The 461,373-nt window shown below is 62.2% G+C and carries 369 protein-coding genes, 1 tRNA gene and 3 pseudogenes (2 of these 373 running past the window's edge); 169 read left to right on the top strand and 204 right to left on the bottom strand.

The window, feature by feature from the left end; genetic code table 11:
* A protein-coding gene (locus tag EK373_RS19575) for a methanol/ethanol family PQQ-dependent dehydrogenase (protein ID WP_129645385.1) crosses the window boundary here: on the bottom strand, positions 1-1,709 show its 5' portion. 118 nt of this gene lie to the left of the window's left edge; 1,709 of the gene's 1,827 nt are visible here — the first part of the coding sequence; the start codon lies at positions 1,707-1,709; the stop codon falls past the left edge of the window.
* Between the two features lie 105 nt (positions 1,710-1,814).
* On the opposite strand from EK373_RS19575, the gene EK373_RS19570 reads away from it, so the two are divergent.
* Complete coding sequence (locus EK373_RS19570; protein ID WP_198683447.1) at positions 1,815-2,204, top strand: hypothetical protein; 390 nt, start codon at positions 1,815-1,817, stop codon at positions 2,202-2,204.
* A 9-nt stretch (positions 2,205-2,213) separates the two neighbouring features.
* On the opposite strand, the gene EK373_RS19565 is transcribed toward EK373_RS19570, so the two are convergent.
* Positions 2,214-3,284, bottom strand: a complete 1,071-nt coding sequence (locus EK373_RS19565; protein ID WP_129645384.1) for a beta-propeller fold lactonase family protein — start codon at positions 3,282-3,284, stop codon at positions 2,214-2,216.
* A 217-nt stretch (positions 3,285-3,501) separates the two neighbouring features.
* On the opposite strand from EK373_RS19565, the gene EK373_RS19560 reads away from it, so the two are divergent.
* The 5 genes from EK373_RS19560 to EK373_RS19540 all read left to right on the top strand — a co-directional run bounded on the left by EK373_RS19560 (position 3,502) and on the right by EK373_RS19540 (position 14,002).
* Entirely contained in the window at positions 3,502-5,487 is a 1,986-nt protein-coding gene (locus EK373_RS19560; RefSeq protein ID WP_129645383.1) for a sigma-54-dependent Fis family transcriptional regulator, read from the top strand.
* 36 nt (positions 5,488-5,523) lie between these two features.
* Positions 5,524-8,016: a TonB-dependent receptor gene (locus EK373_RS19555; RefSeq protein ID WP_129645382.1), complete on the top strand. Its 2,493-nt coding sequence runs from the start codon at positions 5,524-5,526 to the stop codon at positions 8,014-8,016.
* Between the two features lie 225 nt (positions 8,017-8,241).
* Positions 8,242-9,393 carry an efflux RND transporter periplasmic adaptor subunit gene (locus EK373_RS19550; protein WP_129645381.1) on the top strand — a complete coding sequence of 384 codons (1,152 nt, stop codon included), beginning with the start codon at positions 8,242-8,244 and terminating at the stop codon, positions 9,391-9,393.
* A 3-nt stretch (positions 9,394-9,396) separates the two neighbouring features.
* Positions 9,397-12,570, top strand: coding sequence for an efflux RND transporter permease subunit (locus tag EK373_RS19545; RefSeq protein ID WP_129645380.1), 3,174 nt, complete (start codon positions 9,397-9,399; stop codon positions 12,568-12,570).
* Positions 12,563-14,002 (top strand): efflux transporter outer membrane subunit, encoded by a 1,440-nt coding sequence (locus EK373_RS19540; protein WP_129645379.1) that lies wholly within the window; start codon positions 12,563-12,565, stop codon positions 14,000-14,002. Before EK373_RS19545 ends, EK373_RS19540 begins: the two co-directional genes overlap by 8 nt.
* Here the strand turns inward: EK373_RS19540 and pqqE are convergent.
* The 5 genes from pqqE to pqqA are packed head-to-tail and all read right to left on the bottom strand — an operon-like array spanning position 13,999 to position 17,130.
* The gene (gene pqqE / locus EK373_RS19535; protein WP_129645378.1) at positions 13,999-15,126 is read right to left on the bottom strand and encodes a pyrroloquinoline quinone biosynthesis protein PqqE; all 1,128 of its coding nucleotides are present in this window, start codon (positions 15,124-15,126) and stop codon (positions 13,999-14,001) included. The genes EK373_RS19540 and pqqE overlap by 4 nt on opposite strands.
* The gene (gene pqqD, locus EK373_RS19530; protein WP_129645377.1) at positions 15,123-15,395 is read right to left on the bottom strand and encodes a pyrroloquinoline quinone biosynthesis peptide chaperone PqqD; all 273 of its coding nucleotides are present in this window, start codon (positions 15,393-15,395) and stop codon (positions 15,123-15,125) included. Before pqqD ends, pqqE begins: the two co-directional genes overlap by 4 nt.
* Positions 15,392-16,099 carry a pyrroloquinoline-quinone synthase PqqC gene (gene pqqC, locus EK373_RS19525; protein ID WP_129645376.1) on the bottom strand — a complete coding sequence of 236 codons (708 nt, stop codon included), beginning with the start codon at positions 16,097-16,099 and terminating at the stop codon, positions 15,392-15,394. Before pqqC ends, pqqD begins: the two co-directional genes overlap by 4 nt.
* Positions 16,096-17,004: a pyrroloquinoline quinone biosynthesis protein PqqB gene (gene pqqB, locus EK373_RS19520; RefSeq protein ID WP_129645970.1), complete on the bottom strand. Its 909-nt coding sequence runs from the start codon at positions 17,002-17,004 to the stop codon at positions 16,096-16,098. The genes pqqC and pqqB overlap by 4 nt, the downstream gene beginning before the upstream one ends.
* Before the next feature lie 51 nt (positions 17,005-17,055).
* Positions 17,056-17,130, bottom strand: coding sequence for a pyrroloquinoline quinone precursor peptide PqqA (pqqA, locus tag EK373_RS34300; RefSeq protein ID WP_129645968.1), 75 nt, complete (start codon positions 17,128-17,130; stop codon positions 17,056-17,058).
* Between the two features lie 150 nt (positions 17,131-17,280).
* Between pqqA and EK373_RS19510 the strand changes: the two genes are divergently transcribed.
* The 7 genes from EK373_RS19510 (at position 17,281) to EK373_RS19480 (ending at position 23,476) form a co-directional block, all read left to right on the top strand.
* Positions 17,281-18,627 carry a sensor histidine kinase gene (locus EK373_RS19510; RefSeq protein WP_198683446.1) on the top strand — a complete coding sequence of 449 codons (1,347 nt, stop codon included), beginning with the start codon at positions 17,281-17,283 and terminating at the stop codon, positions 18,625-18,627.
* Complete coding sequence (locus EK373_RS19505) at positions 18,624-19,256, top strand: response regulator (RefSeq protein WP_129645374.1); 633 nt, start codon at positions 18,624-18,626, stop codon at positions 19,254-19,256. Before EK373_RS19510 ends, EK373_RS19505 begins: the two co-directional genes overlap by 4 nt.
* Before the next feature lie 31 nt (positions 19,257-19,287).
* Positions 19,288-20,421 (top strand): threonine synthase, encoded by a 1,134-nt coding sequence (locus EK373_RS19500; protein WP_129645373.1) that lies wholly within the window; start codon positions 19,288-19,290, stop codon positions 20,419-20,421.
* Positions 20,422-20,503: 82 nt separating this feature from the next.
* Positions 20,504-21,841: a DUF3300 domain-containing protein gene (locus tag EK373_RS19495; protein ID WP_198683445.1), complete on the top strand. Its 1,338-nt coding sequence runs from the start codon at positions 20,504-20,506 to the stop codon at positions 21,839-21,841.
* Positions 21,838-22,773, top strand: a complete 936-nt coding sequence (locus tag EK373_RS19490) for a DUF2950 domain-containing protein (RefSeq protein WP_129645372.1) — start codon at positions 21,838-21,840, stop codon at positions 22,771-22,773. Before EK373_RS19495 ends, EK373_RS19490 begins: the two co-directional genes overlap by 4 nt.
* 41 nt (positions 22,774-22,814) lie before the next feature.
* Positions 22,815-23,219: a DUF2780 domain-containing protein gene (locus EK373_RS19485; RefSeq protein ID WP_232831189.1), complete on the top strand. Its 405-nt coding sequence runs from the start codon at positions 22,815-22,817 to the stop codon at positions 23,217-23,219.
* On the top strand, positions 23,219-23,476 hold the full coding sequence (locus EK373_RS19480; protein ID WP_129645370.1) for a hypothetical protein: 258 nt from the start codon (positions 23,219-23,221) through the stop codon (positions 23,474-23,476). Before EK373_RS19485 ends, EK373_RS19480 begins: the two co-directional genes overlap by 1 nt.
* A gap of 242 nt (positions 23,477-23,718) precedes the next feature.
* Here the strand turns inward: EK373_RS19480 and EK373_RS19475 are convergent, their stop codons facing one another.
* Positions 23,719-24,306 carry a peroxiredoxin gene (locus EK373_RS19475; RefSeq protein WP_198683444.1) on the bottom strand — a complete coding sequence of 196 codons (588 nt, stop codon included), beginning with the start codon at positions 24,304-24,306 and terminating at the stop codon, positions 23,719-23,721.
* Between the two features lie 134 nt (positions 24,307-24,440).
* On the opposite strand from EK373_RS19475, the gene EK373_RS19470 reads away from it, so the two are divergent.
* The gene (locus tag EK373_RS19470; protein WP_198683443.1) at positions 24,441-24,980 is read left to right on the top strand and encodes a DUF3237 domain-containing protein; all 540 of its coding nucleotides are present in this window, start codon (positions 24,441-24,443) and stop codon (positions 24,978-24,980) included.
* A 3-nt stretch (positions 24,981-24,983) separates the two neighbouring features.
* Here the strand turns inward: EK373_RS19470 and EK373_RS19465 are convergent, their stop codons facing one another.
* Positions 24,984-26,393, bottom strand: coding sequence for an alpha/beta fold hydrolase (locus EK373_RS19465; protein WP_129645369.1), 1,410 nt, complete (start codon positions 26,391-26,393; stop codon positions 24,984-24,986).
* A 99-nt stretch (positions 26,394-26,492) separates the two neighbouring features.
* Here EK373_RS19465 and EK373_RS19460 point away from each other — a divergent pair, with 99 nt between their 5' ends.
* Entirely contained in the window at positions 26,493-27,095 is a 603-nt protein-coding gene (locus EK373_RS19460; protein ID WP_129645368.1) for a type 1 glutamine amidotransferase domain-containing protein, read from the top strand.
* A 105-nt stretch (positions 27,096-27,200) separates the two neighbouring features.
* On the opposite strand, the gene EK373_RS19455 is transcribed toward EK373_RS19460, so the two are convergent.
* The gene (locus tag EK373_RS19455) at positions 27,201-28,166 is read right to left on the bottom strand and encodes a DUF4382 domain-containing protein (protein ID WP_129645367.1); all 966 of its coding nucleotides are present in this window, start codon (positions 28,164-28,166) and stop codon (positions 27,201-27,203) included.
* A 139-nt stretch (positions 28,167-28,305) separates the two neighbouring features.
* Between EK373_RS19455 and EK373_RS19450 the strand changes: the two genes are divergently transcribed.
* The 13 genes from EK373_RS19450 (at position 28,306) to EK373_RS19395 (ending at position 43,796) form a co-directional block, all read left to right on the top strand.
* Positions 28,306-28,887, top strand: a complete 582-nt coding sequence (locus EK373_RS19450; protein ID WP_198683442.1) for an RNA polymerase sigma factor — start codon at positions 28,306-28,308, stop codon at positions 28,885-28,887.
* A gap of 44 nt (positions 28,888-28,931) precedes the next feature.
* The gene (locus EK373_RS19445; RefSeq protein ID WP_129645365.1) at positions 28,932-29,468 is read left to right on the top strand and encodes a hypothetical protein; all 537 of its coding nucleotides are present in this window, start codon (positions 28,932-28,934) and stop codon (positions 29,466-29,468) included.
* On the top strand, positions 29,465-29,917 hold the full coding sequence (locus EK373_RS33405; protein ID WP_198683441.1) for a hypothetical protein: 453 nt from the start codon (positions 29,465-29,467) through the stop codon (positions 29,915-29,917). Before EK373_RS19445 ends, EK373_RS33405 begins: the two co-directional genes overlap by 4 nt.
* A complete protein-coding gene (locus EK373_RS19440; RefSeq protein ID WP_198683440.1) occupies positions 29,853-31,172 on the top strand; it encodes a tetratricopeptide repeat protein in 1,320 nt (439 codons plus the stop codon). Before EK373_RS33405 ends, EK373_RS19440 begins: the two co-directional genes overlap by 65 nt.
* Positions 31,173-31,184: 12 nt before the next feature.
* Positions 31,185-32,957 (top strand): B12-binding domain-containing radical SAM protein, encoded by a 1,773-nt coding sequence (locus EK373_RS19435; RefSeq protein ID WP_129645363.1) that lies wholly within the window; start codon positions 31,185-31,187, stop codon positions 32,955-32,957.
* Positions 32,954-34,396: a glycosyltransferase family 2 protein gene (locus tag EK373_RS19430; RefSeq protein WP_129645362.1), complete on the top strand. Its 1,443-nt coding sequence runs from the start codon at positions 32,954-32,956 to the stop codon at positions 34,394-34,396. Before EK373_RS19435 ends, EK373_RS19430 begins: the two co-directional genes overlap by 4 nt.
* The gene (locus EK373_RS19425) at positions 34,393-35,214 is read left to right on the top strand and encodes a class I SAM-dependent methyltransferase (RefSeq protein ID WP_129645361.1); all 822 of its coding nucleotides are present in this window, start codon (positions 34,393-34,395) and stop codon (positions 35,212-35,214) included. Before EK373_RS19430 ends, EK373_RS19425 begins: the two co-directional genes overlap by 4 nt.
* Entirely contained in the window at positions 35,204-36,460 is a 1,257-nt protein-coding gene (locus tag EK373_RS19420; protein WP_129645360.1) for a right-handed parallel beta-helix repeat-containing protein, read from the top strand. Before EK373_RS19425 ends, EK373_RS19420 begins: the two co-directional genes overlap by 11 nt.
* Positions 36,457-37,869: a nitrogen regulation protein NR(II) gene (locus EK373_RS19415; protein WP_129645359.1), complete on the top strand. Its 1,413-nt coding sequence runs from the start codon at positions 36,457-36,459 to the stop codon at positions 37,867-37,869. Before EK373_RS19420 ends, EK373_RS19415 begins: the two co-directional genes overlap by 4 nt.
* Positions 37,866-38,672, top strand: a complete 807-nt coding sequence (locus tag EK373_RS19410; RefSeq protein ID WP_129645358.1) for a hypothetical protein — start codon at positions 37,866-37,868, stop codon at positions 38,670-38,672. Before EK373_RS19415 ends, EK373_RS19410 begins: the two co-directional genes overlap by 4 nt.
* Positions 38,669-40,768 (top strand): putative bifunctional diguanylate cyclase/phosphodiesterase, encoded by a 2,100-nt coding sequence (locus EK373_RS19405; RefSeq protein ID WP_129645357.1) that lies wholly within the window; start codon positions 38,669-38,671, stop codon positions 40,766-40,768. The genes EK373_RS19410 and EK373_RS19405 overlap by 4 nt, the downstream gene beginning before the upstream one ends.
* A 124-nt stretch (positions 40,769-40,892) precedes the next feature.
* Positions 40,893-42,731: a monovalent cation:proton antiporter-2 (CPA2) family protein gene (locus EK373_RS19400; RefSeq protein ID WP_129645356.1), complete on the top strand. Its 1,839-nt coding sequence runs from the start codon at positions 40,893-40,895 to the stop codon at positions 42,729-42,731.
* Positions 42,732-42,782: 51 nt separating this feature from the next.
* Entirely contained in the window at positions 42,783-43,796 is a 1,014-nt protein-coding gene (locus tag EK373_RS19395; RefSeq protein WP_129645355.1) for a ribonuclease Z, read from the top strand.
* Here the strand turns inward: EK373_RS19395 and cls are convergent.
* Entirely contained in the window at positions 43,793-45,043 is a 1,251-nt protein-coding gene (gene cls / locus EK373_RS19390; protein WP_129645354.1) for a cardiolipin synthase, read from the bottom strand. The genes EK373_RS19395 and cls overlap by 4 nt on opposite strands.
* A gap of 292 nt (positions 45,044-45,335) precedes the next feature.
* On the opposite strand from cls, the gene EK373_RS19385 reads away from it, so the two are divergent.
* On the top strand, positions 45,336-47,846 hold the full coding sequence (locus EK373_RS19385; protein WP_129645353.1) for a PQQ-dependent sugar dehydrogenase: 2,511 nt from the start codon (positions 45,336-45,338) through the stop codon (positions 47,844-47,846).
* A 3-nt stretch (positions 47,847-47,849) separates the two neighbouring features.
* Here the strand turns inward: EK373_RS19385 and EK373_RS19380 are convergent, their stop codons facing one another.
* Positions 47,850-48,458, bottom strand: a complete 609-nt coding sequence (locus tag EK373_RS19380; protein ID WP_129645352.1) for a putative quinol monooxygenase — start codon at positions 48,456-48,458, stop codon at positions 47,850-47,852.
* Positions 48,459-48,504: 46 nt separating this feature from the next.
* A complete protein-coding gene (locus EK373_RS19375) occupies positions 48,505-49,410 on the bottom strand; it encodes a LysR substrate-binding domain-containing protein (protein ID WP_129645351.1) in 906 nt (301 codons plus the stop codon).
* A gap of 135 nt (positions 49,411-49,545) precedes the next feature.
* Here EK373_RS19375 and EK373_RS19370 point away from each other — a divergent pair, with 135 nt between their 5' ends.
* Positions 49,546-50,565 (top strand): zinc-dependent alcohol dehydrogenase family protein, encoded by a 1,020-nt coding sequence (locus tag EK373_RS19370; RefSeq protein ID WP_129645350.1) that lies wholly within the window; start codon positions 49,546-49,548, stop codon positions 50,563-50,565.
* A gap of 59 nt (positions 50,566-50,624) precedes the next feature.
* Here EK373_RS19370 and EK373_RS19365 read toward each other — a convergent pair whose 3' ends face one another.
* Positions 50,625-53,045, bottom strand: a complete 2,421-nt coding sequence (locus tag EK373_RS19365) for a DUF6351 family protein (protein WP_129645349.1) — start codon at positions 53,043-53,045, stop codon at positions 50,625-50,627.
* 234 nt (positions 53,046-53,279) lie between these two features.
* On the opposite strand from EK373_RS19365, the gene EK373_RS19360 reads away from it, so the two are divergent.
* Entirely contained in the window at positions 53,280-55,502 is a 2,223-nt protein-coding gene (locus EK373_RS19360; protein ID WP_129645348.1) for a hypothetical protein, read from the top strand.
* Between the two features lie 139 nt (positions 55,503-55,641).
* Complete coding sequence (locus EK373_RS19355; RefSeq protein WP_157994433.1) at positions 55,642-56,493, top strand: DUF4349 domain-containing protein; 852 nt, start codon at positions 55,642-55,644, stop codon at positions 56,491-56,493.
* A gap of 2 nt (positions 56,494-56,495) precedes the next feature.
* Here the strand turns inward: EK373_RS19355 and EK373_RS19350 are convergent, their stop codons facing one another.
* Positions 56,496-57,089, bottom strand: a complete 594-nt coding sequence (locus EK373_RS19350) for a CGNR zinc finger domain-containing protein (RefSeq protein WP_129645346.1) — start codon at positions 57,087-57,089, stop codon at positions 56,496-56,498.
* Between the two features lie 128 nt (positions 57,090-57,217).
* Here EK373_RS19350 and EK373_RS19345 point away from each other — a divergent pair, with 128 nt between their 5' ends.
* Positions 57,218-58,207, top strand: a complete 990-nt coding sequence (locus EK373_RS19345) for an alpha/beta fold hydrolase (protein ID WP_129645345.1) — start codon at positions 57,218-57,220, stop codon at positions 58,205-58,207.
* Positions 58,208-58,249: 42 nt separating this feature from the next.
* On the opposite strand, the gene EK373_RS19340 is transcribed toward EK373_RS19345, so the two are convergent.
* Complete coding sequence (locus EK373_RS19340; protein ID WP_129645344.1) at positions 58,250-59,071, bottom strand: helix-turn-helix domain-containing protein; 822 nt, start codon at positions 59,069-59,071, stop codon at positions 58,250-58,252.
* Positions 59,072-59,237: 166 nt separating this feature from the next.
* Here EK373_RS19340 and EK373_RS33400 point away from each other — a divergent pair, with 166 nt between their 5' ends.
* The 13 genes from EK373_RS33400 (at position 59,238) to EK373_RS19275 (ending at position 71,065) form a co-directional block, all read left to right on the top strand.
* Complete coding sequence (locus EK373_RS33400) at positions 59,238-59,609, top strand: Flp family type IVb pilin (RefSeq protein ID WP_198683439.1); 372 nt, start codon at positions 59,238-59,240, stop codon at positions 59,607-59,609.
* Positions 59,610-59,674: 65 nt separating this feature from the next.
* Positions 59,675-60,199, top strand: a complete 525-nt coding sequence (locus EK373_RS19330) for an A24 family peptidase (protein WP_157994432.1) — start codon at positions 59,675-59,677, stop codon at positions 60,197-60,199.
* Between the two features lie 27 nt (positions 60,200-60,226).
* Positions 60,227-61,576 (top strand): P-loop NTPase family protein, encoded by a 1,350-nt coding sequence (locus EK373_RS19325; protein WP_129645342.1) that lies wholly within the window; start codon positions 60,227-60,229, stop codon positions 61,574-61,576.
* The gene (cpaB, locus tag EK373_RS19320) at positions 61,573-62,367 is read left to right on the top strand and encodes a Flp pilus assembly protein CpaB (RefSeq protein WP_129645341.1); all 795 of its coding nucleotides are present in this window, start codon (positions 61,573-61,575) and stop codon (positions 62,365-62,367) included. Before EK373_RS19325 ends, cpaB begins: the two co-directional genes overlap by 4 nt.
* Before the next feature lie 80 nt (positions 62,368-62,447).
* Entirely contained in the window at positions 62,448-63,974 is a 1,527-nt protein-coding gene (locus EK373_RS19315; RefSeq protein WP_198683438.1) for a type II and III secretion system protein family protein, read from the top strand.
* Positions 63,975-64,003: 29 nt separating this feature from the next.
* Complete coding sequence (locus EK373_RS19310) at positions 64,004-64,282, top strand: hypothetical protein (RefSeq protein WP_129645339.1); 279 nt, start codon at positions 64,004-64,006, stop codon at positions 64,280-64,282.
* 30 nt (positions 64,283-64,312) lie between these two features.
* Complete coding sequence (locus EK373_RS19305) at positions 64,313-65,596, top strand: TadE/TadG family type IV pilus assembly protein (RefSeq protein WP_129645338.1); 1,284 nt, start codon at positions 64,313-64,315, stop codon at positions 65,594-65,596.
* Between the two features lie 13 nt (positions 65,597-65,609).
* Positions 65,610-66,065, top strand: a complete 456-nt coding sequence (locus EK373_RS19300) for a TadE/TadG family type IV pilus assembly protein (protein ID WP_157994431.1) — start codon at positions 65,610-65,612, stop codon at positions 66,063-66,065.
* Positions 66,066-66,067: 2 nt separating this feature from the next.
* The gene (locus EK373_RS19295; protein WP_129645336.1) at positions 66,068-66,553 is read left to right on the top strand and encodes a TadE/TadG family type IV pilus assembly protein; all 486 of its coding nucleotides are present in this window, start codon (positions 66,068-66,070) and stop codon (positions 66,551-66,553) included.
* Positions 66,550-67,743, top strand: a complete 1,194-nt coding sequence (locus EK373_RS19290) for an AAA family ATPase (protein WP_129645335.1) — start codon at positions 66,550-66,552, stop codon at positions 67,741-67,743. The genes EK373_RS19295 and EK373_RS19290 overlap by 4 nt, the downstream gene beginning before the upstream one ends.
* A gap of 68 nt (positions 67,744-67,811) precedes the next feature.
* Complete coding sequence (locus EK373_RS19285) at positions 67,812-69,113, top strand: CpaF family protein (protein WP_407676207.1); 1,302 nt, start codon at positions 67,812-67,814, stop codon at positions 69,111-69,113.
* 3 nt (positions 69,114-69,116) lie between these two features.
* Complete coding sequence (locus EK373_RS19280) at positions 69,117-70,091, top strand: type II secretion system F family protein (protein WP_129645333.1); 975 nt, start codon at positions 69,117-69,119, stop codon at positions 70,089-70,091.
* 287 nt (positions 70,092-70,378) lie between these two features.
* The gene (locus EK373_RS19275) at positions 70,379-71,065 is read left to right on the top strand and encodes a type II secretion system F family protein (protein ID WP_157994430.1); all 687 of its coding nucleotides are present in this window, start codon (positions 70,379-70,381) and stop codon (positions 71,063-71,065) included.
* Positions 71,066-71,071: 6 nt separating this feature from the next.
* Here the strand turns inward: EK373_RS19275 and EK373_RS19270 are convergent, their stop codons facing one another.
* From EK373_RS19270 to EK373_RS19260, 3 genes are read right to left on the bottom strand one after another with little or no spacing between them, the layout of a single operon-like run.
* Positions 71,072-71,878 (bottom strand): 4'-phosphopantetheinyl transferase family protein, encoded by an 807-nt coding sequence (locus tag EK373_RS19270; protein ID WP_129645331.1) that lies wholly within the window; start codon positions 71,876-71,878, stop codon positions 71,072-71,074.
* A complete protein-coding gene (locus tag EK373_RS19265; RefSeq protein WP_129645330.1) occupies positions 71,875-72,642 on the bottom strand; it encodes a metallophosphoesterase in 768 nt (255 codons plus the stop codon). Before EK373_RS19265 ends, EK373_RS19270 begins: the two co-directional genes overlap by 4 nt.
* A gap of 50 nt (positions 72,643-72,692) precedes the next feature.
* Positions 72,693-73,241: an SRPBCC family protein gene (locus EK373_RS19260; RefSeq protein WP_232831158.1), complete on the bottom strand. Its 549-nt coding sequence runs from the start codon at positions 73,239-73,241 to the stop codon at positions 72,693-72,695.
* A 137-nt stretch (positions 73,242-73,378) separates the two neighbouring features.
* Here EK373_RS19260 and EK373_RS19255 point away from each other — a divergent pair, with 137 nt between their 5' ends.
* Together EK373_RS19255 and EK373_RS19250 are read left to right on the top strand one after the other, a co-directional pair.
* Entirely contained in the window at positions 73,379-75,016 is a 1,638-nt protein-coding gene (locus EK373_RS19255; protein WP_129645329.1) for a catalase, read from the top strand.
* A 153-nt stretch (positions 75,017-75,169) separates the two neighbouring features.
* Positions 75,170-75,919: a FadR/GntR family transcriptional regulator gene (locus EK373_RS19250; protein WP_129645956.1), complete on the top strand. Its 750-nt coding sequence runs from the start codon at positions 75,170-75,172 to the stop codon at positions 75,917-75,919.
* Here the strand turns inward: EK373_RS19250 and EK373_RS19245 are convergent, their stop codons facing one another.
* From EK373_RS19245 to EK373_RS19230, 4 genes are all read right to left on the bottom strand, one after another.
* Positions 75,920-78,664 (bottom strand): TonB-dependent receptor, encoded by a 2,745-nt coding sequence (locus EK373_RS19245; RefSeq protein WP_129645328.1) that lies wholly within the window; start codon positions 78,662-78,664, stop codon positions 75,920-75,922.
* A 189-nt stretch (positions 78,665-78,853) separates the two neighbouring features.
* Positions 78,854-79,996: an endo-1,4-beta-xylanase gene (locus EK373_RS19240; protein WP_129645327.1), complete on the bottom strand. Its 1,143-nt coding sequence runs from the start codon at positions 79,994-79,996 to the stop codon at positions 78,854-78,856.
* 34 nt (positions 79,997-80,030) lie between these two features.
* Complete coding sequence (locus tag EK373_RS19235; protein ID WP_129645326.1) at positions 80,031-81,206, bottom strand: aldose epimerase family protein; 1,176 nt, start codon at positions 81,204-81,206, stop codon at positions 80,031-80,033.
* Between the two features lie 25 nt (positions 81,207-81,231).
* Positions 81,232-83,031 carry an IlvD/Edd family dehydratase gene (locus EK373_RS19230; RefSeq protein ID WP_129645325.1) on the bottom strand — a complete coding sequence of 600 codons (1,800 nt, stop codon included), beginning with the start codon at positions 83,029-83,031 and terminating at the stop codon, positions 81,232-81,234.
* Positions 83,032-83,193: 162 nt separating this feature from the next.
* Between EK373_RS19230 and EK373_RS19225 the strand changes: the two genes are divergently transcribed.
* On the top strand, positions 83,194-84,126 hold the full coding sequence (locus EK373_RS19225) for a Gfo/Idh/MocA family protein (RefSeq protein WP_129645324.1): 933 nt from the start codon (positions 83,194-83,196) through the stop codon (positions 84,124-84,126).
* A gap of 67 nt (positions 84,127-84,193) precedes the next feature.
* Complete coding sequence (locus EK373_RS19220; protein WP_129645323.1) at positions 84,194-85,756, top strand: sodium/sugar symporter; 1,563 nt, start codon at positions 84,194-84,196, stop codon at positions 85,754-85,756.
* Here the strand turns inward: EK373_RS19220 and EK373_RS19215 are convergent.
* Complete coding sequence (locus tag EK373_RS19215) at positions 85,728-86,105, bottom strand: winged helix-turn-helix transcriptional regulator (protein WP_129645322.1); 378 nt, start codon at positions 86,103-86,105, stop codon at positions 85,728-85,730. The genes EK373_RS19220 and EK373_RS19215 overlap by 29 nt on opposite strands.
* A 106-nt stretch (positions 86,106-86,211) precedes the next feature.
* Here EK373_RS19215 and EK373_RS19210 point away from each other — a divergent pair, with 106 nt between their 5' ends.
* Positions 86,212-86,697 (top strand): cytochrome P460 family protein, encoded by a 486-nt coding sequence (locus EK373_RS19210; protein WP_129645321.1) that lies wholly within the window; start codon positions 86,212-86,214, stop codon positions 86,695-86,697.
* 334 nt (positions 86,698-87,031) lie between these two features.
* Here the strand turns inward: EK373_RS19210 and EK373_RS33090 are convergent, their stop codons facing one another.
* Positions 87,032-87,178 (bottom strand): hypothetical protein, encoded by a 147-nt coding sequence (locus EK373_RS33090; RefSeq protein ID WP_157994429.1) that lies wholly within the window; start codon positions 87,176-87,178, stop codon positions 87,032-87,034.
* A gap of 221 nt (positions 87,179-87,399) precedes the next feature.
* On the opposite strand from EK373_RS33090, the gene EK373_RS19205 reads away from it, so the two are divergent.
* The 3 genes from EK373_RS19205 (at position 87,400) to EK373_RS19195 (ending at position 90,182) form a co-directional block, all read left to right on the top strand.
* Positions 87,400-88,509, top strand: a complete 1,110-nt coding sequence (locus EK373_RS19205) for an HPP family protein (protein WP_407676206.1) — start codon at positions 87,400-87,402, stop codon at positions 88,507-88,509.
* A 100-nt stretch (positions 88,510-88,609) separates the two neighbouring features.
* Positions 88,610-89,800, top strand: coding sequence for an amino acid aminotransferase (locus tag EK373_RS19200; protein ID WP_129645320.1), 1,191 nt, complete (start codon positions 88,610-88,612; stop codon positions 89,798-89,800).
* A 1-nt stretch (position 89,801) separates the two neighbouring features.
* Positions 89,802-90,182 (top strand): VOC family protein, encoded by a 381-nt coding sequence (locus EK373_RS19195; RefSeq protein ID WP_129645319.1) that lies wholly within the window; start codon positions 89,802-89,804, stop codon positions 90,180-90,182.
* 3 nt (positions 90,183-90,185) lie between these two features.
* On the opposite strand, the gene EK373_RS19190 is transcribed toward EK373_RS19195, so the two are convergent.
* A complete protein-coding gene (locus EK373_RS19190; protein WP_129645318.1) occupies positions 90,186-90,608 on the bottom strand; it encodes an ExbD/TolR family protein in 423 nt (140 codons plus the stop codon).
* 139 nt (positions 90,609-90,747) lie between these two features.
* Positions 90,748-91,599, bottom strand: a complete 852-nt coding sequence (locus EK373_RS19185; protein ID WP_129645317.1) for a class I SAM-dependent methyltransferase — start codon at positions 91,597-91,599, stop codon at positions 90,748-90,750.
* A gap of 212 nt (positions 91,600-91,811) precedes the next feature.
* Between EK373_RS19185 and EK373_RS19180 the strand changes: the two genes are divergently transcribed.
* Entirely contained in the window at positions 91,812-92,492 is a 681-nt protein-coding gene (locus EK373_RS19180; protein ID WP_129645316.1) for a hypothetical protein, read from the top strand.
* On the opposite strand, the gene bla is transcribed toward EK373_RS19180, so the two are convergent.
* The gene (gene bla / locus EK373_RS19175; RefSeq protein WP_157994428.1) at positions 92,489-93,376 is read right to left on the bottom strand and encodes a subclass B3 metallo-beta-lactamase; all 888 of its coding nucleotides are present in this window, start codon (positions 93,374-93,376) and stop codon (positions 92,489-92,491) included. The two genes, EK373_RS19180 and bla, sit on opposite strands and share 4 nt — an antisense overlap.
* Positions 93,377-93,513: 137 nt before the next feature.
* Here bla and EK373_RS19170 point away from each other — a divergent pair, with 137 nt between their 5' ends.
* The 3 genes and pseudogenes from EK373_RS19170 to EK373_RS19160 all read left to right on the top strand — a co-directional run.
* The gene (locus EK373_RS19170; protein WP_129645314.1) at positions 93,514-94,692 is read left to right on the top strand and encodes an acyltransferase family protein; all 1,179 of its coding nucleotides are present in this window, start codon (positions 93,514-93,516) and stop codon (positions 94,690-94,692) included.
* 177 nt (positions 94,693-94,869) lie between these two features.
* On the top strand, positions 94,870-96,975 hold the full coding sequence (locus EK373_RS19165; protein ID WP_129645313.1) for a TonB-dependent receptor plug domain-containing protein: 2,106 nt from the start codon (positions 94,870-94,872) through the stop codon (positions 96,973-96,975).
* A gap of 36 nt (positions 96,976-97,011) precedes the next feature.
* Positions 97,012-97,122 (top strand): annotated as a pseudogene (locus EK373_RS19160) (SDR family oxidoreductase); the annotation flags it as partial.
* Here the strand turns inward: EK373_RS19160 and EK373_RS19155 are convergent.
* The gene (locus EK373_RS19155) at positions 97,123-97,749 is read right to left on the bottom strand and encodes a glutathione S-transferase family protein (protein WP_129645312.1); all 627 of its coding nucleotides are present in this window, start codon (positions 97,747-97,749) and stop codon (positions 97,123-97,125) included.
* 83 nt (positions 97,750-97,832) lie between these two features.
* On the bottom strand, positions 97,833-98,615 hold the full coding sequence (locus tag EK373_RS19150) for a DUF2182 domain-containing protein (RefSeq protein WP_129645311.1): 783 nt from the start codon (positions 98,613-98,615) through the stop codon (positions 97,833-97,835).
* Between the two features lie 88 nt (positions 98,616-98,703).
* Here EK373_RS19150 and EK373_RS19145 point away from each other — a divergent pair, with 88 nt between their 5' ends.
* The 3 genes from EK373_RS19145 to EK373_RS19135 all read left to right on the top strand — a co-directional run bounded on the left by EK373_RS19145 (position 98,704) and on the right by EK373_RS19135 (position 101,472).
* A complete protein-coding gene (locus EK373_RS19145; protein ID WP_129645310.1) occupies positions 98,704-99,924 on the top strand; it encodes a helix-turn-helix domain-containing protein in 1,221 nt (406 codons plus the stop codon).
* 9 nt (positions 99,925-99,933) lie between these two features.
* Positions 99,934-100,578 (top strand): Vgb family protein, encoded by a 645-nt coding sequence (locus EK373_RS19140; protein ID WP_129645309.1) that lies wholly within the window; start codon positions 99,934-99,936, stop codon positions 100,576-100,578.
* 141 nt (positions 100,579-100,719) lie between these two features.
* Positions 100,720-101,472, top strand: coding sequence for a response regulator (locus EK373_RS19135; RefSeq protein WP_129645308.1), 753 nt, complete (start codon positions 100,720-100,722; stop codon positions 101,470-101,472).
* 32 nt (positions 101,473-101,504) lie between these two features.
* Here EK373_RS19135 and EK373_RS19130 read toward each other — a convergent pair whose 3' ends face one another.
* Positions 101,505-101,897 carry an Hpt domain-containing protein gene (locus tag EK373_RS19130; RefSeq protein ID WP_157994427.1) on the bottom strand — a complete coding sequence of 131 codons (393 nt, stop codon included), beginning with the start codon at positions 101,895-101,897 and terminating at the stop codon, positions 101,505-101,507.
* Between the two features lie 84 nt (positions 101,898-101,981).
* Here EK373_RS19130 and EK373_RS19125 point away from each other — a divergent pair, with 84 nt between their 5' ends.
* The 3 genes from EK373_RS19125 to EK373_RS19115 all read left to right on the top strand — a co-directional run bounded on the left by EK373_RS19125 (position 101,982) and on the right by EK373_RS19115 (position 109,029).
* Complete coding sequence (locus tag EK373_RS19125; RefSeq protein ID WP_157994426.1) at positions 101,982-102,893, top strand: response regulator; 912 nt, start codon at positions 101,982-101,984, stop codon at positions 102,891-102,893.
* A 114-nt stretch (positions 102,894-103,007) separates the two neighbouring features.
* Positions 103,008-104,867, top strand: a complete 1,860-nt coding sequence (locus EK373_RS19120) for a S8 family peptidase (protein ID WP_129645305.1) — start codon at positions 103,008-103,010, stop codon at positions 104,865-104,867.
* A gap of 25 nt (positions 104,868-104,892) precedes the next feature.
* Positions 104,893-109,029, top strand: a complete 4,137-nt coding sequence (locus tag EK373_RS19115) for a hybrid sensor histidine kinase/response regulator (protein WP_129645304.1) — start codon at positions 104,893-104,895, stop codon at positions 109,027-109,029.
* 16 nt (positions 109,030-109,045) lie between these two features.
* Here the strand turns inward: EK373_RS19115 and EK373_RS19110 are convergent, their stop codons facing one another.
* Both EK373_RS19110 and EK373_RS19105 read right to left on the bottom strand, forming a co-directional pair.
* A complete protein-coding gene (locus EK373_RS19110; RefSeq protein WP_129645303.1) occupies positions 109,046-110,707 on the bottom strand; it encodes an alpha/beta-hydrolase family protein in 1,662 nt (553 codons plus the stop codon).
* Between the two features lie 60 nt (positions 110,708-110,767).
* Positions 110,768-111,631 (bottom strand): DMT family transporter, encoded by an 864-nt coding sequence (locus EK373_RS19105; protein WP_129645302.1) that lies wholly within the window; start codon positions 111,629-111,631, stop codon positions 110,768-110,770.
* A gap of 68 nt (positions 111,632-111,699) precedes the next feature.
* On the opposite strand from EK373_RS19105, the gene EK373_RS19100 reads away from it, so the two are divergent.
* Both EK373_RS19100 and EK373_RS19095 read left to right on the top strand, forming a co-directional pair.
* Complete coding sequence (locus EK373_RS19100) at positions 111,700-113,097, top strand: aminotransferase-like domain-containing protein (RefSeq protein WP_129645301.1); 1,398 nt, start codon at positions 111,700-111,702, stop codon at positions 113,095-113,097.
* Between the two features lie 102 nt (positions 113,098-113,199).
* The gene (locus EK373_RS19095) at positions 113,200-115,668 is read left to right on the top strand and encodes a glycoside hydrolase family 95 protein (RefSeq protein WP_129645300.1); all 2,469 of its coding nucleotides are present in this window, start codon (positions 113,200-113,202) and stop codon (positions 115,666-115,668) included.
* Here the strand turns inward: EK373_RS19095 and EK373_RS19090 are convergent.
* Genes EK373_RS19090 through EK373_RS19060 form a run of 7 tightly spaced genes read right to left on the bottom strand, consistent with a single transcriptional unit; the run spans position 115,665 to position 122,827 of the window.
* On the bottom strand, positions 115,665-116,432 hold the full coding sequence (locus EK373_RS19090; RefSeq protein ID WP_129645299.1) for an IclR family transcriptional regulator: 768 nt from the start codon (positions 116,430-116,432) through the stop codon (positions 115,665-115,667). The two genes, EK373_RS19095 and EK373_RS19090, sit on opposite strands and share 4 nt — an antisense overlap.
* Before the next feature lie 34 nt (positions 116,433-116,466).
* Complete coding sequence (gene fucP, locus EK373_RS19085; protein WP_129645298.1) at positions 116,467-117,762, bottom strand: L-fucose:H+ symporter permease; 1,296 nt, start codon at positions 117,760-117,762, stop codon at positions 116,467-116,469.
* A gap of 60 nt (positions 117,763-117,822) precedes the next feature.
* Entirely contained in the window at positions 117,823-118,668 is an 846-nt protein-coding gene (locus EK373_RS19080; RefSeq protein WP_129645297.1) for a fumarylacetoacetate hydrolase family protein, read from the bottom strand.
* A gap of 9 nt (positions 118,669-118,677) precedes the next feature.
* Positions 118,678-119,412: an SDR family oxidoreductase gene (locus EK373_RS19075; protein ID WP_129645296.1), complete on the bottom strand. Its 735-nt coding sequence runs from the start codon at positions 119,410-119,412 to the stop codon at positions 118,678-118,680.
* 14 nt (positions 119,413-119,426) lie between these two features.
* A complete protein-coding gene (locus EK373_RS19070; protein WP_129645295.1) occupies positions 119,427-120,629 on the bottom strand; it encodes a UxaA family hydrolase in 1,203 nt (400 codons plus the stop codon).
* On the bottom strand, positions 120,626-121,765 hold the full coding sequence (locus tag EK373_RS19065) for an amidohydrolase family protein (protein ID WP_129645294.1): 1,140 nt from the start codon (positions 121,763-121,765) through the stop codon (positions 120,626-120,628). The genes EK373_RS19070 and EK373_RS19065 overlap by 4 nt, the downstream gene beginning before the upstream one ends.
* 3 nt (positions 121,766-121,768) lie before the next feature.
* Positions 121,769-122,827 carry an aldo/keto reductase gene (locus EK373_RS19060; RefSeq protein WP_129645293.1) on the bottom strand — a complete coding sequence of 353 codons (1,059 nt, stop codon included), beginning with the start codon at positions 122,825-122,827 and terminating at the stop codon, positions 121,769-121,771.
* Positions 122,828-123,037: 210 nt separating this feature from the next.
* Here EK373_RS19060 and EK373_RS33395 point away from each other — a divergent pair, with 210 nt between their 5' ends.
* The 4 genes from EK373_RS33395 (at position 123,038) to EK373_RS19045 (ending at position 125,697) form a co-directional block, all read left to right on the top strand.
* A complete protein-coding gene (locus EK373_RS33395) occupies positions 123,038-123,265 on the top strand; it encodes a hypothetical protein (protein WP_198683434.1) in 228 nt (75 codons plus the stop codon).
* Positions 123,255-124,037 carry a non-homologous end joining protein Ku gene (gene ku, locus EK373_RS19055; RefSeq protein ID WP_157994425.1) on the top strand — a complete coding sequence of 261 codons (783 nt, stop codon included), beginning with the start codon at positions 123,255-123,257 and terminating at the stop codon, positions 124,035-124,037. The genes EK373_RS33395 and ku (EK373_RS19055) overlap by 11 nt, the downstream gene beginning before the upstream one ends.
* Positions 124,030-125,028 carry a non-homologous end joining protein Ku gene (ku, locus tag EK373_RS19050; RefSeq protein ID WP_129645291.1) on the top strand — a complete coding sequence of 333 codons (999 nt, stop codon included), beginning with the start codon at positions 124,030-124,032 and terminating at the stop codon, positions 125,026-125,028. Before ku (EK373_RS19055) ends, ku (EK373_RS19050) begins: the two co-directional genes overlap by 8 nt.
* 129 nt (positions 125,029-125,157) lie before the next feature.
* A complete protein-coding gene (locus EK373_RS19045) occupies positions 125,158-125,697 on the top strand; it encodes a thioredoxin family protein (protein ID WP_198683433.1) in 540 nt (179 codons plus the stop codon).
* A 45-nt stretch (positions 125,698-125,742) separates the two neighbouring features.
* On the opposite strand, the gene EK373_RS19040 is transcribed toward EK373_RS19045, so the two are convergent.
* The 4 genes from EK373_RS19040 to EK373_RS19025 are packed head-to-tail and all read right to left on the bottom strand — an operon-like array spanning position 125,743 to position 128,445.
* The gene (locus EK373_RS19040) at positions 125,743-126,528 is read right to left on the bottom strand and encodes an HvfC family RiPP maturation protein (protein WP_129645290.1); all 786 of its coding nucleotides are present in this window, start codon (positions 126,526-126,528) and stop codon (positions 125,743-125,745) included.
* The gene (locus EK373_RS19035; RefSeq protein WP_232831156.1) at positions 126,521-127,354 is read right to left on the bottom strand and encodes an HvfB family MNIO-type RiPP peptide maturase; all 834 of its coding nucleotides are present in this window, start codon (positions 127,352-127,354) and stop codon (positions 126,521-126,523) included. The genes EK373_RS19040 and EK373_RS19035 overlap by 8 nt, the downstream gene beginning before the upstream one ends.
* 58 nt (positions 127,355-127,412) lie before the next feature.
* Entirely contained in the window at positions 127,413-127,892 is a 480-nt protein-coding gene (locus EK373_RS19030) for an HvfA family oxazolone/thioamide-modified RiPP metallophore (RefSeq protein WP_129645289.1), read from the bottom strand.
* 4 nt (positions 127,893-127,896) lie between these two features.
* Positions 127,897-128,445 (bottom strand): HvfX family Cu-binding RiPP maturation protein, encoded by a 549-nt coding sequence (locus tag EK373_RS19025; protein WP_232831155.1) that lies wholly within the window; start codon positions 128,443-128,445, stop codon positions 127,897-127,899.
* Between the two features lie 211 nt (positions 128,446-128,656).
* On the opposite strand from EK373_RS19025, the gene EK373_RS19020 reads away from it, so the two are divergent.
* From EK373_RS19020 to EK373_RS19010, 3 genes are all read left to right on the top strand, one after another.
* Positions 128,657-129,397 carry a response regulator gene (locus EK373_RS19020; RefSeq protein ID WP_129645288.1) on the top strand — a complete coding sequence of 247 codons (741 nt, stop codon included), beginning with the start codon at positions 128,657-128,659 and terminating at the stop codon, positions 129,395-129,397.
* A 44-nt stretch (positions 129,398-129,441) separates the two neighbouring features.
* Positions 129,442-130,728, top strand: a complete 1,287-nt coding sequence (locus tag EK373_RS19015) for a sensor histidine kinase (protein WP_198683431.1) — start codon at positions 129,442-129,444, stop codon at positions 130,726-130,728.
* Between the two features lie 67 nt (positions 130,729-130,795).
* Positions 130,796-131,440: a DsbA family oxidoreductase gene (locus EK373_RS19010; protein WP_129645287.1), complete on the top strand. Its 645-nt coding sequence runs from the start codon at positions 130,796-130,798 to the stop codon at positions 131,438-131,440.
* Positions 131,441-131,449: 9 nt separating this feature from the next.
* Here the strand turns inward: EK373_RS19010 and EK373_RS33085 are convergent, their stop codons facing one another.
* Complete coding sequence (locus EK373_RS33085) at positions 131,450-131,590, bottom strand: hypothetical protein (protein ID WP_157994424.1); 141 nt, start codon at positions 131,588-131,590, stop codon at positions 131,450-131,452.
* Positions 131,591-131,714: 124 nt separating this feature from the next.
* A complete protein-coding gene (locus EK373_RS19005; protein WP_129645286.1) occupies positions 131,715-133,349 on the bottom strand; it encodes an ATP-binding protein in 1,635 nt (544 codons plus the stop codon).
* A 384-nt stretch (positions 133,350-133,733) separates the two neighbouring features.
* On the opposite strand from EK373_RS19005, the gene EK373_RS19000 reads away from it, so the two are divergent.
* The 3 genes from EK373_RS19000 to EK373_RS18990 all read left to right on the top strand — a co-directional run bounded on the left by EK373_RS19000 (position 133,734) and on the right by EK373_RS18990 (position 137,923).
* The gene (locus tag EK373_RS19000) at positions 133,734-134,813 is read left to right on the top strand and encodes a sensor histidine kinase (protein WP_198683430.1); all 1,080 of its coding nucleotides are present in this window, start codon (positions 133,734-133,736) and stop codon (positions 134,811-134,813) included.
* A 37-nt stretch (positions 134,814-134,850) separates the two neighbouring features.
* The gene (locus EK373_RS18995) at positions 134,851-137,313 is read left to right on the top strand and encodes a PAS domain S-box protein (protein WP_129645284.1); all 2,463 of its coding nucleotides are present in this window, start codon (positions 134,851-134,853) and stop codon (positions 137,311-137,313) included.
* Between the two features lie 241 nt (positions 137,314-137,554).
* On the top strand, positions 137,555-137,923 hold the full coding sequence (locus EK373_RS18990; protein ID WP_129645283.1) for a response regulator: 369 nt from the start codon (positions 137,555-137,557) through the stop codon (positions 137,921-137,923).
* A gap of 7 nt (positions 137,924-137,930) precedes the next feature.
* Here the strand turns inward: EK373_RS18990 and EK373_RS18985 are convergent, their stop codons facing one another.
* Entirely contained in the window at positions 137,931-138,710 is a 780-nt protein-coding gene (locus EK373_RS18985) for an EAL domain-containing protein (protein ID WP_157994423.1), read from the bottom strand.
* A gap of 122 nt (positions 138,711-138,832) precedes the next feature.
* Here EK373_RS18985 and EK373_RS18980 point away from each other — a divergent pair, with 122 nt between their 5' ends.
* Entirely contained in the window at positions 138,833-139,702 is an 870-nt protein-coding gene (locus EK373_RS18980; protein ID WP_157994422.1) for a sensor histidine kinase, read from the top strand.
* Between the two features lie 8 nt (positions 139,703-139,710).
* Positions 139,711-140,964 carry a mechanosensitive ion channel family protein gene (locus EK373_RS18975; RefSeq protein WP_129645280.1) on the top strand — a complete coding sequence of 418 codons (1,254 nt, stop codon included), beginning with the start codon at positions 139,711-139,713 and terminating at the stop codon, positions 140,962-140,964.
* Here the strand turns inward: EK373_RS18975 and EK373_RS18970 are convergent.
* The 7 genes from EK373_RS18970 to EK373_RS18940 all read right to left on the bottom strand — a co-directional run bounded on the left by EK373_RS18970 (position 140,906) and on the right by EK373_RS18940 (position 149,077).
* Positions 140,906-141,712 (bottom strand): hypothetical protein, encoded by an 807-nt coding sequence (locus EK373_RS18970; RefSeq protein WP_129645279.1) that lies wholly within the window; start codon positions 141,710-141,712, stop codon positions 140,906-140,908. The genes EK373_RS18975 and EK373_RS18970 overlap by 59 nt on opposite strands.
* A 109-nt stretch (positions 141,713-141,821) precedes the next feature.
* Complete coding sequence (locus EK373_RS18965) at positions 141,822-143,966, bottom strand: hypothetical protein (protein WP_129645278.1); 2,145 nt, start codon at positions 143,964-143,966, stop codon at positions 141,822-141,824.
* A 96-nt stretch (positions 143,967-144,062) separates the two neighbouring features.
* A complete protein-coding gene (locus EK373_RS18960; RefSeq protein WP_232831188.1) occupies positions 144,063-144,995 on the bottom strand; it encodes an Lnb N-terminal periplasmic domain-containing protein in 933 nt (310 codons plus the stop codon).
* Between the two features lie 75 nt (positions 144,996-145,070).
* Positions 145,071-145,223, bottom strand: a complete 153-nt coding sequence (locus tag EK373_RS34295) for an SHOCT domain-containing protein (RefSeq protein ID WP_407676205.1) — start codon at positions 145,221-145,223, stop codon at positions 145,071-145,073.
* 136 nt (positions 145,224-145,359) lie between these two features.
* Positions 145,360-146,931, bottom strand: a complete 1,572-nt coding sequence (locus tag EK373_RS18950) for a leucyl aminopeptidase (RefSeq protein ID WP_129645276.1) — start codon at positions 146,929-146,931, stop codon at positions 145,360-145,362.
* Between the two features lie 16 nt (positions 146,932-146,947).
* On the bottom strand, positions 146,948-148,537 hold the full coding sequence (locus EK373_RS18945; RefSeq protein ID WP_129645275.1) for an AbgT family transporter: 1,590 nt from the start codon (positions 148,535-148,537) through the stop codon (positions 146,948-146,950).
* Positions 148,538-148,585: 48 nt separating this feature from the next.
* Entirely contained in the window at positions 148,586-149,077 is a 492-nt protein-coding gene (locus tag EK373_RS18940; RefSeq protein WP_129645274.1) for a DUF1269 domain-containing protein, read from the bottom strand.
* 110 nt (positions 149,078-149,187) lie between these two features.
* Here EK373_RS18940 and EK373_RS18935 point away from each other — a divergent pair, with 110 nt between their 5' ends.
* Both EK373_RS18935 and EK373_RS18930 read left to right on the top strand, forming a co-directional pair.
* A complete protein-coding gene (locus tag EK373_RS18935; protein ID WP_129645273.1) occupies positions 149,188-150,867 on the top strand; it encodes an MFS transporter in 1,680 nt (559 codons plus the stop codon).
* On the top strand, positions 150,864-152,432 hold the full coding sequence (locus EK373_RS18930; protein WP_157994421.1) for an MFS transporter: 1,569 nt from the start codon (positions 150,864-150,866) through the stop codon (positions 152,430-152,432). Before EK373_RS18935 ends, EK373_RS18930 begins: the two co-directional genes overlap by 4 nt.
* 1 nt (position 152,433) lies before the next feature.
* Here the strand turns inward: EK373_RS18930 and EK373_RS18925 are convergent, their stop codons facing one another.
* A complete protein-coding gene (locus EK373_RS18925) occupies positions 152,434-153,570 on the bottom strand; it encodes a baeRF3 domain-containing protein (RefSeq protein ID WP_129645271.1) in 1,137 nt (378 codons plus the stop codon).
* 25 nt (positions 153,571-153,595) lie between these two features.
* Positions 153,596-155,113, bottom strand: coding sequence for an aspartate ammonia-lyase (locus EK373_RS18920; RefSeq protein ID WP_129645270.1), 1,518 nt, complete (start codon positions 155,111-155,113; stop codon positions 153,596-153,598).
* A 113-nt stretch (positions 155,114-155,226) separates the two neighbouring features.
* On the opposite strand from EK373_RS18920, the gene EK373_RS18915 reads away from it, so the two are divergent.
* Complete coding sequence (locus tag EK373_RS18915) at positions 155,227-156,180, top strand: YihY/virulence factor BrkB family protein (protein ID WP_129645269.1); 954 nt, start codon at positions 155,227-155,229, stop codon at positions 156,178-156,180.
* Here the strand turns inward: EK373_RS18915 and EK373_RS18910 are convergent.
* The 6 genes from EK373_RS18910 to EK373_RS18885 all read right to left on the bottom strand — a co-directional run bounded on the left by EK373_RS18910 (position 156,089) and on the right by EK373_RS18885 (position 161,593).
* Positions 156,089-157,075: an asparaginase gene (locus tag EK373_RS18910; protein ID WP_129645268.1), complete on the bottom strand. Its 987-nt coding sequence runs from the start codon at positions 157,073-157,075 to the stop codon at positions 156,089-156,091. The two genes, EK373_RS18915 and EK373_RS18910, sit on opposite strands and share 92 nt — an antisense overlap.
* A 95-nt stretch (positions 157,076-157,170) precedes the next feature.
* The gene (locus EK373_RS18905) at positions 157,171-158,640 is read right to left on the bottom strand and encodes a DcaP family trimeric outer membrane transporter (RefSeq protein ID WP_129645267.1); all 1,470 of its coding nucleotides are present in this window, start codon (positions 158,638-158,640) and stop codon (positions 157,171-157,173) included.
* 87 nt (positions 158,641-158,727) lie between these two features.
* On the bottom strand, positions 158,728-159,447 hold the full coding sequence (locus EK373_RS18900) for a response regulator transcription factor (protein WP_129645266.1): 720 nt from the start codon (positions 159,445-159,447) through the stop codon (positions 158,728-158,730).
* A 260-nt stretch (positions 159,448-159,707) separates the two neighbouring features.
* On the bottom strand, positions 159,708-160,268 hold the full coding sequence (locus tag EK373_RS18895) for a hypothetical protein (protein WP_129645265.1): 561 nt from the start codon (positions 160,266-160,268) through the stop codon (positions 159,708-159,710).
* A 17-nt stretch (positions 160,269-160,285) separates the two neighbouring features.
* Complete coding sequence (locus tag EK373_RS18890) at positions 160,286-160,900, bottom strand: hypothetical protein (RefSeq protein WP_129645264.1); 615 nt, start codon at positions 160,898-160,900, stop codon at positions 160,286-160,288.
* 27 nt (positions 160,901-160,927) lie between these two features.
* Positions 160,928-161,593: a class D sortase gene (locus EK373_RS18885; RefSeq protein ID WP_129645263.1), complete on the bottom strand. Its 666-nt coding sequence runs from the start codon at positions 161,591-161,593 to the stop codon at positions 160,928-160,930.
* Positions 161,594-161,751: 158 nt separating this feature from the next.
* Here EK373_RS18885 and EK373_RS18880 point away from each other — a divergent pair, with 158 nt between their 5' ends.
* A complete protein-coding gene (locus tag EK373_RS18880) occupies positions 161,752-162,627 on the top strand; it encodes a hypothetical protein (protein WP_129645262.1) in 876 nt (291 codons plus the stop codon).
* 89 nt (positions 162,628-162,716) lie between these two features.
* Positions 162,717-163,676: an MBL fold metallo-hydrolase gene (locus tag EK373_RS18875; RefSeq protein ID WP_129645261.1), complete on the top strand. Its 960-nt coding sequence runs from the start codon at positions 162,717-162,719 to the stop codon at positions 163,674-163,676.
* Positions 163,677-163,731: 55 nt separating this feature from the next.
* On the opposite strand, the gene EK373_RS18870 is transcribed toward EK373_RS18875, so the two are convergent.
* The gene (locus tag EK373_RS18870) at positions 163,732-164,379 is read right to left on the bottom strand and encodes a dihydrofolate reductase family protein (protein WP_129645260.1); all 648 of its coding nucleotides are present in this window, start codon (positions 164,377-164,379) and stop codon (positions 163,732-163,734) included.
* Between the two features lie 192 nt (positions 164,380-164,571).
* On the opposite strand from EK373_RS18870, the gene EK373_RS18865 reads away from it, so the two are divergent.
* Positions 164,572-166,509, top strand: a complete 1,938-nt coding sequence (locus EK373_RS18865) for a TonB-dependent receptor plug domain-containing protein (protein ID WP_129645259.1) — start codon at positions 164,572-164,574, stop codon at positions 166,507-166,509.
* Between the two features lie 13 nt (positions 166,510-166,522).
* A complete protein-coding gene (locus tag EK373_RS18860; protein WP_129645258.1) occupies positions 166,523-167,041 on the top strand; it encodes a YfiR family protein in 519 nt (172 codons plus the stop codon).
* 1 nt (position 167,042) lies between these two features.
* On the opposite strand, the gene EK373_RS18855 is transcribed toward EK373_RS18860, so the two are convergent.
* The 3 genes from EK373_RS18855 to EK373_RS18845 are packed head-to-tail and all read right to left on the bottom strand — an operon-like array spanning position 167,043 to position 169,915.
* Positions 167,043-168,209 (bottom strand): type IV pilus twitching motility protein PilT, encoded by a 1,167-nt coding sequence (locus EK373_RS18855; protein ID WP_157994420.1) that lies wholly within the window; start codon positions 168,207-168,209, stop codon positions 167,043-167,045.
* A gap of 7 nt (positions 168,210-168,216) precedes the next feature.
* Complete coding sequence (locus EK373_RS18850) at positions 168,217-168,726, bottom strand: hypothetical protein (protein ID WP_129645256.1); 510 nt, start codon at positions 168,724-168,726, stop codon at positions 168,217-168,219.
* Between the two features lie 7 nt (positions 168,727-168,733).
* A complete protein-coding gene (locus EK373_RS18845) occupies positions 168,734-169,915 on the bottom strand; it encodes a serine hydrolase domain-containing protein (RefSeq protein ID WP_129645255.1) in 1,182 nt (393 codons plus the stop codon).
* Positions 169,916-170,001: 86 nt separating this feature from the next.
* Between EK373_RS18845 and EK373_RS18840 the strand changes: the two genes are divergently transcribed.
* From EK373_RS18840 to EK373_RS18830, 3 genes are all read left to right on the top strand, one after another.
* The gene (locus tag EK373_RS18840) at positions 170,002-170,538 is read left to right on the top strand and encodes a TFIIB-type zinc ribbon-containing protein (protein WP_129645254.1); all 537 of its coding nucleotides are present in this window, start codon (positions 170,002-170,004) and stop codon (positions 170,536-170,538) included.
* A 345-nt stretch (positions 170,539-170,883) separates the two neighbouring features.
* Positions 170,884-172,032, top strand: a complete 1,149-nt coding sequence (locus tag EK373_RS18835) for an aromatic ring-hydroxylating oxygenase subunit alpha (RefSeq protein WP_129645253.1) — start codon at positions 170,884-170,886, stop codon at positions 172,030-172,032.
* Positions 172,016-173,638, top strand: a complete 1,623-nt coding sequence (locus EK373_RS18830; RefSeq protein ID WP_129645252.1) for a phytoene desaturase family protein — start codon at positions 172,016-172,018, stop codon at positions 173,636-173,638. The genes EK373_RS18835 and EK373_RS18830 overlap by 17 nt, the downstream gene beginning before the upstream one ends.
* On the opposite strand, the gene sugE is transcribed toward EK373_RS18830, so the two are convergent.
* From sugE to EK373_RS18815, 3 genes and pseudogenes are all read right to left on the bottom strand, one after another.
* Entirely contained in the window at positions 173,639-173,953 is a 315-nt protein-coding gene (gene sugE, locus EK373_RS18825; RefSeq protein WP_129645251.1) for a quaternary ammonium compound efflux SMR transporter SugE, read from the bottom strand.
* A 103-nt stretch (positions 173,954-174,056) separates the two neighbouring features.
* Positions 174,057-175,163 carry an alanine racemase gene (gene alr, locus EK373_RS18820; protein WP_129645250.1) on the bottom strand — a complete coding sequence of 369 codons (1,107 nt, stop codon included), beginning with the start codon at positions 175,161-175,163 and terminating at the stop codon, positions 174,057-174,059.
* Positions 175,160-176,465: pseudogene (locus EK373_RS18815) on the bottom strand (D-amino acid dehydrogenase). The gene alr and the pseudogene EK373_RS18815 overlap by 4 nt, the downstream one beginning before the upstream one ends.
* Positions 176,466-176,809: 344 nt before the next feature.
* On the opposite strand from EK373_RS18815, the gene EK373_RS18810 reads away from it, so the two are divergent.
* Positions 176,810-177,271, top strand: a complete 462-nt coding sequence (locus EK373_RS18810) for a winged helix-turn-helix transcriptional regulator (protein ID WP_129645249.1) — start codon at positions 176,810-176,812, stop codon at positions 177,269-177,271.
* Here EK373_RS18810 and EK373_RS18805 read toward each other — a convergent pair.
* The gene (locus EK373_RS18805; protein WP_129645248.1) at positions 177,243-178,634 is read right to left on the bottom strand and encodes a metal-dependent hydrolase family protein; all 1,392 of its coding nucleotides are present in this window, start codon (positions 178,632-178,634) and stop codon (positions 177,243-177,245) included. The two genes, EK373_RS18810 and EK373_RS18805, sit on opposite strands and share 29 nt — an antisense overlap.
* Positions 178,631-179,539, bottom strand: coding sequence for an esterase/lipase family protein (locus EK373_RS18800; RefSeq protein WP_129645247.1), 909 nt, complete (start codon positions 179,537-179,539; stop codon positions 178,631-178,633). The genes EK373_RS18805 and EK373_RS18800 overlap by 4 nt, the downstream gene beginning before the upstream one ends.
* A gap of 166 nt (positions 179,540-179,705) precedes the next feature.
* On the opposite strand from EK373_RS18800, the gene EK373_RS18795 reads away from it, so the two are divergent.
* The 8 genes from EK373_RS18795 (at position 179,706) to EK373_RS18760 (ending at position 185,979) form a co-directional block, all read left to right on the top strand.
* Positions 179,706-180,449 (top strand): TonB-dependent receptor, encoded by a 744-nt coding sequence (locus tag EK373_RS18795; protein ID WP_129645246.1) that lies wholly within the window; start codon positions 179,706-179,708, stop codon positions 180,447-180,449.
* A complete protein-coding gene (locus tag EK373_RS18790) occupies positions 180,446-181,042 on the top strand; it encodes a class D sortase (protein WP_129645245.1) in 597 nt (198 codons plus the stop codon). The genes EK373_RS18795 and EK373_RS18790 overlap by 4 nt, the downstream gene beginning before the upstream one ends.
* Positions 181,043-181,120: 78 nt before the next feature.
* Entirely contained in the window at positions 181,121-181,549 is a 429-nt protein-coding gene (locus tag EK373_RS18785; RefSeq protein ID WP_129645244.1) for a hypothetical protein, read from the top strand.
* A gap of 5 nt (positions 181,550-181,554) precedes the next feature.
* Positions 181,555-182,007 carry a YidH family protein gene (locus tag EK373_RS18780; protein WP_198683425.1) on the top strand — a complete coding sequence of 151 codons (453 nt, stop codon included), beginning with the start codon at positions 181,555-181,557 and terminating at the stop codon, positions 182,005-182,007.
* Positions 182,008-182,031: 24 nt separating this feature from the next.
* Positions 182,032-183,588 carry an arylsulfatase gene (locus EK373_RS18775; RefSeq protein WP_129645243.1) on the top strand — a complete coding sequence of 519 codons (1,557 nt, stop codon included), beginning with the start codon at positions 182,032-182,034 and terminating at the stop codon, positions 183,586-183,588.
* Between the two features lie 23 nt (positions 183,589-183,611).
* Positions 183,612-183,980, top strand: a complete 369-nt coding sequence (locus tag EK373_RS18770) for a DUF1622 domain-containing protein (protein ID WP_232831154.1) — start codon at positions 183,612-183,614, stop codon at positions 183,978-183,980.
* 9 nt (positions 183,981-183,989) lie between these two features.
* Positions 183,990-184,982 (top strand): HAD family hydrolase, encoded by a 993-nt coding sequence (locus EK373_RS18765; protein WP_129645242.1) that lies wholly within the window; start codon positions 183,990-183,992, stop codon positions 184,980-184,982.
* 4 nt (positions 184,983-184,986) lie between these two features.
* Positions 184,987-185,979, top strand: a complete 993-nt coding sequence (locus EK373_RS18760) for a formylglycine-generating enzyme family protein (RefSeq protein WP_198683424.1) — start codon at positions 184,987-184,989, stop codon at positions 185,977-185,979.
* Position 185,980: 1 nt separating this feature from the next.
* Here the strand turns inward: EK373_RS18760 and EK373_RS18755 are convergent, their stop codons facing one another.
* Positions 185,981-186,367, bottom strand: a complete 387-nt coding sequence (locus EK373_RS18755) for an RT0821/Lpp0805 family surface protein (RefSeq protein WP_129645241.1) — start codon at positions 186,365-186,367, stop codon at positions 185,981-185,983.
* A 236-nt stretch (positions 186,368-186,603) separates the two neighbouring features.
* Here EK373_RS18755 and EK373_RS18750 point away from each other — a divergent pair, with 236 nt between their 5' ends.
* The 8 genes from EK373_RS18750 (at position 186,604) to EK373_RS18715 (ending at position 194,185) form a co-directional block, all read left to right on the top strand.
* Entirely contained in the window at positions 186,604-187,395 is a 792-nt protein-coding gene (locus tag EK373_RS18750; RefSeq protein WP_129645240.1) for a hypothetical protein, read from the top strand.
* A gap of 65 nt (positions 187,396-187,460) precedes the next feature.
* Positions 187,461-188,405, top strand: a complete 945-nt coding sequence (locus EK373_RS18745) for a sensor histidine kinase (RefSeq protein ID WP_198683423.1) — start codon at positions 187,461-187,463, stop codon at positions 188,403-188,405.
* Between the two features lies 1 nt (position 188,406).
* Positions 188,407-189,069: a response regulator transcription factor gene (locus tag EK373_RS18740; protein WP_129645238.1), complete on the top strand. Its 663-nt coding sequence runs from the start codon at positions 188,407-188,409 to the stop codon at positions 189,067-189,069.
* A 32-nt stretch (positions 189,070-189,101) separates the two neighbouring features.
* Complete coding sequence (locus EK373_RS18735) at positions 189,102-189,473, top strand: response regulator transcription factor (protein WP_129645237.1); 372 nt, start codon at positions 189,102-189,104, stop codon at positions 189,471-189,473.
* A 116-nt stretch (positions 189,474-189,589) separates the two neighbouring features.
* A complete protein-coding gene (locus tag EK373_RS18730; protein WP_129645236.1) occupies positions 189,590-190,009 on the top strand; it encodes a DUF3597 domain-containing protein in 420 nt (139 codons plus the stop codon).
* Positions 190,010-190,121: 112 nt separating this feature from the next.
* Entirely contained in the window at positions 190,122-192,308 is a 2,187-nt protein-coding gene (locus tag EK373_RS18725; protein ID WP_129645235.1) for an FG-GAP repeat protein, read from the top strand.
* A gap of 97 nt (positions 192,309-192,405) precedes the next feature.
* A complete protein-coding gene (locus tag EK373_RS18720; protein ID WP_129645234.1) occupies positions 192,406-193,944 on the top strand; it encodes a M20/M25/M40 family metallo-hydrolase in 1,539 nt (512 codons plus the stop codon).
* A gap of 1 nt (position 193,945) precedes the next feature.
* On the top strand, positions 193,946-194,185 hold the full coding sequence (locus EK373_RS18715; RefSeq protein ID WP_129645233.1) for a putative signal transducing protein: 240 nt from the start codon (positions 193,946-193,948) through the stop codon (positions 194,183-194,185).
* Between the two features lie 4 nt (positions 194,186-194,189).
* On the opposite strand, the gene EK373_RS18710 is transcribed toward EK373_RS18715, so the two are convergent.
* From EK373_RS18710 to EK373_RS18700, 3 genes are read right to left on the bottom strand one after another with little or no spacing between them, the layout of a single operon-like run.
* Entirely contained in the window at positions 194,190-195,098 is a 909-nt protein-coding gene (locus EK373_RS18710; RefSeq protein WP_129645232.1) for an alpha/beta fold hydrolase, read from the bottom strand.
* A gap of 18 nt (positions 195,099-195,116) precedes the next feature.
* Complete coding sequence (locus tag EK373_RS18705; protein WP_129645231.1) at positions 195,117-195,590, bottom strand: SRPBCC family protein; 474 nt, start codon at positions 195,588-195,590, stop codon at positions 195,117-195,119.
* Between the two features lie 57 nt (positions 195,591-195,647).
* Positions 195,648-196,007 carry an ArsR/SmtB family transcription factor gene (locus tag EK373_RS18700; protein WP_129645230.1) on the bottom strand — a complete coding sequence of 120 codons (360 nt, stop codon included), beginning with the start codon at positions 196,005-196,007 and terminating at the stop codon, positions 195,648-195,650.
* Between the two features lie 156 nt (positions 196,008-196,163).
* On the opposite strand from EK373_RS18700, the gene EK373_RS18695 reads away from it, so the two are divergent.
* Entirely contained in the window at positions 196,164-197,132 is a 969-nt protein-coding gene (locus EK373_RS18695; RefSeq protein ID WP_269813693.1) for a DMT family transporter, read from the top strand.
* 2 nt (positions 197,133-197,134) lie between these two features.
* Here the strand turns inward: EK373_RS18695 and gorA are convergent, their stop codons facing one another.
* The 4 genes from gorA to EK373_RS18675 form a co-directional block, all read right to left on the bottom strand.
* A complete protein-coding gene (gorA, locus tag EK373_RS18690) occupies positions 197,135-198,478 on the bottom strand; it encodes a glutathione-disulfide reductase (RefSeq protein ID WP_129645228.1) in 1,344 nt (447 codons plus the stop codon).
* A gap of 5 nt (positions 198,479-198,483) precedes the next feature.
* Positions 198,484-198,750 carry a YheU family protein gene (locus tag EK373_RS18685; protein WP_129645227.1) on the bottom strand — a complete coding sequence of 89 codons (267 nt, stop codon included), beginning with the start codon at positions 198,748-198,750 and terminating at the stop codon, positions 198,484-198,486.
* Positions 198,751-198,769: 19 nt separating this feature from the next.
* Positions 198,770-199,834 carry a DUF1615 domain-containing protein gene (locus tag EK373_RS18680; RefSeq protein WP_232831153.1) on the bottom strand — a complete coding sequence of 355 codons (1,065 nt, stop codon included), beginning with the start codon at positions 199,832-199,834 and terminating at the stop codon, positions 198,770-198,772.
* Between the two features lie 65 nt (positions 199,835-199,899).
* Entirely contained in the window at positions 199,900-200,169 is a 270-nt protein-coding gene (locus EK373_RS18675) for a GIY-YIG nuclease family protein (RefSeq protein WP_129645225.1), read from the bottom strand.
* A 16-nt stretch (positions 200,170-200,185) separates the two neighbouring features.
* On the opposite strand from EK373_RS18675, the gene EK373_RS18670 reads away from it, so the two are divergent.
* Positions 200,186-201,259, top strand: coding sequence for a pyridoxamine 5'-phosphate oxidase family protein (locus EK373_RS18670; protein WP_232831152.1), 1,074 nt, complete (start codon positions 200,186-200,188; stop codon positions 201,257-201,259).
* Here EK373_RS18670 and EK373_RS18665 read toward each other — a convergent pair.
* Entirely contained in the window at positions 201,253-201,597 is a 345-nt protein-coding gene (locus EK373_RS18665) for a hypothetical protein (protein WP_129645224.1), read from the bottom strand. The two genes, EK373_RS18670 and EK373_RS18665, sit on opposite strands and share 7 nt — an antisense overlap.
* 165 nt (positions 201,598-201,762) lie before the next feature.
* Between EK373_RS18665 and EK373_RS18660 the strand changes: the two genes are divergently transcribed.
* On the top strand, positions 201,763-202,407 hold the full coding sequence (locus EK373_RS18660; RefSeq protein ID WP_129645223.1) for a glutathione S-transferase family protein: 645 nt from the start codon (positions 201,763-201,765) through the stop codon (positions 202,405-202,407).
* Positions 202,408-202,649: 242 nt separating this feature from the next.
* Here EK373_RS18660 and EK373_RS18655 read toward each other — a convergent pair whose 3' ends face one another.
* Positions 202,650-204,041, bottom strand: coding sequence for an alpha/beta hydrolase family protein (locus EK373_RS18655; RefSeq protein WP_198683422.1), 1,392 nt, complete (start codon positions 204,039-204,041; stop codon positions 202,650-202,652).
* A 155-nt stretch (positions 204,042-204,196) separates the two neighbouring features.
* Here EK373_RS18655 and EK373_RS18650 point away from each other — a divergent pair, with 155 nt between their 5' ends.
* Positions 204,197-204,808 (top strand): VOC family protein, encoded by a 612-nt coding sequence (locus tag EK373_RS18650; RefSeq protein WP_198683421.1) that lies wholly within the window; start codon positions 204,197-204,199, stop codon positions 204,806-204,808.
* Between the two features lie 67 nt (positions 204,809-204,875).
* A complete protein-coding gene (locus EK373_RS18645) occupies positions 204,876-205,082 on the top strand; it encodes a DUF6494 family protein (protein ID WP_129645222.1) in 207 nt (68 codons plus the stop codon).
* Here EK373_RS18645 and rtcA read toward each other — a convergent pair whose 3' ends face one another.
* From rtcA to EK373_RS18630, 3 genes are all read right to left on the bottom strand, one after another.
* The gene (gene rtcA, locus EK373_RS18640) at positions 205,083-206,093 is read right to left on the bottom strand and encodes an RNA 3'-terminal phosphate cyclase (RefSeq protein WP_129645930.1); all 1,011 of its coding nucleotides are present in this window, start codon (positions 206,091-206,093) and stop codon (positions 205,083-205,085) included.
* A gap of 2 nt (positions 206,094-206,095) precedes the next feature.
* Positions 206,096-207,316, bottom strand: a complete 1,221-nt coding sequence (locus EK373_RS18635) for an RtcB family protein (protein WP_129645221.1) — start codon at positions 207,314-207,316, stop codon at positions 206,096-206,098.
* 373 nt (positions 207,317-207,689) lie between these two features.
* Positions 207,690-209,243, bottom strand: coding sequence for an RNA-binding protein (locus EK373_RS18630; protein ID WP_129645220.1), 1,554 nt, complete (start codon positions 209,241-209,243; stop codon positions 207,690-207,692).
* A gap of 260 nt (positions 209,244-209,503) precedes the next feature.
* On the opposite strand from EK373_RS18630, the gene rtcR reads away from it, so the two are divergent.
* The 3 genes from rtcR to EK373_RS18615 all read left to right on the top strand — a co-directional run bounded on the left by rtcR (position 209,504) and on the right by EK373_RS18615 (position 213,525).
* A complete protein-coding gene (gene rtcR / locus EK373_RS18625; RefSeq protein ID WP_129645219.1) occupies positions 209,504-211,084 on the top strand; it encodes an RNA repair transcriptional activator RtcR in 1,581 nt (526 codons plus the stop codon).
* Between the two features lie 174 nt (positions 211,085-211,258).
* Complete coding sequence (locus EK373_RS34040) at positions 211,259-212,332, top strand: glycoside hydrolase family 11 protein (RefSeq protein WP_129645218.1); 1,074 nt, start codon at positions 211,259-211,261, stop codon at positions 212,330-212,332.
* 50 nt (positions 212,333-212,382) lie between these two features.
* The gene (locus EK373_RS18615; RefSeq protein WP_129645217.1) at positions 212,383-213,525 is read left to right on the top strand and encodes a methyltransferase family protein; all 1,143 of its coding nucleotides are present in this window, start codon (positions 212,383-212,385) and stop codon (positions 213,523-213,525) included.
* Between the two features lie 3 nt (positions 213,526-213,528).
* Here EK373_RS18615 and EK373_RS18610 read toward each other — a convergent pair whose 3' ends face one another.
* A complete protein-coding gene (locus EK373_RS18610) occupies positions 213,529-214,344 on the bottom strand; it encodes an SDR family oxidoreductase (RefSeq protein ID WP_129645216.1) in 816 nt (271 codons plus the stop codon).
* A 201-nt stretch (positions 214,345-214,545) separates the two neighbouring features.
* Between EK373_RS18610 and EK373_RS18605 the strand changes: the two genes are divergently transcribed.
* Positions 214,546-215,058, top strand: coding sequence for a YybH family protein (locus EK373_RS18605; protein WP_129645215.1), 513 nt, complete (start codon positions 214,546-214,548; stop codon positions 215,056-215,058).
* Here the strand turns inward: EK373_RS18605 and EK373_RS18600 are convergent.
* The 3 genes and pseudogenes from EK373_RS18600 to EK373_RS34290 form a co-directional block, all read right to left on the bottom strand.
* Entirely contained in the window at positions 215,051-216,295 is a 1,245-nt protein-coding gene (locus EK373_RS18600; RefSeq protein ID WP_129645214.1) for a DUF763 domain-containing protein, read from the bottom strand. The two genes, EK373_RS18605 and EK373_RS18600, sit on opposite strands and share 8 nt — an antisense overlap.
* Positions 216,296-216,342: 47 nt before the next feature.
* A complete protein-coding gene (locus tag EK373_RS18595) occupies positions 216,343-216,987 on the bottom strand; it encodes a LysR substrate-binding domain-containing protein (protein ID WP_232831150.1) in 645 nt (214 codons plus the stop codon).
* Positions 216,988-217,029: 42 nt separating this feature from the next.
* Positions 217,030-217,224: pseudogene (locus EK373_RS34290) on the bottom strand (LysR family transcriptional regulator); the annotation flags it as partial.
* A 357-nt stretch (positions 217,225-217,581) separates the two neighbouring features.
* On the opposite strand from EK373_RS34290, the gene EK373_RS18590 reads away from it, so the two are divergent.
* Together EK373_RS18590 and EK373_RS18585 are read left to right on the top strand one after the other, a co-directional pair.
* Complete coding sequence (locus EK373_RS18590; RefSeq protein ID WP_157994419.1) at positions 217,582-217,890, top strand: helix-turn-helix transcriptional regulator; 309 nt, start codon at positions 217,582-217,584, stop codon at positions 217,888-217,890.
* 391 nt (positions 217,891-218,281) lie between these two features.
* Positions 218,282-219,280, top strand: coding sequence for a diguanylate cyclase (locus EK373_RS18585; protein ID WP_129645211.1), 999 nt, complete (start codon positions 218,282-218,284; stop codon positions 219,278-219,280).
* Here EK373_RS18585 and EK373_RS18580 read toward each other — a convergent pair.
* From EK373_RS18580 to EK373_RS18560, 5 genes are all read right to left on the bottom strand, one after another.
* The gene (locus EK373_RS18580; protein ID WP_157994418.1) at positions 219,277-219,873 is read right to left on the bottom strand and encodes a YfaZ family outer membrane protein; all 597 of its coding nucleotides are present in this window, start codon (positions 219,871-219,873) and stop codon (positions 219,277-219,279) included. The genes EK373_RS18585 and EK373_RS18580 overlap by 4 nt on opposite strands.
* Positions 219,874-220,118: 245 nt before the next feature.
* A complete protein-coding gene (locus EK373_RS18575; RefSeq protein WP_157994417.1) occupies positions 220,119-220,703 on the bottom strand; it encodes a pyridoxamine 5'-phosphate oxidase family protein in 585 nt (194 codons plus the stop codon).
* Positions 220,704-220,820: 117 nt separating this feature from the next.
* Positions 220,821-221,300, bottom strand: a complete 480-nt coding sequence (locus EK373_RS18570; protein WP_129645208.1) for a GDYXXLXY domain-containing protein — start codon at positions 221,298-221,300, stop codon at positions 220,821-220,823.
* A complete protein-coding gene (locus tag EK373_RS18565) occupies positions 221,297-222,277 on the bottom strand; it encodes a DUF4401 domain-containing protein (RefSeq protein WP_129645207.1) in 981 nt (326 codons plus the stop codon). Before EK373_RS18565 ends, EK373_RS18570 begins: the two co-directional genes overlap by 4 nt.
* Positions 222,274-223,278: a DUF2157 domain-containing protein gene (locus EK373_RS18560; protein WP_129645206.1), complete on the bottom strand. Its 1,005-nt coding sequence runs from the start codon at positions 223,276-223,278 to the stop codon at positions 222,274-222,276. Before EK373_RS18560 ends, EK373_RS18565 begins: the two co-directional genes overlap by 4 nt.
* A gap of 336 nt (positions 223,279-223,614) precedes the next feature.
* Between EK373_RS18560 and EK373_RS18555 the strand changes: the two genes are divergently transcribed.
* Positions 223,615-225,870: a PQQ-dependent sugar dehydrogenase gene (locus EK373_RS18555; protein ID WP_232831149.1), complete on the top strand. Its 2,256-nt coding sequence runs from the start codon at positions 223,615-223,617 to the stop codon at positions 225,868-225,870.
* A 78-nt stretch (positions 225,871-225,948) separates the two neighbouring features.
* On the opposite strand, the gene EK373_RS18550 is transcribed toward EK373_RS18555, so the two are convergent.
* Positions 225,949-227,364 (bottom strand): pectate lyase family protein, encoded by a 1,416-nt coding sequence (locus EK373_RS18550; RefSeq protein ID WP_157994416.1) that lies wholly within the window; start codon positions 227,362-227,364, stop codon positions 225,949-225,951.
* A 383-nt stretch (positions 227,365-227,747) separates the two neighbouring features.
* Between EK373_RS18550 and EK373_RS18545 the strand changes: the two genes are divergently transcribed.
* On the top strand, positions 227,748-228,692 hold the full coding sequence (locus EK373_RS18545; protein ID WP_129645203.1) for a DUF808 domain-containing protein: 945 nt from the start codon (positions 227,748-227,750) through the stop codon (positions 228,690-228,692).
* 103 nt (positions 228,693-228,795) lie between these two features.
* Positions 228,796-229,959: an epoxide hydrolase family protein gene (locus EK373_RS18540; protein ID WP_129645202.1), complete on the top strand. Its 1,164-nt coding sequence runs from the start codon at positions 228,796-228,798 to the stop codon at positions 229,957-229,959.
* Here the strand turns inward: EK373_RS18540 and EK373_RS18535 are convergent.
* Positions 229,956-230,297: a nuclear transport factor 2 family protein gene (locus tag EK373_RS18535; protein WP_407676204.1), complete on the bottom strand. Its 342-nt coding sequence runs from the start codon at positions 230,295-230,297 to the stop codon at positions 229,956-229,958. The genes EK373_RS18540 and EK373_RS18535 overlap by 4 nt on opposite strands.
* 277 nt (positions 230,298-230,574) lie before the next feature.
* Between EK373_RS18535 and EK373_RS18530 the strand changes: the two genes are divergently transcribed.
* Together EK373_RS18530 and EK373_RS18525 are read left to right on the top strand one after the other, a co-directional pair.
* Complete coding sequence (locus tag EK373_RS18530) at positions 230,575-230,757, top strand: hypothetical protein (protein WP_129645200.1); 183 nt, start codon at positions 230,575-230,577, stop codon at positions 230,755-230,757.
* Positions 230,758-230,766: 9 nt separating this feature from the next.
* Positions 230,767-231,615, top strand: a complete 849-nt coding sequence (locus EK373_RS18525; protein WP_129645199.1) for a hypothetical protein — start codon at positions 230,767-230,769, stop codon at positions 231,613-231,615.
* Between the two features lie 525 nt (positions 231,616-232,140).
* On the opposite strand, the gene EK373_RS18520 is transcribed toward EK373_RS18525, so the two are convergent.
* Positions 232,141-232,812, bottom strand: coding sequence for an HD domain-containing protein (locus tag EK373_RS18520; protein WP_129645198.1), 672 nt, complete (start codon positions 232,810-232,812; stop codon positions 232,141-232,143).
* A 190-nt stretch (positions 232,813-233,002) separates the two neighbouring features.
* Between EK373_RS18520 and EK373_RS18515 the strand changes: the two genes are divergently transcribed.
* Positions 233,003-233,350, top strand: a complete 348-nt coding sequence (locus EK373_RS18515; RefSeq protein WP_129645197.1) for a hypothetical protein — start codon at positions 233,003-233,005, stop codon at positions 233,348-233,350.
* Positions 233,351-233,375: 25 nt separating this feature from the next.
* Complete coding sequence (locus EK373_RS18510) at positions 233,376-233,789, top strand: cupin domain-containing protein (RefSeq protein WP_129645196.1); 414 nt, start codon at positions 233,376-233,378, stop codon at positions 233,787-233,789.
* 44 nt (positions 233,790-233,833) lie between these two features.
* Here the strand turns inward: EK373_RS18510 and EK373_RS18505 are convergent, their stop codons facing one another.
* Genes EK373_RS18505 through EK373_RS18495 form a run of 3 tightly spaced genes read right to left on the bottom strand, consistent with a single transcriptional unit; the run spans position 233,834 to position 236,160 of the window.
* Positions 233,834-234,586 (bottom strand): SDR family NAD(P)-dependent oxidoreductase, encoded by a 753-nt coding sequence (locus EK373_RS18505; protein WP_129645195.1) that lies wholly within the window; start codon positions 234,584-234,586, stop codon positions 233,834-233,836.
* Entirely contained in the window at positions 234,583-235,167 is a 585-nt protein-coding gene (locus EK373_RS18500) for a helix-turn-helix domain-containing protein (RefSeq protein WP_198683420.1), read from the bottom strand. The genes EK373_RS18505 and EK373_RS18500 overlap by 4 nt, the downstream gene beginning before the upstream one ends.
* Before the next feature lie 15 nt (positions 235,168-235,182).
* The gene (locus tag EK373_RS18495; protein ID WP_129645194.1) at positions 235,183-236,160 is read right to left on the bottom strand and encodes an alpha/beta fold hydrolase; all 978 of its coding nucleotides are present in this window, start codon (positions 236,158-236,160) and stop codon (positions 235,183-235,185) included.
* A gap of 244 nt (positions 236,161-236,404) precedes the next feature.
* Here EK373_RS18495 and EK373_RS18490 point away from each other — a divergent pair, with 244 nt between their 5' ends.
* From EK373_RS18490 to EK373_RS18475, 4 genes are all read left to right on the top strand, one after another.
* Positions 236,405-237,169, top strand: a complete 765-nt coding sequence (locus tag EK373_RS18490) for an SDR family oxidoreductase (protein ID WP_129645193.1) — start codon at positions 236,405-236,407, stop codon at positions 237,167-237,169.
* Positions 237,170-237,347: 178 nt separating this feature from the next.
* On the top strand, positions 237,348-238,103 hold the full coding sequence (locus tag EK373_RS18485; protein WP_129645192.1) for an SDR family oxidoreductase: 756 nt from the start codon (positions 237,348-237,350) through the stop codon (positions 238,101-238,103).
* 8 nt (positions 238,104-238,111) lie between these two features.
* Positions 238,112-238,750, top strand: coding sequence for a glutathione S-transferase family protein (locus tag EK373_RS18480; protein WP_129645191.1), 639 nt, complete (start codon positions 238,112-238,114; stop codon positions 238,748-238,750).
* Positions 238,751-238,765: 15 nt separating this feature from the next.
* On the top strand, positions 238,766-240,019 hold the full coding sequence (locus EK373_RS18475) for a cytochrome b (protein ID WP_129645190.1): 1,254 nt from the start codon (positions 238,766-238,768) through the stop codon (positions 240,017-240,019).
* Positions 240,020-240,255: 236 nt separating this feature from the next.
* Here EK373_RS18475 and EK373_RS18470 read toward each other — a convergent pair whose 3' ends face one another.
* From EK373_RS18470 to cyoA, 9 genes are all read right to left on the bottom strand, one after another.
* Positions 240,256-241,275 carry a transposase gene (locus tag EK373_RS18470; protein ID WP_129645189.1) on the bottom strand — a complete coding sequence of 340 codons (1,020 nt, stop codon included), beginning with the start codon at positions 241,273-241,275 and terminating at the stop codon, positions 240,256-240,258.
* A gap of 308 nt (positions 241,276-241,583) precedes the next feature.
* Positions 241,584-243,260, bottom strand: a complete 1,677-nt coding sequence (locus EK373_RS18465) for a dipeptidyl-peptidase 3 family protein (protein WP_129645188.1) — start codon at positions 243,258-243,260, stop codon at positions 241,584-241,586.
* A 45-nt stretch (positions 243,261-243,305) separates the two neighbouring features.
* On the bottom strand, positions 243,306-243,848 hold the full coding sequence (locus tag EK373_RS18460) for a response regulator transcription factor (protein WP_129645187.1): 543 nt from the start codon (positions 243,846-243,848) through the stop codon (positions 243,306-243,308).
* The gene (locus EK373_RS18455) at positions 243,841-245,157 is read right to left on the bottom strand and encodes an ATP-binding protein (RefSeq protein WP_232831147.1); all 1,317 of its coding nucleotides are present in this window, start codon (positions 245,155-245,157) and stop codon (positions 243,841-243,843) included. Before EK373_RS18455 ends, EK373_RS18460 begins: the two co-directional genes overlap by 8 nt.
* The gene (locus EK373_RS18450) at positions 245,154-245,858 is read right to left on the bottom strand and encodes an SURF1 family protein (protein ID WP_232831146.1); all 705 of its coding nucleotides are present in this window, start codon (positions 245,856-245,858) and stop codon (positions 245,154-245,156) included. The genes EK373_RS18455 and EK373_RS18450 overlap by 4 nt, the downstream gene beginning before the upstream one ends.
* 56 nt (positions 245,859-245,914) lie before the next feature.
* On the bottom strand, positions 245,915-246,310 hold the full coding sequence (gene cyoD / locus EK373_RS18445) for a cytochrome o ubiquinol oxidase subunit IV (protein ID WP_129645185.1): 396 nt from the start codon (positions 246,308-246,310) through the stop codon (positions 245,915-245,917).
* On the bottom strand, positions 246,307-246,939 hold the full coding sequence (gene cyoC, locus EK373_RS18440) for a cytochrome o ubiquinol oxidase subunit III (protein ID WP_129645184.1): 633 nt from the start codon (positions 246,937-246,939) through the stop codon (positions 246,307-246,309). The genes cyoD and cyoC overlap by 4 nt, the downstream gene beginning before the upstream one ends.
* A 4-nt stretch (positions 246,940-246,943) precedes the next feature.
* A complete protein-coding gene (gene cyoB / locus EK373_RS18435) occupies positions 246,944-248,950 on the bottom strand; it encodes a cytochrome o ubiquinol oxidase subunit I (protein WP_129645924.1) in 2,007 nt (668 codons plus the stop codon).
* A gap of 6 nt (positions 248,951-248,956) precedes the next feature.
* Entirely contained in the window at positions 248,957-250,105 is a 1,149-nt protein-coding gene (gene cyoA / locus EK373_RS18430) for a ubiquinol oxidase subunit II (RefSeq protein WP_129645183.1), read from the bottom strand.
* Positions 250,106-250,242: 137 nt separating this feature from the next.
* On the opposite strand from cyoA, the gene EK373_RS18425 reads away from it, so the two are divergent.
* Together EK373_RS18425 and EK373_RS18420 are read left to right on the top strand one after the other, a co-directional pair.
* The gene (locus EK373_RS18425) at positions 250,243-251,574 is read left to right on the top strand and encodes an MFS transporter (RefSeq protein WP_129645182.1); all 1,332 of its coding nucleotides are present in this window, start codon (positions 250,243-250,245) and stop codon (positions 251,572-251,574) included.
* A gap of 241 nt (positions 251,575-251,815) precedes the next feature.
* Complete coding sequence (locus EK373_RS18420; RefSeq protein WP_129645181.1) at positions 251,816-252,214, top strand: helix-turn-helix domain-containing protein; 399 nt, start codon at positions 251,816-251,818, stop codon at positions 252,212-252,214.
* Here EK373_RS18420 and EK373_RS18415 read toward each other — a convergent pair whose 3' ends face one another.
* Genes EK373_RS18415 through EK373_RS18405 form a run of 3 tightly spaced genes read right to left on the bottom strand, consistent with a single transcriptional unit; the run spans position 252,215 to position 256,361 of the window.
* Positions 252,215-253,627, bottom strand: coding sequence for an efflux transporter outer membrane subunit (locus EK373_RS18415; RefSeq protein ID WP_157994415.1), 1,413 nt, complete (start codon positions 253,625-253,627; stop codon positions 252,215-252,217).
* Positions 253,624-254,790: an HlyD family secretion protein gene (locus tag EK373_RS18410; RefSeq protein ID WP_129645179.1), complete on the bottom strand. Its 1,167-nt coding sequence runs from the start codon at positions 254,788-254,790 to the stop codon at positions 253,624-253,626. Before EK373_RS18410 ends, EK373_RS18415 begins: the two co-directional genes overlap by 4 nt.
* Positions 254,787-256,361, bottom strand: coding sequence for an MFS transporter (locus EK373_RS18405; RefSeq protein WP_129645178.1), 1,575 nt, complete (start codon positions 256,359-256,361; stop codon positions 254,787-254,789). Before EK373_RS18405 ends, EK373_RS18410 begins: the two co-directional genes overlap by 4 nt.
* Positions 256,362-256,551: 190 nt before the next feature.
* On the opposite strand from EK373_RS18405, the gene EK373_RS18400 reads away from it, so the two are divergent.
* The gene (locus tag EK373_RS18400) at positions 256,552-257,208 is read left to right on the top strand and encodes an outer membrane beta-barrel protein (protein ID WP_157994414.1); all 657 of its coding nucleotides are present in this window, start codon (positions 256,552-256,554) and stop codon (positions 257,206-257,208) included.
* A gap of 171 nt (positions 257,209-257,379) precedes the next feature.
* Entirely contained in the window at positions 257,380-257,730 is a 351-nt protein-coding gene (locus EK373_RS18395; protein WP_232831185.1) for a response regulator, read from the top strand.
* A 19-nt stretch (positions 257,731-257,749) separates the two neighbouring features.
* On the opposite strand, the gene EK373_RS18390 is transcribed toward EK373_RS18395, so the two are convergent.
* From EK373_RS18390 to EK373_RS18370, 5 genes are all read right to left on the bottom strand, one after another.
* Positions 257,750-258,316, bottom strand: coding sequence for a DUF4136 domain-containing protein (locus tag EK373_RS18390; RefSeq protein ID WP_157994413.1), 567 nt, complete (start codon positions 258,314-258,316; stop codon positions 257,750-257,752).
* A 54-nt stretch (positions 258,317-258,370) separates the two neighbouring features.
* On the bottom strand, positions 258,371-259,195 hold the full coding sequence (locus EK373_RS18385) for a hypothetical protein (protein WP_129645174.1): 825 nt from the start codon (positions 259,193-259,195) through the stop codon (positions 258,371-258,373).
* Positions 259,196-259,197: 2 nt separating this feature from the next.
* Positions 259,198-260,196: a helix-turn-helix domain-containing protein gene (locus EK373_RS18380; RefSeq protein ID WP_129645173.1), complete on the bottom strand. Its 999-nt coding sequence runs from the start codon at positions 260,194-260,196 to the stop codon at positions 259,198-259,200.
* A 131-nt stretch (positions 260,197-260,327) separates the two neighbouring features.
* Positions 260,328-261,500: a sensor histidine kinase gene (locus EK373_RS18375; protein WP_198683419.1), complete on the bottom strand. Its 1,173-nt coding sequence runs from the start codon at positions 261,498-261,500 to the stop codon at positions 260,328-260,330.
* Positions 261,501-261,762: 262 nt separating this feature from the next.
* The gene (locus tag EK373_RS18370; RefSeq protein ID WP_157994412.1) at positions 261,763-262,380 is read right to left on the bottom strand and encodes a porin family protein; all 618 of its coding nucleotides are present in this window, start codon (positions 262,378-262,380) and stop codon (positions 261,763-261,765) included.
* Positions 262,381-262,573: 193 nt separating this feature from the next.
* Between EK373_RS18370 and EK373_RS18365 the strand changes: the two genes are divergently transcribed.
* Positions 262,574-263,617 carry a DUF481 domain-containing protein gene (locus tag EK373_RS18365; protein WP_129645170.1) on the top strand — a complete coding sequence of 348 codons (1,044 nt, stop codon included), beginning with the start codon at positions 262,574-262,576 and terminating at the stop codon, positions 263,615-263,617.
* Here EK373_RS18365 and EK373_RS18360 read toward each other — a convergent pair.
* The 8 genes from EK373_RS18360 to EK373_RS18325 all read right to left on the bottom strand — a co-directional run bounded on the left by EK373_RS18360 (position 263,611) and on the right by EK373_RS18325 (position 273,763).
* Positions 263,611-265,188, bottom strand: coding sequence for a mechanosensitive ion channel family protein (locus EK373_RS18360; protein WP_129645169.1), 1,578 nt, complete (start codon positions 265,186-265,188; stop codon positions 263,611-263,613). The genes EK373_RS18365 and EK373_RS18360 overlap by 7 nt on opposite strands.
* Complete coding sequence (locus EK373_RS18355) at positions 265,164-266,210, bottom strand: amidohydrolase family protein (RefSeq protein ID WP_129645168.1); 1,047 nt, start codon at positions 266,208-266,210, stop codon at positions 265,164-265,166. Before EK373_RS18355 ends, EK373_RS18360 begins: the two co-directional genes overlap by 25 nt.
* Positions 266,211-266,220: 10 nt before the next feature.
* Positions 266,221-267,573, bottom strand: a complete 1,353-nt coding sequence (locus EK373_RS18350; RefSeq protein WP_129645167.1) for a porin — start codon at positions 267,571-267,573, stop codon at positions 266,221-266,223.
* Between the two features lie 30 nt (positions 267,574-267,603).
* Entirely contained in the window at positions 267,604-268,644 is a 1,041-nt protein-coding gene (gene glsA, locus EK373_RS18345; RefSeq protein ID WP_129645166.1) for a glutaminase A, read from the bottom strand.
* 1 nt (position 268,645) lies between these two features.
* On the bottom strand, positions 268,646-269,842 hold the full coding sequence (locus EK373_RS18340; RefSeq protein ID WP_129645165.1) for a DcaP family trimeric outer membrane transporter: 1,197 nt from the start codon (positions 269,840-269,842) through the stop codon (positions 268,646-268,648).
* Positions 269,843-269,979: 137 nt separating this feature from the next.
* Positions 269,980-271,212 carry an OprO/OprP family phosphate-selective porin gene (locus tag EK373_RS18335; RefSeq protein WP_157994411.1) on the bottom strand — a complete coding sequence of 411 codons (1,233 nt, stop codon included), beginning with the start codon at positions 271,210-271,212 and terminating at the stop codon, positions 269,980-269,982.
* 49 nt (positions 271,213-271,261) lie between these two features.
* Positions 271,262-272,335, bottom strand: coding sequence for a type II asparaginase (locus EK373_RS18330; RefSeq protein WP_129645163.1), 1,074 nt, complete (start codon positions 272,333-272,335; stop codon positions 271,262-271,264).
* A 30-nt stretch (positions 272,336-272,365) separates the two neighbouring features.
* Positions 272,366-273,763, bottom strand: a complete 1,398-nt coding sequence (locus tag EK373_RS18325; RefSeq protein ID WP_129645922.1) for an aspartate ammonia-lyase — start codon at positions 273,761-273,763, stop codon at positions 272,366-272,368.
* Between the two features lie 419 nt (positions 273,764-274,182).
* Between EK373_RS18325 and EK373_RS18320 the strand changes: the two genes are divergently transcribed.
* Together EK373_RS18320 and EK373_RS18315 are read left to right on the top strand one after the other, a co-directional pair.
* Positions 274,183-277,518 (top strand): chemotaxis protein CheB, encoded by a 3,336-nt coding sequence (locus EK373_RS18320; protein ID WP_129645162.1) that lies wholly within the window; start codon positions 274,183-274,185, stop codon positions 277,516-277,518.
* Positions 277,519-277,759: 241 nt separating this feature from the next.
* Positions 277,760-278,503 carry a hypothetical protein gene (locus tag EK373_RS18315; RefSeq protein WP_129645161.1) on the top strand — a complete coding sequence of 248 codons (744 nt, stop codon included), beginning with the start codon at positions 277,760-277,762 and terminating at the stop codon, positions 278,501-278,503.
* 481 nt (positions 278,504-278,984) lie between these two features.
* On the opposite strand, the gene EK373_RS18305 is transcribed toward EK373_RS18315, so the two are convergent.
* The 5 genes from EK373_RS18305 to EK373_RS18285 form a co-directional block, all read right to left on the bottom strand.
* Positions 278,985-279,647 carry a peroxiredoxin gene (locus tag EK373_RS18305; protein WP_129645159.1) on the bottom strand — a complete coding sequence of 221 codons (663 nt, stop codon included), beginning with the start codon at positions 279,645-279,647 and terminating at the stop codon, positions 278,985-278,987.
* A gap of 111 nt (positions 279,648-279,758) precedes the next feature.
* Entirely contained in the window at positions 279,759-280,781 is a 1,023-nt protein-coding gene (locus EK373_RS34035) for a bifunctional nicotinamide-nucleotide adenylyltransferase/Nudix hydroxylase (RefSeq protein WP_129645158.1), read from the bottom strand.
* Positions 280,782-280,800: 19 nt separating this feature from the next.
* On the bottom strand, positions 280,801-282,507 hold the full coding sequence (locus tag EK373_RS18295; protein WP_129645157.1) for an NAD+ synthase: 1,707 nt from the start codon (positions 282,505-282,507) through the stop codon (positions 280,801-280,803).
* Between the two features lie 2 nt (positions 282,508-282,509).
* On the bottom strand, positions 282,510-283,781 hold the full coding sequence (pncB, locus tag EK373_RS18290) for a nicotinate phosphoribosyltransferase (protein ID WP_129645156.1): 1,272 nt from the start codon (positions 283,779-283,781) through the stop codon (positions 282,510-282,512).
* Positions 283,782-283,794: 13 nt separating this feature from the next.
* Positions 283,795-284,604, bottom strand: coding sequence for an isochorismatase family protein (locus tag EK373_RS18285; protein ID WP_129645155.1), 810 nt, complete (start codon positions 284,602-284,604; stop codon positions 283,795-283,797).
* A gap of 132 nt (positions 284,605-284,736) precedes the next feature.
* Between EK373_RS18285 and EK373_RS18280 the strand changes: the two genes are divergently transcribed.
* The 3 genes from EK373_RS18280 (at position 284,737) to EK373_RS18270 (ending at position 288,478) form a co-directional block, all read left to right on the top strand.
* Entirely contained in the window at positions 284,737-285,141 is a 405-nt protein-coding gene (locus tag EK373_RS18280) for a DUF3617 family protein (protein ID WP_129645154.1), read from the top strand.
* Between the two features lie 64 nt (positions 285,142-285,205).
* Positions 285,206-287,020, top strand: a complete 1,815-nt coding sequence (locus tag EK373_RS18275; protein WP_129645153.1) for a glycoside hydrolase family 15 protein — start codon at positions 285,206-285,208, stop codon at positions 287,018-287,020.
* 102 nt (positions 287,021-287,122) lie between these two features.
* Positions 287,123-288,478, top strand: a complete 1,356-nt coding sequence (locus EK373_RS18270) for a hypothetical protein (RefSeq protein WP_198683417.1) — start codon at positions 287,123-287,125, stop codon at positions 288,476-288,478.
* Between the two features lie 79 nt (positions 288,479-288,557).
* Here the strand turns inward: EK373_RS18270 and EK373_RS18265 are convergent, their stop codons facing one another.
* Positions 288,558-289,013 (bottom strand): SRPBCC family protein, encoded by a 456-nt coding sequence (locus EK373_RS18265; RefSeq protein WP_129645152.1) that lies wholly within the window; start codon positions 289,011-289,013, stop codon positions 288,558-288,560.
* Positions 289,014-289,216: 203 nt separating this feature from the next.
* Between EK373_RS18265 and EK373_RS18260 the strand changes: the two genes are divergently transcribed.
* Positions 289,217-290,257, top strand: coding sequence for an alcohol dehydrogenase catalytic domain-containing protein (locus EK373_RS18260; protein WP_129645151.1), 1,041 nt, complete (start codon positions 289,217-289,219; stop codon positions 290,255-290,257).
* Between the two features lie 6 nt (positions 290,258-290,263).
* On the opposite strand, the gene EK373_RS18255 is transcribed toward EK373_RS18260, so the two are convergent.
* The 5 genes from EK373_RS18255 to EK373_RS18235 form a co-directional block, all read right to left on the bottom strand.
* Positions 290,264-292,207 (bottom strand): rhamnogalacturonan lyase, encoded by a 1,944-nt coding sequence (locus EK373_RS18255; RefSeq protein WP_129645150.1) that lies wholly within the window; start codon positions 292,205-292,207, stop codon positions 290,264-290,266.
* A 318-nt stretch (positions 292,208-292,525) separates the two neighbouring features.
* Positions 292,526-294,052 carry a CoA-acylating methylmalonate-semialdehyde dehydrogenase gene (locus tag EK373_RS18250; protein WP_269813692.1) on the bottom strand — a complete coding sequence of 509 codons (1,527 nt, stop codon included), beginning with the start codon at positions 294,050-294,052 and terminating at the stop codon, positions 292,526-292,528.
* 19 nt (positions 294,053-294,071) lie between these two features.
* Positions 294,072-295,367: a metallophosphoesterase gene (locus EK373_RS18245; protein ID WP_157994410.1), complete on the bottom strand. Its 1,296-nt coding sequence runs from the start codon at positions 295,365-295,367 to the stop codon at positions 294,072-294,074.
* Positions 295,364-296,245, bottom strand: a complete 882-nt coding sequence (locus EK373_RS18240) for a PfkB family carbohydrate kinase (protein ID WP_157994409.1) — start codon at positions 296,243-296,245, stop codon at positions 295,364-295,366. Before EK373_RS18240 ends, EK373_RS18245 begins: the two co-directional genes overlap by 4 nt.
* Positions 296,246-296,267: 22 nt before the next feature.
* Positions 296,268-297,665 (bottom strand): MFS transporter, encoded by a 1,398-nt coding sequence (locus EK373_RS18235; RefSeq protein WP_198683416.1) that lies wholly within the window; start codon positions 297,663-297,665, stop codon positions 296,268-296,270.
* A gap of 107 nt (positions 297,666-297,772) precedes the next feature.
* Between EK373_RS18235 and EK373_RS18230 the strand changes: the two genes are divergently transcribed.
* Positions 297,773-299,800: a phytase gene (locus tag EK373_RS18230; RefSeq protein WP_129645147.1), complete on the top strand. Its 2,028-nt coding sequence runs from the start codon at positions 297,773-297,775 to the stop codon at positions 299,798-299,800.
* Between the two features lie 51 nt (positions 299,801-299,851).
* On the opposite strand, the gene EK373_RS18225 is transcribed toward EK373_RS18230, so the two are convergent.
* Entirely contained in the window at positions 299,852-301,186 is a 1,335-nt protein-coding gene (locus EK373_RS18225) for a phytase (RefSeq protein ID WP_198683415.1), read from the bottom strand.
* Between the two features lie 89 nt (positions 301,187-301,275).
* Positions 301,276-303,720 (bottom strand): TonB-dependent receptor plug domain-containing protein, encoded by a 2,445-nt coding sequence (locus EK373_RS18220; RefSeq protein ID WP_198683414.1) that lies wholly within the window; start codon positions 303,718-303,720, stop codon positions 301,276-301,278.
* A gap of 216 nt (positions 303,721-303,936) precedes the next feature.
* On the opposite strand from EK373_RS18220, the gene EK373_RS18215 reads away from it, so the two are divergent.
* Positions 303,937-304,806 carry a MurR/RpiR family transcriptional regulator gene (locus EK373_RS18215; protein ID WP_129645144.1) on the top strand — a complete coding sequence of 290 codons (870 nt, stop codon included), beginning with the start codon at positions 303,937-303,939 and terminating at the stop codon, positions 304,804-304,806.
* Between the two features lie 143 nt (positions 304,807-304,949).
* Positions 304,950-305,939, top strand: a complete 990-nt coding sequence (gene iolG / locus EK373_RS18210; RefSeq protein WP_198683413.1) for an inositol 2-dehydrogenase — start codon at positions 304,950-304,952, stop codon at positions 305,937-305,939.
* A 39-nt stretch (positions 305,940-305,978) separates the two neighbouring features.
* Here the strand turns inward: iolG and iolE are convergent, their stop codons facing one another.
* From iolE to EK373_RS18190, 4 genes are read right to left on the bottom strand one after another with little or no spacing between them, the layout of a single operon-like run.
* Positions 305,979-306,866, bottom strand: coding sequence for a myo-inosose-2 dehydratase (gene iolE / locus EK373_RS18205; RefSeq protein ID WP_129645143.1), 888 nt, complete (start codon positions 306,864-306,866; stop codon positions 305,979-305,981).
* Positions 306,867-306,888: 22 nt separating this feature from the next.
* Entirely contained in the window at positions 306,889-308,727 is a 1,839-nt protein-coding gene (gene iolD / locus EK373_RS18200) for a 3D-(3,5/4)-trihydroxycyclohexane-1,2-dione acylhydrolase (decyclizing) (RefSeq protein WP_129645142.1), read from the bottom strand.
* Complete coding sequence (locus EK373_RS18195) at positions 308,724-310,685, bottom strand: bifunctional 5-dehydro-2-deoxygluconokinase/5-dehydro-2-deoxyphosphogluconate aldolase (protein WP_129645141.1); 1,962 nt, start codon at positions 310,683-310,685, stop codon at positions 308,724-308,726. Before EK373_RS18195 ends, iolD begins: the two co-directional genes overlap by 4 nt.
* Positions 310,678-311,499, bottom strand: coding sequence for a 5-deoxy-glucuronate isomerase (locus EK373_RS18190; protein WP_129645140.1), 822 nt, complete (start codon positions 311,497-311,499; stop codon positions 310,678-310,680). Before EK373_RS18190 ends, EK373_RS18195 begins: the two co-directional genes overlap by 8 nt.
* A gap of 174 nt (positions 311,500-311,673) precedes the next feature.
* Here EK373_RS18190 and EK373_RS18185 point away from each other — a divergent pair, with 174 nt between their 5' ends.
* Positions 311,674-312,597, top strand: a complete 924-nt coding sequence (locus EK373_RS18185) for a M14 family metallopeptidase (RefSeq protein WP_129645912.1) — start codon at positions 311,674-311,676, stop codon at positions 312,595-312,597.
* On the opposite strand, the gene EK373_RS18180 is transcribed toward EK373_RS18185, so the two are convergent.
* Together EK373_RS18180 and EK373_RS18175 are read right to left on the bottom strand one after the other, a co-directional pair.
* Entirely contained in the window at positions 312,594-313,058 is a 465-nt protein-coding gene (locus EK373_RS18180; protein ID WP_129645139.1) for a RidA family protein, read from the bottom strand. The genes EK373_RS18185 and EK373_RS18180 overlap by 4 nt on opposite strands.
* Positions 313,059-313,068: 10 nt before the next feature.
* Complete coding sequence (locus tag EK373_RS18175; protein ID WP_129645138.1) at positions 313,069-313,797, bottom strand: SDR family NAD(P)-dependent oxidoreductase; 729 nt, start codon at positions 313,795-313,797, stop codon at positions 313,069-313,071.
* A gap of 107 nt (positions 313,798-313,904) precedes the next feature.
* Here EK373_RS18175 and EK373_RS18170 point away from each other — a divergent pair, with 107 nt between their 5' ends.
* Positions 313,905-314,804, top strand: a complete 900-nt coding sequence (locus tag EK373_RS18170; RefSeq protein WP_129645137.1) for a LysR family transcriptional regulator — start codon at positions 313,905-313,907, stop codon at positions 314,802-314,804.
* 87 nt (positions 314,805-314,891) lie between these two features.
* Entirely contained in the window at positions 314,892-316,538 is a 1,647-nt protein-coding gene (locus tag EK373_RS18165) for a Na+/H+ antiporter (protein ID WP_129645136.1), read from the top strand.
* A gap of 12 nt (positions 316,539-316,550) precedes the next feature.
* Here the strand turns inward: EK373_RS18165 and EK373_RS18160 are convergent, their stop codons facing one another.
* The 7 genes from EK373_RS18160 to EK373_RS18130 all read right to left on the bottom strand — a co-directional run bounded on the left by EK373_RS18160 (position 316,551) and on the right by EK373_RS18130 (position 323,919).
* Positions 316,551-317,966 carry an efflux transporter outer membrane subunit gene (locus EK373_RS18160; RefSeq protein ID WP_157994408.1) on the bottom strand — a complete coding sequence of 472 codons (1,416 nt, stop codon included), beginning with the start codon at positions 317,964-317,966 and terminating at the stop codon, positions 316,551-316,553.
* Between the two features lie 23 nt (positions 317,967-317,989).
* On the bottom strand, positions 317,990-319,519 hold the full coding sequence (locus EK373_RS18155) for a DHA2 family efflux MFS transporter permease subunit (protein WP_129645134.1): 1,530 nt from the start codon (positions 319,517-319,519) through the stop codon (positions 317,990-317,992).
* A complete protein-coding gene (locus EK373_RS18150) occupies positions 319,516-320,604 on the bottom strand; it encodes an HlyD family secretion protein (RefSeq protein ID WP_198683412.1) in 1,089 nt (362 codons plus the stop codon). Before EK373_RS18150 ends, EK373_RS18155 begins: the two co-directional genes overlap by 4 nt.
* Positions 320,605-320,630: 26 nt before the next feature.
* Positions 320,631-321,068: a MarR family winged helix-turn-helix transcriptional regulator gene (locus tag EK373_RS18145; RefSeq protein WP_129645133.1), complete on the bottom strand. Its 438-nt coding sequence runs from the start codon at positions 321,066-321,068 to the stop codon at positions 320,631-320,633.
* 119 nt (positions 321,069-321,187) lie between these two features.
* Positions 321,188-322,768 (bottom strand): FAD-binding oxidoreductase, encoded by a 1,581-nt coding sequence (locus EK373_RS18140; RefSeq protein ID WP_157994407.1) that lies wholly within the window; start codon positions 322,766-322,768, stop codon positions 321,188-321,190.
* Complete coding sequence (locus EK373_RS18135) at positions 322,768-323,430, bottom strand: hypothetical protein (protein ID WP_129645131.1); 663 nt, start codon at positions 323,428-323,430, stop codon at positions 322,768-322,770. The genes EK373_RS18140 and EK373_RS18135 overlap by 1 nt, the downstream gene beginning before the upstream one ends.
* A gap of 3 nt (positions 323,431-323,433) precedes the next feature.
* On the bottom strand, positions 323,434-323,919 hold the full coding sequence (locus EK373_RS18130; RefSeq protein WP_129645130.1) for a VOC family protein: 486 nt from the start codon (positions 323,917-323,919) through the stop codon (positions 323,434-323,436).
* A 72-nt stretch (positions 323,920-323,991) separates the two neighbouring features.
* Here EK373_RS18130 and EK373_RS18125 point away from each other — a divergent pair, with 72 nt between their 5' ends.
* Positions 323,992-324,897 carry a LysR family transcriptional regulator gene (locus tag EK373_RS18125; RefSeq protein WP_129645129.1) on the top strand — a complete coding sequence of 302 codons (906 nt, stop codon included), beginning with the start codon at positions 323,992-323,994 and terminating at the stop codon, positions 324,895-324,897.
* A 16-nt stretch (positions 324,898-324,913) separates the two neighbouring features.
* Here EK373_RS18125 and EK373_RS18120 read toward each other — a convergent pair whose 3' ends face one another.
* Positions 324,914-326,077 carry a nitrilase-related carbon-nitrogen hydrolase gene (locus EK373_RS18120; RefSeq protein ID WP_129645128.1) on the bottom strand — a complete coding sequence of 388 codons (1,164 nt, stop codon included), beginning with the start codon at positions 326,075-326,077 and terminating at the stop codon, positions 324,914-324,916.
* A 165-nt stretch (positions 326,078-326,242) separates the two neighbouring features.
* Between EK373_RS18120 and EK373_RS18115 the strand changes: the two genes are divergently transcribed.
* From EK373_RS18115 to EK373_RS18095, 5 genes are all read left to right on the top strand, one after another.
* A complete protein-coding gene (locus EK373_RS18115; protein WP_129645127.1) occupies positions 326,243-328,765 on the top strand; it encodes a TonB-dependent receptor in 2,523 nt (840 codons plus the stop codon).
* A gap of 59 nt (positions 328,766-328,824) precedes the next feature.
* Positions 328,825-330,264: an aldehyde dehydrogenase family protein gene (locus EK373_RS18110; RefSeq protein WP_129645126.1), complete on the top strand. Its 1,440-nt coding sequence runs from the start codon at positions 328,825-328,827 to the stop codon at positions 330,262-330,264.
* A gap of 66 nt (positions 330,265-330,330) precedes the next feature.
* Positions 330,331-331,839, top strand: a complete 1,509-nt coding sequence (locus EK373_RS18105; protein WP_129645125.1) for an FAD-dependent oxidoreductase — start codon at positions 330,331-330,333, stop codon at positions 331,837-331,839.
* A gap of 4 nt (positions 331,840-331,843) precedes the next feature.
* Positions 331,844-332,044, top strand: a complete 201-nt coding sequence (locus EK373_RS18100; RefSeq protein ID WP_129645124.1) for a hypothetical protein — start codon at positions 331,844-331,846, stop codon at positions 332,042-332,044.
* A 25-nt stretch (positions 332,045-332,069) separates the two neighbouring features.
* Entirely contained in the window at positions 332,070-332,561 is a 492-nt protein-coding gene (locus EK373_RS18095) for a DUF3598 domain-containing protein (RefSeq protein WP_129645123.1), read from the top strand.
* An 18-nt stretch (positions 332,562-332,579) separates the two neighbouring features.
* Here EK373_RS18095 and EK373_RS18090 read toward each other — a convergent pair whose 3' ends face one another.
* The 3 genes from EK373_RS18090 to EK373_RS18080 all read right to left on the bottom strand — a co-directional run bounded on the left by EK373_RS18090 (position 332,580) and on the right by EK373_RS18080 (position 335,223).
* Positions 332,580-333,314, bottom strand: coding sequence for a hypothetical protein (locus EK373_RS18090; protein ID WP_129645122.1), 735 nt, complete (start codon positions 333,312-333,314; stop codon positions 332,580-332,582).
* Positions 333,315-333,418: 104 nt separating this feature from the next.
* Positions 333,419-334,531, bottom strand: a complete 1,113-nt coding sequence (locus EK373_RS18085; RefSeq protein ID WP_129645121.1) for a TIGR03118 family protein — start codon at positions 334,529-334,531, stop codon at positions 333,419-333,421.
* Between the two features lie 110 nt (positions 334,532-334,641).
* Positions 334,642-335,223 (bottom strand): hypothetical protein, encoded by a 582-nt coding sequence (locus EK373_RS18080; protein WP_129645120.1) that lies wholly within the window; start codon positions 335,221-335,223, stop codon positions 334,642-334,644.
* Between the two features lie 158 nt (positions 335,224-335,381).
* On the opposite strand from EK373_RS18080, the gene EK373_RS18075 reads away from it, so the two are divergent.
* The 4 genes from EK373_RS18075 (at position 335,382) to EK373_RS18060 (ending at position 338,793) form a co-directional block, all read left to right on the top strand.
* A complete protein-coding gene (locus EK373_RS18075) occupies positions 335,382-335,591 on the top strand; it encodes a hypothetical protein (protein ID WP_129645119.1) in 210 nt (69 codons plus the stop codon).
* Between the two features lie 12 nt (positions 335,592-335,603).
* Positions 335,604-336,320 (top strand): 2'-5' RNA ligase family protein, encoded by a 717-nt coding sequence (locus EK373_RS18070; RefSeq protein ID WP_129645118.1) that lies wholly within the window; start codon positions 335,604-335,606, stop codon positions 336,318-336,320.
* Between the two features lie 78 nt (positions 336,321-336,398).
* Positions 336,399-337,733 carry a hypothetical protein gene (locus tag EK373_RS18065; protein ID WP_129645117.1) on the top strand — a complete coding sequence of 445 codons (1,335 nt, stop codon included), beginning with the start codon at positions 336,399-336,401 and terminating at the stop codon, positions 337,731-337,733.
* A gap of 4 nt (positions 337,734-337,737) precedes the next feature.
* Positions 337,738-338,793 carry a hypothetical protein gene (locus EK373_RS18060; protein ID WP_129645116.1) on the top strand — a complete coding sequence of 352 codons (1,056 nt, stop codon included), beginning with the start codon at positions 337,738-337,740 and terminating at the stop codon, positions 338,791-338,793.
* A gap of 121 nt (positions 338,794-338,914) precedes the next feature.
* Here EK373_RS18060 and EK373_RS18055 read toward each other — a convergent pair whose 3' ends face one another.
* The 4 genes from EK373_RS18055 to EK373_RS18040 form a co-directional block, all read right to left on the bottom strand.
* Entirely contained in the window at positions 338,915-339,601 is a 687-nt protein-coding gene (locus EK373_RS18055) for an SH3 domain-containing protein (protein ID WP_129645115.1), read from the bottom strand.
* 184 nt (positions 339,602-339,785) lie between these two features.
* Positions 339,786-340,355: an HdeD family acid-resistance protein gene (locus tag EK373_RS18050; RefSeq protein ID WP_129645114.1), complete on the bottom strand. Its 570-nt coding sequence runs from the start codon at positions 340,353-340,355 to the stop codon at positions 339,786-339,788.
* A 21-nt stretch (positions 340,356-340,376) separates the two neighbouring features.
* Complete coding sequence (locus EK373_RS18045) at positions 340,377-341,318, bottom strand: DUF5996 family protein (RefSeq protein ID WP_129645113.1); 942 nt, start codon at positions 341,316-341,318, stop codon at positions 340,377-340,379.
* 167 nt (positions 341,319-341,485) lie between these two features.
* Positions 341,486-342,544: a 3-deoxy-7-phosphoheptulonate synthase gene (locus EK373_RS18040; protein WP_129645112.1), complete on the bottom strand. Its 1,059-nt coding sequence runs from the start codon at positions 342,542-342,544 to the stop codon at positions 341,486-341,488.
* A gap of 311 nt (positions 342,545-342,855) precedes the next feature.
* Here EK373_RS18040 and EK373_RS18035 point away from each other — a divergent pair, with 311 nt between their 5' ends.
* The gene (locus EK373_RS18035) at positions 342,856-343,479 is read left to right on the top strand and encodes a class I SAM-dependent methyltransferase (protein ID WP_129645908.1); all 624 of its coding nucleotides are present in this window, start codon (positions 342,856-342,858) and stop codon (positions 343,477-343,479) included.
* Positions 343,480-343,482: 3 nt separating this feature from the next.
* Here the strand turns inward: EK373_RS18035 and EK373_RS18030 are convergent, their stop codons facing one another.
* From EK373_RS18030 to EK373_RS18010, 5 genes are all read right to left on the bottom strand, one after another.
* On the bottom strand, positions 343,483-345,126 hold the full coding sequence (locus EK373_RS18030; RefSeq protein WP_129645111.1) for an alkaline phosphatase D family protein: 1,644 nt from the start codon (positions 345,124-345,126) through the stop codon (positions 343,483-343,485).
* Positions 345,123-346,259 carry a hypothetical protein gene (locus EK373_RS18025; RefSeq protein WP_198683410.1) on the bottom strand — a complete coding sequence of 379 codons (1,137 nt, stop codon included), beginning with the start codon at positions 346,257-346,259 and terminating at the stop codon, positions 345,123-345,125. Before EK373_RS18025 ends, EK373_RS18030 begins: the two co-directional genes overlap by 4 nt.
* Positions 346,259-349,510: a TonB-dependent receptor gene (locus tag EK373_RS18020; RefSeq protein WP_129645110.1), complete on the bottom strand. Its 3,252-nt coding sequence runs from the start codon at positions 349,508-349,510 to the stop codon at positions 346,259-346,261. The genes EK373_RS18025 and EK373_RS18020 overlap by 1 nt, the downstream gene beginning before the upstream one ends.
* A gap of 80 nt (positions 349,511-349,590) precedes the next feature.
* Entirely contained in the window at positions 349,591-350,535 is a 945-nt protein-coding gene (locus EK373_RS18015) for a FecR family protein (RefSeq protein ID WP_129645109.1), read from the bottom strand.
* Between the two features lie 28 nt (positions 350,536-350,563).
* The gene (locus tag EK373_RS18010) at positions 350,564-351,217 is read right to left on the bottom strand and encodes an RNA polymerase sigma factor (protein ID WP_129645108.1); all 654 of its coding nucleotides are present in this window, start codon (positions 351,215-351,217) and stop codon (positions 350,564-350,566) included.
* 205 nt (positions 351,218-351,422) lie between these two features.
* Between EK373_RS18010 and EK373_RS18005 the strand changes: the two genes are divergently transcribed.
* Complete coding sequence (locus tag EK373_RS18005) at positions 351,423-353,840, top strand: TonB-dependent receptor (RefSeq protein WP_129645107.1); 2,418 nt, start codon at positions 351,423-351,425, stop codon at positions 353,838-353,840.
* A gap of 105 nt (positions 353,841-353,945) precedes the next feature.
* Positions 353,946-354,512, top strand: coding sequence for a DUF4126 domain-containing protein (locus tag EK373_RS18000; RefSeq protein ID WP_129645106.1), 567 nt, complete (start codon positions 353,946-353,948; stop codon positions 354,510-354,512).
* On the opposite strand, the gene EK373_RS17995 is transcribed toward EK373_RS18000, so the two are convergent.
* The gene (locus EK373_RS17995; RefSeq protein WP_129645105.1) at positions 354,397-355,026 is read right to left on the bottom strand and encodes a lecithin retinol acyltransferase family protein; all 630 of its coding nucleotides are present in this window, start codon (positions 355,024-355,026) and stop codon (positions 354,397-354,399) included. The genes EK373_RS18000 and EK373_RS17995 overlap by 116 nt on opposite strands.
* Positions 355,027-355,117: 91 nt before the next feature.
* Here EK373_RS17995 and EK373_RS17990 point away from each other — a divergent pair, with 91 nt between their 5' ends.
* From EK373_RS17990 to EK373_RS17980, 3 genes are all read left to right on the top strand, one after another.
* A complete protein-coding gene (locus EK373_RS17990) occupies positions 355,118-356,023 on the top strand; it encodes a gliding motility protein GldB-related protein (protein WP_129645104.1) in 906 nt (301 codons plus the stop codon).
* 104 nt (positions 356,024-356,127) lie between these two features.
* Positions 356,128-357,861, top strand: coding sequence for a DUF885 domain-containing protein (locus tag EK373_RS17985; protein ID WP_157994406.1), 1,734 nt, complete (start codon positions 356,128-356,130; stop codon positions 357,859-357,861).
* 52 nt (positions 357,862-357,913) lie between these two features.
* A tRNA-Cys gene (locus EK373_RS17980) sits at positions 357,914-357,987 on the top strand.
* A 90-nt stretch (positions 357,988-358,077) separates the two neighbouring features.
* On the opposite strand, the gene cysS is transcribed toward EK373_RS17980, so the two are convergent.
* The 30 genes from cysS to EK373_RS17835 form a co-directional block, all read right to left on the bottom strand.
* Positions 358,078-359,469 carry a cysteine--tRNA ligase gene (cysS, locus tag EK373_RS17975; protein WP_129645102.1) on the bottom strand — a complete coding sequence of 464 codons (1,392 nt, stop codon included), beginning with the start codon at positions 359,467-359,469 and terminating at the stop codon, positions 358,078-358,080.
* 89 nt (positions 359,470-359,558) lie between these two features.
* Entirely contained in the window at positions 359,559-360,293 is a 735-nt protein-coding gene (locus tag EK373_RS17970) for a LuxR family transcriptional regulator (RefSeq protein ID WP_129645101.1), read from the bottom strand.
* 203 nt (positions 360,294-360,496) lie between these two features.
* A complete protein-coding gene (locus EK373_RS17965; RefSeq protein WP_157994405.1) occupies positions 360,497-360,859 on the bottom strand; it encodes a DUF4902 domain-containing protein in 363 nt (120 codons plus the stop codon).
* Between the two features lie 98 nt (positions 360,860-360,957).
* Positions 360,958-361,587 carry an acyl-homoserine-lactone synthase gene (locus EK373_RS17960; RefSeq protein WP_129645099.1) on the bottom strand — a complete coding sequence of 210 codons (630 nt, stop codon included), beginning with the start codon at positions 361,585-361,587 and terminating at the stop codon, positions 360,958-360,960.
* Between the two features lie 42 nt (positions 361,588-361,629).
* A complete protein-coding gene (locus EK373_RS17955) occupies positions 361,630-362,187 on the bottom strand; it encodes a UpxY family transcription antiterminator (protein WP_157994404.1) in 558 nt (185 codons plus the stop codon).
* An 88-nt stretch (positions 362,188-362,275) separates the two neighbouring features.
* The gene (locus EK373_RS17950) at positions 362,276-363,523 is read right to left on the bottom strand and encodes a beta-ketoacyl synthase N-terminal-like domain-containing protein (protein WP_129645097.1); all 1,248 of its coding nucleotides are present in this window, start codon (positions 363,521-363,523) and stop codon (positions 362,276-362,278) included.
* Positions 363,510-363,749: an acyl carrier protein gene (locus tag EK373_RS17945; protein WP_129645096.1), complete on the bottom strand. Its 240-nt coding sequence runs from the start codon at positions 363,747-363,749 to the stop codon at positions 363,510-363,512. The genes EK373_RS17950 and EK373_RS17945 overlap by 14 nt, the downstream gene beginning before the upstream one ends.
* A gap of 24 nt (positions 363,750-363,773) precedes the next feature.
* Positions 363,774-364,520, bottom strand: coding sequence for a polyketide synthase (locus tag EK373_RS17940; protein ID WP_129645095.1), 747 nt, complete (start codon positions 364,518-364,520; stop codon positions 363,774-363,776).
* 2 nt (positions 364,521-364,522) lie between these two features.
* Entirely contained in the window at positions 364,523-365,317 is a 795-nt protein-coding gene (locus EK373_RS17935; protein WP_129645094.1) for an enoyl-CoA hydratase/isomerase, read from the bottom strand.
* Positions 365,305-366,567 carry a hydroxymethylglutaryl-CoA synthase family protein gene (locus tag EK373_RS17930; protein WP_129645093.1) on the bottom strand — a complete coding sequence of 421 codons (1,263 nt, stop codon included), beginning with the start codon at positions 366,565-366,567 and terminating at the stop codon, positions 365,305-365,307. Before EK373_RS17930 ends, EK373_RS17935 begins: the two co-directional genes overlap by 13 nt.
* Positions 366,568-366,605: 38 nt before the next feature.
* Positions 366,606-367,748, bottom strand: a complete 1,143-nt coding sequence (gene fabD, locus EK373_RS17925; protein WP_129645092.1) for an ACP S-malonyltransferase — start codon at positions 367,746-367,748, stop codon at positions 366,606-366,608.
* 131 nt (positions 367,749-367,879) lie between these two features.
* Positions 367,880-368,890: a hypothetical protein gene (locus tag EK373_RS17920; protein WP_129645091.1), complete on the bottom strand. Its 1,011-nt coding sequence runs from the start codon at positions 368,888-368,890 to the stop codon at positions 367,880-367,882.
* Positions 368,887-370,143: a hypothetical protein gene (locus EK373_RS17915; RefSeq protein ID WP_129645090.1), complete on the bottom strand. Its 1,257-nt coding sequence runs from the start codon at positions 370,141-370,143 to the stop codon at positions 368,887-368,889. Before EK373_RS17915 ends, EK373_RS17920 begins: the two co-directional genes overlap by 4 nt.
* A gap of 10 nt (positions 370,144-370,153) precedes the next feature.
* Entirely contained in the window at positions 370,154-371,125 is a 972-nt protein-coding gene (locus tag EK373_RS17910) for an NAD(P)-dependent alcohol dehydrogenase (protein ID WP_129645089.1), read from the bottom strand.
* A gap of 76 nt (positions 371,126-371,201) precedes the next feature.
* On the bottom strand, positions 371,202-372,548 hold the full coding sequence (locus EK373_RS17905) for a DUF1302 domain-containing protein (protein ID WP_129645088.1): 1,347 nt from the start codon (positions 372,546-372,548) through the stop codon (positions 371,202-371,204).
* 30 nt (positions 372,549-372,578) lie between these two features.
* Positions 372,579-373,466: an outer membrane lipoprotein-sorting protein gene (locus EK373_RS17900; RefSeq protein ID WP_129645087.1), complete on the bottom strand. Its 888-nt coding sequence runs from the start codon at positions 373,464-373,466 to the stop codon at positions 372,579-372,581.
* Between the two features lie 29 nt (positions 373,467-373,495).
* Complete coding sequence (locus EK373_RS17895; protein ID WP_129645086.1) at positions 373,496-376,078, bottom strand: efflux RND transporter permease subunit; 2,583 nt, start codon at positions 376,076-376,078, stop codon at positions 373,496-373,498.
* 60 nt (positions 376,079-376,138) lie between these two features.
* The gene (locus tag EK373_RS17890) at positions 376,139-387,856 is read right to left on the bottom strand and encodes an SDR family NAD(P)-dependent oxidoreductase (protein ID WP_129645085.1); all 11,718 of its coding nucleotides are present in this window, start codon (positions 387,854-387,856) and stop codon (positions 376,139-376,141) included.
* Positions 387,857-387,938: 82 nt separating this feature from the next.
* Positions 387,939-402,707, bottom strand: a complete 14,769-nt coding sequence (locus EK373_RS17885; RefSeq protein ID WP_198683408.1) for an SDR family NAD(P)-dependent oxidoreductase — start codon at positions 402,705-402,707, stop codon at positions 387,939-387,941.
* 20 nt (positions 402,708-402,727) lie between these two features.
* Positions 402,728-417,928: a GNAT family N-acetyltransferase gene (locus tag EK373_RS17880; RefSeq protein ID WP_129645083.1), complete on the bottom strand. Its 15,201-nt coding sequence runs from the start codon at positions 417,926-417,928 to the stop codon at positions 402,728-402,730.
* Between the two features lie 53 nt (positions 417,929-417,981).
* Positions 417,982-418,758 (bottom strand): START domain-containing protein, encoded by a 777-nt coding sequence (locus tag EK373_RS17875; RefSeq protein ID WP_157994403.1) that lies wholly within the window; start codon positions 418,756-418,758, stop codon positions 417,982-417,984.
* A 235-nt stretch (positions 418,759-418,993) separates the two neighbouring features.
* A complete protein-coding gene (locus tag EK373_RS17870) occupies positions 418,994-420,220 on the bottom strand; it encodes a hypothetical protein (protein WP_129645081.1) in 1,227 nt (408 codons plus the stop codon).
* Entirely contained in the window at positions 420,217-432,969 is a 12,753-nt protein-coding gene (locus EK373_RS17865) for an SDR family NAD(P)-dependent oxidoreductase (protein WP_129645080.1), read from the bottom strand. The genes EK373_RS17870 and EK373_RS17865 overlap by 4 nt, the downstream gene beginning before the upstream one ends.
* Positions 432,970-432,990: 21 nt before the next feature.
* Positions 432,991-433,668, bottom strand: a complete 678-nt coding sequence (locus tag EK373_RS17860; protein ID WP_129645079.1) for an SRPBCC family protein — start codon at positions 433,666-433,668, stop codon at positions 432,991-432,993.
* A 12-nt stretch (positions 433,669-433,680) separates the two neighbouring features.
* Complete coding sequence (locus tag EK373_RS17855) at positions 433,681-434,427, bottom strand: SRPBCC family protein (RefSeq protein ID WP_129645078.1); 747 nt, start codon at positions 434,425-434,427, stop codon at positions 433,681-433,683.
* Between the two features lie 48 nt (positions 434,428-434,475).
* Positions 434,476-435,801 carry an FAD-dependent oxidoreductase gene (locus EK373_RS17850; protein ID WP_129645077.1) on the bottom strand — a complete coding sequence of 442 codons (1,326 nt, stop codon included), beginning with the start codon at positions 435,799-435,801 and terminating at the stop codon, positions 434,476-434,478.
* Positions 435,802-435,821: 20 nt separating this feature from the next.
* Positions 435,822-436,775, bottom strand: coding sequence for an NAD-dependent epimerase/dehydratase family protein (locus tag EK373_RS17845; protein ID WP_129645076.1), 954 nt, complete (start codon positions 436,773-436,775; stop codon positions 435,822-435,824).
* Positions 436,765-443,160, bottom strand: coding sequence for a beta-ketoacyl synthase N-terminal-like domain-containing protein (locus EK373_RS17840; protein ID WP_198683407.1), 6,396 nt, complete (start codon positions 443,158-443,160; stop codon positions 436,765-436,767). The genes EK373_RS17845 and EK373_RS17840 overlap by 11 nt, the downstream gene beginning before the upstream one ends.
* A 65-nt stretch (positions 443,161-443,225) precedes the next feature.
* Positions 443,226-443,432: a hypothetical protein gene (locus EK373_RS33390; protein WP_198683406.1), complete on the bottom strand. Its 207-nt coding sequence runs from the start codon at positions 443,430-443,432 to the stop codon at positions 443,226-443,228.
* A 42-nt stretch (positions 443,433-443,474) separates the two neighbouring features.
* Positions 443,475-443,831 carry a hypothetical protein gene (locus EK373_RS17835; protein ID WP_129645074.1) on the bottom strand — a complete coding sequence of 119 codons (357 nt, stop codon included), beginning with the start codon at positions 443,829-443,831 and terminating at the stop codon, positions 443,475-443,477.
* Between the two features lie 198 nt (positions 443,832-444,029).
* Here EK373_RS17835 and EK373_RS17830 point away from each other — a divergent pair, with 198 nt between their 5' ends.
* Positions 444,030-444,965, top strand: a complete 936-nt coding sequence (locus EK373_RS17830) for an acyltransferase domain-containing protein (protein WP_157994402.1) — start codon at positions 444,030-444,032, stop codon at positions 444,963-444,965.
* Here the strand turns inward: EK373_RS17830 and EK373_RS17825 are convergent.
* The 3 genes from EK373_RS17825 to EK373_RS17815 all read right to left on the bottom strand — a co-directional run bounded on the left by EK373_RS17825 (position 444,910) and on the right by EK373_RS17815 (position 447,256).
* Positions 444,910-445,899 (bottom strand): DMT family transporter, encoded by a 990-nt coding sequence (locus EK373_RS17825; RefSeq protein ID WP_129645072.1) that lies wholly within the window; start codon positions 445,897-445,899, stop codon positions 444,910-444,912. The two genes, EK373_RS17830 and EK373_RS17825, sit on opposite strands and share 56 nt — an antisense overlap.
* 69 nt (positions 445,900-445,968) lie before the next feature.
* Entirely contained in the window at positions 445,969-446,712 is a 744-nt protein-coding gene (locus EK373_RS17820; RefSeq protein ID WP_129645071.1) for a helix-turn-helix transcriptional regulator, read from the bottom strand.
* Between the two features lie 10 nt (positions 446,713-446,722).
* Entirely contained in the window at positions 446,723-447,256 is a 534-nt protein-coding gene (locus EK373_RS17815; RefSeq protein WP_129645070.1) for a winged helix-turn-helix transcriptional regulator, read from the bottom strand.
* An 83-nt stretch (positions 447,257-447,339) separates the two neighbouring features.
* On the opposite strand from EK373_RS17815, the gene EK373_RS17810 reads away from it, so the two are divergent.
* Complete coding sequence (locus EK373_RS17810; RefSeq protein ID WP_157994401.1) at positions 447,340-447,729, top strand: YciI family protein; 390 nt, start codon at positions 447,340-447,342, stop codon at positions 447,727-447,729.
* A 16-nt stretch (positions 447,730-447,745) separates the two neighbouring features.
* Here the strand turns inward: EK373_RS17810 and EK373_RS17805 are convergent, their stop codons facing one another.
* Together EK373_RS17805 and EK373_RS17800 are read right to left on the bottom strand one after the other, a co-directional pair.
* Positions 447,746-447,949 carry a hypothetical protein gene (locus EK373_RS17805; RefSeq protein WP_129645068.1) on the bottom strand — a complete coding sequence of 68 codons (204 nt, stop codon included), beginning with the start codon at positions 447,947-447,949 and terminating at the stop codon, positions 447,746-447,748.
* Entirely contained in the window at positions 447,946-449,085 is a 1,140-nt protein-coding gene (locus tag EK373_RS17800) for a PepSY-associated TM helix domain-containing protein (RefSeq protein ID WP_129645904.1), read from the bottom strand. The genes EK373_RS17805 and EK373_RS17800 overlap by 4 nt, the downstream gene beginning before the upstream one ends.
* Positions 449,086-449,252: 167 nt before the next feature.
* On the opposite strand from EK373_RS17800, the gene EK373_RS17795 reads away from it, so the two are divergent.
* Both EK373_RS17795 and EK373_RS17790 read left to right on the top strand, forming a co-directional pair.
* The gene (locus EK373_RS17795; RefSeq protein ID WP_129645067.1) at positions 449,253-449,537 is read left to right on the top strand and encodes a TonB-dependent receptor; all 285 of its coding nucleotides are present in this window, start codon (positions 449,253-449,255) and stop codon (positions 449,535-449,537) included.
* Between the two features lie 269 nt (positions 449,538-449,806).
* Entirely contained in the window at positions 449,807-451,408 is a 1,602-nt protein-coding gene (locus tag EK373_RS17790; RefSeq protein ID WP_129645066.1) for a serine hydrolase domain-containing protein, read from the top strand.
* A 3-nt stretch (positions 451,409-451,411) separates the two neighbouring features.
* Here EK373_RS17790 and EK373_RS17785 read toward each other — a convergent pair whose 3' ends face one another.
* Both EK373_RS17785 and EK373_RS17780 read right to left on the bottom strand, forming a co-directional pair.
* Positions 451,412-452,107: a hypothetical protein gene (locus EK373_RS17785; RefSeq protein WP_129645065.1), complete on the bottom strand. Its 696-nt coding sequence runs from the start codon at positions 452,105-452,107 to the stop codon at positions 451,412-451,414.
* A gap of 89 nt (positions 452,108-452,196) precedes the next feature.
* Complete coding sequence (locus tag EK373_RS17780) at positions 452,197-452,778, bottom strand: outer membrane beta-barrel protein (RefSeq protein WP_157994400.1); 582 nt, start codon at positions 452,776-452,778, stop codon at positions 452,197-452,199.
* A 133-nt stretch (positions 452,779-452,911) separates the two neighbouring features.
* On the opposite strand from EK373_RS17780, the gene EK373_RS17775 reads away from it, so the two are divergent.
* From EK373_RS17775 to ligD, 5 genes are all read left to right on the top strand, one after another.
* Positions 452,912-453,097: a hypothetical protein gene (locus EK373_RS17775; RefSeq protein WP_129645063.1), complete on the top strand. Its 186-nt coding sequence runs from the start codon at positions 452,912-452,914 to the stop codon at positions 453,095-453,097.
* Between the two features lie 175 nt (positions 453,098-453,272).
* The gene (locus tag EK373_RS17770; protein ID WP_129645062.1) at positions 453,273-453,593 is read left to right on the top strand and encodes a 2Fe-2S iron-sulfur cluster-binding protein; all 321 of its coding nucleotides are present in this window, start codon (positions 453,273-453,275) and stop codon (positions 453,591-453,593) included.
* An 8-nt stretch (positions 453,594-453,601) separates the two neighbouring features.
* On the top strand, positions 453,602-454,912 hold the full coding sequence (locus EK373_RS17765) for a cytochrome P450 (RefSeq protein WP_129645061.1): 1,311 nt from the start codon (positions 453,602-453,604) through the stop codon (positions 454,910-454,912).
* Between the two features lie 93 nt (positions 454,913-455,005).
* Entirely contained in the window at positions 455,006-456,079 is a 1,074-nt protein-coding gene (locus EK373_RS17760; protein ID WP_129645060.1) for a PAS domain S-box protein, read from the top strand.
* Positions 456,080-456,097: 18 nt separating this feature from the next.
* Positions 456,098-457,900, top strand: a complete 1,803-nt coding sequence (ligD, locus tag EK373_RS17755) for a DNA ligase D (protein ID WP_129645059.1) — start codon at positions 456,098-456,100, stop codon at positions 457,898-457,900.
* A 29-nt stretch (positions 457,901-457,929) separates the two neighbouring features.
* Here ligD and EK373_RS17750 read toward each other — a convergent pair whose 3' ends face one another.
* From EK373_RS17750 to EK373_RS17740, 3 genes are all read right to left on the bottom strand, one after another.
* Positions 457,930-458,457 carry a peptidase associated/transthyretin-like domain-containing protein gene (locus tag EK373_RS17750; protein WP_129645058.1) on the bottom strand — a complete coding sequence of 176 codons (528 nt, stop codon included), beginning with the start codon at positions 458,455-458,457 and terminating at the stop codon, positions 457,930-457,932.
* 126 nt (positions 458,458-458,583) lie between these two features.
* A complete protein-coding gene (locus tag EK373_RS17745) occupies positions 458,584-460,593 on the bottom strand; it encodes an Ig-like domain-containing protein (RefSeq protein ID WP_129645057.1) in 2,010 nt (669 codons plus the stop codon).
* Between the two features lie 125 nt (positions 460,594-460,718).
* A protein-coding gene (locus EK373_RS17740) for a CerR family C-terminal domain-containing protein (protein ID WP_129645056.1) crosses the window boundary here: on the bottom strand, positions 460,719-461,373 show its 3' portion. 65 nt of this gene lie beyond the right edge of the window; the window shows 655 of its 720 coding nt (coding positions 66-720); its start codon lies beyond the right edge, outside the window; its stop codon occupies positions 460,719-460,721.

Below are 461,373 nucleotides of genomic sequence, written 5' to 3'. Positions count from 1 at the left end.
TCGGTGGATTCGGTCAGGCCCGCGGCCATGCCGATCCCGGCCCAGCCGCCGATGCCGGAATACACGCCGACGTACTGCTTGCCGCCGTACTCATACGTGAACACGTTGCCGATGATTCCGGACGGAGTCTTGAACTTCCAAAGCTCCTTGCCGTCCTTCGGCGAGACCGCCTTGATATAACCTTCCAGCGTGCCGTAGAACACCACGTCGCCGGCGGTCGTCAGCGCGCCCGACCAGACCGAGAAACGTTCCGGCTTCGACCAGACGATCTTGCCTTGGGCCGCATCCCACGCGATGAAGTTGCCCATGCCGCCGTGACTGCCCGGCGTCGGATACATGGTCAACGTCGCGCCCACATACGGCTGCCCTGCGGTGTATTCCACCTGGAAGGGCTCATACGTCATGCACACGTGATTGGTCGGCACCATGATCAGACCGCTCTTGCGATCGTAGCTGGCGGGCTGCTGGTCCTTGGTGCCGAGCGCGGCCGGGCAAATGTCTTTCACATTGACGTCGGGGCCGGTGGTCCCAGGCGAGAATCGCTTGTCGACCACGGGACGGCCGGTCTTCATATCGACCTTGCTCGCCCAGTTCACCGTCGGATCGTATTTTTCTGCAACCAGCAGCTCGCCGGTCTCGCGGTTCAACGTGTAGCCGAAACCGTTGCGATCGAAGTGCACCACCGCCGGCACCGTCTTGCCCTTGATGTTCAGGTCGACCAGCAGGTTCTCGTTGATGCCGTCATAGTCCCATTCGTCGTGCGGCGTCATCTGATAGGCCCACTTCGCCATGCCCGTGTTCAGATCGCGAGCGAACAGCGTCATCGACCATTTGTTGTCGCCGGGACGCTGCGACGGATTCCACGTGCCCGGATTGCCGGTGCCGTAATAGACCAGATTCAACTTCGGATCGTAGGCATACCAGCCCCAGGTGGTGCCGCCGCCCAGCTTCCATTGATCGCCCTTCCACGATTTGATCGAGGAGTCGGCGCCGACCGGAGCCATCTTGCCGTTGGTCCAGGTCATGGTCTTGGCCGGATCGATCAGTACTTCTTTATCCGGGCCGGTGCTCCAGGCTGTCCATTTCTTCTTGCCGGTGGCCAGGTCGTAGGCAATCAAGCGCCCGCGCACACCGAACTCACCGCCGGAAATACCGGTGATCACCGTGTCTTTGAAGACGTGCGGCGCATTGGTGTTGGTCTCGCCGATCTTGGGATCGCCGTTCTTCGCGGTCCACACCACCTTGCCGGAATTTGCATCCAGCGCGACCAGCGTCGTGTCCGCCTGTTGCAACAGGATCTTGCCGTCGCCATACGCCAGGCCGCGGTTGACAGTGTCACAGCACATGACCGGTACAACCGACGCATCCTGCTTGGGCTCATACTTCCATTTGTAGGATTGGTCCTTCAGATTGACCGCGAACACGTTGTTCGGAAACGGCGTGTGGATGTACATCGTGTCGCCGATCACCAGCGGCGAGCCCTCGTGGCCGCGTAGCACGCCGGTGGACATCGTCCAGGCCACTTGCATGCGCCCTACGTTGCTGGCGTTGATCTGCTTCAGTTCACTGTAGCGATGATTCGCATAGTCACCGGCCTGGGCGGCCCAGTTGGATGACTTGCTCATGTGAGTTTCGAGGTCCGCGGCCGAAGCCAAGGTGACGGTGGACGAGGCAGCCACCAGCAGGACCCAGCGATGCTGACGTTTCATGTTCAATCCCCCGAGACTGACCGAAATTTTTTGTTGGCGGCCGTTGGCGCGCCGCATGCACAATCATGACGGACACCAACTTCATTCCACCTCCGCGAGGCGACCATGACGATGCAACGCCTGTGCCAGCAATCCGCTCTCTGGGTCATGGCGATTGTTTTGGTGATATTCGGCAGCCCGGCAAGCGGCGATGAAGATGAAGGGCCGGTGCACAGCTACCCGACGCAGGCGCGCGTCGAGTATGTGAATGAGTGCATCGCGAAACACGACGACAGCCTGGCGAACGTCTATCAGTGCTCGTGCACCATCGATCGCATCGCCGACGTGCTGACCTACGACGAGTTCGTCAACGCGATCACGTTCGCGCGCTACTCCGGCTTGCCGGGCGAAGGCGGCGCCGTGTTCCGGGATTCCGACGAAGCCAAGTCCACCGCCAAACGGTTTCGCGAGCTGGAGAAGCAGGTCCAGCGCGAGTGCGGCTTGCAGGTCAAATGATCTGAGGGATCAAGGCGGCGCGGGGCCGAGCACGATGCCCCAGGGCGAGCTGCCCACGGGAATCCGTTTCACTTCGGTCAGCGTCGTTGTATCGACGACACTCACATCGTTCGACGGTCCATTCGCTGTGTACAAGTGCCGCCCATCGGCCGACAGCGCGATGCCCCACGGACGCTTGCCGACCGGCACTTCCTTGATCAGCTGCACCGCTCGAGGCGCATCCTTGATATCGATGACGGCAACGGTGCCGCCGCGCCCGGTGCTCAAATACAAACGCTTACGGGCAGAATCTTGAACGACCGCCATCGGTCGCGCCGCCTCGCGAAGTTGTAACAGCCGTTGCACGGGCTCGTTGCCGGTCACAGACATGCTATACAAGGAGGCGTCCATTTCGCCCGACACATAAGCGGTGTTGCCATCGGGTGCGAATGCCATGTCTCGCGGCCGCTTACCCACCGGCACCGTCTTGATAACTTTCAGCGTCGCCGTATCGATGACAGAGACCGAGCTGTCCGACTCGTTCGTGACCAGCACCCAGCGGCCATTCGGCGTCATCGCGACGCCTTCCGGCTCCAATCCGACCTTGATGCGCTCGATTACTTTGCCCGCATCCACGTCGACCACCGACAGCAGGCCGACATCTTCATTCGCCACATAGAGCCGCTTGCCATCGTTGCTCATAGCGAACTGCTCGGGGTCGGAACCGGCGGCCAGCACTTTGATTACCTTGCGCGCCGAGGTGTCGACCACCGCGATCCCGTCGGCCTTCAGGTCGCGCTCGAGCTTGGCGCACTCCTCGTCGGGCACCGTAGGCGGACATTTCGGCAAGCCGCTCACGGCCACGAACAATCGCGAGCCATCACGCGATAATTTCAAGCCGCGCGGCCGCTTACCAACATCGATCGTGGCGATCGTGGCGCCGCTCTCGGCGTTCAGCACCGACACCGACTGGCCATCTTCGTTGGAAACATAGGCGCGGGCCGTGGCCGCGTTGCTGGACGCTGCGGCGACCTCGAATATGTATCCGCATACACCGCAAGCTAGCAGTAACAGGAGTGGCCGCCGCGCTACATTCCTCATGACCTCGCCTCCGTTGATTCATTAACATCTGAGTTAGCACGCCGTATGCCAGCGGTATCTATCTTGGTTAAACTTAACACCGCTGGCAGCGACGACACTGCATTGGATGCGGTGGGACGATCAATCCGCGGGCGAGTGTGTCAGGGGCGATACAGACCGTGACACTGTCACGGCACAGTTGACACATCGCCGCATCGGGATGAATCAAGGAGAATTCATGGACGCAACTGCAGTGCATGCGGGGAATGTGCTCGAGTTCGTTCGCGAGCCTCAGTCTGGCCAGACGAGGTCGCAAGCGGTCGGGCCGCCGGTCACCTTGCACCCCGCGATCGCCGGCTCCTGGCGCCGCTGCGCCATCGATTACTCCATCGATCCAGGGCGTCGCACCTACGCGCCCACCGTGATCGACTCGGCGGTGCTGGCCGAACGGCTGGTTCAACACGCCGATCTTCTACAAATCGCTGCTGCCGAAATCGACTGGCTCTACGAACACATCGCCGGCTCGGGATATGCGCTGGTACTCACCGATGCAAGCGGCATCGTGCTGTATGAGAAAACCGACTCTACACTGGTCGATGTATTCCGCTCTGCCGGCCTGATGGTCGGCGCCGACTGGAGCGAGCGCGAAGAAGGCACCAACGGCATCGGCACGTGCATCGCCGAGAACCGGCCGGTGATCGTGTATCGCGAAGAGCACTTCCGCGCCTGTCACATCGGCCTCTCCTGCTCCGGCGCGCCGATCCGCGATGCGTCGGGCAACCTGCTCGCCGTTCTCGATGCTTCCACGCTGAATGCACGCGACACGCGAGCCAGCCTGGCCCACACCATGGCGCTGGTGAGCCTGTCGGCCCAGCTGATCGAGAAATGTCTGTTCCTGCAGCAGTTCCAGGGCGAGACCGTGTTCCGCTTTCACGCCCGCCCCGAATTCGTGAATCTTCAGCACAGCGGCGCCATTGCCGTCGCTCGCGATGGCCGGGTGGTCGCGGTCGACGAAACCGCCCTGTGGCTGCTGCGCGCGAAGAATCGCGACACGCTGGTTGGCCGCGGCATCGACGAGATCTTTCAAGTGAGCCCGTCGGATCTGATCGAGCCGATGAGCCGCACCCAGCTGTCGTTGCGCCCGGTGCGCGACGTGCTGTTCGGCCGTCATTTCTTCTTGAGCCTGGATCAGGATGCGACCACGACGCGCGCCATCAACGTCCCGCCGCCGTCACGCGAGATCCTGCAACTCTCGGGAGCCGTGCCACGCAAGACGACGCTCTCGCTCGAGGACCTCGCGGGCGACGATCCGCAGATGGCGCGCAATATAAGGAGTGCCCGGCGCATCGCCTCCTCGCGCGTGCCCGTCATGATTCAAGGCCCGACCGGCGCCGGCAAAGAGATGTTTGCACGCGCTTTGCATGGTGCCAGTGATCGAGCCGCGCGCTCCTTCGTGGCCCTGAACTGCGCCGCCATTCCCGAGACGCTCATCGAGAGCGAGCTGTTCGGGTATGCGGCCGGCGCGTTCACCGGGGCCCGCAAGGGAGGCATGAAAGGCAAGATCCTGCAGTCGTCCGGAGGCACCTTGTTCCTCGATGAGATCGGCGACATGCAGCTGAGCTTGCAGACCCGCCTGCTGCGCGTCCTGGAAGAACAAGAGGTCATGCCGTTGGGAACGGAGACGCCGATCAAAGTCGACCTGCGCGTGATGTGCGCCTCGCACCAGAACCTGCGAGCCATGATCGCGCGCGGCGCCTTTCGAGAGGATCTTTATTATCGGCTCAACGGCATCACCATCGAATTGCCGTCGCTCGCACAGCGCGCCGACAAGGAACGGCTGATCCGGGAGTTCCTCGCCTCCGAAAGCTGCGACGGCCGGCCGGTCGCGATCGAGGTGGACGCCTTCCAGCGTCTGCTCGATTACGGCTGGCCCGGCAACGTGCGCGAGCTGCGCAATGTGATCCGGACCATCCTGGCGATCTGCGACAGCGACGTGATTCGCATGGTCGACCTGCCCAGCGAAGTGCGACTGTGCCAGAGTCGCTGCGACGATGGCGGCGACGCGCCGCCGTCGATCGAGCGCGAAGAATTGATTCAGTGTATCCGTGAATGCGAAGGCAACATGTCACGCGCAGCCGAAAGACTGGGCGTGAGCCGAAATACTCTGTATCGCCGCTGCAAGCGACTGGATATTCCGTTACAGCACTCGCGCGGCATCATCTGACCCGATAACACCCAAGGATGGGAAGGGAGTCCGGGGATGCGTTTGGCAACGACGACTGCCGCTTGGTCCACGCTCGCCTTGCTGGCCACGACGGCATCCGCAGACGAAATCATCGATACGGTCACCGTCATCGGCGTCACGCCATTGGCAGGCTCGCTGGTCGACCGCAACCGGGTCGCGGCTCCCGTGCAGACCGCGAGCTCGAAGCAAATCGAACGCTCGCACGCCCTGGATCTCACCTCCTACATGAATCGCCATGTCGGCAGCGTGTACGTCAACGACATCCAGAACAACTCGCTCCAGCCCGATGTGAGCTATCGCGGCTACACAGCGTCGCCATTGCTCGGCACACCACAGGGACTCTCCGTCTACCTCGACGGCATGCGGCTCAATCAACCGTTCGGCGACGTGGTGAGCTGGGATCTGCTGCCCAAGGAGGCGCTGGCCAGCATGACGCTGATTCCCGGATCGAATCCGGTGTTCGGCTCCAACACGCTCGGCGGCGCGCTGGCGCTGCAAACGAAGGATGGCTTCAGTTATCCAGGCTACGGCGTCGAGGTGAACTACGGCTCGCACAATCGGCGGCGAGCCGCGGTGAGCGCCGCGTCTTACGCGGAGAACGGCTTGCACTGGTTCGCAACTGGCAACGAGTTGCGCGACGACGGCTGGCGCGATGACTCACCGACCCGAGCACGTCAGTTCTTCGGCAAGCTCGGCTGGCGCAGCGATGCCACGGATGTGTCGATCACCGGCTCGTATGCCGACACCGATCTCACGGGTAACGGCCTGCAGGATGTGCAGCTGCTGAGCCGGGATTACCAGAGCATCTACACCAAGCCCGACCAGACAAAGAATGAATCGTACCTGGTCAACCTGGTCGTCATGCACAAGCTGAGCGACGCCATCGCCCTGTCCGGCAACGCGCACTATCGGAACATCCAGACCCACACCCTCAACGGCGATCTCAACGACGACTCGCTCGGCGAATCGCTGTACCAGCCGGGCGCCGACGAACGCGAAGCGCTCGAGGCAGCGGGCTACACAGGCTTTCCCACGAGCGGCGAAACCCAGGCCAACACGCCCTTCCCGTTCTGGCGCTGTGTCGCCAACGCGCTGACCAACGAAGAGCCCAACGAGAAGTGCAACGGCCTGATCAACCGGACTCACACCAGGCAGCACGATGCCGGCGTCTCGCTGCAAGCAACCTTCACGGCGCCCCTGGCGTCGCTGAACAATCAGCTGATCGTCGGTGTGTCCGGCCTGAAGAGCGACGCGAAGTTCCAGCAGTCCTCGCAGTTCGGTTACGTGCTGCCCGATCGCGGTATCGCAGCAGTCGACGGCCCCGGCGCCTTCGCCGACGGCAGCCAGGAATCCGAAGACGCCTTCGACTCACGAGTCGACCTCGATGGCGACACGACCACGAGCAGCGTCTACTTCACTGACACCGTAGAGCTGTCGCGGGTGATGCAACTCACTTTGTCGGGGCGCTATGACCGCACGACCGTCGACAACGAGGACAACATCACCGCAGCCGGCGATCCGGGCTCGCTGACCGCGAAACATCGATTCAGCCGCTTCAACCCTGCGATTGGCGTGACCTTCAATCCCAGCGAAGGATTGTCAGGCTACATTGGTTACACCGAAGGCAGCCGCGCCCCGTCGTCCATCGAGCTGGGCTGCGCCGATCCCGAGAATCCCTGCCGACTGCCGAATGCGATGGCGGGCGATCCACCGCTCAACCAAGTCGTCACACGCACCATGGAAGTCGGCGCTCGCGGCATGGTGGCCAAGCACCTCGCCTGGAACATCGGCGTGTTCCGGGCTGACAACCGCGATGACATTCTTTTCGTTGCCGACGACACCTCGGGCTTCGGCTACTTCAAGAACTTCGGCAAGACCCGCCGCCAAGGCGTCGAGCTCGGCGCGAGCAGTCAGTTCGGCCCAATGTACATTGGCGCCAACTACACGTATCTGGATGCGACGTATCGAAGCAGCGAAGAACTGCTCGGCGAAGGCAACAGCTCCAACGAGGAAGGCCCGGGTTTCGAAGGCACCATCGACGTCGAATCGGGCGACCGCATTCCGCTCACGCCTCGACACATCCTCAAAGCCTTCGCGGGCTGGGATGTAACGGAACAGGTCTCCCTCAGTCTCGACGTGATCAACATCGGCAGCTCCTATGCGCGAGGCAATGAAAACAACGAGCATGAAGCGCAGGCGCCGTTCTATCTCGGGCCGGGCGAGATCGGCGGTTACACGGTGCTGAATCTGGGGCTGGAATATCGACCGGTGCAAGAGCTGCAGTTGTTTGCACAGGTCAACAACCTGCTCGATCGTGAATACTCCTCGGGGGCGCAGCTGGGATCGACTGGTTTCAACGCCAGCGGTGAATTCGTCGCGCGGCCGTTCGATGGTCCCATCGTCGATGACGAACGTCCGCTGCTCGGCTCGACATTTCTGGCGCCAGGCGCGCCGAGAACTTATTGGTTAGGCGCGAAGTTCTCGTTCAGCGGAGCACCGAAGCGCTGAGAGCTGGCGAAGCATCGTGGCAGTTCGCGACGAAGGATGTACCAACTACGGCTTGCGATATCCAACGGAATCGTGACGCTTGCGTGCGAGACCGCGAGAATTGCGCAGTTGTTACATACTACGTCTCCATATTGCGTTTCCACATTTGCGGCGCTATACGAGAACGTGTCTGTCACGAACAGTCTCGCGGCATGGAGGCCCCTTGTCCCGTGAGTAACAAACTCCATGCTGCAGCTGGCCAGAAGTGGCAGCGCCCTTTGCCTGGTGTTGCTGTGTTCCTGTAGTAGCAAGGCGCCTCCGGCGCCGCCGCCGCCCGAAGTGCGCGTGGTCACGGCGAAAGCGCAACCCATCGAGAACATCACTGAGGTTCCTGGCCGCGTGCAGGCGGTCCGCACATCGCAAGTGCGAGCGCGTGTGGACGGCATCGTCGAGCGCCGCCTCTATGACGAAGGCACCGACGTCAAAGCGGGCCAGACGCTCTTCATCATCGATCCACGCGAGTATCGAGCGAATGTGAGCGCAGTGGCGGCCACACTCACTCGCGCTCAAGCGACGGCTGCAAATGCACGGCAGGACGTCGAACGCTACAAAGGTCTGGTCAAAGAACAGGCGATCAGCCAGCAGGAGTTCGACGCCGCCATGGCGCGTTTGCGCACCGCTGATGCGGACGTGGAGCAAACACAGGCACAGCTGGAGAGTGCAAAACTCAATCTGAGTTATACGAAGGTAACCGCACCGATCGCCGGTCGCGCAGGCCGCGCTCAGGTCACCGAAGGCGCTCTAGTCAGCGCCGCCTCGGCGACCTTGCTCACCACCATCGAGCAGCTCGAGCCGATCTATGTGAATTTCTCGCAGTCGAGCGCTTATCTCATGGCGATACGACGTGAGATGGCGGCCGGCACGCTCAAAGTGCCGGAGCTGGGCAAAGTGGCGGTGACACTGCTGCTGGAAGACGGCAGCACCTATCCGCATTCCGGGCACCTGAACTTTCTCGATCTCTCCATCGATCAAGCGACGGGCACCGCGGCGGTACGTGCTGAGTTTCCGAATCCAGAGCGCATCTTGCTGCCAGGGCAGTTCGTGCGCGCACGCGTCGAAGTGGGCATTCGCCCGCATGGTTTCTGGATTCCACAACGCGCGGTTCAACTCAGCCAGGCCGGCGCAGCCGTTATGACGATCGCTGCAGGTGACACCGCCGCAGTCCGGCCGGTGAAGCTGGGCGACCAGCGCGGCGACCAATGGATCGTGCTCGAAGGGCTCCAGGACGGCGATCGCATCGTCGTGGACGGCATCCAGAAAGTTCAGCCCGGCGCGCACGTGCGTGTGGTCAGCGCCGACGAGCCCGCCGCAGATGCCGCCAAACCTGCGGAGCGATGATCTGTGTCGCCCCGCTTCTTCATCGATCGCCCGATTTTCTCCTGGGTGATCGCACTTGGCATCCTGCTCGCCGGCGCGCTGGCGCTGCGCTCGCTGCCGATCGAACAATATCCTGCGATCGCCCCGCCCTCCCTGACGATCAATGTCACTTATCCTGGCGCCGACGCCGCGACGCTGGAGACCAATGTCACGCAGGTCATCGAGCAGGAGCTGAACGGCGTCGAAGGTTTCTTATATATGTCCGCGACGAGCCGCTCGAATGGCAGCGCTTCGATCACGGTGACCTTCGACTCCGGCACGGACATCGACATCGCTCAGATGGACGTCCAGAACAAGCTGCGCGCGATCGAACAGCGGCTGCCCGAGGAAGTTCGCCGCCAAGGCGTGCTGGTGAACGAAGCGTCGTCGAGCTTTCTGATGATCGTGGCGCTGCAGTCGAAGACCGGCGCGACACCGTCGCTCGAGCTCGGCAACTTCGCAGCGACGCGCGTGATCGACGAGCTGCGCCGAGTGCCTGGCGTCGGCGACATTCGCTCGTTCTCTTCCGAGTATGCGATGCGCGTGTGGCTCGATCCGGATCGCCTCACTACTTATAGTCTGTCGGCCGCCGAAGTGTTGGCGGCAGTCCAGGAGCAAAATACTCAATCGCCCGGCGGCCAGCTCGGCGACCGTCCGCTCGCGAATCACACGGAGCTGAACGCGCCGATCCTCACTCAGAACCGCTTCACCACGCCGGAACAGTTCGCATCGATCATCTTACGTGCGAACCCGGATGGATCCACTGTGCGACTGGGCGACGTGGGACGCGTGGAGCTGGGCGCGCAAAGCTATCTTTCTGATATGGAGCTCAACGGCAAGCCGGCCGCGGGCATGGGCATCCAGCTCTCGACCGGCGCGAACGCGCTCGCCACCGCCGCCGGAGTGAAGGCACGACTGGCGCAACTAGAACGCAACTTCCCCGAGGACATCACCTGGGACGTGCCTTACGACACGACGCCGTTTATCAGCATCTCGATCGATGAAGTAGTGAAAACGCTCGTCGAAGCGATGGTGCTGGTGTTCCTGGTCATGTTTCTGTTCCTGCAGAACTGGCGCGCGACGCTCATTCCCACCATCGTGGTCCCGATCGCATTGGCCGGCGCCTGCCTGGGCCTGTGGGTGCTCGGCTTTTCCATCAACGTGCTGACGTTGTTCGGCATGGTGCTTGCGATCGGCATTCTGGTGGACGATGCCATCGTGGTCGTCGAGAACGTCGAGCGCATCATGACGGAGGAAGGCCTGCCGCCCCGTGAGGCGACGGTCAAGGCGATGACTCAGATTACTTCCGCGATCATCGGCATCACGCTGGTGCTGGTCGCGGTGTTCGTGCCGATGGCGTTCTTTCCGGGCTCGACCGGCGGCATCTACCGGCAGTTCTCACTGACACTCACCTTGTCGATCGCGTTCTCGGCGCTGCTGGCGCTCACGCTGACGCCTGCGCTGTGCGCGACGCTGCTGAAACCCGAGCGGCTCCACAGCAAAGCTGATTCGGAACAAGCCACCGGCCGGTTGAGCCAATGGTCGACGCGCTTCTTCGGTGGCTTCAACGACTGGTTCGGTCGCGTGACTCATCGCTATCAAGGGCTGGTCGGCGGCATTCTCGGCAGGCCGCTGCGTTTTCTCGCGATCTTTCTATTGCTGGTAGGGCTCACTCTGCTGTTGTTCACTCGCCTGCCCGGCAGCTTTCTGCCCGCCGAGGATCAGGGCGCGATCATCACCGTCGTGCAGGCGCCGCCGGGCGCGACGGTCGATCGCACCAACGAAGCCATCGACCAGGTCCAGGGTTTTTATCGAGGCCAACCGCAAACCCGCAGCATCATCTTCATCCGAGGCTTCAGTTTCTTCGGCCAGGGCCAGTCGAACGCCATGGCGTTCGTTTCGCTCACCCCGTGGGATGAGCGTCCGGGCGAGCAGAACAACGCCCTCACCATCGTGGGCAAGGCCAACGCGGCGCTCTCGCAAGTCAAACAAGCGCTGATCTTCACTCTCAATCCGCCGTCGATTCCGTCGCTCGGCGTGGCCGCGGGCTTCACGTTCAAGCTCCAGGACCGCTCCGGACTTGGGCAGGAAGCGCTGCTCAAGGCGCGCAATCAAATACTGATGGCAGCGAATCAGAGTGCGCTGCTCACGGCAGTCAGACCGGAGGGCCAGGCGGACTCGCCGCAGTTGCGAGTGCTCATCGATCGCGTCAAAGCACGTGCGTTGGGATTGTCCATCGCCGACGTGAACGCGACACTTGCCATCTCCTTCGGCAGCGCTTATGCCAACGACTTCAGTCGCGAGGGACGCATCCTGCGCGTGCTGCTGCAAGCCGATGCTCCCTATCGAATGACCCCCGAAGACGTGCTCGCGCTCAGGGTCAGAAACACACAAGGCGAAATGGTGCCGTTCGGCGCGTTCACAACCACCGAATGGACTGCGGGCCCGCCGCAACTGGATCGATATAACGGCTATCCGGCGATGACGATTTCGGGCTCGCCGGCGCCCGGCCGTTCCACTGGCGAGGCGATGAACGAAATGGCGCGGCTCGCCGGGCAGCTGCCGGAGGGTTTCGATTTCGAATGGACCGGCATTTCCTTCGAAGAGCAACAAGCCGGCGGCCAGGTGACCGCCCTGCTCGGCCTGTCTCTGATCGTCGTGTTCCTGTTGCTGGCCGCCTTGTATGAAAGTTGGACGGTGCCGCTCGCGGTGCTGTTGATCGTGCCACTCGGCGTGCTCGGCGCGGTGCTGTTCACGATGCTGCGGGGACTGCCCGCGGATGTTTATTTCAACGTCGGACTGATCGCCATCATCGGTCTGGCCGCGAAGAACGCCATCCTGATCATCGAATTCGCGCTGGAAGAGGAAGCGGCCGGCAAGTCCACTTTCGACGCCACCATGAATGCCGTAAAGCTGCGCCTGCGCCCCATCATCATGACGTCGCTCGCGTTCATCCTCGGCATGGTGCCGTTGGTGCTGTCGGCCGGTGCGGGCGCAGCCAGCCGTATCGCGGTGGGCACCGGCGTCATGGGCGGCATGGTCGCAGCCACTGTGCTGGGCGTTTTCTTCATCCCAGTCCTTTATTTGTCCGTGCGACGTTGGTTGACGCGCCGACCTCCGGCGTCGTCACGGAAAAAGTTGGAGACGGCCCATGACTAGGCTTTCCAACGCCGTTATTACTCCCGTCGCCGTCGCTGGAATGTTCCTCGCTGCGTGCTCGCTCGCACCTCGCCATGTACGGCCCGACTTGCCTACGGCTGAGCGCTACGCGGACAGTTATGTGGACGATCCTGCCGCAGGTACGCGAGCCATTGCGCTTGGATGGCGTGATTTCTTTGCCGATCCCAGGCTGGAAGCGTTGATCGGGACGGCGCTTAAAAACAATCGAGACCTGGTGATCGCGGTCGCGCAGATCGAAGAAGCCCGAGGCCTGTATCGCATTCAGCGATCCGAGCTTCTGCCGACGATTGCGGTCAGCGCCGAGGGCACGCGCAACGGCACTGGCCCGGAGACCGCCGGCGTGGCCGGCGTGGGACCGATTGGCACGAGCGAAACTTTCGAGCGATACTTCCTGGGGGCCGGCGTGGCGTCGTTCGAGCTGGACTTCTGGGGCCGCGTTCGCAATCTGTCACGCGCCGCGCGCGCCGACTATCTCGCCACTGTCGAGGCGGCCCGGGCATTTCAGCTTTCGCTGATCCGGGATGTCGCCTCCGCATACTTCGCGTCGCTGGAAGCGCGCGAGCGGCTGGATCTGGCACAAGCGACCGTCGACAGTCGGCGCGAGGGCCTGCGCATCGCGAAGAAGCGCCTGGACGCCGGCGTCACCTCCGCCCTGGATTTCCGGCAGGCCGAAACACTGCTGACGCAGGCGGAAACCGAGCTCGCGGCGCTACGCTTCTCGAAGGCACAGAACGAGAACCTGCTCGCCACGCTCATCGGCAGTACGGTCGCAGTCGAGTTGCCCGAACCGTTGCCACTGGCTGAGCAGGCACGATTGGAAGCATTGGCCGCAGGCGTCCCATCCGACCTGCTCGCGAGCCGACCCGACATCCTGGCCGCCGAACATCGGCTACGAGGCGCTCGCGCGAACATCGGCGCGGCGCGAGCTGCGTTCTTTCCTTCAATAACACTGACCGGCAGCTACGGCTTTGCGTCGACGCAACTGGATGAACTGGTCGGCAACGATCGGCGCACATGGTCATACGGTCCATCGATCTCGCTGCCGATCTTTGACTTTGGCGCGCGCCGCGGCAACCTGACCGTCGCCGAAGCGCGCGAGAATATCGCGGTTGCCGATTACGAGCGCACCATTCAAACGAGCTTTCAGGAAGTGTCGGATGCGCTGGCCGGTCGCAAATTTCTGGCCGAACAAGTCGGCGCACAGGAACGGGCTACGCGCGCCCAGCGGCAGCTCGCCGAACTCGCGCGTCGCCGCTACAACGAAGGCGTGGTCGCGTATATCGAAGTTCTGGATGCGGAGCGGAATCTCTTCTCGGCGGAGCAGGCGCTCCTGCAAGTACGACGCGCCGAAGTCGCCAATCTCGTGACGTTATATATCGCGCTGGGCGGCGGCCAGATCGAAGCTCGTTAGGAGTACGAGCGCGAGTTCTCCGGCCGCCGAAACACCAATGGTGCCTCCGGCACTCTCGTTTCTTGCGCGCGCTCGACCGCCGAGACGACCACCCGATGATGCGGACTCTTCGAACAGACCGGATCCGCCGCGGCCGCATCGTGCGCGAGCAGATATGCCTGGCAGCGACACCCGCCGAAATCCTTCTCCCGCTCCTCACAACTCGCGCACGGCTCCTTCATCCAGCCCCAACCGCGAAACCGATTGAACGCATCGGAATCGAACCAGATGTCCCTCATGCTTCGCTCTCGGACATTCGGGAAGCTCAACCCCGGCAGCATCCTCGCCGTGTGGCAGGGCATGGCCGTCCCATCCGGCGCAATGGTCGCGAGCGTCGTGCCCCAGCCATTCACGCATTTCTTCGGCCGTTGCTCGTAGTAATCCGGCACTACGAAGAAGATCTTCATCTTGCCTTTCATCCGTTCGCGCCACGCGAGCATGGTCCGCTCTGCGTTCTGCAGCTGTTCTCGCGACGGCAACAGGTGCTCACGATTCAAGTGCGCCCACGAATAATATTGAGTGTTCGCCAGCTCCAGATAATCGGCGCCCATGCGTACGGCCATGTCGATGATGGTATCGAGATGATCGATATTGAGCCGGTGGATAACGCAGTTCACGACCATCGGATAGCCGCGCTCCTTGATCCACTCCGCGCAGCGCTTCTTCAGCTCGAAGGTTCGAGTGTGCGACAGGAAGTCGTTCATCTCCCGCGTCGAGTCCTGAAACGACAGCTGGATGTGATCCAACCCCACCCGCTTCAGCTCGCTCAACCGCTCTCGCGTCAATCCGACGCCCGAGGTGATCAAGTTCGTGTAGTAGCCGAGCCTGTGCGCTTCATCCGCGATCGCCTCGACATCGTCACGCATCAACGGCTCGCCGCCCGAAAGACCCAGCTGCACGGATCCCAGCGCCCGCGCCTCGCGCAGCACTCGAATCCATTCTTCGGTCGTCAGTTCATCCTCGACTTTCGCGAAGTCGATCGGGTTGTAGCAGAACACACATTGCAGCGGGCAACGGTAGGTCAGCTCGAGCAGCAGCCACAACGGCGGCCCGATCGCAGGCGATGTTGTGACTGCCGCGCTCATGACTCCGCCGCACTGAGCCACCCCTGCGCTCTCGCCAGCTGCAGGAAATGTTCGATTTCGCCCTGCAGCCCGTTGCGATTGAACGCCGACTCCAGGTCCGCCACGATCTCGTCGACGCTGCGCATGCCGTCGCAACGGCGCAGGATCTCCGCGGCGCTGGTGTTCAACTTCACCATGCCTTCCGGATAGAGCAGCACATACGCGTTCTGCACGGCTTCCCATTGCAGCCGGATGCCCGGGCGAATGCTGGGGCGGTCCGCTTGGCTCATGACCGGACTCCATAGTGCTGGGCCATGGCATCGTTCATAGCCCACAGGATGTCGAGCTTGAACTTCAACACCTGCAGCGCACGCTGCTGCTGCTCGCGGGTCTTGAAATATGCCAGCGTCACCGCGAGCCCATGGTTCACATCGCGCTGTGCCAGCGAGACGCGGCTGCGAAAGTATTGCAGCCCGTCCTGTTCAATCCACGGATAGTGCTCAGGCCACGACGACAATCGTTGGCGGTGAATGGCCGGTGCAAACAACTCCGTGAGCGATGAGCACACCGCTTCCTGCCACGGCGCCTGACGGGCGAAATTCACATACGCGTCGACGGCGAAGCGCACTCCAGGAATCAAGCGAGTCAGCCCTTCGACTTCGGCTCGCTCCAAGCCAACGGCTTCGGCCAGGCGCAACCAGGCCTCGATGCCGCCCAGATCGTCGCCATGCCCGTCGTGATCCAGAATGCGCTCGACCCAGCGGCGTCGCACTTCCCTATCCGGACAGTTCGCAACAATCGCGGCGTCCTTGCGCGGGATGCTGATCTGATAGTAGAAGCGATTGGCGACCCAGCCCTGGATCTGCTCGCGCGTCGCCTTGCCCGAGTTCAACATCACATTGAACGGGTGATAGATGTGATACGCCCGCCCCTGTTCGCGCAGCTGCTGCTCGAACTGCGTCTTGTCCCAAGGGGCGGCAACCTCGCTGCTCACAGCACGATCTCCATACCGTCGTACGCCACTTCGATACTGTGCGAGCTCAACAGCGCGCGCTCTGGCGAGTCCTCGACCAGAATCGGATTGGTGTTGTTGATGTGAATCAGGACGCGGCGCGTCGTTGCAGGCAACCGATCGAGCCACTTGATCATCCCGCCGGTCTGCGACAGATGCCCCATGTCGGCCGCGTGCTTGTGCGACACGCCCAGCCGAACCAACTCGTCCTCCGTCCAGAATGTGCCGTCCACCAGCACGCAGTGGGAGCTGCACATCAGCTCGAACAACCACGAATCGATCTTGGCGACGCCTGGCGCGTAACACAGCCGCCGCTCGGTGCGCTGATCCTCGACCAGCAAGCCAATGACATCGCCCGGCTGCGGGGTGCGCGACGAATACGGCGGCGGCTTGCCCGGCAATGCGATCGCCTGCCAACGCAAGTCCTCGCTACCTTCGACCGCGAACCATTCGCCCGCCATATCGATGGGCCGCCGATCCACGCCGCAGTAGCGCTGCAAGACCTGCAGGATGGGATTGGCCGTCGTCAGATCGTCGAAGGCGCTATCGGTACACCACAGCGGCCACGGCTTCGTCGCCTCGCGAAGCATCAACAGGCCAGTCGTATGGTCGATCTGCGAGTCGGTCAGGACAATATTGCGGATGCCGGTGTCGCGATAGGCGCGGCCCGGCTGCAATTGAGGATTGGCGTGCAGTTGCGCCAGGATATCCGGCGAAGCATTGACCAGCGTCCACGCGGTTTCATCCGCGCCGCGGATTGCGATGGATGATTGGGTGCGCGGGCGAGCGTTCAGCTCCTCCCGACGCACACCCCCACAATTCGGGCAGTTGCAATTCCATTGAGGAAAGCCACCGCCCGCGGCAGCGCCTAGAATTCGTATGTGCATCGGCAAGGCGAGGCTCCGGGCCGCCCCGGCAGCCCCGCCCTCATTCAACGATCAACGATGCTCGGCATACATGGTGATTTCCATGCCCAGACGCAGATCGATGGCCACAGGGGTTTCCCAAATCATGGTGACTCCTTGTAGGGACTAAAAGAGTCCCAGCCGCACCATGACGCCATCCCGCCCTCCGCCGCCACGCGACAATCATGATTCGCGACTCATGATTTTCATGAGCGCGGCGTCGGCCATAATTTGCCGTCCCGGCCCGAAGGATGGACTTTGAAACTTCGCACCCACGTCAACCTGATCGTCGCCGCCCTGAGCGCGGCCTTCGTCATCCTGGCCGCGTGGCTGCAGTTCGACGGCACCCGCCGGGCCGTCGGCGAGGAGATCGCCGGAGCGAACGTCATTGCCACCCAGCTGCTGACACGGATCCTGGTCACCTACGATCAATCCGACAACGATGCGTTGCTGACCTTCCTGCAGCACCTCGGCCGGGTGCGGGCCCACGAGATCTCGGTGCGCAACGCCCATGGGCAAACGATCTATGCGTCGCCGCCCTCGCCCTACAAGGCCGGACGCGAAGCTCCGGCGTGGTATTCCTCTTTCATTCTGCCGACGACCCCGGTGCACATAGTGCAGCTCGCGAATGGCTCGGAAGTTCGGATCGAGGCGAATGCGACGCGCGCCACGCTCGATGGCTGGGATGATTTCGTCCAATTGCTGATCGTCGGCGGCATCGCCTTCGCGGTGCTCAACGCAGCGGTGTTCTGGCTGGTCGGCCGTGCGGTGGCGCCCTGGGCGGTCATCGTCGAGGGGCTCAGACGCATCGAGCAAGGCGATCTGCAGCATCGGCTGCCCGAGTTGAAAGGCTACGAAGCCAACATGATCGGCTCGACCTTCAACCGCATGGCGGTCTCGCTCGAAGAGAAACAGCTCAGCGACCGCAAGGCCATCGAAGCGGAACAACGACTGCAGCAGCGTCGCGAGCTCGATCAACTCATCGAGCAGCGCCTGGACGAGGAGCGACGTGTGATCGCGCGCGAACTGCACGATGAGTTTGCGCAGTCCGTGACGGCGATCCGCAGCTTCGCCGTCGTGATCGCGAATCAACATCCTCCCGAGTCGCGCACCGCCGAAGTCGCGCGGCTCATCTCGACCGAGGCCGCGCAACTGTACGACGCCATGCACGGCTTGATTCCCCGCCTTGCGCCGCTGAATCTCGATACCTTGGGACTGGCGGAAACGCTCGAGGGCTTCATCAGGCAATGGCAAGGCCGTCATCCGTCGATTCAATTCTCGCTTCACCATGAGCTGCCTACCGAGCTTGGCACCAGCGCCACCATCGCCGTGTACCGCGTGGTGCAGGAGGCTGTGATCAATGCCGTGCGCCATGCCCGTCCGACGCAGGTCGACGTGAGCGTCGTTCATTCCGACTCGCATGTTCGCGTGCACGTGGCCGACAATGGCATTGGCCTGCCCGAGGACTGGTCGCGCCCGGGACATTTCGGACTGCGCGGCTTGCAAGAGCGAATGGCAATGCTCGGTGGCACACTGACTTTGAACGATCATCCGCCGCACGGCGTGGAACTGACGGCAGAGATCCCCCTGGGAGCACACGAATGATCAAGGTGCTGCTCGTAGACGATCACACCGTGGTGCGCACCGGCTTCCGGCTGCTGCTGGAAACCGTCGCAGACGTACGCGTCATCGCCGAAGCAGATAGCGGTGAAGCGGCCTGTGTACGCTTCGATGAAGACAAGCCCGATGTCGTCGTGCTCGATCTGTCCATGCCGGGCATGGGCGGCCTCGAGGCCATCCGCCGGCTGCGTGCCCGCGATAAGGATGTGAAGACGCTCGCGCTGTCCGCCCACGATGACGCCATCCATGCGCGTCGCGCCTTGAAGCAAGGCGCACTCGGATTCTTATCCAAGCGCACCGCGCCCGAGACGCTCATCGAAGCGGTAAGAATGGTCGCGGCCGGTCAACGTTACATCGACCCCAAGCTTGCGCAGGAACTCGCTCTGGCCGAGACGCTCGGCACCACGACCTTGGTCGATGCGTTGTCTGAACGGGAGTTCGAAGTGTTCCTGCGGCTGGCCAACGGCGCCGCGGTTCCGAAGATCGCCGCGGAGCTGAACCTGTCCACCTCCACCGTCGGCACTCATCTCTATAACATCAAACAAAAACTGCACGCCGGCAACCAGGCGGAGCTGACCCTGATCGCGCTCCGTGCCGGGTTGATCGAGCGCTGACATTCTGTTCCTGCGGACGCTAGAATGGGCCATGGCCCGACTCTCGCCGAATCTCGCTGGCATTCACTGCTTCGCCTGCGAGACCGCACACGACCCGCGTCAGCTGCTGACTGTCTGTCGCGAGTGTGGCTTGCCGCTAAGAGTGGATTACAACCTCTCTTCAGTGAAGCTGTCGCTGCGGGATCTGGAATCGCGCGAGCCCAGTCTGTGGCGTTATCGCGAGCTGTTACCGCTGTTGCCCGGCGATGAAGTCTCGCTGATCGAGGGGGTGACACCGCTGCTCCCCGTCGAAGCGAACGTATGGGTCAAGGATGAGTCGCGCAATCCGACCGGCTCATTCAAAGCACGTGGTATGGCGCTGGCCGTTTCGATGGCCAAACATCTCGGGGCGCAAGCGCTGGCGGCACCCTCTGCCGGCAATGCCGCCGGCGCGCTCGCCGCCTACGGCGCACGAGCCGGCCTGCCGGTCACGGTGGCGATGCCTGTCGACACGCCGAAAGCCTTCTTCGACGAATGCGAGCTGTACGGCGCGACCATCCATCGCGTCCAAGGCACGATCGCCGATGCCGGCAAGTTCCTGCGAGAGCACGGCCCGAAAGGCGCCTTCGATGTTTCGACCTTGAAAGAGCCTTATCGAATCGAAGGCAAGAAGACCATGGCATTCGAACTGGTCGAGCAATTCGAGGGCGAGATTCCCGACGTGGTGATCTATCCGACCGGCGGCGGCACCGGCCTGGTCGGCATGTGGAAGGCATTCGACGAAATGGAACGCCTCGGCTGGATTCCCCGCGGTCGTCGGCCGCGATTCGTGTCGGTGCAGTCCGCCGGTTGCGCGCCGGTCGCCAAAGCGTTCCTCGAAGGCAAGGATCGCACCGAGCCCTGGCCCGATCCACACACTCACGCGTATGGCTTGCGCGTGCCGAGCCCGGTCGGCGGATTCATCTGCGTTCGTGTTCTGCGCGAGTCGAACGGCACCGCCGTCATGGTCACCGACGAAGACGCCGATGCAGCGACGCGACAACTCGCAAGCCGCACGGGCATCGACGTTTGTCCCGAAGGCGGCGCGGCATGGTCGGCGTTACAAACATTGCGCGCCTCCGGAGCCATCCGAGATCGAGACCGTGTGGTCGTATTCAACACCGGCACAGGCTTGAAATACCGCTGAGCGCTTCGCTGCGTGAGAGGGAGCGACAGCCATCCCTCGACGCGTACTGATCGAGCTGACCTTGCCGAGCATGATGAGCGGGATGAACCGCTCGTCATCCCTTTGCTCCTGGACCCTCGCGATCCTGCTGCCCCTGACCCAGCCGGTCCACTCGCAAGAGCCTCCGGCCCCACAGCAGCAGCAGCCGGCGACTCCGTCGCCGGAGGATCAAGCCAAGGCCGTGCCCTTCAAGTCCGAGGAACTGGAGCAGATCGTGGCTCCGATCGCGCTCTATCCGGACGCGCTGCTGGCGCAAGTGCTGATGGCGTCGACCTACCCGCTGGAGATCGTGCTTGCGGCGCGCTGGTCCAAGGAACATCCCGATATCAAGGGCGACGCCGTCGCGAAGGCGGTGGAAAACGAGACCTGGGATGCCAGCGTCAAATCCATGGTCGCCTTTCCCGACGTGCTGACCATGATGAACGAGAAGCTCGACTGGACGCAGAAGCTCGGCGACGCCGTGCTCGCGCAACGCAAGGACGTCATGGACGCCGTGCAGCGTCTGCGCGTCAAAGCGAAAGACGCCGGCAACTTGAAGAGCAGCAAGGAACAAACGGTTAAAACCGAAGCCGCGCCGGCGGGCTCCAGCGCTCAACAGGTCATCATCATCGAGTCGCCGAGCCCCGAGGTCGTTTACGTTCCTACCTACAACCCGACAGTTGTTTACGGGGCCTGGCCTTACCCAGCGTATCCACCCTACTACTATTATCCGCCCGGCTACGCAGCCGGCGCCGCCTTCTTCTCTTTCAGTGCGGGCGTGATCGTCGGCGGCGCGCTCTGGGGCGGGTTCAACTGGGGACACAGCGACATCGATATCAACGTCAACCGCTACAACAATTTCAATCGCAACAGCAACCTCAACGTCAACAACAGGACGAATGTCAGCAATCGCTGGGAACACAACTCCGCGCATCGCCAGGGCGTGGGCTATCGCGACTCGGCCACTCAACAAAGGTACGGCCGCGGCAGCAGCCAGGAAGCGTTGCAGGCCCGAGAGAACTATCGCGGCCGCAGTGGCAACGAGTATCGCGATCTCGGCGGCGGCGGCGAATCGCGGGATCTGGCGAATCGCGCCAGCGAAAATCGGGATCTTGGCGCGGGCGCCGAATCTCGCGATCTCGCGAATCGTGGCGATGAATATCGGGATCTTGGCGGTGGCGCCGAATCGCGGGATCTCGGCAATCGGACCAATGAATATCGGGACCTCGGCGGCGGAGGCGAAAACCGCGACCTGGGCAACCGCGATCTCGGCGGGGCCTCGTCCGGACGATCTCCGGACGCCTTTCGCGGCGTCGACAACGGCGCTCGCACCCGAGCACACAGCAGTCGTGGCATGGCCAGCCGGGGCGGCATGTCACGGGGCGGCGGACGACGCAGATGAAACATCAATTCGCCTTGCGCGTCCTCGCAGTTTTATTGCTGTTGATCACAGCTGCTTGCAGCCGCCAGACAACGCAACGAGACTTCGCATCGATCGATGACGCGATCGCGGCGCTAGTCGCCGCGGCCAAGGACGACGATACAGGCGCACTGGTGAAGATCCTCGGTAGCGAAGCCGAGCCGGCCATCGACTCCGGCGACCCGGTACAGGACAAGAATGCTCGCGACCGATTCGTGCGCGCCTACGCAACTCAACATTCATTAGTCCGCTTGACGCCGGACGCGGCCACGCTGCTGGTCGGCACCGACAAGTGGCCATTTCCTTTTCCTCTGATCCAGCGCGATGGCCGCTGGCGTTTCGACAGCGCGGCGGGCGCGGACGAAATCGTCAACCGTCGCATCGGCGCCAACGAGCTCGCCACGATCCAGTCGTGCCTGGCTTTCGTCGACGCCCAACGCGAGTACTACATGCGCAATCCGCAGCGAGCTGCGTTGCTCCAATTCTCACAGAAGCTGGTGAGCAGCAAGGGTCAGAAGGATGGTCTGTACTGGCCCACCAGCGGCGCCGAGCCGCCCAGCCCGCTCGGCGACCAATTCGCACGTGCGCAAGGCGAAGGTTATTTTGACAACGGCGCGTCCAAGAACGAGCCGCTGCACGGGTACATGTATCGGCTGCTCACCGCGCAGGGTCCGCACGCCGAAGGGGGCGCATACAACTATCTCGTCGGTGACAAGATGATCGGCGGCTTTGCGCTGATCGCCGTTCCGGCCGAGTACGGCCGCAGCGGTATCATGACCTTCATGGTCAACCACGATGGCGAAGTGTTCTCGAAAGACCTTGGCCCGGACACGCACACCGTGGCGCGCGACATCCAGTCGTTCGATCCCGACTCGACCTGGAAACGCGAACCCGCCGCCGAGTTGAATCCATGAGGCGCGTTTCATCCAAACACAGCGGCGGAGCCCAGCTTGTGATGCTCCTCGCCTTGCTCGCCAGTTCGATGCCGCACGAGTCAGTGTTCGCGGCCACGCCCGGACAGAATGCCGTTGCTTACCTGCAGAACCAGTTCGGACTCACCGACGTTCAGGCACGGGGCGCCATTGGCGCGCTGTTGGTATTTGCACGAGAACAACTGCCGCAGCCGCAGTTCAATCAGCTGGCCGCTCGCATTCCCAATGCTGACACCATCATGCAGGCGGTAAAACTTCAGGGTGTGGTCACGAAACCGCTCGACGATCTGAGCGATTACCAGGAATCGCTGGCCAGCCTCGGCATCGGACAACCGCTCGCTTCGCAGATCGCACCGGCGGTGGTCCAGTTTCTCGGCGACTCCGGATTCGATGAAGAACAGGCCATTCTGGCGGGGATACTGCGCTGATGGTACGCACAGCACTGCTCGCGGTCTGCGTGATCTTCAGTGCCTGCACGGTCGTGAAGATCGGCAAAGGCGATACCAACACCATTCAACACGACGGCGGCGCCGAGGAAGCCAGCAACCTGGCCAACCGAGCGTGCCGTCGCGCCGGCGGTCAAGCCGCCGAGATCATCTCCACCGTGAACAAGGATCCCTCGCTGCCGCCGGGCACGGGAAAACAAGTGACCACATTTCGTTGCGGTTCGGCGGCCGGACGGTAGCGAGTTATGGATTGGTTATAGCGTCGCCCGTTATGGGGACATGCGGATTCGTTGCTTCTGCGTCGGGCGAGCATGGCCTACCCTGCTCGCCATCATGTCCACAGATCGACCCAGCAACGTAATCGCCCTGGCGCCCTATCGCTTGGCGCGCCTGGCCCGTCAGCAACGGCGAGCGCAGGTGAGGTGGTTTTCGAGCGAAGGCGGCGCGTCGACGCCGACCGCCTCCGCCGCGATTGTTCCGCTCAGCCGCCCTTCAACTTCTGCACGACTTCCAGCGACTTGTTGACGTTCTCGACCGGATTCAGTCCGCCCACGGTGGCGGCAATCTTGCCGTCGGGTGTCACGACGAAAGTTGTGCGCTCGGCGAAGCCATGACCGATGTCCTTGCCGCGAGAGTCTTTCATGCCTTCCTTGCCCTCACGCACCTGTAACTCGTAAGAGCGCGCGATCTTCCCATCCGCATCCGAGGCGGTGGGGAATTTTCCGGCGCAGAACTCCGGGTCTGCGGAAAAATCGTTGAGCCGCTCGATGCTGTCGAGCGAGACGCCGATGATGCTGGCGCCGGCCGCGGCGAACTTCTCCTGGTTGACGGCGAATGTGCGCGCTTGCACGTTGCAGCCGTTGGTATAGGCCGACGGATAGAAATACACCACGACCGGCCCCTTCTTCAGCGCGTCCTTGAGCGAATAGGTAAACGGCTTGCCCTTCATGGACGCCTGCGCCGTGAACTCGGGCGCCGCCGCGCCTTCCTGTAACGCCGCGAGCGCCGGCAGCCCCGTGCCAAATGCCAGCAGACCGGTCAAAAGCAAACCCTTCGAGCTCATGTTCATGACGACTCCATGCAGACAGTGGACGGAAGTGCCGCATCGTAGCCCTCCGCCGGGCAGGCGTCATCTGACACGCCGCGCGCGTGTTGATATCTTCCAAAAATCACCACCGACGCGCATGAGTTGGGTAACAACCGATGACCACCCGCAGAGAGCTGATGGGCGCCGCCGCCCTGCTTGCCGTTCACGGCGACTCACTTGCTGCCACAGCCGCCGCCGGCGAGGTTCGCACCCGGTTCGCTTTCGAAGCCCACGTCACCGTCGACCCGCCTCAAGTCATCGGCCCGAGCGCGCACGGATTGCGGCGGATCGTTCCGATCCGCGGCGGCGAAGTCACCGGCCCACTACTGCAGGGGAAGGTCGTGCCGGGCGGCGCCGACTGGCAGTTCGTCCGCCCCGACGGCGTTCTGCAGATCGAAGCGAAATACACCCTGCAAGCCACCGACGGCACACTGATCATGGTGACCAATCGCGGCTTGCGCCATGGCCCGCCCGATGTGATCGAGAAGCTCGCCCGGGGCGAGGCGGTGGATGCATCGCTGTATTACTTCCGTACTTCAGCCGAGTTCGAAGCGCCGCTCGACAGCAAGCACGCGTGGCTCAATCGCGCGCTTTTCATTGGGGTCGCACAGCGCACGACGGCGGCAGCGATCATCAAGTTTTACGAGCTGCTCTGAAACTCAGGTTTGGAACGGCAGTCGGGGCTCCCGTTTGCAGGCCGATGTGTCGAGCTTCTCGACCGAACCCGCAGCCACGAATTTCTGGTAGATCGTTGCCACGCAATCGAGATATTCGGTGTGGCCGCGATTCGCCAGCACCACTTCCGCCCGCTGCGTGAATCCTTGCTTCGTCCTCTCGGTGAACCACAGCGGACTGGCGGGATCGGTATCGCCCGAGACAAACACGGTCGGCACCGACGTCCGCACCGGACTGCGATAGTCGTGCGGGAGCGAAGCCTTTGGCCACCGCGAACAAGCCGCTTGCTGTTGGCGCACTCTATAGTCACCCAGATAGGTACCCGCGGTGGCGGCCGGAATGTCCGCGCCGTCAATGAAGGTCGTGTCTTCGTTACAGACAATGGAGAAAAACAAGCCGAAGCTGATCGCCGAACCGATGAAGCTTGCATTCGACACGATGTCTTCGACGATCGGCTGGTAGTCGCCAAGAGACGCCTTATGGATGACCTGAGGAATGTGCACGGCTCCTTCCGCCCGATACATCATCGAACGCAGACGCTCGGCTACTCGCCCCCGGTGCAGCCGCACCGGCGTCGCCTGACCCGGCACATTGACCTTCACCTCTTGCGTCTCCAACCGGTGCAACATCTGGCCCAGTTCGTTCCGCACATTCGGGAACGCGGCACGGCACGCCGGCTGAGCCTCGCAATCCTCGAGCACTCGATCCATCGCTGCCTGCGCGCCTTTGGCCATCGGTAGCGGCAAGGGCTCATCGATGGGAACCACGCTGACGAGCATCGCCGTGCGCACACTCGGCCCGTGCATCTTCATGAACACCTGTGCGGCGCGCGTTCCGTATGAGCCCGCAAACAAATTGAGCGGTCCGTAGCCGAGCAACCGGCGAATATGCTCGATATCTCTGCCGAAATGCTCGTAGCTATATTGGGTGAGATCCGCGTCTTTGCTCAGCTCACGGGCGCAGCGCTCGATCGGCGCAACAGGAAAGACGTCTCGCAACAGCACTGCCGGTTCGACGTCCTTATAAATGTCACAACCCAGTCGATGAGACTTGCCCGTGCCGCGCTGGTCGATCAACAGAATGTCGCGCTCCCGGCGCAAGGGCTCGAGCCATTCCACATAGAACGCGGCCTCATTCATGGACTCCTCGCCCGGGCCGCCCATCAGCAGGAGGATGGGATCCGACAGCGCCTTGCCGCCCTTCGCTGGCACCACAGCCACGGCGATGTCGAGCTTGCGGCCGTCGGGCTTTGCTGGATTTTCGGGCACTTGCACGACACCGCATTTTGCCGGCTCCTTCAGTCTCGGCAGCTCGCAGGCGGAAAGCACGTCCGCACGCACGCCGACCGAGCCGCACAGCGCGAATAGGGTGAGCAACCAGAGAGGGTGAGCCATGCGACACCATAGCAATGCCCTGCTGATTTCGACCACAGTTTTATCTCGGAACTCCGCCAGCGCTGCCTCATTAACTTCTACTCGTTAAGGAGGTGCGCCATGCCCGAAATCAGCCAAGCCAAAGTCCTCATCCTTGCCACAAACGGCTTCGAGCAGGATGAATTGTTGGTGCCGCAGCGTAAGTTGCAGGAAGCCGGCGCGCAGGTCGACGTGGTATCGCCCGAGAAAGGCAAGATCCGCGGCTGGAAACTAAAGGATTGGGGCGAAAGCGTCAGCGTCGACAAGTCGCTGGACGACGCGAAGGCCGATGACTACGACGCCATCGTCCTGCCCGGCGGGCAGATCAATCCGGACCTGCTGCGGGTCAATCAGAAGGCGTTGCAATTGATCCGGTCGTTCCTGGACTCAGGCAAGATCGTAGCGGCGATCTGCCACGCGCCATGGTTGCTCGTCGAACTGGATGCAGTGCGCGGCCGGCAAGTGACTTCGTATCACTCGATCAAGACCGATGTGATCAATGCCGGCGGCAAATGGGTCGATCGCGAGGTGGTGACCGATCAAGGCATCATCACCAGCCGCAACCCCGGCGACCTGGAGGCCTTCTCGGCCAAGATCATCGAGGAGATCCAGGAAGGCAGTCACGCCGGCCGGCGTCAGACTGGCCGCGCCGGGAAGAGCCAACCGCGTCCGGGCATCCATTGACGGCCCAAGGAAATTGATGTCGCCGGGGCGATTCCCTCGCCCCGACGACATCGTCCCCACGGCTCGCCCTCTCTACTCGGTTATCGCAAAGCGCACGCGCCGACTTCAGGGAGCTGGCGGCGCGAAGTCCGCGCTTGCGATCAGGTTCGTCTGCACCGTTACGAGCTTTGGCTCGAGGAACGTCAGCACATCGTCTTCGGTCGGGTCATCGTCGCTGCACGTGAACGCCACGGTATACGGACCCGGCGGCAGGAACGCCGCGCGATAGCTATAGCTGGTGCTGCCGTTCTCGATCGCTACACCGGCGACCAGCAGCGGATCGATGTCGCCAGCAGTTGCCGCTTCCTCCAGGTCATCGGGGGTGATGTCGCTGCCGGTGAAGACATAGACGTTCGGCAAGCAATCTTCCGGCACCAGCGCGCCTTCGATCACACCCGCGATGGCGCCGACGTTTGCATCGTCGACCACGCGCAGCGTCGGCCGGAGCAAATAGGCCTGGGTGCAATCCGGCGTCGAGCCTTGCTGGCCCGGGGGAGCATGGACCGACTTGCGCAGATCGAAGTCGATGGTCAACGCAGCACTGCCATCCGCAGGCAATTCGAACCCTCGATTGAGCTTCAAACCGGATTCGGCGCCGCTGGGCACCCGCAGCTCGCACTCCTGACCGCCCGTCAGCACGATGTATGAATCGCGGACGTTGATCTCGTTATCCACGATCAGGCGGATCCATTCGTACCGGCCGGCCGGCAACGTGACGTTATCCAGCAGCAAGGCCGCGCGACCTTCCTGATATTCGAGCAGGTCGAGCTGCCGCGCCGAGGGGGACAGGTTGCGGACGATCTCGGCCGCCTCGCCTTCGCGCTTGAAGGCTACGCCACTGAACTGCACGACGACACTGGCTGCATCGTCGATGGGCGCATCCGTGACGGATACTTTGATGCGGCCCTCGCCCCCCGAATCGCCGCCGCCGCCACAACCGGTCAGGGCGAACAACAGGGTGCTCACCAAGAGTGTCCAGATCAGGCTCGCGATAAACGAACCCGTCATCCGCACTTGATTCTCATCGACCATTCGTACTCGTCTCCCAGGATCGGCGCCGCCCTTTTCCGACGCCCTCCCGCCCTGACACGGATCTCATGCCGAAACGGTTCCGTGACTTTATGAATGGAACCATTCGACAGCCCGCGCCGTGTAAGGCTTAATGGAGGTCATGGTCTTGCAGAAGCGCACCCGCCCGTCGCATGCCAACGCGGCAGCCGAGTTCGACCATCTGCTGCGCGAGCACGTCCCGGCCCTGTATCGCGCCGCCTATCGGTGGACCGGCGCGGTGGATCGCGCCGAAGACCTGGTGCAGGAGCTGCTGACTCGGCTGTATCCCAAACTCGACGAGTTGCGCGGCCTGGATCGCATCCGGTCTTGGGCGCTGCGGGTGATGTATCGGATCTTCGTCGACCAGGTGCGCCGTGAGCGCAGCTCGCCCGTGCAGTTCGGCTCCGATCCGCCCGACGACAACGAAGAGGAAGCGCCGGAGTTGATCGACGGCTCGGCGGGACCCGCCGAGCTGTTTGAACAGGAGCTCACACAGGACCGGGTGCTGGCAGCCTGGGAGCGATTGAGCGAAGAGCATCGCGTGGTGCTGTCGATGCACGATATCGAGGACTACAGCCTGCCGGAACTGGCGCAGATCATGGAGGTGCCGCTGGGCACCCTGAAGTCCCGACTGCACCGGGCGCGGGCGAAGCTGAAGGACTTGCTCGCGACGGAACGAATCTCTCATTTAGATCGTGTATGAAGTGCGCGCCCCGAGGGGCAAACTGAACAGGCTGGTCATGTATCGTGGACAAAGACGCTGAAATTCTGCGCCAAGCGCTCAAGCGCATTCCCGCGCCGGAGCCACGTCCGGAATTCATCGATCGCGCGTTCGCCAAGGCCACCGGGAGCGTCTCGCCGGCCCGCAGCCGCTTGGCGCACCTGGCGAGCCGCTGGGAGACGTGGGTCGGTGCGGCCGCAGGCGCCGCCGTCGCCATCTTGGCGATGTTGATGCTCGTGTCGCCGCTGGCGACGCGCGACCCCGGCATCACGCTGGCCCTCAATGAAATGCGGGATATCGACGTGTTGATCGATTCGGAACGGACGCTGGACGGTGCGACCATTCGCATCGTGGCCACCGGCAGCGTGGTGCTGGACGGCTTCGAGAACGAGCGTCAGATCGATTGGCAGACGCACCTCGCCAAAGGCAGCAACATACTGTCGCTACCCGTGTTGGCCCGTTCGACCGGTGCGGGTCAGCTGGTCGCGGTCATCGAGCACGAGGGCCGCACGCGGCAGGTGACGGTCAACCTCACAGTGCGCGACCGAGAGGCGCGAACATGACGCGCATCACACCTTTGTGCTTGCCTCGCTCGCGCCAGACGTCGATCATTCAGGCACGAGTGAAGCACGTAACGATCATGGCCCTGTGCTTGCTGGCGCACGGCGCTCTGGCGCAACAGCAGTCCGATTCGACGCCTAAACCTGCGCAGGGGCAGGACGATCTCGACGTGACCATGCAGATCATCGTGGATCCTGATGCCAAGCGCCCCGACGAAGTCGTCCGCCGAATACCACTGCCCGAGCGCAAGCCAGCCGACTCGACCAAGCCCACGGCGGAGAGAAAGTCTGACAACGCTGCTGCCGAAGCCAGAGAGACTGCTCGCGAAGCTAAGGACGTGGCTAAACAGGAAGCTGCCGAGCAACGCGAGCAGGCTCGGCGCGCCCGTGCCGAAGAGCGGGAACGCAACGATCCGCCCAAGCATCCTCCGGGCCGCCCGCCTCGCAACTGACTCTGTTCGCCCGCAGCTGTCTGCTGCGCCGGCCATCCTCGCGCTCCTGTTTGTTTCTTCCGGTCCCGCGTTCGCGCACAGCGAAGCGGCCACCCAGCAGTTCCGATCGGGCGCCAGTGCGTTCCAGGCCGGCGACTATCAAGAAGCGCTGAAAGCTTTCGAGTCCGCCCTCTCGCACGGCATGTCGACCCCGGCCCTGCACTTCAACATCGGCGTGGCAGCCTATCGAATCGGCAACTACGCTCGGGCGGAAGCGGCATTCAAGGAAGTGGCAAGCACGACGGCCATGGCGGGCCTGGCCTATTACAACCTCGGTCTGGTCGAACTGAGGCGCAACGATCCCGTTGCGGCCAACCGTTGGTTCTCACGCGTTGAAGGCGTGACCGAAGATGCACGCCTGCGGCAGCTGGCGGCCGCTCAACTTGGCGAGGGGCAGACTCCTGCTCCGGAACACAGATGGGTGGGCTACGCGGGGTTCGGAGTGGGTCACGATGACAATGTCGCGTTGGTCTCGAACTCCGACGTGCTCGGCATCAGCGACAAAGCGGACAACTTCGCCGAAGCGCAGCTCGCATTCAACACGCCGCTCGGCGAATCCTGGCGGCTCGATGCCGGCGCCGTGCTGGTCGACTATCAAGAGCTGAACGACTTCGACCAGGCCGGCCTGCACGGCGGCGCCCGCTATCGCTGGTTGTTCGACGACTGGGTCAGTGACGTCGGCGTTCAGCTGGGCTACACCACGCTCGACGGCGCCGGCTTCGAAAGCCGGCGCGCCCTCTTCATACAAACCGGTCGGGAGCTGCGCTCTGATTTATATGCACGCGGCCGATACCGATTCAGCAATATCGACGGTCTCAACGAGTTCGACGGCCTGACCGGCCGGCGCCACGAGCTCGGTGGGTCCCTCGACTGGACCCGGGCCGATTGGGATTTCAGTTTGGGCTACCGGTTCGAGATCGGCGACTACGACGACGACTCGCTCTCCGCCACTCGTCATGAGCTGAGCGTCGACGCGGAACATAGCTTCGCCAACGATTGGACCTTGCTGGCGGAAGCATCGCGACGGCGCAGCGACTACGATTCCGATGCCAATGGCAATGAACAGCGCACCGAGCTGGCGCTTGGCTTGACCCGGACACTCAGTTCCCGCTGGCAAGTATTCCTGCGTTACGCCTATACCAACAACGACGCCGACGCCGCGACCTACGACTACACCGGCAATCGATTCACCGCCGGCATTGAAGCCACCCTTTAAGTAGTCGCTCGAGTGCGCAGGAAGCGCGCACGAGGAGAATTCCACTACAAAACTTGCGCGACGCGACACATCGCGTCCTCGTTCATCGCGCAGCACAACCAAATAGCACCTACGCGGAACGCACAGGCAGGTTGGCGCGTTCAATCCCGCACAATTTACAAGTCAGAAGTTTCGGGTGCGAACTTGCCCAAATTTCTATTAGTGGGACCTTATGACCCACACTGCGGGGAATACACCTTCCTGGCTCCGCCACTGGGTGTATGGCGATTAGCTGGCGTGCTGGCGGCACACGGCGTCGAAGTAAAAGTATTCGATCCCAACTGCTGCGTTGGGCCGCCCGAGCGCGCGCTCGAAAAAGAAATATTGCGCGATACGTGGGATGTCATCGGCGTCTCCACCACGGGCATGACCTTGAAGTTCGATCTGGAGCTGGCGCATCTCGCCCGCCGCCTCGCGCCCAGCGCGCTGATGGTGGCCGGCGGCATGGAAGCGACCTTCCGGCCCGAGCTGATGTTCGAGCTGGGTCCCTTCGACCGCGTCATTCTCGGCGAAGGCGAACGTCCGCTGGTCGAGCTGGCGACCCGGATCGCTTCGGGACAACCGCGGGTCGGGATCGTCGGCACGGTGGAGCGTCGCGCGGACGGCAGTCTGCTTCGCATGCCGCAGTTGGCGCTGAATCATGACCAGCTGCGCGACGCCATCCTCTCGACGCCTTATGAAAACATGCCGTACGAGGCCTATTGGGACCGCCTCGAAGCCGCCTATCGCGTCGGCAGCTTACCCACCAAGGCGGCGCGCGAAGCGGCGTTGGCAGAGATCCGCTCGGTTCGCTTGATCACGTTGAACTACTGCCCGATGGGCTGCACGTTCTGCTCTTCCACGAATTTCCTGCACGAAGCGCAAGGCAGCGTGGCGTCGATCGCACGACTGGATGCCGACGAGTGCTTGCTGATGATCAAGCGCATCGTCGCGACGCATCCACGCGTGCGCACCATCATCTTTCAAGACGACATCTTCGTGTTCTCGAAAGACAAGCGCGTCGTGCCGTTGTGCGAAGGCATCGTCGCCGCAAAGCAAGCGGGCGAGCTGCCCGAAGATCTGCAGTTCATCAGCACCAATCGCATCGACGCGATGAATGAGGAACGGCTGAACGCCATGCGCAGCGCGGGTTTCCGTGTGCTCGGCTTCGGCATCGAAAACTTCTCGCGCAATGTGCTGGTCGAGTTCAACAAGGGTCAGATCCATCGGCACATCGAGCCGATGTTGAGCGCGACGCTGGAGCTCGGTATCACGCCCTTTCTCGATCTGATCCTCAGCTCGCCACGCGCCTCGCTCGACGACGTGGCGGAAACCTTGCGTGAAGCGTACCGATGGCTGCGACAAGGATGTGAGATTGGCATGTACCCATACGTCATTCCGTTCTCGGGCGCAGCGTTCGCGCGCGATCCCGCACTACTTCCCCATACTGAGTTCGTGCACCGGCATGTCGAAGGCACGAACATCGAGTGGGACCAGGCCGCCAAGATCCTGCCCATCGATCCGACGGTGCGCGCCGTCATTCTCGAGATCGAGCGCAGGTTCGAAATCGCACTGGCGGAGCTGCAAACGCGCGCGACGCACCTTCCTTCGCGGGTGCGCTCGCTGGTCTGGATATTGGTCGGTGTGCCGGTTCTGGCCGAGCACGGCATCGTCGTTGCCCCCGAGCAGGAGGTGCGTGCCGAGCTCGAATCTCGCTTGCCTCAGCCTCGGAGGGCGACGCATACCCGTGCCGTCGCGATGGCGTGAAATTCAATACGCCCTGGAGCCTGCTGGCGCCGCTCGCGGTGTGCGCATTGCTGGCGGGATGGATTGCACTGTCCGCGGCGAATCTGCAGACCGCCAGCTTCTCGTTGCTGGTTTACGGCCTCGCGAATCTGATCGTCTACACCGATGCGCTGGATTTCATCCTGCGCCTGCACGTGCGGCGCCGTCACATCGCCACCGCGCCGACCGAAGAGAATCGTCACCTTTCCATCGATCTGTCGGCCGCGTTCCCGGCCGGCTCGCGGCAGCTCGTGCCGGTGCGGCCTTACGCGATCATCGCGTCCATTCACAATCTGGAGCCGCTGCTCGATGAGTTCATGGATGCCTTCGCCGCTTATCGCGACAAGGTCTGGTTGATCAGCGACGGTTCGACGGATGCGACGGTGCTCCGTCTGCGGCACGCGGGCTGGCGCTGTTTCGACGATGGCGTGAATCGTCACAAGCCGGGCGCGATCAAGCGTCTGCTCGAGCGCGTCCCGCCCCACATCGAAACTCTGCTGGTCGTCGATCCGGACATTCGTATCCGTGACAAGAACGGCGGCAGCAGGATCGACTTCGAGCGCTTCATCCGTGACTTTCAGCAGTCCGGCGCCGCTGCCGTCTGCCCGCGCGTCATGATCGAGCCCGATGGATTCCTCGCCCGCTTCCAGGCATTCGAATATGCATTGGCGTTCCGCATCGGCCGCGAGAGCCTGGCGGACTACAGCATCACCTCCGGCGTTTCCTGCTATCGGCGCGATGCTCTGGAACGCGCGCTTGCAGAGCACACTCATTCGGTCTACGCCGAAGATCTGCAGAACGCGCTGATCCTGCTCAGCCACGGCGAGCGCATCTACTACGACGGGCGGCTGGTCGTCAGCACCGAAGGCCCCGGCAACGTGCGGCGCTGGTTCTCGCAACGGGTCGGCTGGTACTACGGGTTGCTCAAGGTGTACGTCGAGCGCTTCAGCGAAGTCTGGCGCATCGCCAGGCGCACGCCGTTCGCCATGTATCACTTCGTGGTCTACCTGGGCGGCCTGTCGCTGATCGTGCATCCGCTGAAGATCATCAGCGCGGTGCTGCTGGTGCTGAGTTTCATCAGCGGCTTCGACAACTTGTTCCTCGCGAACATCTTCCCGCGCAATGCGCTGATCAATCCGGGCTACTTCATGGCGGCCATCGGCAGCTATCTCGCGCTCGGCGTATTCGCGTTGTTCACCGTGGTGCCGAAGCAGGAGCGCGCTTACATCGCGCCCATCGTGCCGTTGTATCTGTTCTACGCCATTACTCACATCGCACCGATGACGGTCGGCTACGCCAACTGGATCGCAGTGAAGCTGTCGGGCCGCCGCCTCTATCGCGATCACTACGAGCCGCTGCCGAGCGCCAGCACGACGCTGCCGCTGGAGGAGAAAACCAGTCTCATGAGGAAAGCCTCTTGAACGCGCGTGGCGCACCGGCGCCCGAACAATATCTGCCCTCTCACTATTGGGAGGACCGTGCACGCCGGTTCGCGGCGGATGGCTCCGGGCTCGCGGCTGTGTGTTCGTACGGCATGCCGGAGTTCTATAACCGGATGATTCACCGGAATCAGTACCTGGCGCTGCGGCCCTGGCTCAACATCCAACCCGGCACGCGCGTGCTCGATGTCGGCTGTGGCGTGGGACGATGGAGCAGGCTGCTAGCCGGACGCGGCGCCATCGTCACCGGTGCGGACCTGAGTCCGACGATGGTCGCCGAAGCGAGACGCCGCGCCGAGTTGCAGAATGTGTCGACTCGCACGCGCTTCATCGTTCAAGACCTGGCGCTCCTCGATGCAGGCGGAACGTTCGACCTGATTCTGGGCGTCACGGTGCTTCAGCACATTCTGGATCCCGAGTCATTGCGGTCGGCGGTGCAACGGATGACGCAGCATCTTGCGCCCGGCGGACGCATGGTGTTGCTGGAAGCCGCGCCGGTCAATATCGCGAAACATTGTGACACGACGGTGTTTCGCGCCAGGCAGCGAAACGTCTATCTCGATTTGTTTGCCGAGCAGGGATTGGAGCTGCGTGCGCTCGGCGGCGTCGATCCGGCGCCGTTCAAGACATGGCTGCTGCCCCATCTGCGACGGTTGCCACGGCCGCTCGGCATGTCGGCGTTGGCCGCGGTGACACTGGTTTCCACGCCGATCGACGTCCTCTTCGGCCGAGTCGCCGTGCAGCGCTCGTGGCACACAGTGTTTGTTTTGCAGCGTAACGGAGGCGCCCATGCCGCTTAGCCGTCGTTCCGCGGTTTCACTCGTCGTGTTCGTCCTGCTCGGCGTCTTCGTCGGGCTGGGCTATTGGTACGAGTCGCGCAAGGCCACACCCGGACAAGCGGCGAACGCTCAGTCCATCGATGTGACCAGCGCCGAGGATCGCGGACCCGGCTCGCTGCGTGAGGCCATTTTCAAAGCGACGGCCGCCACCACCGAGGTGACCATCTCGCTGCAAGTGCCGAAGATCACGCTCGCCTCTGCCCTGCCGCCACTCGCAAACGCCCGTGGCATCAAAGTCGTTGCTGCTGCCGAGAATGGCACCGAGATCGACGCGAGCGAGCTGCCGGGCGGCGCCGTGCTCGATGTCTCCGGCGCCAACATTGCCATCGAAGGCGTGCGCATCCACAACTGCAAAGAGACCGGCATCGTGCTGCGCGCAGACCGCTTTCGATTGCAGGCGGCTTCAATCGAAAATTGCGACGTGGGCATCGATGTCGCCGAGAACGCCGATCAGGTGATGCTGGAGCGAAACCGCTTCGCCAAGAACCGCGTCGGCGTGCGCTTCGCCGCGTCCAACAAGAATGCGATGGTCGTGAAGAATGAGTTCTCCGAGCATCGCGACGCCGGCATCTGGGCCGTCCGCAGCGAGCCCGACAGCCGCGGCGGAGCGATCAGCATCCGCGACAACCGCTTCAACAAGGAGCGCATCGGCATTCTCACTGCCAATGTCTCCATGATCATGGAGCGCAACGAGCTGCTCGATTCACAGGAAGCTGCGATGCAGTTGATGGGCGCCGGCGCAGTCGTCCGCGGCAATCGCATCAGCCGGGGCGCAGCGATGGGCATCGTGGTCGAGAATGGGCAGGCCGCCGTGATCGAAGACAACGAGTTCGACGGCATCGAAGCCTATGGCGTCATGCTGAAGACCTCGGCCGACACCGTGATCCGCAAGAACCGGATTCACAACAGCGGCTATGGGCTCGCGTTCGTGCTGGGTAACCAGCGCAGTCCCAGCAGCGCCATCGAGAACACCATCATCGAGCCGAAGTTCAACGGCATCGACGTGATCGGCGACTCGCCCATCCTGCGGGGCAATCAAGTCATGCGACCACGCGCGCTGGCACTGAAAATTACCGACTACCAACCCGAGGGCGGCGGCGAGAGGATTCGCTCCGCACCGTTTCTCGAGGGCAACAACTTCAGCATCGGCGCCGCGACCGTCGCGGCCGGCGATGCCACCCCGAAGCCCGGCACCGTGCAGCGATGAACATCGGCGACACGCAGATCATCCCGGCGCCGACGTGGACCGATCCACGCATCCATCTGTTGGATGACACCTGGCTGCTGACGATCTTCGCCATCCTGCTCGGTACGGTCGTGCCCTGGCTGGTCAGCTCGCTGGATATCAACTTTGTCGCCGCCTGCCTCGGGCTGCTCGCGCTGGGCGGCATTCACATTGCATTCACGGTGGTCGGCAAACCGGCCCGCGTCGGCGAGCGTCGCCCCGTGCTCACCCTGTTGCACATCCTGGGCATCGTCGTCGTCGGCTTCATCTGGATGAATGCCGGCGGCCTGCAAAATCCCGCGTTTCTGATCGTGTTCGCGCTGCCAGTGGTCGGTGCGATCTTTCTGTCGCGCTGGCAACCGTATCTGATGGCGGTGCTCGCCATCGTCGTCGCCGGCGTCGTGGCACTCGCACAAGCCCCGGAGCTGCGCTGGTATGTGCCCGGCCTCAACGAGCTTGGCGCATCGCTCGCGGCGATTCTCGGACAGCAAACATCGGCGTCGACATTTCCCGGGTTTTACGCACCCTCGGCCTACTACGCCGTGCTGCTGCAGGTGTTCGCGATCCTGCTGCTCGCGTGCGCAGTGGCGGCCGAATATCTCGGCACCATCTTCGAACGATTGCACTCGCATGTGGATGTCGCCCGCGCCGAAGCCGAGCGCGGCCAGGAATTCTGGACCACCCTGATCGAAGCGATGCCGTTCCCGGCGCTGTTGATCGACAGCGACACGCTACAGGTCGTTTGCGCCAGTACTCGAGCCACCCGTTTCCAGGATCAAGAAAGCGCCAGCGGTCGGCCGCTGTTCGAGGTCATTCGTTTCTCCTATCCGGAGATGGTGCAGGAGGCGATTTCCGGCTCGGGCGGCGTGGTGCCGCTGAGCATGATCAAAGTGGGCGACCGGCTGCGAGCGACGGAAGTTCAGGTGCGGCACCTGACGCAGACCGGGCGGCGGTTCGCACTGGTCGTCATTCACGACAAGACCGAGGAATTCACAGCTCACGCGGCGCTCGATGTCAGCGGCCAGGCCATGCTGGTCATCGACTCGCAGGGCCGGCTGCTCTCGTTCAACAAACCGGCGCAGGCCCTGTTCGCAGCCCTCGACAAGGATAGCGACGCATCGAACATGCTGTCGCTCGGCGGCATGCCGCCGCGCTGGTGGGAACCGGGACTCACGGGCCGTCGCAAGATGCACATCGAGATCGGCCCGCGCGTTTATCAAGTGACCTGCTCCGCTTCGCCGCTGCCCGGCGAGGACGAACGCCTTTACATCGTCGCGTTCCTGCCGATGGGACGCGCCGCTCTCGGCGACCGTAGTGACATCACGGCCGCGCACCTCGCCGACGCTCCAAGGAACTCCCTCTCCAATTCAACGTTGGTGTCGCCCCCATGAGGTTTGCATCCGCCGTCCTGTGCTTGTCCTCGCTCGCGGCGACTGCGTCCGCCGGCGCCGCCGAAGTCGATGCGCGTCCGTTCGACAAACTATCCTTGAGCGGCAGCGCCTCCAGCTTCGTCGACACCGACGATGACGGCGGTGGCGGCTCGCTCAGCTATCTGCACTACTTCACGCCCGACTTCCTCGCCGGCTTCGGTGCCGACCATACCTTCGTCGAGGAAGCCAAGCTGACCTATGGCTCGGTGCGCGCAGCCTGGGGGCGCGGCGAGCCGGCCCGTCGCTTCATTCTCATCGGGGAGTACTACAATGGCGAAGGCGACGACAACGGCCGCAAATTCGATTACCAGGTCGGCGTGTTGGGCATCAGCCAGGCGATCGGCAGCAAATTCTCGGTGCAACTCGAGTCGCGCCAGATCGATATCGACACCACGCACGGCAATCTGCCCAAGCTCGGCCTGACCTACGTGTGGTCGCCGAAGTTCGTGACCAACATTGCCTATGCCCAATCGGTGAGCGGCAATCTGGGCACCGAACTCACCAGCGCCCGCTTCGACTACTACGGCAAGCACGTCAATATGATGCTTGGCGGCTCGACCGGTAAAGCCAATCCGGCGGTGCTGGTGCTGCAACCCGGTGTGGTGCTGCCGCCCAGCTACTCGAATGAATACTTCCTCGGCATTGCCAAGCCCTTCAAGCGTGCCGAGATCCAGTTGCTCGGCGATCTGCTGGAAGTGGCGGGCAGCGAGAAGATCACCGTTACCTTGAGCTTTATCGCGTATCTAGGCTCGCGAGGGCAATGAAACTTTCGCTTCTGAAACGCGGCTCGCAATGGCCCCTCACCTTGTTGGTGCTGGCGGTCGTCGTGCTCGCGGGCGCTCGGCTCATTGCGCTGAGTGTCGGCGAACGCGCCGAGCAGACGCGTGCGACGGCGGGCACGCTTGTTACGACGTACAGCCGAGCGGTCGAGCGCCAGCTGCAAACATTGGCTGCGCGCGAGAGTGGCGCGGAGCTGGATCAATTGCTCTCGAAGCTGCAGCTGAATCGCATCGTCGATCCGGAGTACGACTTCGAGCTGTCGAAAGTGGACACCAGCGGCGGCGCGCCGCGAATCTTCGTGAGCAGCCGGATCGAGCGGCTGGACGATCCCATCATCAGCCGCATCCGCTTGCCGGAAGGTTACGCGCAAGAGCTGGCCGGCGGTTATGTGCAGCTCGCGTTGCGCCCCAAGGCTGGCTGGTATCCCGCACGCGAACTGGCCGCGGCTATCGCGTTGCTGGCGGTCGTCGCCTGGATGCTGGCGTTTGCAACTCACGATCTGGTGCACAGCTTGCACCGGGCGCGGGATGCTCTGTCACTCTCGCGACGCCAGCTGCAATCGACCCAACGCAAGCTGGCGCTCGAAATCGAGCAGCGCGAGAACCTGCAGAAGAGCTTCGAGCATTCGCGCTATCACGACGCGTTCACCGGCCTGCCGAACCGCCGCTACTTCATGGATCAGCTCGATCGCGCCTTGCGGGAGGTCCGCACGCGTCGCCGGCAACGACTCGCGGTGATGCTCATCAACATCGATCGTTTCAAGCTGATCAACGACTCGCTCGGCCACACCGCCGGCGACGAGGTCGTCGTGCAGGCAGCCCGACGATTCCAGAAAGCCGCGGCACAGTTCGAACACGTGCTGGCGCGCTGGAGCGGCGATCAGTTCGCGATGCTGATCTTCGATGTGCCCTCGGCGGACGGCGCGCTCGACATCGCCGGACTGTTACAGAAGACGCTGCAGCAGCCCTTCGAACTGCGCAAGCATCAACTCAACGTGGCAGCTCGAGTCGGCGTCACCTGCATCGACTCGGGTCTGCAACGCGCGGAAGAAGCTGTGCGTGAAGCCGACATCGCTCTATCGGTCGCAAGACGGCACGATACCGCGACCGCGGTTGCATACCAGCCCGCGATGGGTAGCAGCGCTGCGAGCCTGGTGAGCCTGGAAGCCGATTTGCACGTCGCGCTCCAGCGTCGCGAGCTGCACTTGATGTATCAGCCCATTGTCGACCTGCGGAACGATTGCGTCGCCGGCGCCGAGTCGCTGCTCCGCTGGCGGCATCCCATCGAAGGCATGCTGACGCCGGACAAGTTTCTCGCACTCGCCGAAGAAGTCGGCTTGATCGTGCCGATCACGCGCTGGACCATCCTGCAAGTCTGCACGCTCGCCGCCGAATGGCGTCATCGCTTGCCCCGCGATCGCGACTTCTATCTCACAGTAAACGTCTCTGCCGCCGCGCTGCGCGATCCCGAGTTCACTTCCTACGTAGAGCAAGTGCTCAAGGACACTGGTGTCTCGCCCGAATACCTGAAACTGGAACTGACCGAAGGCGGGCTGATGAGCAATCCCGGCGGAGCCCGCGAGATCCTCGAAGGTCTGCACGATCTCGGCATCGAGATGATGCTCGATGACTTCGGCACCGGCTACTCGTCGTTGAGCTACCTGCAGCTGTTCCCCTTCAGCTACGTGAAGATCGACAGGCCGTTCGTCGATCGCGCCGGCTCGGCGCATGCCAATACCGCGATCGCGGCTGCCATCGTGCAAATGACCAGCAGCCTCGGCCTGCGCTCGGTTGCCGAGATCGTCGAGACCGATGACGCTGCGCGCGACCTGCAACGAATGGGATGCGACTACGCCCAGGGCTACTTCTACTGCGGTCCGCTCGAGGCGGAAGAGGCCTTCCAGGTCCTGAAAAATGCCGACCGCTCGCTGCCGACGGCACAAGTGGCGATGAACGCCGACGAGTCGTCCGACAACTCGCCGACCATTTCCGAAGCCGTCGTGCTGTCAGATGAAACGTTGATGCTGCCGGCCGATGAGGTCGCCGAGCAACTCCGGGAAAAGGCATCCCAAGACCGCTGATCGCGCTCGCGCGCGATTCGGGTCATAGACTCCTCCGATACGCAGCCGGCGCGGAACCCTTCATGCTGTTCCGTCCCCGCCTGTCCGCGCCTATCATCCGCCCTTTTCCCCATTCGAGTCGCTCATGGCCCCGGAACACGATTCAAGCATGTTGGTCAACGCCGTCGCGTTGCTGGGCGCCGCGGTCATCGCGGTTCCCTTGTTCAGACGGCTGGGCCTCGGCTCGGTGCTGGGCTACCTCGCCGCCGGCCTGTTGATCGGTCCTTTCGGGCTCGGCCTGTTCTCCGATCCGCACGCCATCCTGCGATTCGCCGAGCTCGGCGTCGTGATGTTCCTTTTCATCATCGGCCTGGAGATGCGGCCTTCGCACCTGTGGCACCTGCGACGGCAGATTTTCGGTCTCGGCGCTCTGCAGATTGCCGCTTGCACGCTCGGGCTCACCGGCGTCGGCATGGCGTTCGGCTTCTCGCCGGTGGTTGCCTTTATCGGCGGCGCCGGCTTCGTGCTCACCTCGACGGCCATCGTCATGCAACTGCTCGCCGAGCGCGGCGACATCGCGCTGCCTCACGGGCAGAAGATGGTGTCGGTGTTGTTGTTCGAAGATCTGTTGATCGTCCCGCTGCTGGCGCTGGTGAGCTTCCTCTCGCCGGCCGCAGCGACCGAATCGGATACGCCGCAGTGGATTTCCATGCTGACCGGCATCGGTTCCCTCGCCGGTCTGATCGCCGCAGGCGTGTGGCTGCTCAATCCGCTCTTCAGCATTCTGGCGCTCGCGCGCACGCGGGAAGTGATGTCGGCAGCAGCCTTGCTCGTCGTGCTCGGTTCGGCGCTGTTGATGGAGATGGGCGGCCTTTCGATGGCAATGGGCGCATTCATCGCCGGCGTGCTGTTGTCCGAATCGACCTTCCGTCATCAACTCGAAGCGGATGTCGAGCCGTTCCGCGGTTTGCTCTTGGGCCTGTTCTTCCTGGCTGTGGGCATGAGCCTCGACTTGAAAGTGGTCGCGGACAATTGGGCGCTGATCGCGGCCGCCGTGCCGGCAATGATGGCCACCAAAGCGCTGTGCATCTATATCGTCGCGCGCGTGACTCGCAGCTCGCATCCAGAAGCTCTGGATCGCGCGGTGCTGATGGCACAAGGCGGTGAGTTCGCGTTTGTCCTGTACGGCGCCGCTGCTGCCGTCGGCATCATCGACGACACCGTCAACGCCAACATGACCGCGATCGTCGTGCTCTCGATGGTGCTGACGCCGCTGATGGTCATCGTGGTCCGGCGTTTCATCGAGCCCGCGAGCCAATCGATGGACGGCATTCCCATCGCGGACGGGCTCGAAGGCAGCGTGCTCATGATCGGCTTCGGCCGCTTCGGCCAGGTTGTCAGTCAAGCGCTGCTCGCGCGGGGCGTCGACGTGAGCATCATCGATGCGGATGTCGAGATGATCCGCGCTGCCCAGCAATTCGGCTTCACTGTGTACTACGGCGATGGCACCCGCCTCGACGTGTTGCGCGCCTCCGGCGCCGGCAAGGCGCGCCAGATCGCCGTCTGCGTCGAGAACCGCAAGACCGCCGATCGCATCGTCGAGCTGGTGCGCTCCGAGTTTCCACAAGCCCAGCTGTTGGTACGCGCCTTCGATCGCGAGCATGCGCGTCAGCTCGTGGGCGCCGGCGTCGACTATCAGATCAGGGAAACATTCGAGTCGGCGCTGCAGGCCGGAGGCGCAGCATTGCGCCTGCTCGAAGTCAGCGACTCGGAGATTGCCGACATTCTCGCCTCGATTCGAGAGCGCGACGCCGAACGTTTCGCCCTCGAGATCGCCGGCGGCGGGTATGAGGCCGGAATCGGCATGTTGCTACGGAATACCGCACAGACGCCCTCGCGCCCCACTCCATTCAGCAAGCCCCGCACCGAAGGCAAGGCGCTCAACGAAGTGCCCGGCGCAAGTCCCAGCGAGAGCCCCACGTAAGCCAGCGAAGCTCGCACAGGAACTTCGCCTGCGGGGCCGCGTTGCGCGAGCATGCGGCCGATCTACCACGCCAGGCTGGTCAACGGGGTCTGGGGCGATCCCGGGGTGTGCATCGACCTGAAGTTTCAGCGTCGCGCGCTGTTGTTCGATATTGGCGATGTGCAGTCGTTGTCGACGCGCGTGCTCCTGCGAGTCAGCGACGTATTCGTAAGCCACACTCACATGGATCACTTCGCCGGCTTCGATCATCTGCTGCGAGTGTGCCTGGGACGCGATACCGGCGTGCGGCTGTACGGCCCCGAGCATTTCATTGCCCAGGTGGAGCACAAGCTCGCGGCGTATACCTGGAATCTGGTGCAGAACTACTCCGTCGACTTCATCATCGAGGTCCATGAAGTGCACGCCGATGGCAGCGTCGCCTGCGCGCGCTTTCGGAGCAGAGACAAGTTCGCTCGGGAGGCGCTGCCCGATCCGGTGAGCGAAGATGGCGTGCTACTGCGGGACGAAGCGTTCCTGGTCCGCACCGTTGCGCTCGAACATCACGACATCCAGTCGCTCGCCTTCTGCTTCGAAGAAGCCACGCACATCAATGTATGGAAGAATCGGCTGGAGAGTCGCGGCCTGCCTACCGGCCCCTGGCTGACCGAGCTGAAGAAGCTGGCGAGAGCTGGCGCGCCGGACCACACTCCAATCAATGTCCGATGGCGTACGCGCGAGGGCTCGCGCGAGAAAACATTCCCGCTCGGCGAATTGAAGCGCGACGTACTGAAATTCGTTCCTGGCCAGAAGGTGTGCTACGTGACCGACACCGGTTGGACGCCGGAGAATCGGGACCGTGTCATTCCGTTCGTCGCCAATGCCGATTTGCTGTTCATTGAAGCGGTATTCCTGGAAGCGGATCGGGAGCTGGCGGCCGGCAAGTCACATCTCACGACCACGCAAGCGGGAACGATCGCGCGACTCGCCTCGGTCAAGGAGGCCCAGCCTTTTCACTTCTCCTCCCGCTACCACGATGACGAGACGACTCAACGCGCGGAGTTCATGCGCGCGTGGCGAGGCCCCTAGATCCAATAGCCGAACAGCTTCACGCCGAACTCCTTGAACCGCTGCCAGAGCGACCGCTTCTGCCAGCGTTCGAGCGTGACCGGTCGCGAGGCGCGCTCGTCCCGCTTGAACACTTCTTCCATGCGCTGGCCGAAGTCGCGATCGATGACGATGGCATTGACTTCGTCGTTGTGCAGGAAGCTGCGCATGTCGAGGTTGGCAGAACCGACGATGGAGACCGAGCCGTCGATCACCACGCTCTTTGCGTGGAGCAGCGCGTCCTTGAGCTCGTAGATTTTCACCCCCGCGTTCAGCAATGGCGTGAACGTCGATTGCGTGGCATTCAGCACGATCCGCGAGTCGGTGAACGCCGGCACGATGAGCCGGACATCGACGCCGCGCCGTGCGGCGTCCACCAGCGCATCCAACAGCTCCGGATTGGGCGCGAAGTAGGCGTGAGTAATCCACAGCCGGCGGCTGGATTGTTTGAACGCCGCCAGATACGTTCCGTACAACGAACGGTCATCCGACTCGCTGTCATTGCCGACGATCGTGATCAACGTGTTCCCGGGGGATGGGACGGCCGGCAGATACCGATCGCCCTGTTTTGCCGGCAGCGGCTCACCCGCTTCGGCCCAGGACTGTAGAAACAGTGTCTGCAGCTGTTTCACCGCCGGGCCTTGAATGCGCATGTGCGTATCGCGCCAGCCATCGTCGATGCCGCGCTTCGGCCCGGGGCGACTAGAGGACGGGCTGGAATACGTGCTGTCGATATTGATGCCGCCGGTGAACCCGACCTTGCCATCGATCACGATGATCTTGCGATGGTCGCGGTTATGAATGTCCCAGATGCGCGGGTTCTTCACAGGATTCATCGGCCGGAACTCGCGCACTTCGATGCCTTGCTGCCGCAGCTGCTCGAAGAAATCTTTCGGCGTGTCCATGCTGCCGATACTGTCGTAGAGCACGCGGACTTCGACGCCTTCCTTGCGCTTTTGCGCCAGCAGCTCGCCGAAGCGCCGGCCGATTTCGTCGGCGCCGAAGATGAACGTCTCGAGATGGATGTGGTGTCGAGCCGCCTTCAGATCCGCTTCGATGGCGGCGTACGTTTGCGGACCGTCGATGAGCGCGCCGACCCGATTGCCGCTGGTCAACGGCATGGACGAGTACTGGCGCACTGCTGCCACCAACTCGCGAACTGCCGCGTCGTCCTGATATTCCTCGAGCGCCGATTTCAGCAGCGGATCGCTCTCGTCCTCGGACAGCACTCGCTGCCTTGCGACGATCGGCGCAGCCTGCTCAGGCGCTTGGACTCGGGGATTCGACGAGCATGCCGAACACAGTGCCAACGAAACAAGCAGCCACCATGCTCGATCTGGTCGCTTCGACGCCGTGGCACCCGCTATCACGCACGTTGCTGACAACACTCCTATGAAACGAATTCTTGTCAGCAAAGTTCCTTGCGCGCCGTGGCTTGTACTGATTGTTGGCGCATGCCTCGCCTCCTAGTTTGCGCATCGAATAACGAGGCGTCGCACGGATGCCGTCAGCGGAGGACACATGGGGATTCAAAGAACGCGTCGCGTGCTTCGGCGCGTGGCTCTCGGCTTCATCGCCAGCCTGTCGCTCACAGCAGTCACTCATGCAGCGACTCTGCCCGCCGGCTTTACCGAAACCCGCGTCGCGAGCGGCATCGCCACTCCGACGTCGATGGCCGTCGCTCCGGACGGCCGCATCTTCGTCACTCAGCAGACCGGCGCGTTGCGAGTCATCCGCGATGGGGTGCTGCTCAGCCAACCGTTCGTCACGTTGAGCACGAACACCTTGGGCGAGCGTGGCTTGCTAGGTGTCGCGCTGGATCCCAACTTCGCAACCACACCGTATGTTTATCTGTACTACACGAGCCCTACGGCGCCACCGCGCGTCAATCGGGTGGTCCGCTTCACTGCTAGCGCCAGCAACCCAGACGTTGCGGATGCGAGTAGCGCACTTCAGTTGATCGAGCTGTCGCCGCTCAGCACGGCATACATCCATAACGGCGGTGCACTGGCTTTCGGCGCGGACGGCAAGTTGTACATCGCCACTGGCGACAACTCGAACTCCGCCAACGCGCAGAGCCTGGAGACCACGCATGGCAAGTTGCTGCGAATCAATCCGGATGGCTCGATTCCCGAAGACAATCCTTTTCTCGGCCAGACGACCGGTGTGAATCAAGCCATCTGGGCGCGCGGCTTGCGCAATCCTTACACGTTCGCAGTCGATCCCTCGAACGGTCGGATTCATGTGAACGATGTCGGCCAGGATGCGTGGGAAGAAGTGAATCACGCCAGCGCCGGCGCGAACTTCGGCTGGCCGCAAACCGAAGGGTTCGCCCCCGGCGGTGTAGCCGGCGTGCGCTATCCCGCTTACGTTTATGCGAATGCAGGCACGAATTGCGCGATCGTCGGCGCTACGTTCTATCGGCCGACCACTTCGACCTTTCCGGCGGGATATGCCGGCCGATATTTCTTCGGCGACTACTGCACCGGCTTCATCCGCACGCTCGCTCCGCCGGGCTACACTGCCGCGACCGCGTTCGCCAGCGACATCGCTGCCCTGGTCGATATCGACACTGGCCCCGACGGCTCGCTCTACTATCTGGCACGGGGCAACGGCGGTGAACTGTATCGAGTGCAGTACGCCGCCAACTCGGCGCCGTCGATCTCCGAACAGCCGGTGAGTGTATCGGTGTCCGCTGGCCAGCCAGCGACGTTTGCGGTTTCCGCTGCTGGCGAGCAGCCGTTGGAATATCAGTGGCTGCGCAATGGCGCACCGATCCCGGGGGCGACTCAATCCTCGTACACGATTCAAACCACGACGGCCGCCGACAACGGCGCGCAGATCTCTGTGACCGTCACCAACCCATTCGGATCGGTCACCAGCAATGCCGCCACGCTCACTGTGCTCTCAAATGGCGTACCGAGCGCCACGATCTCATCGCCGGTGGCGGGCACGTTGTATCGTGGCGGTCAAACATTTGCGTTCTCGGGCTCCGCGACCGATCCGGAAGACGGCGCCCTGCCGGCCTCCGCATTCACCTGGCGCGTGGACTTTCATCACGACGATCACACTCATCCGCACATGCCCGAAACCAGCGGCATCGCGGGCGGATCGTTCACGATTGCCGATCGCGGCGAGACGTCGGCCAACGTTTTCTATCGTCTGATCCTGACGGTGCGCGATTCCGAGGGGCTCAGCAACACGACGTCCGTCGATATCCTTCCGCGCACTTCAGTCGTCACGCTCACCAGCAACATTCCCAATGCGCAGTTGACGCTCGAAGGCGTGCCAGTGACGGCGCCGCACACATTCACCGGCGTCGAAGGCATCATTCGCACGATCGGTGCGATCAGTCCGCAAGTCTCGGCTGGCGTGACTTATCAGTTCGCATCCTGGTCCGACGGTGGCGCGCAGACTCACGAGATCACGACGCCAACCGACGATACGACCTATACCGCGACGCTTCGCAGTGGCGGACAGTCGGCATTGTTCGAGGACACCTTTGAATCGGCGGGTGGTTGGATTCGCACACCCGGTGTGGACACCGCGACGGCTGGTTTGTGGCAACGGGGCAATCCGCAGCCGACCACGCAGAACGGCGTCATCCTGCAGCCGGACAACTGTTCCGGCGGCTCGGCGAATTGCATGATCACCGGGCTCCTGGCGAGCGTGAACGCTGGCGTGTACGACATCGACAACGGCCTGACATCGATGCAATCGCCAGCCATCGCCTTGCCTTCCGGGCGCACGATCACACTGACCTTCAAATATTTCCTGGCCCACATCGACACCGCGACCAGCGCCGATTATTTCCGTGTGCGCGTGGTTGGATCGGACGCAGTGCCGGTGACGGTGTTCACGAAGACGGCTGCGTCGAGCAATGTGGGCGCAGTGTGGCGCTCGCCGTCCGTCAATCTGTCGAGATTCGCGGGCCAGACGATCACGCTGCGCTTCGAAGCCTGCGATAGTCAGAGCAATGGCGGAACCGTCATCGAAGCAGGCTTCGATGATGTGGTGGTTCGCGCGGACTGACCGTCAAACCCCTAGCTTCTCCGCCTGCACGCTCACCAGGTGCAGCTCGGGCACCGAGCCGAGCATCGCCATGGAATGTTTCGCCAGCTCGCGCGGCACGGGACCCATGAGATGTATGAAGCGCGCACCGTTGTCCGGGAACACGTCGAAGATGCCGTACTCGCCCTGTTCGGTGCGGATTGCGAACCACGCCGTCGTGTTCGGCTCTTCCATGACCCGGGGCCGCGCTTCACGCAGGAACTGCTCCACCTCGATTTCGTGACCGGCTTTTGCCTTGAAGGTGACCAGCAAGCCCTTGGTATCGGGCGGCATCGGGTTCACCGGCATTTTGTCCGCCAGCACCTCGACCTTCTGCATCCGGGGCGGGCTGTCGAATAGCTCGTTGCTCTGCTGCAAGGCCGTTGCTACCGGGCCGTGCAGATGTTCTTCCAGTGCGTCGTCATCGAGGAACGTATCGAAGATGCCGTACTCGCCCCGACCGAAGCGCACGGCGAACCAGGATCGAGTGCCGATCTCCTCCTCCACGAGCGGCAACGCCGATTTCAAGAATTGCTCCACTTCGCGTTCCTTGCCGGCTTGAGCATCCAATCGAACGAGCATTCCGGTGGTCATGGGGCACCTCCAGTCGCGCACACTGCGCGCTATGAAAAGTCGGGTCCTACTGGCTCAGCATGTCGGGAATCTCGCTCACCAGCGCGTCCACTGCTACACGCACTTTCATCGGTAGATGCGTCATGCGCGGCCAGAGTGCGTGAATCTCCGTGCCCGGCACGCGGTCGCCACTGACTACCAGCTCCAGTCGCCCGGCTTTCAATTCCGGCGCCATCATCCAGCACGGCAACCAAGCGAGCCCGGCGCCCGCGATGGCCGCGTCCGCGATTGCCTGCAGGTCATCGAAGCCGAGACGCGTTTTCACCTGGGGCAGGACCACGCCGCCGTCCTCGTCATGCACGCGCCAGGCGCTCGCACGACCAGCCGAGAGATAGGCGAGGCGAAGATGACCGTCCAACTTACTCGGACTGGAGGGACGGCCATGACGATCGAGATAAGCCGGCGCGGCGCAAATGCCCATGCGTTGCATTCCCAGTCGACGCGCGACCAATTGCGAGCTGTCAGGCAGCGCCCCGACACGAATGGCGAGATCGAATCCCTCCTCCACCAGGTCGACGACACGATCGTTGAAACTCATCTCGAGCTGCAGTTCCGGATAGCGCTCGCTCAGCGCCAGCAGAATCGGCGCGACACACCGTCGCCCGAACAATACCGGCATCGTCACCCGTAACTTGCCGGCAGGCTCCCTGCGCCCGCTTTCGATACATTCCTCCGCAGCTTCCAGCTCGGCCAGCGCCCGAACGCAGCGCTCGTAGTACGCATGCCCGTTGTCGGTGAGGCTTTGTTTGCGAGTGGTTCGATTGAACAGACGCACCTTCAGACGCTGCTCCAGTTTCGCGATTGTTTTGGCGACTGCCGAGCGTGTGACCGCGAGGCGCTGAGCAGCCACGGCGAAACTGCCCGCTTCCACGACGGCGACGAACACACCCACGCCATTCAAGCGCTCGTTCACGGCTAATCTCCTCGGCGACCCATTGGCGCTACCTAGGCACCAATCTCGGGACCATTTATCCACAATGGGGACAAATCGGCTCCGATATCGTAGCAACTCACGACAGCTACGTCGCTCTCCCGAAGGAAAATCTCCATGAAGGCCTATCGACTGCGCCCCGGCGCCGGCATCTCGAATTTGCGAGTCACGGACATTCCGACGCCCGTGCCCGCTCCGCATGAAGTGCTCATCAAGACCCACGCGGCTTCGCTCAATTACCGGGATCTGATGTTCGCCCGGGGCGACTACATCAACTTGAAGGATGAGCCGCTGGTGCCCCTCGGCGATGGCGCGGGCGAAGTGATCGCAGTCGGCGCTCGCGTCGCGCGCTTCAAGCCGGGGGATCGCGTCATCCACAGTTATTTCTCCGGCTGGATCGACGGCGCGCCGGATCCCGTCAAGACCACCGGCTCGTTCGGAGTTCACATCGACGGTGTGCTCGCAGAATCGTTCATTGCGCACGAAGACACGCTGGTTCGCATTCCTGCGAATCTCAGCTACGCCGAAGCGGCGACGTTGTCGTGCGCTGGAACGACTGCATGGAACGCACTGTTCGTCGACGGCGCACTCAAGCCGGGCTCGACCATTCTGTTACAGGGCACGGGCGGCGTTTCCATCATCGCTCTGCAATTGGCGAAAGCTGCGGGATTGCGCGCCATTATCACTTCGTCGAGCGATGAGAAATTGGAACGCGCTCGCGCCCTGGGCGCCGATGCGACGATCAACTATCGCAAGCAGCCCGAGTGGCAGGAGGAAGCGCGACGTCTCACCGATGGACGCGGCGTCGATCTGACCGTCGAGGTCGGCGGCGCCGGCACACTGACTCGGTCGTTGGCCGCAACCCGCATGGGCGGCACGGTTTCGATCATCGGCGGACTCGCGGGCTTCGGCGGTACTCCGATCGAGCCGGTCGCTCTGCTCAGAAACTATATCCGGCTGAGCGGCTTCATGGTCGGCAGCCGCGTCATGTTGGAAGATCTGCTGCGCTTCATGGAATCCGCGCAGATCCGGCCCGTCATCGATCGTGAGTTCGCCTTCGAAGAGGCGCAGCTCGCGTATGAGCATCTCAAGGCCGGGCGGCACTTCGGCAAGGTCGTGATTCGAGGCGTGAGCTGAGGCTCGCACCGTTGCAGTCAGCTGGCGCCCTACCCGAGGGCGCCAGCGCTCACTTCATCTCAATCCCGCTGCCAAGGCCGCCCCTGGTCCGGCCGGCTGTAGTCGCACACGCCGCCTGGGAAGATCTGCTTCAGCTTGGTCACTTGCTCCGCAGTCGGCGTCCACGGCGCATACACACCTTCTCTCACCGCCTTCTCCACCGGCTTCAGCGCACACTTATAAATGCCGCCTTCGATCGGCGCACCAGCGACGATGCGCGAGGTCGAGTAGATCGGGAACCGTTGCGTGCAGGGGCCCGCGGGTTTGTCGTCGAGGATGCCGTTCCAGGCATCGTCACCCGCATAGATCAACTTGCCTGTCACATCGAAGCAGCTGTCGACCGCGCGAGCCGGCCGATTGCGACGCATGCCCCTGCTCGGATGGTTCCGAATGTTTCGCACCCACTCATCCATCACCGCGATGGCATCCATGGACTGACTGGCCTTCGGCACGCCGGGCATGGTGTCGGTGAACCAGATCACCAGCATGTCGCTGTTGCCCATTCGTTCCAGCACACGCTTACGCACGGCGAAGCTCTGGTGCACGTTGTGCATGTCGAGCTCGCGCTCCATGTACTGACGGTGATCGATGGTCGGCCGATCGAGCTTGCCATGGAACACCATGCCTGACGTGTACGCGCCACGGATCGCTCGCAGATCGCCCTTGGTCCGCGGCGCCGGCTTGGTCGGATCGGTGCTGAGATTCATATTGCGCCGGCTCCAGGGATCGAAGTAGCCCGGCACGGTCAGCGCCTTGTTGATCTCCTCAGGGGTGGTGCCGAGGAACGGGAACCCTTCCTGCACCATCTCGCTCGGCTGCTTCCAGCCGCCGATGTTCCAGTTCAGGTTCAGGAACTCCTCGAAAGTGATCTTGCTCTCCTGCAACGATCGCAGTCCGTACTGCACGCCGACGTTGTCCCAGGTCGGACGCGCCGCGCCGGTCTCGTCGACCCCATAGATGTTTCGCAGATCGTCCCAATGCGTCCAGCGAATCGCCGCGATGTCGGGTTGCGGCTCGTAGTTCTGTTGGTTTGGCGCCTGGCCATACCAGGGATTCATCGCGAGAGGTGACAAACCGCGCCATGCCGGCACACATTCGGTCGTGCCGACCGCGGTGCTGTAGCCGAGCGCAACCTTCAATTGCGCGAGCGGATCGTTCACCTTGTCGAAGCCTTCCTCGGCGTTCATGCCGACCAGCCAGCTGCGATTCTTGGTGACGCGCCACTTGGGATTGGTGCGATCGGTCGCGTCCATATAGTGCTCGAGCAGCTCGCAATCGCCGACATGGATGGTTTGCGTGACCATGTCGGGATACGACTGCACCGGCAGCAGCGCATCGAGCAGGCCGGGCTGATTCTGGCCGAGTATGTATTGTTGAATGGCGCCACCCGAGCCGCCGAGGCCGACGGTGTAGCCCGGCACGCCGTAGCGCTCGATGAAGCGCTCCTTGGTCATCATCATGGTCTCGCCGGCCAGCTGCAGGTTGTAGTGCGTGCCGGTGTTGTTGCCGCTCGAATGGGCGATAGCGTAGCCGAGCTTGAGAATGTCCGGGTTCAGCGAACCGCCGTGTACCGTGCCCTGCGAATGCCCGATGGCCACGCCACCCTGGAACCAATAGAGCAAGCGGCCGTTCCAGCGACTCACGTCGGGCTTGCCCGCCTGCTCTCCGGCCGGCGCCAGCATCGCGAAGCTGTAGAGGAACCGGTTGATCGAGCCGACCTCACGGCGCACGATGAAATCGACGACCCGACCGTCCGGCAATGTCACCTGCGCCAGGTCCGCCGGACGGCTGCCATCGGCCGGCATGACTGCCCACGCGTTGCCGGTCGTGCGATACAGATAAGTGACGAAGGTGTCGATCGAGCAGTCGCGACTGTATCCAATCACGTTGCCTGCACTGTCGAAGACCCGAGTGCCCGGCGGCGTCGCGCTCTCGACGATGGGTTGCCGACCGACCGCGCTCTGCGTCGTTGTACACACGAACGGATGCTGTTGCGGGCCAGAAAACATCGGGCCGGTGATCGGATAATTGGTCAGCTTCAGAACATCCCGGTCCCAGCGCCCCTTGATCAGCGCCTCCAGGCGATTCTCGCCCGGCGCCAGCCCGCTGATTACGGCTTGCACCCGATCCTTGCCGGTGCGCTTGAGTTCGGCCGGCAGCCGGCGGCCGTTCAAATACAGCTCAACCTTGTTCTGCAGACCAGACGGGACGCGCACCTCGATGCGAGCGTCGCCGCCGGAAACATACCGGGCCGGACTCGACAGCACGCGCAACTCGACCGACTTGCCCTTGCCACCCCAACCGTGATCGTCTTTGTCGTGCCCGCCGCCACGATCGTTGTCGTGAGCGTGCGCGAGCGTCGCGCCAATCAACGCAATCGTCGCCACTGCCGGCTTGATACAAGCGCGGACGAATTCCAACCGACGCCAATCCGTCGTCATGAGAGATCCCCCGTCTGATGCTTGGTAAATTTCACGCGCCCGGATCTGCGTCCGGCGTCGCGTGCCGGTAGGAATACGCCCGGGCAATCGAGATTGCAATCACGGCAGGCGTCGTCGTGGATATTTTCGATCGAGGCGGTCGGCGACAAGGAACTTCAGCTCGGCTTCCGACGTGTATTTTTCTAGCCGGAGCTGCAGACGCGCACGGAACTCGCAACGGAAATGGGGGCGTTCATGACTGCTCACTGGGGATACGGCACACAGCGCCGTTGCACTCGAACGTTCCTCGCGCTGCTGTTGATGACGCCACTGGCCGGGATGGCCGGGCCGCTGGTGCTGGAAGAGTCCGCAAGGATTTCCAGCCCGGATCCGAGTTACGACTGGCCAACCGCGGTCGCCATCGACGGCGAGTGGCTGCTGGCCAGTGGCTCCCGATACGACACCGAAGCTCCGTACGTCACCAACGCCACATGGTTATATCAGCGCCAGTTCGATGGCAGCTGGTCGCTGGTGCGGCAACTTCACCAGTTCACTTTCTATGACGATATAAATCAGCCGTCAGTCAAGCTGGCGCTGGAAGGCGATGTCGCCGTGATCGTGAAGGAAAGCGCCAGTTGGATCTTCCAGCGCCAGGGCGCGACCTGGTCAGAGTTCGTCTCCCCCATCCTGACCAACGGCATGGATCTGGCGTTGAATGGCGGCACCATCGTGGTCACCGACGGCTACTGCGACTGGTCGAGCAATGCTTATAACAGGCATCCCGCCAGCGGCGAGTGGCAACTGGTCCGCTCGACTCCGGCGGTACCGCCAGGGCCGGACGACATCTGCGAGAACGAAGACCAGCGTGGCGATGTCGACGTCGCGCCGAACGGCAATACGACGATCGTATCGATCTACACTCCGCAACTCCACCCTCGGATTTTCGAAGGCGAGTTCGGCCACATTCCGTACCAACTCATCATCGAATCCCCCGACCATCCGAACGGTGGCTACGGCGTCCCCGTCGCCATCGACAGCGGCTACTTCCTCGCCAGCGGCGGCGCAGTCCAGGGAGCGCTGGCGTTTCGCCGCGATCCGACGACAGCCATTTATACTTCCACCGATACGCTGCAGAGACCGGATTTTCTAGATATTTACCGGCCGGGCGACATCGAGATGTCGGGGACTCTCGCGATGCTGACGCAGCCGATCGACAGGCTGCACGGACAGTACAGCGGCTCGATCTCGATATTCGAGCGCGATGCCCAGGGAACCTATCGATATGGGGCGAAACTGCTCGCCAGCGATCGCGGCCCGGATCAGTACTTCGGCAATTTTGCCGACCTCAACGGCAGGCAGGTCGCCGTCGGCGTGCTCGCGAACAAGTCAGTCTATGTTTACGATCTGCCGCCGAGCTTCGAGCAGCTGGAAACCTTGCAAGACACCTTCGAAGACGGCAACGCGAGCGACTGGAATCCACTTGCCGGCAGCAGCTTTAACGTAGCCGCCACGGCGACATCTCGCGTCTATCGCCAGACGAGCACGGTCAGCAACGCCGCGGCGCTCTGGAACAACACCGATCGGACCAATCAGTCCATCGAAGCGGACATCAAGCCCACGGCATTCGCCGTCACCACTGGAGACAAATGGTTCGGCCTGGTCACCCGCTACACCGACGCCGCCAACTATTATTACGTCACGATTCGGAACAACAACACACTGCTGTTGCGACGGATGGTCGATGGCGCCTTCACAACGCTGGCATCGGCGGAGTTGACCATCACACTGAATCGAAGCTACCGCGTACGGCTGGAAACCATCGGCACGCGGCTGCGCGTGTTCGTCGACAATCGGCTGCTGGCGGAAGCCAGCGACGACGCCCTGGATCACGGCCGAGCCGGCGTCATGATGTACAAGACTCAAGCCGAATACGACAACGTCGTCTATAGCTCCAATCCACAGGCCACGCTCGCGACCTACCAGTTTGGAAATCCGCGAGACTCCAGTTGGGAATGGGATCAGACCGGCACGTGGAACATTCTGGCCGACACCACCTACACGCAAAGTGACATGACCTCGGGCGCTCGATCCATCACGGGCGTCGCAACCGGCGATCAGATCATCCACTCGCGTATGCGCCGTACCGCCACGGCTGGTGCCAACAACTGGTTCGGGCTCGCAGCTCGATATCAAGATGAAGGCAACTACTATTACGTCACGCTGCGCAATGACAACACCGTGTCGCTGAAGAAACTCGTGGGCGGCAGCATCGTCGAACTGGACAGCGCGCCATTCAGCGTGGGAACGAACAACTGGTATCGCGTGCGCTTCGAAGCAATCGGCACGCAACTGCGCGTCTATATCAATGAAGTACTGCGGCTGGAGGCCGTCGATAACTCGCACGCGACCGGTCGCTATGGCCCGATCATGTACAGGACCACAACGCAGTATGACGATGTTGTCGCTGTGGAGCCCTGATCAACAGTTCATTGACGATTCATTGACGGCACATTGACGTTGCCAACCGCGCCGACGTTGCCACAATCGATCACGACCGCACGCACCGATGTTCCATTATCATCGGCGCGTCAGCGGGATCGACAACGTCGGAGCCAGCATGAGTCACAACAGCGCATTACTCGGCTTTGCATCGTTCATTTTGATTCTCGGCCTGGTCGGCTGCAGTCGGAAAGAGACCGCTGAACTTGCGCCAGTCCAGATGGCGGCCATGACCGTCCCGGCGATGGCGCCGCCGGTCCAAGGCCGGCGCCGGGCCGATACGCTGGCTTATGAGCACGTGCTCTCGATCGAGATGGGACGCGAGCTGCTGCCCACCCGCCTGCGCGAGATCGAAGCGGCGTGCCATGCGGATAGCGCCTCCAACTGCACGGTGCTCGATGTGGCGCTGTCGTCGAATCAAGATCTGCCGAGCGGCAATATTCGAATGCGGCTCGCGCCTGGCGGCGTCGAGCCCATCGTTGCCCTGGCCAGCAAAGATGGCGAAGTAACCTCGCGGACGACCAGCGCCGAAGACCTGGCGGAACCGGTCGCCGACGCCGAACGACAGATTGCACTGCTGACGCTGCACCGGGATCGGCTGACCGAGTTCATGAAGAACAAGGACATCAAGATCGAGCAGCTCATCACGGTGTCGAAGGAACTGGCGAGCGTGCAGTCACAGCTCGACTCAACGAGCACGCAGCGTGCAAACCTGCGTCGTCGCATCGACACCGACCTGCTGACGATCAATCTTTCGTTGCCGCGGCAGGACTACACTTCCGAACAAACGCCAGTGAGAGACGCCCTGCGCTCCTTCGGCAGCGATTTCCGCGAAGCCGTCGGCATGGTGATCCGCTTCTTCGCTGTGCTCGTGCCGTGGCTGGTCGTGATCCTTCCCGGTTTGTTCCTGCTGCGACTGTTCTGGCAGTGGATAGGACGCAGGCTGGCGCGCCGGCAGCAGGCCGTTTAGCACTACTGCTCGCGCTGCCGTTCCCGAAACGCCGCAACTTTCGCGCGGTTGCCGCAGCCGGCAGCACTGCAGAACATGCGTCGATGGGCCTTGGTGCGATCCAGGAACCAAAGCGTGCAACCGTCGCCTGCGCAGGACTTCAGTAGCGTCGGATCCTCCTGTGTTACGAGATCTCCAATGGCCGAAGCGAGCACGGCGAGCAACTCATCGGAAGATTCGATCTGGAACCGAGTGACGCGCTCCAGCCCCTCCTTGGTCCGTGCGACCTCATGTCTGACGCTGAGGCTCTTCAACACGTCGTTGAGATGCTCGATGTCGGCGGCGTAGTCCCTGCCCGGCGCTGACCTCCAGCGTGCGAGCCAGGTACGCGCCCATTCGCGGAGCTTCCTGACTTCCGCAGCCGCTGCATCCAGTCCTTTCGCTCCGAGCTTGCGTGCGAATTGAGCTGCTTGATCGGCCTGCATCACGCCCGCCGCTTGCAGCCATGCCAACAGCTGCTTGCCATCGCCGATGACTTCGACGTGCTCGCCGTGCGGCTCAAAGGCCGTGTTCAGGAAATCTGCAGCCAGATGGCTGCCAATGAATAGCGGCTGCATGGGCACCTCGGAAACGCGAATACATAGTAACCTTTAAAATTGGTATTGACAAGTTACGCATTCGTTTCGTAACTTATTAACCGCGCGCACACAGGTTACACCTCCATTACCTCACCGGAAGATTCGCCATGAGAACCCAGCAAACCCGTTTGTGGCGGCCGATCGCGGCTGCCGTCCTTGCACTTGCCACGGCTGTCCCAGTGTTCGCGGACAGCAACGGCAAAGCATCCCCGAGTGCAGTGTCCGCTCGAGACACTGTCCGCTATCGCACCCACCGCATCGATGGTGTCGAGTTCTTCTATCGAGAAGCCGGCCCTGCGGACGCCCCTACTGTCGTGCTCCTGCACGGCTTTCCGACCTCCTCGAACATGTATCGGAACCTGATCCCGGCGCTCGCGACGAAATATCGCGTCATCGCACCGGACTATCCTGGCTTTGGCCATAGCGCAGCGCCGCCGCGCGAGCAGTTCCAATACACCTTCGCACACCTGGCCGATTTGACCGATCGCCTTCTGACCGAGTTGCGAGCCGACCGATATGCGCTCTATGTGATGGATTACGGCGCACCGGTGGGATATCGCCTGGCCTTGAAACATCCAGAACGAGTGACTGCACTGATCGTGCAGAACGGCAACGCCTACGAGGAAGGACTCAAGGAGTTCTGGAATCCGATCAAAGCTTACTGGGCGAGCGGTTCGACGGCCGATAGAGAGGTGTTGCGTGGAGCAACGACTTTGGCGGCGACGCGCGAACAATATCTGGATGGCGTGAAGGATCCGTCGCGCATCGATCCGACCGCCTGGCTGGTCGATCAGGCGCTGCTGGATCGACCGGGCAACGCGGAGATACAACTCGACCTGTTCTACGACTATCGCACCAACGTCGCGCTGTATCCGAAATTCCACGAGTTCTTCCGCACCCGGCAACCACCGACGCTGATCGTGTGGGGGCGGAACGACAAGATCTTCCCGGCCGAGGGCGCACAAGCGTACTTGCGTGACTTGCCGAAAGCGGAACTGCACCTCCTCGACTCGGGCCACTTCGCGCTCGAGGACAAAGGCACGGAAATCGCCGCGCTGATGTTGAAATTCCTGGATCGAAGCCTGCCGGCGCGCTGATATGAAACATGGCGGGACGCTCACGGACGAGCGTCCTCGCTGTCAACCCGTTGCTTCGGAATCCGCCTCGATCAAAGTGGCAGCGCCGGCGCCCTTGGGCAGGGTCAATAGCGATGCTCGATAGGCACTCGGCGAGCTGCCGGTGCGCTTACGAAACAAGCGGGCGAAGTAAGACGGATCGTTGAACCCGGCCATGGCCGCGACATCGCTCACCGAAACCTGGGCAATACTCAGCAGGCGCTTGGACTGCACCAGGCGGCACTCGCTCAAGTAGTCTCTGAACGTGATGCCGTGGGTCGCCCTGAACACGCGGCTGAACTCGAATGGCGACAGCCCGTATTCCTTCGCCACCTCCTGCTCGCTGATCGGCTGGGCATAGTTCTTTTCGATGTATCCCAACACCCCATCCAGCTTGCCCCGGGAGTGACGGCGGGCGTGATAGCGCGCCTCGTCCGGAATCGCTTCGGCGCCGGTCGCATTCGATCGGGTCGACTGGGTCCGCCGCGCCTCCAGCACGGGCGAAAGGCGTTGTACACAACGCAAAACCTCCCTCGCGCTCAGCGGTTTTAACAAAACATCGAAGATCCGGGCGCGCAGCGCCCACAGCACCACGTCCGCCGACTGTTGGGACATCAACATGATGATGGGCACGGACGGAAACCGGGCCTTGGTGTCGGTCATGAACTTCAGACAGCTCATGTCCGGATGCTCGAAATCGAAACAAATCACATCCGCGTTGGACGCCAGCGACAGCGCAGCCCACAGATGTTGTTGATCGGTGGGCCGTACCTGGCAGTGGCGAGCAAACTCCGCCGCCGATGCCGCACCGTGCGCACCGCAGCACATATCCACCCAGAGCAGCATGACCCGACTCTCCCCAAGCAGCGCCACAGATAACGATGGTCCTGAGACTACGCGCCGAGAAATATTCCTTTAGTGATTTTGGTCACTTTCTTTTTAGCGCCTGTGGCTGGCCACATTTATTCCGCATTGAGGCGCGGTTCGGCAGTGTGGTGAACACGTAGCCAATGTGATTTTCGACACGCGCTGGCCGCACATCAGCAAAAAGGTGCTGGCCCTTCGCAAGAACATCCGCGAAATGCGCCTCGCACTTGCCGGAGAGTCCAGCTCACCGCGGCAGCGGGGAAGAAAGGGCTTTGCACCCGGCCCGATGTTTCGGGTGGTCAATAAATTGAGGAGTCAAGCAATGATTAATCTGAAACAGGCTGTGGCCGAGTTCATCCGCGAGGAAGAAGGTTTGACGGTGGTGGAGTATGCGATCGCCGGCGGGCTGATCGGGCTGGCCGTGATCACGGCGTTCCAGGCCCTGGGCGGTACTGTCGCCTCCATCATCCAGGCTATCAACGACCTGCTTGCCGAAAACATTCCCGCAGGCGAGTAAACGTCCAAAGGGGGAGCACCGCGGACGGGTGCTCCCGCCTCTCCACGATCATGGGACTACCGGAAATGCTCTCGACCGAAGACCAACTCGACGCTGCCCTGATCTTGTTTGTTCTCTCCGTCGCGATCATCGATTGGCGCACTCATCGCATTCCGAACGTCGTTTGCACAGTCGCGGCAGTCATTGGCCTGGGCTGTCAGCTCTGGCTACATGGCGAAGACGGATTGCTGTCGGCCTTGGGGGGCGCAGCAGTCGGCTTTGCCATGCTTCTACCTTTCTATGTGGTGCGAGCGTTCGGTGCCGGCGATGTCAAGGCAATGGCAACGGTCGGCATCTTCCTGGGCATGCGCACGACCATGATAGCAGTCGGTATGACTTTGGTCGCGGGAGCAATCCTGGGTGTAGCAGTGCTGCTGCTCCGGCCCATGCATGCCAATGCCACTCTGCATCGACTAGTTGGGCTGCTCGTCTCTCCCATTGCGAGTATGCGCAGCTCGCGACAGAACATTCCCCCGGCCAGCCAACGATTTCCCTATGGCGTCGCCATCGCCTGCGGCACCACTGCCGCCCTGTTGATCGCGGCCCACTGAGCTGCAGACCAGGACAACTACAAAGTCATGTACAACAAAACGCCGCCCAGTGATGACTTGAGCCGTGACGCAGCGCGCGCCGCGCCGCGGCCCCAGACCCTAGCAGCAACGGGACTGCCTGCGACATTTCTCGGCGATCTGGTGGAGAAACACCTGTTCGAAGGCGGCGTGCTGTCGATGCGCGAGCTCGTGAGCCGCACCGCCCTATCCGGCCGTTTGCTGGAAGAGTTGCTCGGCTTTCTGCGCCAAGAAGGCCGCATCGAAGTTCGAGCTCAGCACGGCGATAACCAGGGATTGGGCTACGCACTCACCGAGCGGGGTCGCGGCTCTGCAATGGCGTCGCTGATGGCCAGCGGGTACGTCGGCCCCACGCCTGTCCCCCTCGACTACTACAACCAAGTCGTTCTCACCCAGTCCGTTCGAGGGCGCAACGTAACGCGCGAACGGATGTTCGCGGCGTTCGAAGACACGGTGCTCGACCCCGCACTCCTGGATCGGCTCGGGCCGGCAATGAATTCTGGCAAGGCGATATTTGTTTATGGCCCGCCTGGCACCGGCAAGACATTCATCACCCAGCGGCTGGCGCGCCTGTTCGATGACACTTGTCTCATACCGCACGCAATTGCGATCGGCGACACCGTAGTGCGCGTTTTCGATCCCAGCGTGCATCGTCAGTGCCAGGAGATCTCGCCGATCGTGATGCTGACACGAGGCCACGATCCTCGTTACGTGCTCTGCCTGCGACCGCTGGTGATCACCGGTGGCGAGCTGACGGCGGACATGCTCGAAGTGCAGTTCGACCCGGCAACTCGCCAATACCGTGCACCGGTGCAAGTGAAGGCGAACGGCGGCATGTTGATTCTCGACGACCTCGGCCGGCAGCGTATCCCGCCCACTACGGTGCTGAACCGTTGGATCTTGCCGATGGAAGAAGGCGTCGATTATCTCAGCATGAACACCGGCCAGCACTTCCGCACGCCATTCGACGTGATTCTGGTTTTCTCCACGAACCTGCAGCCGAGAGAGCTGGTCGATGACGCATTCCTGCGGCGCATCGGCTACAAGATCGGCTTCCAGCCGCTGGATCCGCAGCAGTATCACCTGATCTGGCAGCGGGCCTGCGAAGCACGCAGCGTTCGCTACGACGCCGCGCTCTGCCAGTTCATGATCGATTCTCTGTACACGCCCAACAACACTCCCCTGCTGCCGTGCCATCCGCGCGACTTGATCGGCATGGCGCTCGACCGCTCCATCTATCTCGAGGACCGTGCCGGCCTGAGCACTGGAGCGCTGCAGTGGGCCTGGGACAATTATTTTGTAACCACGCCGGGCTCCGACAATGACGCCGCGGCAGAGCTGCGGAGTACGCAATCATGAAACGTCGAGGTGTAACGATGGTATTGCTGTCGCTGGTGTTCGGAGCCGCGGCGGCGTGGTCGGCGAAAAATTGGGTGGAACAGCGCACTCGCGCTGGCGACGCTGCAGACGCGGGATCCTCGGTCGTTGTCGCAGCGATGGAACTGCCCTACGGCACTGTAATGGAAGGTCGCCACGTGAAAGTCATCACCGTGCCCACTGGCACGTCGCTGGGCAACCACTTCAGCAGCGTCAAGGAGATCGAAGGGCTCATCGCCTCGCAAAAAGTATTCAATGGCGAAGTGCTGCTGAAGGAGCGTTTCACGAAGAGCGGAGCCGGCAGCACGCTGGCCGCACTAATCAAGCCGGAGATGCGCGCCGTTACCGTACGCGTCGATGACGTCGTTGGCGTCGCAGGTTTCCTGTTGCCTGGAAATCGAGTCGATGTGGTCGCCGCACGCCGGAGCCATGACCGCGCCACAACCGAAACCATCCTGATGAACATCAACGTGCTGGCGGTGGACCAAACATCGACTCAGGACAAGAACGAACCAGTCGTGGTCCGCGCGGTCACGCTCGAGATGACACCGCAAGAAGCCGAGGTCCTGGTGCGCGCCCGTGAAGAGGGTCGCATCCAGCTGACCTTGCGCAACCCCACGGATGAATTTCGGCCGCAGCTCGCCGCCACTCCCGAGCCGGTCCCAGCGCCCCCTGTTGCCAAGCCAGTGCGGCGTGCACCGGCACGTCCGGCGGCGCAAAGTGTGACGATCATCCGCGGCACGCTGGTCGACAGCGGTGAAAGCAGCACTTGATGTGCGGCCGCTGAACTCGAAATCAGTTAACTTCAGGACGGATCTTTCTCCATATGCGTCAATCAAGCCCGAGATCGATTGTGTCGGCACTGCTGATCGGATTGACCGCCATGACGGCGTCGGTCGAGGCGCCGGCGCAGGACGCCGCCGATCAGGTCATTCGCGCCACTCGCAGCACAACGTTCTCCGTACCCATATACAAGAGCCGCATCGTCGATCTGCCGGAGGCCGTCAAACGCGTTTCTATCGGCAATCCCGACATCGCCGACGTGCTGCTGCTGGGCGACGACGGTTTGTATGTACTGGGCAAGGATCTCGGCGCCACCAACGTGATGCTGTGGGATCGCGAGGACCGGCTGGTCAGCGCGCTGAATATCACGGTGACTCACGATCTGGACAATCTGAAGAAGCAGATATCGCTCGTCCTGCCCGGAGAGAATGTCGAGCTATGGAGCGCTCAGAGAAACATAGTCATGTCGGGACAGGTCTCGAGCACGGCAAAGATGGATGCGGCTTTGCAGGTCGCCCGCGGATACCTGGAGCAGATGGCCACTGCAAAAGAAAAAATCATGTTCAAGCAGCAGTCGTCCAGCGGCGGTCAAGCCGACAAGAAATCCGGCGAGGTAATCAACCTGATGACCGTCGGCGGTGCACATCAAGTAATGCTGCAAGTGAAGATCGCCGAAGTGAACCGCGAAGCGGTTCGCAATCTGAACGCGCAGTTCAACGCGCTCCAGAACACCGGCAAATGGGTGACCGGCGGCGTTAATGGCGGAGCCACTTTCCCCGATGCGCTATTCCAGCCCGGCAACGTGCGCGTGCCGGTTTTCGGCGACGGCACCAATGCCGGCGGCAACCCGATCGGACCGGTATTCGACGAATTCGCGCCGGACCTGCCGACCATCAACAGCACCGGCTTCTTCGGCAGCTTCCTGAGCAGCGATTTCATCGCGAACGTCGTGCTCGATGCCTATCAGAATCGTGGCCTGGCGAAGATTCTTGCCGAGCCGACGCTGACGACGTTATCGGGACAGGACGCGCAGTTCCTGTCCGGCGGCAGCTTTCCGATTCCGGTCTCGCAGGACAACGGCACGATCGGCATCGAGTTCAAGGACTTCGGCGTGAAGCTGTCCTTCATTCCGCTGATCCTCGATCGCGGCCGCATCAACCTGAAGCTCAACGTCAGCGTCAGCGAGCTGGCCAACAGTAACTCGGTTGCGCTGACACCCATTGGCACTTCCGCCGTTTTCACGATTCCCTCGCTGACCGAGCGTCGTGCCGCTTCAACCGTCGAGTTGAGCGATGGGCAGACCATCGGCATCGCAGGCCTGATGAATGAAAACATGCGTTCGGCGATCAACAAGTTTCCCGGCCTCGGCGACATCCCGATTCTCGGCTACTTGTTTCGCAGCCAGAGCTATCAGAAGGGCGAGACCGAGCTGGTGATCATGGTCACGCCGCGACTGGCCAAGCCGATCAAGCCGTCGCAGATCAAATTGCCGACCGATGCCGTCGGCGATCCGAGCAGCGCCGCGTTCTTCCTCGGCGGCAAGATCGAGGGAGAACCCAAACCAGCGCCGGCGCCCGCCGCCCCGCCGAGCAAGTGACCCGCATCGCCCACCGCCAGGAATGACTCATGAACATCACCAAACCCTCCGCCGTCGCGATCGCCGCGGTCGCAGTCGCTGGTTGCGCCGACACTCCGCTGAGCGATGCCGATTACGGCAGCTCGGTCCAGCAAATGGTCCAGGCGCAAACTTTCGATCCAGTCGCCGCCAGCAATCCAGCGGAGCTTCCGCCTGAAGTGACCGACGGCGCACGCTTGGAAAACGCGCTCGATGTCTATCGCAAGGACGTCGCCAAGGGCAACACCGAAGTGAAACAGCCCATCATCTTCGAGGTCGGCACCAACTGATGTTCGCCAACCCGCGCTGAGGAGCTTGCCATGCCGTTGCACGAATCACCCCATGCTCAACGCGGCGTCGTTGCCGTCCTGATTGCAATTGCAATGAGCGCACTGATCCTGACGGCGGGATTGGCCCTCGACATGGGACATGCGTTTCTCAACAAGACGCGTTTGCAAAACGCAGTGGACGCGGCGGCGCTCGCCGCCGCAAAAACGCTCACCGCCACTGAAGGGAACATCATCGCGGCCGAGGCAGAAGCGTTCGACGCATTCACTCGCAATGCAGAGACCGCAGGCAATCGAGAGCTGGAGATCTCTTATGGCAGCGGCGACGGTGACCTGGACGTCGCCGTGGAATTCTCCGCGACGCTGCCTCCATTCGCTGCTGGTGCGCCGAACGGTCCTTACGTTCGCGTGCGTGCAACCGGCTTTGTTATGCCCGCATGGTTGGTGAGTGTTGGCGGCATTTTCGAGAAAACGGTGTCCGCGACCGCTGTTGCCGGCCCCCGCACACTGAATGCCGGCAGCACCGTTTGTAACCTGGCGCCCATGATGGTGTGCGGTTCTCCCGGTGGACCGGGGATGTGGGGCTACGAGAACAACGAGGCAGTGGTCCTCAAGAATGCGACGCCTGGCGGTCAATCCACAGTCGGGCCCGGCAACTTTCAATTGATTCGGCTCGGCGCACCCGGCGGCAGCGTCGTTCTTCAAAACATGGCGGGCAGCTACAGCGCCTGCCTCGCCGGCGGCACGACGATAGAAACCCAACCCGGTGGCCTGGTCGGCCCGGTGGCGCAAGGCTTGAACACGCGCTTCGGCCGATATCAGGGACCGGTGAACGCGACGGAATATCCTCCCGATGTGATCGTGGAAGGCCAGTCGCCGGAAGTGACCGCGAGGCCCCGCGATGAGCGCGATCTCACCCAGGGTTACGACGTCTATCAGGGCGGCGATCGAATCACGCCCGAGAATATCCGCGATCGGCTGTTCGACTATCGAGACTATGAAGAGCAACTGAATAACGAAGACTACGATTATCCGCCTATCACGGACGGCGGCACCGGCGCGTTCGGACGCCGCGTTCTCGCGGTTCCCGTCGGCGACTGTTCCGGTACCGTCGGAGGCGCTGGATCGGTGCCGTTGCTGGGCTTCGCCTGTTTCTTTCTGCTGCAGCCGGTCCAAATGGGCGGCACGGTTTCGAACGTGTTCGGGCAGTTCGTCGACGACTGCTCCGTCAACGGCACGCCGGGGCCCAATCCGGTCACCAGCTTCGGACCGCAGATCATTCAGCTGTACGACGACCCAGCCAGTAACGATTCATGAAGGCATGACTCACATGCACACTCTCTCTTCAGGAGCGCACGGGCAACGAGGGATCGCAACCGTCGAGTTTGCGATCTGCGCGCCGATTCTGTTCCTGCTGATGTTTGCAACCGCCGAGATTGGCCGCGTGCTGTTTCAATACAACACACTCGTCAAAGCCGTTCGAGATGGCGCGCGCTATGCTGCTGCCGCTGCAACCAACAGTACCCGAGTCGTGAATATAACGAACGAGATGCGCACCGCGACGGTGAATCTGGTAATGACCGGTAACACGGCTGGCACTGGCGGGCCGCTGCTGGAGGGAATGGATCCGGGCGCCGTCATCGTGTCCAACAACGGCAACGGCTTCATATCGGTCGCCGCCACATACGTTTACGAACCGATGCTCGGCGCGACGCTGCCGACGTTCGGCCTTGGGGACGGGATCGATCTCTCCATGACGCTGTCCGCCGCCGTCATCATGAGGTAGTCATGCGCCGTCATCAGCAAGGTGTCACCTGTGTCGAGTTCGCCATCGTCGCCGCCGTGCTGTTCATGGTGATGTTCGGCGTAATCGAGTTCGGCCGGGCGCTGTTCATGGCCAATGCGCTTGCCGAGAGTACGCGCCGTGGCGCCCGAGTGGCTGCGATCTGTCCGGTCGGTGATTCAGGGCCAGCGCGAGTCGCGATCTTCGCCACTGCGAACGGCTCCAGCCTCATCGCTCCGGGCCTGACGACCGACAATGTCGTGGTCTCCTATCTGGATCAGGCAGGCGCCCCGCTAGCGAATCCGGTGGGGAGTTATGCCGCCATCCGCTACGTCCGGGTGCAGATCGTCGACTACTCGGTACAGTTGCTGATTCCATTCGTCATGCCCGAATTTCTGATGCCGGCTTTCACCGCGACGCTGCCCATCGAGAGCCTCGGGTATTCGCCGACGCAACAGGCTTTCCTTCCCTGCACGGTAGTACCCGCATGACGCACCCTCGTCATATCCTGCTCGTCGCGCGCCGCAAGGACATGCTCGATCATCTCGAGCAAATCCTGGCGGCCGCGGATTTCAATCCATCGCGACAGCTAAACAGCAACGGGCACGTCGATCCGTTGCATGGCGTGGATTCGCTGCCGGATGTCGTCATCCTGCATTTAAGCCATTTGTGGCGTGAGGAGTTGGAAGCGATTGCCGCGCGTTCGCCAGACCGCAGGCCCGCGCTTATCGTGGTCGGCGCAGCGAACGAGATGAACGTGATGCGCTTGGCGATGCAGGCCGGCGCTCGCGATCTCATTCCCGACCCCCTCAACCCCGCCGATCTGTTGCAAGCGCTGCAACGCACTCAGGACGAGCGCCGCCGCCCGGCTCCGGTGACCGCTGCGCGGATCTCGGTATTCATGAATGCCAAGGGCGGCTGTGGCGCGACCCTGCTCGCATGCAACGTCGCACACGTGCTCGCCGCGAAATCGAAGCAACGAGTGGCATTGCTCGACCTCGACTTGCAGTTCGGCGCCGCCCCACTCTATCTGGATCTTTATCCCAAACGCGGCATCGCGCAGGCGCTGGACAACCTGAGCCAGCTCGATGAAGTGGCGCTCGACGGCTACTTCGCAAAGCACGCGTCAGGGCTCAACGTTCTGAGCCACGCCGCCGATGAGCCGCTCGCGCCGGGCGCGATCTCAGCCGGCGCGGTCGGTCAACTGCTGGACGTCACGCTGCGCACTCATGAGCACGTGGTGCTTGACATGCCCCGCTGCGTGGATGAGGTCACGACGGCCGTAATGCAGCGAACGAATCAAATCGTCATCGTTCTTCAGCAATCCGTTACCGCTGTGCGCGACGCGACACGACTGATTCAATGGCTGCGCTCGGATGTCGGCGTCGCCAAGGATCAGCTGTGTGTCGTCATTAATCGTCACGACAAGAGCTCGGAGATCGGCGTCGACGACATCCAGAAGGCGCTAGCATGCAACGCGCCCACGCTCGTACCCAACGATTACAAAACCGTTTCTGAATGCATCAATAGCGGCACTGCCCTGCTCGACTACGCCGCATCCGCATCGATCACGCGCGCGGTGATGACTTTGGAGACGCGCCTCGGCGGCACCTCCGTCCAGCGGCGCTCCGGCATTATCGCGCGCACCTTTTCCAGTTTGATTCCCGGGAGATCACGATGAGCGCAGACCTCAGTCTGGCTGCCAGACACTCCATCGCATCGGGCGAGCCCGGCGAGACTGATGACCGCATGCGACCGCTGTCGCCCGCCGAGCGGGAGTGGAAGGAGACCATCTATCAGCGCCTGCTCAAAGTGCTCGATCTGTCGCTGCTGGGCGGCATGGAAGACAAGGACGCGCGCCGGCAGATTCGCGAGGTCTGCGAGAACCTCATCGCCGAAGAGCGCGCACCGCTCAGCATCGCTTCGCGCCAACGCATCGTCCGTCGCATCGAGGATGAAGTGCTCGGGCTCGGTCCGCTCGAGCCGCTGCTCGCCGACAAAACCGTCTCGGACATCCTGGTCAACGGCGCCCGCCAGGTCTATGTCGAGCGACGCGGCAAGCTCGAGCTCACCAACATCATGTTCACGAACGACGCTCACTTGCTGAACATCATCGATCGCATCGTATCGGCGGTCGGCCGCCGCATTGACGAATCGTCGCCGATGGTGGACGCACGACTGAAGGACGGCTCGCGCGTCAACGCAATCATTCCACCCCTGGCCATCGATGGGCCCACGCTCTCGATCCGACGTTTCGCGGTCGAGCTGCTCACCATCGACGATCTGATTCAACTCGGCAGCCTCACGCCGGCGATCGCGCAAGTGATGAATGCGATCGTGAAGACACGCTTGAATGTGGTGGTTTCCGGTGGCACGGGCGCGGGCAAGACCACGTTGCTCAACCTGATGTCCGGTTTCATTCCCGACACCGATCGCATCGTCACGATCGAAGACTCGGCGGAATTACAATTACAACAGCCGCACGTCGTGCGATTGGAAACACGCCCGCCGAACATCGAGGGCCGCGGTGCCGTCACCCAGCGTGACCTGGTACGAAACAGCTTGCGCATGCGACCGGATCGCATCGTGCTGGGCGAAGTTCGTGGCGGCGAAGCGCTGGACATGCTGCAGGCGATGAACACGGGCCACGATGGGTCATTGACGACCATTCACGCCAATACACCGCGCGATGCTCTTGGACGAATTGAGAATATGGTGTCGCTGACTGGCATCAGCTTTCCCACCAAGGCGCTGCGTTCCCAGATCGCATCGGCGATCGACATCGTCATTCAGGTCGAACGCATGGAAGACGGCCGGCGGCGCGTCGTCAGCCTGCAGGAGATCAACGGCATGGAAGGCGACATCATCACCTCGACGGAGCTGTTCGCCTTCGAGCGGCGCGGCGTCGATGCCAAAGGGAACGTGCTCGGCGAGCTCAAGCCGACGGGCATCGTGCCGGCGTTCCTGCGAGAAGTGCACGCCCGTGGCATCGAGCTGCCGATCGACGTGTTCCGGGCCGACGGCGCCGGCGCTCAGTTCACGCGGAGATAAGTCATGTCCAACGGCATATGGCTGTTCGTTTTGCTGGTGTTCTTCACCGTGGTGTTGCTCTTGCAGGGCACGGTGGTTCCGGTCTTCAGCGACTCTCGCAAAATGAGCAAGCGCATCCACGAGCGGCTGCAACGGCTGGCCGATGCTTCGGGAGGACCGGAGTTCACGTCTCTGCTCCGGGAGAAGTATCTGCGCGAGCTGTCGCCCTTCGAACGGATGCTGGAATCCATGCCCGGCATGGAGCGGCTGGCCCGCATTCTGGAGCAGGCCGGGCGCGAGACCAGCGCCTACCGCATAGTTCTGCTCGCGATATGTTTGTGCATCGGCGGCATGCTCGGTGGCTGGGTCCTGTCGCGGTGGTGGCTCGTGGCGCTCTCGAGCGGACTCATCGGGCTGGCCGCTCCCTTCGTCATAGTCCTCCGTCAACGTACACAGCGCTTCGCGCGCTTCGAAGAGCAGATGCCGGATGCGATCGACATGATTCAGCGTGCGCTCAAGGCAGGTCATCCGTTCGGCCACTGCCTGAAACTGGTCGCCGAAGACATGGAAGAGCCCATTTCGCGCGAATTCGAGCTTACCTTCGCCGATCTCAGCTACGGCAACGATCCCCGACGCGCATTATTTGGAATGTTGCAGCGAGTGCCCAGTGTCTCCGTGACTGCATTGATCACGGCCGTAATCGTGCAGCGTGAGTCCGGCGGCAATCTCGCCGAAAATCTCGCGAAGATCAGCGGCGTGATCCGCGGCCGCTTTCGCTTCCAACGGCGTGTCAAGACCCTCTCCGCGGAAGGACGGCTGTCGGGCTGGATCTTGTCGATGACTCCGATCGTCCTGTTCGGGGTCCTCTGGATGTTACATCCCGACTATATCGCCCGACTGATCGACCACCCCAAAGGGCCGACGATGATCTCCTGCGCGGTAGTCATGGGATCGATCGGGATCCTTTGGATTCGGCGCCTGGTCCGTCTCGACATCTAGGAGCTCCTGTGGACGCAGTATTGATTTCCTTGCAGGACTTCCTCGGCGATAACGGCGGGGCCGGGATACTGCTCATAGCGCTAGCCGCCGCTGCCGCATTCGCGCTCACCATGGGGGTTTCCGCGTTCGTCGTGGGACTGCTCGATCCGGTGCGGCGCCGTCTGGGACAGCTGGGCTCAGCGGATGGTGAGCGTCCGTCGGTGGCAACAAGCATGGCTGCGAATATGAGCAGCTTCGCCGCACTGGTTACGCCTCGCTCCGATCGCGAACGCAAACGGGTCGAGCGCTTGCTCGTCCATGCCGGCTATCGCTCGGCAAACGCCCGCACACTGTATTACGGCACGAAAGCGTTGGCGATAACGATTCTGCCCCTGACCGTGCTGCTCGCGTCACCGTTGTTTCCAAAGATCTCCACCAACCAGCTGATGTTGATGGCAGGCGGTGCAGGTTACCTCGGCTGGATCGTTTGCTCTGCGTGGCTCGACCGACAAGTCGCGAAGCGGCAGCGAGCGTTGCGCGCCGGATTCCCAGACGCTCTCGATCTTCTGGTCGTGTGCGTTGAATCCGGCCTGGGCCTGGCGCCCGCCTTGGCACGAGTCGCCGATGAGCTCGCGGTGAGCCATCCTGCGCTCGGAGATGAGCTCGCGCTGGTAAACGCGGAGATGCGCGCCGGCGTCGAGCGCGGCACGGCTCTCAAGAATCTGTCAGAGCGAACCGGATTGGATGATATTCGCGGGATGACTGCATTGCTGGTGCAGACGATGCGCTTTGGCACGAGCATCGCCGATGCCCTGCGTGTTTACTCGGAAGAGTTCCGCGATAAACGTACTCAGGCTGCCGAGGAACAAGCAGCTAAGATCGGCACAAAGATGGTTTTCCCGCTGGTGCTGTTCCTGTTCCCGTCATTTTTCCTAGTTGTTATCGGCCCGGCGGTCATCGGGTTGGTAGAGGTGTTCGGAAAGATCGCGCACTAGCGCTTGTCAGCCGCCCCCTTCCGACCTCTTCAGCACCTCCGCCTCCACCCCCTCCTCCGCCACCAACGGCACAACCTTCCTCAACGCAATCGACGGAGCGCCTTCGCCGCGGCGCTCCGCGCACACCGCCATCAGATATTCGTCCGTCGGCCGGTACTGCCAGAAGCTCCACCGGCTCGCGTCGTCTCCCAACGACGGATCAACCGCCAGATTCACCGCACGCTCGTGCGGATAGTGAAAGCTGAACTGCCCGAGCGGAATCGACAACCCCATGCCGCGCGCCTTGATATAGGACTCCTTGAACGTCCAGTACTCGAAGAAGCGATCCTGTTGTCGCTCCTCCGGCACGGTCGCAAGCTCGTCCACTTCGGACTTGGCGAAAAAGCGATCGGCGATGCCGAGCGAAACCTCGCGAGTTCGCAGGTTCTCCACGTCGATGCCGAGCTCGCGGCCTTGGGTGACGCCCAGGGCAATCAATCCGCGAGTGTGCGAAATGTTGAAGCACAGGCCGCACTCCTCGCGGCTGAGATTCGCGATCTCCGGCCGGCCGTAGCGATTATTCGCGAAGCGCCAATCGGTGGGCTGGACGTGCAGATAGCGCGACAGCACGGTTCGCACCAGCGCGCGAGTCACCAGATAGCGCCGCTGGTCGTCGGGAAAATAGAAACGAAATTCCTTGCCGCGCTCCTCTTCGGTCAGCAGCGCGCGATAGTTCTTGTGAAGCTCAGGATCGGCAATCTCGTGGTAATAGGCCAGCCACACATCGATATGGCGCGGGCTGGCGACCAGGCTGTCACGGCGTAATGGTGTCATAGCTCGTCGATGCAGAGGAGCTCGCGTTTGGCGATGCGCTCCTCGCCAGGATATCCCAGGGCATTGTTGATGTACGTTACACCATCGATGTCGATGCGGCGATTGATATGGCTGTGGCCATACACGTGCATACTCGACCCCAGCTGTCGGATCTGCCGGTCCAGCCGCGAGCTGCCGAGCACGGGATCGAGCAGGCGGTGCCGGCTCGAAACCTGCGCCGGTATCAGGTCGATGCGCGGCAGGAAATGAGAAAACGTGATGACCTTGCCCGCGCCCTGGGTTGAATTTCGCTGGTTCCGATCCATGAAATAGGTGGCCACGTCCTGAGGCTTGAAGTCTGCCGGCCACCGGCAAGCGTGGAAGTCCATCCACAGGTGGTACAACTCGGCGCTGGGCTCACCGAAGGAATAATCGTACCAGCTCAGCATCGGCGCGATCAGCACGTCGCCACGCCGATAAGGCTGCACCGAAGCGCCGCTGCGTTCCGCCAGCGCCACCACGTCGGCGAACTTTTGCAGCGAGGTTTGCTCCGGCGCCTCGCCCAATACCCACACGTCGTGGTTCCCCGGCACGAACAGCACTTTGGCGAAACGGGTCGCGAGCTCGTTCAGGCAACTGCCCAGTTCGACGGGCTTATGAGTTACGTCGCCCGCCAGGATCAGGATGTCGTCGCGATAGTCCGCCCGCGACAGCTGCCGCACCCATTGGAGATTGACGTCGAAGTCGACGTGAATATCCGACACGGCGAAGACTCTGGTTGCCATCGTCGCGAGCATGGGCCACGCGCCCTGCCCTGTCGACAGCTACGTACGACTCATTCGCAAAACTTCGCCAGGTTTGCCAGCGATGACGCCAGACCCGCGGCGTGATCCTCCGGGCTGATGCCCTTGGGCACGTTCTCGCAACGAACCTCCACTCGCGTGCCTTCCGGCGCCGGCATGAAGGTCCATGTGATCTTCATCTCACCCGCGAACGCCGGATCGTCGGAATCGAATGTGACCTGCTGCGCAATCAGCCGGTCGGGCACCAGCTCGACGAACCGACCCTGCACCGAATCGGAGTTCTCCGTCGTCTTGGCTGCAGCTGACGGTTGGTCGTACGTGAGCACCATTCGATAAGTGCCGCCTACGCGGGGCTCGAATCGATCGACGCGGCCGGTCATGCCCTCGGGCGGCAACCAGGCAATGAGCTCACGCGGATCCATGTGCGCACGATAAATTCTTTCCGGCGACGCATGAATGATTCGCGAGGCCGAGTCGACCCGGTTATATGTCTCGAACTCGTGCAGATAGCACGCCGGCGAGCTGTACTCGCGCTGTTCGTCTTCGTCATCCGGCGACGCCGATCGTTTGTCCTGACTCACGTAGTCCCCCGCTAGCGCTTGAGGATACCGCACTGTCGAAGGCTCCGGCCATTACGGATAGGGGCTGAGGAACAGTGCTCTGCAGGCAAGTATTGTCTGCGGTCCGGTTCGCGCACGCCGATCGAAAGGAGCCTCCTATGACCGAGCAGCATCGCACTCTGACCACTCGCCAGGGTCATCCAGTCACCGACAACCAGAGCCTGCGTTCCGTGGGCGAACGCGGACCGGCGACGCTCGAGAATTATCCATTCATCGAGAAGATCACGCACTTCGATCGCGAACGCATCCCCGAGCGCGTCGTACATGCGCGTGGCACCGGCGCTCATGGATATTTCGAGGCGTACGGAAAAATAGGCAAGGATGCGGCGACCAAGTACACGCGTGCGAAGGTGCTGACCCAGGCCGGCGTCAAGACCCCGGTGTTCATTCGCTTCTCTACCGTCATCGGCGGCAAGGAATCCCCGGAGACGGCGCGCGATCCGCGGGGCTTCGCCATCAAGTTCAAGACCGTCGACGGCAATTGGGACCTGGTCGGCAACAACCTGAAGATCTTTTTCATCCGCGACGCCATCAAGTTCCCGGACATGATTCACGCGTTCAAGCCCGACCCGGTGTCGAACCGGCAGGAGCCATGGCGCTTCTACGACTTCGTCTCGTTGCATCCGGAAGCGTTGCACATGGTGACGTGGGTGAAGAGCCCGTGGGGCATTCCCGCGGACTATCGCCACATGGAAGGCTCGAGCGTGAATACATACAAACTGGTCGACGAGCGCGGCCAGGCGGTGCTGTGCAAGTTCTCTTTCGAGCCGAAGCTGGGGGTGAAGAATCTCACCAGCAAACAGGCCGCCGAGATACAGGCGCGCGACGTGGGCCATGCCACGCACGACCTCTATGACGCCATCGAGCGGCGCGACTATCCCGAATGGGAGATGTGCGTGCAGATCATGGCGGATGGCGAACATCCGGAGCTGGACTTCGATCCGCTCGACGACACCAAGCGCTGGCCCGAAGACAAGTTTCCGCTGCTGCCGGTCGGCCGGCTGGTGCTCGACAAGAATCCGGCCAACGTGTTCGCGGAGACCGAGCAGTCCGCGTTCGGCACCGGCGTACTGGTCGACGGCATCGATTTCTCGGACGACAAGATGCTGCAAGGTCGCACCCTTTCGTATTCGGACACGCAGCGCTATCGGGTCGGCCCGAACTACCTGCAACTGCCGGTGAACGCACCGGCGCAGCCGCCGGCAACCAATCAGCGCGACGGGCAGATGGCTTATTTCGTCGATGACGGCGGCGAGAATCCGCACGTCAATTACGAGCCGAGCAACATCGGCGGATTGCGGGAATCGCCACGCTCCGGCCCGGACTATCACCAGTACGTCGAAGGCCATCTGGGCCGCTATCAGACCACCCGCACGTCCGACGATTACAAACAAGCCGGCGAGCGCTATCGCACGTTCGAAGCTTGGGAGCGCGACGATCTGATCGACAATCTGGCGACCGATCTGAAGCAATGCCCGGAGCAGATCCAGCTGCGCATGGTCTGGCACTTCTGGCACTGCGACCCCGATTACGGCACCCGCGTCGCGCAGGGCGCCGGAATCGATCTGGAAAAGGCGAAGGCGCTGCCGCCGCTCGAGGGCAAGCCCGCGCCGGGACAGAATCGCAAGGGTCCGACCTACTCCAATGGCGAGCCCGAAGGCGATGCTCCGGAAGCAAATGTGGCAGCCCGGCAGCGCAAGAGCGGCGGCTCCGGACGAGGCATGCGGCACCGGTAGTCTCGAGAATTGCAGGGAGCCGGGGCTGAGCCGATCGCAAGCTCGGCTCCGGCCGAACGCCGCGCGCGTTTTGACGAGACGTCCTGGCAGGGAGCGCCGCTGAATGGTAATGTCCATTTATATGACGAATAGGACATTCAAGTCATCGCCGTGATCGAGACAACTCCCGCGGAGCTGCGGCTCAACCTTGGCCGGAATCTGACCCATGGCCTGCTCGACGCACTCGGCCGTGCGATCGTCACTGGCCAATACGACAACGGCGCTTTTCCCACCGAGGCGGAGCTGGCCAAACAACACGGCGTCAGCCGTTCGGTGACGCGCGAGGCGGTCAAGATGCTGACCGCCAAGGGCCTGGTCAGCGCCCGGCCGCGCCAGGGAACGATCGTGCAGCCGCGCTCGTCGTGGAATCTGTTCGACACCGACGTGCTGCGCTGGCTATTGAACCGGAAGTTCTCGCTCGATCTACTCAGACAATTCAACCAACTGCGCAGCGCCATCGAGCCCGAAGCGGCGGCGCTCGCAGCGCTGCTCGCCGATGACAACGAGTTGGCTGCGATCAATGCCGGCCTGGAGCGGATGAAGGCGGCGGAAACCGGCGGCGAGCAGATTCTCGAAGCCGACATCGCATTTCACGTAGCGGTGTTGAAGGGTTCGAAGAATCCTTTCTTCGCGCAGTTTCAGGACGTGGTCGCCACGGCCCTGCGCAGCTCGATCCAATTCACGAACCGCCTCAAGGGCCATTCGGCGAGCATTCCGGATCACGCCGCGGTCGCGCACGCGATCGTGAAGCGCCAGCCGGAGAAGGCTCGCGCGGCGATGAAGAAGCTTGTCAGCGATGTGCTCGACCTGATCGATGCGGCCGAGCCGGAGAAATCCGGCAAAGCAGCCGCCAAACGACGCTGATCAGAATCTGGCGCGCAGGCTCACGCCGAACGTACGCTCGTCGTCGCGCACGTCGTGCGGGAACGATTCGTTGCCGAAGTAGCTGTAGTACCTGGCCTGCGTGAGATTCGTGCCGTCGATGCTCACGGTCAGGTAGTCCGTGAAGTCATAACCCAGCGAGAAGTCCAGCCGGCCGTTATCACGCACTCCGTTGAACTGCGCACCAGCGCCGACCGGCGCGAGCAATCCGCCGAGCAATGTCTCCGTGTAGTCCGAACGGTGCGTGTAGATCAGCCGGCCCGTGACGCCCGACTGTTCATACAGCAAGCCCAGGTTGTAGCTGTACTTGGACACGCCCAGCAGTTCCTCCCCTTCCAGCACATCGTCCCTGGTCGTGATCTCGCTATCGGCGAGCGTGAAGTTCGCCATCGCGCCGAAGCCGCTCCAGAAGCCCGGCAGGAAGTCGAAGAACATCTGCCCCGCCAGCTCGATGCCTTGCAACTCGGCGCTGCCGACGTTGCGCGGACGAGTGATGTTGTAAGTGACGCCATCGATCGTCTCGGGGTTGATGGCGTCGACGATGCGATCTTTGATGTCACGGTAGTACAACGCCGCTGACACGTAGTTGCTGCGCGCGAAGTAGTACTCGACCGTGAGATCGTACGCATCCGACATCTGCGACTTCAGGTTCGGGTTGCCGCCGAAACCATTCGGGCGAATGTTGGCGTTGATCGGCACCTCGTACGTCAGGCCCGGATTGAGGTCTTCGAATGCAGGCCGCGCCATCGTGCGCGCCGCCGAGAAACGGAACTGCAGATCTGGCGACAGTCTCAAACGTGCGCTGAAGCTCGGCAGGAAGTCGTCGTCGCTGGTGTCGGTGGTCACGGGCGTCAACACCGCCGCCGGAGCTGGATCCTCCGCCGTCGGCGCCGGCGTGACCGTGCCCGTGCCTGTTATCTCACGATCCGTGCGCACCATGCGGCCGCCCAGCAAGCCATCGAGCTGCCAGCCGTTGCCGAATTCGAACTGATACTTGCCTTGTAAGTAGCCGGCATACGCCTGCTCGTTCGCATCGTAGTTGCGCGTCGGATTCCAATCCGGATCGCCGGCCGGCGCGCCATACAACGCGCGCAGTGTGTCGGTCTGATCGAGCAGGAAATTGCGATTCGGCGTCAGCCAGTGCTGACCGCCGTTGATATAGGAAATGCTCGAGGGCGAGCGCACCAGGAAGTTGCCCGGCAGGTCGACCGAGCTCACCAGCGTGGTGCGATTGCCGCCGGGCGCTTCGGGCCCGCCGGAGAATGCCCGAAACGTCGAATCGCGGTCGGCATAGCGCAATCCGAACTGGATCTGACCGAGCCAGCCATCCAGGTCATAAGCGCCATTGGCCGCGACCGCGAACTGCTTGCCGACCGCGTCATTGAGATCCTGGAACAAGCTGTTGGCGAATCGGAAGTCGTCCGCGACGCCGAGCGGGTTGCCGGCCATGTCGGTCGTGCCGTGCTTGTCGTCGTCGACGGTCACGTCGACCGTGGGCACCTGCTTGCCGATGTCCACGATGATGATGCGGTTCTCGGTGTGCGAGCGCTCGTAGGAAACGTCGCCGTCGAAATGCCACGAGCCGGCGTTCCAGCGCACGCCGGTGGCGATCACATATTGGTCGGTGCCGCTGTCCCTGGCCTGCGTGCTGGTCAAGCCTGGAACGTTGTTGAAGCGCGCCGACTGCCCGACGCAGAGACTCTGCAAGGGATCGGGTGGCACCGGCGGATCGGCTTGGGGATCGCCTTCCGTGCCCTGGAAGCCTGCATCGTTGACACGATAGCTGTCGCAACGCCCCGTAGGCGTCAGGTTCGTGATGTTCTGGGCGGCGAAGATGTCGGAGAAGATGAAATCCGTCTCCCAGCGCGACTCATACTCGGTGTAGATGCCGTCCGCGTAGATCTCCAACTCATCGGAGGGCTGCCACTGGAACGCCGCATTGACCTGCGGACGCTGATAGTCGCCGTACTGATTCAAACCGCCGACGCAGGTCGGCAGGATCGCGCCGGCGCCGCCCGCCGGACCATTGCTGCCCGAGCGCGGATCGCAGTTGAAAGAGATCGGACGATCGAAATCGATATCCGAGTAGGAAACATTCAGCAGCGCACCCATCTCGCCATCGCCGACAGCCCAGCGATTGCTCACCAGACCGCCGATGGTGCCGCTGACCTTGTCGACATTGTCGCCATAGATGCCGCGCGTGTTGACCGCCCCGCTCCAGCCCTGTTCGAAATCGAATGGCTTGTGCAGCCGCAGGTTGATGACACCGGCCACGCCGCCTTCGATCAGACTCGCGTTGCTCGACTTGAATACATCCGCGCCGGCCAGCGCTTCGGCCGGCAGATCCTGAAACGCAAAGGCGCGGCCGACACCGGTGAAGATCTCACGGCCATCGAGCGTGGTCAGAATGTCTGGAATGCCACGAATGATGGGATTCGCGATTTCGTTGTTGTCGTTGACCGTCACTTGCACGCCCGGCACGCGCTGCAGAGCCGCTGCCGTGGTGTTGTCCGGGAACTTGCCGATGTCGTCCGCAACGATCGAGTCCATCACCAGATCGGAGTTTTGTTTGATCTCCGCTGCGGCCTCGAGGCTGGCGCGCAGACCGACGACCACCACTTCCTCGATCTCGCCACCCTGTGCCGGTGTCGACTGGGCATAGGCCGCCGATGTCGTGCTCAGCGCCAGCGCCGTCGACCATCGCAGGATGCCGTCCACCGTGCCCATGACCGCGCCTCCCGAAAACTATTTCGAGAATGCTCGTCTGGTCAGCGGGCGGCGAGACGGGCATGCCCGGACAGGCTTTGACTGCGCCTGACTCGGAAACGTCTCACGTCCGATTCGGCTGAGCAAAACAAGAAAGGGACGAAACCGTCCGTGGCTCGTCCCTTGGGGATATCGGTTATTCGCTATCGATTACCGAGTGCCGGCTGCCTCGCGCGGCGAACTGGTCAGGCGCTTGATCAGCTCCGTTTCAGCTGCTCGATACGGCTTGCCGTCGGCGCGGAACACGTCGTGGAACCAGATGGTCGGCTCTTCCGCCGTGTAGGGCTTCTTCCAGGAATCCCAGGGCATGCGCGTCTGCGTCTTGCCGTCGACCAGGCCCCAGTTGAACATCGCCACGTTGTGACGTTTGCCGAGCGGCAGCGAGTTATCGAACGTCGAGCCGTTGCCGCGCGCCATGTATTCCGTGCACAGCAGAGGACGCCCATAGCCCTGCAACTGCTTCACGCGACGCTCGAAAATTTCCGGCCAGCTGTAATCGTGGAAGGAGATCACATCGGACTGCGTGATCTGAATCTTCTCGATGGCGTTAAGCTTGTCGAGCGACGACCAGTCATCGTGATGCCACACGCCGCTGGTGAGAGGCTGCGTCGGCTTCTGCGAGCGCGCCCACTCGAATACTTGCGGCAGCAGGGTTTCGACATACTTTTGCTTGCCGACGTGCTTCGGATAGTTGCCGCCGCCGTCGTTATCGGGCTCGTTCCAAACGTCCCACGCCAGAATGCGAGCATCCTTCGCGAAGGCTCCTACCACGCCCTGTACGTACTCGCGCAGCTTCGGGTACTGAGAAACATCTTCCAGGCGTGCGCGGCCGGGAGCCTGCACCCAACCCGAGTTGTGCACGCCGGGAATCGGCGGACGCTGCGGACCGAGCTTCACCTCCGGATCCCAGCAGCTGTCGAACAGCACGAACATGGGCTTGATGCCATGCTTGGCGGCGATCGTGAGGAATGCATCGATGCGCTGCTTGAAGCCCTTGGCGTCCTGCTCCCACAACAGATTGTGCAGATAGACGCGCATGGTGTTCATGCCGATGGCCTTCGCCCAACCCAGCTCCTTGTCGATGGTCGCCGTGTCGAAGGTGTCGGCCTGCCACATCTCCAGCTGGTTGATGGCATTGGCTGGAATGTAGTTGGCGCCGACCAGCCAGGGCTGGCGGTTGTACCACTCATGGGCCTGCTGCTCGGTCCAGCGCTCGGCCGCGAAGGCCGGAGCGGCGACCAACAGCGCCAGTTGCATCAAGGCAACGAGCGCGATGGAGACAATTTTGTTCATGCGGTTTCTCCTATGACGGGCGGCGGCGGGCGCTTCAGTGCGCACGCGCTCCGTTGACAAACAAACGATAGACCAGGACGTTCCGATAAGTCGCGCCTGGCTCGAGTCGCGCCGAACCGAGTTTCGGCTGATTGGGCACGTCAGGCGGCAGCTGCGGCTCGAGCACCAGCGCATCGCCCTGGCGATACAGGCGGCCGGACTTGCCGATCACTGTGCCATCCAGGAAGTTGCCCGAGTAGAACTGCAGCGCCGGCTGATTCGACAACAGCTCGAAGCCACGACCGGTGGTGGGTTCCTCCACTCGCGCCACCAGCCGCGGCTCATTGGTCACGTCGCGGGCAATCATGAAGTTGTGATCGTAACCCTTGCCGTAGACGATCTGCGGATCGCGCGCTTCGCGCACGCGTGCGCCGATCGGTTGCGGCTTACGGAAGTCGAACACCGTGTCCGCAACCGGCTGCAATTCGCCGGTCGGAATCAGCTTTTCATTCACCGGCGTGTAGTGTTCCGCAGGAATGGTGAGGATGTGTCCCATCGCTCCGACCGCAGCGCCCTCGCCGGCCAGATTCCAATAAGCATGATTGGTGATGTTCGCAATCGTCGGGCGATCGGTCGTCGCCGTGTACTCGATGCGCAGCTCGTTCGCTTCGTTCAACGAGTAAGTGGCGAAGACGGTCAGCGTGCCCGGGTAGCCTTGATCGCCATCCTTGCTGACATAGCGCATACGAACCGACGCCGTGTCGCCACGCTTCACATCCACGACTTCCCACAGGACTTTGTCGAAGCCGCGCTCGCCACCGTGCAGCGCGTTGCCGTTATCGTTGCGCGGCGTCTGGTACTGCTTGCCGTCCAGCGTGAACTTGCCGTCGGCGAGGCGATTGGCGAAGCGACCCACGGTCGCACCGAAGTAATTGGGCTTGGCCAGATAACCGTCGAGCGAGGAATGGCCCAACGTCACATCGGCGAGCTTGCCGTCACGATCGGGCATCACCAGCGATTGCAGCGCCGCGCCGTAGTTGATGACCCCCGCTCTCACGCCTTTGGCATTCCGCAAGGTGACCACTTCGACCGCTCGACCGTCGGCCAGCTTGCCGAAGGATGCGCGTGCATAGTCGGCCGCCTGCGCGCCCGCACTCACGAGTGACATGGCGCATATCAGGCTTAGCGGCGCGACGCTGACCAGCGTCGCGCTCATCGAACGTTTCGACATCGAATTGCCCCCAACTGACTGGTAACTAGTGGCTGTCGCGCAGATTGTCCACCGTCTGCGCCAGTCGCTGATATTTCACGGCCATTTCCAGCACCGCGCCGGTCTCGAACTGACCCGTCAGCGCGCGATGGATTTCTTGCCACGGCGTTTGTGACTGCGGATACGTCGGCCCCGCAGCCTCGGCTTCTTTACGACGCGCAGTGAGCTCTTGATCTTCGATCAGCACGCGAACTTCACGACGGCGCAGATCGATCCGCACGCGATCGCCAGTGCGGAGCAAGGACAGGCCGCCACCGACCGCCGCCTCGGGCGAAGCATTGAGAATCGAGGGCGAGCCCGACGTTCCGGACTGCCGGCCATCGCCGATGCAAGGCAACGCATCCACGCCGGCGCGAATCAGCGCGGCGGGCGGACGCATGTTCACAACCTCAGCACCGCCCGGATAGCCAATCGGCCCCGTGCCGCGGATCACCAGAATCGAACGATCGTCGATGCCCAGCGCGGGATCGTCGATGCGCGAGTGATAGTCCTCGGGACCGTCGAACACCACGACCTTGCCTTCGAATGCATCCGGATCCTTCGGATCGGACAGATAGCGCGCGCGGAAGTCCGGTGAGATCACGCTGGTCTTCATGATCGCCGAATCGAACAAATTGCCCTTGAGCACGGTCAGTCCAGCGTTCGGCTTCAGCGGCTTCGCGAAAGGTCGAATTACATCCTCGTCGATGCTGCGAGCATTTGCGCAGTTCTCGCCGATGGTCTTGCCGTTCACCGTCAACGCGTCACCGGCGATCAGGCCGGCGCGAATCAACTCGCCAACCACGGCAGGCACGCCACCCGCGCGGTAGAAATCTTCACCGAGATACTCGCCCGCCGGCTGCAGATTCACGAGCAGCGGCACGTCGTGGCCGTGGCGCTCCCAATCTTCCAGCGTCAATTCCACACCGACGTGACGTGCGATGGCGTTCAAGTGAATCGGCGCGTTGGTCGAACCGCCGAGCGCCGAGTTCACGCGAATCGCATTGAGGAATGCGTCGCGAGTGAGAATATCCGAAGGCTTGCGGTCTACGTTGACGAGCTCGACGATGGTCAAGCCAGTCCGGTACGCACACTCCTGGCGGTCGCGATAGGGCGCGGGAATCGCAGCGGATCCGGGCAAAGACATGCCGAGCGCTTCGGTCAGCGAGTTCATGGTCGTCGCCGTGCCCATGGTGTTGCAGAAGCCGGTCGACGGCGCCGCCGACGCCACCAGTCGCACGAAGCCTTGATAATCGATCTCGCCCGCCGCGAGCATGCTGCGCGCCTTCCAGACGATGGTGCCCGAACCGACGCGGCGCCCTTCGTAGAAGCCGTTGAGCATCGGGCCCACGGACAGCGCGATGGCCGGCAGATTCACCGTGGCGGCCGCCATCAACGCCGCGGGCGTCGTCTTGTCGCAGCCGATGGTCAACACCACGCCATCCAGCGGATAACCGAACAGCGTCTCGACCAGGCTCAAGTAAGCCAGATTGCGATCCAGGCCCGCGGTCGGCCGCTTGCCGGTCTCTTGAATGGGGTGCAGCGGAAATTCGAGCGGAATGCCGCCGGCCTCGCGAATGCCGGCCTTGACGCGCTCGGCCAGGACCAGGTGCTGGCGGTTGCAGGGCGTCAGATCGCTGCCGGTCTGTGCGATGCCGATGATGGGCCGGTCGCTCTGCAGCTCTTCGATCGACAGGCCATAATTCAGGTACTTCTCGATATAGAGCGCGGTCATGTCCGGATTCGACGGATTGTCGAACCAGGAACGCGAACGCAGTTTCCGACGGCCTTGCCCATTGTCGATCATTCAAGTCCCCTGCCGCGAGGCGGCCCCGCTGTTGCTATTGGCGGTGTCGCAGTCTATAAAGCCTATATATCATATAAATCAGCTTTGCCGCGACGAAGATAGCCGCAAGCGTTGGCAAATGCCAGCGTCTATCGCCGGCCCGGCTCGACGAGGTTCACGAAGGTGGGATCAGCAGCGATCAAGCTCGCGCTCGTGGGAGTGGGAAAAATAGCTCGCGACCAGCACTTACCCGCGCTGGCGCGCAACCCGGCCTTCGAACTGGTCGCGGCAGTGAACCGGGGTGGGCCCCTCACCCACGTGTCCACCTTTTCTGACGTCGCCGCAATGCTGGCCTCGGGCATCGAGGTCGACGCCGTGTCCTTGTGCACGCCGCCCGCCTGTCGCTATGAGCTCGCGCGCGAGGCGATCGAGGCCGGACTGCACGTAATGCTAGAAAAGCCGCCGGCGGCAAGCGTCGAAGAGGTTCACGATCTCGAGCAACGCGCGCAACGGCGCGGGCTGACGCTCTTTACCACCTGGCATTCACGCGAAGCGGCTGGCGTAGAGCCGGCACGCGAGTGGCTCAGTGAACGAACCATCGAGAGCGTTCGCGTCACCTGGAAGGAAGACATTCGCGTCTGGCATCCCGGACAGCACTGGATCCTGCAGGCCGGCGGCATGGGCGTGTTCGATCCGGGCATCAACGCGCTGTCCATCCTGACGCGCATCCTGCCGGACAAGCTGACGATGCGCTCGGCGACACTGGAATATCCCAGCAACTGGGAATCGCCGATTGCGGCGGAGGTTGCGATGTCGCACGGCTCCGCAGCGCGAGTGCAAGCCTCCTTCGACTTTCTCTATTCGGGCACGCCCTGCTGGGACATCGAAGTGCTCACCGATGAGCAAACGCTGCTGCTCGCCGATGGTGGCAGCCGTTTGTACATCGATGAAATGCCGCACCTGGCAGCCGCCGATCAGGAATATGCGCGACTGTATCGGCGCTTCGCCGAGCTGATCGGGGCCGGCAGCAGCGATGTCGACTCGACACCATTGCAACTCGTCGCGGACGCCTTCAAGCTCGGCCACCGCCAGCAAAGCGCCGCCTTCCATTTCTAAAGCCGCCTTGCTGAACGTCAGCGTCCTCTTGGCTATGAACAGCGACCACGGATAGAGAACAACCAACATGCAGCTAGCCACGCTCGACCTGATCATCATTGTCATCTACGCCATCGGCCTGTTCGCCCTCGCGCAGTGGGTGTCGCGCGAGCGCGGCGGCCAGGAAAAGGATTCGGCTGAATACTTTCTGGCGTCCAAGACCCTGCCCTGGTGGGCCATCGGCGCCTCGCTGATCGCCGCCAACATTTCGGCCGAGCAGATCGTCGGCATGTCGGGCTCGGGCTATGCCATCGGACTTGCGATCGCCTCCTATGAATGGATGGCGGCGCTGACACTGCTGATCGTCGGCAAATGGTTCCTGCCGATTTTCCTGGCGAACAAGATCTACACCATGCCGCAGTTCCTGGAAGAGCGTTACGGAACGCGCATCCGCACCTTGATGGCGGTGTTCTGGCTCGGCCTCTACGTGTTCGTGAATCTCACTTCCATCATCTGGCTGGGCTCGATTGCCGTGGCGAAGGTCACTGGCGCCGATCAGACCTGGGCACTGGTGGGATTAGGTGTGTTCGCGCTCCTGTATCAGCTGCGCGGTGGTTTACGCGCGGTTGCCATGACCGACATCGTGCAGGTGTCCCTGCTGGTGCTCGGCGGACTGATGGTTTCGTACCTGACGCTGAACAAGATCAGTGGCGGCAACGGCGTCGTGGCGGGCTTCGACACCCTGCTCGAACGCGCACCGGGACATTTCCACATGATCCTCGACGCTCTGCACCCCTATTACAAAGATCTGCCCGGCTTGTCGGTGCTGATCGGCGGCATGTGGATCGCGAACCTCAGCTACTGGGGCTTCAATCAATACATCATCCAGCGTGCGCTGGCGGCGAAAAGCTTGGGCGAAGCGCAGAAGGGCGTGATCTTTGCCGCCTTCCTGAAGTTGCTGATGCCGGTGATCATCGTATTGCCGGGCATCGCCGCCGTGATTCTCGCGCCGGATCTGGCGAAGCCCGATGAAGCCTATCCGACCATGATGCGGCTGTTGCCCACGGGCATTGCCGGCTTGGTGTTCGCGGCGCTGATCGCGGCGATCATTGCGTCCACCGCGTCCAAGATCAACTCGATCGCGACCATCTTTACGCTGGACATCTATAACAAGATGGGCCAGCCGAAGCCCGAGAGGCAGCTGGTGCTGGTTGGGCGCATTACCGCCGTCGTTTCGATCCTCCTGGCGATCATGACGGCGCGTCCGCTGCTCGGCAGCTTCGATCAGGCGTTCCAGTACATCCAGGAGTACACCGGCTTCTTCACGCCGGGCATCGTCGTGATCTTCATGCTCGGCTTGTTCTGGAAGCGCGCCACCGAAGCCGGAGCGCTCGCGGCGACGATTGGCTCATTCGCGCTCTCGATTGCAATCAAGGCGCTGTGGCCTGGCCTGCCCTTCCTGGATCGCATGATGGTCGTGTTCCTGCTGGCGCTGGCACTCGCAATCGTGTTCTCGCTGTTGCAACCGGCGGCAGCCTCGAAGAGCCAGGTCAACACTACGGATGTGAGTTACAAGACCTCGGCGAGTTTCAACGTGTGCTCGCTCGGCGTGGTGCTGATCCTCACTGCGCTCTATACGGTGTGGTGGTAAGTCGATTACGTTCGGCATCGAGCGCCGTGATCTGATCGATCACGGCGCCGAATCTCTTGCCGAAGTCCGTCAATCGATACTCGACTCGCGGCGGCACTTCAGCGAACACTTCGCGTTCGATGATTTCATAGCGCAGCAGCTTGCGCAGGCGCTCGTTCAGCACCTTCGCCGTCAATCCTTCCACGCGCCGCTGCATGGCCCCCGGCCGCTTCACGCCGGAGCGCACCAGCGACAGCACGGTCAGCGACCATTTGCAGCCGATGATGTCCTCCACCATGCGCGCCGCGGTCGGCGGCTTCGGTGTTCTCACCGCTAATTTTTTTTCACTGGCCTTTTTCAGCGCTGGCATCGATGTACACCAAAAAGTAACCAAGCCACCGTTTGGAGCCTGCTTCACGGCGGCGTGAGCACATCCTACGCTGCCCCTCACCGACATTGCAGCACCGAGGTGCACCGTGAAGCTCTCCATCGCTCTCGCCATCCCCGCCGCTCTAGTCATCGGCGCAGTCGCGGTCAACGCGGCAACGGACGCTGTGCCTTATCCGCAAGGCTATCGACAGTGGCAGCACATCAAGTCCATGGTCATCCAGACCGGCCATCCGCTGCACGCTTCTTTCGGCGGCATTCATCATCTCTATGCGAATGAGAAGGCGCGGGCGGGATATCGCAGCGGCAAGTTCCCCGACGGCTCGACCATCGTGTTCGATCTGCTCGAAGCCAACGACGCCGATTCGGCAATCACCGAAGGCAAGCGCAAAGTCGTCGGTGTCATGCTCAAGGACACCAGAAAATATGCCGCGACCGGCGGCTGGGGATTCGAAGGATTCGCCGGCGACAGCCCTACCGAGCGCGTGGTCGGCGACAAGGCCGCGACCGCCTGTTTCACCTGCCACATCGCCCGGCAGCAACAGGACTTCGTGTTCAGCAGTTATCGGGAATGACGGTATGCCCAACGCGGCGTGCAGTGGGCTCGCGCGTGTTGTTATACGTTCTCGTGTGCATCTAACGCGGCCATGAATGCGACGATACTTGGCGTGACCGATGAGTGCCTTTCCACCCACGCCGGATCCAGGTATTCAACAACCGTCCTGCCGTCGAGGAGGCTCAGCACGGATGAGCTCTGCGACGCTTGCAGCAGGACATGAGCACGATCCAGGACCTTCCGACCAAGAGCCGCGTCAGGTTCGCCAATGGCCTCGGCACATTCCTTCTGGATAGCGACAATGAGCTTTCCCGCTGCAATCCCGACAGGATTTCGCTTCCGCCGCATCACGCTCAGTTCGCCCCGATAAACTTGACGACCGCACTCACACCGTTCACTTCGATCTGTGCCCGATAGTGCTCGATCAACTCGAGCATCGAAGCGTCAGATGGCGGATGACTCCGATCCTCGGCCGACCCCGCCTCGATCGTGTCGCTCATGTGTCGGCCCTGCTGTCGCCCGGCGGACACGATAGTGCCGCCGCGTTGCCAGCGTCAATCTGGCGGGAATAACGGTATGCCCAGCCGACCCAGTGACAGCCGCCCGGCGCACTCGTATATTGCGCGCCCTTTGTTCCTCCGCCCTGGTGTTTGTGCCGCCTTTCGACCCGCCGCGCACGGTTGCGCCTTCTCGCAGTCCCACCTGGCAAGAAAACGTCTCGATCTGGCTGAAAGGCTTCCTCCCCGCTCCGCTCACTGTCGATACCTCGGAGCAATGGCGCGCCATCGTCGGCGCCATGTTGGGCATCGTGATCACAGCGGTCTTATGTCGGCTCTGCGCCAGCCCGGAGACAGCAATGTGGTTGATCGCGCCGCTCGGTGCGACCGCCGTGTTGGTGTTCGCCGTACCTGCGAGTCCCCTGGCGCAACCTTGGTCAGTGGTCGGCGGCAACACCGTCTCCGCCTTGATGGGTGTCCTGTGCGTCCAGCTGATCGACGACCCCGCTCTTGCTGCGGGCGTCGCGGTGGCAGCGGCGCTGGTGGCGATGTTTGCTCTTCGTTGCCTGCATCCGCCCGGCGGCGCAGCCGCGCTGCTTGCGGTCCTAGCACATGCAAACTCGCTCGACTTCGTACTCTTCCCCGTGCTGACCAACAGCGTTCTGCTGGTCCTCGTCGGCATCGTCTATAACACCGCGACAGGTCGCCGCTATCCGCACGGCCAGGTGATCGAGCGCGCCCACGTGCCGAACAGCCGTTTCAGCTCCGCCGATCTCGACGAGGTGCTGAAACGTTACAACCAGGTGCTCGACGTGAGCCGCGACGAGCTGGAGAACATCCTGCACATGGCCGAGATGAACGCCATGGAACGGCGCATGAGCGAGCTGCGCTGCGAAGACATCATGACGCGCACCGTCTTCACGGTCGAATACGGCACCGACCTGCAAGAAGCCTGGGCGCTCATGCGTCGCCATCGGGTCAAGGCGCTGCCCGTGGTCGATCGGCATCGACGCATCATCGGCATCATTTCGCTCGCCGACTTCATGCGCCACGCCGACGTGGACCGCAGCAATCTGATGCGCGAGCGACTCAATCTGCTGATCAAGCGCAGCGGCAACACTCACGCGACCAAGCCCGAGGCCGTTGGCCAGATCATGTGCCACAAGGTGCGCGTCGTCAGCGCGGACCGATCGGTGGGCGAGCTGATGCCGATCTTCTCCGAGCACGGCCATCATCACATCCCGGTCATCTGCGATGACAACCGACTGGTCGGCATCATCACCCAGTCGGATTTCGTGCGCGCGCTGTATCGATCGGGCGGCGTGCAAGGCTGAACGGGCGGTAGGCGCCTGCCCATGGCCGAGCGGCCCGCATCTCTCTAATATATGGGGTTTCGGCGCACCGCCACGCCTCGCATTTCACGGAGTTGCCCCCTTGTTCGAGAACCTGCAAGCGCTTCCCGAAGACCCCATCCTCGGCCTGATGGCGGCCTTTCGCGCCGACACGGCTGCCACGAAAATCGATCTGGGCGTAGGCGTTTATAAAGACGAGCATGGCAAAACCCCCGTGTTGCGCGCCGTGCGGGCCGCCGAGCAGGCAGTGCTCGCCGACCAACAGACCAAGACATACGTCGGGCCGGCTGGCAACGAGCAGTTCAATGCGCTGATCGCCGAACTGGTTCTCGGCAGCAAACATCCGGCACTGACCAGCGGCCGCGTGCGAGCAGTGCAATCGCCGGGCGGATGTGGAGCCTTGCGTTTGGGCGCAGAACTGCTGACCGTCGGCGGCGCGCGCCCGACGGTTCACGTCAGCGATCCGACCTGGGCCAATCACGTGCCGCTGCTCAGCGGCGCAGGATTGCAGCTCGAGCGCTATCCCTACTTCGAACATCGCACCGGCACGGTGAAATTCGACGCCATGCTCGAGCGTCTGAGCTCGCTGCCCGCGGGCGATGTCGTGTTGTTGCACGGCTGCTGTCACAACCCGACGGGTGCGGATCTATCGATCGCACAGTGGCGCAAGATTGCCGACGTGTTGTTGCAACGTCGGCTCGTGCCGTACGTCGATATCGCATATCAAGGTTTGGGCGAAGGCATCGAAGCGGATGCCGAAGGCGCTCGTCTGATTGCGGCGACGGTGCCCGAAGCGCTCATCGCCGTGTCGTGCTCGAAGAACTTCGGTTTGTATCGTGAACGCGTCGGCGCGCTCATGGTGCTGTCGGAGTCCGGCACGCAGACGAACGCCGCGACCAGTCATCTACGCAAAATCGCTCGCGGCGTTTGGTCGATGCCGCCGGATCACGGCGCAGCCATTGTCGCGCGCATCCTTAGCGACACGAAGCTCAGTGAAGATTGGCGCAACGAAGTCGACGCCATGCGCAACCGGATGCTTTCGCTCCGTAGCGCGCTGTCCGCGGCGCTGGCCAAGACTTGCAGCGCCGAGATGGCTTCTGTGATCGAAAAACAGCGCGGCATGTTCTCGACCATCCCGGTGACGCCGGAGGCGGCCGATACACTGCGCCAGCAGCACCACATCTATATGACGCGCGATGGCCGTATCAACATCGCGGGTGTCAGCATGGAATCGATCGATTACATCGCCAAGGCGATCGGTTCGGTCGCCTGACATGCTTCATCACATCTCGTTCGCCGTCCGCGATCTGCAGCGGGCGGCCTGCTTCTACGATGCGGCGCTCGCGCCGCTGGGCTTCGTGCGCGTCTGGAGCGACGATACGGCGGTGGGCTATGGCTATCCGGGCGGCGACGACAAGCTGGCATTGAAGCTCGTGCCGAAAGGCATCGTCATTCCCGGGCCTGGTTTTCATCTGGCGCTCGCGGCCCAAGCCCGCGATCAAGTCGATCGCTTTCACGCTGCCGCGCTGGAACACGGCGGGCAAGATAACGGGCCGCCGGGACTGCGTCTCGATTACGGCCCGCACTATTACGCCGCGTTCGTGCTCGACCCCGACGGCTATCGGATCGAAGCCGTGATCAATACGCCCGGCTGACGACTACTTCTCAATGAATTGTTCCTGGCCCGCGAAGCCAATGCGCTGCATGCCGCTGCGCTGAGCGCTGCCAAGCACCTGCGCGACGTAATCGTACTTCGCGCGTTTGTCCGGTCGAACGTGCAGCTCGGGCTGATTGGGCCTGGCTGCCTCGGCACGGAAGTACTGCTCCAGTTGCGCGAGGCTTTCGATCACCGCGCCGTTCCAGAGAATGGTGCCGTCGTAATCAATCGTCAGATCGATTTTTTCGGTCGTCGCCGCCTTGCCGTCGGGTTTGACGGGCAGATCCAGTTTGATGTTGTTGGTCACCACCGGCAGCGTGATGATGAACATGATCAGCAGCACCAGCATGACGTCGATCAACGGCGTCGTATTCATATCCACCAACGGCTCGCCACTAGCACTCGCGGAAACGCTCATCGCCATGACGTAACTCCTTTCTGTGAGAGCTATCGACCAGGAACATGATCGCGTAATGGATGGAAACTAACGCGGCCCGCGCACAGCTCAAGCTGGTACAAGCCACTTGAACTTTCCTGCGGGGCGCCGGTCGATATGAATTCGCTCAGTGTTTCCTCGTCGCAGTCACGAGCCAGCACGCCATCCCGAAGTGCGCGGCGCCATTCTTGATATAAGGCTGGAAGGCGGCGTGCACGACTTCTGTTACGCGCGCTCGCGTCGCCTCGTCCACTTCTCTCAACGCAAGCCCCACCGGCCCGAGCCTGGTCACATAGGCGAGCAACTCGCTTTCGGCGATCGTTCCTTCCGCATCCAACGGCTGCACGTCGATGTCGCTCCAGCCGCCGGCTTGCAGGATGCCTCGAACCCGATTGCCATCCGCGAACGCGAACTGCCCAGGAGCATTCGGATCGGGCTTGGGCATGTTTGTCAGCAATGGCTCGGCCGCGCGTTTGGCCGTCGTCATGAACGGATTCTCCGCGGGACTCCGCCACGCAACGAGGGCCAACTTCGCGCCGATGCGCATCGCGCGACGGATATTGTCGAACGCTGCTTCCGGAGCATCGAAGAACATGACCCCGAACCGAGAGATCATCGCATCGAAACTGCCCGGAACGAACGCATGAGTCTGCGCATCCGCCTGTACGAATGTCGCTGTATCGATTCCATCAGCAGCCGCACGCTGCCTCGCGGCCGCTAGCAACGGCCCAGAAATATCCACCCCGACACACCTGCCGCTCGTACCCAATCGTTTCGCCATCGCAAGCGTCGTCGCTCCCGAGCCGCAGCCCACGTCGAGCACACGACCGGCCTGCCCTGGAAATGCCGCTTCGATCAGTGGCGCCTCAAACGGCGACAGCATCCGATCGAGCACCGGCTGCATTTCCACCCAGGTCCGCCCCGACGCGTCGTTCCAGAGCGCCACCTGATCCTGATTGGCAACGAGCGCTTCGCTCATACTGTCCTCTGTTCGGCGCTACTGCGGCGATGCGGCCAATGTACAAGCTCAAGTGGGCTTGAGGTCAAGCGGTATCGATAGCTTTGGCACGCAGCGGGCGTTCGCAGCAACGCTGTGGCTCACCGTAGGTGAACGTGAAATCCCGTAGACCCCGCCGTGGAACTAGCGGCGAGCCGCATCGTTATCGCTGCCGAGGCCACGGGGGTATGAACATGAATTCGTCCAACTGGATTGCGAGAGGCGTTATCGCGCTCGGTATAAGTACAGCACCATTCCTTGCTCATGGGCAGGACAGCTCCGCTGGCCGATGGTCGCTCGGCGTCACCGGCGGCACGCTGGGCGTTGGACCAGAGCTGGCATTTCGTGCCAGCCCATATCTCGGAGCGCGCGCAAACGCAGGTTTCCTGACGATCTCGCGCGACGAGGAAGTAGATGACATCAGCTACGATGGCGATCTGAATCTGAACTCGTTCGGCGTCATGCTGGACTGGTATCCCACCGGCGACGGCCTGCGGATTTCCGTGGGCGCACGGGCGAACAATAACGAGGTCGAGTTGGTGGGAGCGCCGACCACGAATGTCACGATTGGCGGTACGACCTATTCGCCGGCACAGGTAGGCACGCTCGTCGGCACCGTGACGACGGATGACTTCGCTCCGGCGTTGACGATCGGCTATGGCGGTACGCTCGCGAAAGGTTTCACGCTGGGCGCCGAGATAGGTGTGCTTTGGCAGGGGAAACCGACCATCGACAACTTGCGTGCGACCGGGCCGCTCGCCGGCACGAACCAGTTTCAAGCCGACATCGAGCGCGAACAGCAGCGCATCGAGGATGAGGTAAGCGATTACGACCTGTGGCCCATCCTCCAGCTGGCGTTCTTGTATCGGTTTTAGTGCTGAGCGCTTTTCTCGCTGGCCAGCCGCTTGTCGAGCAACTGGCGCGTCGTTGCTACGTAACGCTTGCAGGCCGCTGAATCGATGAGCTTGGCTCGATCGCCGTGGCCGCGCTCATCGATGGCAGCCGATAACCCCGACAGCTCGGGGTGCGCCGTGATCAAGATGTCACAGGGCGCGGCCGAGATCGCCGCCATGCTCGTGCTCAGCTCCTTCGCCGCTGTTGGCCAGCGCGGGTCGCCGCCGTACTTGAACGATTTGTCCGAGACCGCGTTCAAGCTGTCGCTGTAAACCAAATTCAAGCAGCGCTCCGCTTCGCAAGACTGCCAGCGCCAGGATGTGCCACCCGGTGCGTGGCCGGGTGTATGGATCACGCTCAGCTTCAATGTGCCCACTTGCAACGATGGCCTCTGGCCCAAGGCTTCCACATTGCTCACGGCGGGGAATGGGAGCAGATGCTCAACCTGCGGATCGTCGGACTCTACGCGACCACTACGCAGGACCGGTGCAGCTTTGTCGCTCGCGATCACTTTCGCACCCGTCAGTTTCTGCAGCTCGGCAATACCGCCGGCATGATCGTAGTGTGTATGTGAGTTCACGATGACTTTCACATCGGTCAGCTTGAAGCCCAACTGCTCGACATGCTTCGCGATCAACGGCGCCGACTGCGGCAAGGCGCCGTCGATCAACACGTGACCTTGCGGCGATGTGATCAATACCGAGCTCAAGCCGTGGGGCCCCACATAGTAAGTGTTGCCGTAGATCTGAAACGGAACCTGCTCCTTGTTCCAGGCTTCACACCGCGAGCACTCGATCGGGGCAGCATTTACAGAGCCCACCAGCGACAACGACGTAACGGCACTCAAGATCCAGCTGCGCGACATGTAATTTCTCCTTAGTCCGCCAAGCATAGCGTCGCCGCGCGCGCAGATCGTGATCAATTGTGGCAGCAGCGCCAGTGTTCGCAGATCGCGACAACTGCGCATGCAGCCAGCGCGCTGTTAACCTCCCGCCTTTCCCGATGAAAGTCCACCAAGCTCAATACGTCCCCGGACTAGACCTGCTGCGGTTTTTCGCCGCTTGCATCGTCATGGTGTTCCACCTTGCCTTCTGGTCGTGGGCCTTCCCCGCGGGGCAGATCGCGCTCGCCTCGCACGGTGTGGCCGATTTCCAGGATTGGGATACCTTCGCGCCGTTCGGCTGGGCTGGCGTGCAGATCTTTTTCGTGATCTCCGGCTTCGTCATCGTGGTGTCGGCGGAGCGCAGCTCGCCGTATAAATTTTTCGTGAGCCGCTTCACGCGACTGGTGCCCGCCGTGTGGATCTGCGCCACCATCGCTTTGCTGGCCTGGCTGCTGGTCGACTCTGGTATGCGGCCCCTCTCGCTATTTGCGATGTATGTTCGCAGCGTTGCGTTCTTTCCGACCGGTGCGTGGATCGACAGCGTCTACTGGACGCTCGGGGTCGAGATCTGCTTCTACGCGTTGATGTTCGTGTTGCTGACCATCGACCGGCAGCGCTGGATCAAGCCCCTCATGTGCGGCATCGGTCTGATCAGCACGCTGTTCTGGATCGGTTACACCCTTGCCGCTCAGGACAAGGACAGTGCCGTATTCGAGTTGTTCAGCCGCGTGCAATGGTCGAGGCTGGCGCAGTTGCTGCTGATACAGCACGGCGTGTTCTTCGCTTTTGGCGTGCTGCTGTGGTCGCACTTCTTGAAGAAAGCCTCGCGCGCCCACTTCGCCTGGCTCGCACTATTCGCGGTCGGCGGCTGTTTGCAGATCGCGGGCGAAAGCGTGTTGAAGCTGGAGAAGACCGGCATGTCGTTCTCGCCTCTCACGCCGTGTCTCATCTGGCTGAGTGCGATGCTGTTCTTCTGGATCGTGGTCGCCAACAACGCCCGCGTCCAGCAATTGCCCGGCTGGTGTCTGCAGCTGCTGCGACGGCTCGGCTTGATGACCTATCCGCTCTACCTGCTCCATAGTGTGACTGGCGGAGCGTTGTTGGGCGTGTTCGTCGAATGGGGCATTCCGACCGGAATGGCGCTGGCCGGCAGCGTGACCCTCGTGCTGGCGCTGAGCTGGTGGATCTCGAAAGTTCCGGAGCCGGCGCTGCAGAACTCGACGCGAGCGCTGTTCGCAGCACTGCAAGCTCGCTGGCAAGCCACCCACCACGGCGCCGAGGTTCGCGATCCCGGCTGACGCATAAATCGCTAGCGCAGACATCTTCCACTGCTCCACCGTGGGCCGCTTGATCCTTGCAAGCGGCCGGTGCTTTGGCGCGCGAATCACATGATCCTCTCCGCGGCCGCCACCTAAACTTCTTGTTAAGAACCGCGGCCGTCAGAGCCGCGGACACCCACAAAGCAGTGGACTGTCATGCGGGATCGCCAATCTCTCGTTTCGTCCCGTCGCGTCCGCGGCGGATTTGTCGCCTGCATCCCATTTGCAGCGGCCCTTGCCTCCGAGCCCGCCACCACCAGCGAGCCCGACGATCCGCCCATCGGCGGCGCGCCGATCTCGGCGGTGCCGATCGATGCGGGCGCCGGTGTGATTCGCTACGAAGCGAGCTTCTTCACGGAATTCCAGCCGACCACGGCCTTGGACATGGTCAAGCGTCTGCCAGGCTTCGCATTCGATCCGGGAGACACGACGGTGCGAGGCTTCGCCGGCGCACTCGGCAACGTGCTGATCGACGGCCAGCGCCCGGCATCGAAAGCCGTGCTGCTCGAAGACGTGCTTCGACGCATTCCCGTGTCCGGTGTCGCCACGATCGAAGTGATTCGAGGCGGCGCGCCCGGCATCAACATGCAAGGTCAATCGGTCGTCGCGAACGTCGTCCGTCGCAGCGGCAACATGAGCACGCACGCCGGCGAAGTCACTGGATTGTTTGCAACCGAGCACGAGCCTGGCATCGGGCTGCGGCTGGAATCCGCCAGCAACATCGACCGGCTCTCGCTCAACGGCACGCTCAACGTCCGCGACGAGCAACAATACGGCAACTCCGGCAGCGGCGAACTGATCCGGCGCAACGCAGAGCGCGAGCTCATTCTTGCCAGCGACTTCGAAACCGACTGGCGTCAGCGCCAATATCAGGCGAACGGTTCGGCCGAATACCAGGGCGATGCCGGGCTATTGCGCATCAACCTGGGCGGCACCAGCCAGGATACGAAACAGCTCGACATCCTCACGCCGCGCAGCGGCGTCCCGCAGACCTTCGACTCGACCGTTGTCACCGACATCCGGCTGGATCAGGGGGAAGCCGGCGTCGATTACGAACATACGTTCAGCGATGCACTCACCGGCCGCGCGCTGCTGCTGCAGACACTGGAACGAAAAGTCATCGCCGCGGACTCGATCGATGCTTTCAACCTGCAAAGCTCCGAAGACGAAGCGTTTCGCGGCGAGTCCATCCTGCGCAGCTCGGCGACTTATCGCGCCTCCCCGGCCCTGACCGTCGAGAGCGGGCTCGAAGGCGCATACAACTTTCTGGACGTCGACGCTCGCCTCAGCCGCGATGGCACGCCCGTGGAGCTGCCCGCCGACACCGTGAAGATCGAAGAACGTCGTGGCGAGGCATTCGTCGATTTTCGCTGGAAAGTCACGCCGCGCCTGGCGAGCGACATCGGCATGCGTTACGAAGTCTCGACGATCAGCCAGTCCGGCGATCACGACGCCAAGCGCACGCTCAGTTATCCGAAACCGCGCGTCATGGTCAGGTTCGATATGGACAGCGACATCCAGTTGCGAGGTCGCATCGAACGCACGGTCAGCCAGCTCGAGTTCCGCGACTTCGCCTCACAAGCGTCGCTCGATGCGGGCACCATCAACGGCGGCAACGCCGAGCTGCGGCCCGAGAACGCCTGGGAGTTCGAAGGCGCCGTCGAAAAACGCTTCTGGGGCAGCGGCGCGATCGTGCTGAGTTACACCTACTCGAGGGTCAGCGATGTGGTCGATCTGGTGCCGGTGGGCGAATTCGATGCGCCCGGCAACCTCGGCGACGGCACACGCGAAAAGATCGCTCTCGGTTTGTCACTGCCGCTGGACCGGATCGGCCTGTCCGGCACGCAGCTGCGCTTCGACGGCGACTGGAACTGGTCCAAGGTCGACGATCCGGTGACGCACGAGTCACGACGCATCACCAAACATGCGCCGGTGGGCGGCGACGTGCTCATCACCAAGGAGTTTCCGACCCTGAACTCGACGCTGTCGCTCGAAAACTCATACAGTGCGCGCGAGACCTATTTCCGCATTGGCGAGGTGCGCACCGATCATTGGGATCATTTCCTCCGGCTGTATTGGGATTGGACACCCAGGGCCGACACCGTGATCCGCCTGATGTTCAACAACTTCACGGGTCGTCCGAAGAGTCGGTGGCGCACGGTCTATGACGGCACGCGAGCGAGCGGTGAAATCCTTTATCACGAGGATCGTCACATCGACGCCCTCCGGTTCGTGCAGCTGCAAGTCCGCAAGACGTTCTGACGCGCTTCGGCTGTTGAAATAATCCGGCGCCACTGCATGGGCACGCCGCTCGAGCTCGCGAAGGCCGCGGTGTTCCTGGCCTCCGACGAGTCCCGTTTCATGCTCGGCAGTGAACTGCTCGTGGACGGCGGCGTCAGCACGCTGTGATCAAGCTGCCTCCACGGTCTTCAGTGCATCTTTGATTCGCATTGCCGCTTTGGGGCGGTCGTACATGCGCTTCATGTAGCCGAGCAGCGTCGGGCACTCATCGAGCAGCCCGGCTTCGTTGCCCCAATCGAGCGTATAGGCGGCGATGAAGTCGCCGACGCTCACCCGGTCGCCGACCAGAAATGCCCTGCCCTGCATGTGCTGCTCCAGCACCGCGGCCATCTTCCTGAACTCGCCCTTGGCGATCTCGATATCCGTAGCCTGGCGCTGCTCTTCCGGGTACAGGAACGAATTGCGCGCGATCCGCCACAACGGCTGCTCTAGTTCGGTGACGATGAACAGCATCCAACGATTGAGCTGCGCGCGCTGCTTGAGATCAGTTGGCAGCAAGCCCTTCTGCGGATATTTCTCGGCCAGGTAGACCACGATGGCCACCGACTCGGTCACCACGAAATCGCCGTCGACCAGCGTGGGCACTTTGCCGGTGGGATTGAGCGCCAGATATTCCGGCGTCTGGCCCGCGCCTTCGAGCAGTTTGATTTCGACGGCGTCGAACGGCAGGTCCAGCTCCTGCAAGGCCCAGCGGGCTCGAATCGAACGGGTGGGTGCGAACTCGTACAACTTCATGGGCGCCTCTCCTTCCAAGGTAGCTCAAAGACGAACCAGCACCCCCAAAACCGACACGCAACGAACGCTCGACCCGAAAAAAGCTACAGGGCCGCAAGCGTCATCCAGGACCCGAGCCCGATCAACAGAATGCCGATACCCCGAGCGATCCGCTGCCCGGCAGGCGCAAGCCGCTCCAGGGAGATGGCCGCCGCCACAGCCGCCATCGCTCGCAGGTCCATCACCCCCACGACCAGCAGGATCAAGGTCAGACCTGCACAGCAGTGCGCGCAGTGAATGCCCAATCGAAGGCCATGCCGCCAGGCCGTCGCGGCATCCGCTCGCAAGCAACCAGCGCAAGCCAGTGAGTGACGACAGCACGCAAGATGATGGGCCTTCCAGGTCGTGAACTGAAGCGCGCCCGCCAGCAGGACGATCGCACCTGTTGCGACGGGCACGGCGCGGGCGATCGTCGGCGCTTGCATCTCGAGGCTGGCCAGCATCATGCCGACAGGAAAAGCCATCAGTCCGAGCAGCGTCCATACAAAGAAATAACCGGCGCCGACCAGCATCGTCAGTCGCCCCAAGCGCGCCTCGCCGGCCTCACCTACAGCGCGTCGGTAGCGACTCAGCATGGGGACCAACGATGGCAGCATCATCGCAACCATCATCACCATCCACATGCCGGCGAAGCTCGCAGTGGCGCCGATCCAGCTCTGTCCCGGCATTCGCATCCAGGCCATGGACATGGTCCAGCCGCCGGGCATGGGCATTCCGCCCATCGCCGACATCGACGCGCACCAGACGACGGTCACCGTCACACTGGTTGCGAACAGCAGCGCCGAAACAGCATAAAAGGCCGACTCGGCAGTCAGGTCTCGCGTCATGGGTCCGCGCTCCGTTGGTATGCTTTACTGCCAGGCAGCGTAAGCACCCCAAGGCCGCCGTGGGAGTTACAAGTTTGACGGGATTCAGATGGATTCAATGATCACCGCCGCCGCGCGGGCGCTATCGGCGGGCGATCCACTCGGCGCGCTGAAGCGCGTTGCCCTACGCGACGACGCGCCTGCCCTGGCGCTACGAGGCATCGCCATGGCGCAGCTGGGCGATTTCGTCAGAGCGAAAGCGCTCGTTCGAAGCGCCGCGCGTGCGTTCGGTCCGAAAGAAACGATGGCCCGGGCCCGGTGCGTCGTCGCCGAAGCCGAAATTGCACTGGCCTCGCGCGACCTGCACTGGCCACAAAAGGCACTCGATACAGCACGCGTGACGCTCGAAACCCACGGCGACACGACCAACGCCGCACTGGCTCGATATCTCGAAATCCGCCGTCTGCTGTTGATCGGGCGCGTCGATGCGGCCGAACAACTGCTGGCCGAACTCGACTTCGCCTCCATGCCGACGGCGCTGAGAGCCGCTCATGAATTGATCGTTGCAGGCATCGCGATGAGACGCGTTGATTCCAAGACGGCTCGCGCCGCCCTCACTCGTGCTAGACGCGCCGCTCGCGAAGCGAGGATTCCGGCACTGAGCGCCGAGGTCGAGAACGCGTCACACGTATTGAATTCGCCCGCGGCTCGCTTGATCGCTCGCGGCGAAGAACGCCCGCTCGCGCTCGACGAAGTCGAAGCCGTGCTCGCCTCCAAAGCGCTGGTGGTCGACGCGTGCCGTCACGTCATTCGTAACGGACGCTCGTCGGTTTCACTCGCGACACGTCCGGTGCTTTTCACGCTGGCTCGCGCATTGGCCGAGGCCTGGCCGGAAGATGTTGCGCGAGGCACGCTCATCACTCGAGCGTTCCGAGCAAAGCTCGCCGATGAGTCGCATCGTGCCAGGTTGCGTGTCGAGATGGGCCGACTGCGTTCGAAGCTACGAACGTTTGCGAATGTGAGCGCGACGGAACGTGGATTTTCATTGGCGGCACGTAGCGCGCGCGAGGTCGTCGTGCTGGCGCGTCCCGTCGAAGAAGAATATGCGTCGGTGCTCGCGTTACTGTCCGATGGGGAATCGTGGTCCAGCTCGGCGCTGGCTCTGGGCCTCGGCGCCAGTCAACGCACCGTGCAACGCGCGCTCGACTCGCTGGCCGAGACCGGCAAAGTGCAGTCGTTCGGTCGCGGCCGCGCCCGTCGCTGGATGACGCCGCCCGTGCCGGGATTCGCGACGACCTTGTTACTCCCTGCTCCGCTGCCGAGCGACTAGGATGGCCCCATGAAACGCACCAAAGCCAACATCGTTCGTGAATACGGCCCGTTCCCGGGTGTCGAGGGCGTGCACGGCGTCACCTATGACGGCCAGCAGGTCTGGTTCGCCTCCGGCGACAAGTTGAACGCACTCGATCCAGCGAGCGGCAAGACCGTGCGCTCGCTCGAAGTGGCCGCGCATGCCGGCACGGCGTTCGACGGCAAGCACCTGTTCCAGATCGCCGAGAATCGTATTCAGAAAATCGATCCAAAGACCGGCCGAGTGCTCGCCACCATCCCTGCCCCCGGCAATGGCGGCGATTCGGGGCTGGCCTGGGCCGAAGGCACGTTGTGGGTCGGCCACTACCAGGCGCGCAAGATCTATCAGATCGATCCCGACAACGGCGCCGTCCTGCGCACCATCGAGTCGAATCGTTTCGTCACCGGGGTCACCTGGGTCGAAGGCGAGCTGTGGCACGCCACCTGGGAGAACGACGAGAGCGAATTGCGACATCTCGATCCGCACACTGGCCAGGTTCTGGAAAGCGTGGAGATGCCGCCCGGCGCCGGCGTGTCGGGGCTCGAGTCGGATGGCGTGGATGGATTCTTCTGCGGCGGCGGACGCACCGGCAAAGTGAGAGCCGTGCGTCGCCCGAAGCGAGACGCCGCGTGATGTAAAGTTCCAGCTCGCTGCGCGCGTCACGCAGCGAGTATCGTCGTCAATCTGACGCAGACAGAGCGCCGTCGCTCGCCATGGCTCACGCAGAATCCAGCGCAACCCGCCGGATCAAACTGCGGAAGAAGAAACACAGCCATGGTAATGCTCGAGCTGCTTCGTGTTCAGGCGCAGACGCAGGTCCAACTTCTGACCAACTGCGTGATCGCACTAGCACGCGATCCCTTATCTCCCGATCAACTCAACGCCTGCGCCTCCGCCGCGCGCTCCTTCGAGGCGACCGCGCACATGGTCGGACTCGAAGCGGGTGCCGAGTTGGCGCGCTCGATGGAAGAATGTCTGGCCGCGGTCCGCCGCGGTGAAATCGAGTTGCAGCAGCAACTCATCGGCATGATGTTACAAGCCGTCGATCTGCTCGACTCGATGGCGAAGTTGCCGCGGACACCGCCGTTGAAATCGCCCGCCCCGCCAGATCCGGATTTTCAACCCGTCGGGCTCCCCCGCAGCAGCAAGCACAAGCCGGTCGTGCTCGTAGCGGATGACTGCATGGAGATTCGAGAGCTGGAGCGAAAGCTGCTGCGCTTTCGCGGCTACGACGTGGTGACCGCGGCCGATGGCCTGGAAGCCTGGTATGCCGTACTGAGCGGCAACATCGATCTGGTGCTCACCGACATCGACATGCCGCTGCTCGATGGCATTCAGTTGACCCGTCGAATCAGGAAGGAGCCGCGCTTCAAGAACCTGCCGGTGCTGCTCGCGTGCGACAAAGACGATATCCAGCAACGGTGGCGCGGCTTCGACGCAGGCGCGACCTACTACGTCATCAAAGGCACCTTCCACGACACGCTGGTGGAAGCCGTGGCTACGCGCATCGGCCCGACAGAATTTTGACGCGTCGGAGTCTGCGTCAATTTGACGCAGACTCAAGGATCGAATGTGACGCCGGCGGCGAGCAACCGCTGCTCCGCCGCCACACGAAACTTCGCCAGCTCGGCTTCGAGCTCGCGCGCGGCCTGATCAACCTGAACGATGGAACCATGTAAATGTGACTGGAGTTTAGCTGCCAATGCCGAGACACGGTTGGCCCCCAGCATCGCCGCGCTGCCTTTTAACGTATGCATGGTCTCGACGCGCGCGGCACTGTCCTGGCTGGGCAGCTCGCGAATGAAAGTGGCAGCATTATCGAGGAATTTGCGATAGATCGCAGCGACGGCGGCGGGTGCAACCAGGCTGTCGAGCAGGTCTTGAAACGTGCATGGATCGAGCACCGCGGGCGAGTCTGCGCTGTCGGATGGGACGTCTGCGGAATGTGACATATGTAAGTGGTGACAGTCGCGGGTCAGGATAGGGTACATTGCATGCGGCCCACTTGTGGGGCCGTACACGTAACGAGACCACGGATGAAAACGCAGTCTGGCACGGGTACGAACGACGATGCGGCCAAGAGCCGTGTGCTGGTCATAGACAACGATTCCTCGATGGTGCTGTGGGTCCGTTCGGTATTGCAGACCGAGGGCTACGACTGCCGCACGGCTTTCGGCGGCGAGGAAGCGCTCGCCATCCTGCGCACGACGCCGGACATCCTGGTCGCCATCAGCGATATCCACATGCCGGGCATGGACGGCATCAGCTTGCTCAAGAGTCTGGGCTCGCTGGCCGGCGCAGCGTCGATGCCCCGCTTCATCTTTCTCACTGCGTATCCCGAAGTGGATTTCGCGGTCCAGGCGCTGCGACTCGGCGCGGTGGACTTCCTGGTCAAACCAGTTCGTCCTCAAGAACTGTTGAACGCCGTCCGCAGCGCCGTCGAGCACGTGGACCGCAGCCGTGCTGCGATGCAGTTGACGGACCAGGCCGCGCTGCTGGCACAGCAAGCCGAAGCGCTGGCCGCGGCGCTCGGCGCTTGGAAACATCCGCAATCGACAACAGCCACAGCGCAGCCGGCCGCGCTCAATGGCGGCGACCTCACGACACTCGGCCTCGATCGCTTGCGCCGACCGCGCCACGCATTGAACCCGATGGGCGAACTGGACGACGTCGCCTGGGATCTGTTGCTCGAACTACTACGCGCCGACAAGACCGCGCAACGCATCTCCGTCTCGGCGCTGAGCATCTCGGTCGCGCACATCTCGCCGACCACTGCACTGCGCCGCATCCGCGAACTGGTCAAGGCTGGACACATTCTGCGCAACCCAGATCCGTTGGATGCGCGTCGTGACTTCGTGGTGCTCGCGGCCGACTGCCGCGCGGCGTTGGAACATTATTTGGAACAAGTCGCAAAAGAACTCGCAGCCGCGGTTGCCCCGCGTACTTAGCGACTGCGACGTAGACAGCAGATTGTAGTAAGTCTCGCTTGTTGTAGTGGATCGCGTTCGGTAGAAACACGACCGGCGCGTAACTCACTACCGACTGAAGAAACGGAGGACGCGATGGGGAAATTCGTTCGGCGCAAACGCTGGCTGCTGGGAGCCGGCGCGCTCGGTGCTGCTCTGACTTTGTTTGTATTGGCGCCGCGGGAAGAAACATCGGCAACACCGACGCCCGCCCCACCTCGGACATCCGAGACACCCTCCGTCTCACAACCGGCTCCCGTGGTACGCGTCGCGACCGCACCTCAGGAACAGAAAGCTCCTGTTGGCGTTCGCCAGAGTTACATCGTGCAGGCGTCCAGTGCAGAGATCGCGCGAAGCGCAGTGCTGCGCGCGGGCGGCGTAATTACGGGCGATCTCGGCATCATTCGCGCAGTTGGCGCGGAGCTGGATGATCGCGAGCTCGCCTCACTGTGGAGCAAACCTGTCGACGGCTTGCGCGTGTACGATGATGCTTCGGTCACCTCGAGCAGCACCACTTCAGCGCTGCCTGAAACGTATTATCCAACGCAGGTCGGGGCGAGCCCGCTGCACACGGGCGGCATCACGGGCCGTGGTGTCACGGTCGCCGTGCTCGACACGGGCGTGTGGCAAGAGAAAGGTCCACTGCAAGTCTCCTCGTCCGGTCGCAATCCGCGCGTGCTCGCGCAGTACGACGTGCTCCTCGCGCGCCAGGATCCGAACGCCTATCCGCCGCTGTCCCTGGACAAGTACAGCCGCGACATCGACGATCTCAACGGTCACGGCACGCACATCTCATCGATCATCGCCAGCAGCGGCATCGCCTCGACAGGCAAATATCAAGGCGTCGCGCCAGGTGTGAACCTGGTGTCGGTACGCGTCCTCGACAACAACGGCATGGGCCGCTACTTCGATGTCATCTCCGGCATCCAGTGGGCCGTGAACCACCGGCTCGCGTATGGCATCCGTGTGCTCAACCTGTCGTTGAGCGCGCCGGTTCAGTCTCACTATTGGGATGATCCGCTCAACCAAGCCGTGATGGCTGCGTGGGGCTCTGGCATCGTCGTGGTCGTGGCCGCAGGCAACGCCGGGCCGGCGCCGATGACCATCGGCGTTCCGGCCAACAATCCGTATGTCATTTCCGTTGGCGCCGTCACCGATGCTTATCATCCGTACGAGCCGGCCAAGTACAAGCTCGCGACGTTTTCGTCCGCAGGCCCGACCTACGAGGGCTTCGTGAAGCCGGAAGTCGTGGCCATGGGCGGTCACATTCGCGCGTATGCACCCGACGACGGCACACTCGCGCAGATGTTCCCGCAGTGGGTGGACACGCGTTACCCGGACATGACCATGTCGGGAACGTCGCAGGCCGCAGCAGTCACGAGCGGCGTAGTCGCGCTGATGCTGGAGCGGAACCCTTCAATGTCGCCGAATACCGTGAAGTGCCGCCTCATGGATGGCGCGCGTCCCGCGGTGAGATCCGACGGACATCTCGCCTACTCCGTGTTCCAGCAAGGCGCGGGCCTCGTGAATGCGCAGGACGCGCTCTATAGCACGAAGACGAACTGCGCCAACCAGGGTTTGAATGTCGCAGCCGATCTCGCCGGCATCCAACACTACGGCGGACGCGCCAACCAGGATGCCGACGGCAACTTCTACATCATGGAAGTCGAGGAGCCGGTGGGGTTGCTGACGACCTTGTTGAGCCCGCTCGGCAGCCTGCCGCTGCTCGGTCAACTGCTCGTCGGCCTCGCCACGGCGCTCGATGGTCTGTTGTGGGATGGCAGCCCGCCGACCCACGACGACGTGACCTGGAGCGGCGGCTACATCTGGAGCAACGGCTTTACCTGGAGCAACGGCTACGTGTGGAGCAACGGCTATATCTGGAGCAACACCGATACCTCGGGTAGCCCGTCCGCGTCCAGCAGCTCCAGCATCGACCCCGCGCCTCAGGAATAGCAGGCAAAACTCGCAGCAGCTTATCGTGCGTCACCAATGGGGACTTGCTCTGCTCGCCTGCGCGGCGTGGACCGCGCAGGCGACGACTCCGGTGCCCGAAGTGCGCCCCATGTACTTCGAGCACCTCACCATGCGCGACGGCCTGTCGCAAAGCACGGTGATGAGCATCCTGCAAGACTCGCAAGGATTTCTGTGGCTGGCGACCGAGAGCGGTCTGGATCGTTATGACGGCTACTCGATTCGCGAATACCGCCGCGAGCGAGGCAATAAGAACGGACTGGCGAGCGATTACGTTTGGAAAGTTGCCGAGGACGCGCGCGGCGATCTGTGGCTGGCAACCGTCGGCGGCGGCCTCGCCCGCTGGGATCGGCGTAACGATCACTTCCAGCAATTCCGACACGATCCCGAGAATCCTCATTCCCTGGCGAGCGACGCGCTGCGCACACTCCTGATCGACGCCGAGGGTCGAGTCTGGGCCGGCACCGAACGTCACGGTCTGGACGTCCTCGATCCGCAAACCGGTCGCGTGCGCCACTATCTCCATATCGAGGGCAACTCTCGCTCGCTCTCGGCCGATGCCGTGTTCGCGCTCTACACGGATCGCGCGGGCCGGCTGTGGGTGGGCACAGACAAGGGCCTGAGTCGTTACGAGCCCTCCAGCGATGACTTCAATAACGCGATCGCCGAGGCTGGCGCACTCGATGGTGTCAAGGTGCGCGCAATCCTGGAGGATCACACGGGCGCGCTATGGATTGGCACCCTTGATAACGGTTTGTATCGCCTCGATCCGCACACCAAACAAGTGAAGTCGTTTCGAAACGACGACAAGAATCCGCGCTCACTCAGCAACAATCGAGTGCGCGCCATCATGGAAGACGATGCGCGGCGGCTCTGGATTGCGACCTCCGACGGCCTGAACCTGTTCAACCGCACTACCGAAAGCTTCGTGCGTTACGGCCGCGACGCGGACAACTTCCACAGCCTGCGCGATGACGACGTGATGTCGCTCTACCAAGATCGCAGTGGCGTGCTTTGGGTCGGAACGCGAGCGGGCGGCGCGAGTCACTGGAGCCCGCAGAGCTGGGCGCTCGGCCACTATCGCAGCCCGCTGTTCGCCAACACCGGCGTGGTCACGTTCGCTGACGATGGCGAAGACACGGTCTGGGTCGGAACATTGGACGGGCTCGTCGAAATCAACACGCGGGAGCGGCGCGAACGTCGCTTCACGCGCGAGTCTGAAGGACCGCTGCGACTCGCGGACAACGGCGTGACTGCGTTGCTCTACGATCGCGATGGCGCGCTCTGGATCGGCACGATGACAGGCGGCCTCGCGCGCTTGGATCCGCAGCGCCGCGCGCTTCGTTTCTATCGCAACGACGCCGACGATCCCACGACGCTGCCCGCCGACGGCGTCATGTGTTTGTATGAAGATCGCGATGGCGCTATCTGGATCGGATCCTTCGGCGGCGGTATCGCGCGCGTCGACCGAACCACCGGGCAACTCACCCGCTATCCGCACAGCACCGGCGACAACGCGCTCAGCAGTCCGCGCGCGAGCGCGATTGTCGAGGACCGCCAGGGCAATCTCTGGATCGGCACGATTGGGGGCGGTCTGAACCTGCTCGACCGCGGTACCGGCCGCTTCCATACATTCCGCCGCAACGACCGAGATCCGAGCAGTCTGAGCGATGACACGATCTACGCGCTGCACGTGGATCCCAGCGGCGCCGTGTGGGTGGGCACCGCAGGCGGCGGCCTCGATCAAGTCATTGGCAGTTCCGAGCAACCAGACGCCATCCGTTTCAAAAGCGACACGCGCCTGGCGAACATGCCGAGCCAGGTGGTGTACGGCATCGAGTCGGACCATCTAGGCGGCTTATGGCTCAGCACCAACAATGGCCTCGTGCGCCTGGATCCCCGGACCGGCGCGAGCCGACTGCTGCGCGAACCGCACGGCTTACAGGCCGACGAGTTCAACTTCAACGCGCACTATCGTGGCCGGGATGGCACGCTGTATTTCGGCGGCAACGGGGGCTTCAACGCCTTCCACCCCGACGCGTCGTCACCGACCGCACCGCCGCCGCGGCTTGCACTCACAGCAGTCGCAGTTCTCAATGAACATCTCCCTTTTGCAAAGCTGCCCGCGGCAGACCGCCCGCTCGCGCTCAAATACGATGACAAGCTGGTGACATTCGAGTTCGCGGCCTTGGATTTCGTTTCCCCCACGAACAATCGTTACATGTATCGGCTCGAGGGCTTCGATCCGAATTGGGTCGAAGCCGGGCGCTTGCACCGTGCGACCTACACCAACCTGGATGCGGGCGACTACTTGTTTCGCGTCCGTGCGACCAACGCAGACGGTATCTGGAACAGAGAAGACCTGACGATTCCGGTTCACGTCGCTGCAGCGCCCTGGAACACACTGGCGGCGCGACTGAGCTACGTAGCGGTCGCTCTTCTGATCTTTGGTTACTTTTGGTGGCAGCATCGGAAGAAGCGCCAGCGCGAGCTCAACTACAGCCGCGAGCTGGAACAGATGGTGAGCATCCGCACGCACGAGCTCGAGGAGCGCAATCATCAGTTGCAAGAGATGAGTCGCGCGAAGAGCGATTTCGTCGCGCGCATGAATCACGAGCTGCGCACGCCCATGAATGGCGTCCTCGGCATGAGCGAGCTGCTGCTCGACACGCACCTCGACGCGGTTCAGCGACGCTTCGCCGACGGCATTCACCGCTCCGCCGACTCGCTGCTCGCGATCGTGGACGATGTGCTCGACTTCTCGAAGCTCGAAGCCGGACGCCTGCAGCTTGCGCCCGTGGAATGCGATCTCGTCGAACTGGTCGAGCAAACCGCGGAGATGCTCGCGGCACGCGCGTCGGGGAAAAACATCGAGCTGCTCTGTGACTCCCCCGCTCGCCCGGTGCCTCGCGTTCGCGCGGACGTCGTTCGCCTTCGACAGGTGCTTGTCAATCTCGGCGGCAACGCCGTGAAGTTCACCGAACAAGGCGAAGTGACATTGCGCGTGGCGCCGCCTGTGATCGAAGGCGACCAGCTCCGCGTACGGCTCGAAGTCGCTGACACGGGCATCGGCATCGAACCCGTGAATCAATCGCGCATCTTCGAAGAGTTCGTGCAAGAGGACGCGTCGACTACGCGCCGTTACGGCGGCACGGGCCTGGGTCTCGCCATCGCGCGGCAACTCGTCGAACTGATGGGTGGGCAGCTGTCGCTCGTGAGCTCGCCGGGTGTGGGCTCGACCTTCAGCGTCAAATTGTCATTACAGCTCGCGGACCCGACAGCTCATCCGCGCGTCTTGCCTGCCGACCTGCTCGGCCTGCGCATTCTTGTCGCCGACGACAACGCCGCGGTCCGCCGTGTCATCACGCACGCCCTCGATCAATGGGGCGCCCATCCGGTGGATGTGGGCAGCATGGCGGAAGTGCTTCGAGAGCTGCGCGCCACTGCTTACAACGCTGTGATCATCGATCACTCGCTGCTCGATTGCGCGATCGCGAATGAGCTGCAGTCTGTGGTGGCGGAGCGCTCAGTTCGTCCGCGCGTCATCCGCCTTGCGAGCTTCGTCAATCTTGCTCAGAGCGAAGGCGCGGACCAACACTGCTTCGATGGTGAGATCACGAAGCCCGTGCGTCTCTCGCACCTACTTCGAACACTCACTGGCGACACGGCTCACGATGCGTCGATCACGATCACACCGCCCGCGCCGCGATTGATGCTGGCAGCTGGCGCGCGCGTGCTCGTGGTCGAAGATCAATCGCTCAATCGAGATGTCGCCGAAGGCATGCTCAAAGCGCTCGGACTGGAAGTCGATACCGCGCACGATGGCAGTCATGCGCTCGAGATGCTGGCGCGCGCTCACTACGACGTTGTGCTCATGGATTGCCGCATGCCTGTCATGGATGGCTATGCCGCGACCACCGAGTTACGCCGTCGCGAAGGTGACGGTCCGCGCGTGCCGGTGATCGCTCTCACAGCGGATACCACCAATGCCGCTCGCGAAGCATGCCTGGTCGCGGGCATGGACGATTATCTCGGCAAACCATTCAGTCGCGCGACGTTGCGCGCGGCCTTGGTGCGCTGGATTCCGGCGCGGGCTCCGACGCCGCAAACAGAAGTTGCCGAAGTCACGCGGCTTCCGAGCTGATCGACCATTGACTCGGTCACGGCTCTGATTCCTCACCCAGCAGGTCGTCGATGAATTTCTCCAACCGTTCGGTATCGGTGGGTGTCCAGCCTTCGGGAGGGACGACAGCCGCCCAGCCCCGGACGTACTCCGTCGAGTAGTCGTGTCCGAATCCGGCTGGAGGGCCGAGTTGATCGAGCATGTCGCCGACGGCCTGCACCACAGAGACGATCGGGAACCAACGAGTGGCGTCCGGCACTTCGAAGCCTCGGGGCTCGGCCATCCAGGGCGGCGGCCACCACAGCGCGTGGACGCTCCAGAGGACAACGGGATCGGCCGTGTGCTGGAGGTAAACGACCCGCGGCGCAGCCCACTCCGCGTCCACCGCAGGTTGCTGCGGATCTCGATTCAAGAACCGAACGGAGCGGCCGCCATCGAACACCGGCTGCCACAGGGGTGATCCAGGATCCCGCTCGCGAGCGAGCTGCGAACGGATGGGGTTGTTTTGCTGGGCGCCGGCCATGAGGACGCCGTCGGTTCCCGCAACCATGTTGGCCACCGACGACGCTGCAGCCTGTCCCACGAACGGCGCTTCCACCCCCGCAGCGCCAAGACTCTTGCCGAACAGGATGAGCTTCGGTCGACGCTTCCGCGGCAGCTCCAACCACCGCGCGCGCACGGCGGTGAACAGCGCGATGCCCGCCTCGTTTGCCAACCCGGCATCCACGAAGACCGCGAACAGGCTCGGCAGAAAGGAATATTGGACAGCCACGATCGCCGTATCGCCACGGTGCAGAAACTCGAGTGCGGCCGTGGCATTTGGAACCATCCATCCCGTTCCGGTGGGAACCCACACGACGAGCACTTTTCGATCGAAGCCGCCCGCGCGCTCGAGCTCGCGGACCGCCAGCTCTGCCCTGGCAGCCGCGGAGTCCCTCGTGCGCACGCCGACGTAGACCCTCACCGGATCGGCGATCTGTGCGTCGACACCGTGAAATTGGTGAAGCTGCTGCTCAGTTGTTGCCGTCGCCACGAAGTCGCGGCCCATGCGTCCGAGGGTGTCCCATGCGACGAAGGATTTCTTGCTGCCAGACACCGAAGGTGACTCGGGAGCCTCGATGCCCTCCGTTGTTCTCTCGTTCACCGGTGAGTGAATCGCGGTCGCTAGTGCGCGAAGCGGCGCTCCGCGAACCAGCAAGATGCCCAGCGCGACGATGAGCAGCGCCGCCGCCGAAACGGACACAACGACTGGTACGCGGCGGCGGATGAATCGTCCGCCCGCAGCAACTCCATTGGCAATTGATCGCCCGACGAGCACCAACAGCACGCCCGCAAACGGGGAAAGCGCGCCCATGAGCAACGCGTGCCACCAGACGATGGTTGGCATTCCCATGAAGTGACGTTGCTGGTTTTGCCAGCCGAGCCACTGCCCCGCGCCGAGGACGATGCCCACCAGCCAAGCGGAGCTCAGGATGATCCAGCTGTACCGACGAATCACATCGCCGGATGAGCGCGCCGAGCTCTCGATGAGCCAATGCACGCAACGACCCGCCAGCGCACCGATGCCGTAGCCGATGGCAAGACAGATCGCGCCGATCACGACCTGCTTGTGCCACGATCGCGGGATCAATGTGGGCGTGAGTGACTGGAACCAGAACAGAAGCGCGAGCGAGGAGCCGCTTAGCGTTGGTCTGAGCACCTCAAAAGAATGGGGCCTGCCTCACTTCGGACAATGAGACCATGGTCCAGGGCAAATCACTCACGCCGCGCGCCGCGCCCCAGCCACGCAGCCGAGCACACCAACAGCTGTTGCAACCAACGGCCATGCCACTCGTTCCTGCAACAGCACGGCCGACAGTCCCATGCCGATCAGCGGCTGTAACAACTGAAGTTGCCCGACGCGCGACGATCCGCCGATCGCCAAGGCGCGATACCAGAAAAAGAAGCCGATCAGCATCGAGAACAGCGCGATGTAGGCAAGTCCGAGCCACGCGCTGGAATCGACGCTGGGCCAGCCGGCGGGCCAGGTAAAGACAGCGACCGCGAGCATGATCGGCGCAGCGATGACGAGCGCCCAACAGATAACCTGCCAGCCGCCCAGTCGGCGAGAGAGCACCGCGCCTTCTGCATAACCGAGTCCGCACACAACGATCGCGACCAACATCAAACTATCCGCAGTGAGCACACCCTCGGCGCCGCCATTCAACAAGGCGTAAGCCGCGAGCAGGCCGGAGCCCGCAATAGCAAACAACCAGAATGCAGGATGCGGACGCTCTCCTCCTCGCACCATCGCCCAACTCGCCGTGGACAGCGGCAGCAGCCCGGTAAACAACAAGCCTCGCGCGGATGTGATCTCGGTCATCGCGATACCGCTCAGCAGCGGGTATCCAACGACGACCGCCGCCGCGACCACGAATAACGAAGCCAACTCGGAGCGCAGCGGCCGCTCGCTAGAGAACAGTGCAAGCGCGATGACTGCGCCAACCGTCGCAAGCAAAGCTCGCGCGGCGGTCAGAAACACCGGCTCGAATCCCGTGACCGCCGCGCGCGTCGCTGGCAGCGAGCCGCTGAAAATCACCACTCCGATCAGTCCCAACATCAATCCATGGTCGCGATTCTTCATGCGCGGCATCTTGGCCAACTCGCCGGACGATGGCCAAGGACAGTCCAGTACGATATAAGAGAACTGTCATGGTCGAATCAGCCGAACACTTGGAGCCCACCCTGGTCGGCCAGGTCATGCGCCTGATCCAGACGCGCATCGATCGCCGCCAATACACGCCCGGCGCCCGCATCCCTTCGGTGCGCGCCATGGCCGAATCCATGGGAGTTTCGAAGTCCACGGTGGTCGAGGCTTATGGCCGGCTGGCGGCCGAAGGCATCGTGCAGCCGCGCCTCGGCTCTGGCTTCTATGTCGCGGCCCCGCTCGCGCCGCTGAATCTGGCCGAGCTGAGCCCGGACACCGACCCGACCGTCGATCCGCTGTGGATGATGCGCCAGTCGCTGCGTTCCGGCGAAGAAAGTCTGCGCCCCGGCTGCGGCTGGTTGCCGGATAGCTGGATGCCGCACGAGATGATGCGCAAGGCATTGCGTTCCGCTGCCCGCGACGGCTCGGGCCCGACGCTCTTCGAGTACGGCCCGGCGCAAGGCGCCGATACTCTGCGAGGGCTCATCGCGCGGCGGCTCCTGGAACAGGGCGTCGAAGCCATGCCCGATCAGGTCATGATCACCGACTCGTGCAGTCAAGCCATCGATCTGCTGTGCCGGTTCCTGCTGGAGCCTGGCGATACGGTGCTGGTCGATGACCCTTGTTATTTCAATTTCAAAGCATTGCTCCGCGCGCACCGGGCACAGATCGTTGGCGTGCCCTTCACGGACAACGGACCTGATCTATCGGTGTTCGCATCGCTGCTGGAAGCCCACCGACCGCGCATTTATCTCACCAACTCGGGGCTGCAGAACCCGACTGGCGCGAGCTTGACGGCTCCGGTCGCGCATCGCTTGCTGAAACTCTCCGAGCCGTACGGACTCGTCATCGTCGAAGACGACATCTACAGCGATTTCGAGGAACAACCCTCGCCGCGGCTCGCCGCGTTCGATGGCTTGGATCGAGTCGTGCGCGTCAGCAGTTTCTCGAAGACTCTGTCCGCGTCCATGCGCTGCGGCTACATCGCGTGCCGCTCCGATTGGATACGCGGCCTCGCCGATCTGCGCATGGCGACGGGGATGGCGTCGAGCCCGCTCAACGCAGAGCTCGTGACGTCGATGCTGATGGACGGCTCCTATCGACGCCACGTGGAGCGCATTCGCGTGCGACTCGCGCAGCAGCGCCAGAGCGTGAAGACGAAGCTCGCCAAGCTTGGCATCGCCCCGCTCATCGAGCCCGCCGGCGGAATGTTTCTTTGGTGCCGGCTGCCCGAGGGCTGTGACGCAGCGGAAGTCGCCCGCCGCGCGCTTGCCGAGAATGTCGTGCTCGCACCCGGTAATGCTTTCAGTGTCAGCGGCGCAGCCACCGGTTTTATGAGATTCAACGTCGCGCAGATGGAGGTCGACAAGGTCTACGGCGTCCTGCGCCGAGCGATCGGCTGAAATCGGTCATTTTTCATTTGTAAAACAAATTGCATATATTGATCCGGTGTGGTCTGCTTTCGAGTGGGGGCGTCAGTGCATGTCAAAGACCGCGACCGACCGATGACGAAACTTAGCCGACGCACGGTGCTGCAAGCCGCAGCCGCGACCACGTTCTTGACCTCGGGTCTCGCTCGCTCCGCCAGCGGCCCCACGCCGCCGTCCAAGATCGATCACCGGCTCTGGTACACCGGGACCGCGAAGGAGTGGGTCGAAGCATTGCCCGTGGGCAATGGACGCCTTGGGGCGATGGTCTTCGGCGGCACCAGCCAGGAACGCCTGCAACTGAACGAAGACACGCTGTGGGGCGGCGGCCCTTACGATCCAGCGAACCCCGAGGCGCGCGCGGCATTGCCCGAAGTGCGCAAGCTGATCTTCGCCGGCGAGTACGAGAAGGCGACCGAGCTGGTGGACGCCAAAGTCATGGCGAAGCCATTGCGTCAGATGTCCTATCAGAGCATCGGCGATCTGCGGCTGGTTTTCCCAGGCATCGAAGCCGCAACCGACTATCGCCGCGAGCTGGATCTCGATGGCGCGATCTCGACGACTCGATTCACGAGCCATGGCGTCACGCACACGCGAGAGCTGTTCGCGAGCGCACCGGATAACGTGCTGGTGTTTCGGCTGAGCGCGAGCAAACCAAGCAGCATCGACATGGATGTGACTTTTCGTTGGCCGCGACCGTCGCGTCCTGCTGATCCGCCCGGCGACGAGCTGAAACAAGGCAGCTCACAGACCGCAGGCCCGGTCGAGTTCGACGACAGCGTGCCCGCCCCTGCCAATCTGGTGTTGCGCGCACTGCCCGATGGCGACCTGATCATGCAAGGTCGCAACTCAGCACAGCTGGGCGTCGCAGGCGCGTTGACGTATGAAGCGCGTGCGCGGCTGATTGTGGCCGGCGGCAAGAAACAATCGAATGAATCGAGCCTCAGCGTTCGCGGCGCGGACAGTGTGATCGTACTGATCGCGATGGCCACCAGCTATCGCGACTATCAGCATGTCGACGGCGATCCGGCGGCACTCAACAAGGCGGCGCTGGATCGCGCAGCAGGCCGATCCTTCGACGAACTGCTCGGCCGGCATCAAACCGACCACCGCCGTCTGTTCCGTCGCGTCCAGATCGATCTGGGTCGAACGCCCGCCGCCGATCGCCCCACCGACGAGCGAGTGCGCACGTCGATGACCAGCGACGATCCGGCGCTGGCCGCGCTCTACTATCAATACGGTCGTTACTTGTTGATCGCCAGCTCCCGGCCGGGCTCGCAGCCTGCGAACCTGCAGGGCATCTGGAATGACATGTCGAACCCGCCCTGGGGCAGCAAGTACACCATCAATATCAACACCGAGATGAACTACTGGCCCGCCGAGCCCACCGATCTGGGCGAATGTGTCGAGCCTTTGGTCGCAATGCTCAAAGACCTGTCGGTTACCGGCGCGAAGATGGCGAAGACGATGTATGGCGCCCGCGGCTGGGTAACTCATCACAACACCGACCTGTGGCGTGCCACCGGCCCCATCGACGGGGCCCAGTGGGGCATGTGGCCCATGGGCGGGGCCTGGCTGTGTCTGCACCTGTGGGACCGCTACGATTACAGCCGCGATGTTCGCTATCTCGAATCGGTGTACCCGATCCTGAAAGGCGCCAGCGAATTCTTCCTGGACACGCTGGTCGAGCACCCCAACGGCAAATGGCTGGTGACCAATCCATCCATGTCGCCCGAGAACAATCACCGGCCCGAGGTTTCGATCGCCGCCGGCCCCGCGATGGACAACCAGATCCTTCGCGATCTGTTTGCAAACACCGCCCAGGCCGCGGGCATCCTCAACCGCGACAAAGATTTCGTCGCGGCCCTGGAAGCAACTCGCAAGCGCCTGCCGCCCGATCAGATCGGCTCGCAAGGTCAGCTGCAGGAATGGCTGGAAGACTGGGATGCGAACGTGCCGGACATTCATCACCGCCACGTGTCGCATCTGTACGGACTGCACCCGTCGGGTCAGATCAGCGTCGACTACACACCGAAGCTGGCGCGAGCTGCGCGCAAGACGTTGGAGATTCGCGGCGACAACGCTACGGGCTGGGGCATCGGCTGGCGATTGAATCTCTGGGCGCGCCTGCGCGACGGCGAACACGCGCACGGCGTGCTCAAGTTGTTACTTGGACCGGAGCGCACTTATCCCAATCTGTTCGACGCGCACCCGCCGTTCCAGATCGACGGCAACTTCGGCGGCACCAGCGGCATGACCGAGATGTTGTTACAGAGCCTCAAGTCACCGCAGGGCGAAGATGAAATCTGGCTGTTGCCAGCGCTACCTAAAGCGTGGTCCCAAGGTTCCGTCACCGGTCTGCGAGCACGCGGCGGACTGCGAGTTGATTTGAACTGGCGCGCCGGATCGTTGCAGGAATGCCGCTTGACCGCGATTCGAGACGGCCGCTGGATACTTCGGAGCGGCAACTCGTCGCTGCCGGTCGCGATGAAAGCCGGCCGCAGTCAAACCCTGAGACTGAGCGAAGGGACGCTCAGCGCAACCTAGTTGGCGCTGATCTTCCTGGAGATCTCGCCGGCCGCGTGACGAATCGCCGCGATCGTGTCTTTGACCGAAATCGCCATCGGCGTTTCGATGTATGGGCAGGTCAGCGCGGCGGTGGCGCTGCCATCGGCTGCCATCACCGGCGCCGACAGATCGACGATGTGACGAGTCACGTCGCTATCGGCCTTTACATACTTCTGAGTACGAGCGAGCGCGGCCCGCTCTTCGAAGCTCTTCCAAGCCTTTTGTGACACCGAGGCCGCGAGCCGCGTGCGCCACTCCGCCCTGACCTCTTCCGGCTGGAACGCATACAGCACCAGGCCGGAAGTGGAATCGACCAGCGGCCTGCGATAGCCCACCCGCACCGAAAAGCCCTGATTGCCTGGCGCCTCGATGCGAGCCACCACGACCATCTGCTCCTCGCTCACTACCGCCAGATGACAGGCCTGCCCGATCACGCGGCTGAGCTTTCTCATCTCGGGCAGCGCATCTTCGAGCAGACTCTTGGTCGGCGCACGAGCCACGCCGAGCGCAAACAGCTTGTTGGTCAGCTCGAATCCCTCGCCGGACTCGGCCTGAGCGACGTAGCCGCGATGAACCAGGGCATCCACCATCCGGAACAGCTCGCTCACCGAGCGGCCAAGCTCGGTAGCGATTTGTGACATGGTGAGCGGCGTACCGCGGGCAGCCAACAGCTCCAGCACGTCCAGGCCCTTTTCCAGAGCGGGCGCGCTGTACTTGCGTTCTTCGTCTTCGCGGGCAGCCATGACTGGAGATTATAAACAGCCGACCGCGAATCCGTCAGTGGGCCGTTGCCGGCATCGGTTGTAACGCGGGTGCAGGCAGCCGCCCGGCCGACCAGGCGAACCACCCGATGACCACGAAGCACAGCGTCGGCACCAGGATCGCGTAGTTGATGGCGCTCACGTCGGACACCACGCCCATGACGGCGGTGAGCACGGCCCCACCGATGATGGCCATCACCAGGAACGACGAGGCCGTCTTGGTGAGCGGCCCGAGCTCACGCAACGAGTTCGCAAAAATGGTTGGAAACATGATCGACATGAACAGGCTGGTGGCCACCAGCGCATACAGCCCCGACGGTCCGCCGACGAACGCGGCGATCAATGTCAGACAAATGTTGATGGCGGCGAAGCTCGCCATCAGCCGCGTCGGACTGAAACGGCTCATCAGCGCCGTGCCGACGAAGCGTCCGATCATGAAGCACACCAACGACGCGGTCAGATAACTCGCCGCGGTCTTCTCGCCCATACCCGGCACCTCGGCCTGGGCATAGCGAATCATGAAACTCCACACGCCGACCTGCGCGCCCACATAGAAGAACTGCGCAACGACACCGAATATGAAATGCCCGCGACTTGCCAGCGCGGCGATGGAGTGGCGCATCGACAGCTGATTGAGATCTCCCGGCGCGGGCGCCTGTGCCTGTGAAGGAAACTTCGTGATCGCAACCAGCGCCGCCCACGACAGCACGACGGCAGCGACGATCAGATAAGGGGTCTGCACCGATTGCGCCTCGGCGGTCTGGAATGCCGTCAACTGCGCCTGGCTCATCGCGGCGAGCTCCGCTTGCGTCGGCTCCACACCGGACAGAATGAACTCGCGACCGACCAGAACGCCGGTGATCGCACCGAGCGGATTGAATGCCTGCGCCAGATTCAATCGCTGCTCGGCGCGCGCCGGATCGCCCAGCACGGTGATGAGCGGATTCGCCGATGTTTCCAGAAAGGCCAGCCCGGCCGCGATCACGAACAGCGCGGTCAGAAACCAGCCATACTGCAGCAGCTCGGCGGCCGGATAAAACATCAGCGCGCCGATACCGAAGGTCATCAACCCGATCAGCACCGTGACCTTGTAGCCGTACCGCTGGATGACCCAGCCCGCCGGCAGTGCCAGAAAGAAATAGCCCAGATAAAACGCCGACTGCACCAGGCTCGACTGGAAGTCGCTCAGGAAGAACGCCTTGCGCAGATGGGGCATCAGCACATCGTTCAAATTGTTCGCCACGCCCCACAGAAAGAACAGCGTCACGATCAGCACCAGCGGCGCCAGCGCGGTCCCGGACTTGTGATTCATCAACTCCCCCGAATCGATGCTGCATGTGGCCTGTGAACAGGCCCTTGCGCGGCGCTAACCTCAGCCGTAAGCGATCACCCTCTGGCGCTGTTCGCCCAGCCCCTGGATGCCCAGGCGCATCTCATCGCCGACGTTCAGATACACCGGCGGCTTCTGTCCCAGACCCACGCCCGGCGGCGTGCCGGTCGTGACGATGTCGCCGGGCTGCAGGCTCATGAACTGACTCAGATAGCTCACCAGGAACGCTGGCTTGAAAATCATGGTGCGGGTCGAGCCGTCCTGATAGCGGCGGCCGTTGACCTCCAGCCACATCGCCAGGTTGCTCACATCGCCCACTTCATCCGCGGTGACCAGCCAGGGACCGATCGGGCCAAAGCTGTCGCAGCCCTTGCCTTTGTCCCATTGCCCGCCGCGCTCCAGCTGAAACGCGCGCTCGGACACGTCGTTGCAGACGAAGTAGCCCGCGATCGCCGCCGCACCGGCTGCTTCATCGACATAGCGACACTCGGTCCCGATCACGAACGCCAGCTCGACTTCCCAATCCAGCTTGGTGGAGCCGCGCGGCTGGATCACCGCGTCGTTCGGCCCCGACAGCGCGCTCGTCGCCTTCATGAAGATGATCGGCTCGCTCGGAATCGCAGCGCCGGTCTCTGCCGCGTGATCGGCATAGTTGAGCCCGATGCAAAGGAACTTGCCGGGCCGCGCGACGCACGCCCCGAATCGAGGCGTACCTTGCACTAGCGGCAGCGTCTCGACCTTCAGCCCTTGCAACTCGCGCAGCCGCTGCGGCGTCAGCACCGAGCCGTCGATGTCACGAATCACTCCGCTGAGATCGCGGATCCCGCCATCGCGATCCAGAATGCCCGGACGCTCGGCCCCCGCCTCACCATATCGAACTAGTTTCATAGCTTGTGCTCAGTTGGTCCAGCCGCCGTCGATGATGTGACATTGACCGGTCGTAAATGCAGCCTCATCCGACGCCAGGTACAGGGCCAGCGCCGCAACCTCGCTGGCCTCACCCAATCTGCCCATCGGTTGCCGCTGAATGAACGCCGCCCTGGCAGCCTCGTAATCGCCCGTCGCTCGCAACCGCGCTTCCAGCGATGGAGTCGCGACGGTGCCCGGACAGATGGCGTTACAGCGAATCCCCCGCGCGATGAAATCAGCCGCGACCGATTTGGTCAATCCGATAATCGCCGCCTTGGTCGTGCCGTAGATGCAGCGGTTCGGCACGCCCTTGATGGAGCTGGCCACCGACGAGATGTTGACGATGCTGCCGCCACCGCGCTCGATCATGCCCGGCAGGGTGGCGCGAATCATCCGGTACATCGATGTCACGTTGATATCGAACGCTGCCGCCCACTCGTCCTCGGTGCTCTCGAGGATGCTGCCGTTCGTGACGATGCCCGCACAGTTGACCAGCACATCCACGGCGCCGACCTCTTTGCTGACGGCCGCAATGTCGATGGGACTGCGCACATCGAGGAGCCGCGTCCGGCACCCGCTCAGCTGCGCCAAAGCAGTTTCGTTGATGTCGGTGGCGATGACCGACGCGCCCTGCTGCGCAAACATCTCCGCAATCGCGCGCCCGATGCCCTGGCCGGCGGCAGTGATGAGAGCGGTCTTTCCGGTCAGTCGCTGCCCTGACATCGATCCCTCCGCGATCAGGCGCTGCGTGGGAAGCAGCCCGGCCCGCTCGGCTCGAAGGACTTATACGTGAGAATGAACTCGCGATGCCCCATGTCCTCGGACTTGGTGAACTGCCCGCCGGCGACGGCCTTCACGAGTGCGACGATCTCATCGGCGACTTCGTCCAGATCGCCCTCGCCTTCCAGAATGCGACCCGCATTCACATCCATGTCTTCGGTCATGCGACGGTATGTTTCGGGGTTGCCGGTGACCTTGATGACGGGCGCGATCGCCGAACCAACCACTGAGCCGCGGCCGGTCGTGAACAGTGTGAGATGCGCACCGCACGCCATCAGCTCGACGATTTCCGCGTTGTCGGAGATGTTCGGGAAGCCGAACTTCGGCGGCCCATCGGGCACCACGTCGAGCAGATACAATCCTGGCGCTTCGGGCACCTCGGCCGGTTTGATCACACCGACGATGGGCGCGGAGCCGGACTTCACATACGCACCGGCCGATTTCTCTTCCTGCGAACTCAGCCCGCCCTCGGCATTGCCCGGTGCGAAGCTGCCGAAGCCCATGGCTCGATAATACGTTTCGGCCTTGGCGATCGAGGCTACGATGGCTTCGCCGACTTCAGGCGTGGTGGCGCGAACCGCCATTGGCGCTTCGCAACCGATCATCTCGCCGGTTTCCTCGAAGATGCAGGTCGCACCGGCGGCCACCAAGCGATCGAAGGCACGCCCCACTGCGGGATTTGCAGTGATGCCGCTGGTTCCATCCGAGCCGCCGCAGATCGTGCCGACGACGAGCTCGCTCAGCGCCATCGGCACTCGAACGGCCGCCGCCGCTGCCTTCTGCTGCATCGCCTTGACGGCAGCAACGCCGCGATCGATGGCGCTGCGCGTACCGCCCGCCTTCTGGATCACGATCGTTTCCACCGGACGATCGCTGGCAGCGACATACGCAGCCAGCGCCTCGCGATTGAACGACTCACACCCCAGCGACACCAGTAACACGCCCCCCACATTGGGATGTGTCGTGAGCGCCTTCATCATCTGCAGCGCGTATTCGTTGGGATAGCAGCCAGGAAACCCGATGAGGTGCACATCGGGATCATCGCAGCGATCCACGATGCGCCGGGCGACGTGATGCGCACACTCGACCAGATAGGCAACCGCCACCACATTGCGAATGCCCTTTCTGCCGTCCTTGCGCAGGTAACCTTGAAAGCTCATATCGCATCCACCCGCGCAGCGCGGGTGTGCGCGCTGATGTAATCGCTCTTCATGTTGTGCAAATGAATCCACCCGCCAGCCAGCACGGCAGCCTTCATCGAGCCGATCGGCGCACCGTACTTGATGACCTTGTCGCCCTCCGACAGACCGCGCCGAGCCAGCTTGTGACCCAGGTCTGTGTCCTGGAGCACATGGATTACTTCACTCTCGCTGATGTTGAAGCGCTCGCCGGCGCGCACGGCGCGACAGCAGACGAGCACGTTGTCATCGGGGTGCAAGAGAATGGCGGGCGCGGCTGGAGGTGTTTTCATACGGTATATACGAACGGCATTGCCACCTGTCACGGCATTCCGATCTGACACAGAGAGCGAGCTCAGCGCTCGTTGCGTCAGCGCGTGCCACTGGTCATAGCTCGAGGCCAAGGTGAGCACCGGCCAGTCGCTGCCCCAGAGAACCCGGGACGGTCCGAACAGTTGCAGGACGACTTCGGCACAGTCGAGCACTTGCGACGGCTCGACACCTGGCGCCACCTCCGTCAACAAGCCCGAGAGTTTGCAAACGACGTTTGGGTGCGACGCCAGCGCACGCAACGATTCACGCCACGACGGGCTCAGCTCGTTGCCGATAGTGGGCTTCGCCGCGTGATCGATCACGATGGAGAGATCCGGATGCCGTCGCGCGATCTGCTCTATGCGAGCCATGTGAACGGGCTTGATCAGCGCATCGAACACCAGGCCGTGCGAGGCGAGCGCGCTCAGCGCACGACCGCGGCTTGGATGGAGAATCCAGTCGACATCCTCGATGTCCTGGAGCATCGGACGCACGCCGACAAACTTCGCTTGCCGGGCCCGTGCCGCAATTCGTTGCTCGATGTCGGGCGCATCGAAGTCGACCCAACCGACCACGCCCCGCACCCACGGCGTTCGCTCAGCGATCGATAACAAATAATCCGATTCGGCTTCGGTCGGCGCGGCCTGGACGAGCACCGCGCCATGCACGCCGGCCCGAGTCAGCTGCTCGTGCAGTTCCTGCGGGTCGATCCGGCGGTACAACGTCGGCAATGCGGGCGTGAGCCAACCGTAGTCGCCTCTGGCGGGATCCCACAAATGGACGTGGGCGTCGATGATCGAGCTCATGCTTCAGGTTTGCGCGGCCGGCAGCGGCGCGGCCTCATGAATCAGGTTTTGCGAGCGCAGCTCCTGCCAGAACTCGGCCGGAATACGGGTCCGGTAATACGTCATGGTCTGTTCGACCTGCTGCGGACCGCCGAGCCCGGGGATGACGGAGGCGACCTGCGGATGCGCCAGAGGAAATTGCAGGGCGGCGGCGGGCAGCGGTACGTTGAACTCGCGACACACACGCTCCAGGCGCCGCACGCGGAACACGATGTCCGTCGCTGCGACTTCATAGTTGAAACGTGGCGCGACATCGCTGCGGGTTCCCGTGGCGAGAATGCCCGAATTGTAAGGGCCGCCAATGACAACCGAAGTTCCTCGACGCGCGCATTCGGGAAACAGCACATCGAGCGCTTTCTGCTCCAGCAATGTGTAACGGCCGGCGAGCAGAATGACGTCGAGGTCGGTCTCCTCCATCAACTCCAGACAGACCTGAACCTCATTGACACCGATACCGACGGCGTCGAGCTGACCCTCGGCGCGAAGTTTGCCGAGCGCACGCAGCCCGCCGCCGTGAATCAGCTCCTGCAACCGTTCCGGGTGGCGATAGCCGTGCGTCATTCGCCCGATGTCGTGCACATACAGCATGTCGATGCGAGCCACGCCGAGCCGTTGCAAGCTCGACTCCCACGACCTCATCACACCGTCATAGGAGTAATCGAACACCGGCGTGTACGGCATTGCGGAACGGAAACCGAAGCGTTCCGAGTCATCGATGACTTCAGGCGCGGGCTGCAGCAGCCGACCGACCTTGGTCGACACCACGATGCCCTCGCGCCCCTTCAGGCCCTCGCCGACCCGCTGCTCGCACAGGCCAAACCCGTAATAAGGCGCGCAGTCGACGTACCCGATACCTTCGTTGAACGCAGCCTCCAATGTCTCGTGCGCTTCCGCATCGGACATGGGGCGGTACAGATTGCCCAGGGACGCCGCCCCCAAACCCAGCTCGGTCACTTGCAGCCGCGTGCGTCCGACCGCGCGTCGCGGCAGGCAACTCTCGATCACAGCGGGAAAGCCGAGCATGCCTGCATTCTCACATATGATTGTGCTTTTATCTATAGAACTTCGCCCCGGCGCGGCCGCTGGGGCGCCAGGTTCCGATAAGAGCATTGCCGCCGTCGCCGGCGAGAATGTCAGGAATTGCCCGAATTCCCGCGCCGCCCGGCGCTTCGTTGGAACAGGCGCAGCGCTGCTTCGTTTTCTTACAGCACTGTCGATCGGATGAGGAATTTCATGCCCAGAGCCCGAGCCAAGGCGCCGGCCAGCGACGCCGCCCCCTGGTGGTTGATGGACGGCGACGAAGAATGCCCCGGCTGCGGCCAGCTCTATATATATGAGTTGGAGTTTCGGTGCCCGGAGTGTGACACGACGACATGTATCCATTGCCGGCGGCGCCACTCCGATGGCCGCCTGGTGTGCGGCTCCTGCCATGATGTTGGAGGAACGGGCGATGGCGGCTAGAGCGATCTGGAAAGGCGAGCTGCAGCTCGGCAAGCACAACGTCGGCGTGAAGTTCTACTCCGCCATCGAAGACCGCAGCATCCGCTTCCACCTGCTGCACGAGAAGGATAAGGCGCCCGTCGAGCAGCACATCGTCCGCAAGGACACCGGCAAGGATGTGCCGAAGGAAGAGATGCGCAAAGCCTTCGCGGTCGGCCCGAATACTGCCGTGATCTTGCAGCCCGAGGAGCTCGAGGAACTGGTGCCGCCGGAGTCCCGCGAAATCGAGCTGCTGCGATTCGTGCCGGCCAGTGCGGTCGGCGACCAATGGTACGAGCGCCCCTACTATCTCGGCCCCGACGGCCACACTGACGATTATTTCGCGTTCGGCGAGGCGCTGGCCCGCAAAGAAGTGATCGGCATCGCCCGCTGGGTCATGCGCAAGAAACGTTACCTGGGTGCGATCAGCGCCGTCGATGGCTATCTGATCATGACCACGCTGCGGCGTGCGGAACAGGTACTGAGTTTCTCGGGCGTCGAGCCCGCCAGGTCGGCCACGCCGCAAGCGAACGAGCTGAAGCTCGCGGAGCAACTGGTCAAATCCATCGAAGCGGATTTCGATCCGGAGCAATGGCAGAACGAATACCGCGAGCGCTTGTACAAGCTCATCGAGGCCAAGGCCCGCGGCGAGAAAATCAAGCCCGCGCCCGTCAAGAAGAAGCGCGCGGAAGGCAGCCTCGCCGACAGCCTGAAGGCCAGCCTCGCCGCGGCCAAGGAGAAGAAAGTTGCCTAGTCGCAAACGCAAACGCGCGCCTGAACCGCAGCCCGAGGATGAAAGCTCGAGCGCCCGCGTGCGCTCGCTGTGGTCCGGGACGATCACTTTCGGTCTCGTCAGCATCCCGGTGGATCTGTTGACCGCCGTGCGGCCGCGCCAGACGGCGATGAAACTGGTCGATACCGACGGACACGCGCTGGGCCGCCAATATCACTGCTCCAAGGAAGGCAAGAAACTCGATTACGACGATCTGGTGCGCGGTTACGAAACCGACGACGGCAAGATGGTGGTGATCACGGACAAAGAGTTCGAATCGGTGGCGCCGGAGATGTCCGCCGACATCGAGCTGCGCAGCTTCGTGCCGCTCGAACAGGTCCCTGCGCTGTACTTTCAAAAACCCTACTTCCTCGCCCCCGCCGGTAAGTCGGCGAAGGCATACGTGCTGCTCGCTGAAACGATGCAGCGCACCGGTCGTGTTGCCATCGGCAGCTTCGTCATGCGCGGCCATGAGTATCTGGTTGCGATCGTTCCGGACAATGGCGTGCTGCGCCTGGACACGCTGCGCTACGCCGACGAGATCCGCACGCCAGAAACGATCGGCCTGCCGAAACGCTCCAAAGCAAGCGCCGCCAAGGTGACGCAATTCGCCAAGGAGATCGAAGCGCTGACTCACCAGGCGCTGAAGATCGCAGAGCTCGAGGATCAGGATGCCAGAAAGCTGCAGTCGCTGGTGGAGTCCAAGCAGAAAGAGCGCGACGACGTGATTCATCCGAAGGGCGCCGAAGCCGCCGAAGACAGCGAGGGTGAAGGCGCGAAGGTCATCGATCTCATGGAAGTGCTGCGTAAAAGCCTGTCCAACAGCGCGGTCGTGCGCACCGCCGAGGCCAGCGAACCCATCAACCTGGCGGAACGGCGCGCCCAGCGCGAAGCCCGCTCGGCCCCTGCGAAGAAGAAGGCCCCAGCCAAGGCAAAGCGCAAAGCTCCGCGTAAACGCGCCCGGCGCAGCTAGCCGCAGTTTGTGTCGTAATGTATCTACGGCGCGCATCTGCAATTGCGCTTACAAAACCGCGCTTGTCACGAAATGCTTTGGCCATAGCTTGGGAGAACACTGTCGCGGTTCTTCCTGGTGAGGTCGATCATGTTGAAACAAGTTGTGGCCTTGTCCATGTGCCTGCTCTCGGCCGCGTGCACTGCCGGTGACACGTCTGCCGAACCCATTCCGCCGACGAACCACGCAGCGGCGCCGTTGGCTCCGGAGTTCAAAGGCATCAAGCAATGGATCAACAGTGAGCCGCTGACGTTGTCAGAGCTACGCGGCTCGGTGGTGCTCGTCGAGTTCTGGACGCGAGACTGCATCAACTGCATCCACGTCATGCCGCACATCAAGGAGTGGCACGCGCGTTATCGGGATCGAGGCCTGACGGTCGTCGGCGTGCACACACCCGAGTACGAGCACGAGAAAGTCCCCGCGAATGTGCAGCAGACCGTCAAGCGCTTCGGCCTCGAGTACCCGATCGCGCTCGACAACGATTACAGGACCTGGGATGCCTACGGCAACCGCTTCTGGCCGGCGCTGTACCTGATCGATGCTGAAGGCCGCATCGTGTACCGCCACTACGGCGAGGGCAGCTACGCCGAAACGGAAGCTCGGATTCAGCAACTACTAGCCAATCGCTGACTGGCCGCAGGTCGTGCAAGGTCAAGACGCCCGGCAGACGTGACTCTACAGCGGGTGGCGCACACGGACGTGTCCCCTCGACGGACAAGGGCTCGACGCCGGTTGAACGCCTAGCACGATGCCATCGCGGCGCAGCTGCTCGAGCATGTCCCACCCCTGCTCCAGCAGTGCGTCCGTGGGAAGGCCAGCCTCAGCAGCAAGCACAGCCAGATGTTTCCTGCCGGTCCACGGGTTCGATGACAGCGACACCAGCAATCGATAAGTCACCACGGAGAGCTGCAGAAACCGAACGCGATGATCTGCGCTCCGATGCAACAGCAACAAGGTAGGCTGTTCCGGAACCGTCGTCGGCACCGACTCAGGGCCGATGTGAGCGACTGCCCAGCGGTAGGCCAGCGGCATGGCGAGCGGAGATAGCACGGGGACCTCTTCGATGAGATCGCCGTCGGGATCATGGTCCGGCGCACACGCATCGGAAAGATGCAGCTTGGTTTCCATCCATTCGTAATGCGCCAGCTCCGCCAGCCACTCCGGATCGTCACCACGCGTCTGCAGGTAGCTGACGAACTCGCCAGCGATCTGCGTGAACAGCGGCGTCTGCGAACGATAGTCCGCATAGAAGTCACGGACGAGTTTCAGCCAGACCTCGCGCTCCAGCGTCTGACTAATGACTGGAAATCCGTTCGCCAGCTGCGACTGCAGGGAGTTGAAGAACAGGTCGCGATACACCTTCATCCGACGGTCCTCGATCCCCGCCGGCTTGGGATGATGATCGGGATCGCGCAGGTGACGCGCGAAAGCAAACTGCTGCTCTCGAAGCGTATTAGCCATCGTGCGTCAGCGCCCGCTGCAGAGTCTTGATCCGCGCTACTTCCCTCAACAACTCAGGGAGCGGCGGAAAGTTGAAATCGCGCTCGAGCAGCGTCGGGCGCACGCCGAAGCGTTTGTACGCCACCGCCAGCAGCGACCACACCCCTTCTTTCACGGTCGCACCATGCGTATCGACCTTGAGATCGGGCGCCTCGTCGTGGTGACCAGCGACGTGGAACGAGACAACGCGCTCGCGGGGCAACTGGCCGAGAAAGTCACGCGCGCTGTAAGCGTGATTGCAGGCATTGACGAACAAGTTGTTCACGTCGAGCAGCAGATCGCAATCCGCCTCTTCGAGCACGGCCGTGACGAACTCGACCTCGCTCAACGCCCGATACGGCGCGGCGTAATAGGAAATGTTTTCCACCGCGATCCGCCGGCCTAGTACGTCCTGCGCCTGACGAATGCGACCGGCGACGTGCTTGATCGCCTCCTCCGTAAACGGCACTGGCATCAAGTCATACAGATGTCCGTCATCGGAGCAGTAACTCAGGTGCTCGCTATAGAGTGTCACCTTGTGCCGGTCGAGAAATTCACGGGTGCGCGCCAGCAGCTGCATGTCGAGCGGCTCGGGCCCTGCGAGCGACAACGACAATCCATGACAGCTCAAAGGAAACCGGCTCGACAGTTCATCGAGACGCGCACCGAAATGGCCGCCGACACCGATCCAGTTGTCCGGCGCGCACTCCAGAAAATCCACGGCGTCGTCCGGCATCTGTTGCAGCTCAGGCAGCAGACTCCGACGCAGCCCGAGTCCGGCCGAGGTCGGGGTGATGTCCTTGGTCACAAACGCTACTCCGCGACGGGCGCGCCCCGCCATCGCGGGACGCGCCGTCAATCAGCTGTTACTTGCCGAGCACAGCGGCAATGCTGAACTTGTCCGCTGGCATCTCCTTGCCGTTCGCTTCGTAGACCGAGCGCAGGAACTTGTAAGCTTCGGCCTGGCTGATGAAGCCATTCTTGTCGGTGTCGATCTTGACGAACGCCGCCTCGCGCTCAGGCGCCACGGCCAGGAATTCGGCCTTCGATACCTTGCCGTCGTTGTTGGCGTCGGTCCTGGCGAACGACTCGTCGCCGCACTTGCCTTCGCCACATTTGCCCTCGCCGCATTTGCCTTCGGCAGTCTTGGCGGCAGCCTTGGACCCGCCACACTTGCCTTCACCGCACTTGCCTTCGGCAGTCTTGGAGGTCGGAGCGGCAGTCAACAGATAGCCGTGGGCCATCGGCTGAGCAGCGAACGCCGAACTGGCGAGCAGCATGCCGCCGGTGAGCGCGATGCCGACGGCGCCGAGGCCGGCCTTGTTGGACGATGAATTTTTGGACATAGCTTTACTCCGGAAGTAGACGTGGCGTGCCACGCGGGTTGAGAGACCGCCCTGGGGCGGAGGATCGAAGGTGTCGCCAGAGGAGGTGATCCAGGCTCGCGCGGCCGGCGCCCTGCAGAATCAGCGGCAGCAACATCACCAGGTAGATGAGCGGCAGCTTGTAGTTGCCGAAGCCGTGATCGGTAATCGAGTAGCCCTGCCACAACTCGGCCACGGTCGACCATTCCGCCGGCCAGTGCACAGCTGCGATCGCTACGACAGTCAGCACCGACAGCGCCACGGCAAAGAAACGAGTGCCGAGTCCCACCAGCAGCGCGAGGCTGCCGAGCAGCTCGAGCCACGTCGCGAGCGCCCAATTCACGTCCGGGCTCAGCAGCGAGAACGGCGGCGGAAACTTACCGGCCAGCTCGGCGAACCAGTTCTCGCCGTGCAGCTTCTCGAGTCCGGACTCGTAGAACTCCCACGCCAGCAACACGCGCAAGCCCAGGGGACCGAGCCACTCTCCCACCCCGTTCAAACGGTCCATCGGGATGGACGCCCACTTCAAAGACATCGTCGCGGCCTCTTCTGCTGCTGCATTGGACGGCGATTCAACGCGACGCATGTATCCGGATCGTTTCGCCGACCGGCCGGTTGCCGGGCCGTGTGTATCGAACTGTATCCGGGCGAAAAATCCCCGGATTTGCTTACAAAAGCGGCGCGCCCGCCGGCGTGCGGTTGCCGTAAAATCCGTCTCGCCAGTTGCTCTGGCGCGAGGACGACGAGTGGACCCTATCGATCATATTCTGGTCGTCGACGACGACCGCGAGATCCGGGAGATGGTGGCGAAGCACCTGACCAAGAACGGTCTGCGCGCTTCGGTCGCCAACAACGGCCGCGAAATGAAGGCGATGCTGGAGACCAACAGCATCGATCTGATCGTGCTCGACGTGATGATGCCGGGCGACGACGGCCTGGTGTTGTGCCGGCAACTGCGCGAGAGCAAGCACCGTTCGATCCCGGTCGTGATGCTGACGGCGCGCGACGAAGAAACGGATCGGATCGTCGGCCTCGAAATGGGCGCGGACGACTACGTGACCAAGCCCTTCTCCGCGCGCGAGCTGTTGGCCCGGATCAAAGCCGTGCTCCGTCGTACGCGCATGCTGCCGCCGAACCTGCAGATCACCGAGGCGAGTCGATTGATCGCGTTCGGCAACTGGCGTCTCGACACGACTTCCCGCCACTTGCTCGATCGCAACGACACAGTCGTCGCACTCAGCGGCGCCGAGTTTCGATTGCTGCGTGTATTCCTGGATCATCCCCAGCGCGTGCTGAGCCGAGACCAGCTGCTGAATCTCACGCAAGGCCGCGACGCCGAGCACTTCGATCGCTCCATCGACTTGCTGGTGAGTCGTCTGCGTCAGCGGCTTGCAGACCATGCGCGCGAACAAAGTTATATCAAGACTGTGCGCAGCGAGGGCTATGTGTTCTGCATGCCCGTCACGCTGATCGGCGGAGACTCCTGAAGGTGCGCTGGCCCGCGTGGATGTCACGTCTCGTGCCGCGAACCATGGCGGCCCGATTGTATTTGATCCTGTGCACGGGCCTGCTGGTCGCGCACGCGTTGTCCGCCAGCTTGATGCTGTACGAGCGCTATCTGTCCGCCCGCTCCATGCTGTGGAGTAACCTGGAGCACGATGTGAGCACGGCGGTCGCGCTGCTCGATCGCCTGCCCGAACAGCAACGCGCCGACTGGCTGCCCCGCCTGGAACGACGCACGTATCGATACATCCTGGGCCCGGGCGAAGTGAACGAGCAGCCGCTCGACGAGGTCGGCCGCGGGATGACACAAATGATCGTCAGCTCGCTGGGCGACCAGTTTCCGGTGACAGCGAACAGCACCTCGCAAGATCCATATCGGTTTCAGGCGCACACTCGGCTCAGCGATGGCTCGCCCCTGACCATCGAGGTCACGCCTTCGGTGATGCCGATCGCCAAGTGGTTGCCGACGGTGCTGGGCGCACAGGTCGTGCTATTGCTCGCGTGCGCGTGGATCGCGGTACGGCTCGTCACTCGTCCGCTCGCCGATCTGGCCCGCGCGGCCGAATCCATCAGCCCAAGCGGCGGCGGCCAATATCTGAAGGAAGGCGGCCCGACCGAGGTGGCGCACGCGGCTGCTGCGTTCAACGCCATGCAGGACCGAATCGGCAGTTACCTGCGTGAACGCATGCAGATACTCGCTTCCATTTCCCACGATCTGCAGACGCCGATCACTCGCATGTCACTTCGGGCCGAAGCGTTACAGGACTCGAATGAGCGCACCAAGCTGCTGGAGGATTTAGGTGAGATGCAGCACCTGGTGCGCGAAGGTGTCGCTTATGCACGCAGCTCGCATGGTGCGACCGAGTCTCCAGTCAACGTCGATCTGAATGCGTTCCTGGACAGCCTCGTGTACGACTACCAGGACATGGGCAAGCAAGTGACGTTGACTGGCAAGGTCGATCAGCCCGTCAACACGCGCCCGCATGCGCTCCGTCGCGTGATTGGCAACCTGCTCGACAACGCCATCAAATATGCCGGCGCGGGCGAAATTGCAATCCAGCGCACCGACGGTGGCATCGCGATCGGCGTGCTGGATCGTGGGCCGGGCATTCCGGACGATCAGCTCGAAGCCGCGCTCCAACCGTTCTATCGATTGGAGCGCTCACGTAGTCGTGAAACCGGCGGCGCGGGTCTCGGCCTCGCCATCGCCCAGCAGCTCGCGATTGCGATCGGCGCAACGCTAGAACTGAGCAACCGCGACGGCGGCGGACTGCAGGCCGTGCTACTTCTGCCCGCGAAAGCGCCGGCCTTGTAGGTCCTGGCTTGCGACCCCATGGTGAGCTTCACTTGGTAAGATGGCCGTTTCACGGCGAGGCTTGCTCATGACCGCTCCCCTCAAAATCGACTTTGTTTCCGATGTTTCCTGCCCCTGGTGCGTGATCGGCTTGAAGTCGCTCGAGCAGGCGCTCGCACAGCTTGGCCCCGAGGTCAGCGCCGACATTCATTTCCAGCCGTTCGAGCTGAATCCACAGATGGCGCCCGAGGGCGAGGACATCGTCGAGCACATAGGCAAGAAGTACGGCTCGACGCCGGAACAGATGCAGGCCAATCGCGAGGGCATCCGTGCGCGCGGCGCGGAGCTTGGGTTCACATTCAACATGGACAAGCGCGCACGCATCTACAACACGTTCGATGCGCATCGTCTGCTGCACTGGGCAGAGCATGAGGGCCGGCAGCTCGAGCTCAAGCGCGGGCTGTTCGAGGCGTACTTCACCGACGGCCGCAATCCCAGCGATCACGAGGTGCTCATCGAGGTCGCCTCGCGAGCCGGTCTGGATGCGGAGCAGGCAAAAGAGATTCTGGCGTCGGACCGATATGCCGCCGAAGTGCGCGAGCGCGAGCAGTTGTTCGGTCAGCTCGGCATTCGGGCCGTGCCGTCGGTCATCGTCAACGACAAATATCTGATCCAGGGCGGCCAGCCCGTTGCCGTGTTCGAACAGGCGCTGCGCAAAATCGCCGCCGAATAGTTTTTCAGCTCACGCGGCGAGGGCTACACCCTCGTCGGCGGCGAGCATGACGTCGATATCGAGCAGCAGAATCATGCGCTCGCCGAGCGTGGCGAGTGCGGGCACGAAGTTTCGATCGCTGAGCGTAATGCCGGACGGCGTCGCTTGCACGTCGCGCCGGCGCGGCGCTGACTGCCGAGCTCATGCGTAACTTCCCCGGTTATCCCTGTCGACCGTACCCGATCGTCACAACGGCCAGGTACTTGAGCGAGCAGAAGCCGATTCAGGTCCCGCCCTAGCTCCGCGTCGCCACCGGCAAGGTCAGGCGGAAGATAGCGCCCCCGCCAGGACTGCGTTCGGCCCACAGCCGTCCGCCATGGGAAATCACGATCTTCTGCGAGATCGACAGGCCCAGGCCCAGGCCCGAGGGTTTGGTGCTGACGAAAGAATCGAAGACCCGCTCCAGCATCGACTCCTCGATGCCCGGTCCCGAGTCGCGCACCGAGAGCTCGACCCCCAGGGTGGGGTGCATCGACGTGCCGATCCAGAGCCGGCGCTGGCCCGGTGCGACACTCTCCATGGCGTCGCACGCGTTGACGATCAGGTTGAGGATCACCTGTTGAATCTGTACTCGATCGGCCGCGACCCGCGGCAGCTCGTTCCCCAGGCTCTGGATGGCGACGACCTGCCGCCGGTGCAGATCGGCGCGCGACAGCGCCAACGTTTCCATCACCAGCTCGTTCAACGGCTCGGGCCGGCGATCCGTCGGGCTGTACCGAAGCATCGACTGCATGCGCCTGATGACCTGCGCGGCCCGGCGATTGTCCGCGATGATGTCTGCGAGGATCGGCCTGACCTGCTGCACGTCCATCTCGCCGCTGGCGAGCAGCGCCGAAGCAGCCTCCGCATTGGCGAGCATCGACGCCAGCGGCTGCCTGATCTCGTGGGCCACGGCTCCGGAGATCTCGCCCACCGTCGCCACGCGCGACAGATGCGCCAGCTGCTGCTCCCTGCGAGCCGCTTCGGCAAACGTCGCCTTCCGCTCCTGGAGCACCGCCGCCAGCATCAGCAACGGAATACAGATCACATTTAGAAACAACACGGTCGTGAGCGCGTTGCGCACCGGCGAGTGCACGACGAACGGCCCCACCTCGTGCAATACGCCCCAGGTCGCGAACGCCCCGAGCAGCAGCACCGAAGCGCACACGCCCGCAATCTCGTAACGGACCGTCGCCCAAATGAGCAACGGCAACGGTGCATACAACAAGGCCGGCGCGCGCTCGTCATACACGCCGGGCCAGACGAATACATACACGCAAACGACCGCGAGACAAACGCCGATGATGCAAGCTTCGAGCAGCCTGCGCCGATCGAGAGTGGGCCAGCCCCGCTCCGAGCGCAGGGCGAAATGAATGATCAGCGGCACCAGCGTGATAGTGGCAAATGTGTTGGTGCTGGTGCGGGCGACCACGGTCAACCAGAAGTCGTCGGTCAGCCCGAGCGGCACGAAGGCCATCGCCATGGCCACGCTGGTGATCAGCGGCGCAGCGATGCCGCCGATCAGCACCAGGTTCGTCATGGCGCTCAACTGGCCGAGACGCCGCGGCTCCGATTCGAAACGCAACAGGGCCGCGGCGCTGATCGCGGCCTCGGCGCTGTTGACGATGTATTGAATGACGATCTGCGAGGCCGGCGCGTCCGAGACCTGCGCCAGCACGTGACCTGGCAGGATCGCTGCAAGATAGATCCACCAGCGGTTCACGGGCGCCAGCAGCAGCGCCGCAAACAAAATGGCGTTCGGCGCCCACAGCGCCGAAACCGGCGCCGACGGAAACGCCAGCGCCTCGCCCAGGAAGGCAGAGAACAGATAGGCAAGCGCGGTCGCCGCGGGCCCGACGCCGAGTCGGGCCCAGCTCTCTCGATCGATCATCGACGCAAAGCGTCGAACAGGCCCATCCGCCCGGTCATGCACGGTCGCGTCCCTCGCTGCGACATTTCAGCAAAATAGGTGAACCCTGCCGAGTGGAAATATCGCGCGCCCCGATCGGCAATGAAGATATCTGATTGGCTGACCGAAGCTCGATTACATCGTTGCCGGCTGATGCGCACAAGCTCGGCACAATTAGCCCTTGGGCCAAGATGCAGCCTCCGGGGGAAACGATTTAATCGCCCTCCACCCTCGCTGAGCCCTCGGGCTCGTGCAACTTTGCCTCTGGAGGTGCAGATGCAATCGCCACTGGCTCGGACGCCTTTGTCCCTGGTTCGCTGCGAATCCCACCGCGACTCTCTCGCCGATGAAGAGGCAGGTCATCTCATGGCCGACATCCCCTTGTCCCAGGACTCGAGCGTGATCGAGCACGCCTTCGAGAACAGCCACGACTGCATCGCAGTGGTCGATATGCAGGGCATGGTCGTATACATGAACCTGCCGGGCTCGTACCTGATGGGCCTCGAGGGCCGCCCGCCGCAGCAGCGCGTGTCGTGGTCCGAGCTGTGGTCGCCGGACAATCATGATCTGGCCGAATACAGCATCGACGAGGCTCGCTCCGGGCACCAGTGCCGCTTCATGGCGTGCCGGCCTACCGCCAGCGGGCTGCCGAGGTGGTGGGACATCGCCGCCAATCCTATTTTCGACGCGCACGGCGTGCCATCACAAATGTTTTGCGTCTGCCGCGACGTGACCGAGCTCAAGCAGGCCGAGCGCTCGCTGCAGCAGCAGCTCGCGTCCAAGGAATTGTTGCTGGTCGAGGCCAGCCATCGGGTCAAGAATCATTTAGCGGGCATCGCCGGAGCACTGGCGCTGCAGGCCCGTTACAGCGGCGACGAAACGGTTCGCGCCTCGCTGCAACAAGCGCAATCCAGGATCCAGGCTGTGGCTTGCATCCATCGCAGCCTGCAGCAGGGCCGCGCATTCGACCGGCTCGAGCTGTGTCCGGCGCTGGCCGAAATTGCCCGCGAAGCCATTGCGGCTTTGGGCGCAGAAGATCATATTGCTGTCACGATTTCGTGTCCGCAGGGGCTCACCATGGCGACGGACCGCGCCGTGGCTCTGCTGCTGATGACGACCGAGCTGATCACGAACTCGTTGAAACATGCGTATCCAGACAGCAATAAAGGTTCGGTGCGCATCAGTGTCAGCGGCGCGCAGCGCCACTTACTGTTACAAGTCGATGACGACGGCCGGGGCCTGCCGGGCGATTTCGATCCTCGTGTGAGCCACGGTCTGGGAATGAGGATAGTCCAGGGACTGGTCGCGCAGTTGGGCGGCGAGCTGCAAATCGAGGCGCAGTCCCTCGGCGCTCACTTCCGGGTGCGGCTGCCGACAGATACGCCAAAGAATGCCTCGCGCGACCGGCCCAGAAACCTGTCGAGCAACGTGACGCGAATGATCTGATCGTTTTTGTCGACTGCAGTCCGAGGGGAGACGAACGTTGACCAGGAACGGCACGTGGACGATGAGCCTGACCGGGCGCGCGTCCTTCGATTCCGCGGCGTTCCTGGCGCCGCTGAGTGGAGTGCTTTATTACCTGGCCGCCAGCCTCGAGCGCATGCTGCGCGAACCGGACGGCATCCTGGTGTTGTTCCCACAACATGGAGTGCTCGTTGCGCTGTTCATGACGACGCCCCGCGAGCGATGGTGGCTGATCGCCGCCGCAGTCGTGCCCGCTCACCTGATCGCGTATTGGAGCACCGCCCTGCCGTGGTGGCAGCTGGCCTGGCAAGCGCTCTTCAGCTGCCTGATTGCCACCGGTATCGCCGCGACGCTGCGTGTATTGCTTGGGCAACGCAACCCCTTCGACAGCTTGCGGCAGTTCTCGGTCTATATCGTCGCCGCCGTGATCGCCGGGCCGGTGCTGTTGACGATTTTCTCGCCGACCGTCGCTCCGCAGCTGCTGAGCGGCGCGCTGCCTCTGGCAGTCGAGAATTGGCAGGCCGAAGCCATTGCCAGCTCGCTGGCAATGCTGACCTGGGGCTCATGGACGTATCTGGCCCTGCTCCCCCAACCCGGTTGGCTGCAAAGGCGCACTGCCCCGCAGTATGCCGAGGCCGGCGCGATCGCCATTGCGCTGTACGCTTGTTTCCACCTGGCGTTCGTCAGTAACGCCGAGAATCACGCAGCGCTGTATTTGTTTTTCATTCCGTTGCTCTGGCAGTCGGTGCGCTTTGGCGTCCATGCGGCGGCCGCCGCCGTCACGCTCATCGCAACTCTGGCCTCCGCGGCGGATCGCATCCCTCACAGTGTCCGCCTCCAGGACGCCCCGCAGGCCGCTGCCATGGATCTGCAAATATTCCTGGGGGTGTTGGCGCTGACCGCCGTGGTGATCGCGATCGTCGTCGAGGAGCGCCGCCGGGTAGCGCAAGCCATCTCCGAAAGCGATGCACGCTATCGAGCCATCGTCGACAGTCAGACCGACTTCGTCTGCCGCAGCCTGCCCGACACGACGCTCACCTTTGCGAACGCCGCGATCTGTCGTTACTTCGGCATGCCGCGCGAGCAAGTGCTCGGGACCCAGTGGCTGGAATTTGTCCCGGAGGAGACTCGCGCCGAGTTGCGGCAGTTGCTGAGCCGCGCCACGCCGGAGAATCCGACCTTCATGTTGAAACATCCGGTGCAACTTCCCGATGGACGCACCGGCTGGCAGGAGTGGACCAACACCGCCATCTTCGATGCCGAGCAACGCCTGGTCGAGTTTCAGGGCACCGGTCGCGACATCACTGCGCTGGCGCAGGCGGAACAGGCTCTACGAAAAAAAGACGAGCAGCTCTCGCTCATCGCACAAGCCGCGGGCGACTTGATCTACGAATGGGACATCGTGCGCGGCGAACTGTGGTCCAGCTCCGGCGACGAGCGCAGCGAAGGCACGCCGAGCGTGCGGCACCTGAGCATGGACGCGTGGGGTTGCTGCATCCATCCGAACGATCGCGATCGAGTCGCGCGCGACTGCCGCCAGGCGTTGCGAGGCACGGCGGGCACGTGGGAGTCGGAATATCTTTACATCGGGCGTGGTGGCGATCCGCCACGCTGGGTGCGTCACCGTGCCTATATCATTCGCGATGAGAGCGGTGTCGCCGTGCGCATGATTGGCGCGATCACCGATCGCAGCGATCACAAGAATCTCGAAGAAGCCAATCGAACCCTGCAGCGCTTCGCCCGGCTCGCGATGCTGGGCCAGATCACCGCCTCGATTGCCCACGAAATGAATCAGCCGCTCGGCGCAATCCGTTACAACGCCGAAGCCGGCCTGCTGTTTCTGAATCGCGGGCGTTACGACAAGCACGAGTTCCAGGCAATCTTCGACGACATCTGCCGGGACAACCGCCGCGCCACCGATCTCATCGGCCGCCTGCGCGAGTTGCTCCACGATCACGAGTTGCGGCTCGATTCGGTGGACATGAACGAGGTCATCAACGATGTGATCAAGCTGCTGCGGATCGAGATCAGACAGCGTCACGTGCACATAGAAACCGAGTGCAACGAACTGCCCACCGTGCTCGGCGACTACGGGCGCCTGCAACAGGTGCTGCTGAACCTGATCCTGAATGGCATGGATGCCATGGCCGCGCAGCCCGAAGCCTGCCGGCGGATCGCAATCCGCACGGCGCGCATCGGCGCCACGCGCATTCAGGTTCAAGTCATCGACCGCGGCTCGGGCATCGATCCGGCGACGCTGCCGAAAATCTTCGATTCTTTTTTCACCAGCAAAGACCATGGGATGGGGCTGGGTCTGGCCATCGCCCGCTCCATCGTCGAGGCGCACGGCGGGCGGATCTGGGCGAAAAACAACGCCGACGGCACGGGTGCAACGTTGGCATTCGAAATGGACAGCCTCGGAGCCAATGTGATGCTGTCATCGTCTGGAAGTAGCGACAGATACGGCGCGCGGCTGAACTGATCTCACATAATCAGGCTGCATTTCCGATTTTTTGTAGTCCCTGGAACGCTGGTTATTGCGGCAATTCGCGATAACGCGTACACCAGCTTTGGAACACTGCCGCACGACAGGCGTTGTCCCGCGGCCGTGTACCGGGTCTGGCAGCGGCATGTTTGGCTCAATGAATCAGAACTACAGCCCCTTAAGGTGTACCTGAGATGAGTTGGTCCGAGCGCGACAGCGAAGGGTCACGGAACTGCCGATGAACGCAGTCGTCCTGCTGATCGATGACGATCGACGGATTCGCAATAGCCTCGGACGGCTGCTGCGCGTGATGTCGTACGACGTCGTCGAAGCCGCCGATTGGGATGCAGCCCTCGAGCTTGCGGCCGAGCATCGCCCCGACGTGGTGGTTACCGATCTGCACATGCCGGAGCACAGCGGCGTCGATATCGCGCGACTGCTGCGCAGTCATCCCGAGTTCGGCAACACACCCATCATTGCTCTGACCGCCACTCCGCCTCGCGACGACGAAACCATTTCGCTGTTCCACAGCGTTTTGGAGAAACCTTGCGCGGCGGAAGATCTCCAGCGTGCCTTGACCGAAGCATTGCAAACTCACAAGCACTGACACCGCACTAGCGCGCATTGGTCCGTTCTAGAAATCGCATCAGCCCGCGCGCGGTCAGCGACGAAGAGAACAAAAAGCCTTGCGCCATCTGCACACCCGCTCGCGCGAGCGCGTCGGCTTGATAGTGCGACTCCACTCCTTCGGCGATCACCTGCAACTCGGAATGAGTCAACAGCGAGCGCAAACCAGGCAGCCACGCCGGGTCCGGCGCGTGCGCTGCCAGCTGCGCAATCAGCTTGCGATCGATCTTGATCACCTCGAAGCGGCCGCGCGACAGCACGGCAAGATTGGCGCCCGAAAGAAACACATCATCGAGCGCCAGCCGCACGCCGTGCTCGGCCATCTGGTTGAGTGCGTTCAAGCCGAGCTGGTCCGGCACGCCGCGCTCGGTGATCTCCAGCAGGATTTGACTGACGTGGGCACGTAGGCCGGAACGCACGGCGGCATACTCCAGACCACCGCGTCCGAGAATTTCCGGCGGCACATTGATGCTGATGTAGATGTCGGAGTGCTCGGTCAGCCAGTGGTCGAGCTCCTGGGCGATGGTGTCGATCACCCAGTAAGTGAGCCGCCCCGACAGCGGCGTGTTCTCGATCAGGTCGACGAAGCGGCTCGCATGCCACACCGTGCCCGCGCGCAGCCAGCGCACCAGCGCTTCGGCGCCGACGCAGCGCTGCGTCACGAGAGAAACGATGGGTTGATACTCGACGAACAGCTCACCCCGATCCATGGCAGCGCGCACGTCTTCGAGCGTTGGCGTGTCCTCATTCACTGCACGTTCCGTCATTGCGCGAGCCGCGAGCCGAATGTAAGCGCGACACGCAAACGCCGCTATGAGCACAAGGGCCAATGCGGACGGCTTGGATTCCCTGTTACGTAGACTGTCGGCGTCCATGGAGCTGCTTGCAGATGTTCTCCGATGCGGACACCTATTTCGCGATCCTGCTGGCCGTGCAGATCGCCATCCTCGCCGTGCTCGGCGTGCAGAGCTTCATGCGTCATCGGGCACGCTCCAGAGCGCGACAGAACTATACCGACATGACGCACGTGGCCCGGCTCGCCCTGGCTTCTGAAATCACCGCGTCGGTTGCGCACAAAGTCACTCAGCCGCTGAGTTCGATCCTGGCCGATGTAGAAACCGCGCAGTTGCTCCTGAATCGCAAGGAGCCGGACCTCGCCGCTGTGCGCGATCTGCTGGCCGATGTGCGCAAGGAAGATCTGCGCGCCAATCGTTTCGTCGACAGCATGCGGCTGCCGATGCGCAAGCACGAGCTGCAGTTCGAGCGTGTCGATGTGAACGAGCTGATCGCGGAAGTTCTGTCGATGGTGCTGCCCGATGCCCTGCGTCGCAAAGTCGCGATCCAGAGCACGCTCGAGCCGGGGCTGCCGCGCATCCCCGCAGACCGTTTACAGTTGCAGCAAGTGCTGTTGAATCTGGTCGACAATGCGCTCGAGGCGATGGAACACACGCCGGCCCGACAACGCCGACTGCTGGTGTGCACCGAATTGCACGACGACGAGAATGTGAAGGTCGTGGTGCTCGACAGCGGCGCCGGCATCGATCCCACGCAGGCGCCGCGGCTGTTCGACTCGTTCTTCACGACCAAGAGCGATCGCCTGGGCCTGGGCCTGTCGATGGCCCGCGCCATCGTGCACATGCACGGGGGAGAAATCTGGGCCGAACGCCGGCCGTCAGGCGGCGCCGCCTTCATGTTCACTGTGCCGTTGTCGCAAAAGAACGAGCCTGCGCCCGATCGGACGCGCGCGGTCACGAACTGAGCTCGTCAATGTTCGAAGACGCGTTAGCCAGCGTGCGGGAGCATCCGATGGCGTGGCTGGCGCTGCAGCTCCTGCTGCTGATTCTCGCCGTCCTGGTCTCCTACGCAATCACACGCGCGCTACTGGTTCGGATCTTGGGCCGAGCCGCGCGCAGGACCGGTCCGCGCTTCGACGATGCCATCCTCGGCCCGGGCGTGATCCCGAGGCTCGCTCAGGTCGTCCCTGCGCTGGTTGTTTATTATGGCTCCACGCTACTGCCGGCGATTCCTGACGCCGCCCTGCCCGCCCTGCGCCGTTTCGTGAGTGTCTATCTCGTCGTCGCGATCATGACCGCGATCATGAGTCTGCTCACCGCCATCGGCGCGGCCTACGAGCAATACGATCCGGAGCGCGCCCGCATGCATCCGATCAAGAGTTATCTGCAGCTCGGCAAGATTCTCGTGGGCATGGTGGCGGCCATCTTCATCGCCGCCGCGCTGTTCGATCGCGATCCCTTGCTGATCCTCTCGGGCCTGGGCGCGATGACCGCGGTGCTGATGCTCATTTTCAAGGACACCATTCAATCGTTCGTCGCCGGCTTGCAAATCTCCGCAAACGACATGCTGCGGGTCGGCGACTGGATCGAGATGCCGCAGGTCAAGGCCGACGGTCACGCCATCGACCTGTCGTTGCACACGGTGAAGGTGCAGAACATGGACAACTCCATCACCTCCATTCCCACCTGGCGCCTGTTCAGCGAAAGCTTTCGCAACTGGCGCGGCATGTTCGATTCCGGCTCGCGACTCATCCAGCGCGCGCTCCTGCTCGATCAGACATCGATTCATTTTCTCGGCGCCGCGGAATGGGAGGGATTGCAGCGCTTCGCACTCATCGACGACCACCTCGCGAACAAGCGCGCGGAGTTCGTCATGGCCGCCGATCTGGATCCCGTGAACGTGCGCCGTTCCACCAACGCAGGAATATTTCGGGCGTACGTGCGAGCGTATCTAGGCGCGCATCCGCACGTCCGGCACGACATGGACATCCAGGTGCGCCAGCTGCAGCCCACGCCGACGGGCTTGCCGCTGGAGATCTACTGTTACACCGCGACCGACTGGCAACGCTACGAAAGCGTGCAGGCCGAAATCTTCGAGCACTTGCTCTCTATTCTTCCCGAATTCGGCCTGCGCGTGTTTCAACAACCGAGCGGCGTCTCGAAGGCAGCTAGTGAGTCGCGTCTGCCGCGTTCGATCGACGACGTTTTTGCGCATACTCCTCGATGACATCCGCACTGGCGGACTCGGCCCACTCCACGCCCTCTTCCACTTTGTTGCCGGCCCTGCGAGCCGCGTCCGACAACTCTTCGCCCGCCGCCTGGGCAGTGTCCTTCGCTGCACGCAATCCTCCGCGCCCGTCGTGGTCCATGGCGCGCTGGAACTCTTCGGCGACCGCGACGCCAAACTCGCCTAACGCCTTGCGCTCGCGGATGCCCCAGATCAACAGCGCGCCGCCGGCACAGGCGCCCAGTACCCGACCGGTCGTGCCCCAAGCGCTGCGTCCCGCGGCCGAGCGGAATCTGTGACCATTCTCGATCGAGGACTCACCATTGCCGAGATGGTCGCTTAGGTGGTCGGTGATGACGAACACACCGGGTTGACGCCGCACTTCATCTAGCAACCGTTGATGCTCATGAGGCATCAAGCGGCCACGCAGAAAGACATGTCCGTGATCCACGGCTACGTCGATGGATTCCGGATGCGCCACCGACTGCCGGATAGCGCCGCAGACGGTCTTGCTGACTGCTCGGTCCGACTTCTGACGAATCGGCGCCTGTGCTTTGCCTCGCGAAGCAAAGTAACGGTCCGACGCGTCGCGCCGTATGTCTCGCGTCTGCCGATCGATGCTACGCGCCGCGCGCCTGCACTTGTCTTGCAGCAGCACCCGTCGCTCGCGCCCGCTCACCGGATCCAGGAAATACACGGCCGCGGCGGTGAGCGCCACGCCGACGATCGATCGTGCCAGAGAGTTCATGCAAATCTCCTTGAGCTTTTTTGGTAGGACGGCGCCGTCGGACGCCAGAGCCCGTTCGATGCTACGCGGCGCACACGCCGACGAAAGATGGACCAAGGGCTACCAAGAGCTAACGTCGCGTCGTCCTCAGACTGACGACTTCCGCCTTGGCATCCCGGGTACGCGCGAGCGCGACGGGTGCAGGCGACTCGATTCCGTCTTCGAACGGTGAGTAGGCCCACGACGCACATATCATCGCCGCAACTCGCCCGGCCCAGCCGGTGTGCTGCCCGGCGCTCGCAGCGCCTTGCATGTACACGTACTCACAGAACTCGAGCAGCTTCGAGCGGCTGGTCGCCGCAACGCGCGCCGCCACGTGCTGATGAACGATCCATTGACTCAACTCGGCAGGACTCATCATCGCGCCACCGGCGGCCGCACAGCGAACTCGCAGCGACGATCCATACAAGGCCTCGATCTGCGCAAGCGCCCGTATCAGCAGCATGCCCGCGGGCAGCGTCGCCCACGCTGCGTTGACCGACGCGCCGAACATCCGAGCCAGCACGCTACGCAAATGATCGGGCATGCAGATGCGCTCCGCGTGCTCTCGATGAATGGAGCGCATCTGTTCGCAGAACCGCGGCAATCTGGCGAGCGCGCCTGATCGGAACGCCACCGCGCCGTACAACGCCACCAGGCCGAACGAGGACAGCACCTGGAATTGCATGCGGTCGCTGATGATCAGCCGGAAGCCCGGTTCATCGTCCGTTTCCTCGCTGCGCGCATCCAGCAGCGTCGCTTCACAATCCAGCGCCGCTATCGCGGCGACGAACGACACGTAACATTCCATCGCGCGCTGCTCGTATCGAGCATCGTGTATCGCCAGCTCCAAAGCCATCTCGAGCATGCTTTGCGCGCGTATCGCAGCCCATCCGCCGCCTGCGGTCTGCGAGGACAATGCTTCGAAGTTTTCAACCAGGTCGCTGCGGGCATCCTTCGGGCGACGCGGCCGCTGCAACCGGTACATCAATAGCGCGGCCCACGGCTTGAGCGCCTGCCACTCATGATGAATGGGACTGATCTTGCCGGTGCGGTTCTTCAACTCGCCCTTCAGCAGCAGCCGCATCTGGTGGGCGGCGAAATCCGCATCGACGCAAGCCAGCGCCAGGGTGTGCAACAGCCAGGCAGGCGACTCCAGGTGCGGGCACTCTTTCTTGTGAGGCGGCGCCACCAGTCGAGCGACCTTCAAGCGAAACGTGGCCGGCTCGTGCGTCTCGCCCGGAGTAGCCGAGTTTGCGCGCCGGTCGTACAGCCAGCCGGTGACGGCCGACACCCACACCGCTTTGTTCCAAAGCATGTTGCAGAACGCCCGCCGCACGTCGAACGCGCCGGCCGTGCTGTCACAGGCATAGGTGATCACAGAGAAGAACTCGTTCGCATCGTGCCGGTGCTGCTTCAGGCTGGCGAAGAGCTTTTCCAACGACGGCTTGCCGACAGCGGGTAGCGTGGAAGTGAGCAGCATGCGAACGCGTTGTACGGCGCGCGGTGCGAGGATCAGCAGATAGTGAGCCGCCGCCCGCGTGCCGCCGCGACTGAGCTCGGTCGGGGGACCACACCCGGCGAACAAGAACGCACCCGCCAGCTCACAGTGCAGGTAGTAGGCCCCCAGCTCCGGATGGCGCGCGATCAGGCATGGCACATCGGCACGGCTCGCCGCCCGTTCTATGATGACGCGCGGATCCGCCAGAGCGTCCACATCCTGCCGGAACCACAACTGCGGCAGCACCTGTAGGGTCGCGGTTTCGCAGCTGGTGTTCTTGACCTCGATCTGGATCAGGATTTCTTCGGGACCCGTTTTGGCGTACTCGACCAGGACATCGAAGCACGCCGTCTCGCGATGGGCCGCCGGCCGCTCCCTTTCGCGATATCTATAGTGGGCGCGCAGATAGGAATGCGTCGGCAAGTTGTCGGCCTGGGAGCTGCGCCTGGACAGCACCGGCATCGGAACCAAACGTTCCTGCAATGTGACGTCGCCGCCGCGGCGGATCGCCACCCCAAAACACAACCGCATCTGCTCATCGCAGATTCCCACCGGACCGTCGTCACAGCACTCGTACGCCCACGATCGCTGCTGGCCCGAGGCGGTCGCCGGCGCGTCGTTTTCGGAGCGCGCGCGCGCCCCGGGCCGGGCGCTGTCACGCATATAGGGCCCCCACTTGCGCCATGGCACGCCACGTTCGTTAGCCTCACGCAGCCGGCCATGCTCAGCAGTCATAGGTGCTCTCCCCGTGGGTTTGCAGATTTGGCAGCGACTGTGGCCGCGACGCGCGCGCGTCGGCAATTTACCCTTGGTCCAACAAACTCAACAGACTCACGTTCGCTTGCCGAACTGTGCGCGGATGCGTTCTGAAAAGTCCTCGGCTGCGCCGGCCGCCCGCGCGGCTTGATTGATCCGGGCCTGGCGGCGCAGGTCTTCGAAGGGCATCGAGGCGTCGAGCAGCTGGCGCTGATAGAGATAGCTGTCGAACAGGCCGTTGAGATAGTGACGGATGTCGAAGCGGGAACCCGGACGCACGGTATTGGCGTAGCGCACGATATTCAAAGTGCAGTTGTTGCTCAGCAAGTGATAGAACTCGGCTCTCTCCGCCAATTCGTTGATGCGCTCCAGGTAGATGAGAAACAGCTGTCGTGCATTCTCCGGTGTGGTGTCGATTCGATACAGGAATACATCCTCGTCCCGATAGTTGGTGCGCACGCCGACAACGTCCCGCTCCTCGCCCACCACATAGATCAGCTCGAACTGCTTGAACAACGAGCCCACCGGCGCAAACCCCTCGTGCGCCTCGGGGCGCGCCTCGATCGAAATGCTGATCGGCTCGGCGTCCTCGAAAGTGAAGCTCAGGAAGGTGTGGCCGATCGGACCGGGCATCCAATAGGAGATGTAGAAGTCCACGCCGACCAGGTGGGACAGCTGCACCTCACGCTCGCGGTAACGGGGTGTGAAATCATCCACCGAGCGGTAGACGAAGTCGCGCACGCCGACCAGACGCACCCGATCTCCGACAACATAGGCTCGTGGCAAGACCGCCACTTCGGCCCGCCAGTCACGATCCATCTGCGGCCTGATTGCACTCCAGCCGGTCAAGAGCACCAGATACAGCGCAGCAAAAGCCAGCCAGACGCGCCGCGAGCGAGTGAGCCAGAACGCCCAGATTCCCAGCGCCGCGAACACGATCGCCATCGCCAGGCGCACTCCTGCCGAGGGCACCGGCGAGAACCAGATCGCAAGCGCTCCCCATATCACCAAGAGTGCCTGGATCAGGTGACCGGTCGCGTGGGCGAGCCACCGCAGAGCCAATCGCGTCCGGGGCAGCACCGGCTACCCGCCGTCCAGGACCCTTGCCTTGGCCGCGGTGTATTCCTTTTCGGTGAGCGCACCGGATGCTTTCATCTCCGCCAGCTCACGAAGACTGGCAACAAGGTCGCTGCCCTGATGATTAGAGGAAGACGCCGCCGGAGGCGGCGCGCGCATCTCATCTTGCCGTGCAAATTTTTGTTGCTGACGGCGAGCCACGCGACCTGAAGCAGCGGTCGCGGCTCCCCCGATGACGGCCGCACGCGTTGCACTCCGAACCAACCCTCGCCTACGCATTGCTTTGCTCCTCAGTTCATGCGCGCGGGCGCTCTGCACGCTTCAACAGAAATTCGGAGATCAGCGGCACCGGCCGGCCGGTCGCACCTTTACGCTCTCCGTTGACGGAAGCGGTGCCTGCGATGTCGAGGTGCGCCCAGCGATAACCCTTGGTGAATCGGGACAGGAAACATGCGGCGGTCACCGCACCCGCCGGGCGTCCGCCCAGATTGCTCATGTCCGCAAAGTTGCTCTTCAACTGCTCCTGATATTCATCCCACAGGGGCATGCGCCAGGCGCGATCGCCAGTATCGGCGCCACACTGGAGCAGCTCATCCGCGAGCACATCGTCATTGGCAAACAGGCCGCTGGTCTGCGCTCCGAGCGCGATCACGCACGCGCCGGTGAGCGTCGCGATGTCGATGACATAGGCAGGCTGGAAACGTTCGGCGTAAGTGAGCGCGTCGCAAAGAACCAGCCGGCCCTCCGCGTCCGTGTTGAGAATCTCGATAGTCTGGCCCGACATCGATCGGACGACGTCGCCGGGCCGGCTGGCACGACCGCCCGGCATGTTCTCGACCGCGCCGATGATGCCGATGACGTTGATCGGCAGCGCCAGTCGGGCGACCATCTTCAACGCACCGAAGACGCTGGCCGCCCCGCACATGTCGTACTTCATCATGTCCAGATCGTCGCCCGGCTTGAGCGAGACGCCACCGGTATCGAAGGTCACGCCTTTGCCGACCAGTACGATGGGCTGCTCTTCGGCTTCGCTGCCGAAGTACTTCATCACGATAAAGCGGCACGGCTCGGCCGAAGCCTTGCCGACCGACAGCGCGGACTCCATGCCCAGCTTGGCCATGTCCTCGCGCTCGAGCACTTCCACCGGGAAGCCGAATTCCTTACCCAACGCCCGCGCGGCGTCCGCCAGGTAGCCTGGATTACAAACATTGCCCGGCAGGTTACCCAGATCCTTGGTGAGCGCCATGCCTTCGGCGATCGCGCGACCGCTGCGTGCCGCATGCTCGAGCTCGGGAGTAATCGGATCTTCGACGAGCAAACATATCTGCGGTGTCGGGGCGTTCTCCTGCGATACCTTAGCTGCGAACAGCGGCGCCGCGAATCTGTAGTAGCCGTCCGCAAGCGCACGACTTGCCTGCTGCACGCGCCACGCCGTCGAATGTTCCGCGTCCGATACTTCGAGCAACGGGATATCGACGCTGCGAGTCGAGCTCGACGCCACCGCCTGCGCTGCCGAGGCGAGCGCCTTGTGATAGGCCTTGCCGTCGAACTCATCGCGAGGCCCGAGACTGAGCAGCAACACTCGCCGCGCCGTATCTCCGGATGCGTAGTACACCAGCAGCGTCTCGCCGACCTTCTTCGGTAAGTCAGTTTGTTTCGCCAGCTCCCGCAAGCGCCCGTCCAAGGCAGCGTCGAAAGGTTGCGCCGCTCGTGGCAGCGAGCCGTCCGCATAGACACCGAGCACCAACAGATCGGACTTGCCGAGCTGCGATGCGGGCCGCAGGCCGATCTGCACCGGCTCGCGACGTCGCACCAGTTCCACCGGCGTGGCATGCGATGGGCCATTGGACTTTGCAGTAGCGGGCATCGGAAACACCTCTCGATCACAGGCCCCACGGAATCCCGAGCAAGTGCCAGGCCGCGAGCAATACGATCCACAACACGAAGACGATGATCACGTACGGTAGCATCAGCGCGATGACTGTGCCGACGCCGGCTTTCGGATCGTACTTCTGCGCGAACGTCACGATCAGCGCGAAGTAAGCATTGAGGGGCGTGACCGCGTTGAACGGCGCGTCGCCGACGCGATAAGCCGCGAGCACGGCTTCCGGATCGACATTCAGCCGCATCAGCAACGGCACGAATACCGGAGCGAAGATGGCCCACTTGGGAATCGCGCCGGTCATGATCAGATCGAGCACTGCGACCACCAGCACGAAGCCGATCAGCAGCGTCAGCGGACCTAGGCCCGCATCCTCGAGCATGTCGCCGAGATTCACTGCGGCGAGCGTCGCCATGTTGCTGTAGTTGAAGAACGCGAGGAACTGGCTGATGACGAACAGCAGAAACAGCAGACTCGCCAGGCTGCGGATCGCTTTCTCCATCGCAGTGACCACATCGACCGTGCTCTTCAGCGTGCCCGCCCCGCGGCCGTAGGCCCAGCCCGCGGCGAGAAACAGGATCATGATGAACACGATCAAGCCGTTCATGAACGGCGAATCGCCGATCAGATCGCCCGTATCCGGATTCCGCAGCGGCGCGCCGCTGGGCAGACTCAGCGCCATGAACACCGCGAGCACCGCCAGAATGGCGTAGCCGGAAAAGCGCAGGCCGCGCGACTCCTCCGGTGTCATCTTGCTGCGTTCGACGACCGTCTCACCGCTGTTATAAGCGCCGAGCCGCGGCTCGACGATCTTCTCCGTGATCAATGCCACCGCGACGGTCAACAACAACACCGAGGCAGCCGAGAACCAGAAATTGGCGGTGAGATCGATGGACAGCGACGGATTGAGCAGATGAATGGCGTCGTTGGTGATGCCGGTGAGAATGCCGTCCAGTGGCTTGATCAGAATGTTGGCGGTGAAAACGGCGGCGACGCCCGCGAATGACGCGGCGAGGCCAGCGAGGGGATGCCTGCCGAGACTGAGGAACGCCGCCGCCGCCAGAGGGATCAGCACCAGATATCCGGCATCGGCCGCGATGCTGGACAGGATGCCGATGAAGACCAGGATGTATGTCATCGCCGCCGGCGGCGCGACATTCACCAGTTTGTGGATCAATGCTTTGATCAGGCCAGACTCTTCCGCCACACCGACGCCGAGCATCGCGACGATGATCACGCCGACGGCGTTGAAGTTCATGAAGTTCTGAACCACGCCTTCGTACATGAAGCGGAAGCCGTCCGCGGTCAACAGGCTCTGCGCATTGGTCGTGAGCTCTTCGATCTCGCCGGTGTCGGCATCGATGGTCTGATAAGTGGCGCTGGCGCCCAGCAGGTAGAACAGGTGCGACAGCAGGATCACCACACCGATCAGCAGCACGAAGATGACGACCGGATGGGGAACCTTGTTGCCGACCCGCTCGATCACGTCCAGGAATCTTTCGAAGCCGGATTTGCGCGGCTCGGCGCGCGCCGCCTCTGCGTGCGCGGCTCCCACATCGTGGGGACTCAACGTGTGGGAACGCTTTGCCATAGCCACCTCTGCGGCGCCGGGTTCGCGCCGTGCCCGGACCGCAACTGATCAAGCAGCTTCGAGTGCTTCTCGCAATGTCTGCTCGGTGTCCTTATCGAGCGAGGTCTGATACACCTTACCTCTGCCGGCAAATTCCTTCAGGCCTTCCAGCACTTTGTCGACAGTCGCGCGACGCACGAGCACGAACAGCGCCGAGGAGCCTGGGTTGAAGGATGCGGCGATCTCTTTCATCATTTGATTGCTGAGCCCGATGTCGGTGAACTTGCCCGACACCGCGCCGGCAGTCGCACCGACCGCCGCTCCCAGCAAGGGATTCAGAAAGATCATGCCGATGAGCATGCCCCAGAAGCCGCCGCCGATCGCGCCGGCCGCGGTCAGATTGGTGGCCTGATCGAGCTTGGTCTTGCCCGTTTCGGTCTTGGTCACCACCACCGAGTCTTCCAGTTCGATCAGATGCTCTTTCTGCATTTTCAGCAGCGAGGTGCGCATCTCGAACGCCGTGGTCGGATCGTCGAACACAATCGCTACCAGCGTGCTCATCGTGCATCTCCATCGTGAGGAGCTGACGAGGATCGAAGCGCAAGCCCTTACCGTCTATTGGGCCAAGGCCCAACGCAGCGCAGCCGGCAGTGGCAGTATCAAGCCATGGCATGCACGCGTCATCCAGCACCGACGATATCGACTCCATCGCCGAGGGGACGCGCCCCGCCTCGTGGACGCCGATGATCGTGATCGTGCTCGCGCAGATCATGATGATCTTCAACATCTCGACACTGCAGGTGTCGATGGACGCGATCGCCAGCAGTCTGGGCACGGCGGCAACGACGCTCGGCACGGCGATCGTCACCTATGCACTGGTGGTTGCCGCTCTGATATTGCCGGGCGCGCGGATCGCACAGTTGATCGGATCGCGCCGCGTGTTTCGTGCATCGGTCGGGCTGTTCGGCATCGCCATGATCGTCATGGCCGCGAGCCTCGACGTAACGATGATGATCGTCGCGCAAGTCATCGCCGGCATGGCCGCGGCGATGCTCGTGCCCACCCTGGTCGTGCTGGTCGCCGATAACTATCAAGGTCATCAGCAAGCCAAGGCGCTCGGTTGGCTCGGCGGCGCGCCGGCGATGGGCATCGTGCTCGCGTTTCTGCTCGCCGGCACATTGACCAACTGGGTCGGCTGGCGCGCCATGTTCGGATTGCTCGCGGTGCTGGCGCTCGCATTGCTGAAGTTCAGCGACAAACTGAGTGCGGCCCGCAGACCGTCGCACGTCGATATCGATTGGGTCGGCGCGGGATTGGCGGGCGTGGGCGTCGTGCTCATCAGCCTGGGCACCAGCAATCTCGCCGCGTGGGGCACGTTGCTCGCGCGGCCTGATGCACCGTTCGCAGTGTTGGATATATCGCCCGCGCCGCTGATGGTGCTGATCGGCGTCTTCTTCCTGCAGGCATTCATTTCCTGGTCACGACGGCGTCGCAGCCAGGGGGCGGACTCGCTGGTTGCGCTCGAAGTCGTTGCAGGCACGTCCGAGCGCGCCGCGCTGCTGTCGATCTTCATCGTCAGTGCGCTGGCCTCGGCGATTACTTTTTTGATCCCGCTCTACATTCAGGTCGTGCAAGGCCGCGGCAGCTTCGAGACCGCGCTGAGCGTGATTCCATTCTCGTTGGCAAGTTTCATCGCGGCGATCACGGTGATTCGTTTGAAGAGCTATCTCAGTCCCGCGCACATCGGCCGCTATTCGTTTCTATTGGTCACCCTCGGGCTGGCGCTGCTCGGCGCCACCATTCGCAACGACTGGAGCCACTCCATGGTGGTCTTCGGCATGGCCGTGGCAGGCTTCGGCGAAGGCGCTCTGGTGACGCTCCTGTTCAATGTCCTGGTGACGTCGTCGCCGCGAGAGCTGGCGGCCGACGTGGGTTCGGTGCGCGGCATCACCAATAACCTCGCTACTGCTGTCGGCACAGCGCTCGCGACCGCGCTGCTCATCGGCCTCCTGGATCGCAGCGTGCATTTCGAACTGGTGCACAACTCGAGTCTGCCCGATGAAGTCACAGCACAGGTCGATCTGGACAGTATCCGGTTCGTCAGCAACAGCCGTCTGGAGCGAGCGCTCGCGGATACGAGTGCGACACCCGAACAAATCGCCGAGGCCGTGCGGATCAATACCGACGCACGCTTGCTGGCGTTGAAGGCCACCTTCTTCGCACTGGCCGGCTGCGCACTGCTGGCGTTCTTCCCCGCCGGCGCGCTGCCGGGCTACGTTCGCGATCCCGCCAGACACGGCGCCGCCAATCTCAAGGACGAGCCCCACTCCACCGCATCCTCGCCCGCGTGATCAGCAAAGACCGCTTCAACTGGCTGCCATTGATCATCGTCGCCAGCGCCCAGGTGTTGCTGGTCTTCAACATCGCGACCTTGAAGATTTCCATCGAAGGCATCGTCACGGCTTTCGACGCCGGCTCGAGCATGGTGAAAACCGCCATCATCATGTACTCGCTGATGGTCGCGGCCAGCATACTGGGCAGCACGCGCCTGGCCATCATCATCGGCGCCCGTCGCATGTTTCGCGCATCGATCGCTTTGTTCGGCGTAGCCATGGCGACCATGGCCTGGAGCCCCAACGCCACGATGGTGCTGCTGGCCCAGATGATCGCCGGCGCCGCAGCTGCAGTGCTGACGCCCGCATCGGTGCAATTGATCGCAACTCACTACGCGGGCGAGCAGCGAGCCCTGGCGCTCGGCCGGTTGAGCGCGACCCGCAGCCTCAGCCTCGCGCCGGCTTTTCTGATCGCTGGTGCGATCGCGACGTGGCATGACTGGCGAATCACCTTCATATTGCTGTTGCTGCTGGCGGGCGGGGTCTATTTCGGGAGCTTGTATCTGCGTCAACGTCCTGGCCTGCTGCCCAACACGACCATCACCAGCAAGGAAATTGTCGGGCTTGGCGCGGTCGCGCTGGCCATGCTGCTCATCGGCCTGGGCAGCGACAACTTGATCAATTGGGGCGTCGTGCGAGCCACGGCCGGCGCGCCTTTCAGCCCGCTCAACTTGTCGCCCGCGCTGCTGGGCATGCTATTCGGCGTGGTGCTCATCAAGCTGGTGCTGGTGTGGATGGCCAAGCGCCACATCGGCGGCTGCCTGGGCGTGATGCAACTGCTGAACACCCCGGGACAGCGCTCCATGCTGTGGTCCATATTCACCATCGCCGCGGTCAGCTCCGGCGTCACCTTCCTCATTCCTTTGTACATAGAGATCGTGCAAGGACGCAGCAGCCTAGTGACCGCGTACGCGCTTGTGCCCTTCACGGTGGCCAGCTTCATCGGCGCGCTGTCCGTCAGCCGTTTCGGTAGCCCACAGTCGGTGCGCAACATTACTCGCCATGCGTTTCTCGCGGTGGGAACGGGGCTGCTGCTGCTGGGAGCTATCGTTCGAAACGACTGGAGCGACGCGTCGGTCGTGCTCAGCCTGGCGGCGATCGGTCTGGGCGAAGGCACGCTTGCGACGCTGCTATTCAAGAATCTGGCGTCGGTCGCGCCGACGGAAATTTCAGAGGATGTCGAGCCGCTCTGCTCGGCAACCAGTCATTTAGCCGCGGCAGTCGGAGCTGCAATCGCAGGCGCGCTGGTCATTGGCGTGCTCAGCCTCAATGTGAATCAACACCTGGCGCGCGATCCTGCTATCGGCACCGAGCTGCGCGCCCATCTCGATCTGAATCGCGTCGCCTTCATCAGCAACGATCGATTGCAGCAGGTGTTGGAACAGTCCCTGCTCACACCCGAGCACATCGCGAATGCGGTGCAGATCAACACGGATGCGCGGCTGTTCGCGCTGAAGCTCTCGTTCTTCGCGCTCGCCGGGCTCACGTTCGTCGGCTTCCTGCCCGTGGCCCGGTCGCGATAGATTAGAAACGACAGGTCGCGGCGACGCCGGTGTCGGTGGGCATGCGCTCCTTGGGCACGATGACCACCTGCCCCTTCATTCGCAACACCATGCCCGCCAGGTCGCTCAGCACGTCGCCGACCTCCGGATCGGACAACGCGCCCTGCTCGATTTTCCCGGACTGCGGATCGACGCGGCCGGGAATCTGCCGGTCGGCTTCGACCAGCAGGTTCGCCACTCGTCCCGCCGCAGTCGCCGCCGCCACCTCGGATAGATCGTCGAAGCCGAGCTGACGCGTCCGCGCAATTTCAAACTCGCGCACCAGCAACGCCAGCCGCTCGAGATACAAAGGCTCCATCTGCTCCCACGTCAATGCACGCAATTCATCGAGGCCGATCGCACCGGGATCCACATCGACACCCATGCTCAGCAGATGCGGATTGCGGCTCAGGTTGCGAAACGGCGTGTGATATTCCTTCAAAGCCACCAGCATCAACGGCAACCCGGTCGGCTTGGAGTGATTCTCCATGACGCCCCGATCGACGGCGCGGAAGAAGCGGTCCCGGTCGCGATCCACTTCTTCCTTCTTCTGCCCGACGCCGTGATAAATCGGCGTCTGCCCGGCCGCACTGCGCACCGACTGATGTTGCGGAGTCAGGTCGGCGCCGAGCGCTTCGGTGATGGTGCCGGGCGTGTCGATGAGCTCTACCGGATCGACCGCGTCGCGATTACCTTCATACAGTTGCGCCCGGTCGCGCGTCAGGCACAGGATCTGAAAACGATCGGCCGACTGCGAGATGCGCAGCAACGGCTTGAGATAGAAGGTATCGGCGACGATCAGGTTCTCCTGCACCGGTCGTTGCAGCTCGAACACCTCGAACATGTCGGGCGCCGCCAGCATGGCCAGGCCGTCGGTGCGGTGATTCCAGAATTCGCCGTCGTGGCTCAGCGGCTGGAATTTTTCCAGCAACGGCCGCACTTCCTTCTTGTCGTACTTCTGCAGCAGCGAGCTTTCCATCTCGCGCAGCAGATTGCGGAAGCGAATCGGGTCCTGCAGGCTGTCCGGGTGATGCCGGTGGGTGTACTGATAGAGCGAGATGCAGGGCGGGCCATGTTTGTCCAACAACGACAACAGCTGATGAGTGGAGAACTGACGCATGACGCCCCCTCTACAGAATGCGCAACTAATGTCTGATCTGCTCTCTACCGGTGTCCCGAGGGATACCCGCGTCCGCGCTGCTCGACTCGCGCGGACTCCCGGTAAGGCGCTCGGCGGTGAGCAGCGATGCAAGCTCTTCGCGCGACAACAATCCGGACGCAGCCACCACGTCGACGATGTCGCCACCATCCGCCAGCGCCTGCTTCGCGAGCCGCGCCGCCGGTTCATAGCCGATATAAGGAATGAGCGCCGTGATCACGCCGACGAACGAGCGTGAGTGTTGTTCGAGCCGACCCGTGTTCGCTTTCACGCCGATGACGCAGTGCTCACGCAACGTCGTCACCGCCGCCGTCAGATACTTGAGGTTCTCGAACAGCACGTGCGCCATGACCGGCACGAACGCATTGAGCTGCAACTGTCCGGCCTCGGCTGCCATGGTCAGCGTCATATCGCCGCCGGCAATCGCGAACGCAACCTGATTGACCGCTTCGGGGATCACCGGATTCACCTTGCCCGGCATGATGCTCGAACCGGCCTGGCGCGGCGGCAGAGTGATCTCGCCGAATCCCGCCTGCGGGCCGGAGCTGAGCAGCCGCAGGTCATTGCAGATCTTCGACAGCTTCATGGCGCATTTCTTCAACGCACCCGAGAGCTCCAGGAAGCAACCGACATCGGTCGTGGCTTCGACCAGGTCCGGTGAAGTGCGCAGCGCATAGCCGGTGATGTCGGCCAGGTGCTGACGCGCCGCCTCGGCGTACTCCGCGTGGGACGCGATGCCGGTGCCGATCGCAGTCGCGCCCAGGCTGATCTCGCACAGCTTGTTCGTCACGTGTTCGAAGTCGAGGCACTCTTCGGCCAGCGTAATCGCAAACGCCTGGAATTCCTGGCCGAGAGTCATGGGCGCTGCATCCTGCAACTGCGTGCGTCCGACCTTCACGATGCCCGAGAACTCGCCGCCCTTGGAGTGGAACGCCGTTGCCAGCGACACCAGCTCGACTTGCAGACGCTCCAGCGCCAGGCGCAAGCCGATCTTCAAAGCGGTGGGATAAGTGTCGTTGGTGCTCTGGGACCGATTCACGTCGTCGTTGGGATCGATGCGCGCATAGTCGCCCTTCGCGTGGCCCGCCAACTCGAGCGCGCGGTTCGCTATGACTTCGTTGAAGTTCATGTTGGTCGACGTGCCAGCGCCGCCCTGCATGATGTCGACGACGAACTGATCGTGCAGCAACCCGTCGCGAATTTCGACGCAGGCGCGTTCGATGAGCTCGGCCTTCCAGCGCTCCATCACGCCCAGGTCGGCGTTGGCCAGCGCGGCCGCCTGCTTGACGCAGGCATAGCCGTAGATGAAGTCGGAATACACCGAGATCGGACGACCGCTGATTGCGAAATTTTCGAGCGCGCGCGAGACGTTGACACCCCAATAGGCATCCACTGGCACCTCGCGCTCGCCGAGGCTATCCGTTTCCGAGCGTACGCGGCCGCGTCCCGGCGGCCGCGTACAGATGCTCTTGCGAAATGCCTCGTCCGCTTGAGGATCGCTCATGGTTCGCCCTCGGTGGTTGCCTGTCGCGAGGAACCTATCCCAGTCTGCAATGACCACGCGTAGGACCAAGGTCCAACAGTTAGCCATGTGCATCGCGCCGAGAGTCGACGACGGTGAATCCCTGGATATCAGCACACTCCAGCCTGCTGCGCGCAGCTGCAGGCGAGTACGTACGCGACTACGCGCACTACTTTGCAGGCGCGATGGTTTACTACGCGCTGCTCTCGCTGGTGCCCTTGCTGGTCCTGTTCATGGCGGCGATGGGTTGGCTGCTGCGCCTGTCGCCGCTGGCTGTCGATCTCGAGCAACAACTATTGCGCACGGTCGAAGCAACGTTCGGCTCGGACTTGAGCAGCGCGGTCGAGCAGGTGTCTCTGTATCTGCAGCGTGGCTCGATCGTGGCGACGATGATCGGCATCGTCGGCTTGTTGATGACGTCCTCGAAGCTGTTCGCGCACCTGCGCTTGACGTTTCGGGCGCTCTGGAAGCAAGCGCCACCGCTCGCGTCCGGCTCGATACTGAACGCCTTGCGGATGAAACTCACCGAGCGGGCTATCGCCTTCGGCATCATGTTTGGCGGCGGCGCATTGTTGCTCGCGCTGCTCGCAGTCATCGGCGCGTTGCAGTGGCTTGCAGCGTTGCCAGGTGAGCTGTCGCTGCTCGGCGATACGCTGGGTTGGCTGCTGCCCCTGCTCGCCTCGCTGGTCATTGCGCCGCTGATATTTGCGTTGTTGTTGCGGGCATTGCCGCCGGCGCAGGTGCGCTGGAGTGACGTGCGAGTTGCCGCAGTCCTGTTGGGTCTGACGTGGATCTTGGGCGCCGAAGTCTTATCGGTGTACGCCGCCCGTGCAGCGGCGAAATGGAGCGCTTACGGTGCGATCGGCGGCCTTCTGATGGTGATGCTATGGATGCACGCCATGAGCAAGATGCTGTTCTTCGGTGCGGAGCTGAGCAAGGTGACGTATCGCGCGAGAACTAGTACTGAAAGAACGCCTCCTGCACAGCGTTGCGATCCAGTTCGTGCGCCAGGCACAGTTGCAACAATATCCGGCTCTTCTGGGGATTGAGCTGATCGGCCACGACGAAACCCAAGGCATCGTCGTCGAGCTCCACGCCCCGTTCGACGTCGCCACTGCCGACCCGCGTGGCGCGAACCACGATGACGCCCGCCTTCGCTGCATCCGCCAACGCGCTGACCACCGGACCGGGCGCATTGCCATTGCCCACACCCGCGACCACGATGCCGCGCACACCGAGCGATACGCTGGAGAGCACCAGGTCGGGCTGCATGCCCGCGTGCGAGTACAAAATATCCACGCGCGGCAAACGTCGCTGAGCGAAGGCAGAAAAGCTCGACCGGCTCGTGTGCAAACGCTTCGGCTGACGGAAATAGCGAATGCGCCCCAGCCGCGCCGTGCCGAGCAACCCCGGCCCAGGCGAAATGAAAGTCTGCACATCCGTCGTGCTCGACTTCGTCACATCGCGCGCGCTGTGCAGATCATCGTTGATTGCCAGCATCACTCCGCGATTGCGCGCATCGCGATCGGCAGCGACCGAGACCGCGTTATATAAATTCAGCGGCCCGTCGGCGCTCAAGGACGTCGCGGGCCGCATCGAACCGGTGAGCACGACCGGGCGGTCCGATGTCACGGTCAGGTGCAAAAAGTAGCCCGTTTCTTCGGCGGTATCGGTGCCGTGCGTGACCACGACGCCGTCCGCCGCATCGGCATCGAACAGTTTATTGATACGACTCGCCAGGCCCTGCCAGATGACCTCGTCCATGTCCTGGCTGCTCATCTGTGCAAACTGCTCGCCCGTGACTTCGGCGAGCGCTGCGAGCCCCGGCACGCTGTCGATCAATTGTTCGATCATGACCGAGCCGGGACGATAGCTGGAGGAGGTGTCGCTCGAGCCTCGACCCGCAATCGTCCCGCCGGTCGCAAGAATGTGCACTCTCGCCATGCTGTTTCACGATAGTGAATTGACGGAGCACGTTCGCACCGCAGTCGGCGGCTCGCAATTAGCCTCTGGTCCAATCAGTTGCGAATGCGGCTGCGCTACGGCGCCTTCTCTTCGGCCGGACGGTGCTTCACGAAGTTGTACCTTGCAGTGATTCGGAAACGAGGTGCGTCGGCGTTTGCGCCACTCTTGTTCTCCACCCAGCCGTAAACGAACTCAGCACCGACATCCAGGCTGCCGATCGGATTCCAGATCAGGTTGATGCCCGAATAAGTGCTCTTGCGATAGGTATCGGGCGATTGGAAATCGGTGTTGTCGACGCTCACATGGCCGAGCGTCAGGCTCGAACGCATCCCCGAGTTCCAGTAGTGCTGATAACTGCCATACGCCGCCGTGAGCGGCAGAGCTCGCAGAGAAAAATCTGTCTGCGATTCGGGCGCCGCATCCAGTGCCAAGCCCGCGGTGTCGCCCACATAGCGCGCAATTCCTTCGCCGTAAGCAAGCCCCAGGACAATGGAATCGCGGCCGAATACCTCGATCCCTCCCGTCGCATTCACGCCCCATCCAAAGGTCGACCGGCGTGCTCCGTTCGGCAACTGCACGCCCAGGTCTCGAAAGACGCTCGCCAGTTGTAGGTGTCCGAGGTCCCATTCGTTTCGCCAGTGAAGCGTGAGATCCGGAGCAGAAGTGGTCGGCGTGACAGACGCGCCTGCAATTGCGAAGTCGATCGACGAGTCCGGATCCTCGAGCGCAATAGAAGCGCTCGCGCCGCCGCCCAGTCCAAAGCTGTATCTGACCTGCGGCAGACGCACGCTGACTGCCCCATTGACTCCCTGATTGTCCAGCTCGTCCCCGAACGCATCGGGATCCATGAAGTTGGTGAATGTCTGGCCGACCAGGATGTTGTTCAACTGCGCGTAGAAATGACGCAGGCGTGGTGCGGTCGTCCCGTTCGGCCCGAAGAAATCGTATTGAATGAACGTGCGCGCGGACCCGCTCTCGCCTGCCGGGATACGAAAGTCCGCCATGAAGCGGCTGCCGCGAATGCTGCCATTGAAGTTCGAGAAATCGGCGACCGTGGGGATCGGTATCGACGAGGGCACGAATCCGTCGCCCATCGTGGGTGTTCTTGGATCGTAGATCAGATCGGCTCGGGCCGATCCGTCCAGACGCAGCAGCGTGTGAGTGCCTGGCAGAAGGAAGAATCCAGGATACGTGGCATCCATTGGCGCGTTGTACAGGCGCGGCGCGTCCTCCTCATCATGCGCAAAAGTCTCGCGATGTTGAGTAGCCTCACCTATCGACTCTTCCTGTTGCTGCGGAGTCAGCTTTTCCGGTGACGGTGGCTGCGTGCTGACGATGGAGCCGGGCTGCGCCAGCTTCTCTGGGTGGATCGCATCCAGTTCAGCCTGAATTTCCGCTATCTGCGCCTTCAGCTCGTCCATCCTGGCGTTGAGCTTACGTATCGCTTCTTCCTGAGCTGACCCTGTTTGCTGGGCGGACACCTGGCTTGCGCCGCAGATCAGCACGAGCAAGAGCAGATAGATCGTCTTCGGTGTCTTGTGCATATTGCTGCACAGTACGCACGAAGCCGCGGCGGTGAGAAGCGTGACGAGGGGCGCGAATACCGCCCATCTCACGATGGCTCAATGAGCTCACCAGTGCGCTACACCGCCGATCGAGTGGCTGCTGCCGCCGGAGCTGATCGGTGCGCTGTATTTCACGTCCGACGGCAACTCGCTGCTGCGAGCCGGACGGTCGAGCACCACGCCCGACGCCGCGATGAGCTTCACCAGCTGAGCCAGCGAGCGCACGCGCATCTTGTGCATCACTCGCGCGCGATGAACTTTGATGGTCTTGAGCACGGTGCCAAGGTCGCCGGCGATTTGTTTGTTCATTCGACCTTCGACGACATGCGCGAGCACTTCACGTTCGCGTGGCGTGAGTGTCGCGATCCGCTCTTGAACGATCTGACGCAGGCCGGTGGCGCGACGCTGTTCTTCATCCATGCGCAAGGCTTCTTCGACGGCGCCGAGCAGTTCTTCGTTCTCCACCGGCTTGGTGAGAAAGTTCACCGCGCCGGCGCGCATCGCAATCACACTCTCGGCGATGCTGCCATGACCGCTCAAGAAAACGATTGGACGATGACAGTCTGCCTCGACCAGCGTTGACTGCACATCGAGGCCGCTTTGATCGGGCATGGCCAGATCCAGCAGCAGACAGCCGGGCACAGTTGGATCGTGGTGCGCGAGAAATTCCGCTGCGGATCCAAAGGAGCGCGTGACATATCGAGCCGCGCACAACAGACGAGCTAGCGCTCGTCGCACATCGGCATCGTCATCGACGATGAACACGGTAGGTGGTGTCCTGCTCACGAAAACTCCCGCTATGCACCCGACGATACATATTTCGATGTATTTCGCGCGCTCCACGACGTGGCCACATTTGGAGGAAGCGCGGCCCTTGTAACCTGCTTGTCACCTTCATCTCGCGGTGAATCAGTGCAGTCAAGGACTTCCGCGCAGATCATGCGGCAGCGGCTTACGCGAGTAGATCGGGATTTGCCGAATCGAAAGTCATTTTTATCTGGATATATCGGCAAAAGGTCGTCTGCTCGCGTATCCACTGTGCAGCATCACTCCGCTTTGCTCAGAGCGATGGCGGTCGCTTCGGTGTACGTGATGCGCACCTCGTCGCCAGGTTTCAGGTTGTGCACGAACTTGGTGGCTTCCGGATCTTCGACCGCGACGGTGCGCACCACGCCGTCGGAACGTTTGAACGTCACGGTGTCGAACGACTGGTCCACCGATTGAATGACCACATCGGTCGACACAGAAGCACTGACGGACGCGGCGGGCAATTCACCCTCTTTGGCTCGGGTCTTGGAGACGGTGGTGCGCGGTTCGCCGACTGCCGAGCCTTTCGGCACGACTTGCGCCAGCAGCGCCTCACGATAGGTGGCCGACACGGTGTCGCCCGCTTCTATCTGCTCGAAGTTGCGGACCTCGGGTCCCGCGACCACCAGCGTATCGACGCCATCGGCAGTGCGAAGCACCAGCGAGCGGCTGTCGTGATCGACTGACTTCACCGTCGCCGTCGCTTTGGTGACATTCTCCGACGAGACCTTTTTCGGATCCCCTGCCAGACCCACCAGCGGCAGACAGGCCAGGGAAACAACCACAATATTCCGGATCATGATTTCACTCCTCGAGGTTAGAGCTGCTTCGAATGCGTGATGCGCACGCCACGCAGCGCGCGCAGGCCCAGGGCAGCGCAGGCGAACAACAGACCGAAGGCTGCAAACAGGGGCGCAGGCCCGGCGGTGCGCGGCATTTCGGGATCGGCTTCGGCCAGGCGCGTGGGCTCGGCCTCTTCGGCGGCCGCCGCTGCGGCCACCAAGGGCACGATCACCAGCTCCTGCGTGCTATCGGCCGGCTCCAGCGCCATCACCGGGCGGCTGACCTGCACGTAAGCTTTCAGATCCTGGTTCGGCGCCAGATCGGCAACGCGCGTGGGTGTGCCGTTGATGAGCACGCGAAAATCGCGTGGCGGTGTGACGGACTGCGTCGGTCCCATGGAGCCGTCGGCGTGCCTGAAACGCACCCGCATCGTGTTTCCTCGCACGTCGACCAGACGAGCGTTGATCACCGCATAGTCCTGCCCGCCGCGGGATATCACATCCTGGCAAGCCTCCTGCGCCCGCGGGAAGCGTTCCAGGACGTCGTCACTGAACTTCACGGCGGCGCAATCCTTCGGGTTCTGTGCCAGGGTCGCGGTAGCGATGAGTGCGAGAAGCGCGCCGAAGGTCACGCGAGAACGGATACCCATGATTGTCTCCTGCAGGTTCGAGAGGCTTTAGATGGCGGCGGTTTTCTCCCGAAGCGGTGGCGTCACTGACGCGGTGGCCTCGCGAGCGGAATCGAGCTGGCCACGCACCACGAACCGCCGTGGCGCGGGTCCTACGAAGCGGAAGGGATAGCAGGTCACCAACGTGATGGCGGGCTCGTCGGTATGCCGCAGGAGCGCGGCATCGGTGCGATCGACGATGGCGATCGACGTGACGTGATAGACGTAGTGAAAACTCGCGGTCCGCACCTCGATGGCAGCGCCGACCCGGATGTTCTCCAGCGCTCGAAAGATGCCGTCGCGATGCGCCGCCACGCCGAGGTTGCCGCCGTGGCCCGGCACCGACATGCCGGCAATCAGTCCGGCGCCCCGATTGAGATTGAACTCACTGGTATCGGAATAAAGCGGCGTGCGCAGGCCCAGTGACGGAATCTCCAACAGGCCCTGCAGCCCGGAGGCTTCAGCAGCGGATTGAACGATGTCGACTGCAGCCGGCGGATCATTCGATGTTGTTGTCGCGCGAGCCGCGGCGGTGGTCACTCGTGCGAGGTCGGCCTTGCCGTTGATGGCTGCGTCGGTTCGGGCTGCGAGGTACAGAGCAATCGCCACGCACGCCAGGGCCCAGCAGACACGCTCTACCACCCTGGCCACCCCACTCGCGCTCGCTCGAGCCATGATCCCAGCTCTTCTGCTTCTCGGGGGATCAGCGTCGGCTCAGACTGAACGAGGAACAATTAGCCCTAGGGCCAACCCATTACTGCACGCTCGACGCGGCGTCGCCGCGAGCCTAGACTGACAGAAAATCGCATGCGGCTTGCGGCGGAGAGTTGCCCATGACGACCTTGCACCTGTTCACACATCGTGGCGCGTCGGCTGCCTTGAAACTGCTGTCAGCCGCGTCCTTGCTGCTCACCGGCGCGGCGCTCGCGGAGGCGCCGGTCACGGCGGTGTACAAAGTCCAGGAACTCTCGCTGAATTACCGGTTGCCCAGGCAATTCCAGGCCTGCCACGAATTGCAGAACCGAGTAGCCAACATCCTGCTCGCAATCGGCGCCAGGGACGACGTCAAGGTCGACGTGAGGAACTGCGACGCGTACATGGTCGGCGACGACGACATGATGGATCCGATGCCCGGCCGGGCGAGCTCCGATCCCTTCGATCGCGGCGACCCGTTCGATCGGGGCGATCCGTTCGACCGCTCCTCCTCCACCTTCCGCAACCCCGCCAGCGAGCGACGCCAATCGGCGCTGATCCGCATTCGAGTGCAGATGCCGGTCGAGGTCACGCCGGCGGTGATGAAGGAGATCGAGAAGGACAAATCGCGACGCGAGCTGGTGTCGCGCGTGACTCGCAACCCCGGCGCCGCAATGAACGATCCGATCGTGTTCGAGGCGCAGCGCCAGGAAGTGACACTGTCCTCACGCACCGTGCGCTTGCAGCCCGAGGATTGCGATCTGCTCGAACAGATGGGCACGCAACTATTCCGCAAGCTCAATGTGAAAGTGACGCATCGGAGCGCCAGCTGCGGTCCTCGCGACTCCTCGCGCATCCCGCCGCAGATGACCGTCGAGGCACTGTTGCCCACTGGCAAAATCGTGCCGCTGCCCGACCCCGAGAAGCAGCAGCGCAGCGGCGCCGGCCCCGGCCAGGAGCCGGCCGAGAAAGCGGCTGAGTCGGCGGTCGAGCCGCCGCCACAGCAACAGCAATAGCAATAGCGCAGCGATCCAAGGACGCAGTGGGTGAGTGCCGGGTGGCAATGCTACGATGCGTGCCCCCACTCACCCAGCGCCTTACTCGCATGAAAAGAACATCGCTTGCTCTCGCTCTGTGTTTGACGCTCGCTGCCTGCTCGCCGAAGTCCGAGGCTCCCAAGGAGCCGGCGCAGCAAGCCGCAACTCCCGCTTCGACCGCACAGGCGCCCGCCGGCAGCTTCAGCATCGGCGAGCTGTCCGCCATCGCTCTGCGTGACGGCGGATTCGATTTCCCGAATGACAATAAAATCTTCGGCGTCGGCAAGACCCCCGAGGACGTCGCCGCCGCGCTGACTGCAGCCGGCCTGCCCTCCGACAAGCTCAGCGTGTCGATTCAGCCGCTGCTGGTGAAGAGCGCCGATCGCGTGCTGTTGTTCGACACGGGCGCAGGTTCGAACTTCGGCCCGGCCGGCGGTCAGCTCCTGCAGTCGCTCGCCCAGGCCGGCTTCGAGCCTGCCAGCGTCACGGACATTTTCATCTCCCACGCGCACGGCGATCACATCGGCGGCCTGCTGAATGCCGAAGGCGCGCTGGCGTTCCCGAATGCGACCGTTCACATCGGCGCCGCCGATTGGGAATTCTTGAAAGGGCTGAATGCCGAGACGGCCGCAGCCGTCGGCGCACCGAATCATGCCGCGCTGGTCACCGCTCTGACGCCGAAGATGGATGCGTTCGCTCCCGGGGCGGAGCTGATTCCGGGCGTCGTGAAGGCCATGGATTATCACGGCCACACGCCGGGTCACTCGGGTTATCTGATCGGCTCGGGCGCCAACACGCTGCTGTACGTCGGCGATTCCGTGCACCACTACGTCGTCTCGGTGCAGAAGCCGGACTGGCCGGTCGCATTCGATCTCGACGCTCCGACCGGACAAAAGAGCCGCCTCGATGTGCTCAGCAAGAGCGCCGAAAGCGGTCAGCGCATCTACGCCGTGCACTTTCCGTATCCTGGCGTGGGCAAGTTCGAGCGTCGTGGCGACGGCTACGTGTGGACTCCGGAAACGTTATAAGCAACGTGCTGGCTGCGTGCAGACGATCGAACGCTGCACGCAGCCGCTTCTGTCTCTAGATCTTCGTAACGACGACATGTAGTACGGTTTCGGACGCCACCTGTCGAGTGACGCTGTAACCCAGCTTCACCAGATCCAGTCCCATAAGAAGCGGTTCGCCGCGGCCCAACAGTTTGGGCACCACGACCAGGTGCATCTCGTCGATCAGCTGCGCCTGCAAGTACTGCCGGATCGTCGACGCCCCGCCGAGCACCCGGATATCCTTGCCGTTCGCCGCGGCCTGCGCTCGCTCGAGCGCGGCGTGAACACCATCCGTCACGAAATGAAAGGTCGTTCCGCCCTCCATGCTGAGTGGCGCGCGAGGATGATTCGTCAGCACGAATACCGGTGAGCGATACGGCGGATTCGAACCCCACCAACCTTTCCAATCTTCATCCGGCCAGCGGCCGCGAATCGGACCGAACATATTCCGGCCCATGATCCACGCACCGAGGTTGTCGAAACTTCGCACCAGAAAGTCATCGTCGATGCCGGTGCTGCCGCTTTCCTTGCCGAATAACATTTTCTGGAAGGTGCGTGTGCCGAAGGCCCACTCGTGCAGCGACTCCCCGCCAATACCCAACGGCTGTTCCAGGGATTGATCCGGCCCGGCGCCGAAGCCGTCCAACGACACGCAGAAAAAATTGACCCGAACCTTGCCCATCGGCGCCGCTCCTCAACCTGTGCACGCACGCGAGCATACTTAAGACATTCCCTGCCTGAAAAGAACCTACGGGGCGCGAGTTGCGGCAAATATTGCTCGCGCGCGCTCAAGCTTTCGGCGCAGCGCGTCGACACAGCGTCTAACCAGGCGCTGCTGCGCCTGTCTTCCATAACAGCTCATTCATTGGAGCATATGAAGGCTCGGCGACTGCTAGCGCTGCTCATTTCTTCGTTGTTGACCCCCTGCGCGGCGCAGGCCCAAGAGGATCTCACCGATCTGGACCTGGCGACGTTGATGAGCATGGACGTGACCGTGACATCGGCAGCCAAGCGCGCGCAAGCGAGCGCCGACGCCGCCGCGGCGGTGTTCGTGATCACTCGCGACGATATCCGGCGGAGCGGCGCTACCAGCCTGCCCGAAGTGTTGCGTATGGCGCCGGGACTGCAGGTCGCGCGCATCGACGCTCGCAGCTGGGCGATCACAGCGCGTGGCTTCAACAGCCGCTTCGCCAACAAACTCCAGGTGCTGGTCGATGGACGCAGCATCTATACGCCGCTGTTCTCCGGTGTGATGTGGGAAGAGCAGACGGTGCCGCTCTATAACATCCAGCGCATCGAGGTCATGCGCGGTCCCGGCGGCGCCCTGTGGGGCATCAACGCCGTCAACGGCGTGATCAACATCATCACGCGCACCGCCGCGGACTCGGCCGGTTTGCGCGTACAAGCGGGCGGCGGCACTGTGGATAGCGAGTCGGGCGCCATGAGTTATTCGGATCGCATCGACGCGCTCGGCGACTATCGCGTGTACGCCGAGCACGCCCACACCCAGTCCTATTTAAATGGCGGCGAGCCCTGGGTCAGAACTCAAGCGGGCTGGCGACTCGACCGTGCAGCGGCGGGCGGACAGCTGTCCTTCCAGGGCGACGTGCAGCAAGGCGACTTCGGCGATATCGACGGCTACGCCGACTCGAATCTTCCGGGCAGCTCGCGAACCGGCAACGTTACGGTCAACTGGCAACGCGACGTCACCTTGGGCCGCATCGATGCGCACACTTATTACAGCTGGGCCGACCGTGGCATGCCTGGCCGCTGGAGCGAAGCGACCGCAGGCCTCGATCTGCAGTTGAGCGCCAATCGCATCGGCCGGCACCTGCTGACCGGCGGCTTCGGGCTGCGCCAGCTGGAGGAGGAACAACGCGACCCCGCGACGCAAGTGCGCTTCTCGAAAACCAGGTCCACGCAGGATCAATGGAACATCTACGCCCAGGACGAAATCAATTTCTTCGACGACCGCTTACGCGTGATCGCCGGCGCGAAGCTCGAGGATTTCACGTTCACCGGCCTCGCGTTCCAGCCGACACTGCGTGCGCTATGGCGCTTCAGCCCGACCCAAACGATCTGGGGCGCGGTTTCACGCGCGGTGCGCACACCGTCGCGCATAGAGCTGTTCTCGCATGTCAAGGTCGATGTGCCACGAGATGTGCTCGTACGCTTCGTGCTCAGCGGCAACGAACATCTCGACGCAGAGAAGTTGAATGCCTACGAGCTGGGTTGGCGCTGGCGCCCGAACTCCGTTCTAGCGCTCGATGCCTCGCTGTACTACAACGAGTACAAGGATCTGATCAGCGTGATCGACGTCGAGACTGCATTCGTGCCGGGCCCGCCACCGCGGATCGACCGGCTGTTCGCGTACACGAACGCCCACGACACCACAGTGTATGGCGTGGAGACTTCACTGGAATGGGCCGCCGCCGACTGGCTGCGCTGGCAACTCAATGGCAACTGGTATCGGATGACGGAAACGCCGTCCGCTGCCGAGCTGTTGTTGCAAGCCGCGAGCGATCCGTCGAGATCGTTTGGCACCCGAGCACGCATCGATCTGCCGTATCACACGGAGCTCGACGTGTCGTGGCGCTACGTCGGCAGCCTGAGCACCTATGACATCCCGTCATACACGTCCTTCGACCTGCGCGCCGGCTGGCACGTGCGGGAGAATCTCGAGTTGTCGCTCATGGTGAACAACGCATTCGACGACGACCATATCGAATTCTACGACGAGACCGGCGGCGCCATGGGCGCGCGCATCGGCCGGAGTTTCTTCGGTCGCTTCGTGTGGCGCTTGGGCCGCTAAGACCCTGACGACGATGCGATTCCTGCGCTCCGTTACCTTTGTGACGTTGCTGCTGGTGGGCAGCGCGCGTGCAGACGACATTGCCTTCGAGCGAGCGGATCAGCTGCGCGCCGCCTATTTGTTCAACTTTCTGAAGTTCGTCGAACTGCCGCACGCCAGCGCGGCGGCAATCCACGTTTGTTTCATCGGCGCGCGCGGCGTGCAGCACGCACTGACCACATCCACCGTCGATAAGAGAATCGGCATGCGGTCCATCGCCACCGCCGAGCTGCCTGCGAGCGGCAGCTGGTCGGGCTGCGATGTCGTTTATCTGGACGCCGCGCAAGACGTGCGCACCGCCCTCGCCTCCGCCGCTGGCAATGACGCGCTGACCGTGAGCGAGGCCAGCGACTTCACCGAGTGCGGCGGCATCATTCGCTTGTTTACCGAAGACAACCGCCTGCGCTTCGCTATCGACGTCGGCAACGCTCGTCGCGCCGGCTTGAAGATCAGCTCCGACCTGCTCCGCCTGGCATCGCGCGTCGAGCAATAGCTCAACGAATCTTCTTTTCGATCTTGCGCGCCAGCTCGGCAAGATCCGCGCTCTCGTCGATGGAAATATCGATCGGCGCTTCCGTCGCCGGCTTGGATGTTGGACGCCCGACGGCTGGCGGAGGCGGCGCGGCGTGTGCCTGCACTTCCAGCGGCGGGCTCGCACTCTGTCGCGACGGCATCACCCAATCCCGCTTCTGTTCCATCCAGCGGCGATAGCGGTCGAAGCTCCACATGCCGTCCTCGCCGCCCGACTGAATCACCGTGGCCAGCTGACTGAAGGAGCCACTGCGGATCGTGCCTTTGGCGTTGGAGTTGGCCATCAGCACTTCGCAAAGCGGCACCCGCAGCTGGTAATCCTGCAGATACTCCAGGCGTTGGCAAACCACTGCAACCAGACAGTCCGCGACTTGCGCGCGAACGCTGCCCTGAATCTCGGACGCGAATGACATACACAGACGATTCAGCGCTTCGGCGCAGGTCGACGAGTGCATCGTCGCGAGCACCAGGTGACCGGTCTCCGCCGCGTTCAGAGTGAGCCTCATCGCCTCGGGCGTGCGCATCTCGCCGATGACGAGCACATCCGGATTCTCTCGAAGCGCATCGATGATCGCTTGCTCGTAGCTGGGCGAATGCGTCGGCACTTCGCGCTGCCGGATGAACGAGCGATGGTTGGTGTACAGATATTCGATGGGACTTTCGATGGTGATGATGTTCTTGGCGCGAGAGGCATTGATCTCCTCGATCATGGCCGCCAGCGTCGTGGACTTGCCGCAGCCGGTCGGCCCCGAGACAATGACCAGGCCGGTCTGCGCTTCGGTGAGCCTGCTCAGGTCCGGATGCAGATTGCAGCTGTGCAACGTGTTGGTCGACGCCGCAAGCAGCCGCACCGCCAGCGCCGCACCCCGGATGGTCTGAAACAAATTGACCCGACAGCGCGTGCCGGCAACGTTGATCGATAAATCCGCCGAGCCTCGCGCGCGGAAGTGCTCCCACTGTTCGTTGTTGAGCAACTCCCTGCCCATCTCGGCCACTCGCGCCGCCGGCAGCGCTTCACTGACCGTAGACAACTCTCCTCGGACGCGCACCACCACGGGTGTCCCCGCCTGCAAATGCACGTCGCTCGCCCCGAGCGCTCGCGCCTTCAACACCCACTCTGCCAACATCATGGTCGTGTCACTTGCGTTTGTAGGCGCCATCGAACGCCGTCGTCCACCCTCCCTGGCTGTCGGTCGATTGCCAATGCTGTCGGACGGTGCCATCGGCGTTCGGCGTCCAGGTGATCCGATGTTTGGTCACTTCACCCTTGGCGCCGATCGATTGCCCTTCGAGCACCATAGCCTCGCCGCGCAGACCGCCTTCGAGCAGCAACAAGGCCCCGTCGCTATCGACCCAGCTCTGATGCCACACTTTACGCCCGGCATCGTAAACATTCAGGCTTTCGCCGCGATAACCCAGGGGCGTCGAATAGCGTTCGTGCAGTACGCAGCCGCCGTATTCGCTTTTGATGCTATTCGTGCCGGCGAGCTTGCCGTCGGGGCTGTAAACATTCCATTCGCCGAGCCAGAAATCGAACTGCCGATGCTCGGCCGCGGTGCAACTCCCTTCATCCGCTGCGTCCGCAGGCGCGATCGCGATACACGCCGCGATCAGGAAACCTTTGAAGATGCGCCACTGCATCGACATAGACACCTCAATGCTGCTCGATCTCCGCCAAGCCGCTGCCGCCTGGGCTGGTCGGATTGAGCCGCGCCAGGATACGGCGCACCAGCACTTTGTAGTTCGCCTGGCCAGCGTAAGTGTTCGCCAGCAGAATTACACCCGTTTTACGCGTGCCGTCGAACTCGTAGGAAGTCACGAAGCCCTCCGGAAATGCGCCGCCATGACCGATTGCAGCGAGTTTTCCGTCGGGGTCGCGGACGGCGGCGAAGCCGACGCCATCGCCGTATTGCAGATTCGCACTCGACGGCACGAGCATTCGATACGACGCCTGCAGCATCTCGTTGCTGAGTACCTTCTCGTACCCGCCGAGCATCTGAAAGCGCATCAGCTTGGCAAGATCACCCACATCCGTCAGCAGGCCCGCGGCGGGCAATAACAAATCCTTGCTTGGATTGACCCAGGGCATCTGGCCGCGTGAATCGGCCTTGTTCAGAGCATAGCCACGCGCCACATGGGGCTGCATGTCGGCAGGGATCGAGAACCCAGAGCGCCGCATCCCGAGCGGTTCCAATATTTCGGTACGCGCGTAGTCGGCGAACGGCCGCTTCGCCGCGCGACTCAACGCGAGGCCGAGAATGGCATAGCCGGCATTCGAATAACGATTCACCGTGCCGGGCTCGTATTGATATTTAAAAGAGGGAATGACGACGGCAATCGCCTCTTCCCAAGTGGTCGCGGCATTGAACGCCGCCCTCCTGTCCTCCGGAATGGAGATGCCCACTTGCACACCGGCCGTCATGGTCGCGAGCTGCATCAGTGATACCGGCGGCGCCCACGGATACGCGTTCTGCATCTGGCGCATTTCCGGAACGTACTTCTCCGCCGGATCGGCGAGATGAACGCTGCCTCGCTCCACCAACTGCAGCAGCATGATCCCCGTCAGCATCTTCGTCACTGAGGCAATCGGATAGATCGACTCACGTGTCGCCGGGCGCTGCTCCGCCTCGTCGGTAAAGCCGATGCTGTGAGTCCACACCAGCTCGCCCTGCTCGACGACGCCAACCGTCAACCCACCTCGCCCATCCCTGGCGAACTCCTGCTCCAGCAGCTCGCGCACTTCATCGAAGTCGCCTCGTGAAGACTCGGAGCTGTATGCAATCGACGCTGCGAACAACAGCACGATCGCTATGAACCAGGTGGGTCGAGTGTCCATGGAGACCGATAATGAGAGCGGAGTGGTCGATTGTAGCGCCCTGAAGGCCGTATCATCCGCCGCGTCCCTCAGCGAGGAGAAGCTGAATGAAGTGTCCGGTATGCAAGACGCCCGAGCTGCGCCCCACGTTGATCGAAGAGCTGCTGCCAGCGATGGGTTGCGAGCAATGCAAAGGATCGCTGGTTGGATTGCTCTACTACCGGCACTGGGCCGAACATCACAAGCCGCCTTCGGATGCGAACGGCCCGGCGACCGTCTCCGAGTTGCCGGCGGACTCGGTCAACGCCCTGCGCTGCTCGAAATGTGAGCGCATCATGAACAAGTATCGTCTCACCGGGACTGTCGCCAACCGCCTGGATCTCTGCTCGGTTTGCGACGAAGCCTGGCTCGACGGCGGCGAATGGCAGTTGCTGGAACAGCTGCAGCTCAGCGACAAGCTGCCCTCTGTATTCTCGGACGCCTGGCAACGCAAGATTCGCACGGAGAGCAGCGAACGCTTGCGCCAGGAAGTCCTGCGCCGGGACATCGGCGCCGACGATGCGGGCAAGGTCGAAACGATTCGCACGTGGCTCAGCGGACATCCTGCGAAGAGCAGAATCCTCACTTATCTCTATCGCGACTAGTTCGAAACAGCGACTCGGACATCCTGCTGACCGACATGGATGTCGGAAATGCAGGTGTTGCACGGAGCATTCACCTGCCACTCGCGCTGTGGCGCAGAGGGAAAAGGCGCGACTTTTCCCCTGCGCTCGCCGCCCATGGCGGCGGGCACATTGCTCTGCGCAGTCCTGCTTCGAGCAAGCCCAGGGTGTACATCCATGTACACCCGCTCGGCGGAGCGAAGCCGTGCTTCGCTGAAAGGCACCGCCGAGCCCCTGTGCCTGGGGTGGCACTCGCTCTGGGCCGGGCTGGACATCGGCGGCGCTTAAGGCAATGCTGGCGGCATCTTCCGGTCCGAGGATGGCGCTATGACCGCCGCTGCCCGACCCCAGTTCATCGTGCCCACCGAAGCTCCGGCAGTCGGCCTGCCGGCCTGGATTTACAGCGATCCCGACTTCTTCGAACTGGAGAAGCGCACGATCTTTCGCACCAGCTGGCAGCTGGTGTGTCACGGCAGCGATATGCCGAACCCCGGCGACTATCACTGCTTCGACATGCTCGGCGAATCCATCGTCTCCGTGCGCGGCCGCGACGGTGAGATCCGGAGCTTTCACAACGTGTGCCGTCACCGCGCCTCGCGTCTGGTCGACGGTCCGAAAGGCCACTGCGGTGGACGCATCACCTGTCCTTATCACGCCTGGACCTACTCGCTGGACGGCCGGCTGATCGGCGTGCCGCATCGAGAAACATTTCGCGATCTGAAGCCGGAGCTGCACGGGCTCGTGCCGCTCGAACAGGAAATCTTCATGGGCTTCATTTTCGTCCGCCTGGAGCCGGGCCTGCCGAGCGTGCGAGAGATGCTGGCGCCGTACACCCACGAACTGGCGGCGTATCGACTCGAAGAACTGGTGCCTCAAGGACGCGTCACTCTCCGCCCGCGCACCGTCAATTGGAAGAATGTCGCGGACAACTATTCCGACGGCATGCACATCGATGTCGCGCACCCCGGCTTGTCGAGATTGTTCGGCAACAGCTATGGCATCGAGGCTCGGGATTGGGTCGACAAGATGTGGGGCGTCCTGCAGGACAAGCCGAGCAGCAACTGGTCGGAGCGCCGCTATCAACAGCTGCTGCCTGCGGTCGAACACCTGCCGCCCGACCGGCAACGGCTCTGGACCTACTTCAAGCTCTGGCCCAACGTCGCGCTCGACATCTATCCCGATCAGATCGACTTCATGCAATTCATTCCCGTCTCTCCCACAGAGACCATGATTCGCGAGATCGCCTACGTCCATCCTGACAACCGCCGTGAAATGCGCGCCGCGCGTTATTTGAACTGGCGCATCAACAGGCAGGTGAACAAGGAAGACACAACGCTGATCGCGCGCGTTCAATCCGGCATGAGCTCGAGCAGTTACACGGTCGGCCCGCTGAGCGAAAATGAAGTGTGCCTGCGCAGCTTCACGCGTCGGATGCACGAGATGATTCCGGAGAGCCGCAGTGCCCGCAAAGTCTGATGTCCTGATCGTCGGCGGCGGCCACAACGGTCTGGTCTGCGCAGCGTATCTCGCCGCGGCCGGATTGAAGGTCACCGTGCTCGAGCGCCGCCATGTCGTCGGCGGGGCTGCCGTGACCGAAGAATTTCATCCAGGCTTCCGCAATTCGGTCGCCTCCTACACGGTTTCTTTGCTCAACCCGAAGGTCATTCGGGACCTGGACCTGCACACGCACGGCTTGCGTGTGGTCGAGCGCGAAGTCTCGAATTTCCTTCCTACAGAGGATGGCCGCTACCTGGCGACCGGCGGCGATCGAACGCGGCGCGAAGTCGCGAAGTTCTCGCAGAAGGACGCCGAGCGCCTCGATGCCTACGGCGAACGGCTGGACATCATCGCGGATCTGTTACGCGATCTGGTTTTGCAAACACCGCCCAATGTCGTGGATGGTGGCTGGCGCGCGGCGCTGCCCGAGCTCGTGCATGCGGCCGGGCTCGGCAAACGTTTCAGCAAGCTCGACATGACGATGCGACAGGAACTGCTCAGCCTGTTCGTCACTTCAGCCGGCGATTATCTCGACGGCTGGTTCGAAAGCGCGCCGATCAAGGCCGTCTACGGTTTCGACGGCGTCGTGGGCAATTACGCGAGCCCCTACTCGCCTGGCTCGGCCTACGTGCTATTGCACCACGTCTTTGGCGAAGTGAACGGCAAGAAAGGCGCTTGGGGTCATGCCATCGGCGGCATGGGCGCGATCACACAGGCGATGGCGAAATCTGCTGCGAGCCGCGGCGTGGACATTCGAGTCGACGCGGGCGTGCGCGAGATCATCGTGGAGAACGGCAAGGCTATCGGCGCCGTCACCGAATCGGGCGAAACGTTTCACGCTGCCGCCGTCGTCTCGAACTTGAATCCCAAGCTGCTGTACACCCGCTTGATCGATGCAGCTGCACTGCCTGCGCCGTTCCGACAGCGCATCGATCAATGGCGCTGTGGCTCGGGCACTTTTCGCATGAACGTCGCGCTCTCCGAACTGCCTGACTTCACCTGCCTGCCTGGCAAACAGCGCGCTCCTCATCACACGGCGGGCATCATCATCGCGCCGACGCTCGGTTATATGGAACGCGCTTACTTCGACGCGCGCACGCACGGCTGGTCGAAACAGCCCATCGTCGAGATCCTCATTCCGTCGACACTCGATAGCAGCCTCGCGCCTCCTGGCCAGCACGTCGCGAGCATGTTCTGCCAGCACGTCGCGCCGAGCTTGCCGAACGGCGAATCGTGGGACACCCATAGAGAGACGGTCGCAGATCTGATGATCGAGACGGTCAACGCGTTCGCGCCGAACTTCAAAGCATCCGTGCTCGGCCGTCAGATCAACAGCCCGCTGGATCTGGAAAGAACCTTCGGCCTGATCGGCGGCGACATCTTCCACGGCCAACTGAGCCTCGACCAGATGTTCTCCGCCCGCCCCATGCTCGGCCACGGCAACTACCGCGGCCCCCTCGCTGGCTTATATATGTGCGGCTCCGGCACCCACCCCGGCGGCGGCGTCACCGGCGCGCCGGGACACAACGCCGCGCATGAAATCATCAACGACTTCCGTCGCAAGGTGGTGCGGCGGATGACTTGATCACGAGGCCAGTTTCAGCCCCAGGATGCCGGCCACAATGAGGGCGACACAAGCCAGTCGTGCCGGAGTCATCGCTTCGCCGAACAACACGATGCCCAGCAGTACAGTGCCGACGGCGCCAATGCCAGTCCAAACCGCGTAGGCAGTACCGACCGGCAGTGAACGCATCGCCCAGCTCAGCAGTGCGACGCTGACAATCATTGAAACGGCCGTGCCGATGCTCGGCCACAGGCGAGTGAAGCCGTCGGTGTATTTCAAGCCGATGGCCCAGCCGATCTCGAACAGACCCGCGATTAGAAGTAATACCCAAGCCATGGTGCCTCCGGGGTGCGCATTCGCGCTGTTAGAGGGGTCGTCCCCGGAAGGTGAAAGCGCGGTAGGGTCGTCCCTACCGGCATATCGATTAGACCGCCGTTGATCAGCGAGTTCCCGTCATTCGCACGGGCTCGCGACCCTGTCCGGCGTTTTCGTGCACGAGTGGCGCACGCTTCACCGCGCACAGCAATTCGTAAGGACTACGACCGGCGCTCTTCGCGACAGCAGCCACCGGAACTCGCGGACCCCACAACTCGACCGAGCTGCCGACGCCGGCATTCGGCAAGTTCGTGAGATCGACGGTCAACATATCCATCGAGACTCGACCGATCAGCGTCGTCGCCTGCCCATCGACAGCGATCGGTGTGCCCGTCGCAGCGGTCTGCGGATAACCATCGGCATAACCCGCGCATACCAGTCCGACACGCGTGCGCTCCGAAGCAACGAACGTCGCGCCATATCCCAACGACTCGCCCGCCTCGAGCGTACGCACATTGAACACCCGGCTTTCGAACGTCATGACGGGCTGCAACTCGGGCACTTCGCGTCCATGCGTCGTCGCGCCGTACAGCATCAGCCCCGGCCGCGCCCAATCGCTCCGTGCGGACGGCCAAGCCAGCAAACCCGCTGAGTTACACAAGCTCCGCTCGCCTCTCAACGTCGCAGTCGCCGCGCCGAACGCTTCGATCTGTTGAGCCGTCATGGACTCGCTCAACTCATCGGCGCGCGCGAAGTGAGTCATCAACGTGATCGAGCTCACCTTGCCCGTGCTCTGCAATCGCTGGTAGGCGTTGGCGGCATCGGAAGCACGGAATCCCGCGCGGCTCATGCCCGTGTCGATCTTCAACCAGACGTTGAAGCGCGCCCCCGTCCTGCTCTCTTCGATCAGGCGGATCTGCTCCTCCTGGTGCACGACCACCCACAGATCGAGCTCGTTGGCGAGCTTCAGCTCGGATGCGTTGAAACAACCTTCCAGCACGAGGATGGGATTGCGAACACCCCCCTCGCGCAGTACGCATGCCTCATCGAGGAACGCAACGGCGAAGCCATCCGCGAGCGACGCCAGCGAATGGGCCGACGCGAGCGCGCCATGGCCATAAGCGTCGGCCTTGAGCACGGCCAGCGCACGACCGCCGTGCACGCCGCGTGCGTAGAGATAGTTGTTTCGAAGCGCCGCTAGATCGATTCGAACACTGGTCGGACGCGTCACGCCGTCTCCTCGCCAGTGACCAGACGGGGCCGCGGCGCGCTCACCTTCTGATAGCGCGAAACATCCAGGCCGTCGGTGCGAATCTCGGGGCGATAGCCCGTCACGAGATCGGCGATGAGCTGTCCCGAGCCGCACGCCATCGTCCAGCCGAGCGTGCCGTGACCGGTGTTGATGAACAGATTGCGGTACTCGCTCGCACCGACAATCGGCGTGCTATCCGGCGTCATCGGCCGCAGGCCCGTCCAGAACTGACCCTGCTTCAAATCGCCAGCGCCCGCATACAAATCGTTGACGACCAGCTCGAGCGTCTGGCGACGCTGCGGCAGCAACTCATGATCGAAGCCCGACAGCTCGGCCATGCCACCGACGCGAATGCGATCGTCGAAGCGCGTGACCGCAACCTTGTAAGTCTCATCGAGCACCGTCGACACCGGCGCCGACGACTCGTTCACGATGGGCAGCGTCAGCGAATAGCCCTTCACCGGATACACCGGCAGATCGATACCGAGCGGCAATGCCAGTGCGCGCGAGTAGCTGCCGCACGCCAGAACATAAGCATCGGCAGTGATTCGCTCTTCCCCGATGCGAACGCCAGCGATACGTCCACCGCTGGTGTCGATGGCAGTAACGTGCTGACCGAGGCGGAACGTAACGCCCAGCTTCTCCGCGGCATCGGCAAGGCGCTTGGTGAACAGGTTGCAATCGCCCGTTTCGTCATTGGGCAAACGCAGTCCGCCGGTGAGCTTGCCCTTCACGTGCGCGAGCGCAGGCTCAGCGGATGACAGCTGGTGCTCTTCAAGAAGTTCGTAAGGAACATTGCAACGCTCGAGCACGCGAATGTCCTGACGTGCCGACTCGAACTGCTTGCGGGTACGGAACAACTGCAGCGTGCCGCCGGTGCGTTGTTCGTATTGAATGCCGGTCTCGACGCGCAGGGCGCGCAGACAGTCGCGGCTGTATTCGGCGAGGCGGAGCATGCGCTCCTTATTAATTAATGTCGTAACGCTCGGGCGAGCAGTTGACGAGCATCTGCGCCATCCACTTCAGCTGGTGCAGGCTGCCGTCGAGGCTGATCGACAGCGGCGCGTGCTTCTGGAACATCCACTTGAGCGCCTTGAGCGGGATGCCGGGCGCCGCCCACGGCGTGGAATAGCCGGGCGAGACCTGGCCGGCGTTCGCGAAGCTGGTCTCCGCGGCCACCGCAGTCTGCCGATCGATCACTGTAACCTCGGCGCCTCGCCGCGCGAGATACCACGCGCTGGCTACGCCGATGACGCCACCACCCAGAACCACTACTCGCATGAGCACTCCGAAGGGCACTGAAGCGTCAGTAATTCTATGTAGACCCCGGCAGCGACTTCCTTCGAAGTAGCGCGTTTCTCAGCGGTTTCCCCTGCGCCAGCCTGACATAAGCCTCCGAATCCAGTGAAAAACACTGACCTCCACGTAAATGCCAGCCCAGAACACTGGCATCGAGCAAAACCTGAACGTAATCTACGGGTCCTGGACAGCCATCAATTACGGGTCCTGTACGGTGCTGGACAGCCATCGACCGTCCGGTCCACCGCCAGGAATCGATGGGTGTCCAACAACACCCCCTGATTTATGGGTGTCCACAACCACCCTGGATAGCCACCGCCGCCGCCATGCAGCAATTCGACCGTATCGACCGCAAGATCCTGGACATCCTTCAGCGCGATGGACGCATCTCCATCACCGACCTCGCCCAGCAGGTCGGCTTGTCCGCCACCCCCTGCGCCGATCGGGTCCGCCGGCTGGAGCGGACCGGCGTGATCACCGGCTACCACGCCCGCCTCTCGCCCCGGGAGGTCGGACGCAACTTGCTGGTGTTCCTGGAGATCAAGCTGGCGGTGAAATCGGACGAGGTGTTCGAGAAGATCAAGAACGAGCTGCACAACATTCCCGACGTGATGGAATGTCACCTGGTGTCCGGCGACTTCGACTATCTGATCAAAGCCCGCATCCCGGACATGCACAACTATCGCACGCTGCTCGGCGACATCCTGCAACGGCTGCCCTCTTCCGCCCAGTCGCGCAGCTACGTGGTGATGGAGGAAATCAAGGAGACGTTCTACTTGCAGGCGTGAGCGAATTCTTCGCGATCGCTCCGTTCTTGATGATGACGACCAGGTTCTTGGCCGGGTCCGCGATCAGCTCGATGTTCTCCAACGGATTGCCGTCCACCAGCAGCAAGTCCGCATACGCTCCCTCTTCCACCACGCCCAGCTTGCCGGGATACGGATTGCGCTTCCCCGACATCGTCAGCAACTGCGCGTTCGTGCTCGTCGCCATGATCAGCACTTCCGCGGGCGTGTACCAACGAACCATCCGGGTCAGCATCGCGTTCTGACCTTTGGCGAGGATGGGCGAAAACAGAATGTCGCTGCCCCACGCCGTCTTGATCTTGTACTTCTTCGCGAGCGCGTAGGCTCGGTCCGTCCCTGCGGTCACTTCCTTTTTTTTGGCCGCCTCCAGCGAGCCTTCGGGAAACTGATTCGCACCTTCCTCGACGACGAATGGCTGCAGGCTCCACCACACTTGCTTTTCGGCCATGAGCTTCGCGGTGGCTTCGTCGACCAGGTGGCCATGGTCGATGCACTTCACGCCTGCGTCGAGCGCAGCGCGAACTGCACGGGACGTGTAGGCATGAACGGCGACATACGTGCCCCAGTTCTCCGCAGCTTCCACGGCTGCTCGCAACTCGGGCAGCGTGAAAGTCGAAACGTCCAGCGGACTGTGAGGGGACGCGACGCCGCCGCCGGCAGTCAGCTTGATCTGCGATGCGCCTTGCATCAGTTGCTCACGCACCCGAATTCTCACTTCGTCCGGCGTGTCGGCGACTGCGCTAGCGCCAATCTGCTCCATCCGCGTCAATGGCCCACCGATGACGCGCGGGACTTCATACATCATCCTGAAATCACCGTGTCCACTCGTCACCGTGATCATCGCGCCCGAGGGATAAATGCGCGGGCCGGGAACGACACCTTCGTCAGTCGCCTGCTTCAACGAGAACGCCGACCCACCCATGTCGCGAACCGTCGTGAAGCCTCGCATCAGCGTTGCATTCGCCTGGGCCGCGGCAAGCAAGTTGAGATAGCCCACGTCGCTCATGAGCCCCACCAGCGGCGTCGTGGCCAGAAACATCGAGTGCCAATGCGCATCGATCAGGCCCGGCATGAGTACGCGACCGCCGCCATCGATGCGCATCACGCTGCCATCGGCCTCGGATATGGCCGTGCTGGAGATGCTCTTGATCAGCGGCCCGACGATCAACACGTTGGTCGGACTCGATACGCGCGGCGACTTGCCGTCGAACACACGAACGTTCTCCAACAGAATGCTCGAGGAAGCCTCAGCCGCCGCGTTACTTTGCCCCGCATAGGCCAGCAAGCTCAAACATGCGATGGAACACAACAGGCTGCACAGGCAACGTGTGGCGAGCTTCATCATAGTGCGGCCTTTGTGCTTTGTGGGGACACGGTGCGCAACGCTTCATCGAGCACATTCGCGACGCCGCCATTGCGCAAGATCTCCGAATGAGAAACGTCGAAGCCGTAGACGCGATAGGCTTGGTCTTGCGCCGTGCGGAATAGTTGACTGGCGACGCTGGTCACGGCGTCGCCCGACAAACCGAACGACGACCAGCTCTTGCGATAGGAAAACAACAAATAATGACGCGTCGAGGCAGGCAGGTCCCGCGTGGAGCCGACAGCGTCGACGAACAGCGAACTCAGATACGCACTGCCAGAGGCGATATCGCGCCATGAATCGATAACCACCGGCGACCAGCGAACGCCGACTGCCGCACTTGGCACGCCTCCCCAAGGAGCGGACATTGTGATCAACAGAGGAATGTCCACGCCCGCGTGCGAGGACGGATTCAAGACCAGCTCGCGCCCGATCAAACCGCCAATGCTGTGCCCGACGATGACCAGCGACCCGATGTCATAGCGACGGTGCAACTCACCGACGTCCTTGGCAAGATCGCGGCCGATGTTGTCCAGGCTGGCACCCGACGCATAGAAGAACACGCACGGTTGAAAACGATTGTGATCCAGATGTGCGATCAAGAATCTGAAATCGCGCGGCGAGCCGTTGATCCCGTGGATGAACAGCACGACCGTGCGCCCGGCAACGGGCGGCTCCAGACAGAAAATTCCGCCGTGAGCGGAACGGGAGAACTCGGCGGGCGACCACACTCCTTGCCGGATGTGAGCCGATGAGAAGCGCACATCCTCCAGGCCGGCGACAACGACGTGCTCGAGCGCGCCATCGTCGGCCAATGGCGTGAATGAGCATCCTGCCAGCAGCACCGTCAGCAACAACCAGAGCCTGCGGATCGAGAGTAGCGTCACGAAGCTACCTCAGTGCAAATCTCCTGCAGCGCCCAGTCGTAACGCGGGCATGCACCCATGCCCGCGGCGCGGCGTCGAAGGGAAATGGGCCGTGCCCGCGATACCGATTCCTCCATGAACGACGGCACGCACGATGGCCTCTCGTTCTTCACGATTGGCTGCGGCCTTGAGACAAGCTCACATTCGCTTCGGTGTCATTGCCATGGCCGTGCTCGCACTCACGGAATCGGCGCGTGCGGACGATTGGAATACCAGCGGCACGCTGTACCTGCAGTTCGCGAATATGGACGGCCATACCGAGGTGCGCGGGCGGCAAGCCGATGTCGAGGTGAGCTCCAGCGAATTGCTCGATCATCTCGACATGGCGGGCATGATGGTTCTGCGCAGCGAGAAGGAGCGCTATGCGTTGACCATCAACGCCGTATTTACCGGACTCAGCGCCGACGCTGCCGCTGCGAATGGTGCGTTCTACGACCTCGATGTCACGCAGGATATGGTCGAGCTGGCGTGGTCGTGGCGCATGGACGAGCGCTACGAGTTGTATGTCGGCGGGCGGTATCAATCATTGTCGGTGGACCTTTCGGTCAAGTTGCCGACGGGCGCCAGCGATGCAGCAGCCAAGACCAAGCGATTGTTCGATCCCGTGCTGGGCGCGCGCGCTGCGTGGCCACTCGGGCAAGCGTTCACTCTGATAGCACGCGCCGACGTCGGCGGGTTCGGCGTTGGCTCCGACCTCACCTGGAGTGCGCTGGCGGCACTCGACTGGGGCCTCTCTGAAAACTTCGGCCTGGTGCTCGGCTATCGCGCACTGGACACCGACTACAGCGACGGCTCGGGCGAGGATCGATTCAAGTTCGACATGCTGGTTGCCGGCCCGCTGCTCGGCCTGCGCTACAACTTCGGCCCATGAGATCGTTATCCGTCGGAGCCGTGATCGTCGCCTTGCTGCTGAGCGCCGTGGCGCTGAGCGGCGCGACTGCAATCGAACACGCCGATACTGTCGCCGACCACGTCGTCGATATGTCTTCGTGGTCGGCGACTCGCATCGCTGCCTATCGCAACCGGGCCCCACTCAAGCAGAAGCCCGAGGCAATACTCAGGATCCCGAGCATCGGCCTGGTCGTCCCTGTGTTCGCGGGCACGAGCCCGGAGATTCTCGACCAGGCTGCGGGCCGCATCGAACGAACGTCGCCTTTCGGTGCGTCGGGAAACACGGGCATCGCGGCCCATCGCGACGGTTTCTTCCGTGCCCTGCGCAATGTGAAAGTCGGCGATGTCCTGCAGGTAGACCTGCCCGACGCAACTGTGAGCTACCGAATCGTGAGCACGCGCATCGTCGATCCTTCCGAAACCGGCGTGCTGCGTGCGACGACCGAGCCGACCATCACACTCGTCACGTGCTATCCATTCTACTTCGCCGGCTCAGCCCCGCAGCGCTTCATCGTGCGCGCCACACGAGCGCCAAACGCCGAAGATATCCGGCTGAGTCGGGCACACGGCTGACCACCATCTGCGTATGGTCTGACCGTCGAGCGCGGATTCATATGCTCGTTCCAAACTCTCCGTGCGCAATCCCCCACGATGCTCGACCTGTTGCAGGACATGACGACGCGACTCTGGCACGACCTGCTGGCCCGGCCGAGCGGACCGTTCGCATTCCGATTCCTACTGCAGCCGACGATGGCCGCCATCGCGGCGATCCGCGCCGGAATCGTCGATGCACGCACCGGCCGCTCGCCGTACTTCCTCGCGCTGTGGACCGAGCCCGGCGAACGCAAGGCACGCCTGCATGAGGGATTGGCGGCGACCGGCCGGATCTTCCTGCTCGGACTGATCATGGACACCGCCTACCAGTTCGTCGTGCTGAAGAAGTTCTATCCGCTGGAGGCGATCATCGTCTCCGTCGTGCTCGCCGTCCTGCCCTACTTTCTGATCCGTGGACCGGCCGCGAGAATCGCGCGCTGGTGGCAGTCCCGGCACGGAGCCCATCACCGAGCCGTGCATCGATGAAGGCCATGATCTCATCGCAATCGCCATCGGATGAAATCTCCGTCGAGCTGTCCTCCCGCCGGACGGGAATGTCGTTTCATCGCACGCGCCTGAGCGCGGACCGCACGCTCATGTCCATCATCCGCACCTCGCTCTCGTTGCTCAGCTTCGGCTTCACCATCTTCCAGTTCTTCCAGAAGCTCGCCGAGAACAACATCGTGAACACTGCGCACTCGACGCGCGCGTTCGGCATGACGCTGGTGTGGATCGGCATCGGCATGCTGGCGCTCGGCATCCTGTTTCACATCCAGTTCATGCTCGGCCTGCGACACGAGCGCAGTCACATGAAAGAAGAAGGATTGATTCACGCGGAAAGTCATTTCCCGGTGTCCTTGACGCTGCTCACCGCCATCGCGCTGCTGGTCCTCGGGATCGCCGCGATCGTGAGCATGACGTTTCGCGTCGGGCCGTTTGGTTGATGGGATTCGTAACGAGGAGTAGCCATGGCACGTGCAGCGAAGAAATCCGACAAGCCCAATATCCTGGTGATCTGGGGCGATGACATCGGCATCGCCAATCTCAGCTGCTATTCGCACGGGTTGATGGGATATCAGACGCCGAACATCGACCGCGTCGCGCGGGAAGGCATGATGTTCACCGATTCGTATGGCGAGCAGTCCTGCACGGCCGGGCGTTCGTCGTTCATTACCGGACAGAGCGTGTATCGCACGGGGCTGTCGAAAGTGGGCATTCCCGCCTCGCCCATCGGCATGCCCGAGGGCATCGTGACCATCGCGGCGCTGCTGAAGAATCAGGGCTACGCGACCGGCCAGTTCGGCAAGAACCATCTAGGCGACCTGAACCGGCACCTGCCAACCGTACACGGCTTCGACGAGTTCTTCGGCAACTTGTATCACCTCAACGCCGAGGAAGAGCCGGAGATGGACAACTATCCCAACGAAAAGGATTTTCCCAATTTTCGCAAGCAATTCGGGCCGCGCGGCGTGCTCCGCTCGTGGGCCGCCGACAAGGACGACGCGACCGAGCAACCGCGCTGGGGCCGCATCGGCAGGCAGAAGATCGAGGACACCGGGCCGCTGACCAAGAAGCGCATGGAAACCTGCGACGATGAATTCGTCGCCGCCGCGAAGAATTTCATCAAGCGACAGCACGAAGCCGGCACGCCGTTCTTCACGTGGGTGAATACGACCCACATGCATTTCATCACGCACACGAAGAAGGAGAGCCTTGGCCAGGCGGGCCGCTGGCAATCGCCCTACCACGACACCATGATCGATCACGACCGTCATGTCGGCGAGCTGCTCGACCTGCTCGATGAGTTGGGCATCGCCGAGAACACGTTTGTGATGTATTCCACCGACAACGGGCCGCACATGAACTCGTGGCCCGATGGCGCGATGACGCCGTTCCGCAGCGAGAAGAACACCAACTGGGAAGGCGCGTTCCGCGTGCCGATGCTGGTGCGCTGGCCGGGCAAGATCAAGGCAGGCTCGGTGTCCAATGAAATCATCCAGCATCATGATTGGTTGCCGACCTTCCTGGCGATGGCAGGCGAGCCTGACATCGTCGAAGAACTCAAGCGCGGCGGCTACCAAGCCAACGGCCGCGAGTACAAGAATCACATCGACGGCATGAATCTGCTGCCCTATCTCACCGGCGAGCAGCCGAAGAGCCCGCGCAATTTCTTTTTCTATTTCAGCGACGACGGCGACATGCTCGGGCTGCGCTACGACAACTGGAAGATAGTCTTCATGGAGCAGCGCTGCCAGGGCACCTTGCAGGTGTGGGCGGAACCGTTTACCCGGCTGCGCGTGCCGAAGTTCTTCAACCTGAGAACCGATCCGTTCGAACGGGCGGATGTTACGTCCAACTCGTACTATGAGTGGATGATACACAATGCATATTTCATCTATGCCGCGCAGGCCGCGGCAGCGCAGTTCGCCGCGACCTTCAAGGATTTCCCGCCGGCGCAGCGGCCCGGCAGCTTCACCGTCGACCAGGCGCTCGCCAAGATGCATGAAGCGTCGAGCGGCGACTAGCCGCCACGGGAGCGTGCGCCATCGTGAATCAATGGATGCTGGACGCGACCCACTTTGCAGTGGCCGTGATCGATCTCATCGCGGTGCTGATCATTCTCTTCGGCACCGCGGCGGCCTTTATCTCCATGCTTCGTGTCATGCGCACGAAGCCCGAGGGGCACCAGCGCCGACTGGTCTGGATTGCGTACGCTCGCTGGCTGGTCGCCGGCCTCACTTTTCAGCTCGCAGCCGACATCATCGAATCGACCATCGTGGAGAGTTGGGATGCGGTCGGCCGGCTGGCGGCCATCGCCGCGATCCGCACCTTCCTGAATTATTTCCTCGAGCGCGATATCGCCGACGTCCGCGAGCGCGATGCAGCCCGCGCCGAGGCCGCCTCGATTCCACCGTGAGGTAGGCTCGTGCCCCAGCGCTCATGCCGCATCCTGTTGTTCGCCACGCTGCTGGTCGCGACGGCGGTTGCATCTGCGGATCCGTTGGCATCGTGGGCGGACGGCGCCGGCAAAAAAGCCATCGTTGACTTCGTTGCCGGTGTCACCCGAGAAGACAGCGCTGACTACGTCCCGCCCCGCGAGCGCATCGCTGTGTTCGACAACGACGGCACGTTGTGGGCCGAGCAGCCGATCTACTTTCAGTTTGCCTTCGCGATCGATCGTGTGAAGACGCTCGCGTCGGTGCACCCGGAGTGGCGCACGACCGCGCCGTTCAAGGATCTGCTGGCCGGCGACACCAAAGCACTGGCCGCCTCGGGAAAACAAGGGCTACTGCAAGTCATGGCGGCGGCGCATACCGGGATCACCACAGAAGACTTCAGCACCATCGTCGGCTCCTGGCTCGCGACGGCGAAACATCCGCGATTCCAGCGCCAGTACACCGAGCTTGCGTATCAACCCATGCTCGAGTTGCTCGATTACTTGCGCAGCCAGAACTTCAAGACCTTCATCGTCTCGGGCGGCGGCGTGGAATTCATGCGAGTGTTCGCGGAGCAGGTTTATGGCATTCCGCCCGAACAGGTCATCGGCTCCTCGGCCGTCACGAAATTCGTGCCCGTGGGAACCAACGGCAAACCCGCGCTGATCAAGGAGCCGCAGGTCGAGTTCATCGACGACGGACCCGGCAAGCCATCGGGCATCAATCGCTTCATCGGCCGCCGCCCGCTGCTCGCGTTCGGCAATTCGGACGGCGACCTGCAGATGCTGCAGTGGACGGCGGGCGGCGCCGGACCGCGCTTCGTCGCATTGCTTCACCACACCGATGCCGATCGTGAGTATGCATACGACCGGCAATCTCCTGTCGGCAAGCTCGATAAGGCACTCGACGAAGCACGGCGGCAGCAGTGGCTCGTCGTCGATATGAAACGCGACTGGTTACGCATCTTCAGCGCAGGGAAATAACAACATGACTGCGATGACAGCATTGAGAGGCATGGTGTTCGTACGCGGCGGCACCTATCTGATGGGCTCCGACCATCACTATCCGGAAGAAGCGCCCGCGCACCATGTCACCGTCGACAGCTTCTGGATCGATGTGACGCCGGTGACCAATCGGCAGTTTCGCGAATTCGTCGAAACGACCGGCTATGTCACTCAGGCGGAGCTGCCGCCGGATCCCAAAATGTATCCGGGCGCGCTGCCTCACATGTTGAAGCCGGGGTCGCTGGTATTCGCGCCACCGAAGCATCGGGTCGACTTGCGTAACTGGCAAGCGTGGTGGCGATTCAAGTTCGGCGCGAACTGGCGCCGGCCCTACGGTCGCGCCGCCTCGAACCGTCATCTCAGCGATCATCCGGTCGTGCACGTAACCCATCAGGACGCCCTCGCTTACGCGCGATGGCGCGGCAAGGAGTTGCCGACGGAAGCCGAATGGGAGTTTGCCGCCCGCGGCGGCCTGGCTGGCGCCGAGTTCGCCTGGGGCGACGAGCTCACCCCTCGCAATCGTCATCTCGCCAACACCTGGCAAGGCGAGTTTCCCTACCAGAATCTCTCCAGCGACGGGTATCCGCGCACCTCGCCCGTGAAAGCGTTTCCTCCCAATCCCTATGGCATCTACGACATGATCGGCAATGTTTGGGAGTGGACCGATGATTGGTTCGCCGCGAATCATCCGCCGGACGCCGCGAAGCCCTGCTGCATTCCTCACAATCCTCGCGGCGGCGTCGAACGCGGCAGTTACGACCCTTGCCAGCCGCACATCCTGATTCCTCGCAAAGTACTGAAGGGCGGCTCGTTCCTGTGTGCGCCGAATTACTGTCGGCGCTATCGCCCGGCCGCGCGTCACGCCCAGCCGATCGACTCGTCGACCTGTCACATCGGCTTTCGTTGCGTCGTCAGAAAGGTGGCGACAAACACGGCTTCATCGAGTCAGGAGCGGCCAGCCAGCGCGGTCGCGTGAGCTATTGATCGCTGAACTGCTTGCCGGAAGCGATGAACCACTGGCCTTGCTCGTCCTTACAGAACGGGAAAGTAAACAAGCTCTGCGAGGCGTTGAGCTGCATTCGCAGCTGGAGCCTGCGACAGCGCAAGCCGTCAGTCGACCTCATATCTCCCTGCGCGTCGATGCGACCTTTGAATCCGGTCTTCTTGTTCTCCCACTCGCGCACCGCGCGAGGATCGCTGCTCTCGAGCACGTCCATTACGGCTTGGTACTGCAGCTTCTTGTCCTCGTCGCTCAGCTTCAGCAAGGCACTGTTGCCGAGGATATCGGTGGGCAACGCTGCGACGACGCCGGGCAACCCAGCCACAGCGACGATAGCGAGAACGGCGCGCGAGAAAGATCTCATACCGGCCCGACTCTGTTACAGCCGCGTGCTTGAAGTCAGTGCGAGCTGCGGGCGCACTCCGCTCCCTTCGCACCTATTGCTGCCACGTACCAAAACGCGCTCCCATAAAGCTGTCTCGTCCCCCTGGAGGTCGTGGCGCTGACTCCCCGTGCTATAGCGCATCCCTGGCCTCAACGCCGCCGGTCGATACTTCGCCCGAAGCACACCGGCGGCGCGATTTTTTGAAAGGGAACGAAATGAAGGCCGGATCCGCTCCCCTGTGGTTGGTCTGTATCGTCACGCTCACCGCCGCAAGCTCCGCAGTGCTCGCTCAGACCGACGACGAAATGAATGCGGCAAATAATCCGCTGCAGCCCACTCTGGGCATCAACCTCCATAACCTCTACGTCGACAGTTATTACGGACTCAACGATGCCGACAGCAACAGCGGCCTGCTGCGCGGATCCTTGCCACACAAACTTTTCGGCAAGCCGCAGCTGCTGCGTGGGACGTTGCCGATCGTCACCACGCCGGACTTGTCTCCTGCCGGCGAGCAGACCGATGTGGGCGATCTGAATCTGTTCGATCTGCTACTGATGAAGGCCGGCGAGTTCGAGCTGGGCCTGGGCCCGCAACTCACCGCGCCCACCGCCGGCCGCGATGAAACAGGCACCGGCAAGTGGCAAGCGGGCCTCGCCTTCCTGGCAATCAGCCCGCGGCATTGGGGCATCTTCGGCGGCCTGGTGACCTGGCAGCATTCGTTCGCGGGCGACAGCGACCGTCGCACACAAAACAATCTGCAGGCGCAACCGCTGGTGATATTCAATCTTCCCAAGGGCTGGTACCTGCGCAGTACCGCGACCTGGACCTGGGACCTGCACGAGGGCACCTACTACGTTCCCGTCGGCGCCGGTGTCGGCAAAGTCTGGAAGCCCTCCACCACGACCTGGAACGTGTTCGTCGAGCCACAGTGGACGCTCGCGCACGATGGCGACGGCGTGCCCGAATTTCAGATATACGCCGGGCTCAATCTGCAGTTTCCTCTCTAGACACGGGCTGTTGCGCGCGCTGACCGCGGTTGGACCTAGGTCCAACTGTTCCGGCAGGGATGGCCGTGCCAATTTTGATTCAACGCAGCTCCTGGCCACTGGAACGCAAGCCGCTCATGACGGGTGACTTTCTCAACTATGCCTATCTGATCGGCCTCGTCCTCATCGCGCAGCTGGCGTTGGTCGTGATCGTCCTTGCCTACGTCAGACACGGGAACCCTCAGCGGAATTCAAGCCTCGGCGCCGAAGTCACGCACCATGCGCGCCTGGCCCTCGCCGGCGAGTTGACAGCGTCGATCGCGCACGAGATCGCCCAACCGCTCGGCGCGATTCTCAATAACGTCGAAACGGCCGAGCTGATCCTCAAACAGCGTCAGAACGCAGCGGACGCGGAGGCGCTTGCGCCCATTCTCGCCGACATCAAGCGCGACGACATGCGGGCCAACGAAGTGGTCAACCGCTTACGCGCCCTGCTGCGCAAGCGCGAGCTGAAGCTGGAGCCCATGGATATCAACGCGCTGGTCAGCAGCGCCGTGACACTGATTCGCGCCGACGCGGGCCGCCGACACGTCCAGCTGCGAATCGAGCTGGAGCCGGACCTGCCGCCGGTCGCGGTCGATCCGATTCACTTACAACAGGTGGTGTTGAACCTGCTGGTCAATGGCATGGATTCGATGAACGAGACCCCGCCGCCGACACGCTGGCTGTATGTGCGCACGCGACTGCGGGCCGGCTCGGCGGTCGAAATTGCCGTACGAGACAATGGCCACGGCATCGATGCCGCCGACGCCGGCCGATTGTTCGAATCGTTCTTCACCACCAAGGAGGGTGGCATGGGCCTCGGGCTGTCGATCGCGCGCTCGATCGTCCAGGCCCACGGCGGCACGATCTGGGCCGAGCGCAGCCCGGGCGGCGGTTCGATTTTCGCGTTTCGCCTGCCCCTACCCCAACGTCAACGCCAACGCACTCCGCGAATTGGCATCCCTGAGCTGACGAGTCCTGGAGGCTGATATGGAGCTTTACGATCCACTCACCTGCGACCACCGAATTTATATCGTCGACGACGATGACAGTTTCCGCGGCAGCCTGGCGCGCCTGCTCAGCACCGCAGGGATGTTTCCTGTGCCGTGTCGCAGCGTCGGCGACTATCTGCTGGCAGACCATGCCGACTGTCCGAGCTGCATCGTGCTCGACATGTTGATGCCCGGCCCGAGCGGGCTCGAGCTGCTCGCCTCGCTGGCCCATCAGAAAAGCGCTCCGCCGGTGATCTTCGTCACGGCGTTCAACGACATTCCAGCCACGGTGCAGGCGATGAAAGCCGGCGCCATGGACTCGTTGTCGAAACCGCTCGATACCAAGCGTCTCTTGCAGTCCTTGCGTGACGCCATCTCGCGCGACGCCAGAAGACGCGCCGAGCGCCACGAGCTCGAGCAGCTGCAATCCCGATACTCCGAGCTGACGCCATGCGAGCGCGACATCTATATAGGCGTGGTCCACGGCAAGTTGAACAAACAGATGGCGCTGAAGCTCGGCATCTGCGAACGCTCGATCAAGTCGCACCGCTCCAGTGTCATGCGCAAGATGCGAGTCTCGTCGGTCGCCGGACTGGTGAAGACCGCGAAAATGCTGGATGTGCTGAGCGCCGCAAGTGATATGCAAGCCGTCAACCAGTAGCTCCGCGAGCGCGGAGCTATGGGACGCTTCGCATGCAAGTGTGCCGCGCCAACGTCATCATTGTCGAAGACGACATGGGCTTGAACCGTGCCGTCGCGAGACTGTTGAACATTGCAGGCTTCCACTCCAGCAGCTTCGAATCCGCCGAACGCCTGCTCGAGAGCGCCGCCGCGTCGGGCGCCGATTGTTTTGTTTTCGATATCCATCTGCCCGGCATCAGCGGCGTCGAGCTGCTCGACCGGCTGGACGAGGCCGGCATCCATCGGCCCGTCATCTTCATCACCGCACATGACGATGCGCACACACGCGACGCAGCGCGCGGCGGTTCGTCCTATCTCACCAAACCTTTCACCGGACAGGCCTTGATTCAAGCCATCGACGCTGCGCTCACCCCGTCGCCCTGAACGCGATTTTTTCCTACAACCCCGGCGTCGACGCGCGTTGCGACATATCGAGCACGCGTGGAACCTGGTCCTGCACTGGCCGCTTCGTTGTATGTCATCAGCGCGGGAGCATCGTCATGAGCATCTTTTCACGCATCAAAGACGCGATCTTCGGAGCGAGCGCCAAGGCAGCGCCGGCGCCTTCGCCTTCGACGGCCCCCAAGCCGACTGCGACAGCGGCGCCGAAGCCGGCGGCTACTCCAGCGAGCACTCCATCGACACCTCCGCCTGCCGCAACCGCGGTCGACGTGGAAGCGGTGTTGCAACAGATGGCCGCCAATCAGAAGCAGCAGTTGAACTGGCGCACCTCCATCGTCGATCTGATGAAACTGGTCGGTCTCGATTCGAGCCTGGAAAATCGTAAGGAACTGGCTCGCGAGCTGGGCTACAAGGGCGATACCAACGATTCCGCCGCCATGAATATCTGGCTGCACAAGCAAGTCATGAACCAACTGGCCGCGCACGGCGGCAAGGTTCCCGCTGAATTGAAGGACTGAATCGCGCCGCGCTAAAAATATTGCAGCGGCCGCCCGCCCCTCCTGGAACTTGGCAGCGCGGCGTTCGTTCGTGCCTAACGAACGGACAATTACATTTCTCCAGGGGGCGATCATGCGCACAGTGATGTGTTCCGCGGCGTTCCTGCGCCTGCTGGTCGGCGGCGCTCTGGCCTGCTTCTTTACTTCGTCACCGGCAGCACCCGTGGTGCTGCTGGAAACAGCCAAACTGATTCCATCCGACGGCGCGCCCGATGGCGGATTCGGCCGCTCGGTCGCGATCGACGGCAACGTGGCGGTGGTCACGGCGAACAACCAGCAAGCCACGCACGGCGCAGGAGAAGATTTACTCGGCGCGGCCTATGTTTTCGAGCGCCAGTCGTCCGGCGCTTGGATACAAACAGCCAAACTCACCACGGGCGACGATGGCGATCTGTATGGCATAGACGTAGCTGTCGGCGGCAACGTCATTGTTGTGGCCGCCGTGTTCCGCGGTGAAGCGCACGTGTACGAAAAAATCTCCGGCAGCTGGCAGCAGACTGCAGTCTTGGGAAGCACATTGGGCAGTGGCAGCGGTTTTTCCGTCGCCATCGACAACGGCATCATCGCGATCGGAGAAGAAGAACCGCACGGCATGGTCCTCTACCAGCGCCAGGCCACCGGCTGGGTGCGGATCGCAAGCTATGAAAACGGTCTGCCGCTGGGCGACGACGAGTACTATTCGCCGCGTGTAGATATCTCGCCGAACTACGCCATCCACGGCAGCTGGGGTTTCGACTTCGACCCGCCGACGCTGTCCACCGCCTATATCTACAAGCCGGGCCCGGGCGGTAATTGGGCGCAGCCCACTGTCACGGCGCTCACGCAACCCGGCGGCCCCGGCTTTGCGAACGGCTGGTCCCGGCAAGTGACAATCTCCGCCAACACCGCCTTGATCGACGGCTATGTGTTCCGGGCGGACGCCAACGGGCAATGGCGCTTCGAAACCACGGTGCCGGGCGCCTCCGCACTCGATGACGACGAGGTGACCATTCTCGGTTTTGCCGGTGCGTTCCGTTATGCGCAGCTGCATCGACGCACGACTTCCGGCGATGCTTGGCCCGTTCGCGCCGAACTGGCAGCAAGCGACGAGGCTCGCATCACGTCGATGGGCTCCGATGCCGGCCGTGCGCTGCTCGCGTCCTATCGCGGCCCGACACCCGCAGCTTATCTGTACGAGGTGCCGTCGAACCTCAACCGTAACGCTCTCGTCGAAGACACTTTCCAGGACGGTGATGCAGTCGGCTGGGTCACTACGCCAGGCAGCACCTTTGCGGTCGCCACCAGCGGGACTTCGCGCTTCTACAGGCAAACGAACACCACTGGCAACGCGGCGGCGCTGTGGCAAACGACGCCCAACAACGATCAATCCATTCAAGCCGACATCACGCCGCGCGCGTTCAATGGAGCGGATCGATGGTTCGGTCTGGTGACCCGCTACAGCGACGCCAACAACTACTACTATGTCACCGCCCGTTCCGGCGGCGGCATCCATCTGAAACGTATGCTGGGCGGAACGTTCACGACGTTGGGCACCGCGCCCCTGCCCGTCACCATTGGCGCCACGCATCGCATCCGGCTGGAAGCGGTGGGAGATCACATTCGTGTGCTGGTGAATAATCGCCCTGTCATTCGCGTGCGCGACTCGGGCATCGCCGGCGGCGGTCAGCCCGGAATCATGATGTTTCGTACCCAGGCGGATTACGACAACGTCGTGGTCAACGAGAATCCCGGGTTCACGGCGTTTGTCGACGACTTCCAGTCGATCAACTTCGACTGGAACGTCGTCGCGGGCGAGTGGAATCGTGTCGATACCGGCACGACGTGGGTGCGTCGTCAAAGCGATCTCACGGGCGGCGCTCGCCTGTTGACGATCGGCGCAACGTTCGGCGATCAGATGATCGAAGCCGACTTGCGCCCGACGCAGTTCTCGGGCGCGGATCGCTGGTTTGGACTGATGGCACGCTATCGCGACGACGCGAATTATCACTATGTCACGTTGCGCACCAGCGGCTCGCTGCAGATCCGGAAGCTGGTCAACGGCGTGGCCCAGACCCTGATCAGCGTGCCCTTCACGGTGCAAGCGAATGTTTCCTATCGTGTCCGGCTGGAAGTGGTCGGCACCAGCCTGCGCGTCTATGTAAACGGCGCGTTGCGGGCGGAAGCGACCGACGCATCGATCACGCCCGTCGCCGCCACCGCCGGCGTAGCGATGTACAAGACAGCGCTGGACCTCGACAACGTCGTGACCGCCCAACCCTGATCCGCCGACTGCCAACGGCCAACACCTCGCCTGTTGGCCGTCAGCAGTATTCAGGGCAGAATCTCAGCCAGTTCCGGCTACCGGCGAGGAAGGATCAATGACTGAGTTCACCCGCGTTCCCAACGGATTCGATCGTCGCGATTTCCTCGCTGCCGCGCTGGCCGGCGCCGGCGCCATGGCTCTGGGATCGCCCGCGTGGGCATCGTCCCCCAACCGCTATCCCGCGATCCGCAAGGCCGCCGAAGCCGGACGGGAAGGTTCGATCAAGCGCATTCAGGACTGGATCGCGCACCCGTCCATCGCCGCCGAAAACCTCAACATGAAGGAAGGCGCCGAGTACATGGCCAATCTTGCCCGCGAGGCGGGTTTCGATTCGGCCACCATCATGCCGACCGACGGTCATCCCGGTGTGTTCGCGACCATGGACAACGGCGCCAAACGCACGCTCGCGCTGTACTTCATGTACGACGTGAAGCAGTTCGATCCTGCCGAATGGTCATCCCCGCCGCTGGAAGGTCGCATCGTCGATAAGCCCGGCTTCGGTCGCGCCATCGTCGGTCGCGGCGCCGTGAACCAGAAAGGCCCCGAAGCGACCGTGCTCGCCGCGCTGCATGCGTTCCGAGCGGCCAAGGTGAAACTGCCGGTCAATCTGGTGCTGGTCGCCGAGGGCGAGGAAGAGATCGGCTCGCCGAATTTCCATCAGGTCGTGCAGAGTCCCAAAGTGCTCGCCGCGCTCAAGAAGGCCGAAGGCATCTTCATTCCGGCCAGCTGGCAGGACATGAATGGCAACGTCGCGGTCAATCTGGGCTCCAAGGGTGTCGTCGAGCTGGAGCTGATTGCCAGCGGCGAGCAATGGGGCCGCGGCCCGAAGGGCGACATCCATTCCAGCATGAAAGCCATGGTCGACTCGCCGGCCTGGCGCCTGGTGCAGGCGCTGAACACGCTCGTGACCCCGGACGGCAATACGGCGGCGATCGATGGCTGGTTCGAAAACGTCCGCCCGCTCACGCGGCGTGAGAAAGAACTGATCGCGGAGATCGCCCGCAACGGCGATGAGGCGACTCAGAAGAAATTGCTCGGCGTGACGCGATGGATCGACGACCTGCCGTATGCCCAGGCGCTCGAACGGCTCGCCTCGCAACCGACCGTCAACATCGAAGGCCTGGTCTCCGGATACACCGGCCCCGGCGGCAAAACCATTCTGCCCGGACGCGCCGTCGCCAAGCTCGATCTGCGACTGGTGCCCAATCAAACACGCAAAGAAGCGGTCGAGAAGCTGCGCGCGTATCTGGACAAGAAGGGCTTCGAGGACGTCGAATTGAAAGTCACCGGCGGCTACGATCCCACCGAAACCGCCGAGGACAGCCGCATCATTCGCGCCGAGCTCGCGACTTATAAGCGCGCCGGCGTGAAGGCGACGCTCAATCCGCGACTCGCTGGCTCATGGCCGGGCGCTGTATTCACCGCGCCGCCGGTGTCACTGCCTGCAGGCCACTTCGGCCTCGGCCATGGCTCGGGCGCGCACGCTCCGGATGAGTACTACGTCGTCGAGTCGACCAATCCCAAAGTCGCCGGCATCGTCGACGCAGTGATGGGTTATGTCGATATGTTCTATCAGATCGCCGAAGTGAAATAGCGTGATCCGAATCTTCCGCTGCAGCGATTACATCGAAGCCCATCTCGTCGAAGGTCTGCTTCGAGAGCGAGGCATCGAGACATTCCTGCAGGGCGCGATGCTGCAAGGTGGCCTGGGCGAGCTGCCCGCCCTGGGCCACCTTGCCATCATGGTCGACGAAGCCGACGCCAGCGCCGCCCGGCGCATCATCGACGCCTACGAGCGCGGCGAGCTGCAAATCGACGAAGAGCAGGACGGGTAGAATTTCACTTCGCCTTCGCGCGCACCTGAGCGACCACGTCGAGGATCGCAGCGGTCACCAGCTGCGGCTCGTCGGCCTGGATGTTGTGTCCCGCTGTGGTCGCGACGATATGCTTGCTGTTCGTCGATAGTGCGGCCAGGTCGGCATTCAATCTCTGGCCCACTGCTTTGATCAACGGCTCGACATCGTCGGGCGCGTACGGATCGTTCCATGTCGGGCTCGCGCTGAGCACGATCAATGGTCGATCGCCGAATTTGCCAGTCGCACGCACCAGCTCGGCATTCTTTTTCAGATCCACCCATTCGCGCGAACCTGAAAGATCCGGCCCTTCTCGCCATCCCTTGAGCAAAGCGTAGTTCTTGTCGTCGGGCGATGGCGCCTGCAGCACCTTGGCGACCTCCGGATACATATCGGGATGGGATGAATCGACCAGCACCACGCCGGCGACCGTATTCGGATAGAGATGCGTGAACATCCGCGCGTTCATGCCGCCGTACGACTGGCCCGCGATAACATACGGCGGCTCGATATCAGCCTTCTCGAGCAACTCATGCAGATCCTTCGCCGCGTCGAGACTCGTGCGCGGCAAAGTCGCTTTGTCACTGCGCCCCAAGCCCGCCCGATCGTAAGCGCAGACACGCGTCGTCTTCGCAATGTCGCGAATGATGACCGGCCAACCTCGGCTGAGATTCCACGACGTGACCGTCTCGAGCGAAACACCGCCGCCTGGCTCGATGATCACCGTCGGCGCCCCGCTGCCCTGACAGTTGTAGCGCAACGAGCGCCCGCCGATATCGATACTCGTAAAGCCCGGCACCGGCTCCGCAGAAGGAGCGCTCGCATCCCACTGTTGCTGGCCATGCGCGCAGAACGGGGCAAGCGAGGCTAGAGTGAGGCCGAGGAGACGATGCATGCCAATCTCGATTGATGGTTACGACCCAGCGCCTACGGTCGCGGGATAGGCTTCCGCCAATGCCACCGAACCTGCTTCCAGCAGGGACTTCAGGTTGGAAATGATCTTCGGCCAACCGCCGGAGACCGCTTCGATGAGTTGCGAGGATTCCCGCTCCATGGTGTGAGTGATCGTGAGCTTGATCGATGTGCTGATCGGCTCGAGCTCGATCGTGCACAGCGAAGCGCCTTCAGCCTTGAGCTCCGGCCTCTTCTGATGCTGCCAGCGGATCGTCAGCAAGCGGGGCGGAACGGACTCCACGATCTCACCGTCGTCGAGGACCTGCCCTTCGCCCGACACCATTCTCCACGCTGAGCCGGATGTCCACTGGCTCTCGCAGTGAATACCGAACCAGTACTGCTTCATGAACTCCGCATCTTCGGTCAGTGCCGACCACAGCTGCTGCTGCGTGGTGCGGATATATGTGACGTAAACGAAGGTCGATCTGGCCATTGCAGTCTCCAGTCTTGTGTTAGATCTTCATTGCGCAAACGGCGCGATTGTTTCGGTTCATGATTTGCGTCGCTTCGGTGTGTCGATGGTTTCGCCTGCTTCCAGACGCTGCTTCAGACCGTGCAGCGCCTTGACTCGCGATCTCTCGAATTTGGCGATCCAGCGCTCGTAGATTTCCTGCAGCGGCACCGGATTCAGGAAGTGCAGCTTTTCCCGGCCGCGCCACACGATCGCCACGAGGTTAGCCGCCTCGAGCACGTTGAGATGCTGAGTCACACCCTGCCGGCTCATATCGAGGTGCTCGCACAATTCGTTCAAGGTGCGCCCATCATTTGCATGCAGGACGTCCATGAGCTTGCGCCGGCTGGGATCCGCCAGAGCCTTGAACAACACATCCGTATCCGGGCGTTCTGTCATGAAACCAATATGCAAGTAATGACTTGCCTGAAGAATAGGCAAGGAATTAGTTGCATGTCAAGCGTATCGGAGGCGGAAGCGGCGCTGCTGACTCGACGCGCAGCGCCGGGATGCGGACACGCCGCATGACTTAGGGTAAGCTGACGGGCCTTGGGCGTGCCGCGTTTGGCCGGCGGCTCATCCTCAACAAACTCCGCCTCCTTGCACGCCGCAGCTTCTCTACACCGGCCGATCCTGGGCATCGCGCTGAAACTCGTGTCCGTCGTCCTGTTCGCCGGGATGACGTTGTGCGTAAAGCTGCTCGGGCAGGCGGTTCCGGTCGGGCAGACGATTTTCGTTCGCGGTTTACTGTCGATAGTGCTGCTGGCGCTGATTGCCCGGCAGACGAATCGGCTGCACCTGCTGAAGACCAGTAATCTGAAGTCGCACGCGCTGCGCTCGTTGTCGGGCACGGTGAGCATGTTCTGCCTGTTCACCGCCGTCACCATGATTCCGCTGGCCGATGTGACAGCGATCTCGTTCACCTCGCCCATGTTCATCACATTGCTCGCGATGGTGTTCCTCGGCGAGCAGATCCATCGGTTTCGCTGGACCGCGCTGGCGCTGGGATTCATCGGCGTGCTGATCATGCTCGGCCCGCATCTCACGTTTGCGGACGGCGCATCGCTCGGCGTTCTGGTTGCGCTCGGTGCGGCGATGTTCTCGGCCGTTGCAATGATCTTCCTGCGCATGATGAGCGGCGGCGAGCACGCGCTCACGATCACTTTTTACTTCTCGCTGACGTTCATGGTCTGTGCGGCGCTGACGGCGTTCGCGGGATGGGTCGTGCCGACGACGACACAGTGGCTGCTGATCGTCGGGGCCGGAGTGTTCGGCGTCGCCGGCCAGCTGGTGATGACGTATTCCTATCGATACGCGCCGGCATCGACTATCGCCCCGCTCGATTACACCAACATGATCATGTCGGTGATCCTGGGCTACGTGTTCTTCGCGGAAATCCCGACGGCTTCGGTATGGATCGGCGCGCCGCTGGTCGTCGCCGGCGGGCTCATCATCCTGTGGCGCGAATATGCACTGAAGAAACGCCCCAGTCCGCCGGCGCCGGAACCGACGCCGGAAACGTGAGGCTATTTCAGCAGCACCAGCTCTTCGGCCATCGTCGGATGGACCGCGACCACTTCATCGAGCTGTGACTTGCGGATGCCGGCTTTCACGGCAATCGCCAGCACCTGCAGAATCTCCGGAGCATCCGGACCGATCATATGAGCGCCGACGATTCTATCGGTCGCTGCATCGACGACGATTTTATATAACGCGCGCTCGTTGCGGCCTGCGAGCACGTTCTTCATCGGACGGAAGTCCGCGGTGTAGACCTTGACGGCGCCGAGTCGATTGCGCGCCTCCCCTTCCGTCATCCCGACCCCCGCGAGCGGCGGATGGCTGAACACGGCCGAAGGAATGCAGCTGTAATCCACCTTGGTCGGCTTCTTGCCGAACACCGTGTCCGCGAACGCTTGTCCTTCCCGGATCGCGACCGGCGTGAGCTGTACCCGATCGGTCACATCGCCGACCGCGTAGATAGAGGGACACGTCGAGCGACTTTCATCGTCCACGCGGACGGCGCCGTTCTCGTCGACTTCGACGCCTGCGCTCTCCAGCCCGAGCCCGCGCGTATTCGGCACTCGACCGGTAGCAAACATCACCGCATCGAACTCCTGCGGTCCGCCGGGCATGTGAACGGTGAGCGCGCCGCTCGACTCCTTGACGATCTTCTCGATGGGCGAATTGAACAGGAACTGGATGCCCTTGATCATCGAGATCTGCAGCAGCCGATCGCGGATCTGCGCGTCGTAGCCGCGCAGAATCGCATCGGATCGATTGACCACCGTGACTTTGACGCCGAATTCGTTGAACACGCCGGCGAATTCATTGGCGATATAGCCGCCGCCTGCAATCAACAGCCGCTTCGGCAGCTGTTCGAGATGGAACGCCTCGTTGGAAGTGATGCCGTGCTCGCAGCCTGGCTGCGTCGGCACGTGCGGGCGCGCGCCGGTCGCGATGAGAATCACATCGGCCGTGTATTCGCGCTCGCCGACTCGCACGCCGTTCGGGCCCGTGACAACGGCCCGCTCCGGCAGAATCGTCACTTTGTGATTATCGAGCGTCTGCGTGTACAGGCCGCTGAGTCGCGTGACTTCGGCCAGCACGTTATCGCGCAACGTCGGCCAATCGAACTTCGCATCCTGCACATGCCAGCCAAAGCGGCGCGCATCTTCCAGGTCTTCGGCGAAGTGCGCGCCGTACACCAGCAGTTTCTTCGGCACGCAGCCGCGAATCACGCAAGTGCCGCCGACTCTGTATTCCTCGGCGACTGCGACTTTGGCTCCATGAGCCGCTGACATTCGCGCCGCGCGCACACCGCCGGACCCGGCGCCGATGACAAACAGATTGAAGTCGCGTTGGCTGGCCATGGAATCTACTTGAGCTTTCGGGTGACCACGATGTCGACCGAGTTCGACTGGGGATCGAACATGATTTGCGCCTCGCCGCGCTCCAGCTGATGCACCACGTGCGTCAGCTTTTCTTCGAGCGTGAACTCGCGCTCGCCGTACTCCGTACCCTCGCGCAATACGAATGATTCGATGACACCCCGAAGCGCGTCGGCCGACAGCTCGGTGTGCGGCACTGCCACGGGAGTCAGATCTTCGTCGTCGGGATACATGGTGGAGGGATCGAACGGCATGCGCGACGATAGCACATGCTCAGCTGGTGCGGCCCCGGCCCAGACATTTCTGGTAGCGATCGTCGACGCGCCTCGCGAACCACTCGGTGGTGAGCTTGCGCGTGATCTTGGGGCTTTCCAGACGGATGTTCGGCATCAGCGCGCGTGGCACGGGACCTTTCAGTTTCTTGTCAGCCAACGCGAACACTCGCTTGAAAAGTTTACTGTCTTCGAACGCCTGCTCGCGGCCCAGCTCCAGATCCCGGCGAATCGCACGGTCATCCAGATCCAGCTCGGCGGCCAGGCCGCGAATCGCCAGCTCCGTTTTGCTCGGCGCGCTCGAACCCTCGATCAACAGATCACCATCCAAGGCGAGCTTTGTCTTGGACAATTTGCCGATGGCGCTCTGAAACGCCGCATTTCGACTGGCGTAGTGGCCGGCGTTGAAGTCGGCGAAGCGATACACCATGCCCGGATAGCTCACCGGATAGTCGAGCAGATGCGCGATCCCGAAGTACATGCCGCCACGTCGCGTGAACACCTCCTCGCGAACGCTGCCCGGCATCGGATAGGGATAGCGCTTCTGATTGGCGTGCTGTTCGGCGTACGCGATGCTCACTTGCATCGGGCCGCCGGTGCGGACCGGATTCAAGCTGCCGAACAAACGTTCGCCCAGCGGCACCATGCCGATGAAGTCGCCGAAGATCTCGCTCAGCTCCTGCTCGGTCTTGACCTTCGCCAGTCGCTCGCGATAGCTCTTGCCATTCGGCGACTCCACGCTCAGTGCCGCATCCACCAGAAAATTCGGAATCTTGTAACGAGCCGCCCTCGCATCGATCTCACGGCGAGCAATGGCGGGTAGCCCAGCCACCGCGGGAGTGGCCTGGAACGTGGACTCCTGCTCGGTCACTGCGACCACGGCGCAGATGTTCTCCGCCGTCGGGCGGATCGAGAGCGCCTCGAACGCAGCGAAGATGTCGATTGCCCAGCCTTCGCGATTCTTGACCGTAGGAGCAATGCGTTTGGCAATCTCCGCTCGCGCCACATCCGGATCGATGGCCGGCTCGCGCACCGGTGGGCTCGTGCAGCTCGCGATCAGACTCATGCACAGTGACACCGCCACTGCGCCGAACCGGCGGCGCGGGACCGAGTTGAGGCGTAACGAGTCGGTCATGTGGTGGCGCTGACTTCCAGCAGTTTGGCCCAGGCCAGCCTTGCGGGACGATCCAGCTTCTTCAACGCCGCTTCCGCTTTCATCGCCTCCGACTTGGTGGCGAAGGCTTGCGCGCCGAGGACGCGAACGGGCGGATTCGAGCGCGTGAATTTCGCGCCCTTGCCACGGCTGTGAGCTTCGAAACGGGCCGCAACGTCGGTCGCGATACCGGCATAGGTGCGGCCATCGCGGCAGATGAGCAAATAAACCCACCAACTTTGAGTCATACGCAGAGGTTACCGCATGTGTCGCCGATTCGGGCAGACTGCGCACTCGACTGCCGCTGCGGAAGGACGACGGAACGCCGTGAACGACCTGGTCACCGATCTCGACACGTTACAAGGCCACGTTGGCAGACTGCCTGCCCCGCGCGACTTGAAAGTCATCGATTACCTCGATGACAACGCCATGCGGTGGCTCGCCGCCTCGCCGTTCATGTTTGCGGCCTTCGGCGATCCCAGTGGCATCCGGGCGACCGCGGGCGGCGGCGAAACGGGCTTCCTGCGCGTGACCGATCCTCAGTCCATTCAATTGCCCCTGACGCTGCTCGACGATCCGAGCCTGGCGCGTGAAGGCCAGGGCTTCGGTTCGCTGTTCCTCGTGCCCGGCATCGATGAAACATTGCGTATCAACGGTCGTGTTCGCGGCGTCGCCGATGGTCACATCGGTGTTGCGGTGGAAGAATGCTATTTACATTGCGCCAAGGCCTTCATGCGATCGGGATTCTGGAGCGCAACGCCGGTCGAGGTGAATGTGATCTCTGATGCTGCCGCCTTCGTGGAGCAAAGCCGCTTCATGGCGCTGGCCACCATGGACAACGATGGACGCGCGGATGTGAGCCCCAAAGGCGATCCGGCGGGTGTGTTGTTGAAGGCGCATCAAGACGCGATGTGGTACCCGGACCGCCCCGGCAACCGCCGCGTCGACAGCTTTCGGAACATTTTGACCCAGCCACGGATCGCGGCCATGGCGGTGATTCCAGGATCCCTGGATGTCATGCACGTGACCGGCGTCGCCAGCGTGTCCACCGATGAGGCAGTGCGCGCATCGTTCGCCGTCAACGAGAAGACACCGAAGCTCGTGACCCGGATTCAGCACGCGGAGTGCATCGTGCGCAGAAGCGAAGCGCTGTCGCGCGCACGACTCTGGCCGGCCGTGCAGACCGCCACCGGGCTGGAACCTGCGGAGATATTCAAAGCTCACATCAAGCTGAGCCGGGTTGGCGGCGCAGAGGCAGCCCTGGCCCGCGCCAGCGTGTCGATCCCAGGCATGATGCGCAAAGGGCTCGACCACGACTATAAAAAGAATCTCTATTGAAGCCGCAGGCCCGAGCGGTCCGGCGCCATCACGCCGCCGATGGCGGCGCCGATCAACAAACCCACACTCGAGATCAGCGCCCACAAGCCAACGGCCAGGCCGCCGAAGAAACCGAGCAGCGGACGGCCGTACGAGGCCAACATGATCCACAAGATCGCGCCGACGATGATGGAGGGCAACACCGCCGCACTCACCCCTCGCCCCGCAGAGCCGGCCTTGTAGCCACCCACCCAGCCGCCGATCAGGCCGTTGATGGCCGGCAAGAAGAACAGCACGAGGCTGATCAGGATCATCCAAAGTGAGCTGGCCAGGATGGAGCTGTCCCGTGCTTGCGCCATTGTGCGATCCTCGTTTGGTTCGGTGTGACTTGTAACACTCAATTCGGACAGCGGTTCCCCGGCACCGATGGCCGTCCTGGGCCGCAACGATGGCGCTTTTGGTCCGTAGTTCGGGCATCCCGCTGCGCTAAACTTCTGCGCCGACCCTTCTCGGATGAGTTGGCCATGAGTTACACGCTTTATTATTCGCCGGGATCCGCCAGCCTGGCGGTGCATTGGATGCTGATCGAGCTCGGCGTGCCGTTCGAGGCGAAGCTGGTCAGCATCGATGCCGGCGCGCAGAAATCGCCGGAGTATCTGCGCGTGAATCCCACCGGCCGCATTCCGACTTTGATGGTCGACGGCAAGGCGCACGGAGAATCCACGAGCCTGCTGATGTTGCTCGCCGAGCGTCATCCAGAGAAGAAGTTCGCACCGTTGCCGGGAGCGCCCGGTCGCGCCGATTGGCTCGAAATGATGATCTTCCTCGCGAACACAGTGCTACCCGCCAAGCGCGATTGGTTTTATGCCCAGGCGGACGGCGATCCTGCCGACGCTGACGCAGTCAAGGCGCTCGCACGACGTCGAATCGAAGGTGCATGGGACCGGCTCGATGCGCACCTGGCCGACGGTCGCACTCACATGATGGGCAGCGAACTGACCGCGGCCGATTTCCTGGCGACCATGGTCATGCGCTGGTCGCGAAACATGCCGCGACCGGCGACCACCTGGAAAAATCTCGCGCCCTACATCCACCGCATGCGCTCCCGGCCTGCATTCATCGAGGTCAACGATCGCGAGGGCCTGACCGACTGGAGAAATCAGTCCTGACCGTAGTCGATCCGGTTAAGGCGATGTCGTAGAGGAAATCGCAGGCCCGGCCGTAGGGGTGGTTGGTCCATCCGGGGATGTTTGCTGCACGCACACCGCTCGTATCCTCATTCGCAGTTTCCAATTGCACCGAGGAACTCACGCGATGCACACGCCAATTGCAGCTTCTGTCGCCTCCACTTTCCACAACCCGCCGGCGTGGGTGAAAGGCGTAGCGCGAGCCACGTTTCTGGCGCTGTTCGTCAAGGGCGCGGTGTGGGTGGGCGCGTCGTGGCTCGCGGTTCGGGGTTTCGGCGCTCTGTAATCCATGTGCTGCCGCCACGCAGCTCCGCACTTCCATAGCCCGGAGCCTGCGGCCTGCCCTCGATGAAGTCCTTCATCATCTGAAAATAGCCCTCCGGCTGGCGCGTCGACACGCGCTCGCCATCCGCCTGCGTCTCGAACTCGTACATCCCGTGGTCCGCGTCGGGAAAAACAGCCGCGGTAATCGGCCGACCCGCTTTTCTCAGCGCTTCCAGCCGACGCAGCGTCTGCCTCGGCGGCGCGTCGCGATCCTGGCCTCCCATTATCCATAGCTGCGGCACGTCGAGATTCGCCAACACCGGCATCGGGTCGTACCGGGCCGGCACACCTTCGAGTAGGGCCGGACCTTCCTTGCGTATCGATTCTTCCGACCCGGCCAACAGATACCAGGTGATGTTACCGCGGACCGACTTGAACCAAGGCTCGTTGCCATACTTGCGCTTGACCGCAGCGAGCTGCTCGTAGCCTTCGGTGAAATTGCTGTCGACGATTCGCGCCGTGGCGTCGGCAATCTCCATGGCCTTGACCTCGATCTCGGGCCCGAAGCCGGCACGCTGCATGTCGAATTCGATCGCCTCGCGATCTTCATCCAGCGGCGACACCGCCAGCCCAAAGCTCACGATGACGAAGTCCACCGGCTCGATGCGCGCTGCCAGCGGCGCCACCCAGCCACCCTGGCTGCCCCCCTGATATCCCACTCGTCCGGCACGATCGCCGGCGAGACGCCGAGCCTCACGCACGGCGTGAACCGCATCGGTCGCGAGTAACAAATAATTCTGGGAGTAGCGTCCTGCGGACGCGCCCGTGCCACGCTTGTCATAGGCGAACACGCCGATGCCGACGCTCGCGAACTGCCGTTGCAACGAATAATCCTCGAGCGCCGATGAGTGCTCGGCGCCGTGGATCAATACAACGATGGGCACTCGCGCCTGGCCCGGCGGCAACGTCAATCGCCCGGCCAGATCGACACCGCTGCCTTGAAAGCGAGTGTCGATTTGGATCAAAGCCTGGCGCTTGCCCCTGAGCTCGTCGAATCGAATCTCGCCTCGCTTGCAATCTGAAAACGTGACGTGATGTCCGTCGGGACGATCGGTCCAGCCCAGCTTGCTGGTCCATCGTCCCTTGCCCTGCGATGTCAGCGCGCCGGTGCGACCGTCGAGAAGACTCCATCGCAACCTGCCCTCAGAGCTGGGGGCAATGTCCAGCTGGGTGCCGTCCGCCATGGTGTAGCTGCCGACTTCGCAAGGAATGGGACTCGAAGGTGACGCAGCGATTGCTCGAGAACCGCCGAGCGCCAGCAGAATCATCGACGTAGGGACCATCCAATGCATGGGAACAACCTTCCAGGCTTGCTGCGAATGGCATCTACGACGCGCAATGTCCGCCAAAGGTTGCGACACCCAGGTCGATGCCCCTTGGTCTAATCGCAGCCCGCGCCAGATTCGCTACGTTTCCGGAATCGGTCCGTCCACTCCCAGGAGTCAACATGAGTACCGCACCCGAAATCATGAAGCTGGAAGTCGTCGTCATTCCGGTTGCCGATGTCGAGCGCGCCCTGCGCTTCTACACCAAGCTCGGCTGGCGGCTCGACGGCGACTTCGTCGTGGGCGATGATTTTCGAGGCGTGCAAGTCACTCCGCCAGGTTCCTCGTGTTCGGTGCACTTCGGCAAGGGCCTCACCGACGCGGCGCCCGGTTCGGCATCCGGATTGTTTCTCGTCGTTTCTGATGTCGAGGCAGCGCGCGCCCGATTGCTTGAACTGGGCGTGAAGGTCAGTGAGGTGGCGCATCGACAGGGCCCGGGGCAACCCGTGCGCCCCGGCATCCATCCCGAGCGAGGCAGCTACGGCTCGTTTGCAACGTTCAGCGATCCGGACGGCAACACGTGGCTGCTGCAAGAAGTCACCACGCGCCTTCCCGGACGAGTCGACGCAGCCACGACCTTCACGTCCGCAGGCGAACTCGCTAAAGCGCTGCGCCGCGCAGAGGCCGCTCACACGGAGCACGAGAAACGCACGGGCGAACGGGATAAAAACTGGCCGGATTGGTACGCCAATTACCTGGTTCGCGAGCAGACGGGCGAGCCCTTGGCGAGCTGACCGGCAACCAAGGCGCGGGGCGGCGCGTTTACCTGCTCGAGCCGTCCGTTACGCCCCTGGAGCCCCCATGAACGACGAAACCTTCAATCTCAGCATTCGCAAGTTTCTAAAGATGGTCGGCGTCGGCTCGCAACGCGAGATCGAGCATGCAGTGGCCCAGGCGATCCAGGAGGGCAGGATTTCAGGCGCCGAATCGCTGCCCGCCCGGATGACGCTGGAGATCGAAGGCGTGCAGCTCAACGTCGTGTTCGACGGTGTAATCGAGCTGGGCTGACTACCGGACCCGCACCGAGAAGCCGCCGTCGAACTCGCTGATCGACACGCGCTTCGACGTGAACGTCTCGATGATCGATGCATTCGATCGCAGATGTTCCGTGACGACCGTCGTCGTAAACGATCCGCCCTGCCCGAGCGTCATCGGCAACAGCAACTGATCCGCCAGGTGCTCGCCGACCGCGGCGGTCGCTGCAATGTAGTTGCGAGCTTCGTCGACTGCGCCAGCCGCAACCGCCTCTGCTCGAACGCCTCGCTCGCCGAAGCCCGTGAACACTTCAGTGACATGCTCGTGCTCGACGGTGATCGTCACGGCGTTGCCCGGTCCCATGTCATTCGACAGGCCGCGCAGCAACAACTGATCCTGCGACCAGTTCAAGCGATGGCCGATGACCTCCAACTCACGCTGCGCGATATTGATCGGCAACGCCGCGACGTACGCTTCGGCGTAAGCCCGCACTCGATCGCCTCGCTCGGTCAGCGTTAGCGCCGACAACTCAGACGGAGCGATCTTGGCGACGATCTCGCCGCCGCCTCGCGGGTAGAAGCCGTAGCTTCGCAGCTCGAGTTCCACCTTCGCACCCATCCGAGCGAGCGACGGCAAAAACGCTCGCTGCAGGAAATCGAACGGCGGCGAACCGCGATTATGCGTTCCGCCAGTGATCCGAACGACGCTGGGCTCCTCCGCGGTCAACAACGGCGGCAGCACGGTCTGCAACACCAGCGTCGAGCTGCCCGCCGTGCCGATCGCAAACGAATAATTGCCGCCCTTCAACCGGCCCGGCTTGAAGGTCAGCTCCCGACTGCCGATCTCGGCGCCGGTCAGTTCTCCATTGCAGATCTCCCCCGCGGCCTTGACCGCAGTGAGATGCTGACGCAACAGCCCCGGCTTATCGCGATTGGCGCGAATATTCGTAATCAGGAACGGCTGCTGCGTGCAAATGGCGAGCGAAAGCGACGAGCGCAGAATCTGCCCGCCGCCTTCGCCCTTGGATCCATCGATCTCGATCATTTTCATCCCTTGACGCACACGACCTGCTTCAACGTATGGACCACCTCGACCAGGTCTCGCTGTGCGTTCATCACCGCGTCGATGTCCTTATAAGCAGCGGGAGTCTCGTCGATCACTTCTTTGTCCTTTCGACACTCCACTCCCGCCGTTGCCGCACGATGTTCTTCCACCGTGAAGCGCTTCCGAGCCTCGGTGCGAGACATCGTCCGTCCCGCACCGTGGCTGCAGCTATGGAAGCTGTCCTCATTGCCGAGGCCGCGCACGATGTACGAACGCGCACCCATGCTTCCCGGAATGATGCCGAGCTCGCCCTTTCGAGCGCTCACGGCTCCCTTACGGGTCACGAGCACATCGCGACCGAAGTGGTGCTCCCGGTTCACATAGTTGTGATGACAGTTCACCGCCTCGATGTGACTCTCGAACGACTTCGGAATCGCCTTGCGCACGGCTGCGATCACATTCTGCATCATCACCTCACGATTCAATCGCGCGAAGTTCTGCGCCCACTCCACCGCCTCGACGTAGTCGTCGAAGTGCTGCGTGCCCTCCGGGAAATACGCCAGGTCGCGGTCCGGCAGATTGATCATCCATTGCTGCATGTCCCGCCGGGCCAGCTCGATGAAGTGCGTGCCGATGGCATTGCCGACGCCACGCGACCCGCTATGGAGCATGAACCAAACCGACTGCTCTTCGTCGAGACACACCTCGACGAAGTGATTGCCGGTGCCAAGCGTACCGAGATGCATACGATTGTTGGTCTTCTGCAGGTGCGGGTACTTGTCCGTGATCCGCTTGAAGCCCTCGTGTAACTTGCCCCACGCCGCATCCGCGTTGTCGGGAGGCCGATCCCACGCGCCCCGGTCGTGCCGTCCGGGGGACTTGCCATGCGGTACAGCCCGCTCGATCGCCGAACGCACGCCACTCAAGTTGTCCGGAAGATCGGACGCCTGCAGCGTCGTCTTGGCCGCGATCATGCCGCAGCCGATGTCGACGCCGACCGCCGCAGGTATCACCGCCTGCAGCGTCGGGATGACACTGCCGATCGTCGAGCCCTTGCCAACGTGCACGTCCGGCATCACTGCGATGTGATGAAAGATAAACGGCATCTTCGCCGTCTTGCGCAGCTGTTCCTTGGCCCCGTCCTCGACCGGCACGCCCTGCGTCCACATCTTGACGTGGGCGCCGCCCTCGACGTTCATCGTGTCGTGATTCTTTTCGCTCATGTCCTTCACTCCAATAATCCAGTCGATCCCGGCGCCGACGACCAAGCAGTCGATGAAACCCGTGCTCTACCTCTGAGCTACCGCCCCACAGTGTTGGAGCGGACGGGATTCGAACCCGCGACCCCGGCGTCCTTAGCGATGTAGTTCCATCAGCATTCGTCGGCGACAGCACCGATGTGCGACAACGTTTGGCAGGACTCTTTCAGGCCTTGCAGCCTGTCGGGGACTTGAACCCCGTCGCCTTGCGGCTTACCCATGTAGTCCTGCCGGCATTCGCACAAACCCGTTTGGATCGATGCGCCCGGGACCAGGTTGTCGGTGACCTGACATTTACCGGATGTAGTCACAGACGCATTCCCGCGCGCACCAAACCTCAAATCATCATTGCTTCGATCTTGTTCACCCAATGACCCGGCGACAGCGTGCCGTTGGCAAACGCGTTCACCACATTGAACACCTCATCCGAGAAGCCGCCGACGTTCAACACATCGGCGCGCTCCATCGCCTGAGTCGTTCCATTCGGCTGGATGTCGATGCACACCAGCTTCGCCGCCGGGTTGCGGGCCTTGAAGGCGCCCCACTGACGCATCATCTCGGTCGAACCGGTCTTGCGGGCATCCACCCACGACTCGTTGTCCGAAACATAGATCACCAGGTCCGCCTGCACCTTCCGCGCATTCAACGACTTCAACGGCGCGCTGCAGTTCGTTCCACCGCCACCGATCGCTGCCAGCTTCTCGGCATTGGTCATCACCGAGTCCCGCATGTTCAGCGCGATGTCACGAACGCAGTTCTCGAACGGCAGCACCAACGCGTCCCGGTTGGTGCGAGCCACAGCGGCTGCCACCAGGCCAGCAACGTCGATACACCGCACGGCGCTCGTCGCTCCGTTACGCACGCCGGTGATCGCCGAGGCCATGGAGCCGGAAACGTCCGGGCACACCACCACACGGCCGTCGAACTTACCGATGTTCACCAGCGCGATTTCCATCGCATCCTGCAACGCCTCGCGCACTTCCATCGGAATGCCCGCAGCCGCCGCCCGATACGCAGCCAGCAACTGATACGGCAACACTCGCGCCTTCTCGATCGCGACCGGATCGCGCAGCTTGTCCGCGACCACCCGTGACATGCCCTCGATCTCGAACACCCCGTGACGGGCGAACGTCTTCAAGTTCATGCGCACCATGTGCCAGTTGCCGCGACGGGCGACCATCGCCCACTCATCTCGCTTCAATCCCAGCGCGGTCAGCATCTGGAACGGCACATCCGGAAACTCCTGCGACCGGTCGAACTTATACACGACGTACTCCTGCAGCTTGCGCGGCAAGGCTTCCAACGCGTACGGCTTACCCAGCAACCAGCCATAGAACGCCTCACGAACCGGATCGTTCGGCTTCGGATGCACCATTCGCACGATGTCGGCCAGCGACGGATCGCTGCCCACAGCTGCCTCGATCAGGCGTCGCTCGTTCGCAGAGCTCAACCAGTTCTGCACCAGCGCCTTCGGCGCCGAGCCCAACGACTTCCGACCGACAGCGCCGCTGCGGATGATCTGCACGAAGTTACGAAGCATGCGTCCGTTGTCGACCACACGATCGAATACACGACGCAAATACTCCGGGCTCTTCGTCGACAACACCGCCAGCAACAACGCCGGCATGTCCTTCATCGACGCGCTCTCACGCGCATAGACCGCAGTCTTCGCGATGAACTCCGCATCCAGCTGCTTGCTCAGCTCCAGCACCTGCTCGAGCTGATCCGCACCGCTAGCGTAGAACGTGTTGTTGAGACAGCCGGTCACGGCGTACTGAGCCAACAGATGCTTCGGCGAGAACCGATATGCCGGCGCGCCTTCGCTATTCGCGTCCATCGCCGCCGGCACAAAGGCGCCGCGTGTCGACTGAAAGAGTTGAGTGTTGGCCATGATGGGCGACTCCCGTTCCGTTTGTTCCGTGTGAGCCGCGGCGCCCCCATGGCGCCGCCCGTTCTGATTGAATCGTTGCTCGCGGAAGGAGATAGCAACCGCTGTGCCAGGCGGCGGAGCCCGACGCCCTGCACGTTCATAACTCACTGACTATGCGCGCAATTTAGCAAAACAGTCGCCCCGCAACCCACTAGACGCAAGCTCATTGCTGCCATGAAGTGTTATCTTTTAAGCTAGTGCTTTCTCCTTTTGGATAGTTAATGAAAACCGTGGTCATCGGCTTCCTGGGTTCGATGCTGGACAGTGGCGGCGGGCCGGGCCGTTGGGAGAAGTGGCGTCCCAGTGTTTCGATCTGCCAGCAGGAAGATCTGGTCATCGATCGCTTCGAGATGCTTCACGCGCGCCCTCACCTTCGCCTGGCTCAGCAACTGCAGGAGGACATCGCCGCCGCTTCACCCGAAACGAAGGTGAACCTGCACCTCTGCGACCCCAAGGATCCGTGGGACTTCCAGGAGATGTACGGCTGCTTGCACGAATTCGCGCGCCAGTATTCCTTCGATCCGGAGCGCGAGCGCTATCTCATCCACATCACCACGGGCACGCACGTCGCGCAGATCTGCATGTTTCTTTTGACCGAGGCACGCTATTTTCCGGCGGTGCTGTTGCAAACGTCACCGCCTCGCAAGCAGAGCTTGCGGGAAGTCGGCTCGTACTCGCTCATCGATCTCGACCTGTCGCGTTACAACCAGATCGGCGCCCGCTTCGCGCGTGAGAAACAGGAGAGCACCGAGTTCCTGAAGTCCGGCATCAAGACGCGCAATGCCGAGTTCAACCAGATGATCGCGCGCATCGAGCGCGTAGCTGCGCGCTCCAAAGCGCCTTTGATGCTCAACGGCCCCACCGGCGCCGGCAAGTCGACGCTGGCTCGGCGCATCTACGAACTGAAGAAGTCCCGCCATCAGATCCAGGGCGAATTCGTCGAAGTGAACTGCGCGACTCTGCGCGGCGACGCGGCGCTCTCCACGCTGTTCGGTCATGTGAAAGGCGCCTTCACTGGCGCCCAAACCGATCGCGCCGGCCTGCTGCGCAAGGCTCACGGCGGCGTCGTGTTCCTCGACGAAATCGGCGAGCTGGGCATCGACGAGCAGACCATGCTGCTCAAGGCCACCGAAGAAAAGCGCTTTGCGCCGATGGGCTCGGACAAGGAAGTCCAAAGCGACTTTCAGCTGATCGCCGGCACGAACCGCGACCTTCGCGCCGCCGTCGCGGCCGGACGGTTCCGCGACGATCTGCTCGCTCGAATCAATCTGTGGGTTTTCGAGATGCCGGCACTGCGCGAGCGCCGTGAAGATATCGAGCCGAACATCGACTACGAGCTCGAGCGGTTCGCGCAGGACAACGACGCCAATGTGCGCTTCAACGCCGAAGCCCGGCGCGAGTACCAGCGATTCGCAACATCACCGGCAGCGGTATGGAACGGCAATTTCCGAGAGCTGTCCGCCTCCATCATGCGTATGGCCACGCTCGCCGAAGACGGAAAGATCACGGTCGAAGTGGTGCAGGATGAAATCGACCGGCTGCGACAGGCCTGGCAGCCGGAACAGGCGCACAGCAATCTCGAATCGCTGCTGCCGGCGGACCAGCTCGCCGACATCGATCTGTTCGATCGGCTGCAACTGGACGCGGTCATCGCGACGTGCCGTTCGTGTACGACTCTGGCCGAAGCCGGCAGGAGATTGTTTGCAGCGTCGCGAACACGTCGCCGGGCAGTGAACGACAGCGATCGGCTGAAGAAATATCTCGCCCGCTTCAACCTGGATTGGGCAGCACTCCGGCAATAAACCTGCGATCCGCCTATATCTCTCGATACATTCGCAGCGGCGCTTGACACGCTCGCGCACCTGGCGGATAAGTACCGCCGAAAGTTAGCGGTAACAAAATCTAAGGAGGTTTATAACAAACAGCACATCGAACGCCTGTTTTACATTGACGCCACAACGAAAGGGGGAATCATCATGAATGGAATCTCTAGAAGATTTACCGTTGCCGGCACGCTTTGTTCTGCACTCGCCTGCGCTGCCGCGCTCTGCACTTCGGCGGCGAACGCCCAGACTTTGACCTCGAGTCAAACCGGCACTCACGACGGCTATTACTACTCGTTCTGGACCGACGGCGGCGGCTCGGTCTCCTTCACCTTGCAGTCCGGCGGACGCTACACGTCGCAATGGAGCAATGTCGGCAACTGGGTCGGCGGCAAGGGCTGGCAAACCGGCGGACGCCGTACTGTGACCTATTCGGGCAGCTTCAATCCGTCGGGCAACTCGTATCTTGCCCTGTATGGATGGACGACCAATCCACTGGTGGAATATTACATCGTCGATAGCTGGGGCACATGGCGCCCGCCCGGTGGCGAGGGCTTCCTCGGCACCGTCACCAGCGATGGCGGCACGTACGATGTTTATCGCACGCAGCGGGTCAATCAGCCGTCCATCGAAGGCACTCGCACGTTTTATCAGTACTGGAGCGTGCGACAGCAGAAACGGGTCGGCGGCACCATCACCACCGGCAATCATTTCGACGCGTGGCGCAGCTATGGGCTGAATCTCGGTACGTTCAACTACATGGTCCTGGCGACCGAGGGCTATCAGAGCAGCGGCAGCTCAGATATCACCATTGGTGGTAGCGGTAGCAGCAGCTCATCCTCCTCGAGCAGCAGCAGCAGCAGTAGTAGCAGTAGCAGCGGTGGTGGCGGCAGCAAGACCATTCTCGTGCGCGCACGCGGCACCGTTGGCGGAGAATCCATCTCCCTGCGCGTCAACAACAGCACTGTTGCGACCTGGTCGCTCTCGACCAGCATGCAAAACTTCACGGCGACGACCACGCTGAGCGGCGGCATCACTGTTGCTTACACCAACGACAGTGGCAACCGCGACGTGCAGGTCGACTACATCCAGGTGAACGGCCAGACGCGTCAATCCGAAGCCCAAAGTTATAACACCGGGCTGTACGCCAACGGCAGCTGTGGTGGCGGCTCGAACAGCGAGTGGATGCACTGCAACGGCGCCATCGGCTACGGCAATACGCCTTGAGCCGGGCCGTCAATCGTGATCGATAACAATGCACCTCTGACTCGCGAAACATGAGCGCCGAAGTTCGCGTTGTCCCTGCGAAGGGTGGATCCCCGTCCACCCTTCTTTACGGCATGCTCGCGAGGCTGTGGAGCGCGCGCTTCGTCTCGAACTATCTGTCGACTCTAGCCTTCATCGGCCTGTCGTACTGGATCATCTCGAGGCTCAGCAACTTTCATCGTTCGATGCTGCAAGGGCAGTGGCAGCTCGGCCTGTTCGGCCTCGACCTGGTCATCACCGTGCACGGCCTGTTCGTCACGCTGATCGCGATCTATGCAGCGATATTGATTCCGTACTACGCCGCCTACCCGTGGATGCGTTCAAAGGCGTTCACCTTTGCACAGGGTTTATGGTTCGCCTTGCGGCGTGATCGCTCGAATCCGCAGCTCTCGCCGCTCGCTCGACAGGCCGGACTGGCGCTGCTGCTGAAGCTATTTTTCGCGCCGCTGATGATCAACTGGTGCCTGGTCCACGTCGCCAACCTCACAGGGTCGTTGTTCCAGTTGATCGACGGGACACAAGGTGGCCTGTCCGGCCGAGAACTGTTCGACACCTCGCTGTTCTGGGCCGCCTTTCAGCTGATCCTGTTCGTCGACACGCTGCTGTTCACGCTGGGCTACATCATCGAGCTGCCCACGCTCGGCAATCGCATCCGCTCCGTAGACCCGACGTTCTTCGGCTGGTTCATCTGCCTGGCCTGTTATCCGCCGTTCAACGATCTCACGCTGCGTTTGCTGGAATGGCAGAGCAGCGACTTTCCTCAGTTCCAGAGCGACTTCCTGCATTTCACGCTGAACATCGGCGTGCTGATCGCGCTCGGCATCTTCTCCTGGGCCTCTATCGCGCTCGGCTCCAAGGCCAGCAATCTCACGAACCGCGGCATCGTGACGCAGGGTCCTTATGCGTTCGTCCGCCATCCCGGCTATGCGGCGAAAAACTTCGCGTGGTGGCTTGGCGCGCTACCTCTTCTTGGAACCACGCTCGCGTCGGGCCACTGGCAGGCATTCGCTTACTCGCTGTTCGCGATATTCGGCTGGACGGCGATCTATGCGATGCGCGCCGTCACCGAGGAGCGCCACTTGCGACTCCTCGACAACGGCTACGCGGAGTACGCCCGGAAAGTTCGCTGGCGTTTTGTTCCGGGCGTCTGGTAGCGCCTACCGGAACATTGCGGCCATCTGTTCCAAGTATTGTTCGATCGGCAACTCCTTGCGAAGCGCGAGCAGGCCCTGCCCCTGCTGGCCCAGCACCTGGCGAAACTGCTTGTTCTCTCCTGACGCCGACGCATAGATCGCATCGACGATGGTCTGCGGATCGTCCAGCAAGTCCTCGGGCGTGGCCTCGAACAGCGACTGCACTTTGTTGACTATCGCGTCGTAGTCGGTGATGTCTGCATTGGCGTTGAACACGATGTTGTGCTTGAAGTTATTGCCGCGTGAACCGCCCGGCTCGATCAGGCGCAGCTCGATGCCCAGCGGCGCGAGCTCGTAGTACAGCCCTTCGGTGAGCCCTTCGAGCGCGAACTTGGACATGTTGTACAGCGAGCCCGTGGGCACGACCGTCGTCACGCCCATGAAGGAGCTGATGTTGATGAACATGCCGCGGCGACGCGCACGGAAGTGCGGGAGAAACGCCCGCATGACATTGATCGGGCCACGGACGTTCAAGCGAAACTGCCAGTCGATGGTCTCCTCCGTCGCAAACTCCAGCGGCCCATACGAGCCGGCGCCGGCATTGTTGACGACGACGTCGACCGAGCCGAAAGCATCGATCGCTTCACCCACGGCGCGTTTCACTTGTGCAACGTCGGTCACGTCGAGCTTGATCAGCTGCACATTGCTGAGCTTGCGCAATTCGGTGTCGGCCTCGGGATTGCGCAGCGTCGCCGCCACATTCCAGCCCTGCTTCGCGAAATGGGCGGCGGTGAGCTTGCCCAAACCGCTGCTCGCACCCGTGATGAATACCGTCTTCATGCTCGTCTCGACCTCGTCCGATAACCCGGTGAGGCGTATTCAAGCGCACCCATGTATACGGTTGATGTCGCCGCCCCCCTGGTCTGTATCGGAATGTATCCGTGCCAGCTTGGGTCAGTGCCCCGGGATAACCAAAGACAGTTCGGCGGCCGCCGTGACATCAATACAGTCGCGATTCCAGTAGAACCCGAGACCGAACTCATGCCTGCCTCACGTCGTTCCGTCCTGGCTGCCGCCGGTGCGGCTCTGGCTTCGTTCGACGCTGCCGCAACCGGCGCCAACGAGACGATCCAAGAGCTCATCAAACTCTCCGAAGCATCCAACGCCACGCTGATGCGTGGCGACATCGAGAAGTATCAGACGCTGATCTCGTTCACCGACGATTTCACTTTGATGGCTCCTTTCGGCGGCAAACCGACCCGTCGCGCCGACATCACCGATGAGACAATGAAAGCCATGGGCCGCTTCTTCAAGAACGGCGCGCTGACGCAGGAAGTGATTGCCGCCTATGGCTCGTCGGACATGGTCGTGCTCGCGCTCATCGAACGAGCCCACGTCGAAGTCGGCGGCCTGCCGCCACAGCCCTGGGCATTGCGCGTTACTTTGGTGTATCGGCGGGAAGGAACTGGCTGGCGATTGGCCCATCGGCACGCCGACCCGTTGGTGACCGGCATCTCCCTCGAGCAAGCAGCCGCGCTCGCAAAGACTATTTAGGGCGTCGATCGTCGAACACGGTTCGGCCGCCGTACTCGGCGGCATTGGCGCGTTCTGCAGAGATGAATTGATCGAAGCCGGGTCCGGCGACCCGACCTTCGAGCGCGCGTGCTTGAGCATCGAGCTGGCGAATCGCGGCGAGTCTCTCGTCGTTGCCGAGTTTCGCCCGACCGACCGCATCCTTGAGCACCCGGATGGTTTGATCGTAAACCTTCAAGGGCACCGGAAACGGATGTCCGTCCTTCCCGCCGTGAGCCATCGAGAAGCGCGCCGGATCGCTGAAACGCGATGGCGCGCCGTGCAGGACCTCAGCAACGAACGCGAGTGCTGCAACCGTGCGAGCACCCACGCCTGGCGTGAGCAGCAGATCGGCGAAATCCTTTGGCCCACGATCCGCCGCCGCGGCGAGCGCTGCATGCAAACGTCTGAGTACGACATCCGATGCTCGCACCTCGTGATGGGCAGGCAAGCGCAGATGCGGCTCAGACGCGGGCTCCAACTCGGGAAACAGACTCAGCGCGGTGTTGCCTGAATCGCGCCATCGTTTCAACAACGTGACGGGCCGGTCCGGTCCGGCGTGCACGAGCTCGAGCCCGGCGCGTCGATTCCTTTCGGCTCGGGCATCCGCGAGATTGATGATCGAGCCCTGGTTGCGCCCCTCGATGGCCGAATGCGGCGAATCCAGGAAGCTCTGCAGATTCTCCGAGAGCCAGTGATAGCGACGGGCCTCGCGTCGCTGCTCATTCATTCCTTGCTGGACGACGCACCAGCGAGCTTCGGTGCTCACGATGAAGGCGTGCAGATAGAGATCATAGCCATCCTGCACGGCCGCGCTGTCGACCTTCGCCACCAGGCGGCTGGCATTTGCGAGCGGCGTCGCGTCCAACCCGGTGCGATCGCCAACAGCGGTCAGCTCTTGGGGCGTGTTTCGTGACTTCGCACCTTTGCCGCCGCAGACGTAAATGCCCAGCTCCTGCTGCACAGGTGAAAGCCCGCGCTTCAGCGCGCCGAGCACGCTGGTGGTGATGCCGGAAGAATGCCAGTCCATGCCCATGACGGCGCCAAAGGACTGAAACCAGAACGGGTGAGCCAGTCTGCGCAGCAACTCGTCCCGACCGTATTCGAGCACGATCGCTTCGACGATGATCCGTCCCAGCTTGGCCATGCGCGCGGACAGCCAGGGCGGAACGTGCCCGCCGTGTAGGGGAAGATCTGCGCTGCCGGTTCGTTTGCCCATCGACCGGCCACGTTACCGGCTGCGCCGACAGCTGTCGATTGCAAAGGTTAGTGCGCCAGTTGCTCCGCTAACCAATCGCGAAACGTCCGCCGCGCGCGAGACCGAGACGACCCGCCGAGCAGCCAATAAGTGCCGCAGGGAGCAGTGACCTGAAACGGCTTGATCAGCCTGCCCGCCTTCAAATCGTCGCCCGCCAGCAGATCGTCACCCAATGCGATACCGTGTCCGTTCGCCGCGGCCTGCAATACCAGCGCCACGTCGTTGAATCGCATGCGACGCGGAATCGAGATGCCCGGCATCCCGGCCGCTCGAAACCACGCCTGCCAGGAGCGGTCTTCATCCTCATGGAGCAGCGGATATTGCAGCAGATCCTCCGGTGTCCGCAGGCTCTGACCCGGGCGGAGCAACGATGGCGCGAGCACTGGAAACATCGCGACTTCCTCCACCAGGATGGCGCTTCGCTGCGGGCTGCGTCGTGGACCTTCGATGTAACGAATCGCCATATCGGTCTCGCTGCCCAGCTCCCGCATGATCTCGGTGGAATCGACTTCCACATCGATCTGAGGCTCGCTCGCCACGAACCGGGGCAATCGCGGTAACAGCCACCGAGCGGCGAAAGCAGGCTCGACGCTGAGCCGCAACCGCTCCCGCGTCTCGCCCCGGGCCTGAGCGACCGACCGTGCGATCTGCATGAAGCTATGCGATAGATCGGCAGCCAACCGCTCCCCCACGGGCGTGAGCTCGACACGCCGGTGCATACGAATGAACAAAGGCTGATGGAGCGCCGCTTCGAGCTGCCGGATTTGCCGGCTTACTGCGGCTTGGGTGAGATGCAGCTCCGCGGCCGCACGCGTGAAACTCAGGCGCCGGGCCGTTGTTTCAAAAACGTGCAATGTATGAAGGGACGGCAGGCGTTGCGAGGTTGGCATAAGCACAGATTATGGCAGCCGGGCTGCAATGTTGCTTGAGCGGAAGCGGGCGCGCCGGTTCAATGAGCCATGGACTTCCTGGCGCAGGTAATCGCGGATCTAGCCACACTCGTCACGTTCCAGCAACGTCAGCGGTCCGCGCCCCAACGTCTCGCAGGTGATGAAATGGATGAACCGGCGAGTCGCTTGCCGTCATTGACTTCGCACTGTCGCGGCACTGGAATGCCCGAGGACAGCGATTCCAACGACGTTTGATGCGCCCGCCAAGGAGTGCGTGGATTCTTGCTATTACGAGCGTTCGCATGCGGCAGGCGTCATCGACAACTTGATCGATCTCTCACGCTCTCAACCGCAGGGTTGCCTGAACGTGCCTGGCACTTTGCTGCCGGCGCCGATGACAAGACTCTTGGCTTTAGCGAACGTTACTTTGCCAGGCTGTTCCGCGAGCAAACCAAACATTCCATCGGCCAGTATTTGCGCACGGCGCAGATCGCGAAGGCGCAGTCTTACCTGACCGACACGGAGTTGCCATTGAAGAAAATTGCCGCACGTCTTGGGTTCAGTGCGGCATCGAATTTCTTTGGCGCGTTTCGGACGGTGACCGGGGTCACGCCGGGGCACCTTCGCCAGGTCAATCGAGCAATTTTCGCCATAACCCCCATGTAACCTGCACACGACTGACCTCATGACCCGAGGCTGCTACAGTTATCCCGGGGCTGTCCCCTGCGATGACTGTGAGTTCGATGCAATATTCATGGTTTCAATGGCGCGCCAGCGTGGTGGCCATCATCCGATTCGACTTTGGCAAAGTGTTGAGAGATGTGAAGGACGGCGACATTGACTGGGATTCGTGGCGCGCCTTCTACGATGAAGGCCAATCCCCTCAAGCCGCCGTGGATTGCGCCTTCCTTCGGGATCTCAGACGATCCGGCTCTGCATGATTGACGCCCTGTAGTTTCTTCCTGTCAGCGTCTACAGACAGTGCCGTTCATGGCATTGACATCGGCTGCTGGCGATAATCGTTGTTCTTGGAGCGCAAGAAGACGAAGCCGCACGAATGAAGCCGACCGATCCGATTCCGCTGCTCAACCCGGCGTCGCGCCCGACGATTCTGATCGTGGACGACGATGAGGCCATTCAGGACTTAGTAAACATCTACACCCAGGAGCAAGGCTTTCAGACCCGCTCCTGCCCGAGCGCCGAGACCGCGCTCGAGGACATGCGAAAATTCTTCTGCCCGATCGTGATCACCGACGTGCAGATGCCCGGCATGGGCGGCTTGTCGCTGTGTCGCAAGCTGCGCGCCGGCAAGTGGCCCGGCTATGTTTATATCATCGTGATGACCGGCCACGACCAGGAGGATGGCGTGGTCGAGGCGCTCGATGCCGGCGGCGATGACTATCTTCACAAGGGCGCTCCCCCTGCCGAGCTCCGCGCGCGTTTGCGAGTGGCGGAGCGCATCGTGACGCTGGAGCAGCGCTTGCGTCGCACGCTGGAAAGCAAGGCCCGCCAGGCCGCCTCCGATCCGCTGACAGGGCTGCCCAACCGTCGCACCTTCGATCGAAGGCTCAATGCCGAGTTCAAGCGCGCTCGTCGCTTTGCGGAGCCCATCTCTGTGCTGCTCATCGATGCCGACCACTTCAAACAAGTGAACGATCAGTACGGCCACCATGTCGGCGACGAAGTCCTGCGACGTCTGGCGACCACGCTGAGAGAGAATTTACCTCGCGAATACGATGTGCTCGCTCGGATTGGCGGCGAGGAATTCGCCGCGATTCTTCCTCACACCAGTCGCGATGACGCAGCCATCGCCGGCGAGCGACTTCGTGCAGCGATCGAGAGCACGCCCTTTGTCACTGCAGCGGGCAGGCTGAGCATCACGGTCAGCATCGGGATTGGCAGTTTATCGAACCGCATCAGCATGGAGCCGCAAACGACACTGGACGTGCTCGATGAAGCCGATCGCGGTTTGTATGAAAGCAAGCGACTCGGGCGCAATCAGGTGACGGCGACTCCGGCCACCGAACCTCGCACCTTGCTCGAAGTGTCCAGCTAGAAGCGGTAGCCAATCCCGACGAAGATTTCCTCCTGCAGCGTCTGCGTTCCGCCGCCTTCCGTCAGGTCGAACTCGAACCAGCGCATGCCTGCGAATCCTTTCATCTGGTCAGAGAGCGGAATCTCCACCTGCGCGCTCAGGTCGGTGAGACTGTCCGCAGATCCGAACGTCATGATATCGGGCGCATAGTAGGCGTGGCCGGCGACTGCGAGGTCGAGATCCTTGTCGAGAACGAAGCGCAACTCCGCGCCCAGGCTCAACGCCATCACGTCGTTGTTCTCATCGTTCAGCAGCGCCGCATAGGCCTGGGGCCCGACCAGCACGCTGAGCCGGCCGAAATCGAAGTCCACCGGAAACACCAGCCCCGCGCTGAGCACGATGTCTCGCTCCTCGCTCAGAAAGAAAGCACCGGAGAAACGACTGTTGTCGACGCCCACTTTCTTGCCGCCGGAGATGTATTTGAGCTGCAGCGTGTCATTGCTCAGCTGCACCTGGGCTTCGTGACCGGTTGGAATATCCCCTGGATTTTCACTCTGGGCAGCGGCGCTGCCAGCGGCCCCCATGAGCACCAGGAATCCGAGACAGCTTCGCATGTTTCTTCTCCATCTCATGATGGCCGGATGCATAGCCAATGAGTTACGAAAAGAAAGGTTCCGGCAACGCGAGATGGTGCAAGCGCGATCCGAGATTTATAAGTACAAAGACTGCGCCCGCTGCCCACGCAACCGCGCGAGAACCTTGAATCCACCTAAGCGCAGCTCGGTAGAACGAGGGCGGGAGACGGGCTCGACCGTGACAGCTCGCAGCGCAACGCCACCGGGACGGGCTCGCGCTGCTCTCACGCCCTCCGCGACGGAACCAACTCTTTCCACGCCGGATTCGATTTCCAGCCAGGCTCGACGGGCGGCTCGCCGGCGCGAGGAACATACGGCGACGGCTTGCCTGCCGCGAGATCGGGAATGTAACGCGGGCAATTTGGAAAGATGTCGATCGGCGTGACGCGCACTAGTGCCTGCGCGCCGACGAACTCCTGCATCAGCGGATCGTCGAGCACGACCTGTGCGCGTCCGTTGATGCGCAAGCGCTTCGGCGCCTCGCCCATTCGAATGAATAACAATCCTACGAAAGGATTGACGCTGATGTTTCCAAGGCTCTTGAACATCCCATTGCCGTCGTAGTCCGGCCAGACCAACAGGTCAGGCCGCACGATGTGCGCGAAACCGGGCGGTCCGCCTTTGAAGGAACAATCCGGTTGGCCGTCGGCAGCGGCGGTGGCCAGAAAGAAGAACTCCACCGAATGAATGAACGCCGTGTCCTCCTCCGTGAATTCTGAGTGGCGCAGTCGTTCGACCAGCCGGTCGGCCAACGCCTCCGATGCAAAGTGCTGCTGCAACTCACGGTTGCCGTCGTGGAACATCGTCATGGGGTGCCTCCGCTCGCCAGGAGCCAACGGAAGCATACGCCGATTCAGCCTGACAGCGACTCGCGCGACGATTGGTCTTTGTCGCACCGCCCACGCAAGCTGGTGAACAGTGAGCGCTCAAAGCGCCTTCAGTTCCGCATCCCGCAACCCAACCAGCACCGCCTCGCCGCTGTCACGATCCAAGCGGAACTCGCCGAAGCGCGCATTGGTAAAGCGAGCGGCAGCTCCTTCCTCGAAGAAATAAGCGTTGGTGCCCAGCCACGCGCCGCCGTCGCGAAGGCGGTAGCGGATAAAGAGATCAGTGGGGATGCCCTGCCCAGCCAGCGTCGCGACCTGACGCGCGTCGAGGACGATCGGTGCCCGAAGATTTGAGATGTTCGCGGTGTATTCCGCGCTCAGTTGGTCGGCGAGCTGGAAGCGCAACGCCATGTAGTCGCCTTGCATGAGCGAGCGAGGGTCCACCGGCGCGAGCGCGAGGTAAATGGGCTCGCCGGTGCTGATGATCCGTTCTTTGGCGCGGATCGAATGATTGACCGCGACCAGGACTAGAATCGCGCCGAGCGCCGTTATAGCACGAGTCAACGTCGAGCCCATCATGTCGCGACCTCCTGCCGTTGCAACCGCATCGCCGCCAGCAGCGCGAGCACCCCGACGCTGACCATGATGCAAGACTTGGTCAGCAGGCTCAGCCCGAGCAAATAGTAGAACTGGCCAACGTGCAACAACGCACCGACGCTCGCGATACCGATCAATGCACGACTGCGCAACCGGAATGCATAAACCGCAGCCAGCAGCGCGCCAGCTGCACCGAGCAGCGGCCATAGCGCGAGCCAGTTCGTCTGAGGTTGATCGTTCCAGAACATCAAGCTGCCCAACGGTTCGGAGATCCAGGTCGCGAGCGACAGGCTTATCAGCAGGCCCGTCAGTGCCGGTCGTGCGATCCGTCGAGCGGGGCTGGACATCCAGCGGCGCTCATTATCGATGAGCGCGTGAGTCGTCCCGATGATGGGCAACCAGACAATGAACCAGCCGATGAGCGCGGGGGTCAAAGCCACTTGCCGAACGGCATCGTAGCTGATCGAGCCCCACCACCCGAAGCGAACCGTCAGCGCCCACGCGCAGCACGTGAAGAAAGCAGCGATCGTCTTGGCGAAAGGATTCGGCATCGCGAGCAACAGCACGACCTGCATCGCGCACGTCAGCGCCGCCGTCGCGGTATCCGAGTCGGTGGCGTCATAGGCTGCCCACACCATCGCGAGCTGCCCGGCGATCGACAGCGCCAGTGCGAACTGATCGAAGAACTGGCTGCCGCGATCGGCAGCATATAATGCGAACGCCGCCACCAGCAGCGACAGGCCTATCACCGCAATCACCGCGGCGGAATCCGGCTTGAACAGCGTGCCCAGGAAAACGAGCACGCACACACCGGCCAACCAGCCCGAGGCTCCGAGCACGATGCCGATGAACCAAGGCCGGCCGTCCGGCGTGCCAGGAACATCGTCGGCGGACGGTTCGATCAGCCCACGCCGCACGAGTTCGTTCCTCAGCTCAGCAACAGATATCGCCCCCTTCATGCCGCCTCTCCTTGCTGACGCCACTCCCTGAGGAGTGACATCAGCACGCGTCCACTGATGGTGGAGCTCACCGTCAGCCACAGCGCCAGCATGAACGTGATGCCGAGATCGTCAAAACCACTGTGCACCGCCAACGCGTAGGTGACGATGGCGATCACACTGGCGGCGGTCAGCGCCAAAGGAAACACGTCGTTCCGCAAGCGCATCGCGTGCACGACCAGAGCCGTTTCCACCGCCAGCACGAGGAACAGAGCAATGACATCGAAACCGTCGATCGAAATGGTTTCCACCGCGTCGATCCCGGCCGCAGTCAAGAAGCCGAAAGCACAAACAAGCGCCAACCCGGAAACCCAGCGCGCGCTGACAGCACTCCAGCCCATTCGCCAGCCGAACTCCGCAAACCACCACAGCGCCAGATTGAGCAGCGCCGGCGCGAGCAGCTCCAAAGATTCGCTGCCGTGAACAGGCGCGAACACCACCCACAACCACCCGCCGCCGGGGCGCCCACCGAAGAACAGTAGTAACGAAACATTGAACACAACCAGCCATGCAGCGCTCAGGACCGACCACTGCCCCGCCACGACGAAGGCCAATCCGAGGAGCGACCAGCTGAGGAACAGCTCATAGACATCGGCCCCGGTCTGATACGTTTGGCCGAACAACGCCAGCAACGCACCGCTTGCAATGAAGGCCATGAGCAGGGCGTAACGGCCCAGCGCGTGCGGCGTCGGCTTCCACAATGCCAGCGCCACACTGCCGACAATGGCCCCCTGGATCAGCGCGAACCTGCCGGTGACGCCGATGTCCTGCCAGTTCGCGGCGATGAAGAACACCAGCCCCGCCGCGAGCGACAGCACGCCTGCGAGTTGCAACACTCTGACAAGAAACAATCGAAGCTCGGCAGGCGCCGGCCTCGCCGCCGCCAGATCCAGAACGACCTCGGTCGCCTCGGCCGACAGACGATAGTGAGCCACGAAAGCGTCGAGGTCTCTTCTATTCATATTCTTCCCTAAATCGCGGGGCCCGCCCCTCGCAGTAGAGATTCTACAACCGATGACACCCCGATCGCTCGACAAGCTCCGGAGCCGGAGAAACTGGGTCCAGAGCGGGCGATCGCGATTTGCATCGACCGTTCTTGCAAGTGATTCCGGTACAACTGTTTTCGCTGTCGGACTCGATTACACGACGTCAATAGCAAGCGAGGGCAACCAAAAACATCGACGTCGCACTCGCGGAACAAGTCGATACGTCGCGCGTAACAATACTGATTCACCGGTGGGGCTAATAAGCACGAGGACACCGCCATGCCTCCGGCCAGGCACGCACCCTGGGTGTTGATGTCTTTAGCTTTGCTGATCGCCGGCTGCGGCGGCAGCGGCGGCGACAATGACAACAGCCCGCCGCCGTCCGCGCAAGAACCGCCGCCAACTACACCTGATCCGCCGCCGACCCAGCCCGTGACCCCAGGCGTCGCTGGACTGGATGCAAGGCCGAGCAACGCCACTTGTATCGCGCCGGAGCGCGCCAGCGGCAGCGGCACGATCGCCACCGAGCGGGTTTTTCCCAACCTGCGTTTCACCAATCCCGGCGGTGGCAGCCGCAATCCTCTGCTGATGATCCAGGCCCCTCGTGACAGGAGCCGCTGGTTCGTGGTCGAGCGCTTCGGCACCGTGAAAGTGTTCGATAACAATCCGACCGTCGCGACCACATCGATGTTTCTCGACATCGGCGCGCGGGTCGAATCAACGTGCGCCGAGTGCGGCCTGCTCGGCATGGCGTTCCATCCCGACTTCCCCGCCACGCCGCGCGTCTACCTGGTGTACACCAGCCTGGATCGCAACGGCGGCAACGGACCAGACACTCATCTCTCCGAATTCACCTCGCCGGACGGCGGACTCACGCTGAACCCCGCGTCCGAGCGCGTTCTCATCACAATTTACAAGAACTCGGTGCACCACCATGGCGGCAACATCATTTTCGGCCGCGATGGTTATCTCTATTTCGTTGCCGGCGATGGCAATGCGGCGAGCAGGAACGACGCGCAGGATCTGCACACGCTGCTGGGCAAAGTGATCCGCATCGATGTGAACAGCGCCACAGGCTCCGCGCTCTATGGTATTCCCTCCGACAATCCCTTGGCTGCCAGCACCGCGACCTGTCACGCCAACGGCAGGGGCGAGCAGAACTGTCCCGAGATCTGGGCCTGGGGCCTTCGCAATCCCTGGCGCTGGAGCTTCGATCGCCAGACCGGCGACATCTGGCTCGGCGATGTCGGCGAAGCGGAGATCGAAGAAGTGAATCACGTCGTACGCGGTGGCAATTATGGCTGGCGCTGCTTCGAAGGCTCGCAGGAAACAGGTCGTGGCTGCGGTACACCGGTCGGTCCTCTGCTGCCACCGATCGCTCAATACACGCACGAACTGGGGCAAGCGGTCACCGGCGGTTATGTCTATCGCAGCTCGGCCATTCCCAGTCTGTTCGGTCATTATCTGTTCGGCGATTTCGTGAGCGGACGCATCTGGCACATTCCGGTCGACACCCCTCCCACACTGAACGTGGAGGAAGGCTACGACTCGGGCCTGCTCGTTTCTTCGTTCGCCGAGGATCTCGATGGCGAGCTGTATGTCGTGAGCATGCGCGGCGATCTGCATCGGATCACTGGCAGCGGGACAGTAACGGGCGGCGTCGCCACGCAACTCTCCGCTACGGGCTGCGTCGATCCGAACAATGCAACCGCCCCGGCGAGCGGACTCATCCCTTATGAGCCGACCGCGGCATTCTGGTCAGACGGCGCGGACAAGCAGCGTTGGATCGGACTCCCGGACGGACAGAACATCAGTGTCAAAGACGATGGCGATTGGGACTTCCCCAATGGCACCGTGCTGGTGAAGAACTTCCGCCTGGAGAATCGACTGGTCGAAACGCGCCTCTTCATGCGCCACCCGGACGGCGTGTGGGCGGGCTACAGCTACGAGTGGAATGCGGAGCAAACCGACGCGACGCTGGTGCGCGGCGGCAAGCAAGTGACGATCGGCGCGAACACCTGGATATATCCGAGCGAGTCGCAGTGCACGCAATGTCACACCGAGGCGGCGGGTCATTCCCTCGGTCTGGAAACCAAGCAACTGGCGTCTTCGATCGCCTATCCCCAGACCGGGCGCACTGCCAATCAGCTCGTGACATTGAATACGATCAATACCCTCTCGCCGCCGATCGCCGATCCAGCGGCGGAGATTGCGTACCCTGCACCGACCGGAACGACCGGCACACTCACCGAACGAGCGCGCTCTTATCTGCATACCAATTGCGCGCAGTGCCATCGCCCTGGCGGACCGACGACGGCAAACATGGACCTGCGTTACTCGACGCCGCTTGCGAGCACCAACGCATGCGATGTAGCGCCTACGGCGGGTGACCTCGAGATCGCGGACGCCCGAATCATCGCGCCCGGTGCAGCCAATCGATCGGTGGCGGTTGCGCGCATGAGTCTGCGCAACGATCCGAATCAGATGCCGCCTATCGGCGCTCACGTCGACACCGCCGGCGTGCAGCTGATCAGCGAATGGATCGATTCGCTCACCAGCTGCAACTAACAGGGCCGGCCCCGGGCAAAAAAAAGCCGCCTGCGCACTGGGCGCAGACGGCGAATTCACAACTCAGGAGGTGAAAACTTACTTGTTGGCGAGCACCGGCGATGCTGGCGCGTTGCGCGAGCGGCCTTCAACGTCGGCCGCCATGCCCTGCAGCCACAGCTCGAGATTGGTGTAACCGCTCGCGGTCACCGCGTTCGGATCCGCCGGCAAGGTGAGCGCGCGAGTGTTCTCAGCCATCGCCGGCCAGCCACCGGCGTTTTTGTTACAACGCTCTGTGCCGTTCGGCGCGACGCAATTGATCGTCGAACCTGTGCGGTTGCGCACGCTCTGCACGATTCGCGTGTCGATCGGATCGCGATCCGCCGGCCGCGCACCCGCGAACTTGAGCACGTAGTTGAGCACCACGCCGTCGCTGGTCGGCTTGGTCGTAAAGCCAGCCGGCCAGACGACCGGGTTCTCCGCCTTGTAGCTCGACAGGCTCATGGAGCCGAACACCGTGTCGACGATCGCCCACGGATCCGAAGTCGCTCCCTCGGCCTCGTTGTCGGCGACGAACACCTTGCTGCCGGCGGCGGGCTTCGTCGAGTCCGCGCGCACCAGGATCGGCGCATTCGATCCGGTCTGCGGACCCCGGATGAGCACGTTGCCGACGATCGAATTGTTGGTCACATCGCCATGGCTCTGCAGCTCGATGCCGTTGTTCGACCAGTTGTAGATCACGTTGTTGACGATCGTGGTGCGCGTCGAGTTGGTGAGCGGATTACGCGACTTCGCCCCGCTGATGAGGTTGTTCGCGAACGTGATGTTGCCCTTGACCGGTCCGAAGATCACGCCATAGCCGTGCGCGCCTTCGGGATGGATCGATTGATGCAGCGGCTCGGCGAAAATGCTGTTGATGATGCTGACGTTGTCCCAGCTCGCCCACGCGCTGGCCAGCTCGTCGATCGACCAGCTGAACGAGCAATGGTCGATGACGATGTTCTTGATCGCGGCCTCGGCCGGACCCGAGATCTTCAATCCATCGCGATTGCTCGGAGGCTCGCCGCCGGCATCGTCGCCGGGACGCACCTGCAGGTGCTGGACCAGTACGTCGGAGGTCCGCACATTCAAGCCGCCGCCTCGTAGCATGATGCCGGGGGAAGGAGCGGTCTGGCCCGCGATCGTGATGTTCGGATTACGCAGCACCAGATCGCCGGTCAGCTTGATGGTGCCGGAGACTTCGAACACACACACGCGCGGACCGCTGGCGTCGACGCAAGCCCGCAGCGAGCCGGCGCCAGTGGCGTTGAGATTGGTCACGCGATGAACGGCGCCGCCACGGCCAGCGGGCGTCGTGGCACCGTTGGTCTTCACGTTCGGCAGCACAGATACGGCGGCGCCGGCAGCGAACGATGCGGCACCCGACGCAACGGCAGCCGCTGCGATCAGGCCAAGGCGAACAGCACGGGCCGTGGGACGATTCGAGAAAGCAGTCTTCGGCGAATGTTCGGTCATCAAGTAAGGTCCTCGTTGTGACTCTGTCCTGCGAGACCGGGTGTCCGGCTCGGGCCGGCCAGAGGGGCCGGGGCGATGGCGAAACGTTACAAGTCCGCCTGATGCGATCACATCGGAGAACCCCTGAACGAGGGCACAGATGGCCTGTCGGCGCGTAGTCCCTTTGCCCGCAAACAGCATGGTCGCGCTTATGTTCTCGTCGTCCCGCTAAAAGGCTGCGCGCCAGATCGACCAGGTATAGTTTCTAGTCCTGCGCGAGCTGGGTCCACCTGTACCCAGATGTAGACAGTTCGACCGCTCTCGCCTCCTTCCTGTCAGGATTTTCAGTCCGCGCGTACCTCAATTTCCTTGCCTTGTTGGGGCGCGCACGCCAACCTAGCGGGATGGCTTCAGGACTTGCAGCACTATTGGATGACGTTGCGGCGATCGCCAAGCTGGCGGCCGCGTCCCTTGACGATGTGACCGCGGCCGCCGGCAAAGCCGGCTCCAAGGCGGTGGGAGTCGTCGTCGACGACGCCGCGGTGACGCCCGGCTACGCGATGGGCTTTACGCCCGAGCGCGAGCTGCCGATCGTCTGGAAAATCGCGCTCGGCTCGTTACGCAACAAGTTTTTCTTCCTGCTGCCCGGCGCACTGCTGCTGAGCGCGTTCGCGCCGTGGGCGGTGACGCCGATTCTGATGCTCGGCGGGGCCTACCTGTGTTTCGAGGCGACCGAGAAAATCATCGAGGCGCTCATGAAGGCCGGGAGCCACGAGGCCGAGACGCCTGACGTGGAAGAACTGGCGCAGAGCTCGGCCGACGTCGAAGCGCGGAAAGTCGCAGGAGCGATTCGCACCGATCTCATTCTATCGGGCGAAATCATGGCGATTGCCCTCGCCACCGTCGCAGATCGTCCCTTCGCCATCCAGGCCGGCGCGCTCGTGCTCGTGAGCCTCGGGCTCACCGTTGCCGTCTATGGCGTGGTCGGCTTGATCGTCAAGATGGATGACATCGGCGTGCACCTGGCCGGGCGCGGTTCGTCAGTCTCGCGGGGCACGGGCCGAGCCCTGGTGAAGTCGATGCCTCATGTGATGCAAACCCTGAGCGTCGTCGGCACGGCCGCAATGCTGTGGGTCGGCGGCGGCATCATCGTGCACGGGCTCGAGCACTTTCACCTGGAGACCGTGCCCCATCTCATCCACACGCTCTCGGAGATGGCCCATCACGCATCGGTGCTCGGCGGGGTTGCTGCGTGGCTGACATTCGCAGCCTCCTCAGCCATCGTGGGACTCATCGTCGGCGGCGCGATCGTTGCGATCGTGCACTTCCTGCCCGGCCGCAAACACTGAGCGGATCCGGCTGATATAACTTCGCCTCATAGATCGGCGGCCTTATTAGTTGGATGGGCCTCCTCGCCGCGCTTGTAGACTCGAGCGCACGACAGGAGGACCCATGACCGATCTCGCGATCGAGAACTTCCGCTTTCAGGCGCCACCCCAGGCGCTGGACGATCTGCAACAGCGACTGCGTCGCACGCTCTGGCCCGACGAAGTCGCCGCCGAGCCCTGGCGCTACGGCCCGCCCGTGGCGTACATGCAGAGCTTCGTCGACTACTGGCTGAATAAATATGACTGGCAGGCGCACCAGGCGCGCTTGAATTCGTTTCCTCAATTCGTCGCACAGATCGACGAGCACCGCATTCATTTCATCCATCAAGCCGGCAACGGCCCCTCGCCCATTCCGCTGGTGCTGACTCACGGCTGGCCTGGCAGCGTCGTCGAGATGCTCAAAATCATCCCGCTGCTCACAGACCCGGCAGCGCACGGCGGCGATCCCGCCGATGCGTTCACTGTCATCGCGCCCTCCATCCCCGGCTATGGCTTTTCGAGCCGGCCTGCGAACCGCGGCACCAATGTTTTTGTGGTGGCAGATTTGTGGGCGAAGCTGATGACCGGCTTGAACTATCCGCGCTTCGGCGTGCAAGGCGGCGATTGGGGTTCGTGGATCAGCGCCGCCACCGCACTTCGCCATCCGGAGCGGATCGTGGGCCTGCACCTCAACTATCTCTCGACACGATTCCGCCCGGCGCTTGGCTCGAACGACCCGCCACTGAGCCCGGCCGAGGAGGATTATCTGGCGAGAGTTGCCAGATGGATGGACACCGAGGGCGCATACATCGCGATACAAGCAACGAAGCCACTCACGCTGAGCTACGCTCTCACGGACTCGCCCACGGGGCTGGCGGCATGGTTCGTCGAGAAGTTTCGCAGTTGGAGCGACAATCAACTGCTGCCGGATGAGGCGCTCAGCAAGGACGAGATGATCACGGACATCATGCTCTACTGGCTCACCGGCACGACCCACTCCGCCATCCGCTTTTACAGCGAATCGCGCGAGCATCCGTTTCATCTCGCCGCCGGGCAAAGAATCACACCTCCCTGTGGCATCGTCCATCTTCCCCGCGAACTGCCCATGCCACCGCGCAGCTGGGCCGAACGCGCATTCAACGTCGCGCATTGGTCCACCCTGCCGCGCGGGGGTCACTTCGCCGCGTGGGAGCAGCCGGCGCTGCTCGCCGAGGACATTCGAAAGTTTTTCCGGCCGTTGCGTCGCTAGGGCAGCTCGCGCGAGGAGACGTGATTGAGCGCGATCACCCACTTACCATCGCGCTTGCGCATCAGGCGGGTGTTGATGCCGTCTTGCGCGCCCTTCGGGCGGTCGAGTTGATAGCGGCTGATGAGCTGGGCGGCATCGGGTGCGAGTATTTCGATTTTGATGTCGAAGAAGTGCAGCTTGCCGCGCGTCTCCTCCGACGCGCCATAATCGCGAATGTAATGATCGAGCGTGCCCTGCCAGTCTTTCTGGAACTCGCCACGGGAGACGAAGATCACGTCGGGATTGGCAAAGCCCTCCATGTAACCGCGGAAGTCGCCGCGGTTCCAGGCCAGCTCCATGCGGTTGATGACTGCCAGGATCGCCTGTTTCTCTGCTTCCGGATCGACGGCCGACGTGGTTTGCTGGTCTCGCGGAGTGCAAGCTGCCGTCAGTGCGAAGACGAGAATCGCAATCGCTGCGCGGATTCGTGATGAGTGCGAGTGCATGTCGGCTCCCTGGACGAGATGCGCGCTATTAGCACAATTCGCCGACGAGCCGTCAATCCCGTCCAAGACCGGCCGCGGCTTTATCGGAGATCATCACGGCTCACAGCCGAGCGATCACGGGAGGTGCGACATGAGCGCCAATACTGAAGGCCTGCAAGACGTCCGGGTCTACACTACCGCCGAGGGACGCGCAGTCATCGAACAATCGTCGGGGACTGTGGTGCTCGAGGCGGAGCAGATTCTGACCGTCATCAAGCAACTACACGCCTGCTACGATTACTGCGCCGTCTGGAAGCAGGCTCCGCAGGAATAGGATCCTCTCATGACCCAGCCCATCAACATCCTGCTGCAAACGACCATCGAGCCCACCGAGAATGACTGGCACATCGGTCGATTCTCGATGCTGCGGGACTATCTCGCTTCCCTGGCGACGGCCGACGGCGCGCCCATGTTTCAGGTGACGGCGAGAGATCGAGACCCGGTCGGCGCGTCGGATTCGGTGCTGTCCGCGCTCGATCGCTCCAACTACGATGAGCTTTGGCTATTCGCTGTCGATGTGGGCAACGGCCTCAACGACGAGGACCGCGCAGGCATCCTGCGCTTCCGCGCTCGCGGCGGCGGGCTCATGATCACGCGGGATCACATGGACCTGGGCTGTTCGATCTGCGATCTCGGCGTGATCGGTGCGGCCCACGTTTTCCACACGCACAACGCGGGCCCGACGATTCCCCCGCCGGACGACAGAGGCACGCCGCAGATTCAGTGGCCGAACTTCCATTCGGGCGCGAATGGCGCGGCTCAGCGCGTGCAAGCTGTACAGCCGGCGCATCCTGTTATGCGAGAAGTAACGTTCCTGCCTGCTCACCCACACGAAGGTGCGGTCGTCGCGCCGGCGTCGGCGCCGCACGCGAGAGTGATCGCGACAGGTCAGAGTCTCGCGAGTGGACAGCGTTTCAACATCTCCGTCGCGTTCGAACGAACGGCGACCGAAGGCCCGGCGATCGCGGAATCCACCTTCCACCACTTCGCCGACTACAACTGGGATCCCCACCGCGGCAGCCCCGACTTCGTCAGCGAAACGCCCGTGTATGAGTTGCCGAATTCACCTGCCATGGTGTCGGTCCACAACTACGTTCGGAACGTCGCGTTGTGGCTGGCGGGCAGGCTCTGACGTCGCTAACAAGGGAATCTGCCGTTTCGGTGCGGTCTAGTTCGGCGTTGCTGTCGGAGGCGTGGTGGTCTGCGGCGCTGGGTGCGGTCTAGTTCGGCGTTGCTGTCGGAGGCCTTGGTGGTCTGCGTCGCCGGGAACATCACTGGCGCATTCGCGCGTGACTCGTCTCCGACCGTGCAACCGTTGGTTGTGAGGTTGAGGTTGCGCGCTGTCGTAACGGCAGTTGCGGCCGCGCTCGGCGCGGCCGCCGGGTGACGTTCCCGCAGGTCGCGATGTCACCGCGTTCGCCCGTCACCGCTTGAGTGACGTTGTCGCCGTGTGATCGCATAGCTCTCCGTCGCGAGTCGTCGCGAAGACGACTCGTCTAGTTTCGCGCGATAGCCAGGCGACCGCAGGTCGCCCGCCTGACTCCGCTCCAACATCTCGGCGGCGTCGGGAGCGACGCGAACCACCGACGCTCCGACACCGACGCTGAGTTGGGCCACTGCCGGCGGCCCGGCAACGCACACTACGACGCTCCGACTCTTACTCTTTAAACGGCGCGTCCATCAACAAATCAACGGCAGATGGTCTCTTGTATCCCGGCACGAGCCGCTCCCCGAAGTCCCGCGCGAAATTATCGTACGTCGTATCCGGCCTCGTCTCCACGATCCGGCACACCGCGTGCGTAAACGCTTGCTTCATATCCAACCTCGGATACGCGTCGATGATGGAACCGATGAGTGGGGGCGCCAACATCTCGTAGCCGAACCCGCCCCAATCGAGCCCGATGCCAGCCGTGCACAACGCAACTTCGGGCTCCTTGTGCAACCCGATCGACGGCGTCGAGTTCAACGCAACTCCATCCCAGATCAACTGGCCCTGACGCTCGTCCATGCCGAGCGTGCGTGCAAACTCACGAGCCGCATTCGCCCCTCCCACTTCAAAGCGCAGCGGCCCAGCGAACTCCTGCACCAAACCGATATCGTGGAGCAGCGTCGAAACCGCTAAAACCTCGGGATCGTGCAGAGCGTTCTTCAGCTGCGCGAGCGCCGCGGAGAACAGCCACGACCGCATCGAGTGATTGAACAGGTACGGCTCGCAATGCTCACGCGCAAACTCGATCGCGCGGGCCACGATAGGTGTATCGGGCACGATGACGCCGGCGAGCAGACGCGTCGGCACGGTCGGATACAACGTCTTATCGATCGAGTTCATCGCGCTCTCCCACTTCTGTAAGAGCCACGATCCTCCTCGTGTGCAGCCAACAATGCTTGGAGAACCGCGCCGATATTGGAATAGACCTGCCCGGGCTGGTTCCATTCAACTGAAGAGCAGATTCATCAAGCTTCGCTGCGCGGTTCGTTGAACACTCACCAGCGCATCAATGCGCCTTGCTGGAAGCATCATGGATCTCGCCATCAATCGATTCTCGATCGACGCTCAGGAGGTTGCCGCCGTGACCGACTGTCTCACCAAGTGGTACGCCGCGAACGATTCGGTTCGCCATCTCTGGGCGGTGCAGGAGCGCGGCTCGCTCATCGCCGTGTACATCACGCTGGAGCCGACTTCCGACGGCGACGATGCCCTGCCCGTCTGGTTCGCAAAAGGCCATCAGTGGGCCAACGAGCTGTGCGTGCTGACCCGCTGCGAAGTGCAGCTGCAACTGCTCGGCTCGAACTACGAGCGGCCCGAGATCTCTGCCGAAGCAATGATCGCGGAGCTGAGCTGGCGCGATCCATGGATTTCCGAGTGATCCTTCCCCAACCGAGGACTTTGCAATGTCTGTTCTGAAGAAACTTGCCCCGGCCATCGTCGTTGCCTGCGCAGTGGCCGCACCCAATGTGTACGCATCGGAAGACGCGAAGCACGCCATCGTCACACAGCTGCTGACCAAGCCGGTGCCCGAGCTTGCAGGTAAGGAATTAGAAATGATCACCGTCGAGTATCCGCCGGGCTCGATCGATCCCGTGCATCGACACGATGCGCACGCCCTGGTCTACGTGCTCGAAGGGACCATTGTCATGCAGGTCAAAGGCGGCAAAGAAGTCACCCTGAAGCCGGGACAAACCTTCTATGAAGGTCCGAACGATGTGCACACCGTCGGGCGGAATGCGAGCCAGACCGAGCCGGCGAAGTTCATCGTCGTGCTGTTGAAGAAGCAGAACGCACCGATTCTCACCGTGATCGAGTAAGTCCTGTCGCCGGCGACTCACTCGGTCGCCGGCGAATCCCATCATCACACCAACGTAAAGCCACCGTCGATGTTGAACACCTGACCGGTCACCCAGTCCGCATCCTTGCTGGCGAGTGCGACGATCCAACGCGCCACGTCCTCGGGCACGCCGCGTCGACCGACCGGAATGATACTTCGCTCCTGCTCTTTCACCGCTTCGACGGTGGCTTCCGACAGGCCCATGCGATCGCGCAGAAAATCGGATTCGACCGGTCCCGATGCGATGGCATTGACTCGCACACCGTGAGGCGCCAGCTCCAGCGCCCAGCAGCGAGTCAGCTGTTCCAGCGCGGCTTTGCTCGCGCAGTAAGCACCGAAACCCGCGACGGCCTTCTGCGCCAGGCTGCTCGATATGTTCACGATCGAACCGCGCGATCGGATGAGATGCGGCGCTGCCGCCGCCGCGAGCATCGTCGGCCCGATCGCATTCACGCCATAGATGTCGCGCGCGTGCTCGAGCGTCGTCTCGATGAGCGGCGACGGCGCGCCAGCGCCGGCATTGTTGACCAGCACATCGACGCGCCCCCACAAGTCGATCGCACGCTCGATCGTCCGTCGCGCATCCAGAGGATTCGCGACGTCCGCGGTCAACGATTCGATGCGAGGCTCCGATCTGACAATTTCATCGAGCTTCGCAGCTCGTCGCCCCGTGATGAGCACGTTCGCCTGTTCCCTGGCGAACGCACGAGCGGCGGCGAGTCCGATCCCAGCACCGCCGCCGGTAACTACCACGACCAGATCTTTCACATTCATCATTGGATCTCTCCAGGGGCATTCGAGCGGGCTCGACGCCACGCTCGCGGACTCTCTCCCACGATCCGCCGGAACAATCTCGTCAGGTGAGATTGGTCGGCAAGACCGCAGTCGAGTGCGATGTCGCTCAGCGAAGCTTCGGTCGACAACATGAGGCCCTGAGCCCGCTCCACTCGCCGCCGGATCACGTACTCATGAGGCGGCTCGCCGAAGCTGTTGCGGAACGCCCGACCGAAGTGCGAAGCATTGAGCCGCACGAGCGACGCAAGCTCTTCGTTCTTGATCGGGCGATCCAGATTCGCATCGACGTGGCTGGTCACCTTGCGGATCTGCCACGGCGACAAGCCGCCGCGCACCGGCTCTTTCGGCGCCGTCTCCGTGCCGCCCAGTCCCTCGAGGATTTCGGCGGCTCTGCGCAAGCTGTCCTCGGCGGTCACGCGCTCGTCGTCGAGTGCGCTGCGCAGAGCCGTGCACAGCTCTGTCATGACGGATCGGAACTGCCGCACGCAGACTCCCTGCCTGGCCATTTCTTCGGGCGGCACACGTGTCGTTGCAAATGTCAGTTGGGGTGTAAACGTGTCCATGACTTCGCTCCGCTGTTATGCGCGCAGGAACGCGAGCAGATCCGCGTTCACCTGATCCTGGTGCGTGGCCGTGAGGCCATGAGGCGCACCGGGGTAATAGATCGCCTTGACCGTCTTGAGCAGCTTCTCGGCCTTCTTCGCCGAGTCGTGCACCGGCACGATCTGATCGTCTTCGCCGTGCATCAGCAACGTCTGGACATCCATCTTCTTCAGGTCCTCGGTGAAGTCCGTCTCCGAGAACGCCTTGATGCACTCGTACGCGTTCTTCAGGCCGACCTGCATGCTCCACAGCCAGAACTGATCGAGCGTGCCCTGCGAGACCTTCGCGCCTTCGCGGTTGGCACCATAGAATTGGACAGCCAGGTCTTTGTAGAACTGCGAGCGATCGTTGAAGACGGCCTTGCGCAATCCGTCGAATACTTCGAGCGGCAGACCCTCGGGATTCGCCGCGGACTTGACCATGATGGGCGGGACCGCGCCGATCAGCACGGCTTTGGCAACGCGCTTCGTGCCGTGGCGGCCCATGTAGCGCACGACTTCGCCGCCGCCGGTCGAATGGCCGACCATGGTGATGTTCTTCAGATCGAGGGTTTCGATGACGGCCGCCAGATCGTCCGCGTAACCGTTCATATCGTTGTTCGAGGACGCCTGTTCCGAGCGGCCGTGGCCGCGGCGGTCATGCGCTATCACTCGAAATCCCTGTTGCACGAGGAACTGCATCTGTCCGTCCCACGCGTCGGCGTTGAGCGGCCAGCCGTGCGAGAAGGTGACGACCGGGCCACGGCCCCAGTCCTTGTAGTAGATCTGGGTGCCATCTTTACTGGTAATGAGGTTCACGTTTCGGGCTCCTTTGCGCGGGGAGGAAGGGGTGGGTTGGTCGGACGAGGCGCTCGCCACAGCGGCCGCGGACAACCCGGCGGTTGCGGTGGCCATGACGCTGGCGATCAGGACTTCACGTCGACTCGCGCTCGTCGAAGACGGGGGGGCGTTCATCAGGCTTACTCCGGTGGTGTGGGTGTCCAAGGTCTGTGGGTGGATGTCCAAGGTCAGTCCGAGGTCTGTGGGTTCCAAGCTCTGGGTGAACTGTCCCACCGCGCCGCACGCAGCCCAAGTTCAGTGGTGTTAAACAGCGCTAAGCGGCAGTGCGCCGCTCTCGTCCAAGTCGCCCCGGACGCAATCAAGAATCGGCCGCCGCTCTCGCAGACGATGCCGCCACACTGATTGAGCGGAGCGAGTCATGAGGATCGTGGTAGTCGGCGGCAGCGGCCGCGTCGGGGCAAAGCTGGTGGACACCCTTCGCCACCGCGGCCATGACGTGATGGCTGCCTCGCCTCGCACCGGCGTCAACACGATTACTGGAGAAGGTCTCGCCGAGGCGATGACCGGCTGCAACGTCGTCATCGACGTCACCAATTCCCCTTCGTTCGAAGACAACTACGTGTTGAAGTTCTTCGAGACCTCGAGCCGCAATCTGGTGGCTGCCGCGGAGGCCGCCCGCGTCAAACATCACGTCGTACTGTCGATCGTGGGCACTGATCGGCTGCTGGAGAGCGGCTACTTCCGCGCCAAGATGCGTCAGGAAGATCTGGTCCGGGGGTCATTGATTCCCCACACCGTGCTGCGTTCGACGCAGTTCTTCGAATTCATGCCGACGGTGCTGCAATCGGAAAAAGACGAGCACGCCGTGCGGGTATCCCCTGCCCTGGTGCAGCCGATCGAGTCGGCCGAAGTGGCCGCCGCGCTCGCCGATCTTGCGACCGCGGCGCCTCGCAACGGCATGATCGAGTTCGCCGGCCCCGAGTGCTTCCGGCTCGACGACGCCGTGTTTCGCGTGATGCAAGCCAAGAGAGATTCGCGTGCAGTCATTGCGGATCCCCAAGCGCGCTATTTCGGCGCGAAGCTGAGCGAGGACACCCTGACTCCGGATGAAGGCGCAATCATCGGCGTGGGACGCTTCGATGACTGGCTGAAACAGGTTGGAGGCGCACGCGCCGTGCATTGAAGGATTCGATCATCGCCCGCCCTCGCAACGAAGAAGACGGGCCATCAGCTCGTCGAGGGGCTGTTCCGGAAGGCGCATTTTCCGCCCGTTCATGCGCGAATCCGCCGCCAGGCGCCGGACAGTTACACGACGACGCGAGGGCGGGCTTTTGCAGTCAAACGCAACGTAGGAGTCAGATATGAAAATCGTCGTCATCGGTGGCACCGGCCTGATCGGTTCCAAGCTGGTGAGCACACTGCGCGCCAAGGGACACGAGGTGCTCGCGGCTTCGCCCGACTCGGGCGTCAACACCATCACCGGTGAGGGTCTGCCCGCGGCACTGGCCGGCGCCCAAGTCGTCGTCGATGTCGCGAACTCGCCGTCCTTCGAAGACGCCGCGGTGCTGAAGTTCTTCGAGACTTCCACCACCAACCTTCTCGCGGCGGAAGAACGCGCCGGCGTGCGGCATCACCTCGCGCTGTCCATCGTCGGCAGCGACCGCTTGCCCAAGAGCGGCTACATGCGCGCCAAAGTCGCGCAGGAAAAGCTCATCAAGAACTCTCCGATCCCGTACACGATCCTGCACTCGACGCAGTTCTTCGAGTTCATCGGCCGCATCCCAGAGGCCAGCCCCGACGGCAAGAGCGTTCGCGTGTCGACGGCGATGTTCCAGCCGATCGTCTCCGACGACGTGGTGGCAGCGCTCGCTGAACTTACGCTTGGGACACCCATCAACGGCATCGTCGAAGTCGGTGGCCCCGAGCGCTTCCGCATGGATGAGCTGGTCGAGCGCGTGCTGCGAGCGAAGGGCGACAAGCGCGAGATCATCCGGGACACCCACGTGCCCTACTTTGGCGCCGAGATCGACGATCAGTCGCTGGTCACCGGTCCGGGCGCCCGCAGCGGGTCGAAGCGCTTCGAAACCTGGCTGAAAGAATCGCAAGCAGCGAAGTGAGGACAGCCATGAAGCTCTATTACTTTCCCGGCGCCTGCTCTTTGGCCACCCACATCGTTCTCGAGTGGCTCGGCGCGCCGTACGAGACAGTCAAGCTGGACCACGCCGGCACCAAGTCGCCGGAGTTCCTTAAGCTGAATCCGAATGGTGCGGTGCCCCTGCTGGTCGATCGCGATTTCGTGCTCAGTCAGAACGCCGCGATCCTGTACTACCTCGCCGAGCGTCATCCAAACGCAGGACTGTTCGGCGACGGCACACCTCGCGGACGAGCCGAAGTTCTGAAGTGGCTCTCGCTACTGAACTCCGACGTACATCCGGCCTTCAAGCCAATCTTCGCGCCGAACCGCTATCACCCGGATGCATCGCAGTCCAAGGTCGTCGCGGAGACGGCACGGGCAAACGTTCGCGATTACTTGGAACGGATCAATGGACGGCTGCAAGGCCGGGACTGGATCGCCGACCAACGCTCCGTCGCCGATCCGTATCTGTTCGTGATGCTGCGTTGGACGATCAAGCTGCACATCGACACCAAGGGGCTCGACAACCTGGCGAGCTTCTTTGCCCGGATGCTCGCCGATCCGGGTGTGCGTGCCGCGATCGTTGCCGAGGAAGGCAGTGTCGATACCAACGTCCGGCTCGCGGCCTGAGGATCCACGCTCGTCATGAGTGCCACTCCGCAACCCAAGGAGAGCTCGCGTCTGCGGGCTCTCCTCGCGTGGATCGATGCGCGTGTTCCTCTTACTCAGATCATCGAGAAGCACGCGACCGAATACTACGCACCGAAGAACTTTAACTTCTGGTACTACTTCGGCGCCCTGGCGTCCGTGGTGCTGATATTGCAACTGGTCACTGGCATCTTCCTGACGATGAATTACAAGCCCTCGGCCGCCGAGGCGTTCTCGTCGGTCGAATACATCATGCGCGACGTGCAGTGGGGCTGGCTGATCCGGTACATGCACTCCACCGGCGCGTCGGCCTTCTTCATCGTCATTTACTTGCACATGTTTCGCGGCTTGCTGTATAGCTCCTACAAGGATCCGCGCGAGCTGGTGTGGATCTTCGGCATGCTCATCTATCTATGTCTCATGGCCGAGGCATTCTTCGGTTACTTGCTGCCTTGGGGCAACATGTCCTACTGGGGCGCGCAGGTGATCGTGTCGCTGTTCGGTGCGATTCCCGGCATCGGTGAGTCACTGGTCGAGTGGATTCGCGGCGACTACTACATCTCCGACATCACGCTGAACCGCTTCTTCGCGCTGCACGTCATCGCGTTGCCACTGGCGCTGGTGTTCCTCGTCGTCACTCACATTCTGGTGCTGCACGAGGTGGGCTCGAACAATCCCGATGGCATCGAGATCAAGAAGCTCAAGGGCCCCGACGGCCATCCCGTCGATGGAGTCAGGTTCCATCCCTACTACACCGTCAAGGATCTGGTGAGCGTGATCGCGTTTTCGATCGTGTTCGCGGGAGTGTTGTTCTTCGCGCCAGATTTTGGTGGTTACTTCCTGGAGCACGCCAACTTCGATCCGGCCAACCCGCTGCAGACGCCGGAGCACATTGCGCCGGTGTGGTACTTCACGCCCTACTACGCGATTCTGCGTGCGGTGCCTAACAAGCTATTTGGCGTGCTGCTGATGGGGCTCGCGGTTGTTTCGTTCTTCTTCCTGCCGTGGCTCGACCGCTCGAAAGTGAAATCGATCCGGTATCGCGGCTCGCTGTTCAAAGGATTCCTGTTTTCCTTTGCGGCCAGCTTTCTCGCACTCGGCTACCTCGGTCTGCAGCCCGCAACGCCTGGTTACACGAACGCTGCACGAGTCTTTGCCGTTGTCTATTTCGCGTTCTTTATTCTGATGCCGTGGTACACGCAGGCGGACCGCACCCGGCCCGTGCCGGATCGGGTGCGATACAACCCATAGAACGTGGTGGACACCCATCAGTTGCCTGGACGCATAGTGGACACCCATCGGTTGCCTGCTCGAAAGCAGAGTCATGGTGGGCGCAGTAACTAGTGGACACCCACATCCTCTTACGGTGGACCCCCACCTGCTCACTGCTCGAAGCGACAGGATCGGCAACTCGCCATCGATTGCGATCGGTGGATTGCCGAGGAATTGGGTAAATCCCAACTTGTGATTCGAACGCGGCCGGAGAACTACGCCTGCTGTAACTTCCGCGCCGCCTGCAACCCACGAATCCACGACTGACCTAATCTTCTGGCATGAGCTCGCATGCTCTCGACTCTACCTATGGCTCGCCCAAAGAGACGGCCACCCGGCCGCATCGTGCACAGCCACGCATCCGGGTCAATTTGCAATCGCGCGAGAATGGGCGGCAGAGCCTGCCCAATGGCACCGTGCTTATCGGCGCGGCGTTCTCGTCCGCTCCAGTCGAGCAACTGCAAATAATCCAGAAACGTCATGGGAATGCTAGGGCGATCTGGATCCGCTGCATCGCTGAAGCCGAGCAATGGCGGCGCCTGGCGACCGACGCGGCTTCTTGGCGTTGGCCTCGCCTGCACTTGCGCGGCTAATTCATGTTGGTGTCGCTGCAAACGTGCATAGAGCGAAGTAAATTCGGACTCCTCGGGAGTTTTGGCGATGCCGGCTCGCACTGGGTTGAGATCCACATAGGCCATGGCCGTGAGCAGGCCAGCTTCATCCAGTAGCGCCTGCGAGCTGAAGCGCCCTTGCCAGAACCGGCCGGTGCATTCATCTTCCGCATTCGCCCGTCGCGCGAGATATTCATTCAAACAGCGCATGTACCAGCTGATGTCGATTAGCCGCAGGCGCCAGCGTTCGATTAGTTCTTCGGCGATCATGCGCTCCGCGGCACTTGCGCGGCCCTCCTGCCAACGCTCGATCAAGGGCGGCGCGCTGAAGAGCTGAGTCCACCTCGCCACGACCTCGATCGCACTCCAGCGTGCCATTCGCTGCCGATCCACCCGCAGCACCAGATGGTAGTGATTGCTCATGATGGCGTAAGCGCACAGGTCGATCGAGAAGATCTCGGAGAGATAGCGCAGTCGGTGCAACACCCAGGCTTTGCGATGCGAGTAGTCCTTGCCGGCGTAGGCGTCGTACCCCCATAGAAACGCACGACGCACGCAGCGTGCTACGACGTGGTAGTACGGCGTGTCAGCGAGACAGATGAGCGACTTACGTGGATAGCCCATGAGCGCAGCATGGCAGCGGGCTTTGGGGCGCTGAGCTCGATTAACTGGGCAATTTCGCTAAAAATGCGGAGATCGGGGTTGCAGGGAGCGTGGTGGTGGATGTCCAAAGACTCGTGTCACCCAACGTCATTGTGTCGATGGGTGTCCAAAGTCACTCGCGACGTGGCGCTCGGTCTATGGGTGTCCAACGTCACTTCGTGTCCAACGTCACCTGCCCATTGTGTCGATGGGTGTCCAAGGTCCCTGCCCCGCCTATCGATGGGTGTCCAAAGTCACTCCGCCATCATTGTGTCGATGGGTGTCCAAAGTCACTCCGCCGCAAGGACACCCGCACTGACGAACCGAGGCGCAATATCCACCGGCACCTGGTCCAACTGGTCCAGCACCCGCTGCACTTCGGGCCGGATGAGCGACATGCGATCCATCAATCTCTGGACGCCCGCGTAGTCGCCGTGCGCCTGCAGGGTCATGATCTGTGTCGTCAGTGAAGTCACGGCGCGCTTGGTCTTGGGGACATCGAGCGAGAACCGGCCTTGCGAATCGATGCGAATCGCGCCCGCGTCGAGCAGGCTGTTGACCTGCAGCGCCATGCCCTTGGCGTGCGCGGCGTTCAATCCAAAGCGCAGCGTGCGGAAGGTCGAGGCCAGGAACGTTACATACATGCTCCGCTCCTGCTTCTTGTCGAGAAAGCCTTTGTCCATCAAGTACTGGAGCGCCCAGAGACCGGACACGTCGGCCTTCGCCTCTTCCAACGGACCATTCAATTCCTTCAGCTCTTGGCGCACCGTGCTCGGACGGCCGTTCACTTCGATGGTCTGCGGGCCGAGGCCGTGCATCAGCTCGTGCATGAGAATGTGAGTGAAGAAGGCGTCGAACGACAGCAGTTGCCGATCCTGCGCCACCAGCGCGATATCCGCGATGGGCGTCAGCACCTTGTCGAACTTGGCCTGCTGGAAGTTCTTCAGCAGCACGCGCTTGGAGCCCTTCTCTGCAACGACGCGCTCGTCGTTCGGCAGGTTGAACGCGGCGGTCTGCACGCCATGATTCGCATCACCCGCGGAGAACACCACGTTCACGACCCGGATGGGTGAATAGCCGCCGAGCTTCGGCTTACGGAATTTCTTGTCGATGGGCAGATGATCTTCCAGGTCCTGCAGCTGCGCGCTGAAGCGCTTGAGCTTGTCGGTCTCGGTGGCGTCGGTCACACTGATGAAAGCTTCGAAGGCGGCCTTGAAGTTGAACCACTCGTCTTCGTACACCTCATAGGGCCCGATGGTCGGCTCGATCGACGCATCCAGCTCCATCCACGCAACATCGCTGGCGTAGTAATCATTGGAAACAAACGCCGCGGCGCGCTTCTCCAGAAACGCTTTCAGCGTCGGCTGCTGAGTGAGCGCTGCCGCCTCTCGCAGCAGACGCGCCATCTCCATCAGCTCACCTTGATACTCCAGCGAGTACGGTACCGAGATGAACTTGCCATCCGCGCCACGACGAATGGTTGTAAAGAAGCCGGTGGCCTCCTCCTTCTGCGCCTGTGGGAGACCTTGCATCCAACTGTCGACCTGTTCGCGCGTTGCATCGGCCGGATAGAAATTCCCGCCCGGCGGCTTGGCGCGGACGCCCGGCAGGAAAGGCCGATCCTCGTCCAACTCCGACCACGGCCCCTTGTTGAGCAGGAAGTAGTCGACCCGCGCACGCCCCAAGGCGCTGGAGTCCGACAGCAGTTGCAGTAACAGCGCGTTGTTACCGGGGGATCGCTGACGCATGAACAACGCATCGACATACCGCGATGCCTCGACCAGCTTCGCCAGCGCCGCCTTTTCCTGCGCCGGCAGATTCGCCAGATCGACCTTTACCTCGACCGGCGCAAAGCGCGCCGCCATCGAGGAAAGTTGTTCCGGATTGGGAAGGTCCTCAGCCATCGACGCCACAGACCACAGATTGCATACAGCCAGTACCGCACTGGCGAGCAGGGTTTTACGCATGGCGCGTAATCTGCCCGCGGCCGGTTGCCGGCGCAAGGACTAAGGCTACTTGACCTGCCGCTTCAGCAGTTTGCGCGCCAGCGTGCGGCGGTGAATGCCAAGCCGCCGGGCTGCTTCGGAAATGTTGAAGTCGGCGTCGGCGAGCGTTTGTTGGATGCGCTCCCACTCGAGTGTTTTGATGGTCGAGGGCCGCGTGCCCAGCTCCACGTCGGTATCGCCCTCGGTCTTGCCGAAAGCCTTTTCGATATCGTCCGTGTTCGACGGCTTGGCGAGATAGTGGCGAGCGCCGAGTTTGATCGCCTCCACCGCGGTCGCAATGCTCGCAAAGCCGGTGAGCACGACGATGTTCATTTCTTCATCGTGCGCGTGCAGGGTCTGCACGCACGCCAGGCCCGACGCACCATTCAACTTGAGATCGACGACCGCGAAGCCCGGCGATTCCGTCTTCAGCAACTCGACGACTTCGTCATGGCTCGAGGCCGTCAGCACGCGATACTCGCGCCGCTCGAACGAGCGCTTCAGCGTGCGCGCCAGCGACTCGTCGTCCTCGACGATGAGCAACAGTTTTGCGATTTCATGCTCAGCCACGATCTTTCTCTCGATATTCCAAGGCCGCAAGCGGCAGCTCGACCGTCACGGTGGCGCCGCCCGGCTGACGATTGTGCGCCGAGACGCTGCCGCCGAGCTTGCGAATGACGTTGACGACCAGGAACAACCCCAGCCCGCCACCGCGCCGGCCCTTGGTCGAGTTATAGGGCTTGCCGAAGTTCTCCAGCATCTCGGGCGTGAAGCCGGGCCCGAGATCGAGCACTTCCATTCTCAGCATGTCACCGCGACGCTCGGCGTTCAATCGGATCCAGCCCGGCGATACCTCGAAGGCATTGTCGAGGAGATTGGTGACGACCTGCTTGAGCGCAGGATCCGCCACGATCTTCACGTCCTCGCCCAGCGCACCGCTGCCGGCATGATACTGCAGCGTTCCGCTCGGCCGGCCGTCGGACCAATCGCGCGCGATCTCGTCGAGGAAGCGATGAAGCGACGTCACTACCGGCGCCTCGCCGCGCGCTTCGCCGGCCGACATCAGGATGCCACTGAGGATGCTCTTGCATCGACGGATCGCGGCCTGCATTTCCAAGAGTTCCTGCAGCATCTCCGGATGTTGAGAAATCTCCGGCATGCGTCGCCAGTCGCCCAGGATCACGGATACCGACGCCAGCGGCGTTCCCAACTCATGGGCGGCGCCTGATGCCAGCAAGCCGAGCCGCACGATGTGATCTTCCTCCGCCGCGCGCCGCTTCAGCTCGACCAGGTAGGTGTCTCGCTCCTGCAGGTTGCGCGACATGCGACTTATAAAGACCACTAGCAGCACCGCGCCCAGCACGAAGCAAACAAACAGCCCCAGGATGTGCAGTCTCAGCAGGCTGGTCGGCGGCCGCACCGCCAGGGGCACGTTGATGCCAATCAATCCCACGAACGCCGCGCACGTCACGACGACGATGAGCCACGCTCCCCGCCCCGGCAGCAACACCGCCGCCAGCGCGATCTGCAACAGATAAAGCGCCGTGAATGGATTGGTGGCGCCCCCACTGAAATACAACTGCACGGTGAGCGCGGCGACATCGAGCAGCAGCGCCGAGAACAATGCCTGGCTACTGATGTGCAGATGCTGGCGCAGCCATAGATGGCTGAGCGCATTGAGCGCCAACAACGCGCCGAGCACCATGGCCATCGGCGCCAGCGGCAAGGGAATCTGCAGGCCGAAGTGGACGATGGCCATCGTCACGACCTGCCCCAGCACCGCCATCCAGCGCAACTGGATCAGCAGCGCCAGATTCTTGCGGTTCGCGGTATCGATGTGCGACGGAGCCGTCGGCTCGGTCAGGGCAATGGAATTCACGTTGTCTGCGGCCTACGCAAGCGCCACTCATGGCGGATCACCAGGCCCGCGCCGGCGATCAACATCAACGCCAGCCCGAACCAGGTGAGCGCATACTGCAGGTGATTGTTGGAAAATGCGATCACGGTGAGGCCGCCGACGGGCGCACCGGCAATTTCAGGCTCGAGCGCCTCGGCATCGATGAAATACGGGGCTACGGCGCTCAGCCCTCGAGCGGCCGCGATTGCCGCCACGTCCCGCGAGAACCAGCGATCGTTCGCCGGCTCATTGGTCCGCAGGTACCCTCCTCCAGGCTCGCTCAAACGCAGCAGCCCCGTTACGGAGGTTGTGCCTTCGATCTGACCTTCGGATCGAGCCGCGGGATCCCGTTTCGGCGGCGGCACGAAGCCGCGATTGATCAGGACCGTGTAGCCCGCATCGGTGACGAACGGCGTCAGCACCCAGAACCCACCGCCGCGTTCGGTGACCGCCTGGACCAGCGTTTCCTTATCGTTCTGGAAGTGGCCTTGGACAGCCACGCGCAGATATTCGCTGTTGGCTCGATCGACGCTGGGCCACTGCTCGCGACCGGGCGCCGCGACCGGCGGCGCATGGACCCGCTGGTCGACGCGCTCGATCAGATCTCGCTTCCAGGCCAGCCGATGGACCTGCCATACGCCCAAGCTGACCAAAACGCCGATGCCCGCCAGCGCGGCGATCAAGACGACCGCCAGCTGGAACGGCGGCAGCGGCGGACGCGCCGAACGAGGTCGACCGCTCAGAGCGGCTGACTGGCCTCGTGCCTGGGCATCATGTTGCTGTCCATGTGATACATCACCCATAGGGAACCGGCGAGCGTGATGACGACGAGGATCAGCGTAAAGACCAGCGAGGTCAGCGTCCAGCCGTCCTCGCTCTTGGGCGTCATGTGCAGGAAGTAGACCATGTGCACGACCATCTGCACGGCCGCGAACGCCACGATGACGAACGCAATGGTCTGGTTGCTCCAGGACACATCGCCCATCACCAGCCAGAACGGAATCGCCGTGAGAATGACCGACAGGATGAAGCCGGTCAGATAGTCCTTCAGCGTGCCGTGCGGCCCGTCGCCGTGAATCAGGCCTTCCTCGTGACCGTGCGTGCCGCCTTCGTGACCTTGTGCGTGAGTGCTCATCGCAACATGCCCATTAGATAAACGAACGTGAACACGCCGATCCAGATCACGTCCAGGAAGTGCCAGAACAGGCTCAGGCACGCGAGCCGGCGCGCGTTCGCCCGGTTCAGCCCGTGCTTGCCGATCTGCACCAGCAGCGTAATCAGCCAAACGATGCCAAACGTCACGTGCAAGCCGTGCGTGCCGACCAGCGTGAAGAACGCAGACAGGAACGCGCTGCGCTGAGGCGTCGCGCCCTCGTGAATCATGTGCGCAAACTCGTAGAGCTCGATGGCCAAGAAGGCGGCGCCGAACAATCCGGTGACCACCAGCCACGCCTGCGTTGCCGCCACCTTGTTCCGATACGAGGACAGCATGGCGAAACCATACGTCATCGACGACAGCAATAGCATCGTCGTGTTGAGGGCGACCAGCGACAGGTCGAACAAATCCTTCGGCCCCGGCCCCGCCGCGTAGTTGCCGCCCACCACGCCATAGGTGGCGAACAGCACTGCGAAGACGAGGCAGTCGCTCATCAGATAGATCCAGAAACCGAGCAGCGTGCTGCCGCCGGCTTCGTGATCGTGCTCGTCTGCTTGATAGAACAGCGTGCGAGCCGCCGCTTGTTCGGTGGTCAGTGCGTGTCCCATGCGATCAGCTCCGCACCGTCGCCAGCATCCGCGTGCGCTCTTCTTCGGCGCGAACTACATATTCAAGGGGCAAGTGGAATTCCCGCTTGTAGTTGAATGTGTGATAGATCGTGAAACCGACGATGCCGATGAAGCTCGCAATCGCCAGCCACCACATGTACCAGACCATGGCGAAGCCGAACGCCGTGCTCAGCACTGCCAGCACGAAGCCCGCGCCCGTGTTCGCCGGCATGAGAATCGCCCGGAAGCCGCCCAACGGTCGCTGATAGCCGCGCTGTTTCATGTCCCACCAGGCGTCACCGTCATGAATGATGGGCGTGAACGCAAAGTTATAGGCGGGCGGCGGCGACGAGGTGGACCATTCCAGCGTGCGGCCGTCCCACGGATCGCCCGTCGTATCCAGCAGCTCCTTGCGCTTTCGGAAGCTGACGTAGAATTGCACGAGCATCGCGCCAATGCCGATCGCGATCAGACCCGCGCCCACCGCGGCGATCTGGAACCAGATCTGCAGCGAGGGATCCTCGAAGTAACGCAGACGACGCGTCACGCCCATGAGGCCGAGCACGTACAGCGGCGTGAACGCCACCCAGAAGCCGATCACCCAGAACCAGAACGACACCGTGCCCCAGAACTTGTCGAGCTTGAAACCGAATGCCTTCGGGAACCAGTAGTTGATGCCGGCGAACAGGCCGAACAGCACGCCGCCGATGATCACGTTGTGGAAGTGCGCGATCAGGAACAGGCTGTTGTGGAGCACGAAGTCTGCCGGCGGCACCGCCAGCAGCACGCCCGTCATGCCGCCGATCACGAACGTGAGCATGAACGCGACGGTCCACATCATGGGCAGCTCGAAGCGGATGCGGCCGCGATACATGGTGAACAACCAGTTGAAGATCTTCGCGCCCGTCGGGATCGAGATGATCATGGTCGTGATGCCGAAGAACGAGTTGACGCTCGCGCCCGACCCCATCGTGAAGAAGTGGTGCAACCAGACGATGTACGACAGGATCGTGATGACGACCGTCGCGTACACCATGGAGCTGTAGCCGAACAGCTTCTTGCCGCAGAAGGTCGAGGTGACTTCGGAATACACGCCGAACAACGGCAGGATCAGGATGTAGACCTCCGGGTGGCCCCAGATCCAGATGAGGTTGACGTACATCATCGGGTTGCCGCCGAAATCGTTGGTGAAGAAGTTCGTTCCCACGTAACGATCCAGCGACAGCAGCACCAGCACGGCGGTCAGCACTGGGAACGCGGCCACGATCAGCACGTTCGTGCACAACGACGTCCACGTGAACACCGGCATCTTCATCAAGGTCATGCCGGGCGCACGCATCTTGATGATGGTCGCCAGCAGGTTGACCCCGGACAGCAAGGTTCCTACGCCTGCTATTTGCAGCGCCCATATGTAATAGTCGACGCCTACGTCCGGACTGTATTGAATGCCCGACAGCGGCGGATAGGCGAGCCAGCCGGTGCGCGCGAACTCACCGACGAACAGCGAGAACATGACCAGAATCGCGCCCGCCGTGGTCATCCAGAAACTGAAGTTGTTGAGGAACGGAAACGCCACATCGCGTGCGCCGATCTGCAACGGCACGATGTAGTTCATCAAGCCGGTCACCAATGGCATGGCGACGAAGAAAATCATGATCACACCGTGTGCGGTGAAGATCTGATCGTAGTGATGCGCGTTGAGGTAACCCTCCGAGCCGCCGAACGCCATCATCTGCTGCAGTCTCATCATCACTGCGTCGGCAAAGCCACGCAGCAGCATGATGATGCCGAGGATCATGTACATGATGCCGATGCGCTTGTGATCGATCGTGGTGATCCACTCGCGCCACAGATAGCCCCACAGCTGATAACGCGTCACGCCCGCGAGCAGCGCAATGCCGCCAATCGCGACGGCTACAAACGTCGCAACCAGAATCGGCTCGTGCAACGGCAGGGCCGCGAGACTCAAGCGGCCAAAGATCGGATCCAATACGGGCGCTTCTGCTTGCATCATCGATTACCGCGAGCTCGAGGAATCCAGGGCGTCCGCGAGCAGTGAACCGGACCGGCTGGGCGCCGGGCGAGGCAATCCCGCACCTCGCAGCGGCGAGCGATCGACTTGCGGCAGCAAGTCGTCTTCGAAAGTACGTACAACGGGCGCCGCACAGATCCCGATGACGTGGGAATGATCGGCGCCAAACACGGCGCGCGGCTGATCGCCCGAACGCCGGGCGACGTTGTAAATGCCGGCCATGCCCAGCCCGCCCCGCTCATCGAGCGCCATCATGTCATGCGTACACATCTTGCCGGGCTCGACGCACATGCCGACGATCAAGTCGAAGAGTTGGTTGTCCACAGCGGAGAAATATCGCACCGGCTCGCGCTCCGACGGCTTCGCCAATTGCAGATAGGCATCGCGGGTCAGCGATTGCTGGGCGGCGCGCGCCATGCCGATCCAGCGCTGAAACTCGTTGTCGTCCACGCTGCGCACCTTGAACCTCATGCCGGAAAAGCCAGCGCCGCTGTAGTTGGCGGAAAATCCTTCCGAATCGCCGGTTGAGTTCAAGACACCGTGCAAACGCGTCTCCATGCTGGGCATCGCGTAAATCATTCCCGCCAGGTGCGGCGCATAGAACGTATTCATCACTGACGATGCGGTAATTCGCAGCGACAGTGGTTGATTCACGGGCACTGTCATCTCGTTGACGGTGGCCACGCCGTACTGCGGATAGATGAAGAGCCACTTCCAGTCGAGCGCGACCACTTCAACCTGCAAGGTGCGCATGTCCTCGGGTATTTCTTTCCCGGGCGCCAGGCGGTCCAGCGGACGATAGGGATCGAGCAGGTGCGAGCCGAGCCAGGTCAGCGCGCCCAGACAAATGATGATGAGCAGCGGCATGGACCAGATCACCAGCTCCAGGCGCATGGAATGGTGCCAGTCCGGCTCGTAACGCGCCTCGCGGTTGTTGTGCCGATAGCGCCAGGCAAAAATAACCGTGAGCGCCATCACAGGAACGATGATGAGCAGCATCAGCCACGTCGATGTGACCAGCAGATCGCGCTGTTGAGCGGCTACGTCGCCGGCCGGATTGAGCACGACCATGTCACAAGCGGACAACGCCGCACACAACGGCAGCACTGCGAGAGAGCGCAGTCGAAGTTTCATCAAGGTATGCCTGGAACCCAGCATAGATGGCGCACAGGATAGGCATTCCTGGCGGCGCGCGACATTGGGCGTTTTGCCCAATGGTCCAGGTGCTCGTCCGAAGCTATAAATGAAGCCATGATCCGTAGGAGTAAGTCATGACCGCCGCGCAATCCGGTGCGCCCACCTCGTCGCTGGAACGCGATGCCCGGCGGACCAATGAAGCGCACGCCGGCGAAGTTCGACCGGGCGACATCGCGATCGGTGTCATCATTGGCCGTACTTCGGAGTTCTTCGACTTCTTCGTGTACGCCATCGCCTCGGTGGTGGTGTTTCCGAAGCTGATCTTTCCCTACGTGGATGCGTTGACGGGTACTTTGTACTCGTTTGCGATCTTTGCTCTGGCGTTCGTCGCGCGTCCGTTCGGCACAGTAATTTTTACCGCCATCGACCGCACCTACGGGCGCGGCATGAAACTCACCATCGCGCTGTTCCTGCTGGGCACCTCGACGGTGGCCATCGCCTTCATCCCAAGTTATGAATCCATCGGCGTCGCGTCCGCCTATTTTCTAGGTGCGTTACGCATCGGCCAGGGTCTGGCGCTGGGCGGCTCGTGGGACGGTCTCGCTTCGCTGCTCGCTTTGAACGCGCCCCAGAAACGCCGCGGCTACTACGCGATGATTCCGCAGCTCGGCGCACCGCTCGGCTTGATGGTGGCGAGCGCGTTGTTCGCCTACATCATCGCGCACCTGTCCGCCGAAGACTTCCTCGGCTGGGGCTGGCGATATCCGTTCTTCGTGGCGTTCGCCATCAACGTCGTGGCGTTGTTCGCGCGCCTTCGGATCGTCGTCACGCCGGAATATACAAAGCTGTTCGAGACGCGGGAGCTGCAACCGCAGCCGATCCTGGAAACATTGCGCCAGGAAAGACGAAACATCGTGATCGGCGCGTTCGCGCCGCTCGCCAGCTTCGCCTTGTTTCACATGGTGACCGTGTTCCCGCTGTCGTGGGTGTTCCTGTATACGCAGGAAGGCCCGGCCCGCTTCCTCGTGATCGAATCCATCGGCGCGGCGTTCGGTGTCGCGGCCATCATTGCGTCCGGCTGGCTGGCCGATCGCGTCGGTCGACGCACGCTGCTCGCCGTCACGGCCGCAGCGATCGCGGCGTTCAGCGGCTTCGCTCCTCAATTACTGGCGGCCGGCGAACTCGGCGAGCTCGTGTTCATGATCTCCGGCTTCCTGCTGCTCGGACTCTCCTTCGGCCAGGCATCGGGCGCCGTGGCGTCGAACTTCCAGATGAACTACCGCTACACCAGCTCCGCCATCACTTCGGATCTCGCGTGGTTGTTCGGCGCCGGCTTCGCACCGTGGGTCGCGTTGCAGCTCTCGAGCAGCTTCGGCCTGGGCTTCTCGGGCGCCTATCTGTTGTCCGGCGCAGTCGGCACGCTCGTGGCGTTGTTCATCAACCGGCAGATGGTGCAGGATCGTTAGTCCGAAGAAGCGTCCGCAGGCGTCGCTTGCGGCGTGCTGCTGGCGCGGGCTTTGATCTGATCGAAGTCCGAGAGGTGCTTCGGCGCACGGTACCACAGGTGATGAACCACCGGGTGAGCCACGACTTGTTCCACCAGCGCGGCAGGAGCTCGTCACAAGTTCTTGCACCGTTGAACATCCCTTAACACGACGACGGCGGCGCGAGGCGTCATGCTGACGGCAACCGTAAAGGAGCCGGCGAATGAACCAGCAGATGCCCTTCAGAGCCCAGATCGTTCCCTCCGTGAGCAGCCCCGCGCGTCCGGAGCTGCCGTTGTGGAAATCCCGCCGCGTCAAGGAATACATCGAGAGCAATCTCGACCGGCCGATCCGCAACAGCGAGCTTGCCGACGTGGCGAGGTTGAGCCGATCGCACTTCTGCCGTGCGTTTCACAACAGCACCGGCAATCCGCCGCACGAATACATCATCCGTCGGCGCATCGAGCGCGCACAGGAATTGATGCGATCGACTCGCACGCCGCTAAATCAGATCGCACTGGAGTGCGGGCTGGTCGATCAAGCCCATCTTGCTCGCCTGTTCCGTCGCGTCGTCGGCGTGACGCCGAGGGCGTGGCGCACGGCGCAGATCAGCACAACCTGATCATGGACCGGGCGGCGTCCAACCGCCGCCCAGGGCGCGAATCAACAGCACTTGAAGAAAGATTCGACGCGACTCATCAGCCGCAACGGCTCGTTCGCTGGCGAGCAAACGATCCTCAGCAAGCAACACTGACTGCAGATCCGCCGCACCGGCAGTAAATCGAGCGCGGGCAAGTTCCAAAGCACGGGTATTCGCCGCCAGCGCCGCCTGATCCTCGATCAATCGTGCATCCACTGCCTGATGCTGGAGCATCGCCGCTGCAATCTCTTGCAGCGCTTGAACGAGCGTCGCCTCGTACAGTGCGAGCGCTGCGTCGTAGTCCGCACGTGCTGCTCGATAGTTGCCAGCACGCCGTCCACCATCGAACACAGGCATCGAAACCAGCGCGCCAATTGAACCAAAGCCCGAGCCGTCGGCGAACACCTCATCGATGCCGAGAGACTGCCGCCCGATCAACGCCAGAAGGTTGACGCTTGGCTTGAACTGCGCAAGCGCCACGTCGATTCGATCCGCTGCGGCCTGGGCGCGAAGGCGTGCTGCTGCAACGTCCGGACGATGTTCTAGCAACTCGGCTGGCAGCGTCGCGGGCGTGTCCAGTCCCTGGATTCGCGTGACTGTCACTGTCTTGAGCTGCAACGCGCGATCCGGTCCACTGCCGATCAAAGCGGCCAACCGCAGACGCGAAGTCGAGATTCTTTCATCAGCCGCGACCAACTGCGCCCGCAACGTCGGCGGCCCAGCTTCAGCCTGCCGCAGATCCGCTTCCGAGTCGTAGCCAAACTGGAACCGCCGTTGAACGAGCGTCAACGTTTGCTCGCGGACATGCAATGTTCGTTCGAGCACCTCCTGGTCCTTCTGCAGAGCATTGAGCTCGGCATACTCCGCCGCAATCGCAGCCGACAACAGCAGGTGCGTCGCGCCCAACTCGGCTCGCGCCGCATGCACATCGCCCGCCGCCGCGGCAATCGCTGCACGATTCTTACCCCAGAAATCGATCTCGTATGCCGCGTCAAGCGACAGCCGAGCCGTGTCATTCCAGCCGTGCAACGCGGGCGGCGTCGGCAGCCCGGTGTTGTAACTCGGCATCGATTCGGCAAGCGCGACGCCGACGCTCACATTCGGAAACCGCACCGACCTGGTTTGCTCGCGCAGTGCATCGGCCTTGAGCAGACGCGCTTTCGCCAAAGCAATCGAAGGCGCTGCTTGCAGACCCTCCTCGATCAACGCGGTCAGCTGGCCATCGTTGAAGGCTTGCCACCAGCCGTCGCTCGGCCATTCTCCGTTGGAGTCGGCGAACGTTTTCTGAGCCGCGTACTCGTTGACCGACTTCGGCGCTCGCTGCGGTCCTACTTCCGGCACGGTCGCACACGCCGCTAGTGCAAGCGCGCACGCCACTGCTACCGCTCGGATCATGTGCGTGCCCCGGAGGACTCGCAGCCGAAGGGCCCAAACAACCATCCGACCAGGCCGCGATGTGCGCGGCCATCGGTGTGAGAGTCGAGCGCAATCATTGGCTGAACGGACATGCCGCCTGCGAGCCGATCCAGACCAGGCTGCGCTTTGTCCAGCAGGATGCGCACCGCAAAGCGCCGGACGATCTTTGTGAAATTGCCGGTAGCATTGTCCGGTGGAAGCAGCGCGTATTCGGCCGCGCTCGCGCCGCCAATGCTCTCGACAGAGCCGCAGTAAGCGACACCTCGAATGGCATCGACTTCCACTCGAACCCGATCGCCCGGCCGAATGCGCGACAACTGGGTCTCGCGCAGATTCGCTTCGATCCAAAGATCCTGCGTGGGCGCGATGGCAAGCAATCGGGTACTCGCATTGACGAACTCGCCGAGTCGCACGTTGCGGCCGGCGACCACACCTTCGCGCGGCGACGTAATTGCCGTCGCCTGCAGGTCATTCCTAGCACGAAGCTGCTTTGCTTCGGCCCCCTGTAGCGCCGCCTTGATGGCCTGACGTTGCGCATCGATCACGGCCAGCTGCTTACGAGAAAACATCGCGTGCGCTTGCGCCTGTTCGACGGCCGTCTCGGCGCGCACTTTCTCCGCAGTCGCTTGATCGTGGATGGAACGACTCACGCCACCCTCGTCCACCAATGCCGAAGCACGCGTGAACTCCTCTCTGGCCTTGCGCAGTTGAGCATTCGCACTGGCGACCGCCGCAGCGGCAATCCGAATCTGCGCATGCTGCAATTGTTCCTGCGCATCGATCTGAGCCAGTGCCGCCCGTTGTTGAGCGACGAGCGCTGACGCATCTTGCAGCGTCGATTCATAGTCTCGCGAATCGATGCGCGCCAGAATCTGTCCGGCGGCAACGCGCTGGTTGTTCTCTGTGTTCACCTCGACAACGTAACCGCCGACTTTGGTAGCGACGAAGGTCAGATCGCCTTTCACGTAAGCATTGTTGGTCGTCTCGAAGGGCGTGACGCCATGCCAGGTTCCGTATGCCAAAGCAACGACAGCCGCCGTAGCCAGAACACTGCAAGCGCCAATAAGAAGTCGCCGCATCGGCGGCGTGAGCGCGGACGCAGGCGGCGCAGGCAACGCTTGCCCCTCGGGTATGGCACTCATCGATTCGGCACCAAGGGAAGTTGTGAGACCGTGGCACGGGGCAATGCCGGCAGCGCCCACACGAGTACAGCCGCGAGCAACATCACAATCGACGTGATGAAGAACGCATCGCCGAATGCGAGCGCGAAAGCTTGTTTCGTTTGCAACTGCGCGAGCCCGGCCGAAGCCGCGCGCTGGGCACTGGCCCCATCGGAAAGCATCGAGCCGAACGTTCCCGCCAGCATTCTCGCGCGCTCGACGGTAAGCGGCTCGAAGGGGGTCAACGATTCGACCAGATGGGCCGAATGAAACTTCTCTCGCTCAATGACGACATGCGATGCAACCGCCAGCCCGCCGACCAGTGCGAACGTACGCGCGACGTTGAAAACGATGCCACGCGACGGCCCGTCTTGGAGCGTCGCTCCATGCACGGCGTACCGCATCGTAGCCGTCGAGAACAACGCCTGCCCTACTCCGGCCAACGCCAGCGGCACGATGAATTCGCTCGCGGCCCAATCGGGCGCGAGCTGCAGGCACAACGCGGCCGCAAGCGCCAGCAATGCCAGTCCGCCCGATAGCGCAATTCGCGGGTCATGATCGCGCGTTATGGCGTACGCCAGCGGCGTCACACCGATCGTTGCGACCGCCATGACCAGCATGGCCGATGCAAGTTGTTCCACTCGAAAACTCTGTAGCCGGCTCAGGAACTGAGGAGTGATGAACACCGCCAGCAGCGTGCCGAAACGAAACAACAACTGCAGGCCGATGGTGATCGAGAAGGTCGGCTTCCGAAAAACGTCGAGCTGCACCACCGGTCGCGGCGCGGATAACAGGTGCCGTAAGGCAAACACCATGCACAGAGCCCCGCACGCGAAACACGCGGCAATCCACCATTTTTCGAACCAGAACCGCCGCTCTCCCTCGGCGAGCACGACCAGGAGCAGCCCCGCACCGAGCGACAGCAGAACGAACCCCTGCCAGTCGAAGGCTTTCACGAGCTCGGGTTTGCCGCGCTCTTCGCGGAACACGGACCGGGCCGCAAACCAATAGACGACGCCGACCACTGCCTGTGACAGAAACAACATTCGCCAACCGCCCAGCGCGATCAGGCCAGAAGCAGCCCCGGCGGACAATCCAACGCCCAACGTCGTAACGAGTGCGAAGGCAGTCAGGCCTTCGAGCTGACCCTGGCCGGGTCGCACGCTCGTGAGCACCAGCAGCATCATGAGCAGCGGCAACGAGCCGCCGAAGAGACCTTGCGCGAAGCGCGCAATCACCATCCATTCCAATGAATGAGCGATGCCAGCTGCGAGGCTCGCAACAGCAAAGCCGAGCCCGACGATGCGCATCGCGCGTCCGCGTCCGAACATGCCAACGAAACCCACTGTCATCGGTACGCCGACGATGGTGCCGACGTTGTAAAGCGTCGTGATCCAGCTCGCCTCATCGGCGCTGGCCGACAGGCCGCCGGCCACATCGCCGATCGACAGAATCACGGCGAGCGGCATGGTCGCAGCCACGATCGTGCCGAACGTGCTGATGGCGATGGCTCGCATGGCATCGCGAGCCGGGCTGGCTGTGGCGGGCGTCATAGGAAATCTCTCGCTCTCGCGCCGTTGCAAGGTATGCGAGGCGGTCTCTGCGGTCTTGGACAGCCCATGCGCACTTGGCCCCGACCGCGGTGCTGTCAGCGGCAAGCGGCACAAATCCGGCCCGCGCTACGGATGGCAAGCCCTAATGGCTGGTCGTCATATAGACCGAAAGTCAGCAGGAGTCCTGTCCATGCGCATCTTGATCTTCTCGGGCATTCTGGCCGCCAGCCTGTCGTGGTCCGCGCACGCGCAAGAGACCCGTCCGCCGGGCTCGGAATTCGGCTTCGATGTGGTGTATCAGCTCAGCCAGGACATTTCCTTCGACGGCGGCTCGACCATCGACTTCTCCGACGACGTCGGCGTTTCGTTGTGGTGGTCGTATCGGTTCAACGAACACCTGGATCTGCAGGCCGCGCTCGATTGGTCCGAAGTGGACTACGACGCGAACCTGGTGTCGGGAACCTTGCCCGGCCTCTCGGCCGACGTGAGCGGCGACATGGAAACGTTCGTTCCCAAAGTGGTCCTCAACTACAACATCCTGAAAGGTCCGTTGACGCCGTTCGTGAGCGTCGGCGCAGGCTGGGCGTTCGTCGACACGAATATTCCCAACAGCCGGGTGCAGGTCGGCTGCTGGTGGGATCCGTGGTGGGGCTACATCTGCACGCCGTACCAGAGCACGAAATCGTTCGACGATTTCACCTATCAGCTCGGCGCCGGGATGCGCTGGGACATCAACAAGAGTTACTCGCTGCGGCTGTTGTACGAGAAGCATTGGCTCGACTACTCCAAGTCCAGCAGCACGCCGGATTTCGACCAGTTCCGGCTCGGCATGGCCTTCATGTTCTGAAGCACACGACTTTTCGGCGAAATTGATCCGTGTCACAAGCCTGCGAACCGGCCTGTCGGCGTTGTCGAAAGATGAACGGCGTCCCAGTCCGCAGGCAATCCTGAACGTAAAGTCCGCGCCGTTGATTCGTCACGGACAGCAACAACGTGCCAGGGTGGCAACTTGAATCAAGTGATTCTCGTGGTGGATGACGATCGCAGCATGCGCGCCAGCACGCTGCGCCTGTTGGGCGCTCGCGGCTATACGACAATCGAAGCGGCGAGCGCGGCCGAAGCCGTGCAGAAAACCTCAGCGCTAAAGCCTGACGTGATATTGATGGACTTGCACCTGCGCCATGGCAGTGGCCTGGAGGCTGCTCGTCAGATCAAAGCGCAGCAGTCGCTCGCACACATTCCCATCATCGCGCTCACAGCGACTCCGCCGGACTGGGACGAGAAATTGCAGTTATTCGCCGCGATGCTGGTCAAGCCTTGTCCGACGGCGCAGATCCTGGACGCCGTTGCGGCCGCGCTGCCTCCCTGAGCTCACTACAGGGCTCGCATCATGCCTGGGGCGCTGTCGCAGGCTGCGTCGGAAACTTCTCGAAGACCTGCCGGACCACTTCATCGATGGCCGGCTGTGGGTCGTCGCGCGCTTTCTCATGAATGCGGCCGACGGCAACGCCTTCCCACACCAAGCGGCTCGTTGCACTGTCGATGACATCGACGTTGAGCGTGCCCTCGGTATAGTTGTCCACGGAGGTGGAGACGCCTGCGCCCCAACCATACATTCCGTAGCGGTAGCCGTAATAGCCCGAAGGTGACTCGGTGACCTTCACCTTGTCTTTGGTCTGCACGTGCATGTTGACCAGCAGCTGCGGCTCCTTGCTCTTTTGCAAGCCGCGCTTCTGCATCTCATTGTCGATCGCGGTTTTGATGTAGCGGGTCGCGAACGAGTCGTACGCCGGCGCCCGACCGGTCACCTCGTCGAAGAAGCCGTAGGTCTTGAACTTCGAGAAGTCCGCTGACGGATCGACATTGGAGCGAATGGTCGGTTTGCTGGCGCACGCCGCTACTAGCGCGACCGCAATCGTCAGCCCGCATCTCACCATCGAGTTTGCCGCGTTCATGGATGACCTCGTCATAGTGTCCGAGATCATCGTGTCGCACACCTCGGCGAGCTATCAATTTATCGCATTCGCCGTCAGCGCCAGCCGCGCCTGCTCCTGATAGCGCAGCGCCGATGCGTGTACGTTGTCGTCCTGGATGTAGAACGGCGTCTGCGCTACGTATTGCAGGACGCGCGGCACGCCGAACTCCGCAATGAGCGGCTGCACCAGCATCGATCCACCGAGCTGCTGGACGTCACGATAAACCGTGTCGTCCTGACTCCGGCCACGCAGTTCCTGCAGATCCTCCGGCCAGATCATGTCCACTCGATTGGTATTGAAGAACGGCCGCACCTGGCGACGCGATGCCTCGACGCCATACACCAGCATCTCGCAGCCCAGACGTTTCTGGATATCCAGCGACGAGCAATCCTGGTGCGGCCAGGACAGCCCCTTGCGATACGCCGCCTCCTGCAGATGAGTCATCCACAGCGCATCGTCGATGAGCTCGATGGCCGGCAACAGCGCGCGAATTTCGTCATTCTTATAATAGGGCCAGTACGCCTTGGCCCAGGACTTCACACCGCGCCCCACCGCGCCTACTACGCCCCGGCGGAACGTCAAGGTATGGCTCGCCGGATCGTAGGCAGCCGGGCCGTTGCGCGGATAGGAATCGTCGCCCGAATAGACGAGTTCGATCGTAATCTTGTCGCCCGCGCCCTGCAGTATCGGCCCGAGCGCCTGATCGATCGCGGTCGCCCGCATCGCGACGATCTCGAAGAAGCGCCGTTCGACTTTGCTCGCCGATGAATCGATGGCCAGCCGCTCTCCGCCGCTGCGCTCGGGACCTTCAGCGAAGCTCGTTGCCGCCGCCACGACCAGCAGCAGGGGAATCAGCACCCTCACAACTCCTCCGCCACGGCCCTGCGCGCCGTGGTCTCGACGCAGTCGCAGCCGCTGCGATCGACGCGACCGCTTGCCCGTCCGAGAGTGACCGATGGCAGCTCGCCAAACAGGTCGTAGTAGTCCTTAGAGAACTGACTCAGGTGCCAGAAACCCCACTTCATCGCGAGCTGAGTGATCCGACCGCTGGTGTAAGCCGAACCGTGCAACTCTCGCCTCACGCGCGAGAGTCGCGCGCAGCGCAGGTATGCAATGGGCGAGACTCCAAAGATCTCTCGAAAGCCATACTCCAGCGCTCTCGGACTCGAGTAGCTGGCCTGACAGACAGCGCCGAGCGTCAATGGGCGTTCCAGGTGCTCATCGATGTATTGCCGCGCCCGGATCGCGGCCTGGCACCTGGCCGTCGATGGCGCGAACGCCACGTTGTCGTCGGGCGCCTCACGCAACCACGTCTCGCAGACTTCGAGCAACACATCGCTCGAGGCGCCCGCCGTCTCGGTCAGCTCTCGAGCACAGGTATCGAATGACTCTATCGCCGCCTCCGCTGCGGGCAGTACCCGAACTCGAACCGAACCCGTGACGACGTAGTTCTGCCCGATGAATTCACCGACGCCGCGATCCGGCAGGGAAACAAACGTCGAGCGATAGTCCCGCTCGCTGCAAACGGTCAACTCCGTCGGCCCGTGCGCGACGATCACCCGCCCCCGCGCGACGCTCGTGGTGCCTAGTCGAGCGCGACCGCTCGTAGGCACAACGACGAGCATCCGACCTCGAGGAACCTCCAGCCATTCGACCTTGTGACGATCTGCGCTCACATAGCCGACGCACAATTGATCCAGTCGCGCAGCCGATCCTCGCGAACAAGCCATTCCGCGTTCCAGCTGCACGTAACGCGTTCTGAGGAACGGAGCTAGCTGCGCCGCTGCCTCGTCCAGGCCATGCGCATGAATGCGCGTCACGAAGTTAGCGAACGTCAGCGCCGATGAGGTAGTAGCCATAGCCCCTCGTTGAGTTATCGATTCCGTGATGTGAAGCACATAGGTAGCGCGGAGGCTTGCCGCGCGAGAACCAGTACGGCGTGAGCAGGGCAATACCCCTACTACGCACTTGCCTCAAAGCAACGAGGGAATCAGTCAGCTGCCTGGCGTACCAGCAGCGTCGAGGGAGGGAATGGCGCTGTTGACGCGTCTACCAGCACCGGCAGCTCGAACGACACGGTCGCTCCCGGGCCGTGCTGGTTGTTTTCGGCAAAGATGTGGCCACCGTGCGCCTTGACGATGGCGCGTGCGATCGACAAGCCCAGGCCGAGACCTTCGGCCTTGCCGCTGTGAAACGATTCGAAGATGTCCTCGAGATGCTCCGGAGCAATGCCGCAGCCCGTGTCTCGCACCGACACGCGAATGCAGCCATCCACATACTGGCTGAGCACCTCGACCCGCTTGGCGCCGGTGATATCCACCTCGGTGGCATCCAGCGCATTGCCAATGAGATTGATCATCACCTGCTGGAGATGCACGGCGTCGCCGCTGATCGATGGCAGCGACCCTTGCGAGAGCGTCAAGGCGATCCCGCGGCGCCTGGCCTGCATCCACAGCAGGTCCACTGCCTCCGCCAGCACTTTGTTCAAGCTGACCGACTCCCGAATCATTTCTCGGGTCTGAAGCAGCGCCCGCGTCCGACGCACCACCTGGCTTGCGCGCAAGTCATCGTTACGAATGTCCTCCAGAATGGTCCTGAGCATGGCGATCGAGGGTCGCCTTCGTTGCAACAGGAATAGCCCGGTCTCGGCGTTGTTGAGAATTGCACCGAGCGGCTGGTTCACCTCATGAGTGATGCCGGCGGTGATCTCTCCTATTGTTGCCAGCCGGGCCGCTCGCGCCAGAGCTCGGGCCGCATCGTTGGCGGTCTGCGCGTCGGTCATGTCGGTCAGCGCGCCAACCATCTTTAGGGGTTTCCCTGACGCATCTCGAACCAAGATGCCTCTGACGCGCACCGGGACACGCGCCTTGCCGCGTCCTTTCAATGTGAATTCGTTTTCCCAGACCGCTTCGCCGCCGGCCATGAAAAGTTTCAGCTCGTGCTGGACCCGTTCGCGATCGCGCTTGTCCACGCACCTCTGTAGCAATCGCCAGGCGTTGCAGGGTCGGGGCGGCGCTGTAAAGAAACGTCCGCCGTTGGCGCTCCAGCGCACCAGGCCGCTGTTCGCATTCCAATAGAAAATGACATCGTTGCTGGCGCGTAATGTGAGTTTCTGCCGTTCTATCCTTGAACGCAGCTGCGCGCGGGCTCTTTTTAGAGCCAATCGATTTCTGCACAAGCGCTCGGAGAGACTATTCGCACGTGCTCGATGCTGCGCATACAGGCAAGCCGAGATCACGCTGCACGCGAAGAACAGAGAGCTCGGCAACCAAAACATCCATCCTTGGAGATCGATCGCCATAACCTACCGTCCGCGCACCATTCACCGCCCCTCGAGTCGGCCGCGACCATCCCCCGCCGCATGATTTACTCTGAAATAGCAAATATTTCAAGTGATAACGAATGTTACAAGCGTATCAGGGAAGCTAGAAGCGCCACGCAGCCGACAGCCAGAGCACGTTGGAGTCGTCCACCTCGTCGAAATCCATCAGCTCGTACTCGAGCAGCACGTTGATGTGATCGATAAATGTGACGCCCGCTCCAACGCCGTAAACCAGCGCCTCGCCACTGTCGTCGGTGTGTAGGACATTGCCATTGCCGCCGCCGATGTTGTCCAGATTCACGTCCAGCTCCACATCGTGAAAGTAGTAACCGACCTTGGCGGAGAGCTCGAAGATCGTAATGGGCAGCGTGCCGATGACATATGCGCCGAAGCCGGAGAGCTCCAGGTTATAATCACCGTCCGATCCCGACGCGTCGAAGTTGCCGCGCGGATTGCCGAGATCGATGTAGTCGGCCTCCAGCGAGATGAACTTGTTGAAACGCCAACCGGCGAAGATCTTGAACGCGCTGTCGTCGGTATCGATGTTACCGATGACGTCGGTCACGCCCTCGACGTTCTCGATCTTGGTGTCGAACTCACCGTAGCCCGCGCCGACGTAGATGCCAGAGTCATTGTCATCCGCCATTGCATGGCTGGAGAACAAGGCAATCGTCAACACGACGCAGGCGTGGCGCAAGGAACGCGAAATCGACGTATGCATGACGCTCTCCTGGATTTTTCTGGCGCGAGCACACGATGTTGCGTTCAGGCGATTCGCGCGCGAGTCCGTATGGCGGGCAGTGGCAAAACACCAGATCGAGAGTTGCGCGGCCGCACCAACGCGGCCTGCACCCCGACGCGAGTGCCCATCGCGCGTATACATCGCCGGCAGCGGCGCCGCATAAGTTTCCTGCATGCCGCCTCTCTCTGGCCCTGCAAGCATTCTCTTACTCGCGCTGTGCTCGTACTGCACAACGGCAACGGCGCGCGAGAAAGCGGACGTTCTCACCATGCGCAACGGCGATCGACTGACCGGCCAGATCGTCGTCATGCAGTTCGGCAAGCTCAGCCTCAAGACCGACTATCTCGGGACGGCGACGATCGAGTGGCTCGACATTGCACGCGCCGAGAGCCCGCAGCAGTTCATCGTCGAGGACCTGCGAGGCCGTTACTTCTCCGGATCGCTCGTCGCGAGCGGTATCGATCGTCGCATCGTCGTCCGCGCAGACGATGGGACGATGACCGCGCTCGGGCTCGATGAGATCGAGCGCGTCTACGCGGACGAGACGATTTTTTGGAATCGCCTGAGCGGCTCCTTCTCGGTGGGGTTCGACTACGCCAAGGCCACCGAAATCTCGACGGTCTCCGGCAACTTCGACACGACGTATCGCGCCCCCGAGTTCCGCTGGAACGTCAGCGCGGACATCAATTCCACCAAGGATCCGGAGCAAGGCACGATCGATCGGCACTCACTCGGCTTCACCTATCAATGGCTGCTCCGGCAGCAGCGTTTCATCTCGGGCTTGGGCTTGCTGGAACGTAATGAGGAGACCGGCATCGACGCGCGCCTGCAGCTCGGCGCGGCCTACGGAGAATACTTCCGGCAGACGTCCAAGTCCGAGCTCTCGGGCATGCTTGGCCTGGCGCTGACGCGCGAATGGGCGACGGGCTCGGAAGATTCGCAAGAGAGCATCGAAGGCATCGTCGGCGGCAATTGGCGCATCTTCAAATTCAACTCGCCCACGGTCAGCATGAACTCCGCCGCCCTGCTGTTCCCGAGCCTCACCGACAGCGGTCGCTATCGCACCAATCTGAATCTGTCGTTGCGCCGGGAACTGGTGAAGGATTTCTATCTGGATCTGTCGTTCTACCATGCCTACGACAGCGAGCCGCCCGACGCCAACGCCGAGAACTCCGACTATGGACTGACGACATCGCTGGGATATTCGTTCTATTGAAGTGCGGGCAGCACTGGCTTGTCGGGCTGTCCTTCGAAGTGCGGCGTCATGATCTGCACCTGCGCCCTCATGAAGGCGTCCAGGATGTTCGAGTTCAGCTCCGAACGCACCGTAGCTCGATACTCGGCATTCTCCAGGCGGACGTGCAACTGATATAAGACCGAGAAATCGCTCAACTCCCACCGCAACGCACGCGGCGCCGGGTCGCGGCGTACGCCCTCCGTCTTCGCTGCCGCCTCCAGCAGGAGCGCCTCGACGCGCCGCCATGGCACGTCATAGCCAATCTGGATGGACACGCTCAGCAAGGCGCCCTGCTCGTCGCCGAGCTTCGAATAGTTGACCAGGTTGTCGCTGGTCATGACCGCGTTGGGCACCGTGATTTCCTCACGACGTATCGTGTGCAGCTTGGTCGCGAGCGGCCCCATCTCGGTGACATAGCCTTCGACGTCTCCAATCTTCACGTAGTCGCCGATTCGGAACGAGCGCGAATACAGGACGACGACGCCGCTGATCCATTGATTCACCAGTCCCGCCGAGGCCAGCGACGCTCCCAGGCCGATGACGAGGCTCATCCCCTGAAAGATGGGATTGTTCGACCAGGGCAGCAGCGAATACGCGACCGCGAGACCCAGCACCCAGATCAGGCCGCTCGCAATGCGCCGGGTAGCGCGTGCCTGCCACGAACCGATCCATGTCACGGTCCGCACACCGTGCTCCACCTCGGCGATCACACGCGAGACCCAGAGCGATATCGTGCGCGTCATATAGATGACCGCAACGATTCCAAGAATGTTTGGCGATGCCCGGACGGCAGTAACGGCTGCGTCTGCAAGGCGGCCTCGCAGATATGTACCGAGCCGATCGCCAAGTGGCTCGGTGTACGGGAATGCCTGCAATACGAAGATCACCACGAGATAGACAACCGCAGCGATCGCGATCCAGGCGAGTACACGGAATGTCGCACGCTCGATCGTCGAAATCGTGGGAAGAATGTCGACGCCGCCGATCACCCAGTGTCGTAGCTGCAGGCGCCGGTCGATGGCGTGGATCAACCATTCCCGCACGACCAGAATCAGTTTAACGGCGACAACGAACACTAGCAGCGCAAGCACCGACAGCGCGATGCCTCGCGCTACAACCAGCGGCCGCTGTTGCTGCTCGTGAGCCTGCAGCGCCTTCTGCAGGCGTAGTGCAGCCCGTGCAGCCGCCTGCTCGAGCGACCACGACGACTCTGCGTCGAGGTCGCCTTGGACCAGCCCGAACGCAACGCCCGGACCCATCGTCACCAGAATCCCCTTCACGTCGCCAATCGTCGTGACGCGTGTCGCCACCGGCGCCGTAGTGTGTGCGTCGATATTCTCATCGATGCGCTTGCGAGAATTCAGTACGCGTTGCGCCGGCGTTACGCCGTCGACCGTGGCGCGGAAAGTCACAATTTGCCGGTTCCACAGCGACAACACTGCCGGCTCGGCAGCAGTCACGTGTTCCGTCTGCGCCGATGCTCCGAAGCATGCGAGCAAGACAACGACGATGAGAACCGCGCGCGTCATTTCACGTTTGCCTTCTCCCATGCACGCACCCGACGGCGCGCCTCATCGAACAGCCGTTCGTAGTTCCCCTTGCGCAGCTTCTCGCTGGCCTCTGGCGTGAGCTGAGCGAACAGCGGCTGGTACATGTCATATATCTTCAGATAGCTTCCCTGGTCCTTCGGCGCGACTTCATCGGTGCCGAACAGGAATCGATCCGGAAATCGATTGATGGTCTGAGCGACACGCGCGGTTGTTTCCGGCGTCGCCACGATGTACTTCGCGGTCTCGGTCCAGGAGATATCGATCGACACGTGCGACGAGGCTGGATTGCTCAGCGCGCGCTCCAGCAGCTCCAGCTGACGCTCGATCGGCCGGACGACACGCCCGACGCCACAGTGCGCCCAGATGATGCTGGTCCTGGGATGGCGCTGGAACAACTCCGACAGCTGCTTCAGCTCATACGGTTCCTGGTCCTCGCGCGGATAAGGCATGTCGATGTCGTTGTGAAGAATGACGACCAGCCCCGCTTCGGCCGCAAACTCCATGATTCGATCGAGCGCCGGGTCGGTGAGGCTGGCGACATCGCCCGCGATCTTCGAGGACACGAACTCCTTGTGGATCGTGAACTCGCCGATGCCAGTGAACACGCCGGGAAACGTCTTCAGCACGCGCTTGATGTGATCCGCCGCATACATGTCGGCGGGATTGAAACCCGTGATCATCGGGTCGAAGCGCGCCCGGTCCCGCTCGGGCAACGACAGATACGCCTGCGCGATGTAGGCGTCGGTGAACGAGTAGTAGTACAGCGGCGAATCGGTCTGCAGATAGTACGTCGGCGCAAAATCGCCGGTGTTTCGATGCGACCAGGTCTGCTGCAACGGAATCCCGAACAGCGCGACCCGCCCCACCCGATCTCCCATGATGCGGAGGAAGTCACGGATGTCCGTGCCCTCCTGGACATAGTTGGTCAGATGGAAGTGCGAGTCGTGGACGTCGTATTCCGGCTGCGCGGCCTGAGCCCCGACCGTCAATGCGAACGCAGCAACGACGAATAGTGAGCGCATACCTGGCCTCTCAGAACAGCAACGACGCGGCTACGGAATAGGTGGTGCCGGTTTGACCGCCGACGTAGAAGCCGAACGTGCTGCTGACGGGAGACTTCTTGACGTCGATGATCTGCGCGTTCACGCGCAGCTTGCGCGTCCGTGCTGGATAGTAATTCGCACCGATGATGTACTCGCGCGACTCGCCGAAGCCCCCATCCTCATCGCCGAATACCCACGACGTGACGCCGTAGAGCTCGAGCTTCTGCTTGATCGGGAAGAACGCGCCCTGCACGTAGAAACCGTCATCGACGATCTTTCTGACCGGCACCAGTCCATCGGCGACGAAGTTGTCGAGCTGGCGGCGGTAGTACTCGGCCTGCAGGAAGATGCCCCTGTACTTGATGCCGGCATCGATCGAGAGGGATTCCCAATCCGCCTCTTGCACGGTCACTCCCGTCGCTAGCGATCCGGTGTTGAACAACAGCAGGCTGTCCGCCAGCCTGACCTGCGTGTTCTCGGGATTGTTGTTGTCCAGCTCCTGGCGATTCTCGCGGCTACGGATGTGAGAAAAGCCGAAGCGCGTCGCCAGCGTCTCGTGCCATTCCCAATCGCCGTACGAGCCCTGCGGCCCGAACTCGTGCGTCGTGGGCATCCACCACATGCCGTAGCCCGTGCCCATATCGCGAGTGAGCTGGCTCGCAGTGATACCGAGCTGGCTCAGATTATTGGACACCGCGACGTGATACCACAGGCCGGGCAAGACTTCGCCGTTCGCCCACAGTGTGCCGGTGAAACTGCCGCGAAAGAACTCGTCGGCCATCACGCGATCGTTCGCAAGCCACAGAGGATGCGAGCCCATCACGGAACGTGAGCCGCCGGGCGTGTTGATGCCGCCGTAGAGATTGAACCACTTGTTGAACTGGTAGCCCAGGAATCCATACAGCGTAGTCTGATCCGTCGACATCACGGTCCACACCGTGATCTGGTAGCGGAACTTGGGCGTATAGAACCAGCCCTTCAGGTGGATCATCGCGCGATGGAACTGGACGTCCCGGCGCGTATCGACGTCCCGCTCGTTGCCCAGGTGGTCGACGAAGGTCTGGTCTGCGGGGCGCTGATCGATGTAGCGCACCAGCGCATAGGCGCTCAGCGCCACTTGCCCCATGTCTTTGTCATCGAACAGTACGATGCCCTGACCTGTCGTGTCGATCGCGCCCCACGTGGGTCGCTCATCGGCCAGCCTCGGATCCGGTTCGAACAGCTTGGACCCAGGCTCGGCCGGCGCCTCGGTTTCCTCTGCGACTGCAGTGCCAGCCAGGAGCAGCAAGGAAACCATCGACACGCGCCACACGCGAACCCAAAGCGACGGCTCAGTGCCCATGCTCCCCTCGCTGTTCCGACCGACTCGATGTCACTTCGTCTTGGCGACCGTCGGCGCATAGGGATTGCCACCGATCGTGTTCGACACATCCGTGATCGCCTTCTGCGCGCGTACGCTGTTGCCGGCTTCGTCTAGCGGCGGCGACACGACAGCGATGCCGAACTTGCCGGGCGAAACCGCGATGATTCCGCCACCCACACCGCTCTTCGCCGGCAAGCCCGTGTGATAGAGCCACTTGCCCGAGTCATCGTACAGACCCGCCGTCGCCATCACGGCCAGCACTTCCGGCACGTTCTGCGACTTCATCACCTGCTTGGCAGTCACGGGATTCTTGCCGGCGTTCGCGAGCGTCGCCGCCATCGTTGCGAGGTCCTTGGCGTTGACGCTGATCGCGCACTGCTCGGTGTAGATATCGACTGCCTGCGCCGGGTTGTCCTTGATGAAACCATACGCGTGCATCAACGAGCCGATCGCCTGGTTGCGCTGGTTGGTCGCGGCTTCCGAGTCGAAGACTTCCTTGTTGACGCTGAGCGGACGGCCGGCAAAGGCCGAATGGAAATCGAGGATGCTCTTCCATACCTCGTCGCGATTCTTGCCGCGAACCATGCTGGTCGCGGTGATCGCGCCGGGGTTCACGAGCGGATTGATCTCCGGCCCGCCGAGCTCCTTCTCGGCAAACTCGACCGCGACGATGGAGTTGAACCTCATGCCAGTCGCATCGACGCCGATGCGCTTGGCAATGGCATCCGCGCCCAGTTCTTCCATGACCTTCGCCATGGTGAAGACCTTGGAGATCGACTGGATGGAGACTTCCGACTTCACGTCGCCGGCGGTGTAGATCTTGCCGTCGGTGGTCACCAGCGCGATGCCGTAGATCTTGGGATCGACGCGCGCCAGCGCCGGAATGTAGTCGGCGTTCTTGCCCTCCTTGATGTCCTTGTACTTCTTGTACACCGCGTTCAGCGCCGACTGGACTTGATCCGCTTCCTGGATCTGCGCCATGACTGGCGAAATGACGAAGACCCCCAGGAGCGCCGCCAGCTTGATGAATCCACGATTGCGCGAGCGCATGTCACTCTCCTCCGAAAGTCTTGCTGAAGCTGTATTTGAACGAGACCTGCACGCGCACATCGTCCGAGGTGAAGCCGTCGCGGAAGTTCTCGCGGCGGCCGTACTGGATCTCGGGCCCGAACATGAAATTCTTCACCGGCGTGAACAGGATATTCGCCAGCGCGTAGTCGCCATGTTTGAATGCGTTGTCGCTCTGGCCGTCGGAGTTGTCGATATCGACCATCGAGTAGCCGATCGAGGTCGACATACTGTCGCTCCAGTTGATATCGATGAAGGCGACCACACCGAGCAGCGGCAGCGCTTCGCCCACAATGGGCCGGCGTGGATCGCTGAAGTTATTGCGGATGCCCACGTCCTCCGGCGCGTCGTTCATATAGTTCTGAATGCCCTCGCCGTACACGACCTGCAGGCGCACGGTGCTGTTACCGAGCTTGAGATTCGAGCTGAGGTTGACGCCCCAGCCCATCTCGTCGCCGGACAGATCGAAGGCATCCGCCAGCTGATCCTCCCATTCGATGTAACGGACGATGCCCGCGATCTCGACATAGCCCCAATCCTCGCTGCCCATTCGAAACTCGCCGGAGACATCCGGATACGGAAAATGCGGCGCGATGTTCTCGAGCTCGATGCGGTCGGCATATTCGCCCTGGTCGGCCGATGCACCGGGACGTTCGAGCGCGAACGTGAGCCGTGTGTAGTCGCCTTTGATCGGCATCCAGCGCACCTGGACATTGCGGAAGAACACCATGCCGTTCGGTCCCCAGTACTCGATCGAGTTGGGAAACACGTCGATGTCCATGAACGGACTCCACGTCTGGCCGGCGCCAAACTGGCCCAACTCGCCGTAGGCATGACGCAAGCGGAACGTCGTTTGCCCGGCATCGACGCCGGTGCCGAACAGCTCGAACTCGAACTGGGTTTTCAAATCGCCGAGCCCGGTCGGGGTGCTGGTTTTGACTCCGAAGCGGCTCTGGCGCACACCGGCGAACCAGTGGCCGTCCGCGCCGAACTCATCTTCGAACGACGGCAGCTTGGTCGGCCGCACGACGTCGAACCAGTCGGGATCGTTCTGTTTGCTCTGATAGCCGGTATCGAGCATCGCAAAACCATAGATGTCCATGGTCGTGTTCGTGTCCTCCTCTGACAGCGCCGCAGCCGAGCAAAATAGACCCGTGATTCCGAGCAGCAACGTTCGCATATCTCGCCTCCGCGCATGGCCCCTGCCACTTGGATTGAACAGTTGCGCGCCAAGGACGCCGCGCGACGCGAGATACAAGCTAGTCGCGTCTGTGACATGCCGACACTGGCTCTAGGTGAAGGGCGGCGTGCCCTAGATCACATCTGCAACTGCAGGCGCGTCTGGAAGAAATGTGTTGCGCCTTGCAGGCCGAAACGATCGAGCACGCCATAGCCATAGGCAAGCTCCAGTCGCACGTGGTCGGAGAGATGCCAGTTGACCATTGGTGTGATGCGACGAAACCGGCCGCCGCGAATCGACTCTTCATTCAGATCGGCATAGGAATATCGCAGCACGAACTCCCAGGCGCCGGGGCCGCCCTCGAACACCGTGCGCGCCGGCGAGACGGCTTGAAACAAGGCGCCGCGGGCGCTGTAGGGCCGCGTCTCCCCGGTCAGCAGCCAGGCCGCGAACACCTCCCCTCCATGGAAGAGCGGATCGCCCGACGCCGGCGCCGATACCTGATTGAAGAAATACTCCATGCCGAACGTCCACGGGCCGTCGCGGTAGTACGTCTCCACGCCGTACATGTTCGAATGATGAGCCGCGAAGACGCCGCTATCGATCGCGTACGACTGCGCGGGGAACGATTCCGGTTTGGAGCGATAGCGCAATGTGCCGTCGTCGGCTTCGCCGTAGCGATATTCCAGCGCGAGGTGCAACAGCTTTGGCGACTCCTGACCGCCGCCCAACGGCAGCCACACACCGCGCGCTGCGAACTGATTGTCGTTACGATTGAACGACTCGTTCTCCGAGCGCGTGTCTTTGAACCAGCCCAGGTTGTAGACAAACTTGCCGCCGGCCGCCCAACCGGTCCACTTCACCCCATCCGCGAGAATCGGCAGAAACGCGTCGTTCGCGGCCGAGCGTTCGTTCGCCCAGCCGTGATAGCCGACCATGGCCTTGTTGGTCGAGAAGCCTTCCTTGGTGCGACCGATGAACAGATTGCCGCCCAGCTCGGGCGCGTCGAGCATCAGACCGGTCTGTCGAAAACGCCACTCTTCGATGCCGGCGTCGTACATGTAGCCGAGCGTATAACTCAGCCGTGGCAATGTCGGGAATCGTCCTTTGAGCAGCACCCGAAAGTCACGCAGCTGACCGGTCGGCCGCAACGTCATCTGCTCTTTGCTGTCGTCGTCCTGCGAGTAAGCAACGTAATCGTAGAGCAGGCCGCCGCCCAGACGCATCGTGAAGTACGGTCCCTCATACTCGTTCCAGTTGACGAGCTTGCGGCGGGGGCCGGGGTCGTCCGCCTCCGCCGCGTCGAGAGTACGGTACCGCTCCGATGTTTGATCCTGCTCTTCCGCGGCCGCGGCATACGCCGCGACCAAGAGAAGTAAGCATGATGCCCAGCGAGCGCGGACTCGCATACTCCCTCTATCAATAGAGGTCGTATAGATTCTGGATGTCCGTGAGCGAGCGCTCCTGAAGCAGCGCTAGCGCCAGCAGGATCCTCGCCTTCTGTGGATTCAGCTCGTAGGACGCCACGAAGCCGAGCTTGTCGTCGTCGAGCTCGACATTGCGGCCGACTAGACCGGTCGGCACGCGACTGCTGCGAACCACGACGACGCCACTTTTGGCAGCCTTGGCAGCGGCATCGACCGATGCCTTGTTCATGTTGCCATTGCCGACGCCGGCGATGACGATTCCTTTTGCGCCAGCGGCGACGGAGGCATCGATCAGATCCGCCGGCATGTCGACGTCCGCAAAGACCACATCGACGCGCGGCAGCTTCGTGACCTTGCTGATGTCGAAGTCGCTTTGCGTCGTATGCTTCCAGGTCGGTGAGCTGTAGAAATCATTCTTGCCGTAGCTCGCGACGCCGATCAGACCTCGCCCGGGGGACATGAATGTTTCAACCGCTGTCGTGCTGGTCTTCGTCAGGGAATGCGCGGCGTGAATCTGATCGTTCATGACGACCATCACGCCGCGCCCCTTCGCCCTCGGATCGGCGGCGACTCCCACGGCGTTATACAAGTTGAGCGGACCGTCGGCGCTCACTGCTGTCGACGGCCGCATCGAGCCGACCATCACGACCGGTTTGTCGGTCTTCACGGTGAGGTTGAGAAAATAGGCCGACTCTTCCATCGTATCGGTGCCGTGCGTGATTACGATGCCATTGACATCGGTGCCCGGCGCGATCTCGTTGATACGCTTGGCGAGCTTGAGCAGGACGTCGAACGACATATCCTGGGAGCCCACATTGGCGACCTGCTCGCCCTTCACGGTCGCGACCTTGTCGATGCCGGGCACCGCCGCGAGCATCGCGTCGATGGTGACAGCGCCCGATTTGTAGCCGGATTCGGTTCCAGTCGCCGCAGCTCCGGCGATGGTTCCGCCCGTTGCCAGAATCGTCACTTTCGGCTTCTGCTGGTCCGCAGAGGCAGACCAGCCGACCGAACTGAGCGACAACGCGACCAGCGCTGCTGCCCAGGATTTGAGAGGCGCATTCATACCATCTTCTCCTTCCTCGACACTGTCGAGTCAGCGCGGATATTTACTCTTGTCGAGATTCGCCAGCTTGACCGGATCGAGCAGATCCTTGATCTGCTCCTCGGTCAGCACCTTCTTCTCGCGGATGATTTCCAACAGGCCTTTGTTGGTTCGATAGGCTTCGTTCGCGAGCTCCGTCGCCTTCTCGTAGCCGATTACGGGATTCAGCGCGGTGACGATGCCCACCGTCTCCTCCATGTAGCGACTCAGAACCTCTTCATTGACTGTAATATTGTCGACGCACTTGGTTCGCAACGCGACGGCGCCCTTGAACAGCAAGTGCTGCGATTCCATCACCGCCAGTCCCACCAGCGGCTCGTAGGCGTTGAGCTGCAATTGGCCCGAGTGAGCGGCCATCGCTACACCCGCATCATTCCCGATCACACGAAACGCGATGACATTGATGAGCTCGGGAATCACCGGGTTGACCTTGCCCGGCATGATCGACGAGCCCGGCTGAATCGCCGGCAGATCGATCTCGCTCAGTCCGGCTCGCGGGCCGGAAGCCAGCAGGATCAGGTCGCTCGAGATCTTCGACAGCTTGATCGCCACGCTCTTGAGCGCGCCCGAGTACACGACGAATCCCTGCTGATCCCAGGTCGCCGCGAACATGTCCGTAGCGGGCACGATGGGCTTACCGGTGAGCTTGGCCAACTCCGCCGCAGTGGCCTCCGCGTAGCCCTTCGGCACGTTGATGCCGCTACCAATCGCGGTCGCGCCCATATTCACGGCATACAGATACTTCTCCGCGTCCTTCAGCAGCTCGATCTCACTTTCCAGCGACGCGCCGAACGCATGGAACTCCTGACCCACGGTCATCGGTACCGCGTCCTGTAGTTCCGTGCGCCCCATTTTCGGAATCTCCAGCCACTGATTGCCCTTGGCGCGAAACGACTGCGCGAGCATTTGGAGCTCGTCGATGAGCTTCGCGTTGCGCAAGATGAAGGCCACCTTGATCGCGGTCGGATACGAGTCGTTCGTCGACTGCGACATATTGAGATCGTCATGCGGCTCGAGGTGCTGGTACTCGCCCTTCTTGCGTCCCGTCAGTTCCAGGCCGACGTTCGCCATCACTTCGTTGGCGTTCATGTTCGCCGACGTGCCGGCGCCGCCCTGATACCAATCGACTTTAAACTGATCGTGATAGCGGCCCGCCTTGATGGCCTCGTACGCTTTCTCGATGGCCGCCAGCCGATCCGGCTTCATCGCGCCAACGCTGGTATTCGCACGCGCGGCTGCGACTTTCACTATGGCGAAGGCTTCGACGAACTCGGGATAGAAGTTCATCGGCACGTTGGAGATCTGGAAGTTCTCGAGTGCCCGAGCTGTCTGCACGCCGTAGTAGGCATTCGCCGGCACTGCTTTGTCGCCCAGCAGGTCGTGCTCCATGCGCGTCCCCTGCGACGCTTGTTTCTTCTGTGCATCGGCAGCAATTAATGTCAGCGGCAGGCAACAACACGCCAGGACTGTCGTTAACCGAGCTGTCCGCGTCATTTGCATTTCCTTGATGAGCACCGGTCGAGATACGCCGGAGTATGGATCGCGTAGGTACCAATAAGATGCGTAGTGAGGGCACTACGGACAGCTGTGGGCGAGATCGACGGCTCCGCCGTACTTGTTTTCACAAGTCACCCCATCGGCAGGGCATCGAGTCGGTTCGTCGAAGAAGATCCTTGCAGAATTTGGGATAGGATCGCGCCGTGCGCTAAACTCCGGTCGCGACCGTCGACAATTCGAGAACGGTCGCAGCCAGGAAACGCCAGCGGTCAAGATTCTTGGGCCGTCGCAACGACCCGCCCGAGGGCCAGATGAAATCAGCGATCGTCGGCGTGGGCGCCTCCGCAGGCGGGTTGGAGGCAGTTTCCGAGATTCTTGGAGGCCTGCCTTTACAGCCGGGCGTGGCCATCATCGTTGTCCAGCATCTGGACCGCGCGCGGGACAGTCTTCTGGCGGAGATTCTGGGACGGCGCACGACGCTGCCCGTCATCGAAGCCCGGGACGGTATGCCTATCGCACCCGATCATGTGTATGTCATTCCGCCCAATGCCACTCTGACGGTTGACGCGCGTGTGCTGCGGCTCTCGCCTCGCGCGGCGACTGGAATGCACATGCCGATCGATGCCCTGTTTCGCTCGCTCGCAGACAACTGCGGAGAATCCGCGGTCGGCATTGTTCTCTCTGGTGCCGACTCCGATGGGGCGGCTGGCACGCAAGCCATAAAACACGCGGGCGGCATCACCTTCGCGCAGGACCCCAACACCGCACGAGTGTCAGCGATGCCCCGCTCCGCCGTTGAGACCGGCTGTGTCGACTTCGTGCTCCCGGCTGCAGAGATTGCCCGTGAGTTGCTGCGTCTCTCGCACTCCTATCTCAGACCTGCTGACGTTGCCGAGGCTGTGATCGCTGGTACAGATAGCGAAGAAGGCGACGGCGCGACCGAGGGGCAGCTACTGCGTCGTATCTTCCGTCGGCTGCGGCTCAGTCACGGAGTCGATTTTAGTGGGTACAAGCCCAGCACCTTGCGCCGGAGGCTGGTGCGGCGGATGGCAGTGCAGCGCATTGAGACGCTGACGGAATACACCGCGTTCCTGGAGAACGATCCCCGAGAGGCCGCGGCGCTCTACCAGGACTTCTTGATCCGTGTGACTTCGTTCTTTCGCGATCCAGCCACCTTCAGCGCACTGATCGAACACGTATTCCCGAGCCTCCTCAACGGGCGTTCGCCAAAAGAGCCGATTCGGATCTGGGTGCCGGGTTGCGCGACCGGCGAGGAGGTCTATTCGATTGCCATCGCCCTGCTGGAATATCTGGGCGACTTGCCGCCTCCGGCAGGGATTCAGATCTTCGGAACCGATATTAGCGAAGCCGCGCTCGAAAAATGCCGTGTCGGCGCGTACTTCGACTCCATCGCGCAGGATGTTTCCGCAGACCGACTCCGTCGCTATTTCGTTCGGCAGAATTCCCACTACGTCATCGCCCGATCCATCCGTGATTTGTGTGTATTTGCCCGACACGACATCACGCGAGACCCGCCGTTCTCACGACTCGACCTGGTGAGCTGCCGCAACGTGCTGATCTATCTCGGGGCCGCGGTCCAGGGCCGCATCATGCAGACCTTTCGATATGCTCTGCGGCCCAATGGCTTTCTGCTGCTCGGTCCGTCGGAGAGTATCGGGCAGGGGGCAGAGCTATTCGAGGCGGTCGACAAGCAGCATCGTCTGTACAAGCCTGGGCCGATAGCGAGCTTCGCGGCCTCCGATCGCGCGCTTCCCAGCGTTCACGGTTCGATATCCGCGTCGCAGCACCCGGAACAGTTGCTCATGGAGACGGAGTCGGCCGTGCGCCATGCCGACCGCCTGCTGCTTGCTCGCTACTCGCCCGCCGGCATCGTCGTCGACGATGCACTCAACATTTTGCAGTTCCGCGGCGAGACCGCGCCTTTCCTGGCGCCTGCAAGCGGGCCTCCCAGCCTGAACCTGCTGAGAATCGCCCGCCCGGAACTGCTGCTGACCGTTCCGCCCGCGGTCGAGGAGGCTCGCGCGAGCGGCAAGGTCGTCCGCCGAGCGGGCTTGACCATAGACGGTGCCGGAGCAGTGGATCTCGAGGTGATTCCGCTGCGGCAAGCAGGCGCTGTCGCCTGCTATCTGATCCTGCTGGAAAGCGAATCCTTCCGGACTGTTGGCCGGCGAGAGCGACTGACCGGCACGACATCGCTTACGGAATCGGAGAAGGACAAGCACCTCGCCAACCTCGAGCGCGAGAACCTGGAGCTTCGTGAGTTCCTGCAGGCGACGATGGAGCAGCACGAGGCGGCCAGGGAAGAATTGAAGTCGGCGCATGAGGAAGTACTTTCAGCGAACGAGGAGTTCCAGAGCACCAACGAAGAGCTGGAAACCTCGAAAGAGGAACTGCAATCCGCGAACGAAGAACTCATTACCACCAACGACGAGCTGCGGGAGCGCAATCGCCAGCTCGCCGTTCTCAACATGCAGCTCGAGAGCGCACAGCAGGTGTCCGACCGGGCGCACGCATTGGCAGAGAGCATTGTGGAGACAGTCCGCCAACCGCTCGTCGTCCTCGATCGCGACCTGAATGTCATGCGTGCCAACAGGGCCTTCGCCACGCAATTCGGCGTACGGGTCGAGGATATGAAAGGCGCGTCGCTCGATGTAGTTGGCATCGCACTGGGGGATACGACGCTGAACCAGCGCCTGGCCGCCATCCTCACTGACGGGCCGGCATTCACCGACTTCGAGGTCGTCATGCCACACGGCCGGGACGGCCGTCGCATCCTGTCACTCAGCGCACGGAAAATTGCTGGAGACGCCGATCGCGTCGAGCTCATCCTGCTCGCAATCGAAGATGTGACGGAGAAGAGCGCGCGAATCGAATTGGTGCGCGAGGAGTTGGTGGAGCTACGGCGCAACCTCGCTCATGCCGGTCGAGTCACGGCGCTTGGAGAGCTCGCGTCCGGCCTGGCTCACGAGCTTCGCCAGCCTCTGACTGCGATCCTGACCGATGCCCAGGCCGCGCAGATGCTGGTGCGTGCTTCCGAGCCCGATTTCGCGGAGTTACCAGAAATTCTCGGAGAGATAGTACGCGACGCTCAGCGTGCAGCGGGAGTGATCGATCGATTGGGCAAGATGCTGAAGCGTCAGCCGATGGCACTGGCACGATTGTCGGTGGAGGACTTGCTGAAAGATGTCACCTCATTGGTTCACGGCGACATCGTCCGGCGAGGTATATCGTTGCAGACGAACCTCGGCTACGGGTCTATGTTCGTCCAGGGCGACAGAGTGCATTTGTCCCAGGTTCTGATCAACCTGCTCATTAACGCGATGGACGCAGTCGACGACCTCGAGAACGCGCGCCGGCGTGTAGTCCTGCATGCTCGCACCAACGCCCAGGGGTGGATCGAAATCGGCGTCGCGGACGCTGGCCCTGGAGTTCCGGCTGAAGCAATGAAGAAGCTCTTCGAGCCCTTCTTCACGACCAAACCCACCGGAATGGGAATGGGATTGGCCATTTCTCGCACTATCATCGAAGCGCATGACGGCAGACTCTGGGCGGAGAACAACCCAGAGACTGGAGCAACCTTCTGGCTGGCGATGCCCGCGCACGACGAGCCACAGGCCGCCCGTTGATCCCGCGGCAGAAGCATATGTCTCGACTCCATGTTCCTGCCCTTGCTACGGACTGTTCCTGGTACGTGAATCGCCGCATCGTTCACGGTCTATCTGGAAACCGGCATGTTTGCGTCGCTCCATGTGCAGTAGCCCACCATCGCGATTGGGCCATACCCGATGGCCTCGACCGCGGCGGACAGCAGCGGCCGGACTCGCCCTGCTTCCTCTTCCCGCATTGTGCGACGACGCGCGTGGCGTATTGGGCGACTCGTTTTATATCGCCGTCGGAACGTTCATCGTCGAGACCGACACCACGCTGCGTCTCGACGGCGACGCTGGCGAGCAAGGCGTCCCTATCGATTGGGAAAGAAATTTCGGGGACGACAACGTCAATCGTTTTCGCCTCGACGGCTTCTGGCGCTTCGGCGATCGACACAAGCTGCGAGCCCTGGTGTTCAGCTCCTCGCGCAGCGCCTCCCGGACACTCGATGAGAACATCGAATGGGGCGGTGATACTTTCCAAGCCAATGCTACGATCGATGGCAAGATCAAGTTCTCGATCTACGAGCTCGCGTACGAGTATGCGTTCATGCGACGCGAGAACTACGAACTGGCAGCTTCGCTCGGTCTGCATTACCTCGACTACGAGGCAACTCTACAAGGCAACGCGATAGCGGCGGGTACTGCCGAAACCGCAGACATCGAGGAAGCTGGTAGTGTCGGCGCTCCATTGCCGGTCTTCGGCCTGCGCGGGACCTGGCTGCTGTCGCAAACGTTCTCGATCGATGTATCCGGTCAGTACTTCTCACTGAGCTACGGCGACTACGACGGCAACATACAAGACTATCGCGCACTGTTGAACTGGCAACCGAGGAGCTGGCTGGGCATCGGCGTCGGTTACGATCGCTTCGCCGTTGACCTTGACGTGGATAGCAACAACTTCAAGGGCAGGATGGACTGGTCATACAAGGGGCCGATGATCTTCTATAGCGTGTCGTTCTGATCGCGACGGTCCCGAGCAATTATCCAGCAATGCTCCATTGCCTAGCCGGCAGGCACGCGTTTTTTCGGCGCGGGCGGCTTGCGGCTCTCTTGTACCTCCTTGGGTACGGCCCAAGCGCAGCTTGCAAGTGCTGGGCGGCATGGCTCAGAAGTACCGTCGCCAGTCGAATGCGATTCGCACGCCGATCGAGTAGTGCTTGCTCACAGGGCCGATAGTCAGGTAAGCCTTGTCTCGCTTCGAGCACGGCACAATAGATTTCGCGGAATCGTCCGCGCTTATCGATGACGCCGGCTTGAGTTACAGGCCTCTGTCGGGAATGCGGTGACGTCCTAGCATTTGGCCCGGCGGCGCTGCATGCGGTTAGGTGCATCGGAAAGGGGGCAACAACGCGCGGGACGCAGTTGTCGAAAGCGACGGCTTCTGCCGTTCTAGCTAAATGGAAGTCGGCACGCCACACGGCGTGCCGACGAGACGCGGTTATTTACTTACTGGGTTGCGGCACGACGCGCAGGTACGGCTTCACTGTCTTCCATCCCTGCGGGAAGCGCTGCTTGGCCTCGTCATCGGAGACCGACGGCACGATGATCACATCCTCGCCGTGCTTCCAGTTCACGGGCGTCGCCACCTTGTGTTCCGCGGTGAGCTGAATCGAATCGAGCAGGCGCAACACCTCGTCGAAATTGCGGCCGCTGCTCATCGGATAAACAAGAAGCGCCTTGATCAGCTTATCCGGGCCAACGATATACACCGTGCGCACGGTTTGATTGGTCGCGGCGGTGCGCCCTTGCGAAGTCGCGCCCGCGTCAGCAGGCAGCATGTCGTAGAGCTTGGCCACCGCCAGATCGTCATCGCCGATCAGCGGATAATTCACCGCAGCGCCGCCGACATCCTTGATGTCATTGAGCCAGCGCTCGTGATCCGTGACCGGATCGACCGATAATCCCAGGATCTTGGTGTTGCGCTTGGCGAACTCGGGCTCGAGCTTGGCCAGGTACCCCAGCTCGGTCGTGCACACCGGCGTGAAGTCCTTGGGATGTGAAAACAAAATACCCCACGAGTCGCCGAGCCATTCGTGAAACTTGATCGGACCCTGCGTGGTCTGCGCCTGAAAGTCCGGCGCCTTATCGCCAATTCGCAATGACATGGTGCTGCTCCCGTTCGACCGCTGACAACGGGCAACTATAGAACGACGCCGCGCAGCTGTCGCTGACTGAAATGTTATGACGTCAGACGAATCGCACCGACGCGCAGCGCGTCACGGCGCGGGATAGAGCCCGAGAAAGTGATCGAGAATGCACGCGTGATCTTCGAACAACTGCGCTTCCAGCGACGGCAGCTGCGCGATGGGAACCCACTTCGCGAGCTTGGCATCATCGCTGCCCTGAACGTCGGGAAACTCGGCGTCGTCGAGATCGAAGTGAAATGCGTTGGTGATGATGCGGCCACGCGGTGAGCGGGCCGGATGATCGAAGACCGCGGACGCTTTCAGCGCATTGCGCAGTTGTGCGGCGTGGGGCTTATAGCCCGTCTCCTCCGCCAGTTCGCGCACGGCGGCAGGATAGAAACGTTCCCATGGATCGACGAATCCGCCGGGCAGCGCCCACAAGCCATGACCGATGGTTCCGCCGCGCTTGATCAACAACACATGTTGCTGAGTCGTGACGACGGCGTCCGCCGTCATATAAAAAGGTGCGGTGTATTTCGCGCGATACTCGGCGACGGCGCGGTGCTCGGCCTGGCATTGACGATACGCCGGCAGTTGAGCCCAAGCTTGCAGATAATCGCGCACGCCCGGCTCGACGTAGTTGCCGATGACCGTGAGGGCCGCTGCGATATTGTCGGTCTCGAAATAGATCCGACGCAGATCGCTGGCGTTGATATCGACCTCCGGCTCGACCTCCTGCACGGCCCAGCCGGGAAAACAGTCGAGATAGCTCGACGTGTGATCTTTTTTGAATCCGACCAGCGCAACGTCGGCGGCTCTACCCGCCACTCGCTCGACACCGGCACGCACGGCATCGCCCCAACGTTGATCGTCGAAGTAGTCTCGCACGGGCAGGAACTCGACCCGTTGCCGCTGCTCAGGCGTCAGCACCGCTTCGAACTGCTGCTTGCGCTCCTCCCAAGTAAACGGATTGTGAGCATCGCGCGCACGAAACGCCGAGCCAATGACGATGAGCACGTTGGGGGCTGCGGCGAACGCCGCCTGTAACAAGGTGCCGTGGCCTCGCTGCAAGATTTGAAACCGGCCAATGATGACGGCGATCTTCGCGCTCATACAATTTATCTATCCGTGATCAGTACTTCGCGGCAATGGGCATTTGCCGCCCGCTGCCGAACGCCCTGGATCTCACGCGCAGAATGGGCGGCGCCTGGCGGCGTTTGTACTCGTTGCGCGCGATCATGTGCTTCACCCGTTCGATGAGCGCCTTGCCTTCGCTGGTCGAAGAGGTCTCCAGCACGAACTTCATCGCGGCCTCGCCTTCCTTTTGCGACAGGCGGTTGCCTTCGATGAGCGTTTTCAGGATCGAATCCAGCACGTCGTACGGCGGCAGACTATCGGTGTCCTTCTGGCCCGGCGCCAGCTCGGCCGACGGCGGCTTATCGATGATCGTCGTTGGAATCAGCTCGCGACCGGCGGCTTCATTCAAATGGCGCGACAGCTCGAAAACCTCGGTCTTGTAAAGATCGCCAAGCACGCCGAGGCCGCCGTTGGTGTCGCCGTACAGCGTGCAGTAGCCCACGGAGATTTCGCTCTTGTTACCTGTGGTCAGCAACAGATGGCCGAAATGGTTTGAGTACTCCATCAGAATCGTGCCGCGAATGCGCGCCTGCAGGTTCTCCTTGGCCAAGCCCGCGAGCGGCTCGCCAAACGCCGTGCCGAACTGACTCACGTACTTCTCGACCAACTCGCCGATGGGGTGCGTGTACAACGCGATGCCCAGGTTCTGGCACAGCCGTTGCGAATCCGTGACGCTGCCGGTGCTCGAGTACTGCGAAGGCATGGTGATGGCCACGACATTCTTCGCACCCAGCGCCTCTACGGCAATCGCCAGCGTCAGTGCCGAATCGATGCCGCCGGAGCAACCGACCACCGCCGTCGAAAATCCGCAGCGGCGCGCGTAGTCGCGCAATCCCAGCACCAACTGCTGACGATAGAACTCATTTTTCGGCAACCCTTTCGAGTCGATCGCGGCAAGCTCCTTGCCATCGCGATCCAGGAACTTCGAGCGCGAGTGCACTTGCAGGAGCAGGAGATCGGGCTGGAACCGAGCGCCCTCCATCACGACGCCGAGCTTGGGGTCGACGGCGAACGAGGCGCCGTCATAAACCAATTGATCATGGCCACCGATCTGATTCACATACACCAACGGCAAATTGTGGCGCGCACTCGCCTTGGTGAAGATCGCATGGCGCATCTCGCGCCGGCCGATGCTCGACGGGCTCGCATTGATCGAGACCACCACATCCGGCGCTGCGTCGGCGAGCCGGTTGAACGGATTCACGACATAGTCGCGTTGTTCATCGTTCCAGCCGTCTTCGCAGATCATGAAGCCGACGCGTACGTCCTCGATGTCGAGGATCTTGGCCACGTCCGGGCCCGGCTCGAAGTGGCGGCGCTCGTCGAAGATGTTATAGGTGGGCAGCAACTGCTTGTGATACTGGAGCAGGATCGAGCCGTTCTTCAGCACCAGCACCGAATTGAACAACGGCTTGCCGATGCCGGTGTTGGGCGTCGGCGCGCCGACGACCCAGTGCAGGTTCGGCAGTTCCTTGCTCGCGAGCAGCAGATCCTGAATGCCTTTCGCCAGGCGACGTTGAAAATCCGGATCCTCGAGCATGTCGGCCGGGTAATAGGCGGTGAGCGACAGCTCGGGGAATGCGACGAGCTGCGCCCCCTGAGCGTGCGCTCGCTGCGCGGCCGCAACCATCAACGCCAGGTTGCCATCGATGTCGCCGATCGTCGGATTGATCTGAGCAAGCGCGATTGTGAGCGTGGGCATGGTCAAGCTGCCTGTTTGAAGACCTGGCGAAGATACGCAAGGAACGTTTCATCGGAGCACAACGTCTTGCCCGGCGTGTCGGAGAGCTTTGCGACCGGCTGGCCGTTGCACTCGGTGAGCTTCATCACGATGTTCAGCGCCGGCACGCCCATGTCGTTGGAGAGGTCGGTGCCGATGCCAAAGCCGCATTGCACCCGGTCCGAAAAATGTTCGTAGAGCCGCAGCGCCTTCGGGATGTTGAGTCCATCGGAAAATACCAGGCGCTTGGTGTGCGCATCGATGCGCAGGCGCTGATAGTGAGCCAGAGCTTTTTCGCCCCACACTACCGGGTCGCCGGAGTCGTGGCGCAGGCCGTCGAAGAGTTTCGCGAAGTACAGATCGAAGTCGGACAGGAACGCGTCCATGCCGACCACATCGGTTAGTGCCACGCCGAGATCGCCGCGATACTCGTGAACCCAGGCCTCCAGTGCTTCCTTCTGGAAATTTCTCAACTGCACGCCGACGGCCTGGAAGGTCTGCAGATATTCGTGCGCCATGGTGCCGATGGCCGAGAGGCCATACTTCTTTGCGAGGTACACATTCGATGTGCCCCTGAAGTACTGTGGCACCTCACGCGCCAGTGTGGCGACCATTTCTTCGTGCCAGTCGCGCGAGAACCGGCGCCGTGTACCGAAGTCGAAGAACTGAAACGGATGCCGGATGGTGTGCAACGCCCCGCCGGCCATCGGTGCGCTGGTGCCGTTTGCGAACTTCAATACATTGGGCACGGCCACTTCCGCAACCGGGCTCTGGGTTCGGAAGTCACGCAGCATGAGAATCTTCTCAGCGAGCCGCTTGCGCCCCTCCGCCATCACTTCGGGCGTCGCGTAACGCCGGAAGTACAGTTCGTTGATGATGGACAGCACGAAGATCTCGAACCCCATCACATGAATCTGCGGACCGCGCGCTACCACTTTGAGCGTGTCGCCTTCTGGGGTCACCGTGATGTAGCGTCGTTGGAAATGGAATATGCGCAGGAAGTCGACGAAGTCGCTCTTGAAGAAGGACTTGGTCGCCAGATAGTCGAGCTCTTCCTCGGTGTATGTCAGCGTGCACAGATGTTCGATCTGCGCTTCGACGTCCGCCTTCAGGCTCGCGAGCGGATATTCAGGCGTATTGCGGCACACGAAGCTGTACACCGCCTGATTGGCCGGAAACCGATGTAACATCGGCGACAGCATGGTCAGCTTGTACAAGTCCGTGTCGAGCAGCGAGCGAATAATGGGTGTAAACATGGGAGCCGCCAGCTTAGTTCCTGGAGATTTCACTCAGCGCCTGAGCACTCGTCATCGCTCGGGCGCCGCGCGCCAGGGCTCCATCGATGCAAGACTTGCCATGCAATTCGAATCCGGTGACTGAGCTCATGCAATCCTCTAACAACACGACGCGGCTGGTCTCCTGAACCGAGAACGACTCGAACAAGTGCTCGAGCGTCGCGGCCACACAGTGGCTGGCGGCCTCTCCGGCCACGAACAGCAACCCCGACTGGGGCCGGCACCTCTCGATCAACTCATGGTTGGTCATGGTGCGCGGATCATCCGCCCTTGGCACTTCAGCGCGCACCGCGCTGTATTGCTCCGTCAGCGGATTCTGGCCCTTCAGCACCTTGAACGCTCCGCGTTGAACCTGCGTTTCCCACTCGCCGAGCGCCTCGAGCACGGCGCCATGGATGTTGTGGCCCCAGGCGCCGATCACACAGTGCACCGGCCAGACCATCAATTTATACCGTCCCTGCGATTCCAAGGCTTGCAGATAAGTCAGGACCTGCGGAAACAGCGACCGATCGATCGGGCCGTACTCGCCCGCTGCGGCTTGCGCATGGGTAATTTGCGTAAAGGGCGCCACGGGCTGGCCGTCGGCGCGCTTCCAGAAGGTCGGGCGCTCGATGGCGACGCTCGGGTGCGAATCCAGGGTCACGACGACTTCGCCAAGCTGGCGGCGGGCGGCGCGAACCAAGCCTGCCAGGCGCTGCATATCGTCGCCGGCGCCAGGGACAAACAGCGTGCCCTGCCGGTCACAAAAGTCGTTCTGGGGATCGATGATCAATAGTGTGTGCATGTGGGCTCCAACCAGTGGGGCCATCCTAGCGCACCTCGGTGAATCGAAAGCGCAACAATCGGAGCGCGGCCGGAGCAACGGTGAAGTATTGAGCGGCTTGCGTGATCTCACGCAAATTCGGAGGGCCAAGCCGTGCTGTCAACGTGGCGCATCTGTTTGCTGCTCGCCCTCGGCCCGTCGACGGTTGAGGTTCCCCGCCTTTACGATCTCACGACCGAAACCAGCATGCCTCACCTGGAGGAAAACCTCCGCTATACCGTCGAGCGCAGTCAGCGCTGCCTGAGTCGCGACGATCTCGCATCGGCGTTTCCGATTCTCCATCACCCGTCGCTCGCCGGCTGCAAGCTGCGCGAGCAGAGCCACGACCAGAGCGCGCTTACCTATCAGCTGGTTTGCGACCGAGCCCCTGGCACTACAGGCCAGGCAACCTGGCATTTGGAAGAACAGATCATCCGAGGCAGGCTCGATGTAAAGCTGGGAGGCAAGAACATGACGTTCTCTCAGCGTGTCACCGGCCGCGTCAGGGGTCAGTGCTAGTACCGTTGAACGACAGCGCGATCTCATCCATTAAGGTCTGTGACCGACGCTTGAGAGACACGCTATGCCGGGCCGGATTGAAGATTATGCACTGATCGGCGACCTCGAAACCGCCGCGCTGGTCGGGCGCGATGGCTCCATCGACTGGTTGTGCTGGCCGCGGTTCGATTCGGATGCCTGCTTCGCCGCGCTGCTCGGCGACGCCGGACACGGTCGCTGGCTGCTGTGCGCAGCGGACTCCGGCGTCAAAGTAACCCGACGCTATCGTGAGAACACGCTGATTCTCGAGACGAGACTGGAGAGCGACGCCGGCGCCGCGACCATCATCGACTTCATGCCGCCACGAGGGAATGCGTCGGATGTCATTCGTCTGGTCATCGGCGAACGCGGCGAGCTCGCGCTCTGCAGTGAGCTGGTGATTCGATTCGGCTATGGGGCCATCGTTCCCTGGGTGACCCACGTCGCGCCCGAGCAATGGCAGGCGATCGCCGGCCCGGACATGCTCCAGTTGCACTCCGACATCCCCATGAAGGGCGAGAATCTAAAAACTGTGTGCCGCTTCACCGTCAAGGCCGGTGAGCGCGTCTCGTTCGTGCTCGCTCATTGTCCCTCGCACCTGCCGCCGCCGAAGAAGCTCGACGTCGATTGCGCGCTGGCCGACACCGAACACTTCTGGCGCGAATGGGTAGCGAAGGGTCAGAAAGCGCAGCACTTGCCCGACGCTGTGACCCGGTCACTCATCACGCTGCGAGCGTTGATCTACGGCCCGACCGGTGGAATCGTCGCCGCGCCGACCACCTCCCTGCCCGAAAAGATCGGTGGCGTACGTAACTGGGACTATCGGCTCTGCTGGCTGCGCGATGCTACGTTGACGCTGCTGGCCTTCATGAATGCCGGTCACTTCGAAGAAGCGGACGCGTGGCGACACTGGCTGTTGCGCGCCATTGCCGGCAGTCCGGACCAGGTGCAGATCATGTATGGCATCGCCGGCGAGCGTCGACTCAGCGAATGGGAAGTACCCTGGCTGCCCGGCTACGAGAACTCGGCGCCCGTGCGGATCGGCAATGCCGCCTACTCGCAGTTACAAATCGACGTGTTCGGCGAAGTCATGGACGCACTCCACCAGGCGCGCAAAGGCGGCATTGCGACCACAGAAACCGGCTGGACTCTGCAGTGCCAGCTGCTATCCCATCTGGCGAAAATTTGGGAGCAGCCGGACTACGGCATTTGGGAAGTGCGTGGACCGCCGCGTCACTTCACCTATTCAAAAGTCATGGCCTGGGTCGCCTTCGATCGCGCGATCAAGGATGCGCAGCGTTACAAGCTCGACGCGCCTCTCGATGAATGGCGCGGGCATCGCGATCGCATTCATCGGCACGTGTGCGAACGAGGATATGACTCGAAGCGCAATTGTTTCGTGCAGTCCTACGGCTCCGCTGCTTTGGATGCAAGCCTGCTGCTGATTGCACAGCTCGGTTTTTTGCCCGCCGACGATGAGCGTTATCTCGGCACGGTGCGGGCCATCGAAGCCGGCCTGCTGAGCGATGGCTTCGTGCACCGATACGACACTGAGATCACGGACGACGGCCTGCCACCCGGCGAAGGTGTGTTTCTGCCTTGCAGCTTCTGGCTCGCCGATGCCTATGTAATGTGCGGGCGACTGGACGAGGCTCAGGCATTGTTCGATCGCTTGCTGGCGCTGAGCAACGATGTCGGCCTGTTGGCGGAAGAGTACGACCCGGCGACGCAGCGTCAGGTAGGCAACTTCCCCCAGGCGTTCTCCCACGTGGCGCTGGTGGCGACGGCCTGCAACCTGGCGCACGCGAAGAAGCCGGCTGAACAACGTTCCGAGCGGTCCTGCCCCCAGGAACGCAGGTGAGTGCGTTGCGCCCGTAGAGCGACGCGATAAGTCGGGCACGTTCGTCGGACTCGCTGCATCTAATGTGTGCACTCCTCTCGTGCACACAGCAGGGAGACCGAAATGAAATTCCCGTCGATGATCCGCGCGGCCATGGCCGCCGTGGGATTCCTGGCAATTGCGACGCAACCTGCCCGCGCCGAGGAAACATCCGACGCTCGTGCGCTGTCTCGCACCGATCTGAAAAATCTCCAGTTCGCGCTCGAACAGATCAAACAGGGCAGACTGACCTTTCGCTATGACACCTTCGGCGACGAGGCTTTCTGGGGCGATGCGTTGCGCTTGCATACGGCCATTGCCGGCAGCGCCAACGGTGGCGTCGGCGCCGGACTGAGCCCAAAGGCGGCGCTTGCGGTCGGGCTGAAGGTCGACGTCGAAGCGCTACCGAGCTCGTTACGCAACGATCTGCAAAAAGGGCGAGTCGATCTCGACTCTCCCGCAACAACGCTGGCGCTGTTGAAGCTCGATGCTGTAGTCGGCGTGCGTGGGATCTTCGACGACAGCGGCCGTCGCCTGCAATCGGTGGGTATTACCTGCGCGCTTTGTCATTCGACGGTGGACAATTCGTTTGCTCCCGGCATCGGCCGGCGCCTGGATGGCTGGGCGGCGCGCGATCTGAATGTCGGCGAGATCATTGCGCTCGCTCCCGACGTGCAGCCGTTCGTGGACCTGCTGCGCATTGCCATTCCATCGATCGACGCCGCGACGGTGCGCACCGTGTTGCGCAGCTGGGGCCCTGGCAAGTTCGATGCTGAGTTGCTGATGGACGGCAAGGCCGTTCGCCCCGATGGCAAACCGGCGGCGACGCTGATACCGCCGGCGTTTGGCCTGGCGGGAGTGAATCTGCACACCTGGACCGGCTGGGGCTCGGTGACCCATTGGAACGGCTTCGTCGCCAACCTGGAGATGCAGGGCCAGGGAACATTCTTCGATCCGCGCCTGAACGATTCGGTGAAGTTTCCTATCGCCGCAGAGGCCGGCTTTGGCGACGTGCGGCGCACGCCGGATCTCATCACGCCGAAGCTCGCGCCGCTGCACTTCTATCAACTCAGCCTCCCTGCACCGCGCCCGCCTCGTGGCAGCTTCGACGCGGCCGCGGCCAATCGTGGCAAAGCACTATTTGAAGACCGAGCCGACTGCGCCCGCTGCCACGTTCCACCGATCTTCACTGAGCCCGGCTGGAACATGCACACGCCCGAGGAGATTGGCATCGACAGCTTCCAGGCCGATCGCTCGCCGGACGAGCGGTATCGCACAGCGCCGTTGAAGGGGCTGTGGACTCATGGCAAAGGTGGCTACTACCACGACGGCCGTTTCGCCACGCTGGAAGACGTGATCGATCACTACGACGATTTGTTTGGCCTGTCGCTCTCCAGCAGCGAGCGCGCGGACCTGGTGCAATATTTGAAGTCGTTGTAAGGCGGCGGGCGCCTGCGAACCGTGAATCTGCTCCGATCTACGACGCGCCGACGAGTCGCCGGCGCGTCCAGCCGCGAGATCAGTGCCAGTTGCTGATCTTCACATCGTTCGGGCTGGGCTGACCCTGGCCCGTTTCGATCAGCGATTTCAGGCTCTGCAGGAACACGCCCCACTTGGTGGAGCAGTGGTACATGAATTCGGCGGGCTCCCGCCAGCCCTCGTGCTTGAACAACACGACGGCGAAATCGTCTTCCTGCTTCAGTTCGAAGCGAACATTTGTCCCGATCCACTCCGCCGGCCCGTCCACCACTTCCCACACTACTCGCGTGTTGGGCCGCAACTCGACGATCTTCATGTTGAAGACGCCAAGCTCGCGGCCGCCATCGGTGAAGCGAAACTTGATCATACCGCCGGCCTTGCGATCGCCGGTCGTCTCGGTGGTCCACCACCCTGCCACCCCTTCGGGCGTCGCGAGCGCCTGATAAACCTTGTCGAGCGACGCCTTCATGCCTACCCGATGCAGAATGTCGAACATGACTTTGCTCCTTGAAACAGTTGAGATCGGACGGAGCACAGTGTGGTCGACAACGCGGTTCGAGCGAGAGTTACAAGTGCGACGCGATTTCGTCCGGCTCGGCCATTCACCGCATTCATAACGCCCGATGCAGGTTCTGCATTGGAGTGGTCCTCGACGCAACGCTAGGCTGCACGTGGTGCAACTACTTCGCGAGGCCACGCATGCGGTTCCTTGCATTCGAGCGTCCAGGCGTTCTGGGATGGCGCGAGACGAGCGCGCCGAAGTTATGTTCGGATCTCGAATCCATCGTTGCGCCGCTGGTCGTCGGGCGATGTGACCTCGATGTGGGATTCGTACGCGGCGTGGCGCCGATTGCCGCGGGCAGCGCACTGGGCCACGAGTGCATCGCCCAAGTGATCGAAGTTGGCGCGCTCGTCAGAGCCGTGAAGCCCGGCGATCTGGTGCTGGTGTCAGCCCAGATTTGCTGTGGCTACTGTCGAAGCTGCAAGCGGGGCCATACGGGTCGGTGCGAATCCGTTCCATTCGCTGCTTCTTACGGCATGGGACGTGCCGGAGACTTCGGTGGCGCGCTCGCCGAGTTGTTACGTGTGCCCTACGCCGACGCCATGCTGGTTCCATTACCGAGCGGGCTCGATCCGGTCGCGGCCATCGGCGCGGCCGACATGGCGCTCGATGCTTGGCGTGCGGTTGGGCCGGCGCTCAACGAGCGACCTGAAGCGGCAGTGCTCGTTGTCGGCGGACTCGCGTCCGTCATCGGTCTCTACGCCGCTGGCATCGCAGTATCGATGGGCGCAAGCGAGGTCGTTTACTGGGACGCCGACGAGCAACGTCGTCGCGTCGCGGCCAGATTGGGCGCGACTGCTTTGGATATGACGAGCACCCCGCCCCGCGCGTTCGGCATCGTCGTCGATGCTGGAGGAACTGTCGATGGACTCCAGCGAGCCCTGGCCGCGGCAGAGCCGGAAGCGCTCTTCACGAGCGTCGTGATCTATTTCGACAACGCGACGCCCCTGCCGCTACGAGATATGTATCTCAAAGGAATCACGCTGCGCACCGGCCGGCCCAATGTCCGGCCGCAGATGGAAAGCGTGCTCCGGCTGTGTCACAGCGGAAGCTTTCGTCCCAGCGACGTGCCGACGACCGTCGTCGACTTCGATCGCGCCGATGAAGCGTGGCTGTCGACGGACTTGCGAGTCGCAGTGACGCGGCTCGCGTCGCGGTCCCAGGCGACGCGAGCCTGATATTACTTACCTCCGCGGTCGTGGAAAGTACAACCGGGCAGCCGGCGGCAATTTCATGTCGGTTCCCAGAAAGAAGCCGGGGTGCGGCGGCTGGTTATAAGCAACGTTCTGCCAGGCCACCGCCAAACGATACGTCGGATCGTGCATGAGCGTGCGCAGCTTATATTCCGTGGGCGCGGTCGTCGTGTAGATGCGCAGCTCGCTGCTGTCTTGCGAGCGCCAGATCGCCTCTTCACGCCAATCGCCGAGAATGTCGGCTTGCAACGCCGGCGTTCCCTTGGTGCCGTTGTTGGAATAAGTACCGGCCGCGACCAGGATGGGCGCCGACACGCTGTTCAAATAGTCCCATTTGTCGATGCGTCCGACACCCGCGCCCGCCACGGAATCGTAGGTGTGATCGAGCAGCTCGCGCGACAGATCGCCATCCCACCAGATGCCGAAGTTGATGGTCGAGGGAACGCCCGTGAGCGGGTCACCCGTCGCGGTGTGTAGTCCGCCGCCAGCGCTGGACCACATTTCCTCACCGGGATGCGTGGGATCGATGTCAGCGGACATTCCGCGCCCCGTGTCCGCCGCCGTGAGCTTGCCCCACAGGATTGCGCCGGTCGCCGCATCCCAGGAGGCGAGTCCGTATGGCGACGTTCTCGACTCCATGACTTTGAACACTTCCAATCCAGGGCGATTGGGATCGAGGTCGCCGACGTGTAACGCATCGCCGTGGCCCAGCGCGGTGTTGTACAGCACCGTGCCGTTATCATCGATGGTCATGGCGCCGAAGACGATCTCGTCCTTGCCATCGCTGTCTACATCGGCCACCGCCAGCTGATGATTGCCTTGCCCGCGATACTCCGCGCCTGAGACGTCCGAGTCGAAGACCCAGCGCTGCGTGAGCTGGCCATGTTTCCAATCCCACGCCACAATAACAGTGCGCGTGTAGTAACCGCGGCTCATGATCAGGCTCGGATGCCGGCCATCGAGATAAGCCACGCCGCCCAGGAACCGATCGACGCGGTTGCCGTAGTTATCCCCCCACGACTCGACCGTACCGCGTGCCGGCACGTAGTCGATGGTCGCCAGCGCTTTGCCAGTGGCGCCATCGAACATCGTCAGATATTCCGGGCCACTGAGCACGTAGCCGGCGGTGTTTCTATAGTCCGCGGCGGGATCGCCGATGACCGTGCCTCGAGCGTCGGTGGAGCCGTCGGCAGTCTTCATCGCGACTTCCGCTTTGCCGTCGCCGTCGAAGTCGTACACCATGAACTGCGTGTAGTGCGCGCCAGCCCGAATGTTTCTTCCCAACGAGATGCGCCAGAGCAGCGTGCCGTCGAGCTTGTAGGCATCGACGAAGACTTCGCCGGTGTAGCCGCTTTGTGAGTTGTCCTTCTGATTCGAAGGATCCCACTTGAGTACGATCTCATATTCACCGTCGCCGTCCAGATCGCCCACGCTCGCATCGTTGGCGCGATAGGTGTACGCCTCGCCTACCGGCGTCACCCCGTCAGCCGGCCGCTGCAACGGAATTGGAAGATAGGAGCCTTCCCAGACTTCGGCGGAGTCCGCCCTGCCGCGCCGTCCTTGTGTCACGGCCTCGAAGAACGCGGCGAGCGGCTGCTCTCGGCCGTCGAACACACGGCGAACTGTGTAAGTCGAACCCGCCGTTCCGGCAGGATCCAGGTAATTCGTCGTCGAGGTCAGCGGCTTGCGATTGAGCTTTCTACCGTTGCGGTAGAGATTGAAGCCCGCGTCGTACGACTCGCTGCCGAGCAATCGCCAGCTGAGAAACACTCCTCCGTCCGTCTGCACCGCCACCAGTCCGCGGTCCAGAAACTCAGCCTGCCTGGCCGGCAACCGACTGGGGCTGTCGGTCTCCGCGCCTGCTTGAACAATCGGCAACAACAGTCCAATACAACCAGCGGCAATCCCCCGCCGCCATCCTTTCAGCTGGTCCATCGAGCACTCCTTTTATATATGAGCGGCTCTCGCCGCCCGGATGACGCCCCCTAATCGGATTTGCCCGAATTTGCTCTTTATTGATTATTTTTGCAACCAGCCGCCGCGCCCGCCAGCGAAATACCGTGCAAGCCCGCCTTGTTTCGAATGGCCGACTCGCTGCGCCGCAACGCCAAGGCGATGTCGCAGACTTGGACACCCATCGATGCGAGCTCGCGCAGACGACGGAGATCGATGGGTGTCCAGGGATTCCGGCGGCGCGCAGGGAGGCCGTGCCGCGAGGAGCGGCACACGGAAAAAGCGAGCGGGCGCATGGGGTTACTTCATGACCGGCATGACGTATTCGGCCATGCTGCGGATTCCTGTTGGCCAGCGAGCGGTCATCGTTTTCATGCGAGTGTAGAAGCGCACGCCGTCCGGACCGTGCACGTGCAGGTCGCCGAACAGGGAGCGTTTCCAGCCGCCGAAGCTGTGAAACGCCATGGGCACCGGGATGGGCACATTGACGCCCACCATGCCTGCCTGCACCTGGTGGCAGAACGTTCGCGCCGCGTCGCCGTCATTGGTGTAGATCGAGGTGCCATTGCCGAACTCGTGTTCCTCGATGAGCTTCAGCGCGCTGGCAAGATCCGGCACACGCACGATGGCGAGCACCGGACCGAAGATCTCTTCCTTATAGACACGCATGTGGGTCTTCACGTGATCCAGCAGGGTCGCGCCGAGGTAGAAACCTTGCTCGTGACCAGGCACGGATCTAGAACGGCCATCGACCACCAGAGTCGCCCCTTCCTGCACACCAATGTCGATGTAGCTGCGCACTCGCTCCAGGTGCTCTCGGGTTACCAGCGGCCCCATCTCGACTTCCTTGTTGGCGCCATTGCCGATCTTGAGCGCGGCAATCATCGGCTTGAGCTCTTCGACCAGTCGATCGCCGGCATCGCCCACCGCGACTGCGACCGAGATCGCCATGCATCGCTCACCCGCCGATCCATACGCCGCGCCCATCAATGCCTGCGCAACGAGTTTTGGGTTCGCATCCGGCATGACGACCATATGATTCTTCGCCCCGCCGAGCGCCTGCACCCGCTTGCCGTGCCGGGCAGCCGTCTCGTAGATGTGTTGGGCGATGGGCGTCGAGCCGACGAAACTCACGGCCGCGATCTCCGGATGACTCAGCAGTGCGTCCACCGATTCGCGATCGCCATTCACGACGTTGAAGGCTCCCGCGGGCAACCCGGCTTCGCTCAACAACTGCGCCAGGCGCAGTGCGCACGACGGATCCTTCTCGGAAGGCTTGAGCACGAACGTGTTGCCGCAGGCCAGCGCGATAGGAAACATCCACAATGGCACCATCGCTGGGAAGTTGAACGGCGTAATGCCTGCACAGACGCCGACAGGCTGGCGCAGCGACCAGCTGTCGATGGCGCGGCCGACATCATCGGAGAATTCGCCCTTGAGCAGATGAGGAATGCCGCAGGCGAACTCCACGACCTCCAGCCCGCGACTCACTTCGCCGCGAGCATCCGATAGCACCTTGCCATGTTCGCTGGTGATGAGGGCCGCAAGCTCGTCGATGTGCGCCTCCATCAACGCTTTGAAGCGGAACATCACTCGCGCACGCTGAACGGGAGGCGTTGCAGCCCACGACGGCAAAGCTTTGCGCGCCGCCGTGATTGCCATCTGCGTTTCCTGCGTGGACGCGAAGCTCACGCGCGCCGCAACCTGGCCTGTCGCAGGGTTGAAAACCTGGCCGAATCGGCCGCTCGCGCCGGCGCGCACATTGCCGTCGACAAAATGACCCAAGGTCCGCAGCCCGTCTGCGGACGTCGCAACTTGCATATTCATGGAGACTCCTGGGAAACGACTACGACGCGACCTGGCGCCGGCGTGCAAACGATTGTTCGAAAGTGACGCGCGACCCGCCGGAGCCGTCGGTGGGTACTTCGATGATCTTCACCGTCGCTTTGTCGCCTTCGATGCTCAGATGCGCGAAGCCCCAGGTCAGTCCCTTGGCGTAGAGAGTGCGCAACTGCGGATAGCTGGCGAGCTGGTTGCGAATGAACGCGCTATTGATCGGGCGCATCTTCGCAGCGCTGCCCGACACGATTTGCGGCAGCGGATCGAGCGCGCCGGCGTCGGTTTGCGAGCAATCGTCGGTGTGCACTTCCATGGTGTGCTCATGACCGGCGAGATAGATGTCCGCATACCGACACAACGTGGGCAGGATGAGCCGGCGCAATGCATGGGCCTGCTCGAATTTGCTGCCCGCCGCGGACCACAGCGGGTGATGTCCGATGACGATTTTCCAATGGGCCTTGGAACTGCGCAGCGAATCTTCGAGCCACGCGACCATGTTGCGCTCGGCGTCGGTCTGCGGGACCGCCCACTTCAACGGCTTCTCGCGTTTCTCACTGCGCACCTCGCTCGCATCGTCCGCGAGCGTCGCCTTGTAAACGGTGGTTGCCGAGAGCAGCACTTCCGTGTCGATTGCAAACACCTCCACGTCGCCATGAGCCGCGGGCGGCTGTACGCGATAAAACAGCCCATCCATATAGAACGGTCGCGTCTGCTCGAGGAACTGGACTTGAGCCATCGCGCCCTCGCGGGAGGTCCGCCAGTCGTGATTGCCCAGCACCGAATAGATGCGGAAGTCGTCGTGCCTGCGACCGAGACCCGCGAACGGCGTCACGAACAGATCACGGAACCGCTGCGTGTCGCGCCCGTCCGCGTTGGCAGTCGCACCATCAGGATAGATGTTATCTCCGAGCATCACCCCGAAGTCGCAGTCCGCCGCGCCGGCGCAGTACGCCTGCATGGCATTCGCAACCGGCTCGAGTCCGCTGGCCGTGATCATGCTGCCGTTACGCGGCAGGCGGTACATGGGCGAGAAAGCGAGCTCGTCGATGGGCCGCTTGTCCTCGATCCAGTCGCGCCGCTCCTTTTCCTTGAAGCTCTCTTCGGTCACGACGATCTCGTAGTCCTCGGCTTCGAGATAGTCGTAGTGATAGCCGCTGTCGCCGAACACCAGTATCGAAACATCGGTCGACGGCTGCGCCGCTTGCTGCTTGGGATTTACGTCGACGGACGTGCAGGAGAGCAGCGTCGCGCTCAGCAGCAGCGCGACCGCCGATAACCCAATCGAGTTCTTCAGAAGCTTCACGAGTACTGTCTCCGGATCAACTCCTCCACGTCCGCGCGCGTACGACGGATCGGCCCTTCCGCTTCGAGCTTCAAGCTGGTCAGCGCCGCGGCCCAGCGGGTCGCCTGCTCCGGTGTCATCTGCAAGCGGCCGGAAAGATAAGAGCCAACGCAGGTGTCACCACGACCGCTGCGCCCCCGCAACTCCTCCGGTCGGAACGGCTGCTCGAAATATTCGCCATTCGCCAGCACGAGCAAACCGTCCTTGTGCGTCAACACGATTTCCTTCGGACCATACGAGGCGAGCTTCCGGGCCGCGACGCGGATGTCCGACTGGCCAGTGAGGAACTCCGCTTCCACCGCGTCGGTCTTGAGCACGTCGACCAGCGCCAGCACTTCCGACATTTCCGGCCACCCTTGGTACGTGAGCTTGCCTTCGGGCGTGACGATGCGAACGAACCCTTGCACATCGACTCCGAGCAAGCGCGCGCGCTCACGAACTGTTTTCACCACCGGCAGCGACACTTCACCGCGAATGGACGCGCTGATGAGTATTGCCTCGGCGCGTACGCTGGCGATGTCCTCGATCTGAAATGGATCGGCGATGTCGGTGACCGTCAGGATGCGCTCGTCGACGTTGGCCGTCGGATACTCCAGCCGCATCACGGTCGACCTGGCCGACTCTCGCACCATCACTTCCACGCCCGCCTCTTTCAACAGTCGAGTGGACTCGATGTCCTCCCTCGCCAGCCGAGTGACGGCGCCGACGCGCTGACCCAGCAAGCGCGCGGCGTGTGCCGAATAGCTGTATCCGCCGCCATGAACCTGGCGAGTGCCGGTGCGCGTGACGATAGTGTCCTTGGTGTATGCGCCGATAGAAACAAAGTCGAACGTGTGCAAGCGAATGTCCCCCCAATGAATCTCAATCGTGCAACTTCACGCGCCACAGACAGGCGGCAAGCAGCATCGACAACAACGACGAGCCGAGCCAGAACCAGATCACCGTGCTGAAGTCATAAGTGCGGACGCCATCGACGACGCTCATGCCGCGCTCGATCAAATGCCCGCTGACGTTTTCCTGGATGGCAGCGCCGAGATAGCTGAAAATGCCGATCAGGCCCATGGCGGCGCCGGCGACCCGTTTCGGACAGATGTCGACCGCGAACAATCCGCCGAGCGCCGTGACCAGCCCGGTCAAGCCAATGCCAAACAGCACCATGCCGAGCATCAGCACGGACGTGTTCGCCGGCCCGAAGAAAATCAACACCAGGCCCGTGAGCTCGACGATGGCGAACACCAGGTTCGTCGGCGGCCTGCGCGCGTGGAAGACCTTATCCGAGATGAATCCGTACGAGATCGCGCCCACCATGCCCGCGATCGTGCTGATCATCAGCAAGGTACCGGCCATGGTCAGCGAATAGCCGCGCGCCTCCTGCAAATACAGCACGCCCCACGAGTTGATGGCGTAGCGCGTGATGTAGATGGTCGAGCTCGCCAGCGCGAGAATCCAGATGGGCGCGATCTTCACGATCGACAGCTGCGTGGCGAAGGTGCTCTGTTGCTGAGCGCTCACCTGGGCATAGTGATCGTTGCGCCAGTCAGCAACGGTCGGCAAACCCAACGTTCGCGGCCGATCCTGCACGAAGCGGTACACCATCGCGGCGATCACGATCCCGATCAGTCCCGGCACCCAGAAGCCCCACCGCCACCCGAGCGTCGCGACCAGCGCGCCCACTACTAGAAACGTCAGCCCCTCGCCGATCGAGTGCGCGGTGCTCCAGATTCCATAGATGCGGCCCCGCTCTCGATTGCTGAACCAGGCGGTGATGCCGACGACGCTGGCTGGCGCTCCAAAGCTCTGGAACCAGCCGTTCAGTCCCCACAGCAGCACCGACACGGCAACAGTGGTGGAGAAGCCCATTCCCACGTTGCACAGCGCGCTCAACAAGAAGCCCAACGCGAGAAATCTTTTGATGTTGGCGTGATCGGCCAGAAAGCCGTTGGTCAGCTTGCCGATGGCATAGGCATAAAAGAGCGCGGAGCCGATCATGCCCAGCTCGGCAGGACCGAACACGCCGGCGTCGATGAGCGGCTTCTTCACGACGCCGAGCGCCAGGCGACACGTATAGATCACACCGTAGCAGAGCGTGATCGCGACCATCACTCGCACGCGGTGATAGCGAAACAGGGCGTCCACCGCGGCGGCATCCTGGAGCACGGGACGATCCGCACCGGTCGCGAAGAACTTCAGCAATGAGCTCAATGCCGAAGCCCTCCCCGCCAATCGCAGACCGTCGATCTCCGGTTCGCCAGCGCTCACGCGCCCCCCTCGTCAATGCCGATGATTGAAATTTGATTTCCATTAGCTTAAAACAATGGAAAAAATATTCCAAGTCCAATTACCGGCATTCCATCAAGAGAGACGCTATGAAATACCCTCCGCTTCTGACCTCCCTCGCGCTTGGCCTGTTGGGGTGGCAGGCGCAATCGTCGACACAACAGAATCCAGCCGTCAGCGTGCCGGTGGACCGAACTACGCAGCCCACCTCGCACAAATTCGCACTCGATGCCGCCGTGTGGCGGGATCCAGCGCGACCCGCGAATAGCTTGTTGATCGTGGCGGCCGGCGAAGGCGGCTTGGAAATTCACGATCTGGCCGGTCAGCGAGTCGCGGCATTCGATCAGGTCGAAGTCGGGTTCGTCGATGTCCCGGATCGAGCGAGCCTGCCGGAGACTCTCAACAAACTCGTGCTGGTCAGCGACCAACGCGCCGGCGCCGTTCGAGCCTTCCGCTTCGATGCAGGGAATCGCAAGTTGAGCGACGTCGCTGCGCAGCCCCTGCCCATCGAGGATGAGATTACCGGCCTGTGCTCCTATGTGAGCCCGCTGACGAACAAGCTCTACGTGTTCGTCTCGACCGGCCAGGGCCAGTTGGAGCAGTGGGAGTTGTTTCCCCAGGCGCAGCAGATTGCCGGTCGTATGGTGCGCAGGATCGCAGCAGGCAAAGGCGTCGGTCATTGCGCAGTCGACGATGCTCGTCGTCGCGTGTACTTCAGCGAAGAATCCGTCGGCGTATGGAGTATCGCAGCGGAACCTGAGGCGGATACGGTACGCGAAGCCGTCGACCTCGTCGCGCCACGCGGCGGACTGAGCGAAGAAGTCAAAGGAGTTGCGGTCCATCGTGCTGCAAACGGCACGACCTTCTTGTTGGCGCGCGATGCGGATGGATTCGTCGCCTATACGTTGCCCAATGGCGAGCCGCGCCGAGTCCAACTGGGCGCGCCCGATCAAATCGGTGACGCCGAAGGATTGACGATTGCCGCCGCGCCGCTCGGAGACGCGTTGCCCGATGGCGTGCTGATCGTTGCCGACGAAGACGCCGGCGACTACAAGCTGGTGTCGTTGAGCGCGCTCGCGAAATCATTGAACCTGCCGACGGCGCAGAGCGGCGCTGCGGCCAGCGAGTTCGTTCCGGGCGCAGTATTGCCGGTTGCGGAGAGCGAGCCGGTGGCCAGCTTCGGCGATGCCGCCGACGATCCGGCGATCTGGGTCGATCGTCAGGATCCCGGCCGCAGCGTCGTCATCGCGACCGACAAAAAACTGGGTCTCAACGTTTATGACCTGGATGGCAAGTTGATTCACAGCGTCCCGGACGGCCGCATGAACAATGTGGACGTGCGTGACGGCTTCACCTTCGGCGGACGCACCATCACGCTCGTGGCCGCAACCAATCGAACGCGCAAATCGATCAGCCTGTATCGCTACGATGCCCAGGCGCGACAACTGCACGCACTGCCCGGCGGCGACCTGGCCACCGGATTCGACGATCCCTACGGCCTGTGTATGTACCGAAGCTCCAAGAATGGCGCCTATTACGTCTTTGCCAATGACAGTGCCGACGGTCGCATTCGCCAATGGCGGATCGCAGCCAGGGCCGGAAAGATCGCCGGCGAGCTGGTGCGTGAAATCGAGGTCGGCTCGCAAGCCGAAGGTTGTGCGGCGGACGACGAGCTGGGCCATTTGTATGTCGCTGAGGAAGACGTGGCTCTATGGAAATATTCCGCCGAGCCGCGGGGCGGCTCGCGTCGCACGTCCATCGACACTGTCGAGAAAGGGCGCCTGAAGGATGACATCGAAGGCCTGTCGATTTACTACGGTGCAAACGGCACCGGTTATCTGGTCGTATCGAATCAGGGTGAAGACAATTACGCGGTGTATCGTCGCGAAGACGGCAACGAATATCTCGGCAAGTTCGCCGTGGTCGCGAACAGCGAGGCGGGGATCGACGGTGCTTCCGAAACCGATGGGCTGGATATCGTGAGCGCGCCGCTGGGCCAGCGCTTTCCGGAGGGCTTGCTGGTCGTGCAGGACGGCCGCAACCTGATGCCGGCCGAACGCCAGAACTTCAAGTACGTGTCATGGCAGGATGCGCTGCGCTCACTGCGCAAGGAATGACAAACAAAAAAGGCGCGCCCTCGCGGGCGCGCCTGACTCGGCCTCGAGCAATCAATCCAGATCGCGAATGTCGTGCTCGTCATCGACGATCAGGTTGAGCTGATCGGCAATGTCCTCCCACTGCACGAACTTGAAATTGGTGTTCTCGATGACCTCGCCTTCCGGATCCAGGATGTCCGGGGTATTGCCGCCATCCATGGCCACGAACAAGCCGTCGTCGAACGCGCCGCCAAAATCGGCGTTGCTGACGCCGATGCCATCGGTTTCCTGCGTGCCGTCGACCATGCCGTCCACGATCGAGAATTTGCCGACGTAGTCGTTGTCTTCGCGGTCATACACCAGATACTCGTTGTTGCCCTGGCTCGAGACGATCACATAACCCTCTTCGTCGTCCGCCTCGTACAAGGTCACGCCTTCGACGTCGCGCGTCAGCCGCCCGCCATAGCCTGGATCCTGCTGCGTCTGGTATTCACATACATATTCCTCTTCCTCCGCATCCCAGGTGCGCGTGTACGGCGTGCCATACGTATCCACTTTGTCGATCAACTGCAGATTTGCGCCGGGATTGTCGATGGTCGTGCGCCACAGTCCGACCGCTTCCTGACCGATGTAAACGTAGCCGCGATCCCGATCGATCACCGTGCCCTCCGCCATCGGCGTCAGCCCGTCCTCGTCCTGGCACGGCACCCACTGCTGCCCGTTCGGCAACGTGAACTGCGATGGCAAGTTGAAACGCACCAACGGCGCGTAACCCACTTTGCCGCCGCCCGCGTCGTACAAACGGAACTTGGCGGCTTGCGAACGATCGTTACGCGTGACGAATGCGACGGTCTGGCCATTCGCCAGCTTCGCGGTGCCGATGCCCATCACCGTCAGTTCGTCATTTACTTCGTCCTGGTCGGCCGCGAAAACGAACGGCAAGCCGGGCTTGGTCACTTCGGTCAGCGGCACGGCCGCATCGGAACCGCTCTTGTTGATCTCGAAAATCGCCAGCCGATCGAAGCCGCGGTCGGTCGCTACCGCCAGATCCACGGTGCGCGAGCCAAGCTTGAACCCGTACACCAGATCGACGTTGTTGAAACGCTGGCGGGGATAGTCGGGATTCGGGTGCGGCAGCCCGGGGATGTGCTGCAACAGCTGGCCCTGCAGGTCGTAAACATCGATGCCGCCTTCCTTCAAGGTGGCGACGACCAGGCTCTTGTGCTGGCGATCCTCGTTGGGATGGACCCAGATCGCCGGATCGTCGGCGTTTGCCAGATGTTCGCCATCGTCATAATCGAGCGACGGCGGAGTCTCACGAACGGCCTGCACTTGCGCCGCCTGCGTGAGCCCTGAAGTGAGCGCGCTGAGTACTGCAAGCGCGAGAACGGAGTGCACTTTCGACATGGAACCCTCCTTTGGGTGTGACAACGGGGCATCGAGGCGCTCGCGAATGCGAGCGCCATCCATCGACGTGCGGTAGGAAAGGAATCAGCTCAGAAGGTGCTGCGGAACGTGAGAATGATCCACGGATCCGACTCTTCCTGATCGATCTCGGAGCTGACCGGAGTGCGCGCGTTGTACTGCGCGGCCGATTCGTAGATGCGAGTCACATCCTTGCGCTTGGCATCGAGCAGGTTCTGCGCGGCCACGCGCACGACATAGCGCTCCGCGAACGTTTTCTCGAGGAACACTTCGAGGTTGCCCTCGAAAGTCACATCGGCGACTTCCTTGGTCGCGGCGCCCGAGTCGACCCATTCTTCGGCCGCGCCACGCTTCTGATAGCTCGAGCCCCAGGTGAGCGCCCAGCCCTCGATCAGATGGTCGAAGCCGACGTTGTAGATGTAGTCCGGCTGCATGGAGAAGCGCCGGTCGACCGGGAAGTTGCTGTTGGCATCGCGGATCTCGGAGTGCACGTACGTGTAATTGGCGAACACGTGGAAATTCGGCGCTCCGATCACCTCCAGCGGATAGCTCAGATCGAACTCGATGCCGTAGATCGTGCCCTTGTTGGGATTGTTCACATACTGCGTGGCTTCGATCTCGTCGTCGATCTGCTCCTGGAAGATGGCGTTCACCGCGTCGCCGACGCCGTTCAGCTCGATCTTGTTCTCGATGCGCCGGTAGAACGCGTTGACGCCGAGCACCGCATCTTCGGCGTTCAGGCGCAGGTCGAAGCCGCCGTCGAGTCCGAGCGCGGTTTCCTGATCCAGGGTCGGATTGCCCAGCACGCTCTCGTCTTCGTCGAGCAGCAGCGTCGGATTGAGCTCGTCGAAGCTCGGGCGGCGCACGGTGCGCGCCGCCGACAGTCTCAGCTGCAGCGAATCGGTCGCGTCCCAGCGGATGTGCGCTGTCGGGTTCAGCTCGAAGTAGTCGTTGTCGACCGCGATCTGATTGCCCTGCACGTTCAGTCCCAGCGAGCTGAGCGCGGCGGCCGCATCGGCGACCGGCCCGGCGACGGTCGAAGTGATTTCCAGGTTGGTCTGCTCGCCACGCACGCCGAGCTCGACCTTGGTGCTGTCGGTGACGTCGAGGCCCCATTGCACGAAGCCGGCGATGCGCTCGTCGTCGACGTTGAAAATGCTGAACAAGTCATCGAGCGTGACCAGCTGGCCGTCGTCGATCTCCTGCACGTTGAAGCTGTAATCGCGCTTTTTCAGCACATAATCGAGGCCGACGCTCAGGGTCGCGGCGGTGAACTTCCATTTGAACTTGCCGCCCGCCTTGGCTTCGGAGTCCTCGCTGTCCTCGTTCTCGATGCTGTCGATGTTGTCGAACACATCGATCTCGTGGCCGAACTGGGTGCTGTTGGCGCGGAACTGCTCGTTCAACTGCGGATCGTTGAACGAAGACAGGAACGGCAGGATGTCGTCGCCCGTATTCAAGCCGACGCTCGCGAAGTCGAAATCCATGTCGACCAGATAATTGGTTTCTTTCGCTTCGCCCTCGGTGCGGTCGTAGCTCGCCGAGACCTCCCAGGAATTGCCGCCGTCGGTGGGCGCGGTGAACGTGGCGGCCAGCATCCAGTTGCGCTCACGGAATGCATCGGTCTGATTGGTCTGCTCGGCGCCCGAGTCAAGGTCGCCGTCATCGTCTTCGGCCTCGAAGGCGCGCTCGAACTCGTGCTCGACCCGGTCGGTATCGACAAACAACGAGTTGAACTGCAACTCCTGGCCGCCATCGAGCTTGAAAGCCAGGTCGCCCGTCCAGGCGATATCGCGGGTGTCGCGCTCGTCCGGCTCGATGGTGGTCTTGAATTCGGGCTCGGCGTTGCCCTCGCCGTCCAGCACTCGCTCGACCGAATACACCTGCTTGCGATTGAAGCGCTCCTGATAGTTGAGCGACGTACCCCACTGCACGGCGTCGTTGGTGTGACCGTACGAGACGAAGGCGCTGGGCCGGGTCTCGCCGTCGATGTAGTAGCCGCCGAGTCGATAGATGCCGCCGTTGAATTCGGCGCCTTCCTTGAGAATGATGTTCAGCGTGCCGCCGATGCCCTGGCTGTCCATATCGCTGGTCGGGCTGCGGATGATCTCCACCCGCTCGACCAGCTCGGCGGGAATGCGATCCACCAGCACGGTATTGTCATTGCCCGAGCCGGAGATGCGCCGGCCGTTGATCAGGATCTGGGTGTATTCCGAGCCGATGCCGCGCAACGACGGCGCCGCGTACTCGCCGACGTCGTCGCTGAATGTCACGCCCGGCACGCGCTTCATCATTTCGCCGACCGACAGCGGCTCGAAGCGCTGGAAATACTCTTCGGAATAGGTGAGCACCGGCTCGGCCAGCTCGGTGCGCTCGCGCGCGTTGACGCGCTTGGCGAGCACTTCGATGAACTCCAGGGTGTCTTCCTTGCCCGGTTCGGCAGCATTGGCTGCCGCCGTCGCCAGAGCAATCGACACCGCGCTCGCCAGGACACTCCCCTGCTTTAACCGTCTCATCTTTTCCCCCTGGACGCTCGACGCGTCTCTCCATCGTGCATGAGTTGTAGTTCCGCACTCGAGTGCAGCTGGAGCAGAGTCTAGAACGAACATTTCATAGAACGCAACTAGTGAAATAAAAATTCTAACTGCTATAGTGGCGCCACGCTGCGGCTGGCCGTCCTGTCAGAGCTGCATAGAATATTTATTGCAGCGGCCGTATGATTGGGAATTTCCATGACACTCAGAGAATTAGCCGTGGCGAGCAGCGCAAAAACACTCGAAACCCTGCGGGGCGACATCGTGCGCCGATACGAGGAGCTCAGTCCCCGTCTGCAGCAGGTCGCCAAGTACGTCTTGGAGAATCCCAACGACATGGCGCTGCAGACCCTGGCGGTCATCGCCGAACGCTGCGAGGTGCAGCCCTCCACCATCGTGCGTTTTGCCAAAACGTTCGGTTACGAAGGCGCGAGCGACATGCAGGAGCTGTTCAAGGACGAGATGCTCACCCAGGCGCCGAGTCCCAGCTATGCCGAGCGCATCCGGCAGTTCTCGCGCCGTGCGGGCGCCGCGGGCGCGCTTGCTCCCCAGGACGTGATGCACGAGTTCGCGGACAGCAACATCCTGGCATTGGAGCATTTGAAGAGCAGCGTCCGCAAAGCCGACCTGGAGCGAGCCGTTGACATGATCGCCGGCGCGAACGCGGTCTACATCGTCGGCCTGCGACGCTCCTTTCCGGTTGCCTCCTATCTCGCCTATGCCCTGCGCCACGTCGACAAGCGTGCCTATCTGCTCGACGGCGTGGCCGGCATGCTGGCCGAACAGAGCACCATGCTCACGTCGAAGGATTTGCTGATCGCCATCAGCTTTCAGCCCTACGCGGCCGAGACCGTGGAGATCGTCGGTTCCACGCGCGAGCAGAAGGCCAGGATCATCGCTATCACCGACAGTCGCTTGAGCCCGATCGCGGCCGCCTCGGACCTGGTGTTCGAGATCAAGGACGCGGAGGTGCGCCAGTTCCGTTCATTGACCGCGTCGCTGTGCCTCGCGCAGTCGCTGGTCATCAGTTATGCATTCGACATGGAAAAACGTGGCCGCGGACGCTAGTAAAAACAGCGACTCGGGCATTCTGCCACTCGCGCTGTGGCGCAGCGGGGAAAAGGCGCGACTTTTCCCCGCTGCGTTCGCCGCCTGTGGCGGCGGGCACATCCGTGTGCCTGGGTGATACGTATTAAATTTCAGGGGGACCAATGATTCGATTTCTATTGATAGGCGCGGGACGCATCGGTCGTATCCACGCAGAGAACATCGTGCGCGGGGCGGGCGCCAGCCTGGTAGCCGTCACCGACGCCGATTCACGCGCTGCCGCCGAGCTTGCGAGCAAATGGTCGTGTCGCGCCGTCAAGCCGGATGAAGCATTGGCGCAAACCGACTTTGACGCCGTGCTCATCGCCAGCTCGACCGACACTCACGCCGATTGGATCGAGCGCTGCGCAGCCGCCGGCAAGCCTGTGTTTTGCGAAAAACCGCTCGATCTGGACATCGCTCGAGCAACGCAATGTATGCGCAAGGCTGAAGCGGCCGGGGTGCCGCTGTATCTCGGTTTCAATCGCCGCTACGACCCCTCTTTCGCGCGACTCAAGCGCGAAATCGCCGCAGGCACGATCGGCTCGCTGGAAACGTTGCACATCACCAGCCGCGATCCTGCGCCACCGCCCGTGGACTACGTGCGCCGCTCGGGTGGGTTGTTCCGCGACATGATGATTCACGATCTGGACATGGCGCGCTGGCTGCTCGGGGCCGAGCCGGTGGAAGTGTTCGCACGAGGCAGTGCGCTGGTCGATCCGGAGATCGGCGCCGCAGGCGATATCGACACGGCTATGGTGATGCTACGGACGGCTGATGGGCGGCTGTGCCAGATTGCGAATAGCAGACGTTGCAGCTTTGGATACGATCAGCGCATCGAGGCGTTCGGTGCGGCCGGCATGGTCAGCGCCAACAATCACACCGCCACCAGCGTGACTGTCGCGGGCACGCAGGGCTACACCACCGAGCCCGCTCTGCCCTTCTTCCTGGAACGCTACGCCGATGCGTATCGGCTGGAGCTGGAGGATTTCATCGGCGCGCTCAACGGCAACAAGGTCGAGCTTGCAACCGGCGAGGATGGCCGGCGCGCACTGCTACTGGCTGATGCCGCGCAGCGCTCGTTGACGACTGGAGTTGCAGTGACGTTGAGTTGAGGAACGCGGCTCCCTCGCCTTGCGCGAGGGAGCCTTGTTTCAAACAAACAGCTCGGTCGCGAGCCGCGACAGATGCGTGTAGCCCATCTTCGCGTAGACAATCGGTGTAGCCACCGCCGGATCCTGCTCCGCTTCGACTACCAGCCAGCCGCGATAACCGCTGCGAGCCACCGGCTGCAAGACATTGCGATAGTCGACCATGCCGTCGCCAGGCACCGTGAACACGCCTTCGAGGACTGCATTCAAGAAACTGGTGTCTTCATTACGAGCTCGCTCCAGGACCGACCGGCGTACATCCTTGCAATGGACGTGCGCGATGCGCGCCGCATAACGCTGTGCCATTTGGGCGGGGTCGCCGCCTGCATAGGTGAGATGGCCGGAATCGAGCAACAGGCCGACCGCATCGCCGGTCGCCTGCATCAGATTGTCGATATCCCCGGCTGACTGCACGACCGTGCCCATGTGATGGTGATAGGCCAACCGCAGCCCAGCGGAACGCATTTTCTCCGCCAGCCGGGTCATGCGCTCGCCGAAGCGCTGCCAATCGCCCTTGGTGAGATGGGGCCGCTGCGACAACGGCGCACGCTGATCGCCGTGCGTGCAGCGTGAAACTTCGGCGAACACCATCACCTCGCAACCCAACGCGTGCAACAGCTCGAAATGGGCGCTCATCGCATCCCATTCGGCATCGACATCGCGCTCGAGCAGACGTGCGCTGTACCAGCCGGACACCAATTGCAGATCGTGAGCCTGCAGGATCGGCCGGAGCTGAGCGGCAACCCGTGGAAACTTGTTGCCGAGCTCGATGCCCGTGTAGCCCGCTTCGCGGGCTTCCTGCAGACAGGTCTCGAGGCTGGTTTCAGCGCCCAGCGATGGCAGGTCGTCGTTGGTCCAGGTCAGAGGATTGATGCCGATGCGAATATTCATGCAGGAAGTACCGGTTACTTTGTTACTCGAGATCGCTCACGTCGCGGAGCGTCTTGCGATATTTCTCGTGTGCTGCGGACACATCCTTGGAGCTGGACACTTCCGGCACGGCGACATCCCACCAAGCACCACCCGCGGCCGTACTGTGATGCGGATCTGTGTCGATCACGATCACGACGGTTCTCGTCTTAGGGCGCGTGTCGTTCAGTGCGCGCTCGAGTTCGCGCACATTGTTGACCTGGAGCGACTCGGCGCCGAGGGAGCGAGCATGCGCGACGAAATCTATGGCGGGCGCAGCCTCTTCGAGCAAGTTGTTGAACGCCGCTCCGCCGCAGCTCTTCTGCAGGCGACTGATGCAACCGAAGCCGCGGTTGTCCAGCAGGACGATCGTCAGCTTCAGGCCCAGCGCAATGGCGGTGGCGATCTCGGAATTCATCATCAGATAGCTGCCATCGCCCACCATGACGACCACGTTACGGTCAGGCCTTGCCAGCTTGACCCCGAGCCCGCCGGCGATCTCGTAGCCCATGCACGAGTAGCCGTACTCGAGGTGATAAGCATCGCTATCCTGAGCACGCCACAGCTTGTGCAATTCACCGGGCAAGCCTCCGGCCGCGCATACGACCGTGCCATTCGTTCCAATAGTGCGGTTGACGGCGCCAAGCACTTGCGCATCAGTGGGCAGCGTAGTGTCGGACGCGGCAGTGGCAGCCTCTACCGATGAATTCCACGTCTGCACGAGTTGCTTGACCCGAGCCGAATACTCGGCGCGCACAGATGACGGCTGCAGCAGAACATTCAACTCGTTCAGCGCTCGTAACGCGTCGCCCTGCAACTGCAGCGCGCCGAACTTTGCAGAGTCGAAACGACACACATTGATTGCTATCAACCGGCGCTGCGGATTGCGGAACAGACTCGACGACGCCGTCGTGAAGTCCTGCAGCCGGGTGCCGATGGCGATGATCACATCGGCATCGCGGGCCAGCTCGTTCGCCGCACTCGATCCAGTGACCCCGATGGAGCCCACATTCTGCGGATGGTTCCAGCGCAGTGCGCCCTTGCCGGCCTGCGTCTCCGCTACCGGAATGCTGAAACGCTCGGCGAACCTTGCCAGCGTTTCACACGCCTGCGCGTAGTGAACTCCGCCGCCAGCGATGATGAGCGGCTGCTTCGCTCGCCGGATCGCTTCGGCGGCAGCCGTCAGCTGACGAGTGTCTGGCCCAAGCCGAGTCGCCTCATGGACCCGAGGCTGGAAGAAGGAGGAGGGATATTCCCAAGCTTCCGCCTGCACATCCTGCGGCAGCGCCAGCGTCACCGGCCCGCACTCTGCTGAATCGGTAAGCACGCCCAGTGCCTGCGGCAACGAGCGCAATAGCTGCTCGGGGCGAGTAATGCGGTCCCAGTAGCGCGACACCGGACGAAAACAATCGTTGGCGGTGATGGTTGGATCGCCGAAGTCCTCCACCTGCTGCAATACTGGATCCGGCCGACGGCTGGCGAACACATCGCCCGGCAATAACAACACGGGCAATCGATTGACGTGTGCGAGTGCGGCCGCCGTCACCATGTTGGTCGCACCCGGCCCGATAGAAGTCGTGCACGCCATGAACCGACGCCGACGCATCGTCTTGGCGTAAGCAATCGCGGCATGAGCCATGGCCTGTTCGTTGTGGGCCCGATACGTCGGCAGCTCGGCATGAGACGCGCTCAGTGCCTCGCCCATGCCGGCCACGTTGCCATGTCCAAAGATTGCGAACACGCCAGCACACAGCGGGACTTCCTGGCCGTCGACGACGGTGCGTTGTGCCGCCAGATAGCGCACGACGGCCTGACTCGCGGTCAGGCGGACTCGATCGCTCATAGGGACTGCTCCGCCAAAGCACCGGAGACTCGCGAGGATAAACGAGCGTGGCTCTCTCGCAATGCGCGCCAGCTGTCGATCAATCGTTGATATCGGTCCGCGATATCGGCGATCACCTGCTCGTCGCTCAGCGTGCCGGCAAACCAGCCTCGCGCTGCCGGATTGAAAATGCTTCGGCCGACTGCAAACCCTTTGCACACCGGGGTGGCCGCCGCGCTTTCGAATGAGGCTTGCAGCGCTTCCTCCGAAGCGTCGAGCCCGAGCATCAGCACCCCATTGCAATGCGGATCGCGCCTCTCGATGACCTCTGCAATGCTCAGCCACGCAGCGCGCGATTGCGCCTCCAGCTTCCACCACGCGGGGCGCACGCCGAGGTTATATATTCGAGTCAACGCGCGGGCAGTGGTCGTATCGTCCACCGGCAAGCCGCGCCCGCTACAGATGATCTCCAGCAGCAACTCACGATCCTGGGCGCGAGCGGCGTCGTTCAATGTGCGAATCTGGCGTTCCTGCGCGAGCCGCAGCTCGATGGGATCGTCGGGATGAAAGAACACCAGGCACTTGATGACGTGGGCGACCGGCCAGCTCGTCAGGTGCAAGCCGACATTGTCGGGGGGATCGAACGCCACCGGGCGTGAGCCAGGCGTTTCGATGGGACGGCCGATCCACAATCCTTGCGCCGTGAATCGATTCAGAACAGCCGAGCCGTGGCGCGCATCGACAATGATGCCCAGACGCTCTCGATCTCGTGCGTCCGCAGCCACACGCTCGACGGCACGAGCGATCAGGTCTTTGAATTCGCCGATGCGTGCCCGCGACGCGCCATGCTCGTCTGCCAGCTCTTCGAGTTGCCGACGATGGTCGAACGCGAGCACATACAACGATTCACGCGGCCGGCGAGTCGTCGTGGCCTCGTGCACATGCGAGAGCTCGGCGTCGAGATCGGGCCGTCGCAGGCTCGTGGCTCGGTGCAGGAATTCCTGAAGCTCTACTGCACTCGGCATCGCCGGCGTGCAGCCGTGCCGCGATACGACCAGCGCCCCGCATGCGTTGCCAAGACGCGCGCACTCGGCGAGCGGCCTGCCCCGCAGCCAGCCTGAAAGAAAGCCGCTGAGAAAAGCATCGCCCGCGCCGAGCACGTTCAATACCTCGACCGGAAATCCCGCGATCGTATGAAGCTCTGCCAGCTTCGCCGGTACTTCATCGGAAATGACGCTGCAGCCGGCGGGGCCGCGCTTCAGTACGATAGTCGCGTGGGTCTTGCGCCGGATTGCACGCAAGGAGGCAAGCACATCGTCCGAACCACCGGCGATCCGGATCTCTTCTTCCGTGCCGACCACCAGATCGCAATCAGGCAACACACTTTGCAGCGCCTGGGTCACTTCGGCCGACTCGATGAATCGAGACTCGCCCTGCCCCGCATTGGTCAGTTTCCACAGCACCGGCCGATAGTCGATGTCCAGAATGACGCGCGTTCGATTCGCTCGCGCCCAGCGAAACGCCTGCTCCACCGCTGCACGAGTACCTGGGGTCGACAGATGCGTGCCCGTGACGGCAACAGCACGGCTGCCTGCGATATATGACTCATCGAAGTCCTGCGCGCACACTCCCATGTCTGCGCAGTTCTCGCGAAAGAAGATATGCGGATAAGCTGCCGGGCCTTCGATGCCCAGCACGACCGACGCGGTGAGCCGCGTTGGATCGGTCGCCACATGGCTCACATCCACACCCTCGCGTTGCAAAGCCTCGCGGACGAAGCGTCCCATGTGCTCGTCTCCAACGCGAGTCAACATGGATACGCGCAGACCGAGACGCGAAGTTCCCGCTGCCAGATTCGCTGAAGAGCCGCCCAGATATTTTGCGAAGCTGCGCACATCCTCGAGCCGGCCGCCGATCTGCTCGCCGTAGAAATCCACGGCCGCGCGGCCCAGACAAATCAGGTCGAAAGTCTTATTCATTGTGATCCATCTCGCGCGGGCGCCAGAAAGGAGCGCCGGCTTGCAAAGTCCAGGCGTGCTCGGCGGTGAAGTCGGGAATCGTGTAAGGCCGATCCGGCAAGTGGCGGATCACCCACGAGTAGTACATGCCATAGCCTGGCGCCGCGCACTGCGCGTGATCCAGCCCGGCCGGAATATGGATGGTGTCGTACTCCATCACTTTGACGACGTTGTCGCCCAGCTCCGCATGACCATACCCCTGCGGTCGGGTGAAACGATAGTGATAAATCTCCGGCTGCGGATGATGGTGCGGCGGATAACTCGACCAGCCGCCTGGAAACGTCACCACTTCGCCGAGCACCAGCTCGACCGCCTCCGGCGAATTGCTCCGATCGAAGATGGTCCGGACATAGCGCAAGGCTCGATCGCCCACCTGCCCACGGCCACGCGGCTCATTCGGCACCTCCTTCGGAGTGAACACGCGGGCTTCGAACGGCCTGAGATTGGCGCAATCGAACACCATGATCTCGGTGTCGCGTGAGGCGTCGAAAGTAATCGTAGAACCCGCCGGAGCATGGATGCAGCTCGCAGACTCATCGAACAACGAGTCACGCGACAGCTCGAACGCGCGCTCCCCCACCGTCACTCGCACGGCGCCATTCATGAGCAGCCAGGCCGTTTCGCACGTGATGTGCTGGACCGAGCGCTCGCTTGCGGTCAGACGCCACGCGCCGATGCCAATCCGGGACGGATTGTCCGGCTCCAGCTGACGTGCGATGGGCGTAAACCCCCGGTCGAAGCCGCGTCGGTGCGCGGTGATGTGTTCTTTAGTCATGCCAGTCGTTGAATGTGCGGCGAGCCACACGCCCCGACCGGTACGCTAACCCAATGGAATGAAAATTTCAATTCATTGGAATAATGGAATTGTAATTCGAGCGAGCCGTGGCCGACCCGGACCTAGGCCGCTGAGTTAAAGTGGCGCCTTTCATTCCAGGAGCTCTCCGTGACCATCTCCGCACCCGCGCCCTATCCCATCGGCACACCCGGCGTTGCTTGGGGCGCCGCCGAGCGCGCGCTGTGGCTGTCGCGTCAGGTTCGACATCGCAGTTACAACGACGATGTAGTGAAAGCGGTCGAACGGCTGGCGGATCGGTTCGATGTCGAGGTATACGGCCACCTCGACTATCCGCCGGACCACTATCGTTTGTTTGCTGTTCGCAGCCGAGGCTGGCGCGATGATCTGCCGGTTGCGCTCGTGACTGGCGGTGTCCACGGCTACGAAACCAGCGGCGTGCACGGCGCCCTGCAATTCCTGGAGCGTCGCGCCGCCGACTATGCGAACAAGATCAACTTGCTCGTCGCGCCCTGCGTGAGCCCCTGGGCCTATGAACGCATTCATCGATGGAACGCGAATGCCATCGATCCCAACCGCTCGTTCCGCGAGAACAGCCCGGCCGAAGAGTCGGCTGCACTGCTGCGCTTGATCGCCCCGCTGCGCGGTCGCTTTCTACTGCACATCGACCTGCACGAGACGACCGACACCGACGAAAGCGAGTTTCGACCGGCGCTCGCCGCCCGTGACGGCAAAGCCTCCGAGCCCGAGCTGATTCCCGACGGCTTCTATCTGGTCGATGACACCGAGAATCCGCAGCCAGCGTTTCAACAAGCCATCATCGAGGCCGTGAGCAAGGTGACTCACATCGCGCCCGCGGATGAGAAAGGCCAGATCATCGGCTCGGATGTGGTCGCACCCGGCATCATTCGATACGCCATGCGGCAGCTCGGCCTGTGCGCCGGCATCACCGGCGCACGCTACACAACGACGACAGAAGTCTATCCCGACAGCCCACGCGCCACGCCCCAGCAGTGCAATGACGCTCAGGTCGCCGCGGCGTGCGCGGCGATCGAGTTTGCGTTGATGGCTCCTCGCTAGTCGACCTCTAACAAGATCTCCACCACCACAGGCGCGCCGGCCGGCAGGCTCAATACTCCCGAGACCATGCGAGTCGGCGCTTGTTCGGCGCCAAACACACTCGCCAGCAACTCCGAAGCGCCGTCGGCAACTTTGGCGTGGTCGCGAAACTCGGCAGTCGTCGCGAGGGAGACCGTCAGCCGGACGATGCGCGTCACTGAGTCGAGCGAGCCTAAGTGCTGCCGGGCTAGCGCGAGCGCATTGAGGGCGGCCAGGCGTGCCGCGCTCCGTCCGTCTTCAATGCCAATATCCGCTCCTATTCGCCCCTGAAACTTCGGAGCGCTGTCTGCCAATGGCAGCGTGCCGCTCAAGTACAGCAGGTTTCCGACTTGCACCGCCGGTACGTAAGCTCCGAGCGGCTTTGGCGCTGGCGGCAGAGCGATGCCCGATCGTTCGAGCCGTTGTTCGGCGCTCATGTTCATTCAAGTCTCCTCACCACTTGCCCACATGCGAACCGCCGTCGACGTGGAGCACCTCACCCGTCACCTGACCTGCCTCCGTGAGATACAACACCGCTTCGGCGATGTCCTTGGTGGTGCCGATCTGTCCCATGGGCGACAAGCTCCTCAGAAAATCGTCTGGCACGCTCGCGAGCAGCGGCGTCGCTACCAAACCGGGAGCCACGGCGTTTACTCGAATCCCCTGCTTGGCGTATTCCAGCGCCAGGCTGCGGGTGACTGCGTTGAGACCGCCCTTGGTGATCATCGGCACGGACGCGCTCAACGCTGCGAGCGGATGATTTGCTATCGAGGCCGTAATACTCACCACACTGCCAGCCGACCTCTGCGCGAGCAGTTGTTTGATGACGGTCTGAGTGATGTGGATGAAGCCGTCCAGGTTGGTGGACGAGAGCGCGCGGAAATCTTCCGCCGTGTAGTCCGTAAACGGCTTTGCGAAAAAGATGCCGGCGTTGTTGACGAGCGCGTCGACCGAGCCGAAACGCTCGAGGGCGACCTTGACGATCTTCTCGGCGGTCGCGGGCAAAGCGATATCGCCATCGACCAGCGCCAGATTGTCCGAGCGCTGCAGCTCGTTCTTCTTGCTGATATTGCGTGAGTTGGCGACGACGTTGTAGCCGCGCTCGAGAAACAGATTGGCGACACCGGCGCCGATCCCCTGAGAAGCTCCCGTCACGATGACGGTCTTGCGTTGGCTGGTCATTTGAGTCTCCTGATGTGTTGCGAGTGGAGCCATTGTCGGGAGCGGCGCCAGCTTTGATTAGATGGGAATCGCTGTAATCTGATTTCCATTAATGGCAAAGTGGACCCATGGCGGACCTCGACAACATCCTGATCTTCGTGAAAGTGGCTCAATACGAGAGCATCAGCCGCGCGGCGCGTTCGCTGGGCATGCCGATCTCGACGGTGAGTCGCCGGCTTTCGGTGCTGGAGTCGCAGCTCGGCGCCACCCTGTTGAGGCGCACCACCCGGCGCGTCAGCCTGACTGCACAGGGTCGGGACTACTTCGATCAATGTCAGGAGCCGCTCAATCTTCTGCAAGATGCCGAACGCGTGCTGACGCACGCACAGCAGGAGCCCCAGGGACTGCTGCGCGTTTCGGTGCCGGTGGTATTGGGCCAGCCGGCGTTTCTGGAATTTCTGTCGGCGTTCCTGAAGGCGCACCCGCAGATCCGAATGGATCTGTACATCACCAACGTGTTCCTCGACCTGGTCGCGGAGAACGTCGACGTGGCGATCCGCTTCGGCGACCTCAAGGATTCGAGCGTGGTCGCGAGCCGGCTGGGCAAGAGCATTCGTTACGTCGTCGCCGCGCCGGAATATCTGAAGAATCGCAGGCCGCCGAATGAACCAGCGGATCTCGAGCAGCACGATTGCGTGATGCTCAGTGCCAAGAACAATGAAGCCGCCTGGGACCTGATCAGCGGTCGGCGCAAGGCTCGGGTGCACGTCTCAGGCTCGATCTCGAGCCGGGATTTCAGCACCGTCAGCACCTTCGTCTATCGCGGCCACGGCATCGGCTTGCTGCCCTCCACGTACTGCGACGAACCGATCGCCAAGGGCTCGCTGGTCAGGTTGTTGCCGAAGTGGACTTCGCCGCCCATTCCGGTCTTCGCCGTCTATCCGGGCCGCAAATTCCTGCCGTCGCGACTGAAATTGTTCCTGGCAGCGTTGATGAGCTGGAAGAGCCCGCTGTGGAGCAGAGATTGATAGTTGGCGCGGGCTCAGGCAACTGTCACAGCGCTGCTCCATCCAGGCAAAATAGCGGACTGACTCATCGATGGAGCCCGCAGCCTAGTGGAAAGCATCACCGTCTCATTGTTCCTGCTGCTGGCCGTCGTCCTGAGCGGCTGGCTGCAACGCGGCCTGCCCTGGTCGGTGCCGCTGCCCATCGTGCAGATCGCGCTTGGAGCACTGATTGCGCTGGTCGCGAAGACCCCGGTGAAACTCGACCCCGACGTCTTCTTCCTGCTGTTCCTGCCGCCGCTGCTGTTTCTCGACGGCTGGCGCATTCCCAAGGAAGGCCTGTTCCGCGACAAGGACACGATTCTCGAGCTGGCCGTGGGCCTGGTGATCTTCACGGTGGTCGGCCTCGGATTTCTGATCAATTGGATGATTCCGGCGATGCCCCTGCCAGTGGCGTTCGCACTGGCCGCCGTCGTTTCGCCGACCGATCCCGTTGCGGTCTCGGCCTTGTCTGCGCGTGCGCCGATTCCCAAGCGGCTCTTGCACATTCTGGAGGGCGAGTCGCTGCTGAACGATGCGTCGGGCCTGGTGTGCATGCGCTTTGCGGTCGCAGCCATCATGACCGGCATGTTTTCGCCGCTCACCGCGATCGGCACGTTCCTGTGGCTGGCGCTGGGCGGCATTGTGATCGGCGTGCTCGTCACCTGGACCATCACCGCCATCAAAGACTGGATGACTCGTCGACTCGGTGAGGACAGCGGCTCGCAGATCCTGATCAGTCTGCTCATTCCTTTCGGCGCTTACCTGCTCGCCGAACATCTGCACTGCTCGGGCATCCTGGCCGCCGTTTCCGCCGGCATCACGATGAGCTACGCGGAGCTGACCGGTCGCGCGCTTGGCACTACACGCATGCGTCGCACGGGTGTGTGGGACACGATTCAATTCTCGGTCAATGGCGTCGTTTTCGTCCTGCTCGGCGAGCAGATGCCGAGTCTCATCGAGGGCGCCGCACGGGTCGTGCAGGATGCGGGACATCACGATCCGCTGTGGCTCATCGTATACGTGATCGCGATCAATGCGGCACTCGCCACGCTGCGTTTTCTTTGGGTTTGGATCTCGCTGCGCTTGACGCTGTTCCGCGCATCGCGAGCAGGCCTCGGCCTACCGATCAACCGACCGAGTTTTCGCTTGGTCGCCGCCACCTCACTCGCTGGCGTGCGCGGTGCGATTACGCTGGCCGGAGTGCTGACGCTGCCGTTGTTTCTTCCGGACGGCTCGCCGTTTCCTGCTCGCGACCTGGCCATCTTTCTGGCGGCCGGCGTGATTCTCACGTCGCTGGTGGCCGCGACCATCGGCCTGCCCTTCCTGCTCGGCGGTCTGCAGCTTCCCGCTGAACCTGCGCATGACGAGCAAGAAGACAGCGCACGAGTCGCCGCAGCCGAAGCGGCCATCAAAGCGATCGAGCACGCTCAACACGAGTTGAGTCAGAACCGCGCGGACGCCGATTCATATGCAGACACCGGCGCGAAGATCATGGATGTGTACCGGGCTCGCATCAACAGCCAGCCGCGCAGTGTCGAGGAAGCGGAGAAAATGCGGCTGATCGGCGAGATCGAGCGTCAGCTGCGTCTCGCCGGCTTGCGAGCGGAACGCGACGAGCTATTCCGCCTCGTTCGGGCACGACAGCTCTCAGACGAACTGGTGCGCAAACTGGTTCGTGAAATCGATCTGCTCGAGGCGCGACTGACGACGAACTGAGCGGCGCGAGGGTCAACCGCCGCTCAGTCCGGAACCGCCGACTGCGAGCAGCAACTCGGCAGTGTTCACAAAGCGCTTGGATTGCGCATCCAGCAATCCGAGCCGCGCCTGCAGACTTTGACGTTCGGCGTCGAGCACCGTCAGCACGCCAACGTTGCCTGCGCTGTAACTCTTGCGTGCGAGATCGACGCTGGAGCGCGCCGTTGCCATCGCCTCGGTCTGAGCCACCAGGAGCTCTTCGTCATTTCGGGCCGCCTGCAGCAGGTTCGCCACCTGCTCAAACGAGTGCAGGACCGTCTGCTGATAGTTCGCAGCGTTCACTTGCACGGCCTGCAACGCCGCGCGCCGCTCGGCCCGCAACGTTCCACCATCGAACAACGGCGCCGTGATACCGCTGATCACGCCCCATGCCAGGCTCGAAGCGTCGAACAGATGGCTGGTGCGGGTGGATTGCTGGCTGACATTTCCGGACAGTGTGATCTGCGGATACAAGTTTGCGGTAGCGACACCGACAGCCGCGGTCGCCGCATGCAACTGCGATTCCGCCGACAGAATATCCGGCCGACGCCGCACCAACTCGGAAGGCAAGCTGACCGGCAGCTGATCCGGCAGGCGCAGATCGCTCGCCGCCGTGAACTGCGATTGCGCAGCCGCCCATTCGCCAGGCGCTTTGCCCAACAGCACCGCCAGCGCATGTCGAGCCGTATCCAATTGTTGTCGCAGCGGCGGCAGCAGCGTCGTGTCCTGAGCCAGCTGCGCTCGTGCGCTCAGCTCGTCCACCTTCGTCACGATGCCCGCCTGCCGTGCGCGAGCGACCAGGTCGACATTGGTCCGATCCTCGGCGAGCAGCTCTTCGAGCGCCTGGATCTGCGCCTGCGTGAAGACGATCGTGAAATATTGAACGGCCACATTACCGGTGAGCGACAACCATGCGGCGTCGAGCTCGTGCTGGTAGTACTCCGTCAGTGCCCGTTGCTGCTCGATGGAGCGAGCGATGCCGCCGGTGTAGTCGAGCGTGTAGCGCACATCGGCGCCGATCGCATAGTAAGTAAACGTCGGCAGCTGGAAATCACCGAGTGCTTGCGCGCCCAGCTGCTGCCGGCCCGCGCCACCGCCCAGATTCACTTGAGGCATGCGGGCGCCGCTCCGGGCTGCAAGCAATTCCTCCGCCTGCGCCAGTGACGAGCGTGCGGCAGCCAGCGTGAAATTGCCCTCCTTCGCCTGCTGCATGAGCCGGTTCAACTCCTCGTTCTGGAAAAGCGTCCACCAATCGTTCGGCGGTGTCTGGCCGTAAACCAACCGCTGGGTCTGCTCGGCCCCGGCGGTGTAGCGGTCGGTGGTTGGCGGATCGGGACGTTTGAAATCCGGCCCGACTGCGCATGCCGACAACGCAACCATCACGCCGGCCGTCACTAAACTGCGAAACATTCCACTCATCATCTCGTTCAACTCTAATCTGCGTGCACCACGGGCGCCGAGGCGCCGCGAGCGCGGCGAAGGAAAAAGACCAGCGGCGTCACGGCCAGCGTCATGATCAACAGCAGCTTGAAATCGTTGATGTAGGCGATGAGCGTGGCCTGATACGTCACCACGCCATCGATGCCGTGCAGGCCGTGCAATGTGGACGCATCGAATACCGGATGCGTGCGCGTCGCCAGATCGTAGGGCGTGATGTGCTCGACCAGGCGCGCGTGCATGAACTGCACATTGCGGGTCAGCAACGCAGTGACCATCGCCACGCCGATACTGCTGCCGATGTTTCGGAGCAGATTGAAAATGGCGGTCGCCTCGTTGCGCTGACTGGGCGCGAGCGTGCCGAACGCAATCGTCGTCAGCGGCACCCAGGTGAATCCCAGGCCGAAACCTTGAATCACACCGCTCCAGATCACCAGGCGGTCATCCATTTGCGGCGAGAAGCCGGTCATGAGCCACAGCGACAGCGCCGTGGTCAGCAGACCGAACGTCACCAGCGCGCGCGCATCGATCTTGCCAATCACCCGCCCCACGATGAGCATGGCCGCGAACGTTCCCATGCCGCGCGGCGCAGTGACCAGGCCGATCGTCACGACCGGATACCCGAACAATCCCTCGAGCAGCGGCGGCAGCAGCGCCAGCGTCGCCAGCAGCACGATACCGACGATGAAGATGAACACCGAGCCCAGCGCGAAATTCCGATCTCTGAACAGCGCGGGACTCATGAACGGCTGGCGCGTCGTCAGGATGTGTACGACAAAGAGATAGAACGACACCGCAGCGATCACTGCTTCGATGACGATTTCGGTGGAGCTGAACCAGTCGAGCAACTGGCCGCGATCCAGCATCAACTGCAGACTGCCGATGGCGATGCTCAACATCGCAAATCCAAAGAAATCGAACGGCGTCTTCCTGAGCGGCGTCTCGTGCAGGAACCGCGAAGCCAGCAGCATCGCAATCACGCCGAACGGAATGTTGATCAGGAACACCCAGCGCCAGCTTTGCGTATCCGTCAGCCAGCCGCCGAGCGCCGGGCCGAGAATCGGGCCGAGCGTCACGCCCATCGCCCACATGGCCGTTGCTTTGCCATGCTGCTCCTTCGGATACAGATCGAGCAGGATGGCCAGCGACAACGGCACCAGCGACGCGCCGGCGACGCCTTGGATGAGGCGATAGATCACCAGCTCCGTCAGGCCGTGTGCCAATCCGCACATCGCCGAGGCAATGGTGAACAGCGCGATGGACGACACGAATATCTTCTTGCGCCCCACCGGCCCGGTCAGCCAACCCGATAGCGGCGTCATGATGGCAGCGCCCACGATGTACGAGGTGAGCACCCAACCCATCTGCTCCTGCGTCGCCGACAGCGTGCCTTGAATCTTCGGCAAGGCGACGTTGGCGATGGTGGTGTCCAGCGCCTGCATGACCGAGCCGAGCATCACCGCCAGGACGATCGGGCCGCGATGACGCAGCTCGTCGGCGCTCGCCGTGGGCAACGAATCGCTCATTGAGAGATCGCCGCCACCGTTTCAGCCGCAGTCTCGGAGCGCAAGCCGAACAACGTGCGCTGGCGACGAGTATCCACTTCGACATTCGCACTCAAGCCGGCACGCAACGGAACATCCGCGGCGGTCTTCAACTCCAGTCGCACCGGCAAACGCTGTACGACCTTCACCCAGTTGCCCGACGCGTTCTCGGCCGGCAACAGCGAGAACTCTGCGCCGGTGCCGGGGCTCACGCTAACCACCGTGGCCGCCAGCTTGTGACCCGGATAGGCATCGATGAGCACTTCCGCCTGCTGCCCCGTGGCCATGTGCGTCAGCTGCACTTCTTTGAAGTTCGCTTCGATCCAGATGTTCTGCGAGGACACGAGCGCGAACGCCGGCGCCGCGGCGTTGAGATAATCGCCCACCTGCAACTGCTCGACCTTGGTGACGATGCCCGCCGCCGGCGCATAGACAGTCGTATAGGAAAGATTCAACTTGGCGCGATCCAACGCGGCCTGCGCCTGCTGGACCGTTGGATGGTTGTCGACCGCGATGTCCGGATCGCCGCCCAGCCGCGCAAGCACCGCTGTGATCTGCTCACGAGCAGCCTCGAGTTCCTGGCGGGCCGCATCGCGCGCAACCTGCGCCTTCTCGACCTGTGCCTGAGAAGAAATGCCCGGCTCGAGCAGGCTCTGCTGTCGAGCCAGTTCCTTGGCCTGATAGTCGAGCGTCGACTGTGCGGACGAGCGATCGGCCAGTCGCTGGCGATAGGTGGCTTTGAGAGACTCGACTTCCAACTTCGCCGACGCCAGGCGCGCCTGCGCCTCGTCCACGGCGATCAGAAACGGACGATCGTCGAGACGAAACAGCAGATCGCCCTTGCTCACCTGCTGGTTGTCGCGAATCGCCAGCTCGCTGACCCGGCCAGCGACGTTGGCGCTGATGGAAACCTGCGCGGCGCGCACGTAAGCATCGTCGGTGGATTCGTAGCGCCCACCAGTCACATAGAAATAAGCAGCAGCGGCCAGCACCAGCAGCGGGCCGCCAATCATCAATGGACGGCGCAGCTTGCTGGGAGCCGGTTCATTCGAAGCGGAGTCGGACACGGAATCGCTCATCGGTTGCGGGGAACTCATGGATTTACTTTGGTAGCGAGCAGGTTCTGGTACACGTGCTCGAGCAGGCCCATCAATTGATTGCGCTGCTCGCCGCTCAGACCGGCCAGCGCTTCGGCGCGCATCTGCGCAGACAGCTTGTCGATCTGTTCCAGAACCGGTTTCGCGCCGGCAGTCACATACAGCGTGCGCGCTCGGCGATCGTTGGGGTCGGGCCGCCGCTCCACCCAGCCATCGCTCTCCATGCGATCGAGAATGCGCACCAGCGTCATCGGCTCGATCTCGGCCAGCTCGGCGAGCCGCTTCTGGCTGATGCCCTCGTTGCGCGACAGCTGAAACAGCGCCTTACACTGAGGCAGCGTCAGCGACAGCTCCTGGGCCAACGCTTCGAAGCGCTTGGTGTACAGGCGCTCGAGATTCTTCAGGATGAACCCGAAGTTCCGCATGCGATCCATGGCGACTCCGCGACGGGATGGGTTGAGCCGCCCTTTCTCGGACGACTGAATAGTGCTCAGACTATATAGTCATTCCTGAGATAGTATCAATTGTTATTATAGTAGTTGTGGAGTATTTCTCAGTGTCTCAGCCCCAGCACGCCAGGATTCATGCGGCCGTTGCGGTCAAGGAGTCCCTTCAATCCTCGAATCAATGCTGCCGGGGCGGGATTCAACGCGTCCACGTAGGGATACGCCCGACCGATCTGGTTCGACGCCGCGCCGATTTGTCGAAACAGGTTGATCGTGTCCTCGCGCAGCGCTGCGACCAACGCCCGCGCGGCGGGATTTGCCTGCGGCGGTGAATAGCCCTTCAACACCTCCGCATCCACCTTGGCGAGGTGCACGGGCAGCCACTCATCTTGCCAATGAAACACCGACTCGAAGCTGAAGCTGTGGGTGCCGAGTGCGGACAATAAATAAGTCACGGTGACTCCTCGCTGCGCCATCTCCGACGAGCGACGCGCCACCAACTGACGATGCGCCTCGATCAACGTCGCAGCCTCTGAGTGAGCGACCTTCGCGTTGAGCGCAGCCCAGCGCGCGCCGCCCTGGCCGAGCACAGCATTCAAATTCGCGAATGGTTCTGCTCGCGCGATTCTAGGCACAGTGGCGGCAATGGAAATTCCACGCAGGCTGGCAGCAAGCTTGCGAGCGATCGATTGTTCTGCCGCGACCGCCGCTGCGCTCGACCCCGCCATCACACAGTGCAATGTATATGAGCCTGGAGGCGCCACTGTGCGCCCTCCTCGTGCCAAGTCGATCAGCGCACGAAGAGCCGCGACGCCACCGCCTGCCGATTGCACCACCGACCTCAACGCCGAGATCGCCGCACCGATGCCCTGCTGATTCTGCGCGGATTTCGCAATCGCGTCGGAGTCGAGCACGAACGCATCTTCCGCAATCCCTGCACGCGCGATCTCCGACAGCGCAAGCGCGGCGTCCTCGAACGCTGCAAAGGCGAACGACGCATACCCCGTCGCGGCAGGAGCCCGGATCAGACGCAACGAAGCCTGCGTCTTTATCCCCAACGAGCCGCCGTCGTGCAGAAACAATCCCGTGAGATCCGGACCGAAGTTGCGGAACACCGGCTTGGCGGCGTTGCGTAGTGCCCATTGCCCGGTGTGAATCAGCGCGCCATCCGCACCAGCGACCTCCAAACCGAGCGTGATGTCTGCGGCCGAGCCATAGCGCGCGCTGCCAAAGAACAACGCGCCGTGACTCAGGCCGCCGCCAATCGTCGCACCGGCGCCCGAGAACGTACCGAAGAACGGCAGACGCAAGCCGTGCGGTTTGAGCGCTTCGTAGAGCCGCTTCCATGTCACTCCCGCTTCGGCGACGACAAACATATCCTGCGCCGAAATTTCTCGAATTCGATTCAGCGCCGACAGATCGAAGAGCACGGAATCTTCGACGCCGCAGGTATAGCCGCCCGTGTAACTGAGCCCACCGCCTCGGGGAATCACGGCGTAGCCCTGCGACGTTGTGACAGCGACTGCCCGCGCGACAGCCTCCGCTGCAGGCGGCCTCACGACCGCAACCGGCAGCGGACCGCTCGAGTAAAGATCCGACGCCGCGAGCTGCCTTGCCGACTCATCCGTTCTGACTGCGTCCGCTCCAGCCGCCTCTTGCAGCGCTCGGATCAGCGGATCGTGCGACATCACATCGGCTTCCACACGCTGACAGCCACCAGCGCCGCGATGAACACCCATAGCAGTACGAGCACGGAAGTCGCCTGCAAATAGGTTTTGCGGATCACGGCGTTCGTATGGTCGTTCGGTCCCTCGCGAGCCATCACAGCCCACGTGCGGAAGTGAGAGATCAACGCCAGTCGAATGCCCACGCCGCAGGCCATCACGCACGCGAACAGCCCGAGCTTGAGACGCAACCAGAAAGGCATGCTCCAGTCACCGCCGATCAGATGCAGACCGATCGCTGCGAGCACCGCCATGAGCACGTAACGCGACCCACGGTCGAAGGTGGCCAGCCCCTTACCGGTCGGGCTGTGACGCAGGCGATGCGTGACTTCAACGTAGATCAGCCAGGCAACCGCGAAGATCCCAATCACCCAGGCTGTAGTCGTGCCGCCAGGAACGTACCCATAGAGCGCGGCCAGCGAGAACCCGAGGCCAAACTGCAGCACCAACGCATAGCGCACGTGCTGATCGACGGTCATCACGTGATCCATCAACCGATCGCGTTCGGCGAAGGGACTCTGTGCGCCATAGGAAACATAGCGAAAAGTGCTGTTGATCACGAGCTCGGAGCCGAGCCAGTAGCCGAGCACCGCGATGTGCGCGACCAGCAGGACGTGCATCAGCATCGCTCAGGCCCCTGCCGGCAACGGATCGATCTGCATGAGGCTGATCAATTGTCCATCCGGATCGTAGACGATCATTTCTCGATACAAGCCCGCGGGCGAACGTTCGCTGGCCTGGCGTTTCGGGTAACGCACCGGCGGCGTGAGGAACTTCGCCCCCGCCGCTGCCAGTTTCGCGTGCACGGAGTCGAACTCGGTCGTGGTCAGCACGAGCGCCGTTTGGCCCCGCGCGATGCCTTGCGAGGGAGTCGCCACTTCTTCGAGCGGAACGCCACTGATCTCGAACAAACCGACCACGACATCCGCCGTCACGGCGGGCGCCAGCAGCACGATGCGCATCCGACACGCCGGCAACTGCAGCAAGGCGCCTGCGGCCGGCCCTTCGATCACCTTGTCCTCGACCGCCACCATGCCGAGCAAATCCCGGTAGAAACCCAGGGACTTCTCCAAGTGGCGACAGAAAATACTGACGCGCGCAAAGCCTACGCCCATGCCATCACCCACCCATTCACCCGACGTGCGACGGACCGACTATAATGCCAATAATTTGTCCGGACAACTTCGATGGAACTGCGACAGCTGCGCTATTTCATTGCCATCATCGAGCACGGCGGCTTTTCCCGCGCGGCCAGCGAGCTTGGCCGCACGCAGCAGGCGCTGAGCAAGGCCATGCACGCGCTCGAGGAGGAGCTGGGCGTGCGGCTGCTCGATCGCAACTCCCAGATCGCCACGCCCACGGCCTTCGGCAAGCTGTTGCTCGAACATGGCCGGGCAATCGAGAGTGAAGCCCGCTCGTTTCGCACCAAGCTGAGTCAATTGCTGGAAGCCGAAGCCGGCGCGTTGCGATTGGGCACGGGGCCCTCCGCCGCCGGCGGCTTGGTGGCGCAAGCGGTGCTCGATCTGCAGCGAAGCCGCCCTCGCATCCGGCTCGATGTCGTCAGCGGCGTGCACGCTGAGCTGGTCGCCGGCCTGCAGCAGGGCCGCATCGATCTGGCCGTGTGCGTCGAAACCGACAGCTTGGATGCCGGCAACCTGGTGCGCGAGACCTTGGGCGAAGACGAGTACGTCATCGTCTGCGGCGCCTCGCATCCGCTGGCGAAACGACGCGAGATCTCCGTTGCCGATCTGACCGACGTACGTTGGATCGTCGGACGCAAGCTTGGGGATGTCGAGCTGGCGTGGGCGGCTTTGTTCGATGAAGCGGGCCTCGCGCGACCAAAGCCCGCCATAGAAACGAACTCATTGGAATTCTGTCGCGCAGCGCTGCGCGATGGCGAACACCTGAGCGTGCTGACACGCAGCTTGATCGCGGACGAACTGCGTTCCGGAGAACTGCGCGCACTGGCGGTTGCGCAGGCGGCATGGCGCCGACCCATCGTTCTACTCTACCGACGCAGCGATCTACTGGTGCCCGCCATGCTGGCGGTCATCGACGCGCTTTACATTGCCGCGCGCAGCAACGTCGAATGAACCGCCAGCACGCGTGCTACTTGCGGCCCATGCGCTGCTTCGCGAGGGCGCCTGCTTCCTGATAGTTGTTGGGCAACTGCTCCAGAAACGCGTTGGGCTGAAACGAGGGCTGGTACTGCTGGAACACTGGCAGCAGCAGCGCCATCGGAAATTCCGCAGGCGCGCGCGTGTTGCGAAAATCAGCGATGGGCACGCGAGCCGTGGCGATGTCTTCGTGATGGCTCGTCGTCTTTGCAAGCGGCACGCCGCGCGGGTCGACGATGACTGTGCCTTCATCTCGCGCGCCCACCGATTCGACGAAACCAGGATTGTCCGGCGATACCGAGTTACTCACACCGATGGTGTATGTGCGCGTCATGCGCGCGGACTGAATCGCTGTTTCGGCGTTGGACGCGCCGGTGACGGTGAGAATCATGATCTCTGCGCCCTTCAACGCGAGCGCCTGATACAGCATAGGCTCCATGCCCACCGCCGTCATGGCGATGTTGCCGATGTCGGTGCGCGCGATCGGCAGCGTCGCATCCCAGCCGTACATCTCTACGTAGCGATCGAGGACATCGTAAACAGTCGTGCCGATGAGCCCGATGCCGCCGAAGGAGCCGAGAATGTTTCGCGCCTTCCACTGCTTGCTGACGATGTTGCCATCGGGGCCGACGATGACCGACATGTTGATCACGTGATTCGGCCAGTCCTTGTCGCGCGCGTAGCAGCCGAACGCGATGTAGCAACCGTAACGTTTGGCGCGCTCGCCAATGACTTCAGATTCGGGGCCCGGTAGATCGAACGCGATCTGGTTGAGTTCCGCGCGATTCCACGGTTGGAATCCTTGAATCGGAAACTCGTGCAGGCAGATCAGGTCCTGCTTCGCGCCCCACAGGCGCTGCCCGCCCCACTCCTCGCCCGAGCCCTGCGCATAGTCGATCAATTTGACCACGTGATCGAGACTGCGCTTCATCGTCGCAGCTCGGTTCTTGACGTCGACCGACAGCAGCCGCGACTGAATGGCCGAGACATTGATCGCGTCCTGCCGCAGCGGCACTTTCGCGTACTCGCCTCGCTTCATCACCGCAGGCTCGCCGCCTGCTGCCTTGGGTGACTGGGCGGCGAACGCCGAGGCTGCGGTCAGTGCACTCACACTGGCGATGCCAGCGCCGGCCAGCACGTCGCGACGCGAAACCATTGAAAGCTCTCCCCTGATCGGATCGCCGGGACACTAGCACCGAAGCTGCGCGTCGATAAAACAACTCCGCGTTGTGGGGCCGCCCTTGGAGTTGTTGGACAGCTTTTCCAGCTCGCCGATAGGCTCGACCCGCTCGCAATTGTCCGGACAAAAATCAGGGAGCCTATGAAAACCAGACATCCGCTGTACCTATCGTGCCTGCTGCCGTTGGCCGCGACCCCAGTGCTGGGCCAGGAGCAGGATCAGACCGAAGCGGTGACCATTACCGAAATCGTCGTGACCGCACGTCGCGCCGAAGAGAGCTTGCAGAAGGTGCCGCTGTCCATTACCGCGTTGGGCGCCAACGATCTGCAGGCCGCCGGTGTTTCCTCGGTGGAGGAGATCGCGGCGCTGACCCCGGGCTTTTCGTTCCGCAACGGTTTCGGACGCGGCTTCGAGCGCCCTGTCATTCGCGGCATGGCCAATATCAGCGGCACTGCCAACGCGTCGTTCTTCATCGACGGCATTTTCGTCAACGGCCCGATCAGCGGTTACAACATCGACAATCTGGAGCGAGTAGAAGTCATTCGCGGTCCGCAGTCGGCGCTGTTCGGTCGCAGCACCTTCGCCGGCGCCATCAACTACGTGACCCGCAAACCAACCGACGAATTCGAAGGCCGCATCGAGGCCACGACCGGCAACTACAATCGGCAGAACGTTTCCTTCTGGGCCAGCGGCCCGCTCGTCGAAGGCGTGCTGCGCTTCCAGGTCAATGGCAACTACTACAACCGTGACGGTCAATATCTGAACCTTGCCTCCGGCGAGAAAGATGTCGGCGGCGAGCGCACGAAGTCCTTCGGCACGACGCTCAGCTGGACGCCGGTTGAATGGTTCGATGCCACGCTGCGCGCAAACTACGCGCTGAACGACGACGAGCAACCGGCCATCGTTCGCCTCGGCGGCCCGGGCACCGGGTTCTCTGCAGACGAAGTACGCAACTGTTATCAACCGACGGCGGGCACGCGCCGTCGTGGTTACTTCTGCGGGCAAGCGCCGACACCCGACCACGTATGGATCAATACACGCGAGTTCGATGCGGCCGGCATCGAGCAAGGTCAGCAAACAAAGCTGTTCCGCTCCAGCCTGGTGATGAACGCCTACCTGAGCGACTACACCTTCACGTCGACGACGAGTTGGGATCGCATCACTGACAGCCTGGCTTCCGACCAGGATTACAGCGCCGCGCGCGGCTTTGGAGGCGCGTTCGAAACGTTGAGCGAGACCGGCCAGGACGTCTGGAGCCAGGAGCTACGAGTTGCCTCGCCTCGCGACGGTCGACTGCGCTGGCAAGGCGGCCTCTACACTTACGAGAGCCATCCCGACACGACGGCGCTCGCGGCCAATCTTGTTGCCAATCCCGTCGCCGGCCAGCCCGATCTGCCCGCAGTGTTCGCAACTCAAGCCGTGGATTCGAGCACCAGGAACGAAGCGGTGTTCGCGATGGTCGAGCTCGACGTGCTCGATCAGCTCACGCTGACGGCCGAAGGACGCTATGCCAAGGACACGATCCACACCGGCGGCCGCTCCGTGTTCACCAAGTCTGCCAACACCGGCTTCATTCCGGGCACGTACTCGGCGAACTGTGTCGCGGCCAACACGCCGAACGCAGCCAATCCGAACCGTCAGACGCTCACTTGCACCAATCCCTACCTGAGCGACGTTTCGTTCACGAACTTCCTGCCCCGCTTCACCGCGACCTGGTTGAGCTCCGATTCGATGACGTACTACGCGCAATACGCCAAGGGCAACAAGCCGGGCGGCTTCAACGCAGACTCGCAGAACGCACGCATTCAACCGGCGGATCGCGACAATCTGCGCACCTTGGGATTGCAATCCTTCGAGGAAGAAGAGGCCGACAGCTACGAAATCGGTCTGAAGAGTCAGCTGCTGGATCGTCGCGTTCAGTTCAACACGGCGCTCTACTTCATCGACTGGACCAACCAGCAACTCACGCAGACCGCGCCGGTCGCGGAAGAAGGTCGTGCGGTGGGCAGCACCGTGCCGGCGCAGTTCCTCACTTCTTACACCGCCAACCTCGGCAAGTCGGAGATTCGCGGCGTCGAGATGGAAATGCTCGCTGCGCTCGGACAGCACTGGGATCTGCGTCTCACGTACGCCTACCAGGATGCGGAGATCAAGCGCTATGTCAGCTCGGATCAATCCGATCTGATCTTCGCAGGCCCGTACACCGGGTGCGTCGCAGGCTCGCAGTGTTATGCAGACTATCTCGCTGCCGGCGATCTGTCCGGCAAAGCTCTGCCGCGCGTGCCGAAGCATCTTGCGTCGGCGTCGTTGTCAGCCAGCTATCCCCTTGGCGCCTGGGGCACGCTGTCGTGGCGCACGGATTACAGCTACGAGTCGAGTCGCTTCGTGCAGGTCGACAATCTCATGGAGAGCGGCGCTTCCAACCTCGTGAACATGCGATTGGGATTGGACGTCGGCGCGTGGAACGTGACTGCGTGGGTGGAAAACCTCACCGACGACGACACCTCCGTAGATACGATCCGCACGGTCGATCCGGCGATCTTCCTGACCGTGCCGGTGCAACCTCCGCTGCCCGGGACGCTGACCGCGACGAACGCTCGTGACTTTGGCGTGACCTTGCCGCTCAAGCGGATGTACGGCGTGACGCTGAGTTACAAGTTCTGACGATGCGTACGGGACCGATGTTGTCTCCGGCAGCATCGGTCCTGCCCGCAGGAGTAATCATGAGCCTGAGCGTCATCAACCCACGCACCGGCGAGGCTGACTACACAATTGAGCCGCTCGCAGGTTCAGACATTGCAGCGCTCGCGCGAAGACTGCGTGAAGCGCAGCCGAGCTGGTCGGCGCTGGAGCCGTATGATCGAGCGAAACATCTCCACGGCCTTGCCGATGCGATCGGGCGGCATCGCCAAGTGCTGATAGATGCGCTCACCGCAGACACCGGCCGCGCCGGCCTGTCAGCGATCGAAGTCGACACAACGATTCGAACGCTGCTGCGTTGGGCGCAGACCGCGCCGGAGTTGATCCGGCGACAGCAGAGCTCCGGTAATCCGACCGCGATCCCATCGATCACCACCTCGACGCGACTGGCGCCATACGGTCTGGTCGGTGTCATCAGCCCGTGGAACTTTCCGCTGATCCTTGCTCTGATCGACGCAATTCCGGCGCTCGCCGCCGGTTGCGCCGTTCTGATCAAACCGTCCGAAGTGACGCCGCGGTTCATTCGTCCACTCATGCGGGCCATCGCGGAGATTCCTGCTGTCGCCGGCGTGTTGTCGATCGTCGAAGGCGACGGTCGGACCGGCGCCGCGATGATCGAGCTTGTCGACTTCGTGGCGTTCACCGGCTCCGTCGCCACCGGACGCAAAGTCGCCGAGAACGCCGCGCGCGCGTTCATTCCGGCCAGCCTGGAACTAGGCGGCAAAGATCCGATGCTCGTGCTCGCGAGTGCAGATCCGTTGAAGGCCGCGGACACCGCACTGCGCGCCTCCGTGTTGAATACGGGCCAGGCGTGTCAGTCCATCGAGCGCGTTTATGTTGCTCGAGACATCGCCGAGCCATTTCTCGCCGCATTGGTCGAGAAAGCACAACGAGTGCGACTCAACTATCCGGACGTTCGAGCGGGCGATATCGGCCCCTTCATCTTGCAGAAGCAGGCGCAGATCGTACAAGCACAGCTCGACGACGCCATCGCCAAAGGCGCGAGAGTGCTGACTGGCGGACGCGTCGAGGTGCTGGGTGGCGGTCACTACCTTCGACCGACGGTGATCGTCGATGTGACTCCCGACATGGCTGTGATGACCGAGGAAACATTCGGCCCCGTCATCCCCGTCACAGTCTTCGATACCGCCGACCAAGCCGTCGCTCATGCCAACGCTGGTCTCTACGGCCTCTCCGCCGCAGTGCTGGCGGGCAGTATCGAGGAAGCGGAGGCAGTCGCTGCACGCGTCTGCGCAGGCGGCGTTTCGATCAACGACGGATCGCTGACCGGCCTGGTGTGGGAGACCGAGAAATCCAGCTTCGGCGTCAGTGGTCTCGGCCCATCGCGCATGGGCGAAAGCGGCCTGCTTCGGTTCTTCCGCAAGCAGGTCCTCATCCGGCAATCGGGCGCCCCGCTACCGCTGTCCGCGTACAGCGAAGACGTTGTGACCGCGGAAAAGTAGTTGTTTGTTTGGGCGGTGCACGGTTCGTAGCATCGCACGGTTCACTATTTATAGACGAGAGTAACGATGGCAAGTCTCGCAAGCGTTCGCGAATGGCACGATGAAACCGATGTGTTGGTGTGCGGCTTCGGCATGGCCGGCTCCGCGGCGGCCATCGAAGCTCACGACAGCGATCCGACCGCGGATGTTCTGTTGATTGAAAAAATGCCGGAGACCCTGGCCGGCGGCAACGCTCGCGTGTCAGGCCAATCGCTGCTGATCTCCAAGGACGTCGAGGCGCTGAAGAGTTATCAGCGCGCCATGAGCGCCGCGAATCCGATTCCGGAGGACATGCTCGACGCCTGGGCTCAACGCATGGTCGCGCTCGAGCCATACATCGAAGCGCGGGCGAAGGAAGTGGGCGCGCAATACATTCATGGCGTCGGCTGGTCGGAGCGTGCGGCGGTATTGGAATATCCAGAGTTCGGCGCGGCCTCGGCAGTCGCCCACACCGCGACCATCCTGCCGGCGCCCAGCGGCGTCTGGCTCGCCTTCAAAGCGAACGTTGAGAAGCGCAAGCGCATCCGCCGCAGCTTTCAAACCGCACTCCTCGACCTGATTCAGGATCCGGACACGCTCGAGATCTTCGGCGCGGTCGTTTCGCAGGACGGCGCTCGCAAGAACATCAAAGCTCGCCGCGGCGTAGTGATGTGCACGGGCGGCTTCGAAAACAATCTGGACATGCAGCGCAATTACTTCGGCCTGTCCGAAGCGTATCCGCTAGGCACGCCCGGCAATACCGGCGACGGCATCAAGATCCTGCAGAAGGCTGGCGCCGATCTGTGGCATCTGCGCAATCAAGGTCAATCCGGCGGCGTGTGGCCCGGCTTTCGGTATCCGCAGCACCCCACCGTGTTTCTACGCCAGCTGTTCTGGCAGAGCTTCAGCTGGATCGACGTCGGCGCCGACAGCCGTCGCTTCATCGACGAAACCTACGAGTGGCAGATCACGCACTACAAACAGAAGGTGCAAGGCCAGTGGATCGACACGCCGCACCAGCGCGTCATGCCCATGCACATGATCTTCGATGAGATCACGCGCCAGTACAATTGTCTGGTGACCAGCGTGATGACCTGGAATACCGTGGTCGAGAAGTATTCCTGGAGCGACGACAACTCCGCCGAGGTGGCGAACGGCTGGATCGTCAAAGCCGACTCCATCGAAGAGCTGGCCCGCAAAACCGGGCGCGACCCCGCAGCGCTCGCCGATACGGTGAAGCGTTACAACGCAGGCTGCGCTCGCGGCGTGGATGACGAGTTCGGGCGCAACCCGGCGACGCTGCAACCGATAGCCAAGCCGCCCTTCTACGCCATCGCCATGGTGCCTGCCATCGTCTGCACCGGCGGCGGCGCGCGTCGAAACATCGAATCCGAAGTGCTGGATCATGCGGGCAACGCAATCCCGCGCTTGTATGAAGCGGGCGAGCTCGGGTCGATGTTCTCGAACCTGTACCAGAACGGCTCGTATCTCACCGAAGCCATGATCTCGGGCCGAGCCGCAGGCCGTAACGCAGCCGGACTGCGTGCGTGGGGCTGATCCGATGCGTGTCGTAACACCTGCAATGAAACTCGACGTGCGCATCGATGACGCCGCCGCAAATCAAGGCCTGCTGAAGCTGACCGGCGTCGCCGGCATCCTGCCGTGTGAAGTTACGTTGACGCCGGCGGAATTGCGCCGGCTGCTGCTGCGCGTACTCCGTCCTGGCACGCTCGCACTGCTGTTCCGTCGCAACCCCTCATGACGATGTTCGTTCTCTGGAGATGACTATGGGAATCCGCGAAGAGATGCCGCTGCTGGCGCGACATGAAGGCGTCTGGGACGGCGTCTATACCTACTACAACGCCGCAGGCGTGAAGATCGACGAGCACCGCTCGCGCCTGTTCTGCCGTTTTCCGGACAACGGACCGTATCTTTATCACCAGACGAACTATTACACCTGGGATGACGGTCGCACGGATGTGCGCGACTTTCCCGCGACCTACGCCGACAAGCGTGTCTGGTGGGACAACGATCTGATCAAGGGCTGGGCCGCGGAAGTGCCGCTCGATCAGAATCATCGCACCGTGATGCTCTACTGGCAGCGCCAGGGCGATCCAAGCCTGTACCTGTACGAAATGATTCAGATCGCCGACGACGGCCGCAGCCGCTGCCGCACCTGGCACTGGATTCGCAACGGGCTGCTCGAAACACGCACCGCGATTCAGGAACGCCTGGTGGATCGCGACTGGCGCGCGATCGAAAAGCAAATGAAGAAGTAGTCGGTACGCAGTGCGCGCTCAAGCCGCGCACTGCGTACTCTCGTACGAAACGAGCTCGTACGCTGTCTGCATGTAACCCGCCACCGCCGCCTTGAGCAGCACGTAGTCGCCGTCGGCGGTACACCAAAGATCGTACGCCGGATGTTCGAGCGGCAGACCGGGCACATCGACGATCCGGAAATGGAGCGCGTCGAACGTTCCCGCTGCAACCGTGACACGCTCTCGAGCCACGAACTCCAGAGCGAGGTCGACGGCGAAAAGCATCGGGCCAGTCGCGCCCCGATGATCGGGCGATGACAACAACATGCGCGGGAACACCTGCACTCCAACGCCTTTGCTCAGATCGTACAGATTGAGCAGGTAACCGTCGTTGACCATCGCATGATTGCCGAACGCGACGAGCGGACGCTCGAGAGTCATCCTTTGCGAGAGTCTGCCCTCCGCTGCCGTGAATGCCTCGCACTCGGCAAGATCGCCGGCGAACCTGAACCAGGCCGACCCGGTGAACTTTCCGCCCACGGCGATACGAACGAAACTCTCCTGCGGCCGGCGATCCGCACCGACTCGAAGATTCACGTCGCGCACGACAGCGGGCGCATCGTCTATTTCGCCGTGCGCCGCGATCGTCCGGCAGCCATCCGCGTGAACGTCGATGCGAAAGGATTCGCGACCGCGCTCCTGTCCCTGCCGCTCGGGCTTGCTGCTCGTATAGCGGATCGACCCGGTAATGCTGCGCACGACGCCACGACTCATCTCAACCTCCGGCCGGACTCCAGCATTTGTCCGGACAACTTCGACGCAGCAAACTAGCCTGCCGGCCGGTGGTTGTCAAAGGCGCATGAGGCGCAGACCGATCCTCAGTTTTCGGTCGCTACGTTGATGACGCCGTACGCGCCATCGGTTTCATCGTTCGGTCCGGCCGCCCAGAACAACGAGTTCGTCGGCTGGCCGAGAATTCCATTGCCGAACTGGATACCCCACAGCCCGTCTACGCTGATGGCGCGCTTGTTTGCGCCGCGAAGCTTGCCGAGGAATTTTCCGGAACGCGCCCCAAAGGCGCTGATGGTTCCATCGCCCAGGTTGCCGATCAGCAATGCGCCGCCAAAAGCGCCGAAGCTGGCTGGCGCGAGCGCAATTCCCCAAGGAGCATTGAGCGGACCGTGGCTGGCGATCCGGCGGATCAGATGACCTTGCGGATCGAACACATCGACGAAGCCCAGACCTGCACCGACCTCTTCCTCGTCACTGCCTGGCTCTTCCTGTTTCGCATATGTCACATAGATATCGCCGCCGATCGCCTGAATGCCGAAAGGCGCGTAGTCGCCGGGCAGGTTCGGGTCGGCGAAATCGCCGGGCACATCTACGGCCTTGAACGTGCCATCGAACACATCGATACGCGCCTTGCTGAAATTGCACGCGTACAAAAGATGTGTCGTGCCGTTGCCGCTCAGAGCAAGTCCCGTATAGGCCGCCCCCTGCTTCGAATTGTCGACCGCCTCGAGGGCATTCGTGGCATTCACGTTGGGCGCCCAGCCCGCAATGGTCCCCTGCTCGGTCGCGAATATGAATCGAGCCGGACCCGTGGCCGTTCCGTTGGTCACGACGAAGTCCATCCCGCCCGAGAATACGATGCCGGTCGGATTGCCCTCAGCCCCGCCCGGCCCAGGCACAGTCACGACCAGCGATTGCGGCTGTCCGTTGCCATCGTACAGCACCGACTTTCCTGCATCCTCCGAGCTCACCCAGACAAAGCCGGTCGGGTTGAATGCCACGCCCCAGCCATTGATCAGATTCTCATCGGTGAAGTTCGCCGGCAGACCGCCGTTTGAAACCAGCACCTTCGATTCATAGACAGAATGCGCGCGGCCGTTGCCGTCGGAATCGTCGTCATGCGCAATCGCGGGCAGGGTTGCCAGTGTGAGTGCGGCGTACGCGACGCCGGACCACGGGATGAGTCTTGCGGTGCTCATGGGAATTGACCTTTGTGGAAGTGATCGATCGAGCGCGCCGTCGGCGAAGCGGCGTGATGTGAGTACCGCACCCATACGCCGCGGTTCATCCCCGGCGCCGCCCTGAGCGATCAGAATCGATAACCCGCACCGAGCTGCGCGTGCAAAGCCGGATTGCGGATGCCGATCCGCAGATCGGGATTTCCTCGAGGATGCGCGTCGATCCAGCCCAACGATGCGGAGACCTCGCCCAATAGATAAAAGTGTGGACTGAGATCGAGCCTGTGCCCGGCTCCCACCCACACAGCGCCGCCTGCCAGTTCGTAGGGTCCGTCGTAGACTGTGCCAGCGATATTCGCTTCGGCGTGTGTAATGACCGGGCCAACGCCAGCGCGGAAACACCAGCCACGGGACTCCCAGGCGCGATTGAAACTCACAATATTGAATCCGTGGCTCACCGACAGCGAATCGACACCGTCGGGCGGATTCTCCAGGTACAGCTTGTGATGCAGCAGCTGCAACTCCCAGGCACCGTTGCCCTGCCAGCGAGAGATGCGCCAGGCGTAGTGAAACGGCGCCTCCAATCCCCTGGTTTCATAGTCTCCAGACGTGGACAATCCGCCTGACGCGCCCTGTTCGATGCGGGTGCTGCTACGGGCGTTGTAAGCTTCACCGACCAGGAGCTCTACCGACCAGTGGCTCTGCGCGGCCATTGCAACCTGGGCCGGGTACGGCGCCCACGCCAGTAGCAACACAGCGGTGTGTCTCTAATAGCGCATGGCGTTCAGCGTACGCCGAAGGCGATGCGCCAGGGAGCTTGATCGACGACTCAGGCGTTCAGTGGAAACATCACGACACTGCGGAGGTACCCATGACTGCAAAGACGACGGCAAAAAAGACCACGACGGCGAAAGGCTCATCCCACAAAGGTGCGAAGGCGAAGGCCAAAACCAAGGCCAAAGCCAGCTGGGCCGAGACCATGAAGAATGCTTTGGAGAAGCGGCAGCCTGCAGGCGGCTTCCCCAAACAACCGAAGCCGCGCGATTCCGGTGTCCAGCCGGTGCGGAAGAACGCCTTCTAAGGCTCGAGTCGGATGAATACCCGAGAGATATTGCTGACCGGTCTCGCGGGAATGGCCTGGATCGCGCTGGCCATGCCGTTGGATTCCCGATCCGAAGCAGCGGACCTTGTGGCCATCAATATCCTCGCTGTCCCTGACGCTTCGATGCGCGATCGGGCTCGTGAGCTCAACGAACAGTTGCAGCAATTTCAGCCGCAGCCGTTCGCCCTTGACGAGACGCATACGCCGCACATCTCCGTGCTGCACCGGTTCGTCGCGACCAAGGATCTGCCGAAAATAGTTGCTGCGGTCGAGGGCGTCTCGGCCAGGCATCGGCTGGCCGGCGCAAAGCTCGAGACAGCGGGCCTGGAGCACTCGGCCTGGGGCGAGGCCGAGGTGGTCAGCATCAAAGTTGAAAAAACACCGGAACTCGCCGCGCTACAAGCGGACCTGGTCGCAGCGCTGCGTCCGTTTGCAGCACCTTCGGGCGGCCCCGACGCCTTTGTTACTTCACCCGGCCCGCCCGAGATCGACGCCAAGACTCTCGAGTACGTGCAGACCTTCGAACAGAAACAAACCGGCGAGCGGTTCGAGCCGCACATCACCGCCGGCGAAATCAGCCGCACGGCCAAGGATGAACTGCCGCCGTTTCCTCACACGACCTTCTCGATCGAAACACTTGCCATCTATCAGCTCGGCAACATCGGCACTGCCCGAAAGGAACTGTGGCGAGCAGCGCCCGCCAGATAGAAACAGCCCTTTTGAGCGAGGCAGGGCGCTCGCGAAATTCGGAGAATGCGCCGCTGGATCCGGTCATCTGGCGGCGCTATGCATACGACCTTCGGGCAAACATCTGCATTCCGAATCGCATCTTGTGCGCTGGCCCTGGGCGCACTGTTCATATCGAGCCCGGCGGCGCTGGCGGCGCGCCGTCCTTGTGACTGCGACAATCTCGAGCAGATCGAAGAGCACATCGCCCAGCAGGAGTTTCTGCACAAGCTGTTCCAGCAATGGGCCGATTACATGCCCGCCTCGCTGCTCACACCGGATGACGTGCGTCAACGGGCGAATGCGCTGTTTCTACTCTCGTTCTATGGCGTACCTACCGAAGTGCCCCATGGCACAGGCTCCGGCGCCGGTGCGACCGCCGGTACATTGCTGAATCCGGACGAGCACTGCCCGCTCGTCAAGTACAAGTATGACAAGAAGGGCAACCCGGTTCTCCGTGAGACGCAGCGCTCTCGCGAGGAAAACCGCAATCCACCGGAGCTCGAACACGCATGGGACCGCATCACCGAACGCCAGTACCCGAGCCGCGAATGCGCAGCAATCGTGAACTTCACGCTGGCGCACGAACGGCATCATCGGCACACCTGCCAGAGCAGTAGCACGCCGAAGTCCAGTTGGGACAACGCTCAGTTCTTCGCAAAGGACGATCGGGACGCGTACCAGGCGGGCCTCGACATTCTCTACGCCGAGCGCGCTCGCTTGAAGCGCAAGTGCGAGAAGCGGCCGGCACGTGACGGGCGCTGGCGTGGAGTGCTCGAGTACGCGTACGTCTACCACTCGGTCGCTTCGAAAGTCCTCGAGAAGGGCTCCAACAGCGTGTATCTCGACGCCGTGGGCGAGGAGCAAAGGGGCGACCGCAAGTCCGTGCGCGCCCGGGCGAGCATCGACGCGCCGGCCGCGGGCGGCAATATCAAACTCCGCTATAAGGCGTCGCGCCAGGAAGCATGGTTCAACAAGATTACCTGGGCGATGCCTGGCGAATGCGGCTGGTATAAAAAAACCGACTGGAAGTTCGACGCCGGCAGCGAGATCCGCTCGGAGGGTAAGACTAGCGGCACCGCGGATGGCGTTCTAAGAGTCGACGAACAGTCTGGCACCCTGGCCATCGACTATCGCGTGCCCGAGATATCCGACGGCACACAGACCCAGCACGAGTGGAACAAGCCGCAAGGCACCTGCGGGAAACGGACTGACGAGCAGAGCGACAGGTCGTGGGGACGCGTGCAGCGCATGCCGGGCATCAGCGTATCGATGAAGGTCGAGATCGATCCGCAACGTCCGGACGATATAGAAGTCGTCCGGATCCAACCCGATGGCGCCGGCAAGGGACAGCACTACTGGGCGTTGCGACTGCACCGCCAACCTGCGGAGTGACCCCATGACGAGCGCTCGCATCTACACACTCGCGTGCATCTCGATTGCTGTCCTCGCTGGCTGCGGCAGAGGCGAAGTGGCGCCCGCCGACCACGATGGCGCTGGCCCTGCTGCCGCCGCCGAGGCACCGTCGACTGAATCGTTCGACATGGCAGGCGTCGCCACCCAGGAAATACATCTCGCCGAAGAAATCGTCGATCCGGATGCGAACGAGCCGTTCGCATCCGACGAGGAAGATCAGGTCGATGTTCCTGAAGAAACAACTCCTGACAGCGTCATGCTCGCCAACACGCCGGGCGCAGTGACGTTTGTGACGGTACCAACATCCAGCCTGCGAGCCAGCCACGCTCAAGCCACGTTCGCCGACGAGGCCGCACGCCACAATAGAGAAGCTCTGCGACGCGCATCGTTGGAGTCGGTGGAGCCGGCATCTTCAGAGCCGGCATCTTCAGAGCCGGCGGCGCCGTCAGCGTCCGATGCGAATGCATCCTCAAGCGACGCCGCGGCCGCCATCGCGTCAACACCGCCCGTTCAGGACAGCAAGCCCGCGACGCAGCCGGCGGCAGCTCCCGTCGATGAAAAGAAAATCCTCGCCGATCCGCTGGGGCAATGGGCTTCGAGCGCGGTTGCGAGCTCGACGTACGCACAAACAGCCGACCAGAAGGCCGGCTACTCCGCTTGGCAGGCGACTGGTGCGCCCAACGTGTCACGCTACTCCGACAATCCCGCCGCGTGGACCACCAGATCAGGCGACTCCAAAACGCCCGAATGGTTGGAAGTGAAATTCGCCAGGCCGGTGTACGCCACCAGTTTGCGCATCCGTCAGAGCGCCGCGCCTGGAGCCATCAGCAAGCTCGAGCTGATCGACGCCGACGGCGCCAGCCACGAGATCTGGAGCGGCGCCGACGCCACACCGTATCAGAAGAACACGATCGGCTGGCTCGTCCAGGACATTCCCAAAACTTCGTTCGTCGTGACCGGCGCTCGCATCACGCTGGCTACGGCACGAGTCTGGGGATGGAACCAGATCGACGCCGTGCAGCTGGTCGGCGAGCCATAGAAGAAACAGCGGCGCAGGCACATCCTTGTGCCTGGAGTGGCGCACATCTCAAAGTTTGATATTGACGCCCGCCAGATAGAACCGGCCGAGCGGGCTGTCGCTCATCGTGGGTCGGCGCGTGTCAATAGATTTTCAAACCGCCGAACTTCTTGCGCAGCCGGCGTGCGAGCGTCTGGTAGCCGCCGGCATAACTCACCGCGCCAACCGCCAGCATCGCGACTACCCAGCCCACCACGCTATTCGGCGCAGTGGTAGGAAGCACCGCTGCTTGCAACGGCGGCTCCGGCGCTGCGGTGATCGTTTCACCCTGCGGTGGCGGTGGTGCGACCGGCGCGGCGATGCGAGCTTGCAACTCGCTCACTTGCCCACGCAGCGCGGTACTTTCTTTTTTCAGCTGCGCGATCTCGTCCAGCGATGCCTTGTCCACTCGAGGCGCGGCGTTCGGTTGCTGACGCTGCAACTCGCGCAGACGAACGATAGCGGGCTCATCGCTTGTCAGGTAGCTCGCTCCTACCCAACCTTCACGGCCATCTTCCAAACGCACTCGAACCAGACTGCCGGAGCGTTCCAACTCCTCGACGGCGTCGCCGGTCTGGATCGTCGCGACGCGGGCGCTGCCTTGATCCGGCTCGGCATAGACATTCAACACGAGCTTGTCGGAAACGAAACGTTTCTCCGCCGTCGGCGCAGTCGCCGCGGGCGCCTCGCTTGCTGGCATTTCCTGCGCCGCGCTGGCGAGCGGCAGCGTGGCCGCAACCAGAAAGGCTGTCGCAATCAACAGACAGGAAAGCGTCGCTGAATATTTCATATCAGCGATGTTTTCAGAGTTGCCCGGCGCGGGCAACCGCCGAAAGCTGAACGGTCGCGAATGGCCGATTCGTTACTGCAAAACTTTGAACCGGATCGCAGCACCGCCACCCGGTCCGAGCGCCAGAGAGAGCCGATCCGTCGAGCTCACGCTGCGCCGTTCGATCACTTGCGCAAGCGTCAGCTCATTTGAGCGCGCGCAGCTTGAAGGCCGCAATGATTTGCAGCACGCCGTAGATCAACGCACCCGCGCCGATCCACCAGGCGGTGACGACCAGGCCGGTCAGCGGGCTGATTACGAAGAGTGCACCGAGTGCAATGCTCAGCAGACCGCTGAGCGCGATCAACCACTCTCCCTTGATTTCCTGGCGCACCCGGATCGCGAAGATGATGCGATAGATGCCGGCGAAGACCAGCCACGCGGCGAGAAACAACAGCAAAGCGCCCGCCGTCGATACAGGATTGACGACCGCCATGATGCCGAACAGGATCGACAGCACCGCATATAGGAGCACCCAGCCTTTCGACACTGCAACCTTGCCGCTGAAGGCAGCAAACAAACTCACGACGCCCTCGGCCAGCGCCAGCACGCCGATGGCCCAAACCATTGCCGTCGCTGCGGCCAATGGCCGCGCGAGTGCAAACAATCCGAAGATCACACCCAGGATGCCGTACACCAGCAGCACCCACCAGCTGCGACCGATCAAGGGTAGGAATCCCGGAATTGAATGCCGTTCTGATGCGCTGACGCTCATGATGGTCTCCTCTGCAGAGATTCAGACCGATCGGCCGCGAGGCACGCCCGGCTTGCCGAGCTCACACTCCAGCGCAGCGCGATCCCACTTGCCGCTGACGGCCGCCGCTTCATACGTCGATTGCAGAAAGCTCAGCAGTGCGGCGGCGGGATCTTTCGCTGCGCGCACTCGCTCGTAGGGCAGCACGAACTCACCGAGAGCTTCGTTGAATGTCGCGTCTTTGGGCTCCACGCGATATTCCTTGAAGCCCTCTGGCGGCGGATAGGCATATGAATAGAACGATGCGTCGATGCCTGGCCCGCCCGGCCAGAAGCCCGCGCTGCTGACTTCGTGCGAGTAGGCCTCCTGCATCACATCCTGACGCAGTCCCGGCGCGGTGCCGGTGAACAGCGGCGCCGGCCGGCCCGAGAAGCGAGTCACCGCGAGATCGAAGCTGCCCCAGAAAAAATGCACCGGGCTGCTCTTGCCCAGAAACCCGGTTCGGAACGTCTTGAATACCTGGTCTACCTGACGCAGCACCTGAGCGAAGCGCTGCACGTACTCCCGGTCGTACGAGGCGTGCTTGCGGTCGCGCGAGAATGGGATGCTGTCGGCAATTTCGCTCGGCAGATCGTCGATCGCGACCTGGATGCCAACCGATTCGAGCTCTTTCAACACGGCCCCATGGAAGTCGGCGACCGTCATGGGGAGCAAGGGAATCCGCCGCGCCTGTCCATCACTCACTTCGATGTCGAACTGGTGCTGCCGCAAGTCGAAGCGCAGCTCGAAGGTGCGGTGCCCGTCAGGAATCGGCGAGGTGGTGAGGCCGTTGGTCGTGACATACAGCGTCACATGCCAGCCGTGATTGAGCCAGGGCGTACGAGCCAAGCGGATCTTGCCGGCGATCTGCGTCCACAAGTGCAGCGTCGTGCAGGTCTCCTGCCACGCCGCATAGGGCAGTTCGGGCCAGGAATCCAGAGTCATGGAAGCGCCTCGCAGCAGTTTCAGCTGTCAGCATCTTCCGGCCGTCAATGTTCCATCAGCAAGTGGAGTTCAGCCTTCAAAGCAGGTGACGATGGGCAGGCCGACCTTCACCCTGCAGCGATCACGGAAACTCCTACACGCTGCAGGTTGGTACGCCGCGCCCGCGCTCATGAAGTCTTGCGCCGCACACTCACGGCATTTGCAAGTTGCTCCAGGATCTGCACGGACGACTGCCAGTCGACGCACCCATCCGTGATGCTCTGGCCATATTCGAGCGGCTTGCCCGGCGCCAGGTCCTGCCGGCCGGCCTTCAGATGACTCTCGACCATGACGCCGCTGATGCGCCGCTCCCCTGCTTCGATGCGTTTGGCGATATCGGCGATGACCAGCGGCTGATTCTCGGGCTTCTTCGAGCTGTTGCCATGACTCACGTCGACCATCACGCGCAGCGGCAGCTTGGCCGCACCGAGTTGTTTGCACACTGAATCGATGCTCGCCGCATCGTAGTTCGGCTCCTTGCCGCCGCGCAGGATCACGTGACAATCGCCGTTGCCGCTGGTGGTCGCGATGGCGCTGTGACCTTGCTTGGTCACGGCCAGAAAATGATGCGGAAAGGACGCCGCCTGCACTGCATCGATCGCAATCTTCACATTGCCGTCGGTGCCATTCTTGAATCCCACCGGGCAGGACAAGCCCGAGGTCATCTCACGGTGCACCTGGCTCTCGGTGGTGCGTGCGCCGATCGCGCCCCAAGCGACCAGGTCGCCGATGTATTGCGGTGTGATGATGTCGAGGAACTCGCAACCGGCGGGCAAGCCAAGATCGTTGATGTCGCCCAACAGCTGACGCGCAATGCGCAGCCCCCGATTGATATTGAAGCTGCCGTCGAGATCGGGATCGTTGATCAGTCCTTTCCAGCCCACCGTGGTGCGCGGCTTCTCGAAATACACGCGCATGACGATTTCCAGTTCGCCCTTGAAGCGCTCCCGCTGTTCCCGCAGCCGATGGGCATAGTCCATCGCCGCTTGGGTATCGTGAATCGAGCAGGGCCCGATGACGACGGCGAGCCGGTCGCTGCGACCGTGCACGATGTCCTGCATTGCTCTGCGGCCCTGCTCGACGGTGGCCGCGGCAGTCTCGGTGCACGGGTGCTCGCTCATCACTTGATGAGGAGTGACCAGCTCGCGGATTTCACGAATTCTTAAATCGTCGGTACGGGCGTTCACGAGGGCTCCAGTGGGCTTACCGGCGGCGCAAAAAAAACCGCCAGTTTGCTGGCGGTTTTTCGGGTGACTCGGTTCAAGCTTCGGTCAAATCGAGGTCAGTCCATCCGCCAGCGGCTTTGGATAGCTAAAGTAAAACCAATAGCGGGTGGAAGATTTTTGCATTGGGGGCTTTGATAACACAGGAATATTGCCCTCTGCAACTCTCTGATTCGCATTGTGCAAGACGATTCGACGCGCAATGGACTTTCGGCCAGGGTGAAGCGGGTGTCTGGCAGTCGTGTAAGCTGCTCGAGACAGCCATGGAGTGTCCCGTGGGCTTCTATCGAAACCGCGTTCTGCCTTGGATCATCGATGCCTCGATGCGCAATCGGGAGCTCCGGCCTTATCGCGAACGGGTTATTTCCTCGGCCGAGGGGACGGTCCTGGAGATCGGGATCGGCGCCGGCGCGAATATTCCCTTCTACGGCCCGAAAGCCACAACGCTCGTCGCCATCGAGCCCGCTGCTCCGCTAATGGAAATGACGAGGGAATTCGCGACGCGCCGGCAGTTGCCGCTGGAATTGATCGCCGCCTCTGCAGAAAGCATTCCGTTGCCGGATCACCAGTTCGATACGGTCGTCACAACCTTCACGCTCTGTAGCATCCCCGATGTATCGCGAGCGCTGAAGGAGATCCGCCGTGTGATGAAACCCAACGGACGGCTGCTATTCGCCGAGCACGGCCTGTCTCCCGACGCCAGCGTCAGGAAATGGCAGGATCGCCTCACGCCGACGTGGCGTTGCATCGGCGGCGGTTGTCATTTGAACCGCCCCATCCGCGAGTTGATCCAGGGCGCCGGTTTCAGGATCGAACATCTGCACACCGGCTACATGAAGGGACCGAGGCCGCTGACTTATATATATGAAGGCCGGGCGGCGGTAGCTGCCTCCACTTGATGATCAAACTGCGAACTTCCGTCTCCCCCGCTCGGCCGACATCCGATGTCTACCCGCCAACGCCGTGCTGCGCGACTTGATCGTCTTCATGAACAACCATTCGCCGGTCACACGCTGCGCAGTGACATCGACCATCATGTAGCCGCGTTGACTGGTGTCGGCCCACACCAGCTCGGGATTCGTGTCAACGAACGCGCGGACCACATCTTTGGGGTCCACGCCCAACTGTCCTTCGATGCCAGGCGACGTCACGCTATGACCTGCGAACTCGACGCCCGCCGGCTGACCGTCTTCCGCCAGTGAATAGGCCCAGGCGTTGTGACTATCGCCTGACAACATCACCAGGTCCGCATCGGCTTCTTGTGCTGACTTCAGCAGACGCGAGCGAGCGACGGGATAACCGTCCCAGCGATCCATCCACATGGGCACGCCGAGTTTGGAGCCGCGCACATCCTTCTTGAACTTGTTCGCGACATGCTCGCCCGCCTCGGGGCGCAGCCAGCCCGGCGCCGAACCCGGCATCAACGTGCGGCCCATGATGGTGGCCATGCCAACCATCTGCCAGTTCGAGGCAGCAGCATTGCGCTTCAATTCCTGCGCGAGCCAAAGTTCCTGAGTCGAACCGAGCATCGTTGCCGTCGGATCGCGCCACGCGCCATCGCGAAACGCGCGCAGAGCTGCATCGGGATCGCTCGCATCGTGTGCCTTCGCCAACTCCGCATACGCCGGTCGCGTGCGCGCGAAAAGGCGCGACTCGGTTCGATACAGCGTGGCAAGGGAACCGATGCGATACGCCTTCCAGGGTTCTTCAGAAACCGGCAGCCACTCGCGGAAAGCCTGAATCGAAGCAGCACGCCGGAGACTCCAATCGCCTTCGGACGTCGGCTGATGATTCTGCGCCCCACCTTCCCAACTGTCGTTGGTGGAGTCATGGTCATCCCACAACGCGACCATCGGAGCCACCTGGTGCAGCTTCTGCAGATCCGGATCGGCACGATAACAAGCCAGTCGCAGGCGATAGTCCGCCAGACCGATCATCTCGTGCCCATGCGCCGGCATCACATCTCGTCCCGAGACGAGATCCTTGTCCTTATACGCAGCCAGCGCGTATTCATAGATGTAATCCCCGACGTGTAACCACAGGTCGAGATCGTCACGCGCGGCTGCGTGCCCGTAAGCATTGAACCAGCCGAGAGGCAGGCTCGAGCAGGAAAACACACCCAGGCCGAAGCGATCGACAGCGCCGACCGGCAGCGTCTTGGTGCGCCCGACCGGCGACTTGTCGCCATCGGGTGCGATGAATCGATACCAGTAGCGGGTGCCTGGCTGCAGGCCATCGACGGTGAGCTTGGCCGTCCAGTCACGAAACGCGCCGATTCGAACGCTGCCGCCCGACACAACGCGCGTGAAGTCGGAATCCAGCGCCACTTCCGCAGCCAGCCGCACGTCGTCGACCCCGTTCGCTGGCACATAGCGCGTCCACAGCAGCATGGAATCGGAGCCAGGCTCGCCGCTGGCAACACTGTGAGTGAAGCCTTTTGCTCCGAGCACCACCGATGCAAGGCTGCCGCCGATCGGCAGCATCAGCGCGCCCAAGCCAAGCGCGCCTCCAACGACGAGGCGACGCCGATCGATACTCAGCGTCATCGGATCTCTTCCGAGGTCACGGCAACGAAGGGCTTGTCAGCATCGCCGGTCCATCGCATCAATGTGAGATCCGCAGTCTGGGCGCCCTTGCCGCCCGAGCTCACCGACAGATAGAACAACTTGTTGCCGACCGGCTGGAAGCCCACATCGCCCTTCTGATTCCAACCGCGCACGCCGGTGGCGGCATCCTTCAAGCCATCGTCGGCGAGCGCGAGCAAGTGACCCTGTTCCCAACCCTTGCCCTCGGGATGCGGCACACCGACCAGGACGCCCAGCTTCGGTTGCGTACGTGCATCGACGGCGAACAGCAGATAGTTGGGGAAGGACTTCTTCTTGCCCCGGTAGACGCCCATGAACCAGCGCTGCATCGAGCGGTCGTAGGAAAGATTCTGCACACCCCAGGTCGTGTTACCGGTGCGCACGAAATACTTTCCCTGGTATGCGCCAGGTCCACTGCGATGCGGATCCGATTCATTCAGCGGTCGAGCGTACTTCGCCCAATCGCTCACGTCATATTGAATGAGCACTTGATGGTCGTTGTCGTCGCGTTCGGTATCGCCGAAGACACCGTAACCGGCGGTGAGATAAAGCGGACCATCGACCCGACCGAAGGCCGGCCCGATGGCAACGCCGTCGATGCCGGAGCTGCCGTAGCGATGATCTTTGGCGCCATCGGTTCTGCCATCGCCATCCACATCGGCAAGGAAATCCCTGGCCACCTCCGGTAGATAAACGGTCCGGAAGATTTCGCTTTTGCCGGCCTCGATGCCGACGCGATCGAGCCGCTTCACGTCAATCACGGCAACGTAGAACGCGTTGTACTCGCGATACTCCAGCGAGCCGTACAGCTTGCCATCGGCGGGATTGAAATCGAGGTCGCCGAGATGGCCGGTCCAGCCGACGATCGTGCCCACCAGCTTGCCGCCGAAATCGTACTTCGCGAGCAGATTGGTGAACGAGTAATAGATATATCCACCCTTCACGTCCACGGCGATGCCTTGTACGTGCCCCGCGTCCCACGTGCCGCCGTTCTGCGTGAGCGGCAACCGAGCGGTGGGCGTGGCGACGGGCTCGGCCGTCGCCACGCAGGTGGTGATGAGCAGCGCTGCGGCTGCAATGAAAGTACGAGCCATCAGAATGTAACCTTCACTCCGAGGTTCCACATCGAACCGTAGATCGTGTACTGCTGCACTCGGCTCTCGACGTTGGAGTAGATGATATCAGGCTCGTTGAAGATGTTGCGGCCCGCGAGCTGCACTTCGAGGTTGTCCGAATACTTGTAGCTCGCGCTGATATTCCACAGATCGCGCGAGGTGTGATAGAGGATGCCGTTGTTGGCGGTGGTCGCGGTATTGCTCAGCGCGCTGGTCCGATACTTCCCTTGATAGTTGCCGTTGATCCTGAAGTCGAATGGACCGTAAGCGTAGCCGACGCCGATGTTGGCCGCGCGCTCCGGCATGTTCACGCGCTCGCCGTCCGGATTGATGCGCGTGATCGAGCCAAACACGCTCAGGCCTTTCAATGCGCCCGGCAGGAAGGTGAACTGCTGGCTGTATTCGAAGGTCAGACCTTCATTGGTGCTTTTGCCCGGGACGTTCTGCGCGCTGCGGAAGGTGAAACCGGAATATTCGTCGGGGCCGAAGCCGACCGCCTCGGGCTCGACCTCGATGCCGGCCACTTGCATGTCTTTGATGTCGAGCTTGTAGTAGGACAGACCGATCAGACCGGAGGGCTCGAGGTAGTACTGCAGGGCTGCGAAATACTTCGTGGCGTGCTCGGGCTTCAACTCCGGATTCGGCACGTTGACGGTCGAGGTGTCCTCGTTCACGGTCACCACGCCGCCGAGGTTGCCGTAGTCGGGGCGCAGGATCGCCTGACTGAACGCGAGCTGGCCGACGAGCTTCCGGGTGAAGTCGTACTTGACGCCGCCGCTAACGAACCAGTCGTCGTATTCGCCGTGGCGGTCGGAGTACGCGCCGTTGTTGTACTGATAGAGCAGGCCTTCGACGGTGTTGACGTTGAGACCGGCGGCAGTCACTTCGGCGGGCGTGCGCACGGTAGCCACGCGCGCCGCCGTCTTGGTCTTCTCATAGCGCACGCCGAGATCGAAGCGCGCGTCGCCGACGCGGGTCTCGCCTTCGATGTATGCCGCCTCGACGTCCTCCTGGATGCGCTTGTTGAAATCCAGCTGGCGCTTCAGGTTGCCGACGGTGTCGGGCACGAAATATTCGGGGTGTTCCTTGTAGATGTCGTAGACCGCGTAGTTGCTATCGGCGCGCCAGTTCTGGGCATTCATGTTGCCGGCGTTGAAACCGGTGATTTCGAAGTCGTAGTTCTGGGTCCAGGGAATGACGGCCGCGGGATCCCGCTGCGTCAGATCGCCGTTCGGACCGACATACTGAAACTGCCGATAAGAACCCTCGTCGGTGCGCCAGTCGTTCGTGCGGCTGCCCAAGCCGGTGTAGAACGTCACCGGCAGGTCGCCGAAGTTGAGATCCTTCTTCAGGTCCAGATTGACGCCGTACTGCTCGTTGATGGCATCGGACTGGGAGGTGCGAATGTTGTTGCCGATGTCCGCATCCAGATTGAAGTTCCCGGGATCGCTCCAGTCGCGCCCCGCGGTCTGCGTGAGGTTCCACGCGTTCGAGTCCTGCGAGGCGCGATCGAGCGTGAAGCCGATGCCGGTCAGCCAGGTATCGGTGCGCTGGAAGAAGCCTTCGTCATTGTCACGGAAGTTGAATTCCGAGCGGGAGTAGCTGGGGCGCAGCGCGACCTCCAGCGTGTCGCCCTTGAATTCCAGCTTCGGCGCAATGGTGTACGTCGGTGTGCCGGCGTAGCGATGCGAATACTCGGTGCGCAAACGCGTGTTCGTCCCGTTCGGATTCACGACGATGTGCGTAGGCGTGGAATCCGGCGTGGCATAGGACGTCGTAGTGGTGCCGAAGTACAGGAACGTGTATTGGTTGAAGTACTCGACGTCATAGAACGAGTACATGCTCCGCAACGAGAACACCAGATCGTCGGTGATCTGATAGTCCGCACTCAGGTTGGCGGCCGTGCGAGTGGTCATCTTCGGGCCCGGACGCCACATGACGCGATAAGGCATGACGCGCCCGTCGGGAAGATACGACCAGTCCGTCTGGATACGATCCTGCTGAACGTAGTTGGCGTTATAGCTGGTGTTGAACGCGACACCCAGGCGACCGTCCATGAAGATGTCGCTGTAGCCGAGCTGCGCCGAGGGATAGACGGTCGAATGCTTCTTATCGTCCGGGAAGTACTTGCGCGAGGACGTGGAGTCGGAGGTGCCGACGCCGCCGAGCTGCAAAACGACTTCGCGGCCGGTGAGGTCGAGCGCGGACTTGCTGCGCAAGTTGATCGTGCCACCGGGTGAGTCGGCATCCATGCGGGCCGTGAGCGTGTTGTTGAGCTCGATCGCCTCGATGCCGGTGATGGACATCTGCTCGAAGGAGTTCTGGCGACCGGTGTTGTTGTTCGACGTCGCGGTGGCCATGCGGGCGCCGTCGATGGTGAACGTGGAGTATTTCGGATCGAGGCCGCCGATGCGCACGGCCGTCGCGTCCACTTCGGTGTAGTCGAGCGAAATGCCCGGCATGGACTTCATGAACTCGCCGACGTCGCCCATGGTCAGCGCGCCGAAGTTGTCGGCTTCGACCACGTTCTTCGCATTCATCGCGGCGCGACGCTCCATGATCGCGCTGGCCTGGCCCTCGCGTTTGGCGGTGACGATCACCATGTTGATCTCGTCCGGACCGGCTGCATCGGCGTAGGAAGGCACGCGGAGCTCGAAATCCAGCGTGACAATCTGATCCGCGAGCACGGTGACCGCCGCCTTCGACTCTTGCAGACCGGTGTATCTGACGACGACGGTGATCTCGCCGGCCGGCACGACGTTGAGTCGGAAATTACCGCCATCTTCGGAGTAAGTAACGATCGACGTGCCTTCGACGCGAATCTCCGCGTTACGCACATACTCGCCCGTCGCGGTATTGAGAATGCGACCGCGCACACCGCCGGTGCCGACGTGCTGCTGAGACGGCGTACGCGCGACACTGCCGCCCGCCTGCTCCAGCAAAATCACATTGCCTTCATCGGACTTGATCCTCAGGCCAGTACCCGCCAACAGTGTGCGCAGAGCGTCGCGCGTATCCATCTCGCCAGCGATCGCCGGTGTGTCGATGCCCTCCAAAGATCCAGCAGGCGCAATGATCTGCACCTGCGCCTGCCGCGCCAACTCGGGGATGGCTGTGACCGCACGCTGTGCGGGAACTTCAAACTTACGCTGTTGCGCGTCGGCCTGGGGAGCGGATGCCAGCGCGGCGGCGATGGCGCTGGCCAGCAGGACATTCTTGTAACGATTCATGTCTGATCTCAACGAGCTCAATGAGCAGTTGAGATCAGAGAGCGCTGGCGCCGACGTTTCCGTCTGCTGTCAAAAAAAGTTCAAAGTCCGCCAGCTCGATGTCGAGCGGCGATGACGATTCGATCGCCTTCCTGTCGCACGTCCGCGTCGAATACATTCGCGACGGCGCGACTGAAGCCCAGCGCATTATTGACTGCGAACAGACCGGCAACGGGGACTGTCGCCAACCCCGGATCGGCGATGACGATGGGCGTGTCGCTGTAGCGTGCATAGAGGGCCACTGCTTCCGCCAAGGTTTCACCCTGCAAGGCGATCTTGCCTTCGCGCCAGGCCAGCTCGCGGCTGAGTTGTCCATAAGACAACGCTCGCAGCTGCCATCCCTGCTCTTTGCCTTCGAGCAACGACGCGCCAGTGTTCGCCGACAGCGGCAGGGTCGCCTGTCTCTCTTCGGCGAGCACGACGCGGCCCTCCTGAACCAGCACCTGCGCGGGCTGATCGTTCAATTTGCGCACGACGAATGTCGCCGCCGAACCTTCCAGCTGCTTGCCGTCGACTTCAACCAAAGTCGGCGACGTCGCCGCGGCGCCCTCGATCAGGACTTCACCTCGCAACACACGGATGCGTCGCCGGCCCTCGTCGTCGTAGAGCTTGATGTGGGTATCGGTGTTGAGTGTCACCGTGGCGCCATCTCCCAATGGCACAGTACGCATCTCACCCTTGGCCGTGGCGTAGGCCGTAGGCATCTGCAACGTTGTCACAAGCATCACGGCGACCACGAGCGATGCGGCCAGCGCTCCGCTCCACTTCATCATCGGTCGTCGGCGCTCGACGTGCGCGGGAGGCGGCGGTTCGGCTGCCGCAGGTTGAAAGTTCTCAGGATCGTACTGTGGGCCGAGTGCCCGCGCCGACTCGCTGCGCATCCATATCGCTCGCGCGCGAATGAACGCGCCCCGGCGGCGTCGATCGGCTGTCAGCCATTGCGTCAGCTCTTCAGTTTCGCCGGCGGCAAGGGGCGCACGATCCATCCGGGCCACCCATTCTGCCGCGGCTCGATCAATATCCTGACTGGTTTCGAGCTCTTGCACCGGCACGCCTTTGTTCACGCTTCAACTGATTAGAGCTTTTAGCGGGTGGGTTTCCGCCACTGGCGAACCAATCTCCCAACCAGCGAAGGCCACGAACGATGTGCTTCTCGACTGTGTTCTCTGAAAGTCCCATGCGCGAAGCGATCTCCCGCTGAGACAAGCCGCGGACCCGGCGTAGAACGAATGCCTCGCGAGTCTGCCCCGGCATGCTGGCGATGACTTCCGCCAGTCGGCGCAAATCGTCGTGCGCGATGGCGCTTTGTTCCGGAGTGGCCGCGTCGTCGGGCAGGTCCGCCAGCCCGAGATCTTCGACGGCGAGGATGGGCACGATCCGCGCCCGGCGAATGCTTCGAACGACCAATGAATGGGCGACCTGGAACAGGTAGGCGCGCGGATTCAGGATGTCGTCTACGCGCTCGCGCTCGGCCAGCAGCGCATAGCTCTCCTGCACTATGTCATCCACGTCGAAGGCCCCCGGCGCACGTCGGCGCGACAGCCAGCCCCTGAGGGCGGCCTCGTGGGGCAGGATGTGGTGCACGAACCAGCGAGCTCTCTCGACATCGTCCAGAGGGAAATCCCTGTCCCCCTCTAATTCGGTTCGATCAGACACCCGCGTCCACATTCCCAGCAGCAAAAAACGACGGCAGATGCTAGGCGGTGCGTATGACGGATATGTTTCAGCCCCTCCTGCCGAGGTAACTATTTGTGATCTGCTGATGGCAGCCCGGCATGAACGGTGACCGATTCGTGACCGCGCCGCGACTGAACCGGTATCGGCCAGCTCCTACGATAGCTCCAACACTGGCCAACTACGTGGGAATACAAGAATGCGCGGACTTCGGACTAACAGCGAATCGCTGGGCTACTCGGCCCTGCTCGCCCTGATCGTTGCGGGGAGCACGAGCGCTACTCACGCTGCCGAGGGCGACACCGACACGAACGCTTCGGCGGATTCGCAGATCGAGAGCGTGACGGTCACGGCTCGACGCCGCGAAGAAGCGGTTCAAGACGTACCGCTGGCGGTATCGGTACTCAATGCCAACACCATCGAGCAGACCGGCACCATCAACGTCGGCCGCCTTTCGCAGCTGCAGCCTTCGGTGCAGTTCTATTCCAGCAACCCGCGTAATTCCAGCGTCAACATCCGCGGCCTGGGCACGCCATTCGGCCTCACCAACGACGGCATCGAGCCCGGCGTCGGCATCTACATCGACCAGGTTTATTACAATCGCAACGCCACCGCGACGTTCGACTTCCTCGATGTCGAGCAAGTCGAGATCCTGCGCGGCCCGCAGGGCACGCTGTACGGCAAGAACACCACGGCCGGCGCGGTCAACATCACTTCGCGCAAGCCGACGTTCACGCCGGAAGCACGCGTCGAGCTGACGCGGGGCAATTACGATTACATCCAGAGCAAGGCGTCGGTGTCCGGCCCGCTCATTGGCGAAACGCTCGCGGGTCGCCTGAGCGCTTCGTACACCTCGCGTGACGGCACTATCTATAACACCGCCACCGGTCAGCACATCAACGAGCTGGACAATCGCGGCGTCAAGGGCCAGCTGCTCTGGCAGGCGAGCCAGGATTTCAAAATCAACTTCTCCGCTGACTACACCGAACAGGATCCGATCGGCTATGGCCAGGTGTGGGCCAGGACTGGCTCGACTCAACGGCCGCTCAATCGCCAGTACGACGCGCTCGCCGCTGCGTCCGGCAACTATCAGCCGCCGAGCTTCAATCCGTTCGATCGGCTGACCGACCTGGACACCCCGCTCACCGCCATCCAGCAATTTGGCGGCGCCTCGGCGGTGGCCGAGTGGAACGTCGGCTCCGGCCAACTCACCTCGGTGAGCGCTTATCGCAAGTGGGACTGGGGTCCGTCGAACGATCGTGACTTCATCGGCTTGCCCATCACCACCGTGTCCGCGAATCCGTCCAAGCAGCGTCAGTATTCGCAAGAGCTGCGCTACGCCGACTCCGGAGACAAGATCGACTACGTCGTCGGCTTGTATGGCTTCTACCAGACCGTCGATACCTCCGGCGTGCAGGAGCAAGGCCCGCTCGCGAGCCGCTGGTTGCTCAGCGGCGCGAACGCGAACAATCCTGCCATCCTCGACGGGCTGCGCTCGGAGAACGACATCGGCCTGAAAAACACCAGCGTCGCGGCGTTCGGCCAGCTCACCTGGCATATCACGGACGATCTGCGGCTGCAGCCCGGCCTGCGCGTCAACTACGACAAGAAGGAAGGCAAGTACATTGCAACGGTGACGAATGCGACCAGCACGCCGCTCACGTCTGCCGAACGCGGCGTGCTCGCGCCGCAGAGCTATGAGCCCGAGTTCGACGACACCAACGTGTCGGGCGACTTCACGGTGTCGTATGACGTGGCCGATGATGTGCTCGCGTATGTTACTTACGCTCGCTCGTTCAAATCGGGCGGCATCAACCTGTCGGGCTTGCCGCTGGATGCGAACAGCCAGCCCATCACTGCGGTGGCGACGGTCGATCCCGAGAAGACCAACCACTACGAGGCCGGTTTGAAGACGCAGTTGTTCTCGCAAGGCGTGACGCTCAACTTGTCTGCATTCTGGACCGACATCGACGACTATCAGGCGACGGTCACGAACAGCCAGGCGAACGTGATCCGCGGCTATCTTGCGAATGCCGAGCAAGTGAGAGTGCGTGGCGTGGAGTTGGAATTGAGCACACGACCGCTCGACAATCTGAGCGTGTTCTTCAACGGCGCCTACACGGATCACGAGTATGTGAAGTTTCCTGATGCGCCGTGCCCGCCGGAGCTTTCGGGCGGCACCGCTGCGAGCGCCGCGAATCCGCCGAGTGCGCCCGGCACACCTGGTGGCTTCAGCCCGCCTTCCTGCGATATCTCCGGCCAATGGTTGCCGGGCGTTTCGAAGGTCGCGCTGTCGTATGGATTCGAGTATGACTTGCCGCTGAATGCGCTCGGCGCCGAGGGCGGCGCGTACTTCGCGTTCGACGGCAGCTATCGCTCCAAGTTCTCGTCGAATCCGTCGCGCTCGATCTATACCGACGTGTCGGGCTACTCGCTCGCGAACTTCCGCGCCGGCGCCCGCTTCGGCGACGGCTGGAACGTGTACGGCTGGGTGCGCAACGCCTTCGGCAAGGACTACTTCGAATTCCTGTCCACCCAGTCGGGCAGCACCGGCCTGGTCGTCGCGCAGCTGGGCGATCCGCGCACCTATGGCTTGACCGTCAACAAGTCGTTCTGATCGATCGATGGAGCGGGCAGCTCGGCTGCCCGCTCTCGCTGTTCTCCGGCAGATGGAACAGAATATCCCGCCAGTTCTTTACTGACGGTGGACTCTTCTCTGAACATGCTTTTCAGCGTCGCGCTGGGCATCGGGCTCGCGGCGGCGACGGGCTTTCGCGTGTTCGTGCCGCTGCTGGTGGCGGGATTCGCAGCTCGGGTCGGCGTCATCCCCCTGGCCGACTCTTTTCAATGGCTGCAAAGCACGCCCGCGTTGATCGCCCTGGGGACCGCGGCCACGCTCGAGACGCTGGCTTTCTATATCCCGGGCGTCGATCACCTGCTCGATGTCCTGGCCGGTCCATTGGCGGTCGTGGCGGGCGTGCTGGCCAGCGCTTCGGTGATGGTGGATGTGCCGCCGGAAGCGAGGTGGCCGATTGCGATCATCGCCGGTGGCGGCATTGCCGGCCTGACCAAGACCGGAGCCGCTCTGCTGCGCGTGAAAAGTACAGCGTTGACCGGCGGGCTGGGCAATCCCGTCGTCAGCACCGCGGAGACCGCGAGCGCTGCGACGATTTCTATTCTCGCGATCCTGGCGCCGATTGCGTGTGTCGTGGCAGCACTGGCATTAGCGATTTATCTCTTCCGGCGACGATCTCGTCGTGCACGCGCGCGAAGCAATCCGGCAGATTGATCAGCGTCGCGGCGACATTCAATGCTCGCTGCAGATTACGCAGCGGCCAGGAAAGCAACCGATCCACTTGATAGCTGCGGTGCTCCGCCCGCAGGCACCATTCGCAGAAGTGCTCGCAGTTGTTATTGAGAAAGTGATAGCGATGCTCCCCAAGGCGGGACAGCGCGCGACTGACGATTTCGGTGCTGCTGAACGCAGGCGAGCTTTCCGGGATCACGTACCACGGTCGGCCTTGCGTGAACCGTTCCATCGACACCGCTTCAATCGGACCGGGGCGCAGGCTGCGCACGAAACCGGCGTAGTGCGCGACCAAACCGTCGCCGAGATAAATGCCGTGGTGAACGTACGCTCTGCGCTCGGTGGCGATGTGCGCTCCCGGCTGAGGCAGATCGGGCGGACCGCCGCCATCGGCCGATCGATTCTGCTGACTACACCATTCCGAGTCGCCAGCTTCGGCATCGCATATGGAAGGCACTACACCGCTGAATGCGAATGTGGGGTTGGGCTTTTCCATGGGGGCTCCCTAAACAGGGCTACAATCTCTGTGCAACCTTTTACGGGGGATGCGCGTCGCAAGGGTCATGGCAGAAAGGAGAGCAAAAACAATGCAAGGACTCGGCCTGGCTGTCCTGATTGGTGGCCTTGCCTGCGCGACCGCTGGCGCCGCCGAAGGACCGCAGATACAAATCGAGGACGTGGACCGCTTCTACAAAATCTACGACGCCGCGAACGGCCACCCGACCGTCGAGCAGCTGCAACGTGACTATCTCGATGCCGGCACCGAGGAGCTGCACACGCTGGCGAAGATTCGCAACGTGACCGCTCAGAGCATCGCCGACCGGATCGCAAAGCAGCCTGCGATCTACGCCAATGCCAAGCGCTGTCTCGCGGTTTTGCCTGGCGTGCGGCAGCGTCTGGAGGTTTCATTGCGCGAGTTGGTCAGGCTCTACCCGCAAGCTCGCATTCCGCCGGTCACGATCGTCGTCGGTCGCGGCAAGCCGGTCGGCGTCGGCTATCCCGACACGGGATTGCAGATCGGCCTGGAAGCACTGTGCGCGGTGGATTGGTTCTATCCCAACCTCGAGGATCGCTTCGTGCACGTCATCGCGCACGAGTACGCACACATTCAACAAGTGGCGACCAACACCGACGAAGATCACTTCACGGTATTGCAGCGATCCCTCTTGGAAGGCGCGGCCGAACTGGTCGCGGAACTCACGTCAGGCAAGACGGGCTACGCTCACTTCGGCCCATTGACCCAGGGCCGCGAGAAGCAGATCGAAACCGCATTCATCGCCGATCAGGACAAGACCGATCTGTCGCAATGGCTGGATAACAGTACGCTGGAAAAGCCCGGCGACCTCGGCTACTGGGTCGGCTATCGAATCTGCAAGGCCTACTACCAACGCGCTCCCGATAAAACCCAAGCCTTCCGCGACATCCTGGAAATGACCGACGCCAAAGCGTTCCTCGCCAAGAGCGGCTGGCACCCCGGTATTCAATTGCAATAGGCATCCGATGATATTGATGCCCGGCTTCGACGATGAGCTGCCGGACTCATCGACAAATTCGTGTCTGCGAGTATCCGTTGACTATATTCGCGTGGGAAACATTCGTGAAGATCCGAAATACATCAGCGATCGCAATGGTGGCTGTCTCCCTGTGGATGGGAGGTGCAAACGCCGCGGAGCAATCGACGCAGCAGGTTATCTCGCTCGCGGATAGCTACGTTGCCGAGTACACCAAGACCTTTCCCGAGATGGCCACATTCAGTGGCGTGAAGCAAGAACACCACGATGGCCTGAGCGACAACTCCCTCGCCGCGCTGAAACGCTGGCAGGTTTTGGAAGACGGTTGGTCCAAGGAGCTCGCCAGGATCGATTCGGCGCCGCTGTTCGGCAAGCCCGAGTGGGTCGTGCTCGGCTTCTTGCGGGAAGCCGTCGAATCGTCGCGTCAGTTGCGCGTTTGCAAATACGAGCTGTGGCCGGTCAATCAAATGTCCGGCTGGCCCTTCATGACGACGCAGCTCGCTGCCATCCAGCCGGTGGGCTCCGAGCAGGCGCGTCGTGAAGCGCTCGCGCGCTGGGGCAAGTTGCCGCGTTACTTGTCGAACGAGCTGGACAATCTCCGCGAAGGACTCCGAAACGGCTACACCACGCCCAAAGCCAACGTGCAACTGTTCATCGAGCAACTGGATCAGATGCTCGCCAAGCCGGTCGAGGAATGGCCCATGTACAGCCCGGCTTCACGCGATGAGTCGCCGGAGTTCAAGAAGGCCTGGGCCGCGCTGCTGAGCGAACAGGTCAGGCCGGTGGCCGAACGCTACAATCGATTCCTGAAAAATGAATATCTCGCCAAGGCGCGCGAATCCATCGCCATCAAGGCGAATCCGAACGGCGAGCAGTGCTATCAGGCCTCCTTCCGCAGCTACACGACGCTGGATCGTCCCGCCAAAGAAACATTCGAGCTGGGACGTCGCGAAGTGGACCGCAACCTGGCGACCGCGCTCGCCATCGGTAAGAAGGAGTTGCAAGCGAACGATCTGCCGACGTTACTGAAGAAGTTGCAGGACGATCCGGCGAATCATTTCACCAGCCGCGACCAGCTGCTGACGTTCGCGCAGGCGGCCGTCGACCGCGCCAAAGATCACATGCCGAAGTGGTTCGCCCGCGTGCCCGAGGCGAAGATCGTCGTCGAGCCCTACCCCGATTTCCTGGAGCAGACCGCCAGCGACAGTTATTGGCCCGCCGCCGAAGACGGCAGCCGGCCCGCGATGTATCGCATCACGCTGTATCCCTACGCTCAAACCACGCGCTCGAATGCCGAAATCACCGCGTTTCACGAAGCGTATCCCGGTCATCACTTGCAGATCGCGCTCGCCGTCGAACGGCCGGCCGCACATCCCATCACTCGCCTGGTCGGCAATTCCGGCTTCAGTGAGGGCTGGGCTCGCTACGCCGAGGCGCTTGCGGAAGAAATGGGGCTGTACAGCTCCAACTACGCGCTAGCCAATCGACGTTTGTGGCCGGCACGCGGCATGGTCGTGGACCCGGGCATTCATATGTTCGACTGGACGCGCGAGCAGACGATCGCGTTCGTCGCCGAGAGCGGCCGATTCGACGACAACACGGCCAGGTCAGTGGTGGACCGCGTCGCCATGTGGCCCGGCCAGCTCACCGCCTATGACACCGGCGCGCTGGAATTCTTCGCCCTTCGCAAGCAGGCCCAGGAAACATTGGGCTCACGCTTCGACATTCGCGAGTTCCACTCCGTGCTGCTGGAGAACGGCGCAGTGACCTTACCGATGCTGCGCGAACAAGTCGCGCACTGGCTGAAGAGCAAACACTGACAGAGTTGACAGGCGGAAACGCCGCGCGAAGTGCGTAGCATCTCTCTCCAGTGGCGCGGTGGCCGATCGGTGAGGCAGAGGTTTGCAAAGCCTCGTAAATAGGTTCGAATCCTGTCCGCGCCTCCATATTTATGACGAGGGATCGGGGCTCCTGCCCCGCCCCTCCGAGCGCGGCGGGTACGTCCATGTACCTGGGTGGCACGCGATAGGGCAGCGTTAGGCCCGGCGCCAAAGGGTCTTGCCGCCGGGCTGATCCTCCAGAATCACCCCGACACTGTCGAGTTGCTGGCGGATTCGATCCGCTTCGGGCCAGTTCTTGCCCCGACGCGCCGTATTGCGCTCCTCGATCAAAGACTCCACCGCCGAATCCGCAATATCTGCTTCGCCGGCCCCGCGGAGCCATGCTTCGGGATCGGCTTGCGCGAGGCCCAGCACACCAGCGAGCGAGCGAAGCTCCGCACCGAGCAGGGTCGCTTGTGAGTTGTCACCGGCGGCGCGCGCCGAGTTGATGCCGCGTGCGAGCGACTGAAGTACCGCCAACGCTTCGGGGGTATTGAAGTCGTCGTCCATCGCTTCACAGAAGCGCTCGGTGTGAACACCAGACTGTACTTCGTGAATTCTCGGCAGCTCCCGTAGCGCGGTGTACAGGCGCACCAGCGCCGCATCCGCTTGTTCGAGCTGCTCGAGCGAATAATTGATTGGTCCTCGGTAGTGGCTCGACAACATGAAGTAACGCATCACCTCCGGATGACGCAGCTTCGCCAGCACGTCTCGCAAAGTGAAGAAGTTGCCGAGCGATTTCGACATCTTCTCGCTGTCCACATTCACGAAGCCGTTGTGCATCCAGAGGTTCGCGAAGTGTGAGTGGCCGGAAGCGCCGCAGGACTGCGCGATCTCGTTTTCGTGATGGGGGAATTTGAGATCCAGCCCGCCGCCGTGAATGTCGAAGTGGTCGCCAAGCAGCGACGTCGACATCGCCGAGCACTCGATATGCCATCCGGGCCTGCCGCTGCCCCACGGCGAATTCCACGCCGGCTCGCCAGGCTTGGCGGCTTTCCACAACACGAAATCGAGCGGATCGCGCTTCGCCTCGACGACTGCAACCCGCGCGCCGGCACGCAGATCCGCAAGACATTTTCCAGACAATCGGCCGTAGCCCTCGAACTGCGCGACCGAATACATGACGTCGCCGTTCGACGCCACGTAGGCATAGCCACGCTCGATCAGGCGCTCCACCATGGAGATGATTTGCGGAAGATATTCCGTCGCCCGCGGCTCGTGATCCGGCGCGACGATGCCCAGCCGTTCTCGATCTTCCCACATGGCGCGGATGAATCGCTCGACCAGCGCTTCCATCGGCTCGCCATTCTCGGCCGCGCGACGGATGATCTTGTCATCGATGTCCGTGATGTTCTGAACCAGCGTCACCGCGAAGCCGCGACGCTGCAAATATCGTCGCACCATATCGAACACCACAAACATCCGCGCGTGGCCGACGTGCACATGGTCGTACACGGTGATGCCGCACACATACATGCGAACGTGACCCGGCCGGATCGGCGCCAGCTCCTGTTTCTGGCCGGAAAGCGAGTTGTGAATGCGGATCATGGTCCTGCCTCGTAGGATGAGTGCAATGGGAGCGAGCCGCGCAAAGCTGGTGCAGCCGCGCGGTCCTGGTGCGAAGAAAACGAGATAAGTTAAACGAGCTTCAGGCTCACGGCTCGAACGATGGCCTGAATCTTGTTCGAGGCGCCGAGCTTCTGGATCACGTTGTTCATGTGGAACACCACCGTGCGCTCGGTGATGCTCAGGATCTGCCCGATCTCCCACGCGGTTTTGCCGTCGGCCGACCACTTCAGGCATTCCCGCTCGCGCGGCGTCATCGGGATGCTCTGCTCGGGCAGAAGTTTCGGCAAATCGATGCGCACTACGGCGTCGTTCAACATGCTGGCGAACATCTGGGCCCGCCCGATGAGCGCGGCCATTTCGGCGGACGGCAGGTTCAGCGGCTTATCGCGCGACAGGCTCATGAGCCCGGTCAGGCCCGGCTGCCCGTGAACCGCAAAGCTCATGCCGGCTCTGAGTCCCAGCGCTTCTGCCTCGTCCCAGAACTCGCGGGATTCCCCGGTGTGGAACTTCTCATCGCTCCAGATCGCAGGCAGCGAGCTGGTCTGCACGTGCTGAACGATCGGATCGATCTTGAAATATTCGCGCGCAATGTAACGCTCGTGCCATTGCAGCGGAAAACCGTTGATCACGTGATGCTGCAGCCTGAGCGACGGCGCGCTGATCGTGAGCACATACGCGAAATGTTCGAAGCCGCTCTGCCGGGCGAACTTGTCCATTTCGGCACGTAGCTCTTCGGAGCTGTGCGCGCGTTCCATGGCATCGTAGGCCTCGCACAGCAAATTCAGCGTCCATGAGTTTCCCATAGGTGGCCGTTTGCCCGGTTGCCCTCACCTGAGCCCCTCGCCCCCCTCGACTGGCTCCCTGCGTTCTTGTCGCTACGCTGGCGCTGCGGGGCATGTTTTACAAGTCCTGCCCTCGGCGCTCGCCATCGCGCTGCCGAAGACACTATACGAGATGAGTTTCAGAAAGGTAACAGGCGCGTGAAGGGCAAAAGGCCTATTCGCACTCAACGCTGTTTGTTCAGGCTGCGTTCGCCCGCCAGCAGTTCTTCGACGGCGCCGCTGCGCCATGGCAGCGACTCGATCCAGTGGAACAAATGAATCTGCGCGAGCGCCGGCGGCTCGGCGCTGCCGGTGCGCGAAATAAGCTGGATATTCGTACGGATTTCGCTCGGATTGACCAGCACGATGAGGCCGTCGACGACCCCCCAGTCCCAGCCGATGGATACGGTCTGGTTGCGCCACTGCCCGACCCATTCGGTGATGCCGGTGATGCTCGCGCCACCGCCGGGCACGGCGATGGTGACATCCTTCTCCGAAATCAGATGGCGCAGCTCGACCTCTGCGAGCACCTCGCTGGGTATCCGCACGAATCCATCCGGTGTGTTTCCCTCACGCTGCATTATTCAGACCGCCCTGTGCGCCCGACTTTGGGGGGCGCGTCCGTACCGCCGTGACAAATCGCAAATCAGGCTGCCACTCCTGCCGCACTGGGATGCGACATGTCCAATGTGATGTGCGCGGGAGCAGGAGCTACAGCCTTTTCTTTCTCGACCTCGATAAACAAGGCCACTGTCAGCTGTCCGTCAACCAAAGCCGGTGGACCGATACGGTGGGCCGGCACCCCGGCCCGTAGCATCAATCGTTCTACCCCGATCGACGTGACGAAGATCAATCGGCGTATGTTATGGCGCTGGGCACACTCCAACACTTGCTCGAGAAAGTCCAGCGTCGGCTTGGAAAGCGCAAGAATACGCCCTTCGCCGGTTTCGCGCACGCTCGTCGCGAAGCGGCTGAGCTCCCAGATGTTGGGGGCTCTCGGTGTGTCGCACCCGCTGAGCAGCTGAGGAAACAGCTCCGGCAGCATGTAGTTCTCCATCGTGGGCAGCAGGCGTGCGCACGCGGTGATTCGATCCGTATCGTCGGTGAGAACGACGTACTTCGCGCTCGACGTGTCGTACTGATCGCGCTCTACGCCGTCGGTTGCCGGCAGCGACCACTTGAGCCGCTTCACGAACACTTCGTGACGAAACTCGTGCATCAGGTGGATGAGGGCGGAGCTGAGTTGCCTACAGTTCCCGGTGGAGAGGTTTGGCATGCCAGAGTTTCCTTAACGCGCCGTCCGTGGATGGATTAGATGTCAGGCCGGGATGCCCTGGTAACTGACAGGTTTGACAGCTGAGTAGACCTTACGCGGCTCGAGCGAAGTCACGTCGTCGACGTCGACCTCGACGCTGACGCTGCTGCTCAACAGCGGCGCATTTATCACCAGGCGATCCTCGTTCTTGATGCGAACGAGCTCGCCCTGGATGCCCATGAACGGTCCGGCCACGACTTCGACGCGCTCGCCCGGCATGAGCCGCGGATTCACCGCCAGATCCGTGCCGCTGCCGACCAGGATCTGCACCGCCTCCAGATCCTTCTCCGGCATCACGGCCGGCTTGTCCCCAGAGAGAATCAGGCCACACGAGCCGCGGATGTAACGCATGTGCTCGAACTGCTCCACGCGCGGCTGCACGAAGATATAGCCAGGAAACAAAGGCATTTGGACGAAGGTGCGCGGACCGTTGGCGCGTCGGCGCGGCACTGGGTGTCTGGGCAGATAAGCGATGATCTGTTTCTGCCGCAGGCTCTGCTCGACTGTGTTCTCTTGATGGCTGCGCGTTCTAAGCACCAGCCACGGATCTGTCTGCGACATAGCCAATACCCACCTTCCCTTCCGTGGGACTGACATTACGTCGATGCGCCGCCTTGCGTAGCTGGAAACTCTTGCAGGTCGGGGGTGGTCAACTCCTTTCGAGGCACATGGCGCAGTTGATGCCACTGAAACCCAGGCTGATTTTTACTGCACGCTGGATATCGTGATCGACGCAGCGGCCGCGCACCCAGTTGCAAGCGTCGTCGATGGGCTGCTCGAGATTTCCGCAGGGATGCAGCTTGCCCGCTCGCATCTGTAGCAGAGTGGCGACGAGCTCACTCGCACCCGCGGCGCTCAGTCCGTGCCCGATCAGCGACTTGGTCGTGTTGATATAAGCGTGTTTGAGTCCCACCTCCTCGATGGTCTTGAGCTCGGTCGCATCGCCCAATCGCGATCCGGTGCCATGCGGATTGACGTAGTCGATGGTCTGCGCATCGAAGCCGGCCTTTTGCAGAGCCTGCCGGATCACACCCACCTCGCCCTCGAACGAAGGATTGGGATTTCTGTTGGCATCCATTCGCACGCCCCATCCAGCGACGCGTGCATAGGGCCGTACACCGGCCCTCGTGGCCGCACCCGCCCGCTCCACCACGACCACTCCGCAAGATTCGCCGAAGATGAAGCCATCGGTGCGCCGATCGAAGGGTCGACACGCGAGCTGCGGCTGTGCCGCGAACTCATCGGATCCCATCGCGCCCAGCGACCGCAGTCCCTGACACTCCCAATGGGAAAGATCCATCAATGCACCGACTGCGATACAAACATCGACCTGGCCGGACGCCACGGCCTGCACCGCCTGGATGGCAGCGAGCTGTCCGCTGGCCGATGCACCGCCGATGGTGTATGCGAAACCCCGGATGCCGAAGACCTCGCTGCACATCCCGGAGATATCACTATCCATGAACGACAGACCATAGGTCGGACGCAGGAACTGCGGCCGCTCGCGATAGGACTCGTGAGCCCGAATCAACTCTCGTTGCTGGACGTTGGATCCACCGACGACCAGGCCGATGCGCATCGGGTCGACGTGCGACAGCCTGGCGTCGTGCCATGCTTCGTGCAGCGTAGCGAGCGCCACTTGCCCGGACAGCGATGCCGTTCGAAGAATGCTCGCGGGGATGCCGTCGGCCGGCGAGAACGAAGGAATCTCCGCGCCGATGAACTGAGTCGTCGGTGGCTCGTCTCCCGTCGAACACTGCCGTCCCGGCCGCTTCATCACCGCAAAATTGCTGTTGCCTTCCAGCAAAGCCGCAGTGAAGTCAGCCGCACCGTGGCCGATGGCGCTGGTGATGCCAACGCCTGTGACGAGGATGGCGGATGAATCAGAGTTTTGCATGCAGCACGTTGACCAGCTCGCCGATGTTCGTGGCCTTGACGGTCTCGACCAACGGAATGCGCAGCGCCAGCGATTCGAGCGTCATCATCACGATCTCGGAGCGATCGATGGAATTGGCGCCCAGCTCGCGCAGCGACTGGGTAGGTTGGAACTGATGGCCGCGCAGCGCCGGAATCACTTCCTGCGTATGGCGGGTGACGATGGCGAAGATGTCTTCTTTGTTCACGATGCGCTCCTGTCAAAAGACGGGCTAACGCCCGAAGAGTGTCTCGATACGATCCCGGATCTCGGGGCGGTGGAAGGTCCGCTCGTGCATTTCGAGCTCCTGATCGATAGTCGCGGGCAGCCCGCTTCGTAACGATTCGACCAGGTGGTCCTTGAGCGTGACCAGCGACACTCGCGGCTTCTCCGCGATGTCTTTCGCCAGATCGAACGCGTAGGCGGCAACCTCGGCTCGCGGCAGCACTGGAAATGGCACACCGCGCCTCTGCAGCTCCTCGCCACGATAGGTTCGGGCCACGATCATCATTTCCTCCGCCAGCGTAATGCCGAGCTTTCTGGGCAGGATGAAAGTCGCCCCCATGCCCGGCGTGAAGCCGTACTTCATGAAGTTGGTGGTGTAAATGCTTTCGCGGCTCAGGATGGGGAAATCAGCAAACATTCCCAGCGCGAAGCCACCGCCGATGCCGTGCCCCTGCATGGCCGCGATGACCGGCACGGGGCAGTTCAACGCCAGGCTGTAGAGGTCGACGTCGGTGAACTTGCCTTTGCCATCCGACAGCAGCAGCAGACTTTCCTTGGTGCCGCCGCTGGCAAAATAGCTGTCGTAACCGGTGAGGATCACGACTTTGCAGCGCTCATCCTCGCTGACCTCGGCGAACGCCGCGATCAAGCCCTCGGCCAGCGGCATCGAGAACGTGTTCTTGCTCACACGATCCTGCATCCTGATCTGAGCGATGCCATCGTCGACGTAACGCAGCTCGACCGCGGGTTCCATGGCTACTCCGCTTCCCAAGGGAACTGACCGGTGCTCACATATCGTGCGATCTTCTGCAGATTCGCTCGGTCGGAGAACACCTCCACGTTTGCTTCCAATGCCTTCGATTTGGCCGCCTCCAGCGTGTCATCCAGATGCTGTGCGTAGCGCTTGTAGCGGTAGATCGCGGACTTCGACAGGCGACGCAAACGCAGCAGCTTCTTCCGGAGCAGATTGCCGCTGTCCGCGGCGCAGTCATCGACCAGGCCCCACTCGAGCGCAGTCTTCGCTGCGATGGGCTCGGTCATCAGCGTCATGTAGTTGGCGCGGGCGAAGCCGACCCGGCGCACGAGGAACGGCAGCACACACGCCGGCATCAGTCCGAACAACAGCTCGGACAGGCTGAAAGTCGCCTTGTCGTCGCAGATCACCATGTCGCAGGCGGCGACGAAGCCCATGCCGCCGGCATTCGCCTGGCCACGAACATGAGCGATCGTCACGTAGGGGCCGGACGCAAGCCGTCGCCACAGCTCGTACATGGGCTCCGGATCCATGACGGCCGGCCGCCCCGTGGCCTGGAAGCTCTGTTGCAAACCCTTGAAGTCGGCGCCGAAGCAGAACACTTCGGGGCTGCCTTCGAGCACCACGACCTTGATTTCCGGGCTGCAGCGATCCAGTGCCGCCGTGAACTCCTCGATCAGTCGATCGTTGATCGAATTGTTGGCGTCGGGGCGGTGGATCTGGATGAAACAAACATCCTGGGCCGCCCGCACCCGCAGCGTCTGGTACGGGAGCGCTTCCGCGATTACTGCACCCATTCGTACTTCCTCCCGTATTCCTTGATTTCTTTCAGGAACAGCGTCGGCCGGCCGTGCGTCGTGCGCGCCTTGGGAATGAAGTTCGAGTCCAGCACCACGTTGCGCGTGCCGAACTTCACCGCGTTGCTGCCGACCAGCAGGTCGTCGTACTCGTCCATCGACAGCTCATAGCGTCGATCCAGATGTTCCTTGATGCCCATGGCGCGAACGCGCTCCTGCCCTTCCTTGGTGGCGACGCCGCTGAAGAATTCCGAGCAGCAGCCCGAGCCGTACGAGAACACGCCGACTCGCTGCGGTTTGTCGAAGTTGGCGTTGGCAATGGTGCTCGCGAGCGACAGCATGGCGGTCGCGCCCATGATGTTGCCGACGCGTTGGCAATACGTCAGGCCCGGCACCATGCGACGCTCGAAGTCCGCTTCGATGTCCGAAGGCGTCACGCCTCTCACGTGCTTGCGCATCAAGCTGCGATGGGCCCCTTTCACCATGCCGCCGAACGGCGTGTGATAGGCGAGATAGCCGAAAGTGCGCTGGTAGTCCGCCCCGCTGACGCGCTTCTGATACTCGAGGAACGCGTTCTCGCTGCAGTCCAGGTACGACGTGAGCGACAGATCCGAGTCGCCTGCCTCACTGTCCGTGGAGGGGCGGCACGTATCCATCACTTCATAGCCATACGAGCCGATCGCGCCCGGGTCCACCTGAAACACGTGCGGCGTTTCGCTGATCAACAGCGCCACCGCGCCCGCGCCGCTGCTCGGTTCGGCGAACGACCATTCCATGGTCAGGGCGTCGCCGCCCTCTTCGATCATGAAACGTGAAATGTCGGTGGCAATGACCAGCGCCTTGGCGCCCGGCGACACCTGCGCGAGCACGAAGTTGATCGCGTTCTGGAAGCCGGCGACGCCGGAGAAGCACGCGTTCTTAACCTCGAACAGGCGGCAATTCCGATTCAAACCGAGCAGATCGTGACAGTAGGTGCTCATGGACTTGCCGAAGTCGAAGGCCGACTCGGTGCAAGTGATCACCATCTCGATGCGATCCTTCTCCTCGGCGCTCAGGCTATCGATGATGGGCCTGGCGGCGTTGACCGCGAACGTAATCGGATCTTCATAAGGCAGCGTGACGCTCTTCTGCTTCATGAGCAGATTGTCGAAACGCCTGCGATCAAGATTGCGATGCTCGGCCAGCTTCTTGACGTCCAGGAACGTGGTGCCGGCGAACACGTTCATTGCCTCGATTCCTGCCTTGACCATGACAAGCTACCTGCTGTTCGTAAGATGAGTGTTGAGCTTCAACAAGCCTTCAACGGCACGACCTCATCGAGATCGAAATAGCCGTTGTAACCTTTCATGTAGACCGCCGCGCGATGGCCAAATAGCACCAGCGCCGGCGTGCGCGTCTCGAGCGGCTGATCGTCCATCAGCGTGGACCGCACGCGCGTGCCCACGGGGTATTTCGTGTTCCAGGCAACGACCTTGCCGCTCGGATCGGTGGGGACGCGCGCCGCTGATGCTGCCGCGCGCGGGGACGAGCCGGCGCGTCGCAGCTCGGCCCGGTACGGCTCGAGCGCCGATTCCGGCGTCTGTCGCTTGATGGTTTGGAAAATGCGGGTCAGCACATCGCCGTACCCGACCTCCTCGAACACCGCGGCCTCACCGCGGTGTTCGGCCAGCGCCATCAGGTATTGAATGCTTTCGCACCAGCGCACGGTGCTGGCGATTTGATTGGAGAGACCGTCGACGATCTTGCCCTGCTCGTAAGGCCGGGCCGTGACATTCGCGAGCACCGGAATCTTCGGCGCCGAAAATTTGAACGTGCGCAGATACGTCCCAAACTCTTCCATCGCATTGCGCATGAAGCGCGAGTGGAACGCGCCGCTGGTCACGAGCGGGTAATAGAGCATCGTGCCCACCTGGAACAACGACTGCGCCTGAGTGATCTCGTCCAGCTGGCCGGAAATCACGATCTGCGACGGCGTGTTGTAGTTGGCCAGGTCGATATTCTTGAGGCCATTGCGCCTCAGAATGGTTTCGATCTCGTCCTTGCTGGCATTCAAGATCGCCGCCATGCCGCCGTTCGAGACGCGGCTCATCAACTCGCCGCGCCGGCGCACCAGCCGCAAGCCTGTTTCGAAATCGAAGCATTCCGCAGCAAGCAAAGCGTTGAACTCGCCGAGGCTGTGGCCCGCGACGAAATCCGGCTTGCCCTGCTCCGTCACCTTCTTCAGGTACGACAGCGCGTTGACCACGAACAAGGCCGGTTGGGTGAATTGAGTCTGGCCGAGCTGGTTGCTCGGATCCTCCAGGCACAGCTCTTTGATGGAATATCCCAGGATGCTGTCGGCCTTGGCCGTGAGCGCCTCGAACTCGTCGAACAACGCCCCGCCCATGCCTCTGGCCTGCGACCCCTGCCCTGGGAACATAAAGACTTTCATGAACACCTCCACTTGAACCAGGAATTTTGATGCCAGTGGTTAGCGGTTGGCGGTTAGCCAAAAGGAGCGAGAATACTGCCGCCTTTCCCGAACCAACCGCGAACCGCCAACCGCTAACCGCTTCAGCCGCTTCACGCCGACACGGGCTCGATGGGTCGATCGCTGCCGACTCGATCGATGTTCGCCGGCGTCGCTTGAATGAAGGGCTCCGTCCACGCATCCAGCAAGTCACACGTCGCCTGCAGGTCATCGCTCAGCGCTTCGTGCAATTGCACGGTGAGCGCCATACAGCGATTCAGCGTGACGCAGCCCGCGCCGATCGGCTGAGCACGCGACACAGCGGGACCGAATATCCAATGGCCGGCGCCCGGCACGTTCCAAACACCCAGGTTGGAAAAGAGGCCCGTCCAGCCGTTGTTCTGTTTATCCCGATTGCGCAACTCTTTGCGGATGCCGGCCGCGCCTATCAGCTTGCCGAGGTGTAGCGCCGACCATGAGCCCCAATGGCAATGTCGATCCTTGAGACTCGTCAGCTGAGCCTGCAGCTGACCCACCGACGGGCGGCCCTGCATCTCGACTGGAAAAAAAGACATCTTGAGGAAGGTTTCCGGATGCTCAGGCCGCAGCCCTCCGCGCAGGTTCACCGGAATCATCCACAACCGGTTCGCCGCGTCGGGCGTCAGCTGGGCGGACACTGCTCTGTCGAGGTGAAACAGCAGCAGCGTGTTGACGGTCACGCCGGTGCTCTTGGCCGCTGCAACGATCGATGCCGTCTCGCGCTCGGTCAGCAGCTTCCACGCGACCCGCTGCCCGACGGGGCGAAAGGTGGCGTTACGAGTGCGATCGAAGTTGCGCCACTGCTGGGTTCGCACTTTCAGTGCCGGTGAAACAGCCATCAACCCGCGCACCGCGCGAGAGAATGTCAGGCTGTCTCCCTGCAAGGCCGGCAGCTCGTCCACGCGACAACCCCGCTCGCGCAGCAAATGCGCAAAGCCGCCAATGCCATCGAACTGATCGTGCGGCAATTCGACCCACTCGGGCTCCGCACGCGGCGCCTTGTTGACGCGGCCGTACACGATCGAGATGTCCTCGCCGCAATCGCGCATGGCCGAGAACCCTTCAGCGACCCAGTCGATCTTCATGATGGCTCCTTCACGTCCGTGTCATCGACCAGAGCGTGCACACGGTCGTCGTCCGCATCGTGATATCGATTCACCAGATCCATGAACCATCGATACCGCGCGTTATCCCACTGATAGCCGTCCAGCCGCTCATCGAGCGCGATCGCCTGCCTGAGCCCGGCCGGGAACATCTTGAATTGCCTTTTGATGTCTTCGGAGATGTGCGGCTGATCCACATTCACGGCGAAGCTATAGGGCTCGACCCGTCCGAAGTGGTGCACCGAATGCTGTGCGATCTCGAAGATGTGTCTCGGCAACTTGGGAAACACGCCCGGAATGTATTGGTGCAGGTCGATGTCGCTCTTCACCTCGATGGTGTAGTACAGCGCCGCGATGAGCGGATTGAGGAAAGGCGTCGGAAACGCGATGGTGCCGCGGAGAAATCCTTCCAGGTATCCGTTACCCGCCACGCCAATCAGCCCCGAGGGAATCGCGTCGTGGTGCGAGCCGTGCAGATAAACGAAATCGAACTCCGAGTTGTGACCCACCCAGTGGTCCCGATAGAACCACTCGTTGATGACCTTGGCGAAGTTGACTGAGAGCACCACGCCGGCGACCAGCGTGATCGGCAGCAATACCAGCGAGAAATTCGCGTGCGTAATCACCAGATACCACGGCGCGACCAGCACCAGATGCGTCAGCAGTCCGGTGCAATAGGCGTGCAAGATCTCGAAGACGATGCTCGGCTGCCGCTCCAGGCGCTTCTTCCAGATCGACTCCATCAGGATCTCCCGCACCAGATCCTTCTTGTAGAGGTGCGAGAACAGAATGACGGTTCGATACAGCGTGATGACGGCCAGGTGACCGTAGAACAGATACAGCGCGGCTTGGCGCATCCACTTTACGTGGTGCGGCCACTGCGGCGTCAGGTAGATGACACAGTTCTCCAGCAGCAGCAGGCCGATCGCCCACAGGTAGGCCGGCTTGATGTTCTGGATCTTGTAGACCAGCGAATACAGCACATCCAACGGATTCGAGAGAATGACCGGTTTCCTGAGCTCGATCCCGTGCCGGATCGGGAACGAAAACAACATGAACACGCACAGCGCCAGGCCGATGGGAGTCAGCACATTGGTCGCGCCGAAGCTGAACCAGAGCACCGTGCCGATGATCGCGAGCATCAGCGCATAGTCGAGCGCATCCTTCGGCTGATACGTAATTCGCTGCCGCTTCGCTCCGTAGAGCTTGTGGAAATATTCGGCTTCGGTGTTCATGGCCTGCCCTTCAGACGATCGAGATGACGACGTTGCCCTTCTTGCGACCCTGATCGACGTAGCGGTGCGCCTCGACGATTTCATCGAACCTGTACTGGCGATCGACGACGACTCGGATCTTTCCGGCTTCCAGCAGCTCGCGGATGAATTCGAGCGCCTCGGCAGTTTCCGGCGGCGCTTCACCGAGGATGAGTTTGTGCGTGCCCGAGAGCTTCGCTCGCATGACCTGCACGCTCGGCAGCACAGGAGTGCAATTCAGATAGCTGCCGCCGCTCTTGAGCACCGCGATGCAGCCGGCGAACGAGGCTTTCCCGACTGTGTCGAACACGACGTCGTACTTGTCGGGACGCTTGGTGAAGTCGTTCGCCGTGTAGTCGATGACGACATCGGCGCCCAACGATCGGGTGAGATCGAGATTCGCAGCGCTGCACACGGCAGTGACCTTGGCGCCAAAGTGCTTCGCCATCTGCACCGCATACGTGCCCACGCTTCCCGATGCGCCGTAGATCAAAACATCCTGGCCGCACTGGACTTGTGCTTTTCTGAGGTAATGCAGTGCCGTGCGCGCGCCAATCGGAACGGCCGCGGCTTCCTCATACGTCAGGTTCTTGGGTTTCGCGGCCACCGGACCGTCTTCGGCAAGGCATCGATACTCCGCATAAGCGCCGAAGCCCTGCAATGTCGCGGCAAACACCCGGTCGCCCTTTTGAAAACGTCGCACGCTCTCGCCCACTGCTTCGACTTCACCGGCGAGCTCGATGCCCAGGATGTTCCGGCGCGGGCGCCGGATGCCAAGCGCCATTCGCGCCGGCAACCATACTGCCGAGGGCACGGTGAAGCTTCGGATCCTGTGGTCGCCCATGCTCACCGTCGTCGCGTGAACCTTCACTAGCACCTCGTTACTCGCGGGCAGTGGCTTCTCCACGTCCTGCATCCGGAGAACTTCCGGCGGGCCATAGCCGGTGCACACGACCGCTTTCATTGCACTCTTCATCGTTGCGCGCCCTCCCTCGGGATGACCGCAGCCGCGCTCCTTGAATCGCGCAGCTTTGCCGGCCTTAAAACTGATATTGAACTTTGAAGGCGACCTGCTTCTGGTCACGAACATTCCACAGGCCAGCCTTTTCGTCGCGCGTGTACGGGTAGACGACGTTGAAGCCGAATCTCAGGTTGTCGTTCCAGTCGTAGGTGGTCTGCAGGATGGCCAGGTTGCTGTTGCCCGGCTGGGTGTAGAAGTTCATGACCTGGATGTTCAGGTCCTCGTGCATCAGCAGCTTGGTCATGCTGACGAGCAACGATTGACTGTCGCGCGGCGCACTGGCGACTTCGCTGGTCCAGTCGGAGACGTGCTGATTGATCGCTTCCACGCTCAACGTGAGTGTCGAGGAGGCTTGGTACTCCAGGCCCACATAGGCATCCACGGCGTCGCGCTTCACGACCTGCAACGCCGCGGTGTTGAACGGCAAATCTTGCTTCCAAGCCGCTTCGCCGCGGAGCACGAAATCACTGAAGGCGTAGTTGAAGGAGAACCCGTTCATCGAGAATCGCGCGCGCTCTCGAGTTACGGTCCCATCCTCGTTCATGCTCAGCGCGTAGTCGTTGTCGACCAGACTGGCGGTCATGAACGTGATGTCGCCGCGCGTAAACGTTTTTCTCCAGCTGGCGCCGTACTCCGAAAGATCGGTCTCGCCGCCCACCTCGCTTCGATAGCGAAATCTGTCGAAGGAATAGGCCGTGCCGCGCTCCGGGTTCTTGTTGAAGGAAGCGCGCGGATTGAAGAACACGCTGACGCTGCCCCACCCCGAAAACTGGTCGACGACCAGCATCGGCTGGCCGATCCGCAGCTCCTCCAGATTGAAGTTGAACAGCTCGCGGTTATCCCTGGGACTCACCTCGTCGGTAATCGGCGCCAGGATCGACTCGCCCCACGGCACGCTTTGAAATCCCGCCCGAATCGCCGTGTGACCGAAGCTGGTCTGCAAGTACGCCTGCGACACGAGAAAGTCCTCGCCTTCCGCGTCGTGACGATGATCCTCGCCCCAGAAGCCGGTCGCCTTGCCGTCCAGCTGCACGTAGAAATTGTCGAGCACGTACTTGGAATACTCGACTCGCAGCGAAGAACGATTCTTCACGACGTACTGCGGCTTCTCTACCTTGTAAGAAACCTCGTGCGCCAACGTTACACGCAGAGGTGAGCTCGACTGACTGCCGCTGCTGCTGTCCGTGGTGGACTCCTCCGCCGTCGAATCGACTATGGAAAAGTCCGGCACGGCGTGATCGGTGTTCGAGCTCGGACCGGGTTCCGGCTCGGGCGCGAGCGTCTCCGCACGCGCAATGAAGGGATTCACGGCGGTGAGGCACAGTGGCACGACCCACCGCAGATCGCATCGTAAAAGGTTTGGCATCGTCGCCCCCTCCGCTTCGACTTCACGACATCAGTGGTAATAGGTTCTCAGCAGGGCGAGATTCCTTTCCCTGAAGGTGAAGTCGGTGAGGCTGCGCTCGGTCAGCACTTCGTCCGGCACTTCGCGGTGATAGGTGACCGAGATGTTGTCGATGGACGTGATCCGGCTGGTCGACAGATTGTTCATGGTCTGCTGTCGCGACAGCCACACGTCGTCGATCAGCGTGTACTTCCGGTACAGGCGTTGCCGATACAGCTTGCCGGCGCGGTTATAGATATCTTCCTTCAGATAGATCTTGCGCTCCTTGTCCACCCACACGACGATCTTTCCATAGGCCGTTTTCCTGGCGCGCTCGGCGGTCGGCGTCACTTCGATGACCCAGGTCGGCCGCTCGTCGTAGGTTTCTTCCCGCAGCAACTGGTAAGTGAACTCGTTGATCTTGCGAGCCTGCGCGTCGTCACCGTAGAACTCGGTGCCGAAGAAGCTGCCGCCGTCCTCGTTGTCGCTGCCTGATACCAGGCGGCGCACCTTGCCCAGCGCCGGCAAATACAGGAAGTTTTCGTTGTCCCGGTCGGCCTCGTAGTACTCATAGCGCAGCATGCCCACGCCCTTGTCCGAGATCGGCTCGAGCACCAGCGCGATCGATTTTCCGTCGCGATTGTCGTCACCGTATTTCTTCTCGCCGACTTCCAGGACGACCACTCGCGGCTTGTCCTTGCAGCGGATGCCGCCGTCCGACTTCTCGTACTTGCAAGTGGACAACTGCGTTTTCACGACCGCCGTCGTGAACGCCTTGCGGTTCACGTCGTCGACCATCTTCATGATCTCGGGACCGGTCATGGCGGCAGGCAGCCGCAATGGCGCCATCAAACAGCCGATGGCCAGTGCACGGGCAATCGCGCCCCAGTAGGTTTTCATGGGAATCTCCTTCAGTTGCGATGATTGATTCAGGCTTGGGCGCTGCCGGGCACTGGTTCCGGCTCGACGCGCCGTTCGTCACGCTGAGACGCGAAGTTCAGCTTGAACACCATGATCAGTGCGGGGGTCAGGAACAGCTCGCAGAGCAGCCCCGAGAGAATCGACAGGAACCCGAGCTTGCCTAGATTCGCCAGGCCCGGAGAGCTGGCGATCGACATGATGCCGAAGCCGAGGCCGAGCACGAGCGATGTGAACACGATGCCCTGACCGCATTCCTTCACCGTGTCGCGCAGCGCCCTCCTGATGTCTCCATCCTTCAACACTTCGGCCCGGTACTGGCTGACGAAGTGAATGGTGTCGTCGACCGCAATGCCGACCACGATGGGCGCGAGCATCATGGTGTAGAAATCGATCGGGAAATCCAGCAGTCCGAGGATGCCGAGCACCAGGAACGACGGAATCAGGTTGGGCAGCAGCGAAATGAAGCCGGCTTTGAACGAGTTGAAGATGATCAGCAGGATCAACGAGATCACCAGCAGGCTCAGACCGAAGCTCTGCAGCTCGTTGGTCATGAGATAGTCGGCGGCCTGCAATCCCATCGAGAACAGACCGGTGATGGACACGGTCGCGTCGGGATAGGTCTTCTTGATGACGCCCAACGTGTCATTCACGTCCTGCTTCATTGCCGCGAACACATCGGTGTATTCGTTCGAGCCGAAGGTGCGCAGCGTGACGGTGATGTTGGCTTTACGGTAGTTCTCGCTGACGACCTTCTCGCGCTCCTCCGGATCCGCGGTGTTGAACATGAACAGCGTCTGCGACAGCTCCAGCTGGCTGTCCGGGATCTTGTACATCTCGGCACGGCCTTCGTTCTGCTTCTGATTGGCGTCCTTGACGATGTCTACGATGGAAGATGTCGTGACCACATATTTCTTGTAATCGGTCTGCAGCTTGCGCTGCATGGCTTCGACCGCTCGCAGCACCTCCGAATCCTGGAATCCGTTGTCCTTGCCCAGATCGACGTACAACGACACTCGCGCCGAGCCCGCCATCTGTTCATCGAGCAGCTTGATGCTGCGATAGAAGTTGGATTCCTTCGGATACTGGTCGTAGCTGGTGTAGTCGACCTTCACCTGGAACGCACCGTAGATGCAGATCGCAAGGATCACCGAGAACAGAGCGACGAAGGTTCGTGGGCGCTTCTCTACCACCGGCAGCACCTTATCGAGGCGCTTCTGCAGCGACAGGGCGAAGTTCGGCATGAGCCGTTGCAGGAGCGAAGAAAAACGGCCCGCATTGGCCTTCCTCACCTTCGGCACCGGCGCCCACAGATCCAGCAGCACCGGCAGCAGATAGAGCGTCAGGAACAATGCCACGACCACGCCCGTCGCCGACATGATGGAGAAATGTTTGATCGGCACCAGATTGGTGAACAACAGCGACAACATACCCGCCATGGCGGTGGTCGCGGTCAACAAGCAGGCCACGCCAGCTTTCTCGTAGGCCATTCGCACCGCGGCCTTGAAATCATGCCCTTCGTTACGGAAGAACAAGTACCCGGAGATGATGTGCACCACGTCCGCCATGCCCATGGTCAGGATCAGCAGAATGGTGAGCGTGACGAACGGCGTAGCTGCCAGGCCAGCCAGGCCAGCGATGCCCAGGGTCCAGATCGTGCTCAGGATGACGATCAGGAACGACCAGACCGCCGCCGATAAGGAACGAAACACCAGCAGCAGCGAGATCAGCATGATCACCAGCGCCGCCAGATACAGCACCGCGACTTCCTTGCCCATTTCCAGCTGGTGCTCGGATTCGATGGTGCTGCCGACCTTGTAGTACTCCAGGTGTTCGGCAAACTGGGGCTTCTCGAGGATGACCTTGAGCGCGGCGTTCAACGCCAGGTAATCCGCCGTATCGGTCGGCTTGAATCGCGGCGGCCCCTTCTTCTGCGTGCTGGAGGCGGCGGCGATTTCCTGCGCCATGTCGATGCTCATGCCCGAGGCGGGCTTCTCGTCCGAGTCCAGCGGAATGGCGCCGAAATCCGTCTTTATATAGATCGCCGCGTGCTGCATGTCCTTGGAAAAGAACTTCAGCGGGAAGTCGCGCTGTGACAGTGCCCGGCGCCGGATATCTTCCAGCGCCGCACGATCCGTCGGCACCGTATCTCCCACCAAGCCGCTGGACAGGAGAATGTCGTCCTTGACGGTCAGGATGAAAGCATTGATCAGGCAGTCCACATCCACGATGTGGTCGAGCGCGGACTCCTCACCCTCTTTCAGGTGTTTGTGGTAGTTCAGCAGCTCTTCGCGTATGCCCTGCACGGCCTGCAGCGACTGGGCGGAGAAAACATCGCCGTCCTTCGCCTTGTAGACGATGACGACGCCGTCCTCGCTGCCGAACTGCTCGTGGAACTCGTTGTATGCGATGAACGACGCGTCGTCCTGCTCGAACCAGCGCTCCAGCGTGAAGTCGAACTTCAGCTGCGTCAGTCCATAGCAGAAGACCGCCGTCGCCAGCGCAAAGAACGTCAGGACCAGCAGCTTGCGACGCTGCAGCCGTTCCGGCACATGAGTGATGTGCGCGGCAATCGCTTGCAATACTCTCTTCATGGCAGTCCTACATTGATTGAGGGCCCGCAATGGCTTGCGGGCGCGGAACGGAGCGAATGATCAGGCGCCCAGCGGAACGCCGGCGGGCGTGAACTTGAAGGAACGAACGCAGAACTTGCTGATCTTCACCAGCACCAGGCCCTGCTCGTTCGTGATCTGCAGGTTGAACTTCCGGACCTCGGCATTGCCTTGCGACTCCGCTCCGGCGGCCTCGACGTGCACGTAGCACGCTGGCGCCGTGGATCGCAGGATCTGCACTTCTTCGATCGCGAATGGCAGATACGGCACCGATGTTTCCACGCGACCGATCAGGCCAGACACCGTTTGCAGAGCGCCGTCGACAATGCTCGGATGGAGCACGTACTCGTCCAGGTCGCTCGCGAGCTCGTCCGGCAGACGCAGCCTCGACAGTGCGAACGAATCGCCGATGTACAGCTCCTGCACAGTGCGGAATGAAGGCCCGTAGCTCAGACCGGACTTCTCGACCTGGTCGTAGTAGCTCGCGCCGCCGATGCGCTTCGGACATTGCACCTTCAAGGATTCGATGGGCAGATGGGCTTCGAGCATCGACGGCTCGGCGCCATCAGCCTCGAACTGGACGATGCCTTCCGCGTGCACCACCTTTTCGTTGTTCTCACCGAACGACGTGATGGTGTACTGCGCCTCGCCATCGCCCGCCTGGAATGCGGTTTGAACCAGCTGCGACTCGGTGGAGAACATCAGCGGCTGAACCCACACCACATCCTTGATGCCGGTCACTCGGGCGGACGCGGCGATGGAACCGGCGGCTCGGGCGATCTCCAGGTAGCCCGCGCCGGGAAAGATCATTTCCTCGTTGACCTTGTGATCGCGCGCATAGAACTCGGTTGCTGACAGCAGCGAGCTGAAGCTCACCTCTTTCAACGTCGACGAGTTGTGCGAGACCAGCGGGTGCAGTCGTGTCTCGTTGGTCGCAATCGCCCGCGGCGTGTGTCGTGCGGACTGTGAGACCCAGTAGCGCTCCTTCGCGAATGGATAAGTCGGCAGGGAGACGCGCTTCGGCAGCTCGCCAGCGTACAAGTGGTCCCAATCGATCTCTTCGCCGGCGGACCACGCCTTTGCCAACGATTCGAGATCCCGACCGGCGACCTTCGACGGCTTCCTATTGGCTCGACCCGCTGCGACTGTGCCTCGGTAGACAGTTGCGGATGCGTTACCTCTCAGCGCTTGCTTCAGCTCCGTCACGTTCGTGACGATCAGCGCCAGTCGTTCTGTCATCGCCTCCCGGCCCACCTGCAAGGTGAAAGACAGCGCCGCCAGATCGATGTCGTCCGTCGCCTCGATGTGCTCGAGCAGTTGCTGCGCAGACTCCGCCAGGCGGTCCGGCGTCTTCGCTGACAGGACGACGAGATACGGGCCCGTCGCTCGTACACCATCTGTGGCGATCGGCGCTCGATGCTCCTCGAGCACCACGCAGGCGTTTACGCCACCCGCACCGAACGAGTTGATGAGTGCCCGGCGCGGTCGATCGTTCGAAGACAGCCACGGCGACAACCCGTGCTGCAAGTAACAGGGCGATGCCTCGAAGTCGATATTGGGATTGATCTCGTCCGAATGAAGGCTGGGAGCGAGCTGCCGATGCTTCATCTGCAGCAGGACCTTCGTGACGCCGGCAATGCCCGCGGCCGACTCGGCGTGACCCAGATTGGCCTTCACCGAACCCACCGGACAGAACTGACGCTGGTCCGTGTGCTTGCGAAAGGCTTGCGCCACGGCGGCGATTTCCAGGCTGTCGCCCAGCTGCGTCCCGGTCCCATGTCCCTCGATGTAACTGATCGACTCTGGATGGATGCGAGCCTTCTCCAGCGCACGGCCGATCACACTGGCCTGGGCGTTCGGGTTCGGCGCGGAATAGCCATTGGAGCGGCCGCTGTGATCGTAAGCGCTGCCCGCGATCACCGCGTAAACGTGATCGCCGTCTCTGAGCGCCTCACTCAGGGGCTTGAGCACGAGCGTGCCGACCGCTTCGCCAGGAACGAAGCCGTCGTCGCCTGCCCCATAGCTCCGGCACTTGCCTTCGGTCGCCAGCATGCGTCGGTCGCACAGCGAATGATACTTGGTGGGGTGCAGGTACAGATTCACACCGCCAGCGATGGCGACCCGGCACTCGCGATTGCGCAGGCTTTCGCACGCGAGGTGAATTGCCACGAGCGAGGACGAGCACGCCGTGTCGATGGGCATGCTCGGCCCCTGGAAGTCGAAGAAATAGGAAACACGGTTCGCAATGGACCAGGGCAGCGCGCTGGCAGATGCAACGTTGCCCTTGCCCCACTCGTCCGCCGCCAGCAGCTGATACGAATTGGTCGTGACGCCGACGAACACGCCCACGTCCGCACTCTTCGCTTTCGGGAAGCGCTTCTTCAAGCTGTCCCGCGTGTAACCAGCATCTTCCAGCGCCGCCCACACCGAGCTCAGGAACAGTCGTTCCTGCGGGTCGATGACGCTGGCCTCGGCCGGCGGAATGTTGAAGAACGGTGCATCGAACTTATCGACGTCGGCAAGGAACGCGCCGGACTTGCAATAGATCTTTCCAGCAGCGGCCTTGGCCGGATCGCTGTCGTAGAGCGCTTCGGCATCCCAGCGATCGGGCGGCACGGCGCCAACCAGATCTGCGCCATCGCGCAGGTGTCGCCAGTAATCCTCGAGATCGTTGCAACCGGGGTAGTAGCCGTGCACGCCGATGATGGCGATTTGTTCGTCCCTACTCGCTGCAGGTTGAGTTTCCTGCGGCGCCAGCTGAACCGTGGGCAGCACGGCCGGGGCGCCGCTCGCAACGCTTGCGCCAGAGAATTTCGACAGCGCACCCGCAGCCTCGCTGGCCAGATACTGGGCCAGCTCCTCGACGTTCTCTCTTTCGTAGAACAACGTTTTCGGCAACTCGCCCAGATCGCGGGCGAGCGCAGCGTTCAACCGCCCCACCACGACCGAATCGATGCCGAACGCGTCGAAGCGCTCCAGCGGATCGACCTGCTCGGCGGACAGCTTGATCTCGGCTCCAATGAGTCGCTGCAAGTACTCTCGCGCTTGCGACAGGAGATCGGCCGAGCTGGCCGCATGCCCGACCGGATTTGCTTCTTCACGCGTTTTCGCTTTCGTGAGCTGGGCACCGATCCTGGCTGCATCGCCGTAAAGCGCCACAGCTCTCGGGAGATCGGTGCGCAAGATATCCTCCCACAGCTGCAGGCCCTCTTCGGTCGGCAGCGGACTGAGGCCGGTTTGGGCCTGAGTGCGCTCCAGGTCCCCTTGCGACAAGGTCATGCCGCCTTCCATCCAGAACGGCCAGTCGATCGACAGCGTGCGACCCGAGCGTTCGAGGCGGCTTCGCAGCTCTTCTCGGTGCTCGGCAAACGCATCCATGAAGCTGTTGCCGTACGCATAGTCGCTCTGACCCGCATTGCCCCAGGTCGCTGCGACCGACGAGAAGGTCACGAACAGATCCAGCGGCTCGGCGCGGGTCGCCAAGTCGAGGTTTACCGTGCCGAGCACCTTCGCGCTCAGCACCGCATTCATCTCCTCGCGTGTCTTCTTGAGAATGAACGCGTCTTTGTTCACGCCGGCGGCGTGAATGACGCCATTGACGGCGCCGAAGCGCAGTTTCGTCGCCTGCACCGCGCGAGCAACGTCGTCCAACCTCGCAACGTCAGCCTGCACATACGCGATGTCCGGCTGATGAGCTTGCAGACGGCGCAGCTTGTTCGCTTGCGCAGCTGTGAGCGATGACCGCCCGAGCAGGACCAGCCGCGCGCCGAAGCGCTTGGCAAGGTACTCGCTGAACACGTATCCGAGCCCACCCAGCCCACCGGCGACGATGTAGACACCCCGCTGCTTCAGCGGCAGCTCGGTCGGGAGTGCGCGCATCGAAGTGTGGGGAACCAGCTCCTCGACGCTCCGAATGTAACGATGCGACTCATCGCGAGCTTGCTGATAGCTGACGGAAGTGACCGACCAGTTCTGTTCTTCCAGCTCATCGAGCACCAGCCGCGCGATCTGCGACGGATCGCTCGCGGCGGTTCGAATGTTCACTACCTTGCCGCGGTATTTGGGATTCTCCAGCGCCAGCGTCTTGAAGAACCCAGCCAGCGCGGCATTCCGTGCAGCCGGTATGCCCGACTCTCCCGCGTGCACCGATACGACTCTCACCGGCGACTGCTGTTTGTTTGCGAGCATCGCTTTGCACAGATTGAAGATCGAATGGAACCCGCCGGCATCCGCTGCGGTAAAGTTGTTCAGCACCTGCACCGGGAGCTGGTTGCGAGAGCTGAGGTTCTCCACCAGCTCCGAGAACTGCGCGCTGCGCTCAGGATCGAGCGTGAACCGATTTGCCGCCGTCTCTTCATACGAAGAGCCTGGCTGCAGGCGGACGAGCGTAAGATTCGCGTCGGCCGGAAGTTGCCCCTTCAGCGCCAGAAACAACTCGTCCGAGGTGTCCAGCAACAAAGTGGGGCCGGACAGTCGCGCAGTTCGATCGGACTGCGACAACGCTTCGACTTTCCAGCGTGGCGCGTAGATCAGTCGTTGCTTCTCTGCGGCCAGCGCCGCATTGCTTGACGCCATCGTGTCGACCGTGGACGTGCTCGCTCGCGTCGGTGCAGCCTCAGTCACGTTCGGCCAATAGCGGTCCTTGGCAAATGGATACGTCGGCAAGCCGATGCGACGCGGAGCCTTCTGCCCGGCGTAGCGCTTGCGCCAATCAACGTCCAATCCCTTGACCCAAAGGTCCAGCAGGCTGCTGAACTTGCCCTGCTCCAACCATCGGCCAATCGTGGCCTGCAAATCAGAGTCCGCACTGAAGAGCGCAAGCGCATCTTTGTCGCGGCCTGCTTGGCCGCGGTACAACTGCTCTACGTTTCTCTCGCCCGACGTGAAGCCACGGAGCTTCTCCACCAACTCCGCGACCGAGCCCGCCACCACACCCAAGCGCTCCTTGAATGTTTCTCTGCCCACTTGCAGCGTATATGCCACCGCAGCGAGATCGATCTCTTCCGCCCGTAGCAGGAACTCCAACAGATCCTTCGCCTTCTGCTCCAGTTGCGCCGGCGTCCTCGCGGACAGCACGACAGCAACATCTCCGGCAGCTGGCCGCTGCTGAATGTTCTTCACCGACGGCACATATTCTTCCAAGACCAGATGCGCATTGGTGCCGCTGAACCCGAACGAGCTGACACCGGCGCGCAACAGCGAGCCCGGCGGTGCATTCCACGCCTGCTGCTCTCGGCAGACATAGAACGGTGAGCTTTTGAAATCGAACAGCGTGTTCTCAGTCGTCAGGTTCAGGCTGGGCGCCAGCGAACGATGCCGCATCGACAACAGCACCTTCTGCACGCCCGCAACTCCTGCCGCGCCGGAAGTGTGTCCGATGTTTGTTTTGACCGAGCCGAGCGCGCAGAAATTCTGCTTCGCGGTCTTTTCGCCGAATACGGTCGCCAGCGCTTCCAGCTCGATGGGATCGCCCAGCTTCGTGCCGGTGCCGTGCGTCTCGACGTAGCTGATCGTCTCCGGATCGATCCGATACCTGGCGTATAGATCGCGCTCCAGCTCGATCTGGCTGCTGACGCTGGGTGCGGTAATGCCGTTGGTCTTGCCGTCCTGATTGATCGCCGAGCCGAGGATGACGCCGTGAATGAAATCGCCATCCGCTTCGGCATCTTCCAGGCGCTTCAGAACGACGGCCCCAACGCCCTCGCCCGGCACGAAGCCGTCGGCGGAGTCGTCGAATGTCTTGCACTGGCCATCCTTCGACAACATGCCCAACTGGCACATCGCCAGGTAGGAGTCAGGCGTCAGATACAGCGTGACGCCGCCGGCCAGCGCCATGTCGATCTCGCGATTCATCAACGCCTGGCAAGCCAGATGGATGGACACGAGCGACGACGAGCACGCGGTGTCGATCGGGATCGCTGGTCCCTTCAGATTCAGGTGATAGGCGATGCGCGCGGCGCCAATGGCGTAGCTCGTTCCAGTAGCGGCGGCGTTGATGGAGCTGTCCTTGGCGAGCAGCAACGAGTACTCGTTGCTCATGATCCCGAGATAGACACCGCACTTCACATTGCTGAGCGCCGTGTTCGAGTAGCCCGCGTCTTCGAATGCCCGATAGGCTTCCTGCATGAACAGCCGATGCTGTGGATCCATGGCCTGCGCCTCGGCGGGCGAGATCTGGAAGAACAGCGGATCGAAGCAGTCCACGTCCTCGAGCAGGCCGAGCCACTTGCAATACACCTTGCCTGGCTTGGTCGGATCGGCGTCGAAATAGTCATTCACGCGCCAGCGCGAGTTGGGAATTTCGACGATGGAATTTCTTCCTCGAGCCAGGTTGTCCCAGTACTGCCCCAGATTGTCCGCCTGCGGATATCTGCCAGACATGCCGACAACGGCGATCTTTCCGGACGGCGGCATGACCGTCTGCTGCGAAGAATCGACCACAGGCTCGGGTGTCCGATCGACGAGTTGCTCACGGCTGACTGTCGCAACAGACTTTGCGACCGATGTCGTTCGCTTCACGGCAATGCTGGCTGCCGGCACGGATGCTGGCTTCTCGACCGCGACAGGTTTCGCGATCGGCCTGGACACCGGTCTGGCAACCGCCGCCTGCTGAGCCAATTCCTTTGCGACAAAAGACGCCAGCTCCTTGATGTTCGGATAGTCGTACACACGAGTGGCGGCGAGCGACAGGCCATAGTGTTTGTTGATGACCTTCACCCACTCGACGCCAACGATGGAGTCCAGGCCCAGATCGACAAACGACTTCTCGCTGTCGACATCGGCCACGTCCATGTACAGCGCTTCGGCCAGGGTGGCGCTCAGTCTCCGCTGCAAGTCGCTCAGCGATGGCAGCGCTATCGGCGTGTCCACAGCGACGGAGTCGACCTGCGACTCGATGGCTTCGACGAGCTCGAACTCTTCGATGACCTCGATCTGCTCGGCCTGTTCGACCACAGCGGTCTGCTCGTGCCGCGGGGTTTGAGCGATTTGCTGAGCCTGCTCGGCCTGCTCCAGCGGGTCCGTCTGTTGGACCTGCTCGAGCATCGCGATCCGCGCGGTCGCTTGATCCGCATCGAGTTCCTGCAATCCGATCAACGCCACCGCCTTCGGTTTGCTCGCTGTCCCCACGGCGCCGCCGGCCGGTGCGCTGTCCAACTGAATCGACTTCGGCTTGGTCGCAGCCGCCGTCGCTGCCGACTGCAGCGCGCTCTTCACAACCTGCCCGACCGTCTCGATCCAATACTTCTCCTTCGCGAATGGATACGTCGGCAAGCTCACTCGACGCGGCGGCGTGTCGTAGAGCTTGGACCAGTTCAAGTCCAACCCCTTTGCCCACACGTCCAGCAACTTGGGCAGGTTCTTGCGCGCCAGCCACCTGTCGATCGTGTCCTGGAAGTCCGGATCCTCACTGAAGCCGGACAGCGTTTCCTTGTGATCCCTGATCCGCGCTTCGCACATTCCCTCAATGTCTGCACCGACGATATCCGTGCTCGACAGATACGCTTCCAACTTCTCGGCGAGTTGCGCGACTGTATCGACGATGAAGCCGAGGCGGATGTCCATCGCCTCTCGGCCTGCCTGCAGCGTGTACGCCATGCCAGCCAGATCAATCGACCCTTCCGGCTCGCGTGCACGAATGAAATCGAGCAAGTCGCGGGCACGCTGCTTCAGCTGATCCGCCGTTCTCGCAGAGAGCGGAATGATCACCGGCCCACGCACCGACTCGGTTCGGGCGGACGGCACGTACTCCTCGACCACGACGTGGGCGTTCGAACCACCGGCACCAAAGGAAGAAATGCCCGCGATCCGCGGCAGCGGCGTTCCCTCGCAGACCGGCTGTTCCCACGCTCGCAGCGCTTGATTGACCACGAACGGGGTGCGCTCGAAATCAATGTGCGGATTCAGGCGAGCCGAATGCAACGAAGGAACGAGCTGCCGATACTGCATTTGCAGCAGGACTTTCGTGAGGCCGGCAATACCAGCGGCAGACTCACAATGGCCGATATTCGACTTCGCTGATCCGACCGCGCAGGCGCTGCGCGATTCGTTTTGCGCCCTCTCTCGGCCGAGCTCGTCAAACGCCTTACTCAACGCCGCAATCTCGATGGGGTCGCCAAGCTTCGTGCCGGTGCCGTGCGCCTCGATGTACGAGACATGGCGAGGATCGGTGTTGGAGTCCGTCAATGCCTGGCGAATCACGCTCGCCTGAGCTTGCGGATTCGGCACGGTGTAGCCATTGGTCTTGCCGCCATGATTCAGGGCGCTGCCGCGGATGATGCCGTAGATGCGATCGCCATCTCGCTCGGCATCGGCCAGGCGCTTGAGCACCACCGCGCCCACACCCTCGCCGGGAATGTAACCATCGCCACCCTCGCCGAAACTCTGGCAATGGCCATCGCTGGAGATGAATTGCCCGGCGCTCAGCATCAGGTATTTGCTCGGATGAATGCTGACGTTCACACCGCCCGCAATCGCCACGTCCGTGCGCCCCTGCTTCAGATCCTGGCAAGCGAGGTGAATGGCAGTCAGCGAGGATGAGCACATCGTGTCCAGCGACATGCTGGGGCCGTGAAAATTCATCACCGACGAGACCCGATTCGCGATGCCGGCGAGACTGCCCGACAAGTTATATTCGCCATACATCACGCCGACGTAGACACCGACCTGGCCGGGCAGCCCGTGTGTGCGCGGTACCTGCAGAGAAGCACGTGTATAACCGGCATCTTCGACGGCCATCCACGCATGCTGAAGGAACAAACGTTCCTGCGGATCCATGAGCCGCGCCTCACGCGGCGAGATGCCAAAGAACAAAGGATCGAACTCGTCGACACCTGCGATGAATCCACCCCACTTGCTGTAGTGATAACCGGGCTTGGTGCGATCCTCGGTGTAATGCTCGCGCCAGCTCCAGCGCTGCTCCGGGACTTCGGTGATGCAGTCCTTGCCATCGCGCAGGTTGCGCCAATACGCCTCGACGTCGATGGACTCCGGATAACGTCCGCTCAAACCCACGATGGCAATCGGTCCGTTCGCCACTGAGAGGCTTGCAGCTTGGTTCGCCCGTTGCTCTTGGTGACGGAACCGCCGTGCCTTCCTCGACTTCTGCCTCCTCGGCTGCGCAACTGCGGAGGTAACCGCGGTCGGCTGAACGTTGGTTGCACGCTGCTCGACTTTACCGTCCGTGCTCTCAGCCGCGAACAGCTTCGCCAACTTGTCTGCATGACACTCGATGAGGTGTCGCGCCAGGTCACGCACGCTGCGATATTCGAAGAACAAAGTCTTGGGCAATGAGCCGAACGTGAGCTCGAGCTGATTGGTCAAGCTCATCGCCACGATGGAATCGATGCCGTACTGATCCAGCGGCGCGGCGGGGTCGATCTTCTGCGCCGGCAGCTTCAGCACCACCGAGAACTGCTTGCGCAGGAAGCTCTGCGTCTTGTCGATGAGGTTGCTCGAATCCACCGGCGCAGCCGCCGCGTTGCGCTCGGCGACTTCGGCGGAGATCTGCGGCTCGGCGAGGAATGCACGATGGATGCGCTCCGCGTCGCCCTCGACGACCAGCACCTGGCTGCGCTGTAACCTCAGGCACTCATGAAAAGCCCGCAGTCCGGTCTGCGTCTGCATCGGATGCATGCCCGTCGAGCGCTGCAAGGCCTGCAGGTGCTCAGGATCGATGGTCATTCCCCCGTCCTGCCACAGCGGCCAGTTGATCGAGAGGGTCCGGCCATGCCGCGCCTGCGCGGCGACCAGCCGATTTCGATGAGCGGCGAACTGATCCATGAAGCCGTTGGCCGCGGCGTAATCCGCCTGCCCTGGATTGCCGTGAACCGCAGCTCCGCCCGAGAACAGCACCAGGAAGTCCAGGCTGATGTCCTGAGTGGCGGCGTCCAGATTGACAGTGCCCGTCACCTTCGGCTCCAGCACGCGCGCGAAGGCATCCGGTGTTTTCTTCAGAATGAATGCGTCAGCGATCATTCCCGCACTGTGAATGATTCCATCGACGCGGCCGAACTCCTGCAGGATCGAGCCGAACAGGCCTTTGACTTGCTGCAGATCGCTGAGGTCCAGCTGGCGATAGAACGCCCGATTGGATAGCTGACGCAATGTTTCCTGGGTCGCGTCGCTGGCTGCAGATCGTCCCGTCAGGATGACCTTGGCGTCCGTCGTCTGCGCCAGGATCTCGCGCGCGAATATCAACCCCAGGCCACCGAGCCCTCCGGTGATGACATAGACGCCTCGATCCTTGAAAGTGACCGAGGGCTCTTGCGCATTCGAGGGCTCAACAGCGCGCCAACGCAACACCTCGGGCTTGCCATCTGCGAACTTAATGGCCGCCTGGTGCGGCAACGAGCGCGCCTCCCGCAACTGCCTCGCAAGTTCGACTGCAGAAACCGCAGGTGTCGTCACGACGAGCTGCCCGAGCAGGTTCGGATTCTCTTGCGTCGCTGTCTTCAGCAAGCCGGACAGGCCGGCAAAGATGAGATCCGAGTGTGCGATAACGACCTGCACATGCGCACGCTCTTTCAAACCTTGCAACAGCGAGCGCAACGTATCGAAACACGCAAGCGCTGCTTCGGTGTAGCGACTGGCCATCGATTGCCGAGCGCTCTTCCACTCGCGACAAGAAAACCGGTCCTCCGCCTTGCCGAGTTCGGCTTCCAACTGCGTCGCCGCCACGCCCGGAATGTCGCAGAGAATGACGTGCGTCTGAACGGGCCGGTAGTCGACCACCGCCGCACTCGCTGCTTGCCACTCCGGCACGGCGAGCACGCAAGCCGTTTCGACGTCCGCGCTCAACATCCGGGACGAGAAGCCACGCATGCTGACGCAGACATTCCCTTCGCTGTCGCACAGATCGATGTCCAGCTTGGCCACGCTGTCGCCAGGCCTGCTTCCCGGCGCAAAGCGAGCCCATGCGAACATCTCCGGCTGACAACCGGAGAACACTCGCAACGATTCCAGTGCGAACGGCACCGGCGGTTGTCCGGCTGCCCGAGTCAGATCGACGAACAGTCCCGAAGCGGCCTGGAGCACGCTGTCCATGAGGCTCGGGTGCAGCACATATTCGTCGCGGGCGCCCTGCACCGTTTCGGGCAGGCAAATCTCCACGAGCTGCTGCCGCTCACCCTGATGGATCGCCCGAATGCCTTGCTGCGCGGGGCCGAGGTCGATGCCGATTCCGGCAATTGCGGAATAGATGCTCGTCGCCTCCACGTGGCCCCGAGTCATTTGCGCTCGAAGCGCTTCGATGTCACATCGAGGCGGCCGCGCGCCATCGATCAGCAGCGCCTGGCCCTGGCAATGAATGACTTCATCCGACTCCGCGTCGCTATAGATTTCAAAATCGACTTGTTCCTGGCTGCCGCCCGCATCGACAGACAACGCCAGAGACACGTCCTTCCTGTCGTGCACGACAACGGGCTGGGCCCAGATGACATTGCGCAGCTCGAGCGTCTGCTCCGCTCGATCAGGGACGGCATCCGCGATCGCCGCCCGAATCATTTCCAGGTAAGCCACCGCGGGCAGCACCTTGTTTCCGTGCACCCGGTGATCGCGCAGGAAGAATTCCGAGCCGCTGAAACTGCTCGCATAGCTCTGCTGGGCAAGATCGGAGGTGTTCCTGTGCAGCAGCGGATGAAGCGCCGCTGTGCCGGCCGCGCTGGCGCGGCCGGAGAACTGATTGATCAGCGACAAAGCATGCCCCTTCGACAGGCGCTTGCTCTTCAACTCGCCGACCACGTATTCGATGAAATCGATCATTGGGCTGACTCTTCGTGCGATATCGGGCGCGACGCCGCCGATCCCCGGCGCGTCAGGAGGAGGAAGATCAGTCGATCTGGCTTCAGACCATCAGCTTCAGCAGCTGCACGCCGGCGTGGGCGTCGATCGAGTCGTCATCGATGCGATCGATGATGTCCTCGATGTTTTGCGACGGAAGGTTTGTGGAAGTCGTGGCCAGGCCCGAAAGGCCCGTCCAGTACCTTTCCCTGGCGAACGGATAGCCGGGCAAGCTCATCCGCGGCGGCCTGGCGTCGCCCCAGAGCAGCGCCCAGTCCTGCGCTTCACCTTGCAGCCACGATGCGAGCTGCTGGTCGAGCTTGTCCGTGCCTCGAACATCAATCTCACCCGCAAGCCAGGCGCGAAGCTTGTCCTTCAGTTGATCGAGCGAGCGGACGACAAACCCAACGCGCTCCACCATAGCCTCGCGCCCTGTTTGCAGAGTCCAGGCCAGGGACGCCAGCTCGATCGCTGGGTCGGCGGATTCGATGAACTCGAGCAGGTCGCGCCCCTTCTGTTGCAGCTGTTCCTGCGTCTTTGCCGACAACGGCACGATGACGGAGCGGTTTGCACGTTTGCCCTCCAGGCGCGTCGCCGGTGAGTACTCCTGCACCACCATGTGAACGTTCGTGCCGCTGTGGCCGAAGGAGTTGATGGCCGCCATCCGAACCTGGCCCGCGGGCTGCCAGGCCGAGCGCTCGGTGACGACGTAGAACGGCGAGCGCTCGAACTCGATGAGCGGATTGAGCGTCTTGAAGTTGAGCAGCTTGGGCAGTTGCCGGTGTTGCATGGACAGCAGCACCTTGATCAAGCCCGTGACGCCGGCCGCCGCAGCAGTGTGCCCGACGTGAGATTTCGCACTGCCGACCGCGCAATAGTTTTGCTTGCCGGTGTAGTGTTTGAACGCCCGGACCAGCGCATTCGTCTCGACCGGATCGCCGAGCCTGGTGCCCGTGCCATGCGCTTCGACATAGCTGATGCGTTCCGGATCGATCTGGAACTTGTCATAGACGCTGCGGATCAGTTGCTCCTGCGCGGCGCCGTTCGGAGCGGTAATGCCGTTGCTGGCGCCGTCCTGATTGATGCCGGAGCCTTTGATGACGCCGTAGATGTGATCGCCGGCGGCAATGGCGTCGTCCAGGCGCTTCAACATCACCATGGCCACGCCTTCGGAGATGATGGTGCCGTCGCCGGCCGCGTCGAAGGTGAAACAACGCCCGCTGGGCGACAACATCTCGATTTCATCCAGACGGATCTGCGTCGCCTGGTTCATGCACGCGTGCACACCGCCCGCGAGCACAACATCCGTCTCCCGATTTCTCAAGCTCTCGCAGCCCAGGTGGATTGCGACACCCGAAGAGGAACAACCGGTGTTGACGACGAACGCCGGGCCATTGAAGTTCAGCACGTAGGACAGGCGCGAGGCGATGATCGCCTCCGACAGGCCCGTGAACGTATGGCCCTGATATCCGGTGGGCTCCGAGCCGACGAATACGCCGGTTTGCGTGCCCGCCAGTGCTCGCGGGTTGTAGCCGGCATCCTCGATGGCGTTCCAGCTCTCCTGCATCACCAGCCGCTGGTGCGGATTCATGGACTCCGCTTCGTTCGGCGAAATGTTGAAGAACAACGGATCGAAACAATCCCGCTCTGCGAGCACGCCGCCCCATTTGCAGCGCGTTTTGCCCTTCTGTTTCTTCGGGCTGTAGTTCACCTGGTCCAGATACCGGGCCGACAGTTCATCGACGCCATCGACGCCGGACACGAGATTGTTCCAGAACTCCCGCACGTTCTCCGCCTTTGGGAAGCGACCCGACATGCCTACGACGGCGATGTCTGCGCCAGCTGCAGGTGCTCGGCTCTCGCTGCGCTTCGAATGCCGCTTCGTAGTAACGGCAGGTGCTTGCGTCGGCACGGGAGCTGGCCTGGGTGTCGCAGCTGGCACGCTTGGGGGCGCGCTCAACTGCGATTCGATTTGATCTCCATACGCCGCCAGAACGTGCTTGCTCAGCCGCTCCAGCGACGGATACTCGAAGATGATCGCCGTGTTCAACGAGATCCGCAGGGTGTCGTTCAGCTGCTTGACGAAGTTGACGCCGAGGATGGAATCGATGCCGTAGTCGGAGAACGCGATCTCGGCGCCGATGCTCGAAGCGGGAACCTTCAGCGTCTTCGACAAGCAGCCAAGGATGGTCTCTCTCACATGCGCGCTGCTAGAAACCGCTGGCGCCCGCTCCATTGCCACTGTACGCACCGGCACCGGAGTGCTTTCGCGGCGTTCGACAGGCATCGGTGCTTTGGTAACAACCGGAGCTGCGACACTAACCGCCTTCTGCCGGATGACTCCATTACTGCGAGCGACGATGACCTGATTGCCAAGGACATGCGCTTGCTCCGCTGGGAACTGCACCGAGCAGAAGCCCTCTTCCTCCAGCACACGTTTCCAGCTCTGTGGATACAACCCCGGACAACCAGGGATACGCAGCTCCGGATCCTGGAACAGCCACCAGCCGTCGAGCAGCGCAACGGTGAGGTGCGGCGACAGCGACTTGTCGCTGATCTCATTGAGCAGCAGGAAGCCATTGCTGCGTAGTGCCGCCTTCGCATTACGCAACGTCTGTCGAATGTCTCGCGTGGCGTGCAGGACGTTGGTGGCGATCACCACGTCGTACGTGCCGGCCTCGATACCCTGGGGCTCGATCGGCTGTTCGATATCCAGCCGGCGGCAGACGATATAGGGATTGCCCGGAAGATAGTTTTCCTCCGCGTGCAGGAAGAACGCCTTGGACAGGTCCGTGTAGCAGTATTCGTCGACGGCGTGCTGGAACGGCTTCAGCTTGGCGAAGACCATCGCCGAGGTTCCACCGGTGCCCGCACCGATCTCGAGAATTCGCAGGCGCGTGCTCGGGTCCGCTTGCAGGCGCTGCTGCAAACAAGCCAGCACAGCGTCACCCACGACCTCGTTGTACGTATCGGCGACGGCGTTTTCCTTGTAAAGCGCGGCTACCTTCTCGGGCGACGAATTCGGGAAGATGACATCCGTTGCAGACACGTTTCCATTCAATATGTCCGGGAGACTGACCAGGCAGTCGGTGACCAGCGCCGTGAGCGCCTTCGAGTACGCGTCATCGACATACGCCTGCCGTCGCAACTGCCATTCGTGCCACTTCGCCTTCGCCTCCTTGGCATCCCAACGGACGATGACATCGTCGCGCAGCTCGATGAGCTGCCGCTTCGCCAGCATGCGCAGGCTTTCATTGACCCAGGGAATGTACTTGTCGAGGATCCGACAGCGCTCGTGCAGCTCCGCGACGGTCGTCGGCACTCGCGCCGGCAGACTGTGATCCGATGCCTCCACCAGCCGATTCAGTTGATAGAACAGCAGCTGACTGAACCAATCGTCCAGGTCGCTGCGCTGCTGAGCGCGTATCAAGGTCGCGATGCGCTCGCCCGGAAGCTCGATCTGCAGATCCGACACGGGTGGCGCGAAAGGCGCGTCCGCCGCCAACGTCACGATCTCCTCCGAGTTGCAGTTGATCAGCGGCTGCACCTCTGCCGAGACCCGCATGCACAGGACCTGGTGAACTCTGCCCTGCTGAAGCTCGCCCACGAACCGCTCGAAACACGCGAAGCCCTCTTCGTCGCTGAGCGAGCCCACGTTCTTCGCGCGCACGTCATGATGAACTTCCATGCGTTCTTTGACGAAGGCTCGCCACGCGCCCCAGTTGATCGTGCCAACCGGAACTCTCGTCGTGCTCTGAATGGATCGCGTGAAGCTGTCGGCCGCGCTGATGCCTGCGGCGTATGCCGCGACCGTCATTGCGCCCGAGAAGGAGTACGCCTGTCCGGAAGAGAAATAAACCATGAAATCCAGCGATTCGTCGCTCAGCGCAGCGTGGAACACCCTGCTGCCTTGGGTCTTGATGCCCACGACGGACTCGAACTCCGCCTCCGAGATCTGATCGATGGAGTTGTCGATGCCGAACACCATCCCCGAGAAGATGGCGCCGTTCAGTGCGGAATGACGATTCTTGATCGTGGCAACGGCCTGCCGCATCGAATCCAGGCTCAGCACGTCCGCCTGCAGGTAGCTGAGCTTGTTGCCGAACTCCGCGAACGATTGCAGCGCCGAGCGCACTTTCGGCGAATCGCGATCGCTTCGGCCCAGCCAGACCACGGTGGCCGCATATTTGTGGATGAGATTGCGCGTGATGATGCGACCGACGATGCCCGTGCCGCCGACGATGAGGTAAACGCCGTTCTGTTTGATCGCCGTGGGCGTGGGTGATCCCCAATTCAACTTGAAGAACGACCCGCGATAGCGCTTGCCTGCATGGAGCTTGAATACCTCGCCGCGATCCGAGGACGGCTCACGACTGATCAGAGTGAGCAGTTGCTCTGCGCGGCCCGGGTCACGCAGATCCTCGGCCGACAAATCGAGGTTTCGGACCCGGAACTGATAGTTGCCCTGCGCCAGGGAATAACCCAGGCCCGATGCGCCCGCTCCGGCCCGCGCATTGGCTTCGCCGGTCAGCGAGTGGTTGTCGACCGTGAGAATGTAGGTGTCGACCATGTCACCGACCTTCTGGCTTTGTTTCAGGAACTTCACCAGTCGCAACAGCTGGCCTTCCGCATCCTGCTCGACCGAGGAATGCTCGGCCCGCTCGCTGGCAGCCAGGAAGTACAGTGCATCGATCTGCCGAACACCCTGCAACGCGGTCTCGAATCCTCGCGGGTCGCGCTCTCCGCAGCGCCACTCGTTCTGGGATAACTGCGCCGTCGTTTCCGTCAGCCGAATCAGCACCACGTTCGCCTGCTGATTGCGCTGGCGAATGACCTCTTCAAATCCGTACGAACCATCGCGGCAAACGATGAGGACGGTCTGGTGTGCAAGGGTGGAGTTCGGCAGCGAGTCCCGGCACTCTTCCCAGCGATGCAGGTAGCTGATGCCATCCCACTTCGATGGGTTCGATGGAGCGGCAGCGGTACTACCCGGCGCCGTCCAACGCACGCCTCTCATCAGCACGCAGGCATTGCCCGCCTCGTCGTAGAGATCGACATCCAATGCCTGATCGTCAGTCGATGCGTATCGAATCAACGCATACATCCGTTCCGCAGCGGTCGAAGCGATGGTGACCGAATCAATGGAAGCAGGCAGCCGAGAGCCCGCGTCAGCGCCTAGGAACATCGTGCAGGCCTGCCATGCGCCTTCCAGCAAACATGGGTGCAGCGCGTATTCTTGAACGCCACGTTCCTGCCCGATTTCGATTCGCGCCAATAGACAGCCGTCGCCACGGAAGACTTCCTTCAAGCCCTGGAGCGAGGCATCCACGCAAGTGGGTTGCAGCTCATCCCGCGTCATCCGCCCCATCGTGCCTGCCAGGTCGAGCTGCTCTACTTGAACATTCGCAACCAGTTCCGCGCGGCCGCGCGCATGAACCTCTTCAGTCTGGATCTCGAATTCGATCACGTCGTCGTCGGCCTCGAGATTGATGGTGACTTCGGTCGGTTCAGTCACGAACAGTGGCTGATCCCACTCCATCCCGGTAATCGAGAGCGCCGCCGGCACACCGTGATCGGACGTGGCGTGCACGATTGCCGCACGCGCCATCTCCACCAATGACAGGGCGGGAAACGCCTTCGTGTCGTCGAGGAAGAATTCGTTGCCAGCGAAGCTCGATTGATATCGTTGCTGACTGAGCAACGACGCATTCCCGTGCACCAGCGGATGGATTCGATCGTGATCGACCGGCGAGTCCATCGCCCCGGTGCCGTCGATCCAGAAGCGATCTTTGGCGAAGGGATAGCCCGGCAACTCGATGCGCCGCGGCTTCGCCTCACCGTACAGTTGCTTCCAATCCAGCGTCAGGCCCTTCGACCACCACTGCGCCAGCTTGGCGAGCTTGCGCTCACGCAACCACTTGCCAACCATGGTCGTGCGGACATCGTCGTCCTGCGTGAACAGCTTCATCTCGTCTTTGTTTTGCTTCGCCAGCCCCCGGAACGCGCCGGCGATCTCGGCTTCGCTCGCTACATACGCTTCGAGCCTGGCGATCAGTTCGTCGAGTGACCCGGCCAGGAAGACCACGCGATCCGACATAGAATCGCGAGCCACTTGCAGCGTGTAGGCCACATCGACCAACCGCAGCGTTGCGCCTCGCTTGCGCAGAGACTTCAGCAAGTCCTCGGCCTTCTGTCGCAGCTGGGTTTCATTCCTTGCCGACAGCGGCACGATGAACTTCTCGCCCTGTGGCCAGACCGGCGCGTCGAACTCCAACTGCGCAGACCCCGCATGCTCCGCAATCACAATGTGAGCATTGGTGCCGCTGAATCCGAACGAGCTCACCGCCGCGCGCCGGAGCCCCTGATCCGCAACATTCCAATCAGCCAGGCTGCCGTTGACATAGAAAGGCGTGCCGGAGAGGTCGATGTGCTCGTTACATTGCGAGAAGTTCGCAGCAGGCGGCAGCTGGCGATGCCTCATGGCCAGCAACAGCTTCGCGACACCCGCCACGCCGGCAGCGGTCAAGCAATGGCCAATGTTGCTCTTCACCGAACCGAGCGCGCAGTAGTCCTGTCGATCCGTGAATGGCTTGAAGGCTGCCTTCAAGCCCGCGACCTCGATCGGATCGCCGAGTTTCGTGCCGGTGCCGTGCGCCTCGATGAGCTGTATGCCTGCCGGATCGATCTCGAATCGCTCGTAGATGGATTGCAGCAGACGCGCCTGGCTGTCCTCGTTCGGGGCAGTGATGCCGTTGGTCTTGCCGTCCTGATTCACGCCCCAGCCTTCGATCACGCCGAGGATCCGGTCGCCGTCGCGCTCGGCATCGGCCAGACGCTTCAACACCACGACGCCGACGCCTTCGCCGATTACGAAGCCATTGGCGCGCTGATCGAAGGTGAAACATCGGCCGTCGCTCGAGAGCATGCCGGCCTGCGATGTCATGATGTGCATCGACGGACCGGACATCACATAGACGCCGCCGGCCAATGCCAGATCGCTCGTGCCGGAGCTCAGGCTGTCGCACGCTTCCGCAATCGCAACCAGTGACGATGAGCACGCCGTGTCGATGGAAAGACAGGGGCCGCGCAGATTCAAGAAGTATGCGATGCGAGCCGCCAAGATCGAGGTCGCCGCGCCAGTGAAATCTTGCGCACCCAGCGGATTCCTGCGAGGCAGCTGGTGGTAGTCGCCAGCCGCGCAGCCGACGAAGACGCCGCAGCGACTGCCGGATAGGGATTGGGAGTCATAACCCGCGTTCTCGATGCCGTGCCAGCACGCTTGCAGGAATACGCGCTGCTGCGGATCCATGCACTCCGCCTCGGTGGGCGAGATGTTGAAGAACAGCGGGTCGAACGCGTCGTAGTCTTCCAGCGCACCAAGCCACTTGCTGTACGTCTTCCCTGCCGCCGCTTCGCCCGGCTGATAGTAATCGTCCAGGCGCCAGCGTTTGTTGGCCACTTCACTGATGCAATCGCGGCCTGCGGCAATGTTTTCCCAGAACTGGTCGAGATCGTTCGCCTTGGGGAACTGCCCCGCCATGCCAATCACGGCGATGCGCTGAACCGTAGCCGCGTTTCGTGGACTGACACTCGAACGTAGACGCACCGGCTCGCGATTCAATCGCGACACCAGCTCGCGACGTGCAGTTTTCGGTGGCGCCACCTTGGGTCGTGCGGGCTCGGCTGGCGCCGCGCGTGGTTGCACCGACGCAGAAAACGGCGCCGTCTTGCCAGCTTCCTGCATCACGAACCGACTGAGTTCTGCCAGCGTCGGATAGCTGTAGACCTTGGTCGCTTCGATGCTCGTGCCATAGCGGTCGTTGATCTTGCGGATCCAGGTCACGCCCGTGATCGAATCCAGCCCGAGATCGGTGAACTGCACGCCTTCGTCGATGCCGTCGGCCTGCATGTGCAACTCATGCGCGAGCAGGCCCCGGAGCGTTGCGATCACGTCGCGAAGGTTCGGGCCTTCGTTTGCTGTCGATTGAGCGGCCTCCACGCGGGGACTTGCCACGACCGGTGCGTTCGAGAACTTGGTCTCGATCTGCGCCAGGGTATCGTCCTTGCCCACGAACGTCTGCTCGTGCATCTGTACTTCGCGTCGATAGACCTCCTCGCGCGCCTGGCGGAGGGAATGCGTCCACTGACGTTTCAGGGCCTTCAATTGGCTTCTGGAATGCTTGGCAATGTTTCGGGCCAGCTCGATGGCCGCCGACAAGACCTCCCGCCGCGGCATGACCGCCACCTGCAGTCCACGATCTCGCAGCTCATGACCGGCGATCTCGCGTGCCGTGAGCAACGTTTCGCGTGCCAGGTCGTGGCCGATCTTTCGAGGGAACACCAGCGTTGCGCCCGCACCCGGGGTGAAGCCATAACCCATGTAAGGGCTGTGAAAACGACTCTCTTCGCCGAGCACGACCAGGTCGGCAAACATGCCGAGCGACCAGCCGGCGCCGATGGCGTGCCCCTGCATGGCGGCGATCACGGGCAGAGAGCAGTTCAAGGCGATCTCGTAAATGCGCTCGTCGGTGAACTGCGCCTTACCCTGCTGGATCGACAGCAATGTTCCCTTGGTGCCGCCCGCCGCGAAGTACGTGTCATAGCCGGTGAGCACGACCACTTTGCAAGCCGGCGTGTGCTCGACGTATGCAAAGGCCTGCTTCACGGCGCTCAGCAACGATTCGGAGAACAGATTCTTCGTCTGCCGATCGTGCATGGTGATCACAGCGACGCCATCGGCATCGTTGGCCACCGTCACTGCATCGGATCGAGGGACCTTCGGTGCAGAGGTTGGCGTCGCCTCCTCCTCTACCGGCAGAATTTCCGGAGCGTGCTCCGCCGCGGTCACGCGCGACTGCTTCCAGGCTTCGATAGTCTCGCGTGGCCACTCCGCCCAGAACTCGGCCAAACGCAACGCCTGCGGAATCACGTCCGCCGCGTCGACCACCGTCAGCGCACCCGCTCGGGCACGCAGATCGGCGCCTTTGTAACTGCGGCCCGTCAGGCAAGCTTCCTGACCCAGCGCTGGCCCAAGTCGGCTCACGGACAGAGACGCGATTTCGCGAGCCAGCGCTGGATCTGCCCTACGGAAGCTTTGATCTATCGACTTCCCCGACTTCGACGAACTTGCAACTGGTTGAAACGCTTCGTTGATCGAAGCTGACGACGGCGAGGCCTGGCCATTGACCAGATGTTCCCAAGGAGCGTTTGCGCGGTAGCGTCCCTGTGTTTGATACACACAGGCATCGCTCCACAATCCCAGCAACCAGGCGGCGCCCTCGGCGTCGCCCCGGAAGGCCGTGATCACAGGCACCTTGCAACCCTGTACCAATCGGCGCAGTTCTAATGTCGCGCCCGCGTCAACTGTTTCACTCGAAGGCAGGAAGCCTGACTGAGCGCTCGTCAACACGATGGCGCGGTAGCCGGAGAATTGCCCGATCTGCTCGAACAACGCTGCCAGGTCGGCAATCAGCGGTTTGATACCGACATCGCTCGATCCGATCTGGACGACAGCGACGTTCTCGGTCGAGGCCTCGAGCGAAAGGTGCGCGACCGGCGAAACGATCTTGGTGCGAGTTCGAGCATCGAGTCCACCTGGCGCTTCCGTCGGAGTTGCGACCGTGAGCGCATCGACGAGCGGCACGAGCTCGCGCGCCAGGTGCTCCTTCAGCAAGCGCAGCGACGTGTGGGACTTCTGCGCAAGATCCGCGGCAAGCTCCATTGCCTTGATGTCGACCTTTGCAGCAGGCACGATCCAGCAAGTCCATCCCTTCTTCAGCAGTTGTTCGCCGGTCCAGGGGCCGGTTCGATATAACAGCTCATCCGTCTGCACTGCGCCGAAGCGCTCGACGAAGAAGCGCTCTTCACTCTTGGTCGGGAAGAGTCCCAGCCGTGGGCTCGTGAATTCGTAGCGACCTTCCTTGCTGCCGACCATCAGGTCGCAGACGCTGGCGAGCAAGAAGCCACTGCCGCAGGCATCACCTTGCATGACTGCAATCACAGGGAACGGGAACGATGCGACCTCGCTGAACAGGCGGCGGTCAATCGCTCGATTGCAGGCTGCTCTGTCGCCAGGCCAGAAGCCGTTTTTGCCTTTGATCAGTAACACCTTCAGAGAGGCTTCCCGCCGCGCGGCGCGCACAGCGTTCAGCAGCGACTCGATGACCGTTGCCGGCGCCGCATCGGGCGCAGACGCGATGTCAATGGAGAACACGCCGTTGCCCAGATCGAAAAGCTTCACTAACGGGCTCGTCGGCGGGACGGTTGCCGGCGCCGAATCTGGCGAGGCCAGGTCGAGCAGAGTCACGGCCGCTCGTGGCGCTGCCTCGCTCGCCGGCAGCTCATCCGTGGCGGCCAATGTGACTTTTCTGGCCTTGGCCGCAACGGGAGCTTCGACCGGCGCGGCCGGCTCAACCCCAAGCGGAATCTCTCTGGGCTCAGATCGCACCGAGAGTGCAGGCACTGCGACGGCAGTATTCTCTGCCACTTCATATTGCAAGCCGCGAGCCTGCAGGCATACATCGCCCTGCTCGTTGCACACGTCAATGTCGAGGCCGGCGGGTGCGGCTCGTCGAATCGAAATCAGCGCGTTGTCAGGACACTCGATCAGCAGGCGCACCCGGTGCATCGACAGCAAAGCGATCTTCTCGCCTGCGAAGTTCGTTGCGCTCTCAGCGACGAGCTTCAGCAGCTCCGGACACAAGGAATAACGCTCCTTCTCGCCACCGCTCGGTGCTGCCAAGCGAACGCGCTTCGCCGACTCGAGCTGCGCGATATCCAGACGATCCGGGGTTTGTGCAACGGTGTAAGCAGCGGTGCTCTGACAATGGACGATGCCGTCGGCACTCACAATTTCGACATCGATGCTGCCATCGTCCCGCGGCTGCAGCGCGACGCGAATGGATCGATCTGCGATCACTTCGATCGGCCTGCCCCACGCGATGTCGCGCAGTTCGAGCACGTCCGACGGAGACCGGCTCGACGATGCGAGCTCAACCGCAGCGCGCATCATCTCCAGCGCGGTCCACTCAGGCAGCAGCGTTCGATCGGTTGCCTCATCGCGCTCCAGGAACGACTCCGTCCCACTGAAGCTGGAGGTGTAGCTCTGCTGCGCCAGAGTCGAGGTGTTCTTGTGGACCAATGGATGCAACAGCGCCGTGGTTTGAGTCGGCGCGGTCGCAAGAGGCGACGGCAGCGCAAGCCAGTAGCGCTCTTTAGCAAACGGATAGCCGGGCAAGCTCATGAGCCGCGGCGTCTGGCGGCCCTCATGAAATTTCTGCCAGCCCACCTCCACCCCGTTGACCCAGGACTCGACCAGCTTCGACAGCTTGCCCTCGGCGATCCATCGATCGACGACCTCCCGGAAATCCGCATCGGCACTCAGCACCGACAACGGTGTGTTGTGGCGCCCGGCCTGGCCGCGATACAGGCCATCGACGGCAATGTTACCCGCGAGGAATTGCTGGAGCTGGTCGGTCAGCTGCTCCACCGAGCCTGCCACCAGACCCAAGCGCTCTTCGAGCGCTTCGCGGCCGACCTGCAGCGTATGTGCCAGGCATATCAGATCGAGCGCATCCGTTTGCGCGCCAATGAAGGCCAGCAGATCTCGCGCCTTCTGCTCCAGCTGCGCCGTCGTCTTTGCCGACAATGGAACGACAACCTGCTCGTCAGCTCGGGCGGCAGCGGCTGATGTGGCTCGATACTCCTCGACGATCACGTGCGCATTCGAGCCGCCGGCCCCGAACGAGGAGATCCCGGCGATGCGCGGCACGCGCTGGCCGTCAACTTCGTGGCATTCCCATTCGCGCAGCGACTGATTCACCACGAACGGCGTGCGATCGAAATCGATGTGTGGATTGAGCTTGCTGGAGTGAAGCGAGGGCGCGATCTGCCGATGCTTCATTTGCAGCAGCACCTTGGTCAGGCCGGCGATACCCGCCGCCGATTCGCAGTGACCGATGTTCGATTTGGCCGAGCCGATCACACAAGTGCCGGGCGCAATTTCACTGGCTTGGGAATCGCGACGGAACGCATTGCTCAGCGCGGTGATCTCGATCGGGTCGCCGAGCTTCGTGCCGGTGCCGTGCGCTTCGATATAGCTGATGTGTCGCGGATCCAGATCGGCATCGGTCAATGCCTGACGGATCACGTCGCTCTGTGCCTGCGGATTCGGCACGGTGTAGCCGTTGGTCTTGCCACCGTGATTGAGCGCGGAGCCCCGAATGACGCCGTAGATGACATTGCCATCCCGCTCGGCTTCCGACAGCCGCTTCAGGACCACGACGCCGACACCCTCGCCCGGAATGTAACCATCGCCGCCCTCGCCAAAGCTCTGGCAGTGCCCGTCGCTGGAAATGAACTGCCCGGCGCTCAGCAACAGATACTTGTTCGGATGGATGCTGACGTTCACGCCGCCGGCAATCGCAAGTTGAGTCCGACCCAGCCGCAGATCCTGACAAGCGAGGTGAATGGCGGTCAGCGACGACGAGCACATGGTGTCCAGCGTCATGCTCGGACCGTGCAGGTTCAGGAAGTAGGAGACGCGATTGGCGATGCTCGCAAAGCTGCTCGAGACCGCCATGCGCTGACCTTGCGCGCTGGCCTCGGCGCCGAACAGCTGATATTCGCTGTGCATCGCGCCGGCATACACGCCCACGCGATCGTTTGGCAGGCTCGCGCGCGTATAACCCGCATCCTCGATCGCGAGCCAGGCATGCTGCAGGAACAGGCGTTCCTGCGGGTCGATGCCCTTGGCCTCTTTCGGGGAAATGTTGAAGAACAGCGGATCGAACTCATCGACGCCCGCGATGAAGCCGCCCCACTTGCTGAAGTGACGCCCAGTCTGCGTGCGGTCTTCGCTGAAGTAGTCCCGCCAGTCCCAACGATCCTTGGGAACTTCGACGATGCAATCCCTGCCATCGCGGAGATTGCGCCAATAGGTGCCCAGATCCGGCGCTTCCGGATACCGCCCGCTCAGGCCGACAATTGCGATGGGTTCGGCGCTGTCGGAAGAGCTGAAGTCACTTCGACGCCGGGCAGCAGCCTTCTGCGTCGGAACAGGCGCGACTGATGCCGCCGGTCGCTGATTCGGCGCCGGTGGCACGGCCTTTTCGAGCGAAGCCGCCGCCCGCCTGGACGCACTGCTCTCCGGAAAGAACAGCGCATCCAACGCCGCGGCATGCGACCGAACGAAATACTCAGCGAGTGACTGAACGTTCTGATATTCGAACAACAGTGTCTTGGACAGCGGCCCGAACGTTCGTTCCAGGCTGTTGATGAGGCTTACGGCCAGGATGGAATCGATGCCATATCTTTCCAAACCCGCGCGCGGATCGATGTTGTGAGCAGGCAGCTTCAACACCGTCGAGAACTGCTTGCGCAGATAGTCCCGAGTCTTTTCCAGCAAGTCGTCGGCGTCTTTTGCGAACGGTTCGCTTGGCGCAGGCTCAATCGTCGCGGGTTGCGCCTGGAGCGTCTGGTTCGCGAGCACGCGATGCAGCTGCGCCAACTCGCCTTCCATGACCAGCATCTGATCGTGGGTCGACTGCAAGCATCGATACAGCGCCTGAATGCCCGTTGCGGTCTGCATGGGCTGGATGCCGCTCGAATTGCGCAGCGATTCCAGCGTTCGCGAATCCAGCGTCATGCCGCCTTCCGACCAGAACGGCCAATTGATGGACACCGTTCGTCCGCATCGTTCACCGGCCGCGACGGCTCGATTTCGATGGGCAGCGAATCGATCCAGGAATCCGTTCGCTGCTGCGTAGTCAGCCTGCCCGGCGTTACCCATCACAGCGGCGATGGACGAGAACAACACCAGGAAATCCAGCTCGACGTGCCGGCTCGCGAAATCCAGGTTGAATGTGCCTGTGACCTTGGACGCCAGCACTCCGCGGAATTCCGCAGAGGTCTTCTTCAGGATGAAGTTGTCCGCGGTTACGCCGGCACTGTGAATGATGCCGTTGAGCTGTCCATGCTCCTCGACGATCGAGGAGATGAGTTGCTCCACCCGCCCCAAGTCGGTCACATCGACACAACGATATTCCACACGACCCGGCTCGGCTGCCGGCAGGTTTGTGGCATCGGGTGCAGAACGTCCCGCGAGGATGACTTTCGCGGTGCGAGTTTGCTGGAGAATTTCCCGAGCAACGATCTGGCCCAAGCCGCCCCGGCCGCCGGTGATCAAGTAGACGCCGTGGTCCTTGAATGCAATCGGCGCATCGCCATCGGTCGCTGGCTGGGGGGCCCAGGCTTGAACCTGCCGCACGCCGTTCTGATATCTAACGACCGCACTGGCTTCTCCCCGAAGCTTCGGCGCCAAATCAGCGGACGTGATATCGGCTGGCACGAGAATGCATTGACCCACTACGCTAGGATTTTCCAGCGTGGCAGTCTTGAGCAGCGCAGACAGGCCCATGAACACGCGGTGCTCGCCAACGTCCGGCATGGCGATCCGCACGAGCACTTTTCCTTTCGGCTTGCCGCGCACGATGTTCTGTATCGCCTCGAAGCAAGCGACGGCGTAGTCACTGTAGCGCGCAGCGATAGTTGCGCCCTCGGACCGCAATGACTGGCAGCGCCCGTTACTTACGAGCGTGGCCAACTCCCCTGCATCCACCTCGGGCAAGTCACACAGCAGCACGAGCTGTTCGGCGTATTGCCCTGTCGACCCGCTCGGGATCTCGTCCGCGCTCGCCTGCCACTGAGGGCTAGCAAGGACCACGCCGACGCTTTGTTGTTGCCGCTTGAGCGTCGCGATGATCTCCAGGGCCGCTGTCTTGGACAGCTTGCCCGTGGACAGATCCTGATAAATCTGTTGCAACTGTTGTTTCATCAGCGTTTCCATTCGCTCGCTCAGCCCAGCTCTGCCGCGTCGTCCGCGGACACTTCACCGCTCATGATTCGTTCCAGCAGCCGGCCATAGAACGCGCTGTCGAAACTTGCCGCGTTCTCCGCGACTCGAGCAGAGAAGCCTTCCATTTGCAGGCAGACATTGCCGTGGCGATCGCACACATCGATGTCGAGCCGAATCACCTTGTCGTCACGACGACTGCCCGGCGAATAGCGCAGCCAGGCGAACATCTCTTCGGTGCAGGCGGCGAAGACTCGCAACGACGCGAGTGCAAAGGGCACCAGCGGCTCGCCCGGAGGCCGATCGAAGTCGACGATCAATCCCGCCGATGCCTGCAAGGCCGAATCCAGCAACGACGGATGCAACTGAAAGGCTGCGCTGCCCGAGCGGACACAATCCGGCAAGCGCAGCTGCGCCAGGAGTTGGTCTTGGCCGAGATGGAGCGAAGTGATGCCGCGATGAGCCGGACCGTATTGCAGGCCCATCTCATCGAACATTTCATAAAGCGCAGCCGATTCCGCCGTGCTCCGGTTCATCTGCGTCTTGAGCTGCGCGACATCCAAGCGCGGCGTCGACGATGCATGCCGGTAAGCCGCGAAGCCCTGGCAGTGAACGGTCTTACCTGCCGCGTCCTCGCTGGAGATCTCGTAGTTGACGTTGTCGTCGGCGTCGTTGCGCGACAGAGTGATGGTCACTTCTCTGGGCTCGGTCACGACCACCGGCTTCAACCAGACGAACTCGCTGATCTCCACCAAGGGCGATTTGGGTTGCGCCGGCGCCGCGTGCTGTAGGGCCGCACGAACCATTTCCAGATAGGCGACACCGGGCAGCACCTTCTGCACACCGAGGCCGCCGAGCTTGACGCGGTGATCTCGCAGGAAGAATTCCGTACCGCTGAACTTGGATCGATATTTCTGCCCGGTGAAGTCCGACGCGTTCGTGTGCAGCAAGGGGTGCAGGAGCGCCGGCGCATCGGTGCTTGCAGCGGCTTGCATTGCCTGCGACGACTCGATCCAGTAGCGCTGCTTCGCAAATGGATACAGCGGCAGCCGCATGCGCTTGGGCTTCGAGTCGCTATAGAGCCTGCGCCAGTCGAGGTCGAGACCCTTGCTCCACAGACCCAACAGTTTGCCGAACTGCCGCTGGGCGATGCACCGATCGACGATCGCCTCTTTCATGTCGGCATCCTGGGCAAAGAGGCTCAGGGTTTCCTTGGCGTTCTGCATCTGGCCTCGATACACACCGTCGCTGTCACGCGCGCCGCTCAGGAACGCCTCGAGCTTTTCGGCCAGTTGCGCGATCGAGCTCACGAGCAAGCCCAGCCGCTCCTCCATCGCTTCCCTGCCTACTTGCAGGGTATAGGCCAGCGCCACCAGATCGATCGACTCCTCAGCGTTACTAATGAAGTCCAACAGTTCGCGAGCCTTCTGCTCGAGCTGCTCCGGCATGCGTGCCGACAGCGGGACGATCACGCCATTGCTGTCGGGGCGCACTCGTCGTGCCTCCTCTCGAATCACGGGTTCCGCCACGACCACATGAGCATTCGTGCCGCTGAACCCGAATGCGCTGATGGCGGCACGCCGTCGCTCGGTCTCGGCCACGTCCCAGGATTGCAAGCGATCGTTGACGTAGAACGGGCTGTCGGCGAGACCGATGTGCTCGTTCAACCGGTCGAAATTCACAGTCGGCGGCAGCTGCCGATGCTGTAAGGCGAGCACCAGCTTGATGAAGCCGGCGATGCCGGCGGCTGCGAGACAGTGCCCGACGTTGCTCTTGACCGAGCCCAGCGCGCAGTAGCCCTTCTTCTGGGTGTACTTGCCGAAGGAGCCTTTGAGTCCCTCGACTTCGATGGGATCGCCCAGCTTCGTGCCGGTGCCGTGAGCTTCGATCAGCTGAATGCCCGCCGGATCGATCTGATACTTGTCGTAGACATCCTGTTGCAGCCGGGTCTGCGATTCGGGATTGGGCGCGGTGATGCCGTTGGTCTTACCATCCTGATTGACGCCCCAGCCCTGGATCACGCCATAAATCGTGTCCCCATCCCGCTCCGCATCGGCGAGCCGCTTCAACATCACGACCCCGACCGCTTCTCCCGGGACGAAGCCGTTGGCGCGCTGATCGAAAGTGAAGCAGCGTCCGTCGGGCGACAGCATTCCCGCCTGCGCGGTCTTGATGTGCATCTCGGGAGTCGACATCAGCGCGACGCCGCCGGCCAAGGCCACGTCGCTGTTGCCCATCGCCAGGCTATCGCAGGCCTGTGCCAACGCCACCAGCGATGAAGAGCACGCGGTGTCGACGGACACACAGGGTCCCCGCAGATTCAGAAGGTAAGAAATGCGCGCAGCGAGAATGGAATTGGCCCCGCCGGTGAAGCCCTGCGCGGAGAAGCGCAGCTCCGGCGACAACTGGCGATAGTCACTGCCCGTGCACCCGACGAAAACGCCGCATTTGCTGCCGGACAACGATTTCGCGTCATAGCCGGCGTCTTCGATACTGTGCCAGCACGCCTGCAGGAACAGGCGCTGTTCCGGATCCATGCACTCCGCTTCGATGGGCGAAATGTTGAAGAACAATGGATCGAACAGATCGTACTCGTCGAGCGCTCCCATCCATTGGCAATTGGTCTTGCCCGCGACGACGCTCTCGCTGTAGTACGCGTCCATGTCCCAGCGCTGCGCCGGAACGCGTGAAATGCAGTTCTTGCCTGCAGCGATGTTGCGCCAGAACTCTTGCAGATTCCGGGCTTGCGGGAACTGGCCCGCCATCCCGACCACCGCGATAGGTTGCGACAATGCAGCCTCGACCGCACGCGGAGCTTGTTTTACAGGCGCTCGGTTGCGCCAGGAAACGAGCTTTCGAGTGGTGAGCCGTGCAGCGCTGGTATAGGGAGCCTTCAATTTCTGCGGTGGCGCGACCGGAACATCGGCAACGACAGCACTGCTCACCACGGGCGGCGGCAAGAGTTTGTCCGTCTCTTCTTTGATGTGCCTGGCGAGCTGGGTCAGGGTCGGATAGCTGTACACCTTGGTGGCCAGCATCGACATCTTGTAAGCCTCATTGATCTTGCGCACCCAGGTCACGGCGGCAATCGAATCCATGCCCAGGTCGATGAACTGCACGTCCTCATCCACGTCGCTTTCCTGCATGTGCAGCTCTTGCGCCAGCAGCTGCTTGAGCTTGGCCGTAATCGCAGGCAACGGGTTGGCTTCGGCACGCGCAACCGTGACGCTCGGCGGCGCAACGATCGCATTTGATTCGCCTTCGGCGGCGCCGATCTGCAGGAAGTTGCGTTGGATCTGTTCCATCGCCACCGACTGGCCCACAAACGTCTGCTCATGCATCGCCAGTTCCCGCCGATAGGTCTCGTCGACGACGGCCAGCACGGATCGAGTGAGTTTCTGTTTGAACCGCACCAGCCGGCCGCGCGGCATCTGCGCGATCTTCTTCGCCAACGCCATTGCAGTCGTCAGGACCTCGCTCCGAGACGCCACGGGAAGCAACAAACCGCGGTCTCGCAACTGTGTGCCGGTATAGGGCCGAGCGGTCAGCAGGCTTTCTTTTGCCAGGTCTGCACCGAGTTGCCGAGGCAGAATCAGCGTCGCGCCGGCGCCCGGCGTGAATCCATAGTCCATGTACGGGCTTACGTAACGGCTTTGTTCGCTCATCACGACGAAGTCAGCGAACATGCCGAGCGTCCAGCCGCCGCCGAGGCCGTGTCCCTGCATGGCCGCGATCACCGGCACTTCGCACTCCATGGCGAGCTGGTAGATCCTGGCGTCGGTGAACTTCTCTTTGCCTTCCTGGATGGCCAGCAGACTTTCCTGCGTACCGCCGCAGGCAAAGTAGCTGTCGTAGCCAGTGAGAATCACGGCCTTGTAGGCCGAGCTCGTCTTGATGTGCGCGAATGCTTCCTCGACGCCTGCGACGAAGGCCTTGGAAAACATGTTCTTCGCCTGGCGATCCTCCATCTTGATGACCAGGATGCCTTCGGGGTGCGCGACCGCGGATATGACCTCCGAGTCGAGCCGGACCGAAGTCGGCGCGACCGGCAATGAAGCCGGGGTTTCGTCCCCGAGATCGATCTCGGCACGACCGGCCGCCACGCTCGACAATCGATCCCGAAGCAGCGCAGACATGTGCCGCTTCCACGAACCGATGGCATCGACCCGGAGCGAGGACCACTCGCCTGCCAGGCGCAGCGCCACCGACAGCACTTGATCGTGCTCACCAACAGTCAGCGCACCGACACGTCGCTGCAGTTCGGCGCCCGTGTATTCCCCGCCCGTAAGCAACAACTCCTTGCCGAAATAGTCACCGAAGCGCAGCGGAAAGACTGCCGCGGCTTCATCGGCCATTGCGAACTCACCGCTCGCGTCGGTCAACGAATAGCGACCGTCCTTGTTGTAGATACATGCATCGAAGAACTGACTGGTCAGCCACGCGAAGCCGCGAGCATTCCGGCTCAAAGCACCGATGACCGGCACCTTGGCTTCGACGATCAGCTGCCACAGCTTTCGCGCTGCCTGCGCTGACGCAGCGACGGCCGGCAGGAATTCCGGGCAGTCGCTCGCCAGGACGATGACCTTGTGGCAAGACGCGGCGCTGACCTTCGCAAACACATCCTGCAAGTCGCGAGACAAGTCGTCCCACGACTGCTGGGTGTCTCGGATCCGGATGAGGAGCACGTTGCCCGCACGACTCTCCAGCTGCAGATCGCCGGAGGGCGAAGTGATTCGTGCCGCGAAACCCGCTTCATTCAACGGCCGCTCGGCGGTTGTCCGTTCCCCTTGACCGACGGTGAGGCTCTTCACCTGCTCGAGCAAGCGACGTGACAAGTGCTGCTTCAGCAGATGCAGCGCCTGTTGGGACTTCGCGGACAACGACTGCGCCAATTCCAGCGCATAGCTTTCGACTTCCGCCTGCGGGACGATCGGGCAGGTCCAGCACTTGTCACGCAGCTCCGTTCCGGTTGCAGTAAGCGACACATACAAAAGGTCGTGCGCGCGCGCCTCGCCAAAACGGTCGTTGAAGAGCGCCACCTGCTCGGCCGTGGGATAGAAGTCGTCGCTCAGCCGGGTGTAACTGTAGGTGGCTTGCTCGCCGCAGATCATGAAGTCAGCAAGCGTTCCCACCAGGAATCCCGCTCCGGTCGCGTCGCCACGCATGGCTGCGATGACCGGGCATGGAAAGGAAACAATCGCATGGAACAGCCCTTGCTCGACAGCGCGGTCGTACTGCTGGCAGCCGCCACGCAGGAAACACCGCTCTGCCCCATTGATGATCAGGGCTTTCAGGTCGGCCGCTTGTTTCGCCGTGGCCAGCGCCTGAACCAGTTTCTCGATCACCTCGGCGGAGAGCATGTTGCCGTCCGGCGTGGCAATGCGAATGGAATAAACGCCGCTGCCGTGCTGGTACAAACTGACAGCGCTCGATCCGGCAACTTCAGCCGGCGCAGCCAACGAAATGCCGGTGGCCTTCTTGCGCTCGACCGGAGCGGCTTGCGGCGAGTGCAACTCGCCCAGCACCACAGAGGGGGTAACAGTCGGGAGCATTGCGATTTCCTTCGGCTTCGGCGCAATGGCCGTCACAGCAGTAGGGACTGGTAGAGAAGTCAGTGGCGGCTCGGTTGGATAGCTGATCCCGCGCATCTGAACGCAGACACGCCCCTGCACGTCGCAGAGATCGACATCGACGCGAGCACTGTCCGAGAAGCGGATCCAGGCCATCATTTGCGCTTCGCACTTGCGAAGCATGCGCAGGCAATGCAGCTCGAGCGGCAAGCGCGGTGAGGTCGCGAGTGACTTCGTGCCAGCGATCAGGGCACGCACGGCCTGCAGGGCATCTTCAATCAAGCTGGGATGCAGGCCCAACTCCCCTACCTCCGATAGCGCGCGGAGTTGCATGAGACGTTGCCGATCGCCCGCCTGGCTCCCGAGACGATCGAGATCGAGCTCGATCGGCCCGGGGTCCTGATCGAACACAGCGCGCCCCTGGCAATGGATGATCTCCTCGCCAGCTTCGCTGTAGATCTCGAAATCGACTCCCTCCGTCGCACTGGTCCGCAAGGCCACGCTGATGGGCCGCGTTTCGTCGACTTCGATCGACTCCGCCCAGACCACCTCTCGCAGCTCGAGCACCGCCGACTTCGGACGCTCCGAGGACGCGTGTTCGATCGCAGCTCGTGCCATCTCCAGATAAGCGCCCGCTGGCAAGGTCCGCTCGACGAGGAATGTTTCGCGACCAGTAAACGTCGAGCTGTAGCGTTGCTGCCCGAGTTCCGACGTGTTGGTGTGAAGCAAGGGATGCAGAATCGCTGTTGCCGGTGCGGCGACCGCACGGACCTCTGCCGTTCTATCCATCCAGTACCGCTCTTTCGCGAATGGATACGTGGGCAGACTCAGGCGCGCCGGCGCGCTCTCTCCGTAGAGCTTTCGCCAATCCAGCGCCAGCCCCTTGACCCAGAGATCCAGCAGCCTGATCAGATCTTTGCTGGCAATTGCACCGTCGAGGATTCGTTGCACGTCAGCTTCGCTGCCGAACAGCGCCGCCGCTTCCTTGCGTTTGACCTGGCCTCGCCCATCGTCGCTGTGCGGCTTGCCATCCAGCTGTGCTTGCAACTTCGACGCGAGTTGCTCGACCGAGCCCACGATCATGCCGAGGCGCTCGTCCATCGCCTCGCGACCGGTTTGCAACGTATAAGCCAGCGCGGGGAGATCGATCGCCTCGGCCGAGCGAACGTAAGTCAGCAGATCTCGCACCTTCTGTTCGAGCTGCTCCGCCGTCCTCGCGGACAGCGGCACGATCGTCGGCGCTACCGCGCCGGAGCGTCGAAATTCGTTCGTCGGAATGTATTCCTGGACGATCACATGGGCGTTCGACCCGCCCGCGCCGAAAGAAGAAACACCGGCGATGCGTGGAATCTCACGCACGACGCCATCCACTTCCCGCATCGGGCGAGCCCAGGGCTGCAGGCTGTGCTGGACCCGGAACGGCGTTTGCTCGAAGTCGATACGCGAGTTCGTGACTTCAGAGTGCAGTGAAGGCACCAGTTGCCGATGTTTCAGCTGCAGCAGCACCTTGGTCAGGCCGGCGATGCCGGCGGCCGATTCGCAGTGGCCGATGTTCGATTTCAACGAGCCGATGGCGCAGTACTGCTTGCCGCCGCCACCGCCATTGGATGCGTTGCCGTTGAACGCACGCGTCAAGCCGGAGATCTCGATGGGATCGCCGAGCGCTGTCCCCGTCCCGTGGGCCTCGATGTAACTGACGTGCTCGGGCGCCACCTTGGCGCGCTCCAGCGCCAGAGAAACCAGCGAAGCTTGAGCAATTGGATTGGGAACGGTATAGCCGTTGGTCTTGCCGCCCGCATTGACGGCGCTGCCCTTGATGACCGCGTAGATATGATCGCCGTCGCGCTCCGCCAGGTGCAGCGGCTTCAGCACGACGACGCCCACGCCCTCCGCATCCACGAACCCGTCCGCGTTCTCGCCGAACGACTTGCACTCGCTGCCGCTCGACAGCATCGTCATCTGCGACAGTTCCATGTAATGGACCGGGTCGATGATGAGGTTCACGCCGCCGGCGATGGCGCAATCGCTCGAACCGCTATACAGACTCTCCAGCGCCAGGTGAACGGCGGTCAGCGACGACGAGCACGCCGTATCGACGGCCATCGACGGGCCCTGGAAGTTGAAGACGTAGGAAACCCGGTTCGCAATCGAATAGTGCGCGGGCTGCGGGATGTAACGCGCATTCATCGCACCCGCGAACACACCGATCTTTTCGGCCGGCCCCAAGGACTCCGGCGTGTATCCGGCATCCTCGATGGCCTCATAGCAGGACTGCAGGAACAAACGCTCCTGCGGATCCATGCGCTTGGCTTCCTTGGGCGCGATCTTGAAGAACAGCGGGTCGAACTGGTCGATGCCGTCCAGGAAGCCGCCCCACTTGCTATAGATCTTGCCGGACTTGCCCTTGTCGGCGTCGTAATAATCTTCCCAGCGCCAGCGCTCCCGCGGGATTTCGGTAACACAGCTCCGACCGTTTGCCAGATGCGACCAGAACTCCGTCAGGTCGTTGGAGCGCGGATAACGTCCGCTCAATCCAACGATGGCAACGTCGAACACCGCTGACGTTGCGCCGGGTGCCGACGTCGACTTCTCGGGCTGCTCGGGTCCCTTCTTGGAAGCTTTGGAAGGTGAGATCGGTACGGGACGAGGACGCTCCTGCGCAGCGGACGCATTCACCGATGGAGGCGTTTGTGGAGCCGGCACAGCCGACGCGGAAGTCGGCAGAACCTTGCGCAACTCCTCTTTCCTGTTCTCCAGCAGATAATCGACCAGACCCGCGACCGTCTGCACTTCGAAGAACAAAGTGCTCGAGATGCCCGGGAAGACCTTGCGCAGCTGATAGTTGAGCTGGCCGATCAAGATGGAGTCCAGGCCATACTCAGCGAACGGCCGACGCGCCTCGATCTCGTGCGGCTGCATCCGCAGCACCGATGCGATCACCTGTTGAAAGTGAGCAATGCCTGCAGTGCGCATGGAAGTTTCGGAGCTGGCGGGCGCGACTTGCACTGGCGCCGGCTTGGCCGGAACCTCAACCGCCTCGCTGTCATCCAGAACGATTGGCGAGCGTTGCTCGAGATGCTGCCGTACCCATCCGTCGCTGCGTGCCGCGACGATCTGCTGTCCGAAGCGGTGCGCGTTCTGGGCCGGGAAAGTGACCGTGCCGAAGCCCTCCTCCAGCAGTACAGCGCGCCATTTCTCGGGCGACAACCCTGGGCTGCCGGGCAAGCGCAGCGACGAGTCCTCGTGCAACCACCAGCCCTCCAGCAAGCCGAAGGTCAGGTGACTGAACAGCGACCAGGTGCTGATTTCATTCAGCAGCAGGACTCCGTCCTGCGCGAGAACCGCTTTGGCGTGACGCACGGTCTGCCGGATATTCGGCGTCGCGTGCAACACGTTGGTTGCGATGACGTAGTCGTAACAACCCAGCTCGATCTGCTGCGAGCCGACGGGTTTGGAAACATCGAACAGCGCGGTGGTCAACGCCGGGAAGCCGGGCTGATAGTGCTTCTCCGCGTGCATCAGGAAAGCCCTGGACACGTCGGTATAGCAGTACTCCGCGATCGGCAGGTTGCGTAGCTCGGGCAGGATGCTCGCGGTGGTGCCGCCCGTGCCGGCGCCGATTTCGAGAATGCGAATCTCGCGATCTTTGACGTTCCTGGTCCGTCGCAGGATATGCGTCAGCAGAGTCTCGCCCAGCGCGGCATTGAAGTAATCCGCCACGGCGTTGCCGCCGTAAATTCCTTCCACGAGGTGCATGGAGGAGTTCGGAAACATCACATCGGTCGACGACTGTTTGCCGAGCAGAATATCGGGCAGTGCGCTCAAGCACTCGTCCAACAGGACCACCTGTGCGCGCAGATCTGCGTTGCTCTTCCATTGCGACTGCTTCTGCTGCCACTCGGCCCAGACGCCGCTCAACGACCGCACTTTGCTGGTCGGCGTGAGGTCCGCAGTGAGCCACGCGTGCTGACGCAAGTAGCGGATGCTGCTTTCGAGCCAACGCTCGCGGAACGTCGTAACGCGTCGCTGCGCCGGTAAATCGGCCAGCTGACATATGCCATTCTGGAACAGGCCGACGGAGACCAGGCTCGACAGCAGCAATTCTGCGAGCAGCTCGTCCATCATCGGCGTCTGCAAGCCGCCTTCGCGCGCGGTCGGCTCCTGGCAAGTCACTAGCGTAGGCAACTCTTCGCTGCCCAGATCCTTCTCGGCGCGGGCTTTTCCGAAATGAACCCACTGCTCCGAATACTCGATGTCGTCCGGGCTGCGGCCCGCGACCGTCTTGATCAACGCCGCCTGGCTCAGGTCCGAGCTGATCAGCGATTGCAGGAACGGCATGCCCTCGCGCGGCTCGATGGAGCCGATGCCGATCCGCTCCATGCTCTTGCTGTGCGCGTCGTCGGCGACGATCCCAACATTGCCCCAGTAGCCCCAGTTCACGATCTTCACCGGATAAGGGCGCTGCTGCTCCAGGTGCTGCGCGAAGCTGTCTTTGAACGTGCAGCCCGCGGCGTAGTTGGATTGGCCGGGCGAAGTGATGAACGACAGAATCGATGAAAAGAACAGCATGAAGTCGAGCGGCTGCTGCCCGAACACGCGGTCCAGGTTCACGCTGATATCGACCTTGGCGGACAGTCCGGCGCGAAACCGGCTCTCCTCCATGTGCTGCACGCTCTGGTCCTGCAGGACGATGGCCGAATGCACGACCCCGTCCACGGAGGGATAGGTCTCCAAGAGGGTGTCCAAGGCCCGCTGCAACGCGTTCGGATCGGTCGCATCCGCTCTTATATATAGAGGTGCGCGGCCAGCGGGACCCGCAAGCCGGGCCAGCGCGTCGATCTTGCCTTGAATCGTGGCATTCAACTCGTCACGACCGATCCAGACCATCCGGGCCTGGAAGTGCTCGATCATGAAGCGGCTCCACACTTCTCCGAGCCCGCCCGCACCGCCGATAGCGACGTACACGCCCTTCTGCTTGTAGTACACAGGCCGCGACGGCGGCACCGACGGCACCTGTGCGAACGTCTGTTGCAACCACTCACCATCGCGATGCGCGAGCCGGCTAGGTTGGCTGTCGGTGGCCCGTGACAGGCATTCGCCGGCGGTCACGGATTCCAGCGAATCGACATCCAGCAACGTCACCTTCCAGTGCGGATATTCCTTCGCCAGGCTGCCGACGAAACCTGCGATGGCTGCATGAGCAGGATGGACTGGATCGGATTTTCTCGCTTGCTGCGTGCGGCGCGTGACGAGCGTCCAGGCGAGCTCCTTGTCTGCGTAGCCTAGCTGTAGCAATGCCTTCGCGATCCTGAACACCGCCAGTACACCGACTTCCTGTGCTTCGACCATCGAATCCGCGGTTTCGCACGCCACATCGGGCGCGATCCACATCAGGCGATCGAAGGAACGAGCCTTCAGCGCCTCGTGCGCAGCCTCGATAGAGGCCGACGACGCCAGCTCCAGCGACTCCACATTCGTGTGCGTCCGCTGCAACCAGTCGAGATGAGTTGCGTCCGTTCCCAGCAGCAACACCTTGGCCAGATCCGGGAAAGCGTTCGGCTCGCGCTTCCCGGTCGGCAGCTGACTCCAGATCGGCACGAAACATTGCAGATCCGATGTCAGCTTCCTTGGCCGCGGGCCGTCGCCCTTCACATCGCGCGCCGAGAATCCACGGAACTGCACCTTGACGTTCCCCTGCTCATCGCAGAGATCGATATCGAACTTCTTCACGATATCGCCGGCATTGCTACCCGATGCATATCGCACCAGGGCACACATCTTTTCGGTGCAAGGTCCTATGATGCGCAACGACTCCAGCGCGAACGGCATGGCTGCGCGGCTGGGAACGCGATCCAGATCGATACTGAGGCAGATCGCTGCCTGCAGGGCGCCGTCCATCAAGCTCGGGTGCAGCTGAAAATCACGACCTGCGGCGGGCGGCAGAGCGAGCTCCACGACCTGTTGACGCTCGCTGCGATAGAGCGCGGTGATCGAGCGATGCGAGGGACCGTACAGCAGTCCCATGGTCGCCAGGGCATCGTAGATGCGGGTAGCGTCGACGCGCGCGCCAGCCATTTCGGCTTTCAGCTGCTGCAAATCGAGCTTGGCCGGCATCGGGTCGGTGCAGAACGATGCGCGCCCGATGCAGTGAGCTGTCTCGTGCCCGTCGTCCTGACTCGTGACCTTGCATTCGATCTCATCATCGCCCTGCGGCGCGAGCTTGATGCTGACCTGCTTCTGGCCGTCAACGATCAGCGGCTGTGTCCATTCGACATCGCGTAGCTCGAGCAGAGATGCTTCCGGCCGCGTAGGCTGCGCTCTCTCAACAGCCGCGCGCGCCATCTCCAGGTAGGCCACTGCGGGCATCACTCGTTCACTGCCGCGCTCACCCAGATTCACGCGATGATCGGCAAGGAAGAACTCATCGCCACTGAACGTAGAGCTATACCCGTGCTGGAACAGCTCCGACGTATTCGCATGCAACAAAGGATGCAGAATCGCGGATCCAGAGCCGACTCGAGCTGTCGGGCTGTGAGTCACGTCATTCGTCACCCAATAGCGATCTTTCGCGAACGGGTATGTCGGCAAACTCACCTTCGCGCGGGCCGACTTGTGCCCTCGGCGCCAATCGATTTCGATGCCCGAGGTCCACAACTCAGCAAGCTGCTCGATATCCCACTCGCGCAGAGCCTCTTCAATGAGCCGCTGCCCGGCCTTGCCTTGCCACACGCGGCCGAGTCCGGTGGCGCCCGAATCAGCCGTGCCCGACCAAACATTCACTGGGTTCTCGGCGCCCGCGAGCCAGCTGCTCAGCCTGGCACGCAGGTCCGCGGCGTCAGCCACTCTGATCGCGAGGCGCGCCTTCATCGACGTGCGGCCGACCTGCCAGGTATGGATGGCGTCCGCGAAACTGACATCGGCCGCGGCGCTGTTCAGCCATTGCATGACTTCGGCTGCATACGTGCGCAGGCGCTCGTCGTTGGCGGCGGACAAAACAAACAAATGCTCCTGCCCCGCCGTGTCGGCGCTCGTGCCACTCGAATATTCCGCAACGACGACGTGCGCATTGGCGCCGCCCGAGCCGAAGCTGCTGACGCCCGCAACGCGTCGCTCAGCAGCCCACGGACCAAGACGCTCCTGAACCTGGAAGGGCGTGCCCTCCAGACGAATCTTGGGATTGAGCCGGGAAAAATTCAGCGACGGCGGCAGCTGACCGTTCCGCATGCACAGCACGATCTTGAGCAGGCCCGCGATACCGGCGGCCGGCTCCAGATGACCGAGGTTGCTCTTGACCGAGCCGATGGCGCACGTTCTGCCCGCCGCCTCATCGCCGTAAGCAGTCTGAATGCCCTGAATCTCAATCGGGTCGCCCAACGAGGTGCCCGTGCCGTGCGCCTCGATATATGTGAGATCGCGCGCAGCGACGCCCGCATCCTTCCATGCTGCTCGCAACAACTCGCTCTGCTTCTGCGGGTTGGGAACGGTCAGGCCGCCGGCCAGGCCGCCGTGATTGGTCGCGCTACCCTTGATTACCGCATGAATGCGATCGTGATCCTCTACCGCCTGCTTCAGCGGCTTGAGCAACATCATCACCGCGCCTTCGGAGCGCACGTAGCCATTCGCGGTGGCGTCGAACGTCTTGCAGCGACCGTCGGCCGCCAACATCCCCGCCTTGTGATAGGCAATCGACAGGTCGGGATGACAGATGAGATTCACACCACCGACGAGCGCCGTCGTGCACTCGCCAGAGCGCAACGATTGAACGGCTGAGTGCAAGGCCACCAGCGACGACGAACAAGCGGTGTCGATCAGCAGACTCGGACCCGAGCAATCGAAGAAATACGAAAGACGGTTGGCCAGAATGGCGAGCGAACTGCCGACGCCGTGATGAGCCTGGACTTCCAGGCCCGCCGCTTGCGTCAAGCGGCTGTAGTCGCAATTGCTGGCGCCGACGAACACACCGGTCTTCGTGCCTTGGAGCGCGGCAGGCACAGTGCCCGCGTCCTCCAGACAGGCCCATGCCAGCTGGAGCAACATCCGTTGCTGTGGATCTGTGACGACGGCTTCCGCCGGCGACATCCGGAAGAAAGCGGCGTCGAAGGCATCTGCATCGCTGACAAATCCGCCCTTGTCGATGCCGGGCATGTCACTGCTGTCCGGCCATCGCCCACGGCTTTCAGGGAACGAACCCACGACCGAGGTTGCGCCGACGAGCGTTTGCCACAACTGGTCCGGCGTTTCTATGCCGCCCGGGAGTTTGCAGGACATGCCGATGATGGCAATGTCCGTGTCCAGGCTCCTGGCCTTTCTCGAGCTCGAGCCACGTCCGTCGGAGTCGTCATCGTTCTCCGGCATTCTCCGCTCGCCGTTGGCATCGAATTTCACGAGCGTCAACAAGCGATCCGTCACCTTGCGCGTGCTGTTGAACTCGAAGAAGAATCCGGCCTGCAAGCGGCAGCCGAGCCGCTCTTCCACCTTCAGCTGCAGCTTCAGCAGATCGGCCGAGTCCAGGCCCATCTCCATCAACGGGCGATCGACATGGAACTCACGACTGTCGACCCCCAACAGGTCGGTGACGCTGTCGTGGACGAACTGTTCGAGCTGCTGAGGCCGCATCGTGCCGACGCGATTCGCAACAACAACATCGCCTTGCTTGGATCGGGGCTCGCGGTGGCGAATGTCATAGGTCACCAACACGCCTTGTCCGCCGTTAGCGCGGTCTTGCGGCCGATACCCCGGAACCGATTTGAGTATCGTCGCGCCGTGCGTCTGGTGGAAAGCCAGCACGGCGTCCTGCTCGTTCCCCTGCAGCTCGATATAACGATCCATCGAGTGCGCGCCGCTGGCGTCAAAGTCTTTGCACAGCGTGACCGCAACGACGCGATCGACGCCTGCCACGAGGCCGCACCGCTGCAACATGAACTCCAGCAACTGATCGCCGTAGCCGAAGTTCTGCGCGTCCGGATCGACGTTGATTGCCAGCAACTGGATGTTCGCGCCGGCGTCATCGTGCAGGCGATGCACGTTCGTCGCGTTCGCCTCGTCGAGTGCATCCACGTCCGCGATGCGCTGGCTATAGATCACGCCCAGCACGCGGCCCGCACGCTCCAGGACGAACTGACCTTGGGGATATTTCTGCAGCCGCGCGCGGATTCGTTGCTTGGGCGTCCGTGTGTGCTGCCAGCAAAGCTTTTCGAGCTCGCACAAGCGATCGATGTCCCCTTCTGCCGCGTAGCGCACGATGTAGTCGCGCTTGCAGAAGCGCCGCAAATTGCTGCGGCAAAGACTGTCGATATTCGGATAGTGCTTGATCGGCTCGTCGCTGAACAATCCTACGCTGCCCGCCACGACGATGAACGCCTCCGAGCTGATCGGATAACGATGCGCCAGATGATTCAGCGTATCGAAGTACTCCTCGCCCAGCAGATCGGTCTGTCGGCGTTCGGCATGAGCGCGCAGCTGCTGCTGCCACTGGCTAAGAACATACAACGCGTCGCGCCGCGGTCCTGCGCCGTCCAGACAGTGTTCAGCCGGGTCTTTCGCGAGCACGGCAATGGTGCAGTCGGCGGAATGCGGCGCCTCGACCAGGTCCTGATCGGCGAAAGAGCGGATATCTAGGATTTGGCTGCTCATCGAGTTTGCTTACCCTGAGATGTTCGCCGGAGGGGTGTGCCAGAGTCGCTGCACTACTTGAATGCGGCCGTGGCAAAGGCACTGGCCGGAGTCTTGGTCGTCACGATCGGTGATGCCAGGGTGGTCGGCGGCGTCAGCGTCCGCGTCTCGGCCGTCGTGGCGAACAGAACGTTTTCCTGGTCGTACTTCGACTGGTTGACGATTCTCGGCAACGACATCAACCCGTCGTGCACGAAGCCCGGTGCGAGCAGGTTGTAAACGAAGTACGGCATCCCCACGTCCATGTCCTGCATGAAGTCCACTTCGATCTCGCCCTTGCCCGCCGGCGTGAAGCGCCAGTTGTTGTTCATGTGAGTGACCCGATAGCAGCAGTCGTTGCGCGGCAGCTCGTCCGGCATGGCCGTGTACTGGATGAAAACGGATTGATCTTGCGAGTCCGGCGTGAACTGCGCCTTGAGCAGGAATTCCCGCGGCGCCATCGGATTCGGCAGGTTCACTCGATAGAAGTGCACGAAGCTGCGATCCTGCTGATCCCACGGCTGCACCGTCTGCTCGCTGACGCAGCCCGGATTCCATTGCGCACAGGACTTCAGATCCCGATCCATCATGCCGGCCACGATGCGATTCATCGTGGACTTCATCCGCATGGTCGCCTTGTACTTCATGAAGGTCGAGCCGGGCTCTTTCATCTCGTACACCCGCACGCCTTCCTTGTCGGAGACCATGCGCCACTGATCCGAGCCGGACATCTTCCAGGTGTAGTGCGCGCCGACCAGCAGCGCAGCGGCAAAGCAGCCGCCGTACAAGGCGACTTTCAAGAACTTCGACATGGGGGCTCTCCTTGAGAGATCGAAGACCAGCAGGACAAAGGAACGATCTGGTTCGGTCGCGGCGCGAACAATCGCGGCCGGTCGTTGACGCATCTACCGTGGGGGAATCGGGCAGGCTCCGCCCTTTCGATTCGCGTGCGTCACGCTATGAAGTGGAATCAAGATAACAAAGCGCGCCGCGGATGATGCCTGTTTGTTTTGTCAGGTCGCGCAGCGAAACAAACAAACGAAACGTTCACCGATCGCGAGCTGCGTCGTTCTTCGTTACATGCTTCGTGTACAGCTCGACGAATCGACGATACCTCGGCGTGTCCCACTTGAAGCCGTCCAGTTGCTCATCCAACTTGATCGCGTGCTGCATTTCCTTGGGCAGGAATCGATACTTCTTGCGCAGCTCAGCGGACAGCTGCGGCTGATCCAGATTCATGCCGACGCCGTACGGCGTGAGGTTTCCGTAGTGATGGGTCGAGTGCTGATTGATGTCCTGGAACTCTTTCGGGATGCGCGGATACACGCCGGGAATGAACTGGTGGCCGTCGATGTCGGACTTCACATCGATGCTGTAGAAGACGAACAGCAGCAGCGGGTTATAGAAGATCCCGGGACCGCCCAGCGTATATCGCGCGAATCCTTCCAGAAATCCGTTGCCGGACACGCCGATCAAGCCGCTCGGGATGGCATCGTGGTGCGGCCCGTGCAGATAGACGAACTCGAGCTCCGAGTTGTGGCCCAGCCAGTGGTCGCGATAGAACCAGCGATTGAGCACTTTCATGAAGCTGGCGTGAATCAGGAAGTTTGCGACCAGCGCGATCGGCAGGAACAGCAGCGAGTACTGGACGTGCGTGATGACGATGTACCACGGCGCGATCAGGATCACATGCGCCAGCAGGCCGGTGAAATACGCATGCACGATCTCCAGGACGACGCTGGGCTGCCGCTGGAGGGCGACTTTCCAGTTCGTCTGCAGCAGGAAGCCGCGGACATGTTCCTTCAGTCGCAGGTGTGAGATCAGGCTCGCGGTTCGAAAGACCGTCAACGCGACGAAGTGTGTGTAGAACAAGCCGATTGCAATTTTTTGCATCAGCTCCGTGTGGTGCGGCCACTGCGGCGTGAGATGGATCAGCACGTTTTCCAACAGCAGCAGCGCCGCGGCAAGGAAGTAAGGAACCGTCATGTTCCGCAGCTTGTAGACGAGCATGTAGAGGACGTCTTGCGGCCGCTTCACGATGACTGGTGTTCGCAGCTTCCAGCCGTGCCGGAGCAAGAACGTACCGATGAGGCACACACACAGCGCCAGGCCGATGATCGACATTACGCTCGGCAGTCCGTACACCAGGCTGAGCAGGCCACCGCACAGCGCAATCATCAAGACGTAGTCGATGAAGTCGTCGCGGCGGTAGGCCATCCTGGGGCTGTGCACCCCATAGAGCTGGTGAAACTTCGACGCATCGGCAGTGTTCATGTCCATGTTCCTTCCACGTCGGTGGAATCGAGCGAGCCGGTGGTGTCCCTAGCGACATCGCGAGCCAGCTCATAAGTGACGCCACGCATCTGAACGCTGACGTTGCCGTGCGGGTCGCACAGATCGATGTCCAATTGAACGTTCATTTGCTCGGTGTATTCGCCCTGCGAGTAGCGCACCCAGGCGAACATGCGCTCGCCGCAGGCGCCGAGAATGCGCAGTGACTCCAATGCCAGCGGCTGTGACGGTCGCTGTTCGCGAGGGATGAGACCGAACGCTGCCTGCAAGGCGCAATCCATGACGACGGGGTGCAGGACCAGCTCTGCCGTTGCCTTCGGCACACTGATCTGCGCAAGCAATTCCCGATCGCCCAGCGATATTTCCGTCACTGCCTGATACGCGGGACCGTAGTGAATGCCTGCGTCGACCAGACTGCTGTAGAAGCCGTTGGAGTGGCGCTTGCCCGTCTGCATTTGCGCTCGCAGACGAGCGATGTCGAGCTTAGTCGGTGGGGCCTCGGCGCTGAGCACCGACTGACCCTGGAGATGAACGGTGTCGCCCTCGTCCTGCTGGCTGTAGATCTCATAATCGAGCTGATCGTCGTCTCGAGCGAACAGCGCCACGTTGATCGAATCGTTCGCGAGAACGCCGGTAGTGTCCGCCCAGACGACGTTGAAGAGTTCCAGCCCGGTGCTCGATTGGGACGCCGTGGCATCCTGGATCGCCGCTCGAGCCATTTCCAAATACACCACCGGAGGCGGCGCGACCGGATGATCGATCAGGAAATCCTCTCCGCCGCTAAAGGTCGCGCTGTAACCCAAGTGGCGCACCCCCGAAACGTTTCGGTGCAGGAGCGGATGCAACCTGGTCTCGACCGAAAGCTTCGTCGGCGCATCGGTGCGCTCGCGCCAGTAGCGCTCCTTGGCGAACGGATACACCGGCAGGCTGATGCGCCTCGGCTTCGCATCCCCGTACAACTTGCCCCACTCAATGTCTGCGCCTTGAGTCCAGAGGTGCGCAAGGCGAGACAGATTTCGGTCCGCTACGGCTTCATCTACGCCGGTCGGCGCCGTTGTCCTTCCGTGACTCCGCTTGAACCGGCCCCGATGAGTTTCCTCGCCCGCCTCGCCTGCGACAAACGACTCGAGCCTGGCCGCGAGCTCATCGATCGAAGCGACCACGAGCGCCACCCGCTCTTCCATCGGCTCTCTGCCCACCTGCAGCGTGTAGGCCGTCGCGAGCAAGTCGAACGATTGATCTGGTAAGCGCAGCAGGTCGAGCAGATCGCACGCCTTGGTGCGCAACTGGTCAGAGGTTCTGGCAGACAGCGGAACAATGACTGCACCGGCTGCTGCATTCACCGCCGTTGCGTACTCGTGCTCCTGCACGATGATGTGAGCATTGGCTCCGCCGGCGCCAAATGACGAGATGCCGGCCGTGCGAGCGATCTCTTTGCTGACGCCGTCGACCTCGCGCCGTGGACGCTGCCACTCTTCCAGCGCCCGTTGAACTTTGAACGGCGTTCGCTCGAACTCGATTTCCGGGTTGGGCACATCGGCGTGCAGCGAGGGCACCAGCTGTTTGTGCTCCAGCTGCAGCAGCACCTTGGTCAAACCGGCGATGCCGGCCGCGGACTCGCAGTGGCCGATGTTCGACTTCAACGAGCCGATGGCGCAGAACTGCCTGTCACCCGGCGCTTGCTCGAACGCGCGCGTGAGACCGGCAATCTCGATCGGATCGCCGAGCGCCGTACCCGTGCCGTGCGCCTCGACATAGCTGATCTCGCTCGCGGCGATGTTTGCACGCCGAAGTGCTTTCGATATGACGGCGGATTGAGCCTGCGGATTCGGGACGGTGTAGCCGTTGGTCTTGCCGCCCGCATTCAGCGCACTGCCCTTGATGACGCCGTAGATGTGATCGCCGTCCCGCTCAGCCTTGCTCAATGGCTTGAGCACGATGGCTCCCACGCCTTCGGCATCGACGAACCCGTCCGCTTCATTTCCAAACGACTTGCACTCCTGCCCCGCCGACAACATCGTCAAGGCGGACAGCTCGAGGTAGTGCACCGGATCGATGATCAGGTTGACGCCGCCGGCGATGGCGCATTCGCTCAAGCCGCTATAGATACTTTCGAGGGCGAGGTGGATCGCTGTAAGGGACGCGGAGCAGGCGGTGTCCACGGCGAGCGACGGGCCCTGGAAATTCATCACGTAGGACACCCGGTTCGCGATCGAATAGTGCAGCGGCTGCGGCGTATACCGGGAGTTCATCACTCCGACGAACACGCCGACTTTGTCGATGTCGCCCAGGCTCGCGGGCGTGTATCCCGCATCTTCGATGGCGTGATAGCAGGACTCGAGGAACAGCCGTTCCTGAGGATCCATGGCCTTGGCTTCCCTGGGTGCAATCTTGAAGAACAACGGATCGAAGCCGTCGATGCGGTCGAGGAAGCCGCCCCACTTCGTATAGATCTTGCCCGCCTTGCCGCGCTCTGCGTCGAAGAATTCCTGCCAGTCCCAGCGGTCTTTGGGCACCTCGGTGACACAGTTACGGCCGTTCGCCAGGTTGTTCCAGAACGCGCTCAGGTTCGCCGATTGCGGATAGCGACCTGCGATGCCAATGATTGCGACATCGAACACCGTGGGAGTCGCGGCGGGCGTCGGTGTAGCCACTGTCGCGGCTTGCGGACGAATTCGTCGAGAGGGTCGGGAGACGCTACGCGTTTCGACGCTGACTTTGATCTCAGGAATCGCGCCCTCATCGCCGCCGATCAGCGCAATCAGCTCTTCCTTCTTGTTCTCGAGAATGAAATCGGCGAAGCAATCGATACTGCGCAGCTCGAAGAACAATGTGCTCGTCACGCCGGTGAACGCGCGTCGCAGCTGGCTGGTGACTCCGACAACGACGATGGAATCCAGGCCGTACTCGGCGAGTGGGCGGCTGGGCTCCAACTGCGACGGTTCCATGCGCAGCGCCTTTGCAACGACGCCTTGAAGATACGTCACTGCCTTATCGCGCAGGGACAGCCCTGTTCGAGGAACGTCAGCCAGGGTGCTGCCCGATGCCGGCGTCGCGTGCTTCGCCACCGTCGGACGCTTGCTCGATGCACCTGCGACCACCTGCGGCGCCTTGGATACTCGCTGCCGCACTCGGCCGTCGCTGCTCGCCACGATGATCTGCTGTCCGAACGCACGGGCCTGCTCGGCCGGCAGCGCGACGTTCTCGAATCCTTCTTCCTTCAGCACTCTGCCCCAGGTTTCTGGCGCCAGCCCAGGACTGCCGGGAATGCGCAGCGCAGCGTCTTCGTACAACCACCATCCGTCCAACAGCCCAAACGTCAGGTGGTTGAACAGCGACCACTCGGACATCTCGTTGAGCAGGATGATGCCGTGCTTCTTCAGTAATGCCTTGGCGTTGCGCATCGTCTCCCGGATATCTGCCGTCGCGTGCAATACGTTCGTCGCAATGACGAAGTCGTACTGATTCGCCGCCATCGCCTGTGACGACAGCGGCTTCGAGGCATCGAACAGCGCCGTGCGCAATGCCGGGAATCCAGGCCGGTAATGTTCCTCCGCATGGATCAGGAAGGCTTTGGAGAGATCGGTGTAGCAGTACTCCTCAATGGCACCATCGAACTCGCGCAGCAGCGGCAGCACCGCTTTGGTCGTTCCGCCCGTTCCCGCACCAATTTCCAAGACACGAATCTTGCTTGACGGCTCCGCCTGACGGCGCTGCCTGATGCACGCACACAGCGTTTGCGCCAGCGCCCCGTTGTAGTAGTCCGAGACTGCGTTGCCGGCGTACACACCAGAGACCAGGCGCAGCGAGGACTCTGGGAACATCACGTCCGCCGCCTTGCGCGTGCCGGAGAGAATTTCGGGCAGCGCCCGCAAGCAGACTTTGAGCAGTTCCAGATGAGGTCGCGTGCTCGGATTCTCTTGCCAAACCGCTTCGTTCGCAGCCCACGATGACCAGAGCTCCTCTACGTTAGCGTGCGACGTGCGCCCCTGACGCGCCAGATACTCGACACTCGCATCGAGCCATCGACCGAGCAGCGGATCAGTCATCCGCGCCCTCTCGAAGGATTGAAGACTCGCCGCGAGGATCTGTTCGGCCAGATCCATCACATCTTGCGCCAGCACGCTCTCGCTCAGCGCTGCGGGCGGCTCGCCCGAGCTGATCTGCTTTCGCAACGACGGCAGCACATTGGTGACGCCAGTCGAAGCGTAGCCGATAGTTTCAGGCTGGGTGATGCCTTCAACTGCACGCACATCGATGGCCTTCACCAGCGCCAGCTGGTTCACGTCCGAACTGACCAATGTTCTCAGCGCATCCATCGCTTCCGGGGCTTCGATGGAACCGAAGCCCATCTGCTGCATGCGACGGTTGTAGAACTCGGCCGCGACGATGCCGACGTTGCCCCAGAAGCCCCAGTTCATGATCTTGATCGGATAGCTGCGACGCCGTGCCAGGCTGTGCGCGAAGCTGTCCTTGAAAGTGCAACCCGCAGCGTAGTTGGACTGGCCGGGCGCCTTGGTGAACGAGATCAGCGACGAGAAGAACAACATGAAGTCCAGGTCCAGGCTGCCGAACACGGCGTCCATGTTGACGCTCACGTCGACCTTGGCGGCGAGGCTGCTCCTGAACGTCGCCTCGTCCATGCGCGACAGGCTTTGATCCTGCAGGACGATGGCGGAATGCACGACACCGTGAATCCTGGGATGGATTTCGCGGATCTGCTCGAACGTCGCTTGCAACGAATCCTGCCGGGTTGCGTCGGCGCTGAAATATCGTGGCGCAGGCCCGAGCTGGGCAAGCGTCTGCAGCTTGTCTTCAATCGCGGCGTCGAGCGGACGCCGGCCGATCCAGACCAACTGGGCCTGGTAGTGCTCGACCATGAAGCGGCTCCACACCTCGCCAATGCCGCCGGCGCCGCCGATCACGACATAAACACCGCCTTGCCGATACGCGGCCGGCGACTCCGGCAATGTGCCGACCCGCGCCAGTCCTTCTACGAGCCACTCTCCCTGCCGATGCGCCAGACAATCGCCCTGTTTGTTTGCTGGCGATGTCAGGCATTGTTCGGCGCTGACAAACTGCAAGTCGTCGACATCCAAAAGCTGCAGAGTCCACTCTGGATATTCCTTCGCCAGGCTGCCCACCAAGCCGGCGACCGCACCGTGGGTCGGCGCAATTCGATCAGTCTTCCTGACGTTCTGGGTGTGGCGTGTGATGAGCGTCCAGTGCAGGCTCCGCTCGGCTCGATTCGAATTCAGCAACGCCTTGGCGATTCGGAAGACCGTCAACACGCCCCGTTCCTGGCCGGCGACGATGTCGTCCTCGCCCTGCGCCGCCAGAACGTCCGGCGCAATCCACAGCAGATGCTCGAAGGCGCGAGGTTCGAGCAGCTCCTGCATGGTCTCGATGCTCGCATTCGCGGGCAGCTGCACGAACTCGGCTTGCGGATATGACTGTCGCAGCCAGGCAAGCGGAGCTTCATCCTCGCCCAACAACAGAATGTTGTTCGGCGAGTACCGACCCTCGCCGGCGTGCTGTGCGCGCACTCGGCTCCAGATCGGCGCCAGCGGATACAATAGCCCCTGGTTCTCTGCGTTACTCGCGAGCCCCGCATCCAGGGCACGAGAAGCGAAGCCGGACATCTCCACGCAGACGTTGCCCAAGCGATCGCACAGATCGACATCGAACTTGAGCTGATCCGAGCGACGCACCCATGCGTACATCTCGGACGTACACGGAGCGACGACGCGCAACGTGTCTAGCTCGAATGGCAGAAGCGGACCGCCCTCGGACTCTCCAATCAAGGCCAGACAGCCTTGCAAAGCGCTGTCCATCAGGCTGGGATGCAGCACATAGGAGTGACTCGTCGACTCGACGGCACCAGGCAGAGTCAGCTGCGCGAGCAATTGCCCCTCGCCGAGATGAATCCCCGTGATGGCTCGATGCGCCGGTCCATAGCTGATGCCGGACTGCGTGAAGCGGCCATAGAACTCCTCGACATTCAATTGTCCCAACCTCATCTCGGCTTTGAGCTGCGGGATATCGATGCCCGGCACCGTGTGCGCGTCCACCCATCGAGCCTGCCCCTGGCAATGAATCGCTTCAGCCCCGGCAGACTGGACTTCGAAATCGATCTCTGTCGGATCGCTTTCATTCAGATACAGAGCGATGCTGACTTCCGTCGACGAAGACACGGCAATCGGCTGCAACCAGGCCGTGTGCTGCAATTCCAGAATGCGTCCGCGGGCCTGCTTGGGGGACGCGAGCTCGACGGCCGCGCGCGCCATCTCCAGATAGGCGACGGCCGGCAGCACCTTGCTGCCTCGAACCTTGTGATCGCGCAGAAAGAATTCTCCGCCGCTGAAGACGGAGCTATAGCTTTGCCGATCGAGATTGGATGTATTCGTGTGCAGTAATGGATGAGCTGCAGGCGCAATCGAAGGTGCAGCTGGTGCGTCCCACGCCCGCACACCTTCTACGGCATCGATCCAGTAGCGCTCCGGGTTGAATGGATACGTCGGCAGCGCCATGCGTCGCGGCCGGGCCGACTCGTAGAGTTTGTCCCACTCTATATCCAATCCCTTGGCCCACAGCTCCAGCAGCTTGGAAAACTTGTGGCGCGCCAGCCAACGATCCAGCGTCGCCTGGAAATCCTCATCACCGCCGAACAGCCGCAAGGTTTCTTTGTTGCTCTTCGCCTGGCCCAGATAGATGTCCTCGATGTCCTGTTCGCCGGCAAGAAACGCTTGCAGCTTGTCGACCAAATGATCGGCCGAACTCACGAGCATGCCCAGGCGCGCTTCCATCGCCTCCCGTCCCACTTGCAGGGTGTAGGCCATGGAGCGTAGGTCGAATGCAGCTCGTTCGACTTGAACGAAAGCCAGCAAGTCCCGCGCTCTTTGTCTCAGCTGCTCCGAAGTGCGGGCAGACAGCAGGATGGCGTGCGGCTCGTGTGTGCTCGAAGACGTTGCAGTGACCGGGAACTCCTGCACGATGATGTGCGCATTAGAGCCGCCCGCACCAAAGGACGAAATTCCAGCAATGCGCGGGGCTTCCTTGCCGTCGTCGCTGCGGACCAACCACGGTGACAAGCTGCGATTGACCCGGAACGCGCTCTTGTCGAAATCGATATTTGGATTGAGCTGGCTCGCGTGCAGGCTCGGCGCGATGGACCGATGCTTCATCTGCAGCAGCACCTTGGTCAGCCCCGCGATGCCCGCGGCCGATTCCAGGTGGCCGATGTTGGATTTGGCCGAACCGATCGAGCAAGGCTTCGATGTGCCTGCAAACGTCTGCTGCAACCCAGAGATCTCGATCGGATCGCCCAGTTCGGTACCGGTGCCGTGGGCTTCGATATAGCTGATGTCGTCAGCTTTGATCCCGGCCTTTTCGATGGCGCGGCTGATCAGCTCGGCTTGCGCCCTCGGGCTCGGCACGGTGTAACCATTGGCCTTGCCGCCGTGATTGACATGCGTTGCCAGGATGATGCCGTGAATGCTGTCGTTGTCGCGCAGTGCGCTGGGCAAAGACTTCAGCAGCACGACGCCAACGCCCTCTCCGGGCACGTAGCCGTTGCCACCGGCGCCGAAGCTGCGACACAAACCGTCGCGAGACAACATCTGCTGCGAGCTCAACCAGGTATAGGTCGCGGGATGCAGATAAAGGTTGACGCCGCCCGCAAAGGCCAGTTCGCAGTCGCCGCAATTGATGTGCTCGCAAGCTTCGTGGATCGCCGTCAGGGACGACGAGCACATCGTATCGATCGGCAGGCTGGGGCCGGTGAGGTCCAGGAAGTAAGAAACGCGATTGGCGACGGAGCTGAACGAGGTGCGCGGGTAGAAGCCATCCTCGATGGAGGCTGCGGGCGTCGCGTACAGCTCGAAACCGGTCTTGGTGATGCCGGCAAAGACGCCGACCTTGCGCTGGAAGCGATGCTTCAGATCGTTGCGCGTGTAGCCAGCGTTCTCCATCGCTCGCCAGGCTTCCTGCAGGAACAAACGCTCCTGCGGATCCATGTTCAGCGCTTCGCGCGGCGAGATATTGAAGAACAGCGGCTCGAACTGCGCGAACTGCTCTATGAATCCGCCCCACTTGCTGTAGCTCTTGCCTTGCGCAATCGCCTGCTCCACGTCCGGAACATAGAAACCGTCGAGCGACCAGCGCTCCGGCGGGATCTCGCTAACGCAACTACGGCCACTCTCGAGGTTCTTCCAGAACTCGTCCAGCGTGGCGGCTTGCGGATAGATGCCGCTGATACCGATGATTGCGATGGGCTCTCTTCGGTAGGCGCTCGTCCCCGGAACCTTTGGTTTGATCGCCTCGACTCGGCGAGAGGGAGTCACCGTAGCGACCGCCCCCGAGGATGCCGTCGATCCCGTCCACGCGACGCAGCCTGCTGCGTGCATTTGAACGAGGTGCGCCGTGAGCTCTGCGAGTGTCCTGTACTCGAAGAACAGCGTTTTCGAGATAGCGCCGAAGACCTCGGCCAGCTTGCGATTCATCTGATTGATCAGGATCGAATCGATGCCATAGCTCGAGAATGGCTCGTCGGCATCCACCTTCGCCGCCGGCAGCTTGAGAGCTTCGCCGAACAGCTGCTTGATCCTCTTCAGAGTCGCTTCGCGCAACAGGTCTGCGCTTGTCGTTGCGGATGTCGTTGGAAGTGTGCTCGCCTGGATTTCGTTCGCACGCGCGAGCGTCTGCTGCAACATTTGTACGTCGCCTTCCAACACCATCGTGCGCGCATTTCTCGACAACAGGCTGTCGTGAAACGCACGCACTCCGATGGCGGTCTGCATGGGTTGAATGCCCGTGGCCTGGCGGAGCGTTTCTGCACTCTCCGCGTCCATCGTCATTCCGCCTTCCTGCCAAAGTGGCCAATGGATGGACAGCGTGCGGCCGTACCGCTGCCCGGCATCGACCTGACGATTTCGATACGCGGCGAACTGATCCATGAAGCCGTTGGCAGCCGCGTAATCCGCCTGCCCGACGTTGCCGAGGGCGCTGGTGAAAGACGAGAACAGCACCAGGAAGTCGAGCTGCAGGTCTTTGCTCGCTGCGTCCAGGTTGGACGTTCCGGTCACCTTGGGTTCGAGGACTCGTTTGAACTCCTCCGCGGTCTTTCTGAGGATGAAGCTGTCCGAGATCATGCCCGCGCAATGGATGATGCCGTCGATGCGCTGGTGCTGCTCCGTAATCGCTTCGATGACCGCTTGTGTCTGAGTCAGATCGGCCAGATCCAACTGCCGATACTCCGGCGCACGTGCGCCCGTCTCAACAGCCAGCCGCGCGAGTTCATCGAGACGCCGCTGCTGTTTATCCGTCAGCGCAGAACGGCCCGTCAGAACCACTCGGGCTTGGACGGCGTGGCGAAGGATTTCCTTCGCGAACACCCTGCCCAATCCGCCCAAGCCGCCGGTGATGAGGTAGACACCGTCGTGCTTGAAGGCCAGCAAGGACGAATCCGCCGCACCGACTTCCCGCCAACGTAGGACGTGCCTCTGCCCCTGCGAATACTTGACGAGCGTATCGCGAGATGAATCCTTCTCACGACGCAGTTGCGTGGCGAGCGCGTCGTGGTTGATCCCCGCTTCGGTGAGGATCATCTGCCCGATGAGGTTCGGATTTTCACGAGTGGCCGTGCTGAGCAGCCCGGACAAGCCGGCGAGCAGTGTTTCGCCGTGCTGTTGCGGGACGACGACCTGGAACAATACCCGACCGCGTGGTTTATCGGCGAGTATCCGTTTCACTTCCTCAAAGCACTTGAGGGCGTGGTCGACATAGCGCCCCTCGATCGACTCCGCACGACTTCGCAGATGTGAGCAGTAGTTCGACTGCGTCGACGTGCGAATCTTTTCCGCATCGACGTCTGGCAACTCACAGAGCAGAACTCGGTGTTCGCGGAATCCGACCTCGTGCGCGGCCGCCTGTGTCGATGCTGACTCCCAAACCGGAGTCACCAACAGATGACCTGATGCAGATGGGAGCTCCGCAGCCTCGTTTGTCTCGATCTCGGGGACGCTGATCCAGTGACTCTCTCTCGCGAACGAATAAGTGGGGACGCTGATGCGCCGTGGTTCGGCGGAGTACAGCTTTCGCCAGTCGACATCGGCCCCTGAAGTCCAGAAGGCGCCGAGCTGACCGAGATTCCGCTCGGCGAGTGCTCGCTCGACGAGATGCAGTCCCTCTTCCTCCTGCCACAAGCGACTGGCGCTTGGATCGCGCGAATTCACCTCATCCAGCCATGCATCGGCAGGACAGCTCGAATCGGCCAACCATTGTTGCAACTTCGCGCGAAGCTCCGCCGCGTCCCTGACTTTGATCGCGAGGCGCCGCTTCATGGCGGTGCGACCGGCCTGCCAGGTATAGATTGCGTCGCCAAAGCGCTCGCCAGGCTCGTTTGTTTCCAACCAATCGAAGATCTTTCTGGCGCAGGCGCGGAGTCGTGTTTCATCGGCGGCCGAGATCACGAACAGATGATCGACGCCGGCGACGCGAGCCGTATCCTGAGCTTCGGCCACGTATTCCTGCACGACACAGTGCGCGTTCGCGCCGCCGGATCCGAAGCTGCTTACGCCTGCCAGCCGCCGCTGGTTTGATTGCCAGCCCTGGTGGCGCTCGGCGACGTAAAAGGGACTGTCATCCAGAATGATTTTCGGATTGAGCTGGTCGAACGTCGGTTGCCCCGGCAGCTGCCGATGTTGCATCGACAGCACGACCTTCAAGACACCGGCGATGCCCGCGGCCGATTCCAGATGGCCGAGATTGCTCTTGAGCGAGCCAACTGCGCAGGTCTTGTCGGCGCTAACGCCGACCAGGCTGGAATACGCTGTTTGTATTCCCTGAACTTCAATAGGATCGCCGAGCGACGTGCCGGTCCCGTGAGCCTCGATGTAGCTCAGCTCGCGGGGCGAAATACCCGCGCTATTCCAAGCCGCAATCAACAGTTCGCTCTGCTTCTTCGGATCGGGAACCGTCAGCCCGCCGCTGAGACCGCCATGATTGACAGCACTGCCGCGGATGACCGCATGAATATTGTCGTGCGCCCGGATGGCCTCGCTCAAAGGCTTGAGCAGCAGCATCACGCCGCCTTCCGCACGCACATACCCATTCGCGCGTGCGTCGAACACTTTGCAGCGACCGTCGCGCGCCAGCATGCCGGCTTTGTGATACGCCACGCTCAGGTCTGGATGGCAGATGAAATTGACGCCGCCGACGAGCGCGCTGTCGCACTCGCCCGCATGCAGGGATTGAACGGCGGCATGGAGCGCCACCAATGAAGATGAGCACGCCGTGTCGATCAGCATGCTCGGGCCGGACAGGTCGAGGAAGTACGAGAGGCGATTGGCGATGATGGCCAACGAGCTGCCAGTGGCGTGGTGAGCTTCGGTCTCGACTCCCGCGGTCTGGATCAGTCGACTGTAATCGCAGTTACTCGCACCGACGAATACGCCGGTGCGCGTGCCACGCAGGTGCGCGGGCAACACACCGGCATCTTCCAGGCACGACCACGCGAGCTCGAGCAGAATGCGTTGCTGCGGATCGGTGATCTGCGCTTCCGTCGGCGATACGCGGAAGAACGATGCGTCGAAGGCGTCACCATCCGCCAAGTAACCGCCCTGATCGATTCCCGGGTACTTTGCGGCCGAGGGCCAGTTCCCTCTCCTCTTCGGATATGAGCCGATCATGCACTCCGCGGCAGCCAGCACCTCCCACAAATCATCAGGCGTTTCGATGCCGCCGGGCAGCCGACACGACATGCCGACGATCGCGATGCCCTTGGATTGTTTCGAGGCTGGCCGTGAAGCTTGCTTCTCTGGGGCCGCTTTCGCGTCCGTAGAGAAATACGCAACGACCTTGTCGACGCAGTTGTGCTCGAAGAAAAAGCCAGGGCGAAGCGTGCAGCCGAACTGCCGCTGCATTTGCAACTGGAGTTGCAACAGGTCGGCCGAGGTCAGGCCCATCTCCATCAACGGGCGAGTCGAGTCGAAACCTTGCTCGTCGCCGATGATCCGCGCGACTTCGGCGCGCACGAAGCGCTCGACCTCTTTCCGGTCGAACGTAATCGCTGTATCCGATTGCTTTGTCGATGACCGGACCTGCCGGCGTCGGATATCGTAGGACACCAGCACGCCATTGTGCTGATTGGCCACGTCCTCAGGCCGGTAGTTCGCGATCGATCCAACGACGGTCGCACCATGCGAGCAATGCAGGGCCAGCACCGGATCCTGCTGACCGTCCTGCCGATGGATGTAGTCATCGAACGAGAGCCCGTGGGTCGAGTCGAACCGCTTGCACAACGTGACCCCGACCACTCGGTCGACGCCGTCCATCGAACCGCATCGCTGCAGCGCGAACTCCAGCAGCTGATCGCCCAGACTCAAATTCTGGACCGCGGGATCGACGTTCAGCGCCAGCAGTTGGACGATCGAGCCCGACGCGTCGTGCAGCTCATGCACGTCGGCCGCGCTCCGGCTCGCCAAAGCGGCAACATCTCTGATTCGCTGGCTATAAACGGCGCCGAGAACCTGGCCGGATTTCTCCAGTACGAACTGGCCCTCGGGATATCGCTGCACGCGCGCTAGCAGCTGCTGCTGCGAGGTGCGTGTGTGCTGCCAGCACAGCTCTTCGAGTTGAACCAGGCGAGGCAGGTCGCTTTCGGCAGCTGGCCGAACGATATAGCCCCGCTCGCTCAACTCCGCAGCCGCGGCGACGACGTGCAAGTCATCCATTGTCGAGGATTCCTGGAAGTATCACGGCGCCTGTGACGAGCTGAGCAACACCGGCTTGGCGTTCTTGTAACGATCGGTCTTCATCACCTCGCGCATCGCTTTGATCTGGCTGCCGATCACCTCGGGCATCGCGAGGTTGGCCAGCACATACGGCAATCCGAGGTCCATCTCCGACACGGACTCGACATCCACACCGTCGGTCACCGGCGTCAGCGTCCAGTTGTTGCTCAAGTGAACGACGCGAGGAATGTCCCCCTCGCGAGGAATTCGGTTCGGGGCCGCATAAATATTGATGTGGTACTGGTTGGTCTTGGTGTCTTCGTAGCACTGGTTCAACAGCACCACTTCGACCTGGCCGAAGGGCTTCGGCAAGGTGAGCTTGTAGGTGTCATAGGCGTAGAACAGCGAGGGGGTCGAGATCTCCTCGATGCGCTTGATGTCAAAGGCGCCGAAGTCCTTGCCGGTATCCAGATCGGTCAGCATGAACAGCACTTCGGGCAGCTCCGAGTCGAAGCGCACGTTGACCTTGTATTTCATCAGGCTGTACCCCGGCGACTTCAACGCCGAGATCTTGATCCCATCCTGATCGCTGACCAGTTTCCATTCGTTCGACCCGGAGTTGGTCCACGCCAGGTGGGCGCCGAACAGCGCGATCAGCACGGCGCCGAGCGACAGGCAGACACGTTTGAGCAGTTTCATTCGGCAGCTCCCTCAAAGTGATTCCTGCAGACTGGAGGTCAGCGCCTGCGGCGGGCTGCCAGGCTCTTCGACGGAGATGAGCCGCGCCTTCTGATACTTCTCCGTCAGCACCAGCTTCTTGTGATAGCTGAGGTCGTTGAACAAATACTCCGGCATCGAAAGATTGGCGAGCGGATATAGCAGCCCCATGTCCACGTCCAACGTGATCTCCCAATCGATCAAGCCGTTCGCCAGGGGCGTCAGGCGAAAGATGTTGTTCAAATGGGTGACCCGCGAAGTGTTCGGGCTCGGCGGCGTGCGGCCGGGCGCGGCCTGAACATTGATCTCGACCTTCTTGGTCGCCTTGTCCTGTGCATAGTTGAGCATCACGACCATTTCCTTGGTGCGAAACGGCGGCGGCATGGGATGTTTCGCCGAGTAGCAAGCCATGAACAGCTGCGGCGTCTCGATGCGCTCGACAACTGTGAAATCCTTGCCGCCGAAGTCGTCGGAAGTGGACTCGTCTCCGCGCAACAGAAACACTGCGCTGGTGAGACTGGTCGCCACCTGCATATCCGCTTTGACTTTCAGTAACGTGGAGCCTGGCGTCTTGAGGGTGTACACCTTCACGCCGTTCTCGTCCTTCTTGAGCTCCCACTCATTCGACCCGGAGTACTTCCAGGAGAAATGAGCGGTCGTCAAGGCGACGGTCAGGGTCACGACGGTGGGCACGAAGGCTTTGCATATCCCCCGCCCGATCTTGGCAAATAGAGCTTTCATGGTTCCCTTCCGAATGGAACAGTGCGAATGGACGATGGCTAGCTGCTGTCAGCGGCTGCGCATGCGAGCCACGACTTCGAATCGTCGCGGACCTCGGGCTGGCGGGACCTGGAGTGAGGTCGTGAGGTGCCTGGCGAGGCGATTGGCCAGACAGATGAGCGTGAAGGTCGGCGTGATCATCACATCCGACATCAACGAATGATCGCAGACATAGAGATTGCCGATGTCGGTCTGCATGTTCTCATCGACATGCTCTTTGATCCGGATCGTGCCGCCGGGGATGCCGGCCATCAGTTTGGTGCGAAAAATATTCTTCGCGCCGGCGTTCTCCAATATCTTTACCGCGATCTGCTCCGCTTCCTGCAGCTTCTGCAGCTCCGCGGGCGTCAATTGTTTGCGGTAGCTGCCATCCTTGCCGACCTCGCCGCCCAGCGAGTCATAGATCAGGATCCCCATCGACAGGATGTTCGAGAACGAGAACAGATAGCGCCACTTCAGATTGGCCAGCATGACGAGCTTGAACAACAGCGAGCTCATGGCGCCGTCGCCCAAAGAGAACCCCTTGCCCAACTCGATGTCCTGATTGCCCACGAACGTATCGGTCGCGCCCAGGCCGGGCACGGTGCCGCAGACCATGTACGCCGGCTTGCAGAAGAAGCCGCGATCGCCGATGTTTTTGATGCCGCAGTCGATGAGCAGCTTAGGTGTAGCAAGCGCTCCGGCGCTCAACACGATACGCTTGCCTCGCGCCGTGCAGAGCTTCGTGCGCATGAAGCCCTGCTTGTGCTTGTACTCCACACCGGTGGCCCGGCCGCCTTCGACCAGCACTCTGGTGACGGTCGCCTGCGTGATCAGCGTCGCGCCAAAGTCGACTGCCTCCTCGACGTACGCCTTGGCTTTCCAACGAGCGTCGTACGAGTACTCACCCGATGCGCACTTCGATGCATCGACCAGCATCAGGTTCTTTTTGAACTTGTAGCCAAGTTCCGCTGCGCTCTTGCGCAACACCAGGGATTGCGGCGACAAGAACTCATCCGGCAACTCGGCAATGGGCAGTTCCCTCTTCGCCTCTGCCACTTCAGCCGAAAGATCGATGCCGAGGCTCGAGTACGTATCCGCGGTCGGCAGCTTGCAGACGCCGAAGTACAGGCTGGTCGAGCCACCTACCGTGGCCGCGGCAGCCGCCTTCAAGTCGTCGCCGACGGAATATTCCTTGGTGATCGCGGCCATCGACCCGAACGATTCACGCAGCACACTGTCCCGACCCTGCTCGAGAATGAGCACCTTTTTATTCCGTCGCGTGAGCTCGCGCGCGAGAGTCGCGCCGCAGGTGCCCGATCCCACGATAATGACGTCATATTCCCGACCGGACATGTTCGTCTCCCAGGTTTGGCTTACAGGTCTCGGGCCTTGATCCACGCGACGGTGTCGCGCAACGTTTCGGTCAGTGGCCGCGGCTGCCAGCCGAGCTCGGCGCGAATCTTCTCGTCGCAATACATGTACGGCTGGCCAACCAGCTCGACGGGCATGCCCGCTTTCTCGGCCAGCTGCCTCGCTTCAGCGACAGTCAAGGTGCGCTCGGGCAGCACCATGTCTGGCTCGATCTCCTTCAGCGCCGTCATCAGGTCGCGAACATTCGTTCCTGTGACCAGATACCGCCCCGACGCGTTCTTGCTCTCGAATGCACGGATATGAGCGTCCGCCACGTCACGCACATCCACGACCGAGAACTGCATGGGCAAGCGGAATGGGACCTGGTTGTTGATGCACGCACCGACGTTGATCGTGCTGGGCGTGTGTTTGTAGAAGTTCGGACCCAGCACGACGCTGGGACAGAGCGCGACCAGATCCAGCCCCTGTTCCTGAGCGTAGTTCCACGCGGCTTGCTCGCTTTCGAGCTTGGAACGGCAGTAGGGATCCGCCGGATCGCTCCAGCTCTGCTCGGTCAGCGGCCGATCCTGCGTTCCGCCGAAGCCAACGGCAGCAATACTGCTGGTGAATACGACGCGCTCGACGCCGCAATCGCCGGCAGCCCGCAGTACCACCTGGCTACCGGCAGTGTTGTTTGCAACGATGCCTTCGCCGAGGCTCTGCTCATCGTAGTTGTAGAGCGCGGCGACCTGGAAAACGCCGCTGACGCCCTGCATGGCCCTGGCAATGGCCGCTTCGTTCCTGATGTCGGCCTGGTACAGCTCGATGGGATAGCCAGCGAATATCTCCGCTGATCGCACTTCATCGGGATTGCGTACGGTGACGCGAACTTCATAGCCGCGCTCGCTGAGCGCCTTGGCCAAGGTGTTACCGACATGGCCGTTGCCGCCGGTGACCAGAACTTTCTTAGGCTCCATTGACCTTTCCCAGCAGCAGTTCTTCCCGAGCGGCGCTGTTGCTCACCGCTTTAGCTTTGGATTCCAGTTGCGCCCAGCGCCGGTACTCGGAAATCCTGGCCATGAACCCGCAGTCTTCCCGGCTCCAGCGAGCGAAATACGAGTCGATCAAAGCGCCCCATTCGGGCAGCGACAGTCCCAACGTTTGCAACGAGCGCCGGAAATTGTCCTGAGCGAACGGGAAGATCACGGAAAAGTACGCATCCATCATCTTGCGACTGCGCACCGACCCTTCCGCGTCGCGTAGCACGCACTCGAGCACGAAGCCGTTCACGGGATTGATGGAATGAATGAACCTGACGAAGTCATAGCATCGTGACAGGTAGGCGGCGCGGGTCACCGGCGCGAATTGCAGCCCGTGGTGTTGCGCCTGGCGATACATGTTGGCGAAGCTGTAGGGCTTCAGATGGGTCGCGTGCAGAATCGCATTCCACAACTCCGGCTTGTTGCCCGTGTTCACGATCAGCCGAGCGGCGAAGTCGACGGGCAGCATGTCGAGCACATCGTTCGACACCTTCTCTCTGCACCCGACCGCCAATCTCATCTGCAGCAGACGGTGCACGATGTCATCGGTCTGCCCGAGCCCGGTGCGGGCCGAGCCGGACAGCTCGCCGAACCGGTAAATCACATAGGGAACGCCGCTCTCGGCGGCGCGCCTCAGCAGCGCTTCCTGTACCCACTTGGACTGGCCGTAGCCGCCGTACACTTGCGCGCCGGCCTCGACGAAGTCCTCTTTCTCGTAGATCGAGAACTCTTCGCCGATCTTCAGCGCGCAGCCGGCGATGCTGGAGACGAACTGGATCATTTTCAGCCGATCGCTGCTGGCGAGGCGGATGATCTCCTTCATGCCGAGCGTGGAATCGCGGAAGGTTGCGTACCCTTCGATATGGTTCACACGCGCGGAGGCGTGCACAATCTGCTGCCCCTCACGGGCACACAGCGTCCAATCTTCCGCTGACAATCCGAGTTTCGGTTCGCCGATGTCCCCGCACACCACGGTGATGCGCGACTCGTCGATATCCAGTTCGAACTTCGCAGCCTGCTTCAGAATGCGCTGCAGCCCCTGCTCCTTGGACGCCGCGCGCACCAGGCAGTAGGCAGTCACATCTGGATCTGCACCTAAGAACTCGGCAAGCACATGGATGCCAAGGAACCCGGTGGCGCCGGTCAGAAACAATCGTTGCGCCTTCCCTGGGTGTGCGGGCATGAGCGCCTTCAGGTCGCCCAGCGCGAGATCGGCATTCGCATCGTGGACGTGCAGAGGAATGTGAGACGATGCCGGGACCTGTGTCGGCTCGGCTTTCCTTCTCAGCGGCACGACCGTCTCGCCCTCCTCGACGGTCGATCGCGTGACGGTCAGCTTCTCGAAGGCTGAGCCGTAGCGCTGAGCCAGCAGTTCCGCAAACGATCGGATGGTCGTGCACTCGAAGAAGACGATCGGTGAGAAATCTTCGTCGACGCCAAGCTTGATCGACTGGGTGATCTCCGCCATGTCCAGCGAAGTGATGCCCGTCTCCATCAGATGGCGGCTGTCCTCGATCTCTTCGATACCGATGCGCAGTTGGCTGGCGATCAGATGCCGCACGAACAGCCGGACCCTGTCTTCCAGGCCCAATTTGAGGCCTCCAGCCGGCGAGGACTCGGCGCCGAACGAGAAGTGATATTTCTCGGTTCGCCTGATCTTGGCGACAGGTTCGGCATCGACAGGCGTCACCGGCATGTCCGGCTGGGCTTCCTGCTGCGTGAGCCAGTAGCGCTGGCCTGCGAACGGATAAGTAGGCAGCGAGACCTTCCTTCCTGCCTGCGCGATAGCCAAGCCCCGCCATTCCGGTATCACACCGTCGCACCATAACCGCGACAGGCGCCGCGGATCGCCGCTACGAACCAAAAGCTCGATGAACTCCTGCTTCTCAGTGGCATTCAACAGCCCGGTGACACTCGCGGCATTCTTCACGCAGCCGCTCGTCACTGCGTCCTCATGTCGCCCCTGCAGATAGGCGTCGAGCTTGTTCGCCAGATCGTGCAGATCGCTTGCGAAAACAACCAGGCGAAAATCAAAGGACTTTCGGCCCACCTGCAATGTATGCGCGACATCGTCAGCGTCATAGCCAGGGCGCTTGCTGAGGAAGCCATGCAAGCGAACGGCTGCTTCGCGCAGCTGTATCCCACTCTCCGCTGACAACGGGAAAATCCGATCGCCGCGACCGTTGAGCTGATCGATTCGAGGTGCATGCTTGTATTCCTCGAGAACGACATGAGCGTTCGTTCCGCCCGCGCCGATTGCACTGAGTCCGGCGCGCCGTGGAAGGCGCACGCCATCCAGTTCTCGCGGCGCCCACTCCTCCACTCGCTGTTGGACATAGAACTGCGATCCGGCGAAGTCGATGCCTTCGTTCAGCTCGACCGAGTGCAGCGAAGGCACCAGCGTGCGATGCTTCATCTGCAGCAGCACCTTCTGCATACCGACGATGCCTGACGCCGCTTCCAGATGGCCGATGTTTGTCTTTACGGAGCCAATGGGACAGCTCTGCTTCGCGACGCCGTGTTCCTGATAGGCGCGAGTGAGTCCGGCGATCTCGATGGAGTCACCGAGATCCGTGCCGGTCCCATGTGCTTCGATGTAACCGATGCTGCGCGCATCGATATCGGCGCGCTGTAGGGCCTTCAGTATCAGCTTGCTCTGCGATTGCGGACCGGGAACGGTGTAGCCGCTGGTGCGACCGCTGTGTGTGACGGCCACGCTCTTGATGACGCCATGGATGTTGTCGCCGTCGGCGATCGCTTGATCCAGCCGCTTCAGTAACACCGCCCCGACGCCTTCGCCGGAGACGTAGCCGTTCGCGCCCTTGCCGAACGAGCGACACACGCCGTCGCGAGAGAAAGACCCGCCCGCCGAGTTGAGGTCGAACTTGGCCCGGTGCAAATCGAGGTTCACGCCGCCGACGAGGGCCGCGAAACATTCGCCGCGTCGAATCGCTTCGCAAGCAAGGTGCAGCGCCGTCAAGCTCGCGGAACAGGCAGTGTCGACGGTCAAACTCGGGCCCGAGAAGTTCATCCAGTGCGAGACGCGGTTAGCAATGCTCCAGAAGAAGGAGCTTGGATTGACGAGGTTTCCGCCGATGCGCTCCTCGAGCCCGAGCAATTGGTACATCGACCACACAGCGCCGACGAACACGCCGACTTCTCGGCTGCGCTCGCGAATCAATGATTCAGGGTAGTAGCCCGCGTCTTCCAGCGTTTCGTAGGCGACTTCGAGGAACAAGCGCTCCTGCGGATCCAGGACCTGCGCCTCGCGCGCCGAAATGTTGAAGAAGCGAGCATCGAACTTGTCGACGTCCGCGATGAATCCGCCCCGATACTTCTCGCCACCTTGGCTGGGCGAGCGAAGGGCCAGGCGCGCGTCGGAAATGGACTCGATGCAGTCCTTGCCTGTCACTAGGCTCTGCCACAGCTCCTGCAAGTTGTTCGCTTGCGGATAGCGCCCCGCCATGCCGACGATAGCTATGTCCTGAGTCGGAACGTCACGCGATGACCCCGGCACTGTCTGTTCCGCGGGAGCCGGGACGATCGGCTCGCGCGGCGACGAAGCGATCGAGCTGACGATCCGCCCCGATGCATTGTGATACCTGACGAGCTTGTATCGGCCGTGAATATCGCCCACGGAGTCGGCGGAGTCTTGCACCGAAGCGAGCTCAGGGATGTTGCTGCGCTGAGCGAACAGCTCGACCAGCCTCTCGATGATCGAGTCGACCTGCTCCATCGACAGCCCAACCGGAATCGCCAGGCGAACCAGATCGTTGATCGCCGTGTTCCTCTGCATCCCGGCGTTGTGCGCGCCTCCACGAATGCCGGTGTTGAGGAACAGCCAGGCCAGAAACGATGCAACGGGATGTTTGAAGTCCCGGAACTCGGGCACTTGCTTGACATCGATCAAGATGCAATGCGCCCCGGCGGGCTGCACGACTGGAATGCCCTGCTCCTTCAGCGCGTCCCAGATCCGTCGCACGGACTGCTTGCGACGCGATGTCTGGCTCTCGATGTACTCGCGCCTGCGGAGGGCCAGCGCGAGCTGCTTCCTGTCGACACCGCTCAACCCGCAGCCTTGCGCGCGGATGCGATCCTGCACCTGCTGGAACAACTGCCCGTCGTTGACGGCGATCAGCCCGCCAGTCACACAGAAGTTCTTACCAAAGCTCAGCAGGACGGCGTCGGCATATCCCAGAATCTCGCGGACTACGCTCCAGAGCGTTCTACCGGCGTAACCCGGCTCGTTCTCGATGACGAAGTAAGCGTTCTCGATGATCCTCGTGCCGTCCAGCACCAGCGGAATGGACGCGTCTTTGACAAGTTGCTTGACCCGCTTCAGATGCTCGATCGAAACAGGATGGCCGCCGGCTGCGTTGTCGCTGACCTCGATGCACACATACGCGACCGCCGCTGGATCTCGCGATACTTCCCTTTGCAGCGCCGCCCAATCCATGTCGCCCTTGTACAAGTGCGACGAATCGAGCCGAAACACTTCCGCGTGCGGCAGCTCTGTCGGCACCAGGGCGTTGTCCATCTGGTGAAAGAGCGTCGTAGGAAACAACAGGTTTTGCAGAACGACGCCCTTGCGCGGCCAAACGCTACAGAAAACGCTCTCGGCCGTCCGCCCGGACGTGGTCAGGGCGAAGTGAGCGAACGGAAACAGATCGGCCAGCGTCGCGCCGAGATCGACACGTTGATTCAACTGCGCGCTGAGGAGCCTGCGCTGATTGTCGATCGCCGGCAGGCGCAGCTGCGCCCACGAATCCGTCTTCAGGTCGAACTCGACCTGCTGCGGCAACAGATTGAGCGGGTTGAAACCGCACTGGAGCAGATCGGCAGATCGCGCCTCGCCTTCGATGATCAGCGCGTTCTCGACAACGGCGGCAGTGTCGGCGCCCAGATGATTCTCGGCGTCCGACGTCTGCATCTTCATCGGGTCTGCGATCATCATGATGATGTCGAGAACTTCATCGGCGTTCGGCTGGCCCTGCGGCCGGCACAAGTAGATGGGCTTGTTCTCCGGCCGGAACTTGTTCTTGAACTGCAGATTGCCTTCGTCATTGAAGATGTTCTGCATGCGCAGATCATCCAGGATCTTCTCGACCGCGGCGTCCGGAACGCTCGAGTCGCCGAGCTTGCAGCCGTAGGTGCCGCCCAGGCTCAACACATCGCAACCTTCGGCAACCAGCCGCTCGACGATCTTGACGATCGTGAACTCCAACCCGCCCAGCGGCATGCTGTCTGGATAGAACTCCAGATCCATCAAATAGCCGTTCTGTTCGGCAGCCAGCGGCGAGATCAGGATCGCGTTCTGGAGCACGTCATCCAGATAGGTCACGAAGATGCGATGCTTCGGATCCAGCGTGCCGGCGAGGATCTCGTCTTTGACGATGTGAATGAGCGGATTGACCATGGTACGCGCCGCGCACCATTGATCGATGACGGTGGCGATGGCACGAGCCACGCCGTCGTTGGAGCCGCAGCGAAATTCTTCGGTACGACAGTTGCCGGCCTTCTCGAACTTCGAGACCTGATAGCGCAGCCGGCGCATGGCCTTGCCGTCGAGCGTGAACTGCTGCAATCCCAGGACGCGTTGCAGAGCGCCGAACGGTGTCGAAGTGAACGGGATGCCGCAGATCGACGGCGTCTCTTCGTCGTACACGATGTTGACGCTGAGCTTCCGGCTGGCGCAGTGCTCGTACAACTCCTTCGCGAGCGCCGGGAAGTAATCTCTCGGGCCGGTGTAGGTGTAGGCAAGGATGATGTCGTTGCTGCGGCTGTAATGGAAAAAGCCGCGACGCTCGCTGCCGATGAACAGGTTCGGAGCGATGTTCCTCGTGCCGCGGGACACCGATCCCTCGTTCTTGTATTGCTCGAAGATGTTTCGAACAACCGGCCCGAGCTCCGGATGCGTGCAGGCATCGCTCTCCAGCATGAGGACAGGCTGCGCCGCGGGCCGCAGCTTCACCCGTTCCGCAGATTGCTTCGGCGTTACGACAGGCTCAGGAGCCGGCGCGCACTCTTGGACGGGCTGTTTCAACTGCGACGACAACCGGGCACGCAATGTTTGCTCGTGCCTGGCGACGAAGTACTGCGCCAGGTCGGCGATGTTGAAGTTCTCGAACAGCAGGGTTTTCGGCAGCCGGCCGAAGTCCGCTTCCAGCGCCTTGATGATCTTCAGGACGCGAAACGAATCGATGCCCAGCTCGCCGAACGGCGCCGTCGACGCAAAATCCGCGCTCATCGAGCCGACCGCCGTCCGTACCAGCGACTTCAGATAGGACTCGGTCAGCTCAACCAGCTGCTCGTTATCGATCATGGGGATGCTCTCGATGGAGGCTCGATCCGGAGTCGAGCCAGCGTGGCCGGGACCGGCCGCCGCGATTACTTGGTTACTTTCGATTCGATCAGGCGCGCGAACGCTATGTCCGCCCTGACCCACTGGATCAGCTCCAGCTTGTCCGCGCCGATCTGGTCTGCGAGATCGCCTACATCCAGGGCGCATTGATCGGGCAAGCTTCTCAACATCCGCAGCACACGCCAGTAGTCGTGCTCCGCGGTCTCGATGTCGTCGTCAACCTGCATATCCATGACGTGCTCCCCAGATGTTTCCCTTGCCCGTTGTGTGAGGTGCTACATCGATGGCGACAGGAGAAACGCTTCCTCACCGGCGCTTCTCATGTGTGGCTCGAGATCGTCGAGCGACGTGTTGAGCGATTGCAGCCGCGCCCGCAGCTGGCGCACTTCCTGGAGCAGTCGCGGTATGTCCTGCCTGGCATTGACGATGAACTCGTGGTCGGCCGCGCTCGCGCCGACCAGCTCGATCGACTTGAACGTACCGAGCTCGTTGCACAAGCCCAATTCGATGACGCTGACGTTGGCCGTCTCGTCGCTGTCGGGAAGCCACGGCCCGAGGGTGGCCGCGGCCACGCGACGCTCCATGCGGTCCAGCTCTTCCTCGCTCAATACATCGAACGCGTGCATGCTCATAACTCCTCCTACTCCGGCAGTTTGAGAGCGCAATGAAGTCCTAGTGTCTGGCGCAGGCTCCGCCCCGTCACTTCTGGTAACGGCTTTCTTGTTGGTGAGGAAAAGGTAGCCGAACTGGATCGAGACGCCGCCTGCAAAGAATGACAGTAGCTGCGTCATCCGCCGATGCGGTGTACTGTCAATCGCGGGGAGTTCGCGATGCGCAAGACCGTCTTCATGTTTTCCGGCCAGGGCTCGCACTACTTTCGAATGGGTCAGGACCTGTTCGAACACGACCCGGTATTTCGCGAATGGATGCTGCGCCTGGACGATCTGGCGTCATCCCTGTGCGGCGAGCGTGTCGTAGATGCCATTTACTCGCCACGCGATCGCGACAGCTTCGATCGCACGTTGCAGACTCATCCGGCAATATTCATGGTCGAGTATTCGCTGGCGCAGAGTCTGATTCACGCCGGCCTGAAGCCCGACATCGCCCTCGGCGCCAGCCTGGGCTCTTTTGCAGCGGCAACGTTGGCAGGCTTCCTAAAAGTCGAAGATGCCCTGTCAGCCGTAGTTCAACAGGCTGCGGCATTCGAGGCTTGCTGCGATCGGGGTGGCATGATCGCGGTGCTGGCGGATCAGACCCTGTATGCGCAGCCGTATCTTCGTGAGCGGAGCGAGCTGGCCGCAGTCAACTTCTCTTCGCACATCGTGGTCTCTGCGCCCCAAGCCCATCTGACACAGATCGAACGCTCGCTCGGCGAGCACGACGTGGTTTACCAACGTTTGCCGGTTTCGTACGCGTTTCACTCGCAGTGGATCGACGATGCTCGCGCGCCATTCGAGTCCTTCATGAGCTCGATTCGTTGCTCTCCTGGCACGCTGCCGCTGACATGTTCTCGGGAAGCGACGTTGCTGACCGGGCTACCGAATGGTTTCTTCTGGCGCGTCGTGCGCGAACCGATCCGCTTCAAAGACACGATCGCTGCGCTGGAGCAACGGGGCGCGCACCGCTACATCGACGTCGGGCCCGCGGGGACGTTGGCAACGTTCACGAAATACTGCCTGCCGCCAGATTCGCAATCGACTGCGCACGCGATCATGAGCCCCTTTGGGAATGAGCGTCGGAGTATGGCGGCGCTGCTGCGTGGCTGACGTTACTGCGAGGCTTTGCGTGCACAGCGAGGCATGAAACAACGCTGAGCACTACCAGCGTAAACGCCGCATACTCGAGCGCGGTGGGCAGGCGCTGCTCCCACAGAAAACCATAGATCAACGCGAACAGCGTTTCGAATAGAATCATTTGACCGACCAGCGTGAGCGGCAACAGTTTGCTCATGCGATTCCACAACGCGTTACCGACCATGGAGCATAAGATCGCGACACCCGCGGCAACACCCGCGAGTTTCGCCCAAGCCAGCGTCGCATGCGATTCGGTGGCAAGCACGAATGCCAGGGGAATCAGCAGAACCACTTGCGCTCCCGTCACCACGCCAGTGAGCATGTTCCACTCATGCGGCGACACATGGTCGAGTCGCACCAGCCAGCGGCGATTTCCGACGGCGTAGCACGTCCAGGAGATCAGCGCTCCCACGGCACAAAGCAGTCCGACCACTTGAGTCAGCACGGACTCAGAAGCTGGCCCAGCGAGCGCCTGCCATCCGATGCAGACCGCGCCGAGCGCGCTGAGCGCAAGAGATGGGAGCAAACGGTGTAGCGGCACCGCGCCCTTATCGCGGCTGCCGACGATGGTGACGGCAACCGGCAGAAACCCAATGACCAGAGACGTCATTGCAATACCGCCGAGGCGAACGGCACTCGACAGCAGGATGTAATAGAGCACGTTGCCCGTGAGCGCCAGCCATCCCAACGCAATCCACTCACGCCGCCCCAGCAGCGGTTTGAGTTTGTGCCAGATCGGCGCGATCAGGCAGAGGGAGAACAGGCCGTAGAAAAAGTAGCGACCGATCGTCAGTTGTAACGGCCCGAACTCCGGCACGAGCTCCGGCGCCAGGAACACCAGCCCCCACAGCGCGCCCGCCCCGATACCGTATGCGACACCCGCAATAGTCCGCCCATCATTCCGCATGCATGCCTCCGCGACACGCGCAGGGTATGTCTACGGCGGCCACTCGGTCTTGACCGATGCTCTTGGGTTTTAGTCCCGGACTCTAGCCTGGCGTCGATAGGCCGCTGGCGTCATCCCGGTCGCCTTGCGCATGGCGCGGGTCAACGCGCTTTGATCAGCGTAGCCGGAGCGATACGCGAGCTCGGCAATCGCCAGGTCGGTAGTACTCAGCAACCGACACACATGTTCCAAGCGCAGGTCGGTGAGCCACACGCGCGGCGACTTGCCGAGATTCTCCTGAAATATCGCATGAAGCCTGCTGGCGCTGATGCCTACTCGGTCCGCCATGTTCTCCACGGTCCAGTGCTTCGAGAGATTTGCCTCGACCGTGGCGAGCAGCCCCGCCAGTCGTGAAGGCAATTGCGGCTCATCGCCCAGCAATGCGTCCACCAGCAGCGGCACCCACAGATTCAACTTGCATGGCAGCAGGCGCTCTTTCGCGAGCAACGCGCCCATGTAGTCGATCAGGTTGATCGCCTCCGGCGTCGCGGACATGAAAGGGTGCGAGGCGAGACGATCTGCAGTTCGAGGATCGAGCTCGCGAGCGTGCAGATCGAGAATGAGCGAACGGTTGAGCCCATCACTCACCTGATCGTGTCGGGAGCCTGCCTCGACATAGGCCACCACCGTCCGATCGATGATCGACTCGCGGCCCGCGATGTCCATCGACAGTGCGCCAGTCAGCGGCAATACGAGTTGAGAGAAATCGTGAGTATCGGCCGTGCTCTGCGGTCCGTAGGAACGAACAGCAATCGAATAGGAGGCAGTCAACATCTCGTCACCATCAGCGTGATCGACTCTTTTTCGACGCGGCGAGATACGCGTCATTAAGACGCTGCAGTACGCCGGGCCCCGCGCCCGCCCGCACCACGCGCCTTCGACCGAGGTGCAGCTCTCGCAACTCCTCCATGAATTCTTCCCACATCTGCGGCCCGCCTTCGAACAACAGCTTCGCGCGGATGCTGAGCTCATGAGTGACGGGCAGATGCCGCCGCCCCCACTCGCCGAGTGTCGCCATCACCGGCACCAGCTGGATCGCAGGCTCCGTCAGGCTGTAGATCAACTTCTGCTTGTGGCTCGGATCCTGCGCACAGCTGATCAACCCCACTTCCTGCAAATGCTTGAGCCGCGCCGCCAGGATGTTGGAGGCGATGCCCTCCATGTTGTTGCTCAACAGCTCCCGGAAATGCCGGAAGTTGCCGAACATCATGTCCCGCAGCACCACCAGGCTCCAGCGGTCGCCGAGCACTTCGGTGGCGAGGTTGATGGCGCAGCCGGATTTCACGGCGAGCGAGGCGCTGTCGATCTTGGCACTCATACTGGTTGCATTGTGCAACTGGAATGGCTAAAGTCGCAACTGCTTGCAGAGTGCAACCAGTTAAGCCTCAAACGGAGACCGTCGTGCAATTCCTGTGTGCCTGCTATTACGACGCCGATGCCTTCGCGAAACTCCAGCCCGAGGACTTCAAGAAGCTGGGCGAGATCTGCGCACCGCATGACGCGCGCCTCAAGGCGTCGGGAAAAGTCTCGCTGATCGGCTCGCTGGCCCTGCCGAATGCGTTCAGGACCTTGCGCGCAAAAAAGAATGGCGCCGTGACGGATGAGCCCGGGCCCTATGAGCAGACCAAGGAGCCGTTCGGCGCCTTCTTCATCGTCGAGGCCGAGAACATGGACGAAGCCGTCCGCATCGCCCGCCTGCACCCGGGCACGCACCTGGGCGATATGATGGCTGGCGGTATCGAGATCCGTCCGATCGAGAGCCTCGAACGTTGTGCTCGAGGAACGACTTGAGAGCTTGTCTCGACGTTCAATCCGTGGGGTGTGACGTCGGCGACAAACGCTGACGTCGCGGCAGATACCACAGAACGACAGCGACTGGCGCGCCGACAGTAAGCCACGCGAGCACATCGCCTGCGGAATCGGAAACCAGCGCGGAGATCAAACCGACTGCCGTCAGCACACCGAGAACGATGGGCGCCGTCCAAACGCGGACAGGTGCTTTCGAGCTCATTGAGCAGCCCCTTCCGCGACCAGCGCGCCCAATCGTGCTTCGATGGGCACATTGCGCTTCTTGATCCACAGATAGACGCCGCTGCCGAGCACGACGATCGCGAGAACGTCGAGCAGCGCCCACAGAATCTTCAACATCATGCCGCCGTAATCGCCGAAATGCAGTGGCTGCGACACCAGCAGCGCCTTCACGTACCACGGTAACGAACGACTATCGATGAACTCGCCGGTGCTTGCATCGATCAACACGGGCGTGAGCAATTTCGAGGTGAGCGGCGTCGCCCCAGCCATGAAGGCGACATAGTGATGCGGGCTCGAGAAACTCGTACCCGGAAAGGCCATGAAGCTCAGCTCGGTGCCAGGCACGGTCGCGAGCGCCTTCTTCACCGCGTCGTCGGGCGAGCTGAGGTGCTGGACCGCAGGCTCGTTTTTGTATTTCGCGGTCATCTCGCTCATCTCGGTCTGTTGCCACACGCCGAGGATCGGAATCGCCAGCGTGTTGATGACGCCCGTCACGCCGACGGTCAGCAACCAGATCAGGGTCGCGATGCCGAGCAGGTTGTGGAGATCGAGCCACTTCAGTCGCGACGAACGGCCGTGCCGCACGGTGCCGAACGGTAGCTTGCGCATGAACGGTCCGTAAACCACGGTGCCCGACACCAGTGACGCGGCCAGCAGCAATCCCATGAACCCGAGGAACAACGTGCCCGGCAGACCGGTGAACATGTCGTAGTGCAGGCGGAACATGAAATTCATGAAGCCCTGGTTCAACGGATATTCGTGCAGGAGGTCGCCAGTGCGCGCATCGAACATATAAAACGCCGAGGAGTCGGGCGACTGCGGCGTCTCGGCCATGGACACGAACCACGCCTCCGGCTCGTCGGGATCGCGCGAGACAAATGTCACGACATCCTGCGGCCGCTTGGCGCGCGCCGATGACACGATTTCATCGAGGCTGACCTTACTCGTGACACCCGGCAGCTCCGGCGGCTCCACCGAGTAGCCGGTCGCGTGATCGATCTCGTGATAGAAGATCAGCGGCAGACCGGTGATGCACAACATGAGCAGAAACAGCGTGGACACCAGACTGGTCCACTTGTGCACCCAGTACCAACCTCGAATCGCGGACGAGCTCAGCATGACGACCATCCCAGGAATGAGCGCTCGTTATACCGTCATATCGCTCTAAATGCGAACGATTCCCGGCTGATAATGGTTTCCGTTGTCAATGACAGCCACCATCATTGGCCCACAGCCGTGACCGAGGAGGTCTTGCCAACAGTAAGTCCATTGGGGATAAACCCTTGATCTTTAAGAAGACTTTGCTTGCGGCAGTACGTGTGCAGGCCCGCGCCGCAGAACCGGCCGAGGCTGCCGAGCGTCGAATACAACGCCATCTCGACCGCGACCGTCTCTGGCTCGATGGCTACGAGCCCGTCGATCTCAATCTCTTCTATAAGGGACTGCCTTTGTGGGAGTTCGCGCTGCTGATTCGCAATGTCCTCGATGAGCGCTATATCGAAGCCGCGGACGAGCGAGCGCCTACGCGCGGTTCGGCTCGCCGACAGCGGCGCTGCAGTCCGTCCTGAATCGCGAAGGGCTGACTGCGGCGATCCGGGCTTGCGAACAACATATCGCTGCTAAGCCGTCGGATCCCGACGCTCATCGTCACCTGAGGCAACTGCACGCGATGCGCGGAGCACGAGTTCCTGCGCGACATCGGCAACATGCGTGCGACCTTGCGCTCAACGATCTCCTTCGCAGGCTCATGACCGATTGAGCCGCGGTCGGCTGGGAAGGACTGCCCTGGGGAGTGTACCTTACGCCGAATTGGTCACGGTAAAGGAGACAGCGCGCGATGCTGACATTCGATCGTCGGTCATTTTTGCGGCAGGCGGGCTTCTCAACCGTCGCACTCGGCATGAGCGCCCCGCTGCGCGCGTTGGCGGACGCACGCGCTGCGCCGGAGGCATCAGGCGTTTCGTCACAGGCGATTCGCACGTTCCTTGCCGCTGTCGCGAGCTCACAGCACGAGGTGCACAGCCTCATGATCGTGCGCCATGGCCAGAACGTCGCGCGGGGATGGTGGCGGCCTTATCGCGCCGATACGCCGCAAAGTTTGTATTCGCTGAGCAAGAGTTTCACATCGAGCGCGGTCGGCTTCGCAGTCACGGAAGGCAAGCTCAAGGTTACGGATCGCGTACTCGACTTCTTTCCCGAGCAGGCGCCTGACAACGTCAGCGACAACCTGAGAGCGCTGCGCATCCAGCACTTGCTGACCATGTCGGCGGGACATGCGAAAGATCCCACACCGCTCATCACGCGCGAACAAAATTGGGTCAAGGCATTCTTGGCGTTACCTATCGATAATGCGCCGGGCAGCGCGTTCGTCTACAACAGCGGCGCCACTTACATGCTGTCTGCCATCGTGCAGAAGGTGACGGGCGACAAACTGAGCGATTACTTGCGTCCGCGATTGTTCGAGCCGCTGCAGGCGAGCCCGATTCGATGGGCGAAGTGTCCGCGGGGGGTCGACGCGGGCGGCTGGGGGTTGAGCACCACCACGGAGACGCTCGCGAAGTTCGGGCGGTTGTATCTGCAGCAGGGTCAGTGGAACGGCAGACAACTGCTGCCGCAGTCGTGGATCAAGGAGGCGACGACCTTCAAGATTCAGCAGCCCGCAACCGCGCCCGGCAGCGATCTTGCGCTGCTGAAACAAACCAGCGATTGGCACCAAGGCTACGCGTATCAGTTCTGGCGCTGCCGCCACGATGCGTTTCGCGGCGATGGAGCGTTCGGACAGTATTGCATCGTGCTGCCGAAGCAGGATGCGGTGATTGCAATCACCAGCGCCACCGGCGACATGCAAGGACTGCTGAATCTGGTCTGGGAACACCTCTTGCCCGCCATGCGTGACAAACCATTGTCGCCGGATGCAGCGGCAAGCTCGCAATTGCAGGAACAACTCGACTCGTTGACGCTGCCGTTGCCCGCCGGTTCACACTCGTCCCCCACGAGCGCGCGTATCGACGGGCGCAGATTCGAAGTGGAATCGAACACCCTCGGCGCAAAGCACGTTGCGTTTCACTTCAATCGCGATGCGTGCAAGTTCGAACTGACGACCGCTGCAGGTCGCTTCGACGTGGAATGTGGCATCGGTCGTTGGGCCGACGGCGTTACGTCCATGCCGGGCACGCCGCCGGAGATCAGCGGGCTGGTCGGCCTACCCGTCGGTGAGCAGACGCCAGAGAAGGTCGGAGCCGCGGGCGTCTGGAAAGACCCCAATACTTTCCAGATGCAATGGCGCTTCTATGGAACGCCACATCACGACGTCGTGACCTGCCGCTTCGAGGACGATCGCGTGCAGATCGAATTCAGGAACAGCATCACAACCCTCAGCGGCGGCACGCATCCGGAGACGCGTCCGGTGCTGAAGGGAGGCGCCGTTGCTCGTGCTTGAGTCTCATTGTTTACGAGCCGGCAGCCGAGCCAGCCTTGCCCTGTCGTCACTCGTGAGCCCTTCACCCTCTGTAATGCTGTACACGGCGTCGCCGACGATGCGGTGATGCTGTTCGGTGACGATCTGCTTGTCTGCGAGAATTGCCAGCAGTTCCCGCAGATCAGGATCGGTGGTGATGCCGCCGAGCCGATACTGCATCTTGTCGAACGAAGGCGACTTGGCTTCGTTCAAGCACTGCAGATTCATTTCGACGATGAACTTGCGACGTTTCTTCTCCTCGTCTTCCTTGCCGGCCAGGCCACCTGAGCACGGCGTATACGGCATATTGATTCGCACGCGCTCGACCAGCAGGCCGTTCTGGCCCTCTTGGTATTCGGAGATCATGACCAGCCCGTCGCGCATGTCGATGAGAGTGGTGCCGTCGACGCCGGTCGCCATCGGGCGATCCATGCACAATGCCACGCAGACTCGCACGCCCTGGCCGCTGCCGACGGTCGCGGTTTTGTCCTTGCACTCGCCGCCGTCTGCATCGGCCCCGATGATGGGGCCGTCGAGACGCACGCCCGCGGGCAATTGAAGTGGCTGCGTTTGTGGAGCGCCAGGGTCGTTGCCCAACCCGGGACGTACTTTGTTCCCTTGTGCAAACACCGTCCCCGCAACAGCCGTGCACACCGCGAGCAGGAATGTTCTTTTCAACAAGACAGGCGCCTTGGCAGCTAAGACCGCTGCACTGTACGCCGGCCGTCGCGCCAATCCACTGAACTAAAGTGCGGATGCCGAGGCGTCGATCAAAATCTCCAGTTCGCTCCGATCGAAATGAGGTCGAGCAGATCGCCGTCGCGGCCATGCTCGCCGGCGTCGAAGCTGAGGAACTGAGCTTCGATCTCGGCGCGGACCGCGAAGCGACCGTTGCGCAGCTGGACGCCGAGCCCCAAGAGCGGGTCGATGTCGTCATCTCGGACGCTCTGTCCGTTACGGTCCACGGTTGTGCCCCGCCACGCACCGAAGCCGGCTTTGCCGAACAGCTCGACCTGGCGCAGAGGAATCAAGCCGACGATGCCGACGCTGAAAGCCTCAACGTCTCCGGTCAGTTCATCGCGCTTCGCCATCTCGCCGAAGTCGGCATAGCTCGCTTCAAACGCCAGCCTGCGCATCGCGCGGTATCCGAACAGTGCTTTGAAGGCGGTATCGTGCGCCTCAACGTCCGACCTGGTGAAGCGCGCACGGTGCAGGGTCGCCCGGCCGACCCCCACTCCTGCATATGCTCCTGTAATGGGCTCATCGGCGTGTGCCATGCCAGCCAATAGCGCCAGCGGCAGAACAGATAGGAAACGCAGCGTCCGGATCCCGCCCAGAATACGCTTTGTCATCTGCATATCCGTCGCTCTTTCCATAATTAGCTCAATATCCGTTTATCACGGTGCATCGTCGCTACCACCGGCTCGGTACCGTAGCGGCTGTCGTCCGCGGCCGGGCGACGGGTCACAACAACTAAGGGAATATATGTTCGCGCGTTTCTCCCGTAGCCGGCAACTGTTGAAGGCGAGCGGCACGGTCCTGCGTCAGGACAAAGAGTTGTTGCCGGACATCGCCGAGAACACGCAGAAGCAGTTGATACTCGGAGGCTCGCACAAGCTCAACGCAGGGCTTGCAACTGGCGGGCAACGTGTTCTATCGAGACATCGATAGTGGAGAATCGCGCCACGTCGCGGACCGGGATCTTTGCCGACGCTCGACGCACTACGGTCGGACAGTCCGACCCATGCGGCGGATACAACAAATCTCTTACTGCCGGCAGTAGACATCACCCTGCCGGAGCGCGCACTCTTCCGCTCGCGTCTTTGCCGCTGGATGAAGTCGAACCATGGGACGAGTCACTTACATCGCGCACGACGGCGCCGGCCACACCATCGAGCTGGCCGAAGGCGAGTCGCTGATGAGGGGCGCGGTCGACAATCAAGTTCCTGGAATCGATGGGGATTGTGGCGGCTGCGCGGCCTGCGGCACCTGTCACATTCATGTCGCTGCGGACTGGCTGGGCAAGGTGGGTCCCGCCTCGGATGCGGAGCGTGAAATGCTCCAATTTGCGGATGGCGCCGCCGAGGACTCGCGCCTTGCCTGCCAGATCCGAATGCGCGACGAGCTCGACGGCATCGTCGTCCACACACCGGAATCTCAACACTAGATCCTCCTATGACTGACACGCTCGCCTCTCGCTCCGGGCCTCCGGTCACTTACAGTCTGGGTGTGTTTCCGGACGCGCCGCCAACGCTCGAAGCCGCTCGCGCGCACGCGAACTCGCAGCCGCTGGCCGACATCGACGTCGCCAATCCAAAGCTGTTTCACGCCGACCTCGTGGAGCCTTACTTCGAGCGACTGCGCCGGGAAGATCCGATTCACTACGTCGTGAGCCCGACGTTTGGCGGCTATTGGTCGATCACGCGCTACAACGACATCATGGCGGTCGATACCAATCACCAGCAGTTCTCTTCCGAGGCGGCGCTCGGCGGCATCACCATCAACACCGTGAGCAGCCCGCTGCCCATGTTCATCGCGATGGATCCTCCCAAGCACGATGAACAACGTCGCGCGGTACAACCCATCGTTGCGCCCACCAACCTGCGCAATCTCGAGCCGCTGATTCGCAGCCGCGCCGCGGCGATCCTCGACGAGCTGCCTATCGGCGTCGAATTCGACTGGGTCGACAAGGTGTCGGTGGAACTGACTGCGATGACGCTGGCCACCCTGATGGATTTTCCGCAGGAGCAGCGACGCAAGCTGACTCGCTGGTCCGATGTAGCGACGGCGGTACCCGGCGGTGGCGTGATCGACCGGCCCGAGCAATGGGTCGAAGAAATGTCTGAATGTTTCAGCACCTTTCAAGCGCTATGGAACGAGCGCGCGGCGCGCCCGCCAGGCAACGATTTGATTTCGATGCTGGCGCACGGCGCGGGTACGCGGAACATGCCGCCCTATGAGTTCCAAGGCAACGTGGTGCTGCTCATCGTCGGCGGCAACGACACGACCCGCAACAGCATCACTGGCAGCGTACTCGCCTTGAATCAAAACCCGGAGCAATATCAAAAGCTCCGCGAGCATCCGGAGCTGGTTCCCAGCATGGTGTCCGAAACCATCCGCTGGCAAACCCCGCTCGCTCACATGCGCCGCACCGCCGTGCAAGATGTCGAGCTCGGCGGCAAGCTGATTCGCAAGGGCGACAAGGTCGTCATGTGGTATCTCTCGGGCAATCGTGACGAGACGGTCATCGAGCGACCCCACGAGTACATCATCGACCGCGCGCGCCCGCGCCAGCACATTTCATTCGGCTACGGCATCCATCGCTGCGTCGGCAATCGACTCGCCGAGCTGCAGCTGCAGGTCATCTGGGAAGAAATATTGAAACGCTTCCCGATGATCGAGGTCGTCGGCCCGCCCGAGCGTGTCTACTCGACGTTCGTGCACGGCTATCGATCGCTGCCTGTCAGGATCCCACGCGCCAGGTAGGCTTCCGGGTCATCCGCATGATCGGTAAGAACTGCCTCGTAGGTCGAAAGCGTACCTAGGAACCATCGTCGATTGCGGTGCGTCGGCAATGACATGAGCGACGCGCCTGCCAAGAATCCGCGAACCGACGAGCTGTTGCGCCTGATATTCGACAGCGCCACGGATTTCGCGATCTTCACCATGGACCCGAACGGCATCGTCACCAGCTGGAATACCGGCGCCGAGCGAGTGCTGGGGTACGACGAGCGGGAAATTCTGGGAACCTCTGCCGATATCACGTTCGTGCCGGAGGAGCGCGGCCATGTGCCTGCTGAAGAGCGGCGGACGGCGCTGCTTGTGGGACGTGCCGAGGATGAGCGCTGGCAGCTGAAAAAAGGCGGCGTTCGCTTCTGGGCCTCGGGACTGGTGATGCCGCTCACCGACCGCACTCAGGGCTTCGTAAAAATCTTCAGAGACCGCTCCGACCACCATCGTATGGAAGAGCAGTTGCGCCAGAACGAAGAATTGTTCCGGCTGCTCGCCACCAACATCCCGCAACTGGTGTTCCGCTGCCGTAGCGCCGGCGAGCGCACCTGGGGCAGCCCGCAGTGGAGCCTTTACACCGGGCTAACCCTCAACGAGAGCCTCGAGTATCGGTGGCTAGAAGCAGTTCATCCCGCCGATCGCGAGCACGTCGCCAGCAGTGAATGGGTGGGCACCTCAACGGACATTCATGAGCTGCGACTGTTACAGGACAAGCAGAAGGTGCTGCTCGCGGAGCTGCACCATCGGACACGCAATCTGCTGTCGATCGTGCAAGCGATTGCGCGACAGAGCCGCCTCGACCATGGACCAGTTCTACGACAACCTGTCAGGGCGGCTGCGCGCTCTGGGGCGCTCAAGTATGGAGCGCTGGCGCAACCTTCCGGCCGGCTTGCCATCGCCTGGGCCCCGCAAGGCGACAGTCACATCCGGCTGCACTGGACCGAATCGGGCGTGACTCTGCCGCAGCACCGAACCAGGCGCGGTTATGGCAGCCAGCTGATCGAGGAGGCGCTGCCCTACCAGCTCCGCACGCAAACGCGGCTCGAGTTCAAAGAGGACGGCATCCGCTGCGAAATTGTGGTGCCGGCCCGAAACGAGGGCTCGATGCCGCAGCTGCCGTCGGCCTGCGAGGATATGAAATAAACAGGCGACTCGATTCCCATGGCCGCGAGCTCGATATCACTCGCACGGATTGCCGGCGCACGACGCGCGCCGAAACCTGGATTCATCGATCCCTGCCTTGCCACGCCCGCGGACAACGTGCCCCAGCAAGGCCAGTGGAGCCACGAAATAAAATATGACGGCTACCGCATCCAGGCTCATCTGGAGCGGGGCAAGTCGACGCTGTTCACGCGACGAGGGTTCGACTGGACGGAGCTGTTCGGCGCGACCGCCCGGGCGCTCGAGCTGTTGGACGTCGAAGCGGCGATCATCGACGGCGAAATCTACGTTCCCGATGCGAACGGCCGCGCCGATTTCCATCTGATGGAAACGGATTTGAATCGGGGCCGTGACGACCGGTTCGTTTACTGTGCGTTCGACCTGCTCTATCTGAATCGATATGACCTGCGAGATTGCGCCTTGCGCGATCGCAAGGCGCTGTTACACCAGGTCATCGGCGCAGGAAGCGAGCGCGTGTTCGTCAGCGCCGGCATCGAGGCCGAGAGCAGCGAGATATTCCAGCGGGCCTGCGAGATGAATCTGGAAGGTGTGGTCAGTAAGCGACTCGACGCACCGTACCGCTCCGGCCGGCAAAAAAGCTGGCTGAAACGAAAGTGTCGCAACACCGACTCCGTTCCCGTCGTCGCTTTCGTGGAAAAACTGGGCGCCCGGCCACGCCGGATCGCATCTCTGTACCTGGGCCGCTATGAGGACGGACGCCTGCTCTACGCGGGCAAGGCCCAGACCGGATTCAAAACGCAGCAACTCTACGAGTTGCGCGAAAAACTAGATCCCTACATCAGATCGACGTCGCCACTCAACGAACCGATCGACAAACCCAAAGCCACCTGGGTGGAGCCCAGGCTCTACGCCGAAATCGAATTCAGTTCTTTTACCGCCAACGGACGGCTGCGCGCGCCGGTTTACAAAGGCATGAGAGAGGATCTCAGCGATGTAGCACCGCGCCCTGCCCGCCACACCAAGACGCGCAGAGTCAGCAGCACAAACATCCTGCAACTCTTGCCGGATGCGACGCCGCCCGACTGGGACGAGCTAGCGAGCTACTGGCAGCGGATCCACCAGGACGCTTTGATGTATCTGGCGCGCCGGCCGCTCAAACTGGTTCGACACGTCGCGGGGCAAACGTTTTATCACAAGGGCAAGCTGCCGCCCGTGCCGAGCGCGGTCCATCAACTCCAGATCGAAAAGCGCGAAGGCGGCGCAGGAACACGGGTGTGGGTCGACGACCTCGCGGGCCTGCTCGGCTTGCTGGAGATGGATGTGGTCGAGCTGCACCCATGGAACGCGATCGTCGACGACATCGAGCACGCGGACACCATGGTGTTCGATCTGGATCCGGGGCCCGGCATTGGCTGGACGTTCGTTGTCGACACGGCGTTGACCCTGCGTGAGCTGCTCGATCAGCACGGCTTGGAGCACAGCTGGCCCAAGCTTTCCGGCGGCAAGGGCATTCACGTCATGGCGCCCCTGACGACGCGCATCACTCATGATGCCGCTCACCGACGCAGCCGTGAGATCTCCGAGCTGCTCGCCAGCACGGACCCCGATCGATACACAGTGGCTGCTTCACCCGCTCAGCGCCGGGGCCGGGTATTCATCGATTTCTTGCGCAATGGCCGGGGCACTACTGCCGTCGGCACTTATTCACCGCGAGCGCGCCCGGGCTATCCGATCGCCGCGCCAGTGACGTGGCACGACGTCGAACGCGGCGTGCGACCTGATACGTTCAATATCGGAAGCCCGCCGCGATTGGAACAAACATCGGGGCGGCGACTCCGATAGCCGATCCGACGGTGCAAACAATTGATGAATCAGTTCACCCGCACCATGGCGAGACGTTCCGCGGGCGTGAGCTCGGATTCGAGCACGACGACGAAGCCGGTCTTGTTCTTGATCAGCGCCGCCTGGCCGCTTGCCAGCGTGCGATCGATTTTCTCCGGCGAGATATTCCACATGGCGCCCGTGGCCGGATCCACCGCCAGCATGCCAATCAAACCGCCGATCAGCAGGTTGCCCCAGTACCAGCCGGACATCTTCGGCGTCAGCGCCACTTCGGCGACTTTGTAGCCGGGCATTTCCAGCCGCAAGGTGTAGCTCTGGCCCGAGAAGTAGCCCTTCTTGGGATCGAGCGAGACCGTGCACGGGGTCTTTTCCACCGCCACGATGTCCGTGATGTCGCCGCCGGTCCTGCGCACCGACGCGGTCGCGCCCGGCGGTTGCGTAGCAATCGAAATCTCCCGGTTGCCGCCATGGACAATGGAAGCGCAGCCGCCTGCAAACAAGCTCGCTCCAACCATTCCGAATGCCAGCGCGCCCCGAACCCACTTGTTCTGACTCATGCTCATCCTCCGCCGAGTTTATTTGTTCAATCCGTTAACAACGGGCGGCGGGACGCTAGCTTTGCAAGTCACATTGCGTCAACGATTTCCGTACAAAACCATGACGTAGTCGTCATCCGGTCGAGCTCAGTGCCCTACTACTACCGCTGGCGATGACGTGAGCTGCAGCGGTGTTTCGAAATCGGCGAGATAGAACAATCTGTCGGGCGCGAGCGCATTCACGAGTGCGACACGGGCGCGAGTGGGCGCCGTACCTCCCGGGGCTCCTTCGGCGAGCAGCGCGACGCCGCGATCGAACCCGCTCACCTCGCTGAAACGAGCCACTTGCCCCGGCGTACCGACCAGTTGAGGAGAGCCAAACGCTCCGCGAGTCGTTGCGCCAAGCACTGCGTACGGGATGCCTCCAACGAACTGCGCCTGTTGGACGAGCACGATGTTCCCTGTGGAGTCGTACCACGCCGTGCCGCCGGCTGCGACGAGCGTATCCGCCCCGTTGCTGGCGAGATCCCGTTCATATATCTGGCCGCTCTTCGCATACAACAGTGCACCGTCATCGGGCCGCAAGCCTACGACTTCCGCGGCCGTTGCAACCTCGCGCGGATTGGGAGTTGCCGAGATTTCTGCGACGTACGCCCGGCTCGGCAGCAACGGCACCCGAACTGTGTAACCCACGCGCTGCCCTAGGCCGCCGCCGATCGTCCCACCGGTCAACGCGATCGTGCTCGCGCCGATCGATTCCCCGAACGCAAGCGTGTGGCTCACCTGTGATTCCACGCGCAGCTGACGTGCATCGATATAGAACAGCCCCTGACGCCCGCCGCGATTCCCTTGGATGAGAATCGCGCTCTGATCCGCAGAAATCGAATAATCCAAAACGTCGTCGCTGGTCGCCGGATCGCTGATTGCAGAGACCGCAACGGTGGGGCTGGGACCCACGGGCGTCACAGTGTAGAGCGACCTGGCGCCGCCTCCTGCAACTGGCGCCGCCAGAAAGAACAAATTTCGCGAGTCCCGCGAGAAGCGCAGTCTACTTGCAAACACTGCATTCGTCGGACTGACCTTGGTCAAAGCGGCCGGAGTCGCCGCGTTGAAGACATACACGGAGTCGACGCTGCCGGCGCGCGCGATCAGTGCGATCCACTGGCCGTCAGGGCTGACGATGAACTGGTCTGCGTTGCTCGCATCGAGCGGCAGCGTTGCGCCGGACGGCAATGGCACGGCGCCTCGCTGAACGGGCTCGGCCGTTCGCACGAATCCGAGATCGACAGTGGCCGCATTTGTTTGGTCCTCGCGCCGATAAACAACGGTCGCGCCGTTTTGGGAAGCGGCGAAGCCACGCAGTCGCATGTTGCCTTCGGTGGCGGCCGTCAGTGTTCTGGGCGCCGAAGCGAAATCGCTCATATAAAGCTCGGGCGAGCCATTCGCCGCCGCCTCGCCTGCAAAAACGACCCGAAACGGTTCGACGCCGACAAAGATGGCGGCAGTCCCGATGGCCGACTCGGAGCTCGAATCGGTCACGCGATATTTGAAGCGAGTGACTCCCTTGAAACCGCCAGGCAGCCCGCTGATGCCGATCGAGGAGTCGGTGTTGACGATGGCGCTACCCGCAAGCGGCCCCTCTTCGATCGTCACGGTGAGCGGATCGGAATCCGCATCCGTATCGTTCGCCAGCACTGCGATGTTTGCTAGCGCGGCGCCATCCGCACGCAAGGCGTCGTTCGCCGCGACCGGAGCGCGATTGGGGTGCACGTTGATATTGACAGTCCCAGGGACCGAATTGCCGGCGTTGTCGTTGACCTGAACACGAAAGCTATCGTCGCCGAGGAATCCCGCCGCCGGACGATAGACGAATGCGCCATTGGGACTGAAGCTGACCAAGGTTCCGCTGCCGGGATTGACGGCCACCGAGAACGTGAGCGCATCGCCAGTTGGATCGGTTGCCGATACCTGGCCCTGTAGATCGGTATTCAGCTTGGTCGAGAAAGCGGTGGCTCCGAGTACGGGGGGTGCATTCGAAGCGCGACCGGGTGTACGACCTCCGCTCCCACCGCCTCCGCCGCCGCATCCGGCAATACATACAACGACAATCGAAATCAACGCGCGGTACAGCGACCTCTGCTTCGCAGCGTTCTGCATGTCCCCTCCCTGCACGTTCTTAGGGTGCGGAGGCCACAAAATACTGCAGCAAATCCCCAAGCTCAGCCCGCGAACTCCCTACAATGTGCGAAATAGACAGCGCCCCTGCCCACTACATATATTTCTTACTTGCGCGACGCGCCGCGTAGCTGCGCCGCAATGGACTGCAATCCGCCCAGTGCGAAAGCGACCATGTGATCGATCAGCGAGTCGGTGTCGACCAGCAGCGTTGGAAATATTTTCTTCTGCCATTCCGGGCTCGCGATCAACATGAACAGACAGGGCCCCACGATGCTCACGGTCGAGCGGCTCACGGCGGGATGCGTCGGCGGCACGCCGAGAATGTCGGCGATCAGTCCGGTCACCAGCCTGGCCTTCGGCATGACCTGGTTCTTCATCATGTTGTCCATAAGCGATGTGGGCGCCATCAGCTCCCGACTCAACACTCGCAACTCCCACGCGCCCTCGTCACGCTTGGCGACTTCGCCGACGATCTTTCGCAGCAACAGCCGCAGCTTGTCGGCCCCGCTCGCGGCGCTTTGGGTGATCTCCGTGACGATGTCTATGCTGACCAACCTTGCGTGCGCCTCCTCGAGCACGGCGGCATACAAACCATCCTTGCCGCCGAAGTGATAATTGACGGCCGCAATGTTGGCGTTGGCGTGCTCGCAGATTTCCTTGCTGGTTGCGTAGACATAGCCCCGTTCAGCAAACACGCGCCCCGCAACTTCCAGCAACTGCTGCTTCGTCTGCACGCCGTCCTCGCGCACTGCTGCGCGC

This window comes from Peristeroidobacter agariperforans (assembly GCF_004138335.1).
Taxonomy (GTDB): domain Bacteria; phylum Pseudomonadota; class Gammaproteobacteria; order Steroidobacterales; family Steroidobacteraceae; genus Steroidobacter; species Steroidobacter agariperforans.
This window is presented reverse-complemented; position numbering and strand designations above follow the sequence as displayed.

What these genes read in the sequence shown, in the direction of transcription:
- EK373_RS19570 (WP_198683447.1), top strand. Translation starts at nt 1,815, where the DNA reads ATGACGATGCAACGCCTGTGCCAGCAATCCGCTCTCTGGGTCATGGCG.
- EK373_RS19565 (WP_129645384.1), bottom strand. Translation starts at nt 3,284, where the DNA reads ATGAGGAATGTAGCGCGGCGGCCACTCCTGTTACTGCTAGCTTGCGGT.
- EK373_RS19560 (WP_129645383.1), top strand. Translation starts at nt 3,502, where the DNA reads ATGGACGCAACTGCAGTGCATGCGGGGAATGTGCTCGAGTTCGTTCGC.
- EK373_RS19555 (WP_129645382.1), top strand. Translation starts at nt 5,524, where the DNA reads ATGCGTTTGGCAACGACGACTGCCGCTTGGTCCACGCTCGCCTTGCTG.
- EK373_RS19550 (WP_129645381.1), top strand. Translation starts at nt 8,242, where the DNA reads ATGCTGCAGCTGGCCAGAAGTGGCAGCGCCCTTTGCCTGGTGTTGCTG.
- EK373_RS19540 (WP_129645379.1), top strand. Translation starts at nt 12,563, where the DNA reads ATGACTAGGCTTTCCAACGCCGTTATTACTCCCGTCGCCGTCGCTGGA.
- pqqE (WP_129645378.1), bottom strand. Translation starts at nt 15,126, where the DNA reads ATGAGCGCGGCAGTCACAACATCGCCTGCGATCGGGCCGCCGTTGTGG.
- pqqD (WP_129645377.1), bottom strand. Translation starts at nt 15,395, where the DNA reads ATGAGCCAAGCGGACCGCCCCAGCATTCGCCCGGGCATCCGGCTGCAA.
- pqqB (WP_129645970.1), bottom strand. Translation starts at nt 17,004, where the DNA reads ATGCACATACGAATTCTAGGCGCTGCCGCGGGCGGTGGCTTTCCTCAA.
- EK373_RS19505 (WP_129645374.1), top strand. Translation starts at nt 18,624, where the DNA reads ATGATCAAGGTGCTGCTCGTAGACGATCACACCGTGGTGCGCACCGGC.
- EK373_RS19500 (WP_129645373.1), top strand. Translation starts at nt 19,288, where the DNA reads ATGGCCCGACTCTCGCCGAATCTCGCTGGCATTCACTGCTTCGCCTGC.
- EK373_RS19495 (WP_198683445.1), top strand. Translation starts at nt 20,504, where the DNA reads ATGAACCGCTCGTCATCCCTTTGCTCCTGGACCCTCGCGATCCTGCTG.
- EK373_RS19490 (WP_129645372.1), top strand. Translation starts at nt 21,838, where the DNA reads ATGAAACATCAATTCGCCTTGCGCGTCCTCGCAGTTTTATTGCTGTTG.
- EK373_RS19485 (WP_232831189.1), top strand. Translation starts at nt 22,815, where the DNA reads ATGCTCCTCGCCTTGCTCGCCAGTTCGATGCCGCACGAGTCAGTGTTC.
- EK373_RS19480 (WP_129645370.1), top strand. Translation starts at nt 23,219, where the DNA reads ATGGTACGCACAGCACTGCTCGCGGTCTGCGTGATCTTCAGTGCCTGC.
- EK373_RS19475 (WP_198683444.1), bottom strand. Translation starts at nt 24,306, where the DNA reads ATGAACATGAGCTCGAAGGGTTTGCTTTTGACCGGTCTGCTGGCATTT.
- EK373_RS19470 (WP_198683443.1), top strand. Translation starts at nt 24,441, where the DNA reads ATGACCACCCGCAGAGAGCTGATGGGCGCCGCCGCCCTGCTTGCCGTT.
- EK373_RS19465 (WP_129645369.1), bottom strand. Translation starts at nt 26,393, where the DNA reads ATGGCTCACCCTCTCTGGTTGCTCACCCTATTCGCGCTGTGCGGCTCG.
- EK373_RS19460 (WP_129645368.1), top strand. Translation starts at nt 26,493, where the DNA reads ATGCCCGAAATCAGCCAAGCCAAAGTCCTCATCCTTGCCACAAACGGC.
- EK373_RS19455 (WP_129645367.1), bottom strand. Translation starts at nt 28,166, where the DNA reads ATGGTCGATGAGAATCAAGTGCGGATGACGGGTTCGTTTATCGCGAGC.
- EK373_RS19450 (WP_198683442.1), top strand. Translation starts at nt 28,306, where the DNA reads ATGGTCTTGCAGAAGCGCACCCGCCCGTCGCATGCCAACGCGGCAGCC.
- EK373_RS33405 (WP_198683441.1), top strand. Translation starts at nt 29,465, where the DNA reads ATGACGCGCATCACACCTTTGTGCTTGCCTCGCTCGCGCCAGACGTCG.
- EK373_RS19420 (WP_129645360.1), top strand. Translation starts at nt 35,204, where the DNA reads ATGCCGCTTAGCCGTCGTTCCGCGGTTTCACTCGTCGTGTTCGTCCTG.
- EK373_RS19415 (WP_129645359.1), top strand. Translation starts at nt 36,457, where the DNA reads ATGAACATCGGCGACACGCAGATCATCCCGGCGCCGACGTGGACCGAT.
- EK373_RS19410 (WP_129645358.1), top strand. Translation starts at nt 37,866, where the DNA reads ATGAGGTTTGCATCCGCCGTCCTGTGCTTGTCCTCGCTCGCGGCGACT.
- EK373_RS19405 (WP_129645357.1), top strand. Translation starts at nt 38,669, where the DNA reads ATGAAACTTTCGCTTCTGAAACGCGGCTCGCAATGGCCCCTCACCTTG.
- EK373_RS19400 (WP_129645356.1), top strand. Translation starts at nt 40,893, where the DNA reads ATGGCCCCGGAACACGATTCAAGCATGTTGGTCAACGCCGTCGCGTTG.
- EK373_RS19395 (WP_129645355.1), top strand. Translation starts at nt 42,783, where the DNA reads ATGCGGCCGATCTACCACGCCAGGCTGGTCAACGGGGTCTGGGGCGAT.
- EK373_RS19385 (WP_129645353.1), top strand. Translation starts at nt 45,336, where the DNA reads ATGGGGATTCAAAGAACGCGTCGCGTGCTTCGGCGCGTGGCTCTCGGC.
- EK373_RS19380 (WP_129645352.1), bottom strand. Translation starts at nt 48,458, where the DNA reads ATGACCACCGGAATGCTCGTTCGATTGGATGCTCAAGCCGGCAAGGAA.
- EK373_RS19370 (WP_129645350.1), top strand. Translation starts at nt 49,546, where the DNA reads ATGAAGGCCTATCGACTGCGCCCCGGCGCCGGCATCTCGAATTTGCGA.
- EK373_RS19365 (WP_129645349.1), bottom strand. Translation starts at nt 53,045, where the DNA reads ATGACGACGGATTGGCGTCGGTTGGAATTCGTCCGCGCTTGTATCAAG.
- EK373_RS19360 (WP_129645348.1), top strand. Translation starts at nt 53,280, where the DNA reads ATGACTGCTCACTGGGGATACGGCACACAGCGCCGTTGCACTCGAACG.
- EK373_RS19355 (WP_157994433.1), top strand. Translation starts at nt 55,642, where the DNA reads ATGAGTCACAACAGCGCATTACTCGGCTTTGCATCGTTCATTTTGATT.
- EK373_RS19350 (WP_129645346.1), bottom strand. Translation starts at nt 57,089, where the DNA reads ATGCAGCCGCTATTCATTGGCAGCCATCTGGCTGCAGATTTCCTGAAC.
- EK373_RS19345 (WP_129645345.1), top strand. Translation starts at nt 57,218, where the DNA reads ATGAGAACCCAGCAAACCCGTTTGTGGCGGCCGATCGCGGCTGCCGTC.
- EK373_RS19340 (WP_129645344.1), bottom strand. Translation starts at nt 59,071, where the DNA reads ATGCTGCTCTGGGTGGATATGTGCTGCGGTGCGCACGGTGCGGCATCG.
- EK373_RS19330 (WP_157994432.1), top strand. Translation starts at nt 59,675, where the DNA reads ATGCTCTCGACCGAAGACCAACTCGACGCTGCCCTGATCTTGTTTGTT.
- EK373_RS19325 (WP_129645342.1), top strand. Translation starts at nt 60,227, where the DNA reads ATGTACAACAAAACGCCGCCCAGTGATGACTTGAGCCGTGACGCAGCG.
- cpaB (WP_129645341.1), top strand. Translation starts at nt 61,573, where the DNA reads ATGAAACGTCGAGGTGTAACGATGGTATTGCTGTCGCTGGTGTTCGGA.
- EK373_RS19310 (WP_129645339.1), top strand. Translation starts at nt 64,004, where the DNA reads ATGAACATCACCAAACCCTCCGCCGTCGCGATCGCCGCGGTCGCAGTC.
- EK373_RS19305 (WP_129645338.1), top strand. Translation starts at nt 64,313, where the DNA reads ATGCCGTTGCACGAATCACCCCATGCTCAACGCGGCGTCGTTGCCGTC.
- EK373_RS19300 (WP_157994431.1), top strand. Translation starts at nt 65,610, where the DNA reads ATGCACACTCTCTCTTCAGGAGCGCACGGGCAACGAGGGATCGCAACC.
- EK373_RS19295 (WP_129645336.1), top strand. Translation starts at nt 66,068, where the DNA reads ATGCGCCGTCATCAGCAAGGTGTCACCTGTGTCGAGTTCGCCATCGTC.
- EK373_RS19290 (WP_129645335.1), top strand. Translation starts at nt 66,550, where the DNA reads ATGACGCACCCTCGTCATATCCTGCTCGTCGCGCGCCGCAAGGACATG.
- EK373_RS19285 (WP_407676207.1), top strand. Translation starts at nt 67,812, where the DNA reads ATGCGACCGCTGTCGCCCGCCGAGCGGGAGTGGAAGGAGACCATCTAT.
- EK373_RS19280 (WP_129645333.1), top strand. Translation starts at nt 69,117, where the DNA reads ATGTCCAACGGCATATGGCTGTTCGTTTTGCTGGTGTTCTTCACCGTG.
- EK373_RS19270 (WP_129645331.1), bottom strand. Translation starts at nt 71,878, where the DNA reads ATGACACCATTACGCCGTGACAGCCTGGTCGCCAGCCCGCGCCATATC.
- EK373_RS19265 (WP_129645330.1), bottom strand. Translation starts at nt 72,642, where the DNA reads ATGGCAACCAGAGTCTTCGCCGTGTCGGATATTCACGTCGACTTCGAC.
- EK373_RS19255 (WP_129645329.1), top strand. Translation starts at nt 73,379, where the DNA reads ATGACCGAGCAGCATCGCACTCTGACCACTCGCCAGGGTCATCCAGTC.
- EK373_RS19245 (WP_129645328.1), bottom strand. Translation starts at nt 78,664, where the DNA reads ATGGGCACGGTGGACGGCATCCTGCGATGGTCGACGGCGCTGGCGCTG.
- EK373_RS19240 (WP_129645327.1), bottom strand. Translation starts at nt 79,996, where the DNA reads ATGAACAAAATTGTCTCCATCGCGCTCGTTGCCTTGATGCAACTGGCG.
- EK373_RS19235 (WP_129645326.1), bottom strand. Translation starts at nt 81,206, where the DNA reads ATGTCGAAACGTTCGATGAGCGCGACGCTGGTCAGCGTCGCGCCGCTA.
- EK373_RS19230 (WP_129645325.1), bottom strand. Translation starts at nt 83,031, where the DNA reads ATGATCGACAATGGGCAAGGCCGTCGGAAACTGCGTTCGCGTTCCTGG.
- EK373_RS19220 (WP_129645323.1), top strand. Translation starts at nt 84,194, where the DNA reads ATGCAGCTAGCCACGCTCGACCTGATCATCATTGTCATCTACGCCATC.
- EK373_RS19215 (WP_129645322.1), bottom strand. Translation starts at nt 86,105, where the DNA reads ATGCCAGCGCTGAAAAAGGCCAGTGAAAAAAAATTAGCGGTGAGAACA.
- EK373_RS33090 (WP_157994429.1), bottom strand. Translation starts at nt 87,178, where the DNA reads ATGAGCGACACGATCGAGGCGGGGTCGGCCGAGGATCGGAGTCATCCG.
- EK373_RS19195 (WP_129645319.1), top strand. Translation starts at nt 89,802, where the DNA reads ATGCTTCATCACATCTCGTTCGCCGTCCGCGATCTGCAGCGGGCGGCC.
- EK373_RS19190 (WP_129645318.1), bottom strand. Translation starts at nt 90,608, where the DNA reads ATGGCGATGAGCGTTTCCGCGAGTGCTAGTGGCGAGCCGTTGGTGGAT.
- EK373_RS19185 (WP_129645317.1), bottom strand. Translation starts at nt 91,599, where the DNA reads ATGAGCGAAGCGCTCGTTGCCAATCAGGATCAGGTGGCGCTCTGGAAC.
- EK373_RS19180 (WP_129645316.1), top strand. Translation starts at nt 91,812, where the DNA reads ATGAATTCGTCCAACTGGATTGCGAGAGGCGTTATCGCGCTCGGTATA.
- bla (WP_157994428.1), bottom strand. Translation starts at nt 93,376, where the DNA reads ATGTCGCGCAGCTGGATCTTGAGTGCCGTTACGTCGTTGTCGCTGGTG.
- EK373_RS19170 (WP_129645314.1), top strand. Translation starts at nt 93,514, where the DNA reads ATGAAAGTCCACCAAGCTCAATACGTCCCCGGACTAGACCTGCTGCGG.
- EK373_RS19165 (WP_129645313.1), top strand. Translation starts at nt 94,870, where the DNA reads ATGCGGGATCGCCAATCTCTCGTTTCGTCCCGTCGCGTCCGCGGCGGA.
- EK373_RS19155 (WP_129645312.1), bottom strand. Translation starts at nt 97,749, where the DNA reads ATGAAGTTGTACGAGTTCGCACCCACCCGTTCGATTCGAGCCCGCTGG.
- EK373_RS19150 (WP_129645311.1), bottom strand. Translation starts at nt 98,615, where the DNA reads ATGACGCGAGACCTGACTGCCGAGTCGGCCTTTTATGCTGTTTCGGCG.
- EK373_RS19145 (WP_129645310.1), top strand. Translation starts at nt 98,704, where the DNA reads ATGGATTCAATGATCACCGCCGCCGCGCGGGCGCTATCGGCGGGCGAT.
- EK373_RS19140 (WP_129645309.1), top strand. Translation starts at nt 99,934, where the DNA reads ATGAAACGCACCAAAGCCAACATCGTTCGTGAATACGGCCCGTTCCCG.
- EK373_RS19135 (WP_129645308.1), top strand. Translation starts at nt 100,720, where the DNA reads ATGGTAATGCTCGAGCTGCTTCGTGTTCAGGCGCAGACGCAGGTCCAA.
- EK373_RS19130 (WP_157994427.1), bottom strand. Translation starts at nt 101,897, where the DNA reads ATGTCACATTCCGCAGACGTCCCATCCGACAGCGCAGACTCGCCCGCG.
- EK373_RS19125 (WP_157994426.1), top strand. Translation starts at nt 101,982, where the DNA reads ATGAAAACGCAGTCTGGCACGGGTACGAACGACGATGCGGCCAAGAGC.
- EK373_RS19120 (WP_129645305.1), top strand. Translation starts at nt 103,008, where the DNA reads ATGGGGAAATTCGTTCGGCGCAAACGCTGGCTGCTGGGAGCCGGCGCG.
- EK373_RS19105 (WP_129645302.1), bottom strand. Translation starts at nt 111,631, where the DNA reads ATGAAGAATCGCGACCATGGATTGATGTTGGGACTGATCGGAGTGGTG.
- EK373_RS19100 (WP_129645301.1), top strand. Translation starts at nt 111,700, where the DNA reads ATGGTCGAATCAGCCGAACACTTGGAGCCCACCCTGGTCGGCCAGGTC.
- EK373_RS19095 (WP_129645300.1), top strand. Translation starts at nt 113,200, where the DNA reads ATGACGAAACTTAGCCGACGCACGGTGCTGCAAGCCGCAGCCGCGACC.
- EK373_RS19090 (WP_129645299.1), bottom strand. Translation starts at nt 116,432, where the DNA reads ATGGCTGCCCGCGAAGACGAAGAACGCAAGTACAGCGCGCCCGCTCTG.
- fucP (WP_129645298.1), bottom strand. Translation starts at nt 117,762, where the DNA reads ATGAATCACAAGTCCGGGACCGCGCTGGCGCCGCTGGTGCTGATCGTG.
- EK373_RS19080 (WP_129645297.1), bottom strand. Translation starts at nt 118,668, where the DNA reads ATGAAACTAGTTCGATATGGTGAGGCGGGGGCCGAGCGTCCGGGCATT.
- EK373_RS19075 (WP_129645296.1), bottom strand. Translation starts at nt 119,412, where the DNA reads ATGTCAGGGCAGCGACTGACCGGAAAGACCGCTCTCATCACTGCCGCC.
- EK373_RS19070 (WP_129645295.1), bottom strand. Translation starts at nt 120,629, where the DNA reads ATGAGCTTTCAAGGTTACCTGCGCAAGGACGGCAGAAAGGGCATTCGC.
- EK373_RS19065 (WP_129645294.1), bottom strand. Translation starts at nt 121,765, where the DNA reads ATGAGCTCGATCATCGACGCCCACGTCCATTTGTGGGATCCCGCCAGA.
- EK373_RS19060 (WP_129645293.1), bottom strand. Translation starts at nt 122,827, where the DNA reads ATGCTCGGCTTTCCCGCTGTGATCGAGAGTTGCCTGCCGCGACGCGCG.
- EK373_RS33395 (WP_198683434.1), top strand. Translation starts at nt 123,038, where the DNA reads ATGCCCAGAGCCCGAGCCAAGGCGCCGGCCAGCGACGCCGCCCCCTGG.
- ku (WP_157994425.1), top strand. Translation starts at nt 123,255, where the DNA reads ATGGCGGCTAGAGCGATCTGGAAAGGCGAGCTGCAGCTCGGCAAGCAC.
- EK373_RS19045 (WP_198683433.1), top strand. Translation starts at nt 125,158, where the DNA reads ATGTTGAAACAAGTTGTGGCCTTGTCCATGTGCCTGCTCTCGGCCGCG.
- EK373_RS19040 (WP_129645290.1), bottom strand. Translation starts at nt 126,528, where the DNA reads ATGGCTAATACGCTTCGAGAGCAGCAGTTTGCTTTCGCGCGTCACCTG.
- EK373_RS19030 (WP_129645289.1), bottom strand. Translation starts at nt 127,892, where the DNA reads ATGTCCAAAAATTCATCGTCCAACAAGGCCGGCCTCGGCGCCGTCGGC.
- EK373_RS19025 (WP_232831155.1), bottom strand. Translation starts at nt 128,445, where the DNA reads ATGTCTTTGAAGTGGGCGTCCATCCCGATGGACCGTTTGAACGGGGTG.
- EK373_RS19015 (WP_198683431.1), top strand. Translation starts at nt 129,442, where the DNA reads ATGGCGGCCCGATTGTATTTGATCCTGTGCACGGGCCTGCTGGTCGCG.
- EK373_RS19010 (WP_129645287.1), top strand. Translation starts at nt 130,796, where the DNA reads ATGACCGCTCCCCTCAAAATCGACTTTGTTTCCGATGTTTCCTGCCCC.
- EK373_RS19005 (WP_129645286.1), bottom strand. Translation starts at nt 133,349, where the DNA reads ATGATCGATCGAGAGAGCTGGGCCCGACTCGGCGTCGGGCCCGCGGCG.
- EK373_RS19000 (WP_198683430.1), top strand. Translation starts at nt 133,734, where the DNA reads ATGGCCGACATCCCCTTGTCCCAGGACTCGAGCGTGATCGAGCACGCC.
- EK373_RS18990 (WP_129645283.1), top strand. Translation starts at nt 137,555, where the DNA reads ATGAACGCAGTCGTCCTGCTGATCGATGACGATCGACGGATTCGCAAT.
- EK373_RS18985 (WP_157994423.1), bottom strand. Translation starts at nt 138,710, where the DNA reads ATGACGGAACGTGCAGTGAATGAGGACACGCCAACGCTCGAAGACGTG.
- EK373_RS18980 (WP_157994422.1), top strand. Translation starts at nt 138,833, where the DNA reads ATGTTCTCCGATGCGGACACCTATTTCGCGATCCTGCTGGCCGTGCAG.
- EK373_RS18975 (WP_129645280.1), top strand. Translation starts at nt 139,711, where the DNA reads ATGTTCGAAGACGCGTTAGCCAGCGTGCGGGAGCATCCGATGGCGTGG.
- EK373_RS18970 (WP_129645279.1), bottom strand. Translation starts at nt 141,712, where the DNA reads ATGAACTCTCTGGCACGATCGATCGTCGGCGTGGCGCTCACCGCCGCG.
- EK373_RS18965 (WP_129645278.1), bottom strand. Translation starts at nt 143,966, where the DNA reads ATGACTGCTGAGCATGGCCGGCTGCGTGAGGCTAACGAACGTGGCGTG.
- EK373_RS34295 (WP_407676205.1), bottom strand. Translation starts at nt 145,223, where the DNA reads ATGCGCGCGCCGCCTCCGGCGGCGTCTTCCTCTAATCATCAGGGCAGC.
- EK373_RS18950 (WP_129645276.1), bottom strand. Translation starts at nt 146,931, where the DNA reads ATGCCCGCTACTGCAAAGTCCAATGGCCCATCGCATGCCACGCCGGTG.
- EK373_RS18945 (WP_129645275.1), bottom strand. Translation starts at nt 148,537, where the DNA reads ATGGCAAAGCGTTCCCACACGTTGAGTCCCCACGATGTGGGAGCCGCG.
- EK373_RS18940 (WP_129645274.1), bottom strand. Translation starts at nt 149,077, where the DNA reads ATGAGCACGCTGGTAGCGATTGTGTTCGACGATCCGACCACGGCGTTC.
- EK373_RS18935 (WP_129645273.1), top strand. Translation starts at nt 149,188, where the DNA reads ATGCACGCGTCATCCAGCACCGACGATATCGACTCCATCGCCGAGGGG.
- EK373_RS18925 (WP_129645271.1), bottom strand. Translation starts at nt 153,570, where the DNA reads ATGCGTCAGTTCTCCACTCATCAGCTGTTGTCGTTGTTGGACAAACAT.
- EK373_RS18920 (WP_129645270.1), bottom strand. Translation starts at nt 155,113, where the DNA reads ATGAGCGATCCTCAAGCGGACGAGGCATTTCGCAAGAGCATCTGTACG.
- EK373_RS18910 (WP_129645268.1), bottom strand. Translation starts at nt 157,075, where the DNA reads ATGGCGAGAGTGCACATTCTTGCGACCGGCGGGACGATTGCGGGTCGA.
- EK373_RS18905 (WP_129645267.1), bottom strand. Translation starts at nt 158,640, where the DNA reads ATGCACAAGACACCGAAGACGATCTATCTGCTCTTGCTCGTGCTGATC.
- EK373_RS18895 (WP_129645265.1), bottom strand. Translation starts at nt 160,268, where the DNA reads ATGATCCGGAATATTGTGGTTGTTTCCCTGGCCTGTCTGCCGCTGGTG.
- EK373_RS18890 (WP_129645264.1), bottom strand. Translation starts at nt 160,900, where the DNA reads ATGGGTATCCGTTCTCGCGTGACCTTCGGCGCGCTTCTCGCACTCATC.
- EK373_RS18885 (WP_129645263.1), bottom strand. Translation starts at nt 161,593, where the DNA reads ATGGCTCGAGCGAGCGCGAGTGGGGTGGCCAGGGTGGTAGAGCGTGTC.
- EK373_RS18880 (WP_129645262.1), top strand. Translation starts at nt 161,752, where the DNA reads ATGACGACCTTGCACCTGTTCACACATCGTGGCGCGTCGGCTGCCTTG.
- EK373_RS18875 (WP_129645261.1), top strand. Translation starts at nt 162,717, where the DNA reads ATGAAAAGAACATCGCTTGCTCTCGCTCTGTGTTTGACGCTCGCTGCC.
- EK373_RS18870 (WP_129645260.1), bottom strand. Translation starts at nt 164,379, where the DNA reads ATGGGCAAGGTTCGGGTCAATTTTTTCTGCGTGTCGTTGGACGGCTTC.
- EK373_RS18865 (WP_129645259.1), top strand. Translation starts at nt 164,572, where the DNA reads ATGAAGGCTCGGCGACTGCTAGCGCTGCTCATTTCTTCGTTGTTGACC.
- EK373_RS18860 (WP_129645258.1), top strand. Translation starts at nt 166,523, where the DNA reads ATGCGATTCCTGCGCTCCGTTACCTTTGTGACGTTGCTGCTGGTGGGC.
- EK373_RS18855 (WP_157994420.1), bottom strand. Translation starts at nt 168,209, where the DNA reads ATGATGTTGGCAGAGTGGGTGTTGAAGGCGCGAGCGCTCGGGGCGAGC.
- EK373_RS18850 (WP_129645256.1), bottom strand. Translation starts at nt 168,726, where the DNA reads ATGTCGATGCAGTGGCGCATCTTCAAAGGTTTCCTGATCGCGGCGTGT.
- EK373_RS18845 (WP_129645255.1), bottom strand. Translation starts at nt 169,915, where the DNA reads ATGGACACTCGACCCACCTGGTTCATAGCGATCGTGCTGTTGTTCGCA.
- EK373_RS18840 (WP_129645254.1), top strand. Translation starts at nt 170,002, where the DNA reads ATGAAGTGTCCGGTATGCAAGACGCCCGAGCTGCGCCCCACGTTGATC.
- EK373_RS18835 (WP_129645253.1), top strand. Translation starts at nt 170,884, where the DNA reads ATGACCGCCGCTGCCCGACCCCAGTTCATCGTGCCCACCGAAGCTCCG.
- sugE (WP_129645251.1), bottom strand. Translation starts at nt 173,953, where the DNA reads ATGGCTTGGGTATTACTTCTAATCGCGGGTCTGTTCGAGATCGGCTGG.
- EK373_RS18810 (WP_129645249.1), top strand. Translation starts at nt 176,810, where the DNA reads ATGCAGCAATTCGACCGTATCGACCGCAAGATCCTGGACATCCTTCAG.
- EK373_RS18805 (WP_129645248.1), bottom strand. Translation starts at nt 178,634, where the DNA reads ATGATGAAGCTCGCCACACGTTGCCTGTGCAGCCTGTTGTGTTCCATC.
- EK373_RS18790 (WP_129645245.1), top strand. Translation starts at nt 180,446, where the DNA reads ATGAGATCGTTATCCGTCGGAGCCGTGATCGTCGCCTTGCTGCTGAGC.
- EK373_RS18785 (WP_129645244.1), top strand. Translation starts at nt 181,121, where the DNA reads ATGCTCGACCTGTTGCAGGACATGACGACGCGACTCTGGCACGACCTG.
- EK373_RS18780 (WP_198683425.1), top strand. Translation starts at nt 181,555, where the DNA reads ATGATCTCATCGCAATCGCCATCGGATGAAATCTCCGTCGAGCTGTCC.
- EK373_RS18775 (WP_129645243.1), top strand. Translation starts at nt 182,032, where the DNA reads ATGGCACGTGCAGCGAAGAAATCCGACAAGCCCAATATCCTGGTGATC.
- EK373_RS18760 (WP_198683424.1), top strand. Translation starts at nt 184,987, where the DNA reads ATGACTGCGATGACAGCATTGAGAGGCATGGTGTTCGTACGCGGCGGC.
- EK373_RS18755 (WP_129645241.1), bottom strand. Translation starts at nt 186,367, where the DNA reads ATGAGATCTTTCTCGCGCGCCGTTCTCGCTATCGTCGCTGTGGCTGGG.
- EK373_RS18750 (WP_129645240.1), top strand. Translation starts at nt 186,604, where the DNA reads ATGAAGGCCGGATCCGCTCCCCTGTGGTTGGTCTGTATCGTCACGCTC.
- EK373_RS18740 (WP_129645238.1), top strand. Translation starts at nt 188,407, where the DNA reads ATGGAGCTTTACGATCCACTCACCTGCGACCACCGAATTTATATCGTC.
- EK373_RS18735 (WP_129645237.1), top strand. Translation starts at nt 189,102, where the DNA reads ATGCAAGTGTGCCGCGCCAACGTCATCATTGTCGAAGACGACATGGGC.
- EK373_RS18730 (WP_129645236.1), top strand. Translation starts at nt 189,590, where the DNA reads ATGAGCATCTTTTCACGCATCAAAGACGCGATCTTCGGAGCGAGCGCC.
- EK373_RS18725 (WP_129645235.1), top strand. Translation starts at nt 190,122, where the DNA reads ATGCGCACAGTGATGTGTTCCGCGGCGTTCCTGCGCCTGCTGGTCGGC.
- EK373_RS18720 (WP_129645234.1), top strand. Translation starts at nt 192,406, where the DNA reads ATGACTGAGTTCACCCGCGTTCCCAACGGATTCGATCGTCGCGATTTC.
- EK373_RS18710 (WP_129645232.1), bottom strand. Translation starts at nt 195,098, where the DNA reads ATGCATCGTCTCCTCGGCCTCACTCTAGCCTCGCTTGCCCCGTTCTGC.
- EK373_RS18705 (WP_129645231.1), bottom strand. Translation starts at nt 195,590, where the DNA reads ATGGCCAGATCGACCTTCGTTTACGTCACATATATCCGCACCACGCAG.
- EK373_RS18700 (WP_129645230.1), bottom strand. Translation starts at nt 196,007, where the DNA reads ATGACAGAACGCCCGGATACGGATGTGTTGTTCAAGGCTCTGGCGGAT.
- gorA (WP_129645228.1), bottom strand. Translation starts at nt 198,478, where the DNA reads ATGGCCAGCCAACGCGACTTCAATCTGTTTGTCATCGGCGCCGGGTCC.
- EK373_RS18685 (WP_129645227.1), bottom strand. Translation starts at nt 198,750, where the DNA reads ATGCCGTTCGATCCCTCCACCATGTATCCCGACGACGAAGATCTGACT.
- EK373_RS18680 (WP_232831153.1), bottom strand. Translation starts at nt 199,834, where the DNA reads ATGAGTCTGATCGCGAGCTGCACGAGCCCACCGGTGCGCGAGCCGGCC.
- EK373_RS18675 (WP_129645225.1), bottom strand. Translation starts at nt 200,169, where the DNA reads ATGACTCAAAGTTGGTGGGTTTATTTGCTCATCTGCCGCGATGGCCGC.
- EK373_RS18670 (WP_232831152.1), top strand. Translation starts at nt 200,186, where the DNA reads ATGTGTCGCCGATTCGGGCAGACTGCGCACTCGACTGCCGCTGCGGAA.
- EK373_RS18665 (WP_129645224.1), bottom strand. Translation starts at nt 201,597, where the DNA reads ATGGCGCAAGCACGGGACAGCTCCATCCTGGCCAGCTCACTTTGGATG.
- EK373_RS18660 (WP_129645223.1), top strand. Translation starts at nt 201,763, where the DNA reads ATGAGTTACACGCTTTATTATTCGCCGGGATCCGCCAGCCTGGCGGTG.
- EK373_RS18655 (WP_198683422.1), bottom strand. Translation starts at nt 204,041, where the DNA reads ATGCATTGGATGGTCCCTACGTCGATGATTCTGCTGGCGCTCGGCGGT.
- EK373_RS18650 (WP_198683421.1), top strand. Translation starts at nt 204,197, where the DNA reads ATGAGTACCGCACCCGAAATCATGAAGCTGGAAGTCGTCGTCATTCCG.
- EK373_RS18645 (WP_129645222.1), top strand. Translation starts at nt 204,876, where the DNA reads ATGAACGACGAAACCTTCAATCTCAGCATTCGCAAGTTTCTAAAGATG.
- rtcA (WP_129645930.1), bottom strand. Translation starts at nt 206,093, where the DNA reads ATGATCGAGATCGATGGATCCAAGGGCGAAGGCGGCGGGCAGATTCTG.
- EK373_RS18635 (WP_129645221.1), bottom strand. Translation starts at nt 207,316, where the DNA reads ATGAGCGAAAAGAATCACGACACGATGAACGTCGAGGGCGGCGCCCAC.
- EK373_RS18630 (WP_129645220.1), bottom strand. Translation starts at nt 209,243, where the DNA reads ATGGCCAACACTCAACTCTTTCAGTCGACACGCGGCGCCTTTGTGCCG.
- rtcR (WP_129645219.1), top strand. Translation starts at nt 209,504, where the DNA reads ATGAAAACCGTGGTCATCGGCTTCCTGGGTTCGATGCTGGACAGTGGC.
- EK373_RS34040 (WP_129645218.1), top strand. Translation starts at nt 211,259, where the DNA reads ATGAATGGAATCTCTAGAAGATTTACCGTTGCCGGCACGCTTTGTTCT.
- EK373_RS18615 (WP_129645217.1), top strand. Translation starts at nt 212,383, where the DNA reads ATGAGCGCCGAAGTTCGCGTTGTCCCTGCGAAGGGTGGATCCCCGTCC.
- EK373_RS18610 (WP_129645216.1), bottom strand. Translation starts at nt 214,344, where the DNA reads ATGAAGACGGTATTCATCACGGGTGCGAGCAGCGGTTTGGGCAAGCTC.
- EK373_RS18605 (WP_129645215.1), top strand. Translation starts at nt 214,546, where the DNA reads ATGCCTGCCTCACGTCGTTCCGTCCTGGCTGCCGCCGGTGCGGCTCTG.
- EK373_RS18600 (WP_129645214.1), bottom strand. Translation starts at nt 216,295, where the DNA reads ATGGGCAAACGAACCGGCAGCGCAGATCTTCCCCTACACGGCGGGCAC.
- EK373_RS18595 (WP_232831150.1), bottom strand. Translation starts at nt 216,987, where the DNA reads ATGCAGATCGCACGGTCGGTCGCTCAGGCCCGGGGCGAGACGCGGGAG.
- EK373_RS18585 (WP_129645211.1), top strand. Translation starts at nt 218,282, where the DNA reads ATGAAGCCGACCGATCCGATTCCGCTGCTCAACCCGGCGTCGCGCCCG.
- EK373_RS18580 (WP_157994418.1), bottom strand. Translation starts at nt 219,873, where the DNA reads ATGCGAAGCTGTCTCGGATTCCTGGTGCTCATGGGGGCCGCTGGCAGC.
- EK373_RS18575 (WP_157994417.1), bottom strand. Translation starts at nt 220,703, where the DNA reads ATGACGATGTTCCACGACGGCAACCGTGAGTTGCAGCAGCACTTTGCA.
- EK373_RS18570 (WP_129645208.1), bottom strand. Translation starts at nt 221,300, where the DNA reads ATGATGGGCTCGACGTTGACTCGTGCTATAACGGCGCTCGGCGCGATT.
- EK373_RS18565 (WP_129645207.1), bottom strand. Translation starts at nt 222,277, where the DNA reads ATGAAGGGGGCGATATCTGTTGCTGAGCTGAGGAACGAACTCGTGCGG.
- EK373_RS18560 (WP_129645206.1), bottom strand. Translation starts at nt 223,278, where the DNA reads ATGAATAGAAGAGACCTCGACGCTTTCGTGGCTCACTATCGTCTGTCG.
- EK373_RS18555 (WP_232831149.1), top strand. Translation starts at nt 223,615, where the DNA reads ATGTCTTTAGCTTTGCTGATCGCCGGCTGCGGCGGCAGCGGCGGCGAC.
- EK373_RS18550 (WP_157994416.1), bottom strand. Translation starts at nt 227,364, where the DNA reads ATGACCGAACATTCGCCGAAGACTGCTTTCTCGAATCGTCCCACGGCC.
- EK373_RS18545 (WP_129645203.1), top strand. Translation starts at nt 227,748, where the DNA reads ATGGCTTCAGGACTTGCAGCACTATTGGATGACGTTGCGGCGATCGCC.
- EK373_RS18540 (WP_129645202.1), top strand. Translation starts at nt 228,796, where the DNA reads ATGACCGATCTCGCGATCGAGAACTTCCGCTTTCAGGCGCCACCCCAG.
- EK373_RS18535 (WP_407676204.1), bottom strand. Translation starts at nt 230,297, where the DNA reads ATGGAGCTGGCCTGGAACCGCGGCGACTTCCGCGGTTACATGGAGGGC.
- EK373_RS18530 (WP_129645200.1), top strand. Translation starts at nt 230,575, where the DNA reads ATGAGCGCCAATACTGAAGGCCTGCAAGACGTCCGGGTCTACACTACC.
- EK373_RS18525 (WP_129645199.1), top strand. Translation starts at nt 230,767, where the DNA reads ATGACCCAGCCCATCAACATCCTGCTGCAAACGACCATCGAGCCCACC.
- EK373_RS18520 (WP_129645198.1), bottom strand. Translation starts at nt 232,812, where the DNA reads ATGAACTCGATCGATAAGACGTTGTATCCGACCGTGCCGACGCGTCTG.
- EK373_RS18515 (WP_129645197.1), top strand. Translation starts at nt 233,003, where the DNA reads ATGGATCTCGCCATCAATCGATTCTCGATCGACGCTCAGGAGGTTGCC.
- EK373_RS18510 (WP_129645196.1), top strand. Translation starts at nt 233,376, where the DNA reads ATGTCTGTTCTGAAGAAACTTGCCCCGGCCATCGTCGTTGCCTGCGCA.
- EK373_RS18505 (WP_129645195.1), bottom strand. Translation starts at nt 234,586, where the DNA reads ATGATGAATGTGAAAGATCTGGTCGTGGTAGTTACCGGCGGCGGTGCT.
- EK373_RS18500 (WP_198683420.1), bottom strand. Translation starts at nt 235,167, where the DNA reads ATGGACACGTTTACACCCCAACTGACATTTGCAACGACACGTGTGCCG.
- EK373_RS18495 (WP_129645194.1), bottom strand. Translation starts at nt 236,160, where the DNA reads ATGAACGCCCCCCCGTCTTCGACGAGCGCGAGTCGACGTGAAGTCCTG.
- EK373_RS18490 (WP_129645193.1), top strand. Translation starts at nt 236,405, where the DNA reads ATGAGGATCGTGGTAGTCGGCGGCAGCGGCCGCGTCGGGGCAAAGCTG.
- EK373_RS18485 (WP_129645192.1), top strand. Translation starts at nt 237,348, where the DNA reads ATGAAAATCGTCGTCATCGGTGGCACCGGCCTGATCGGTTCCAAGCTG.
- EK373_RS18480 (WP_129645191.1), top strand. Translation starts at nt 238,112, where the DNA reads ATGAAGCTCTATTACTTTCCCGGCGCCTGCTCTTTGGCCACCCACATC.
- EK373_RS18475 (WP_129645190.1), top strand. Translation starts at nt 238,766, where the DNA reads ATGAGTGCCACTCCGCAACCCAAGGAGAGCTCGCGTCTGCGGGCTCTC.
- EK373_RS18470 (WP_129645189.1), bottom strand. Translation starts at nt 241,275, where the DNA reads ATGGGCTATCCACGTAAGTCGCTCATCTGTCTCGCTGACACGCCGTAC.
- EK373_RS18465 (WP_129645188.1), bottom strand. Translation starts at nt 243,260, where the DNA reads ATGCGTAAAACCCTGCTCGCCAGTGCGGTACTGGCTGTATGCAATCTG.
- cyoD (WP_129645185.1), bottom strand. Translation starts at nt 246,310, where the DNA reads ATGAGCACTCACGCACAAGGTCACGAAGGCGGCACGCACGGTCACGAG.
- cyoC (WP_129645184.1), bottom strand. Translation starts at nt 246,939, where the DNA reads ATGGGACACGCACTGACCACCGAACAAGCGGCGGCTCGCACGCTGTTC.
- cyoB (WP_129645924.1), bottom strand. Translation starts at nt 248,950, where the DNA reads ATGCAAGCAGAAGCGCCCGTATTGGATCCGATCTTTGGCCGCTTGAGT.
- cyoA (WP_129645183.1), bottom strand. Translation starts at nt 250,105, where the DNA reads ATGAAACTTCGACTGCGCTCTCTCGCAGTGCTGCCGTTGTGTGCGGCG.
- EK373_RS18425 (WP_129645182.1), top strand. Translation starts at nt 250,243, where the DNA reads ATGACCGCCGCGCAATCCGGTGCGCCCACCTCGTCGCTGGAACGCGAT.
- EK373_RS18420 (WP_129645181.1), top strand. Translation starts at nt 251,816, where the DNA reads ATGAACCAGCAGATGCCCTTCAGAGCCCAGATCGTTCCCTCCGTGAGC.
- EK373_RS18415 (WP_157994415.1), bottom strand. Translation starts at nt 253,627, where the DNA reads ATGATCCGAGCGGTAGCAGTGGCGTGCGCGCTTGCACTAGCGGCGTGT.
- EK373_RS18410 (WP_129645179.1), bottom strand. Translation starts at nt 254,790, where the DNA reads ATGAGTGCCATACCCGAGGGGCAAGCGTTGCCTGCGCCGCCTGCGTCC.
- EK373_RS18405 (WP_129645178.1), bottom strand. Translation starts at nt 256,361, where the DNA reads ATGACGCCCGCCACAGCCAGCCCGGCTCGCGATGCCATGCGAGCCATC.
- EK373_RS18400 (WP_157994414.1), top strand. Translation starts at nt 256,552, where the DNA reads ATGCGCATCTTGATCTTCTCGGGCATTCTGGCCGCCAGCCTGTCGTGG.
- EK373_RS18390 (WP_157994413.1), bottom strand. Translation starts at nt 258,316, where the DNA reads ATGAACGCGGCAAACTCGATGGTGAGATGCGGGCTGACGATTGCGGTC.
- EK373_RS18380 (WP_129645173.1), bottom strand. Translation starts at nt 260,196, where the DNA reads ATGGCTACTACCTCATCGGCGCTGACGTTCGCTAACTTCGTGACGCGC.
- EK373_RS18370 (WP_157994412.1), bottom strand. Translation starts at nt 262,380, where the DNA reads ATGCATACGTCGATTTCGCGTTCCTTGCGCCACGCCTGCGTCGTGTTG.
- EK373_RS18365 (WP_129645170.1), top strand. Translation starts at nt 262,574, where the DNA reads ATGCCGCCTCTCTCTGGCCCTGCAAGCATTCTCTTACTCGCGCTGTGC.
- EK373_RS18360 (WP_129645169.1), bottom strand. Translation starts at nt 265,188, where the DNA reads ATGGGAGAAGGCAAACGTGAAATGACGCGCGCGGTTCTCATCGTCGTT.
- EK373_RS18355 (WP_129645168.1), bottom strand. Translation starts at nt 266,210, where the DNA reads ATGCGCTCACTATTCGTCGTTGCTGCGTTCGCATTGACGGTCGGGGCT.
- EK373_RS18350 (WP_129645167.1), bottom strand. Translation starts at nt 267,573, where the DNA reads ATGGGCACTGAGCCGTCGCTTTGGGTTCGCGTGTGGCGCGTGTCGATG.
- glsA (WP_129645166.1), bottom strand. Translation starts at nt 268,644, where the DNA reads ATGCGCTCGCGCAATCGTGGATTCATCAAGCTGGCGGCGCTCCTGGGG.
- EK373_RS18340 (WP_129645165.1), bottom strand. Translation starts at nt 269,842, where the DNA reads ATGCGAACGTTGCTGCTCGGAATCACGGGTCTATTTTGCTCGGCTGCG.
- EK373_RS18330 (WP_129645163.1), bottom strand. Translation starts at nt 272,335, where the DNA reads ATGAATGCGCCTCTCAAATCCTGGGCAGCAGCGCTGGTCGCGTTGTCG.
- EK373_RS18325 (WP_129645922.1), bottom strand. Translation starts at nt 273,763, where the DNA reads ATGGAGCACGACCTGCTGGGCGACAAAGCAGTGCCGGCGAATGCCTAC.
- EK373_RS18320 (WP_129645162.1), top strand. Translation starts at nt 274,183, where the DNA reads ATGAAATCAGCGATCGTCGGCGTGGGCGCCTCCGCAGGCGGGTTGGAG.
- EK373_RS18305 (WP_129645159.1), bottom strand. Translation starts at nt 279,647, where the DNA reads ATGTCATTGCGAATTGGCGATAAGGCGCCGGACTTTCAGGCGCAGACC.
- EK373_RS34035 (WP_129645158.1), bottom strand. Translation starts at nt 280,781, where the DNA reads ATGAGCGCGAAGATCGCCGTCATCATTGGCCGGTTTCAAATCTTGCAG.
- EK373_RS18295 (WP_129645157.1), bottom strand. Translation starts at nt 282,507, where the DNA reads ATGCCCACGCTCACAATCGCGCTTGCTCAGATCAATCCGACGATCGGC.
- pncB (WP_129645156.1), bottom strand. Translation starts at nt 283,781, where the DNA reads ATGTTTACACCCATTATTCGCTCGCTGCTCGACACGGACTTGTACAAG.
- EK373_RS18285 (WP_129645155.1), bottom strand. Translation starts at nt 284,604, where the DNA reads ATGCACACACTATTGATCATCGATCCCCAGAACGACTTTTGTGACCGG.
- EK373_RS18275 (WP_129645153.1), top strand. Translation starts at nt 285,206, where the DNA reads ATGCCGGGCCGGATTGAAGATTATGCACTGATCGGCGACCTCGAAACC.
- EK373_RS18270 (WP_198683417.1), top strand. Translation starts at nt 287,123, where the DNA reads ATGAAATTCCCGTCGATGATCCGCGCGGCCATGGCCGCCGTGGGATTC.
- EK373_RS18265 (WP_129645152.1), bottom strand. Translation starts at nt 289,013, where the DNA reads ATGTTCGACATTCTGCATCGGGTAGGCATGAAGGCGTCGCTCGACAAG.
- EK373_RS18260 (WP_129645151.1), top strand. Translation starts at nt 289,217, where the DNA reads ATGCGGTTCCTTGCATTCGAGCGTCCAGGCGTTCTGGGATGGCGCGAG.
- EK373_RS18255 (WP_129645150.1), bottom strand. Translation starts at nt 292,207, where the DNA reads ATGGACCAGCTGAAAGGATGGCGGCGGGGGATTGCCGCTGGTTGTATT.
- EK373_RS18250 (WP_269813692.1), bottom strand. Translation starts at nt 294,052, where the DNA reads ATGAATATGCAAGTTGCGACGTCCGCAGACGGGCTGCGGACCTTGGGT.
- EK373_RS18230 (WP_129645147.1), top strand. Translation starts at nt 297,773, where the DNA reads ATGAAATACCCTCCGCTTCTGACCTCCCTCGCGCTTGGCCTGTTGGGG.
- EK373_RS18225 (WP_198683415.1), bottom strand. Translation starts at nt 301,186, where the DNA reads ATGTCGAAAGTGCACTCCGTTCTCGCGCTTGCAGTACTCAGCGCGCTC.
- EK373_RS18220 (WP_198683414.1), bottom strand. Translation starts at nt 303,720, where the DNA reads ATGAGACGGTTAAAGCAGGGGAGTGTCCTGGCGAGCGCGGTGTCGATT.
- EK373_RS18215 (WP_129645144.1), top strand. Translation starts at nt 303,937, where the DNA reads ATGACACTCAGAGAATTAGCCGTGGCGAGCAGCGCAAAAACACTCGAA.
- iolG (WP_198683413.1), top strand. Translation starts at nt 304,950, where the DNA reads ATGATTCGATTTCTATTGATAGGCGCGGGACGCATCGGTCGTATCCAC.
- iolE (WP_129645143.1), bottom strand. Translation starts at nt 306,866, where the DNA reads ATGAATATTCGCATCGGCATCAATCCTCTGACCTGGACCAACGACGAC.
- iolD (WP_129645142.1), bottom strand. Translation starts at nt 308,727, where the DNA reads ATGAGCGATCGAGTCCGCCTGACCGCGAGTCAGGCCGTCGTGCGCTAT.
- EK373_RS18195 (WP_129645141.1), bottom strand. Translation starts at nt 310,685, where the DNA reads ATGAATAAGACTTTCGACCTGATTTGTCTGGGCCGCGCGGCCGTGGAT.
- EK373_RS18190 (WP_129645140.1), bottom strand. Translation starts at nt 311,499, where the DNA reads ATGACTAAAGAACACATCACCGCGCACCGACGCGGCTTCGACCGGGGG.
- EK373_RS18180 (WP_129645139.1), bottom strand. Translation starts at nt 313,058, where the DNA reads ATGAACATGAGCGCCGAACAACGGCTCGAACGATCGGGCATCGCTCTG.
- EK373_RS18175 (WP_129645138.1), bottom strand. Translation starts at nt 313,797, where the DNA reads ATGACCAGCCAACGCAAGACCGTCATCGTGACGGGAGCTTCTCAGGGG.
- EK373_RS18170 (WP_129645137.1), top strand. Translation starts at nt 313,905, where the DNA reads ATGGCGGACCTCGACAACATCCTGATCTTCGTGAAAGTGGCTCAATAC.
- EK373_RS18160 (WP_157994408.1), bottom strand. Translation starts at nt 317,966, where the DNA reads ATGTTTCGCAGTTTAGTGACGGCCGGCGTGATGGTTGCGTTGTCGGCA.
- EK373_RS18155 (WP_129645134.1), bottom strand. Translation starts at nt 319,519, where the DNA reads ATGAGCGATTCGTTGCCCACGGCGAGCGCCGACGAGCTGCGTCATCGC.
- EK373_RS18145 (WP_129645133.1), bottom strand. Translation starts at nt 321,068, where the DNA reads ATGGATCGCATGCGGAACTTCGGGTTCATCCTGAAGAATCTCGAGCGC.
- EK373_RS18140 (WP_157994407.1), bottom strand. Translation starts at nt 322,768, where the DNA reads ATGTCGCACGATCCGCTGATCCGAGCGCTGCAAGAGGCGGCTGGAGCG.
- EK373_RS18135 (WP_129645131.1), bottom strand. Translation starts at nt 323,430, where the DNA reads ATGCTGATGCACGTCCTGCTGGTCGCGCACATCGCGGTGCTCGGCTAC.
- EK373_RS18130 (WP_129645130.1), bottom strand. Translation starts at nt 323,919, where the DNA reads ATGGGCGTAGGCTTTGCGCGCGTCAGTATTTTCTGTCGCCACTTGGAG.
- EK373_RS18125 (WP_129645129.1), top strand. Translation starts at nt 323,992, where the DNA reads ATGGAACTGCGACAGCTGCGCTATTTCATTGCCATCATCGAGCACGGC.
- EK373_RS18120 (WP_129645128.1), bottom strand. Translation starts at nt 326,077, where the DNA reads ATGGTTTCGCGTCGCGACGTGCTGGCCGGCGCTGGCATCGCCAGTGTG.
- EK373_RS18115 (WP_129645127.1), top strand. Translation starts at nt 326,243, where the DNA reads ATGAAAACCAGACATCCGCTGTACCTATCGTGCCTGCTGCCGTTGGCC.
- EK373_RS18110 (WP_129645126.1), top strand. Translation starts at nt 328,825, where the DNA reads ATGAGCCTGAGCGTCATCAACCCACGCACCGGCGAGGCTGACTACACA.
- EK373_RS18105 (WP_129645125.1), top strand. Translation starts at nt 330,331, where the DNA reads ATGGCAAGTCTCGCAAGCGTTCGCGAATGGCACGATGAAACCGATGTG.
- EK373_RS18100 (WP_129645124.1), top strand. Translation starts at nt 331,844, where the DNA reads ATGCGTGTCGTAACACCTGCAATGAAACTCGACGTGCGCATCGATGAC.
- EK373_RS18095 (WP_129645123.1), top strand. Translation starts at nt 332,070, where the DNA reads ATGGGAATCCGCGAAGAGATGCCGCTGCTGGCGCGACATGAAGGCGTC.
- EK373_RS18090 (WP_129645122.1), bottom strand. Translation starts at nt 333,314, where the DNA reads ATGAGTCGTGGCGTCGTGCGCAGCATTACCGGGTCGATCCGCTATACG.
- EK373_RS18085 (WP_129645121.1), bottom strand. Translation starts at nt 334,531, where the DNA reads ATGAGCACCGCAAGACTCATCCCGTGGTCCGGCGTCGCGTACGCCGCA.
- EK373_RS18080 (WP_129645120.1), bottom strand. Translation starts at nt 335,223, where the DNA reads ATGGCCGCGCAGAGCCACTGGTCGGTAGAGCTCCTGGTCGGTGAAGCT.
- EK373_RS18075 (WP_129645119.1), top strand. Translation starts at nt 335,382, where the DNA reads ATGACTGCAAAGACGACGGCAAAAAAGACCACGACGGCGAAAGGCTCA.
- EK373_RS18070 (WP_129645118.1), top strand. Translation starts at nt 335,604, where the DNA reads ATGAATACCCGAGAGATATTGCTGACCGGTCTCGCGGGAATGGCCTGG.
- EK373_RS18065 (WP_129645117.1), top strand. Translation starts at nt 336,399, where the DNA reads ATGCATACGACCTTCGGGCAAACATCTGCATTCCGAATCGCATCTTGT.
- EK373_RS18060 (WP_129645116.1), top strand. Translation starts at nt 337,738, where the DNA reads ATGACGAGCGCTCGCATCTACACACTCGCGTGCATCTCGATTGCTGTC.
- EK373_RS18055 (WP_129645115.1), bottom strand. Translation starts at nt 339,601, where the DNA reads ATGAAATATTCAGCGACGCTTTCCTGTCTGTTGATTGCGACAGCCTTT.
- EK373_RS18050 (WP_129645114.1), bottom strand. Translation starts at nt 340,355, where the DNA reads ATGAGCGTCAGCGCATCAGAACGGCATTCAATTCCGGGATTCCTACCC.
- EK373_RS18045 (WP_129645113.1), bottom strand. Translation starts at nt 341,318, where the DNA reads ATGACTCTGGATTCCTGGCCCGAACTGCCCTATGCGGCGTGGCAGGAG.
- EK373_RS18030 (WP_129645111.1), bottom strand. Translation starts at nt 345,126, where the DNA reads ATGACGCTGAGTATCGATCGGCGTCGCCTCGTCGTTGGAGGCGCGCTT.
- EK373_RS18025 (WP_198683410.1), bottom strand. Translation starts at nt 346,259, where the DNA reads ATGGCTCGTACTTTCATTGCAGCCGCAGCGCTGCTCATCACCACCTGC.
- EK373_RS18020 (WP_129645110.1), bottom strand. Translation starts at nt 349,510, where the DNA reads ATGAATCGTTACAAGAATGTCCTGCTGGCCAGCGCCATCGCCGCCGCG.
- EK373_RS18015 (WP_129645109.1), bottom strand. Translation starts at nt 350,535, where the DNA reads ATGGATCGTGCGCCCCTTGCCGCCGGCGAAACTGAAGAGCTGACGCAA.
- EK373_RS18010 (WP_129645108.1), bottom strand. Translation starts at nt 351,217, where the DNA reads ATGTGGACGCGGGTGTCTGATCGAACCGAATTAGAGGGGGACAGGGAT.
- EK373_RS18005 (WP_129645107.1), top strand. Translation starts at nt 351,423, where the DNA reads ATGCGCGGACTTCGGACTAACAGCGAATCGCTGGGCTACTCGGCCCTG.
- EK373_RS18000 (WP_129645106.1), top strand. Translation starts at nt 353,946, where the DNA reads ATGCTTTTCAGCGTCGCGCTGGGCATCGGGCTCGCGGCGGCGACGGGC.
- EK373_RS17995 (WP_129645105.1), bottom strand. Translation starts at nt 355,026, where the DNA reads ATGGAAAAGCCCAACCCCACATTCGCATTCAGCGGTGTAGTGCCTTCC.
- EK373_RS17990 (WP_129645104.1), top strand. Translation starts at nt 355,118, where the DNA reads ATGCAAGGACTCGGCCTGGCTGTCCTGATTGGTGGCCTTGCCTGCGCG.
- cysS (WP_129645102.1), bottom strand. Translation starts at nt 359,469, where the DNA reads ATGATCCGCATTCACAACTCGCTTTCCGGCCAGAAACAGGAGCTGGCG.
- EK373_RS17970 (WP_129645101.1), bottom strand. Translation starts at nt 360,293, where the DNA reads ATGGGAAACTCATGGACGCTGAATTTGCTGTGCGAGGCCTACGATGCC.
- EK373_RS17960 (WP_129645099.1), bottom strand. Translation starts at nt 361,587, where the DNA reads ATGCCAAACCTCTCCACCGGGAACTGTAGGCAACTCAGCTCCGCCCTC.
- EK373_RS17955 (WP_157994404.1), bottom strand. Translation starts at nt 362,187, where the DNA reads ATGTCGCAGACAGATCCGTGGCTGGTGCTTAGAACGCGCAGCCATCAA.
- EK373_RS17950 (WP_129645097.1), bottom strand. Translation starts at nt 363,523, where the DNA reads ATGCAAAACTCTGATTCATCCGCCATCCTCGTCACAGGCGTTGGCATC.
- EK373_RS17940 (WP_129645095.1), bottom strand. Translation starts at nt 364,520, where the DNA reads ATGGAACCCGCGGTCGAGCTGCGTTACGTCGACGATGGCATCGCTCAG.
- EK373_RS17935 (WP_129645094.1), bottom strand. Translation starts at nt 365,317, where the DNA reads ATGGGTGCAGTAATCGCGGAAGCGCTCCCGTACCAGACGCTGCGGGTG.
- EK373_RS17930 (WP_129645093.1), bottom strand. Translation starts at nt 366,567, where the DNA reads ATGGTCAAGGCAGGAATCGAGGCAATGAACGTGTTCGCCGGCACCACG.
- fabD (WP_129645092.1), bottom strand. Translation starts at nt 367,748, where the DNA reads ATGAAAGTCTTTATGTTCCCAGGGCAGGGGTCGCAGGCCAGAGGCATG.
- EK373_RS17920 (WP_129645091.1), bottom strand. Translation starts at nt 368,890, where the DNA reads ATGAAGATCGACTGGGTCGCTGAAGGGTTCTCGGCCATGCGCGATTGC.
- EK373_RS17915 (WP_129645090.1), bottom strand. Translation starts at nt 370,143, where the DNA reads ATGAACACCGAAGCCGAATATTTCCACAAGCTCTACGGAGCGAAGCGG.
- EK373_RS17910 (WP_129645089.1), bottom strand. Translation starts at nt 371,125, where the DNA reads ATGAAAGCGGTCGTGTGCACCGGCTATGGCCCGCCGGAAGTTCTCCGG.
- EK373_RS17905 (WP_129645088.1), bottom strand. Translation starts at nt 372,548, where the DNA reads ATGCCAAACCTTTTACGATGCGATCTGCGGTGGGTCGTGCCACTGTGC.
- EK373_RS17900 (WP_129645087.1), bottom strand. Translation starts at nt 373,466, where the DNA reads ATGAAAACCTACTGGGGCGCGATTGCCCGTGCACTGGCCATCGGCTGT.
- EK373_RS17895 (WP_129645086.1), bottom strand. Translation starts at nt 376,078, where the DNA reads ATGAAGAGAGTATTGCAAGCGATTGCCGCGCACATCACTCATGTGCCG.
- EK373_RS17890 (WP_129645085.1), bottom strand. Translation starts at nt 387,856, where the DNA reads ATGATCGATTTCATCGAATACGTGGTCGGCGAGTTGAAGAGCAAGCGC.
- EK373_RS17885 (WP_198683408.1), bottom strand. Translation starts at nt 402,707, where the DNA reads ATGAAACAACAGTTGCAACAGATTTATCAGGATCTGTCCACGGGCAAG.
- EK373_RS17880 (WP_129645083.1), bottom strand. Translation starts at nt 417,928, where the DNA reads ATGAGCAGCCAAATCCTAGATATCCGCTCTTTCGCCGATCAGGACCTG.
- EK373_RS17875 (WP_157994403.1), bottom strand. Translation starts at nt 418,758, where the DNA reads ATGTCGAAGTTCTTGAAAGTCGCCTTGTACGGCGGCTGCTTTGCCGCT.
- EK373_RS17870 (WP_129645081.1), bottom strand. Translation starts at nt 420,220, where the DNA reads ATGAACACTGCCGATGCGTCGAAGTTTCACCAGCTCTATGGGGTGCAC.
- EK373_RS17865 (WP_129645080.1), bottom strand. Translation starts at nt 432,969, where the DNA reads ATGGATGACTTGCACGTCGTCGCCGCGGCTGCGGAGTTGAGCGAGCGG.
- EK373_RS17860 (WP_129645079.1), bottom strand. Translation starts at nt 433,668, where the DNA reads ATGAAACTGCTCAAACGTGTCTGCCTGTCGCTCGGCGCCGTGCTGATC.
- EK373_RS17855 (WP_129645078.1), bottom strand. Translation starts at nt 434,427, where the DNA reads ATGAAAGCTCTATTTGCCAAGATCGGGCGGGGGATATGCAAAGCCTTC.
- EK373_RS17850 (WP_129645077.1), bottom strand. Translation starts at nt 435,801, where the DNA reads ATGTCCGGTCGGGAATATGACGTCATTATCGTGGGATCGGGCACCTGC.
- EK373_RS17845 (WP_129645076.1), bottom strand. Translation starts at nt 436,775, where the DNA reads ATGGAGCCTAAGAAAGTTCTGGTCACCGGCGGCAACGGCCATGTCGGT.
- EK373_RS17840 (WP_198683407.1), bottom strand. Translation starts at nt 443,160, where the DNA reads ATGATCGATAACGAGCAGCTGGTTGAGCTGACCGAGTCCTATCTGAAG.
- EK373_RS33390 (WP_198683406.1), bottom strand. Translation starts at nt 443,432, where the DNA reads ATGGATATGCAGGTTGACGACGACATCGAGACCGCGGAGCACGACTAC.
- EK373_RS17835 (WP_129645074.1), bottom strand. Translation starts at nt 443,831, where the DNA reads ATGAGCATGCACGCGTTCGATGTATTGAGCGAGGAAGAGCTGGACCGC.
- EK373_RS17830 (WP_157994402.1), top strand. Translation starts at nt 444,030, where the DNA reads ATGCGCAAGACCGTCTTCATGTTTTCCGGCCAGGGCTCGCACTACTTT.
- EK373_RS17825 (WP_129645072.1), bottom strand. Translation starts at nt 445,899, where the DNA reads ATGCGGAATGATGGGCGGACTATTGCGGGTGTCGCATACGGTATCGGG.
- EK373_RS17820 (WP_129645071.1), bottom strand. Translation starts at nt 446,712, where the DNA reads ATGTTGACTGCCTCCTATTCGATTGCTGTTCGTTCCTACGGACCGCAG.
- EK373_RS17815 (WP_129645070.1), bottom strand. Translation starts at nt 447,256, where the DNA reads ATGAGTGCCAAGATCGACAGCGCCTCGCTCGCCGTGAAATCCGGCTGC.
- EK373_RS17805 (WP_129645068.1), bottom strand. Translation starts at nt 447,949, where the DNA reads ATGAGCTCGAAAGCACCTGTCCGCGTTTGGACGGCGCCCATCGTTCTC.
- EK373_RS17790 (WP_129645066.1), top strand. Translation starts at nt 449,807, where the DNA reads ATGCTGACATTCGATCGTCGGTCATTTTTGCGGCAGGCGGGCTTCTCA.
- EK373_RS17780 (WP_157994400.1), bottom strand. Translation starts at nt 452,778, where the DNA reads ATGACAAAGCGTATTCTGGGCGGGATCCGGACGCTGCGTTTCCTATCT.
- EK373_RS17775 (WP_129645063.1), top strand. Translation starts at nt 452,912, where the DNA reads ATGTTCGCGCGTTTCTCCCGTAGCCGGCAACTGTTGAAGGCGAGCGGC.
- EK373_RS17770 (WP_129645062.1), top strand. Translation starts at nt 453,273, where the DNA reads ATGGGACGAGTCACTTACATCGCGCACGACGGCGCCGGCCACACCATC.
- EK373_RS17765 (WP_129645061.1), top strand. Translation starts at nt 453,602, where the DNA reads ATGACTGACACGCTCGCCTCTCGCTCCGGGCCTCCGGTCACTTACAGT.
- EK373_RS17760 (WP_129645060.1), top strand. Translation starts at nt 455,006, where the DNA reads ATGAGCGACGCGCCTGCCAAGAATCCGCGAACCGACGAGCTGTTGCGC.
- ligD (WP_129645059.1), top strand. Translation starts at nt 456,098, where the DNA reads ATGGCCGCGAGCTCGATATCACTCGCACGGATTGCCGGCGCACGACGC.
- EK373_RS17750 (WP_129645058.1), bottom strand. Translation starts at nt 458,457, where the DNA reads ATGAGTCAGAACAAGTGGGTTCGGGGCGCGCTGGCATTCGGAATGGTT.
- EK373_RS17745 (WP_129645057.1), bottom strand. Translation starts at nt 460,593, where the DNA reads ATGCAGAACGCTGCGAAGCAGAGGTCGCTGTACCGCGCGTTGATTTCG.